We start from the raw sequence: 461,373 nt of genomic DNA on the forward strand, positions 1-461,373 counted from the left end.
CCTGGTGCACAAGGTCAATGCGCGGGCCGAGCGGCGGGTGGAACGGGAGCTCACCGACGACCTGCGGCGCGTACGGGGCAAGGAGGGTTTGCTGTTTCGGCTGGCCGATGCCGCTCTGGAGCATCCGGACGAACAGGTCCGCACCGCGCTGTACCCGGTGGTCGGCGAGAACACCCTGCGGGATCTGGTCAAAGAGGCCAAGGCCAACGAACGCGCGTTCCAAGCCCGCGTGCGCACCGTGCTGCGCGGCTCGTATTCGAACCACTACCGTCGCATGCTGCCGTCGCTGCTGGCCGCGCTGGAGTTTCGCTGCAACAACACCGCCTACCGCCCGATCATGCAGGCCCTGCAGTTACTGGACCGCTACCGCGAGGTAGATGGCAAGGCCCGTTTCTACGGTGATGAGGAGGTCGTCCCGGTCGAGGGCGTGGTGCCCAAGGCGTGGCGCGACGCGGTTGTCGACGATCGCGGCCGCATCGAGCGGATTCCGTATGAGCTGTGTGTTTTGGTCTCGCTGCGGGACGCGTTGCGGCGCCGCGAGGTCTACGTGGCCGGCGCGACACGCTGGCGCAACCCCGAAGATGATCTACCTGCGGATTTCGAAACCAGCCGGGATGTGCACTACGCCGAGCTGCGCCAGCCCTTGGACGCCTCGGAATTCATCGCCGACCTGAAGCAACGCATGACTACCGCGCTGGACGGCTTCGACACGGCACTGGCCGAGGGCACCGCGGGCGGGGTACGGATCACCCGGCGCCGGGGCGAGCCGTGGATCACCGTGCCGCCGCTGGATTCGCTGCCCGAACCACGCATGCTGGGCGCACTCAAGGACGAGGTCACCCGCCGGTGGGGCACCCTGGATCTGCTCGACGTGCTCAAAGACGCCGACTTCCTGACCGAGTTCACCAGCGAGTTCACCTCGGTGGCCTCCCGCGAGATCCTCGACCGCGCCACGTTGCGCCGTCGGCTGCTGCTGGTGCTGTTCGCGTTGGGCACCAATATCGGCATTCGACAGCTGGTCGCCACGGGTGAGCACGGCGAGACCGAGGCCGCACTGCGCTACGTCCGCCAGCAGTTCATCACGCGTGACAACCTCCGCGCGGCCCTGGGCACGCTGGTCAACGCGACGTTCGCCGCGCGTGATCCGCAGTGGTGGGGTCAGGGCACCGCCTGTGCCAGCGATTCCAAGAAGTTCGGTTCGTGGCAGTCGAACCTGATGACCGAGTGGCACCAGCGCTACGGCGGCCCGGGTGTGATGATCTACTGGCACGTCGAGCGCAAGCACACCTGCATCTACTCCCAGCTCAAGTCGTGCTCGTCGTCCGAGGTGGCGGCGATGATCGAAGGGCTGTTGCGGCACTGCACCGACGCTGAGATAGAAGCGAACTACGTCGATACTCACGGTGCCAGCGTGGTCGGGTTCGCCTTCACCGAACTGCTCGGCTTCCGGCTGCTGCCCCGGTTGAAGAACATCGGCTCGATCCGGCTGTACCGGCCCGACGACGGCGGCGCCTGGGCCAACCTTGGCGCGGTGACCACCAGGCCGATCAAGTGGGATCTCATCGCCCAGCAGTACGACCAGATGGTCAAATACGCCACCGCCCTGCGGCTGGGTACCGCCGAGTCGGAGTCGATCCTGCGCCGGTTCACCCGCGGCGGACCGAAACACCCCACCTACCAAGCCCTGGAAGAGTTGGGCCGGGCTGTGCGCACCATCTTCGCCTGCGACTACCTCGCCAACCCCGACCTCCGGCGTGAGATCCATGGCGGGCTGCAGGTCGTGGAGAACTGGAACTCCGGCAATGGCGTCATCTTCTACGGCAAGGACGGCGATCTGACCGGCCCCGATCGCGAGTCAGCCGAAGTCTCCATGCTGGCTCTGCACCTGCTGCAGTCCGCGTTGGTGCACGTCAACACGTTGCTGCTGCAGAACGTCCTCGATACTCCCGGTTGGGCCGAACTGCTGGGCGAGCACGACCACCGGGCGCTCAGCCCACTGTTTTGGTCCAACATCAACCCCTACGGGCGATTCCGACTCAACATGGACACTCAGCTCGACCTGACCGCGGTTACCAGCTGAACCGAGCGCGTAGCCGTCTCAGCTGGGGATCGGCTTACGGCACTCGCGGCGCGACCGTGTGGCGGTGATCGCCCGAGACGCAGCGTCGGCCCGGCTCACCGACAGCGGTCAGAGTCCCCCTCGTCCGGCCGCACAGCCCTTGACCCCACCCGCCTTGGGCTCATGCTCGATGGGGTGAACACCGTGGGCACGCGGCCACGCCTGCACGGCCCGTCGATCCGCGCTAACCGCCCTCGGCGGGTGGTTTCGACCCGGCCTGACCGGGCAACTCTGTGGTTATCCCACACTATGAGGAGGCGCGATTCCCATGGCAGAAGAGCTGCGCGGCCGACGGGTCGCGATCTTGGCCACTGACGGTGTCGAGCAGGTCGAACTGACCCAGCCCCGCGAGGCGGTGGAGCAGGCCGGGGCGCAGGTGACGCTGCTGTCGATCCACACCGGAGAGATCCAGTCGATGAACGCTGACATCGACAAGGGCGATACCTTCACCGTCGACCGGTTGGTCTCCGACGTTTCCGGCGACGACTTCGACGCGCTGATCCTGCCGGGCGGCACAGTCAACCCGGACGGGCTGCGGGTCAACCCGGACGCGGTGGGTTTCGTACGGGACTTCGTCCGGTCCGGTAAGCCGGTCGGCTCGCTGTGTCACGGGCCGTGGACGCTGGTCGAAGCCGACGTGGTCCGTGGTCGGACCCTGACGTCGTTTCCCAGTATTCGCACCGACATCCGCAACGCCGGCGGGACCGTCGTCGACCAGGAAGTCGTCACCGACCAGGGCCTGGTCACCAGCCGTGACCCCAACGATCTGCCCGCGTTTTGCTCCAAGATCGTTGAGGAGTTCGCCGAAGGCCGCCACCGGGCCCCCACCCAGGCCTGAATCGAACCCATCCGCCAGAGGAGAAGAACATGAAGGCACTGGTCTATAACGGACCCCACGACGTCTCCGTCTCCGACGTTCCCGACGCGCGTATCGAGCGGCCCAACGACGTCCTGGTGCGGATCACGGCGACGAACATCTGCGGGTCGGACCTGCACATGTACGAAGGGCGTACCGACTTCGAGCAGGGCCGCATCTTCGGCCACGAGAACGTCGGCGAGGTCGTCGAGGTCGGTGACGGGGTCGACAAGGTCGCGGTCGGGGACATGGTCTCGGCGCCGTTCAACGTCTCCTGCGGGCACTGTCAGAACTGTGAGCACGGTCTGACCAACTACTGCCTGGCCGCCAACGTGGCGGGCATGGCCGGCGGGGCGTACGGGTTCGCCGACATGGGCGGCTGGGCCGGTGGCCAGGCCGAGTACCTGCGCATCCCGTGGGGCGACTTTCAGTGTCTGCGCCTGCCCGAGGACGCGGCCGAGAAGCAGAACGACTACGTGATGCTCTCCGACATCTTCCCCACCGGCTGGCACGCGGTGGAGATGTCGGGCCTCAAGCCCGGCGAGACCATCGTGATCTACGGCGGCGGCCCGGTCGGGCTGATGGCCGCACTCTCCGCGAACGTCAAGGGCGCGGCGAAGGTGATGGTCGTCGACCGCCACCCCGACCGGCTGCGCCTGGCCGAGCAGATCGGGGCGATCGCCATCGACGACTCCAAGGGCGACCCGGTCGAGCAGGTCACCGAGCACACCAAGGGTGTCGGCGCCGACCGCGGCGCCGAATGCGTCGGCTACCAGGCCCACGACCCCCAAGGCAACGAGGACAACGCGGCGACCCTGAACAAGCTGGTCTCCTCCGTGCGGTTCACCGGCGGCATCGGCACCGTCGGGGTGTTCATTCCCCAGGACCCGGGCGGCCCGGATGAGCTGTCCCAGCAGGGCAAGGTCCGCTTCGACTTCGGCAACTTCTGGTTCAAGGGCCAGCAGATGGGCTGCGGGCAGGCCCCGATCAAGCGCTACAACCGCCACCTGCGCAACCTCATCACCGAGAACAAGGTCGAGCCCTCGTGGATCGTGTCCCACAACCTGCCGTTGGAGAAAGCGCCGGACGCCTACAAGCACTTCGACGCCCGCGAGGACGGCTGGACCAAGGTCGTGCTCAACCCCGGCCAGGCCGCCTGACTTGTCCCTCGCGCGGCTCTAAACAGCACCCGTTTGAGTAGGAGGCCAGAGCATGGCTGAACCGGTGACCGTCGGGCTCCTCGTCCGGATCGAGGCGCTACCGGGCCACGAGAAAGAGGTCGAAGACTTCCTGCAGCAGGGGCTCGGCATCGTGGAGCAGGAGCCGGGCACGGTGCGGTGGTTCGCCATCCGCTTCGGGCCCTCGTCGTTCGGGATCTACGACGCCTTTCCCGACGACTCCGGCCGCCAGGCCCACCTCTCGGGCCAGGTCGCCCAAGCCCTCGCCGACAACACCGGCACCCTGTTCGCCCAGCCCACCATCGAACCGGTGGACGTAATCGCCGAGAAACCACCGAGCTGATCACCGAACGGGCGACTCGGGGTGATGGTGTCCGATGATCGAACGTCTTGCGAACGTTGCCTCGGGACCAGGGTTGGTGCCACAATGGCACCATGAAGCGGATGAATCTGCGAGATGTGCCCGACGAGGTGTACGCCGCGCTCACTGAGGCGGCCGAGGCGAACCGGCAGTCGCTGTCGGCGTTTGTCGTCGACCGGCTCACCGAAGTTGCCCAGGTGGCCCGGCTGGAGGACTATGTGGCCTCCTATCGACCACCCCAGGGCAGCGGCCTCACCGTCGACGACGCGACCGCCGCGGTGCGGGAGGTGCGAGAAGCGTCGTGAGCCTGGCCGTGATCGACGCTTCCGTCCTGACCGCCTTCTACGCCGCCGACGATCCTCGCCGTGATGCGGTCGCGGCACGCTTGGCCGCCGGCGACGCCCTGTTCGCCCCTGCCCACGTGGATGCTGAGGTCGTTTCCGCGTTGCGGGGCATGGCCCGTCGCAGCACAGTGCTGCACGCCGCAGTACCCGCCGCCCTGCGGCATCTGGCGGAGTTCCCCATTCGACGCATGCCGCTGGCTCCGCTGCTGCAGCGCATCTGGGAGCTCCAAGACAACATCACCCCGTACGACGCCGCGTACGTCGCGCTGGCCGAACGCCTCGACGGCCCGTTGATCACCGGAGACGGCAAGCTCGCCGCGGCCAGCGGAGCCCGCTGCACCTTCGACCTCATCACCTGACTCGTGTACGGCAGGGATCCCCTTGCGAACCAGTAAGGCAGGAATTTCCCCGCAGGCATATCCGCCCGAGTTTCGGCGAGTAACTACGTCCTCCCACCCCCGGTGAGCGGATGCTTGCTGCTGGAGGGAACCATCGGTGGAGTAACCAGTTATGTTTCCGCGGAACCGCCACGGCCTTCTTGCCGTTCACGTCGGGTCTGTGTGTTGTGCAGGGCCTGGCGGCGTTCGCGTTCGCGGTAGCTGAAGGCGGCTTCGCGGATCGAGTTTTCACTTTCGAAGCCGGAGCCGACGGCACCGGCAACAGTGGCCGCCGCGGTAACCAGCAGCATGACGACGGCATAGTCACCGAATCCGAGACCGGGCCCGACGTACTGGCCGAACACCTCAGGAGTGAGGACAACACCGGCCGCGATCAGGTTGACGACGTAGAGTGCCCCGTACATGCACCCCACTCCGATGGCCAGGGTCAGCACCGTGGAAACGTTGAACAACACCGCCTGCTCGCGTTCGGGTACGGGCCGTCCCCTGGTCTGCTCCCACAGCCGGTGGTAGGCGATGAGCCAAACGACCATGACAACCACCGACCCGAGCACCGTGGCCAACAGGCGCAGTGGCCCCATCGTGCTGGCCAGTCGCCAGACCGACGTACTGATCAAGTAGAACGCGCTGAACGCGAACGCCCCCACCAGCGGCCCGGTCAACCCGAACACCAGCCGCCACGGACGATTGTCCCGAACCATGCCGATCAACAACCGCACCACGCCTCGCGAGGCCAGCACGCGCACGTCGACGTCGCGTTGCTCCGGGGTGACCCGCTGGAAGCGGTTGGCCAGCCAGGGCAGTCGGCGACGCCGGTGCTCCTCGGTCCTCTCCGAGGGAGTACCCCGGCTGCGCATGTCGGCGACGAGTTGGGTCACCACACCTCGCACCCGGCGGCGCAACGCCATGCCTCCGAATGCCGGTAGCGACACCACCAGGACCCTGCGCTCGTTGCTCATATCGGCCACGATGGGCTGCCGGCCGCTACGCAGCGGGAGATCCGTGATGCACGCAGCAAGATCCCACCCATACTGCCGCATCCGCTTGCCGGCGACGTCCATCATCTCGGTATGGCGGTCGTCACTGGGCGGCAACTGCTCGCGGTGCACATCCACGCGCCACACGCAGTTATCCTCCAGCTGCTCGGACAGCAGTCTCGGCAAATCATGGGCGAGCTGCTCAGCAATCTGCGCAGGCGCGGCCACCGGATCAGCCACCACCCCCACAGTCACCGTCTCGATCGAACCGTTCCTCGCATCTTCCGGCATCGTCATCGCAGCACTCCCCACCTTCGGTGACGCCCCACGGCTACCCACCACAGCCCTATCCAACGACCCACGTAGTTCGAGCCCCGCACCATCTCCGCAAACCAACCCTCACTGAGACAATCGAGACGGAACGTCGCCGAAGTGACTGCCCGCGCACGAGCAGGGACGATGCTGACCAGGCTCGTCTCAGTTGCCTAGTACGGTGAAAATCTCACAGAGCGGGGGCTAAGCGTTATACTCCTGCTCGTGTCCGGAACCTTGATCGGCTACGCCCGTTGCTCCACCGACGAACAAGACCTCACCGCGCAGTGTCAGCGCCTCGGCGAGCTCGGCGTAACCGAAGATCGGATCTATCTCGACCACGGACTCACCGGAACCCGTCGTGCCCGGCCCGGCCTGGACCAGGCGCTGGCGGCCGTGCGCGCAGACGACACGCTTGTGGTGCCCAAGCTCGACCGGCTTGCCCGATCCGTGCCCGATGCTCGCGCCATCGGTGACAATCTGGCCGGCCGCGGCATCAAGCTCTCCCTCGGCGGGCAGGTCTATGACCCCACCGACCCGATGGGCAAGATGTTCTTCAACATCCTGGCTACCTTCGCCGAGTTCGAAGTGGACCTGCTGCGGATGCGCACCCGCGAAGGCATGGCCGTGGCCAGGGCAAAGGGCAAGCTTCGCGGCAAGCAACCCAAGCTCTCACCGAAGCAGCAAACCGAACTACGCCGAATGCACGCCACTGGCGACTACTCGATCGCCGACCTCACCGAGCTGTTCTCCGTGTCGAGACCCACCGTCTACCGCAGCCTGCAACGCGGCAGCCACTCAGCTGGCACCTCCGGCTGAACTACTTTGCGGCTGGCCGTAGCAACCGGAGAACTGGGCCGAGGGGAGCGGTCGCCCGACGGCGCCGTAGAAGGAGCAGGAGGCGGCGTCCTCGGCCTCCTCGGGAACCTCGGGACGCCACTCGGGCACGAACACCAGCCCGGGCTCGACCAGCTCGAAACCGGACAGCATGCCGGCGATCTCGCCGCGGGTGCGCAGATACGCCGGGTTCTGACTGTTGCGGTAGAGCTCGGCGGCCTGCTCGACATCGGGCAGGGTGTCTCCGGACACGTGGGACAGCACCAGATACCCACCGCTGGTGAGGCGACGCCGGTAGCCCTGCAGAATCCCGGCCGGATCCTGCCGATCGCTGACGAAGTGCAGCACCGCGACCATCAGCACCGCCACCGGCTGCTCCAGATCGAGCAGCTCGCGCGTGACCGGCGAGTCCAGCACCGCCGCGGGATCGGTGAGATCGGCCTGCAGCACGGCGGTGTGTTCGGTGTGCCGCAGCAGCAGCTGGCTGTGCGCCACCGCCACGGGCTCGTTGTCGACGTAGACCACCCGGCTGTCCGGCTCGACGTCCCGGGCCACCTCGTGCACCGGCCCCGCCGTGGGCAGCCCGCAGCCGAGATCGACGAACTGGCGTATCCCGCAGGAGGCCAGGTAGCGCACACTGCGGCGCAGGAACGCGCGGTTGACCCGCGCCAGATGCGGCATCTGCGGAAACACCTCGTAGATGCGCCGGGCCAGCTGCCGGTCCGCGGCAAAATTGTAGTTCCCACCGAGGTAGTAGTCGTACAACCGTGCCGCCGAGGGCACGTCCACATCGACTCCGGGAGGAACCCAGGAAGGCTGCGACACGACACGCTCCCCACAACGTCGTACGTTCACCACCCACCGTAGCGATCACCACAACCCGTCCGAGCGAGACACGGATGTCCCCCCACGAGGACCGGAGCTCGTCCTGCTTCCGGAACCGAACCGGCCACCTCGTCACGGCCGCCCGCCCCCCCGAAAAGAGCGACGATACCGTTTCACCGATGACGCTCACGCCGCCCGAGTTCCCCGACCTGCCGGTCCGTGCCGTTCTCGACGAGATCGGCGAGACACTGGACAGCGACGGAACCGCCGTGCTCGTGGCCCCACCAGGCACCGGCAAGACCACCCTGGTGCCGCTGGCGCTGGCCGCACGAGGACTGCGGGTGGTGGTGGCCGAACCACGCAGGCTCGCCACCAGAGCCGCGGCCACCCGCATGGCCGAGCTGCTCGGCGAGAAGGTCGGCGACCACGTCGGCTACGCCGTGCGCGGCGAACGCCGCTGCTCACCGGACACCCAGGTCGAAGTCGTCACCTCGGGCCTGCTGGTGCGCCGCCTGCAGTCCGACCCCGAACTGGCCGGGGTGGACGCCGTCATCCTCGACGAGTGCCACGAACGCCACCTGGACGCGGACCTGCTGCTGGCCCTGCTGCTGGACGCGCGCGACGGGCTGCGCCCCGACCTGCGCGTGCTGGCCGCCTCGGCCACGGTCGCCAGCGACCAGCTGGCCGAGCTGCTCGGCGAACAACACCCCGCCCCGGTCGTGCACGCGCACGGACGCTCCCACCCCGTCGAAACGCACCACGTAGCCCCACTGCGCAAAGAACCGGTCGAAGCCACCGTGGCCCGCGCCGTGCGCACCGCACTCGACGAACAACCCGGCGACGTGCTCGCCTTCCTGCCCGGCGCAGGCGAGATCGCACGCACCCGCGAGAAACTCTCCGACGAAACCGACGTGGACGTGCTCCCCCTGCACGGACGACTGCCTACCCACGAGCAGGACGCCGCGCTGCAACCACGCGCACGACGACGAGTCGTGCTGGCCACCGCCGTGGCCGAATCCAGCCTCACCGTCCCCGGAGTGCGCGCGGTGGTGGACTCCGGTCTGTCCCGCGTCTCCCGAGTCGACCACCGGAGAGGCCTGTCCGGACTGGTCACCATGCGAACCTCGCAGGCCGTGGCCGAACAACGCGCCGGACGCGCCGGACGCGAAGCCCCCGGACACGCCTACCGCTGCTGGCCCGCCCACGAACACAGCAGCCTCGTGCGCTACCCGGAACCGGAGATCCGCACCGCCGACCTCACCCGGCTCGCCCTGGAACTGGCCTGCTGGGGCACCCCGGACGGCAGCGCGCTGCGCTGGTGGGACACCCCACCGGAAGGCCCCCTGGTCGCCGGGCACGAAGTGCTGACCGCACTGGGCGCCCTGGACGGCAACGGCGAGATCACCGAACGCGGCCGCCGCATGTCCGAACTCGGACTGCACCCGCGGCTGGCCCGCGCCCTGCTGGACGGCAGCGCCCAAACCGGACGCCGCACCGCCGCCGAGGTCGTCGCGCTGCTGGACGACGACACCCTCGCCCAGGACACCGAACTGGCCACGGCCCTGCGCAAACTCCGCGACGGGGCAAACGGTTCCCAACGCTGGCGACGCGAGGCCCGGCGCATGGAAAAGATGGTGCCCGCCACCAGCACCCCCACCGACCCCGACGACGACGCGCTGGTGGTGGCGCTGGCACACCCCGAACGGCTGGCCCGCCGCCGCGCTCCGCGCTCCCGGGTGTACCTGATGGCCGGAGGAACCGCGGTGGAACTGCCCCGCTCCGAAGTCCGCGAGGACCCCGCGGGCATGCCCACCTCCGAAGGACTGGCCGGCTCGGAGTGGCTGGCCATCGCCGTCGCCGAGCGCGACCCCAGCCGCGTGCACGGGTTCGTCCGGCTGGCCGCACGAGCCGACCAGCGACTCGCCGAACAAGCCGCCCCCGGGATGCTGTCGACCCACCAGGACATCGCCTGGCACGACGGGGACGTCCGCGCACGCACCGCCCGCAAACTGGGCGCGATCACCCTGTCCGAGCGGAAACTCGACGACCCCCCGGCCGGGGCGGTGCGGGACGCGCTGCTCGACGGGCTGCGCAGCGAGGGACTGGACCTGCTGCACTGGGACACCGCAGGCAGGCAGCTGAGGCAACGCCTCGCGTTCCTGCGCGACGTGTTCGGCCCACCGTGGCCGAGCACCACCGACGAGGACCTGCTGGCCGCGGCGGAGACGTGGCTGGAACCCGAGCTGTCGAACGCGCGCACCCGCGCCGACCTGGAACGCATCGACGCCGGGCAGGCACTGCACCGCCTGCTGCCGTGGCCCGAGGCCGGACGGCTGGACGAACTCGCCCCGGAACGCATCGAAGTGCCCTCCGGATCCCGGGTGCGCATCGACTACGACAGCGAACACCCCGCCCTGCCGGTGCGGCTGCAGGAAGTCTTCGGCTGGACCGGCGTGCCCACCATCGCCGACGGGCGGGTGTCGGTGCTGATGCGCCTGCTCGACCCGGGCGGACGCCCCGCAGCCGTCACCGGGGACCTGACCTCCTTCTGGAACAACGGCTACCACCAGGTCCGCGCCGAACTCCGCGGGCAGTACCTGAAACACCCCTGGCCGGAAGACCCCTGGTCGGCCTCGCCGAGCAAACCGGGCAAAGGGCAGTGAACGACGGCGGAAACCAGGCCCGCGCGCAGCAAGCCGCGTGGGGGGGCGTGTCCCGCTCCGCGTCGCCCCTCGACGACGGTGCCGGTGTGGTTGACTCACCGTTGACGGCCCGAGGAGGGGAGAGGTGGCCCCAAGGCACCGGAGAACAGCGTTACGTCCATCGCCCGCCTGATCGGGGTGTCGCGCTCCACGCTGTACGTACCTGCCCGAGCTGTCCGGCGGCCGGGCCGCTCTGCCCCAGGACCACCGAAGGGCGCCGTGGTGGCTGCTCCCGCTTTGCCTGCTGCGGCGGCAAAGTCGCGCCTGGCGGCCCGGATCGCCGTGCTGCTGCCCGAGTACGCCCACTACGTCGAGCCGTTCGCCGGCGGACTGTCGGTACTGCTGGCGAAGACGCCCAGCCGCGTGAAAACGGTGAACGTGAAGATGTCAATCTCGACTGCCCCCGGAGTGACGGCCTGAGGTGGACCCGCGCGAGCTCTCTTCAGACTGACGGTTGTTGGTCGAGCAGCCCGACGGGATCGGCGCTGTAGGCGACCATCCAGCTGGGGTCGATGCGATACCAGACGTTCTCGTCCCAGAACGGATCGTTGCCATCGCCGTCGTAGTGGTCGACGAGGTGCTCGCGGACGGTTGGCCAAGTCGGGGCGCTGCTCGACCCCTCGGGGTTCAGCGGAACGGCGTGTCCATGTGTGAAAATGCCGAGCTGCTCGCCGCGCATGAAGGTCGCGCTGATTCCGGGCCGCGCCGCGAGATGGCGGGCTTTAGCGGACTGGCGGTGGGTGCCGACGATCCAACGACCGTGCAGGAGGTGCCCGTCGGCGCCACTGATGCGTGGCTCGCCGCGCCGGGTGACCGTGGCAATGGCCAGGGTGCACATGCCTTGGCAGACTCGGACGACCTGCTCGGCGTCCAAGGTGCTTTCACCTGGCCGGATGATCGACTTGAGATGGCTGCTGGAGTCAGCCCAAGACGTGTCGAGCAGGACTTGGAGGCTGTGGAGCTCGTCGGGAGTTTCGAACATGCGGCTAGTTAATCAGCTCCCACCGACAGTGTCGGCTCAGCGCGCAGTCGCCGACCGGGCATGGGCGAGTCGGTAGGAGAGATGGTGCCGGTCTCGAGGATGTTTCCGGCGAAGGTGAGATCGCTGGGCGGAGCCGTCGCGCTGCGAGTCCTCGCCGACGCCGGGATTCCGGTCGCCGCGACAGCAGTGGTGAACGCCGCGATCCGGATGCGCTCGGTCGTGGACCTGTTGTCGGACGACTAGCGCCGGCAGGCGAGGTGGACACCGGCCTGACCAGGTGGTTCCGACGCCGCCTCACGGGGAAAGGACAGCAGCTGCAGTCTCAGTCCCCCGGGGCGCGCAGCACCTCAGCGAACACCACCCGCCACGCACAAAACCCGTGCTAGGTTGCCGCGGGCAGCGTTCGACGACCTCGCGGGAGACCTGAAATGGAGGCCACCCCTCCCGACAAGCACACCACCGCGGCAACCACCCCCGCGCGCTCGACACGCCCGGGCGAGGTGACACCCCCCACCGACGTGTCCGCCGAACTGCCCTCCGCCGCGCGCGAAACCCTGCCCGCCCCGGAACCGGGGCAGCGCTACCACCTGCGCGGGCTGACCGAACTGTGGGCCCGCGAACTCGTCGAGCAGGCCGAACGCGACGGACGCGACCCGCACACCGCCCGCTCCTACACCCACGCGGTGGCCCGCTGGCTGCGCTTCTGCCAACTGGAAAACATCGACCCCCTGGCAGCACGCCGCGCCGATGTGGACCACTGGGTGTCCGGACTCGACGTCGGACCGGCCACCGCCCGAACCCGCCTGGCCGGGGTGAGCAGCTGGTACGGCTACCTCATCGACAACGACGCGGCCACCAGCGACCCCGCCGCCCGCGTCAAACGCCCCAAGCACAACCGCCGCTCCAACGGCTCGGACACGGCCTGGCTCTCCGACGAGGAACTCAACGCGCTGCTGGCCGAGGCCACCCGCCGCGCCGAGAACGCCGACCCCGAAACCCTGGAAACCGCCGTCCGCGACGCCGCGGTGCTGCGGGTGCTGATCACCACCGGCGTGCGCTCCGGCGCCGTGCGCAACGCCCGCCTGCCCGACGACCTCGGCACCCGGGGCGGACACCGGCTGCTGCACTACCGCACCAAAGGCGGCGGCCAATCCGCGAAACCCCTCGTGCCCTACGCCGCGGCCATGGTGGACAACTACCTGCGGCTGCGAGCCGCCCGCCAGAACCTCGACACCGCCCAACTGACCGGACCGCTGTTCGCCGGAACTCCCTACCGCGGCAAACCCGGAGGCAGGCCGCTGTCGAACAGCTACCTGGCGAACATGCTCCGCCGCACGGCCACGGCAGCCGGCATCAACGACCCCGAGCGACTCGTGCCGCACTCCACCCGCCACAGCGTGGCCACCTCACTCGGCAAACGCCGCTCACTGGCCGAAGTGCAGACCTACCTCGACCACGCCGACCCCCGCACCACACGCCTGTACCTGCGCGTGGACGAGAACCTCAACAACAGCCCCGCCTACACCATGGCAGGCGTCATCGACGACCCCCACGAGTAGGTTCAGTTCTCCCGGATCTTCCGCGAGCCGCAAAGTAGGTGTGGTTCTCAGGTCAGGTCGCTATGGCGCGCCGTAAGGTAGGGGTCACTGGTTGGTCGTGGTGAGGTAGACGTAGACGGTGGTGCGGGGCACGCCGACGAGGTCGGCGATCTGCTGAACCGTCTTTTCCCGACTGTCATAGAGCTGTTGGGCAAGCTCGGCCTGTTCCGTGGACAAAGGTTCTCTTCGACGACACTTGCCCGACGCAACGCATTGTCCTGGTCGTTCGGGTTCTGGCTACCATGCTGCGTCCGAGACGAGCTTCCGCTGTGCATACTTCGCTGGCCAGATGCAACGGTCGCGGGTACGAATTCTGGTATTTTATTTGCCAGTATTCACATAGCATGAGCGCTGGCCAATACGTCCGCATTTCAGTTGTTTTCGCAGCGCACTCCCGTCGAAGTCGCCGTGCTGTTTGCTGGTTGCCGCCCACTAAGTCCCAGCGCGATGGGAGTTTTACCACCGATCGCAACCGAGTGTCGTATATCACCACCGTTTGGCTGATTGGATCACTCGGGAATATTCGGCAATATTGTCGAGGTTAAATAAAAATATCCAACTTCGACGCGGGGCACCAGGGTGACTATCAGGAATAAAACCACCAATTCCTATAGTCACTTTGTGTGTCTATGTGGTTGTTATTTCTACAAGGAGTATTTATGCTCATGTTAGCGAGACGTCTGAGTGTCGCTATGGCAAGCGGTCTTTTTGCTCTATTGGCCTTGGGGGTTGCTCCTGCTGTTGCTCAGACTTCCGGGCAGGGGTCAGCTAATCTTAATCCTGCTTCGCAGAATATTTCGTACAATTGCATTATTCCCGAATTTGGGTGGGCAGATCAATGCCAGACTTTCTGGGTACAGCCCGGCCAGCGCGTAGAGATAAGTCTGGACGACTCGGGAGGTAAGCGTATCGACGTCAACCTGAACGACATTGGAACCGGCCAACAGTACAACGGCACGACACTCAATCTCAATGAAGGGGATTCTCGGATTATCTGGACAAACGGTTATGACAATGCGCGGAAGGTGCGCATGGCGATGGCTTCACCAGCGGTTGTTACTATCCAGGCTCTTGGCAACGTGAGCATCTATTGATGAAGCGGTGAATCCGGAAAGGTACATTTGACGGACGTGCTACATAATTCTCGGTCACCACAGGACAGTCATCCTGTGGTGACCGAGTTTGAGTTCCAGGTGATCACTGCGGTAGTGTTCACTCTTGTGCTTCGATATTGCCAGTCTGGACGCGCCGACCGTGTGCTCGCTTCGAGTCCGAAACGCATGCTGTGTTGGTGATGATGATGCGGTTGTTGAGGTGTGAGCTGCGGCGGCTGCTGCTGCGGTACCGCTTCGTCGTGACGGTGCTGCTCGCGGGTGTGGTGGGCTCCGTGGTTATGGCGGGAACGAATCCCATGGCTGGCAGTAGGGGATCGTTGTATGAGATCCGTGTGTTCGGAGCGCTGAGTGAATCCCTTCTGAGTATTTATGCCTTTTTGATCCCGCTCGTGGGGGGAGTGGCTGCGGCAGGATCGTTGGCCGAGGATCGTGCTCGTAACTACCCGCAGTGGATCCTGGTCCGCGGTGTCGGAGCGGGGCGTTTCCTCGGTGTTAAGGCCGTGGCTATGTTCCTGACCACTGCCATGGCAGTTCTGCTGTCGCAGGTGATCGTGTTCGGCACGGCCGCGGCGGTGTTTCCATGGGGAGCTACGGACGCTCCGGCCGGAACGGATTATCTGGTTCCGGAGCTGTTTATGGCCGCGCCTGCCGTGCATGATCTGATGCTGGTGGTGATGCTGAGTGTGGCCGCCGGTGTTTTGTCGTTGACCGGGCTGGTAGTGGGGGCGATGATAGCTAATGAGTACTTGGCCGCGGCCGTTCCTTTTCTTTTGGTCGTGGGCGGCGCTCTCGTACTGGAAGGGCCGGCGAAACGGTTGAGCCCGTACACCTACCTGGATTTGGGCACGAGTCCGGGGCCCGGTTCGATGAGTGCGGTGCTGGTGTACTGGAGCGTTGTGGCGGTGCTGACCGTAATGGCGGCGATAGGATTGTTCGTGCGCAGGGAGGCTCGATGAGTGATCCGGAGAAGGCCGCTCTACTGCGCGGGGTAGGAAAGCGGTACGGCTCGCACTGGGCGGTACGGGATCTCGATCTCGACCTTGATTTTGGGCAGGTCGTGGGGTTCATTGGCCCGAACGGGGCAGGAAAGACCACGCTTATTCGGATGATGACCGGCCTGTCGGCGGTTTCCGCCGGTCAGATCGAGATACTCGGTGCGGATCTGACGAGGCAAGCACGCAGCCCCGACGGTATCGGCATGGTCGCCGAACATCCGCAGTTCGTACCGTACCTGTCGGCGCGGAAAAACCTGCGGCTGCTGGCGCGTATCCGCAACGTGGCCACCGAGGAGGACATCGCCGACACTCTTCGAAAAGTTGGTCTGGACCCGCAGGATCGACGGCCTGTGCGCGGCTATTCTCTGGGTATGCGGCAGCGGTTGGGGGTAGCCCAAGCGTTGATGGAGCGTCCTCGGCTACTGTTCCTGGACGAACCCACCAATGGGCTCGACCCGCGCGGCATCGTCGAGTTCCGCGAGCTCATCCGGCAGCTGGCCACGGCGGGCGTGGCAGTGTTCGTGGCCAGCCACTTGCTGACCGAACTCGAACAGGTCTGTGACCGGGTGTTGTTCGTACGCCACGGTCGAGTGCTGGAAGAACTTGACTTGCATCGGTCCCAGCAGGAAATGGTGCGGCTGAGTGTCACCGGTCCCGACGATGTGGCCGCGCTACGCGAGTGGGCTGCCCACACCGGTATCGCACTGACCGACCAGAATGGCACTCGCTGGCCCACGGTGGAGCTGGCATCCACAGATGTGCCCGAGCTGCTTGCGCACCTGGTCCGTGCCGGAGTGCGTATCGAGGCCGTCGACCGTGCGCAGCGTTCGCTGGAACAGCGCTTCCTGGAACTGACCGGCTCCGAAAGCGAGGTCGTCTCGTGAGGGCCACGCTGCGACTGGCACGTGCCGACTTGGCCCGTGCCCTGGGCACGTACCGCTGGCTCATGGCGGTTCCGGCCTGGTTCGCCGCCGTACACCTGTCCCTGGGGTATGTACGCTACGACTACGATGGCGGCGGGCTGCGCCCTGTCAACCTTTGGGACGCTGTGCCGGGTCTGTTCACCAACACGGTCCTCGTGCTGTTCGTGTTCGTGCTCGGGTTCGTGTTCCTCACCGGCGACCTGTACGTGCGGGACCGCACCCTCGGAGTCGCCTCCATGACCGTGCTGCGAGCCCCCTCTCGTGGTCACTGGTGGAGCGCCAAAATCTGCGCGCTCGGCGTGCTTTCCGTCGTCTACAGCAGCCTGGTGCTCGTGGTGATGCTGCTACTCGGTGGGATGCAACTGGGATGGAGCACCACCGCTAGTCCAACAGCCCTGAGAGGCGAGCTCTACTACCGTTGGGCCGAGCTACCGATACCGGTGTTCGTCCTGGTCATCATGCTCTATGCCGCGCTGGCGCTCTGGGCCATCGGAGCCGTGGTGATGCTGGTCTCTACCGTAGTGCCCCACCCGCTGACACCTGCCATGGCCGGTCTCGTCTGGGTGCTGCTGGGGGGAGTACTCGCCCCACTGGGCAGCCGCACCGGCTGGACACGCCTGGACCCTCTCTACCAGATATTCTACAGCTCCCACTTCGGCCCAGATCACTTCACGTTGTCCTGGATGAGCTCTTTCACGGTGATTCTTACGACTCTGTTGGCAGCAGCAGCACTCGGAGTCTGGAGGTTGCGTCACGCCGAACTATGACCCCAACTCAACACTGGCACAGGAAAACCAACCCAGATGGCATCACCGTCGCGGGCCTCGGCCATGCGGTCGGATCAACCAGCTCGCCCGATGTCCAGCTCTGACGCACGCCCGGACGCTAGCGCAACCACCAACACCACGATCGAGCGCTCACGTGCGACCAGCCGCTACTTTGCGGCTCGCGGGAACTTCAGGAGAACCGGGCCGAACAGAGTTAGCCACCACCGGCGGGAAAACAGCAGCAGACAGGGGAGAGGTCACCGGAAACCACCCACACGGTGACACCCTCCACCCCGGCAACGAACCACTACAGCAGCGTCAACTGCCGCTGCTGCCTGCGCCCGCCCCCATCCTCCTCGCTGCGCACCGCAGCAGACCCCAGCTCGGACAGAAACGGCGACGGGAAACGCTGCCGCCCCTCGTCCGAACCCCCGCGCCGCGCGGCACGAGTCACGTACAACCTCCGCTGCGCCCGGGTCACGCCCACGAAGAACAACCGCCGCTCCTCGGCATCGTCCTCCCGCTGCTCACCCGGCCACCGCAACGGCAACAACCCGTCCTCGCAGCCCACGAGAAACACCACCGGGTACTCCAGCCCCTTGGCCGCGTGCAGCGTCAACAACGACACCGCATCGGCCCGCGGATCCAGCGCGTCCACCTCGGCACCGAGCAGCACCTCCCGCCGAAACCCCTCCACGTCCACACCGAAACGCGCCGCCAACGGCCGCAACAACTCGACAGCGGCGTGCACCGTGTCGTGCTCACCGGGCACGGTCGCCACCACCCGCTCGGCAGCCGCACGCAGCCGCTCGGTCACCTCCCCGGAACCCTCCGAGACGTAACCCAACTCGTCCAACAACGGCCCCACCCCGGGCCGCGCCGACAACGGGTCGTGGCTGCGCTTCTGCACGGGAAACCCCTGCCGAACCAACTCCTCCCGCAGCACGCGCGACTGCGCGTCCGTGCGGTACACGACCGCGACATCGCCGAACCCGATCGACCCCGCCTCGTAACCATCGGTGCGGCCACTGTCGAAGGAGTGAAAGGACGAACCCCCGAGAAGCTCGTCCACGGTGCGAGCCACGAACCTGGCCTCGGCGTGCTCGTCGGAGGCCCGATGCACCACCACCGGGTGCTCGGCGACCCCGCCCACCGGACGCAACTGCCGCCCCGGAACCAGACTGCCCGGCTCGATCGCCCGAACCGCACCCTCCACGATGTGCCGCCCACTGCGATAGTTCCGCGTCAACTCCAGCACGGGCGCGTCCGGATAATCCTGCTCGAACCGCAGGAAAAACCCCACATCCGCCCCGCGGAAACCGTAGATCGCCTGGTCCGGATCACCGATCACGGTCACATTGGCCGCGGCAGGAGCCAACAACCGCAGCAGCCGGTACTGCACCTCGTCGACATCCTGGTACTCGTCCACGGTGATCCACCGGAAACGCTGCCGATACCGCTCGACCAGCCCCGCATCCGCCTCCAACAACCGAACCGGCAGCACGAGCAGATCGTCGAAATCGACCAGCCCCTCCGCCCGCAGCGCCTCCAGATACCCGGGCAGCAGCCGCTCGACCTCCTGCCGGACCTCACCACCACGACGCGCCCGGGAGATCTCCGAACCGAGCCGCCGCGCGCCGCGCTCGTCCCCGGTCAACCCGGCCAGGATCTCGTCCCTGCGCCGACCGTCGGCCACACCGAACTCCGCGGGCAACCCCAAAGCAGCGTGGTTGTCCCGCACGATGTCCATACCCAGCGAATGGAACGTGGCCACGGAGACCTCCTCCACGACCTGCGAACCGACCAGCTCGCCGAGCCGGTCGGCCAGCTCGACAGCGGCCCGCCGGGTGAAAGTGATCGCCAAGCACTCCCGCGCAGCCACACCGCGCTCCCGGATCAGATGGGCGAGCCGGTGCGTGACCGTGCGCGTCTTCCCGGTCCCCGGCCCGGCAACGATCATCAACGGCCCCGACCGCACCTCGGCCGCCGCCCGCTGATCGGGATCGAGCCCGGCCAGCACCCCCGCGCCTGCGTTCACCTCGCCCGCGTCCGCCCCGCCGGCCGGAACCGGCGCGGACCCCTCGTGCTCACCGCCGGGAAGTGGGGAAGTGGTCGGCTCCTCCACGGCTGCCACCGACCGCGCAGCGGGATCCGACTCCGCGGGACGCGCCGCAGCGGCCCGCAACACCGAATCGTCGAATAACGACACCGACCCCCGCGAACGCAACCGGGACAACTCCTCGGGCTCGAAAACCCGGATCCGGCCGTACTCGCCGTCGAAACCGGCCTGCCGGTGCACCGAACCACCGCGCAACCGCTCGATCGCCTCGGCGAGCAGCGGATCGTCGGCACGCAACCGCTCGACGGGAACATCCTCCAGAATGGCCAACTCCGAACCGTGCCGGGCCGTCAGAGCGCTGATCTCACCGAACACCTTCTTGCTCTTGGGCCCCACACCGCGGAGCTCACCGATGATCTCCGGAAGCGGGATCAGGTTCCGATAACCGGCCGCCCCACTCGGCCGCACCCCGACATCCCGGTCGGCCAGGGCATCGACCCTGTTGAGCACCCCCACCGTCAACGGCTTGCCGCACTCCGGGCACAACCGACCGTGATCGCGCGTGTCCGCCGGATCGAACCGGATGCCGCACTTGCGGTGCCCGTCGAGGTGGTACTTGCCCTCCTCGGGAAAGAACTCCACGGTCCCCTCGACACCGCGGCCCGTCTCCAGCGCACGACGAATCGCGAAGTAGTCCAGCTCGGTGTCGAACACGGTGGCCTCCCGCGCCAGCATCGGCGGGGAGTGGGCGTCGGAATGACTGACCAGGGTGTAGCCGTCCAACCCGGAAAGACGCCAGTTCATCTCCGGATCGCTGGACAGCCCCGTCTCCAACGCGAAGATGTTGTCGGCCAGGTCCCGGTAGCACTCCTGAACGGAGTTGAACCCGGCCTTGGACCCCAGCACGGCGAACCACGGCGTCCAGATGTGCGCCGGAACGAGATAGGAGCCCTGCCCGGACTCCAGCGTGATCTCCAGCAGGTCCCGCGAGTCCAACCCCAGGATCGGACGCCCGTCGGAACCGAGGTTGCCGATGTTGCCCAGCCTGCGGCTGAACTCCTCGGCCGCCTCGAAATCGGGCACATAGCACAGATGATGCACCTTGCGGGTGTAGTCACCCTGCTTGTAGATCGTGGCGATCTCCACCGACAGCATGAACCGCACCGGCGTGTGACAGCTGGCGGGCAACGTCCGCGACAGCTCACGCTCGTACTCCGGCCGCAACCGCAACAACCCCGGCTCGGCCGGCTCGAGAACCTCACGCAGATGCGCCCGCCAGGCCGGATGCGTGAAATCCCCCGTGCCGACGACGGTGACCCCCTTGCGCCGAGCCCACCACGCCAGGTGCTCGATGTCGCAGTCCTTGCTGCACGCGCGGGAGTACTTGGAGTGAATATGCAAGTCGGCATAGAAGCGCACCCGGCCGATACTGCCAAACGAACCGATCCCGGCACCGACCCGCTGCGGCACGACCGACTTCCGCGCCCGACGGGCGCCCACCCCTCCACGCGCAGCGCCCCGAATGTCTCCAATGTCCGATTGTCGCGCGACTCGGTGGTCGTTCGTCGTGTCACGACCACCATTCGACGCACCCCACTAGGCGATCCGGGGGTGAGTGATTTAACTTACCGTAGCTTGTGTCACACAGGCCAACGACAACCGACAACAGAACAGCAAGTTCGAAAATGCCCGACGTGTCCGAAAATTCGGTTCCAACGCGAAATTTCCGGGCCGGACACACTGAGAGGAACGAGGGTATTGGCTGCCGAAAACAGCAATGACAACACCACCGAGAAGAACCACCCGGCACCGCCGCCGGACCCCACGGCCAGCATCGCCGACCCCGCCCCGCTCGGACTGGCCGCCTTCGCGCTGACCACCTTCGTGCTCAGCGTCTTCAACGCCGGTCTGCTCAGCTCCGACCTGGAACCGGTCGTGCTGCCGCTGGCCCTGTTCTACGGTGGTCTCGCCCAGTTCGCGGCCGGCATGTGGGAGTTCCGCAAGGCCAACACCTTCGGGGCCCTGGCCTTCACCTCGTACGGATCGTTCTGGTTGTCCTTCGCGGCGTACGTGCAGTTCGTCGTCGGCGACCTCGGATCCGACGCAGCCACCGCGACCGGGCTCTACCTGCTCGCCTGGGGCATCTTCACCGCCTACATGACCGTGGCCGCCACCAGGGTCAACGTCTCCGTGCTGGCGGTGTTCGTCGCCCTGACCCTGACCTTCTTCCTGCTGGCCATCGGTGACCTCGCCGGCTCCGACGCGATCGCCCAAACCGGCGGCTGGGTCGGAATCGTGACCGCGATCCTGGCCTGGTACGGATCGTTCGCCGGGGTCACCAACTTCACCTACAAGCGCACCGTACTGCCGGTGGGACCGCTGACCCCCTCCAGCTGACCCCACGACACGGCCAGCCCGGAAAATCGGGGCCGGTGGGAATCCCGGAGATTCCCACCGGCCCCGAAGCACAACGAACCGCCCGCTCAGGCCAGTCCGAGCCCGCGAACGGTGTCACGCTCCTCGACCAGCTCCTGCACCGAAGCGTCGATACGCTCCCGCGAGAACTCGTCGATGTCGAGCCCGCGCACGATCTCGTAACGCCCGTTCCGCGCCGTGACGGGGAACGAAGAGATCAAGCCCTCCGGAACACCGTACGAACCGTCCGAGACCACACCGGCCGAAGTCCAGTCCCCCTCGGCCGTGCCGTTGACCCAGGTGTGGACGTGGTCGATGGCGGCATTGGCCGCTGAAGCCGCCGACGAAGCCCCACGGGCGTCGATGATGGCCGCACCACGCTTGGCCACCGTGGGGATGAACTCGTCCCGCATCCAGTCCCGCTCGACCAGATCAGCCGCGACCTTGCCACCGACCTCGGTGTGGAACAGGTCGGGGTACTGCGTGGCGGAGTGGTTGCCCCAGATCGCCAACCTGCGAATCTCGTCGACCCCCACACCCAGCTTGGCGGCGAGCTGCGCCTGGGCGCGGTTGTGATCCAACCTCGTCATGGCGGTGAAACGCTCCGCGGGAACATCGGGAGCGTGCGACTGGGCGATCAACGCGTTCGTGTTCGCCGGGTTGCCCACGACCAGCACCCGCACGTCCTCGGCGGCATGGTCATTGATCGCCTCGCCCTGGGGCTTGAAAATGCCACCGTTGGCCTCGAGCAGGTCACCCCGCTCCATCCCCTTGGCACGAGGACGTGCACCGACGAGCAGGCCGATGTTGGTGCCGTCAAAAGCCTCCCGAGTGTCATCGGTGACATCGATGCTGTGCAGCAGGGGGAACGCGCAGTCGGTCAGCTCCATGGCCGTGCCCTCGGCGGCCTTGACCGCCTGGGGGATCTCCAACAGCTTCAGCTTGATCGGCGTGTCCGGACCGATGAGCTGCCCGGAAGCCAACCGGAACAGCAACGCATAACCGATCTGACCGGCAGCACCGGTAACAGTCACGGTAACGGGGGAACGAGTCATCGAGTTCTCTCCTGGTCGCCGGGTATTACAACGGTGATGCTATCCACCGAACAACCGACAACCAGGGCCCCCGGCAACGGATCACACCCACCACACGCGACCGCGCCCACGAAACCGATTCAGCCCCGAAACCCCGACACGCAGCCGAAACGCCCCGACCTCCGGAAATCCGTGTTTCGCCCCGCACGGCGATCACGCAGAATGAACCCATGCTGCAGGTCTGCCTCAACGGCGCCCGAGGTCCCCGGGAACACCACCATCTGCCCGTGCAACCCCCCGACCTCGCCAAGGCCGCGGCGGACAGCGTCACGGCAGGCGCCGAGGACATCCACCTGCACCCCAAAACCCCCGACGGCACGGACAGCCTGGACCCGGCGACGGTGGCCGCCGCCGTGAACGCCGCGCGCGCAGCCGCCCCCGGAATCCCGGTGGGAATCACCACGGGCACCTGGACCGCCCCGGACACCCGATCAAGGCTCACAGCGATCGGGGAGTGGACGGTGCTGCCCGACCACGCTTCGGTGAACTGGCACGAGCGGGGAGCGGAGGAAATCGCCCTCGCCCTGATGGAACGCGGCATCGGGGTGGAGGTCGGTATCCACTCGGGAACCAACGCGGAGGAGGACTTCGCGCAGTGGCCCCAGCGCGGCCGAGCGCTGCGCGTGCTCGCCAGAGTCACCGATCCCACCCGGAACGGAGCCGCGAACACGGCCACGACGCTGCTCGACCGACTCGAACGCCTCGCCCCCGGAAACCTCCCGGTCCTGCTGCACGGAAGGGGAGCAGGGGCGTGGTCCGTCCTCGGACTGGCCAAACGACGGGGGCTGCACGCCCGCATCGGATTCGAGGACACGTTCACGCTGCCCGGCGGGGACATCGCCGAGGACAACGCCGCGCTGGTCACCGAAGCGGTGCGGACACCACCGCACACCTGACTGCCCGCAGGCGTGCAACGACGCGCACCCGTGCCGGAGCCGCCGAAACGCACGATGCTTCGAACGAGCGGGCAGCAGCGGGCAGTTCCGCCGCGGCGCTGTTCCGGCCGGCAGCGGTAGGAGTCCGGACCGCCTCGAGATGATCTCGCGGGGCATCGGAGCCGGGCGGTGGCACCGCGGACGCGGCTCCGAGCACACGTGCGGACCACGACAACGGCCGGTCGCGCGGGGGCCTCGCCGTGCCGCTCGAGGCCCGCGACTCGAGGCTCGCGGGACGACTCCGCGCTGATGCGTCCGGCAGGCCACCCGGATAACGCGGACAACACGGCGGTGGAGGGGCGCGACAAGCTTTACTTAACATAATGTGTATTATCGGATATTTGCTTCGAGTGGAGTGCGGTGCACGAAAGCCCCGGAAGCCCCGGCTGTGTTCGACTGTGCACGAAGCCGCGCATCGGTGCGGGCGGCGCGAGCTCGTTGCGGCGCGCCCCGCGCCGGAGCCCGTCCGCGCACCGGCGGACTTGGCCGCGAGCCACACGGCGGCCGCGTCGGCGGCCAGGTCGGCTCGGCCCGGCCGCACAGCGATGTTGATCAGTGGCCTCGTGCGGAGCGCCCCCAGGTGGGCCGCAACCGGATATTCGTCACGGTGATTCTTGTGCCGCCCAGCAGGTCTCGATCACCTCGGTCCCTTGCGCCTTGGTCCCCGTGGCTCCTCCGGAAAGCTCGACATGCCCGCCCCTGCTCTTCCGGCAGCCTCAGCGGACTGCGGACTCATGCGCTTGCTCGTGCGGCGGACCGCGTGCATTCGTGCTCGGCCGCGGCTCGCTGCTGCCCCACCGAACCCCGCTCGATCGCTTCGCAGTTCCACAGAACATGGATAATGAATATTATCCACGAAATTGGGGATTTTCGTGGGCGCTCACCGGGCCACCGCCCGACTGTCGAGTTGCTTGCCCGCCCGGCTTCGCGGGCGAATCCCACGTGCCCGCTTTCTGGAGCGGGCAGCGCCCGGAATCCCGGCCACGTGCACGGCCCCGCCACGTTCGCCGCGACGGCTGCGCCGTCCCCTGCCCCGGGACGGCGCAGCCGCTCCCGGGTGCGACCCGTCGGGAACGGCTGCCCCCTCCCCTGCGTGCGCGGATCCGCCGTGACCTGGGCGCCGTCGGCGTGTGCGGTTGCCCCTTCCGCGCGGCGAACGCATGCTGTGTCCGCGCGAACGCGTTCGGTGAGGAGGATTGTGATGGCCAGCTGCGAGGTCTGCGGCAACGACTACTGGATGACCTTCGAAGTGCACACGGCCGGTAGCCAGGTGCACGTGTTCGACTCGTTCGAGTGCGCCGCTCATCGGCTGGCCCCGCACTGCGAGAACTGCGGTTGTCGCGTTCTGGGGCACGGCGTCGAGGACAGCGGGCAGTTCTTCTGCTGCGCGCACTGCGCGCGCACCGCCGGAGCGGCGATGGCCGGTGAACTGCGGGACGCGGTCGGCGCACACCCGAGCTGAGTGGTGACTCCACCCTCGGTGGTCGATCTTGCGGGCAGGCGGGGAGGATGCGGCTCGTCGTGTTCTCCCCGTTCCGAGGGGGCGAGGAGCCGGCCCGTGCGGCTCAGGGTCTCCGGTGCTGCGCCAGTGCGGCCTCGACGCTGTCGTGGCAGTTCAGGCCCGCGTCGATGCCGGTGAGGTCCAGGATTCGTTTCACGCAGCCCGCTCCGGGGACCACGTGCAGTTCGATCCCGCGCTGTTCGGCTCGTCGTTGTGCCCGTATCAGGAGTTCCGCGCCCGTGGTGTCGATGAACGACACCTCGCTCAGGTCGATGACCAGCGCGTGCAGCACGGCCGCGGTGAGCCGTTGGCGGATGAGCTCTGTGATGCGTGGTGCCGTGGAGAGGTCTATCTCGCCGTCCATGCCGATCACGGCGAGGCCGGGGGCCGGGCGTTGTATGGACATGCGCAGCGCCGGGTCGAGGCGATGTGCCCCGTGGGCGAGTTCGCCCTCCCAGTTGCGTCGGGTGGGAATCGTCGGTTGTGGCGGCGCTGCTGCGGCGTTGTTGGCCACCACGGCTTTGGAACCGGTTCGAGAAATGATCACATTTCCTCCCTTTCGGAGGGCACCGGTCGGCGGGACCGGGGGCGGCGACAGCCGCACGTGTTCCCCCGCCGTTCGGCGATCGGGATCGGTTCGTGCCTGTCTGCTCCAACCGTGGGTCCCACAGTAGTGGCCCTGCCGGGAAAACAACAACCGACGGTGTTTCCCGGCAGGGGCGGTGAGCTGGTTCAGCCGCTGCCGGTGGTGTTCTCGGCCAGCATGGGGATGAGTCCCCCGGCGAGGACGGCGCGGACCTGGCGGGGTGAGAGCCGGTGACGTACGCGGTAGTCACGTCCGCGTGTGGTGTTGTGCAGAGTCAGCTCCGTCTGCTGGTGCAGGTTCTCGTGCAGGCGCTGCAACTGCAGCACCTCGCCCTGGGTGAGGTCGTCGTAGTCCGCGGGGTCGATGAACTCCAGCGGCAGGATGCCGAAGTTGATCAGGTTCTGCCAGTGTATGCGGGCGTAGGACTTGGCCACGACCAGCTGCAGCCCCAGGTGGCGCGGGGTGATGGCCGCGTGTTCGCGGGAGGACCCCTGTCCGTAGTTGTCCCCGCCGACCACGGCGTGCCCGTCGCCGTGCTGCTGGGCGCGCCGTGGGTATTCGGGGTCGATGCGGGTGAAGGTGAATTCGGCCAGGGCGGGGATGTTGGAGCGCAGCGGGAGGGCTTGTGCTCCGGCCGGGGATATTTCGTCGGTGGAGACGTTGTCGCCGGTTTTGAGCAGCACGGTCAGTTCGAGCTGGCGTGGCGGCGGGGTGAATTCGGGCAGGGCCGAGATGTTGGGGCCCTTGACCGGTTCGATGGTCAGTGCTTGGTCCTCCTCCGGCGGGGCGAGCAGCATGCTGGTGTTGATCGAGGCCTGCTCGGGCAGCTGGGGTTTCGGGTCGGCCAGCTCGAGCTTCTCGGCCAGTGCGCGGGGGTCGGTGATGGTTCCGGTCAGGGCCGAGGCCGCGGCCGTTTCCGGTGAGCACAGCCACACGGAGTCTTCGGGGGTGCCGGAGCGCCCGGGGAAGTTCCGCGGGAAGGTGCGCAGGGAGTTCTGTCCGACCGCCGGGGCTTGTCCCATGCCGATGCAGCCCATGCAGCCGGATTGGTGGATGCGTGCTCCGGCGCCGATGAGGTCGGCGACGGCTCCGGTGCGGGCGAGGTCCTGCAGGATTTCGCGGGAGGTGGGGTTGATGTCGACGCTGACCGCGTCGTTGGTCGAGCGTCCGCGCAGCATGTTCGCGACCACGGCGAAGTCGCGCAGCCCCGGGTTGGCCGAGGAGCCGACGACGGTTTGGCTGACCTCCCGGCCGCTGACCTCGCTGACGGGGACCACGTTGTCCGGGGCGGAGGGTTTGGCGATCAGGGGTTGCAGGTTCGACAGGTCGATCTCGTCGGTGAGGTCGTACTGGGCGTCGGGGTCGGCGGCCAGTTCGGTGAAGTCGTGTTCGCGGCCTTCGGCGCGGAGGAAGTCGCGGACGGCCTCGTCGGAGGGGAACACGGTGGTCGTCGCGCCCAGTTCTGCGCCCATGTTGGCGATGACGTGGCGGTCCATGGCCGTGAGGTCGGCCAGTCCGGGGCCGTGGTACTCGATGATGCGGTTGACGCCGCCTTTGACGCTGTGGCGGCGCAGCATTTCCAGGATCACGTCCTTGGCCGACACCCAGGGCGGGAGTTGGCCGGTCAGGTGTATCCCCCAGATTTCGGGCATGCGGATGCGCAGGGGTTCTCCCGCGATGGCCATGGCGACTTCGAGTCCGCCGACGCCGATGGCCAGCATGCCCAGCGAGCCTGCCGCGCAGGTGTGCGAGTCGGAGCCGACCATGGATTTTCCGGGGATGCCGAAGCGCTGCATGTGGGTGGGGTGCGACACTCCGTTGCCGGGTTTGGAGTACCACACGCCGTAGCGTTGTGCTGCTGTGCGCAGGAATTCGTGGTCTTCGGCGTTTTTCTCGTCGGCTTGCAGAAGGTTGTGGTCGACGTACTGCACGCTGACTTCGGTGCGTGCCCGACGCAGCCCCAGTGCTTCCAGCTCCTGCATCACCAGGGTGCCTGTCGCGTCCTGGGTGAGCGTCTGGTCGATGGACAGCGCCACTTCGTGACCGGGGGTCATCTCCCCGTCCACCAGGTGATCGGCGATGAGTTTGTGGGCCATGGTTCGTGCCGTCACGAGGGTTCCCTTCCGCTGCCGATGTCTCGCGCACCGCTGCCCTGCTGTGCCCTGCTCCGTGTGGGCGGGTTCGGGCGTGGTTCGCGGGTGCTTGGCTGTCGGGTGCGGGGTACCCGGGCTCGCCTCGGTTGAAACGATCAGTCGGGGGTTTCGGCGCTGTGGGCAGCCGTCGCGGGGCGGTGCGCGCGGTGGCGCCCCTCCCCTCCCCCTGCGGTGTCGTGGTGGTGTCCGGTCTGCTCGGGGTGGGTCACCGCTGCGGGGCGACGTTGTCCGTTCGGGTGGCGTGGCGGCCGCTGGGGGCGGTGTCGATCAGTCGCACGGTCAGGGTGTTCTGGTCGGCGTCCACGCGCAGCCCGGTTCCCTGGGGGTGGTCGTCGTCCATGAGCAGGGTTGCGATGCGGTTGTGCAGTTCCCGTTCGATCACTCTTCTCAGGTGGCGGGCTCCGAATTCGCGGTGGTTGCCTCGGCGGACGATCCAGTTCACGGCCGAGTCGGTGATTTCCAGGTGGGTGTTGGTGTTGTGCAGGCGTTTGCGGGTGTCGTCGAGCAGCAGCAGGGTGATCTCGGTGAGCGCCTCGGCGTCGAGGGGTTCGAACGTGACGATCTCGTCGATGCGGTTGATGAACTCGGGCCGGAAGTGCGGGGCCAGTTCCTCGGCGGGGTCGGGTCGGTCCTGCGGGGGGAGGTCGAGGACCCGCTGGGCGCCGATGTTGGAGGTCATGATCACCACGGTGTTGCTGAAGTCGACCGTTCTGCCGGTCGAGTCGGTCAGGCGTCCGGCGTCGAGCACCTGCAGCAGGGTGTTGAGGATGTCGGGGTGGGCTTTTTCGATCTCGTCGAGCAGCAGCACCGAGTAGGGGCGTTTGCGGACGCTGTCGGTGAGTTGGCCCGCTTCGTCGTGTCCGAGGTAGCCGGGTGGGGCTCCGACGAGGCGGGAGAGGCTGTGCTTTTCCTGGAACTCGCCCATGTCGAAGCGGATGGCGCGTTCGTTGTCGCCGAACAGGGTGGTCGCCAGTGCGCGGGCGAGTTCCGTTTTGCCCACTCCGGTGGGGCCGGTGAACAGGAAGCTGCACAGTGGACGTTGCGGGTCGGCCAGTCCGGCTCTGGCGCGGCGGATCGTTTCGGCCACGGTGCGGGTGGCTCGGGGTTGGCCCACGACGCGTTGTGCGAGGTGTGTTTCCAGTTCGCGGAGTTTGGCTCGTTCGTCGGTGGCCAGTTCGGTGGTGGGGATTCCCGTGCGCGCGGCGACGATTTCGGCGATCGTGGCGGGGTCCAGCAGTGGTTGTCGTCGTGCCGTGGTGCTGCGTTCGTGGCGCAGCCGCAGCCGTGCGCAGGCGTGGTCGAGCACGTCGACTGCTTTGTCCGGCAGGGATCGGTCGGGGATGTGGCGGCTGGTCAGTTCCGCGGCCCGGTGCAGCGCCTGGTCGTCGATGCGGACGTTGTGGTGCTGTTGGAAGCGTTTCCGCAGGCCCTGCAGGATGTCCACCGTTTCGGTCACCGTCGGTTCGGGCACGGTGATCGGGTGCAGTCTGCGTTCCAGGGCGGGGTCCTTTTCGATGTGCCTGCGATACTCCTCGGTGGTGGTGGCTCCGATCAGGGGGAGTTCTCCGCGGGCCAGTGCCGGTTTGACGATGGTGGCCGCGTCCAGGGTGCCGTCGCCGGCTCCGCCGCCGACGAGCGCGTGGATCTCGTCGACGAACAGCACCAGTCCGGAGCGTTGCTCGGCGATCTCGCGGAGCAGTTCGCGCAGGCGTCGTTCGAGGTCGCCGCGGTGTTGTGTGCCTGCGACCAGGGCGGTCACGTCCAGTGAGACCAGTCGTTTGCCCGCCAGCGGTGTTGGTGCGGTCCTGTTGGCGATGCGGCGGGCGAGTTCTTCCACGATGGCGGTTTTGCCCACTCCTGGTTCGCCGAGCAGCACCGGGGTGTTCTTGTCGTGCCGGGCCAGCACTTCGGCGATCTGTTCGAGTTGGTGTTCGCGTCCGGTCACCGTGGCGGTGTCGTTGGTGGCGTGGGTGGTCATGTCGTTGCCGAACTCGTCCAGCCACGGTGTCGGGCTGGTGTGCTCGTCCGGTTCGGCGGAGTGGGTGCGGGCGCGGTTGCGTTCGCCCTGTTCGATGGCTCGTGCCAGGGCGCGTCCCGCGGCGGAGTCGGCGTCGGTGGCCACGCCGAGCAGCAGGTGTCGGGTGCCCAGCCGGTCGGCGCCCTCGTGGCGGGCTTGGCGGTAGGAGCCCAGCAGGGCGTGCCGTGCGGCGGCGGTCATCCACGGGTTGGGTTCGGTGGTTCCGCCGGTGGCGTCGCGGGCTCCGGCCAGGGTGCGCAGGCTGCGGGCCAGCCGGTCGACGGCGACTCCGGTTTCGCGCAGCATCCGCGCGGTGGGGCCGGTTTGGGTCAGTGCCCACAGCAGGTGTGTGTCGTCGAGGGCGCTGCTGCCCCAGTCGCGGGCGGCGTGCACGGCGGTGGACAGCACTGTGCGGGCCTGTTCGTCCAGCAGGCCGGCCTGTTCGCGGTTGGTTCCGTTCGGGGTGTGCTCGGTGTGGTGGTCCTCGGCGGGGGCGTTCATCAGCTCGTCGAGCAGCGACTCGACTCCCGGGGACGGGTCGGGGGTGCTGCCGCCACTCACGGGACACTCTCCATCTCGGCACGGGGCTGCGCGTGGCTCGGGCCACGCGGTTCGTCGTCCATCATGGACAATGCCGGTCCGGGGGTGCGTGGGTGGTCTCCCGTCACGCCGTGGACTCGGCGAGCAGTGTGCGCAGTTCCTCGTCGGCCACGGGGCGGAAGTCGCGGTACCACTGGCCGACGGCGGAGAACGCGGCCGGACGTCGCGGGCACACCACCAGGTCGGCTTCCTCGCCCAACGCGGTGACGGCCTCGGGCGCCCCGACCGGCACGGCCAACACGATACGTTGCGGTTCGGACTGCCGGACCCGGCGGATCGCGGCGCGGGCGGTCGCCCCGGTGGCCAGGCCGTCGTCGACGACGATCACGTCTCGCCCGCCCAGTTCGACGGGGGGCAGTTGCTGGTAGTCCCGTTCCTGCTGCTGGGCGTGGGCGCGTTCCTGCTCGCATTGCTGGTGCAGCTGGTGCTCGTCGAGCCCGAAGGAGCGCAGCAGTCGCTGGTCGTAGGTGGCCGGTCCTTCGGCGGCCACCGCGCCCAGGGCCAGTTCCGGCTGGCCCGGGGCCCCGATCTTGCGGGCCACGCTGGTCCGCACCGGGGCCCGCAGCGCGGCGGCCACCTGCGCGGCCACCGGGACGCCACCCCGCGCCAGTCCGAGCACCACCGGGTTGTCCAGCCGGTGCTCGGACAGTTCCTCGCCCAGTACCCGTCCGGCGTGCGCGCGGTCGGTGAACACGCTGTTGTCGGGTGCGGGGGTTTCACGTGCTGGCATGGTCGTCTCCTCGAGCCGCGCGGTTGGCCGGCGGCTGCGCCCCGCGCCGTGCTGGTGCGTCGGCGTGGGGCGGGGTCGTTCGTCCGGGAGGTGGGACGTTTTCGCTCCCCCGTGTGAGTACCCGATCCGGTCCCGGCTCGAAACGACGTCGGCGGCTCGAAGACCCCGGTGGCCCGTGCGGGGCTCGTCAGTCCCTGAAGGCGCCGACCCGCAGGGTGCGCAGCCGGTTGAGGGCGGCGGCGAGTTCGAACCGGCGGGGGACGGCGAAGTCGCCGACGTAGCGGTCGTCGACCGCGTGGATCCCTCGCTTGGTCACTTCCGCGTCGAAGGCGTCCAGCACTTCACGCACGGTGCGGTTGCCGTCGAGCAGTCCGGAGCGGGCGCAGGTGACCAGGGCCAGTCCGATGCCGGTCACCTGGCTGGGGTCGACGAGTTGTTCGACGGCGCGCAGTTCCACGGTGGTCTGGCCGAGCGTGAGGGCGTCGGTGCCGCGGGAGCGCACTTTGGGCCGGTCGGTGTCGATCGAGCGCGGGTCGGGCACGCGCGAGCGCACCGCGGGGAAGGTTTCGGCTTCGCGGTGGCGACCGGTGGGGGTGCTGGTCAGGCCGCGGGCGCGTTCGGTGACCTCGTAGCAGCGGTAGGAGTCCAGCATCAGCACCCGGTCGGCCACGTCCATGTAGTCGCCGGAGCCGCCCATGACCATCACCGTGGACACTCCGTGCCTGTCGTACAGCGGGCGGATCAGGTCCAGGAAGGGGGTCAGTGGTTCGGAGTCCTTGGCGACCAGTTCCTGCATCCGCGCGTCGCGGATCATCAGGTTGGTGGCGGCGGTGTCCTCGTCCAGCAGCAGCGCCTGCGAGCCCGCTTCGACCGCTTCGACGAGCGAGGCGGCCTGCGAGGTCGATCCCGAGGCGTTGTCGGTGGAGAAGTCGCTGGTGTCGGCGCCGGTGGGCAGGTGGCTGACGAACGGGCTGACATCGACCCGGTTGACTCGCCTGCCGTCCTCGGCGCGCACTTTGACCGTGTCCTCGCGGCAGACCACCAGTTCCCTGCCGTCGCCGGGCACGTGGTCGTAGATGCCGTGTTCCAGCGCGCGCAGCAGGGTGGACTTGCCGTGGAAGCCGCCGCCGACGATGAGGCTGATGCCCTCGGCGATGCCCATTCCGGCCACGCGGCCTCGGTTGGGCAGGTCGAACTCCACGCGCAGCGAGTCGGGTGAGGAGAACGGCACGGCTTGTTTCAGCGGGCGGTCGTCGATGCCGCTGCGTCGGGGCAGCACGGCCCCGTCGGCCACGAACGCCACCAGGTTCTGCTGGGGCAGTTGCCTGCGCAGCGCGTCGGTGTCCTCGATGGAGTCGACGAATTCCCGCACGCGTTGCTGGTCGGCCGTTTTCCAGCGCAGCCCGTTCTCGACGACGGAGGGCAGGTCGCGGCACAGTGCCTGCTCGGCTTGTTTGCCGTCGATGCTGCGGCCTTTGCCGGGCATGTCGATGCCCAGGCGCAGCACCACGGCCCCGTCGACGATTTGGCACGAGCTGCGGTCCAGCACCTGCTGGTGGCCTGCGTCCACGCTCAGCCTGCTGTCGCGCAGCCCGCGGTGCACCGCGCGCACCAGGGCTCCGGCCAGTCCGCGTGCCCGCACGGGGTTGGACCACAGGTCGGCGGGAAAGCCCGCGTGGTCGGGGTCGACGCGTACTTCGCAGCGGCTGGCGGGTGCGTAGGGGTCGGGTTGGACCTTCTGCACGTCCAGGGTGAAGCCGTCGAAGGACCAGTTTCCGCTCAGGGATTTGTAGCGCCCATAGCTGGCGCCGTGCATCGACCGGAGTTGTTCGCGTAGCCCGTCGGCGGTCCGTTTGGCGGCCGGTGGGCCTTGGGGACGTCCGCCGCCGGGGCCTCGGTTGTTGCTCGTTCGTTGTGCCATCCCCCGATGGGTACCCGAGGCGACTGTGAATATCCAATCGTGGTCGGCCCGGCGCGTGCTGCACGTGACACAGCACAAATCCGGTAGTGTCCACCGCGGATCCGGTCAACACGCTGCGTGACCGTTCTTGCACAGTCAGGCTCCCCGTCTGCGAGGAGGCTCAGCACCGTGATCGCCCTCCGCTCCCCTCGTTCTTCCCGTCGCCGTCGGGCACATCGAGGTCGTGTGACCGGCACCGCTCGTTTGGCGGGCGTGTTCGCGCTGGCCGTGGCCGGGGTGGGCAGCCCTGCCGCCGCCGTGCCCCATCCCGACGGTGTCGCCCCCGCTCCCCGGGATCCCGGTCCGTCCGTGCACGGCATGGACGTCAGTGGTCACCAGGGTGAGGTGAACTGGCGCGGCGCGTGGCAGTCCGGGGCCCGGTTCGCCTACGTCAAGGCCACCGAGGGAACCGGGTTCCGCAGTTCCACCTACCGGGCGCAGTCCTCCGGGGCACGCGCGGTGGGGATGCTGCGGGGCGCCTACCACTTCGGGCGTCCCGATGTGTCCGGAGCCGCCGAGCAGGCTCGTTTCTTCGTCGAGCACGGGGGTGACTGGGTGCCCGACGGGCGCACCCTGCCGGGGGTGCTCGACATCGAGTACAACCCCTACGGTCCCGACAAGTGCTACGGGTTGGGTCCGGCGAGGATGAGCCAGTGGATCGCCGAGTTCAGCGACACCTACCGGGAGTTGACCGGCCGCTTCCCCGCCATCTACACCACCAGGAACTGGTGGAACACCTGCACCGGGGGAAACACCGGTTTCGCGGGCAACAACCCGCTGTGGGTGGCCCGCTACGGCCCCGAGGTGGGGCAGTTGCCCGCGGGCTGGGACCAGCACACGATGTGGCAGCACGACAACGGGGGCACTTTCCCCGGTGACCAGAACCTGTTCAACGGTGAGATGGCGGCGTTGAAGCGGTTCGCGGCCGGCACGGCGCGGCAGCGGGCGGCCGCGGAGCGGTCGTGACCGCCGCGGCCGCCGGGGTGTTCGTCTAGCCGCCGAGGGTGTTGGCGGGGATCGGCTGGTCGTTGGCGATCGCCTCGAACAGGCGGGACGCCCGCGAGGAGTCCCACTTGACCACGGACTGGCCGTTCAACGTGCCGAACCCGGCGATGGGCACGGTGCCGGTGACCCCGTTGCCCGCGGAGATGTCGCCCATCGCCCGGGCCAGGCCCACCAGGTGCCACAGGTGGTCGCCGTTGTCCAGCAGGAAGGTGTCGCCGGTGGCCGTGATCAGCGGGAAGATCCGCAGCGGGTTCAGCAGGGTCGCCGGGCTGGTGGCCTTGTCGATGAGGGCACCGAGCAGTTTGCGCTGGTTCTCGATCCGCTGCAGATCCCCTTCGGGGTAGGCGCGGCTGCGTACGAAACCGAGGGCCTGCTGCCCGTTGAGCTGTTGGCACCCCTGCTCGAGGTCGATACCGGCCTTGGGATCGTTCAACGGCTGGTCCAGGCACATCTCCACCCCGCCGACCGACTCGACCAGGCTGGCGAACCCGCCCAGGCCGATCTCGGCGTAGTGGTCCATGTGCACCCCGGTGACGTTTTCCACCGTGCGCACCAGCAGCTTCGGTCCTCCAATCGCGAAGGCCGCGTTGAGCTTGTTGCGCCCGTGGCCCGGGATCGGCACCGACGAGTCCCGGGGCAGGCTGATCAGCGACGGGTCACCGCCGCCCGCGGGCACGTGCAGCATCATCATGGTGTCGGTGCGCCTGCCGCCGGCGTCCCCGGCCGACAGCTCCTCCCGTTGGGACTCGTCCAGCCCCTGCCTGCTGTCGGAGCCGACCAGCAGCCAGTTGGTGCCCGCGGTGTCGTCGACCCGTCCCTGGTAGTCGTCCAAAGCGCCGGTGCGCTGCAGCGAGCTGTCCACGTAGACCACCAGGCCCACCAGGAGCAGCACGATCACCAGCAGCGTGATCCCGATGCGGCGCCCCCAGCGCTTCTTCTTCCGCGGAGCGCCCTGCCCGGCCGCGCCGGGTCCGCCGCCGGGCTGCTGTGGCCGCTGGGCCGAGGTCCGGTCGGACGGCCGCGCGTCGCGGTGGTAGTAGTCGTAACCGTTGCCCCGCCGCTCACGGCCCGTGGCGCCGCGCCGGTTCGGCTGATTCGCCGACCAATCGCTCATGGCCGGTAATCTATCCGCCGCTGCTTCCCCCTTCGACCCCGGTCACCCGACCGGCGGGTGGGACCCCTGTGCCCACCGGGTCCGCCGGTGTTGCCCGGGCGGGCGCCGGCAACACGCGAAGACCGCGCTGCCCCGCTGGTGTCGCCGCGGATGGGATCATCGGCGGCGGCTCCTGTTCGTCGTCGATATCGAAGGGCATCCTGCCACCATGAGCGTCAATGATCAGTCGAGCGACCCGCGGGAAAGCACCGTGGTGGACAACGTGACCAAACAGCTCCTCATCGACGGCAAGTGGCGCCCCGCCACCGGCGGCGGCACGTTCCCGGTCGAGGACCCGTCCACCACGGCGACCCTGTGTTCGGTGGCCGACGCCACCTCCGAGGACGCGCTGGAGGCGCTGGCCGCCGCCGACCGGGCCCAGCCCTCCTGGGCAGCCCATCCCCCGCGGGAGCGCGGCGAGATTCTGCGGCGGGCCTTCGAAACGATCACCTCCCGGCACGAGGACCTGGCGCTGTTGATGACCCTGGAAATGGGCAAACCGCTGGCCGAGTCCCGCGCCGAGATCACCTACGCGGCCGAGTTCTTCCGCTGGTTCGCCGAGGAGGCCGTGCGCATCGACGGGGACTACACGGTCGCCCCGAACGGCAAGGGCCGGGTGCTGGTGCTGCGTCAGCCGGTCGGGCCCGCGTTGATGGTCACCCCGTGGAACTTCCCGATGGCGATGGGAACCCGCAAGATCGGTCCCGCCGTGGCCGCGGGCTGCACCATGGTGATGAAACCGGCCCACCAGACGCCGCTGACGATGCTGGCCCTCGGCGAGATCCTCACCGAGGCCGGCCTGCCCGACGGGGTGCTCAACATCGTCACCGCCCGCAGCGCCGGTTCGGTGATGCGCCCGATGATCGAGGACGACCGGGCCCGCAAGTTGACCTTCACCGGGTCCACGCCCGTGGGGCGCAAGCTGATCGAGCAGTCGGCCGGGCAGGTGCTGAACGTGTCCATGGAGCTCGGCGGCAACGCGCCGTTCCTGGTGTTCGACGACGCCGACGTGGATGCCGCCGTCGACGGGGCCATGCTGGCCAAGATGCGCAACGTCGGCGAGGCCTGCACCGCGGCCAACCGGTTCTACGTGCACGACGGCGTCGCCGAGGAGTTCACCCGCAAGCTCACCGAACGGATGGAGGCGCTGCGCGTGGGCCGCGGGGTCGGTGACGGGGTCGAGGTGGGCCCGCTGATCGACGCGAACCAGCTCGACAAGGTCGTCGAACTCGTCGACGACGCGGTCGCCGAGGGCGCGCGGGTGGAAACCGGGGGCAGCCGGGGTGACGGGCAGGGCCACTACTACCTGCCGACGGTGCTGACCGGGGTGCCTTCCTCGGCTCGGATGAATCGGGAGGAGATCTTCGGTCCCGTGGCTCCGATCACCACCTTCACCGAGGAGCACGAGGCCACGGCCGCGGCCAACAACACCGAGTTCGGCCTGGTCAGCTACGTCTACACCAGGGACGTGCAGCGTGCGCTGCGGATCAGCGAAAACCTGCAGGCGGGGATGGTGGGGCTCAACCAGGGGGTGGTGTCCAACGCCTCCGCCCCGTTCGGGGGGGTCAAGCACTCCGGCATCGGGCGGGAAGGCGGCAAGGTCGGCATCGACGAGTACTTGGAGACCAAGTACGTGGCCGTCGGCGGTCTGTGACCACCCGGGGACGCGCCACCGCACCCGGGCCGGCTCGAGCCCGGGTGCGCGGGCGCGTCTACTCCTCCAGCGAGGACGTCAACCGTTCCAGGGCGTCGTTCATGTGCGCTTCCAAGCGGCTGAGCACGAGCTGCTCGTCGCCGGCTTCGATCGCGTCCACCAAGCCCTTGTGCTCGTCCACCAGGGCCTGCGTGTCAGCCGGATAGGTGTCGACGAGAGCTCCCAGGCACATGCGTTTTTCCACCAGCAGTGTCTGGGCCATCCGCTGCAGTCGAGGACTGCGGGAAGCCGCCACCAGGGTTTCGTGGAATTCCTGGTCGGCCTCGGTGAGTCCCGCGCTGTCGTCCTTGGCCACGGCAGCGACCATCTTGGCGTGCGCGGCGGTCAGTTCGGCTACCGCGTCGATCCTGTGGTGCCGCACTATCTGCTCGCAGGCGGTGCGTTCCACCGCCAGCCGGGCCACGTAGACGTCGTGCACGTCCTCGGGTTCCATCGTGGCCACGAACAGACCCCGGTGGGGTTCGCTCTGCAGCAACCCCTCCTGCACGAGCCGTTGCATCGCTTCCCGCAGCGGCCCACGGCTGACGCCGAGCTGGGCGGCGAGATCGGCCTCCCCGAGTTGGCTGCCCGGTGCCAGCGATCCGTACATGATCGCCGAACGCAGCTGGTCGGCCACGATCGCCGCCGTGGATTTCCGCTGAACCGGTTCCAACTCCCCGGCCTGGTTCTGTTCGTCGACTCCCAACATCTCGCACCCTCTCGTCAATTCGAGGTCCCCACCCCGGGCCGCGGGGCGGGGTGGATGCGGCGCCACGGCTGTGGTCCGCCCGCCTCGGCTCGGGCGCCGATGGGCTCGAGCCGAGGGTGGCTGTTCCACGTCTGCGCGCCGTCTCCGACGCCGTGGCGGCCACGGGCACGGCATCCGGGCCGGACAACCGCACGGATCCACGCACCCGAGGTCCCCACGACGGAAAACCACGTCTCGTGGGCCAACGACCGCTGCGCGCCACGAGGGGCGAGGTCACGCGTGCCGGAGCAACAACATTCGCACTCACGGTACGCGTCACCGACAACCCCTTTCGTGCAAGTCGGCCCGAACGGGCGTGCGCAACGACCTGTCGATCACCACCGAAACGCCGATTGTTGACAATGCTAACCCCTGTCGGGGCTCACATTTAACAATGAAGGAAATTCATCTCATTGGAGTACCGTGCTCGGTGCTCCTGACCGAGTGGCCGGCTCCGGCACCTTCGGTGCGCACAGCCGCCGCGGCGGCTTCGTGTTCGGCCGCGGTGCGTCCTGTCACAACCGGGCGGGCGCGTGCCGAAAAACACTCCCCGACCGCGCGGCGCGTCGGGACGGCCGGCGGTACCCTCGCCCGTCGTGCCGGCACCCGTTGCGCGGGACGAGTTCGCTCATCCGCTCGCGCGCTCGGGCAGCAGTCCGGTTGTCAGGCGGCGCGCTCGTTGCAGGGGTTCGGACACGAGCCGCAGCAGCAGCGCCGTGATCGTGCCCTCGTAGATCACGACGATGTCCGCCGCGGCCCGTTCGGGATCGACCACCCCGGCCTCGCGAGTGAGCTCGGTCAGGTGTTGGCCGAGGTGCGTCTTGTGTCGGGTGATCGCGGCGAGGGCGGGGTGGTCGGCGTCGGTGATCTCGACAGCGGCGTCGACCTGCGCCCTGTCGCGATAGTGGCCCTCGGTGTCCCACCACCGCTGCAGGGCGTCGACGATCGCCGCGAACCGTTGCTTCGGGGTGGCGGCGGTGAGCCGGTGGTGTTCCTGCACGGCACCCGTCGCACTCGTTCATCTGCAGACCGGATCCGTCCGACCGCGTTTCCGGAAGGGGGCGCACACCCCGCGATGGCTCGCCGGGGCACGTGACCACGTGCTCCGGCGGGCCGTTCGGACGCTCGTGCCGGGCGCCGTACCGCGCCCCGATGGCGCGGTGTCGACCAGCGGGGCGCGGTCGGCGATCGGGCTCACTGGAAGGTGATGTCCAAGCTGTCGTAGCGGCAGTTGTCACTGGGTCCGCTGCCGACCTTCTCGGGCTCGCCGCTGTCCTCGTTGCCCTCGTACCAGCCGCAGATCTCCATCTCGGAGTCACCGATGACCGTGATCTCGGAGAACTCGGCGGTGTCTCCGTAGTTGGTGTTGATCCCGGCCAGGGAGAGCCCGGGTGCGGTGGCGGTGACGTTTTCGATGACCACGTGGCGGTCGGTCTGGTCACTGCAGTTTCCGCAGGACCGGTACAGCTTGCCGAAGTCCTCGACCTGGAAATCGCTGATCGTCATGGTCCCGGCCCCGTTGGCCTGGAAGACCTTGTCCTCGGCGAGCTGGGCCCCGCCTCCTTGCACGGTCATCGTCGCCGAGGCGCTGTCGGCGTCGAATGTGGCCGCGTCCTCACCGACGTCCTCCCACCACACGTTGCGCAGTGTGCACGAGCCCTCGCAGTGGATGCCATCGGCGGCAGGCGCACCGATGATCACGTTCTCCAACGTGGCGCCGTCGGCGAGTTCGAAGATCGGCGGCTGGCCCTCGTCCTGGCCCCCGTCGCCGAGATCGCCCTCCCCGTAGTACCGGGTGAGTTCCCCGTCCATGGTGCCCTCGACGGTGATGGTGGACCCGACCGCCTGCTCGCCCTGCGCCTCGGGGACGTCCACCTCGGCGTGAGAAGCGGGGGCGACCAGCACCGTGCCGAGCACGGTCAGCGCGCACACCCCCGCCGCGTACAGATGTTTGCGGATGCGTAACGAAACGCGAGACATCAACATCGGCTCTTTCGTCAACGAGGAGAAAACGTTTTCCCGCTGAGAGTAGAGCGCCGCGCCCTCGGGTCACAGTGGCCGTTCTGCCCTCACTACTGGGGCGAACGGGTCCGGTCCGGTACCTCCGCACGGGGCAACCGCGGTCGCTGCGGCGGGAGAACGGCCGCGCCCGGGTCCGGCACTTCTGCGGAGCTCCTGAGGGGTGGAGCAGCGGGTGTAGCCGGTGATCGTGGCGCTCACGGTGTGCGCGCCTACGTTTCAGCCCCCGACGCGACCGGAACGTTCACCGCACGAAGTAACTACAACGATGCGATATGACCGGCAGGCCCCCGTGGGACGAGGTCTGACGTGAGGCTGTCCGGATTCGTCTCTTGCCGCGCCTTGACTTCAAGCATCGTCGAAGTCTCACCGTGAGTCCGTAGTGACGAGGACGACCCTACGGAGGTGTGACCGAATGCGAGCGGTCCAGGCACAAGAGTTCGGTGGACCGGAGGTCCTGAAGCGGGTCGAGCTGGACCCACCGGAGCCGGCGGTCGGGGCGGCAGTGGTCGCGGTCCACGCTGTCGACGTGCTCGGCCTCGACATCGCGATCCGCAGCGGCGACGCCGCCGAGTCCTTCGGGGTCGCACCCCCGTACGTGCCCGGTGACGGTGTCGCGGGAACGGTGGTGGCGGTCGGGGACGGCGTCGACCGACAGTTGGTTGGGCGCCGCGTCGTTACCACAACGGGCACGCAAGGCGCTTACGCCGAACGAGTCGCCGTTTCCGCCGAGGATCTCGTCACGGTGCCCGACGGTCTCAGGCTCGCCGCGGCCGCCGCCCTGGTCCACGACGGGCGCACGGCGCTCGCCCTCATCGAGGCCGCCGCGATCCGGCCTGGAGAGCGGGTGCTGGTCGTGCCGGCTGGCAGCGGTCTGGGCCTGATGCTGGTGCAGCTCGCCCGCCTCGCCGGTGGCACCGTCGTCGCCGCAGCACGGGGTGCTGAGCAGCTTGCGGCGGCGACCGCGGCCGGGGCCACCCGGGTCGTCGACGCCGCGAGCAGCGACTGGACGGTCCAGCTCGGTGAATCCGTGGACGTGGTTCTCGACGGGGTCGGCGAGACCACCGGCTGCGCCGCGTTCGAGGTCATCACCAGCGGTGGTCGCTACCTCAGCTACAGCGGCAAGCCCGGACCGAAACCCGACGAAGCCCGCCGACGTGACGTGACCCTGTTCGGCACCGAGGTCGTTCACCTCGGAAGCAGCGGAGCGACTCGCAGGCTCACCGAACGAGTCCTCGGCGAGGCCGCCGCTGGCCGGGTCCGACCGGTCATCGGTTCGATCTTCCCTCTCGAGGGTGCGGCCGAGGCCCATGCGGCTTTCGAGCGCGGTGGCCTCGTGGGGCGGACGCTCATAACGGCGGCCGAGGTCGACGCCATGGCGGGTCACGACGAGCTGATCGGACTGGTGGAGCGGTTCAGCCAGGGGTTCGCCGCTGCAGACGCCGAGCTCCTCACCGGGCTGTGGGCAGGCGATGAGGAGGCCCTCGTCTACGTCGCCGGGGAACGAGCCCGCCCGCTGCGGACCCGCGGCGAGATCGCGCGGTATTATCGGGAGACGCTTGACCCCGTGGGGAGCGTGGACACTGCGGAGGTCACCGATCTGTCGGTCGAGGCCGCAGGAGATCGCGGGCGCGTATTCTTCCGGTTCCGCTTCGCGGGACGAGAGGCAGCAAGCGACGAGCGTTTCGAAGTGGACATCCGGATCACGGCCATCGCGCGGCGACGCGACGACCAGTGGGTACTGGTTCACTACCACGAGTCCTCGCCCGGCCCCGTGTGAGGAGCCAGGCGAGGACGAGAGGAAGTGGTCTCGATCGACGATCCTCGAAGTGGCTTCGGTGGTTCGGGGTGGTCGCTAGCATCGCTGCCGTGTCGAGGCAGTCCGAGGACGGGACGGTGATGGCGTTGCTGTCCAGCAGCGGCTGTACCCGGCCGCTCGGCTCCTGACTGAAGCAACGACCGCGTACCACTCAACTGCTGAAACCGTCTCCCGTGAGGGATCCACAGCTGAGATGTCCGAGGAGGTCCTGGGAGTATGGCGCTGTGATGAACGGCGACTTTGACCGGTTCGTCGTGGTGACCGGCGGTCCGGGATCTGGAAAGACCACGCTGTTGAACAGGCTCGGTCATCAGGGGTTGACCAGCACCGTCGAAGCGGGTCGCGGTGTGATTCAAGATCAGATGACGATTGGTGGTTCCGCGCTGCCGTGGGCGGATCAGGCTTTGTTCGCTGAGCTGATGCTGTCGTGGGAGATGCGCTCCTACCGGTGGGCGCAGCAGCGCACCGAGGTGGTGCTCTTCGACCGGGCCGTGCCCGATGTGCTGGGCTACCTGCGGCTGGCCGGGCTTTCCGTTCCGGCGCATGCATCCGCCGCGGCCGAGCTCTTCCGTTACCACCGGCAGGTGTTCATCGCCCCGCCCTGGCCGGAGATCTTCAGTCAGGACAGCGAACGCCGCCAGGACCTGGCTGAAGCCGAGCGGACCTATGACGCGATGGTCGAGATCTACACCGAGCTCGGATACGAAGTCATCGATTTGCCTCGGGCTGAGGTAGCGACCCGAGTCGAGTTCGTGACCGACCGGATCACCAGTGGCCGAGCTGAAGACACAGCTGCTTCCCGATAGCCGACCTCTCGACGAGACGGACTCGCAAGGTCGAGGCGTGTGGTCATGTCCAGGTGGAAGCGTCTGTGGAGGTGAAGCTGGACCAAAACAGCGGGCTCAGCGCCCGGCGCTTGGCCGGGCCGAACCCTCACCTATCGGATACCCCGCTCCGGGCGAACGCCACGGTGGTGATCGTGACCGGTATCGCCGACCAGCCCCAGCCAGCAGCGGGGCCGGCGGCTCGGCCGCGTGCCCCGCTCTGATGGGGAAGCACGTGCGTGGAGCGGGCGCTACAGCGTGATCACGCCGAGCAGCACCGCCGCCAGCAGCATCACCAGGCTGAAGGCCCACATCGGCAGGAACGAGTACCGGATGTGCTTGCCCATGTCCACACCGGCCAGCCCGATGCCCAGCCACAGCGAGGCGTTGAAGGGGCTGATGTAGGTGCCGATCACGTTGCCGATGAGCACGGTGTAGACCACGGTGACCGATCCGATGCCGAGCTGGGTGGACACGTCGTGCACCAGCGGCAGCAGCGCGAAGTAGTGCGCGTCCGTGCTGAGCACGAGCTCGAACGGCATGCCGAGCACACCGACGATCAGGTGCAGGTAGGGCACGACCGCATCGGGCAGCACCGCGATCATGTCGCTGGCCAGCGACCGCAGCATGCCCGACTCGGTAAGAATGCCCAAGAAGCATCCGGCCGCCAGGATGATCGCGCCGGTGCCGAGTGCCCCACCACCGTGCGCGCGGATCCGCTCCATCTGGTCGGAGACCTTCGGGTAGTTGACCACCAGCGCGGCGCTGAGGCCGAGCATGAACACCATCCCGGAGGGCAGCACGTCGGCGACGAGCAGTCCGAGCACCGCCAGCACGAGCGGGCCGTTGAACCAGGGCCGGTAGGGTCCGTGCAGCTTCTCCGGCTCGCCGGCGCCCTCCTCGGGCTCGGCCGTGCCGCCGGCGACGTCCGCGGAGCCGGACGTCGGCGCGCCGCTGCCGGTGGGACCGTCCGCGGAGCCGGATCCAGCCATCGCGAGCACCTGCCCCGGGGTGCGGCGGGCGATGCGCCGCTGCTCCCGCAGCCCGAGCAGCGCGCCCATGCCCATGAGCAGCACAACGCCGACGGCCTGCAGCGGGATCAAACCGTGCCAGAGTGCGACCGGGTCGTGCCCGGTCGAGGCCGCGGCGCGCCCGACGGGGCCGCCCCAGGGCAGCATGTTCAGGATCGCCATGCTGGTGCTCAGCAGCAACATCAGCAGGTACGGGCTCATGCCGAGCCGCTTGTAGAGCGGGAGCAGGGCGGGGATCGCGATCAGGTACGACGTCGCCCCGGACCCGTCCAAGTGGCAGACGACACCGATGAGCACGGTGACCACGGCGACGCCGACGACGTTGCCCCGGCTGACCCGCACCATCACGTTGATCAGCGGGTTGAACAGGCGGACGTCGTTCATGATGCCGAAGAACAGGATGGCGAACACGAGCATCACGGCGACGTCGAGCACCGACTCCAACCCGGAGTCGAAGAACCCGCCGATGTCGCTCGGACTGAAACCCGCCAGGAAGGCGCCGATCGTGGGAATCACGGTCATCCCGACGACCGGGGCTATTCGGCCGAGGATCAACAGCGTCGCTATCGACGCGATGATCGCGAAGCCGATGATGCTGAGCATGTTCGACTCTCCTACGTGCGTCACTCGGGAACTCGCTGATCGACTGCACCGGGAGTTGCGTGTCACCCCGGTGTACGACGATTTGCGACATCCTGAACCGCACGTGGCCCGGATCACGAGCTTTGTGTGCATTGGATCGGTAATGGTCGTATTGGTCTCGCGAAACCCCTTGTCACGAACGGTGTCGCAACCATGACGAAACGATTTCGTCGCCGCGCACGCCTTTCGCTGACCCGCTACCTGTTCCTCGCGAACACGGTGCTGCTGATCGTCACGCTCGTCGCCGCGGGAGCACTGTGGACGTTTCACGAATACCGCGATGTGCGCGCCGAGTACACGCAGCGCGCGATGACCATGGCGCAATCGGTGGCGGCGCTGCCCGAAGTGCGCGGCTACCTCGCCGATCCGCAGCACCGCGGTGAGATCGCCTCCCTGGCCGAGACGCTCCGCCGCGCTTCCGACTTCCGCTACGTCGTCATCGTCGACGCCCAGGGCATCCGGCACTCGCACCCCGACCCGCGCGCCATCGGCGGTCGCCCGCACACCGACCCGGCGCCGGTGCTGGCCGGCAACACGTGGACGGGCAGGGAGTGGGGTCCGGCCGGGCTCACGCTGCGCGCCCGGGTGCCGGTGCGCGACGACGCGGGCGAGGTGGTCGGCTACGTCTCCGTCGGCGTGCTGTCCTCACGCGTCACGCTGGCCGCCTCGCACACGCTTCCCGCCATCGGCACGACCCTGCTGCTGGCTCTCGCTCTCGGTGCGGGTGGTGCGCTGTGGATCTCCCGCAGGATCCGCGCGAAAACGCACGGGTTCGAACCGGCCGAGATCACCGAGCTGCTGGAGGGCCGCGAAGCGCTGCTCTACGCGATCTCCGAAGGTGTGCTGGCCGTCGACGCTGACGGCGCCGTGCTGCTGGCCAACGACTCGGCCCGCGAGATGCTCGGACTGCCGCAGGACTGCGTCGGCCGCACCCCGGAGGAGCTGGAACTGGACGAGCACCTGCGCGAGGTGCTGCGTGGCGACGACGCTCGCCAGGACGTGTTCCTCGCCCTCGGCGGGCGGTTGCTCGTGTGCAACCCTCGGCCGGTGCGCATCGGCGAGCACGACACCGGCAGGCTGGTGACGCTGCGCGATCACACCGAGATCGTGCGGCTCGGCGGTGAGCTGGACGGTGTGCGCACCATGGCCAACGGTCTGCGCGCACAGACCCACGAGTTCGCCAACCGCATCCACACCGTCACCGGCATGCTCGACCTCGGAGCGGCCGGTGAAGCCCGCCAGTACCTGTCCGAGCTCTCCGCCACGACGAGCCGGGCGAGTGCCTCCGTGTCCGAACGTGTCCGCGACACCGCGCTGGCCGCGCTCGTGCTGGCGAAGTCGGCGCAGGCCTCCGAGCAGGGGGTGGAGTTCGAGCTGGCCGCGCTCAGCGACGTGCCGCGGGAACTGCCGTGGCAGCTGCGTGACGACGTGCTGCTGGTCGTGGGCAACCTGGTGGACAACGCCCTCGAGGCCGTGGGCGGATCCGGGTGGGTGGAACTGTTCGTGCTGCTGCACCGGCCGGAGGAGCAGTTGTTGGAGATCCGCGTCACCGACTCGGGTCCGGGGCCTGCCAACGTCGAGGAGATGTTCGCGGCCGGGGTGAGCACCAAGGAGCACGGCGCGGACAGCTATCGCGGATTCGGGCTCGCGTTGGTGCGGCAAGCCGTCCAACGGTGGAACGGGTCGGTGGAGGTGGACACCACCGAGGAGACCGTGTTCACTACCTACCTGCCGGTACGAGAGGATGCGCGGTAGCACGTCGGCGGCGTCGCCGACCGCGGCGCCCGCCGTGCCGTCCGGACGCAGTTTCCCGTCCGGACCTCGAGCGGGAGGTGAGATTCGGTGCTGTCGGTGCTCGTCGTCGACGACGACGCGCGCGTGGCGCGCAACCACCGGGACTTCGTCGAAACGGTGCCGGGGTTCACGGTCGTCGGCGTCGCCCACACCGGCACCGAGACGCTGCGCTCCGTCGTCGAGCATCAACCCGATCTCGTCCTGCTCGACCTCTACCTGCCGGACACCTCGGGTATCAACGTGCTGCGGCGACTACGTTCACCGGACGAGCTCGGGCAGGGCACGCCCGTGGACGTGCTGGTGATCACCGCGCTGCGCGACATCGACAACGTGCGCGCCGCGCTGCACGGCGGTGCGATGTACTACCTGCTCAAACCGTTCGACCTGAGTGCGCTGCGGGAGCAGCTGGACCGCTTCGCCGCCGTGCACGACAAGCTCGCAGGGGTGGAGCAGGCCACCCAGGGTGATGTGGACCGTGTGTTCGGGGTGCGGCGGGCGAGTACGCGCACGAGCCTGCCGAAGGGGTTGACGGCAGCAACGGCGCAGCTCGTGGCGGAGACGCTGCGCGCAGCCGAGTCCGACCTGTCGGCCGTGGAGCTCGCCGAACGCGCCGGCATCGCGCGGGTGACCGCGCGGCGCTACCTCGAGCACCTGTGCGCCGACGGGCAGGCCGAGCTGCGGATGCGCTACGGGTCGACGGGGCGGCCCGAGCACCGCTACCAGTGGGTCCGCTGAACAGCTCGGTGCGTCGGGGCCGGCCGGCAACGGCTCCGACCAGCGGGACGCGGCGAGGCGCACCCGCTGCGGGGACAGCAGGGGCGAACCGTCCCCCGGACGGCCCCGCTGGAGCACTACTGTTCAGCGACACGGCCGGTACGTAGGGTGTTCGGCGGCAAGATCGAACGCATCACGCGGACACGGGGAAACCATGGACAACAGCGCTCACGAGCTGAACGTGGACCGCCCGAACTCGGCGCGGCTGTACGACGTGTTCCTGGGGGGCAGTCACAACACGGCCGCGGACCGGGAACTGGCCGAACGGATCCGTTCCAGCGCACCGCGCTGGTCGCTGGGCGCGCAGCTGAACCGCTCGTTCCTGCGGTGCGCCGTGCAGTACATGGCCTCGATGGGCATCGACCAGTTCCTGGACCTGGGATCGGGCATCCCCACGGTCGGCAATGTTCACGAGATCGCCCAGCAGTACACCCCCGACGCGCGGGTGGTGTACGTGGACTACGAAACGATCGCCTACAACACCTCGCGGGTGGAGTTGGCCGACAACCCGAACGTCACGATCATCAAGGCGGACCTACGCAACCCGGAGTCGGTGCTCAACCACCCCGAGACCGTCGAACTGCTGGACTTCTCCCGACCGGTGGGGCTGCTGATCGTCGGGGTGCTGTTGTTCATCGGCCCCGCCGACGAACCGGGCGATCTCGTGGCCACCTACCGCTCCCAGTTGACCTCCGGCAGCTACTTGGCGCTGTCCCAGGCCAGCGACGACGACCTGCCCCCCGACCTGCAGCGCGAGATCGACCAGGTCGTGGCCTCCTACGAGCACGCCGATGAACAGCTCGTGCTGCGCAGCTACGACGAGGTGGCGGGGTGGTTCTCCGGCACCGAGCTCGTGGATCCGGGCATCGTGCACTACCCGGACTGGAGCCCCGAACAGCAGGCCCTGGACGAGTACCAGCGCAGCTGCCGGTACGGCTACGTGGGGGTGGGGCGGATCCCGTGACCGACGAGACCGCCCCACCACGGTGGCGGGCTCACCCGGAGGTGGTGCTGGCGGCGGGCTGCTCCCGCCGCATCAGCCTCAGCTGCCGCAGCTGGCCCAGCGTGCCGAGCACCACCAGCGCCAGCACCGGCAGGTACGCCAACCTGTAGGACGGGCCCGCGGGCAGGTCGGCGGCGAGTCGCAGTATCCCGCCCACCGCGAGCTGGATCAGCACGGCGGCCGTGAAACCGCCCATGTTCGCCGTGCCCACGGCCAGGCCCGATCTGTGGGTTGCGTTGGCGGCGCGGACACCGTCGAAGGCCAGCATCGCCGAGCCCCCGGCCACGCCGATGATCAGCAGCAGCACCGTCAACAACGCGGCGGGAAGCACACCGGGCCAGCCGATCAGCACCAGCCACGTCACCGCCACCAGCATCGACAGCACGAACGCGAAGCGCTGCCTGCGCCGAGGCCGTCCGGCCACGTACTGCCCGCACAGCCACGATCCGGCCAGGAATCCCCCCACGCACAGCAGCACCCAACTGCTCGCCGCGGCGGGATCGTAGCCCTGCGACTCGATCAACCACGGCGGTCCCCACAGCACGGTCACCGCCACGAACTGGCCCATCATCACGAAGTGCACCCAGAAGGAGTGCCAGGTGCCGCTGCGGGTCACCACCGCCTTCAACGAGGCCGACACCCGCTCGTGGAGCTCGGCTCCGGCCGTGTCCTCCGCGCGCTCGGCGTGTCCGGCGGGGCCGTTGGGCCGGTCGCGCAGCATCGTCCAGGCCGACAGCGCCAGCACCGCGGTCAGCGCAGCCGCGCCCGAGAACGTGCCCACCCAGCCGAGCATCCGCAGCGAGGTGCTCAGCGGTGCCGTGGCGGCCAGCTGCCCGATTCCGCCGACGAGCCCGGTCACCGCGGCCACCCTGCCGAAGCGGTCCGCGGAGAACCAGTGGGCCGCCAACCGCAGCACGTTGGTGAACAGGAACGCGTCGCCGAATCCGATCAGCGCCCGCCCGGCGAGCCCGCCCAGCAGTGAGGCGCTGACCGCGAAGACCGCCGAGCCCACCGCCAGCGCCAGCGTCGCCGCGGTGATCATGCGTCGTGGCCCGATCCGGTCGGCCAGCACCCCGGCCGGGATCTGCAGCGCCAGATAGATGGCCAGCTGCAGCGCCGACAGCACGGACAGCGTGGCCGGGCTGGTGGAGAACCGCTCGGTGGCGGCGTCGGCCGCCACGGCGAGGCTGGAGCGGTGGAACAGCGCCACGAAGTAGCAGGCCGCTGCCACCGACCACACGAACCACGCGCGCCGCAGTGGTGCGGGAAACTCCGCACGAGGGGTTGTCCGGGACGTACTCGACTGATCGATCGTGGCGCGCACACCCACCTCCAAACTTGTATACATCTTAAATACAAGTTGCTCGGAAGTAGGATGACACCGTGTCGAACACAACACCTTCGGATTCGGTATCAACGCCCCTGACCAGCTCCGCACCACCGGCGGCGAGCCAACCCGCAGCCGACCGCGCGTACCGACACGTCAAAGCCGGTCTGCTGGACGGCAGCTATCCGGACGGGCACCTGCTGTCCGAAGGTGAGATCGCCCAAGCCCTGGAGATGTCGCGCACCCCCGTGCGCGAGGCCTTCCTGCACCTGCAGGCCGAAGGATTCCTGCGGCTGTACCCCAAACGCGGCGCGCTCGTCGTGCCGATCACCCCGGCCGAGGCGCGCTCCCTGCTGGAGGCACGACTGGCGCTGGAGAGCTTCGCCATCGACAAACTCGCCTCCGCACCGGCCGAGCAGCTCACCGGCATCGGAGCCGAGCTGCTCGAACACCCCGCCTGCGACCCGACCGGACTCTCCGATGCGGACATGCACGAAGCCGACCGCGCCTTCCACGCCCGCATCGTCTCCGCGGCCGACAGCCCGGTGGTCACCGACCTGTACAGCGCGCTGCGCGAACGACAGCTACGCATCACCGCCACCGCCCGCACCCACGAGTCGCCCCGACGAGCCACCGTCACCGAACAGCACACCCGCCTGGCCACCGCCCTCCGCGACGGTGACGCGGCCGAGGCCAAACGCTGCCTGCACGAGCACCTCGCCCACACGATGCGAGCCATCGGCATGAGCGAGGACTTCCCCACCCCCGGGCAGTGACCCCGGGCGGGGCGACGAAGGCCCCCGGCAGGGCTGCGTCCGGCAGCGCGTCCGCACCGAAACCAGCGCCTCACCCCCGGCGGGCGGCGCGCAGCACCTGCTCGGCGGCCGCGGCCACCTCGGCCGGCCCCGTGGCGTGGTCGGAGATGCTGATCCGCAACGCGGTCACCCCGTCCCGCACGGTTGTTCCCAGCCAGGTCGCGCCCTCGGCCTGCACGACGGCCGCCACCCGACGGGTCCGCTCGTCGTCGGCGGCGACCCGAACCAGCACCTGGTTCAGCACCACCTCGTTGAGCACCGCGACCCGGGGATCTGCGGACAGCAGCTCGGCGAAGCGGCGCGCGTGGGCACACGAGGCCTCGATCAACTCGACCACACCGGCCCGCCCCAGTCCGCGCAGCGCGGCCCACACCGGAAAAGCCCGCGCCCGTCGCGAACTCTCCGGAGTCCAGTCGGCCCCGTTCCGCTCGCCGGCGTCGTCCAGGTAGGCCGCCGACAGACTCATCGCCGCCCGATGGGCCCGCGGGTGGGCGCAGAACGCGATCCCGCAGTCGTAGGCGACGTTGAGCCACTTGTGCCCGTCGGCCGCCCACGAGTCCGCATCCTGCACCCCGTCGACCAGCTGCCGCAGCGACGGGGCGGCAGCGGCCCACAACCCGAACGCGCCGTCGACGTGCACCCAGGCGTTTCGCTCGTGCGCGAGTCGGCAGACCTCGCGCATCGGATCACAAGCACCGGTGTTCACATTGCCCACCTGGGCACACACGATCAGCGGGCCTGCGCCTGCGGCATCGGCCAGGGCCGCGGCGAGACGATCGGGACGCATCCGACCCTGAGCGTCCGTGGCGACCTCGACGAGACTGGACCGGCCGATCCCCAGCACCCGCAGTGCGCGGTCCACGGTGGCGTGCCGTTCCCGCCCCACCACGACCGTGATGCGGGGAGCGCCGAACAGGCCGTCGGCCTCGAGATCCCACCCGGCTTCGGCCAGAAGGTGGTGTCGAGCGGCTGCGAGCCCGATCAGGTTCGCCATCTGGGCGCCGGTGGTGAACCCTGCCGAGACGTGCTCGGGCAAGCCCAGCAGTTCGCACAACCAGCCCCGGCAGACCTCCTCGACCGCCGCTGCTGCCGGGGACAGGGCGTAGAACGCCGCGTTCTGGTCCCACGTCGTGGCCAACCAGTCCGCCGCGAGCGCAACAGGCAGAACCCCACCCTCGACGAACCCGAAGTAGCGGCCTGCGTTGGTCACCACCAGCCCCGGATCGGCCGCCCGCGCCAGCGATTCGACCACCGTGACCGGATCCTCGGGTTCCTCGGGCAGGCGCCCCCCGAGTCTCTGCAGCAGCTGCTCCATCGGGGCCGGCTGGGCCACCGCCCGCCGCGGGGCCTGCTCCAGGTACTGCTGAGCCAGCTCGTTGGTCCGGCCGAGCACGTCCCGCCAACTCCCGGTCACCGCAACCACCTCCTGCCTGGTGCACCGAACAGCGCACCCGGACGGTACAACCGCTCACCGCGCACACGGCCCGGTTCCGGCGGATCGGTTCCGGTGAGCAACGTTGCCCGCACCAGGGCGGTCACGGAAGGGCGCTCGTGACCACCGGCGCACGCCTTCGCCGGCACCGCTGCTTCGGTTACGGTGACGAGGATGAAAAGGACGTGGCTGTTCGTGGTGAGCCTGGCCGGAACGGCCGTGTCGGCGTCGGTGGTGCTGTTGCGCATTCCGCCGCTGTTCGAGTCGGGCGAGCAGGGCAGCTTCTGGCTCCTCGGGGGATTCGCGTGCCTGACCGTGGGGTTCGCAGTGGGGATGCGACGCTGGCGTCCGACGACGTCGAGTCCGCAAGACGGATAGCCCCGAGCGCCCCGCCGGGCAACCGCGTCACGATCGGTTCCCACGCCGGTTCTGCAGCCACAGCGCGGCACCGCCCAGCGACAGCAGCCCGGCGGACAGGGCATCCGGCCGGGAACGGGCGGAACGGTCCTGCCCGATGTTGACGCCGAAATCCCGGTTGGACAGATCCCGAGCCAGGGTGCGTGCCTGCTCCGGGGCGGCGCCGACCCCGAGCATCAACTCCGTGACCGTCCGCGCGGCCTGCGTCAGCGAGAAGTGCTCGCCCGCCAGGTCGAGCATGATGCGTTTCATCTGCTCCTGGAACACACCGGTCAACGACAGCTCGGGAGCCAAGCACCGCACCGAGCCCTCGATGTTGCCGAAAGCCTTGCCGAGCACGGAAATGACGGGATTGGTCTTGATGCCGCGCTTGGTGGACCGCTCCAGCACCGCGGTCAGGGTGACGCCGAAATTCAGCTCCTCCAACGAGGCCGAGGAGATCTTCGGGGTCAGCGCCGACATGTCCGACATGAACGCCGTGACGTCGGCCCACGGGGTGGCGTATCCGAGATCGATCCAGGCCTTGGCCGTCCCGTAGCCGTCGTTCTGGGCGATGTTCAACAGCACGAGCATGATCATCAAACTGGTGCGCCGATCGACGCGGCCGACCATGCCCCAGTCGATCAAGCTCGCCTGGCCACCCGGCTGCACGAAGATGTTGCCCGGGTGCGGATCCGCGTGAAACATGCGGTCGACGAAGAAGCCCCGGTAGGTGAACGACAGCAGCTCCTCACCGATGTCCAGACGCTCCCGCTCCGGCAGCTGCGCCCGGTCGATCTCACCGATGGACTTCCCCGGAGCCAGCGACTGCACCAGAACACGCGGGGTGCAGAACTCCACGTCCGGCACCGACAGGGTGCGGAACCCCTGCACCGCCTTCCTGGCCTGGTCCATGTGCGAGGCCTCGACGGTGAAGTCGAGCTCCGGACGCATGGCGTCGAACAGCACGCCCAGCATCGCCTCGACGTCGACCACGGCATTGAACCGGGGCGCGCAGCGCCCGAACATCCGAGCCGCCCGCCGCATCATGCGCATGTCCTCGGTGACGGTGTCGCGGATCCCCGGACGCTGGATCTTGATCACGCCGGGGCGCCCGTCCCGCAGCGTGACCGCGTACACCTGCGCCAGCGAAGCCACACCCAACGGGTCCAGCATCTCGACGTGCAGGAACCGCTCCTTCCAGTCCGGCCCCAACTCCTCCTCGAGGACGGGTTCGAAGTGGCTGAACGGCAACGCCGACACCCGGTCGTGGAGCTTTTCCAGCTCGCCGATCATCGTGGGCGGGACGATGTCCGGACGTGTCGACAGGATCTGGCCCACCTTGATGTAGAACGGGCCCAGCCGCTCCAGCCCCCGACGCACCTCCCGCGCTCGTTGCTGCTCACGTCCGACCGGGTCGGCGTCACTGCCGAGCCCACGAGACCCACCGAACGCCCGACTCACCTCGTTCGCGAAAAGCCCGCCCAGCACTTCGGAGACGAGCCGAAGACGGTGCATGCTCAAATTCGGTGTTCCTCACCAGTTGTCCGGGACGGTTCCGGCATCGGCCGGAACGCCTCGCATCGTCCCGGCCGATCCGCGCCATTCACGCCGACTTTCCCGCCGGGGCGGCTGCTCACCGCCCCCCGGCGGCCTTGCCCGCGGACTCGGCCAGCCCGCTGGCCGCGCCCGTCGCGCCGCCCGCCTGCCCGGCAGCGCCCGCTGCGGCGCCGAGTCCGGGGACCTTTTCCATGGCCTTGACCAACGAGCTGACCGACTCGGTCAGCTCGGCGACCTGACCGGGCAGCTTGGTCAGATCCGCCGTCGTGCTAGCGACGTTGCTCGCGGCACCGGCCGCGCCGCTCACTGCGCCGGTGGCCCCGGAGACACCCTGCTGCACCGCGCCGGCAGCGCCCGCGTCGTCCCGGTCGAGCAGTTCGTCGAAGGCCGTCTTGGCGTCGTCGGCCACGTTGCCGACGAAATCCTTGATGGTATCCAGCGTGTCGTTGTCACAGTTCCTCTTGGACACGGTAGTCTCCTTTCCAGTGGATATCGGTTCACTGCGGATGCGGCCAACCCGTCCTTCAGCGCTGGCGACGGGTTGCCGTCTCAGCCAGCTCGGCCAGACTGCGCCGAGCTGGCTCCGTCATGGGGGCCCCTTCCAAAGCCTCAAGGGCACGGTCACGTCGAACGCGGATCATGTCCTCGACCACGTCCTCGGCACCGGTCTGCCTGATCACCTCGCGCAACCGAGCGGCGCCCCGCTCGTCCAGCTCGGGGTCGCCGTACAGCTCGTCGAGCGCGGCGCTCTGATCCGGTGTGGCCTGTTGTCGGGCCAGCGTCACGAGTACGGTGCGCTTGCCGTCCCGCAAGTCGTCGAGATCGGACTTTCCGGTCACCGACGGGTTCCCGAAGACGCCGAGCAGATCGTCGCGCAGCTGGAAGGCCTCGCCGAGCGGATAGCCGTACGCGTCGCAGGCCTGCAGCAACGCGTCCTCGCCCCCGGCCAACGCGGCACCGATCTGCAACGGACGCGCGACCGTGTAGGCCGCCGTCTTGTGCCGGATGACGCGCCACGCGCGGTCGAGCTCCGCGGCGAGGTCGGACTCGCCGGTTTCCACGTCGAGATACTGGCCGGCCATGATTTCGGTGCGCATGGCGTTGAGCAGCCTGCGGGAATCGCTGAGCCGCTCCGGCGAGACGCCGGAGTCGTGCAGCAGCTCGTCCGACCACACCAGGCAGATGTCACCGACCAGGATGGCCGCGCTCTCCCCGAAGCGTTGCGCGGTGGCCACACCGCTGTGCTCACCGGCCCGTTCGGCGAGCAGCCGGTGCACGGTGGGGGCCCCGCGCCGGTACGCCGAGGCGTCCATGACGTCGTCGTGGATCAGGGCGAACGCGTGGAACAGCTCCAGCGCCGCTCCCACGCGAAACACCGCCGGTGTGGCGACATCCCCTCCCGCCGCCACCCAGCCGCACACGCAGAACAACGGACGAAGCCGCTTGCCACCGGTGACGAAGCCGCGAATCACCTCGACCAGCGGAGGCAGGCAGTCATCGGAAGCCCTGCCGGCCTGCGCGTCCATGAACTGTCCCAGCGCCGCGTCCACATCCCCCCGAATCCGGTCCAGGTGCAGCGCGGCGGAGGCGTGCGCCTGGTTGGTTGTCCCGTCGACCGCCGTTCGGTCGACGGTGTGTCCGGTTGGCATGGTCCCCTCCGATTCGCGCAGTGTCGCTCACGGAACGCGCCCCTTCCGCGCCGTTGGAAAACACGACACGAACGGCGAACAACGCACAAGAATCCGATTCTTTGGTGTTCCTGCACTCGAGTTCGACGTGTGCGACACTAACAGCGCCTCATCGGGAACGTGGACACCCGTTCCAGTGAACTCGCATTCGAGCAACGAAAGTTAACACCAAAGCGTGACTTTCACTGAAAAGAGTGAGGGAATTCTTTTTGCGCTCCGCGGGGCAACTTGGTTGTCGCCGTGACAAAGCTCGTGGTAGAGACGAAAAGACGGCGAATTTTTGCCCGGTGCGCACGCGATCCGATTGCATTCCCGCTCGGTCGAAAATCCGGGCACCGAAGTGCACAAAATGCATGTGCGCAGGGAAAACTGCCCACCCCGGTGTTCACACCACGAGGAGAGAGTCCGTGACAGACCCCCGCGAACGCTTCCAGATGCCACCGTTCTACTGCCCGATCGAACCGGCGCTTCACCCGGAAGTGGACATGATCGAGAAACGGGCCATCGCGTGGATAGACAAGGTCGGCATCTACGACGACGAGGCCCAGCGAAGCCGGGTCATCGGCACCAACAGCGCTGAATTCTTTTCACGATTTGCGCCGGGCGGGATCGACGACAACGTCCTGCTCGCGGCCCAGTGGGTGTACTGGGGTTTCGCCTTCGACGACGTTCGCTGCGACCGCGGGCCGCTGTCCGACCGCCCCGACCGATTCGTGCAGGTGGCCGGACGCGTGCAACGCGTCCTCGAAGCCCCGCACAGCGTCGACACCGCCGAGGACCCCTACCTCGGCGCGCTGCACGACATCGGACTGACCATGCGCGAGCTGGCCACCCCCACGCAGGTGCGCCGGTTCATCGACGCACACCGGGCCTGGCTGCACGCGGTCGCCTGGCAGATCGGCAACCAGGCCCGCAACGAGATGCCCGGGCTCGACGACTACATCACCATGCGTCTGGGAAGCTGCGGAGGGTTTCCCACCATGGCGCTGCTGGAAATCGGCAACGGCGCCGAGGTGCCGGACAGCGAGATGGACCACCCGACGGTGCGTGCGGCCACCGAGGCGGCCTTGCTGACCGCCGGTCTCGACAACGACCTGCACTCCTACCGCAGAGAGCTCCAGCAGCAGCACACCGACCAGAACATCATCAACGTGCTGATCCGGCACGAAGGCCACGACCTGCAACGGGCTCTGCTCGAGGCGGTCGGGCTCCGCGACCGAATCATGCAGCTGTACCTGCGGCTGCACGCGCAACTCCTCCCGCAGGCCAGTGACGCACTGCGCACCTACCTGACCTGCCTGGGGAGAGGAATCCGCGGCAACATCGACTGGGCGCTGCGGGTGCCGCGCTACACCGACTCGACCCCGCCGGAGGCGAGCGCGCCCGAGGCGCAGCACCGGAGGCCGACCTGCACCGACACGCCCTCGGACGACACTGCAGGCCCTCCCTCCGCCGTGCCCTCCATCGCCTGGTGGTGGGACAGAGTGCAACACCACCGGTGACACCGCAGCGGTGTGCGCGCCGGATCGCGGCGATGACCACCTAGCGCAGCCGACCATGACGGTCCGGACAATCACCACCACGAGAGCCCCGGCAGCTCCGCGGGATGCGCGCGAGCCCGCAGCGCGGCCCGCGGTCGAGCGGGAACACCGACCGGCCGGCCCCACCGGGGTTGCCGGCCGGTCGAGGTCAGGATCCCCGCGGGAACAGCGGGTGCCCGCCTCCCCTGCGGGCAGCCGAGGGCTTGCACGACGACCGCGGCGGCCGCGCCACGGCCAGCACCACGCAACTGATCAACAGCGTCAGCACCACGAAAACGGTGATACCGACCTCGACGAGAACGTCGATGAGCATGCTCAGCCCCCGTTCGCCGTCTCCTTCTCCACGGAACGACGCCCGGCACGCAGACTGGTCAACGTCACCACCCCGAGAATCACCACGATCACCGACAGCGAGACCGGGGTCGAGATCTCGGGAACAGCGGGCCAGAGCCCGTGTGCCCAGTGCAGCATCAACTTCACACCGATGAACGCGAGAATGAGCGAGAGCCCGTGGTTGAGGTGCACCAGTTTACCCAGTGCCGACTGCAGCACGAAATACAGCGCGCGCAATCCGAGCAGCGCGAACGCGTTGGTCGTGAACACCAGGTAGGGGTCCTCGGTGATGCCGTACACGGCCGGGACCGAGTCCACCGCGAAGACCACGTCGGTGGCGAACACCGCCACCACGACCACGGCCAGCGGTGTCAGCGCGCGCTTGCCCGCCGAGCGGACCGTCAGACTGGTGCCGCGGTAGTCCTCGGTGACCGGCATCAGCTTGCGCAACAGGCGCACCGACCGCATCTGGGAGACGTCGCGTTCCATCGACTCCCCGCCGAGCGCCTCACGCAGAATCTTGACCGCGGTGACGAACAGGATCGCCCCGAACACCAGGAACGCCCAGGTGCCCGCCTGCAGCAGCGCCGCCCCCATCGCGATGAAGGCGCCACGCAGCACCAGCGCGCCGACGATGCCGTACAGCAGCACCCGCTGCACCAGTGGTTTCGGCACCGCGAACGCCGTCAGCAGCAGCATGAACACGAACAGGTTGTCCACCGACAGCGACTTCTCCACCACGAACCCGGCGAAGAACTCCAGCGCCTGGTCCGTGCCGGTCCACCACCACAGGCCGATCCCGAACAGCACGGGTAGGGCGAGGTAGAACACCGACCAGCCGACGGCCTCGCGCAACGACACCTCGTGCGGGCGGTGCGTGATGGCGAAATCAGCGACGAGCAGAGCGATCAGGGCGGCGATGCTCACCGCCCACAACCAGCCGGTTCCCACCGACTGCGTCCCGGCTGCGACAACGAACGAACTACCGGACACCCGAAGACCTCCCGAACAACGCCGTTCGAGGTCTCCTTCGCCCCGAGCAGGGGCCGTCCTCCGGGAACATCCTGGATGTTCGTACTGACCGGACGAACGAGGTGAAGTACTCCCCTCTTGGGCGAGAGTATAGGGGGTTTGTCGGGAATCGGTGCAACTGGGGCACGGGAAGTCGTTCTGGTGCGGCGACCTGGAACTGCCGCGCTGCTCACCTCACGTGGGTGCTGCCGCGGCCGGCCGGGCTGCTCTTCAGCCGCCCACGACCGGTTTGCGTGCCAGCAGGAAAGCCTGCGGGGTCCGTTCCACCCCCTCCACCGGCGCCCGGGACTGCCGAGCAACTCGTTCCAGCCCCGCCTGCTGCAGCAGCTGCTCCACTGCGCGGGGAGACCGCCGGTGGAAAACCAGCGATATCGAACGCCCGAAGGCCTCGGTCAGCTGCAGCGGCTGCTGCCCCTCCTGGAAGGCCAGCAGCACGTGCCCTCCCGGGGCCAGCACCCTGTGGAACTCCGCGAAAACGGCAGGCAACCTCTCCTGCGGAACATGGATGATCGAGTACCAGGCGACTATCCCGCCCAACACCCCCTCGGCCAGGGGCAACTCGGTCATCGACCCCTGCACGAACCGCAGCTCGGGACAACTGCGCCGGGCCTGCTCGAGCATCCGAGCGGAGAGGTCCACCCCGAACACGGGCACCCCCGAGGCGTGCAACCGCCCCGTCACCGCCCCCGGCCCGCATCCCAGGTCGGCGACAGGGCCGCGTTCGGGGCCGCCAACGAGCTCGGCGAAGGCCGCCAACAGCGCCCGGTCCAACGGCCTGTCCGCCAGTTCGCGGCGAAAGTGCTCGGCGTAGTCCTCGGCCACGGAGTCGTAGGACTCGCGGACGGTGGACAGGGAGTTCTCCGGTTCGATCATGGTGGAACACGCTAGCCCGGGGCGCGTCACACCCCACGTGGACCCCACGCGGCACCGGGCCAGGCGCTCGTCGCTTACCGCGGTCCGAGCTCGCGGTCACCGCCGCAGGTGCGCGGAAACGATCCGAGTGATCCCCCGTGCGTGCTCAGCCCAGCCCGAGAGCCGGGGCGAGTTCGCGCAGCGCGGGCAGCGGGTCGGCGGCGGGATCCTCGCCGAGGACCTGGATCACCACGTGGTCGGCGCCGGCGTCCAGGTGCCGTGTCACCTGTGCGGCGACCGTCTCGGCGTCGCCCATGGCGACCATGCCCTCGGCCAGCCGGTCCGAACCGCCGACGACCAGGTCGGACTCGTCGAAGCCCTGCCGCAGCCACGAGTTCTGGTAGTTCGGCAGCTGCGAGTACATGTGCAGGTGCTGGTGCCCACGCCGCACCCCCTCCTGCCGGTCCGTGGTCAGCGCCACGGCCTGCTCGCTGACCACCCACTTGTCGGGGCCGAGTTGCTCGCGGGTGCTGGCGGTGTGCTCCGGGGTCACCAGATAGGGGTGCGCCCCGTCGGCGGCGGTGCCGGACAGCTCGATCATCTTCGGCCCGAGCGCGGCCAGCAGCCGCGTCGGGCGCTGCGCGCCCGGCTCGACCTCGGCCGGGACCGCGTCCATGGTCTGGAGGTAGTCGCGCATGGTGCTCAGCGGCCGGGAGTAGGAGCCGGCGTAGCTGCGCTCCACCAGCGGGGCGTGGCTGACCCCCAGCCCGAGCACGAAACGCCCCGGGTGCTGCGCGGTGAGCGTGCGCGCGCCGGATTCGCTGGCCGGGGCGCTGCGGGCGTGGATGTTGGCGATGCCGGTGCCGACCACCAACCGCTCGGTGCCGGACAGCAGCGCCGCCGCCTGGGTGAAGGTCTCCTTGCCGCCGGCTTCACCGTAGAACAGCGAGCCGTAGCCGAGCTGCTCGATCTCGCGGGCACGGCCGATCACATCGTTGATCGACCACTGGTCGCTGGTCCACCACACGCCGACACGGGAGGCGAAGTCAATCCGGCTCATGCCGCCGAGGCTACCGGCCCCCGACGGCGCCCCGCACGATCAACCCGGCACGACTCCCCGAGCCGTGTCCCGCACCGGAGGGCGACACACCGTCGATCAGCCGGGTCAGCTCTCGCCGGTGGCGCCCGAGGCGCGTGGGGTGGTACTGAGATCGGTGGGCACCTCCTTGCGGGCCACCGCCTCGGCCGCCCGCACCGCCTCGGCCACCTCCGGGTTGGAGGACATGTCGAACCAGGAGGCCACCGAGGGGTCGTCCTGCTCCGGCGGCGTGCTCGGCGGTTCCTCCTCCGGAGGTTCGTACCGGAACACCCCGTCCTGGTCGGGCGTGGTCAGCATCCGCGCGAACCCCTCCAGCGACTTGCTGAACTCGCTGGGCACCACCCAGACCTTGTTGGCATCGCCGCGGGCCATCTCGGGCAGCGTCTGCAGGTACTGGTAGGCCAGCATCTCCGGGGTGGGCTTGGAACGCTTGACCGCGGCGAAGGTCTTCTCGATGGCCTTGGACTCGCCCTGGGCCATGAGGTACTTGCTGGCCCGCTCCCCCTGCGAGCGCAGGATGTTGGACTGGCGCTCGCCCTCGGCGTTGAGGATCGCGGCCTGCTTGGACCCCTCCGCGGACAGGATCTGCGACTGCTTCTGCCCCTCGGCGGTTTTGATCGCCGACTCGCGCTCGCCCTCGGCGTTGAGGATCATCGCGCGCTTCTCCCGGTCGGCGCGCATCTGCTTTTCCATCGAGTCCTGGATCGACGGGGGAGGATCGATCGCCTTCAGCTCCACGCGCGCGACCCTGATGCCCCACCGGCTGGTCTCGCTGTCCAGCACTCCGCGCAACTGACCGTTGATCTGGTCCCGCGAGGTGAGCGTCTCCTCCAGACTCATGCCACCGACCACGTTCCGCAGCGTGGTCGTGGTCAACTGCTCCACACCGTCGATGTAGTTGGAGATCTCGTACACCGCCGAGCGCGATTCGGTGACCTGGAAGTACACCACCGTGTCGATGGAAACGGTGAGGTTGTCCTGGGTGATCACCGACTGCGGCGGAAACGAGACCACCTGCTCACGCAGGTCGATCTTGGCGCGCACCCTGTCCAGGAACGGCACGAGCATGTTCAGCCCGGGGTGCGCCACACCCCGGAAACGCCCCAGTCGCTCGATCACGGCGCTGGTGGCCTGCGGAACGACCAGCACGGTCTTGGCCAGCACCACCACGACCAGCACCACGACCACCAGCAGAACTATCCACGCGGCCGGATTCACATCCGCCTCCTCAGGGTTCGGGCCAGACCACGGCAACAGCCCCGGAGATCTCCACGACCAGCACCGTCCGGCCCACGTCGAGTACCTGCGTCTCGTCCAAGGACCGCGCCGACCACACGTCACCGTTGATGCGGACCCGCCCGTCGTGGGCATCGACCGGGGACTCGACCCGCGCGCGCTTGCCGACCAGCGCCTCCACGTTCGTGCGCGGCTCGCCCCCCTCGGAGGTCTCCCGCATCAACCGGCGCTTGACCACCGGGCGGGCCAGCAGCACCAATCCCGTCGACAGGCCGGCGAAAATCACCGCATCCAGCCACAGCGGCGCGCCGAGCGCCGCCGCCCCGGCAGTGCCCATCGCGGCGAGCCCGAGCATCAGCAGCACCAGCTCGCCGGAGGTGACCTCGGCCGCCACCAGGAGCACACCGGCGACCAACCACACCAACGCGGCCATGTGTCCATGATGACAGATCAGAACCGCTCGTGTGATCTACTTCTCACCGCGGATGTTGGGGTGGGGCCGGCGCGCACGCGCCGGGAGAGCGGCTACTGCTCCTCGTCGGCGGTGACGAAGTCGATGAGTCGCTCGACGGCACCGACCAGCGGCGAGCGCAGGTCGCGGAAGTCGTCGACCGCGCCGAGCACCCTGCGCCAGCCCTCCGCGGGATCGGCCCATCCCAGCGCTGCGCACACGCCGCTCTTCCAGTCGGTGCCGTGGGCGACCTCCGGCCACTGGGCGATACCGACCGATTCCGGCCGGACCGCCTGCCAGACGTCGACGTACGGGTGGCCCGTCACCAGCACGTCGGGGCTGCTCACCCGGTCGGCGATGCGGCTCTCCTTGCTGCTGTCGACGAGGTGGTCCACCAGCACCCCCAGCCTGCGGTGCCCGGCGGGGTGGAACTCGTGCACGTGGTGCTCCAACTCGTCCAGCCCGTGCAGCGGTTCGACGACCACCCCGGCCACCCGCAGGTCGTGGCCCCACACGCGTTCGAGCAGCTCGGCGTCGTGCAGCCCCTCCACCCAGATGCGGGCCGCCCGGGCCGTGCGCGCGGCAGCGGTGGGCACGGCCACCGAACCGGAGGCGGAACAAGCGGGCCGCTGCGGGGATGTCGTGCCGGTGGGCACGAGGGTGACGGGTTCACCTTCGTACCGGAAGGCCGCAGGCCGCATCGGAAACGCGCGTTCCCGCCCGTGCCGGTCGGCCAGCACCACGTTGTGCTTGGTGAACTCCCCGCGTTCCAGCCGGACGACGGCACCGCAGAAGTCCTCCGCGGCGGTTTCCACCACCGTGCCCGGCTCGGCCGGAACCTCGGGCACCTGCCGAGCTCGTTTCCGTGGGGTGGCGAGCACGTCACGGCCGTAGTCCATCGAACGCACGATCAGCACTCTACCCGCCTCCAGCGGCCGAGATCGTGCGCGACCCGCCCCCCGGGGGGGGCGCAGATCCCCGCTGGTGGCCGTGGCGCGGTCGTGCGTACCCTTGGCGGACGTGCCATGTCCGAGCGCAACTATGGTCGTGTGGACCTCAGCCTGGCTGCACGGCGCGGCAGCCTCCGACGACGTACTCGACGCGGTGCAGACGTGGGCCGAGGTCAACCAGATCCGTGCCGTCGACGACGAGACGGCCGCCCGGCTGCAGCTTCCCGGCCCCGGCGAGACCCCGGCGGGTCCTGCGCTGCTGCTGGCCGCCGTGCGCAGGGCCGGTGGGGACACGGGCAACCTGGTGCTGCCGGTGGCCGGTGACGCCCGCGGGCTCGACGGGGCCACCGAGTTCGCCCGCGACGCCATGCGGCGCGGCGAGGCCGCCGTGTTCGCCGAGGCCGGGCTGGCCCTGGTGCCCGAGACGGTCGCCGAGGGCATCCTGGACTGGACCGTCCACGAGGTGGGCGAACTGCCCCCGCGGGAGCACATACCGGTGGGCGAGGCCGAGCACGACATGTCCTCGGCCATGCGCGAGGCCGCCAGCACCCTGACCGAGTTGGACATCTCCCGCAGCCGCCCCGGTGTGCGTGCCGAGATCGCCGCGAAGATCTCGGCACGGCCCCAGCCGTCGTGGCCCGGCGGGGTGCCGCAGCGCTGCCTGCGCGTGCTGCAACGCGCCACCGAGGTCGACAGCATCCTGCGGGTGGCCACGGCCGACGCCCCCGGTGGGGCGACGTCGGCCTCGGCGGACCGGGCCCGCGGTGACGCGCTGCGCCCCCTGTTCGACTCGGTGCGCACGGCGCGCTGCGCCGCCGTGGACGAGATGGTGCGAGCGTTGACGCAAAGCACCGACAAACAACGCTGACCCCTCCGGGGCGACCTCCGGGGACAACGCGCGCCACTCGCCCCTTTTCGCCGCGGCGGGCGAGCGCAGCGGCGGAAAGGGGCTTTTCGCGTGCTCGTGGCCACCGGGCCCGCCCGGCGGTTCGGACCACCACCGGCGGGCGGGGCCGGCCGGGCCGCTGCTCGAGCGGCGAACACCGGCCCCGGCGGGTGATTTTCAGCAGCAGCCCTGCGCGATGCAGAACTGCCCGTTGGTGGTGCAGCCGGCTTCCACCAGCGGGGACAGCTTGCGCACCCGGTGGCCCTCGAGGTGTTCGGAGACCAGTTCGCCGATCATCCGCGCGTAGCGGGGGTCGGTTCCTGCCGTGGCGGCGCGGGCGAAACCCATCCCCAGTTCGCTCGCCTTGTCGGCGGCCTCGTTGTCCAGGTCCCAGACGACCTCGAGGTGGTCGGAGACGAACCCGATGGGGCTGATCACCACCGCGGGCACGTCCCTGCCGTGCAGCTGGTCCAGGTGGTCGCACACGTCCGGTTCCAGCCAGGGAACGCTCGGCGGTCCCGAGCGGGACTGCCAGACCACGTCGTAGTCGGCCACCCCCACGGCCTCGGCCACCAGCCGGGCCGTCTCGTGCACCTGCCGCGAGTACCAGTGCGCACGACCGTCGGGGCCCACCTTCTCCTCGGCGCTCAACGGGACCGAATGCGCGGTGAACACCAGCCGGGCCGCCGACCGGGACTCGGCGGGCAGCTGCGCGTAGGCGCGGGTCACCGCGTCGGCGTTGGCCGCGACGAACAGCGGGTGATCGTAGAACTGCCGCAGTTTGACCAACTCGGGAGCGCGGTCCCCGCCGACGACCGCCCTGGCGCGGGCGATGTCCTCGTGATACTGGCGGCAGCCCGAGTAGCCACCCCACGCGGAGGTGGCGAACACCAGCGCTTTGCGCACCCCGTCGGCGGCCATCCGCTCGACGGTGTCCTCGATCATGGGGTGCCAGTTGCGGTTGCCGAAGTACACGGGCAGGTCCCAGCCGCGTTCGGCGATGGTGCTGTCCAGCGAGCCCATGATGTCGCGGTTGAGCCGATTGATCGGCGAAACTCCACCGAAGTGGTGATAGTGCTCGGCGACCTCGTCGAGCCGTTCCGGCGGAACATCGCGACCGCGTGTCACGTTCTCCAGAAAGGGCCGCACCTCCTCGTGCCCCTCGGGGCCGCCGAACGAGAGGTACAGCAACGCGTCAAAGTCTTCCGAGCTGTTCACACGACCATGATGCCGGGGCTGTCGTCGTGCTGCGCAGCCGGGTGCGCAGCACGACGACAGCCGCGTGAGGCGAGATCACCGCTCTGCGGCGCAGGTCACGCGCCCAGGGCGTGAAAACCACCATCGGTCATGATCATGGACCCGGTGGTTTTCGGCAGCCAGTCCGACAGCGCGGTGCAGACCGTGCGCCCCACCGGCTCCGGGTCCTCCACGTTCCAGCCGAGCGGAGCGCGCTCGCCCCAGGTGTCCTCCAGCTCCTGGAAGCCGGGAATCGACTTGGCGGCCATGGTCCGCACCGGGCCGGCGCTGACCAGGTTGACGCGGATCCCCCGCGGGCCGAGCTCCCGAGCCAGATACCGCGAGGTCGACTCCAGGGCGGCCTTGGCCACACCCATCCAGTCGTAGGCCGGCCAGGCCACCCGCGCGTCGAAGTCCATCCCCACCACGGAACTGCCCTCGCCCAGCAGCGGCAGGCAAGCCTTGGTCAGGGAGTTCAGCGAATACGCCGAGATGTGCAGCGCGCTGGAGACATCCTCCCACGGCGCCTGCATGAAATCCGCACCGAGACAGGACTCGGGGGCGTAGCCGATCGAGTGCACCACCCCGTCGAGCCCGTCGACGTGCTCGGAGACCGAGTCGGCCAGCCCGGCCAGGTGCTGGTCGTTGGTGACGTCGAGTTCGATCACCGGGGCGGGCTCGGGAAGCCGGCCCGCGATCCGCTCGACCAGCTTGATCCGACCGTAACCGGTCAGGATCACCTCGGCGCCCTGCTCCTGAGCCACCCTGGCCGTGTGGAACGCGATGGACGAGTCGGTGATCACACCGGTCACGAGAATTCGTTTACCTTCGAGCAGACCGCTCACTTGCATCCTCCACGCAATACATACCGAAAAAACCCAGCACTCCTCGTGGAACGGTTCACCCGAAACCCGGCGCGCACGGCGACACCTCGGCCGAGCGCCCCGGCCACGACGAGCCCTGCTGCCACCCCGCGGGGTGGGTCGAACCAACGGGCCGTCCCGCGGACCGCTCAGTGCCCCATGCCGACACCACCGTCGACCGGGATGACCGCTCCGGTGACGTAGCCCGCGCTCTCCGAGGCCAACCACCGCACCGTGCCGGCCACCTCGTCCGGTTCGGCGAAGCGGGCCAGCGGCACCTGCGCGAGGATCTCCTGCTTGCGCTGCTCGGGCAGCTCATCGGTCATGTCCGTGGTCACGAAACCAGGGGTGACCACATTGGACGTGATGCTGCGCGAACCGAGCTCCCGCGCCAGCGAACGGGCGAACCCGATCAACCCCGCCTTGCTCGCGGCGTAGTTGGCCTGCCCCGGAGCCCCGGAAAGCGCCACTGTGGAGGAGATGAAGATCATCCGCCCGCGCCTGTTGCGCAGCATGCTGCTCGAGGCGCGCTTGGCGACCCGGTACGCCCCGGTCAGGTTGGCCTCGACCACCCGTTGAAACTGCTCCTCCTCCATGCGCAGCAGCAGCCCGTCATCGGTGATCCCCGCGTTGGCCACCAGCACCTCGACCCGACCGTGCTCCGCCTCGACCTCGTCGAAAGCGGCACTCACCTGCTCCGAGTCGGTCACATCGCAGCGCACCCCCAGCATTCCCTCCGGAGCGCCGGACCCGCGGTGGGTGATCGCCACGTTGTCCCCGGCGGCCTGGAACGCCTTGGCTATGGCCAACCCGATACCACGATTGCCCCCGGTGACCAGTACGGACCGTGCCACTCTCACACTCCTAAGGAACTTTCCGTCGAACTCCGTGTCGCACCCGGCGCTGTCCGCCGAATCCGGCGTGAGGCTATCGGCCCGAGGTGTGCCCACCGACATCGGACCCGATCTCACCGGAGCAGGCGCACACACCCCCGACGGGGGAAACACCACCGACCACGCCGCCGCGGCAGGCGACGCGCTGCGGGCGCGGGACCGGCCCGCGGTGTGTAACGTCGATCAACGCCGGCCTTTTACCGCGAAACCGGTGCGAACGCACACCACCACTCCACTGGAGTCCCGCGATGACCGAGACCAGCCACACAGCCGCGCGGACCCCCGAATTCGCCACACCGCTGCGCAACTCCCTGACCGGGCAAGCGCGATTCGACCCGGGGACACGCGCACTGTATGCCACCGACGCCTCGAACTACCGGCGGGTGCCCAGCGGGGTGGTGTTCCCCCGCGACGCCGACGACGTGGCCGCCACCCTCGCGGTCGCCCGCGACCACGGACTGCCGATCACCTCCCGCGGGGCGGGCACGAGCGTGGCGGGCAACGCCATGGGCGACGGTCTGGTCCTGGACTTCTCCAAGCACATGAACCGGATCGAACACCTCGACCCCGCGCGGCGGCTGGCCCGCGTGCAACCCGGGGTCGTGCTCGACACCCTGCGCGCCACGGCCGCGCGGCACGGGCTGACCTTCGGCCCCGACCCCTCCACGCACAGCCGCTGCACCCTCGGCGGGATGATCGGCAACAACTCGTGCGGCACCCACTCGGTGGCCTGGGGCAAAACGGTCGACAACGTGCGCGAGCTGGACGTGCTGCTGTCGGACGGAACACGGTTGACGCTGTCGCGGACCGACCGGCAACAGCTGGAGACGTTGTGCCGCCGCCAGGACCGCACCGGGCAGCTCTACCGGGGGCTGCGCGACCTCGCCGACGAATTCGCCCCCCTGCTGCGCGCCGACCCGCCCGCCACCACCAGACGGGTCTCCGGCTACAACCTGGACCAGCTGCTCCCGGAGAACGGGTTCGACCTGGCCCGCGCGCTGGTCGGTTCGGAAGGCAGCTGCGCCACCGTCCTGGCGGCCACGGTGGAGCTGGTGCAGGAACCGGGCGCCCGCGCGATGACCGTGCTCGGATTCGACGACACCTACGCCGCCGCCGACCAGGTCCCCCACGTCCGACAACACCCCACCCTGGCCGTGGAAGGACTCACCGAACAGCTGGTCGAGGTCGTCCGCGAACGCAACCCGAACTCGCCCGCCCTCGAACTGCTGCCCCGCGGCCGGAGCTGGCTGTTCGTCGAAACCGGCGGCCCCGATGCCGCGACCGCGGCGCGGGACGCCCACGCGATCGCCGAACGCTTCGCAGGCCACGCCGACTGCGCCGTGCACACCGACCCGGCACGGATGGCCGCGCTGTGGAAGATCCGCGAGGAGGGCTCGGGCTATTCGACACGCATGACCGATGGGTCGCAACGCTGGTCCGGCTGGGAGGACGCCGCCGTGCCCCCGGAGAACCTCGGCTCCTACCTGCGCGAGTTCGACCAGCTGCTGGAACGCTTCGGCTACCGCGGTGCCAGCTACGGCCACTACGGCGAGGGCTGCATCCACGTGCGCATCGACTTCGACCTCACCTCCCGCGCCGGCGCCTCCGACTACCGGGCCTTCCTGGAGGCCGCCGCCGACCTCGTCGTCGCGCACGGCGGATCGCTGTCCGGAGAGCACGGGGACGGGCAGGCCCGCTCGGCACTGCTGCCGCGCATGTACTCGCCGCAGATGCTGCGGGCCTTCGACCGGTTCAAAACCCTCTTCGACCCCGAAGGGCTGCACAACCCCGGGGTGATCACCCGCCCGCGCGGCGTGGACGAGGACCTGCGCCCCCTGGTCGCGGCCCCACGCATCCCCAGCAGAACCGAACTGGCGCTGCACGCCGACGGCGGAGACCTCGCCTCCGCGACGCACCGGTGCGTGGGAGTGGGCAAATGCCTCAACCCCTCGGGCGGAGTGATGTGCCCGAGCTACCGGGCCACCGGCGACGAGAAGCACTCCACCCGCGGCCGGGCGCACCTGCTGGCCGAGATGCTGTCCGGAAAGACCGTGGGCGGCGGCTGGCGCTCCGAACAGACCCGCCAGGCCCTCGACCTGTGCCTGTCCTGCAAGGGCTGCAAGACCGACTGCCCGGTGGGCGTGGACATGGCCACCTACAAGGCCGAATTCCTGCACCGGCACTACCGCCACCGGCCGCGCCCGGCAGCGCACTACTCGATGGGATTCCTGCCGCTGTGGCTGGCGGCCGCCCGCTGGGCCCCCGGCCTGGTCAACCGAGTCAGCCGCGGACGAGCCGCCCCGGCGCTGAAACGACTCGGCGGAATCGCCCCCGAAAGGGACCTGCCGCTGCTGGCACGGCGCAGCCTGCTCGAATCGTGCCCGAGCCGCCGGGCAGCTCACCCGCCGGACGGGGCCCAGGCTCCGGTGCTGCTGTTTGCCGACACCTTCACCAACCACTTCGAACCCGGCATCGGCCAGGACGCGGTCGCAGTGCTGGAAGCGGCCGGCCACCAGGTGCACCTGCCCGACACGACGGTGTGCTGCGGGCTGACCTGGTACTCCACCGGGCAGCTCGACACGGCGCGGCGAACGCTGCGCCGCACCGCGCGCAAGCTGCGCGCGTGGCCGCAGCAGCAGACCCCGGTGGTGGGGCTGGAACCGAGCTGCACCGCCTTCCTGCGCAACGACGCGCTCGAACTCGCCCCCCACGACCCCGAGGTGCGCTCGCTGGCCGCGGCCACCCGCACCTTCGCCGAACAGATCGACCAGTACCCCCCGAGCCCGCACACCGACACCGCATCGCGGCCGGCGCGGCAACAGCCCGAGCAGGTGCTCGTGCAGCGACACTGCCACCAGTACGCCGAACTGGGCTTCGACGCCGACCGCTCCGCCCTGGAAGCGGCCGGGCTGACCCCCCGGGTGCTCGACGCGGGGTGCTGCGGCCTGGCGGGCAATTTCGGCTTCGAACGCGGCCACTACGACGTGTCCATGGCCTGCGCCGAGGACGCGCTGCTGCCCGAGATCCGCTCCGCCCCGGACGGGACCGAGGTGCTCGCCGACGGGTTCAGCTGCCGCACCCAGCTGCGGCACGCCGCTGCCGCCGAACCACTGCACCTGGCCACCGCGCTCGCCCGCCAACTGGGCCTGCCCCACCACCGCAGCCCGTGACCCGAGCGGGCGAGAGCGCGGCCACGACCTCGGCGGCAGGCTCAACCGAAGCGGGCGCACCGAGCGAGCTCACGCGATCACGGGCACGAACAGGTGCGAGGCGTGCCCACCACCGAAGTGCACGCTCGCGCCGGACGTACTCACTGTTGCTCACTCGGTGAGGTCCAGCACGAAGCGGTGGCGTACATCGTTGCGAGCGAGGCGGTCGAAAGCCTCGTCGAGGCGGTCGGGCGAGACCGTCTCGATGTCCGCGGTGATGCCGTGCTCGGCGCACAGGTCGAGCATCTCCTGAGTCTCGGGGACTCCGCCGCTGCCGGAACCGGCGAGGCGCTTGGCCCCCGGGATCAGGTTCATCGGGTCGACACGCAGTTCCTCGGGCGGGATCCCCACCAGGCAGAGGGTGCCGTCGATGTTGAGCGTGTCGAAGTAGGGACCGAGTTCGTGCGAGGCCCCGACGGTGTCGAGGATGAAGTCGAACCGGCCGGCCTGGGCCGCCATCCGGGAAGCGTCGGTGGACACGATGGCCTCCTCGGGCCGAGGGACAGCGCGGTCTCGGCCTTGTCGGGCGAGGTGGTGAACACGCTGACCTCGGCACCCAGCGCCCGAGCCAGCTTCACTCCGACGTGCCCCAGACCGCCGAGACCGACCACCCCCACGACCGTGCCCTTGCCGACGCCGGAGCGGCGCAGCGGCGAGTAGGTGGTCACGCCCGCGCACATCAGTGGCGCCACCCCAGCCGGGTCGAGCCCCTCGGGCAGTCGGTAGACGAAGTGCTCGTCGAGCACGTACTCCGACGAGTAACCCCCCTGGGTGGTGTTACCGAACCCGTCCGAGCCGCCGTAGGTCAGTCTCACCTGGGCGCACCAGTTCTCCCGACCTGCCCGGCAGGCCGCACATCGCCCGCACGAACCGACGATGTTGCCGACCGCGACCTGGTCACCGACCGCGAATCGCGAGACATGCGTCCCCACCTCGGCGACCTCGCCGACGATTTCATGGCCGGGCACCAGCGGGAACGCCGCCAGATCGCCGGCACGGACCGCGTCCAGATCACTGCCGCAGATTCCGCAGTAGCGGATCCGCACGGCCACGTCGCGGTCACCGACATCGTGCCGGGCGAAGTCCCAGGGCCGGATCACTGACCCCGGTTCGTCGGCGGCCCATCCCCGCGTCATGCGCATCGCGTTCCTCCACAACCGTGCTGATCGTCGACTCGGCAATCTAAAACCAACTAGTTAGTTACCGTTGTGACGAAGAGTATCCGACTCGGCGTTCCGGTAGCAGGCGCGCAGAAAACAACGCTTAGCTCGTAAGGGCTGCTTGCGGACCAGATCCGGATTCGACCGAGCGGCTGGGGCTGAGTTCGGGGACGTATTTGTAGATCGTGGAGCGGGACACGCCGAGTAGGCGGGCGATGGAGGCCACGGTGGTGTCGGGTTCGGCGAGCAGGGCGCGGGCGTGGCGGACCTGTTCGCCGGTCATGGCCGGTGGTCGGCCGAGTCGGACGCCGCCTGCGCGGGCCGCGGTGAGGCCTTCGCGGGTGCCGTCGGCGATGAGCTCACGGATGAATTCGGCCAGGGCGGCGAAGACGTGGAACACGAGCCTGCCGCCGGGGGTGGTGGTGTCGAGGTTCTCGTGCAGTGAGGTAAATCCGATGCCGCGCTTACGCAGGTCGGAGACGATCGCAAGCAGGTCCTGCAGGCTGCGGCCCAGCCGGGAGAGTTCGAGCACGACGAGGGTGTCGCCGTCGCGGAGGTAGTCCAGGCAGGCGGCCAGCTCGGGCCGTTCGGCGTTTTTGCCGGACAGCTTCTCCTCGAAGACGCGGATGCATCCGGCATCGGTGAGGGCATCGACCTGGCGGCGCAGGCTCTGCTCGGCGGTGGACACGCGGGCGTAGCCGACGCGGGCGCCGCCGCCGATGGCCTCAAGCGGGTCGCCGTCGAGGGCGAGGTCGGCCGGGGCGTCGTTGGTCATCCGGTGCGCCTTTCGTGATCACGGGTGTCGTGACTGTACGACAAACGGTCCTGGTCGGGTTGTTGGACACTCGGTTCTTGCAACACGTTTTTCCGACACTCGCGGGACGGTTCGGGCGGTGGGGACCGCTGGCGTGGTGATCGTGTTGAGAAACGTTCCTTTCGTCGACACCGTTGTCTGTGACACGTGGCTCGATGTGGTGGCCATGAACGTGACGCCTTGACCTTCCTCCCGGGACAACCCCTTACGCCTCGGGGTGCGCAGCCTCGGGTGATGGGTACCTCGGTGGGGCGCCCGTAGCGGGGTTGAGCGAACCAACGAGCGAATCAGGGAGGTACGTGATGGCTACGACGATGGTGGAGCAGCGCAACCAGGCGTGTCTGGATGCGTGTGCCGAATGCCAGCAGGCGTGTGAGACGTGCAACTACAACTGTTGCGCCGGCAATCCGGATATGGCCGAGTGCGCCCGGCTGTGTCTGGACTGTGCGGCGATCTGTGCGGCCTGCGTGACGCTGCTGGCCCGTGATTCGCGCTGGGCGGCGCAGTTGTGCCAGCTGTGTGCCCAGGTGTGTGAGGCGTGCGCGGCTGAGTGCGATAAGTACGACATGGATTACTGCCGTGAGTGCGCGGCGGCGTGTCGCCGGTGCGCGGAGCAGTGCCGGGCGATGGCCACGGTCACCGTCTGAGGCCCCGAACCCACGGGGACCGAGGGGTAGGCGAGTGTGGCCGCCTACCCCTCGGTGCGCGCGCTGTCGTCGCGGTCGGTGTGGTTTTCGATGATGCGGCAGACCACGGCGTCCTGGCCGCGGCGTTGGCCCTCGCGGGCGGCCCGACGAGCGGAGGCTAACGAGCGGCGCAGTGCGCGCAGGTCGGCCAGGGTGCGGTCGATCTCGGTGATGTGGGTGTCGAGCAGTTCTGTGACCCGGCCACACGGTGTGGCACCGTCGCGTTGCAGGTCGATGATGTCTTTGATCTCGGGCAGGGTCAGGCCCAGGGTTTTGGCCTGGCGGATGAAGCGCAGCACGTCGAGATCGTCCTCGGTGAACACGCGGTAGCCGGACTCGGTGCGCTCGGACGGCGGCAGCAGCCCCTTGGACTCCCACAGTCGTATCGCCTTGGCGCTGACTCCGGCGGCTGCCGCCGCCGCGCCGACGGTCATACCCATCAGATCCTCCTCTGTGTGTGGCCGCGAACCGTCATCCTTGACCTTACCCCTGGGGCAAGGTTCTAGCGTGCGTGTTGACGACGACAACCGCAGGTCACGCAAGGGAGTACGAGATCATGGACACGGTGCAGTTGCAGGTCACGGGCATGTCGTGCTCGGGATGTGAGCAGCGCATCGCCAAGGTGCTGGGCCGCGTGGACGGCGTGCGGGAGGTGAGTGCCGATCACAGCAGCGGCCACGTGCATGTGCGCCTCGGTCCGGAGTTGGCCGATCGTGCCGTGTTGGTCGAGCGGATCGAGGCGGCGGGCTTCGAGGTCACCGAGGGGGCGAGTCGGTGAGCACCGTGGTGGAGGAACGCCCGCAGTTGTGGGCCTCGGAGCCGAGTACGACTGAAGGCCAGCAACGGATCCGGGCCAAGATCGCGGGGCTGCACTGCTCGCTGTGCACCGGCACGATCGAAAAGGCCCTGGGCCGCATGGACGGGGTCGGCACGGTGTCGGTGAGCCTGACCCACGAGCAAGCCCTGGTCGACTACGACCCGGATGTAGTCGAGCCCGAGGAGATCCTGGGCACGCTGCGCGATATCGGCTACGAGCTCTACGACCCCCGCAAGCTGCGGGCCTTCGAGGACGAAGAGGCCGACCTGCTGGCCGAGGGCAAACGGCTGTTCACCGCGATCGGGCTGAGCCTGACCGCGATGGTCCAGATCGCCGAAGGATGGTGGACGCTGCTGTGCGCCACCCTGCTCGTGGCTGCACTCGGGTTGGTCTTTTCCATCCTGCGCCCGACCGGGCAGGCCCGAGCGGCGGGATGGGCCGCCGCGGTCGCCGCCCCCGGTGCGCTCGCGCTGGCCGCGCGTTTCGCCGGGCTACTGGAGCCCCCGGTCAATGGCTGGATCGCCGCCGTGCTCGCCGGGGCGATGGTCTTTGGGGTGGCCCCGCACATCCTGCGCATGGCCTACCAATCCGCACGACGCGGGATCCTCAACCAGCACGTGCTGCTGGAGGCCGGCGCATTCGGCGGCATCGCTGGCGGCATCATCGGCCTGACCGGCTTGTTGGAGAACTACCCGACCGCGGAGTTTTTCGCGGCCGCCGCGATCGTGGCCACGTATCACATCTTCTCGGAGTGGCTGTCGCTGCTGGTCAAGACCCGCTCGGGTCAGTCGGTCAAGAAACTGCTGGACCTACAGCCCGACCTTGCCCGGCTCGTGGACAGAGCCGACGGCGGTGCTGAGTCCGAGGTACCGGTGGAGCAGGTCGCCATCGGCCAGCACGTGCGGGTGCGCCCCGGCGAGCGTATCCCGCTGGACGGGCGCGTGCGTGAGGGTTCCTCGGCGGTGGATGTCTCGCTGGTCACCGGCGAGCCAGTTCCGGCCGATCGCGGTCCCGGCGAGGACGTCGTGGGCGGATCGATCAACGGCACCGGCAGCCTGACCATCGAGGTCACCGCCACCGGCGCGGAAGGCTTTCTGGCCCAGGTCGTGCGGCATGTGGAGGACTCTCGCGCACTCAAACCCGGCATCCTGCACCTGGTCGATAAGGTCCTGCGCGTCTACACCCCCACGGTGCTCAGCATCTCCGCTCTGGCTCTCGTCGCCTGGTTGGCCGGTAGTTGGCTGGTCACCGGCGACCCGGATGTGCACCGGGCGGTGTTCGCCTCCCTGGGAGTGCTGGTGATGGGCTATCCCTGCGCGGTCGGCATCGCCGCGCCACTGGCGATCGTGCGCGGCACCGGACACGCCGCCGATGCCGGCATCGTCATGCGCACCGGCGAGGCCTTCCAAACCTTCCGACTCGTCCGCCGCATTGTTTTGGACAAGACCGGCACCCTGACCCAAGGACGGCCCACCGTCCGAGCCGTCGAATCCGTCGACGGCGGCGAGAAGAACGCCGTGTTAGCGCTGGCCGCAGCAGCCGAGGACCCTTCCGAACACCCACTGGCGCGTGCCGTCGTCACCGCCGCCCAGGACCAGGGCTTGGCCGTGGAGACCGCAGACGAGTTCGCTTCGATGACCGGCTCCGGGGTGCGCGCCACCGTCGGCGGACAGCGAGTCCTCATTGGACGGCCGGGACTGCTCATTGACGCCGGCATCGACCTGGCCGAGCTCACCACGCGGATCGACCGATTCGAAGCCTCCGGGCACACTGTCATCGCCGTGGCCACCGAGAACACCGCCCTGGGCCTGATCGCGTTGGGCGATGAGCTGCGGCCCGACGCCACCGAGGCGGTCACCACGATGCGCCAGGCGGGCATGGAACCGGTGCTGGTCACCGGCGACAACCAACGCGCCGCCGACCATGTCGCCGAAGCACTCGGTATCCAACAGGTGCACGCCGGGATCCGCCCGGACGGCAAGGCCGAGCTCGTGCGCGAGCTGCAAGCCAACGGTGCCCGGGTGGCCATGGTCGGCGACGGCATCAACGACGCCCCGGCGCTGATGCAGGCCGACGTGGGCCTCGCCGCCGGTGGCGGGACCGACATCGCCGTGGAATCCGCCGACGTCGTGCTGCTGCGCGAGGACGTGCACACCGTGCTCGACGCCCGCGAGATCAGCGACCGCGCCTACCGACGCACCCGCACCAACGTGGGCCTGGCCTTCACGTTCAACGGCCTCGGCATCCCCTTGGCCAGCACCGGCCTGATCTCCCCGGTGTGGGCGATGGTGGCCATGGGCGCTTCGGTAACCACGATCTTCCTGAACTCCTTCGGCACCCGACCCTCGCTGCTGATCAACGCTATCGCCAGCGTCGGCCGCGCACGCGGGACAACCGAGCAGCAACCCGCAAACCGCACGGCGGCCTGACCGTCCACACAACCCTGGCGCCAGACCAGGCGGGCGCGCGGCCCGCTCGAGCACGCCGCGCGCCCGTTCCTGCCGCGTCCCGACACTGCCGCACAAGGAAACAAACGTGTCTGAACCGAGGATGCCCGCCGCCCCACGGGGCATGCTGGCGCTGCTGACCGCCGCCGCGTTCGTGATCTTCGCGCAGATCTTCATGGTCGCGCCGCTGATCCCCCGGCTGGCCGAGGTCTTTCACACCGCCCCCAGCCTCGTCGGCTTGGCCGTGCCCGCCTACCTGATTCCCTACGGGGCGATGGTGCTGGTGTGGGGACCAGCCTCCGAACACCTCGGCCGGCGGCCCGTCATTCTCGGCTCGCTGGCCGCGTTCACCGTGCTAGTCGGCGCGACCGCGCTGGCCAGTAGTGCCGGGGCATTCATCGGGATGCGCCTGGCCACCGCGATCGGCGCCAGCGGTGTCGTGCCGATCGCGCTGGCCCTGGTCGGCGACCTGGTTCCGTATCAGCGACGCGGGCACGCCCTCGGGTGGCTGTTCGGGGGCATGGCCGGCGGCATCGCCGTCGGCGCCACCGCCGGAGCATTGGGCGAACCGCTGGTCGACTGGTCCGGACTGTTCCTGGCCACCGCTGCGGCCGGGCTGATGCTGCTGGTCGCCACCCTCGCCGTGCTACCGGCGACCCCGCGCTCGGCATCCCCGCCGGCGCCGCGCACCGTGGCCGCCGGCTACGCAGCCCTGCTACGTCAGACCCGCGGGCGGCGCACCTACACCTACGTGCTCATCAACGCGCTGCTGCACTCCGGGATCTACACCTGGCTCGGGGTGTATCTGCAGCAACGGTTCGACCTGGGCGAGTTCGGCATCGGACTGACCCTGCTCGGCTACGGCATCCCCGGCCTACTACTCGGCCCGGTCATCGGCCGGCTGGCCGATCGTTACGGCCGTGCCCGCATCATCCCCGCCGGAGTGGCCCTCGGCGGGATCTGCGCGCTGCTGCTGGCCAGCCCCCTGCCGCTGCTGGCGGTCCAAGCCAGCATCGTGGCCCTCTCTTTGGGCTACGACATGACCCAACCACCCCTGGGCGGCATCGTCACCAACCTGCCCGGCCACGGCGGGCTGGCCATGGCACTCAACGTGTTCACCCTGTTCACCGGCATGGGCCTGGGCAGCCTGGCCTTCCAAGCCCTCCTGCTGCCCACCAGCTTCGCCGTGGCCCTGAGCACCTTCGGAGCAGCAGTGCTGCTCGCCGCCGCCCTGGCCGTGCCGGTATTCCGCGACGAACGACCCCACGCGAATACCCCGGCATCCTGAGATCAGCGTCCGCCCGGCTTCACCACCGCGCGGACAGTCCTACACCGTGTCGCTGGGGCTGCGTAGTGGCCGGTAGCCGGTGCGGGCGTACTCGGCCTCGACGGGGAATTCGTAGGTCCCGTATGGATTGATGTGTTCCATGAGCGCCGGGGAGATGTGGGCCAGCAGGTCCGGGTCGACACGCCCGCACCGCTGCGACAGCCGCTCGAGCGCGAGCTCGAGGTAGGCGGTGTTCCAGGTGATGATCGCGTTGGTCACCAGCGACAGGCACAGCGCCTGTTCGGTCTGCTGCTCCTGGTGCCGGCGCCGCACGGTGCCCTCGTGGGCGAAGAACAAATCCCGGCGCAGCGAGTGCAGGCTTTCACCCTTGTTGAGCTGGCGGGTGATCCGCCGCCGGTAGGCCTCGTCGGCCAGATACCGCAGCGCGTAGATCGTGCGCTGCAGCTTGCCGTACTCGACCAGGGCCTGGGCCAGGGCGGAGCGCCGCGAGGAGGCGTGCAGCTTGCTGACCACGAGGGCGGCGGTGGCGTGGCCGTGTGGCCAGCGGCAGGCCTGACGTCGGAGTCAGACCTGCCGCATTGGGTGTGCGGTCTTCTAGCAGCAGTCGGGGGTGTCGGTGCTCCTGTGCTGCTCGGCGAGCTGGTGGCCGAGGGTGAAGGCCTCGGCCACGGGAAGCACGGTGGCGCCGGGATGCTCGGCCAGCCACGGTTGGGCGGCCTCAGGCGAGGCGAAGAAGTGCACCTGGTCGCAGAAGTCTGAGCGTACCGACGTGCACTGTCCGGGGGTGACGATCGAGACGACGGCGTCGGCCGGTTCGACGTCGACGACCTTGTCCGGCTCGACGGTCAGCCGCACCGGGGTTGTGGTGGTGTGGCAGGGCGATTCCACTTCGGCGGGCCGGTCGAGCACGGCCGGGAACAGCAGTGTGTCCAGCGCGCACCACGTGTACAGCTGCTGGCCGTCGACGGTGAAGCGGTGCGGGGTGGCGCGTTGGGTGAGGCCGTAGCCGACGAGACGGCCGTGTTCGTCGTATTCGGCATCCGGCAGCGCGGCCAGGGCGTGGCGTACCTCGTCGGTGCTGTGGCCTGTGGCTGTGGCGAGCTCGTCGGCGGTGACGGGGTGGCCGCGGGCCAGGAGTCGCAGCAGTGGTGGCCACAGCCACGCCATGCCGCCCTCGGTGAGGGCGGAGCTCACTGTGTCGCTGAGCCGCTCGGCCAGGGGATGCTGTTCGGTGGTCATCACGCGGTCCTTCCTGGGGTGGTTGAGCGGGTCAGGCGGCGCAGCAGGACAGTTTGGACACGTCGCGGGTGAAGGTCTGCGCGGCGAGTTTGAGAGCTTCGGCCATGGTCAAATAGGGGCACCACAGCTCGCCCATGTCGTGCACGGTCATCTGGTTGTGCAGGGCATACACGGCGGTGGCGATGACGTCACCGGCACCGGCGGCCAACACGTGCGCACCCAGCAGCCGCCCGGACTCGGCCTCGGCGACGAGTTTGACCAGCCCGCGGGTGTCGCGGTTGACCAGCGCCCGCGGCACGTGCTCCAGCGCGAGCACGCGGCACTCGCACTCGTAGCCGGCCCGCTCGGCTTCGCCCTCGGTCATCCCGGCAGCGGCAATGCTGGGGGTCGTGAAGGTCACCCGCGGCAGATGGTGATAGTCCAGCCTGCGTCCGGCGTCGTGGAAGGCATTGTCGACGACCACGGCGCCGTGCGCGCCGGCGACGTAGACGAACTGCGGATGCCCGGTCACATCCCCAGCGGCCCAGATGCGGGGATGGTCCGTGCGCAGCTGTTCGTCGACCCGCACGTGGCCCCGACTGTCCAGTTTCACCCCGAGTTGTTCCAGCCCGAGCTCGTCGGTGACCGCACGACGCCCGGTGGCCACCAGCAGCTGCTCGGTACGGACGTCACGGGTGCTTCCGTCGCTACTGTCGACCGTGGCCACCACATGACCGCCGTCGCGGCGCACCGTGCGCACCTGGGCGTGGGTGTGGGTGGTGATGCCCTCCTCGGCGAAGACCTGATCGATACTGTCGGAGATCTCGGGTTCCTCGGCCGAGGCCAACTGCGAGCGGGCGACGACGGTGACCTCGGTGCCCAGGCGGGCGAACAATTGGGCCTGCTCCAGGCCGACGTAGCCGCCGCCGAGCACCAACATCGATTCCGGCAGCGCGTCCAGTTCCATCGCCGTGGTCGAGGTCAGATAGTCCACCTCGTCGAGCCCATCGATCGGCGGTGCCCACGGGATCGATCCGGTGGCCACGAGGTAATGCTCGGCCTCGATCCGCCGCGCCCCGCCGTCGGCCAGCTCGACCTGCAGGGCCGGGCCGTCGACGAAGCTCGCCTGGCCGCTGATGATCTCCCAGCCGTACTCGGCGGCCAGGCCGGTGTACTTCTCGGCCTGCATGTCGGCGACCAGGCTGTCTTTGCCGGCGATGAGCTCGCCGAAGGCCACCTCGTCGGCGCTGGCCCGAATGCCGGGGAAGTGCTCGGCCGACAGAGCGACGTGGCGTGCCTCGGCGGCGGCCAGCAACGCCTTCGACGGCACACACCCGGTGTTCACACACGTGCCGCCAATGGTGCCGCGCTCGACCATCACCACCGAGCGATCGTCCCGTCGGGCCGCGATCGCGGCCGCGAAGGCTGCCCCGCCGGAGCCGATGATCGCCAGATCGAAAGCCATGGTTGCTCGCCCTTCCTCGGAGGTGGTGGGTACTGCCCACCCGTCGTTGTATCCGCATGAGCGGATGTATGCTGGCATCATCGTATCCCCATATCCGGATATGTGCTCGACGGTGGGAGGAGATCCATGACCAGCACCGCACATCCCGACCCCGGCACACCGCTGCTGTCCGACGACGGGCAGCAGGTGGGCACGGTGGCGAAGTTCTTCCGCGCCCTGGGTGATCCCACCCGGCTGCGGCTACTGGAGTTCCTGCTCGACGGCGAGCACTCCGTCAGTGACTGCGTGGCCCACGTCGGGCTCGCCCAGGGGCGGGTGTCGACGCATCTGGCGTGTCTGGCCGACTGCGGCTACGTGCAGGCGCGCCGCGAGGGCCGCTGGTGCTACTACCGCGTCACCGACCCGCGGGTGGCCGAACTCGTGGTGCTGGCCCGCTCGTTGGCCGCCGACAACTGCACGGCCCTGGCCACCTGCGAGCGCATCGACGGACCGCACCCCACACGGACAGGGACGTGATCAGCGATGAGCAATTCGGACACACGGGGCCTGCTCGCCGGACTCGGCATCGGCGCAGCCTTGATCCTGTGCTGCGCGGGCCCGGTGTTGATCGCGGCCGGAGCCCTCGGCGCCCTGGCCGGGATCTTCTCCAGCCCGTGGCTGTGGGCCGCCGCCGGTGTGGCCCTGGTGAGCGCAGTGGCGCTCACCGCGGCCCGCAAGCGATCAGCCACCCACAGCCCCCAGGACGGCTCCTCGTCGCCGTCGCAGCGTGACGACTGCTGCCCACCCCCAGACCGGCACCACGACGAGAGTGCCCCGTCCCCGCAGCAGCGGCCCGACAACGAGCCCACGCGCAGGAGGTTTCCCCGGTGACCACGACACCCACCACGTCGCTCGAGGACCCCGACCCGACATCATCGACACGCGAAGCCTTCCTGACGCTGCTCGCCCTGGCCGCCGCCGGGGTGTCCCCGCTGGTGATCGTGGCCGCCTCGAGTGGACTGGCCCCGATGCCGGTGCTGTTCAGCGTCGTCGCCCTGCCCGGCATGGCCATCGTGACCGGAGTGCTGCTCCACGCCCGCGCCACCGGCATGGCGCGGCTGTCACGGCGGCTGTGGCTGGGCATCCTCGCTGGGATACTGCTGACCCTGGCGCTGGATGCGGTGCGCGTGGCCGGGGTGCACCTGGGGTATCTGCCGGACTCAGTGACGATGTTCGGCAACCTGATCACCGCCGCACCGCCCATGTCCGAGCCCACCCCGGTCAGCTACACGCTCGGCGCCGCCTATCACCTGTTCAACGGCATCGGCTTCGGCGTGGTCTACTCGATCCTGTTCGGTCGCACCCGCTGGTGGGGCGCGATGCTGTTCTCGGTGGCCGTCGTCGAAGTCGCCATGATGACCCTGCCGCCCATGGCCCCGAAATTCGGCCCCTTCGGGCTGGAGAAGTTCGACACGCTGCTCAACGGCTACTTCCTCGACACCCTGCTCGCCCACGCCGCCATGGGCCTCGCCCTCGGCGTGATCATGCAGCACTTCGCCCGCCACCGCGGCATCCTCCTCGCCCCACGAGCCCGCAGCCAGCCTGCGACCACCGCAGATTGATGTCGACGTCCCTGATCCTGCTTGGTCGTCGCGAAAGGACAGAGTGATGAGCCCCGCTGTACTCGGACATGGCCCGCGTCACCGTCGCCGTGCCGGGCCAGCACTGGCGCTGGCCCTGCTCGTCGCGCTCGGTGCGGCCGGCTGCGGCAATAGCCCCGCCACTCAGCAGTCCGCGGCGGGCGCCGCCGGCCAACAACAGCCTGTCACCGGTCACCCCGGCACGGTCACCACCCTGGACGGCGGACAACTCACCATCCCCAGCCGGGGTCGGGTGACGGTGGCCTACTTCTTCGCCCCCGGCTGCTCCACCTGCGTGCCCGCGACCAAACAGCTCGCCCAAGCACAACAACAGACTGGGCAGCAGGCGCGGTTCGTGGCGCTGAACCTCATCCCCGAGGTTCCCACCAGCTCCCTACGGAGCTTCCTGCGCTCGGCCGGCAATCCCCAGGTGCCCGTCGTCGCCAACGGGGTGCCGCTGGCGCAGGCGCAGCAGGTCACGGCCCTGGGCACCACCGTCGTCTACGGACCCGACGGGCAGGAGATCTTCCGCGGCGTTGATGCCGGCACCGACGCCATCACCACCGCCATCCAGAAGGCTCGCTCATGATCGCGCTGCTGGCCATGGCCTTCGGCGCCGGGCTGATCTCGCCGGTCAACCCCTGCGGGTTCGCGCTGCTGCCCGCCATGCTGGGCACCGTGGCCGACCCCGGCCAAAGCTCGACCGGGCGCACCAGCGTGGCGGCCCGGCTCGGCACCGGCCTGGCCTCGGGGCTCATGATCACGGCCGGGTTCACCGGCACCCTCACCGTCGCGGGACTCGCCCTGGCCGCGGGCCTGCGCGCGATCACCGGGCTCGCGCCGTGGTTCGCCATCGCCGTCGGCGTCCTGCTCGCCGTGGCAGGCCTGGCGATGCTCACCGGACGGCACCTGCCGCTGCGCCTGACCAACCGGGTGCAGCCGCGCCAGGGCGGCGGCCGGTGGGGCCTGGTCGCCTTCGGCGTCGGCTACGGCATCGCCTCCCTGTCTTGCACCGTGGCCGTGCTGCTGGCCGTCGTCAGCCAAGCCCTCGCCACGACCAACCCGGCAGGCATGCTCGCCGTGTTCGCCGCCTACGCCACCGGCGCCGCCACCCTGCTGGTGGCACTATCCGTCTCGGCCGCCTTCGCCAGCAGCCTGGCCACCCGCTGGGTACGCCGGCTGCTGCCGCACATGCACCGCATCACCGCCGTCCTGTTGATCCTCAGCGGCGCCTACCTGCTCGCCTACTGGATCCCTGTCACCACCGGCGGCCAACCCCCCACGGCCCTGAGCCTGGGCCCGCTGGCCAGCACCGCCACCACCTGGATCAGCAGCCACCAAACCCTCGTCGTCCTCCTGGCCCTGGCCGTGCTGATCCTGGCTACGATCATCGCCACTCTGGGATCCCGACGACGGCCCGCGTCCTCGGGCGAGCACGCGCCCACCAACCGGCCGAGACAGGACACCCAGCGCTGACACGCCCGAGGCCGCGGTCGGCGCCGTGCTGCGTCAGCCCTCTGCCTCGACGGTGCGCAACGGTCGGTAGCCGGTGCGGGCGTACTCGGCCTCGACGGGGAATTCGTAGGTGCCGTACGGGTTGATGTGTTCCATGAGCGCCGGGGAGATGTGGGCCAGCAGGTCCGGGTCGACACGCCCGCACCGCTGCGACAGCCGCTCGAGCGCGAGCTCGAGGTAGGCGGTGTTCCAGGTGATGATCGCGTTGGTCACCAGCGACAGGCACAGGGCTTGTTCGGTCTGCTGCTCCTGGTGCCGGCGCCGCACGGTGCCCTCGTGGGCGAAGAACAAATCCCGGCGCAGCGAGTGCAGGCTTTCACCCTTGTTGAGCTGGCGGGTGATCCGCCGCCGGTAGGCCTCGTCGGCCAGATACCGCAGCGCGTAGATCGTGCGCTGCAGCTTGCCGTACTCGACCAGGGCCTGGGCCAGGGCGGAGCGCCGCGAGGAGGCGTGCAGTTTGGATACCACCAGCGAGGCGGTGGCGTGGCCGTACTTGAGGGAGGCGGCTAGCCGCAGCATCTCGTCCCACTGGCTGCGGATCAGCGCCGTGTCGATCGTGCCGGTCAACAGGGTGCCCGCGTGCGGGAACCCGCCCACAACCTGCTTGCGCGTGTCGAGGCGGTGCAGCGTGATCTCGCCGAGGTCGCGGATGCGCGGGGACAGGGTGAATCCGGTCAGCGCGAACAGCGCGAACACCGTCAGGGTTTGCCCGGCGGTGTCGGTGGCATGCTCGGTGATCGGCAGATCGGTGGCATTGCCGAGGAGCTCGTCGAGCACGTACACGGCTTCGCGGTCGGTGACCGGGATGACCTTGGTGCCGTAGGTGGAGTGCTGATCGGAGACGTGGGTGTAGGTGGCCACCCCCTCGTTGACGAAGTAGCGGCTCATCGCCCGCGCGGTCAGCGACTTGCCCCGCATCGGGAACCGCTGCCCATCGGAGGACGACATCGTGCCCCCGCCCCACATCGACGCCAGCGGCAGCCGGTGGTGATGGTTGACGATCGTCGCGTTCGCCGCCCGCAGCGTGTCCTCGCGCAGGTACCACTCGGTGGTCCAGCGCAGCGTCTCCTCCGAGAGCCCGGAGGCCTCGGCCATCGCGCTCACGCCGAAGTTGCACGCCTGGGCCAGGATCGCCGCGTACAGGTTGCGGCGCAGCTGCGGCTCACGGTGGGTCTTGCCGCCGGCGTGGGTGAGTTGATCCGACCAGTCCGCCCACCGGTCGACCTCGATGAGCAGCTCGGTCAACTGCGGCCGGGGCAACAGCGCGAGCAGCTGGCCGCGCAGCCGCTCGACCTCGTCCGGCACCGCCTCGGCACTCAGCCGGTTGACCACGAGCTCACCGCGCTCGGTCAGGCGCACTGGCCCCTCCCCGGAAGCCAGCAGCGGCTCGAGCTCGGTCAGCGCGGCATGTAACTGCTCGCCCGCGTTCTCGAGCGCCTCATCGGCCTCTTGCGGGGCGCCGACCAGGGCGCAGTACTCGCCCCGCAGCGCCTCCCACCGGCTCGCGGGCAGCAGGAACGTGGTCGGGTCGGCGAACCGCCGCGAGCCCGGCACCCACACATCCCCGGACCGCAGCGCATCCCGCAAACCCAACAGGGTGGCAAGCTCCCAGTAATGCCGGTACGCGGTCGTGTTGCCGCTGGTGGCGGCCTGATCGAGGTAGCCACGCCACCGACTCGGCACGAACTCGGTCGGCGCCCCCTCGGGCACCTTCCGGCCACCGCGGGCGTACAGCTCGGCCAGCACCTCGACGGCCTCGAGCAGCGGCCGAGCATCCACCGCGGCCTCGAACGACAGAGCGCGGATGACGTGCGGGGCGAACTCGCGCAGGTAGGTGAAGCTGGACTCCACCATCGCCAGATGCCCATGATCGCGCGGTAGCCGGTCGGCGGGGTCACGCCGGGCGGTGCGCAGCCGTTCCAGCCCGATCCCGCGCCGCAACCGGGGCCCGACGTCGGTATCGGGCACGTCCACATCGGTGGCCACCGCGAGGATTTCCTCCAGCAGGTTCAGCCGGTCCTCGGACTCTCGGGCCCGCTGGGCCAGCACATCGTCGAGCTTGCGCTTCGCGCGGTTCTCCACTCCGGTCAAGGCCTGGTCGAACATGCCGATGACCTCGTCGAGCACCTCGACGGCGCACTCGGCGACCGTGGCCAGCAGCACCGGATACCTCTTGTCGCCGTCCCGACGGGCCAGGGCCTGATTCGTGCTGCGGCGGCCGATCCCGGCCAGCCGGCGACGTCGCGCCTCGGGAAGCATCGACAAGTCCAGGGTGTGCGCGTCCAACCCACGCAAAAACCGCAGCTTGTCCAGCTCGGCCCGGATCGCCATCGGCGACGCGGTCGTCGCCCCACGGTGCAGCCACGCCAACCGCGAGATCCGCAGATCCCCACCCGCGACCAGCAGCGCGTCGAGCTCCTCCCGCCGCTGCGCCCCCAGCAGCGGCTCCAGCCGCAGGAACGTCTCGGCCACGGCGCATTCCCGTGCGGTGGCGACCGCGCGCATCAGCGGCACCACACCAGGCCGGATGATCCGAGCACCGGCGCAGTACTCGCAGACCACACGGAACAGCGCACTCGGCGCGTCGTGCTCCATCGCCCGCGCCAATAGGAACTCCTCGAGGTCTTTCCACTCGGCGTCCCTGGCCAACCGCCACCCCAGCCGCTCGGCCACCAGCCGCAGATGCTCGGTGCGGGTCTGCTCCCGCGCCCCATACCCGGCGAGCTCGGCCAACCCAACGCCGAGCTGCACGACCAGCCGATTCACCGCCGCCCGCGGTGCAGCCGGCACCTCATCAGGCACGAAACCCAACCAGGGAAGCGTGCACAACTGCACCGCCAAACCCAGCCGATTGCCCTGCCCCCGAGCCGACCGCTCCAACCACGCCCGATCATCCGAGCCCAACGTGAAGTACCGGATCAGCTCATCCCGGCCCAACTCGGCAGGCCACGACCGCAGCCGCTCGATCTCCTCATCGGAGAAGAACCTCGTCGACATCCACCGCTCCGCCCGTAGTGATCAACGAACGGAGCACATCCTCACCGCCACCGAACACCGCCCCGTCAGCGGCTCATTCGGCTACCACCCACATCTCGTCAGCGATCTCGGCCCTGTGGCCAGTAGGAACACGGCTAACCGTTGTTTTCTGCGCGCCTGCTACCGAAACGCCGACTCACGCGAGCGAAAGCAAACTAACCAGTTTGTACCCTTGTGGGCATGGGTGATGGACAGGCAACACGACGCAGGCTGTTCGACGCGGCGACCGCCGAGTTCACTCGGCACGGGATCGCCGGCGCGCGGGTCGACCGCATCGCCGAGTCCGCACAGGCCAACAAGGCCCAGTTGTACGCCTACTACGGCAACAAGGACCAACTGTTCGACACGGTGTTCCACGAGCACCTGCGACTGATCGTGGACATGGTCCCGCTCGACGCGACCGACCTGCCCGGCTACGCAGCACGCCTCTACGACGCCTACCTCCAACGTCCCGAAATCGTGCTGCTGGCCACGTGGGCTCGGCTGGAACGCACCCCGACCGGGGACCTGCTGGTCGCCGCCGCCGAGGACGTAGCTCGCAAACTGGCCGCGATCGCCGACGCGCAGCGCGACGGCCTGATCACCGCCGACCTCGAACCATCCGAGGTCTACTCGATGGTCATCGCGATATCGATGACCTGGTCACCAGCCAGCACCACCTACACCGCATCCGCCGACGAAGACCCCGCCGTGCACGAACGACGCCGACACGCCCTCGCCGAGACCGTGCGCCGAGCATTCACGCAGTGAGCCCGCGGACGCGATGAACTTGACGATCCCGCCGGGTGGGACTCGTTTCAGAACCCGTTCTCCACGGGTTCGCTGGAGGCGACGTGCAGCACACCGGGCAGCGCGGACAGCTCGTCGAGCAGCGCCGTCACATCGCGCCTGCCGCGCAGCCGCAGAGCGACCACGGCGGTGCGCTGGTTGTTGTCGTCGCTGTCCTCGCGTTCGACCTGCAGATCGAGCACAGCCCACCCCCGGCTGGTGCACAACGTCAACACGTTGCGCAGCACACCGTGCCCGTCCAGATAACCGATCCGCACGCCCTGCGGCTCACGCAACATCCTCCGCAGCAGCGCCACCAGGTACTGGTAGCCCACGGCCACGATGAAGTGCGCCAACGTGGTCGCCGCCGCCAGCACCAGCAGACCGCTGCCGCAGGCCATCCCCACGGCAGCCACCACCCACACGGTCGCCGCCGTGGTCAGCCCCCGCACCGCGTCCCGGCGCACGAAAATCAACCCGCCGCCGATGAACCCGATCCCCGACACGATCTGAGCCGCCACGCGGGACGGCCCCAACTGCACGTTGGACCACTCCAACGTGTCGAGAAAACCGTACTTCGACACCAGCACCAGCAGCGCGGTCCCCACACCGACGAGAGCGTGCGTGCGCAAACCGGCGCTTTTGGCCCTGACCTCGCGCTCCAACCCGATCAGACTGGACAGCAGCAGCGCCGCCCCCAGCTCGACGAGCATCGGCAGTTCACCGAGACCGGTGATCGAGGAGGTCATCCACCGACGCTACCGCGCACAGGCGCAACGCGCGGGCGGCGACCAGGACCGCCCGCGCCCGCTCAACCGCGACTGAGAGCAGCCTGCTCCCCGACATCGACCTCCGAAACGCGCCCGGCCGGACGGGCTCGGCTCACCTGCCAGCCAGTCAGCAGCAACAGCACGATCGAGAGAACCACGTAGGCGTTACCGGCCAGCTGCTGCGGCACCCACAGCAACGCGGGAACGTTCTCGTGCGCCAACATGGTGAACGGGATCCGCCTGGCCGCGACGACGATCACCACCACGAGCGCGAACCGGGCGATGCTGCGCGCGGTCACCGCCGCCCCGAGCAGGATCAACGCCCCCGGCACGAACCACCCCCAGTGGCTCGACCAGGACGTCGGCGACACCAGCAGCGTGAACACCCCGGTCAACGCCATCGCCACCGACGCGTCGACCCGACCGACCGTGCGCACCAGCACCACGGTCAACACCAGGCACACCGCCGCCCAGATGCCGTTCTGCACGAGCGGATCGAGCCCCCACCGGGCGACCATGCCCATCACCGACTGGTTGCTGTCGAGCGTGTGCCCCGCCACGGAAGAAGCCGGCCCGTAGTTGAACCAGTAATCCATCGAGGACTCGAAATCGATCGCGAAACCGATCAGCGTGCACACCACCCCGGTGACCACGCTGACCACCGCGGCTCGGAAATCCTTGCGGAACAGGAAGAACAGCAGGAAAGCCGCGGGCATGAGCTTGGTCGCGGCGGCGATGCCCACCAACATTCCACGCGGCCAGCGCGGATTCGGCACCAGGCAGTCAGCCACGATCAGCCCCATCAACACGAGATTGACCTGCCCCTGGGCGAAACACGAGTAGACGGGCTCCAACCACAAGGTGCCCGGAAGCACCACGGCCGCCACCGCCAGCGCACCACGCGGGCCCACGCTGGGCCAGCGGTACCGCACCACCAAGTAGAGCGTCATCCCGATGGCCGCCAGATCCGCGGCCCACATCAAGAACACGCCCACCGTGGTCGGCGGCAGGGCGAACACGGTCAGCGGCAGCACCCCGAACGGGGGATACACCCAGGGCAGTATCTCGCCGTTCCGCATCGGAGCCCAGTTCTCGACGGTGTTACCGCCCTCCAACCAGGTGTGCACGGCCCAGCGATAAACATCGAAATCGCCCCCGACGTGAAAGCCCCCACCCTTCGAGCGCGCGAGGAAAGGCAGCAGCTCCGACCACACCGAGAAGGCCAAAAGAGGTATCGAAACGACAACGAGAACACGCCAGTAACGCGTCACCAACGTGTGCAGGCGTCCCCGCAAATTCAACCGTTCCCACCACCCGCCCCGCGACGGCGAGGTTTCGGGAACAACCGACGATTCCTTGGACGTGGGGCTGGAATTGGTCACCCGGGCATCAGATCATAGCAACCCGACCGACAACCGAAGCCGGTCCGAACATTCGAGCACAGCGCTTCACAGAGATCGCGCACTCGCACCGAAACGACCGCGCGGACAATTGCCGAGCCCCGCGCATCGCCGCCCGACCACCACCGGGGGAATCAGGGCAGCCGCCGCCCCACCACGAGAGCAGTCCCGGCCGCGACGATGCCCGCCAGCGTCCCGAGCACGAACCACGGCTTACTGGCATCGGCCCGCTTGATCTCGTAACCGATCTGCTCCTGCAACGTGTCGTAGACCTGACGCAGCTGCTCCGCACTGGCGGCCTTGTAGAAATCCCCTCCGGACAGGTCAGCTATGTGGCGCATCGCCTCGTCATCGACCTCCACCCGCTGACGCTGCCCCTGAATCTCGATGCTGCCGTGCTCGGTGCCGAAGGAAATCGTCGAAATGGGCACCCCGGACTCCTCGGCCGCCTTCGCCTGGGTGTACGCCCCGCGGGGCGCGTCCAACTCCCGCGGAATGGTCTGCCCCCCGTCGGCCATCAACACGATCCGCGCAGGCGGCGCCCCCTGGCCACCACCGACCATCCGCCCGAACGACTCGATCGCCGACAGCGAAGCCTTGATCCCGTCACCGGTGGCGGTCGCCTCGGACAACTGCAAACTGTCGATGGCCTGCTTCACGCTCGGACGATCCGTGGTCGGCATGACCATCACCGTCGCCGTCCCCGCGAACGAGACCAACCCCAGGTTGATGCCGGGAGTGAGCTTGTCCGCGAACTCCTTGGCGGCCTGCTTGGCCGCCCGCAACCTGCTCGGGCTGACGTCGCGAGCCTTCATCGACAGCGAAACGTCCATCGTCAACAGCACAGTGGCCCGGTTGCGCGGAATGCGCTGCTCGGAGGTCGGCCCGGCCAACCCCACCGTCAACAGCACCAACGTCACACCCAGCAGCGCCATCGGAACGTGCTTCGGCCAGCCCTGCCTGCGCGGAGCAACCCGCTCGAGCAAGGCGAGATTGCTGAACCGCATCGCGCTGCGCCTACGCCGGCGCTGCACCCACAGATAGCCCGCCACCAGGACGAGCACCACGGCTAGCAGCAGAAACCACCAGGGGGCCTTGAAACCTGTCAAGCTCATGCCACTCCTCCGGACCATCCGCGCTTGCGCGCGACGACGAACCGGACAATGTCGGCGATCCAGTCGGAATCAGTGCGCAGAACCAGATGAGCAGCCCCGAGCCGCCGCAGCTCGGCAGCCACCCGCTCCCGGTGCGCGGAGGCCGCCGCGGCGAACTCACGACGCAGCACCGGCGTGGTGCGCACCTCGCGCTGCTTCCCCGTCTCGGGATCGCTCAACAGGACCTCACCCACCTCGGGAAGCTCCAGATCACGTGGGTCGACGACCTCCACGGCCAGCAACGAGTGCCTGGCCGCCAACCCGCGCATCGCCCGCTGCCAGTCGACGGAACCGAGAAAGTCCGAGACCACCACAGCCAACCCGCGCCGCCGCGGCGGCCTGCGCAACGCCTCGACCAACGCGGCGAGATCACCCTGCACCCCCTCCGGCGGGTGCGGAGTCTCGGCGACCCGCCGCAGCAGCGCACGCGTGTGATCACCCCCACCGCGAGCCGGATGCCTGGTGAGCTGCTCACCGTTGGAGACCACGGCCCCCAGACGATTGCCCCCACCCCGCGTCAAATGGGCCACGGCGGCCATGCCCGCTATCGCCAGCTCACGCTTGGTGCACGCCGCGGTGCCGAAGTCCAGGCTCGCGGAGAGATCCAGCGCCACCCAGGTCTCCAACTCCCGGTCGGCGATCGTCTCCCGAATGTGCGGCTCGGTGGTGCGGGCCGTCACCGACCAGTCCATCCGCCGAACGTCGTCACCGGGCTGATACGGCCGGGCCTCCCCCGGCTCGGTCCCCGGCCCCGGGACCAGACCGAGATGATTGCCCTGCAACAGCCCGTCCAACCTGCCGCGCACCGTCAGTTCGAGAGAGCGCAGCGCGGCGCGCATGCGCTCCTGGTTCAGCGCGGGCGGCGCCCACTCCGGACGCTCACCGGCAGTCGACACGACGAACCGACTCCTCACTGATTGCTGACGCCGGTGGAGGGCTGCCCGTAGCTCACGCCGCCCACGGCAGCGCCGCCCTGCTGCGCGGCACCGTACTGCGGAGCAGGCGACTGCGGCCGCGCCGAGACCTGCGGCAGCGGCACCGTTTGCAGCACCCTGTTGACCACGTGATCGACGGGCACCCCGTCGGCGACAGCGTCGTAGGACAGCACGATCCGGTGCCGGAACACGTCCGGAACCACGTCGACCACGTCCTGCGGCAGCACGTAGTCACGCCCCCGCAACAACGCCAGGGCGCGGGCCGCCCCCACGACACCGAGCGTGGCGCGCGGGGACGCCCCGTAGGAGACCCAGCCCGCGATGTCGGAGAGGTTGTGCTCGTTGGGAGAACGGGTGGCCAGCACCAGACGCACGACGTAGTCCACCAGCGCGTGGTGCACGAACACGTTGGAGGCGACCTGCTGCAGCCGGAGCAGTTCCTCCGGGTTGAGCACGGTCTGCGGCTCCGGCGGGCGCACACCCATCCGGTAGACGATCTCGCGCTCCTCCTCGGCCGTCGGGTACTCGACCAACAGCTTGAACAGGAAGCGGTCGCGCTGGGCCTCCGGGAGCGGGTAGACCCCCTCGTTCTCGATCGGGTTCTGGGTGGCCAGCACCTGGAAGGGCTGCGGGGTGGGATAGCTGTTGCCCGCCAACGAGACGTGCTGCTCGGCCATGACCTCCAGCAGCGCGGACTGCACCTTGGCCGGGGCGCGGTTGATCTCGTCCGCGAGCACGAAGTTGGCCATCACGGGCCCCAGCTCGACGTCGAACTGCTCGCTGCCCTGGCGATAGATGCGCGTACCGAGCAGATCGGCCGGGACCAGATCGGGGGTGAACTGCAGCCGCGAGAAACTTCCCCCCACCACCGAGGAGAAGGTCTCCACCGCCAGGGTCTTGGCCACACCGGGGATGCCCTCCAGCAGGATGTGCCCGCCTGCCAGCAGACCGACCAGCACGCGCTCCACCAACCGGTCCTGCCCGACGATCACGCGCTTGACCTCGAACACGGTGCGCTCGAGCAGCTGCGCGTCCCTGGCAGGCGTGTTGACGTGATCCGCCGAGTGAGCCGACCCGGCCGTCCCCGCACCCGCGGCACTGTCGCTACCACCCTGACCCGGATCGGTCACTGGGAAACCTCCAACCGAAACATCGACACCCCTGTCGTGCGCGGATCCCACCACGGAGTGATCGTCGCCGCCGCTGCCGATAGTGGCACGTAGCTGTACTGATCACGCTTCGGGGCAGCGTATTTGTCTATTGGAACTTGTGCTGCGTGTGACTGTGGTGAAGTTTTTTTCGGTCAACTCTGAAAAATTTGGATGCTCATAAACCACAACGACGAACAACACGACGACCAGTACTCCAACCCTCCCGAACCAATGCCCCGACACCGCTGACAGCGGCGAGTCGACCCACTCCCCTCCCCGGCGGTGCGGCTGTTCAACCGCTGGACAACCGACGACACTCCCCCTGTCAGGGGGCGGCCGTACGCTTCGACCGACCCCGACGGGGCCACGAACGCGATGCAGCGCCACGGACGGAGACACGATGAGCACGGCCGAGCACCCCGCCGACAGCCACGACCTGATCCGCGTGCGGGGCGCACGCGTGAACAACCTCGCCGACGTCGACGTCGACGTCCCGAAGCGCAGGCTGACGGTGTTCACCGGCGTTTCCGGCTCCGGTAAGAGCTCGCTGGTGTTCGGCACGATCGCCGCGGAATCACAACGGATGATCAACGAGACCTACAGCGCCTTCGTCCAGGGCTTCATGCCGACGCAGGCGCGGCCGGAGGTCGACGTGCTGGACGGGCTGACCCCGGCGATCATCGTCGACCAGGAACGAATGGGCGGCGACCCGCGCTCCACCGTCGGCACCGCCACCGACACGGGCGCGATGCTGCGGATCCTGTTCAGCCGCATCGGCAAACCGCACATCGGCTCGCCCAAGGCCTTCTCGTTCAACGTCGCCTCGATCAGCGGAGCCGGTGCGATCACCACGCAACGCGGCGGCAGGACCGTGAAGGAACGGCGCAGCTTCAGCGTCACCGGAGGCATGTGCCCGCACTGCGAGGGACGGGGCTCGATCACCGACTTCGACCTCTCCCAGCTGTACGATGCGGGCAAGTCGCTCCACGAAGGAGCGGTGACCGTGCCCGGCTACACGGGGGACGGCCACTGGACGTTGCGCCCGTTCACCGAGTCCGGGTTCCTCGACCCGGACAAGCCGATCCGCGACTACACCGACGACGAACTGCACGACTTCCTGCACAAGGAGCCGGTCAAGGTCAGGATTGGCGGTATCAACGTCACCTACGAGGGGCTGATCCCGCGGATCCGCAAGTCGATGCTGTCCAAGGACCGCGAGTCGATGCAGCCCCACATCCGGGAGTTCGTGGACCGGGCGGTCGTGTTCACCGCCTGCCCCGAGTGCGCCGGTACCCGGCTCAACGAGACGGCCCGCTCCGCGCGGATCGCCGGGGTCAACATCGCCGAGGCCTGCGCGATGCAGATCAGCGACCTGGCCGAGTGGATCCGCGGTCTGGACGAGCCGTCGGTGGCGCCGTTGCTCACCGCGCTGCGGCAGACCCTCGACTCCTTCGTGGAGATCGGACTGGGCTATCTCTCGCTCGACCGCCCCTCGGCCACGCTGTCCGGCGGTGAGGCCCAGCGCACCAAGATGATCCGCCACCTCGGCTCCTCGCTGACCGACGTCACCTACGTCTTCGACGAACCCACCATCGGTCTGCACCCCCACGACATCCGGCGGATGAACGACCTGCTGCTGCGACTGCGCGACAAGGGCAACACGGTGCTCGTGGTGGAGCACGACCCCGAGGTGATCGCGACCGCCGACCACGTCGTCGACCTCGGCCCCGGCGCGGGCTCAGCCGGCGGAACCATCTGCTTCGAAGGCACCGTCGAGGGGCTGCGGAGCGGTGAGACCCTCACCGGTCACCACCTCGACGACCGGGTCGCCGTCAAGAAGCAGGTGCGCGAGCCGACCGGCACGCTGGAGATCCGCGGGGCCACCTCCCACAACCTCGCCGACGTCGACGTCGACATCCCGCTCGGGGTGCTCTGCGTGATCACCGGTGTGGCCGGCTCCGGCAAGAGCTCGCTGGCGCACGAGTCGATCCCGCCGGAAGCGGGCGTGATCCCGGTCGACCAGGACGCGATCCGTGGCTCACGACGCAGCAACCCGGCGACCTACACCGGACTGCTCGACCCGATCCGCAAGGCCTTCGCCAAGGCCAACGGCGTGAAACCGGCGCTGTTCAGCGCCAACTCCGAGGGCGCCTGCCCCGGCTGCAACGGTGCGGGCGTCGTCCACACCGACCTGGCCATGATGGCCGGTGTCGCCACCACCTGCGAGGAGTGCTCGGGGAAACGGTTTCAGGCGTCGGTGCTGGAGTACCACCTCGGAGGCCGCGACATCAGCGAGGTGCTGGCGATGTCGGTGACCGAGGCCGCGGAGTTCTTCGGCCCCGGCGAGGCGCGCACCCCGGCCGCGCAGCGGATCCTGGCCCGACTGGCCGACGTGGGACTCGGCTACCTGAGCCTCGGCCAATCCCTGACCACGCTGTCCGGAGGCGAGCGGCAACGCCTCAAGCTGGCCACCCACATGTCCGAAAAGGGCGGCGTCTACGTCCTCGACGAGCCGACCACCGGCCTGCACCTCGCCGACATCGAACAACTGCTCGGCCTGCTCGACCGGCTCGTCGACGCAGGCAAGTCGGTCATCGTCATCGAGCACCACCAGGCGGTCATGGCCCACGCCGACCACATCGTCGACCTCGGCCCCGGAGCCGGTCACGACGGCGGGAAGGTCGTCTTCGAGGGCACGCCCGCCGAGCTCGTCGCCGACCGCCCCACCCTCACCGGCCAACACCTCGCCGAGTACGTCGGCGTCTGATTCGCGTTTTCCGCAGCGGGGCTTCTTCGAAGTTTTCCGGGTATTTTATTTCATTCAACACTGAAAATACAGATGCTAGAATAGCAGGAAAGCGGAGCGGACAACGCTCGCACCAGTCGCCCCACTCACCTCGTGGGACGGACGCCTTCGACGGCAGCGTAGAGCGTCGTACCCCGCGGTTGCGGTAGCGTTGCACTTCGTGTTCGACAGGGCGGAGACCCGGGATTCCGGGATGCTGGCCGTCGATGACGGCCACGAGATCTACTGGGAGGAAGCGGGCAATCCCGCAGGCACTCCCGCGGTGTACCTGCACGGTGGACCGGGCGGCACCCTCGGCACGGGTGATTACCGGAAGGCGTTCGATCCGTCGAGGTTCCGCATCATCGGTCTCGACCAGCGCGGCTGCGGGCGATCCACGCCGCACGTCACCGTGCCGGGTGACGACTTGAACCGGAACACGACGGCGCACCTGATCGACGACCTCGAGCGACTGCGTGAGCACCTCCACGTCGACCGGTGGCTGGTCAACGGCGCCTCCTGGGGTTCAACGCTCGCCCTCGCCTATGCGCAAACCCACCCGGAACGGGTGCTGGGCATCGTGGCCGTGGCCGTCACCACGACCGACCGGTCCCAGGTCGATTGGATCACCGAGACCGTCGGCGCGATCTTCCCGGAAGCCTGGCAGCGCCTGGCCGACCACGCCGAGAAGGCCGACATCGGCTACCGGCGTGATCACGACCGCATCGTCGAGGCGTACGCCCAGCTGATGACACATCCGGACCCGGCGACGCGCGACGCTGCGTCGCACGCCTGGGCGGAGTGGGAAGACCACCACATCTCCATCGGAACCGGCGGCGTGCGCCGGGATCCGCGCTGGGAGGACGACGAGTACCGGCACGTCTTCGCCACGCTCGTCACCCACTACTGGGCCCACGACGCCTTCCTCGCCCCGCCGATCCTGGAGCGGATGGATCGGTTGGTCGGGGTGCCCGCCACGCTCATCCACGGCCGTCGTGACGTCAGCGGGCCTGCGATCACCCCCTGGCGACTCCACCAAGCCTGGCCCGGCAGCGAGCTGCTCATCGATGAAGGCCAGGGGCATGGTGGCGAGACCATGACCGAAGCCTGGTGCAGCGCCAACACCCGCCACGTCGACGAGGCCGATTCAGGTCCGAGTTGATCGCCGCGATGGCCTCACGGACGCCGCGCTCCGGCCGATGCCGCTTCGAACACCGGATGTGCGCTACGTGCTCGTGGAGAGCCCCACTCCCCCGTCAGAGCCGTGTGGTTGATCGGTTTTTCGAGATCTAATTTCAGTCAACACTGAAGCAACAGTGATGTCTATACCTTGAAGACCTGCCGCAGCGCCCCGAAAAATCCCGCGAACGCTCCCCGCTGCGACTTTCAGCCCTCGAAGTCCCGCAGCGCCCGGTCCAACTCCTCGGGGGTGTCGACGTCCGAGGCCTCGGCGGCCGCGGCGGGCACGCGCAGCGGATCCGCCCGAGCCAGCACCCCACCGAGCGCACGCCCCGCGGCATCCCGAGGCACGACCCGCCGCAGCGCATCGGTGTCCCACACCCCCAGCAGCCACTGCGGCCGCTCCCCGTCGTCGACGAGCACCGCTCCCCCGGCGTTGTCCTCCGCGCGCAACCGGCGCACCAGCCTCCGCAGGGCGGCACCGGTCAACCACGGGTGGTCGGCCGCCAGCACGGCGACCAGCTCCGCGCGCTCGGTCAACGACTCCAACCCCGCGGCCAGCGCAGCGACCGGCCCTCCCCCGGCGGGGTCCTCGAGGGTCCAGCGGACCTTTCGGGAAACCGGCCTGGACGGGCCGACGACGATCAGCGGGTCGGCGTCCGCGGCGGCGTCGAGCGTGCGGTCCAGCAGCGAACGCCCCGCCAGGGTGATGGCGGGCTTGTCCCGGCCCCCGAGCCGGGTTCCGCGCCCGCCCGCCAGCACGATCCCGGCCAAACCACTCGTCAGCGAGGTCATGATTTCACGCTACGCGACGTGCTCCGCCGCCGAAGCGGCACCGGACGAGCGGGTGATCGGCGGCCACCTGCCTCACGTCACCAGGTGCGCGGGTCCGCCCAGGTGCGCAGCGGCGGCTGGTTCTCGTCGGGCGGCACGGACAGCAGCTCGGGCAGCAGCTCGTCGAGGTTCCCCCGCAGCACTGCGTCGGCCTGCCCGTCGTAGGGGGTCGGCTCGCCGTTGCAGATCACCAGCCCGGCGCCCGCGCGGACGGCGAGATCGGTGAAACCGGCCGCAGGGTGCACGCCCAGCGAGGTCCCCACGGCCAGGAACAGATCGCAGTCCATCGTCGCCCGCTGGCTCTCCCGGACCACTTCCGGGTCCAACGCCTGACCGAACGAGACGGTGGCGGACTTGAGGATGCCCCCGCACTCCGTGCAGTGCGGGTCCTGCTCGCCCGCAGCCACCCGCTCCAGGGCCGCCCGCATGGTGCCGCTCGCCGAGCAGGACAGGCACACCGTGCCGAACATCGACCCGTGCAGTTCGAGCACGTAGGAGGGATCGAGCCCGGCTCGCTGGTGCAGCTCGTCGATGTTCTGCGTCAGCACGGCACGCAGCCTTCCCGCGTCCGCGAGGTCGACGAAGGCGCGGTGCGCCGGCCCGGGAACGGCGTCCCAGGCGGGGTGTTCGGCCCGGCTCTGCCAGGCCAGGCGACGCACCTCCGGGTCGGACACGTAACTGTCGATGTCGCTGAGCCGCTGCGCCCGCGGATCGCGGGTCCACACCCCGTTGGGTCCCCGGAAGTCGGGGATCCCGGCCCCGGTGGAGATTCCCGCACCGGTCAGTATCGTGATCCGGCGCGCGGCGGCGACCAGTTCACAGGCCCGTCGCCACTGCGCGGCGCTGTCCTCGCCCTGTTCGACCACGTCCACCACGGTCGCACGTCGCTCGAATCCCCCGCCGCGCAGGGCTCCGGTGCGTCCGTCACAATCCCGCCATCACCACCCGTTCACGCGGTCTTCCCGGTTTCCGCACAGGGTGTTTCACGCCCGTGCGTTCGGATTAACGGTTCTTTTCCGCGCTGCAACACGAGCACCCCGCTCGGGAAACACCGCGCCACTAGATTTCGCAGTCGAATCCGCTCGGAAACGAGCTCCGGAAGGCGCCCCGCCCGCGGGCGGGAGGAGCCCAACCGCGCGGAAGTGTCGGCTGCGAAGAGACCCGGGAGGGCCCGACGGTGGAGAAGCGAGTGGCGACCCACTGCCCGTACTGCGCGCTGCAGTGCGGCACGACACTGACCGACAGTGCCGGGAGCGTCTCGGTGGAGCCCTCGAACTTCCCGGTCAACCGCGGCGGGCTGTGCCGCAAGGGCTGGACCGCCCCCGAGGTGCTGCACGATCAGCAGCGCCTGCGGGAACCGCTGGTGCGCAACGCAGCGGGCCGTCTCGTGCCCACCGACTGGGACCGCGCCCTGGACCTGGTGGCCGGGCAGCTGCACCGCATCTCCGCCGAGCACGGGCCGGACGCCGTGGGCGTGTTCGGCGGGGGCGGGCTGACCAACGAGAAGGCCTACCTGCTCGGCAAGTTCGCCCGGGTCGCCCTCGGCACCAGCCGGATCGACTACAACGGCAGGTTCTGCATGGCGGCGGCGGCCACCGCGGGCAACGCCGCGTTCGGGGTGGATCGCGGTCTGCCCTTCCCCGTCACCGACCTCGCCGAGGCCGAGGTGGTTCTGCTGGCCGGGGCCAACCCGGCCGAGACCATGCCGCCGCTGATGCAGCACCTCCAGCACGCCGATCTCGTGGTCATCGACCCGCGGCGCAGCGCCACGGCCGGGCAGGCCGCGCTGCACCTGCGCCCCCTGCCCGGCACCGACCTGGTGCTGGCGCTGGGGCTGCTGCACGTGGTGGTGGCCGAGGGCTGGTGCGACACGGACTACGTCTCGCGGCGCACCACCGGTTTCGAGCGGATGTGGCCCCTGGTCGGGACGTGGTGGCCCGAGCGGGTCGAGCAGGTCACGGGCGTTCCCGCCGCGTCGCAGCGCGCCGCGGTGCGGATGCTGGCCGAGGCGCGGCGCCGCTACGTGCTCACCGGGCGCGGCGCCGAGCAGCACGAGGACGGGGCCGACGTGGTGTCCGGGTTCATCAACCTCGCCCTGGCGCTCGGACTGCCCGGAACTCCCGGAAACGGCTACGGCTGCCTGACCGGGCAGGGCAACGGGCAGGGCGGCCGGGAGCACGGTCAGAAGGCCGACCAGTTGCCCGGCTACCGGTCCATCACCGACCCGCGAGCCCGGGCCGAGGTCGCCGAGGTGTGGGGCATTTCCCCGGAGGAGCTGCCCGGGCCGGGGATTCCGGCCACCCGGCTGCTCGAGTCGGCGGCGCAGCCGGACGGGCTGCGGGCGCTGCTGGTCTTCGGTTCCAACCCGGTGCTGTCCGCCCCCGACGCGGCGAGCACCCGCGACTCCCTGTCCCGGTTGGACCTGCTGGTGACCGCCGACTTCCTGCCCTCGGAAACCGTGCGCACGGCCGACGTGGTGCTGCCGACCACGCAGTGGGCCGAGGAGGAGGGAACCATGACCAGCCTGGAAGGACGCGTGATCCGGCGCAGGAAGGCGACCGCTCCCCCGAGCGGGGCCCGGTCCGACCTGGAGGTGCTGAACGGGCTCGCCACCCGGCTCGGGCAGCCCGCGGAGCGGTTCCCCGACCACGCGCCGACCGTCTTCGCCGAACTGGCCCGGGCCTCGGCCGGGGGCACCGCCGACTACTCGGGCATCGACTACGACCGGCTCGACGCGGGCGAGGCGCTGCACTGGCCCTGCCCCGCCGGTGCGGAAGGCGCCGGCCGGCATCCGGGAACTCCGCGCCTGTTCCTGGATGCCTTCGCCCACCCGGACGGCAGGGCCCGCTTCGTTCCCGTCGACCGCACGGAATCGGCCCCCGCCCCGCGGGAGGAGTTTCCGCTGGTGGCGACCACGGGAAGGGTCATGGAGCAGTACCAGACCGGGGTGCAGACGCGGCGGGTGTCCGAGCTGGCCGAGGCGGCCCCCGAGTCGTTCGTGCGGCTGCACCCGGAGACCGCGCAGCGAGCGGGCGTGGTCGAGGGCCAGCGCACCAGGGTGCGCTCGGAGCGCGGTACGGCCGTGGTCAAGGCCAGGGTGGACAGCTCGATCCGGCCGGACACGGTTTTCCTGCCGATCCACTACGGCGAGCAGGGGTGCGCGAACCTGCTCACCAGCGCGGTGGTGGACCCGCGCAGCGGCATCCCCGAGTTCAAGGTCGCCTCGGTGACCCTCTCGGCCGCCGAGGAGGTCGCGGAATGAATCGAGTCGTGATCATCGGACACGGGCCCGCGGGGCACCGGCTGGCCGAGCGGCTGCGCGCCGGGGACGGTTCCGCCCGGATCACCGTGCTCGGCGCGCGGGAGGAGGGCCCGTACAACCCCGCGCTGTTCACCCGGGCGATGACCGCGGGGCTTCCCCTGGAGTGGATGGCCCTTCCCGGGCACGACGAGGACGTTCTGCTCCACCGCTCCCGGGCCACGAGCATCGACCGGGAGAACCGGGTGGTGCGCACCGCCGACGGTGCCCACCATCCCTACGACAGGTTGGTGCTGGCCACCGGAGCCGGTGAGCACGTGCCCGACCTCGCCGGGCTGCGCCGGGCGGACGGGGCCCTCGACGAACGGGTGCGGTCCCCGCGCTGCCCGCGCGACTGCCTCGGACTGCGCGCCGAGCTCGGCCCGGACACGGCCGTCACCGTGCTCGGCGGTGGCTTGCTCGGCGTGGAAAGCGCGCACGCCCTGGCCGCCGCGGGACATCAAGTGACCCTGGTGCACCGGGGATCGCGGCTGATGTCCCGGGAGTTGGACTCCGCCGCCGCGGAGATCGTGGCCGAGCGACTGCGTGCCACCGGCGTGACGGTCCGGCTGGGGGAGATCCCCGTGGAGCTGTCCTCCGGTGAGCTGTCGCTGCGGGACACCGAACCGGTCCGCACCGACGCGCTGCTGCTGTGCACCGGCACGCGGCCGAACACCGAACTGGCCGCCGCCGCGGGGCTGGACGTCGCCGCGGGCGGGATCGCGGTGGACGAGTCGTTGCGCACCGCTGATCCGCGCGTGTACGCCCTCGGCGACTGCGCCCGGCACCCCGCGGTGCGGCGCGGCACGCTCGAGACCACCTGGAACCAGGCCGACGCGCTCGCCGGGATCCTCCTCGACTCCGGGCGGGAAAGTCACTACCACCACGTCGAAGTCACGCGGGCACGTGGAAACGGGCTCGAGGTGACCTGCCTCGGTCCTGCCGAGCTGCTTCCGGACGAGACCCCGGGCATCGAGCACGTGACGTTCCACGATCGTGGGCGGTACCGCTACGCGCGGCTGGCCCTGCACGGTGAGCGGCTCGCCGCGGCGACCCTGGTCGGTCTGGAGGAGGCCGGTGCCGAACTGACCCGGCTGCACGAAACAGGTGGGCCGGTCCCGTCGAACCGGCTCGCCCTGCTGCTCGGGCACGAGCGCAGGGCCGACACCGGGGCACCGCCGGTGACCGACAAGGTGCTGTGCCACTGCAACAACGTCTCCGAATCAACGCTGACCGCGGCCTTTCACGCCGGTGCCGAGGACGTTCCCGCGCTGGCCGCGGCCACCCGAGCCACCACGGGATGCGGAAGCTGCACCGACAGCGTGCGCCGGTTGTGCGAAGCGCTGTCCGCGGCGGCCCCTCCCGAGAACTCCCACGAACGTGCATTCCCCGCCGAGGAGGAGGACGCGGCATGAACAGGACACTCGTGATCATCGGTCACGGCATGGTCGGACACCGCCTGGTCGAGGAAGTGCGCGAACGGGATCCGGAGCAGCACTGGCGGATCGTGGTGCTCGGCGAGGAGCCGAGTCCCGCCTACGACCGGGTCGGGCTGTCGGCGTACATGACCGAGACCACCGCCGAGGAGCTCGTGCTGACCGGGCAGGAGGTCCACCAGGACGAACGGGTGCGGCTGTGCACCGGTGTGGGCGCCGAACGGGTCGACCCGCAGTCCTCCACCGTGCTCACCACGGCCGGGGAGAGCCTCCACTACGACGCGTTGGTGCTGGCCACGGGATCACGTCCCTTCGTCCCCCCGGTGGAGGGCGCCGATCTTCCCGGCTGCCACGTCTACCGCACCCTGGACGATCTGGACGGCATCCGCTCCGCCTCCGAGTCCGGCGCCGAAGGCGTCGTGGTCGGCGGTGGTCTGCTGGGCCTGGAGGCGGCCGACGCGCTGCGCAAGCTGGGGATGCGTCCCCATGTCGTCGAGCTCGCACCGCGGCTGATGCCGGTGCAGGTCGACGAGGGCGGCGGGGCCGTGCTCGGCAGGCTCGTCGGTGACCTGGGACTCGAGGTCCACACCGGAGCGGCCGTGGACAGCGTCCACAAGGGCGACCACGGCGGGGTCTCCGCCGTTTCGCTGACCGACGGGACCGTGATCGACACCGAGCTGCTGGTGTTCTCCGCCGGGATCCGCCCGCGGGACGACCTGGCCGAGTCCGCCGGGCTCGAGCGCGGGCAGCGCGGCGGGTTCCTCGTGGACAACGGCTGCCGCACCGGCCAGCCCGGTATCTGGGCGATCGGCGAGTGCGCTGCCGTGGAGGGCCGCTGCCACGGGCTGGTCGCCCCCGGGTACCAGATGGCCTCGGCCGTGGCGGACCAGCTGACCGGGCGGGGCGAGACGGAGTTCGGCGGTGCCGACGACGCGACCAAGCTGAAACTCGTCGGGGTGGACGTGGCCAGCTTCGGCGACGCGCACGGCCGCTCGGACGGGGCGCTGGAGGTCACCTACGCCAACAACGCAGCGGGGACCTACGCCAAGCTCGTCCTGGACGACGACGCCACCACCCTGCTCGGGGGTGTGCTCGTCGGGGACGCCGAGACCTACAACACGCTGCGCCCGCTGGTGGGCAGACCGTTGCCCGCCGCGCCGGAGCAGCTGCTGTTCCCCGACGCGGGCGGGGGCGGTGGCACCGCGGGGGCGTTGCCCGACGACGCCACGGTCTGCTCCTGCCACAACGTGAGCAAGGCCGACATCGCCGGTGTGATCTCCACCGGGCAGGCCGAGGACGTGGCCGGGATCAAGTCCTGCACCAAGGCAGGAACCGGCTGCGGCTCCTGCGTTCCCATGCTCAAGGGCCTGCTCGACGAGGCCGGGGTGGTCACCTCGAACGCGCTGTGCGAGCACTTCCCGCAGTCCCGCTCGGAGCTGTTCGAGATCGTGCGCGCCACCGGGATCACGTCCTTCTCCGAGCTGATCTCGCGGTACGGCACCGGCCGCGGGTGCGACATCTGCAAACCCGCCGTGGCCTCCATCCTGGCCGGCCTGAGCGATTCCCACATCCTCGACGACGAGCAGGCCACGCTGCAGGACACCAACGACCGCTTCCTGGCCAACATGCAGCGCAACGGCACCTACTCGGTCGTGCCCCGCGTGCCCGCCGGTGAGATCACTCCGGACAAGCTGATCACCCTGGGCCAGGTGGCCACCGAGTTCGGGCTCTACACGAAGATCACCGGTGGGCAGCGCGTCGACCTGTTCGGCGCGCGCGTGGAACAGCTCCCCGAGATCTGGCGCAGGCTGGTCGACGCCGGTTTCGAGTCCGGCCACGCCTACGGGAAAGCGCTGCGCACGGTGAAGTCCTGCGTGGGCACCGACTGGTGCCGCTACGGGGTGCAGGACTCGGTGACCATGGCCATCCAGCTGGAGCTGCGCTACCGGGGGCTGCGGGCACCGCACAAGATCAAGGCCGGGGTGTCCGGCTGCGCCCGGGAGTGCGCCGAGGCCAGGTCGAAGGACTTCGGGGTCATCGCCACTGAGAAGGGGTGGAACCTGTACGTGGGCGGCAACGGCGGGTTCAACCCGCGGCACGCGGGACTGCTGGCCGCGGACCTGGACGACGAGCAGCTCGTGGTGCTGCTGGACCGGTTCCTGATGTTCTACGTGCGCACCGCGGAGCGGCTGCAGCGCACGGCGGGCTGGATCGAGTCGTTCGACGACGGGCTGGAGCACGTGCGCGCGGTGGTGGTCGACGACGCGCTGGGCATCGCCTCCGATCTCGAGGAGGCCATGGCGCGGCACATCGCCGACTACACCGACGAGTGGGCCGCCGTGCTGGAGGACCCGGACAAGCTCTCCCGCTTCGTCTCGTTCGTCAACGCACCGGAGGCGCCCGACCCGACGATCGAGTTCACCGAGGAGCGGGGTCAGATCCGCCCCGCACCGATCGATCTTCCCACCCCGGTCGTGGGCGCGAGTGAGTTCTCTTCCGAGGAGGTTTCGGCGTGAACTGGCAACGGATCTGTTCCGAATCCGACCTTCCCACCGAGTTCGGCGTCGCCGCTCTGGTGGAGGGGCACACCGTGGCCGTGTTCCGCACGGCCACCGACGAGGTGTACGCGTTGGGCAATGTGGACCCGTTCAGCGGAGCGGGGGTGATCAGCCGCGGCATCGTCGGCGACCGGGAGGGCGAACCCACGGTCTCCTCCCCCATGCACAAGCAGGCCTTCTCGCTGCGCAGCGGGCAGTGTCTGGACGAGCCGGAGACGCGGTTGCCCACCTATCCGGTGCGGCGCCGGAACGCGGCGATCGAGATCGCGACATCGTGAGCGGAGACGTCGCGTTCTCCGGGGGGCCAGGCACCCACCATGCGGACCAGCGGGCGAGGAACTGCTCGGGCGGGTCCCGAGCACCCTCCCTGCTGCTGGTGGCCCACGGCAGTCGTGACCCGCGTGGCGGCAGGACCGTCGAACGGTTGACCGCGGCGGCGAGCGAGGCACTCGGGGTCACCGGCCGGATGGCCAACGTCGACGTGACCGGTCCGACCGTGGCCGAGGCCCTGGACGGTCTCGCCGGTCCCGTCGTGGCCGTGCCCGCCTTCCTCGCCTCCGGCTACCACGTGCGCACGGATCTGCCCGCCCAGCTGGAGCAGCACGGCAGGACCGACGTGACCGTGACCGAGCCGCTGGGTCCCGCGGAGGAGCTGGCCGAGGTGATGCTGCGCAGACTCGAGCAGGCCGGTCGCCGCCCCGGGGACCCCGTGGTGTTCGCCGCGGCCGGTTCCGCCGACGCCGGGGCGCTGGCCGAGGTGGAAAACATGGCCGCGAGTCTGGGGCGGCTGGTCCACCCCGAGGGCAAGGCGCTGGAACCGACCTACATCACCGCCACGCGACCGCGCACGGCGGAGGTGTGCGCGGCAGGTGGCCACGGTCCCCGGACGTTCCTGGCGCCCTACCTGCTGGCTCCCGGGCTCTTCCACCGCTGGCTCACCGAGATGCCCAGCGCGGGGGTGGCCGCGCCCCTCGGGGACGACCGCGAGGTCGTGCGGCTGATAACGCGCCGGTACCGTTCCGCGCTGCCCACCGGCAGGTGAGGTGTCCGCCTCGCGGTGCCGCTCGGCACGGCGGCGAGACGCAGCACGATGCACGATGATGAGGGCATGCGCCTTTCGCGAAGTCGCCCGCGACCGGACTCGATCAGCCCCACAGCGCACTACACCGGCTACGTCTGGGCCCGGAACGGGCTCGGCGACGGTGCGCTGGCCACCGCGCGGGGAAGGTGGTACTACCGGGCGCTGCAACCGGCCATGGCGCTCAGCCGGATGGCCGGCGGGCCGGTGCTGGAGGACTTCCTGCTGGCCCGGCACAGGGTGATCGACCACCTGCTGTCGGCGGCCATCGACGCGGGGCAGGTCGACGGGGTGCTCGAGCTCGCCTCGGGAATGTCGCCGCGCGGTCACGAGTTCGCCCGCCGCCACGGCTCGGCGATCGACTACGTCGAAACCGACCTTCCGGACATGGCCGCCCGCAAGCGCCGGGCCCTCGACCGGATCGGCTCGCTCGGACCGCACCACCGCGTCGAATCCCTCGACGTCCTGCGCGGGCACGGCGGCAACGATCTGCTCGCGCTGGCCGGGCAGCTCACGTCCGCCAAGGGGCTGGCCGTGATCAGCGAGGGCCTGCTCAACTACCTGCCCACCGACGCGGTGCGCACGCTGTGGTCGCGCGTGCTGGCGGTGCTGGGCCGGTTCGACACGGGGCTGTACCTGTCCGATCTGCACGTGGCCGAGGACAACCGCGGACCGGTGGACGCCCTCGGAGCCATGCTGCTCGGCAGGTTCGTCGGCACCGGGCTGCACTTTCACTTCACGATCCCGGAGGAGGCCGAGAAGGCGCTGAGCGCGACGGGTTTCGACCCGGTGCGGCTGCACCTGCCCTCCGCGTTCGCCGAGCGGGTCCCGGACGCGAACCGCCCCGCCGCCGACCGGGTACGTGTGATCTCGGCCGGTGCACCGCGCAGCTGAAAGCGGGCCCCGGCAGCGTGGGAGCGGCGGCGGGGCCGCCGCGGGAAGACTCCCGTTCGCGCTCCTTCCCGTGAGGGGCGGCGCCCGAACACCGGGAGGAACGTGGCGGTATGCTCTGCGGGCGCGTCGACCCGCCCCCACCGAGGAAATTCCCATGAACTCCCGAAGGCTGACCCTCGTGCTCGTCCGCAGCGCGGTGTTCCTGATCGTCGGACTGGTCCTGTTCACCCTCGTGGGCTGGTCCGGCTACGCGGTCGTGGCTGTGGGGCTGATGGCGGCCGCGATCCTGGTGCAGCTGGGCGGTGTCCTGTGGCTGCGCCGTTCGGAGGGCAAGTGGCCGTTCACGCCCGCGGGCAACGGCGACTCCGCAAGCCCGGCGGCGGAGTCCCGCCGGGGGAACCCGCCTGCAGCCGGCTGATTCCGACCCGTGCCCGTCGCCGCGGGCCCACGGCCCCTCCTGCCCGGGCGGCTTCCCGCGGTTCCGGGAGGCCACCGGACCGTCCTTTCGCCCCTGCCGCTTCCGCTCCCCTCCCGGTCCTGTTCCGGGGACCGACCCGCCGCTGTCGCGGAGGTCCCACCGGGTCGAAAAGCTCCGAGCGCGCTGACCGAGACAACCTCCCGAACCGGGGGTAGCCTGGGAAGGCATTGCCGATGTCCGGCGGGGCGGCTCCTGGGGTGGCGCTCTAACACTTGCCCTTTCACTCTTTTGGCCTACCGGGGCTTCTGACCGGAATATCGGTTTTGCGACACTTGCGCGGCGCGGCTCGAGCAGCAACATCCACCGGTCGACGAAACTTCCCAGGAAACGAACGAACGGCGGCGGAACACGCTCGAGTCCACGTGGCCCCCGGGGCCGGAAATACCCGGGAAATCAGTCATTGCACCAGCGATATAAGCACAGGTAGGTCGTGGTTACTAAGCAGGTTGAGCAACCCAGTCATGTTGTCACACCCCACGCTCCCGAAGGTCGACAACGACCGCGTGAGAACGAGGTGGACCAGGCCATAGATCGGATCATCGAGAAGGGGCGACCCCGTCTCTACCGAACGTGGCCTCAGCTGTTGGCGACCGCGCTGGTCGCGGGTGTGGAAGTGGCGCTGGGCGTGCTCGCCCTGCTGACCGTGGAGCAGAGCACCGGCAGTTCCCTGCTGGCGGGTCTGGCCTTCTCAGTGGCCCTGATCGCGCTGCTGCTCGGTCACGCCGAGCTGTTCACCGAAGGCTTCCTGGTTCCGATCGTGGTCGTCACGGCCCGCCAGGCCAATTGGCGACGACTGGCGCGTTTCTGGAGTGGAACACTCACCGGAAACCTGATCGGCGGATGGGCACTGATGCTGGTGGTGATCACGGCCTTCCCCGAGCTGCACTCGATAGCCGTCGACATGGGAGGCAAGTTCGCCCTCGCGCCGTTCTCCCCGCAGAACCTGTGCCTGGCGATCCTGGCCGGCAGTTCCATCACCCTGATGACCAGGATGCACAACGGAACCGACAACGACATGGCCAAGGTCACCGCCAGCGTGCTGACCGGATTCCTCATCGTGGGCACCGGCATGCACCACTCGGTGCTGGACAGCCTGCTGATCTTCGGGGGGATCCACGCGGGAGCCGACTACGGCTACCTGGAGTGGCTCGGCTGGTTCGGTTGGGCCCTCGGGGGCAACATCATCGGCGGGGTGGGGATCACCACCGCGCTGCGGCTGATCCGCGGGCACGCGCGCATCCGGGAATGGCGCTACGCCTGAGCTGATCGGGGCCTGCGTCCCGCCCGTTCGTCCGGGCCCGCTCGGCGGCACCTCCGCGGCCCCGCGAGCGGGCCTGCGGTCGACGTCCGGGCAGCGACGAACCCGTCCCCCACGGGCCCGCGCCGGCCCCGGCATCCCGCCGGGGCCGGCGCGACGCCCGAGCGGGCGCGGCAGCTGAACGGCGTTCACCCGCATGTTCACCAACCGCGCCCACCGGCCGGTCACGCGTTCCGCGGAGACCAGTAGTCCAGCATTTCCGCGAAGGTCTCGAAAGCCGGTTTGGAGTTGCCGTACGGCGCCTCCAGGTGCACGCTCAGCGGGAAACCGAGGTCGTGGACCCCGTCGATGACCCGCTTGTAGAGGTCGACCAGCTGACGCTTCCGCTCTTCGAAGGACTTCTCGGCGAGCCTGGCCACGAACTCCTGCTCCTGCTCGACCACGGGGTTGCCCGGGTCCTGGATGAGCCAGTCGATGAGCTTGGCCTTGCTCTCGGCCCCCGGCACGAAGCCGAAGGAGAGCAGGATCTCCGGACGGTGCGGCGTCTGCTGCGCGAACTCCTTGAGGAAGCCCACGATGGAGTCCGAGTACAGCAGCTGGGTCATGCCGTAGGTGGCGCCCTGCTCGCACTTGAAGTTGAACCGCCCGTGCTCGCCCTCACGAGTCGGGATCAGGATCACGCCCCGGTTCGGCACGAGCTCCTTGAACTCGGCCAGGGCGTCGGTGGGGGCCATCCCGGGACCATCGCCGTCGTTCATGTTGCGCGGCACCCCGACGAAGGCGATGCCGTCCATGCCGGCGTTGCGCAGGCTCCCGAGACGCTCGGTCAACTGTTGTTTGTCGTGGAAAGCGGTGACCTGGGTACACAGCCCCTTCACATCACCGATCTCCGGACGCACCGCGTGCCAGAAATCGAGTGTGTCCATCTTCTGCTTGATCTCGACCGGCCGATCGTCGTCCTCGGCGATCAGACCGGGGATCATCAGGTGCTGGATGCGGTCCCCGAGCCCGGACGTGCGGCAGCTCTCGGCCACCTTGCGGCCTTCCTCAACTGCGCTCTCCACACCGCCGTCTTGGTCCGGCGGCACCAGTTCGAGTGCGATCGTTTCCATGTCGGCCTCAGGTTTTCCTTCTGTCGACGTCGGTCACGGCGGATCGCGGCAGCCCCTGGAGGCCAGCCCGCACCACCGCGAGCACGATTCGTGCCACGAGCGAGCAACGTACGGACGCCACCACGGCGGAAACACCTCCACTCGCAGCAGCGGTACTGCTCCGAATGGAGCAATATCCGAAGTTGACGACACCCTGCCACTCGGAAAAAGGCCAGGTCACCTGGCACAGCTCTTCGGAAGCCCGCACACCGCTGCGCCATCCCGGTGATATGTCTCGCACGGCGCGACCCGACGAAGCCGACACCGCGGGAGCACGGCGACGCCGCACACCCCCTGCTCGCCGGGCCCGACGGGGTCTGCACTGCGGATTCACGCCCGAAACCACCCCGCAGGCGCCCCCAGCGCCCTCCGCGCAACCCCGGAGCGCTCAGCCGCACCCACGTCCGGTGTGGTGTTACGCACTCGAGGTGTAGTATTCGTCACTTTTTCAACCCGAGGAACACCCGTCCGCCCCGTCCGGCCCCCGGCCGTCCACCGGCTCTCCCGCGAAGGCGAGCGGCTCGGCGGGCCACTCGCCTTCGCCGCGGCGGCCCGACACCGGCGCGGCACCCCCTCCTGTCACTCGACTGATCGACACTCGCGGTGAGCTCCAGCACACATCGGGTCCCCGGAGGTGGCCTCGGTCCCCCGCGACAACGTTGACTCGACGCGTTCGAGCAGTACCCGAAACAATCGAGGGAACACGTGAGCATCTGGATGCTGCTACTGGCGGGCACGATCGTGCTCGGCGGAGCGATCGTGCAGGGATCCGTCGGCTTCGGCATGAACCTGATCGCCGCTCCACTACTGGCCATCGCCGACCCCGTTCTCGTACCGGTACCGCTGCTGATCACGGGATCGGCCTTCGCGGTGCTGCCCCTGCTGCGGGAGCGCGGACAGGCCGACTGGCGCGGAGTGCGCTGGGGACTGTTCGGACGGGTTCCCGGGGCCGTCATCGGCGTGGCGGCACTGGCGCTGCTGCCCGGCAAATGGCTGGCTGTGCTCATCGCGACGGTGGTGCTCATCTCGGTGGGCCTGTCGCTGCTGACCTGGCACCCGACCCCCGTCCCGGGAACGCTGTTCACCGCGGGCTTGTTCAGCGGGGTCTTCGGCACGGCCGCCGCCGTCGGCGGACCCCCCATAGCGCTGGTCTACCAGCACAACGCGGGCCCCACCGTGCGCAGCACGCTCAGCGCGTACTTCGCGCTGGGCTCGCTGCTCTCGCTGGGAGTGCTGCTGCTCTCCGGCCAGGTGCAGGGCCAGCAGCTGCTGGCCGCGGCTGTGCTCTTCCCGTTCGCCCTGCTCGGCTTCCTGATCTCCGGCCCGCTCCGCCACCTGCTCGACCGGGGAAGGACCCGGCCCGCCCTGCTGCTCGTGGCGGCCTTCAGCGCCGTGGTGCTGCTGTTCAAGGCGCTGGCCTGACCAGCACGTCGACGCCGTTGCCGCGCAGCGCCCCGGCAACGACCTCCCCGCCAGGGGACCGAACCGCACCTGCGGGGATCCGGCCACCGCCCGATCGCCGTTCCGGCCGGCGGTGGCCGAACGTCCCAGAATGGAGGCATGCGGATCGAGGCGGAACGCGGCGACATCACGCAGCAGCACGTCGACGCCGTGGTCAACGCGGCGAACTCCACCCTGCTCGGTGGAGGAGGTGTCGACGGAGCCATCCACCGGCGCGGCGGGCGGGAGATCCTCGAGGCCTGCGAGCAGCTGCGCGCCGGCGACTACCCGGACGGTCTGCCGGTCGGTGCCGCGGTGGCCACCACGGCGGGCCGACTGCCCGCCCGCTGGGTGATCCACACGGTCGGCCCGGTGTACTCCCCGTCCGAGGACCGCTCGCACGCACTGGCCTCGTGCCACAGTGCCGCCCTGCGCGTGGCCGAGGAGCTCGGCGCGCGGAGCGTGGCGTTCCCGGCGATCTCCACCGGGGTGTACGGCTATCCCGCCGAGGAGGCCGCCGGGATCGCCGCACGCACCGTCCGAACAGCCGACTCGGCGGTGGAGACCGTCCGCTTCGTGCTGTTCGACGAACACACCCGGGCGCTCTTCGCCGCCGAGATCGGGCAGGGCTGAAAGCACCACGCCCCCGCCCTCCCGACGAGAACGGGAAGAGTCCGGTGTGGACCGGAAGCGACGCTCCGGCGGCGCCCCGGAGACCTCTCCGGCGCCCGCCGAGCGGCACCGGTCGGATTCGACGTGAATCACATTTCGACCTGGGTCACATTCGCTCATCTCTGCCGTTACGTGAGGGTATAGTTCGGTGTGCCCGCGTGAGCCCCGCCGGTGTGGCTCCGCGCGCTCCTTTCCCGAACTCACGTCCCTGACGAAAGAAGATGATGTCGCGCCCCGTCCTGCCGCGTTCCCGCCCGCAGTGGCTCTCCCCCCGCGTGCTGCGCACCGAAGTACTCGGCGGCCTCGTCGTAGCGCTGGCCCTGATCCCCGAGGCCATCTCGTTCTCCATCATCGCCGGGGTGGACCCGCGGGTGGGGCTGTTCGCCTCGTTCACCATGGCCGTGACCATCTCGCTGGCGGGCGGGCGCCGCGCCATGATCTCGGCGGCCACCGGGGCGATCGCGCTGGTGGTGGCCCCTGTGGTCCGGGAGCACGGGGTGGACTACCTGATCGCCACCGTCATCCTGGGCGGAGCGATCCAGGCGCTGCTCGGCCTGGCCGGCGTGGCCCGGCTGATGCGCTTCCTGCCGCGCAGCGTGATGGTCGGCTTCGTCAACGCGCTGGCCATCCTGATCTTCACCGCCCAGCTGCCCTACCTGACCGACGTCCCCTGGAGCGTCTACGCGCTGGTCGCCGCCGGGCTGGCCGTCATGCTCGGACTGCCCCGGCTGACCACGGTGATCCCCGCCCCGCTGGTGGCCATCGTCACGCTGACCGCGATCACCGTGATCGCGGGAATCACCGTGCCCACCGTGGGTGATCAGGGCGAACTGCCGCACACCCTGCCGATGCCGGGCATTCCCGACGTCGCGCCCACCTTCGAGACGCTGCGGATCATCGGTCCGTACGCGGTGGCCATGGCCCTGGTCGGGCTCATGGAGTCGCTGATGACCGCCAAGCTCGTCGACGACATCACCGACGAGCACTCCAACAAGACCCGGGAGTCCTGGGGACAGGGGCTGGCCAACATCGTCACCGGCTTCTTCGGCGGCATGGGCGGCTGCGCCATGATCGGCCAGACCATGATCAACGTGAAGTCCAGCGGTGCCCGCACCCGGCTGTCCACCTTCCTGGCCGGAGTGTTCCTGCTGATCCTCGTCGTCGCGCTCGGCCCCGTGGTCGCGCTGATCCCCATGGCCGCCCTGGTCGGAGTCATGATCATGGTCGCGGTGGGCACCTTCGACTGGCACAGCATCCACCCCACGACGCTGCGCAAGATGCCCAAGAGCGAGACGGCGGTCATGCTGGCCACCGTCGCGGTCACCGTGGCCACCCACAACCTCGCGATCGGCGTCGTGGTCGGCGTGGTGCTGGCCACCGTCCTGTTCGCCCAGCGCGTGGCGCACCTGGTCTCCGTGGACAGCGTGCTCGACCCCGACGGCAGCACCAAGATCTACCGCGTGACCGGGCAGCTGTTCTTCGCCTCCAGCAACGACCTGGTCTTCCAGTTCGACTACGCGAACGACCCCGCCAACGTGGTCATCGACCTGTCGCAGGCCCAGGTCTGGGACGCCTCCACCGTGGCCGCGCTCGACGCCGTGGAAACCAAGTACCACCAGCGCGGCATCAACGTCTCGATCACGGGCATGAACGAGTCCAGCAAACAACGGCACCAGGCACTGGCCGGGCGACTGGGCGCGGGCCACTGAGCCCACCGCGCAGGGCCCCGGCGGGGTGGCGGCCCGCGTCCCGCCACCCCGCCGGGCGCACCGAGCCGGCCCTGCGCTCAGTCGAGCCGCTGCCGCAGCGTCGCGGCGAACTCCTCGGCGGTGCGCAGCCGGGAGCGCAGCTTCTCGCACCGCTGCTGCACCTCCTCGTGCAGCTGCGCCAGCCTGTGGCGCTGCTGCTGGGACAACTCCCCGGCCGGGAGCTCGAGCAGCTCCACCAGCTCGCGCATCTCCTCCAGCTGGAAGCCCAGCGGCTTCATCCGCATGATCACCTGCAGCCGCTCGATGTCCGGCTCGGTGTACAACCGGAACCCGCCCTGGCTCCGCGCGCTCGGCACCACCAGACCGACTTCCTCGTAATACCGAATCGTGCGCAACGACAGACCGGTTCGCTCGGCGACCTCACCGATCTGCACATGTCCGGACACAGCCGCGCCCCTTCCCTGTCCACCGGGTTACCGTGTCGACCCGCCCCGCGAGCTCGGTGCCGACCACTGATTGTCGTCCCAGGGTATTCGTGGCACTGGACGGGCCTTCGCAAACGGGCGGACACCTCACCCCCGCGCGCCTTTCACCAGGAATCCATCTCCCGTTCCCGCTGGACCGGAGGCGGTGACGTGCGTCGCACGACGTCGATCGTATACCGACCGTATGGTATGCCTGCCGTTCACCGCTCGCGTCGTGGAGGTGATCGTGTCGAGCACGGAGTGGACGCAGCCAGGAGCGCACGAGGTCGCCGCTGGAGTGCACCGAATACCGCTGCCGATGCCCGGTGACGGGCTGCGCGCGGTCAACGTGTACGCGATCCGCAACGCCTCCGCCATCACGCTGATCGACGGCGGCTGGGCCCTCGCCGAATCACGGGAACGACTCGCCGAGGCGCTGGACGGTCTGGGCGCCGGACTCGACGAGGTGGACCGCGTGCTGGTCACCCACGTGCACCGGGACCACTACACCCAGGCCGTCGCGCTGCGCGCGGAAATCGGCTGCCGGGTTTCCCTCGGGGCGGAGGAACACCCCAACCTGCGATGCCTCACCGCACCCGACAGCCTCCCGATGGGAAAGCAGCGCGCGGAACTGGCCGCGTGCGGGGCCGAACCGGTGCTGCGAGCGCTGAACACCGAACTCGACCAGCAGGCACCGCTCCACGAGCACCACTGGCAGCTGCCCGACGAGTGGCTCACCGGAGGCTGCGAGGTCGAGCTCGCCGACCGCACCCTCCGGGTGGTGCACACCCCCGGCCACACGCGGGGCCACGTGGTGTTCCTCGACGAGACCAGCGGGCTGATGTTCACCGGCGACCACGTGCTGCCGAGCATCACACCGTCCGTCGGTCTCGAACAGGCCCCCGGCGAGCTCCCGCTGCGGGACTACCTCGAATCGCTGCGCGCGATCCGCGCGCTTCCGGACGCCAGGATGCTGCCCGCGCACGGTCCCGTCCGGGACGGTGTTCACTCCCGAGTGGACGAACTGCTCACTCACCACGAGGACAGGCTCGAGACCATGACCGCCACCGTGGCCGGGGGAACGAGCACGGCCTACGAAACCGCCCGCGCCCTGAGCTGGACCCGCCGGGAGCACGTCCTCGACGAGCTCGACCCCTTCAACCGGACGCTGGCGGTGCTGGAGACCTCGGCCCACCTCGAACTGCTGGTCCACCGGCGACGGTTGAACAGCCGGCGCCACGAGAGGGTTCTGCACTACACCGCGCGCTGAGCGCGATACCGCGCAGGCACCGCCCGGAGACGCCTCACGCGGGACGCACGGCATCGCCGTCCCCCACCGCGGAGGCGCGACGCCCACGCACCACGGACCCGACCAGCGCCACGACGGCCCCGCCCAGGGCGTAGGCCGCGATGACCAGCACGTCGACGGTGATGCCGTGCGCTCCGAAGTAGACGATGTTGCGGACCGCCTCGGTGCCTGCCCCGTTCGGCAGCGCCGCGCTGATCGCGCGCCAGAACCCCGGAAGCAGCTCCGGAGCGTAGGCGCCCCCGGCGCTGGGATTCCCGAGCACGACGAACAGCAGCACTGTCAGCCCGATCCCCAGCACCCCGAACAGCACCTGCAAGGCCATCGTCACCGTGGCGGCCGCCAGCACCAGCAACGCGCCGAGCCACCACAGTTCGAGCAGGTGGCCGGTCAGCGCCCCCAGCAGCGGGCCGACCACGGCCGCACCGCCCACCCCCGAGACGATCGCGTACACCAGCACGGCCACGAGCCGGATCACCGCGCGGCTCGGATTCGCCGGGCGGGCGCCGCGGGAGACCCCCAGCAGCGAGGCCACCAGGTAGCCGCCGACGGTCCACCCGACGACCAGGTAGAAACCGGTCAGCCCGCGGGAGTCGCCCTCCTGGACGGGAACCACGTCGTCGACCACCAGACCTCGTTGTCTGCTCGCCTGGACCCGGCGCAGCACCTCCTCGATCGCGCTCGCCTTGGCCGAACCGCCCGCCGTGGCCACCAGCAACCGGTCCCGCTGCTCGGCGGGGCGCAGCACGAGCACGGCCGCGGTGCCGCCCTCGGTCAGCTCCGTGCGCGCCGCGGACTCGCCGGGGGCGGCGCTCGCGCGCAGCGGCTCCTCGGGCAGGGAGTCGAGCCTGTCGGCCATGCGCTCCGCGGCCCCCTGCGGGCCGACCACGCGCACCGGCAAGCGGTGCGGGGACGGAGCGTGGAAGGCACCCACGTAGGACAGGATGAATCCCAGCTGCAGCAGCAGCACACCGACGATCAGCAGGAACGTGCGGATCGAGACCGCGTCCCGCACCTCGGCGAGCAATCGTCTCGTGCCACCGGAACGAGCGGCGACACCACCGTGCTGTCCGCGTCCCTCCTCCGGTTCGCTCACGAGCGCGGCACCTCCAGTGAGCTCGCGGGCACCTGTCGCCCATCACTGTGCACGATCCGCCGGCCTCCGGCTGTTTGATCTTTCCGCCCACGGTTGCTGCGTCCGCGCGAGCAAGTGTGTAGGATGGGACTTGGTCGTTTTCTGGAGTCGTGTTCGCGCACGCTCGCAGATAGTTGGTGCGGGCGAGCCGCTGTCTTTGGTGTAGCTGGAGTAGGCGCCGTCTGAGATCCGCGACCAAGGGTGACCGTGCAAGGACCGGTCACCGGTGACCTAAATCAGCTCTCGTAAGGAGACAGCCATGGCCCAGGGCACAGTCAAGTGGTTCAGTTCGGAAAAGGGCTTCGGCTTCATCGCCCCGGACGACGGCGGCCCGGACGTCTTCGTCCACTACTCGGCGATCGACGCGCCCGGCTTCCGCACGCTGGACGAGGCCCAGCAGGTTGAGTACACGGTCAGCCAGGGCTCCAAGGGCCCGCAGGCCGACACCGTGCGTGCGCTCTGAGGCGACTCGCCTGTCGAATGTGATACGCGGTGGCCGCTCCTGGTGAGCGGCCACCGCTTTCGTCTCCGCCCCCTGCCGGGGCGGCCCCTGCCGCCCACGCGCCCGACCGCAGTTCCCCCGAACAGGGGCTGGACGGAGGAAACTCACACCCTCCGCCCGGTGAAATGTGACCCGGATCGCGGCACGTCCCGACGGCGTCGGGTAGACGTGGGCAACCGATGCCCGTTTCATCACTGCGGACGCACTCCCCCGAGCGGGAACCGTTCGCCGAGACCGAATACCCCGAGGACCCCTATCCCGGAGCCCGACCGGACTGCTCCTTCGTCCACCTCGACGGAGTCGGCTACCCGGTCCTGCCGGACGAAACCGCCCCCTCCGGGTGGCGGGTGCGCACCGGCACGGGAACGCACCCCTGCCTCGACGACTGGCTCGCGGAGCACGGAGCCGCACCGCTGGACCAACGCCGCCCGGTGCTGGCCTACGGTTCGAACGCCTGCCCGGAGAAGATCGGCTGGTTGCGCACCGGCCTCGGTCTGACGGGCCCCGCCGTCGTCCTCCGCGCACGCTGCGCGGAGCTGTCCGCCGTGTGGTCCTCGGGCCTGCGCCCCCGCGACGGACAACGCCCCGCGGTGCTCGCCGCGGCGCCCGGAGTGACCGAACAGCACGCCGTCTGGTACGCCACCCCCGCACAACGACGTGTGCTGGATCGCTGCGAGGGCCGCGGTAAGCGCTACCGCCTCGTCCGGTTGCACGACTCCGGCAACGTCCGACTGGACGACGGCACCGCGCCGCGGCGGTTGCTCGCCTACACCGCCGCCGGGCGCGAGCTGGCCCCACTGCTCGTCGACGGCGAGCCGGTCCGCTGCACCGAGCTCGCCCAGCGGGAAGCGCTCACGCTGAGCGGCGACCCCGCCGCCACCGACGGACTCTCCTGCACCGAGATCGTGGGAGAACCGGCCTCGCCGTAATCACGGTCCGCGGCGCTGTCCGTTCACCGCTTCCGCCCCTCCCCACCGACGGCTCCCCGAACAGCGCTTCCCCGCGCGGGGAGCCGTCGACGCAGGCGGCCACCCGCGTCGAAAGTCCTTGTCCCCGGAAGGGACGAGGGCTCCGCGCCCCTGCCCGAACGACTCCCCTGCGAGACCGCCCGGCGGCCGGGTGATGTTCATGCTGTCGAGCGAGTTCGGCCCCCGAGTCGGGGGTCGGGTGTTGACGTTCCCCGAGAGCACATCCAACATTGCGTTATAAGCAATACTGTGCGTAATAAGCAACATTGTTGTCGTGGTTCGCGCACCCGCCGAAGCCGGAGTACCGAATCGCTCGTCGGGGTACTCCGACGGAAACGCTCGGGAGACTCCGCCGATTCGCAAGGGAGCAGTCGATGAGGATTCTTGTCGCGGACACCTTCCCCGAAGCCTCCCTGAACGAGCTCGCCGAGCTGGGCAACGAGTGTTTCTACCGACCGGACACCGGATCCGAACAACTCTCCGAAGAGCTGTCCGGATGTGAGGTTCTCGTCGTGCGCAGCACCAGGGTGCCCGCCGTGGTGCTGGACAACGCCGAAGCGTTGCGTCTGGTGATCCGCGCGGGATCCGGCACGAACACCATCGACCGGGCCGCGGCCTCCCGCAACGGCATCCACGTCTGCAACGTACCCGGCCGCAACGCCACAGCCGTGGCCGAACTCGCGTTCGCCCTGCTGCTGGCCCTCGACCGAAACATCCCCGACAACGTCGCCGACCTGCGTGCGGGCCGCTGGGACAAGCGGCGCTACTCCCGGGCACGCGGGATTCACGGGCGCAGGGTCGGAGTGCTCGGGCTCGGCGGGATCGGCCTGGAGTTCGCCGCCCGAGCCGCGGCCTTCGGCACCCACGTCCACGCGATCGACAACCCCGAACGCGGACAGCGGGAAAGCGACCGGGCAGCGGCCATCGGGGTCGAGTTCGTCCACAGCCTCGACGAACTCGCCCGCACCTGCGACGTGCTCTCCCTGCACCTCCCGCTCACCGAGAGCACGCGGCACCTGGTCGACCGCGATCTGCTCGCCCAACTCCCCCCGGGAGCGATCCTGCTGAACACCTCCCGCGGGGAGCTCGTCGACGAGGACGCGCTGATCGAGGCGATGGAGACCAAGGGCGTGCGGGCCGGCATCGACGTGTTCACCGCCGAGCCGGAGTCCTCCTCCGGCACCATCGACTCCCGCCTGGCCGCCCACCCCAACGTGTACGGAACCCACCACATCGGCGCCTCGACCGAGCAGGCCCAGCACGCCGTGGCCTCCGAGGTCGTGCGCATGATCGACGCCTTCGGCACGGGAACGGTGCTGCACTGCGTCAACGAGGACACCCTGCGGGAGAAAGCACCGAGGCGGGTCACCACCCCGGCACCTTCCGGCGGTGCCTCATGAAGATCCCGCAGAAGCAGCACGCACCCGCCGCGACCGAGCGCGGGACCACCACCGGCGGGGTGACCGTGCGGTCTCCCCGCGTGCTGGTGGTCAACCAGCACAGCATCGAGTCGCTGGACGGCTCCATGGACCCGGCCCGCGTGCAACGACTGCTCGACACCGGCGGATACACCCGCCCCATGCTTCCCGCGGTGATCGTGTACCGGCTGCGCACGGGACGGCACCAGCAAACCGGGGTCGTGCTCGAGGTCTCGCTCGACGACTACCGCAACGGCCTCGTCCGACGGCACGAGGCCACCCACCCCGACAGGGAGCGGCGGATCGCGGAGCTCACCGAAGCGGGCGGGGCCGAACAGATGCCGGTGATACTCACATATCCGGACCGTCCCGCCCTCGACACCCTGCTCGAGGGGGTGACCGAGCAACCTCCCGACGTGCGGGCGCGCTCGGTCGGCGACGTCGAGCACAGCGTCTGGATGCGCAGGGACGCCGAACTCGCGCGGGTGCTGGGTGACGAGCTCGGCCGGGTGAGCTCGCTGTACATCGCGGACGGGCACCACAGGATGGCCGTGGCCGAGCGCGACGCGCGGTCCCACGGCCGCCCCGGCGACGACACCCGGGGGTTCACCCTGGCGGCGCTGTTCCCGAGCAGCCAGATGCGGGTGCTCGGATACCACCGCTGCCTGCCCGGGCCACGGGACCGCTCCACCAGCGAAGTGCTGCGCACCCTGGCGGCCCAGCCCGCTGTCACGCACATCGAGGAGTGCCCCACCGACGCCCCGAGCAACCCGGCGCCGGGGATGGTGCTGCTGCGGTTGCACGACCAGTGCTTCCGCCTGTGGCTGCGCCCCCCGCGTGACGACGCGCCGGTCCGATCCAGGTTGGACGCGGTGCTGCTGGACGAGCAGCTGCTGCCCCCGGTGACGCGGCTCGTCGGCCCGGTCGAGGAGCAGCCGCCTGACTCGGCGGGCACGAAGTGCTGGTGCGCGGCGCGCAACGCCATGTGCTTCGTACCGCACCCGCCCAGCGTCGAGCAGGTCATGGCGGTCTCCGACGCCGGGGCGTTGATGCCGCCGAAATCGACGTGGTTCGACCCCAAGGCCGTGTCGGGACTGTTCGTCCGCGAACTGAGCTAGGCCCCGGTCCACGCCCCTGCGGTGCGAACCGTCCGATGGGTTCGGCCGAGCCCGCGCCCACCGCACCGGAGGTGGCCGCACCGGGTTCCGGTGTTTCACCCCGGCGCCCCCACGGGTACAGCACGGGATGTATGGGCCACGAGCTCGGAAAGTACCGCAGCAAGCGGGACTTCGGCACCACCACCGAACCCCGCGGAACCCGGCGTGCCCGCCGAAGGGGGCGGCAACGCCGCTTCGTGCTGCACAAGCACGACGCCAGCACGCTGCACTACGACCTCCGGCTGGAGATCGAGGGGACTCTGAAGTCGTGGGCCCTTCCGAAGGGCCCCTCGATCGACCCGGCGGACAGGAGACTGGCCGTGCCGACCGAGGACCACCCCCTGGAGTACGTCGACTTCGAGGGAGTCATCCCCGAGGGCGAGTACGGTGCGGGAACGGTGCTGGTGTGGGACCGCGGCTCCTGCGAACTGGAGGCCGAGGGGGACGCCGAAGGGGACGTCGACGCGGCGCGGCAGCTGCGGCGCGGACGTCTCGACCTCTGGTTGGAGGGCGTCAAGATCCGCGGCGGTTACGCCCTCGTGCGCATGGGCAGGAGCGCGGACGGTCAGTGGCTGCTGGTCAAGAGGTCCGACGAGGGGGCCGACCGGCGCCGCAAACCGCTCAAGAAGCAGCCGCGCTCGGTACGCAGCGGCAGGGACCTGAACGCGATCGCCGGGCGCACCGGGGAGAGCCGTTGAACGAGAAAACCCTGCGGAGTGCGCAACGCTCGGTGGAGATCTCCCGGGCGGACAAGGTCCTGTATCCCCGGGGCGGAATCACCAAGGGCGACGTCGCCGAGTACTACCGCCGGGTCGGCCCCACCGTCGTGCGCTACGCGGACGGACGTCCGCTGGCGGCCGAGCGCTACCCGGACGGGATCGAGGGCCAGCGCATCTTCCAGAAGAACGTGCCCGCGCACACTCCCGACTGGATAGAGCGCGTCGCCGTTCCCAAGAAGGAGGGCGGCGAGACCGTGCACATGGTCTGCACGGAGCCCGCCGCCCTGATGCACCTGGCCGACCAGGCGTGCCTGACTCCGCACGTGTGGCTGTCCCGCGTCGACGACCTCCAGCGGCCGGACAGGATGGTCCTCGACCTCGACCCGACCGGCAACGACCTGCGGACCCTGCGCTCCGCCGCGCGCAGCGCCGGGGAGCTGCTGGAGGAGCTCGGGCTGGCCGCCTTCGTCATGACCACCGGATCGCGCGGCTTCCACGTGCTCGTCCCGTTGCGCCGGGAGCAGACCTTCGACCAGGTGCGCGATTTCGCGCGCGACGTCGCCACGGTGCTGGCCGAACGCGAACCGCGGAAGTTGACCGTCGAGCAGCGCAAAAACGAACGAAGCGGTCGCGTTTTCGTGGACTACCTGCGCAACGCCTACGCGCAGACCACGGTGACCCCCTACGCGCTGCGTGCCGGGAAAACGGCTCCGGTGGCGACCCCGATCTCCTGGCAGGAGCTGGACCGGGTCGAGCCGTGGGGGTTGACCATCCACGACGTGCCGCAGCGCCTGCACGAGCACGGCGACGAGTGGTCGAGCATCGGCAACCGAGCCCGTTCGCTCGGACGCCCGCGCCGCCTCCTCGACGACCTCGTTCCGTCCACCTGACCGGACATCTCGACGGGACATCTCGACGGGACGGCTCCCGGCCGGCACGAACACCGGGAGCTTTCACCGATTGGAGAAGGAATGAACGACGACGCGGAGGACGACGAAAGCAGGGCCCGCTACGCGAAAGGCCTGCCCGGATACCACGACTACCTGGCACGGGTGACCGGAGCTCCCTCCGGGTTGAGCGCGCTGACCCTGCGACTGTGGCTGGCCGGTTTCGGGATGCTCTTCTGCCTCGTCGCGGGGGCACTGCTGATCGGCTACCTGCCTCCGCTGGCGTGGTTCGGCTGGCTGCTCATCGCGCTCGGCGTCATCGCGGTGATCGACTTCGCGTGGGTGGCACATCGCAAACGCCGGGGCGAGCCCGGGTGAGCACTCCCGGCGGGAAACACCGCCCGGAAGCGGGCGGATGTTTCGTCCCCCGGTCGTGGGGAAACTCGTTGGGTGCGGGCCGGACACGCGATCCACCCGCCACCCCGGTTTCGGGAGGTTCTCATGCACGAGACTCAACCGTTCCCCCGACAGCCCTGGGACAGCACCGACCTGGCCGATCCGCGTCAGCTGCCCGACGACGGTCTCGGGCAGAGCCCCGAGCTGGAAACGATCTGGCTGGAGGCGGCACGACGCGGAGCGGAGCCGGCGCCGTCCGGCACCGCGCGAAGCGCTGCCCCGGTCGCGGAGCCAACAGGCTAGGCCGCTCCCGAACGCACGGCCCGGTTCGACCGGACGAGACCGGCGCCTCACCCGAGGCGGCCCGCGAACACGTGAATCACGCACCCGACGAGGGAGACTGCTGATGAGCACTGCCCACAGGACCGACACCGCTCAGCAAACCGGAACAGCCCAGGGGGCCGGCACCGCCCGGGAGGTCATGCAGGCCAGCCCCGCGTGCGTCCGGACGGACGAGACCGCCGCCGACGCGGCCAGGCTGATGGCCCGCCACGGCGTGGGGGCGCTGCCCATCTGCGGCAAGGACGACAACAAGGTCAAGGGGATGGTCACCGACCGCGACCTCGTCATCAAGGTCGTGGCCGCGGGCCGGGACGCGGGAACCTTCCCGGCCGGGGACCTGAACCAGGAGGAAGCCGTCACGGTCGGGGCCGACGACTCCGTGGACGAGGCGCTGCGGCTGATGAGCGCCCACCGGATCCGGCGACTGCCCGTGATCGACCAGCAAAGGCTGGTGGGGATCATCGCCGTCGCCGACCTCGCGCTGAACCTCCCCGAGGCCCGCATGGGCGACCTGGTGGAGACCCTCTCCGAGAGCTGACCCGCCACCGAGCGCGGGGGCGGGCCCAACTCCGGGAGCTCCGCACGCGGACGAGGAGTTCAGCCCGCCCCCGACACCCCGAACAGCACCCCCAGCAGATAGGTCAACAACGCGGCGCTCGTTCCGATGGCCAACTGGCGCGCGGCACGCGGCAGCGGGTATCCCCCGGACAGCACCCCCACGGTGGAGCCGGTCCCCAGCAGGGCGAGCCCGCTCAGCGCCCCGGCCACGGCCACCGCGCTCGCCCCGTCCGCCCCCGCGAGGAACGGCAGGACCGGCAGCAGAGCACCGAGTCCGAAGGCGAGGAAGCTCGACGTGGCCGCCCCGAGCGCGCTGCCGACGACCTCCCCCTCCTGAGTGCCACCCGGCTCGGCGAGGAGAGCGGCGGTGGGAGCGCGCCGCAGCACCGCGTCGGCGCGCTGTCGCGCCTGCTCCGCCGACATCCCGCGGGCCCGGTACACCAGGGCCAGTTCGTTGGCGTCCACGTCCAGATAAGGCACCGAGCTGTGCGCCCGCTCGTCCGGCTCGGCGGCGGCGAGCAGCTCGCGCTGCGAGCTCACCGAGACGTACTCGCCTGCAGCCATGGACAGCGCGCCTGCCAGCAGCCCGGACAACCCGGCCAGCAGCACCACCCCGGTTCCGGCTCCGCCCCCGATCACGCCGAGCACGAGCGCGAAGTTGCTCACCAGACCGTCGTTGATCCCGAACACCGCGGCCCGCAGCGTTCCGGACATCCGGGCCCGTCCCCGCGCGGCCAGCCCGCGCACCACTTCCCCGTGGATGCGTTCGTCCGCGGCCATCGAGGCGGTGGCGTCCTCGGCGGAATCATAATCCGAACGGGCTTCGGCGCGCTGCACGAGAGCCAGCACGAAGATCCACCCGAACCGGCGCGCGAGAAAGGCCAGCGAACGCATGCGCAAAGTGGCCCTGCGCGGCTTTTCCGCCTCCGGGCCGAGCAGTTTTCTCCAGTGGTCGGCGTGACGCTGCTCGGCCTCGGACAGCTCCAGCAGGATCTCTCGCTCCTCCCCCTGCCTGCGGGCGGCCAGTTCGCGGTACACGGTCGATTCCGCCTGTTCATCGGCCAGCTTCTTGCGCCAGGCGCGGAGCTTGCCCCTCCGCCGGCGAGAACGTCCGGAAGAACTTCGGTCGGCCACGCTCCGAGGATCGCACCGCGCCGGAAGGCACGCCTGCGCACCGAGGTTCACTTGTGGTCCGGACCGGAAGTTCCTCGAAGACCACCACACCGCGGCACCGGCTCCTCGACGGCGAGATCGCCAGTTTGACCTGCGATGTTTGCCATTTTCGGCACTGGGGACAAGCATGCCCTCCGTACGTCAGCCGGAGGAAAGGACCAACAACCGTGCGTTCGAGCACCGACCGTATTCTGACCACCCAGGTGGGCAGCCTCCCCCGACCCGACGAACTGCTCGAGCTCAACCGGAAGTACGAGGCGGGAGACGTCGGACAGGACGAGTACCGCGCCGGAGCGGAGCAAGCCACCAACGACCTGGTCGAGAAGCAGCGCGGAATCGGCTTGGACTTCGTCGGCGACGGCGAGTTCGGCAAGTCGATGAGCCAGCAGGTCGACTACGGGGCCTGGTGGTCCTACTCCTTCCAACGCCTCGGCGGACTGGAACTGCGGGACGCCTCGCTGTTCGACATCAAACACGGCACCTCGAAATTCGGCGACATAGCGCTGAACAGTTTCGCCAACCGGCGCGACCGGGTGCGTTTCGCCGAGGCCTACTCCGATCCCACCTCGGGAGTGTTCGCGGGCAAGGGGCCGTCGAACTTCCCCGTCTGCCGGGGCCCGCTGAAGTACGTGGGCCACGAGGCGATCAACGCGGACATAGCCAGGTTCAAGAAGGCCCTGGACGCGGCCGGGCTCGAGGAGGGGTTCATGACCTCGATCGCGCCGGCCAGCTGCTCCCGCATCGGCAACGAGTACTACGACGACGAGGAGGAGTTCCTCTACGCCTGCGCCGATGCCATGCGGGAGGAGTACAAGGCCATCATCGACGCGGGGCTGATCCTGCAACTCGACGACCCGGCCATCGCGGAGAACTGGGACCAGGTCAACCCGGCCCCCTCGGTGGAGGCCTACAAGCGGTTCACCATGAGCAGGGTCGAGGCGCTGAACTACGCGATCCGGGACCTGCCCAAGGACCGCATCCGCTTCCACCTGTGCTGGGGCAGCTGGCACGGCCCCCACGTCACCGATCTGCCCATGAGCGACCTCGTCGACGTCCTGCTGTCCATCGACGTGCAGGCCTACGCCTTCGAAGCGGGCAACGCCCGCCACGAGCACGAGTGGAAGGTCTGGCGCGACGTCACTCTGCCGGACGACAAGCTGCTGCTTCCCGGGGTGGTCAGCCACGCCACCAACGTGGTCGAGCACCCGGAGCTCGTCGCCGACCGGATCGTGAACTTCGCGGAGTGCGTCGGGCGGGAGCACGTCGTCGCCTCCACCGACTGCGGCCTGGGCGGCAGGCTCCACCCGCAGATCGCGTGGGCGAAGCTCGAGTCGCTGAAGCAAGGAGCCGAGCTGGCCACCGAACGCCTGTGGTCCTGAGCGCGCGGCGGAACACGGCACGACCGCTCGAGCACCGCCCGCGCGCCCGGGTGCGCCGGTGCCCGGCGACGTTGCGGACACCTACCGGAGCGCCCACGTGCGTGGGCCCGTCGGCGTTCACCCCGGGGTGAACGCCGACGGGCCCGGTTGTCGGGCCGGGAGTGGAAAACAACATCCGATCTTGTGGAAGGCGGGGTGGACTGGGCCAGAGTATGAGCATGGACTCACCCTGCTCGAAGAAACCGCTCACCCTCTCGGAACAGGAGCGGGACGAGCTGATGCGCTGGATCCGGCTCCCCTCCACCTCGCAGGCCGTGGTGCTGCGCTGCCGCATCATCCTGGCCTGCGCCCGCGGGTGGACCAACGTCGCCGTCGCCCGCGAACTCGGGGTGTCCCCGCAGTCGGTCGGCAAGTGGCAAAAGCGCTTCTTGCGGGGGCGCCTCACCGCGCTCCGGGATCTCCCGCGCTCGGGAGCCCCGCGCTCGCTGTCCGACGACCGGGTGCAGACCGTGCTGGAGGCCGTGCTGACCGAACGCCCACCCAACGGTTCCCGCTGGACCAAGCGCTCGCTGGCGGACCGCGCCGGGGTGTCGCCCTCCTCGGTGATGCGGGTCCTGCACCGGATGGGCATCACGACCGACACGACGAGCGCGGAGCCGACCGGCCCCGGGCAGGGCGATCAGTGGGCGGCGTTGTACCTCGCCCCGCCCGAATCCATCATGGCCGTGGCGGTCGACGAAAGCGACGATCCCGAGAACGGGGCGGGCAGAGTGTTCTCCCCGGCCCCGGGTGGCGAGGACTCGGCTCTGCGCGCCGAGTTGGCGGCGCAGCTGTCCCGCCGCGGTGACTCGGACAGCGCGGGAGACCTCATCGGATTCCTGCGCAGTCTGGAGCACCGCGCCTTCGGCCCGCACGACATTCATCTGATCTGTCACGGTCACGGAACGCGCAAGATCGAGGCGATCCGCCGGTGGCAGGAACAGCACGCCGGGCTGCACCTGCACTTCACCCCGAGCAAAGAACTCTGGATCAGGCTGGTCGAACGCTACTTCACTCCACTGAGATCAGCGCGGGGAGCCGGGAGTCCGCTGTCCCTGCTGGCCGAGGCCGTTCGCGGCCGCCGCGGCGCAGACGCGCGGCGAGGCCCCCTGACCTGGTTCCACCCGGCCTGAAGCGCCACCTGGGGCGGAACACAGCCCACGTGGCCGGGCTTTCCGGCGTTCCGGGCGGAACCCGGCGCGCGGGCACCGCCGGGACGAGCCCCTCCCGGCGACTGCCGACGCCACCCGAGCGGTGACTTCGTGAAATTGTGGTCCGCCGGGCATGTACCTCTCCGCCACGTCCACCTAACTTCGCGCACATGACCGAACACCAGTCCGCGGAAAACACCGACCCGGCCTCCAACAGTTCGCCGGACCAGCACGGCACCACCCGACGCGGTGTGCTGGCCGCCTTCGGCGGACTCGGCCTCGGAACCGCCGTGGCCGGGCTCGGCGCCCCCGCCACAGCGGCGACCGGCCGAAACGACTCCGCGACGATCACGCCCTCCTGCGTGCTCGCCCCGGAGCAGATGGAAGGTCCCTACTACCTGGACTACCGCATCCTGCGCCGCGACATCACAGAGGACCGGCAGGGAATCGGGCTGCTGCTGGACATCGTCGTGGTCGACGCCACGAGCTGCCTGCCGCTGAAGGACATCGCCGTCGACGTCTGGCACTGCGACGCCTCCGGGGTGTACTCCTCCTACACCGAGTACGACGACGGGCAGCTCCCTCCGCTGGACGAGAACGGGCACGCCGAACCCACCGACGACACCACCTGGCTCCGCGGTGTCCAGCTCACCGACCACCGCGGAGTCGCAGGCTTCCGCAGCGTTGTCCCCGGCTGGTACCGCGGCAGGACCGTCCACATCCACGTGAAGACGATCACCGGCGGGCACCGGGAGGACGGCACCTGGGAGGGCGGCCACACCTCGCACACGGGCCAGTTGTACTTCCCCGCCGAGTTCAACGAGCGACTCGCCCGCACCGCCCCCTACTCGGACAACACCATTCCCCGCACCACCAACGAGCAGGACCTGCTCTACACCACGGACGATGAGGGGCCGATGACCCAGCTCGAGCTGGGCAGGACACCGCCGTGGTACCCGCGGGAAACCGTGCGGGGCACCGTGGTGCTCGGCATCGACCCCGCGGCCACACCCCCGCCCGAGGGGTTGCCGGAGTCCGGATCGCGGTGACGCACCGGGGTCGCGGTGGAGTCCTCGCGTGAAAGCGGCTCCACCGCGCCGGGCGGCGCGCACGGCTGCCGCGGCGAACCCGACCGTCCTGTCAACGCTGCCGCACCCGCCGCGCGGGCTGCTCCTCGTCCAGGTGCAACCGCAGCATCTCGGTGCTCGCCCACGAGGGAGCACGGGTGCGCAGCGAGACCAGCAGCATCGTGCCGAAGGCCAGCGGCACCGACCACGGAGCCGGTTGCGCCGTCAGCACGGCGGGCCAACCGTCCAGCGGTGGGCCGAACAGGGTGACCGCGATCCCCGCCGAGGAGCCGAGCAGTCCCACCAGGACACCGCTCACCGCCCCCTCGACAGTCAGGCGCGACCACCAGATCCCCAGCACCAGCAGCGGGCAGAACGTCGCGGCCGCGACCGTGAACGCCCACGTGACCAGGATGTTCGCCTCCAGGAACACGGCGGGCACCGACAGGAGGATCACCGCTGCCGCGGCGAGCAGCGCCGTCCCCCGCAACCTGTTCAGCCCCCCGGCCGCGAGATCGTGCGAAATGGCGCCCGACACCACCAGCAGCAATCCCAGCGAGGTGGCCAGGAACGCCGCGAACGCTCCCGAGGTCAGCAGCACGGTGAACAGCGTGCCGACCCAACCACCGTCCACCCGCGCCGGGAGCTCGACCACCGCGGTGTCCGCGGTGCCGGACAGGTACAGCTCGGGCAGCAGCACCTTGCCCAGCGCCCCGTAGATGCCCGGGAACAGGTAGAACAGGCTCAGCAGCCCCACCGTCAGCGCCGCCGTCCGACGCGCCGCCGCACCGTCCGGATTGGTGTGGAAGCGGACCAGCACGTGCGGCAGTCCCATCGTTCCGCACACGGTCGCGATCAACACCGCCCAGGTCCCGAACAGCGGGTGGCCCGCGTCGGCGACGTCCAGCAGCGGCCGCTGCCACTGCTGCCCCGCCGGCGGGGAGACGCCCACCACCCGGGGGACGGCCGCCCCCGCGGGAAAGGCCAGGCTCCGGCCCGCCTCCATGCGGTGCTCACCGGGACGCAGCAGTTCCGCGTGGCCGTCCCGCGCCCGCACCCGGACCGGTTCCTCGATCCGCAGCGTCACCCCGATCCGGAACTCCACCCGAGTCCGCTCCTCGAAGTGGGTGAACTCCACGGGGTGCACCGCCTCCTCCCGCAGCTGCGCTCCGGCGCTCACGAGCAGCCAGACGGCGGGAACGGCGAACAGGACCAGCTTCAGGCAGAACTGGAAGGCCTGCACGTAGGTGGCGGCGCGCATCCCGCCCAGAGCGAGAGCGATGCTGATCACCGCCCCGGCGATCACCACCCCCACCCAGTAGCGGGTGCCGCCGACGACGCTGAGCACCAGCCCCGCGGTGCGGAACTGGGGAACCAGGTACAGCACCGCGATGATCAGCACCACGACCGCCGTCAACCTGCGCAGCGCGGGCGAACCCAACCGCGCCTCGGCGAAGTCGGGAACCGTCAGCGCCCCCGAGCGACGCAGCGGAGCGGCCACCAGCACCAGCATCGCCACGTACCCGGCCGTGAACCCCACCGGGTACCACAGGGCCCCCACGCCGTCCTTGACCATCATCCCGGCGACCCCGAGGAACGAGGCCGCCGAGAGGTACTCCCCGGAGACCGCGGCCGAGTTCACCAGCGGCGACATCCCGCGCGAGGCCACGAGGAAGTCGGAGGTGGTGCGCATCGTGGCCATCCCGCGCAGCCCGATGAACAGGGTCAGCAGCACCACGGGGGTCACGGCGAGAAACGCCGTCATCGGCTCCTCTCCAGCGTCTCCGCCCGTCTCAGCTGCCGCAGCGCCAGCAGGCTCATCACGGGGAAGGGAACCAGCACCAGCATCACCCAGGAAAGCGGAACCCCCACCACGCGGATCTCGTCCAGCACGGGCAGCGCGTTCAACGCGAGCGGCATCCCGAACACGAGCGCGAACAGCGCCCCCAGCGTGGGCAGCCCGCGCGTGAGCTGCGCACGACGCAGCGCACGGGCCCGCTCCAGCTCGGCGGTCTCCAGTCGCGGCATCCTGCGCGGTCTGCGCGGTCCGCCCCGGTGACGGGCCTGCCGCGTCTGCGGGCTCATCACCACTGTTCGCCTGCCGCCGCTCATCGGAGTCCCCACCTCACCTGCTCCGGCTCCGTGCTGCGCGCGTACCGCAGCAACGACTCGCGCAGCTCACGCGCGTGTCGCCTGCTGACCGGGACGTCGCCGAGCTCGGTGTGCGCCACGAGCCCTCCCGTCGAGTCGCTGCGCAGCTCGCGCACCGCGTGCAGCGCCACGAGAAAGCTGCGGTGCACCCGCACGAAACCGTGCCCCTGCCAGTGCTCCTCCAGCCGGGAGATGGGCATGCGGACCACGTGGGCGCCGGAGGGGGCGTGCAGCCGCACGTAGTCCCCGTCGGCCGAGACGAACCGCACCTCGCTGCGCCGCACGTACCTGGTCCGGCCCGCCTCCTCCACCGGCACGACGGCCATCGCCCCGGACGAGTTCCCCGCCGTGCCCGCGCTCGTGGGCAGCGCGCTGGCCGCGACCATCTTGGTCACCTTGCCCAGGGCCGCGGCGAGGCGCTCCGCGCGAACCGGTTTGAGCAGGTAGTCGACCGCCCCGATGTCGTAGGCGGTGACGGCGTAGCCGTCGTAGGCCGTCACGAAAACCACCACCGGGGGCGCATCGAGCCCGGCCAGCGAGGAACCGAGCTCGACCCCGCCCAGCCCCGGCATCGAGATGTCGAGGAACACGGCGTCGAAGCGCTCGCCGCGGAGCAACCTCAACGCCTCCCGGGGATCTTCCACCCCGACCACCTCGTCCACTTCGGAGGCCTCGTTCAGCAGTCGGCGCAGCTCGTCGAGAGCGGGGCGCACGTCGTCCACGGCCAGCACCCGCAGCGTCCCGGTCATCGCGACACCACCCCCGGCTGGAACATGGGAATCCGGACGAGGACCCGCGTGCCCGCCCCCGGAGCCGTCTCGACGACCAGGCCGTACCAGGCGCCGTAGACCGCACGCAGCCTGCGGTCCACATTGCTCAAGCCGACGCTGTCCCCGGTTCCCTTCCCGGCCAGGATCTCCTCGGCCCGGCTCGGATCCATCCCCGCTCCGTCGTCCTCCACGCTGATCACCAGGTCCCCCTCGGAGGAGGCCTCCCCGGAGACCTGCACGAGACCGGTGCTCCGCGCATCACCACCGACCCCCGGCTCCACACCGTGCCGCACCGCGTTCTCCACCAGGGGCTGCAGCACCAGGTACGGCAGGGTCACCGCCAGCACGTCGGGGGCGACCCGGATCCGCACGCGCAGCCGGTCCCCCAGCACGGCGCGTTGCAGGGCCAGGTAGGTCTCCACCGCGTGGAACTCGTCGGAGACGGTGGTGTACTCCCGGTGACGGGCCAGTCCGTAGCGGATGAACTCGGCGAAGTCGAGCATGAGCTCGTGCGAGCGATCCGGGTCGGAACGGACCAGCGAGCCGATCACGGTCAGCGCGTTGTACACGAAGTGCGGCGAGATCTCGGCGCGGAGGGCGCGCAGCTCGGACCTCGCCGCCTGCTCCGCCGAGGACTCCAGGCGGGCGCGCTCCAGGGAGTCCTCGACCCAGCTCGCCGCCTGGCGAACCTCCGAGATCCGCACCCGACCGCGCACCAGCAGCACCCCGGCCAGCTCGTCCTGCGCGCGGAGGGGAAGCGCGATCAGCGGAGGACGACCACGACGGGCCTCGGTGCGCAGCACCTCACCGACCAGGCCCGTGGCCTCGTCCCCCTCCCCCAGCCTGCCGGTTCGTTCCAGAGTTCCGGTCAGATCGGCCAGGGCCACCGCCTCGGCCCCGAGCAACCTGCGGATCCCGCGCACCGCCGCCTGGGCACTCGGTCCGGTGACCCCTTCCCGCAGGTTCTCGGTGATCTTGCGCGCGATCTCGACGGCCGCCATCGGACCGGGACGTTCCCGGCCGAGTCCGGTCACCTCGGAGGCGATCGCACGGCCGGCGGGTACGGGCATGGAAACTCCCATCACTGTCGATACGGTCCGCCGGATACTAATCCGCGTTGGGTAACGACGCGAAAGGCTCTCGTTCGTCCCGCCTCCACCGACCACGACCGGCCCCCGCGTCCCCGACCGGCTTCGCGAACCGGCCGGGGATGCGGCCACGCGCGTCCCCGGCTCAGCCGCCCCGCAGCAACACCGGCAGGCTGCTGTGCCCGTTTGCGATGAATCCGCTTCCGGGGACGAGCTCCTCGGCGGAAACGGCCAGCCGCATGTCCGGGAAGCGCTCGAACAGCGCGGGCAGCGCCGTCTCGGCCTCCAAACGCGCCAGCGGAGCCCCGAGGCAGTAGTGCGCACCGTGCCCGAACGCCAGGTGATCACCGTTGTCGGTGCGGGTGATGTCGAACGAATCGGGGCGCTCGTAGCGCTGCGGGTCCCGGCAGGCGCCCGCGTAGCCCGCCAGGATCGGCTCGCCCTCGCCGATGACGACCCCGTCCTCGAGCTCGATGTCGGTCGTGGCGTAGCGCAGCGGCACGTTGGCCAGCGGAGCCTGCCACCGCAGCGACTCGGTGACCACCTGTCCCCACGAGCACGTCCCCTCGCGCACGAGCGCCAACTGGTCCCTGTGGGTGAGCAAGGCCGCCACGGCCTGATCGAGCAGATTCACCGTGGTCTCGTGCCCGGCCCCGATGAGCAGGATCAGCGTGTCCACCAGCTCCCGCTCGTCCAGCTTGCCGTCCTGCTCGTCCCTGGCGTTCAGCAGCACGCTGGTCAGGTCGTCCCCCGGATCCGCGCGCTTGTGCGCCACCAGCTCGTCGAGCAGCTCGTACAGCTCCCGCTGGGTGGTCCGCACCTGCTCCGCGGTGGCGGAGGTGTCGAAAACACCGTCGACGATGCGCCGCAGCCTCGGGCGGGCCTCGGCGGGCACTCCGAAGAGACGGCAGATCACGGATATGGGAAGCGGATAGGCGAAGCGCTCCCGCAGGTCCACGCTGCTTCCCTCCGGCGTGGACCCCAGCTCGTCGAGCAGTTCGTCGGTGATCTCGGCTACGTCGGGGTACAGGCCGGCCACCCGACGCGGGGTGAACGCGGCCGAGATCAGCGAACGCAGCCTGCGGTGCCGCTCACCGTAGGCGGTGAACATGTTGCGCACCGAGACCCAGCTGGCCAGCGCCCAGTCCTCCGGGACGTCGCCGTTGATCCAGCTGGGCCAGTGCTGCCGCGGGTCCTTGGAGACTCGGCTGTCGGCGAGCAACTCGCGTAATCGCCGGTGGCCGGTCACCGACCACGCAACCACTCCCCCAGGTAACTCAACCCGCGTCGCAGGCCCCTTCCGGCGGAGGTGCTCCGCCTCGGCGTGGACGTCGCTACCTGTCGGGTCCATCGTGTACGGGCAGGACGGGTGCTCCACTGGTCGCCGCCTCCAGACTCCGCCTCGTCGCGGTCGAGTTCGGGGACCGGCGGGAAGTGCACGGGAAGCGCGGTCAGAGCGCGGTGGAACGGTCCGGCCCTCCACTGCAGCTGCTCCACGGGCACAGCCAGGTCCATATCGGGCAACCTATCCAAAATGGTCTCGATCGCGACAGAGGCGATCAAGTGAGCCGTTCCCCGCGCCGGGCAGGTGTGCGCGCCCGCGCTCCAGGCCAGGTGCGCCCGGTTCCCGTCCCGCCGGGAGGTGTTCAGCGCGGGATCGGTGTTGGCCGCGGCGATACCGATGACCACGGGCTGGTGCGCCGGCAGGACTCTCCCCGCCAACTCGACCTCCCGCACCGGGTAGGTTATGGCGTAGTTGGCCAGCGGGGGCTGTTTCCACAGCACCTCCTCGATGGCGTCCTCGACCGGCAGTCGTCCCCCCGACAGGTCCCCGGCGAAGCGGTCGTCCGACAACCACAGCCGCAGGGCGTTGGCGATGAGGTTCTGCATCGGCTCCGCCCCGGCCCCCATGAGCACGACGAGCTGCTGGATCATCTCCTCGTGCCCGAGATCCGCCTCGTGCTCGAGCAGCCGCGTGGTCACGTCCGAGGCGGGGTGATCCCGGCGCAGCGCGATGACCTCGGAGATGCAGCTGCCCAGGTCCGCGTTGGCCTGCTCGACGTCGACACCGTCCCACAACGCCGTGATGGCCGCGACCATCCGCGTGGTGGTCTCAGGCGGACTGCCGAAGAGCCTGGTCAGCACCAGAAGCGGCAGCGTCCGCGCGTAGTCGTTGAGCAGGTCGGCGCGGCCGCTCGGCGCGAAACCGCGGATGAGTTCCTCCGCGCTCTCGGTGACGTAGCGACGCAGCGTGAAGGCATCGACCCTTTCGAGGCTGTCCGTGATGGCCCCGCGCAGTCGGTGGTGCTCGGGACCGTCCTGGAACAGCACGTTGTCCCGGTACATCATCATGGGCAGCACCGGGCTGTCCGCCGGGGCGTGCTGCTGCCAGTGGCGGGAGTCCTTGGGGAAGGTCTCCGGGTCGCGCAGCACGGACAGCGCGGTCTCGTGATCCAGCACGAGGGTGGCGGGCACCCCGGGCGCCAACTCGACCGTGGCCAGCGGTCCCTGCTCGCGCAGTCGCGCGTACACCCCGTCCGGGTCGTCCGCGAAGGCGCGGTCGTGGAGCGGGGTGGCCTGGCCTGCGGGGCATCCGGCCGCGGCGGCGCGGTCTTCGGTTTCGGTCATGCGGACTCCTGGGACTGTCCGAGGGACGGGGTGAGCAGGTACTCCACCAGCGAGATCATCGCTTGTGCCGTGGACTGCCGGTCGCGAGCGTCACAGCGCACCAGCGGCACTCCCGGCAGGAGGTCGAAAGCCTCGCGCAGCTCCTCGTGCGGCGGCATCTCGACGTTGCTGAAATCGTTGATCGCGACGGCGTAGGGCAGCCCGCGGTCCTCGAGCACGCTCATGACGTCGAACGACTCCTCGATCCGGGCGACGTCGGCCAGCACGAGCGCCCCCAGCGCACCGTGCGCGAGGTCCTCCCACAGCGAGAGGAAACGGCGCTGGCCCGGTGTGCCGAACATGTAGAGCACGACCCGGTCGCTGAGGGTGCGCCGGCCGAAGTCCAGGGCCACCGTCGTGGTCGTCTTCTCCGTGTTCCCGCGCGGGTCGTCGGCCACCGCGCCGGTTCGCGTCATGGTCTCCTCCGTGTGCAGCGGAGGAATTTCCGACAACGTACCGACGAAGGTGCTCTTCCCCACCGCGAAAGGCCCGAGCACCAGAACCTTGACGGCGGTGCTGACGCTGTCGGGCAGGTACACCTCACCGGAGGGCTCTGAGCCCATCAAGCACCTCCTGCAGTATTTCCCGATCGGGGCCGTGCCGATCCCACTCGGTGGACATCGTGGACAAACAACCCCGTTCGACCAGATCGGACACGATCACTCTGGTCACGCTGGCCGGAAGTTCGAGGTGAGCAGCGATCTCGGCTATCGACAGCGCCCCTCCGGAGCACAGCTGGACGACGCGCCCGTGCTCCGGCCCCAGTTCCGCGTGGTCGATGTCCCGTTCCGCACGCACCAGCGCGGTGAGATCGAGATCCCGCCCGCTCGGATGGGCTCGTCCTCCGGTGATCAAGTAGGGCCGCACCAAGGCTTCCCGGTCCCGTCGCCGGGGTGGGCTCATGATCGGTCACTGTCCCCGGAACGGGGCAACGTGCCCAGTTCGGCCCCCAGTTTCTGCACCACGGCGTGAAAACGCTGCGTGGCAGGCCCCATGTCGACCTTCTTCGTCGTGGAAACCCCCATGTAGGCGTGGGCACCGGCCGCGATGAGGAAGATGTAGCCGGTGTTGAGCTCGATCAGGGTCTGATTCCAGGTCGGCTCCTCGGCCGATCTCTCGGAGCAGAACTCGGCCGAAGCCGCCGAAGCGCCCCGCAACGAGGCCAGGCAGGCCGCGAACCGGTCCGCATCGGACTCGTCGATGTCGCCGGTGGCCGTGATGACCAGTCCGTCCCTGGCCAGCACCACGGCGCTGCGCACCTCGGGCAGCAGCACGTCGTCGAGCATCCAGCGCAGCTCGGGCCGTCGAACGGTGTTCGTGTTCATGCGTGGCTGTCCTCCCCCTCGTTCTCGTCCGCGGCCGCGGCGCCGGTGGCCTGGGTGGCCTGCTGCCAGGCGGCCAGTCCCGTCGCGCTGTCGGAGCTCTCCGGAGCGGCCGCGGGCGCCTGCTTGGCCGTGGTTTCGCGGTTCCGCCGACTGCGCTTCGGCAGTCCGCTCGAGGTCGTGCTCTCCTCGACCTCGCCGGTGGCGACGGCGGGCTCCTCGGTCCGCTGCTCCCGCTCGACGTGGGTCAACGACTCGTTGGGCACGAACACGACCGCGCGGACTCCCCCGAACCTCGGGGGCGCGTCCACCGAAACCCGCAGCCCGTAGCGCGCGGCCAGCAAACCGACCACGGCGAAGCCGACGCGGGGAGGATCTCCGATCTCGTCCAGCGCGACGTGCTCGTTGGACAGCAGCCGCTCGGCGCGGCGCTGCTCCTCGAGCGGCATGCCGACACCGGCGTCGTCGATGGTGATGGCCACGCCGTTGTGCGCGGGCTGCACGCCCACGGCCACCTGGGCGTAGGGCGGCGAGTACCGGGCGGCGTTGTCCAGCAGTTCGGCGATCACCAGCACCAGGGGCTCCACCACACGGGTGATCACCCCGAGCTCCTCCGCGGAGCCTGCCGCCGCCTCCGGGTAGTGCGGGTTCACCGTGATCCGCTGGTAATCCCTGATCTGCGACTGCGCCCCGCGCAGGATCTCCTGGATCGGGGTGGCCGAGCGCTGCTGCCCGATCCACGCACCGAACAGCACGGCGAACCCGCGCAGCCTCCTGCTGAGCTGGGAGCCTGCGTGATCGATCGTGTAGAGGTCGGCGAGCACGTTCGCGTCGTCGTGCCGGTGCTGCATCTCCGAGATCGCCATGTGCTGCTCGGCGGCCAGCCCGCGCACCGTGTCCAGCACCCCGGTCAGCGTCCGGCGCGAAGCCTGCTCGACGTGCTCACGCGTGAGCCGCACGACCTCCTCGATACCGTCCACCAGCGATTCCACCGATTCGGCGGCGCCGTGTTCGCTCTCGTCGCCGAGCGGGCCGGGAACCTCGGTGTGCGTCCCCCCGTTCAGGGATTCGGCGAGTGCTGGTAAACGCTTGGTGCGCAGATGTTCGAGTTCGGCCTCGTACTCACCGAGCTGTTTGGTCAGCTCGGCGATCCGGTTCCGCTGCCGCACCACGGTGGCCGCTCCGACGACCGCCAGAGCGGTCAAACCCGCCATTCCGGCCGAACGGATCACCAGAGCGGGACCGGAACGGAGACTCGAATTCATTGAGTGTTGTTTTGTCATGCGTCCCTCGTGAACGAACGTGCGGGAGGCACCATGCGCCATGGCAACCACGAAGGCGACACCGCCGTCCGGAGTCCGCACCCGTCCCGCGACCCGAGGTCCACGGTGGACTCGCCCGGCACGACTTCGGTTCGGCGAGGTGGTCGCGGGCAAGATCGTACGCACTCCGCGGAGGAGGGCCGCGCGGTGCCCGACGACGAACGGTTCCGCACGCCTACTACGGTGCGCACGGGGAGGTGTCCCGGCGCGGAATCCGACCGGGGGTCCGTTTCCCCGCCTTTCCCCACTTTCGGATCGACGAACCGACGAGGAGGACGAAGCGGTACTTCACGAGATTCCGCCGAAAGAGGGAATCTTTCCACGCACCCGTGGTTGAACAGCCTTCACGGGAGTCGCCGCCCGCCGAGTTCCACCTCCGACGGGCCGACGACCCACGCGCCGCTCACCCCTGTTCGACGAGCTCGCGCAGCGACCGCAGCGTCCGCTCGATGTTGCGCTGATTCGCCGCGCCGCGGTCGCTCTCCCCCGTGGTTTCCACGCTGACCGGGGTGTACCACTGCGGACGCCGGTCCCAGGTGCTCTCGATCACGACACAACCGGAATCGGTGGGGTGCATCTCGTACTGCCAGTGCGAGACGGGGACCTCACCGTCGTCGACGTCGAAGGCGAAGCACTTTCCCCGCTCCGCCGAGCGCACCGTGGCCACCGTCGACCACGACCGGGCACCGTTCCGGTTGTGACCCCGGAACCTGACCCCGGGGGCCACCGGACTCTCGTCCAGCCAGACGCAGCTTTCCAGCTCCTCCGAGACGGCGGCGAGCGTGTCGAGATCAGTTACTGCCCGGTAGGCCTCCTCGCTCGAGACCGCCAGTTCGGTCCGCGCGCTCGCGGTCGGTTCCACCATGTCGCACCTTCCTCGCCGATCGCAACTGCCCAGCACGCTAACCGCTGCTCACGACGCGGGCGAAGACCACCGGGGGCGACGCGGGCAACCGCCCCGGAACCCGCACAGGTCCCACCCGCAACCCAACCGATACAGCACACCGTCGGGGGACATAGCAGCCCCCGCACTGCCCGCTGTCCTGCGTAGAACGGCGCGATGCAGGAAGATGGTGCTCCGGATGCCGAGTACCCTCGGATTCTTCGCCACAAGCGTGCCCCGCGACGCTCGGGGATGGTGATCCACAGTGATTCGAGACTACATCAGGACGCACACAAATCCCCCGGTGTTCGTCATCTCGGGGATCATAGCGGTGGCCTTCGTTCTGTGGGGGGTGCTGGCTCCGTCCAATGTCGCGAGGGTGGCCGGGGCCGTCAACAGCTTCATCACCACGAACTTCGGCTGGTTCTACATCCTGTCGGCCACCTTCTTCCTCATCTTCGTCGTGGTGATCATGCTGAGTCGCTTCGGCGTACTCCGCATGGGGCCGCCCGATTCGAGGCCCGAGTACGGCAAGCTGGCCTGGTTCGCCATGCTGTTCACCGCCGGAATGGGCATCGGCCTGGTCTTCTTCGCAGTGAGCGAACCGATTTCGCACTACCTCGAACCCCCCACCGGGCCGGGAGGTACCGCGGAAGCCGTTCCCGAGGCGATGAATCTCACGCTCTTCCACTGGGGACTTCACCCGTGGGCGATCTACATCGTGCTCGGACTCTCGCTCGGATACTTCGCGTTCCGCAAGGGACTGCCGCTGCGTCCGGCCGCCGCGTTCTACCCGTTGATCGGCAACCGCATATACGGTTGGATCGGCCACGCGGTCGACATCCTCGCGGTGTTCGGCACCCTGTTCGGGCTGGGCACCTCGCTGGGCATCGGCGGTCAGCAGGTCGGGGCGGGCCTGCAGACCCTGTTCGGGATCGACAACACGGCCGGGCTGCAGGTGATCCTGATCCTGGCCATCACGGCGATCGCCGTGGTCTCGGTGCTGCTGGGCATCGACAAGGGGATCCGCAACCTGTCCCTGATCAACCTCTGGCTCGCCTTCGCCCTGATGGTGTTCGTCTTCGTGGCCGCGTCCTCGCGGGACATCGTCAACGCGCTGGCCACGAACATCGGGACCTACCTGCAGAACCTGCCGCTGACGAGCTTCGAGACCTACCCCAACGACCCGGACGCGCGGGAGTGGCAGAGCGGCTGGACCCTGTTCTACTGGGGCTGGTGGATCTCCTGGTCCCCGTTCGTCGGCATGTTCCTCGCCCGGATCTCCTACGGCCGCACCATCCGGCAGTTCATCGGAGGAGCGCTGTTCGCCCCCGTCGGCGCCTCCATCGTGTGGCTGACCGTCTTCGGCGACGCAGCGCTGCAGCGGCTCCGGGCCAACCCGGCCAACCCGCTCGCCGAGGCCAGCTCCGACACGGCGATGTTCGTGCTGTTCGAGCAGCTTCCCGTGCTCGGGATCATCACCACGATCGCCTCAGTGGTGGCGATCATAGTGGTGGTGCTGTTCTTCGCCACGTCCTCGGACTCCGGCTCGCTGGTGGTCGACATACTCACCAACGGTGGCGATCCCCACCCGCGGTGGCAGCAACGGCTGTTCTGGGCCGTCCTGGAAGGCGTGATCGCCGCGGTGCTGCTCGCGGCCGGCGCGGTCAGTGGCACGGACGCGTTGAGCGCGTTGCAGACCGCCTCGATCGTGGCGGGGCTGCCGTTCTGCGTCGTGCTGCTGCTGATGTGCATCGGGCTGAGCAAGGGGCTCAGCGATGAACGGCCCATGGTGGCCCGCCCCGAGGAACCCAGCCCGCTGGTGGGACTGCGGGAGGCCACGGTCCGGCACTCGGTCCGCCAGCGCGCCCAGGAGGACGAGCGGGGAGAGTCGAGCACCGGGAGGCAGAAGCCCTCGGACCGATGATCCGCGCCGTCCCCGCTCCCGGACGACGCTCCGGGCCGTTGCCCGCGGACAACGGCCCGGAGACGCCCCGGAGAGCGAGTGCGTCACACCACGCTGGGCCAGCCCTGCGCGTCCCACTCCAGAGCGTTGATGCCCAGCCTGGTGGCTCCCTGCTGGTTGGCGTCGTAGTAGTGGTAGACGAGCAGGTCGTCGGAACCGTCCTCGAGCACGCTCTGCCCGCCCGGACCGATCACGTTGTCGTGACTGCCCAGGATCTCGGTACCACCGTTGCTCAGCATCGGCGTACCCGAGCGGTCCGTGTACGGGCCCGTCGGGCTGGTGGCCCGCCCCACCATCACCCGGTACGTGCTGTCGGTCCCCTCGCAGCACTGGCCGAAGGAGACGAACAGGTAGTAGTAGTCGCCGTGCCGGACGATCTCCGGGGCCTCGACGGCGTGCGATCCGGCGGGTCCGTTGGCCAGGTGGTGCAGCGTATCGTCCGAACCGCGGAGCTTACCGGTGTCGGGGTCCAGCCTGATCATGCGGATCCCGCTCCAGAAGGAGCCGAACGACAGCCACCACCGTCCCGAATCGTCGACCAGCAGGCTGGGATCGATGGCGTTGTGGTCGTCCCCGCTGTCGGTGGAGTACACGATCCCCTGGTCCTGCCAGGTGCCCGGATCACCGGAGGGGCTGGTGGCCAGCCCGATCGCGGAGTGGTTCGAACCGAACGAGGACGCCGAGTAGTACATCCAGTATCTGCCCGCGTGGTGGGAGACGTCCGGCGCCCAGACGTCCCCGGAGGAATTGTAGTCGTACACCCAGTCGGGAACGGTGTCGAAGGCGGAACCGTTCCGTTCGAAGTGGACTCGGTCGGTCGAGGTGCGCGTCTCGATCCCCCCGTGCGTGGAGGTGAGCAGGTAGTCGGATCCCCTGCTCACCATGGAGGGATCGTGCGCGGCCAGATCTCCCGTCACACGCCCCGGCATCGGGTAGTCGGCGGCGCTGGCGGCCGGAACCGCCCAACTCATCGACATCAGCACGGCTCCGAGCACTCCCAGCGTTCGAGCCGGACGTCCACGCATGGAACAACACCTCCACCGAAATCGGAAAGCACGGTGAGCCCCCGTACCGGCCCACCGCCGAACAAGATGTTCGACATTTCGAAAGAGGTTCGAAATGCTTCGAAAGAGAAAGGTAGAAGTGAAGTTACCGAAGTTCAACGCGTTGCTGATCGTTGACGCCGGACATCGGAGCACTACTCACCAAAACGAGTGGACTCGGTACCCCTGTTCGGAGGACCGAGTCCCACGGGGACGACCGCCCCGCGCCACCGAGGAGGTCACTCGGCCGCAGACTCCAGCACGACGAAATCGCTCCGGGTGAGATCCAGGCAGACGGCCATCCGCCCCACGCCCGCCGCGTTCTCCGGCCCCATCTGCACACTGCCCCCGCTCGAGACGACCCGCGACATGGTCGCGTCGCAGTCCTGCACCGCGAACACCGGGTGCCAGTAGGGCAGCCCACTGGTCAGCGTGAGATGCTCCGGAGCGAGCTGCATCATCCCCCCGATCATGCGCTCCTGGGAGCCCCCGCTCGGGGTGATCAGCGAATAGGTGCTCGACCCGCTGGGCAGGGGCATGTCCTCCATCTGCCAGCCGAACAGGTTGACGTAGAACTCCTTGGCCGCGGCCACGTGGGTCGTGTAGAGCTCGATCCAGTTCAACGCTCCGGGCTCGTCCGTCTTCTCCACTCCCTGGAACCCCTTCGGCTGCCACACGGCGAACTGGGCCCCCAGCGGATCGCTGAACTGGGCCATCCGGGCCTGATCGTCCTCGAACGGTTCACGACGCACGGTCCCACCCAGCTGGCGGACGGTTTGGCTCGTCTCGTCGACGTCGTCGGTCCTGAAGTAGATCATCCACGCCGAACGGGCGTCCTCCTCGGTGAGGCTGCCGATCCCGGCGACCTTCCTGCCCCCGAGCCGGAAGTAACCGTACTCCCCCTGGTCATCCAACTGTTCGTACTCCCAGTCGAACACCGAGCGGTAGAACTCGACGGCCGCTGACACGTCCGCGGCGGCGATGTCGATCCAGCACGGGGAACCGACGACGAAATCAGTGGTGATCATGCCCTTCCCTTCCGGAACGAGTCGTGGCAGCCCTCCGCCGGGGCCCGCGGAAGGACCACCGGGTGAGAGATCCCGCTGGAGCACACCCGAACCGGACGGCGAAGCACTGCCGGGCATCCGTGTGAATGCCTCGTCAGCACACCTTGGCACTTACTCCCGACCTTCGCCTGCCGATCGACACCGCGGTGTCAGCCTCCGGACGAGACCTGTGCGACCGCCTCATCGATGCGACGAGCCAGTTCCAGGTCCAGTTCGGTCACCGCGTCGACCGAGCGTGTGCGCACCGAGAAGGTCAGATCGTCGTTGCTCCCCCGATCCACCTTGGCGTGGTAGCTCAACTCCTGTTGAACGGTTTCCACGCGGCGCAGCAGCGGCGGCCACCTGTCGCTGGGAAGCACGACCGTGCGCGTGATTCGCCCGGTGTCCCCCGACCAGTCGTCCAACTGCGCCAGCGCCCGCTCCAGCTCGTCCGAATCGAGCGGTCTGGGACGGTCCTCGGCAGCGGCCGTCCCCCGCTGCGGTGGAGGCCCCCCTCCTGGAGCGGCGAACAACGCCGTGATCTCAGCGGGCAGCTGGTCGCTCAGCGACTCGCCCAGTTCGGAGTCCTGCCTGGTCAGTTCGGAAAGAACCGCCATGACCAGGTAGCGCGCGTGCTCGACCGGACGTCCGGTCCGTGCTGCGACGTCCTCGAGGAAGGTGTCCGCCTCCCCGGTGCCGTCCCGCTCCCCCCAGCGCACCGATTCCCGGATCTTGCCGGAAAGTCGTTCGGCCAGCAGCTCGCGCTCCCGGTCGTCCACGCGCTCGGCCACGGCCTCGACGACGTGGACGGTGCCCGCGCGCCTCCTCCGCGGTATCCAGCTCCCCACGAGCCATCACCTCGTCCACGAACTCCTGGTAGCGCGCCACCATGGCCGGACCCCCTTCCGTGGTGCGTGACGACGACGCACCCCGCGTCGTCCCCGCGAACGCCTTCGAGCACTGCCCGCCGAGGGTGTCTCACCGGAGAGGCTCACCCGAGCGGCGAAGCGGCGAAAACGTGCCCGTTCACTGCCTCTCCCGCAGCTGACGCATGTGGTCCTCGCTGCATGCGGTGAGCACGTCCCCCGGAGCGGACTCCGCAGAACCCCCCACCCGTTCGTAACGGGCGTTGTCCCGGTCCACCGACAGGCCGCACAGGTCGCACACCTCGACCGCGTCCCCGCTGTCCCGCGTGTTCCCACTGCTGCTGTCCCGCGTGGAATCCATACGCCGAGTATGCCCCCGACGAAGGAGCACGTCCTGCTGGAAGGTCCGGCACCCGCGTCCCGCGCTCAGCGGGACTGCAGCAACGGCACCGCCGGAGCACCGCTCGGGAACACGTACTTGCCGACGAGCAGCGGGGTGCTCTCCGCGCTGACCAGCTGGGTGACCAGCACCACCGGAGTGTCCGCCGGACGTTCGAAGACCTCCCCGCGCTGCTTTCCGAGCACGGTGGCCGTCATCCCGCTCGAACCGCGCAGCGACAGGTCGTACCCGCGTTCGCTCAGCACTGCCAGCATGGTCCGCCCGCGTCCGGCGGCCGTTGCCAACGCCGCCGGCAGCTCCGCGTGGACGCGAGTGAGGGGCTCGTCCGGCAGGGCCCACTCCTGAACCAGGCATCCCGGCCAGTCGTCCACGTCGACGACGCTCTCCCAGAACCCGACCTCGCTGTTGGCGGGCACGGGCAGGTGCTGCAGCACGAAATCGGTCGGTTCCTCGCGGGAGCGGGTGAGCGCCCGCACCCGCGTCCGCCCCGGGAACAGGTCCTCCACCGGGAGCAGGCGTTCGAACCCCCTGCGGGGGGTGCCGGTGCTCACCGTCCGGCCGACTCCGCGGCGCACCGTGATGACCCCGTCCTCCTGCAGCAGGATCAGCGCCTCCCGCAGCGCGGGGCGCCCCACCCCCAGCTCGGCGGCGAGCACGGGTTCGGAGGGCAGCGTCGATCCGGGTGGGTACTGCCCGGACCGGATGCCCTCGACGATGCGCTCGTAGAGATCCACCGACGGTCTGCGTCGCGTTCGGTTCTCCGGCACCCCGCACCTCGCTCGCACTCGTTGTCAGACAAGTTATCCACGGTGGACCGCGCCGTCAAACCGCTCCGCACCCGAGCGGAGTGGTATATGATTGAAGCAGGTCGGGCGTGTCGCTTGACGAACGGAAAACGCGTTGTGTAGATACTTCACCCAAACCCAACTTGTCTGACAGCATCCCCTCTCTCGTCCGTCCCGGAACACGCGCTCCCGGACGGAGCGGAGTAGACCGCGGGGTCTTGCCGTGCCGACGACGCGCGAGGACTCCCCGGCGCCTCGCCGCACCCACTCGAGCAGGGCACGCGTTGCCCGGCGCCCACCCCGCGGAAGAGTCCACCCGCGAACCGGGACACCGCGGGACAGCACAGTCCTGCAAGGAGGTACCGCCCTTGATGGCGACAGCACCGACGAAGGAACAGATCGAACAGGCCCCGAAAGTACTGCTCCACGACCACCTCGACGGCGGACTCCGCCCGCGCACCGTCGTGGAACTCGCCGAACGGACCGGTTACCGGCAGCTGCCCGCGACCGACCCGACCGAGCTCGCGAAGTGGTTCGCCGGGGCCACCGAGGCGAACTCCCTCGAGGAGTACCTGGAGCGGTTCGCGCACACGGTCGGCGTGCTGCAGACCCCGGAGGCGCTGACCAGGGTGGCCGCCGAGTGCGCCGAGGACCTGGCCGCCGACGGGGTGGTCTACGCCGAGGTCCGCTACGCGCCCGAGCTGAGCACCCAGGGCGGCATGGAGCTCGACGAGGTGGTCGAGGCGATCCTGGAGGGGTTCCGGCAGGGCACCGACCGGGCCGCCGCGGCGGGCAACCGCATCCGGGTGGGGCTGCTGCTGTGCGCGATGCGGCAGGAGTCCCGTTCCTCCGAGATCGCGCGGCTGGCCGTGCGCTACCGGGACTCGGGAGTCGTCGGATTCGACATCGCAGGCCCCGAAGCAGGTCACCCGCCGACCCAGTCGCTGGAGGCCTTCGAATACCTGCGCAGGGAGAACTTCCACTTCACCATCCACGCGGGCGAGGGATTCGGCCTCCCCTCCATCTGGGAGGCCATCCAGTACTGCGGTGCCGCCCGCCTGGGGCACGGGGTGCGCATCCTCGACGACATCACCTTCGACGCCAACGGCCAGGCACGACTCGGACGTCTGGCCTCGTTCGTGCGGGACCGGCGCATCCCGCTGGAGATGTGTCCGCGTTCCAACGTGCACACCTCGACGGTGAACTCCCTGGCCGAGCACCCGATCGCCCTGCTGCGGCAACTACACTTCCGAGTGACCGTCAACACCGACAACAGGCTGATCAGCCAGACGAGCACGAGTCGGGAGTTCACCGAGCTCGTCGACCACTTCGGCTACACCCTGGACGACCTGCAGTGGTTCACGGTCAATGCCATGAAGTCGGCCTTCCTGCCCTTCAACCAGCGATTGGCCCTCATCAACGAGGTGATCAAGCCGGGCTATGCCGCCCTGCGCTCGGAGTCCCTGTTCGGCAGGGTCGACGACTCCGCGGGGCCGGTCCCCACGGGTCGGCTCTGAGCACCGTCGAGGGGACACCGGCCGGGACCGGATGGGCGAATCCGCTGATGCCCACCCGGTTCCCGGCCTCGACAGGCGCTCTCCCGGTGGGGCGTACCCGCCGGGAGAAACGAGCGCCCGAAGCGGGCGGGACAGCTCTCTCCCGCGCGGTGCCGCGCTGCGCGGGAGAGAGCTCACCCCACCACCCGCTCGGCTTCGCCCGCGGAGCTCCGAGCGGGAACGCTGTCCAGCTTCGTCGCCCGTGCCGTGCTGCGGAAACCACGCAACCGCAGGCTGTTGCTGACCACGAACACCGAGCTGAACGCCATGGCCGCACCGGCGATCATGGGATTGAGCATCCCCGCCGCGGCCAGGGGAAGCGCGGCGACGTTGTAGGCGAAGGCCCAGAACAGGTTGCCCTTGATGGTGCCGAGGGTCTTCCTGGAAAGCCGGATCGCGTCCACCGCGGCCCGCGGATCCCCCCGCACCAGGGTGATGTCGCTGGCCTCGATGGCGACGTCGGTACCGGTGCCCATCGCCAGGCCGAGGTCGGCCCCGGCCAGGGCAGCGGCGTCGTTGATCCCGTCACCGACCATGGCGACCACCCCGCCGTCCGAGCGCAAGCGGGCGACGACGTCCACCTTCTCCTGCGGCAGGACCTCGGCGACGACCTCGTCGATGCCCACCCGGGAGGCGATCGTCCGGGCCACGGCCTCGTTGTCCCCGGTGAGCAGCACGGGCTTGAGCCCGAGCTCGCGCATCTCGCGGACCGCCTCGGCGGCCGTGGGCTTGACGGTGTCGGCGATCACCAGCACGGCGCGGGCGCGACCGTCCCAGGCCACGACGACGGCCGTGCTCCCGTCCCGCTCAGCGGCCAGCTTGGCCCGCCCGAGCTGGTCACCGAGCGAGACGCCCCACTCCTCGAGCAGCTCGGCCCGCCCGACCAGCACCGCTTTCCCGGCGACGGTGCCCCGCACACCGAGGCCCTCCACGTTGGTGAACTCCTCGATCGCGGGCAGCGATCCGGTCCGCTGCTCCGCCCGCTCGGCCACGGCCCGCGCGATAGGGTGCTCCGATCCGCTCTCCAACGCCCCGGCCAGCGCGAGGGCCTCGTCGGCGGACTCGCCCTCGGCCGTTCGGACGTCGACGAGCTCCATCCTGCCCGTGGTGATGGTTCCGGTCTTGTCCAGCACGACCGTGTCCACCCTCTTGGTGGACTCCAGCACCTCGGGCCCCTTGATCAGGATCCCCATCCGGGCACCGCGGCCGGTCCCCACGAGCAGGGCCGTCGGCGTGGCCAGGCCGAGCGCGCAGGGGCAGGCGATGATCAGCACTGCCACGGCCGCCGTGAAGGCCACCGAGACGCCGCTTCCGCTCCACAGCCAGAACCCGAGCGTGCCGAGGGCGAGAACGATCACGATCGGCACGAAGACCCCGGACACCCGGTCGGCGAGCCGCTGGACCCGGGCCTTGCCCGTCTGGGCCTCCTCGACCAGCTTGGCCATCTGGGAGAGCTGGGTGTCGGAACCGACCCTGGTGGCGCGCACGACCAGCCTGCCCCCCGCGTTGACGGTCGCTCCCACCACCGAGTCCCCGGGGCCGACCTCGACCGGAACGGACTCGCCCGTCAGCATGCTCGCGTCCACGGCCGAGGTCCCCTCGGTGACGACACCGTCGGTGGCGATCTTCTCCCCCGGCCGGACGACGAAGAGATCGTCCACGCGCAGCTGCTCGGTGGGAACGCGCTGCTCCCGTCCCTCGCGCAGGACGGCCACGTCCTTGGCCCCCAGCTGCAGCAGCGCCCGCAGCGCGTCCCCCGAGCGGCGCTTGGACCGGGACTCGAAGTACCTGCCGGCCAGGATGAACGTGGTGACCCCTGCGGCCACCTCCAGGTATATCGAGCTGCTCCCGTCCGTTCGCTCCACGGTCAGCTCGAAGGCGTGGGTCATCCCGGGGACTCCGGCGTCGCCGAACAGCAGCGCGTACAGCGACCAGCCGAACGCGGCCAGAGTGCCCATCGAGATCAAGGTGTCCATCGTGGCCGCCCCGTGACGCAGGTTGGTCCAGGCGGCCCGGTGGAACGGCAGGGCTCCCCACACCAGCACCGGAGCGGCCAGGGTCAGCGAGATCCACTGCCAGTAGGTGAACTGGAGCAGCGGGACCATGGCCATCGCGATGACCGGCGCGGAAAGCAGCGCGGACACGACCAGCCGCTGACGCAGCAGCTGCAGCTCGGCGTCGTCGGCGGGCTCGCCCTCCTCGGAAGCGGAGTCCCGCTCGCGCGGGCTCTGCGGCAACGTGGCGCTGTATCCCGCCGCCTCCACGGTCCTGACCAGATCGTCCGTGCCCACCCCGGAGGAGGACTGCACCTTGGCCTTCTCGGTGGCGTAGTTGACCGTCGCCGCCACTCCGTCGAGCTTGTTGAGCTTGCGCTCGACCCGCGAGGCGCACGAGGCGCAGGTCATTCCGCCTATGGACAGTTCGATCTCCGTCGCCGCGGACGGGCGCGCCTCCTGCTGGTCGGTGCTCATCCTTGCCACCCCTTCCTGCCGGATTCCGTCCACGGGCGAGCAGCACCCCGCGTCACGGAAGCCACGAGAGCGAAACGCCTCTCGCACGGGCGCCGGCACCCGGCATCAGCCGCGCCGACACTGCCGGGCCTTCCGCTCGGCATCGCCGAGTGGGGCTCGTCCCCACCGCGTGATCCGAAATTATACGGTACGGGGGTACCGTGTCAAACAGTTGCACCACCGCTCGACCGACACCGTCGCGGGAAACAGCGGCAACCACCAGGCGGCGCGATCATCCGCGACCAGCACCGGACACCGGGCGGATCACCCCGGCGAACAGGAATCAAGAACGCGGGAACTCACCGGGCCGCCCCGCCCGCCGAGCGGGAAGGACCGCCACGGCCCCGGCTTCCGTCACCGAAGGGTGCGTCACGGAACCGCGAACAGCCGAACCACCTCGGCCGCGCCCTCCGGGGCACCGCACCCCCGGGGGCTCCGGCGCACACCTTCGCTCGTGCTCGACCCGCGGCCGGGCAGCAGCCCCGCAGCGCGGGCCGGGACATCACCCTCCCGAACAGAGCCGCAGGGCGCGGCTCACGAGCGCACCAACCGCGCGATCGCGTCGCTGGCCTCGCGAACCTTCTCGTCGGCCGCCTCGCCACCCTCGTTCAGCGCCTCGGCGACGCAGTGCTTGAGGTGCTCGTCGAGCAGCCCGAGCGAAACCGACTGCAGCCCCTTCGTCGCGGCCGAGATCTGCGTCAACACGTCGATGCAGTACTCGTCGTTCTCGACCATGCGGGCCAGCCCCCGGATCTGCCCCTCGATGCGCCGCAGCCGCTTGAGGTACTCCTCCTTGTCCTGCGTGTATCCGCGCACAGCACACTCCCATCGCCTACTTGACCGGCCGCCTCCAGACTACCCCCTACCCGTAACCCCGGAAGACGCGACAAGAGGGACGAACCTCGTCCGACACCCCCAGGGGGTGTCCTTCGGACAGGGGTGACGCAGTTCGCCCCGCCTCGCGGAACCCCGCCTCAGCACGCCTCGACCACCGGAGCGAACGCCTCCCCGCGCGGGGGTCATCACTCCCGGTGGTCGTCGTGGGCCAGCACCAGCTCGACGAGCTCGCGCACGTGGTCGTCGTCGAGCGCGTAGTAGATCGCGCGCCCCTCGCGGCGCGTCCGGACCATGGACTCGGAGCGCAGCAGCCGCAGGTGCTGCGAGGTGGCCGCCTCGGACAGGCCGATGGTCGCGGCCAGGTCGTTGACCGACAGCTCCGTCGCGGCCAGCAACGCGATGACGATGCGCAACCGAGCCGCCTCGCCGAGCAGGTGCAGGGCACGCGTCACCCGGAAGACGGTGGCCTCGTCCGGCATGGCGGCGCTCGCCTGGGACACGCGGTCCGGATGCCTCAGCCGAAACGCGGGTTTCGACGACTGAGCCGGACGATCGGTCGGACGCACCGGCTACCTCCTCCCGATTCCGAGACGCTGCCCGGACAGCCTACTAGTTGCACGAATGCGCAACTGTTTATAGATTTACCTCTAAGCAGATGCGCAAGTATTGATGCATTGGAGAGCGGGCAGTGCACGAGCAAGAGGCCGACTCCCGGCACGCGGAGCTCCACGGAGCTCACGGCCACGGCCACGGCCACGGCCACGGCCACGGCCACGGCCACGAAGTGAAGCCGAACGCGGACAAGAAGAAGCTGGCCCTCGCCCTGGTCCTGCTCGGCGGCTTCATGATCGGTGAAACCGTCGCGGCGGTGCTGGCCAACTCGCTGGCACTGCTGTCGGACGCCGCGCACATGCTCACCGACACCGCCTCGATCGCCTTCGCGCTGATCGCCATGGTGCTGAGCACGTGGAGCAGCTTCGGCTCCTACACCTTCGGGCTCAAACGCTCGGGAACGCTCGCGGCCTCGATCAACGGGCTGACCCTGACCGGACTGGGCGGCTACCTCGGCTACGAGGGCATCCACCGGCTGATCGACCCGCCCGAGGTCGGTGGAGCCACCGTGCTGATCGTGGGCTGCACGGGAATCGTGGTCAACCTGCTGGCCACCTGGACCCTGGCCAAGGCCAACCGCGACAGTCTCAACGTGGAGGGGGCCTTCCAGCACGTCCTCAACGACCTCTACGCCTTCATCGGCACCACCGTGTCCGGGCTTCTCGTGCTGACCACGGGGTTCATGCGCGCCGACGGGCTGGCCGCCCTCCTCGTCGCCGCCCTCATGCTCAAGGCCGGTCTCGGACTGATCGGCGAGTCCACCAGGGTGCTGCTGCAGGCGGCACCCCGCGGACTGGACCCGGAGCGGATCCGTGCCGCGTTGCTCTCCGAGCCGAGAGTCACCGAGATCGGTGACCTGCACGTCTGGGAGGTCACCTCCGGATTCCCCGCCCTGTCCGCCCACGTGGTCGTGCAGGACCACAGCGATCCCGACGACGTCCGCAGACAGCTGACCCAGTTGCTCGGCGAGGAGTTCGGCATCGATCACACCACCATCGAAGTGGCCCGCTGCTCCACCGCGCCCGCCGCGGAGAACATCACCGCTCGCGGATGCCCCCCGTTGCGGAGCGACTCGCCCGGCCGGCAGCTCCCACCGGAGACGGCGACGGGCACGAGCCGCGGCCACGGCAGGTGATCCAGTCCCGAGGCGCGAAAACCGTCCCCACCCGGTCCGAACGAGGTTTGCCCCGGGGCGGGGTCTGGGAACCCGGGAACGGAAATCCCCTCAACCACAACGGGCCACTGGAGTGATCGGAATGCATCACTCGGCGCAGGACGCTGAACAACATCCCCCGGAGAAGGAACTCCGGGAAACGCGGATTCCCGCTCCTCCACCCTCCGAGATCTCCCGGAGGGAAACCGAAACGCAGGACGCGGAGGACGACACCGTCATCACGCTCGGATACAACTGAGGATTCGACGTGTCCGACGAGGACCCTCCGAGCGCTCGGACAGGCGCTGTCCGGCACCAGCAGAACACGCGTCAGCACAACCCTCGCTCGAATCTCGTCCTCCAGCGAGCACGGTGAAAACCCCCGAAGGAAGAAAGGGGATCTCATGGCTCAAGAACAGGAAAGCCCGCTCAAGGACAAGAACTACAACCTGATCACGGTGCTTCAGCAGTCCCTGGAAAACGTCTGGGTCGTGGACAAATACATCCAGGACGCCGAAAACCAGGGAGACGAGGAACTCGCCAGGTGGTTGCGCGCCATCAAGGAGAACAATCAGAAGGCCGGCGAACAGGGCAAACAACTCCTGCAAAAACGCCTGCAGGGCGAGCAGTGACTGTTTCGGGGCAGACCCGAGCGCCGCGCGAATCCCGGCCGGTTCTCCGGTGCTCCCGACGGCCCGCCCTTTCCCCCGAAGGGCGGGCACACCGTCCCCCATCCCGGGAGAGATCCGATGCAGCAGGAAAGACCATCACGGAACGAGAAGCGGGACCCCGCGGCGGAGAACGCCGAGACGCGAGAGCCCGAAGGAAGTCAACGGCGCGAACAACTCGCCGACGACACCGATTCCACTCTCGAAGAGATAGACGACGTCCTCGAGGAGGACGCCGAGCAGTTCGTCCGCTCCTACGTGCAAAAGGGTGGCCAGTGACCCCGCCGGGGAGGCCGGGGAGAAAGCCCGCGCCCACGGATCCCCCGCTCGTCGTTTTGGGCCCGCTTCCGCCCGGGAATTCCCCCTCGGGGTGCGGGAGAGAACGCTGAAGAACGCTGGGGGCGAGCTCGGCCCAGCGGTCCCGCCCGCCGCCGTCCAACCGCTTTTGGGGCATCCGCCATGCAACGACAACAACCGCCCGAGAACCGGGGGCGCGGTGACCGCCCCGAGGAAACCCCCGGGCCGGATCCGGAACGCACCCCCGGCCTGGATGCCGGAGGATCCGTGCCCGCGGGCGAGACCCCTCCCGAGGCGTCCTCGGCCAGTCGCGCCCTGTCGCACCCGCAACCCGCCACCGCTCGCCCGGCCACGTGGACGTGGATCACCGTCACCGGGGTGGTCGCCCTGCTGCTGGCCGGCTTTTTCGTCGCCATGGGAATCGGCCTGCTGCCCTTCGGCTGGTGAGCCCGGGGGCACCGTCGAGCCCGTCCCGGTTCGAGAACGGGTGCCACCGACGGATCGGGTGCTACCGACCTCCGGTGAGCACCGTTGCGCTCCGGACGCCCTCGGGAGCGCGTCCCTCGAGGAGCATCCGCAGGCAGGACTGCCCGGTGGCGGGCGAGAGGCATTCCACCCCCGCCTCCCGGGCCCGTGCCAGCGCACGGCCCTGCTCAGGGGTGCAGCTGCCGTCGAGCACGTCCTCGTCGGCGATCACGTACCGCACTTCCGGATCCACTTCTTCGACGAGTCGGAAACCGGACCTGTGCGCCCATTCCCGGAACTTCTCCAACTCGGCTGAACTCCCGATCAGCAGGATCGTCGTCCCGTTGGAGTACATGATCGCCCCCTTTCGTACTCTGCGAAGAGAATTCCACCGTTCACCCGTCCGCGCTCACCCGCGCTACCGAGTCGTCCCCGTCACCACGGGCGGGGCCGCCGGTGAGCGGCCGTGCCGCTTCGCACCATCGGGATACCCGATCCCCGGGGCGGACAAACCACCTGCCACGGACTCACCCGCCCCGCCGACCAGCGGCGCCGGGTCAGCCCGGACGTCCGACACCGCACCAGCGCAGTCCCGCACGCCGCACCACCTCCGGATCCAAGTGGTTGCGGGTGTCCACCACCACCGGCCGTTCCAGGAGCGCACCCAGACGCCGCCAATCCAGCTCCCGAAAACCGGACCACTCCGTCAGCAGCACGAGCCCACCCGTGCCTTTCGCCGCCTGGTAGGCGTTGTCGACCAGGGTGATACCGGCCAGTTCCGCCTCGTCACCACGCAAGCCGGGGTCCACCGCGGTCAGCTCCGCCCCCAAGCGGCTCAACCCGCGCGCCACCGCCAGGGCCGGTGAGTCACGCAGATCATCGGTGCCCGCCTTGAAGACCAGACCGAGCAGCCCCAGGCGCACCCCCTCCAGGCAACGCTCGGGGCCGGAACCGCACACCTCGGCGACCCGGGAAACCATCCTCGCGCGCTGCCGTTCGTTCGCCTCGACCGAGGCCCGCAGCAGCGCGAACTCGAACCCCACGGTCTCCCCCGCACGCAGCAACGCCCTGGCGTCCTTGGGCAGGCAGGAACCTCCCCACCCAGGCCCGACCGCGAGGCAGGCGTCCCCCACGCGGGGATCGTGCCGCATCCCCTCCGTCACCTTCGCCACGTCGGCACCGGCGCCCTCGCACAGCCCGGCCACCGCGTTCACGTAGGAGAGCTTGGTCGCCAGCAGGCAGTTGGCCGCGTACTTGACCATCTCCGCGCTCTCCCGGTCGGTGCGCACGACCGGGGCGTGAAGCCGCTCGTACAGCGCCACGACCTCCTCGGCGGCCTCAGTCCGCTCCGCCCCGACCACGATCCGCTCCGGATACAGGAAGTCGTGCACGGCCGAGCCCTCCCTGAGGAACTCGGGGTTGCTGACCACGGCCACGTCCGAGCGCGCGACCGAACTCGCGATCCACGCCGAAGTGCCCACTGGAACCGTGGACTTCGCGACGAGCACGCACCCGCTCCGCAGCGAGCCGCCGATCTGCCCCACCACGGACTCCAGCGCGCTCAGATCGGCCGCGCCGTCCTCGCCCATCGGCGTCGGCAGGCACAGGAACACCGCATCCGCCTCGGACACGGCCGGACCGCTCTCCGCGGTGAACTCGAGAGTCCCCTCCCGCAGCCCGGAGTGCACCAGCTCCCGCAGGTCCGGCTCGCGGGTGCGCACCTCGCCGCGGGCGAGCCTGCCCACCTTCCCCCGGTCGACCTCGCAGCAAACCACCCGGTGCCCCAGCATGCTCAGGCAGGCGGCGGTGGTCAGTCCCACGTAGCCGGCTCCGATGACGACGACCCGACGCGACATCGCTCCCACCCCGTCACGAACCGGGCTCGTCGAGCGCCGTCGACAACAACCGCTCCCCGGAATCCGACCACCGGAGCAGCTCGTGCAGGCTCCGGTGCTGCCCCGCGCTCAACGGGGCGGATCCCGTCGGGAAAGCGCCGAACCTGGTGTCGTAGCTCAGGGCCTCGACCACCCGCGAGACATCGGCTCCCACCCTGTCGCACAGCTCGGCCAACGAGTTGACGAAGGACTGCTTGACGGCCGCGTACCCGTTCACGGCGTGCGGCAGCAGATCCGCGCTGTTCACATCGGTGTGCAGCACCGGCGCCGCCACCGAGCGGTACAGCGCGGCCACGGCCTCTCCGGCCCACCGACTCGCGGATCCGATCACCAGGCACTCCGGCCGCGCGAACTCCTCGGCCGTGGCGGGCCACCCCTCGACGCGGGGCTGGCTCACCAGGGCGAGGTCGTCCCTGCCGATCCACCGGCCCAGCCGGTGCGTCGACTCCCAGGGGGGCGCGCAGGTGTTGACCACCACCCCACCCCCGCGGAGCCTCGCCCGGACCGCGGCGACCACCTCGGAAGAGTCCCCGGCACCGCACACGAAGACGAAGTCGGGCTCGCCCGCCCCCGCCGCTTCGGGCAGCGCGCGGCCGCGCGCTCGCGCCTCGCCCGCGTCCCGGCCGGTGAGCACCACCTCGTGCCCCAGTCCGACGAGCCCGGTGAGCACGGACGGAACCAGCTCGGTGTCCCCGACCACCGCGATGCCGGGGCGTTCTCGGACGGTGGGCATGGTGGTCTCCCCTCACGAGGCCGCGCTATCCGCGTAGCTGCTCAGCAGGCTCGTGGCCGCTTCAGCGACCCTGTCGACGGTGATCTCCAACAGCCCGCTGTCGGGCCGATCGGCGAAGGTGTCGCCGTGATGACCGGTCCACAGCGCGATGTGCGCCCCTCCGGAGGGCGGACCCCAGTGCTCCGGGGAAACCGGCCCGAACAGGACCACGGACGGGGTGTCGTACGCCGTGGCCAGATGAGCCACCCCGGTGTCGCCGCAAACCAGCAGCTCCGCGTTGGCCACGAGAGCGGCGAGCTCGGTCAAACCGTGATCGCCCGCGAGCACGGAATCGGCGGGCAGCCCCGCGCTGCTCGCCACGCGCTCGGCCAGCGCTCTCTCCGCACCGCTTCCCGAGACGACCACGTCACGACCGGCCCCGGCCAGTCCGTCCGCCAGCGCGGCGTAGCGCTCCGCGGGCCAGCGACGAGCCGCGTGGCTGGCACCGGGGTGCACGACCACGGCCCCCGGCGCGGGCCCCGCGGTCCCGGGACGGGCGATCCCCAGGTCCGCGGAATCGCTTCCGATCCCGAAGTGCTCCAGCATGCGGCACCACCGACGTGTCTCGTGCTGATCCGGTTCCCAGGCGGGCCCGTCCAGCTCCGGCCGCACCGGATGCGCGTGGGAAAGCACGTGCTCGGCTCCGAGACGGCACAGGGCCCGCACGCTCTCCGGGCCGGACCCGTGCAGGTTGACCGCCACCCCGGGTGGGGGAACCGGTGCCTCGAAGTCCTCGGGACCGGTGGCGTGCCACAGCACGTCGACCGCGCCCGTCAGCGCGACCAGCTCCGCCAACTGGCGGGGGGCGGCCAGCACCAGCCTGCTGTCCGGCCACGCCCGCCGCAGCCCCCGCAGCGCGGGAACCCCGGTCAACAGGTCCCCTATCCCCAGGGCGCGCAGCACGAACACGCTGTCCGGGGAGCTCACGGCCACGAGGACTCCTCCGAGGAGCAGACCACCATCTCCCGAACCTCGCACCCCGGTGGCTGACGCAGCGCGAACACGACCGTTTCGGCCACGTCCTCCGGCCGGTTGAGCTTCGCGTCGGCCGGCGGCTTGTACTGCTCGTCGCGCCCCTCGAAGAACGAGGTGTGCATCCCGCCCGGAACCAGGGTCGTCACGGCGACGCGACCGGCCGTCTCGGCGGCCAGGGAACGGCTGAAACCGAGCACGCCCGCCTTCGAGGCGCAGTAGGCCGTGGCGTCGGGAACGGCCTTCAACCCCAGCGTCGACGAGCAGGTCACCACCGTTCCCTCGCTGGCGAGCAGGTACGGCAGCGCGCGGCGGACCACGGCCACCGTTCCCAGCAGGTTGACGCCGACGACGCGCTCCCAGTCCGCGGCGGAGACCGAATCCAGCGCCCCGCAGGAATCCACCCCGGCCGCGGTGAACACGGCGTCCAACCGCCCACCAGCCCCTTCGACCAGTTCGCGGACGGCGTCCTCCGCGGAGGCCCGATCGGCCAGGTCCGCTCGGGCGTGCGCGACGTCCGCCTCGGGAGCCGCCTTGTCGAGCACCAGCGGAGTGCCGCCGTACCGGGAGACCGCTTCGACGGTCGCGGCCCCCAGTCCGGAAGCACCACCGGTGATCAGGATGTTGCCGAGTGATTTCATGCCGCCCCTCCTTGTCGGACTTGTCGGACGTTCAACCAGCCGTGCGCAGCGTCGTCAGCAGCCGAGTCGTCGAATGGCCCTCCGTGATCGGGACGAACGCGGTTCTGCCGCCGTACTCGGCCACCACCTCGGCCTCGGGAACGGCCCCGCCCTCGTGGTCCTGGCCCTTGACCCACACGTCCGGACGCAGCTCGCCGAGCAACCGGGCCGGCGAGCTCTCGTCGAACAGCACCACGGCGTCGACCACCTCGAGCGCGCGCAGCAGACGCACCCGGTCCTCCTGCCCGAGGATCGGCCGCTCCGGGCCCTTGATCCGGCGCACGGAGGCGTCCGAGTTCACGCAAACCACCAGCGCGTCCCCGAAGGACCTGGCCCGTTCGAGCAGCCGGACGTGTCCCGGGTGCAGCAGGTCGAAACACCCCCCGGCCGCCACGAGAGTCCCTCCCGCGGCACGCACCCGCGCCACCGCGTCGGAAACCGTCGCCCCCGCGGACGCGCGCCTCCGGTGCTCGTTCCCGTCCCGCACGGCGACGCTGCCCGCCCCGCCCCCGCTCACGAAGCGGCCCGCGCGCTCGACCGCGGTGTCGACGGCCGCGGAGAAGTCGGATCCTGCCGCCAGCGCCAGCGCCGTGCTCGTGGCGAAGCTGTCCCCCGCGCCGCACACATCGCCGGCAGCGGCCGGGCTCGCGGGAATGCTGGCGCGTCCCTGCCGGGGAGGAACCAGCACCGCCCCCTCGGACCCCGTGGTCACCGCGACCGCGCGACAGCCCCACCGCGCGCGCAGCGTGCGGCCCAGAACCGCCGGGTCCTGCTCCGCCCGCGCGAACAGCCGGGCCTCGGACAGGTTGGGCACCACGAGATCGCTGCGGGCCACCGGTTCGCCCCCGCGGGGATGCGGGTCCCACACCAGGGGGACGTCCGAGGGCAACCGTTCCAGAGCCCGCCTGAGGCGAGCGTTGCGCGTCGTCCCCCGGCCGTAGTCGGCCACCAGCACCGCACCGGCGTGGTTGAGCGCGTCCAGCACCCGTTCGTCGGGAGGGCGGTCGGGCACGCCGCCGTCTCCGGTGTCCACGCGGGCCAGTGACCGCCCGGAGACCCGGATCCTGGTTTTGCAGGGGGTTTCCCCCTCGAACGGAAGCGGCAGCAGCGTGGCCGCGTGCTCCAGCAGCGCGCCGAGCTGTTCCCCCGCCGCGTCGCGACCGAGTCCGGTCACCACGACGACCTCCCCGCCCTCCTGCGCGGCCAACCGCGCCGAGAGCCCCGCACCCCCCGGGCGCACGGAGCGCCCCGTCACGTCGACGACCGGGGCGGGGGCGTCCGGGCACGACCGCTCCGTCGTGCCCTCCACGTCGACGTCGAGCAGTGCGTCGCCGACCACGAGAACAGGACGCGGACTCACCCGACCACCTCCTCCGCCCCCGGGGAACCGACACCGGTGGCCTCGTCGAAGGCCGCGCACAGCGCGTGGATCAGGCACAGGTGCAGCTCCTGGACGGTCGCCACGCTCGCCGCGTCAACGGCCACCGCGTCGTCGCACGTCGCGGCGAGGGTGTTCGGGGCGGGCCCGGTCAGCGCCCACACGGTCACCCCCAGCTCCTGGGCGGTTTTCGCCGCGGCCACGACGTCCTGGCTGCGCCCGCTGGTCGACAGCGCGACGAGGACGTCCCCCGCACGGCCGTGGGCCCGCACGCCGCGGGCGAACACCTCCTGCTCGCCGTAGTCGTTCAACGCCGCGGTGAGCGCCGCGGTGTCGGCGTGCAGCGCGACGGCCGAGTACGGTTTCCTGTCCCGGATGAAGCGCCCGACGAACTCGCCGGTCAGGTGCTCGGCCTCGGCGGCGCTGCCACCGTTGCCGCACGCCAGCAGTCGACCGCCGCCCTCGAGCACCTCCGCCAACCGTCGCGCCCACGACTCGATCACGGGAGCGGCCGCGCTGATGCGCCGAGCCTGCTCCGCCAGCGTGGTGAAGTGTTGTTCGATCACGGTTCACCTCCCGTCGGGGTGGCCAGTGCACCGTGCCGTTCCCGGACCCGGTGATAGACCGACTCGGTCTCCCGGACCAGGCGGTCCCAGCCGTACCGGGCGCGGACCCGCCGCGCGCCCGCCGCTCCCATGGCCGCGCGCCGCCGAGGATCCCGGAGAAGATCACGCATCTCCCGAGCGAGCTCCGCGCTGTCGCGCGGCGGCACCAGCACGCCCGTCTCCCCGTCGAGCACCGTGTCGCGGTGCCCGCCGACGGAAGTCACGATCACCGGGGTCCCGCAGGCCATCGCCTCGAGCGGAACGGTTCCGAAGGGCTCGTACCACGGGGCGCTGACCACCACGTCCGCCGAGCGGTACAACGCGGGGGCCTCGTCGTGGGCGACCGGCCCGAGGAACCGGACCCGGTCGGACACCCCCGCGTCCTCCGCGCACCTCGACAGCCGCTCGATCTCCGGATCGGTGCTCCACCGGGTGCGATCCGGCCCGCCCGCGACCAGCAGCTCGGCGTCCGGAACCCCGGCGAGCGCCTCGATCACCGTGTCGACGCCCTTGCGCTCGACGATTCTCCCGATGCTCAGCACCCGGTACCTGTCCCCGCGCGGACGGGGCACTCCCCGGGGGACGAACTTCGCCAGGTCGATGCCGCACGGAACCACGGCCGTCCTCTCCGGAGGGACGCCCATCCCGCCGAGCTCGTTCACCTCGTCGGAGCAGGTGGCCACCACCAGATCCACCGCGCGGGCGAGCTCGCTCTCGAGCTGCTCCCGCTCGGCGGGGCTCGGGTCCTTGGCGCCCTGATGGCGCCTCTTGACCCTGCCCAGGGCGTGGAAGGTCTGCACCAGCGGCACGGACAGTCCCGACAATCCCCTGCGCGCCGCCAGACCGCTCATCCAGAAATGCGCGTGCACGATGTCCGGCGGTTCCGCTGCCCAGCGCTCGGCCAGTCCGCTGCCGAACTCCGGCATGTGGGGCAGCAGCTCGTCCTTGGGCACCGCCCGCGGCGGCCCGGCGCGCACGTGCTCGACGGTGACTCCAGGAACCGCCTCGACCCGGCTGGGCAGCTCCGGTGAGTCGCGTCTGGTGTGCACCACGACCTCGTGCCCCGTGCGCGCCATCCCGCGAGCCAGCTCGGCGACGTGCACGTTCTGACCACCCGAATCGGCTCCTCCCAGCGCGGCGAGCGGACTCGCGTGTTCGGAGACCAGGTCGATTCTCATCGCGTCACCTCCTGCAACAGCTCGTCCCACTCGGCGGAGAATCGCTCCAGCGAGTAGTGCCGCAGCGCGACCGCACGCGCGGCGCGCCCCGCTTCCCGAGCCCGGTCCGGATCGGACAGCAGCTCCCGCACGGTCCGGGTGAGCTCGTCGATCCTGGTCGAGACCGCTCCCGCCTCCCGCGGAACCGCCTCGACCGCTTCGGTGGCGGCCACGGCCACCACCGGCATCCCCAGGTGCATCGCCTCCAGCAGCGACAGCCCGAGCGAGGTCCACCGGTACGGGTGCACGTACACCCTGTTGCCGGCCAGAGCCCGGTGCATCTCCTCCTGGGGGAGGTCCTCGTGCGGTCGCACCCGGTCCCGCCGCAGCCCGAGCGCACCGAGGGAGTCGCTCACCCCCATCCCGAACAGGTCGAGCGGGGCGGCCGCGGCGAACCTCGGCAGCAGATCGGCACCGCTGATCCTGCTCCTGCGCACCGGCTCGTTGATCACGACGCCGGCCCGGGGAGACTCGCCGGTGTAGCGATGTCCCGGATCGACGACGCCGTGCTCGATCACGGTCGTCGGAGCGCGCCCGCAGTCCCAGTACACGTCGTTGAAGTGGGTGACGTGCACGACGGGGACGTCCGCGCGCTCGGCCATCGGGTGCCGGGTGGCCGGAACGTCGCCGCGCGGCGCGTCGTGCTCGACGTAGACCGCCGCCACGTCCTCACCGGGGCGACGCCCGAGCCACTTCTCGCTCAGCTCGAGCTCGTGCGGACGCTGCAGGACCACCACGTCGACGTCCTCCTCGCGCAGTTGCTCGGGGGTGACCTCGACGGCGTTGTCCGGCCACGAGTAGGTCCGGGCTCGGCCGCGCCCGTCCGCGTCGCGCAGGGGGGTGCGCGGGACCAGGCAGGTGTGCCCCGTGTGGACGAACGAGGTCGTCCACGCGCCGTGGACGTGCCACACCAGGACTCTCACGGCACCACCTCCCCCACTTCCGCGACCGCCTCCACCACGTCCACCGGGCTCACCCTGGACAGGCACGGGTGCCCCGGGACGGGACAGCTCCGCGCGCGGGTGTCCCTGCACGGTGCCCGCTGATCGCCGAGCAGCACCGCAGGAACCCCGTAGGGGGCCCAGCGGACCGCGGGCACCACGGGTGCGAACAGGGAGACCACGGGGGTTCCCACGGCCGCGGCCAGATGGGCGGGCCCCGTGTTCGGCGCGACCACCGCCGAAGCCCGCTCCAGCACCGCGGCGAGTTCGGGCAGCGTCGTACGACCGCCCAGGTCGACGGCGGAGTCCCCGGCCACGAACTCGGTCAGCTCCTTCTCGTGCGGCTGGCCGGTCACCACCACGCGGTGACCGGTCAGGGCCAGCTCCCGCACCGCGGCGGCGTAGCGCGCCGGGGTCCACTCCCGCGCCGGGACCGAGGCTCCGGGATGGACCGCGACGTACCCGGCGGGGCCGGTCAAGGCCGAGACCTCGGGAAGCGGGCCGCGCACGGCCAGTCTTCCGTCGTCGGCGCGCGGGAGTTCGAAGCCGCAGGCGCGGGCGAGCCCGAGGGCCCGCTCCGGTTCGGGCTGGTCCTCGTCGACCCGGTGCCTGAGGTCGAGCAGCGAGCCCGGGTAGTCCACGCTGATGGCACCGATCCATCCCACCCCTGCCATGCGCAGCAGCAGGGCCAGCGGCAGCGCCGACTGGTGGAACGAGGTGAACACGACCGCTCGTTCGGGGGCGAAGGCGCCGATCCGCTCCACGAACTCCGTCATCTCGGCCCGGTGCACCGGGGGAGGTTCGGGATCTATCCAGGGAGCGCACCACTCCAGGACCTCGTCCACCCCGGGGAGCAGCTCCGCCGCCGCGCGTCCCCGCGGTCCCGCCAGCAGCACGACCTCGTCCGAACCGGCGGCCACCGCACGCACGGCCGGTCCGGCCAGCAGCACGTCGCCGGCGTTGTCCAACCTGCACACCAGGGTCGTCGCGGTCATCGGCCGGCTCCTTCCAGCAGACGCTCGACCGCTTCGGTGACGCTGCGGGTCACCTCGGCCGCGGCACGTGCCCGGCGCACTTCCTCGGGGCGGGTCCGCGTGGTGGGGACCAGGATCGCGCGCGCTCCCGCCCGGGAAGCCGCCTCGAGGTCGGCGCCGGTGTCCCCGATGACCACGCACTCGCTCGGCAGGAGGTGCAGTTCCGCCGCGGCGCGTTCGATCAGCCCCGGTTCCGGTTTGCGACACCGGCACCCGTCGCCGTCCCCGTGCGGACAGACCTGCCACGTCGCGAACGGGCCGAGCTGGTTCTCGACCGCGGTGTTGACGCTGTCCACCTGGTCGCGGTCGAGCAGTCCACGCGAGACCCCCGACTGGTTGGTCACCACGCCCACGAGCACTCCACCGTCCCGGAGCGACCGAAGGGCCTCGGAAACCCCCGGCAGCGGGCGCACCTGCCGCGGATCGCCGTTGTACGGCACGTCGTGGACCAACGTGTCGTCCCGATCGAACAACACCGCGCGCGGCGGTGGGCAGCTCCACCGCCGAGAGACACGAAGCGCTTTCAGCTGTCCGCGTGACCGGTGCCAGCAGGCAGCGGGAGGGATGAGCACGCTGGTAAGCAGCATCGTGGCGATCTCCGCGGGAGTCCGCGGGCCCGGCAGAATCCGCCGCAGGGCGAACTCCGCGGTGGCGATTGCCCACCCCAGCGCGGCCGCACCTGAAACCTTCCTCCACAGTGGATCGCGCAGCCGCGTGGCCGCGGCCAGCGCGGTCAGGAGCAACGCGGTCGTGGCCACGTGCTCTCTGGTCCTGCCGGGTCCCTCACCTGCCAGGCGCCGCCACCGTCTCCCGTGCTTCGCGCGCATCACCGCGTTGTCGGCGTTGCCCGCCTGGGCGCGCACGCTGGCCAGCACGCCCGCCCTGCGGACCGGATGGAGGCTCCGGCGCTCGCCCGCGACGAGCCGGTAGCCCCGCGCGCGGGCGCGCAGCGCCAGGTCCGCGTCCTCCCGGAATGCCCGGGGGAAGCGCTCGTCGAACCCGCCCAACCGAGCCAGCACCTCGCGGCGATAGGCGATGTCGGCGGTGATCCACCACGCCGAAGCCAACCCCGCGGTGTCCCGCTCCAGGTCGGTGGGTGCGCGCTCCCCGGGCAGCGGGACGCTGAGCACACCCTGGCACGCGGCCACCTCCGCCGGAGCGGAGGCCAGGTCCTCCTCGAGCCACCGCCCCCAGTCGGATGCGGGCACCACGTCGTCGTCGAGGAACACCACCCACGGTGAACGGGCGTGGTGCCAGCCGATGTTGCGCGCCGCCGCCGGGCCGACCCCCGCCGAGCGCACCACCCGTACCGGCAGCCCCGGTTCGACCGCGAGCGGCTCCGCACCCGGTTCCCCCGGCCTGTCGTCGACCAGCAGGATCTCCTCGACCAGCGGAGAGCGCGCGGTCCTCAGGGCGTCGAGCAGGGTGTGCAGACTCGCCCGCCCCGTGGTCGGAACCACGACGGTGTGGTGGAGCCTCTCCCGCGCACTCATGACCGCTGCCTCCCGCGACGAACCAGGAACGGACCGAGCACGAGCACGTCGATCGGGAAAGCCCCGAAGCACTCCAGCGCGTCCACGGGCGAATCGACCATGGGCCCGCCCGCGGTGTTGAAGCTGGTGTTGACCACCAGCGGAAGACCGGTTCTGCTCTCGAACGCGTCGAGCAACCGCGCCAGCACCGGCTCGTCGCCGCGGTCGACGGTTTGGATGCGCGCCGTGCCGTCGACGTGCACCACCGCGGGCACCCGCTCGCGCCAGTGCTCGCGCACGTCGTGGACGAAGAGCATGTAGGGACTGGGCAGCGGGCCACCGGAGAAGATCTCCGCGGCACGCTCGGCCGAGACCATCGGAGCCACCGGGCGGAACTGCTCCCGCCCCTTGACCTCGTTGAGCCGCTCGACGTTGTGCGCGTGCCCCGGGTGCGCCAGCAGCGATCTGTGCCCCAGGGCCCTGGGCCCGAACTCGGCACGTCCCTCGAACCAGCCGACCGTTTCGTCCCTGGCCAGCGCCGCTGCCGCCTCCTCGGCCACATCCGCGGGCCGCTCGAAGTCCACAGCGGCCGAACGCAGCACCGCACGCAGGTGTTCGGTGTCGAACCCCCGGCCCAGATCCGCTCCTGGCATCGGCACCGGTGGATCTCCGCGCTCGGCACCGACCTGCAGCGCCGCCCCGAGCGCGGTCCCCGCGTCCCCGGCGGCCGGTTGCACCCAGACCTCGTCGAAACCGCTCTCGGAGGCCATCCGGGTGTTGGCCACGCAGTTGAGCGCGACGCCCCCCGCCAGCGCCAGCCGGTCCTTCCCGGTGTGCTGCCGCAGCCACGCCGTGAGCTCGACGAGCACCTCCTCCAACCGGGTTTGCACGCTCGCGGCGAGTTCGGCGTGCTCGTCGAGCACCTCCCCACCGGGCTCGCGGGGCGGAGCCCAGTTCCGCCAGTCGATGTCGTCGATCTCGAACCCGCCCGGGCGAACCCGGACCAGCTCCGCGAAGTCGGCGCGAAAGCGCGGCTTGGCGTAGGAGGAAAGGGCCATGACCTTGTACTCGTCGCTGGAACGCCGAAATCCCAGGTACTCGGTCAGCTCCTCGTACAGCAGCCCGAGGGAGTGCGGCAGCTCCTGCTCAGCGTGCACGGTCAACCAGCCGTTCCGGTACTCACCCGCCAGCATCGACGTGCGCTCACCCCGTCCGTCCACGGTGAGCACGGCGCAGTCCCCGGACGGCGCGGCCAACCCCGCCGAGGCCGCGTGCGCGACGTGGTGCGGGACGAAGCACACCACCTCGGGATCGAGCCCGGGCAGCGCGCTGCGCAGGAACAGCGGGACCCTGGAGGCGTAAGTGCTCCGCAACCGCTCCCACTCCGGATCGGTTCCCCCGCGGGAGTGGTCCACCAGCGTCGGGTCGTACGAATAGGCGACGACGTCCAGGTCGGCCGCTGTGATCCCGGCCTCCTCCAGGCACCAGGCGGCGGCGCGTTCCGGCAGCTCCCACGCCGCGAACGGAACGGGGCTCTTGCCGTGCTTGCGACGGGAAAAGCGCTCCTCCTCCGCGGCAGCCACCACTTCCCCGTCGACGACCAGCGCCGCCGCCGGATCGTGGAACACCGCGTTGATTCCAAGGACGCGCACAAGAGCCCCCAAAACGCGAATCGCGACGAATCGAATTACCGACCGCTCAAATCAACTCGCCCATATCGCTACCCTATGAATCGGCGCGCAAACCCCGCGTGCGGAAATTCGCCGAAATCAACGCTCCCGGATCTCCAGTCACTCACCGTGCGCGTCGGCGCGGTGGAATCCTGCGAACCAGGCGACAGTGCGCGACATTCCCTCGCGGAGCGAAATCCCGGGGTTCCACCCGATCTTTTCCACGGCCCTGGATATATCCGGGCACCTCCTGCGCGGATCGTCCGCGAAAGCGGGGACGTACTCGATCGGAGAGCTGGATCCGCACAATTCCCTGACCAGTCTCGCCACCCAGTCGACCGAGCACTCCCACGGATTTCCGATGTTGACCGGTTCCGAGCAGTCGGAGGCGGCCAAGGTCAGCAGCCCCCGCACGGTGTCGTCGACGTAGCACAGCGATCTGGTCTGCGTTCCCGTGCCCGTGACGGTCAGGGGCCTGCCCCCGAGCGCCTGGTCGACCAGCGTGGGGACCAGGCGACCGTCGTCGGCGCGCATCCCGGGACCGTAGGTGTTGAAAATACGCGCGATCACCGCGTCGGTGCCCCGCTGCTTCCGGTAGGCCGTGGTCAACGCCTCCGCGTACCGCTTGGCCTCGTCGTAGACCGACCGGGGCCCTGTCGGACTGACGTTGCCCCGGTAGTCCTCCCCCTGGGGATGCTGCAGCGGATCCCCGTAGACCTCGCTGGTGGAAGCCAGCAGGAAACGCGCACCGCGCTCGGTGGCCAGCTCCAGGCCGAGTCGAGTTCCCTGCGCACCGACCCACATGGTCTCGAGGGGCATCCTCGCGTAGTCCCGCGGCGAGGCCGCCGAGGCCAGGTGCACCACGAGGTCGACCTCGCCGCTCACCTCCCACGCCGTGGTGACGTCGCGGTCCACCGCCCGGAAGAGCGGATCCTTGCCCAACTCGACGAGGCTGTCCGGACGCGCCGTGACGAAGTTGTCCAGGCAGACCACCTCCGTGCCCAGCGCCACGAGCCGCTCGCACAACCGCGTCCCCAGGAAACCGGCTCCCCCGCTGACGACCGCCCGGGCGAACCCGCCGCGAGCTCGCCCCTCCCCTTGCCGTGTTCCTCGTGTCACCGGGGCAGTGTTGCCCCGGCGCTCGCACCGGGCAAGCGGGAATGGTCCCGCCGAGATCCGGGTAACTGGACGCGGGGAACAGCAGTCCGACGGCAGGAGCGGAAACCGTGCGCGCACTGGTGGTGGGATGGCCGAGCTTCCTGCACGGGGAGGCCACGGCCGGCGACGTGGCGGCCATGCGCCACGTCGCGGATCGGCTGAGACGTTCGGGCATCGACTGCGACACCGCGTGGAGCCCGGGATTCCTGCCCGGGCAGACCGGGCTCGAAGCCGCTCCGGCCGAGCACTACACCGATCTCGTCTTCGTCTGCGGCCCGGCCCACGGCGACCAGGTACTCGAACTGCACCGGCGTTACGCGCGCTGCCGCCGCACCGCGGTCGGCGTCTCCGTGATCGACGGGACCGATCCGGCCGTGACCGGGTTCCACCGCGTCCTCGCCCGCGACGGCCCCGGCCGCTCCCCCACCACCGACCTGGCCGCCCGACAAGGAACGGACCCCGTCCCCGTCGTCGGGGTCGTGCTGGCCCCGCAGCAACCCGAGTACGGCGACCGGAGGGAGCACTCCGAGGTGCACCGCGCGCTGTGCCGATGGATCTCCCGGGTCGACTGCGCTCCGCTGGAGCTCGACAGCAGACTGGCCACCGACGAGTGGCGACGATGCCGCACACCCGAGCAGTTCGCCTCGCTCGTCGGCAGGACGGACCTGGTGCTGACCACCAGGCTGCACGGGCTCGTGTTCGGGCTGAGCAACGGCGTGCCGGTGTTGGCCGTGGACCCGGTCACCGGCGGGGGCAAGGTCTCGGCCCAGGCGTGGGCCTGGGACTGGCCCGCCCTGCTCGGCCCCGCCGAAGCACGCCTCCCCGGCGGGGAGCCGGCACGGGCCCTCGAGCACTGGTGGCGGTGGTGCACCTCCCCGGAGGCGCGCCGGCTGGCACACGAGCGCGCCGCCGAACGCGCGGACTCCGCAGAACCGCTGCTGACCGAGCTGGTCGACCGGCTGCGCACCGCCGACCAGCTCGCCGACTGAAACAGGACCCCACGACGGGGCGCACACCTCGCGGGAGGTGGTGGGATGACCGGGCGCACCCCCGTGCGGCCTGCGGCGGCCCTGCTCGACTGGGCGCTGCGAAACTCGGACGCGTCGACCGGCGAAGCGCTCGCCCCCGCGGAAGTGCGTCACGCGCTCGACCGCCTCGTGACCGTGCTGCCCGGGGTCGACCTGGCCGGGCTGTCCCGCTCCTGCGGCGGACACGGGCGGACGCTCGCCGCCACCGACCGGTGCGTGCACCGCCTCGACGGGGAGCAGCACAACCGCGGTGACGGCCCCCTCGTCGAGGCCGTCCGCTCGGGGCGAGCGGTACGGGCCGAGATCACCGAGGTGCGCACGCACTGGCCGTCCTTCGTCCGCGGGGCCCGCGAGGAGCACGTGCACGGCTTTCTCATCGTCCCGCTGACCGCCCCGGCCCCGGGCCGAACGAGCACGGTCACGGTGAGCTGCTACACCCGCACCCCGCGGGCACTCGACGCCGTCGACGAGCACGACCTCTCGTGGCGGCCCTGAAGCGGGCCCGCCGAGCTCGCCCCGCCCTCGAGCCCGGCTGACCTGCCGGACCCGAGGACGCGACGCGGGGACTCCCTCGACTCCCGCTCAGCGCTCGCGCCCGCTGAGCGCGTCCCTGACCTTGTCGACCAGACCGGCGCCCGGATCCATGATCTTGTTCGCAGGCGGCGTGTCCGGGGCCGACGGGTGGGGCCGCGTCGGGGCCGTCTCCTTGGCGTGACGGATCTTGTTGCCCAGGTCCTGGAGCTGTTCCTCGCTGCACGACCGGCGCAGCTTGGGGAAGAGATCGTTCTCCTCGTCCTCGACGTGGTGCCGAATCGACGAGATCAACTGCCTGGTGGTCTCGTCGAACTGCCCGTCCTCGGAATCGAGCTCTTCCAGCCTCTTCATCAACTGCTCGGCCTCGGCGTGCTCGGAGATCTCGTGATCGGCGATCTCGTCCCCGTTCTCCAGCGTCTGCCTGGCCGCCGGGTACAGGTACTGCTCCTCGGCCACCGAGTGCCGCACCAGCTCGGTGATGATGTGATCCACGAGGTTCCGGCGCCGCGAGGCGTCGGCGATTCCGCCCTCGAACTCCTGGAAGGCCTGCTCCACGTTCCTGTGGTCCTCGATCAGCATTCCGATCATGTCGCTGTACTTGGTCGCCTGGGACACGGGCTCCTCCTGAACTGATCACCGCATCGGTCACTGGTTCGACAAACCGGACGCACCGCCTTCCGCGGGATGCGGCGGAAACGGCGACCACGCCGGTGCTCCCCGTCCCTTCCCCGCGCGAAACACCCCGAAACCCGAGTTCACGATCGAACGAAAAACAAAATCCACTCCTCCTTGCCGAATCATTCCCGATCTTTTCTCACTCACCCCGAGTAACCAGTCCTTGCACGAAAGGATTAAAAATTCGCCTCGAATCGCGTTGTTCATGAGAGCGTGAGCACATATGGTTTCGGAATCGATATAGCAAACACCAGGGTGGACGTGTCGAGCAACTCCTCGCCGAGCCGCCGCGCGTGGTTCAGGACCGAAAGGATCCGAGGACGCACCGCGACCCGGGCGAGTCGAAACACCACACCGACCCTGGAGACGCACGATCCTTCCCGCTTCCCTGACAACCACCTTCCGGGCCTTCAGGCACCGGAACTACCGACGTTGGGCCACGGCCGACTTCGTCTCCGTCACCGGCGCGTGGATGCAGAACCTCGGTCTCAGCTGGCTGGTGCTGACCATGACCGGCTCGGCCGGACTGCTCGGGCTGTCCTTCCTGTTCCAGGCGCTGCCCCGAGTGGTGCTCGGCTCCTGGGCCGGTGCGGTGGCCGACCGCTGGCCCGCACGACGCGTGCTGTTCATCACCCAGACCCTGCACGCGGTGCTGGCGCTGGTCCTGGCGTTCATCGCCTGGACGCACGCACCGGTCGCGGGGATCTACGCCATAGCGGTGCTGTCCGGGGTGGTCAGCGTGTTCGACGGGCCCACCCTGGGACGTTTCGGCTCGCAGCTGGTCAGCCGGGACGACCTCGGAAACGCGCTCAGCATCGGCTCGGTCCTCAGCTCGGGAGGCAGGATCCTCGGGATGTCGCTCGCCGGTGCGGTGGTCAGCCTCACCGGCGAGGGGTGGCTGTTCCTCATCAACGCGCTGAGCTTCGCCGCCGTGCTGTACGCCATCTGGAGAATCCGCTCGGAGGCGATGTATCCCCTGGCGACGAGCGAACCGGAGAACTCCGGGGCGCTGTTCGGGCTCCGCTACGTGCTCGGCAACAAGCCGATGATCGCGGTGTTCGCGTTGAGCTTCGCCCTGTCCAGCCTCGGCCGCAACTACCAGGTCACCATGGCCGCGATGAGCGAAGGCCCGCTGGGAACCGGGGCCGCGGGCTACAGCGTGCTGTCGGTGGTGTTCGCCGTGGGAACCATCGCCGGAGGGTTCCTCGCCGCCTCCCGCAGGGAACTCACCCTGCGCATCCTGCTGATCATGGCGCTGGCCACCAGCGTGCTGCAGTTCTTCAGCGGTCTGGCGCCCACGTTGCTGCTCTTCGCGGTCGTGCTGTTCCCGATCGCCCTCGGGGCCGTGGTCATCGACACGACGCTGACCACGCGGATCCAGCTCGACTCCCACGAGGAGATGCGCGGACGGGTCCTGTCCGCCAAGGGCATGGTCACGGCGAGCGCAGGCGCCTTCGGCGGCCCCGTGCTCGGCTGGCTCTCCGAGAGCTTCACCCCCGGGCACGCGCTGGAACTGGCCGGGCTGGTGACCACGGTGGCCACCGTGGCCGCCTGGATCCACCTCGCCCGGATGCCGGAGCGGCGCTCGATGAGCCCCGAGCACAGGTGGATCCACCTCAGCCCCACCGCACAGCTCGAAACCGCGCCCTCCGCGACGGAGCCTCCCGCCGAGCAGCGCGCTCCGGAGCACGGCGAGGCCACCCACCTCGAGGAGGCCGAGCTCGACGAGCACCCCCGGTCCACGCGTTCCGAGCGGAACGAGGCCGTCGGTTCGACGACCGGCTGACGAGCGCCGCAGGAGCTCACCCGACGTAGTCGCGCGCCGCGGACCGCCGCTGCGGGGCTTCCAACCGCGTCAACGCCTGCTCGACCCCGGCGGGAACGGCCTCCCGCTCCCGGAGGAGCCAGGGCAGCCCACCCAGTGCTCCGAGCACCGCCGAAGCCGTCACCCGGTCCTTCGGCGCGGAGGCGAGCACGGCTCCGCTGCGGCGCAGGGCACCGCCGACCGACCTGCGCAACCACGTGGTCCACAAGGTGTTGCGCAGCCCGATCCGGCGGCGTTCCGCGGGCTCGCGCACCGCGGAAGGGCGGTGCCGGACCACGGCGTCCTCGGCGTAGCACGCCCACCAGCCCCGCGCGGCCATGTCGATCAGCAGGAGCTCCTCCTCGCCCCCGAACCACAGGCGCTCCGAGAAGCCCCCCACCGCGCGGAACGCCTCGACGCGCACCACCATCGTCCCCGCGAGCCCGCCCAGCACGGCGGGTCCGGGCAACCAGGGCGGGGCCGGCACCGGGGAATCCCGCAACTCCGGTGTCAACGGATCGTCGACCAGATCCGGCTCCACCACGCACCGAGCCACGACAGCACCGAGCGGCGGGCACCGCTCCAGCAACGTCGCCGCGCGCGTCAGGGATCCGGACTGCCACCGCATGTCGTCGTCGCAGAAGGCGACCAGTGGCGTCCCGGCGTACTCGACGGCGACGTCGCGCGCCACGGCCCCCAGGTTGCTTTCGCTGCGCAGCAGGCACACCTCGGGGAACCGGGCGGTCACCGCCTCGGCCGTACCATCCGTGGAACCGTTGTCGACCACGATCACGGGAGCGGCGTCCTCCAGGGAGGTCATGTGCCGCAGCGTGCGCGACAGCTCCTCCCTGCGGTTGCGCGTCGCGATCACCACGGTCACGCGGTCGCTGCGCTGCTCGCCCCTCATGGCCGGAACAGCGGGGGTCGGGCGGCGCGCCGCGTCCTGGACAGAGCGATGTAGGAGACGGTCGCCACGCCCGCCACCGCGAGGAGGGCCACCCCCACCGCGATCCGGGAGTCCCGGTCCGCCCGCGCATGCCCGGCCACCTCCGCGGCGTTGGCCTGCGTCCTGGTCAGAAGTCCGTGCGCCGTTTGCCGCACGCGCGAGCTCAGGTCGGCCTTGCGGGTCAGCGCCTCGACCGTCTCCCCGATCTCCTGCCTGGCCAGGTCACGGCGGGCGCGCAGTCGTTCGTCCTCGTCGGCGGCGGTCGTGTGCGTCCACGGCCGCCGCTCGCCACGGATGGTCATTTCCGCGTCGCCTCCCTGAGAAAGCGGACGTCCCACCGCACCCCGTCGAGGGTCTCCCCCGGGGTCAGCGGTGTGGATCCCTTCAACCGTGCGGAGCCCACGAGCGCCACCGGGCCCGCGATCAGCAGCAGACAACCGCCCACGGCCAGCGCCGCGAGCCACGCGGGCAACACGATCGCCAGGGCCAGGACCGCGCTGGTGAGCAGTCCGGCGAGCCCGAACAGGGCGAGTCCACCGGCCACGCCGAACAGCGCGGCCCCCTTGCCCGCCTGCTTGCCCTTGCGCTCCAACTCGTGCCGGGCCAGCCGGATCTCGCTGCCGACCAGGTCGCCGAGCTGGTCACCGAGACCACGAATCAGCTCGGTGGTCGAGCGCTCGGAAACCGGGGGATTTTGCTGGGTTTCGGTCACGGCCTCGCCTCCCGATCGCTTCGACGATGCCGGTTCGCACCACGGGGCTACCCGCCAGGGCGCCGATCGATGCCGGCAGCAGCGACCGGACAGCAGGAGCCCCGGCACTCCTGCCCGGTTAGACGATCGCTGCTCCCGGTTACCCGAATGAGGCGAAGCAGTGCGGACCCGGCCGGTGGAGACGACGATGCGAGCACTGACCTGGCAGGGCAAACGGGACGTGCGGGTGGAGAACGTGCCCGACCCCCGGCTGCGGGAGCCCGAGGACGCGATCATCCGGGTCACCAGCAGCGGGATATGCGGCTCGGACCTGCACCTCTACGAGGTGCTGACTCCCTACATGGAGCCGGGGGACGTCCTCGGCCACGAACCGATGGGAGTCGTCGAGGAAGTCGGCAGCGGGGTCGACAACCTCCGGAAGGGGCAGCGCGTGGTGATCCCCTTCCAGACCGCGTGCGGACACTGCCATCTCTGCGAGCTCGGTCTCCACAGCCAGTGCGAGACCACCCAGGTGCGCGAGCGGAACATGGGAGCTGCCCTGTTCGGCTACACGAAGCTCTACGGTCAGCTGCCCGGAGGGCAGGCCGAGTACCTGCGAGTTCCGCAAGCCCGTTTCACCCACATCCCCGTTCCCGAGGACGGGCCGGACGAACGCTTCGTCTACCTCTCCGACGTGCTGCCCACGGCCTGGCAGGCCGTCGAGTACGCGAACGTCCCCGCCGGGGGCAGCGTGACCGTCCTCGGACTCGGCCCCATCGGGACGATGGCCTGCCGGATCGCCAAGCAGCGCGGCGCGGAGCGGGTGTTCGGCGTGGACCTGGTTCCCGAGCGCCTCGAACGGGCGCGCCGGGACGGGGTGGAACCGTTCGACCTCCGCGAAACCGACGACGTCCCCGCGGCGATCCGCCAGGAAACGCACGGCCGGGGGTCGGACGCCGTCATCGACGCCGTGGGGATGGAGGCCCACGGCTCCACGCTCAGCAGCGTCGGAAAGCTCGCCCAGCACATGGCGACCCTGCTGCCCACCGGGGTGGCCAGGACCGTGATGAACCGGGCCGGTCTCGATCGCCTGGGTGCCCTGTACACCGCGATCGACTGCGTCCGCCGCGGTGGCACGCTGTCCCTGAGCGGCGTGTACGGGGGCCAGGCCGATCCGCTCCCGATGCTGACCCTGTTCGACAAGCAGGTCCAGCTCAGGATGGGCCAGGCCAACGTCAAGCACTGGATCGAGGCCATCATGCCGCTGGTCGCGGAAAGCTCCGATCCCCTGGGCGTGGAGAACTTCGCCACCCACACCCTGCCGCTGCGGCAAGCACCGCACGGATACGACATCTTCCAGCGCAAGAGCGACGGTGCCTTCAAGGTGCTGCTCCAACCCTGAAAACACCCGGAATGCCACGGCGAACCGCCCACCCATCGAGGAACTCAGGGCAGCAGCGGCCCGTCCAGCAGCGGCAGGAGCACACCACCGCCGATCCCCACGAGCAGGGACAGCAGCGCGGCGAACGCGGCGACGGGGAGCGCCCAACGCCCGCCGGGGCGCGGTTCCCCGCCCTCCGCGGCGGCCGGGGCGAGGACGGGGACGAGCCAGCGCAGGTAGTAGAACAGGCTGACCACCGTGTTGCCCACGGCCACCGCGGCCAACCAGGCCTGGCCCCCGTCGACGGCCGCGCTGAACACTTCCAGCTTGCCCAGGAAAACCGCCGTCGGCGGAGTTCCGACCAGCCCCAGCAGGCACACCACCAGCACCGCCGCCGCGGCGGGACGGCGCCGCGCCAGACCGCGGTGGTCCGCCACCCGCCGCGCCCGCGGGAACCCGGCCACCACGGCGAACGCGCCGAGATTGGTCACGGCGTAGGCCAGCAGGTAGAACAGCAGAGCGGGTTCGGCCAGCTCGCTGCGGGCGGCGACGACCACGGTCAGCAGCAGGTAGCCGACCTGGCTGATCGTGGAGTAGGCCAGCAGGCGGCGCACCTCCTCCTGGAACAGCGCCGCGAGATTGCCGAGGGTCATCGACGCGGTGGCCAGCACCGCGAACAGCAGCGGCCAGCGCGCCGTCCCCGCGGGAAGCACCCCCTCGGCCAGCCGGAACGTGGCGATCAGACCACCGACCTTCGGCACGGTGGTCACGAAGGCCGCCACGGGCGCGGAGGCCCCCTCGGCGACGTCCGGAACCCAGAAGTGCGCGGGAACCGCGCCGATCTTGAACAGGAGGCCGGCCAGCACGGTGACCCCGCCCACGGCGACCAGCGCGGACGGGGCCGCGGGCAGGTTCCGGGACAGCGCCGCGTACTCGGTGGCACGGCCCGCCCCGTAGAGCATCGTCACCCCGGCGATCATGGTGATCCCCAGCAGCGCCCCCAGCAGGTAGTACTTCAGCGCGGCCTCCGCGCCCGGGGCGTCCGCGAAGAACCCGGCCAGGGCGTACAGCGGCACGGAGGCGAGCAGGTACCCCGCCACCAGCAGCAGCAGGTCCGTCGCCCCGGTCAGCACCATCGTGCCCGCACCGCCGAGCAGCACGAGCACGCAGAACTCGGTCTCGCGGGGGTGCGAGCGCACCGCGTCCGCGGACAGCAGCAGCACCAGCAACGTGCCGCCCAGCACGATCAGCCTGCCGGCCTGGGTGGCGGTGTCCACCGCGTAGCTGCCCTCGAAGGCCCGATGGGGCACACCGTCCCACGAGGCCAGCACGGCTGCCGCGCCGATCAGGCACGCCGCCACACCGACCAGGCGCACCAGCCACTGGCGACCGCGCGGCAACCAGGACCCCAGCAGCAGCCCCACCACGGCCCCCGCGGCGGGTGCGAGTTCGGGAAGCAGCACGAGCGGCCCCGCCCCCATCAGCCGAGCACCCCGACGAGCTCGACCGCGGCAGGTTCGATCACGCCGAGCACCAGGCGCGGCAGGATCCCGAGCAGGAGCGCCGCCCCCAGCAGGGGAAGTATCGCGAGGCACTCGTGCGCACGCAGGTCCGGGAAACCGCGCGCGCCGCCCGGCGGGTCCGGCACCCGGAGCTGTCCGAGACAGAGGCGGTGCAGCGCGCGCAGCAGCAACGCCGCCGTGATCAGGATCCCCGGCAGGGCCAGCGCGGTCGCGACGGTGGCCGTGGCCAGCCCCCCGGTGAATATCTGGAACTCGGCGATGAACCCGGAGAAACCGGGAATGCCCAACGAGGCGAAGACGGTCACCGCCACGGTGCCGGCGAAGACCGGGGCGGCAGCCGCCAGCCCGGAATAATCCCCCGTGCGGTGACTGCCCGCCCGACTGTGGAGCGCCCCCGCGAGCAGGAACAGCGCCCCGGTGAGCAGCCCGTGGCTGACCATCTGGGTGACCGCCCCGGTCACCGCGAGCGAACGCGCCTGCTCCTGCCCGCCCGCGACCAGCCCGGCGGCACCCACCGCCAGCACCACGTAACCCATGTGGTTGACCGAGGTGTAGGCGACCATGCGCTTGAAGTCCTCCTGCGCGAGGGCGACCAGGGCCCCGTACAGCACCGAGACCACCCCGAGCACCACGAACACCCAGGCGTAGCGGCTCCACGCTTCGGGCAGCAGCGGCATCGCGACCCGCACGAACCCGTAGGTGCCCATCTTCAGCAGCACCCCCGCGAGGATCACCGAACCGGCGGCGGGAGCGTCCGTGTGCGCGGGCGGCATCCAGGTGTGGAAGGGGAAGGCGGGGGTCTTGATCAGCAGCCCGAGCCCGATCGCCGCCAGCACCGGAGCACCGAGCGCGCCCTTCCCGGACAGCGGAGCCGCCGCGGCGATGTCGACCATGTCGAAGGTGTGCGGTTCGACGGCCAGGTACAGCCCGATGAACCCGAGCAGCAGGGCCAACGACCCGAGGAAGGTGTACAGGAAGAACTTCAGCGCCGCAGCCCTGGACCCGCCGAGCCCCCACCCGGAGATCACGAAGTACATCCCCACGATGGACAGGTCGAAGTAGACGAAGAACAGTATCAGGTCCAGTGCGGTGAACACCCCCAGGGAGACCGTCTGCAGGAGCAGGAACAGCAGCACGAACCCCTTGGGCCTGCTCGTTCCGCGCAGCGAGTACACCGCGCAGGCCAAGAACAACCCCGCCGTGAGCCCCAGCAGCGGCAGGGAGAGCCCGTCCACCCCGACGTGATAGCTCACCCCGGCCCCGGGGATCCACGGCACGCGCTGTTCGAGCGCCATCCCCGTGCCCGCCTCGTAGCCGATCCAGGCGGCCAGCACCAGAACGGCATCGGCCGCGGCGGCGCACACCCAGCCGACCGTGAACACCCGGGAACCGGCGGAGGCGGGGACCACGGCCAGCAGGGCGGCGACCGCCAGCGGCAGGAACACGATCAGACTCAGCAACCGACTACCTCACCAACACCACGAGCAGGGCGAGCACGGCCAGCACCACCGCGGTCTGGGCGTAGTACTGGTGCAGCTGTCCCGTCTGGACACGCCGCGCGAGCGCTCCGAGCCGACGCGCGGTTCCGGCCACCAGGCGCACCAGCGCCTCGAGCGGGAGCTCGACGCCGCGCTCGACCGTTCGCGCCGACCACAGTCCCGCCGCCGGAACGGCCCGCACTCCCCGGTCGAGCACGCGCTCGTCGAACGAGGCCAGCCCCCCGGCCAGCGCGGTGACCGGCCGCACCAGCAGCAACCGGGCCAGCGACTCGAACCGCACCCACTCCGCGAACAGCCCGCGCAGCGCTCGCGGCACGGGCACGGGACGCTCGCCCCACCACCAGGCGAGAGCCGCCACCCCGACCGCCAGCACCCCGGACAGCACCGTTTCCGGCGCTGCGGGCGTGCCCACTGCCGAGACCCCGATCAGCCCGGCCAGCTGCTCCACCGCCGGCGGCAGTGCGAGCACGCCGAGCACCGCCGACAGCCCGACCAGCAGTACCAGCGCGGGCAACGCGCCTGCGGCGGGCGCGGTGCGCGTGCCGCGCGCCTCCTCGTCCCGCTCGCGGGCGGAATCGGGCCGTGCAGGCGACCAGACCACCCTCACGGCCCTGACGGCGTAGCCGGTGGCGAGCAGGGAGGCGACCGTCACGACGGCGTAAAGGGCCGGGCCGTGCTCCAGGGCCACCGCCGAGATCTCGTTCTCGGTGGCCCACAGCGACAGCGGGGGAACGCCCGCCAGCGCCGCCGCGGCCACCGTGAAGGCGACCCCCACGGAGGGGTACTCGCGCGCCGCGCCCCGCAGCGCACTCAACCGCTTGGTTCCCAGCGCGGTCAGCCACGCCCCTGCCGCCAGGAACAGCGCCGACTTGGTCGCCGCGTGCGCCACGAGATGCGTCGCACCGCCCACCACGCTCCCGATTCCGGAGGCGAGCACGACGAACCCGAGCTGTGCCGCGGTGGAGGCGGCCAGCAGTTGTTTGAGATCGCGCTGGGCCACGGCCACCAGCCCGAGCACCAGCGCGGTCAGCGCACCGCTCCAGGTCACCACCTCCTCGGCCCAGGAGGTCTCCGCGAGCAGGGGGCGGAGGCGCAGCAGCAGGTAGCCCCCGGCCGCGACCATCGTCGCCGAGTGCAGCAGCGCCGAGACCCCGCTGGGCCCCTCCATCGCCCGGGACAGCCAGAAGTGGAACGGCAGCTGCGCGGACTTGCCCAGGGCCGCCGTCACCATTCCCGCCGTCACGAGCGTGATCCACGGTTGTCCGAGCCCGGGCAGTTCGCGAAAGGCGAGCGACCCCGCGCCCCCGGCCACGGCCGCCCCCGCCGCGAGATACATCCCCAGGTCGGCAGCTCGCGTGGTCACGAACGCCGTGCCCGCCGCGCGCACCCTCCGGGAGTCGCACCACCGGAACCCGATCAGCGCCCAGCTGGTGGCCCCCATGACCTCCCAGGAGATCAGCAGCGGGGCCAGTCCGGAGGCGGTGACCGCGCCCAGCATGGAACCGGAGAACAGCAGCATCAGCCCGGTGAACCGCGCCTGGGACTCCCGCGGTCCGACAGCGCCCCGGCAGAACCACAGCACCGCGGGCACGACCACCGCCACCGTGACAACCAGCAGCGCCGACAACCCGTCCACGGAAAACCCGGCCGCGATCCCGAGCAGCAGCGGCACCTCGGCCGAGGGGCGCACGACCGCGACCGCGAGGGCCAGCCCCAGGGTCACCGCGGCCACCGCGAGGCCGACCGGGAAGGCGAACCGCTCTCCGCGGCGCCCCGCGCAGGACAGCACGGCCCCGGCAACGCCGGGAACCGCCAGCATCGTCCAGAGCAGACCAGCCACGTGCTACTCCCGGAGGTCGGCGGCCATGTCGGTCATGTCCACATCCCTGGCGCGGAAAATCGCCGTGACCACCGCGAAACCGAGCGCCATCTCCACGGCCATGGCCGTGATGGCCACCAGGATCAGCACCTGCCCGCCGGTGCCGGACGGTGCCGCGAAGTGCTGGAACGCCGCCGCGGCCAGCACGATCCCGCCGATCATCAGCTCCAGCCCCATCATCAGCATCACGATCGACTGCTGCGACAGCGCCCCGTAGAGCCCCACGGCCACGAGAGCGGCCCCGAACAGCAGGAACACCTCCAAACTCATCGGCGACCTCCCCTGCCCGTGCTCGACGAGTCCGTGCCCGCTGCGCCGACCCCGCCAGGCACCGGGTCGGCGGGACGACCGCGCAGCCCGGGGCCGAACCGGTCGTAACGTCCCCGCCGCGTGGACAGCGTCACCGTCGCCAGGATCGTGGCGAACAGCACGAGACCGAGCGTCATCATCGTCGGCATCTGCGCGCCCATCAGCTCGTGCCCGAGCGCAGCGGTCGGATCGGCCGCGGGACGTCCCGCGCGTTCGGGCCAGTCCACGAGCAGGATCCCCGCCGCGAGCACGACGAAGGTGCCCACCGAGACCGACATCGCCGCGGCCTTGTTGTGATACATCGCCATGGGCATCAGCCCGGCGGGGTTCATCATGTACATGATCATGAACACCGCCATGATCACCATTTCCATGACCATCATCAGCACGAGCACGGCACCGAGGTAGTTCAGCCCCAGCAGCATCACCTCGAAGGCGACGAACAGGAACGAGGCGAGCAGGGCGAACGTCACCCGGGCCATCGAGTCCAGCCGGAACACCAGGAACCCGAACACCACGGCGGCGACGCCGAAAACCCAGCACAGCACAGCTTCCATGCTTCCCTCACCGAACCAGCACGAGAACGGAGACCAGCAGCGCCTGCACCAGCGCCACCGGGATCAGCACCATCCAGGAGAACTCGGCGAACCTGTCCATCCGCACCCGCGGGAACCGGCGAGCCAGCCAGACCAGCGCCAGCACGACCACCGCCGTCTTGACCAGGGTCCACAGCCACGGCGGCAGCACCGGCCCCTGCCCACCGCCCAGGAACAGCGGAACGGACAGCGCGACCGCGACCACGAACAGCGCCCACCGCCCGCCGAGCAGCACCAGCCGGTCCACACCGGACAGCTCGGCGGCCGCCCCACCGGCCAGGTCACCGCCGAGCGGCGCGTCGAACGGCCCCCGGAAAGCCATCGCCGCGGCGCTGACCAGGTACACCGCGAACGCCACCGGCATCCACACCGCGAACCAGAGCCCGGACTGGGCCTCGACCACGTCCCCGACCCGGAGGCTTCCCGCGGCCGTGGCCACCGTGATCAGCGCGAACATGTGCGGCAGCTCGTAAGCCAGCCCCTGGGCCACGAACCGGTACCCGCCGACCAGGGAGAAGACCGAGTTCGGCCCCCAACCGGCCATCCAGACCGCGGCCCAGGCCAGGATCTCCATCGCGTTGAACCACACGACCCCCACGGCCGGATCGGCCACCGAGCGTCCACCCAGCGGCAGCACCAGCGCCGCCGACAGCGCCGCCAGCGGAACGAGCGCGACCCCCGCGCGCCACAGCACCGGATCGGCCGCACGAGTCGTGCGCCGCTGGGTCACCAGCAAGCGGGCCGTCCCGCGCAGCGGCGCGGCGAGCCCACCCACGGCGGGCGCGCCGGCCGCGCGGGCGGCGAGCAGGGAGTCGAACGCTGCCGCGGCGAAGGTGGCGGTCCCCAGCGCCGCGGGCAGGACCACCGCCCACCACAACGGGGTGTCAGCCACCGGACACCTCCACCGGACGCGCGGAGCCCAACCCGGCCACCTGCGGATCCAGGCTGGCGACGATCAACCGCGCCCCGGACAGCTCCACTCCCCGCAGCAACCGGGGCAGCACCTCCAGCACCGGCCCGGCGCGGGCCCGCGCCGGGCCGGGCGGGGAGTCCTGCCCGGACAGCTCGGAGGTTCCGTCCAACCGGGCCAGCCCGTCCTCGATCTCGACGAGCCATTCCCGCCACCGCGCGGCGACGTCACCACCGGAACGACTCGCCCGCACCACGCTCGCCCCGAAACCGGCGCGCTCGGCCGCTTCCCGGGACAGCACCCCCAGATCGGTGGTGAGCCAGCGCAGCGTCCGGCTGGCGCGCAGTCGCCCGATCAGGCGCACGAGCCGGCCGCGCACCCGTTCCCCCGGTGTTCCGGCGAGCACCTCCCCCCGGAGCCGCGCGGCCCGCGCCGCCGGGTCCGGCCACCCGGCCACCGCGAGGAAGCGGACCAGACCGTCCAAGTGCGCCGCCACGACGCGCCGGGCCCCGACGCCGTGCTCGACGCGCTGCCCGGCCGCGGCGCGACGCCACGGTTCGGTCCAGAAGTCCTCGTGCTCACCGGTGTCGTCGAGCAGCTCCACCTCGGCCTCTTGGACCACGTCGCCCTGCAGGGTCGTGCGCACGATCAGTCCCGGCGGCCAATGCGGCAGCGCGGGGCCGAGCGGGACGTGCAACCGGTCCAGCGCGAGCCCGTCCCGATCGGGACCGCGCTCGGCCATGGCCAACCCCGCCGGGTTCCCGCCGTGGCCGCCGTGACCACCATGGCCGCCGTGGCCGCCGTGACCACCGTGGTCACCGTGCTCCTCCTGGCCACCGTGATTGCCGTGCTCCCCGTGACCGCTGTGATCGCCGTGACCGCCGTGGTCTCCGTGGTCCGCGGAACCGGCGTGCTCCGCGGAGGGGCGGGGTCCCTCGTGACCACCTCCCCGCTCGAGTCCGGCTCCGCGCAGCTGACCACCCCGCTCGGACAGTCCACCGACGACCCCGTCGAGCAGCTCGGCCACCCCCTCCGGGGCCGCGACGTGCACGAACACGCGGGGCTCCGGGACCCGCGCCCACAGGGAGCACACCGCGTTCCACGACTCCGCCCCCGGACGCCCGGTGCTGATCAGCACATCGGTGTCCGCGGGGGAGGCGGCGTTCCCCCAGCCGCGCCCGCGCAGCTCGTCCTCGACGGCCAGCCGCGCCGCCGTTCCCGCGGGCCCCTCCACCACCATCGCGTGCGGGGTGGAGGCGGCGAAACGCAGCAGAACCCGGCTCAGTCCCATCGCAACGCTCCCTCGCGCCACGCGTAGACCACGCCGACGAGCAGAACGCCGAGGAAGACGAACATCTCCACGACCGCCTTCGTCCCGACCGCGGAAACGACCAAGGTCCACGGATACATGAACAGCATTTCCATCTCGAAGGCCAGATAAACCATCGCCAGCGCGTACCAGCGCACGTGGAACCGGCAGAAGGCGTGCTCGACGGGCTCGTGTCCGGAGAGGAACTGGTCGACCGCCGCACCCGACGGCCTCACGGCCAGCGCCCACGCCAGGCCGTACACCGCACCGAGAAGCAGCACCCCCACCCCGAGCAGCACCAGCGCCGCACCGAAACCCCCCATCACGCCACGCTCCCCGCACCGGGAAGGGCGCGTGCAGCGGCAGCGCACGACTCGCGGAACGGCACGTCAGCGGACTCGCGCACGATCACCTCCAACCACAGGAACGCGAAACCGATCCTCGCGCACCGGAAGCGTTCCCGCTCGTTGTCGCAAAAACACTCACGTCGGCCGCAGGACTTGTCCGCGCCCGATCCCGGCGCGGCATCAGCGGTCGGCACCGTTTGCCACCGTCCCCGCGCGGGTACTCGAACGCGGGCAGGAGCACCCCAGAGCCCGGCCGGACTCGCCGGTTCCGGGCGAGGAGATGAGACGATGCGCCCGCACGGGGACACCAACGACGGCGCACACGTGGTCGTCATCGGAGCCACGGGCAACGTGGGAACCAGCCTGCTCGACGCGCTGAGCGCGGACCCGGGGATCGCCTCGATCACCGGTCTCGTCCGCCGCCTGCCGAGATTCGCCCCGCCCGGAGTTCACTGGCTGTCCGCCGACGTCCGCACCGACGAACTGGTCGACCACTTCCGGGGCAAGGACGCCGTCATCCACCTCGGATGGATATTCCAACCCACCCGGGACCCGGTCACCACCTGGCGCAACAACGTGCTCGGGAGCCTGCGGGTGTTCGACGCCGTCGCCGAGGCCGGAGTCGGCGCCCTGATCCACGCCTCCTCCATAGGAGCCTACTCACCGGCCACGGGGGACAGCCCCGTGGACGAGTCCTGGCCCACCCACGGGTGGCCCGGCGCGGCCTACACCCGGGAGAAGGCCTACCTGGAGCGCTGCCTCGACCGTTTCGAAGTCCAGCACCCCGGCACGCGAGTGGTGCGGCTCCGCCCGGGATTCCTGTTCAAACGCGAGTCGGCCTCCCAACAGCGCAGGCTGTTCGCGGGGCCACTGCTCCCCCGGTGGCTCGTGCGCCCCGAAGCGCTGCCCCTGCTGCCCACCCCAGCGGGGCTGGTGCTGCAGGCCACGCACACCGACGACGTCGCCGAGGCCTACCGCCTGGCGATCCACACCCCCGCCACCGGGGCGTTCAACGTGGCCGCCGAGCCCCCGATCGACGGGTCCGTCCTGGCCGAGCTCTTCGGAGCTCGCCGGCTGCGAGTCCCCGCCCGGGCCGCGCGGTCGGTGCTGGCAGCGCTGTGGAAGCTGCACGCCGTCCCCGCCTCCCCCGAGCTGTTCGACGCGGTGCTGCGACTGCCCCGGATGGACACCACACGCGCCCGCGACGAACTCGGCTGGTCACCACGCCACGACGCCACCGAGGCGCTGTCCGAGGTGATCGCGGGGATGCGCCGGGCTGCGGGCGCTCCCACACCTCCCCTGGAACCGCGGGTCGCGGGTGGGCGCGCGCACGAGATCGCGACCGGGGTCGGAAGCAGACAATGACGAGAGCCTCCGCGGTCCCCGGTCGCGGGACGTCCGGCCCCGAGCTCCGCCCGGGCGGGACGTCAGGTTCCCGGATGGGTCTCCCCGCCGATCGGCGCGAGCACCTCACCCGTGTAGTAGCTGGACAGCAGCTCGGAGGCGAAGAAGACGTACGAGGGCGCGATCTCGTCCGGCTGGGCCTTCCGCCCCATCGGGGTCTGCTCCCCGAACCCCTCGACCTTGTCCTCCGGGAGCGTCGCGGGAATCAGCGGCGTCCACACCGGCCCCGGAGCCACGCAGTTCACCCGGATCCCGCTGGCGGCCAGGGACTGGGCCAGCGACTTGGTCAGGATGTGCACGGCGGCCTTGCTCGCGGAGTAGTCCATCAGCGCCTTGTTCCCGCGCAGCCCGTTGACGGAACCGGTGTTGATCACTGATCCGCCCTCCGGCAGGTACGGCAGCGCGGCGCGGGTCAACCAGAACGGCCCGTAGACGTTGACCCGGAAGGTGCGATCGAACTGCTCGGTGTCGATGGCGGTGAAGTCCTCCTGGTAAGCCTGGGTTCCGGCGTGATTGACCAGCACGTCCAGCCCACCCAGGTCCTGCGCGACCCTGCCCGGCAGGCTCGTGCAGAAGGACTCCTCCGCCAGATCGCCCTTGTACAGCTCGCAACGACGCTGCTGAGCACGCACCAGGGTGGCCGTGCGCTCGGCATCGTCGTCCTCCGCGTCCCCGTAGTAGACCACGGCGACATCGGCCCCCTCCTTGGCGAAGGCCACCGACACCGCACGGCCGATGCCCGAATCGCCACCGGCCACCAGGGCCCGCTTGCCCTCCAGCAGTCCCTTGCCCTCGTACAGCCGCATCTCGTCCCGCGGAAGCGGGCGCATCGCGTCGGTACGACCCGGATACTCCTGCTGCTGCCCCGGCACGCTCTCCGGTTTCTCGACCACCGCATCCTCCCGGCCACGCACGGCTCGCGATTCGGTCCGCCACTCGACTTCCCCCCGACGGGGCGGATGAAACACCGTTCGCGGCCAGTGCTGCGCAGCAGCACCTCCGGATTGCGCGCCGGCCTGTCAGGTGCATCCTGGTAGCACGGCTTTTCGCACGAAACACAACCTCTCGCCGGAGCAAGCACGCCAACGCCCCGGGCCCGAGGAATGTCGCCGAGCCCGGGGGCATCTCCTTCGGGGCGGCCGATCCGCACGCTCCGTCGAGATCGAGTCGCCGCTGCGTTGACGAGGCCGTGGCCGGACGAGTGGACCGGTTTCTCACGAACGTGCCCCGGTCGGCGAACCCTCCGAATCGTGGGGACAACATGCCCGAATTCGACATACCCGAGCAGAGCTCCCGCAGTCCGGAGGAGTCCTCCTCCGAACCGGTCTTCCGCCCCGGAGCGGGACCGGACCATCCGCTGCGCGTGCAGGTCCACCGCCCCGGCACGGGAGTGCTCGTGCTGTCCGCGGGCGGAACACTGGACACGGCCACCACCGCCGACTTCGCGGAGCTGGTGCGGCACCGGCTGGAATGCACCGCCTCCGGGCTGGTGCTCGACCTGGCCCACATCGAGTTCATCGACACCGACGGGATCATCACCCTGCTCGAGACCGCCACGCGAGCGCAAGCGCGCGGGGTCGAGCTGGTGCTGGTGCCCGGGCCGTCCGTGACCAGGCTGCTGGAGCTGCTGGAGGTCGGCGACAGGTTCGTGCGCGAGGACTCGGCCGAGCACGCGGTCAGCAACGCGCAAGCCGCCGTCCGGGGCCGGTCGCGTTGAGCGGTTGACCCGCCCCACGGCCGGGCGCCGCTACCGCGCGGTGTCCTCGAACAGCGGCGCGGCCTCCGAAGCGAGCTGCAGCTCCTCGCGCGGTTCCACGACGAGCACCGGTGGGCTCGCCCCGGAGCGACTGACCACACCGTCCTCGGCACGGTTCCCGGACAGCCCGGCAGGCACCCCCAGCAGCGCAAGCCGCTCACAGACGCCTTCACGCACTTCGGGCTGATTCCAGCCGATCTCGCCCGTGAACACCACGGCATCGACGCGACGCAGGTGCGTGGCCATCGCCGCCAACCCCTCGGCAGCCCGCCTGCAGAACACCTCGATCGCCAGTCCGGCCGCTGCCCCACCACGGTTCGCCTCGGCGACGAGCTCCCTGGTGTCGTCGGAATACCCCCCGGACAAGCCGTACAGCCCGGACTCCCCGTGCAGGGAATCGCTCAACTCGTCGAGCCCCACCTCCTCGTGTCGCAGCAACCACAGCAGAGCGCCGGGATCCACGTCCCCGCTGCGCCGAGCCATCACGACCCCGCTCAAGGGGGTCAGCCCCATGCTCGTCGCCACGCTGGCACCGGAACGCACCGCGCAGACCGAGCTCCCGCCCCCCAGGTGGGCCACCAGCACGTCGATGTCCTCCCGACGAGCTCGCAGCAGCTCGCCCGCACGGCGCAGCGCCCACGCGTAGGAGATCCCGTGGAACCCGAAACGGCGCGTGGCTTCCCTCCAGCGTTCAGGCACCGGTTCGACACGCGCCGCCTCGGGGAGGGTCTCGTGGAAAGCGGTGTCGGGGCACACCGCCTGCGGCAGTTCGGGAGCAGCGTGCCCGGCGCGCTGGAGCAACTGGACGGTGGAGGGAACGTGCTTCGGTGCCAACGGCTCCAACTCGTGCAACGCGTCGACGGTGTCCTGCCCGAACAGCTCCGGGCGGGGAAAACGTCGCCCCCCGTGCACCAGCCGGTGGGCCACTCCCCGCACCGTGCTCCGGCACCTCTCGAGGAACTCGTCGAAAGCGCGCAGCGACTCCCCCGAGGTGGGGGACTCACCCGTGTGCTGGGAGTCCACCAGCCGAGGCGGGGAATCCGCAGCGACCTCGACCGCATCGAGCCGCAGGCTGTTCGAGCCCGGATTCACCGTCAGAACACCGGTACCCACGTCACCCTCCGATCCCGCGCTCGTCATCCGCTCACCGCCCCTCATCGGGAACGTTCCCCGGAACCGGGGCCCTGCCAGGTCCACTCCGCGACCTCGGGAAGATCCCGCCCGTGCTCGCGGGTGTGGAGATCGTGCTCGGTGCGCTTGTCGATCATCGCCTGCCGCGTCTCCGCGGCCACCTCCCCCAACCCCGCGACGTGGTCGATCACGTCGACGACCAGCGCGTAGCGGTCTATCCCGTTGCGCACAGCCATGTCGAAGGGCGTGGTGGTGGCCCCCTCCTCGCGGTAGCCGCGCACGTGCAGGTTCCGGTTCGGCCTCCCGTGCGTGAGCCGATGGATCAACCACGGATAGCCGTGGTAGACGAACACCACCGGCTTGTCGGTCGTGAACAGGGACTCGAACTCGGCGTCGGGGATTCCGCGCGGGTTCTCCCGCCCGCCCTGCAGACGCAGCAGGTCGATCACGTTGACCACTCGCACCCCCACCCGCGGAAGCCGGTGCCGCAGCAGGTCCACGGCGGCGAGGGTCTCCCTGGTGGGCACGTCACCCGCGCAGGCGAGCACCACGTCCGGCTCCCCCGCGGCAGTGCCCGCCCAGTCCCACATCCCGATACCCCGCACGACGTGGCGCCGCGCCTCGTCCATCGCCAACCAGTTCGGCTGGGACTGCTTGCCGGACACGACAACGTTGATTACGTTCTCACCACGCAGACAGCTGTCGACGACGCAGAGCAGCGTGTTCGCGTCAGGAGGCAGATGCACCCGAACCAGCTCCGGCTTCTTGTGCGTGACGTGGTCGAGGAAACCGGGGTCCTGGTGCGAGAAACCGTTGTGGTCCTGCTGCCAGACGTGCGAGCTCAGCAGGTAGGTCAACGAGGGAACCGCCCCCCGCCACGACAGTTCACCACTGACCTTCAGCCACTTGGCGAACTGGTTGAACATCGAGTCGACTATGTGCACGAACGCCTCGTAGCTGACGAAAAGACCGTGCCTGCCCGTCAGCAGGTATCCCTCCAGCCACCCCTGGAGGGTGTGCTCGCTGAGCATCTCCATGACCCTGCCTCCGGGAGCCAGCTCGGCCTCCACCGAGTCCGTCCCCGCCTGCCAGGCCCGCGAGGTCGCGGCGTGGACGGCGCCCAGTTTGTTGGAGTCCAGCTCGTCGGGGCAGAAGATCCGGAAGTCGCGCCGCCGCTCGTTCGCGGAGAACACGTCACGCAGGTACTCCCCGAGCGCGGCCATGGGCGATCCGACCCCGCCACCGCGTCGGGGGAGCTCCACCGCGTACTCACGGACGTCCGGAAGCCTCAGCGCGGCAGCCGCTCCCCCGTTGGCGGCCGGACCGGCGCCCATCCTCCTGTTCCCCTCCGGAATCGCCTCGGTGACCACCGGGCGGGGCCGGCCCCGCCCGTCGAACAACTCCTCCGGGGCGTACTCGCGCATCCACCGCTCCAGCAGCTCGAGCCGCTCCGGATCCTCCGCGGGGGCGTCCAGCGGGATCTGGTGGGCCCGCCAGGTTCCCTCCACGGGATCACCGCCCAGCTCGCCGGGTCCCGTCCACCCCTTCGGGGTACGCAGCACGATCATCGGCCACCGCGGCCTGCTTCTCGCACCGCGCTCCCGTGCGGCCCGGTGGATCTCCCGAATGTCGTCGACCGCGCGGTCCAGCGCTCCCGCGAGGTCCCGGTGCACCTGCTCCGGGGCATCCCCCTCGACCCAGTAGGGGGCGTGCCCGTACCCGCTCAGCAACGCGGAGAGCTCCTCGTCACCGATGCGGTCCAGCAGGGTCGGATTGGCGATCTTGTACCCGTTCAGGTGCAGCACCGGAAGCACCGCACCGTCGTGGACGGGATCGAGGAACTTGTTGCCGTGCCAGGCCGTGGCCAACGGCCCCGTCTCCGCCTCACCGTCCCCGATCACGCAGACCGCGATGCGCTCCGGGGCGTCGAACACCGCTCCGTAGGCGTGCGCCAGGGAATAGCCCAGCTCCCCGCCCTCGTTGATCGAACCGGGGACTTCGGGACCGGTGTGACTGGGCATGCCCCCCGGGGACGAGAAGTTCCCGAACAGTGCGGCCATGCCGTCCTCGTCCCTGCTCACGGCCGGATACATCTCGCTGTAGGAGCCCTCCAGCCAGGTGGCCGCCTGCAGGGCCGGGCCACCGTGCCCCGGTCCGGTCACGTACAGCACGTCGAGATCGCGGAGACGGATCAACCTGTTGAGATGGGAGTACACGAGCGTGAGTCCGGGCACCGTGCCCCAGTGACCGAGCAACCTCGATTTGACGTGCTCGGCACGCAACGACTCACGCAGCAGCGGGTTCGCCGTCAGGTAGAGCTGACCGACGGCCAGGTAGTTCGCGGCTCGCCAGAAGGCATCCACTCGCTCGTACTCACCGTCCGCGAGCGGCGCTGCGGGAACGGTCCGCATCCGGGAGACCTCCCGTCTCCTAGGGGCACTTGCGCGCTCTGCGCCGAACTCCTCCGCCTCGCGTGCGCGAGGGCCGCGTTCACGAGCTCACCAGCGCGTTCCTGCCGCGTCGGCTACTGACGTGGCGCTTCTCGGCGCGGCATCGAAGAATCCACCCGGGCAACTCGCACCGTCGCGAGCTCCCGGTCGAGCGCCCGGCGAGGACGGCCCCGCACCAGCTGGACCGCTACCCGGTGTCAGGGACTCCCGGATCCGGGCGTCGTCCGAGGTTCCGCCGAGTGAGCCTGCGCCGATAAACGCCTGCTCAGGTCGTGTGCATCTCGCCGGTGCTTCCGGAGTCGAGGAGCTGCCGGAGCTGCTCCGGCAAGGCGTCCCGCACCTTGTCCATCTGACCGCCCTGGGTGGCTTCGCGCAGCATCTCCATGACCACCCGGCTGGCGTACGCGGCCCCGGACTCGTCCAACCCGCCACGAGAGCTCACCCGTTCGAGGAACTCCTTCAGGTCGAAGCGCTCCCCGCTGCCCGCGCCGCTGAACACCTCGGTGCGCCGCAGGTGCTCGCCGATCTCCCTCGGGAGCTGGGCGGCCACGTGCTCGGCGAGCTGCTCCGGGATCCGCTCACCGAGCGTCTCCAGCGTCGCCCGCGTGACCGCCTCGGCCGCTCCGCGGCTCGGCAGCTTGGCACGGGCCTGCACCTGGCCGATGAACGTGTCGTGTTGCATGGTCTTTCCCCAATCAACGCCGTCCCTCGATCAACGCTGTCCCTCAGCAGGGGAATACCCAGCACGCTCGGGTGCACAACCTCCACACCGGCAGCGAACGGCCGATCAGTCCGCGTCCTCGTGCTCCTGCCCGGTGCGTTCCCTCCTGCGCCTGCGCGCTCGGCGTTCCTGCTCCCGCTTGCTGTAGGTGGCCCGGCGCACCGCGGCCTCGCTCTCCAGGCTGGACCCCAGAGCACCCGCGATGGTGCCCATCGAACTGGCCAACCACACCAGACTCGCGTACTCGGACAGCCCCACCGAGTGCCCGAGCTGGACCTCCATGTAGGAGGCGGAGATGACCGCCACCGCGGCCAGCAACGTCACGGCGAACAGCAGCACGTACATGCACACCACGCCGATCAGCAGGGTCAGCAGGGTGGCGGCGTTGTACATCGCGGCCCGTTTCGCGTCCCCGTGCCGCGCGGGGCGCTCCCACAGGCTGTTGTGCACGATGATCCAGACGGCCATCATCGCCACGGCGAAGCAGGAGATCCCCAACAGCCGCAGCGGGCTCAGCGCATCGGCCATGCCCCAGATCGACGGGTAGAAGATCCCGAACGCGGCCGCGGCGGCCGAAGCGGCGATCGCCCTGGACAAACTGGGCACCAGCCTCCACGGGCGGTTGTCCCGCACCATCCCGAACAACAACCGCAGCCTGCCCCGCGTGCCGGTCAGCGCCAGGTGCAGGTCGATGTTCTCCTGCTCGGAGGGGACCTGCCGCACCGGCGAGGCGAGCTCGGTGGGGCGCCTGCGTATGTGGTGGTGGCTGCGGCTGACCGCACGACTGCCGCTGGACCCCAGCTTCTCCTTGCTGAGCATGCCGAGCACGTGCGCCACGGTGTTGCGCGCGTGGGCGCGCGGGCGCAGCCAGCCGATCGCGGGCAGCGAGGCCAGTCCGACCCCGCGGGCCACGTCGACGTCGGCCACCACGGGCCGACTCCCGTCGCTGCGGGGCAACTCGGTGATGCAGACCATCAGATCCCACTGCTCCTCGGGCAGCTTCTCCGCCGCCTCGTCCAGGGGAATGCGCCCCTTCTCGTCCAGCGGAATCTGCTCGGAGCGGACGCGCGCCCGCCAGACGACCTCGCTGTTGACCCGGTCCGCCAGCACCTCGGGCAACTCCGTGCTCAACTTGCGAGCGATGTCGGTCGGCCTGCCCGGATCGGACAGCAACCCCACCGTGACAGTCGGTACGGCCCCCGCACCCTCCGAGTCCGTGCTCAACGAGTCGCCCCTTCCCGGAATCCGGCGCCCGTGTTCCCACGCGAGTTCCCCCGAAAAACTTCCACGACTCCCCCGGAGCCAAACCCCCGGGCGGGGCCGCACGTACCCGGGAGGTTTCACCCCGGGTCCCCCCGGAAACCCCCGAGGGAGTGCGTCCCCGGAACGAACCGGGCACCACCCGGGCGCAGCCCGAACATTCGAACACGTGCGCATCGACGCCGCAGGGGAGCACCATGCTGCGGGAACTGGTCACCAACGAGGGCGATCTGATCGACATCGTGGACAACGATCACCGCACTCTGGAACGGGCTTTCGCGGAGTACGAGAACGACTCCGGCGACTCGTGGGACCGGCGTGGACTGGTCGAATACATCACCGCCGAGATGATCCGCCACATGGTGGCCGAGGAGGAATACCTCTACCCGGCGGTGCAGGAGAAGCTGCCCGAGCTCCAGGCCGCCGCGGAACGGGAGCTGTCCGAGCACGCGCGGTTCGAGCGGGAGCTGAAAGCCCTGGAGATGACTCCTTCCGACCAGGAGGAGTTCGACCGGCGCGCCCGCGCGCTGTTCCAAGACTTCCGCCAGCACACGCGCGGCGAGGAGCGGGAACTGCTCCCACGCCTGCACTCCGCCTGCAGCGCCCGCCAGCTGCTGGCCCTGGGCAGCAAGATCACGATGGTGCGCTCCGTGGCCCCGACGCGGCCGCACCCGGCGGCCCCGGACCACTCCCCGGCCAACATGCTCTTGAACCCCGGGATGGGGCTCGTCGACCGGGTGCGGGACGCGCTGTTCGACAAACAGCGCTGACCGGACGGCCCTCGGCCGGGCAGTTGGTCCCGGCCGGACTGCCGGCGCGAGACTCCGCTCAACCCCCGTCCGAGGAGCCACGACGCGCGGCCTGGCGCCAGGCCCTGGCACGCTCCGAGGCCCTCCGCCGCGCGTGATCCCGCCGCACGGACAGGACCTGCTCGGCGGTCGCCTTGCCCTCGCCCATGGCGACTTCGGCCTCCAGCAGGCGCCGCTCCTGCTCGTCGGGTTCCTCCGCGCGCAGTTGCTCCTCCGGATCCGGACGGCGGGAACGCATCGGATGCGCGCGCCGGTAGGGGTTGTCGGGCGGCAGCCCTCCCGAGACCCGGCCGTAGAAACCGAGCACCAGCAGGAAGATCCCCACGACCAGGCTGAAGAACACGTTCGGCAAGCGGAACGCCAGGACGTTGAACGTCGTGTGCAGAATCGCCAGGTGCACGATCCCCGACAGCAGGAACAGCACCGCGAACACGACGCTCGTCGTGGACGAGACCCTCGGCCCCCACAGGGCCGCCCCCACCAGGAGCGCACCGGCCACCACGGAGATGATGGCCAACGCACCGTTGCTGGACAGCCCGTAGACCCACTGCCCCTCCGTCCTGAACCAGGACAGCCCCCGGACCAGTCCCGTGATCGCGAACACGAGCAGGGCGAGTCCGATAACGGCCGCGCCCGAGCGATGTATCAAGTGCACCGTGCGGGGACCCAGCGCCATGGTCGGACCTCCGAGAACCCGAGAGTTCGTTCCACCACGGACTGCCCACCACCCCGGGCGCCCGAAACCCCTCCGCCGAGTTCCGCGCAATCAGCCAGTGCACTCCCCCGTTAGGATGGCGTCATGTCCGCGCCACCCCACGAAACCCGCCGACCGCACCGGGTCTACCAAGAAGGTACCGACCCCGACCCCCGCTTCACCCTGGCCAACGAGCGGACCTTCCTGGCGTGGCTGCGCACCGCGATGGCGCTGATGGCCGCGGGAGTGGGCATCGAAGCGGTCAACACCACCACGGCCATGCTGCACGCCCCGCTGGTCACCGGGCTCGCCGTGCTGCTGCTGCTCGGCGGCGTGCTCATCAGCGCGGTCTCGTTCACCCGCTGGGCCACCACGGAGAAGGCGCTGCGCACCGGCAGACCGCTTCCTCCCCCGCGGATGGGGGCTTTTCTCGGTTACGGGCTCGCGGCCATCGGGGTGGCCGTGGCGGTGCTGCTGGTGCTGCTGGCCTTCTGACCCCGTTCCCGCGCCACAGCGAGTCCACCGAGCCGCCCACGCCCGCGGAAGCCCCGCGAGGTGCTCCGCCCCGGACGGAACCGCAAGCGAACGGAGCTGATCGAGATGGGCCACCCCGGGCAACCTCCCGAACCCCCACCCGGGTTGCAGACCGAGCGCACCACGCTGGCCTGGCTGCGCACCGCCCTGACTTTCCTCGTCGGCGCGTTGGTGCTGCTCAAACTCGTCGCGCACACCCGCCCACGACTCGCGGTCGGGGCGGCCTGCGTGCTGCTGCCGGTGGCGGGACTGGTCAGCGCCCTGGCCGTGCACCGGCACCACGCCGAGAACCAGGACCACGAACCGCGCCCGCTGCGCGACGGGACGCTCCCGGCCGGGATCACGCTGCTGGCGACCCTGGTGGCCGGGCTGGGCACGCTCTACGTGCTGACCGGTTGAACAACACCGACCACCCGAACCGCCACCGCCCCGGAACCGCACCTGGTGCTTGCCCGCGGGAGGAAACGCTGTGACGCTGGTCGTGGAAGGCTCGAACGGAGCAGACCGGACCTTCCGCGACGAGACCTCCGAGCAGGTTGGCGGATCGGCGATGACAGGCACGCTTCCCCTGGGCCGTGTGGCGGGGATTCGCCTCGGGCTGCACTGGAGCGTGGCCGGCATCGTCGGGCTGATCGTGTTCGTGCTCGGCTCCTACTGGCTGCCGAACGTCTTCCCCGGCCACTCCGCCTTCTTCTACTGGCTGTCCGGGGCCGTGGCCGCGCTGCTGCTGATCACCTCGGTGCTGGTGCACGAGCTGGCTCACGCGCTCGTGGCCGTCCGCCGCGGTGTGCCGGTCGACGGGATCACCCTGTGGCTGCTGGGCGGGGTCTCCCGGCTGCGCGGTGAGGCCCCCAACCCGCGGGTCGACCTGCTCATAGCCGTGGTCGGACCGCTGGCCAGCGGGCTGCTCGCCGGGGTGTTCGCCGGGCTCGCCTGGGCTCTGGCCGCGCTGCAGGCGGGACAGCTGAGCGTGGCCGTGGCGAGCTACCTGAGCGCGCTGAACCTGGTCGTGGCCGTGTTCAACCTGCTGCCGGCCGCCCCGCTGGACGGGGGACGGATCCTGCGCGCCGCGATCTGGTCCCGCACCGGGGACCGCTTCAAAGCCGCCGTGTGGGCCACGCGCACCGGGACCGCGCTGGGAGCGCTGCTCATCGCCTACGGCTTCTACAACCTGGCCACCCGGGGTTACGAGGGGGTCTGGGCCGTGCTGATCGGGCTGTTCGTCATCCAGTCCGCCGGCGCGGAGAACAAGCAGGCCCAGGTGAGCGCCGCGCTCGAAGGGGTGCGGATCGCCGACGTCATCGGAGTCGCTCTGGCACCGATCGCGGCGGAGTCTCCGGTGCGCACCGCGCTGACCGTCTCCGGGATGCACGGCAACTCCGCCCTGGCCGTCACGGACGCGGACGGACGTGCGGAAGGGGTGGTCACCCCCGAACAGCTACGTGCGGTCCCGATTCCGGACCAGGAGCGCACGACGGTACGTCAACTCGCCCGGCCCGTTTCCGAGTTCGAGTCCGCCACCGCGGACGAACCCCTGACGGGCGTACTCCTGCGGCTCCGGTCGCCCGGCAGCAGTTCGATCCTCGTCCTCGACGACGAACGCCCCGTGGGGATGGTGCTCGGCACGGAGCTCAACAGGATCGTCACCGACAGAATGGCGAGACCGCACACGCGGAGCGGCGCGCCCGGAGAAACGGGCGCCCCTCCCGGGGCGGAACCTCCCGCTGACTGGTGGTACCCGGGGCAGGGACCTCGCCGCTGACCCCGGCCCCGGCCGGAGGCGATCCGGTTGCACCGGTGCCCGGCCCCCGCGGTGAGCGGCTTTCCGCAGAACCGCGCCGAAGGCCCTTCCGAGTCCGCTTCGCCCCGCTTCCGCGACGGCGCCGAAGCACACCACGTGCAGCAGCAACCGGACCGCAGGCCGCGGGGAGCTCCGCCGCGAGCACTACGGAATTCCGAAGCTCCCCTCGGCCTCCACCGCGACCACCCCGGGCAGGCCGCGCACCTGCTCGGCGTCGGCCTCCGACAACGACCCGAGGACCACGCCGAGCTGGTCGAGCACCTGCTCCACGCGCATCCCTGACCGCCGCAGCTCCTCCGCGGCGGTCTCGGGATCGTTCAGCCACTCCTCACCGAGGGTGACCACCACTCTCTCGGACATCCCACCGCCTCCTGGGAAACCGTGGCCCGGTGCGGGAAGGCCCGCACGTCCACCGTCACAACGGGGCCTTGACCAGACCGGCCCCCACATCGGCCGCGGGCAGTTCCAGACGCTGCGCCGCACGCACCAGTGTCGACCACAGCGCCTCCCCGCGCGCGCCGCTGCGCTCGGCCCACAGCGCGGCGATGCCCGACACGTGCGGGGTGGCCATGCTCGTGCCCGAGATCGTGTTGTACCGCTGCTCCATGAGCCAGCTCGAGTAGACGTCCACGCCCGGTGCGGCGATGTCGACCTGTCCGCCCTCCACGGAACTGCTGCGCGCCGAGAAGTCGGCGATGCCGAGCTGGGAGTCCAGCGCGGCGACCGCCATGATCGAGGGGCTGTTGGCGGGCACGCCGACGAAACCGGGATCCCCCGCACTGCGCTTCGCGTTGTTGCCCGCCGCGGCGATGATCAGCGACCCGCGGTTCAACGCGCGCTGCCCGACGGTCTCGTAGCGCTTCGAGACCTGGCGGCTGTTGGCACCCAGCGACATGGAGATCACGCGGCAGTCGTTCTTGACGGCCCAGTTGATCGCGGCGAGGATCTCGGTGTCCGAACCCGACCCCTGGTCCCCGAGGACTTTGCCCACCAGGATCTCGGCCTCCGCCGCGATGCCGTACCGACGGCTGCCCGGCGGGTCCGGCGGGTTCTGCGGCCCGCAGGACGTGCCCACGCAGTGCGTGCCGTGACCATTGCCGTCCCGGGCGGACTGACCGGACACGAACGAGCGGGTGCTCAGCTCACGTCCCTCGAAGTCCGGGTGCTCGGTCTCGAACCCGGTGTCCAGCACGGCCACGCTGATCCCCGCGCCGGTCAGCGGCGAGTTCGTCGTCTCCGTGGCCTGCAGTCCCCAGGTGGCCCGGGCCGTGTCGGCGAACTGCGCGGCGGGGCCGGCCGCCGACCAGCTGGGAGCGGCGGAGAGCCGCTCGGCGGTCCCACCGTCCACTTCGGAGGCGCGCCCGGAGTCGCCCAGCGCGTACATGACCTGCTCGGGCTCCACGGACACGATCCGGGAATCCTGCGCGGCCGCCTCGGCGATCGCCTCGGCCCTGTCCGGATCAGCGTGGAACACGCCCAGCCCCAGGTCGCCGAACATCGTCGCGTCGGCACTCGCCGCCTGGTCGACGTCCAGGGCGCCGAACTCGAAGTCGCTCGTGCTGGCGACGTTGCTCGCCCCGCTCAACGAGCGCAGTGTTTCGATCCCGTCGGCCTCCCGGGCGAAGACGTCGTCACTGAGCACCACGACGTAGCGCCCGGTGAAACCCTCCGAGCCCTCCGCGGCAGCACCGTGGGCGTGTTTCGCGTCGCCGTTTCCCGCGGACGGGGTTCCCGGGGACGGATTGGAGTCGGCCATGGTGGCACCTCTCCTTCGAAAACGATCAGCTTGGGGGGAAGTTCGGAGCAACGGCCGCCTCCGAGTCGGGCACGCGTGCCACGCGGGACGGCGACGCGTCGGTTCCGTCGGAAAGTCATTTCCCGAAATGACGCACGGTCGAGCCGAACTGATCCACACTCGTGACCGTATCGTGACCCGAAGTTTATGAGCCACCTTCTGCGAGATTTTCGAACAATCTCATTCCGACGGGTGAGCAGCACATTGCCGGGAAGTTATCGACAGTGAACACCCCGAACGGAAACCACGAAACCGGGCGACCCGTTTCCTCGAAAGAAGGAACGATCAAAAATGAAAAGCTCTCAACCGCTGTTCGGGGACCCGTCACGCCCCTCGGCCCGCCCCTCGGGCGGGCAGCTCCAGCTCGCCCACCGGTGGCACACCCGCGAACCGCCCGGGCACCCCACGGGGAGAATGGTGCTCATGGAGGACGTGGAGATCCGGGACGAGACCATCCGGCTCGGTCAACTGCTCAAGCTGGCGGGCGTGGTCGAGCACGGCGCCGAGGCCAAGAGCCTCGTCCAGGCGGGCGAGGTGCGGGTCAACCAGGAGGTCGAGACCCGCAGGGGGCGCCAGCTCGTTCCCGGCGACGAGGTATCGGTGGGCGGACAGACGCTGCGGGTCAGCACCGGCTGACCGGTCTCGACCGCCCCGCGCCCGGCGCGGGGCGGTCGCCGCGGGAGATCGCGCACCACCCCGTGCGAGTGCCCCGCGCCGGGATTCGCCGCCCGAGCCCCGAGCAAGCCGTCCCACGAGGAGCCCCGCAACGATGTCGTCCGTCGAGATCCGATCGCTCGGCCCGCGCACCACCGCCTACCTGCAACCACCCGGCGGGTGGTTTCTCAACAACGCGGGCTGGATCGGTGGCACCGAACGGCTGGTGCTGGTGGACACCTGCGCCACCGCACAGCGCAGCCGTCACCTGATCGAGCAAGCACGCAGCACCGACCGGGACCTCCCGCTCAGCGCGGTGCTCACGCACGCCCACGGGGACCACGCCAACGGGGCCGGACACGTGGAGCGGGCCGGTGGAACCGTGCACGCCACCCCCACCGCGGCCGAGGAGGTCCGCGGGGGACCGCACACCCACCCCGAGATCTTCGGACAGGTCCCCTGGGGAGAGATCTCCCCGCCCGAGCGGATCACTCCCGTTCCGGAGCCTGCCGAAGTGGACCTGGGCCGGACCCGCATCGAGCTGCACCCCGTGCCCAACCGGGCGCACACCGGTGGGGACCTGGTCGTCCACCACCCGGCCGAGGGCGTGCTGTTCACCGGCGACCTGCTGTTCTCCGGAGTCACTCCGCTGGCGTTGCACGGCAGCATAGCCGGCTGGCTCGACGCGCTCGACTGGGTGAAAAGCTTCGGGGCGAGCACGTTCGTCCCCGGGCACGGCCCGATCACCACCGCGACCGAGGCCGTGCTCGACCGGCAGGTCGCGTACCTGCGCTGGCTGCTCGACGTCACCGCGATCGCCGAGCCCGAGTACGACACGCTGCAGCAGCGTGCCCGGCAGCACTGGCCCGAGTGGCACGACGCGGAGCGCCACGCGGTCAACCTGCGCCGCGCGCACGCCGAGAACCACGGTCACGAGTTCGATCTCGCGGAGGCGGCACTGGCCATGCTGAGCGCGGCCGGTGGACGCATCCAGCTCGACCTCTGATCCGGGTTCGCACCTCCCGCCGCTTCCCGACGCTCGTCGCGTCCCCGTCCGGCGGCCTCGTCGCGCCGAGAGCGCACGAGCCACCGCCGGGCGAACCGCGCCTGACGATGCCCGTCGCGAGCGTGCCGCCTGCCGGCGCGGTGCTTCCGACGCCGGCCGCGCGCAAGCCCGCGGCCCCTCCGCTCAGGAGACCGTGTCGAGGAACGTCTTCAACGACTCGGCCGCCTGACGCAACATCGTCAGACCCTGCTGTGCGGCCGCCGCGGCCTCCTGCGGCGAGTCGGCGACCCACCACACCAGCAACGCGACGGCGACCAGTAAAAGAAGCCCCTTCAGAAGCTCCCCCTTCCCCCGGTTCCCCTGGCGCGAGCCAGTGTCCCCGAGCTCGGCCCGCTTCGCCCGGTCGAACAGCCCGCCACTCCGGAAGCGGCACGCCCACGCGCCCCCAGTGTTTTCGAATCGTTACCGAACGACCGCCAGCAAACCGCCAGCCGCTTCCCCACTCCCCGAACTCCGCACGAGCGGCCGCCGCGGCCACCCGCAGTCCGAGCGCACCGATCCCCTCACCCGCCGAGGAGCACCTCCGGCCACACCGAGAATCTTCTTCGGAGGAAATTTCACAAAAAGCACTCCACGAAAACGAGAATCCACCGAAAAGAGCAGTCGACCACGTCTCCACCCGGAGCGAATCGCACGCCGGAGCGAAAACGACTTCTCCTTTTCGTCGCGCTGTTGACGCGTTGTCCCGTTCTGCAACAGGATCCCCGCGGAATCCGCGAGAGAAGAGGCGGAGATCGACGCGGAAAGGTGATCCATGCGATTCGGCGCGCGGAACGATTCCGAAAGACCCGATGAGGGCTCCCTCGCCCGGAGGAATTTCCTGAAGCTCGGCACGGCGGGTGCGGCCGGGCTCGCACTGGCCGGGATGTCGACCGGTGCGGCCGCGGGCCGCTCAGCTCCCGCCCCGCTCCGGCGGCAAGGCGCCGCTCCGCTCGCGGTGAGCACGCTGCCCGACCCGGCACCGGTGGACCTGGATCAGGGCGGCGGAAAAACCTACCACTCCAGCCCGGGCGATGAGCCCTCGTTCCACGTCAACGACTTCGACGGCTTGAAGAACGCGTTGGAGCAGGCCGGCGACGGCGACATCATCCGGGTCGGCGACGACGCGCAGATCGACCTGACCGGCCAGGAGAACACCCTGTCCATCGCCTCCGGGGTGATCCTTTCCGGCGGACGCGGCAACAACGGCAGCCTGGGCGGGTTGCTGTACACCACCCGGGACAACAACCCGGTCGCCGACACTCCCCTGCCCATGTTCAAGACCCGCGGTGACCGGGTGCGGTTCACCGGACTGCGCATCCAGGGCCCCAGACTCGCGAACTACTGGGACCCCGAGGGCAACCAGGGAGACCCCTCCGACCACCAGGAATACCAGAACTACCTGATCGGTGGAATCCACTTCCTCGGCAACGACTGCCGAGTGGACAACTGCCAGCTGTACGGCTTCACCCACGCCGCCATCTCCGTCGGCGCCAAGGGCTATCCCGTCTCCGCGCGCGTGGACCACTCCAGCATCCACAACAACCCCATGGAGCACTTCGGTTACGGGGTGAACCTCTACAACGGGGAATCGGTGATCGAGTGGAACTACTTCGACTACAACAGGCACTCGATCGCCGGATTCGGCTACGCGGAGAACGGCTACACGGCCCGCTACAACCTCGTCGGGGAGCACCCGATCAGCCACGCCTTCGACATGCACGGGGTGAACCAGAACAACGGTTCCGGCGAGGTCGCGGGTGGAACCATCAACATCCACCACAACACCTTCCGCTTCACCCACGACGTCCACCCCGACAACCGGGCCCAGGAGGCCATCGCGATCCGCGGCGTGCCCGCCGACCGGTGCGACATCGACAACAACTGGTTCTACCACGACTCCAAGCCCGCCGAGGTCAACAAGCAGGGCAACGCCTACCGGCAGGAGAACGAGAAGTGGATGCACGTGTGGGCCTCGGGCAACCACTTCGGAACCGGTGAGCCCGGCTCGGACGTCGGACACCCGCGCTGAACGGCCACTCGGCAGCGAGGGGAGACCACCACGCGGCCGTCGAAACGCTCGGGCGAACCCGCCCGCGTTCCGTCACCGTGATCCTGCCCGGCCGCGGTGCCGGACGGTCGGTCCACAGTGCCTGCCCCGCCCCCGGGCGGGCACTGTGGACCCGAGCGCGGGGCGGGCGAGTCCGGTCGAGCGCTCAGAGCTGCCGCAGATCCGCCCGCCGCAGCGCGGCGAGATCCGGGTAACCGTCCACGGCCATGAGCAGGTCGGCCTCGGCCAGCAGGGAACGCAGCTGGTGCACCACGGCGTGCTCACCACCCGCGGCCAGGGCGTAGGCGTAGGGCCTGCCGATACCGACGGCGGTGGCCCCGAGGGCCAGCGCCTTGACCGCGTCCGTTCCACTGCGGATGCCGGAGTCGAACAGCACGGGCAGCTCCCCGGCCGCGTCGACGACCTCGGGCAGCATCCGCAGCGCGGGGACCCCACCGTTGGCCTGCCGCCCGCCGTGATTGGAGCAGTGGATCCCGTCGACACCGTGGTCCTTCGCGCGACGCACGTCGTCGGGGTGCTGGATGCCCTTGAGCAGGATCGGCAGGTCGGTGGCTTCGCGTATCCACTCGAGGTCCTGCCAGCCCAGGGACTTGCCGAAGACGTTGACCCACTCGCCGACCACGGCCGAGGGGTTCTCGGCGGGGTCGGCGGGCAACCGGCGGAGGAAGGCCGCGTCGCTGGTGTAGTTGGCCAGGCAGTAGCCGCGCAGCTGCGGGAAGTTGGCCGTGTTCAGGTCCCGCGGGCGCCAGCCGGTCACCCAGGTGTCGACGGTGACGATCAACGCGCGGTACCCCGCGTTCTCGGCGCGGCGGATCAGGCTCAGCGCCAGATCGCGGTCCTGCGGGGTGTAGAGCTGGAAGAAGCCCGGCGTGTCACCGAGCTCGGCGGCGACGTCCTCCAGCGGGTCCTGCGTGAGGGTGGAGACGGTCATCGGCACGCCGGTGCGGGCGCAGGCGCGGGCCGTGGCCAGGTCACCGTGGAAGTCCTGGGCGCAGAGGCCGAGCACCCCGATCGGCGCGAGGAACAGCGGGTGCGGCAGGTTCAGGCCGAACAGCTCGACCGACAGGTCGCGCTCGTGAGCGCCGTTGAGCATGCGCGGAACCAGTCCCCAGCGCTGGAACTCGGTGACGTTGACGCGCTGGGTGTGCTCGTCGCCGGCACCGCCCGCGACGTAGGAGTGGATCCACGAGGGCAGGACCTCGGCGGCCTTGCGCTCGAGGGAGGCGAAGTCCACCGGCTGGGCCGGTAAGTGCCCGGCGAGCCCGCCCGCGTAGATCTCGGTCTGGTAGTCGCCGTAGCGCGTCATGCTCGTCCCTTCCGTTCCGAACACCCGGAGCACGCGAGAGCCCGTGATCTCTCCCGCCCGGCAGCCTAGTCGGCGATGGGGTGCGCCGTCAGTGCCGCGGCGGCACCGATTCCCGCACGGATCCGCCCGGCGGGAACGTCCCCACCGGGCGGATCGGTGCGCGCTCGCTCAACCGAACGCGGTGTTGCGGTGCGGCATCACTGCCGGACGCGCACCCAGTCGATCAGGTAGCGGGCCGAGTCCGCGGCCACCTTGTCCACAGTGGACTGAGGCAGTCCCGGGTAGGGCTCGGTGACCCCGTTGACGCCCTGCGGATAGCTCCCGCCGAGGGCGAAGTTGAGGATCATGAACTGCGGATCGTCGTAGACCCAGGTCCAGCCGTTGTTCTGGATCTCCTGCTTGGTGATCCGGTAGATCCGCTGGTCGTCGACGTAGAAGCTGATCCCCTCGGGGGTCCAGTCGGCGCGGTAGACGTGCCAGCCGCCCGGATCCGTGCCCTCGAAGTGCTGGTCGGCGGTGACCGGCGTGTCCCCATGGTACTCCGGCCCGTGCAGGGCGCTGCTGGTCCACGGTTCACCGACGTGCTCCATCACGTCGACCTCACCGTTGTTCGGCCACGGCTCCCCCTCGTCGATCTTCGCGCCGAGCGACCACCAGGCCGGCCACAGCCCGGAGGCGTTGCCACCCGCGGGCAGTTTCACGCGCGCCGCGTAGCTGCCGTAGGTGAACTCGAACTTGTCCTGGGTGTTGACCCGGCCGGACACGAAGTCGTAGGTCCTGCCGTCGGGCGCCTGGTAGCCCGGCCGGTAGCGCGGGTGCAGCGCCAGGGCGCCGTTGTTGGCGCCCGCCGCAGCCTGGTCGATGTAGATCGTCTCCGGCGAGTCCACATAGGCCTGCTGCTCGTTGTTGACCGTACCGAAGTTCTGCCCGGTCACCTCGACGTTCCACTTCGACCGGTCCAGCGAGCTTCCGGAGAAGTCGTCGAAGAAGACCTGGGTGTCCGCCGCGGTGTCCTGCTGTGGAGCGGCCACCGCGGACGAGGACATCAACGCGGCCAGGGCCAGCGCAGCCGCGGTGGCCGCCGCCTTCGATCGCACGGGCATGGTCTTTCCTCTCCTGGGGTCCAACGGACATCCCCCCGGTGAATCGATACTGTGCTCCGCGACCGGTTGACCGATCAAGAGGGGAATCGATTCAGTCCGCGGTTTTCACGCCGCACGGCCCAGTCGACACGTCCCCGCGGAGCAGCCCGGTGCGCGAGTCCCCGCGATGTGACTCGCCGGGAAAACGATCACCGCGTCCGGTTGACGGCCTGCGGGCGCGATCACGATGCCCCGAATGCAAGACGAGGGTTGTGGAGCGCTGTCGGGATCGTGCTCGGCGCGGCAGCGCCGGCCGGCTCACCGCTCTCCGCGGCGAGTGGTTCCGCACTGCCCGGGCCGGTGGGCCCCGCCCGCGACAGCGAGCTCTGCCCGACAACCGTGGTTGCTCCCGACCGATACGACGCCGGTGCGCACGGAAAGGGCCCACGCGCTCCTTCCGTGCGCACCGGCGCGTCCGGTGCGGTCACCGCCCGGCCTGCGCGCGGTTGCTTCAGTGCCGCCGGTGCAGCGCGGACAGGTCCACCGCCTCGGCCATGGCCCTGGCTCCCGCGTCGTTGGGGTGCAGGCCGTCACCGCTGTCGTACTCGGGGCGCAGCCGCAGCGGGTGCTCGGGATCGGCGGTGGCTGCGGCGAAGTCCACCACACCGTCGAAGAGCTCGGTGCTGCGGATCCAGGTGTTGACCCGCTGCCGGGTGCTCTCCCGCTCGGGCGTCCACACCACCGAGCCCTTGAACTGGGTGAGCGTGCCGCCGAGCACCCGCATCCCCGCGCGGTGGGCTCGCCGCACCAGCTGCTCGTAGCCCTCGATGAGCTGGTCGGCCGTGGCGTCGTCGGAGATGTCGTTGATCCCCTCCAGCAGGATCATCGTCTCCGCCGCGCTCTGTCCGAACGCGTCCCGCTCGAGCCGGTCGAGCCCGGCGATGCCGGAGTAGGGCTTGCCGGGGCGTTCGGCCAGCAGCCGGTTGCCGCTGATCCCAGCGTTGACCACCGACAGCTCCGCGCTTCCCTCGGCGGAGCGCAGCCTCCGGGAGAGGTGGTCGGGCCAGCGGTGGTTCGCGTCGACGGTGGTGTCGACCCCGTCGGTGATGGAGTCGCCGAAGGCGACCACCGATCCAGTCGACCGCGGTTGCGCAGCGACGTCGACCCCGCTGACGCCCATCCAGCAGGTGGTGGTGCCGTAGCCCTCGCCCGAGGGCCTGTGGCTGCGGTTGCCCTGGGCGACGTAGTTGGTCTGCGCGGTGAACGGGTGCTGGGTCAACGGACCGGTCGATCCGGGGTAGAAGACGCTGACCAGCAGCGTGGACAACGCCTCGACGTCGAGGTCGACCGGGTCGCTGAACACCTCCTCGCCCGCGGGGATGGTGACGTGCTCGCGCCCGTCGAAGGTCAGCGCACGCATCGTCTCCCCGACCGCCTGGGCCTGCGAGTCCTGCACGGCCACCGTGGACCGGCCCACCCGCAGAGGTTCCGCACCGAAGGCGTTGGTCAGGCGGATCCGCACCTCGGGACCGCCCGAGCTGAGGAAGACGACGTTGCGCACGGTCTGTCCCCGCAGTCCCTGCCCCGCCGGGCAGTCGAATCCGGGGACCTCGCTGCCGCGCACCGGGCTGGCCGCCCAGCTCGCCGTCCAGGCCGGATTGTGCCCGTGGTGGTGCTCCTGATCCGCTGCCGCCGCGCCGGGAAACAGCGGCAGCGCGAGAGCCAGCGCCGCGCCCAGGCCGAACACCGCGCGAAGTGGACGGGAGAACCGGGACGTGCCCCGCGATCGCCGCCACGACGGGAAGGCTCCCGCGAGGTCCGCCTCCGATCGTTCGATGCGCCCGCCCACCCGGAGGACCGACAACCGGTGCCCTCTGGTGCTTCGTGGATTCCGCGCTCGCGCCATGGCTTCCCTCTGCTCTGATCGGACTGTGGAAAGCGCATTCCAACACTCCGGGGCGACGCACAACAAGACTCTGCCGCCGAAAGGAGCAGCCGATTGGACCGGCCCGCGCAGCAGGACCGGTCACCGCGACCGCCGCGAGTCCCACGACGGCCGCCCCGATTCCGGACGCGCCGGACGAAGTGCTTGTCCGCTCGCGCGAGCAGTACTACCCACGAACGGGGCGAACGGCGAATCCGTCGGGAACGTTTCACTGATCGCATGGCGGGAGTCGGTAGTGCCGCGAACTCAGGGGACAGCAGCAGTGCCAGGCGAGAGCACACCGGCTCACCGCACCAACCACACCGCAGACCCCGGCCCGTCCACCACGGACGACGAACCCGCCGGGCCGGTGCCGGACAACGCGCTCCGGCCAGAGACCGTCCACCACGGACCGCACCTGCCCGAGCACTGCCTCGGCACGTCGCCCACGCCCCGGCAACTTCCCCCACCGCCCCACCCGCTCGTGGGCCGGGACGCGGAACAGGCCGAACTGGACGCACTGCTGCGGGACCCCACCGAGCAATCCGCGCTCATCTCCATCAGCGGCCCCGCGGGCATCGGCAAGACCGCCCTGGCGCTGCACTGGCTGCACCGGCAGCACGCCCGCTTCCCCGACGGGCAGCTCTTCGTCGAGGGCAGCTCCCCCGACGTGGACACCCCGCGCTCGGCGGCCGACCTCCTCGGCCACCTGCTGCGCTCCCTGGGCGTGCCCGCCGAGGAGGTCCCGCTGGGCGTAGGCGGGCGACTGAGTCGATACCGCTCGCTGACCTCGGGAAAATCCCTGGTCGTCCTCGTCGACGACGCCGTCTCCGCCGCGCAGGTGCGCCCGCTGCTGCCGAACTCCGCCACCGGCGCCCTGCTGGTCACCAGCCGGATGCGACCGGCAGGCCTGGCCCTGGACGGGGCGCGCTTGCTGGACGTCGCCCCGCTCGACGAGCGGAGCGCTCTGCGCGCGCTGTCCGGACTCCTCGGCAGCGAGCGCACCGCGGCCGAACCCGACAGCGCGCGGGAGCTGGCCGAGCTGTGCGGCACAGCTCCCCTGGCACTGGAGCTGTGCTCGGCACACCTGGCAGAGCGCCCGCAGTGGACACTGCAGCACGCGGCCACGTGGCTGCGCGACCAGCGAGGCCGAGGCACCGCCCCCACCACCGCGGAACCGGCGGTGTCGGCCGTCATCGACTCCTGCTACCGCGGCCTGTCCGCCCGGGCCGCGACGCTCTACCGGCGCCTGGCCCAGCACCCGGGCCCCGACCTGCCCCGCGAACTGGCACGACACCTGGCCGAGACCGACGAGGCAGGCGAGGACGGCGAGGGCGATCACGCGACCGCCCTGGCAGAACTGCGCCGAGCCCGGCTGCTCCGGGGAACCGACCGGCGCCACCGCTTCCCCGACCTCGTCCGCGCCCACGCGCGCACGACCGGCGAGCACCTCGACACCCCAGCGTCGCGGGCCCAGACCCTGCGGCGGGCGCTGCACTGGTACCTCGCCCGCGCGGTCGCCGCCGACCTGGTCATCACGCCGCAGCGCCACCGAATCGCCGCGCACCACGCGCGGCAGGCCGCGCACCGCACCACCTGGTCCGGCGCGACCGAGGCCCTCGACTGGTTCGACCGCGAACGCGCCAACCTCGCGGCCGTGCTCACCGAGGCCCACCGGACCGGCCACCACGAGGTGGTCTGGCAGCTGTGCGAGGCCATGTGGGGCTTCTTCCTGCACCGCAAGCACTACCGCGACTGGATCGACTCGCACCACCTCGGCATCCGGGCGGCCGCCCGACTCGGCCACCACCGCGCCGAGGCGCGCCTGCGCTGCCAGCTCGGCTTCGCCCACCTCGACCTGGAGCAGTTCGACGCGGTGCTCGAACTGTGCACCCCGGCGCTGCGCCTGGCCGAGACCTGCCTCGACCGCTCCGGCATCTCCACGGCGCTGTCCCAGCTCGCGAAGGCGGCCCGGGGCCGCGGTGACCACGAGCTCTCCCTGCGCTACTTCCGCCGCGCCCTGCGGCTGGACGAGAACACCGGCAACCGGCGCGGCATCGCCCTGCGCTGCCGACGTATCGGCACCCTGCTCGCGGAAACGGGCAACCACGGCGAAGCAGCGATCAACCTGGACCGGGCGCTCGCGCTGCTGACCGAGCTCTCCGACCACCGTGGACGCGCCAGAGCCCTCACCGACCGGGGCGACCTCCACATCCGCCGCGGGGAGCTCGCCGCTGCCGAGACGTGCCTGACCGAGGCGCTGACGGTGATGCGCGAGTCCGGCTCACCCGCCTACCAGGCCGATGTCCTCGGCGAGCTCGGCGAGCTCGCGACCCGGCGCGGCGAGATCACCACGGCCCTGCGGCACTGGAGGGAGGCCGAGCGGCTGTACCGCCTGTCCGCCCACCCGCGGGCGAGCCGGATGCGCGCGCGGGTGGACGAGCTCGCCAGCGGGCTTCCCGCGAGCAGCGGCCCCGGCGAACCACCACGGGAGTGAGGCCGCCGGGCCGCGCAGTCTTCGCCCCTCCCGGTTCAGCCGTCCACCCGCACCACCACGCGCAGCGTGCGCGGACCGTGCACCCCCTCGACCCGGTCCAGCTCGATGTCCGAGGTCGCCGAAGGGCCGCTGATCATGGTCGTCGGCCGCACGGGGTCGAGCCTGCCCACCGCCTCGGGGACACCGACGACCACGGAGGACAGGTCCACCACGCACACGTGCAGATCCGGCACCAGGGTCAGCGCCCGCCTGCCCTGAGCGGCCGACGCGTCCAGGAAGACGGTGCCGGTCTCGGCGCACGTCACCGCCGAGGAGGTCACCACCCCGTCCACGTCCTCCAGCCACCGGACCGGCGACTCCCCCGAGTCGACCTCCACCCGGCCGGTGAACTCCTCCAGCCAGGAACCGTCCAACCCACCGGGCACCGCGACCAGCCGCGCGTCCCCGAGCGCCTCGGCGACCGTGGTCGCGGTCTCGGCCACCGAACACCGGTACACATCGGCCCGGTACTCGCCGAGCCGGTCCACGAGCAGCTCCAACCGCTGCTCGTCGGGCAACTCACGCCGCCCCCGGTACTCGCGGGGAACGGTGACCGGCTCCGGGGGAGCGGCGGCCAGCGCGTCCCGCACCCGGCCCAACACGACGTCACGCGCGTTCACGACTCACCTCGCTCGGCCTCACGACGGGCGGCTCGGACCGCTTCCCGGCCGTCCTCCGAATTCCACCACTCGCGGAACGTCCGCTTCGGGGGCGCGGGCAGATCACGCGCCGAGGTCCAGGCGTTCAACGGCGGCGGCAGCGCGCTGATCCGCCCGTCCGACCCCCCGAGCACCCGCCCCAGCCGGGAGGCGCGCTGGGCCTTGGTGAACCGCTTGGCCGAGGACATGGCCAGCGAGGACGCCCGCATCATCGCGGCCTCGGCGCTGTAGCGGCTCTGCTCCACGTGCTGGTGGCGCAGCTCCACCAGCAACGAGGGAATGTCGATCTTGACCGGGCACACGTCGTAGCACGCCCCGCACAGGCTCGACGCGTACGGCAGGGAGGCGTTCGGATCGTCCCGCGACTCGTGCATCCCCGCCAACTGCGGAGTGAGCACCGCGCCGATCGGCCCCGGATAGGTCGAGCCGTAGGCCTTGCCACCGGTGCGCTCGTACACAGGGCACACGTTCAGGCAGGCCGAGCACCGGATGCACTGCAACGCCTCGCGCCCCACCCCGTCGGCCAGGGTGGCGCTGCGCCCGTTGTCCAGCAGCACCAGGTGGAACTCCTCCGGGCCGTCCCCCTCGGTCACCCCGGTCCACATCGAGGTGTAGGGGTTCATCCGCTCCCCCGTGGACGAGCGCGGCAGCAGCTGGAGGAACACCTCGAGGTCGGTGAAGCTCGGCACGAGCTTCTCGATGCCCATCACCGTGATGAGCGTTTCCGGCATGGTCAGGCACATCCGGCCGTTGCCCTCGGACTCGACCACGCTCAGCGTGCCCGTGTCGGCCACCCCGAAGTTCGCCCCCGAGATCGCCACCCGCGTGCTCATGAACTTCGAGCGCAGGTACTTGCGGGCCTCCTCGGCCAACCGCTCCGGGTCGTCGTCCAGGTTCGGGTCCACCCCCGGCATCTCGCGCAGGAAGATGTCGCGGATCTCCGCGCGGTTGCGGTGAATGGCCGGCACCAGGATGTGCGAGGGCCGGTCGGCGCCCAGCTGGACGATCAACTCGGCCAGGTCGGTCTCCACGGGCGCTATCCCCGTCGACTCGAGGTGCTCGTTGAGTCCGATCTCCTGGGTGGCCATCGACTTCACCTTCAGGACCTCGTCCGACCCCTTGTCCACGACCAGCCGGGTGACGATCTCGTTGGCCTCGTCGGCGTCGCGGGCCCAGTGCACCACTCCCCCGCGCTCGGTCACCTCGCGCTCGAACCGCTCGAGCAGCTCGGGGAGCCGGGCCAGCACATCGGCCTTGAGCGCCGAGCCGGCCGAACGCAGCTCCTCCCAGTCGGGCAGCTCGTCGACCATCTGGTTGCGCTTGCCCCGGATCGTCGTGGTGGCCTTGCCGAGGTTGCGCCGCTGCTGCGTGTCGTCCAGCGCGGTGTGTGCCGCCTCCGGGAAGGACTGGTCACCGCGCAGGTGCCCGGTGGCGTGCGGGGCCCGGGGCGGCGGGGTGGGAACCCCGAGGAACGCGCTGCTCATACCGAAACCTCCTCTCGCGAACGATCCCGCTGCTCGGTGGACGCCAGGATCTCGGCCAGGTGCACCGTGCCGATCCCGGTGCGCAGCCGGGAGAGCCCACCGTCGATGTGCATCAGGCAGGACGCATCGCCCGCGCTGCAGAACTCCGCGCCGGTGGTGGTCACCGCGCGCATCTTGTCCGAGAGCATCGCCGTGGAGGTCTCGGAGTTCTTGAGCGCGAAGGTCCCGCCGAAACCGCAGCACTCCTCGGCCCGGGGCAGTTCGACCAGCTCGATCTCGCGCACCTGCTCGAGCAGCCGCAGCGGCTTGTCCCCGACCCGCAGCATCCGCAGCGAGTGGCACGTCGGGTGGTAGGTCACCCGGTGGGGGAAACGCGCTCCGACATCGGTGACTCCCAGCACGTCGACGAGGAACTCGGACAGCTCGTAGGTCTTGGCGCAGGCCCGCTCCACCCGCTCGCGCAGGGACGGGTCCCCGTAGCGCTCGGCCACGATCTCGTGCTGGTGGCGGATCGACCCCACGCAGGAACCGGAGGGGGCGACCACGGCGTCGACCGACTCGTCGGCGAAGTCCGCGGTGTAGTTGCGCACCAGCGGCAACGCGTCGGCCTGGTAGCCGGTGTTGACGTGCATCTGCCCACAGCAGGTCTGACCGGGCGGGAACACCACTTCCTGCCCGAGCCTGGTGAGCAGGACCGCCGTGGCCTTGACCGCGTCCGGGAACAGGGTATCGCCCAGACACGTGGCGAACAGTGCGACGCGCATTTCCTTCCTTCCCTCTGTGGTCTGACCACACTAGGTCACCGTCACCCGGCCGTGAAGTCCCCTTTCGGAGATCGATTACCCGACTTCCGAGTGTGCTCGCTCGAACGGGCGCGAGCAGCGGGAGACCGCGCGGCGACACCGCTAGACTCGGCCGCATGGCCACCGCCGCTCCGCGCGCTTGGGAACGAGTGCTCGCACGCATCGAGTCCGACCTGCTCGACGGCAGGCTCACCCCCGGACAGCGGATCCCCGGCGAACGCGCCCTGGCGGGCGAGCTCAACGTCGGGCGCTCCTCGGTGCGCGAGGCGATGCGCGTGCTGGAGGCGCTGGGAGTGCTGCGCGCGCAGACCGGGTCCGGCCCGGAGGCGGGAGCGATCATCCTCACCCGCCCGACCGGTGGGATGAGCGCCCTGATGCGTCTGCAGGTGGCCGGGCGGGGTTTCCCGGTTCCGGACGTGGTCCGCACCAGGGTGATCCTGGAGACCTCCTCGGTGTCCGAACTGGCCGCCCGGACCGAACCGGTGGACCTGTCCGAGGTCGACGGACTGCTCGACGCGATGGACGCCCCCGAGCTGTCCCGGCAGGAGTTCCTCGTGCTCGACGCGCAGTTCCACCTCGCGCTGACGCGAGCGGCGGGCAACCAGGTGGTGACCGCGATGATGAGCGGACTGCGGGACTCGATCGAAACCTACACCGGGCGGATCGCGGCCGCGCTGGACTCCTGGGAGGACACCGCGAACCGGCTGCGCGCCGAGCACAGGGCGATCGCCGCCGCCGTGCGCGACGGCACCGCGGACCTTGCCGGTGAGCGCGTGGCCGCCCACATCAGGGGTTACTACGCCGCTGCCACCCCGGAGGAATAACCTCCCCCTCCGCGGCGAACGATCTCCGCATCCCGCGTTCTCTCCGGGAAACCCCACCGCAACCGCGCCTTATCCGGGTGGAAACACCGGCGCGGCACCGGAGCGGGCCACCGCTGCCCACCGACCCGCTCACCAGCACGACCCCGAAGCGCTGCCGAGCACTTGCTCCCGAGCGCGAAGCAACCCGCGAACTCCTCTTGTGGCGAGCGTTACAAGCGGGTTAATGTCTCCCGCACGAGAAAGCGCTTTCCAACGTTTCGTTCGAGGCGAAGGGCGTCTCGACGCACACGAGAGGAGAAAGCCACGTCCCCCGCGAACACTCGCCTCCGCGCCGCCGTCATCGGAACCGGCGCCGTGGCGACACACCACCTGTCCGCACTGTCCGAACACGACGAGATCGACCTCGTCGCCGCGGTCGACGTCGACCCGGCGCGCCTGGAGACCTTCCGCGCGGGGAACCCGACGATGCGGGGCTACACCGACCTGCACGAGATGCTCAACACCGAGAAACCGGATCTCGTGTCCGTGTGCACCCCGCCCGCCCTCCACGTGGAACAGGTCAAGCAGGCGTTGCGGGCCGGCGCCTGGGTGTGGTGCGAGAAACCTCCCTGCCTCTCCCTGGCCGGCTACGACGAGATGGTCGACGCGGAAGGCACGAACGGGCCCTACGCCTCCTTCGTCTTCCAACAGCGCTTCGGCTCGGGAGCCGAGCACGCGAGCACGCTGCTGTCCAGCGGTGAACTCGGCACTCCGCTGGTCGCGCACTGCCAGACCACCTGGTACCGCGACTCCCGGTACTTCTCCGTGCCCTGGCGCGGCAAGTGGGAGACCGAAGGCGGTGGCCCGGCGATGGGACACGGCATCCACCAGATCGACCTGCTGCTGCACCTGCTCGGGCCGTGGACGGAAGTGCAGGCCATGACCGGACGCCTGCAGCACGACATCGACACCGAGGACGTCTCCACCGCGCTGGTGCGGTTCTCCTCCGGGGCGCTGGCCACCATCGTCAACAGCGTGCTCTCCCCGGACGAGTCCAGCCGGATCCGCCTGGACTGCTCGGAGGCCACGCTCGACCTGATCCACCTCTACGGGCACGGCAACGAGAACTGGCACTACACCCCGGCCCCGCACGTCACCGACCAGGAGCGGATCGCCCGCTGGCGCACCCCCGAACGCGACGAACCGAGCTCGCACCGCTGGATGCTGCGCGAGCTGGTCACCGCGATGCGCGCGGGAAAGCGACCCCCCTGCAGCGGGCGGGACGGACGCCGCGTGCTCGAACTGCTCACCGCGCTCTACAAGTCGGCGGCCACCGGCCGCGCGGTCTCCGCCACGGAGATCGACCCGGACGACCCCCACTACACGGTGATCCACGGCGGACACCCGGAGAAACTGACTCGACGGGGAAAGGCGAGCACCACATGAGTCATCCCATCACGGTGACGCACCGGCACGGCGAGAGCATCACCGTCGAATCCGAGCACACCGAGCTCATGACCTACGTGTACAAACCGGATCCGGTCGAGTTCGAGTCCAGGAAACCCTACCTGCACCCCCTGCGCACCCTCGCCGGCAACGCGGTGACCGGCTACCGGCCCAACGACCACCGCTGGCACAAGGGGCTGCAGATGACCGCCAGCCACGTGTCCGGGCAGAACTTCTGGGGCGGGAACACCTACGTGCGCGGTGAGGGCTACCTCGCTCTGCCCGAGCGGGTCGGCTCCATGCGCCACGAGGGTTTCGAGGCCTTCGACGTGGACCCGGACGAACTGCGCTTCGTCGAGAACCTGCGCTGGCTGAACAACGGCGGCGACCCGTGGGCCTTCGAGCGGCGCGGGCTGCGCGCGCACTCCGTGAACCCGGCCAACGGCACCTGGGCGCTGGACTGGTCCATCCGGCTGACCAACACCTGCGCCGAGCCGCTGCGCTTCGGCAGCCCCACGACCGAGGGCCGCGAGATGGCCGGCTACACGGGGCTGCACTGGCGCGGCCCGCGGGAGTTCACCGGCGGCACGGTGCGCGGGCCCGGCGCCACCGGGGCCGACGCGATGATGGGTGCCCAGGGGCGCTGGCTGGCCTTCACGGGCGAGCACGACGAAGTCGACGGCCACTCCACCGTCGTGTTCGAGCACGGCCCGAGCAACTCCGAGTCCGTGCACGAATCGCACTGGTTCGTGCGTTCGGACCCCACACCGGCCGTGGCGATCTCCTGGGCCTTCTTCGAGGAATTCGAACTCCCCGCCGGGGAGAGCTTCGAGTACACCTACCGAATCCTGATCGCCGACGGCGCGCTGGACCACGAACGAATCGACAGGACTCTCGACGAACATCCCTGGTAGGAGACCGTCATGACCGAATCCCCCGGCCTTTCCCTCCCGGGATCGATCGGGCTCTCACACGTGCGTTCCTACGACTGGCCGACCGAGGACGGACTCGCCGGTGGTAGCCCGCACGTGCACCTGGCCTGCACCGAGGCCTACGTGGTCACCCACGGCCGCGGTGCGGTGCAGACGCTGAGCACGGATGGATACCGCGAGCACGAGCTCGAGCCCGGTGCCGTGGCCTGGTTCGCCCCCGGCACGGTGCACCGGATGGTGCAGCACGAGGACCTGCGGGTCACGGTGCTGATGCAGAACAGCGGCCTGCCCGAGGCAGGCGACGCGGTGTTCACCTTCCCGCCCGAGGTGCTCGCCGAGCCGGACTCCTACGCCGCCGCCGCGAGCATCCCGCGCCAGGCCGACGAGCAGGAGAAACGAGCCGCCGCTCAGCGACGCAGGGACCTGGCCGTGTCCGGGTACCTGACCCTGCGCGAGGCGCTGCGCGCGGACGATGCCGGGCCGCTGCGCGAGTTCCACCGGGCGGCCGCGCGACTGGTGGCGCCCAAGGTGGACCACTGGAGGAAGCTGTGGCGGCACGGCGCGCTGGCCGCCGCCGAGCACACCGGTGCCCGCCTGGACCGCCTGGCCGAAGGCGATCCCGCCGACCTGGAGAGCTCCGAGGTCTGCCTGGCCCACCCGTCCCGACGGGACGGGTACGGCGTGTGCGGGCTGCGCGACGAGTACGAGATCCCCGGTGCGACCCTTCCCTACGGAGGCGAGTGATGCCGGACAAGCCCCAGAAGTCACCGACTCCGCCCCGCACCGGGATCAAGGTCTCGGCGCTGACCTTCGCGGTGCTGACGCTGTGCGGCCTGCTGGCGGGCTGCGGCGCGGGGACGAGCGGATCCACCGGCGGCAAGGTCGAGTTGCAGTTCAGCTGGTGGGGCAACGCCGACAGGGCCGCCGCCACCAACGAGGCCGTCGACCTCTTCGAGCAGCGCCACCCGAACATCGAGGTGCAGACCTCGTTCTCCAGCTACAACTCCTACATCCAGAAGCTGGCCACCCAGGCCGCCGGGGGCAACGCCCCCGACGTGATGCAGCTGGACTACCGGCAGATCAGCCAGTACGCCTCCTCCGGGCTGCTGCTCCCGCTCGGGGACCGCCCCGAGGTGAGCACCGAGGAGGTGGACTCGGGCATGCTGCGCACCGGACAGGTCCGCGGAACGCAGTACGCGATCCCGATGGGACGCACCTCGCAGGTGCTGGTCTACGACTCCGCCGCGTGGCAGCGCGCCGGCGTGTCCGAACCGCGTTTCGACTGGACGTGGCAGGACTGGAGCGCGGCCATGCGCAAGCTCAACGAGAACACCGACCAGGCCGGCTCCACCGATCCGGGATGGAGCGAGGACTGGTTCGAGGTGTGGCTGCGCGGCAGGGGCAAGAGCCTCTACACCGACAGCGGCGAGCTCGGCTTCACCGAGAACGATCTCGCCAAGTTCTGGAGCTTCACCAACGGGCTCAGCCAGCAGGGCGCGGTCAGCCCGGCTCGCCAGACGACGCAGATAGACGGCTCGGCGGCGAACATGCCGTTCGGCCGCGGCAACGCCGCCTCCGGCATCACCTGGGACTCCGCCGTCGGCGGCTTCCAGGCCCTGATCGGTGACAGCCTGCGGCTCGCCCCGTTGCCCTCCGGTCCGGACGGCACACCGGGGCAGTACTTCAAGCCCTCGATGCTCGTCGGCGTCTCCGCCAACAGCCCCCACCCGGAGGAAGCCTCCCAGCTCGTGGACTTCCTGATCAACGATCCGGCCGCGGGCGACGTTCTCGGGGTGAGCCGCGGAATGCCGGTCAACCAGGACATCCGTGCCGACATCACCCCCTCCCTGAGCGGCCTGGACAAGCGGATCGCCGACTTCCAGCAGCGTCTCGAGGGCAAACTGCTCGACCCGCCGAGCGCTCCCCCCGCCGGTGACCTCGCGCTGCAGACGACCTTCCAACGCGACTACGACCACGTGGGCTTCGAACTCCGATCGCCGCGGCGGATGGCCGAGCAGTTCCTCACCAGCGTGAGATCGGAGTTGCAGCAATGAACGTCGAAGCCCCTGACCAGAAGAAGCCGAGCATGCCCCGGGGGATCGAACAACCAGCGGGTGCGCCCCGAGAAGAGCAGGCAACGCGGCGGAAGCGAAACCGCGAGGGCGCCGCCTGGGTCTTCCTCTCACCGTGGCTGCTCGGGGCCGCGGTGCTGACGCTGACCCCGATGCTGGCCTCGCTGTACCTGTCGTTCACCAAGTACGACCTGTTCACCGCCCCGGAGTGGGTGGGCCTGGACAACTACGTGCGCATGTTCACCGAGGATCCCCGCTACTGGCGGTCGGCGGTGAACACCCTGGTGTACGTGGTGGTGGCCGTGCCACTGCAACTCGCGGCCGCGTTGGCCGCGGCCCTGGCGCTGAACTCCATCGGACGCGGCAAGGGCTTCTACCGCTCGGCCTTCTACGCCCCCTCGCTGCTCGGCGCGAGCATGAGCATCGCGCTGGTCTGGCGCGCCCTGTTCAACGACGGCGGCACCGTGGACGACCTGCTGTCCTCGTTCGGGGTGAACATGGGCGGCTGGGTCAACCAGCCGGGCTGGGCCCTGCTGGTGGTGGCCCTGCTGACGATCTGGCAGTTCGGCGCCCCCATGGTCATCTTCCTCGCGGGGCTGCAGCAGATCCCGGGCGAGCTGTACGAAGCGGCCGAAGTGGACGGTGCCGGACGGTTGCGGCGCTTCCGCGCGGTGACCCTGCCGATGCTCTCGCCGGTGCTGTTCTTCAACCTGGTGCTGCAGACCATCCAGGCCTTCCAGGTCTTCACGCCCGCCTTCACCGTCAGCGGGGGCCGCGGTGGCCCCGCGGACTCGACGCTGTTCTACACGCTCTACCTGTACGACCGGGGATTCACCGCATCGCACATGGGATACGCCTCGGCGATGGCCTGGGTGCTGCTCGTGGTCATCGGCATCGTGACCGCGCTGCTCTTCCGCAGTTCACGCTCCTGGGTCTTCTACAACGATAAGGGGTGACGATGGTAGCCGTCAGAGGATCTATCACCGGTCGCGGACCCGACTGGGGCCGCATCGGACTGCACGTCGGCTGCCTGGCCGTCCTGCTGGTCATGCTCTACCCGCTGGCCTGGCTGATCGCGACCTCGTTCAAACCCGCCGACGAGGTGATCTCGAGCCTGCGCCTGCTGCCGAGCAGGCTCGAGCTGGGCAACTACGCCACGGCCCTGGAGGGCGTCGGCGGGGTCAGCGTCCTCAGGCTGATCGGCAACTCGCTGATCATCTCCGTCGGTTCCGTGCTGGGCAACGTGCTCAGCTGCTCCCTGGCCGCCTACGCGTTCGCCCGCCTGCGCTTCACGCTGCGGGGACCGCTGTTCGCGCTGATGCTGGCCACGATCATGCTCCCGCAGCACGCGATACTGATCCCCCAGTACATCGTGTTCAACCAGCTCGGGCTGGTGAACACCTTCTGGCCACTGGTCCTGCCGAAGTTCCTCGCCACCGACGCGTTCTTCGTCTTCCTGACCGTCCAGTTCATGCGCGGGATCCCCAAGGAGCTCGACGAGGCCGCCACGCTCGACGGGTGCGGCCCCTTCCGCACGTTCTTCCGGATCATCCTGCCGCTGAGCAGGCCCGCGCTGATCACCACGGCCATCTTCACCTTCATCTGGACGTGGAACGACTTCTTCCTGCAGCTGATCTACCTGTTCGAGCCGGAGAAGTTCACCATCACCCTGGCACTGCGGTCCTTCGTGGACACATCCAGCCAGTCGGCCTACGGTCCGATGTTCGCCATGTCGGTGATCGCCCTGCTGCCCATCGTGCTGTTCTTCATGGCCTTCCAACGATTCCTCGTCCAGGGCATGGCCAGTTCCGGCGTGAAGGGGTGAGCTCTTTCGATGACCGCCACATCACAGCCGAAGGAACACCGCGGCCCGTTCGGACCGAGCTTCGAACTGTTCGCCGACATGCTGGGCATCGGGGTGGCCACCACGCTGGCCTCGCTGCCCGTGGTCACCGCCCCCGCCGCGGTCTCCACGGCCTGCGGGCAACTGCGGGAGCGGTCCCGGGGAGGGCGTGGCCCCGGAGGGCTCGGGTACGCGCGCCAGTTCCTCCGGAGACTGCGCGGCGAACGAGCCCTGCCCGACCTCACCGCGGGAGTGCTCGCGCTGAGCACGGGAGCACTGCTGGCGCTCGACCTGTTGCTGACGCGCACGAGCAACGGTTTCCCCGGGCAGGAATTCGTCACGGTGATTCTCCTGCTCGTGGCGTTGGCACTGGTTCCGATCGGACTGCGCGCCGTGGCCCTGCCCGAGTCCGAGCACGACTGGCGCGCGGCGCTGACCACGGCCTCCCGCACCACCGCCACCGACCCCGTCGGCAGCCTGCTGCTGTTCGGGGCCGTGGCCGTGTCCGCCCTGTGCGTGTGGATGCTGCCCGTGCTGGCAGTGCTGATCCTGGGCCCGCTCAGCCTGGCCGCCGCGGCCGTCGAGGAGCGCAGACCCCGCCGTGGCTCGGAGAGCTCACCGGGTTGAGCCGCAGCACGAGTTCCCGCTCCGGGTGAACCGGGCGCGGAAAAACCGAAAAGCACGCCGGACTCCCCTGCGTGCGAACGCGCTTCGCCGCGCGGGAGTCCCGACCGAGAAACAGCACTGTCGAAATCGAGGCACTGTTCGCATGACCACGAAAACGCTGCGCATCGCGCTCAACGGAGTCACGGGACGAATGGGGTACCGCCAGCACCTGCTCAGGTCCGTGCTGGCCATCCGGGATCAGGGAGGCGTCGAAACCGCCGGGGGCGACCGGGTGACCGTGGAACCCGTGCTGATCGGCCGCAGGCCCGAGAAGCTCGCGGAAATAGCGCGCCGGCACGACATCTCCGAGTGGAGCACGGAACCGGACACCGTGCTCTCCGACGATTCCGTGGACGTGTACTTCGACTCCCAGATCACCGCGGCCCGGCAGAAGGCGATTCGCTCGGCCGTGGAAGCGGGCAAGCACGTCTACTCCGAAAAACCGGTCTCGGAAACCGCGGAACAGGCCCTCGAACTGGCCCGGCTGGCCGAGGGCGCCGGAGTGTGCCACGGCGTGGTGCACGACAAGCTGTTCCTGCCCGGTCTGCTGAAGCTGCACCGCCTGCTGGAAGGCGGGTTCTTCGGTCGCGTGCTGTCCGTGCGAGGCGAGTTCGGATACTGGGTCTTCGAAGGGGACTGGCAGTCCGCCCAACGCCCCAGCTGGAACTACCGCTCCGAGGACGGCGGCGGGATCGTGTCCGACATGTTCTGCCACTGGCACTACGTGCTGGAGAACCTGTTCGGGCGGGTCGATTCGGTCACGGCCAAGGCCACCACGCACGTCCCCCGGCGCTGGGACGAGCAGGGCCGGCCCTACGAGGCCACCGCCGATGACGCGGCCTACGGAATCTTCGAGCTCGAAGACGGGGCGATAGCCCAGATCAACTCCTCGTGGGCGGTGCGGGTCAACCGCGACGAACTGGTCGAGTTCCAGGTCGACGGCACCGAGGGAAGCGCGGTGGCCGGATTGCGCGGGTGCAGGTTGCAGCACCGCACCATGACCCCGAAACCGGTGTGGAACCCGGATCAGCCCGTCACCGAGCCCTTCCGCGACCAGTGGTCCGAGGTTCCCGACAACGCGGAGTTCGACAACGGGTTCAAGGCCCAGTGGGAGCAGTTCCTGCGGGACGTGGTCGGCGGGACGAAGCACCGCTACGACTTCTTCGCCGGAGCCAGGGGGATCCAGCTCGCCGAAGCCGGGCTGCGTTCCTCCGCGAGTGGACAGCGGATCCCGCTGGAACGCATCGACAGGTGACCGGCGCTCGTTGACCCGATCGCCAGGGGGATCACTCGGCGGCCCCCGGGCGAGCACCACCCGCCCGGGGGCCGCTCGAGGCCGGCAGCGCAGCAGGAGACCGACCTCGAACAACTGAACGAACGGCAAAAACCTCAGAAGGAGGAACGATGGCACAGGTCGCGTACAACAAGGCCGCGCGGGTTTTCGGCGGGACCCCACCCGTCCGCGCGGTCGACGGTCTGGACCTGACGGTCGAGGACGGGGAGTTCCTGGTTCTGGTCGGCCCCTCCGGCTCGGGCAAGTCGACCGCGCTGCGCATGCTCGCCGGTCTGGAGGAGATCGACGAGGGCGGCGTGCGGATCGGTGACGTGGACGTGACCACGATGCCGCCGAAGTCCAGGGACATCGCGATGGTGTTCCAGTCCTACGCGCTGTACCCCCACATGACCGTGGCCGAGAACATGGGCTTCGCCCTGAAACTGCGCCGCATTCCCAAGCAGGAGGTGCGGCGCCGGGTGGAGGAGGCGGCCGAACTGCTGGACCTGACCGGCTACCTCGACCGCAAGCCGAAAGCGCTGTCCGGGGGACAGCGCCAACGCGTGGCCATGGGGCGCGCCATCGTCCGCGAACCGTCGGTGTTCCTCATGGACGAGCCCCTGTCCAACCTGGACGCCAAACTGCGGGTGGAGACCCGGGCCAACATCGCCTCGCTGCAACGTCGGCTCGGCACCACGACCATCTACGTCACCCACGACCAGGTGGAAGCCATGACCATGGGACACCGGGTCGCCGTCCTCGCCGACGGGGTCCTGCAGCAGTGCGAAACCCCGCGGGAGCTCTACGAACGCCCGGCCAACTCCTTCGTGGCCGGGTTCATCGGCTCGCCCGCGATGAACCTCCGCACGGTGCCGCTGACCCCGGAAGGAGCGGAACTGGACGAGGTCTCCATCCCGGTTCCCCGCTCGGCGACCTCCGGACCGTCCGACGACTCCGAGATCACCATCGGCATCCGCCCCGAGTCGCTGCACCTGGTCTCCTCCGCGGAGAACAGCCTGCCGCTGCAGGTGGAACTCGTCGAGGAGCTGGGGGCTGACTGCCTGATACACGGTCGGACGGTCTCGGGTGCGCACAAGGACCCGCTGATCATCCGCGGGGACGGCCGCAAGCCGCCCACACCGGGCGAGACCGTGAACGTGGCCGTGCGCGATCTCGACGAGATCCACCTGTTCGACGCCGGAAGCGGAGAAAGGCTGGTGAGCTGATCCCGACGGCACCGCGGAGGGGCTGCGGCCCGGAAGCCGAGACGACGCCCACCGGACGGCAGCCCCGCTCCACGGCGGTCCTGCGCGCGCCGCGCCGAGACGGCCCGGCGCTCAGCCGATCCCCGGCGTGCTGGCCCGCACGACCACCTCTCCCCGGAAACGACGCACCCTCGCCCGGTCGGCGGGCTCGTCGAGCAGGAAACCGAGCGCCTCCTCCCCGAGGCGTTCCAGCGGAATGCGCACCGTCGTCAACGAGGGCCACACGTCCCGCAGACTGGCGATGTCGTCGAAACCGGCCACGGCCAGCTCCTCGGGCAGGCGCACCCCCCGCTCGCGGAACGCGGACAGGGCGCCCACCGCCATGACGTCGTTGACCGCGAACACGCACTCCACACCGCCGCCCCGGTCGAGCAGCTCCTGGGCCGCCGCGTGGCCCCCGTCCCGGGTGAAAGCACCGTTGAGCACGTTCCGGCGCGGCAGCTCGATCCCCCTATCGCGCAGCCCCTGCCGGAATCCGGCCAGCCTGTCCCGCGCCGTGATCAGGTCGGTGGGGCCGGCCAGGACCGCGAACTCGCGATAGCCCAGCTCCACGAGCTTCTCGGCCAGCGCGCTCGCCCCGGCGCGGTTCTCCACCACCACCGTGTCGGCGGGCAGCTTGTGCTGTCCGATGGCGGCGGCCCGCCCGCCCGCGGCCGTGTAGGCCTCGACCTCCGCGCGCAACGACTCCAGGTCCTCGTGGTTGGTGGTTCTGCTGCCGACGAGGACGATGCCGCGCGCCTGCTGCCTGCGCAGCGAGGCCACGTACTCGGCCTCGCGCTCGAAGCGACGCTCGGTCGTGGACAGGTTGATGATCAGACCGTGGGGTTCGGCGGTGCGGACGATGCTGGCGGCGATCGTCGAGAAGTACGGATCGGCGATGTCGGGAACCACCAGACCCACGACGTCCGTTCCGCCCCGGGCCATGGCCTGTGCGGGCGCACTCGGCGAGTAGTCCAGTCTGGCCGCGGCCTGCCGGACGCGTTCCCGCAGGTCGGTCCCGACGCTGCGGGTACTTCCGTTGAGAACCCGCGACGCGGTCGCCAACGACACACCGGCCTGGCGCGCCACGTCGACCAGATTCACCTTGCCGGAACCGCGCGGCATCAGTCCTCCCTGGGGACTCGTAGCAGAACTCCGTCCGGATGGCCGGTTACCCGGCCCGTGGGAGCGACGCCCGCAAGGCGTCCGCCCCCAGCACCGGAGTCACGCGCCCCGCTCGGGGGACGCACAGCCCCGAGCCGAACGGATTCCTGTTGGACGTCTCAACTCGAAGCGCTCCGATGCTACCTGCTCGGCGGGAACCTCTCCGGGAAAGCTCCCGCTGTTTTCTTGCGTTCACGCTACCCTGCCACCTAAGCTCCGGAAAACGCTTTCCGACGTTTTCGAGGTTTCCGTGTCGCACACCATCCAACTGCCCGATGCGGACGGTTCGCTCAACACCCACCGCATGAGCGAACCGATCCCCCGCCTGACCGAGTCCACCCCACCCGAGAGCCGCGTCGCCTACGCGGCCGCCCACGTCGTCGGCGACCCCTGCGGCACCAACGCGCCGGGATCCCCCGCCGAGGTCGACTGGGAGTCCACGATGGCCTTCCGCAGGCACCTCTGGAGCCACGGCCTCGGAGTCGCCGAGGCCATGGACACCGCACAACGCGGCATGGGACTGGACTGGGCCGCCACCCGCGAGCTGATCCACCGCAGCGCCGCCGAAGCCGCCGAGGTCGGCGGACGCGTCGCGGCAGGCGTCGGAACGGACCACCTGCCCGCCGATGTCACCGATCCGGACGAGATCACCGCGGGTTACGCCGAGCAGCTCGAGGTCACCCAGCAGGCAGGCGCGCGGGTGATCCTGATGGCGAGCAGGCAGCTCGCCGCCGGGGCTCGCGACGCCGCCGATTACCACAAGGTCTACGACCGCCTGCTGTCCGAGGTGCAGCACCCGGCGATCCTGCACTGGCTCGGACCGGCCTTCGACCCCGCGCTGGAGGGCTACTGGGGCTCGACCGACATCGCCGCGGCCACCGAGACGCTGCTGGAGATCCTGCACGCGCACGCCCACCGGATCGAGGGGGTCAAGGTCTCGCTGCTGGACCTCGAGCACGAGATCCAGCTGCGTTCCCGGCTTCCCGAGGGAGTGCGCCTGTACACCGGCGACGACTTCAACTACCCGCGCCTGATCAAGGGCGAGGGCGGGAGCCACAGCGACGCGCTGCTCGGGGTGTTCGCCGCGATCGCCCCCGCGGCCTCCGCCGCGCTGCGCGCGCTGGACAACGGGGACGAGACCACCTTCGACGAGGTGCTGGCCCCGACGGTGCCGCTGGCCAGGCACCTGTTCTCCACGCCCACCTACTACTACAAGACCGGAATCGCCTTCCTGTCGTGGCTCAGCGGGCACCAGCCCGGCTTCACCATGGTCGGTGGGCTGCAGAGCGGACGCAGCATCCCCCACCTCGCCGAGACCTTCCGGCTGGCCGACCGGGCCGGCCTGTTCCCCGACCCGGAACTGGCCGCGACGCGAATGCGGCAACTGCTCGACGTTGCGGGGGTACCTCGTTGACCGACGGAAACACCACACCCGCCGACCTCTCCCTCAACCAGAAGACGCTGAACAACAGCTCGCTGCCCGAGGTCGTCGACGAGTGCCTGACAGCGGGCGTGCCCGCCGTGGGGCTCTGGCGCGAGCCCGTCCACGAAGTCGGCGTGCGCGAAGCAGCCCGCCTGGTGAAATCGGCGGGGTTGCGGGTCTCCTCGCTGTGCCGGGGCGGGTTCCTCACCGCCGACACCCCCGAGCGCCGCCGCGAGGCGATCGCGGAGAACCGGCGGGCCCTCGAGGAGGCGGCCGAGCTCGAGGCCCCGTGCCTGGTGCTGGTCGTGGGCGGCCTCCCCGAGGGCTCGAAGGACCTGGCGGCGGCACGCCGCGGGGTCGCCGAGGCGCTGGCGGAACTGGCCCCCCTCGCCGAGCACTACGGCGTGCGCCTGGCCCTCGAACCGCTGCACCCCATGTACTGCGCCGACCGGGCCGTGCTGTCCACCCTCGACCAGGCCCTCGAGCTGGCCGAACCGTTCCCCGTGGAACAGGTCGGAGTCGTGGTCGACACCTTCCACGTCTGGTGGGACCCGCGCCTGTTCGAGCAGATCGAACGGGCCGGGTCGCGCATCGCCTCCTACCAGGTGTGCGACTGGCTGACCCCGCTGCCCGCCGACGTCCTGCTCGGCAGGGGCATGATGGGCGACGGGCACATCGACTTCGCCCCGATCGACACCGCCGTCCGCCGGACCGGATACTCCGGAGACGTGGAGGTCGAGATCTTCAACGAGGACGTGTGGTCGCGACCGGCCCGCGAGGTCGTGGAAACGACCGTCGACAGGTACCGCCGCTTGGTACATCCCCGGTAACCCCGACACTCCCGGGAGGGAAGCACGGATGCGCGTAGTGGCCGCCCCGGACAAGTTCCGCGGCTCGGCGAGTGCCCGTGATGTCGCCGCCGCTGTCGCGAGCGCGGCCACCGCGCGCGGCGCGGAGTGCGTCGAGCTGCCGATGGCCGACGGCGGGGAGGGCACGCTGGAGGCGTTCGGCGGGGCGAACCGCCGAACCACGGTCACCGGACCGCTCCACGGGAACGTGGCGGCGGGATGGCGGTTGACCACCGACGGTCGCGCCGTGGTCGAGATGGCCACCGCCTCGGGGCTGGCGCTGGCCGGAGGCCCCGAGCACAACGCTCCGGAGGAGGCCACCACCCGGGGAACGGGCGAGCTGATCGCCACGGCCCTGCGGGCCGGGGCCGGCCGGGTCCTGGTCGGCCTGGGTGGTTCCGCCACCACGGACGGGGGGCTCGGCGCCGTCGAGGCGCTGGAGGACTTCGCCCCGCTCGACGGACGAGCGGGCCACCCCGAAGTGCTCCTGTGCTGCGATGTGGACACCGTTTTCACCGAGGCCGCCGCGGTGTTCGGCCCCCAGAAGGGTGCGAACGCGCTCCAGCGTGCCCGGCTGACCGAACGGCTGGAGCGGCTCGCCGCGCACTACCGGGACCGCTTCGGCGTCGACGTGACCGGCCTCGCCGGCAGCGGGGCGGCCGGTGGACTGGCCGGTGGACTCGCCGCGCTGGGCGCCCGTCCGGTGTCCGGTTTCGGGACCATCGCCGAGGAGCTCGGGCTGGGCACCGCCCTGGACTCCGCCGATCTGGTGGTCACCGGGGAGGGCAAGCTCGACCCGGAGTCCTTCACCGGCAAGGTGGTCGGCGGGGTCACCCGCGCGGCCGAAGAGCGCGGCGTGGACGTGCTCGCCGTGGTGGGAACGGCGGACCCCGCGGCGAGCGGGCGGATCGAGGTCCGGGACCTGTCGGCGGAGTTCGGCAGGGCCGAGTCCTTTTCCAACACCACCGAGTGCGTCCGGCAGAGCCTCGCCGAGCACCTGGCCCACCGGAGGCGCGACTGATCCCCGGAGGCGCGACTGATCCGAGTCCGACGACCGATCCGGACCCGAGCAGAGGGCGGGCGGGGACCGACCGTCCCCGCCCGCCCTCTCGTCGCCGGACCGCGCCTCGCAGGTCTCCTCGGTCGGCGGCAGACCGTCAGGGAGCCTCGTCCGGGGCTATCGCCAGCAGCGACACGATGGCCAGCGTGCGCTGCGCGGCATCGTTGGTCCCGCAGGTGACGAAGTCACCGGACTGGTTGCTGGAGCGGTCCACGGGGATCTCGTCCACCGGAGTGGCTACCGCCGCGCCGTCGACCCGAACCGGGTCCGGCCACGGACGACCGTTGGGGTCCGAAGTGAACTTCTCCCAACCGCGCCGCCGCAACCCGGGATCGTCGAGCTGCTCACCCGCCCAGGCGGTCACTCGCGAGTAGATGGTGCCGAACAGCCCCGGGTCGAAGTCGAAGCCGAACCGGTCGATCTTCTCCTGCGACGGGGCCTGCGCGTACCGCGCGAAGTCCAGGAAGGTCCGGCGGAACTCGGGCACGTCGACCAGCTCGAGCGTCTCCCAGAGGATCTGCTCCCCGCAGAAGGCCATCGACAGGTTGTAGCCGCCCTCGTAGTCGCCCTTGTCGAGATTGGTCAGATGGGCGCTGTCCGGGTCGAAACCGACCGCGCCACCGGCCTCCCCGGTGAACAACCCGGCCGGGAAACCGGCGATGTCGCGCATCCCCGTGACGATCCGGTCCCGCCAGCGCGTGTCGCCCGTGCGTTCCCACTCGGTCAGCCAGTTGCTGACCAGCGCGTACCAGTCGGGGCCGATGCGCAACCTGGTGGGAACCTCGTCCTGCGGGGGCAGCGCGTTGCGCAGCGGCGGCACCCGCACCATGGTCTCGTCGGCCTTCAGCGAGGAGCGCATCAGGTCGCCGAGGGTCTCGTCGGCGGTGAGGTAGTAGCAGAAGCGCTTGGTGAACGACTCGGAGACGCGCGCCTCCTTGGCCCCGCCTCCCCAGTGCGAGACGTTGTGCCGGGCCCCCAGACCGGCGAAGCGCCCGCTGTGGTGGGTGTCGACCTCGCTGAGGTGCTGCGTCATCGCCCGCGCCATCCGGAAGGCGGTCGGGTCCCCGGAGCGCAGGAAGACGTACCAGAGCATCGCGTCGGTGCCGAGCTCACCGTTGTCCCAGGCGTAGCCACCCACGTCGTAGCGCCACTCGTGGCGGTCCGAGTCGTAGGTGTGCATGACGTCGCCGTAGTCCCAGAAGCCGTACCACTCCCGCTGGTCGATCTGTCCCTTGTAGAACTCGATGTCCTGTTCGATGGAGCGCTCCAGTTCGGCCCGCCCCGACGTGCTGCGATCCGGCAGGCTCCACCTGCCGAACACCCCCGCGCCGTGGTACCGGGAGGGCTGCGCGACCAGCTGCGCGGGCGCGTCCACCTCCGCGGACAGCTCGGCCACGCGCTTCCGCGTCGGCGTGGCGGGCAACGCCCACAACCGCATCTCGGTGGACCGCGCGATGCCCTCCGGGGTGCTGAACCCCTCCTGCACGTCCTCGTAGGCCAGGCCGAGCCCGTGCGCCTCGGTGTCGTAGTGCCGCAGATCCATGGCCTCGGCGTGCGGGGAGTACGACCACAGCGTCACCGTCGCGGAATCGGTCGCGGCACCGCTGATGTCGAGCGACCGCGGGAAGCGCCGCCAGAAGTCCTGCAGCCCCACGCCGAGTCCTCCGCTGACACCGCCGAGGTAGCCGAACCCGGCGGCCCGGGAGCCCCGGCCTGCGTTCTTGAGCCAGCTCGCCGCGGAGGAAGTGCGCTTGCGGACCGAGAAGTGCTCGGAGGACTCCTGGAACAGCACGAAGTCGTTCCACAGTGCCAACTCCTGGTAGCCCTCGCGCACCTCCGCGGACCACTCCTGCGGATCGGGAGTGCGCGTTCCCGCGTACTGCGCGTTGCGGACCTCCTCACCCGGATCTCGCCGGAGGCCGGTCAGCACCCGAACCGGTTCCGACCACACGCCCCCGGAATCGGTGCCGAAGCGCACGTGGCGGTTGTGGGCCTCGTCGGCCATGGGCACCGACAGGCGCAGTCCCAGCCCGCGCACGTGGTCCTTGTCGACGTCGGCGTCCCAGACGAAGTTGTGCACCAGACCCACGGACTCGTCCCCCGCGGACAGGTACACCCGCAGCGTCCAGGGCAGGATCCCCCTGCCGCCCGCGCCGCGCCGCTTGCCGTGGTCCTGCTTGTACCGCCCGGAGAGCTTGACCACGGCCCGCACCGGGCCGCGCTGCTCGACCTCGGCGCTTTCCACCACCCCCGACCACTCGAACCGCCGGGGTTCGGCGTCCTCCCCGTCCGGCTGGTCCTGGGTCAGCAGCACCAGTCTTCCCGTGCTCGCGGTCGCGCGACCGTCGCGCCCGACCGAACCGATCACCTCGGTACCGCCCCGGGCCAGGGCGACGTCCACGATCCCGTTGCTCAGCCTGATCCGGCCGGACTCCTCGGAAACGCCGACCGCGTTCTCCGGCTCGGCCGGTTTTCCCTCGGTCAGGTGATAGGAATCCGCCGGGGCGCCGGCTGCCATCGCGTGACCGCTCCACTTCAGCGTCCCGTCCGGCCAGTAGGCCAGCGGCCAGGACTGCAGGGGAACCGCCGCACCGTCCTTGCCGGCCAGGGCGAACGAGGTGTCCGCGGAAACCGCTCCCCGCGGCCACGGCACCCCCCACGTGGCAGCGGCCGGGGCGGCCGGAGTCCCCTCCAGCCAGTGCAGTTCCGTCCTCTCCGGTTTCGCGGTCTCCCCCGCGGCCGGGGCTGCCGCGGCGACTTCGTTGCCGAGGAAAGTGACCGCTGCCGCGGCACTGGCCCCGGCCAGAAAACCACGACGACCGAACGATGGATTCAAGGGCATGGGTGGCCTCCGGACAGTGACTCGTCGAATACCGTCGCGGCTTTTTCCAGCCGGACGTGCTCATTTCCGGTTCTGCGGTTCGGAACGGGCGGAAGACCCGCCGAAACCGGCAACCGGATACACCCGGGCGGGGAAAGCACTTCCGCTCCGCACGCGGAGTCCGCTGGTTCTTCGGGCAGAATGCGTTCGAAAATTCCGGGACCGGCCGTCCGCGCGACCGCAGGCCCGGGAACGCAGCCGGCACCGTCCCGAACGCCCCGATCACGTGGGCAACGCCGCCCGCGGCCGAATTCCCGCGGAGTCGGCCCCACCGGCCCCACCACGCGAGAGCCCGCGGCCGCGCTGCCGAGGAGGGAAGTGCCGGGCGCTTCCCCGCGGAAGCGCCCGGAAACGGCTGCTCGCGAACGCTTCGTCACCTGCGACTCGGACGACGTCATGCTGCGCCCTCTCCGATCCCGTTTTCCCCCGACCGAACGAGCACGGGGGAGAAATCGGCGCGAAGAACCGTCACGGCCTTCGTGAAACCGATTCAATGAAACGTTTTATGAAACGAGACCGTAGATCCGAAGTGTGGCCCAGTCAACACCCGCGGCCACAACGCGCGAAGAGCACCCGCCCGCCCCACCTCCCGGCGGCGGAGCGACACCGGAAGCGCCGCCACCGATAACGCCCCCTCAGACGGGTTCCGCCACCGCGACCCGGAGCTCCCCTCCACCGGGCCGCCCCCGGAGGACGACACACCCGGAGGAAGGGGGTCGCGGGGCGAACCCGCGCGGCAGCGGCGGAGAACTCAGTCCCGTCGGTGCAGTGTGGACCGCCGAACGATGAGCTCCGGGCTGTAGACCACGCTCTCGTGCTCGTGCCCCGGTTCGCCCTCCGTCTCGCGCAGCAACAGCTCGGTGGCGGTGGCACCCATTCGCGCCGCGGGCTGCCGCACCGAGGTCAGCGGGACGGCCGCGGCCTCGGCGAACTCGATGTCGTCGTACCCGATCAGGGCCAGGTCCTCGGGCACCCGGACCCCGGCGTCGAACGTGGCCTGCAGCAGCCCCAGCGCCAGCAGGTCGTTGGCGCAGAACACCGCGGTGGGGCGCGGACGCAGTCCCAGCAACCGCGCTCCCGCGTCCCGTCCGGCCTGGACGTCCAACCGCCCCGTGTCCAGCACCGTCATCGCCTCGGGGGGAAGCCCCGCCTCCGCGACGGCCCGCCGCGCCCCGACGAGCCTGTCCGCGCACTGCGCCAGCTCGGGAGGACCGCTGACGTGGGCCACGTGCTCGTGGCCGTTCTCCAGCAGGTGCCGCATCGCCAGCTCACCGCCGGCCACGTCGTCCACCGACACGGAACAGGCGTCGTCGCTGTCGACCACCCGGTCGACGAACACGTACGGGATCCCGTGCCGCCGGAAGGACAGCAGGTTCTCGCCCGAGGTCTCCGCGGGAGTGACCAGCACCCCGTGCACTCGCTGTTCGGCGAACATGGACAGATACAGCGATTCGGCCTCGGGATCCTGAGCGCTGTGGCACAGCATCACCCCGAGCCCGTGGTTGCGCGCGGCGCGCTCGGCCCCGCGGGACAGGTCCACGAAGAACGGATTGCCCATGTCGAGCACCAGCAGCGCGACCATGCGGCTGTTGCCCGAGCGAAGTTGTCTGGCCGACTCGCTGCGCACGTAACCGAGTTCGTCGATGACCGCGCGAACCCGGGATCGGGTGTCGGCCGAGACCCGATCGGGACGGTTCAGCGCGTTGGAGACGGTCCCGATCGACACGCCGGCCCGGTGGGCGACGTCCTTGATGCTGACCTCTCCCGCGTTGCGACTGCTTCCCCCGGCTGGCACCACGCCTCCCTTGACTCGGATACACCCCCATCTTATCCTTCCGGGAAATAAAACGTTTCAACGACTCGCCGGTCCCCTGCAAGCCGGTGGCCGTCGTGTCCGACAGCGCGCACGCCCCGCAACGGAGCCCCAGGCAATGCCGAACGAAGACGCCGTCCAGGCGATCCCCAGCAGTCCCTCGTCCCGGGGAGGCGGCATCGGTCAGGACTTCGGAGCCGCGTTCGTGCGCGACCGGCACCACGACACCGAAACCGGGAACCCGGCCGTGCTCCGCTCGGCGCGCAACACGCGGGAGCACGCCCCCATGACCCCACCGCAGGCGGCCTCGCCGGTCCCCCGGACACCGGCGAGGCCCGCCACCGCGTGCTCGCGCGCAGCGCGAGCGGCGCGGAACACGTGACCCGGAGTTCTCCGTCCGGGGAGCGCAACAGCACCGACGAGCACCCCTCGCTCACAGAACCGACAGCGAAGCCCCAGCACAAGACGGCCCGGAACCGAAAGGCATCCCCATGAACGAACCAACCCCCGAGCAGGCGGTATCCGAGCTGCTGGACCGCGCGCACCAGCTCGGGTCCGACCCGCGCAACACCAACTACGCGGGCGGCAACGCCTCCGCCAAGGCCACCGGAACCGATCCGGTCACCGCGCGACCGGAACGTCTGATGTGGGTCAAGGGCTCCGGCGGGGATCTCGGCACGCTCAAGGAGTCCGGGCTGGCCGTGCTGCGCCTGGACCGCATGCGCTCGCTGACCGAGGTGTACCCGGGAGTCGAGCGCGAGGACGAGATGGTCGAGGCCCTCGACCACTGCCTGTACGGCAAGGGCGGGGCCGCGCCCTCGATCGACACCGCCATGCACGGGCTCGTCGAAGCCGAGCACGTCGACCACCTGCACCCCGACGCGGGAATCGCCCTGGCCACGGCCGCGGACGGGCCGCAGTTGACCCGGGAGTGCTTCGGCGACAAGGTGGTGTGGGTCCCGTGGCGGCGGCCGGGATTCCAGCTGGGGCTGGACATCGCCGCCGTGCGCCGGGAGAACCCGAACGCGGTCGGAGTGGTCCTCGGCGGGCACGGGATCACCGCCTGGGGCGAGACGAGCGCGCAGTGCCAGGAGAACTCGCTGTGGATCATCCGCACCGCCGAGCAGTTCCTGCGCGAACGCGGCCGTCCCGAGCCCTTCGGCCCTCCGGTGAGCGCGAACGCGGCGCTGCCCGCGGAGCAGCGGCACGAGCGCGCCGCCGCGCTCGCCCCGGTGATCCGCGGGCTGGTCTCGACCGACAACCCCCAGGTGGGCCACTACGACGACCGGGACGCGGTGCTGGAGTTCCTCGCCGGCGAGAACCACCCGCAGCTGACCGACCTGGGCACCTCGTGCCCCGATCACTTCCTGCGCACCAAGGTGCGCCCCCTGGTGCTGGACCTTCCCCCCACCGCACCGCTGGAGGAGGCCGTCGAACGGCTGCGGGAGCTGCACTCGGCCTACCGGCAGCGCTACCGCGAGTACTACCAGCGCCACGCGGACGAGAACTCCCCCGCCATGCGCGGAGCCGACCCGACGATCGTGCTCGTGCCCGGGGTGGGGATGTTCTCCTTCGGCAAGGACAAGCAGACCGCCCGCGTGGCGGGCGAGTTCTACGTCAACGCGATCAACGTGATGCACGGCGCGGAGTCCGTCTCCCGTTACCAGCCGATCGAGGAATCCGAGAAGTTCCGGATCGAGTACTGGAGCCTCGAGGAGGCCAAGCTCGCCCGCATGCCCGCGCCGAAGCCGCTGGCCACGCGCGTCGCCCTCGTCACGGGCGGTGCCTCGGGAATCGGCAGGGCCACCGCGCACCGGCTCTGCGCCGAGGGGGCCTGCGTCGTGGTGGTCGACCGCGACGTCGAGTCCGCCCGGCAGATCGTCGACGAGCTGGGCGGCTCGGACAGGGCCGTGGCGGTCGCCGCCGACCTCACCGACGAGGACGAGGTATCGGCCGCGTTCCGCACGGCCGCGCTCTCCTTCGGCGGGGTCGACCTGGTGGTCAACAACGCCGGGCTGTCCGTCTCCAAACCGCTGCTGGAGACCAGCACCGCCGACTGGGACACCCAGCACGACGTGATGGCCCGCGGCTCCTTCCTCGTGTCCAGGGAGGCCGCCCGGGTGATGACCTTCGAGGGGCGCGGAGGCGACATCGTCTACGTCGCCAGCAAGAACTCCGTGTTCGCCGGGCAGAACAACGTGGCCTACGGCTCCGCCAAGGCCGACCAGGCGCACCAGGTGCGGCTGCTGGCCGCCGAGCTCGGTGAGCACGGCATCCGGGTCAACGGCGTCAACCCCGACGGGGTGGTGCGCGGCTCCGGCATCTTCGCGGGAGGCTGGGGCGCCCAGCGCGCGGCCCACTACGGGGTCAGGGAAAGCGAGCTCGGCGAGTTCTACGCCCAGCGCACCCTGCTCAAGCGGGAAGTGCTTCCCGAGAACGTGGCCGCCGCGGTGTTCGCCCTGGTCGGTGGCGACCTGACGCACACGACGGGAACGCACGTGCCCGTCGACAGCGGTGTCCCGGCCGCCTTCCTGCGCTGACGCCTCCGCGGAGGTGCCGATCCACCCGCACGGGCCGGCCGGATCGCGACATCCGGCCGGCCCCGGGTGGCGGACGGTGCTGCCACCACCGTCGACGAGTCCCTTCCCACCGGGCCGGCCGTGCGATCCGGTCCCCGACCCGGTGGGCCGACACACTCACGGACAAGGTTGCCATGACGAGGACGGATTTCACCTGCGCGGCTGTCGACCTGGGCGCCTCGAGCGGGCGCGTGGTGGCGGGTGAGGTGGCTGCCGACAAGCTCGAGCTGACCGAACTGCACCGGTTCCCGAACAGCCCCTCGCACACGCGAGCGGGACTGCGCTGGGACGTCTCCCGACTCCACCGGGAGATCCTCACCGGGCTCGAGGCCGCGGCCGCCTACTCCCCGGCCTCGGTGGGCATCGACAGCTGGGCCGTGGACCACGGTCTACTGGACGAGGCGGGAAACCTGCTCGCCGACCCGTACCACCACCGCGACACCAGGACCGCAGGCATGATGGAGCGGGTGCGCGAGCTGGTCTCCGACGAGGAGCTCTACCGCACCACCGGGCTGCAGCGGTTGCCCATCAACACCCTGTACCAGCTTCTCGCCTCCCAGGAGAGCGAACAGCTCGCGGCGGCGCGGACCATGCTGCTGCTGCCCGACCTGCTGAACTACTGGCTCACCGGTGAGATCGGCGCCGAGATCACCAACGCCTCGACCACGCAGCTGTTCGACGTGCTGGGCGAGGACTGGGCGCACGACCTCATCCGCCGCCTGGGGCTGCCGACCCACCTGTTCCCCCGCCCCCACGCCCCCGGACTGCGCGCGGGAACGCTGCTCGCGGAGGTGGGCACCCGGACCGGGCTCGCCGCCGGGCTCCCGGTCACCTCCGTGGCCTCGCACGACACGGCCTCCGCCGTCGTGGCGGTGCCCGCCAGGACCGAGCGCTTCGCCTACATCTCCTGCGGAACCTGGTCGCTGGTCGGCCTCGAACTCGACTCGCCGGTGCTCACCGAGCGATCACGCGCGGCGAACTTCACCAACGAACGCGGTGTCGAGGGCACCACCCGCTACCTGCGCAACACGATGGGGCTGTGGCTGCTGCAGGAGTGCCTGCGCTGCTGGCGGGAGCAGGGGATGCGCCGCGAACTGGGCGAGCTGCTCGACGGGGCCGCCCGCCTGCCCGCCTTCCGCAGCGTGCTCGACACCGACGATCCGGCCTTCATCGCCTCCCAGGACATGCCCGCGGCCATAGCCGCTGCCTGCGCGAACGCGGGCGAGCCGGTCCCGGAGACCCCGGAGCAGACCGTGCGCTGCGTGCTCGAGAGCCTGGCCCTGGCGCACCGGATCACCGTGCGCGACGCCGCGCGGCTGGCCGACCACGAGGTCGAGGTGGTGCACATGGTCGGCGGGGGCAGCCGCAACGAGCTGCTGTGCAGGCTGACGGCCGATGCCTGCGGACTCCCCGTGATCGCGGGACCGGCCGAGGCCACGGTCCTGGGCAACGTGCTGGTCCAGGCCCGCGCCCACGGCGCGGCCGGGGACCGGGCCGCGGCGCGGGAGCTCGTGGCCGAGACCCAGCCCCTGCGGCGCTTCGACCCCACCGGGGCGGCGCGCGAGTGGAACGCGGTCGAAGCCCGGGTGCACGGCCACCGCCCCCGTGACCACGACGCGGCCACCACCTCGGGGTGATCCGCTCTCGCCCGGTCCCGGAGACGCGAGGCCGCCGGGACCGGCCCGGCGAATCACGTCCAGAGGACCGACCCCTCCGGGGGGACTCCCCGCGCCCGCACCGCGGGCAGTATCTTTTCCACTCGGGCGCAGCTGGACGCCGGACGGAACGGAGCCTGCCCGCATGAGCCGAGAACGCCCCAACCCCCTGCAGTGGCTGTGGTACGCCTACGGCGGCCGCCTGCCCGCGCGGTGCCGGGAGTGGGTACTGCACGACATCACGTGTCGCACCTGGGCGCTGCGGCACGTCGCCCGCGCGCTCGTCCAGGTCTCGCCCGGCCTGCTGCTGTTGCTGCTGCCGGGCCCGCTCTGGATCAGCGCCATGTCCCTGCTCGGCGGAGTGATCATGGCGGTGTGGTACTCCGTTTCGGCGATGGTGGAAACCTGCGAGCACCGCCTCGCCAAGCACGGCTACCCGGTCGGCACGGGCAAGGCGAAACGGGCCGAGGCCAACGCGGAGCTGCTGGCCGCGCAGGAGGCCCGCTACGCCGCCCTGTACCGGAACAACCAGCCGGAGCAGCAGTAACCGGCAGACATCGCGTCCCGATGCTTCGCGCCCGCCCGCCTCCTCCGGGCGGGCGCGCTCCGCGCTTTTCGGACCTCCCCGCCGGCGAGCCCTCGACGCACCCGCGGGCGCACGACGTCGAGCAGCGAATGGACCGGCCGGGGGAATCATTTCCGCCGAATTCTCGAAAACGAATTCCCAATCCGAATTCGCGCAGAATCCCTTGACAGCGCCACAGGGCGCGAGTCACACTTCATTTCCACTTGGTAAGCGCTTACCAAGCATTGTTCGCCCATTCACGGAGCAATAACGAACCGGTGGTGCGCCCGGCGCTCCACCGCGCCGAGAAAGGGGACGCAGCACCGTCCCCCATTTCGCGACACGAAGGGAAAACATGGAAACCCGATTATTTCCCGCCGGGAGCTTTCGAAAGTCGCTCACCATGCTGTCCACGGCCGTGCTGACGACGCTGGCACTGACCCCGCTCGCCCACGGCGCGGACAACACCGACACCCCCACCGCGCGAAGCTCCGGCGAGCCGAGCGCAGCGAGCCGAACCGCGCAGGAGTGCGGGAGCGGCTCGTTCGACGCCGAGGTCGTCGTCGACGGCGGGACCTGGACGGCCCGCAACGGGAGCGAGACCGTGCACACCGGACCGAACATGCGCGCGGCGATACAGGCCGCCATGGACAGCCTCACCGCGGGCAGGCAGAGCAAGGAACGGGTCGTCGTCCGCGGCTCCGGGAGCATGAGCGCCGACAACTCGCTGGAGATGCCCAGCCACACCGCGCTGGACGTGTGCGGCACCATCGACGTGACCGGCACGGACAGCACCGGCAACAACGCGGTGGTGCACGGACGGCACGTGACCGGCGTGGAGATACAGCACCTCAACGTGACCGGATCCCCCTCCTACGGGGTCTTCTTCCGCAGCGGCAGCGACATCCACCTCGGCCAGATCGACCTGCGGCTGTCCGGCGGGCTGGGAGTTCGCATCGACAACCACGCCAACCGCGACGAGCCCACCACCGACGTGCGAATCGACGACGTCTACGTGTCCGGCACCAGCCACCACGGGGTGGAGACCTACGGCGTGGACGGGCTGACGATCGGCACCGTGGTGGCACGCGACGTCGCCTACTCCGGGCTGCTGCTCAACGACACCACCAACGCCACCGTGGGAACGGTCGACGCCGAGAACGCGGGCTCGGGAACCGGATACGCGGCCTTCCGAATGGCGAACAGGAACGGCCGCGTCGACGGCGCCTACCCGACCAACGTCCACGTCGGTGAGGTGATCGCACGCGGCGGTGGCCGCGGAGTCTTCTGCGTCTCGGAAAGCGGCGGCGCCGTGATCGACAACGTGGACATCGCCAACACCGGCAGCAACGCCATCCTCGTGGAGAACTGCTACAACGTGGAAATCGCCTCCGAGGGAGGCCAGGTGACCGGACCGGGAACGGTGCGGATCGCGGCCCGTTCGGACTTCCCCGTGACCAGGGACGTGACCCTGCACAATCTGACGGTCACCGATTCGGAAATCGTGGAAAGTCCCTGCGGGGAGAACATCACCATCGCGAACAACACGTTGAACAACACCCCGCGCAACGTGTGCTGACCTCCCGCGCGATCACACCGCCTGCGGGTTCCCGGCCGGGAGCCCGCCGGCGGCCTCCCCGGTCGGGCCGTTCGCGATCACTGCCCGAGCGCATCGCCTCCAACATCCACCCGGGGCTGGCCGGGTGCGCACCGTCGGCGGAGCTGCTGGCCACGTGGAACCGCCGGGAGCAGGCGCTGATCGACACCGACCCGCACCGGGTTCCCCCGCTGGCGCTGCCACCGCTGGAGACGAACAGCCTGCTCGGTTCGCTCACCGGCGCGGAACGCGACCGCGCGGCCCGGGAAGGGGCTCGCACGGTCCCGCCGCGCGAGCACGGCGGCAACGTCGACATCAAGAACCTCGGCATCGGATCGCGCGTCTACTACCCGGTCTACGTGCCCGGAGCCAAGTTCTCCATCGGGGACCTGCACTTCGCCCAGGGCGACGGTGAGATCAGCTTCTGCGGCGCTGTGGAGATGGGCGGACACGTCGACATCGGGGTCGACCTCATCAAGGGCGGGATGCGCGCGTACAACGCGACCACGCCGATCTTCCGCCCGGGACGGCAGGAGCCGCGCTACACCGAGTTCGTCTCCTTCGTCGGCATCTCGATCGACGAGTCGGGCGATCAGCACTACATGAACGCCACGGTCGCCTACCGCCGCGCCTGCCTGCAGGCCATCGCCCACCTCGAGCAGTTCGGCTACACCGGCAGGCAGGCGTACCTGATCCTGTGCGCGGCACCGGTGGAGGGGCGGATCAGCGGCATCGTCGACATCCCCAACGCCTGCTGCTCGCTGTACCTGCCCACCGAGATCTTCGACTTCGACATCCGTCCCGGTGCCGACGGGCCCGTGGCCGTCGACCGGGGAGACTGCGCCCGCGCGAGCTGAAGGAGGAATCGACGAGGCGCCGTCCGCCGGTTCTCCTCCGCTGGGAACGGGCTCGACGTCGCGCGCGGCGGCGCCGCGCGCGACGGCCGCCCGCGCCACCCGCGCGGAGCTCGGCCACGAGTCACCGCCCACGAGGTGCGGTTGAGCGCGGCAGGAGCGGCCGCGCCGAGAAAGTGACCTCCCCCACGGGAAAAACGCGGAAGATCTTCATCCGGTGTTTCGGAAAAACACCGGAAACATGACGAAAATCTCTACACCGCATTTTAATCCGGCATTCATGGCCCCCTGAAAGGTGACACACGACAAGGTGTGATCTGTGTTGTCCGCGGGACTCCTGCCCGCATCGCCGCGTAATAATGGAAAACGGGTCGGGGCAGGACGAATCAGCACGCCGCGGCGCGCCGCGGCACGCTGCGACAGACCGCGCACGGCGAAAGATCACCGGGAGGTCGGGTGTTTCCCGTCGACACGTTTTCCGTTCGACACACGTGGTCGACAGCACTGTCACGGCTGCTGCGCACGGCCTTTCCCGCCTGGCTCCGCCGGATGCTGCGCCCGGCCCCCATCCCCGTGGACTGGAGCCGGATCGTGGTGGCGGCGCTGGCCGTCGGCCTCACCCCCGCGGCGGGACTCGCCACGGGAAGGATCGGGGAAGCGATCCTGATCTCCCTCGGGGCTTTGTGCATCGCTTTCTCGGATCCGGTCAGTTCCTACCGGTACCGATTGCGTCGCGTCGGACTGACCGTACTGCTGGGAACCGTCGGATTCGGCCTCGGAATAGCCGCGCCGTCACCGTGGACGGGCGCGTGCGTGGTCGTGATCATTTCCGTGCTGTCGGTTCTGGCCAGCAGAATGGGCGACCTGTGGGGCGCGGCCGGCACCCAGATGCTGACTTTCTGCATCGTGGCCACCGGGCACCCCGTGGAAACCATGCACAGTGGACAACAACTCGCGTGGTTCCTCGGCGGGGAACTGCTCGCCTTCACGCTGATCGCGGCCACCTGGCCCTTCCGGCGCACCGCCCCGGCCAGGCACGCCGTGGCACGGGTCTTCGAGACCACCGCACGCATGCTCAGCACCGAGTGCGGGGAAGCGCGCACCCAAGTCAGGCAGCACCTGACCAGGGCGCTGAACGAGGCCCACGACGTGCTGATCAGCGTGGCGGCGGGCTCCACGGCACGCAGTCGCGTCCACGACAGGCTCTACGTGGCGCTCTCCCAGGCCACGCCGATGGTGGAGGCCTCGGTCGCACTCGCCCACGCAGGCACGAGGGTGCCCGAACCGCTGGTGGAGGCGATGCGCGCGCTGGCCCGCTGCCTGCGCTCCGGAGCCCTGCCCCCGCAGCACGCACCGACCACCACCTCCACCGACCCGACGCCCCTGCGCGCCCTGGACGACGCCCTCGGCAGGCTGGTCGCCTCGCTGCGCACGGCGAAACTCGCCGATCCGGGCGAGTTCGACGCCGGACGCGACCGCCGCGCACGCTTCCGGGTCTGGCGCGAGGGACTCGCGGTCGGCAGGACCGGGTGGCTGCTGGCGGCCCGCATGGCGCTGTGCCTGGCCGTGGCGGAAACGGTCGGGCTGCTGCTTCCGCTGGAACAGCCCTACTGGGTCGCGCTGACCGTGGCGCTGGTGCTCAAGCCGAACTCGGGCTCGTTGTTCGCGCGCACCGTGCTGCGCGGGCTGGGAAGCGTGCTGGGGGTGATCGTGGCGAGCGCGCTGCTGGCCGGGATCGCCCACGGCTGGTGGATGCTGCCCTTCACGGTGCTGCTGGCCGCCCTGGTTCCCGACACGTTGAGCCGGCACTACGGTCTGTTCACCGGCGTGGTGACGTGCCTGGTGCTGCTGAAGATGAACCAGGTGGAGTCCATCCCCGCGCTTCCCGCGGTGCGGCTGGTCGACTCGCTCATCGGTTGCGCCGTCGTCCTGGTCATCGGCTACGTGCTCTCCCCGCTGCACCGCCGCCCCCCGCTGGAACGGAGCTTCGCCAACGCGGTGCTGACCGTCTCCGAGTACGTCGCGCTGTCCCTGACGGGAATGGCACGGGAACGGCCCGCCCTGCGGCGACGCAGCTACCGGGAGCTCGCCGAGCTGCGCACCACGCTGCGCCAGCGGCTCGTGGAGCCGAGCTCGGCGAGCAGGACGGCCGAGCAGTGGTGGCCGTCGATCGTCGTGCTCGAACGACTCGTCGACGGAGCCACCGAGCGCGCGATCCGCATCGAAGGCGGCAACACCGGGATCAGTCTGCAGCGCGCCCAGCTGATCGTGTCGAACATGCGGTCGCTGGCCCGGTGGTTGCGGTGTGAGACCTCCGAGAACGCCACTCCCTCCCCCGCGTGTGTCAGCGAGCGGCTCTCCGAGATCGAAAGCGAACTGGCCTCCTCCTCGTGGCTGCGGCCGGAGGACACCTCGCCCGGACGGGAATCCGCGCACCCGGAATCCGCACGGGTGATCGGCCCGTCACGTTCCGAATCGGGAAATCCGCTCACCCCGTCGACTTCGGACCAGGAGAGCGCGGTCAATCCCCCGCACGGAGCCCGGCGTTGATCAATTCGCCACAAAACCAGCAAACGAAATTCGTATTGCTGTTTTCGGGCGGGTAAATCCGTCGATAAAACGCGAATTATAGTCACGATCACACTCGTACATTCCGGTTGTCCGCGTTTAGGATCACCGTCGGATGCACGAGAACGCCACCACGCCCCGCGGCGGGCGACGCGGAGGAGGGGCGCTGCGGCTTTCGCGCACGTCTGCCCACGAACCGACCACCGTGCCACCCGCAGCGCACCCGCGCGCCGGGGTCGTTCTCCGCCCCCGACGCCGGACACGGCCCACCCCCGTCCGCCACTCCCGTCCGCGCGGCACGTCCGGACTCATCCGCGGTGAGCCGGCTCGGCCGAGCGCTGCGGAGCCAGCGCTTTCCGAACCCCGCCACCGTGCCCTCGCCCCGTGGGAGGCAAGTTGAGCACACTCGAAGGCCTCGAATACGGTTGCCCCGCACAGCTCGAAGCGGTCCGCTCGGCCGATCCACTGCGCGCGGACGAGCTCTGCGCACGTCTCAGAGGCATGAACGACGACGCCGATGTGGCGGCCCTGGCCGAGTCGCTGCGCGCCCTGCTGCCCGATCCCGGCCAGATTGGGCAACTGTCGACAGACGAGTGCCTCGCGGCGATGCGCGACCTGGGGATGTTTCTGGGCTCGATCAAGCGCCACGGAACCGAACCCGCCGAGGCGGTGCCCGAATCCCTGCCCGTGCTGACCGAACTGGGCCGCCGCACCGACATGGTCCCGCGGGACACGGTGCTGCACTACTGCGTGTGGAACCCGGAGGGCCCGCGCCGTCGGATGTACACCGGTGATCCGCAGGAGCGGATCCTGCAGGACTCCGTGCGCCACGCCTTCCCCCGGCTGAACACCGGGCTGCGGATCTGCGACGAACTCACCCGCACCGACCCGGCCGCGGAGCGCTTCGCCGCGCTCGCGCGGGAGCTCGACGAGTGCGTCGGGGCCATGCTCGAGTCCATCAACGCGGTGATGGCCGAGGTCAGCCCGGTGTTCTTCGCCCGCACGCTGCGCCCCTACTTCGAGGAGATAACCCTGCGGGGGCGGACTTACCTCGGTCCGGCCGCCGCGCAGGTACCGCTGTGGCTCGTCGACGAGGTCCTGTGGCTGTCCGACCGGGGTGTGGCCGAGTACGAGAACTTCCTGCTCGACTCCGTGCCCTACGGACTGCCGCGCTGGCGCGAGCTGCACGCGGGCTGGCGCGGCCGCCCCTCGGTCGTGACCAGGCTCGTCGAGGCCTTCGACGCGGTGGGAGGCCACGACCGCGCAGGCCACCGATTACGGGACGGGGCCAACGCCCTGGCCGGTGTGCTGGGCACGATCGTCACCTTCCGCGGTCGGCACTACCGGATCGCCAGGCAGGCCTACCAGGAGGAGGTTCGGCTGTATCCGCGGGGAAGCGGCGGAGCAGGAGTCGACCTGCTGCAGCGCGTGCTGCTGCTCACCCGGCAGAACGCCCGGGTCGCCGCCGAGCGGACCGATCAACGGCGTCGGAGCTCTCGTCTCGCTTCCCCCACACCGACACCAGCGGAGCGGACAGAACGACGAACTCCGGGTCCTTGAGCCGTTCCCGCACCCGGTCGAAGGTCTCCGCGTCCACCGGGGTGTGCTCCAGGATCGGCTCACGCAGGCGCAGGAAGGTGTGCCGGTAGAACTCGGCGGCCGCGCTGCCGCCGCGCACCAGTTCACCGTCCGGCGAGGCGTCGATCTCGGTGAGCCCGCGCGCGGCGAGCTCCGCGGGCATCCGGTGCGCGAAACGCGAGTCGCACCCGTTGCGGGCCAGTGCCGCCACCACCGCGTCGTGCACGCGCTGGAACCGCTCCGCGTCGTCCCGGGCGGGTCCCGGCTCGGCCAGGGACGCCCCCTCGGCGTCGAACTCGGACAGCAGCACCCGGCCTCCCGGGGCGCACAGCTGCACGAGCTGGTCCAGCACCTCCTCCCGCTGCGGCAGGTGCGACAGCGTCATCCGCGCGTGCACCAGGTCGAAGGTCTCGGAGAGGGGTTCGTCGGACAGCAGGTCGTGAGTGCGGATCTCGACCTGCTCGGGCAGCTCGGCCCGTTCCAGGAATCCGGTGTCGCTGTCGAGGGCCACGACACGTCCTCGCGGGCCTACGAGGTCGGCCAGCATCCGGCTGACCGAACCCCCTCCGGCACCGACGTCCAGGCAGGAACTGCCCGCGCTGACCCCGATCTTGCACAGGGCCCGCCAGGAGGACGGGTCCCAGAGCCCCTCCAGGGAACCGAGCCGTTCCCGCTCGGCGTGCCACTCGGGGGCGAACGTGTAGGGCTCCGCAGTGGTTCTCGTGTTCATCACGGGTGTGAACGTTAGGGCGACCCGCACCACGAGAGCAACAGTGTCCCGCCGAGGCGGGGGCACCGCTCTCGCGGCCCCCGTCGCGGGCGAGCACGCCCTGCGAATGGGACGAGCTCGAGGTGCCGGCCGCGCGCAGCGGGGCTCACCCCAGGCCGAGGAGTTCTTCGTACACGCCGACCCTCGTGTTCTCGCCGTTCCTCTCCCACCATCGCAGCGGAGCCCCGACGACCGTGTGAACTCGGTTACCGGGGGTTGCGCGCATCCCACCCACACTAGTTTACTTAGGCAAGGCTAAGCGAAAGTTAGCTCAGCCTTACCTAATGAGCGTCGTGGAGTTGTGGAGCCCCGTCCCATGTACACGTGCATCTGCGCCGGCGTGACCGAACCGGAAGTGCGGGCGTGCATCCACGCCGGAGCCGACAACGTCGAGGAGATCGGCGACCGCTGCCTGGCCGGAACCGGCTGCGGCACGTGCGTGGAACGACTCGAGGAGCTCCTGGAGGAGAACCGAGCGGCGAGCACGACCCCCTCCTGCCCGCTGTCCAGCGGCGTCTGACCGTGGCCGCCGGTGCCTCCACCGGTTGCCGGACACGCCCGTCGCGGTTGCGCACACGATGCCGCGCTGCTCGTAACGTGTCCGACGTGCGGTTCGACCCACGGCTACCGGCGGAGGACTCATGCAAGGCGACTCAGAGGTCATCTCACTGCTCAACGAACAGCTCACCAGCGAGCTGACCGCCATCAACCAATACTTCCTGCACTCGAAGATGCAGGCCAACTGGGGCCTGACCAGGCTGGCCGAACACACCCGCACCGAGTCGTTCGAGGAAATGCGGCACGCCGAATGGCTCAGCGACCGCATCCTCTTCCTCGAGGCCCTTCCGAACTACCAGCGATTGTTCACCCTGCGGATCGGTCAGACGCTCAAGGAACAGTTCGAGTCCGACCTCGCGATCGAACGCGAGGTCCTCGACCGGCTCAAACCGGGCATCGCGCTGTGCCGCGAGAAGAACGACATCACCACGGCGAACCTCTTCGAGGGCATCCTCCGCGACGAGGAGCACCACATCGACTACCTCGAGACCCAGCTCGAACTGATCGAGACCCTGGGCACGCAGCTCTACCTGAGCCAGCTCGTGGAAAGCCCGCCGACGAGCGCGTGATCGGGGAGGCGGTGGTGTTTCCGCACGGGCGGCCTGCGCGGAGGCACCACCGCCGCACTCGCTTCCGCTCCGAAAGCGGTCACCAGGTCACCGGCAACTCGTAGACGCCGTACACGGACCCGTCGTGCTTGAACGGGATCTCCTCCGGATCGACGGCCAACCGCAGGGTGGGCACGCGCCGGTAGAGCGTGCCGTAGACGACCTGCAGCTCCAGCCTGGCCAGCGGTTGCCCCAAGCACTGGTGCACTCCGAAGCCGAAGGCCATGTGACGACGATTACCGCGCCGGATGTCGAGGCTGTCGGGCTCGTCGAAGACCTCGGGATCGCGATTGCCGATGTCGTTGGCCACGATCAGCCCCTCGCCGGCGCGGATGGTCTCGCCGGCGATGTCGATGTCGTCCAGAGCCACCCGGCGCCGCCCGTTGTGGGTGATGTGGAGGTAGCGCAACAGCTCCTCCACCGCCGAGGAGACCAGCTCGGGATCGTCGGTCTCGCGCAGCGCCTCCAACTGATCGGGGTGCTCGAGCAGGGCCAGCGTGCCGAGCGCGATCATGTTCGCCGTGGTCTCGTGCCCGGCGATCAGCAGCAGCACCCCCATCCTGGCCGCCTCGTCCCGAGGCAGCTCCCCGGCCTCGACCCGCTCCGCCAGATCGGACAGCAGGTCCTCGCCCCGGTCGACCAGCTTGTCCCCGACCAGACCGTCCAAGTACTCGGTCAGCCTGCCGGTCGCGGCCGAACGGTCCTCCTGACTCGAGTTCCGGTTGACGATGACCCTGCTGTTGCGCTGGAAGAAGTCGTGATCGGAATAGGGCACCCCGAGCAGCTCGCAGATCACCAGCGAGGGAACCGGCAGCGCGAAGGACTCCACCAGATCCACCGGATTCGGCCCGGCCAGCATGGCCTCGATCGCCTCGTCGACGATCCGCTGCACCTTCGGTCGCAGCGCCTCCACCCGTTTGACGGAGAAGGGGCCGGTCACCATGCGCCGAAGACGGGCGTGCTCCGGATCGTCCATCAGGATGAAGCTCAGCGGCGAACCGCTCGCGCGCTCCGCGGAGGAAACCGGCGCCGGACTCGGGTAGCCGGGGTTGGTCGGATCGGCGCTGACCCGCGGGTCGGCCAACAACTTCCGCTGCTCCGCGTGCCGGGTCACCAGCCACGGCGTGCTGCCGTCCCACAGCCTGACCCGGGCAAGCGGGGCTTGGCGCTGCTTCTCCCGCAGCTCGGGCGGCGGGTCGAAAGGACACCCGGCCGCCCTGGTCATCGGGTATTCCGGGACGTCGGCCACGCCGCCGTCGGCGGAATCCACCGTACTGCTCATCAACTCCTCCACGGAACGTCGTGCCGCGCTCTCCGTCCTAGCGGGTCGCTCACTCGTTCACCTCGATGGCCGCGGCCGGGCACATGTCGGCGGCCTCGCGCACCGCCTCGTGCAGCTGCTCGGAGGGCCGGGAGTCCAGCAGCACCACGATCCCGTCCTCGTCGCGCTGGTCGAACACCTCGGGAGCGGTCATCACGCACTGTCCCGCCCCGCAGCACTTGTCCTCGTCGACACTGACCTGCATCGGATCTCGTCCTTCCGTCGCTGAGTACTTCCTCGCGTTCCGTTTCCGACCCGTTCAACCGGTGACCGGAGCCAGCCACAGCCCGGTCACCGCGTCGACCAAGCCGGTCGCTGCGTCGTGCCAACTCGCCCTGGGCGTGGCAACGCCCTCGGCCAGGGCACGCTCGCGTTCGGCGTACATGTGCGCCATCAGCTGTCGGCTCATGGCGAAGCGCTCGGAGCGCACTTGCGGCGGCAAGTCGGGCAGCGAGCGGTCGAACCCGTCGATGATCCGGTGCAGGTCCGGCGAGGTCAGCGACTCCTCGACCATGATCCCGTGCAACGCGGGCTCCGTCATCACCTGCGCCGCGAAGCGGGCGTACCAGGTGGGACACCCGAGCGTGGCCAGGTGCTCGGCGCTCGGGCGTACCAGGCAGCCCACCCAGTCCCGAACGCTGGGCTCCTCCCCGACATCCGCCAGCAGCTGCCTGCGCAGCTGCTCGATCCGCCCGGAGTGCTCGCGCACTATGGCCCGCACCAGATCGGCCTTGGCGCCGAAGTGGTAGCTGACCGCGGTGTTGTTGCCCAGCCCCGCCGCCTCGCTGATCTGGCGGTTGGACACGGCGAACACCCCGTGCTCGGCGAACAGGCGCTCCGCGGTGGTCAGAATGCTCTCCCGCGTGGTGCGGATCTGCTCACTCCGGACAGTTCTCTCGGTCATGGTCACCACCGAACCGGTACTTCGCGCAGCCCTCCCACCACGAGCCCGTCGACCCGCCGCAGCTCGTCCACGGGCACGGCGAGTTCCAGGGAAGGCAGCCGCCGCAGCAGCACTTCGAGCACGGTCTGCAGCTCGGTGCGGGCCAGCGCCTGGCCCAGGCACGAGTGCGCACCGACACCGAACGCCAGGTGGGGGTTCGGACTGCGCCCCAGGGTCATGTCCTCCGCATTGTCGAACACGCTCTTGTCCCGGTTGGCCGCGGCCATGCTGCACACCACGGTGGTTCCCTCCGGCAGGGTCGCGTCGGCGAGGTGGGCCTGCTCACCGATGTAGCGCGGCATGCCGAAGCCGGGGTTGGCGTCGTAGCGCAGTGCTTCCTCGACGGCGGTGCGCACCAGGGAACCGTCCTCCAGCAGCTGCTGCCAGCGCCGCCTGTCGGACAGCAGCATGGCCACCATCTTGCCGATCATGTTCGCCGTCGTCTCGTGCCCGGCCACCAGCAGCCCCTGCCCGGTGGCCACCAGGGTCGCGTCCGACAACCGCTCACCGGCCGAGTCGGTCTCGGTGGTCAACGCGCTGAGCAGGTCGTCGCCGGGCTCGGCCCGCTTGGCCTCGACGTGACCGGCCATGTAGGCGGCGAACTCGCGCTGGGCCGCGTCGATCTCCTCCTGCCCGTAGCGGGTCAGGTTGAGCAGGGTGTCGGACCAGTGGGCGAACCTGTCCCGGTCCGCTTCGGGCACGCCGAGCATGTCGCAGATCACCCACACCGGCAGTGGAAACCCCAGGGCCGCCTTGAGGTCGGCGGGGCTGCCCTTCTCGACCATCTCGTCGAGCAGCCGCTCGGCCGTGGACTCGATCCCGGGACGCATCGCGGCCATGCGCTTGGCCGTGAACCACTTGCTGACCATGCGCCGCCAACGCTGGTGCGCCTCCCCGCTCTGCGGAAGCGCGGAGGCCATGGAGGTGTTGAACACCCCGCCCGACTCGTCGGCCGAGATCCTGGCCGCTCCCCGCGCCCCGAGGTCCCTGGTGAAGCGCGGATCGGACAGCACCTGTTTGACGTCCTCGTGCCTGGTCACCAGCGACGCCTCGTCCCCGCTCGGCAGCCGCACCCCGGCAACCGGGCACTGCTGCCGCAACCGCTGCCACTCCTCCGGCGGGTCCAGAGCGCCCCGCACCGAGAACGGGTAGTCCAGCAGCTGCTCACCGTCGTCACGCTCCACCGCGACCTCCTCCGAGCCGATCTTCAGTGCACCCCCAGTCAACCCGGTTCACCGCGTTAAGTCAATCGACTGATTGAATGGTCTTCGACGTGAAGACCCGACACACCGAAACGGAGGACCCCGTGTCACACGACAACGCCACCCCACCCGGCGAGACCGGCCCACCCCGGACGTCGGCCGTCGTCGTGGTGCTGGCCATGGCCGGAATCGTGGTCTCGTTGATGCAGAGCCTGGTGATTCCGCTGGTTCCCGACCTGCCCGAACTGCTCCACGCCTCCGCCACGGGCACGGCCTGGGTGGTCACCGCGACCCTGCTCGCCGGAGCGGTCGCGACCCCGGCGGCGGGCCGCCTGGGAGACATGTACGGCAAGCGGCGCATGCTCGTGCTCAGCCTGGCGCTGATGGTGCTCGGCTCGATCACGGGCGGGCTGAGCAACTCGCTCGTGCCCATGATCGTCGGACGCGCCCTGCAGGGACTGGCCGCCGGTGTCATCCCACTGGGCATCAGCATCATGCGCGACGAGCTCCCCGCCGAGCGCCTCGGCTCGGCGATCGCGATGATGAGCGCCTCGCTGGGAGTGGGCGGAGCGCTCGGGCTGCCCGCGGCCGCCTTCCTGGCCGAGTACACCGACTGGCACGTACTGTTCTGGGCCTCCGCCGCGCTGGGGGCCTGCGCCACCGCGCTCGTGCTCGCGGTCGTCCCGGAGTCCGCGGTGCGCACCGGAGGACGATTCGACCTGCCGGGAGCGATCGGGCTGTCGATCGGGCTGGTCTGCCTGCTGCTGGCGATCTCCAAGGGCGGCGACTGGGGCTGGACCAGCGGCACCACCCTCGGTCTGCTCGGTGCCGCGGTGCTCGTGCTGGTGCTGTGGGGCCGGTGGGAGCTGCGCACTCCCCGCCCGCTGGTGGACCTGCGCGTCAGCGCACACCGCCAGGTCCTGCTCACCAACCTCGCCTCGACGGTGTTCGGCTTCGCGATGTTCGCGATGTCGCTGATCCTGCCGCAGCTGCTGCAACTGCCCGAGTCCCTCGACTACGGGATGGGGCGCAGCATGCTGGTCGTGGGCATGGTGATGGCCCCCTCGGGCCTGGTGATGATGGCCATGGCCCCGGTCTCGGCACGCATCTCGAAGCTCGGCGGCCCCAAGGTGACCCTGATGGTCGGCGCAGTGGTCGTCGCGGCCGGCTACGGGCTCAACACGGTGCTGATGTCGCAGATCTGGCAACTCGTCCTGGTCTCGGGCGTGATCGGGGCCGGGATCGGCCTGGCCTACGGAGCCATGCCCGCGCTCATCACGGCCGCCGTCCCCGTGTCCGAGACCGGAGCGGCCAACAGCCTCAACACCCTCATGCGCTCCATCGGCACCTCGATCTCCAGCGCGGTCGCCGGTGTGGTCCTCGCGCAGCTGACCGTCACGATCGGGCCCGTCACCGTCCCCTCGCAGACCGGATTCCGCGTGATCATGGGCATAGCCGTGTTCGCCTCCCTGGCCGCCCTGGTGATCGCGGCCTTCCTGCCCGGCAGGCGCGCCCCCGGCGAGGCCACCGGTTCGGGGGAGTCCACCGCGCCCTCGGAGAGCGCCCCCGCGTCCTCCTGAGCCTCGACATCCGAGCCCCGGCCTCGACCGCGGCCGGAGCAACCTGTTGCTCCGTTCGGCGCAGCACTGTCCTAACCTCGGAAAGCGGAAACCACCAACGACGACTCGAACGACTCGGACAACAACGTGCTCATCCCGACCCGTTCCGCGCGGCCGCTCGACTCGAGCGGCCGCGCACTCCTTTCACGCCCCGACAGCACCGATCCCGGTGAGCACCACGCCTCGGCGCGGGCCGGGGCCTGCGCACATCGGCGTGCCGGACACAAGGATCGAAAACGGAGCCGCTGATTCGCACAACAGCATCCGGGTTCGTGCGCAACAGCACACCTCCTAGTGTTGCCCACCACCCCACAACCTCGTTCACAACCTGTTGACAGCGCGGCCTTGCGCCCACGACCGGAAGGCCGCCGAGGAGACGTCCCGTGGAAGACCGACGCACCCCGGAAACGCCCCGCAACGCACCGACCTCCCCCGGCCGGTCGGCAGCGGCGGGGGTGGCTTCCCGACTCGTCCGCCGCAAACCGGTCGAGCAGCTGACCGCTGAGACCGGACAGCTGCGCCGCTCGCTCGGGCTGGCCCAACTCACCATGATCAGCATCGGGGCGACGCTGGGAACCGGCATCTTCGTCGTCCTCGGCGAAGCCGTCCCCAAGGCTGGTCCGGCCGTGGTGCTGTCCTTCGTGCTCGCGGGGCTCACCGCGCTGTTCTCCGCGCTGTCCTACGCCGAGCTGGCAGGCATGATCCCGGCCTCCGGGTCCTCGTACTCCTACACCTACGCCACGCTGGGCGAACTGGTCGCCTGGGTGTGCGGCTGGTGTCTGATCCTGGAGTACGGGGTGTCCGTGGCCGCGGTGGCGGTCGGCTGGGGCCAGTACCTGAACGAGCTGCTGCACCTGACCATCGGCGTGACCATTCCCCAGCTCTTCAGCCAGCCACCGGGCGAGGGAGGCCTGATCAACATCCCGGCCGTGGTCGTGGTGCTGCTGGCCATGTTCCTGCTGCTCGGCGGGGCCAGGGAAAGCGCACGGGCCAACGCGGTGATGGTGGTGATCAAGGTCGCCACGCTGCTGGTGTTCTGCGCGGTGGCCTTCACCGCCGTGCGCGACGGCAACTTCACCCCCTTCATGCCGCTCGGCATGGCCGGAGTCAGCGCGGCGGGGGCGACGCTGTTCTTCTCCTACATCGGCTTCGACGCCGCCTCCACCGCGGGCGAGGAGGCCCGCGACGCCAGGAAGGACCTCCCCCGGGCGATCGTGCTGTCGCTGCTCGTGGTCACCGCCCTGTACTGCCTGGTGGCGCTGGCCGCGGTCGGGGCCATGCCCTGGAGCCGCTTCGCCGACGCCGAGGCGGTGCTCAGCCAGGTGCTGACGCAGGCCACGGGGGCGGGCGTGCTCTGGTCGGTGCTGCTGTCGGTGGGCGCGCTCGTGGCGATCTCCAGCGTGGTGCTCGCCGTGCTGTACGGGCAGACCAGGATCCTGTTCTCCATGTCCCGCGACGGGCTGATCCCCCGCGTGTTCTCCCGCGTCGACGAGCGGACCGGAACCCCGCGCAAGAACGTCGTGATCGTCTCGCTGGCCGTGGCCGTGCTCTCCGCCGCGGTCCCGCTGGGTTCCCTCGCGGACGCGACCAGCATCGGCACCCTGTTCGCCTTCGGGCTCGTCAACGTGGCCGTGCTCGTGCTGCGCCGGATCCGCCCCGAGCTGCCCCGCGGTTTCCGGGTGCCGCTGTCCCCGGTGACCCCGCTGCTCGGAGCCGGATTCTGCCTGTACATGATGGCCGGCCTCGGCGCGGACACCTGGCTGGTCTTCCTCGGCTGGATGACGGCCGGACTGGTGCTCTACTTCTCCTACGGGATGCGCAGGTCGCGGTTGAACGCCTCCACCCCGCAGGCGGACCCGGTGGAGTGAACCGGGCGTCCCGCCCGCGCGGTCGTCAACCGTGATCCTCGAAGGTCGAGGCCGCCCCGCGGGGAATCTCGTCCGGGGAGCGCAGGTAGTGGGCAACCCGCGCGCGCAACCGCCGCATGTCGATACCGGCCGGGTCCTCCTTGCGCTCGGGGGCCCACTCGCGGTGCGCGCACACCCGCGAGGACTCGATTCCCAGGAACAGGCACAGCCGGGCCACCAGCCTCGGGTAGACGTCCCGCTGCTGCCCGGTCCAGTCCCCGTCACCGGAGTCCTCGGCCTCGATCCCCAGCGCCACCGAGTTCCCCGACAGCCCGGCCCAGCTCCCCGCCCCGGCGTGATAGGCGAGACCGGCCGCGACGACGTAGACGGTCCCGTCGTAGCCGATGCCGTAGTGCGCCAGCGGCCCGGCAAGATCTTGCCGACCGTCCCGGACCAGCGCCAGTGAGGGAAAGTTCTCCGCGGTCTCCTCCGGCTCCGGACCCGCGGTGTGGTGGCACACGACCACGCCGACGTAGTCGTCGAGCGGACCGTGCCCGCGTCCCCTCCAGCCGGGAACCTCGACGACCGGATATCCCGTCGCGCGGGCGACGGTGGCCAAGTCCTCGCCGGGCCCGTTGAACCACTGTCCCATCGGCACACCTCTCACGATCCGGGAAAAAACTCCCCTCAACCGTTCTCTCCGATCGACTCCGCACGACACAAGCCTCCGTTCGGGGCATTCCTCGTTCCACCGATCGGGAAGGTGTTGCCACCCGCGCGTTGCCACTGGTTCGATCATCCCCCGGACGGGCGAGCTTCGACGGGAACGGAGTGGACATGCCGCAGGAGGGTGGCCCCGAGCCGCGTGAACCGATACGCGCTCCCCTGGCCTGGGCGGGGTTGCTGCTTCTGGTCCTGGTCGGCGTCCCGTGGTACCTGCCCGCGGGAACGATCGGGCCGGTGCTGCTCGGTTTTCCCCTGTGGACACTGATCGCGGTTCTCTCGTCCCTGGCGCTGTGCGGATACCTGTCCTGGATGCTGCTGTCCCGCTGGGAAACCCCCGAACAGCACGCGGATTCCCCGCAGGAACCACCGCGGGGAACGCGGCGCGAGACCAACGAGGACACGAGCGGACACGGCGGAGCGGTGTGACATGGACACGCTGAACTTCAGCGGCCGATCGGGCGTGCTCGTCCTGGCCTCCTACGCCGCGCTGATGCTGATCATCGGTTTCTTCGCCGGGCGCGGCGGCTCCGGGGCGAAGCACAGCCCGAAGGGCCACTACCTCGCGGGCGGCAACCTCGGGGTGGTCACCCTGTTCTTCACGCTGTACGCCACGCAGTACAGCGGGAACACGGTGATCGGCTACGCCCCGCAGGCCTTCCGCGAGGGATTCGCCTGGTGGCAGTCGGTGACCTTCTTCAGCATGATCGTGGCGGGCTACATGCTGTTCGCCCCCCGCATGCACGCGATCGCGAAGAAGCACTCCTTCGTGACCCCCACCGACTGGGTGAGTCACCGCTTCGGTTCCACCCCGCTCACCGTGCTCGCCGCGCTGCTGATGCTGTGGGCGCTGGCGAACTACCTGCTGGAGCAGCTCATCGCCATGGGCCAGGCGATCACCGGCCTGACCGGCAGCACGATCCCCTACCAGGTGGGCGTGACCGCGTTCGTGCTCGTCATGCTCGCCTACTCGTGGAGCGGTGGGATGCGCGCGGTCGCCATGACCGACATCATGCAGGGGGTCGCGCTGCTGCTGGGCGTCGGAACCCTGCTGGCGGGAGCCGTCGTCCTCGTCAACGACCTGCCCGCGGGCAACGGCCCCACCGTGCTGAGCCACCACCCGGAGGCCATGGCCGTTCCGTCCACGATCGACTCGGTCAACTGGGTGTCGATGATCCTCATGGTCGGCATCGGGATCGCGATGTACCCGCACGCGATACAGCGCGTCTACGCGGCACGCAGCGCACGCACCCTGAAGCGCTCCCTGCTGCCCATGGTGTGGATGCCGCTGCTCACCGCCGGTGCGGTGTTCGCGATCGGGCTGCTCGGGCTGGAGCTCTTCCCCGATCTGTCCGCTCAGGACTCCGAGCGACTCGTGGGCATGATCGCCAACGAGGTCGCCGGGCTGAACGTCTTCTTCTACGTCATGATGATCCTGTTGTTCGGCGGTGTCGTGGCCGCGGTCGTGTCCACGGCCGACTCGGCGTTGCTGAGCTTTTCCTCGATCGTCTCCACCAACGTCTACGCCCGTTACATCCGGCCGGACGCCACCCCGCAGCACCAGGTTCGGGTGGGCAAGGCCGTGGGCGTGGTCGCCGTGTTCGGCATCCTGCTGCTCGCCTGGAACCCACCGAGCACCCTGGTGGAGATATTCACGCTCAAGATCGAGCTGCTGATCCAGCTGGCCCCGGCCTTCGTGGTGGGACTGTACTGGAAGCGCCTCGCGGCGGGGCCCGTCTTCTGGGGAATGCTGGCCGGGGTGCTCCTGGCAGGCGGGATGGCCGTCGCCGGGGTCGACGCCCTCTACGGAGTGCACGGCGGGATGCTCGGCCTCGTGCTCAACCTCGGCATCTGCGTGCTCGGCTCGCTGCTTCACCCGCGCGAGCGCACCGAGCACGCCGCCGAGCCCGGCACCGCGCAGCGCCCCCTCGACCAGGCCCACTCCGGGTAATCCCCTTCCGAGCGGCGCGCTGCCCGGAACGGACGTCACGGCACTGCCCGCGCGGCCGGTGCGCGCCCACCACCGACGGTCGGCTGCCCCGTCGGCCGGACTCCGCCGGTCGGTTCCCCACGACTGGTTCTCCCGGCGGCACCTGGCCCGGCCGAGCACAGTGGAGGCTCACGCCCCGAAGGGCGTCCACGACACGGAAACGCCCCGGCCGGCACCCGCTCGTGTTCACGCCACCTTCGCGGGCTCCGTGGGTGGCCCCGCCCACGAGGCCCGTGGACATTTCCGCTCACCGGATGGGCACTTCCGGCTCGATGAAACGAACCGTTGACAGCGTGCCACGCCCTGCTTAACGTCCCCGTCACGAAAAATTGAACAGTGTCCGAAATTACGAACACTGGAGTTTTCATGGGGCCGCACACCGCGGTGAGCAACGTGCCCGACACGCCGAACACCGACCGCTCGCTGTTCCGCAAGGTCACCCTGCGTCTGCTCCCCCTGCTGGGTCTGCTGTACGTGATTGCCTACGTCGACCGCTCCAACCTCGGCTTCGCCAAGCTGACGCTGCAGGACGAGCTGGGCATGTCGGCCACGGCCTTCACCCTGGGCCAGGTCTTCTTCTTCGTCGCCTACGCGCTGCTGGAAGTGCCCAGCAACCTGGCGCTGCACCGGTTCGGGGCCAACCGGTGGATAGCGCGGATCATGCTCACCTGGGGACTGATCACCATGGCCACGGCCCTGGTCTCCCAGCCGTGGCACTTCTACCTGGCGCGGTTCTTGCTCGGCGCCGCCGAAGCGGGCTTCTTCCCCGGCGTGATCTACTACCTCACGCGCTGGTACCCGGCCGCCCGCCGCGAGGCGGCGGTCGGACTGTTCATGCTGGCAGGCCCCGTCTCCTTCATCATCGGCAACCCCGCCATGGGCGCGCTGAGCGACCTGCACGGCGTCTGGGGACTCGAAGGCTGGCAGTGGATCTTCCTGTGCACCGGAATCCCGGCCGTGCTGACGACCCCGCTCGTCCTCTGGCTGCTGCCCTCCTCCCCGGAGCAGGCGAGGTGGCTGACCACGGGCGAGAAGGAGCGCATCCGCACCGTCCTCGCCGCCGAGGAGTCGCGGACGGGCCAACAGCCGCACAACCCGCTGCGGGCGCTGGCCGACCCCCGCGTGCTGGCACTGGCCGCGTTCTTCCTGTGCTTCCCACTGGCCACGTACGGGCTCTCGTTCTGGCTGCCCACCATCATCGACGGATTCGGCGGACTCTCCGGAACGGCCATCGGGCTGATCTCGGCCACCCCCTACCTGTGCGTGATGGCCGGCCTGCTGCTGGTCCCCCGGCTCGCCGCGCGCGGCGGCCGACCGCTCGACTGGATAGCGGGCATGCTGGCGCTGGCCGCGCTCGGATTCACGATCACCGTCGCCTCCGAGCCCGCCTGGATGCAGATGTTCGGACTCTGCCTGGCCTCCGTGGGCGGCTTCGCGGCCCAGCCGATCATGTGGGGGCTCGTGCCGCGCTTCCTGAGCGGCGCGGCGGCAGCGGCCGGAATCGGCGCGATCAACGGAATCGGCAACCTCGGCGGCGGCTTCGGCCCCATGGGAATCGCCGCGCTGGTGGACCTGACCGGATCCACGCACGCGGGACTGGTCTTCCTGATCCTCGTCTCGCTGCTCGGACTGGCGGGCACCTTCGGCCTGCGGACCCTGCTGCGCACCAGGTCCCGCTCCTCCGAGAACTCCGATCCCACCCCCCACGGCGACACCGGCCTCCGGCAGCAGCACTGAACGCACCCCGCCCGAGAAGCAAAAACACTCCGGACCGACGTGACCGCGAACGCCGCAGCGGGTACCCGAGGGGTACCGAACCCCACTGCCCGGAAGGAGCGTTCATGAGCACCGACGCGCAGTCACCCCCTCACGCCTACGGCGGTTTCGACCGGATGCCCGTCGACGGGCGGTGGCGCTCCGGGAAGGCGAGCTCGGTCAACACCGACGTCAATCCCTACACCGGCAGGCAGCTCACCGAGATCCCCCACGCGGACACCACCGATGTGGACGCCGCCTACCGGGCGGCCGAACGGGCCCGGGGAGACTGGGCCTCCACGACGGCCGCGGAACGGGTCGAGGTGTTCGTCCGGGCCGCCGAGATCATGTCGCGCCGCAAGCAGGAGATCATCGACTGGCTGGTCGCCGAGGCAGGCGCCGTCCGCGCCCGAGCGGAGTGGGAGTGGATGGCGGTGCGCGCCGTCATGCTCGAAGCGGCCTCCTATCCCGCCCACGTGGAGGGCAGACTCCTGCCCGCCGCCCTCATCGAGGGCAAGGAGAACCGGGTGTATCGGCAGCCGGTCGGCACCGTGGCCGTGATCAGCCCGTGGAACTTCCCGATGCAGCTGTCCAACCGCTCGGTGGCGCCCGCGCTGGCCGTCGGCAACGCGGTGGTCCTCAAACCGGCGGGGGACACACCGGTGACCGGGGGCCTGCTCCTGGCCGCGATCTACCAGGAGGCCGGCCTCCCCGAGGGAGTGCTCAACGTGCTCATCGGCAAAAGCGGCGAGATCGGGGACCCGCTGGTCACCGATCCCCGCTCTCCGGTGGTCTCGTTCACCGGCTCCACCGAGGTGGGACGCGACCTCGGCCGGAAGGCGCCGCTCAAGAAGCTCGGTCTCGAACTCGGCGGCAACGGCCCGCTGGTCGTGCTCGACGACGCCGATCTCGAGCAGGCCGTGGACGCGGCGATGTTCGGCTCCTTCTTCCACCAGGGACAGGTCTGCATGGCCACCAACCGGGTGATCGCGCACCGGGACGTGCACAACGAGGTGGCCGAACGCATGAGGGCCCGGGCCGAGCAGCTGCGCTGCGGCGACCCCGCCGATCCCGGGACCAGCATCGGCCCGATCATCAACTCCGGCCAGCTCGATTCCGTGCTGGACAAGCTCTCCCGGGCGAGTTCCGACGGCGCGCGCACGCTGTGCTCCGGGCAGCCGCAGGGCCCGACCGGGCAGGTGCTGCCGCCGCACGTGCTCACCGGCAACAACGAGACCCCCACGGCCGCCGAGGAGGTGTTCGGCCCCGTGGCCACGGTCGTGCGCGCCGAGGACGAGGAGCACGCCCTGCAGCTGGCCAACAGCACGGAATACGGGCTGTCCAGCGGTGTCTTCACCCGCAACGAAGAGCGCGGGCTGCGCTTCGCCCTGCGGGTGCAGGCGGGGATGACCCACATCAACGACACCACGATCAACGACGAGCCGAACACCGCCTTCGGCGGGGAGAAGGCCTCCGGAATCGGCCGGTTCGGCGGCGAGTGGGCGATCGAGGAGTTCACCACCGACCACTGGGTCAGCGTGCAGCACTCCCAACGGCAACGACCGCTGTGAACGCACCCCGCGGGAAGGGGCCCGCCCCATCACCACGAATCTTGCCCGATTCAGGAACACCCCCGAGGAAAAAATTCGCCGCCGGCGCCCGCGCCACCGAAAAACAACCGTTCGGCGAAAAAACAACGACCGGCAACGGCGCGGCGCCGGCGCGGATCCGACCGGGCCGAACCCACGTGGGTCGGCCCGGTCGCGGCCGGGGCGCCGAACCGGAGGAATCCGCTACTCACCCGGGGAGCGCGACCGCGCACCGTCACCCACGTGTCCGGGGACGACGCCCAGCTCAGCCCGGGAGTTCACCCTTCAGGCACCCCGCTTGCGGACGCGGCGTCGACTACACCCCCCTGCTACACGATCCGTTCCGGAGGCGTGATGAAATACGGGCAGCGGAATCCGCTGAATGGGACAAACCCGTCTGCCTCGTGCGCGAGCCTGTGGAATCGTGAGCGCGTTCAGAACGGGAGCCCCGATTCAAGATCACCCGAACGGCTCAACAGTCGTGGGGCTGCGGCTCCACTTCCGGCAATGTGAGTGCCCTCCGGCTCACTCCGAAGTGGCCTGCGGAGGGCTCTGCGCACCGCCGCACGTGTTGTCCGGAACGCCCTTTGCTGTACAGGCCTGTATAGCTACATTGGTTCATGATAAATGGGTTGTCCTCGAACAACTCGCCACGCGGGTCCTGGGAGATGGTGGGATTGAGCAATCCGATCCGGCCGTTGGTCGCTTCCCTGGCGTTGCTGCTGCGCGACATGAAGCGCGGCAGAACGACGGTCGATCATTCGCAACACGAACAGCAATCACTGGCCGAAGCCCCCAGCTCCGTCATCCCGGAGCAGTGGGAAGCCCGGAACAGTGCGGAACTCCGGCAGACTCGTTCCAAGCCGCTGCGCCAGAAGCAGCAGTGGCTCATGGGACGGGACCTTCCCTCCGAGGCCTCCCCGGAGAACTCCTGGGAACCGACGGCGAGCACGTCGGTGAACCCGGCGGGAAACGTCAACATCGACGTCTCCCTGCCCGGTGTCACGGCGAGCGAAGTGGACGTGGGCCTGCGGCGGCGGGTCCTGATGACCGTTTCGGGCATCAGCGCAGGACGGGTTTTCCACCGTGAGGTGAGCCTGCCTCCCGGAGTGGACGCCGACAGCGTCACCGCGAGCATGAGCAATGGAACGTTGAGCATTCGCGCCCACACCGCGGAGCACTCCGAGGAGCACCCACGACGGGTCTCCGTGGAGTCAGCCTGACGACCCACGCGCATTCCGCACGCGGCAGCAGGTAAACCGAGCAGACGCCCCACCGTCTGCTCGGTCACCCCGGAGCACGCACCGAAAAGCACTTCTCCCACCCCGCTGGACGAGCGGCGGCGCGCCCGCACCGCGCCTCGCGGCGCGATGTTTCCACTTCTGCGGAACCGCGATGTTTCCGCCTTTCCCGAGAACGAGACTCTTCTGCCCGGTTCTGCCCGGCCGCGCTCGACGCGACGGCGCCCGCGGGCCTTCGCGCGGCCTCCTCCCAATTCCGGGACCGAATCATTCCGGGCGGCCAACCCCGGTGACCGAAACCGGCGGGCCCCGACTCCCCGCCGCACGAGGCCGGAGCCCGCGAGCACACCTCTCGCCCCGTCCGAGCGCTGCCCGCTGCTGTCATCCGTTTCGGTGCTGGTTCCGCCCGCACCCGCGGGATCAGGATGTCCCCGTGCCCGGAAAACCCGAACACGGTTCCCGGCGGGAGAGACCATGATCGACGACGGACAGCGCTCCTTCGCGCGCGTGCTCGGCCGGTGGGAAGTGCTCGCGATCGCCTTCGGAGCCATGATCGGTTTCGGCTGGATCGTCCGCACCGGGGAGTTCATCACCCGAGCGGGAACTCTGGGGGCCGCCGCGGCCTTCCTGCTCGGCGGTGTCGTCGTCGGTCTCGTCGGGCTGACCTACGCCGAGCTGGTCTCGGCCATGCCGCACGCCGGTGGCGAACACAACTACGTGCTGCGCGCGCTCGGCACGCGCCCCGCCTTCACCACCTCGTGGATGCTGGTGCTGGGCTACGTCTCGGTAGTCGCCTTCGAGGCCGTGGCGCTGCCGCAGAGCCTGAGCTACGTCTTTCCCGAGCTGCCCGCCGGTCAGCTGTGGTCGGTGGCCGGTGAGGACGTGTTCGCCACCTGGGCGGGGGTGGGCGTGCTCGGGGCCGCGGTGATGACCGCGGTGAACTACGTCGGGGTGCGCCCGGCCGCCGTGCTGCAGAGCCTGGCCGTGCTGTTCCTGCTCGCGGTCGGTGCCACCCTGCTGCTGGGCTCCTTCCTCGGCGGTGATCCCGCGAACATGCGCCCGCTGGTCTCCGCCGCCCCGGCAGGCGTGCTGAGCGTGCTGGTGGCCGTGCCGTTCCTGTTCGTGGGCTTCGACGTGATCCCCCAGTCCGCGGGGGAGATCGGACTGCCCTTCCGCCGCATCGGCAAACTGCTCGTGCTGGCCACCTGCACCGCCACGGCCTGGTACGTGCTGATCGTGCTCACGGTCGGTTCCGGACTCCCGGCCGAGGACCTCGCCCGGTCCGAGCTCGCGGCAGGCGATGGCATGAGCGCGCTGTGGAACAGCCCGACGATGGGCACCCTGCTCGTGCTCGGCGGCATAGCCGGCATCCTCACCAGCTGGAACGGCTTCCTGCTCGGCGCGAGCCGACTGGTCCACGCCATGGCCTGCTCGGGAATGCTGCCGAGCTGGTTCGCCAGGATCCACCCCCGGTTCGGCACGCCGAGCAACGCGATCCTGTTCGTCGGCGGACTGTCCCTGATCGCCCCGCTGTTCGGCGAGAAGATGCTCACCTGGCTGATCGACGCGGGCGGGGTCGCCATCGTGGTCGCCTACCTGATGGTGGCGAGCAGCTTTCTGGTGCTGCGGCACCGCGAGCCGGACATGCCCCGCCCGTTCCGGGTTCGCTGCGGAAGAACCGTCGGCGGGCTGGCCCTGACGCTGAGCCTCGGGCTGGCCGTGCTGTTCCTGCCCGGCATGCCCAGCGGACTCGACTGGCCGGCCGAGTGGATCATCCTCGGCGGCTGGGCGCTGCTGGGAGCGGTGTGGCTGCTCGGGCTCCCCCGGACCACCGCCCAGCATGGCCACCCGGCCCCGAGTGCGACCACGCACTCCGCCCACTCGGACGAGACCCGGTGAACCGAACGGCTCCGCGGTCACGGGCCCGTCCCCGCACCAGTAGGATGCGGAAACGTGGACCTGCTGCGTGGAGCGCTCGAGACGACCGACGACCAAGCCACGGAAGTCGGGCTCGCCCACGCGCTGGTGCGTCGCGTCGGCCGCGGAGCGGCCGGACCCGCTGTGCGGATCTACCGGCCGAGCGCCCCCGTGGTCGCCTTCGGCAGGAGGGACACCCTGCGGCCCGGGTTCGACGCCGCGCTGCGCGCCGTCCGCGACGCCGGCTTCACCCCGGTGGTGCGCGCCCCGGGAGGACGCGCCGTGGCCTACACCGCCAACTCGCTGGTCGTCGACCACATCGGGCAGGACCCCGGGTTCCTGTCCGGCATGGACGAGCGCTTCCGCGGCTACGCCGAGCTGTGGACCGAGGTGCTGCGCAGGCGGGGCGTGGACGCCCGCGTCGGCGCGGTGCCCGGCGAGTACTGCCCCGGTGAGCACAGCGTGAACGCGGGCGGCCGGGTCAAGCTCGTCGGGACCGCCCAGCGGATGATCCGCGGGGCCTGGTTGTTCAGCGCGGTCGCCGTCGTCGACGACGCCGAGCTGCTGCGACCGGTGCTGGCCGAGGTCTACCGCCACCTCGACCTGCCGTTCGACCCGGAGTCGGTGGGCTCCGTGCGCGAGGAGGCGCCGAACGTCGCCCTCGACGAGCTCGAACAGGCCGTGATCAACGCCTACGACGAGCGTTTCGGGCTGGTGCCCGCCGACGTCGACGAGGAGCTGCTCGACGACACCGGAAAGCTGCTCGACGAGCACCGCCTGAGCACGACGCGGAGCTAGCGCGACGTTCTCGCCGGGGAGGGCACCCTCCCCGCGTTCGTCCGCGTTCTTCCCGGCGGCGGTGCGGCACTGCCCCACCAGCCGCACCCGTCCGGTTCCCCTCCGCGGCGCTCGATCGGAGCGCGCCCCGGCCCACGCGCTCCCGAGCGCCCCGCGCTGCCTCGCTGCCCACCCGAGACGGGTATCGAGCTCCCCGCACGGCTCCGGCAGCGCGTCACGGGAGTTGACTCCCCGGTCCACCACTGGCATGGTTACCCACATGACTAATGAACCAACTAACCAACTCGGGCGGCGGTGGTGGCCGTGACGGACGACGGCCGCCCGCTGTTCCTCCAGATCGCCGAGCAGGTCGAAAGCTCGGTCATCGACGGCTCGCTGCCCGAGGAGTCACGGGCGCCCTCGACCAACGAACTCGCCACCTTCCACCGGATCAACCCGGCCACAGCGGCCAACGGCATCAACAAGCTGGTCACCGACGGGGTGCTCTACAAGCGGAGAGGAATCGGGATGTTCGTGGCCAGCGGGGCGCGCGAGCAGCTGCTCGAACGACGCAGGCAGACCTTCGGGGAGAAATTCATCGCCCCGCTGCTCGACGAGGCGCACAAACTGGGAATGAACGCCGAGGACCTGAAAAAGATGATCGACGCCTGGAGCGACGAAACATGACAGCGGTCAGCACGCGCGGAGTGAACAAGAAGTACCGGAACGTGGTCGCGCTCGACGACGTCTCGCTGGACTTCACCGAGAACCGGATCCACGGGCTGCTCGGGCGCAATGGAGCGGGCAAGACGACGATCATGCGCATCCTGACCGGTCAGGAGTTCGAGAGCTCGGGAAACGTCGAGGTGTTCGGGCAGCGCCCCTACGAGAACGCCGACGTGCTCAGCCACGTCTGCTTCGTCAAGGAGTCCCAGAAATACCCGGAGACGTTCTCGGTGCACCACGCGCTGACCGCGGCGAGCCTGCTCTACGAGAACTGGGACCCGGAATTCGCCGAATCGCTGATCGAGGAATTCCAACTTCCGCTCAAACGACGCATCAAGAAGTTGTCCCGGGGGCAGTTGTCCGCGCTCGGCGTCATCATCGGACTCGCCTCCCGCGCCCCGCTGACCTTCTTCGACGAGCCCTACCTCGGGCTGGACGCGGTGGCCCGCCAGCGGTTCTACGACCGGCTGCTGGCCGACTACGCCGAGCACCCGCGCACCATCGTGCTGTCCACGCACCTCATCGACGAGGTCAGTGACCTGATCGAGCACGTCACGCTGATCGACGCCGGACAGGTCCTGCTCGACGAGGACACCGAGAACCTGCGCTCCCGCGCCGTCACGGTCACCGGCCCGGCCCGGTCCGTCGAGGAGTTCGCGGCCGGGCGCACCGAACTGCACCGCGAGCAGCTCGGCGGGTTCCTCCGCGTGACTCTGAGCGGAGCCGCCCCCGAGCACGTCCCGGACGAGCTGCACGTGGAACCGGTCTCACTGCAGCAGCTCGTCATCCGAACCACCCAGCAGGCAGCCGACGAACGCACCGCGCCCGGTGCCACGAACGACGGGAGAGCGCACCGATGACACGTCTGCTCACAGTCGCCCGCATCCAACTCGTCAACAAGTTCGCGGTCCTGGGAATGCCGCTGCTCGTGCTGGCAGCCGTGTTCCTGATCAACATGGCCTCCTACACCGTGCTGAGCTCCCCCTCCGCGCAGGGGGAGGTGATCAGCGGGGCCCTGATGTCGATCTACTGCGTCATGCTGGCCGTGCACCTGCAGACCATCACCCAGGTCTTCCCCTTCGCGGCCGGGCTCAGCGTCACCCGACGAACCTTCTACGGCGCCACCGCCCTGGTCGTGGTGGGCCAGTCGATCGGCTACGGGGTGCTGCTGTACCTGCTGAGCCTGCTCGAACGGGCCACATCGGGCTGGGGCCTGCGGCTGCGGTTCTTCACGCTGCCCTTCCTGCCCCAGGACAGCGCCCCGGCACAGCTGCTCACCTACACGGCCCCGTTCCTGCTGCTGGCGTTCCTCGGCGTGTGGGTGGGCATCGTGTTCAAGCGCTGGGGCCAGCCCGGGGTGTACACGCTGGTGTTCGGCATCGGGCTGCTGGCCGGAACGCTCGCGGTCGTGGCGAGCTGGCAGGGGTGGTGGCCCTCGATCGGGCGCTTCTTCGTCGAGCAGCCGCCGACGGCCCTGCTCGGTGGCTACCCGCTGGCGCTGGCGGTGGTCATCGCCGCGACGGGCTATCTGACCCTGCGCCGGGCCGTTCCCTGACCTCCCGCCCGCGAACCGTCCGGGCGGGAGGCGCCCGCTGGGCAGCACTGCCCGCTCGGAACCGGCTCGGCCGGTTCAGGAGGGAAAACGCAGCACCGGTTTGAGCACCTCACCGGCCCCGGCATCGGCAGCCGCCTCCTCGATCCGTTCCGGTGAGTAGGTGCGGACCATCCGGTCGAAGGGCAGCCGCCCCCTCCGGTACAGCTCGACCAGACTGGGCACGAAGCTCGTCAGATCACTGTCTCCCTCGGTCACACCTCGGATGCCACGGCCGTTGAGCAGGAAGTTGACGTCGAAGGAGGCATCCGTGCCCACCGGAGGAGCCCCCGCCACCGCCACAGTTCCCCCCACCGACAGGGCGTCGACGGCCTGGCGCAGCAACGCGGGAACCCCGCTGCTCTCCAACGCGTGGTCGACTCCCCTGCCACCGGTCACCTCCCCGAGCCGGGCCGCGACGTCCTCCTCGGCACCGTTGATCACGTCGGTGGCGCCCATCTCCTTCGCGAGTTCCAGTCGGGAGGCGATGATGTCGACGACCACGACCCTGGTCGCCGTGGTGAGCGCCGCGGCCATGACGGCCGACAGACCTACCGCGCCCGCCCCGAAGACGGCGACGCTGTCCCCCGGCCGGACGGAGAGCTCGTTGAGCACGGCGCCCGCACCGGTCTGGACGCCGCATCCGATCGGGGCGAGCAACGCCAGCTCGTCCTCGTCGGCGGCCTTCACCGGCACGACGCCACGCTCGTGAGCCACGCAGTGCTCGGCGAAGGAGGACTGCCCGAAGAAGCGCCCACCGATCGGGGAATCGTCGACCGACCGGATCGGTGTCGTTCCGTCGGGACGAGCCGCGTCGAAGTTGCGGGGGATGAAGCTCCGGCAGTAGGCCGGGTGGCCGTGCAGACAGGCGGGACAACCTCCGCAGGAGTCGAAGGACAGCAGCACCGTGTCGCCGACGGCGACTCCGGTGACGGACTCGCCCACTGCCTCGACCACCCCCGCTCCCTCGTGTCCGAGCACGGCGGGCAACGAGGTGTGCAGCTGCTCGTCCCGGCTGGCCAGATCGGTGTGGCAGATGCCCGCCCCCACGACGCGCACGAGCACCTCGTCCGGACGCGGATCCTCCAGTCGGACGCTCTCCCAGGTGAAAGCCCCGGCTCCGGGGCGGGCCACTGCTGCTCGGGTCTCGAACACCACGACTCCTCTCCACGTCCGGTCCCACCGGATCCCCGGCAGTGGCCACGCCACCCCCGGCCACCGCCGCCGACCCGCTCCCGCATGGATACACCACAACGACGCCGGCGGCAGAGCGCGCGGGCCCTCTCGCGGAACCGTCCCGGCGCTTCGACCGGAAGCGTGACACGTTCCCCGGCGACGAGAGCGGTCACGGCGACGCGCTCGGACCGACCTCGGTCACCGACGAGCTCCGCTCCCCGGTGACCAGGGCCGTGAACTCCGCCTCGGTGAGGATCTCGAGGCGTTGCCCCTTCTCGCGGCGGCGCAACGCCTTGGCCACCTTGCCCGTGGTGAACCCGGACGAGAGGTCACCGGTGAAACCGTCCCCGACGACCAGGTGCGTGCTGCGCTTGGTGACGTCCTTGTTCGGCGTGGCCCCGCACTCGGCGGCGAGGTCCCAGGCCCGCTGCCGGGACACGGACAGGGAACCGGTGACCACCACGACCCCGCCGCAGAGCGGGTGCTCGGGATCGGCGGCGGTGTTGACCGCGGGCGCGGTCAGCTCCTCGCGGAAACCACCACCGCCGCCGCGGCCGCCGGAGACCGTGCGACACCCCTGCCACGTGTCGGTGCCGACGAACCCGAGCCTGGTTCCCGTCGCGACGGCGAAGTCCTCGACCGTGCGGCTGCCCCGCCTGCCCGCCAGCCCCACCAGGATCCCGGCGCACACCTCGGCGTCCGCGGCGGCCTCGTGGTGCCGGTCGAGCGGGACGTCGAGCGCCGCGGCCACCGTGGGCAGCCTGTGATTGGTCAGGCCCTTCAGCTCGCGCCGCGACCACACGAGGGTGCAGCCGTACCGCAGCGTGGGCCACATCAGCCCCTCCGCGTCACAGCCCTCCCGCACCGCTGCCGTGTCGAAGGCCGCGTTGTGCGCCACCACGGGCTGGTCACCGATCACATCGAGCGCCTCGCCCAGGCAGTGCTGAAACGACGGCTGCCCGGCCACGTGCTCGGGAGTGATCCCGTGGATGGCGACGTTGTGCGGGTCGAAGTGATCGAGCGGTTCGGGCGGCCGGCACAACCAGGAGTGCGTGCCCACGAGCCGCCCGTCGCGCACCACGGCCACGCCGAGAGCGCAGACGGAACCGCGTCGCGCGTTGGCGGTCTCCACGTCGAAGGCGACGAAATCGAGTCCCCGCATCACGACCTTTCCCGAACGACAGAGGGCCCGCGCGACCACGAAACCGCCCGGACCGCGCCCCGCGGGACGGTCGGTGCGTGGCGTCGTGCGACGGACGGCCGAGCAGCGAGAACCCGCTGCCCCGGAACGTCACCCGTGACATTACAACCCGCCCCGCGGGCCGATCCAGCGCACCTCGGCGCTTCCGCCACCCCGCCCGACCAGCGCCCCCGTGCCCTACTCCGGCGCGGGCCCCACCGCGGGAGGCTCGCCCCAGGGCGCTTCCAGCGCCTCCCGCAACGCCGCTACGGCACCACGACCGATCCGCTCGGCGAGCCGCTCCTCCAGCTCCTCCAGGAGCGCGCTCGCCCTGCGGTGCACGCGCTCCCCCTCCGCGGTGCGGCGGATCAACCGCTGGCGGGCCGAGCTCGGGTGCGGGCCCTGCTCCAGCAGCCCGGCGTCCACCAGCCCGTGCACCGCCTGGTGGACCGTCTGCCTGGTCACCCCCGTGCGCTGCGCCAGTTCGGACACCGTGGCGCCCTGCTCGTCGAGCACGGCGAACAACTGGATCTGGGGCGGCGAGACGGGGACCTCCCCGCTGCGCTCCAGGGCTTGCGACAGCGCCTCCTCGAACCAGCGCCGGGCCTCGCCGAGCAGTCCGGGGAGGTTGCGGCCGGTGGTGTGCATCAGTTCCTCCCGACGAGCCGACGACGGCGACCGGGGTTTGCCGGTCACCACAACTTGTGTCAGGCTACCTGACAAAGGTGTTCGTTCTCCGAGGAGCATCATGACCATCGAGTACGCCACCCGCCACCGGCAGGCCTCGGGCATCCCGCCCGAACCGGGCAAGCCCTACTTCCTGGAGAAGGGCGAAGGCGACCGGGCGCACCTGTTCGGCGACATGTTCACCATCTACGCAGGCGGCGAGCAGACCGAGAACACCTTCAACTTCTTCACCTGCGAGGGCCCCAAGGGCGACATCATCCCGGCACACGTGCACCCCGACACCTACGAGGTCTTCTACATCACCGCGGGAGCCGTGCGCCTGTTCGTCGAGGACACCGAAGGCGTCCAGCAGGAGAAACTGCTGACACCGGGCGACTTCGGCTTCGTGCCCAAGAACTGCCCGCACGCCTACCGCATGGAGCGCCACCACAGCCAGGTCGTCGGAGTCGCGGCGGGCCCGGCGGGAACCTACGAGCGGTTCTTCGAGAACCTCGGCGCCCCCACCGAGCAGCACGGGCTGCCCCACGAGCCCGTCGTTCCCCCTGCGGAGCGCTTCGCCGAGGTGGCCCACCGCCACGACGTGCGCTTCCTGCCCGAGCACCGCTGGAACACGGCATGACCGGCACCGGACCGACACCGCAGGAGTCGATCGCCGCCCCGCACCCGGACGAGGCCGCCCTGCCACCGCCCGCCTTCCCGACTCCGGAGGTGCGCCTGCTGCGCGGAGTGCCCTACGCCGAGCCGGAAGGCACCCGGCCACCGGAGCTCGACCTGTGGCTGCCCGGCCGCCCGAACGAGCCGGCGCCGCTGGTGCTGTTCCTGCACGGAGGCGCTTGGCAGCGCGGACGGCGCGACGACATGGGGGTGCACACCCGCCGCTGGTCCCCCGGCCCGTTCGCCCGCATCGCCGCGGCGGGCTTCGCCGTGGCCTGCGTGGACTACCGGCTCAGCGGCGAAGCCACCTTCCCCGCCCAGCTGGACGACCTGCGCTGCGCGCTGCGGTGGCTCGGACTCCGCTCCGCGCAGCTCGGCGTCGACACCGCGCGAACCGTGGCCTGGGGCGAGTCGGCGGGTGGGCACCTGGCCGCGCTGCTGGCCCTCACGCACGCGGACCCGCCCCTGGCCGGCGCCGTCGTGTGGTACGGGCCCAGCGACCTGGGCACGGCCCGCGAGGGCTACTCCCCGCACGATCCGCGCACGCCCGAGGCCCGACTGCTCGGCTCCGCTCCCGCCGCGGATCCCGAGCGGGCCCGCGCGGCCAGCCCCGTCGCGCACGTCCACGCCGGCGCTCCGCCGTTCCTGCTCGTGCACGGCGAGCAGGACACCGTGGTGGCGTGCTCGCACAGCACGGAGCTGGCCGCCTCCCTGGAGGCCAGCGGGGCGCGAGCCGAACTGCGGACGGTTCCGGACACCGAGCACGTCTGGCTCGGCGCCTCCGCGGCGGTGGTCGACGACATCTTCGAGCACTCGCTCGGCTTCGCCGAACGTCTCGTGTTCGGCACGAGCCCCCGGGAAGCGGCACACCGACCGCCCCGGTCCACGACCGAACCGTGACCTCCTCCGACCGCGCCGGAAAGCACGCCACAGCTGACCGCGCCGCTCCTCCGGGGGAACCCCCGGCTCTCTCGCGGGAAGGAGCGGGATTTCTCCCGTTCTTCCCGCGGGGAACGGCTGTTCCACGGCAGCGCGGTGAACTCCTCCGGGCAGCCGAAGCAGCCGCCCGCCCTCGGGCGAATCGTCCGGAACGGGCGCGACGTCCGCACCGCTGCGGCTGAACAACACCCCGAACGGTTCATCGGATGCGGAAGAACAGCGGAATGCTTGATCGGTCAGGCCGCCACCAGACTGGTCTGGACCCCTTCGGGTCGTACCCGACACACGGCCCCCAAAGGAGACACCGTGTTCAACAGGAGAGCCTTCCTCGGAGGAATGTCGACCGCCGCGCTGGCCGTGCCCGCCCTCGGGGCGGCCGCGTCCGCGACCCCCCGTTCCGGCGCGCCCCTCGGCAGCCAGAACTCCGCGGCCGCCTCGCTGCCGCTGACGGTGGTCAACAACACCGGCGAATTCGCCAACACGTCGATCACGCTCTACATCGTCGGCGTCAACTCGGCGAACCAGCACTGCCACGTCACCGCGGACGGCCGGCTGGTGCCCGTCTCCATGTCCGACAACGGATCGGACGGCTACGCCCACTACGGCATCCCGCTCAACGGCAGCGGGGAAACCACCCTCTCGATACCGCCCATGTCCGGCCGGATCTACTTCGCCCTGGACGGGGAGCTGAAGTTCAAGGTCGTCGAGAGCGGCACGGGCGAGCCCGCGCTGCAGTACCCCGCGGGCTGGGTTCCCAGCGACGCGAGCAACGCGGTCCTGCACGACACCTTCGAGTTCACCCTCAACGACAGGGGCATGCACTGCAACACCACCATGGTGGACATGTTCAGCGTGCCCTCGGCCATCCACCTGGTCGGTGCGCGGGACCAGACGACCGGGACGATCCCCGCGGGCGGACGGCAGCGGATCTTCTCCGAGATCAGCTCCATCCCCGGTTTCGAGAACCTGCGGCAGGGCGACCGCCGCGTCGTCGCCCCGGGGCACGCGCTCGACCTCGGCAACTTCTCCGAGACCTACTTCGATTCCTACATCGACCGGGTCTGGGAGAAGTACCGCTCGACGAGCATGAGCGTCGACATCGGAACCGGGGTCTACACCGGCAGCGTCTCCGGCGACAAGTTCGTCTTCGACGGCGACGTCGGGGAGTTCGCCCGCCCCAGCACCCGCGACGTGCTGTTCTGCGACGGTGAGCTGGCCGCCGGATCCGCCCCCCGCGGACCGGTCGCCGCCATCCTCGGCGCGGGCTTCAACCGCTCCGCCCTGCACAACGTCACCGACCAGCCCGCGAGCAGCGCGGGCGACTTCTACGGGACCGACATCACCAACCACTACGCGAAGGTGATGCACGCCAACACCGTCGACGGCAAGGCCTACGGCTTCGCGTTCGACGACGTCGCAGGCTTCGCCCCCTACGTCGAGGACACCGCTCCCACCTCGGTGACGCTCACCCTCACCCCCTGGTAACCGCTCCGCCGCTGCCGCGGGGCCCTGTCGCGAGGCCCTGCCGCGGTCCGTCCGCGGCAGGGCCCGCTCCGGAGACGAGGGCGCGGGGCAACGGCACCGCTCTCCGCGGAGAGCGGTGCCGCGGAGCTCAGCCGTGCAGCGCCCGATCGGCCGGACCGAAGCGATCCGCCGCCACGGCGGCCTGGTGCCAGTGGGGGTAGATCAACCACGGCGCGCTGATCTCGTCGAGCCTGGCGAACTCCTCGTCGGAGAGCCGCACCTCGGCCGCCCCCAGGTTGTCCCGCAGCTGCTCGTCCTTGCGCGCCCCGATGACCAGCGAGGACACGGCCGGCTTGCGCAGCAGGTAGGCCAGCGCGATCTGCGCGGGCGAGGCGCCGTGCGACTGCGCGATCTCCACGACCTCCTCGATGGTGTCGTAGAGCTTGCTCTCGTCCCGCACGGGCGGCTCGCTCCACTCGGTGAGGTGCCTGCCCTCCGAGCTCTGCTGCCCGCGCCGGTACTTGCCGGACAGCAGCCCACCGGCCAGCGGGCTCCACACCAGGATCCCCAGCCCCTGGTCCACCGAGGCCGGGACCAGCTCGTACTCGGCGTCCCTGCTTTCCAGGGAGTAGTAGATCTGGTTGGCCACGAAGCGCTGGTACCCGTGCCGGTCGGCGGTGGCCAGCGCCTTCATCAGCTGCCAGCCCGAGTAGTTCGACACCCCCAGGTAGCGGACCTTGCCGGAGCGCACCAGCGTGTCCAGCGCCTCGAGCGTCTCCTCCAGCGGAGTCTGCCCGTCCCACTCGTGCACGTGGTACAGGTCGATGTGATCGGTTCCCAGCCTGCGCAGGCTCGCCTCCGCCTGGCGGATGATGTGCTGCCGGGACAGCCCCGCGTCGTTCGGCCCGTCCCCCATCGCCATGCGCACCTTGGTCGAGATCAGCACGTCGTCGCGCTTGTCCCCGAGCGCCGCCCCGACGATCTCCTCGGCCGTGCCCGTGGAGTACATGTTGGCCGTGTCGATGAGGTTCACCCCGGCGTCCAGGCACACGTCGATCTGCCGCCTGGCCCCGGTGAGATCGGTGTCTCCCAGGTTGCCGAAGATGCCCTCCCCGCCGAAGGTCATGGTGCCCAGCGTCAACGCCGACACCCGAAGTCCGGAACGTCCCAGCTGCCGGTATTCCACGTTCGGCTCCTTATCCCGCTGCGTTCGACGTGCTCGGCAACGGCCGAGCAACACACGATCACGTTGCCACACTCCCCGCCGCTCCGGCAGCTTCCCACGGGGATCGGCCTGGCGCTGTGGAGCTCCCTCGGCAAGGATGGGGGTGGGGAACACCCCCTCTCGCCGGGAGTGATGCCGTGGTCGAGAAACACACCCTGGGTGTGGAAGAGGAGTTCCACCTCGTCGACTCCACCACCGGGAAGCCCTCCGAGTCGGGGCCGCAGATGGCCCGCGAGCGGTCGGGGATCACCGGATCGGGACAGGTGGACCCGGAACTGCTGTCCTCCCAGGTCGAGCTGTCCACCCCGGTCTGCTCCGAGCTGGACGAGCTGCGCTCGGCGCTGGTCCGGCTGCGGAACGACCTCGTCGAGACGGCGGGACGGCGCGGGGAGCGCCTGGTGGCCAGCGGCACCTACCCCGATTCGCACCGCTCGGTGATCACCCCGAAGCAGCGTTACGAGGAAATGCTCGCCCGGTTCGGTGTGGTCGCCCGCGAACAGGTGGTGTGCGGCTGTCACATCCACGTGGGGGTCAGCGATCCCGATCTCGCCGTGGCCGTGATGAACCGGGCACGTCCGTGGATGGCGACGCTGCTGGCGCTCTCGGCGAACTCGCCGTTCTGGCGGGGCGAGGACACCAACTACGACAGCTACCGCGCGCAGATCTGGTGGCAGTGGCCCAGCTCGGGCATGCCGGGGATCTGCGAGTCCTATGCCGAGTACGTGGCAACGACGCAGCAGCTGGTCGACGTCGGGGTGCTGCAGGACCGCGGGATGCTCTACTGGGACGTCCGCCCCTCCGAGCACCTCGCCACCGTGGAGTTCCGGATCTGCGACGTGGTTCCGCGGCCGGAGCACACCGTGATGCTGGCGGGACTGGCGCGGGCGCTGACCGCCCGCTGCGTGGCCGAGGAACGCCACGGGAGCCCGCTGCCGCGGACCACGCCGGAACTGGAGTGCGCCGCCCGCTGGCGCGCGGCCCGCTCCGGCCTCTCCGGCGAGCTGGTCGACCCGGCCACGGCACGGGCCCACCCCGCCGCCGAGCAGGTGCACCGCCTGCTGGACTACCTCGATCCGACGCTGGAGGCCTACGGCGACCGCGAAGCGGTGCGGGACCAGGTCACGCGCCTGTTGCGCAGCGGAACGAGCGCGAGCCGGCAACGCGCGGCCTTCCGCCCCCGGAACAGCCTGCACGACGTGCTGGAGGCCGCCACGGTGGTGCCCACCGAGCGGTGAGCACGCGACGCCGCAGCGGCCGGTGTCGCCGACGGCGCGGGCTAGATATAGTGCTCCCGCAAGGTCCGGACCATTCGGGAGGCCGCATGCGCAGGCATCATGCCGACGAGCACGGCTCCTCCGTGTTCGTGTCCCGACTGCGCAGACTCTTCGACGAAGTCACCTATGTGGATGATTCCGGGCGGCGTCGTCGATACTCGAACAGCTACGTCGGCGAGCGGACCGGTCTGTCCCGCAGCTACATCGACGGTCTGCGCAACGGGCGCAACACCAACCCCGGTCTGAACGTCCTGACCGCGCTGGCCGGCTTCTTCAACGACCACAGGGCTCCGGACACCGCACCGGTGACCGTGAGCTTCCTGGCAGGCGACGACGGCGAATCCCACAGTACCGACGACGAAACGCTCCGCGCGAGGCTCATCGACCGGGACGTCCGCGCGATCGCGCTGCGCGCGGGCGAGGCCAGCCCCCTGACACGGCGCCAGATCCTGGCGATGCTCGACGTTCTCGAGGACGACGCCCCCAGGCGAGGTCAGCCCGACTCCACGAACTGACCCCTGCGCAGCGCGGTGGACAGCTCGACCAACCACCGGATGTCGGCATCCATCCCAGCGCCGCCCCCGTTCCGGGGCGCGAGCACGGTGGCGACCTCGCCGCCCACGGGTTCACTGCCGTCCGCACGGGCCTCGGCGCGGGCCCGCAGCGCCTCGCGCAGTCGTGCGGCGCAGCGCTCGGTGGTGGCCGTTCCCTCCGCGTCCTCCCGCTCCGCGGCGGGGTAGTACGGAGCCAGCATCACCAGACCGTCCCTGATCTCGCAGGCCCGGCGATACCTGCGGGCGTGGATGCTCCACGGGCGCACCGCCCCGATGGTCCGGCGCAACGTGAGCGCGGGGAAGGCCCGGGTCACCTCTGACCACAGCGGACGCAGCGCACGGTGCTGCCGCCAGTGCCGCCACCACACGGGCATGGCCGCGACCATGCCCGCCACGATGGGGTAGGCCAGCCCGAAGGCCACCCCGGGGATGCCGAACAGAATGACGACCACATAGGCCAGCTGGGCGGCCGTCAGCGCCGGGGCCTGCGGGGACAGCACGATCCCCATCAGCGTCATGACCACCGACAGCAGATTCGCCAGCAGCGCCCCCACCAGCCCGATGACCAGGACGGACAACCCGATCCGCAGGTGCCTGCGCTGCGCCGTCCGAACGCGGCGCACCCCGTGGCGAAGCGCGTGGAAGACGCTGTACAACGTGGCCAGCGCGGCCAGCGCCTGGAACACCGTGGCGTGGCCGAACCCCTCGTAGGAGGCGGCACGCGGGTCGAGGCGCACCTGCGCGGGAGCCAGCGCCCACGTGAGCACCGCCAGCGCGAGCAGCCCGCCCACGATCGCGCGGTGGCGCAGCATCTCCCCGACCGCTCGCCGGTGCTGCTGCGCGCTGTAGACGAAGAACGCGAGCACGAGGTAGAAGGCCGCGGTCATCCCGAGGTTGCGCACGAGGCTGGGAATGCCCGGGTACACACCGTCGAGCCAGCCCTCCACGGGATGCCGCCCGACGGTGAAGGCGATGGCAGCCGTGGCGAGGCCGCTCGCGACCGTGCGCAGCAGCCGGTCGTCGGGCGCCCGCAGGAGTTGGAGCCCCTTGAGCGCGGTACCGGCCCATAACAGCAGGGTGAAGGTGACAAGCACTAGCGCCATCCCTGGTGGTGAGTCAGACTCCGGCTGATCCGCTGTTCGGCCGGATCATCCGCCGGTGCGGAATCCGCCGCGAGCACCGAACCCCATTCCTGGATGATCGTGGCACACAGTTCCGCTTCGCGTTCGTATCGGTCGTCGTAGCAGGTGCGCCTGCGCCGGCTCACATCGCCCTCGTCGCCTTCCTGCCAGTCCAGCTCGGTGGGAGGATCGTTGCGGATCACCTCCGTGTCCGCGTCCAGCACTCCCGCGTCGCTCGGATGCTGCCCGAGCAGGTGGCCGAGCTCGTGCAGAATGATGTGGTCCTGGTGCCAGCGCACGCTCTCCCGCTGGTAGAAAATGGCGTCGCGGTCCCGCAGCCGGAACCAGAGCCCGAACGGGCCGGGAACCCTGATCGGGTACTCGTAGAGCTCGATGGGGCGGCCACGCTGCTCCCCCAGCCTGCGGCAGAGATCACCGACGTCGAGCGGTGCGGGAACGTCCAGGTCCCGCAACAGGGTTCGGCACCTCCGCCGGAGCAACCATTCCCGCGGTCTTCCGATTCGTGAGAGCATAAAACCTCCGGGCGCGGAGTCTAATGCCGTGATCATTCCGCGCAAGCACGTCGTCGGGAATTCCCGCCGACGGTATCGTGCCGTTGTGCAGCAACTATTGAGCGCTCATCAACTGCTGGTCGGACCGCGCGGACAACGCTTCTCCCCCGGTGCCCTGCTGATCGACGACGACAGGATCACCGCGGTCGGCACGGTCGCCGAGGTCGAGCAGCGGGCCGCTCCCGACGCACACCGGCTGGACCATCCACAGGCGACGATTCTGCCCGGTCTGGTCAACGGCCACGTGCACCTCGGCTTCGACTCCGGCGCGGACCCGGCCGCCGCGCTGCGCGCCTCCACCGACGAGGAGCTGCTCGCGGCCATGGGGCAGCGGGCCCGCCTGCACCTGGCGGCCGGGGTGACCACCATCCGCGACCTGGGGGACCGGGACGGGTTGATCACCGAGCTGCGCCGCTCCGTCGAGCGCGGCGAGGTCGCCGGCCCGCGGATCCGGGCCGCCTGCGCTCCCCTGACCCCGCCCGGAGGGCACTGCTCCTTCCTCGGCGGCGAAGTGTCCGGTGCCGAACAGATCCGCTCCCGGGTGCGTGACAACGCGCGCCGCGGCGCCGACGTGATCAAGGTGATGGCCAACGGGGGCCAGACGAGTCCCGACGGGCCGCGCATGACCGATGCCCAGTTCACCCCGCACGAGCTGTCCCTGATCGTGGAGCAGGCACACGCCCTGGGACTTCCGGTCGCGGTGCACGCCTACACCTCCGAGGTCATCGCCGCGGCGGTCGAGGTCGGGGTGGACACCGTGGAGCACTGCACCTTCATGGGCCCCGACGGCGCGGTGGACCTGCGGGACTCCGTGGCCGCGACCATGGCCGCGCGCGACATCGCCGCCTCCCCGGCGCTGCCCTCCCAGTGGCGCGCCATGTGGGACAAGCTCGGTCCCGAGCGCTCCCAGCGCATCGCCGAACGACTGCGCTGGTTGCGGGACCACGGGGTTCCGCTGCTGTTCGGCAGCGACGCGGGGGTGCCCGTCTCCCACCACGGGGATCCGGTCAGCACGCTGGAGCTCTACGAGCACATCGGCGTTCCGCCCGAGCGGATCCTGGAACTGGCCACCACGGCCAGCGCCCGCGGACTCGGGCTCGCCGCGGAGACCGGCGCGCTGCGGCCGGGACTGGCCGCCGATGTGGTCGTGGTCGACGGTGACCCGCTGGTCGATCTCCAGAAGCTGCGCGAGCCCGCCCTCGTGCTCAGCGCGGGACGTGCGTTCCCGGATGGGCGCCCGAGTCCTCTGTAATCCGAATGCGGGAACGACGACAGGTCGCACAGCCTACTATGCTGATCACAGGACGATTTCGACCCGATATGGTGACCTCACCACACCGGTGATCGCGCAACACCTGGGAGTGCGAACCGACCATGCCGCACGGAAGGACGTACCCCTCGCGCCGAGAACGCGGGGCATCGAGCGGATCGGGCCACGCCGCACGGTGCTCGTCCCGACCTGAGCCACGCGCTCGCGGGCGGTTCGCGCCCTGGTCCCCCGCCGACCGCGCCGGGCCGACGCTGCCGCCGAAGACGCCTTCCGGGAGGACGCGGTGAGCAACGTCCTCCCGACGGCGGTGACGGCGGTGGTGCTCGGCTGCTGGATCGCGGACCGCGTCCGGAACGAGCGCGCGCTGGCCCGGGAACGCAGGAGTCGTCGCCTCGCGCTCGCGGGCCAACGGGAACGCCACCGGCGCGAGCTCGACGAGCTCGAACGGCGGCACCGCTCCGACATCGCCGAAGCGCTGACCGACCCCGTCACGGGACTCGCGAACCGACGCGCGTGGGAACCGACGATCTCCGCACGGCTGCGCGCACCGTGCGAACTCGCCCTGCTCGACCTCGACGACTTCAAACGCATCAACGACACCCACGGGCACGCGGCCGGCGACCAGCTGCTGAACATCGTCGCCCGACGGCTGCGGCGAGCGCTGGGACCCGACGCCGCTCTGGGCAGAGTGGGCGGCGACGAGATCGTCATGGCCGTCCGACCCGGCGTCGACTGGGCCCGCGTGGCCGCGGTGGTCACGGCCGATGTCGGGATCACCGAGACGACCGCGGTGCGCGTGGGAGCCTCCATCGGGGTGTTCCGCACCGACGGGCAGCCCGCTCCAGGGCTGGTCCACGCCCTGCGCTCGGCCGACACGGCCATGTACCGGGCCAAACGACTCGGCGTGGACTGGCAGCCCGCGGCCGGGTCGCACTCCGAGGTGGCCATGCTGCCCCGAGCCGCCTGACCGAGACCCATTCCGACGTGCCGGTGCCCGGGGCGATCCCTCCGCGGGATCCCCTCGAGCCGCGCTCCCCGGAAGGGGACCACTGCCATCCCAGGCGTTCAGGACCCGGGATCTCGTCCGGCGCGCACCGCCGCCAGAAAACCCGGATCGTCCAGGTAGGACATCGTCGTTTCGAGATACGCCGCGAGGACACGTTCCCCGGAAGTGGTGAGCTCGTACATCTTGCGCCGCACACCGGTACCCGGCGCCGCTCGCCGGGTGTGGGTGATGAGGTTGAGCCCTTCGAGCCGGCGCAGGTTGCGGTGCAGGCTCTGCTCGTCGACCGTCAGGTGCCCGGCGGACGTCTCGGCGAGAAACCCCTGGATGTCACCGGACCAGGCTGCTCCACGGGTGAGCGCCAGGAGCACGAACAGCATGAGCGTGCTCTTCTTGTGCGTGTCCGACCACGAGGAGAGCACCTGCCGTTCGTAGTCGGAGAGACGGTCGACGTGACGGGCGTCCTCAGACAGCGACATCGTCGTAGCCCCTGCTGGTCAACGCGCCGAAGGTGTGCACCACGAGTCCGATGCCCCAGAGCACGCTCAGCGGGACGAGCGCGCCGAACCATCCGGGAGTCAGCACCTCCCCGCGCCCGGACAGCCCGAGGACCGCGGCGTGTCCCCAGAAGAAGCCGTTCACGATGACGTAGGTCAGCACGTGCGCGAAGAAGTTCCCGTAGGCGCGCAGCCGCAGCGCTGTCCGGTGACGCAGGCAGAACGCCAGCGCGCAGATGCCCACCCCCATCAGCAGCAACCAGGTCACCAGGTTCGGCCTGCTGTCGGCGAGCAGTGCCACCTGGACCTGGACCACCGCGACCCCGCAGACCAGCCCGGTGGCGTATTCCTTCAGTTGCCGGTTCGTGATCGGCTCACGACCGACCGGTCGTTGACTCATCCCGCCGTCCTCCCTTCTAGGATCCTACCTTCGGAACTATACCAAAGGTTTAGTTCCGATGGTCCCCCTTTTCCGGGCGCCACGACGGTCGGGGCTCACCGCTGCCGCGAACCCACCAGAACCGGCCTGTCGTCGGAGCCCGAACCACGGCGGGAAACGCTGCTGGCGAACTCCACCTCCACCGAGTCGTGCCCGAACCCGAGGGTCACGGTGTCGGCGTGCGGAGTTCCGAGGAACCGCCACGTCATGCGCAGCGTGTCGGCCGCGGGCCAGGCCGCGCAGCCGGCGACGCGGGTCCGCGGAGGGGCCTGGTAGAGCTTCGCGGCCGCCGAACCGGGCAGCAGCACCGCGGAGGCCGACAGAGTGCTGGTCGACTCGATCCAACGCCGCAGTCCGCACACCACGGAATGACTGCCCCGCCCGTCCACGAGCTCCACCGAGCACCGGTCCCCGGTGAAATCGAGCGTGATCCTTTCCAGCCCGAGCTCGTTCGCGTCGAACACGTAGCTGCCGCAGTAGCGCTCGGCCGAGCTCGGGGAGCTCTCCCCCCGCACCACCGGCAGCCGGAGCGCTGCGAGCTTCCCGTCCAGCCGCTGCCCCGGCACCGAGGGCGCGGCCCCCATCGCCGGAAGCAGGGTCCGCCAGGCCAGCCCGAGCACCGTTCCGTGGCGCTCCGCGGTGGTCGCGAGCACGGCGTCCTGGTCCGGCATGACCACCGCGCACTGGTCCAGCGCTCCGTGCCCCCGAAAGGTGTTGTGCCTGCCGCGCCAGAACAAGTACCCGTATCCCGCGGACTCCTCCGGACCCCGCCCGGGGGTGTCGACCCGCTTGCCCGTGGCCCGCTCGGCCCAGAACCGCGGTACGACCTGCTCGCCGTTCCACACCCCCCGACGCAGGTACGTCTGAGCGAACTTGGCGATGTCGCCCGTGCGCAGGGCCAGCCCGCTGCTGCCCGCGCTGACGCCGTCCGCGAACTCCTCCCAGCGGCCGACGCGGATGCCCAGCGGGGCGAACAGCCTCGGTTCGAGGTAATCCCGCGCGCTCCGCCCGACCACCCGGTGCAGCATCACCGTGGCCAGGATCGCGGCACCGTTGCTGTAGGTGAACCGCGTGCCGGGCGGGTGCTCGACCGGCCTGCTCAGCAGGGCGCGCACCCACTCCGTGCTCGGCGCCGAACGGGGCAGCCGCGTTCTCTCCATCGGGTCCGCGGCGTGCCCGGCGGTCATGGTCAGCAGGTGGCGCAACCGCATCGCGGCGAGGTTCGCCGACACCCGCGCGGGAAGCAGGTCGGGCAACACGTCCACGACCCGGTCCTCGAGCCGGATCCTGCCCTCCTGCACCGCGAACCCCACGGCGGTGCCCAGCACGCTCTTCGTCAACGAGTAGGTCAGCTGCGCGGCGTCGGAGGTGTAGGGCTCCCACCAGCCTTCCGCCGCGACCCTGCCGTGCCGCAGCAGCACGAAGCCGTGCCCGGCGAACCCCGCCTTCTCCAACCCCTCCGCGAAGTCCAGAATCCCGCCGGGGTCCACCCCCAGCTCCTCCGGACTCGCGCGCACCAGACCGTCGGGCGAACCCCGCCGCGGCTCCGCCGCGGCGGCTCCCCCACTCATCATCATGCCCGTGATCCCGACCCCGAGCCGGACCAGGAAACCACGGCGCGTCGACGCAGCCATCCCCCGTGCCTACCTCGCGGGCAGGCGTCTCGACCACGGGACACTCCGGACGATCACCGAGTCACGCGGGTGAGGATTCTCGCGTGCCCACCAGGGGTTGGGGCCTTGCCACCCGTTCCCGGAGCGATGTCCCGACATCGCCGTGCGCCTGCCGCGCTGCGGTGCTGTGCTGGGGCCTGCGTGCTTTCCCCTGCTTCCTACCTCGGGAGGTCGGCATGCCCGACGAAGAAGTCGATGCCGTGGTGGTCGGGATGGGCCCGGGCGGCGAGGACGTGGCGGGGCGACTCGCCACGGCGGGCCTGAACGTGATCGGCGTGGACAACCGCCTCCTCGGCGGGGAGTGCCCCTACTACGCCTGCATCCCCACCAAGATGATGGTGCGCGGGGCCGGTTCCCTCGCCGAAGCGCGCCGGGTCCCCCGGCTGGCCGGAGACGCGCGGGTCAGCCCGGACTGGACCCGGGTGGCCGACCGGATCCGCGACGAGGCCACCACCGACTGGGACGACAGCACCGCCGTGGAGCGCTTCGAGAGCACCGGCGGTCGTTTCCTCCGCGGCCTCGGACGCGTCACCGCCCCGGGCGAGGTGACCGTGTCCACCTCCTCCGGCGAGCAGGTCCTGCGCGCGCGCCGCGCTCTCGTGCTCAACCCAGGCACCGAACCGGCCGTCCCCCCGATCGAGGGACTGTCGGGCACGCCGTTCTGGACCAACCGCGAAGCCGTGCGGGCCCGGGAACTGCCCTCCTCGCTGGTGGTGCTCGGCTGCGGGCCGGTCGGCATGGAATTCGCCCAGATCTTCGCCCGGTTCGGCGTCACCACCACAGCGGTGGAGTCCTCCCCGCGGCTGCTGCCCGGCAGCGAACCCGAGGCCTCGGCCTGCATCACCGAGGTGTTCACCGGCGAGGGGATCACCGTGCGCACCGGGACCTCGGCCACTCGGGTGCACCACGACGGGAAGCACTTCACCCTCGAGCTCGACTCGGGGGAAACGCTGACCGCCGAGCAGCTGCTGGTCACCACGGGACGCCGCACGGACCTGGCCGCGCTGGGCGTGGGCAACCTCGGGCTGCCGGAGGACGGCGGGACCATCGACGTCGACGGACGCATGCGCGCCGCCGAAGGGGTGTGGGCCGTCGGGGACGTCACCGGCCACGGGGCGTTCACCCACACCTCGATCTACCAGGCGCGCATCGCCGCCGCCGACGTTCTCGGCAACGGGGAGGAAACCGCCGACTACCGCGCCGAGCCCGCGGTCACCTTCACCGACCCCGAAGTGGCCTCGGTGGGGATGAGCGAGTCCCGGGCGCGGGAGCAGGGCCTGCCCGTGCGCACGGGCGTGGCCGCGATCCCGTCCGCACCCCGCGGCTGGATCCACAAGGCGGGCAACGAGGGGGTGATCAAAGTGGTGGCCGACACCGAACGCGACATCCCCCTCGGGGCCACCGTGGTCGCCCCGCTCGGCGGGGAGGTCCTCGGGGCGCTGGCGGTCGCCGTGCACACCCAGACGCACCTGGCCCAGCTGCGCCGGATGATCCTGGCCTATCCCACTTTCCACCGCACCATCGAAACCGCGCTGGACCAGCTGGCCGAGTGAGCCCGCACCACTGCAGGCCGCGAGCGGCTGGTCGGGCGCGGCCCCGCCGCGGTCGCGAGAACCTCGCGCGCCGGGGCGACGTCCCAGCTCAGCGGGACGGAACGAGCCGACTGCCCAGAAGTCTACGCTCACGTGAATGTTACTTTTCCCGGTGGGAAAACGCGCCTCGCGGGAAACCGAACCGCGGCGTCCCGGCAGTCCGGAGCACCGTGTCGTCGTCCGTCCCCCGTGGCACGAGACCATTTCTCCGTGCGCGCCGGACGTGAGCACCCCACGGCCCGGGCCGACCCCGCCAGCTTCCCGCACCGGGAGAGAAGATGAGTCAGACACGGCAACTTTCCGAGGCCGACCGAACCGCCGATCCGGCCCAGGAGGCCGCGCGCAGGCGCACGTTCGCGGTGATCAGCCACCCCGATGCGGGCAAGTCCACGCTCACCGAGGCACTGGCGCTGCACGCCAGGGTGATTTCCGAAGCCGGCGCGGTGCACGGCAAGGCGGGCAGGCGGGGCGTGGTCTCGGACTGGCTGTCCATGGAGCGCACCCGCGGGATCTCCATCACCTCGGCGGCCCTGCAGTTCGAGTACCACGACCACGTGATCAACCTGCTGGACACCCCGGGCCACGCGGACTTCTCCGAGGACACCTACCGGGTCCTTTCCGCCGTGGACTGCGCCGTGATGCTGCTGGACTCCGCCAAGGGGCTGGAGCCCCAGACGGTCAAGCTGTTCGACGTGTGCCGCCACCGGGGCATCCCGGTGATCACCTTCGTCAACAAGTGGGACCGGCCCGGCCGGGAGGCTCTCGAGCTGTGCGACGAGCTGCGCGACCGCATCGGGCTGCGCCCCATGCCGCTGACCTGGCCGGTCGGCATCGCCGGGGACTTCCGCGGAGTGCTCGACCGCAGGGACGGCGAGTTCGTCGGCTTCGAACGCACCTCGGGCGGGGCCACCGTGGCCCCCGAGCACCACATGTCGGCGGACGAGGCCGCCGAGCGGGTCGGTGACGAGTGGCAGCGCGCCACCGAGGAGTCCGAACTGCTCACCGAGTCCGGCGACGACATGGACGTGGCGGCGTTCGCACGCGCCGAGGCCAGCCCCGTGCTGTTCGGTTCCGCCGTGCAGAACTTCGGCGTCCGCCACCTGCTCGACGTGCTGCTCGAGCACGCCCCGGCGCCCTCGGCCCGGCCCGACGAGCACGGCAACCCCCGCAGGATCGACGAGCCGTTCTCCGCGTTCGTGTTCAAGGTCCAGACCGGCATGGACCCGGCCCACCGGGACCGGGTGGCCTTCGCGCGGGTGTGCTCGGGCGAGTTCGAACGCGGCCTCGTGGCCACCCACGCGGGCACCCAGCGCTCCTTTTCCACCAAGTACGCCCAGCAGATGTTCGGGCAGCAACGCGACACGGTCGAGCGGGCCTACCCCGGAGACGTCATCGGACTGGTCAACGCCTCCGCACTCGGGGTCGGCGACACCCTCTACACCGGCAAACCCGCGGTGCGCTTCCCCGGCATGCCCCAGTTCACCCCGGAGCACTTCGCCGTGGCCCGCACCACCGATCCCGGGCGGTCCAAGCAGTTCCGCCGCGGGCTGGAGCAACTCGTCCAGGAGGGCGTGATCCAGCTGCTGCACTCCGAGACGCGCGGGGAGGGCGCTCCCGTGCTCGCCGCGGTCGGACCGATGCAGTTCGACGTGGTCACCCAGCGCATGGAGTCGGAGTTCCGCTCCCCCCTGAAGCTGGAACAGCTCCCCTACACCGTGGTGCGGCGGGTCGGCGACCCCGGTCAGCGCGCCATGCTGCACACCCACAGCAGCGAGGTGCTCGACCGCGCCGACGGCACCACGCTGGCCGTGTTCACCGACGAGATCTCGATGCGCTCGCTGCAGCGCCTCAAACCCGAGCTGGACCTGCGGCACGTCGTCGCCGACACCGAGTGAGCACCGCCGCCCCGGCTCACCCGGGGCCGATCCCGGTCAGCAGCCGCTCGCGCACCAGCGCCACGTGCTCGCGCTCCGGCGCCCCGGTGCGCTGGGCCAGAAATCCCGTGTTGAGCGGAGGGTCGGCGGGGTCGAGCAGGGCAACCAGCGCCCCGGAGCCGAGTTCCTCGCGGCACAGGTAACGGGGCAGGACGGTCACTCCCGCACCGGCGACCACCGCGGCCCGCACCCCGCGCAGATCGGGCACCACCACGGCGGCCTGCGCGGTCAGCCTGCGCCCGAAGACGTGACGCCAGTAGCGCCGCAGAATGGGCAGGTCCTCGGCGTAGGTGATCAGCGGGACCTCCTCGAGCGGGCCGGGATCGCCCGGGGTGAGGGCACCGAGGCGCTCGGCCCAGGCCGGCGCGGCCACCAGCACGAACTCCTCGTCCATGAGCGGGACCGCCGTGACCGTGCGCCCGCGCGGGCGCACGGCCGAGACCACCAGGTCGAACCGCCCGGCGCGCAGCCCCTCGAGCAGCTCGTCGGCCAACCCCGTGGTGACCCGCAGCCGCACTCCCCGCTCGACCAGCTCCCCCAAGGCGGGCAGGGCGCGCACGCTGAGGAACTCGGCCGGACCGGCCAGGTGCACCGGCTCGGGCGGGACCTCGCCTTCCGCGCTGCCGCGTTCGGCCACGGCGGCTAGCGTGTCCAGTGGACCCGCCACCTCGGCGGCCAGCTCGTCGGCCACCTTCGTGGGCACCACTCCCTTCGGCACCCTCTCGAACAGCTGCCGCCCCAGCCGCTGTTCCAGGGAACGCACCTGCCCGGTCACCGTGGGTTGGGACAGCCCCGAGGAGCGCGCCGCCGCGCTGAACGCCCCGCAGCGGTACACGGCGAGAAACGTGCGCAGCAGCCCGAGTTCCAACGGCCCGCCCGAACTCCCGGAGCCCCCTCCGGATCCATCATTGTTCCTATGGGCCATAACGAGAACTCTATTGGCTGAACAATGGCAATGCGGCCTACGGTCGAAACCGTCCGTCCGAACGGACCAACCGGGAAACCCGCGACCTCGCCACGGGCGAGGAGCAACGACGGAGGAGCGAAAGAGATGGCGAAGATACTGTTCGTGATGACCGGCGCCGACCACTGGACCCTGGCCGACGGGACCAAGCACCCCACCGGCTACTGGGCCGAGGAGTTCGCCGCCCCGCACCAGGTGTTCACCGGAGCCGGGCACGAGATCACCGTGGCCACCCCCGGCGGTGTGGTCCCCACGGTCGACCAGTCCAGCCTGGCCGCCGAGGCCAACGGCGGCCAGGAGCAGGCCGACCGCATCGCGGCGGTGCTGGAATCGGCCACCGAGCTCACCAACCCGGTGGAGCTGGAGAACGTGCGGCTGTCCGACTACGACGCGGTGTTCTACCCCGGCGGGCACGGCCCCATGGAGGACCTGGCCGTCAACGACGACTCCGCCCGGCTGCTGACCGACACGCTGAACTCCGGCAAACCGCTGGGCGTCGTCTGCCACGCCCCGGCGGCCCTGCTGGCCACCGAAGGCGGGGGAGGCACCAGCCCGTTCGCCGGGTACCGGCTCACCGGGTTCACCAACACCGAGGAGAGCCAGGCGGGGCTGGCCGACAAGGCCGCGTGGCTGCTGCAGGACAGGCTGGTCGCCCTCGGCGCCGAGTTCTCCGAGGGACAGCCGTGGGCGCCCAACGTGGTCGTCGACCGCAACCTCTACACCGGACAGAACCCGGCCTCCTCCGAACCGCTGGCCAACGAGCTCCTGTCCACCCTGCGGTGAGCGGTTGACCTGATCCGACGTCCGGGCACCGCACCACCCCGCCCACGCCACCGGGTCGGTGCCCGGCCGAGCACGCGACCCACCCGCACGGCCTCGGAGAGCCCGGCCCCGCTGCGCCGGGCACGGGGCCGCTGAGGCGATACGGTCGAGCGGTACGCGACACCACACCGAACCGCTCCGGAGCCGGGACCTCCCGGCTCCTCGGGCAGGGACTCCGCGCAAAGGAGCGACATGCGCATCGCCATCGCCGGTGGACACGGAAAGATCGCCCTGCGGTTGACCGAGCTGCTCGCCCGCCGGGGCGAGGAGGTGCTCGGGCTGATCCGGCAACCCGACCAGGCGGCCGACCTGGAAACCGCCGGGTCCCGACCGGTCCCGCTCGATCTGGAGCGCAGCTCCGGCGCGGACACGGCCGAGGTGCTGCGGGGAACCGACGCGGTCGTCTTCGCCGCAGGCGCGGGCCCCGGCAGCGGAGCGGACCGCAAGTACTCCCTCGACCTGGCAGGTTCCGTGCTGCTGGCCGAGGCGGCCGAGCGGGCCGGGGTGCCGCGCTTCGTGCAGATCTCGACCATCGGGGCCGGGCAGCCGCCCGCCCCCGACGCCGGGGAGATCTGGCAGGCCTACATCGACGCCAAGACCCGTGCGGAGCAGGACCTGCGCTCCAGGAGCCTGGACTGGACCATCGTCCGCCCCGGCAGGCTGACCGACGCGGAAGCGGCGGGACTGGTGCAGCTGTCCCCGCCCCCGGTGACCCCCGGTTCCGTCCCGCGCCGGGACGTGGCCGCCGTGCTCGCCGAGCTGCTCACCCGTCCCGGGGGCAGCGGGCTGACCCTCGAACTGATCGAGGGCAGCACCTCGATCCCCGAGGCCGTCGACGCGCTGGGCACCGCACACCGCCCCGGTTCCGCACCTCCGCACGACTGAGCTCCCGCGCGGGCTCGCCACGCCCGAGCCGGATCCGGAGCCGGACGCGGCCCGTCCGTCCGAGGGCCTAAGCTGGCGGCGGTCCCCACGCACTCCGCCACCGGAAGGAGCCGCCGCGATGCGCGCCGTCGTGTTCGACGAGTTCGGAGCCGTGCCCGAGGTGCGCACGGTGCCGGACCCGACCCCTTCCCCGGACGGAGCGGTGATCGCGGTCGAGGCCACCGGGGTGTGCCGCAGCGACTGGCACGCCTGGCAGGGACACGAGCCCGACGTCACCCTGCCGCACGTGCCCGGACACGAGCTGGCCGGACGCATCGCGGCACTGGGCTCGCGGGTGCGCGGCTGGAACCTCGGCGACCGGGTCACCGTCCCGTTCGTGTGCGCCTGCGGCACGTGCCCGCAGTGCGCGGCGGGCAACCAGCACGTCTGCGCGCACCAGTTCCAGCCCGGCGCCACCCACTGGGGCTCCTTCGCCGAGCAGGTCGCCGTCGAACGGGCCACCACCAACCTCGTGGCCCTGCCCGACGAGCTGGACTCGACCGCCGCGGCCACCCTGGGCTGCCGCTTCGCCACCGCCTTCCGCGCGGTGCTGCGGCGCGGCGGCACGCAGGCAGGCCAGTGGGTCGCGGTGCACGGCTGCGGAGGCGCGGGCATCTCGGCCGTGATGCTCGCGGCCGCGGCCGGAGCCCGGGTGGTGGCCGTGGACCTCTCCACCGAGGCGCTGGACCTGGCCACCAGTCTGGGGGCCGTGGCCACGGTCGACGGACGCCGAACCCCCGACGCGGGCGAGGCGGTCCGCGAGATCACCGGCGGGGGCGCCCACGTCTCGCTGGACTGCGTCGGACAACCGAGCACCTGCGCGGCCTCGGTGGCCTCGCTGCGCACCCACGGTGTGCACGTCCAACTCGGCCTGATGCCCCCGCAGCAGGGCGTTCCGCCGATCCCGATGCACCTGGTGATCGCCCGCGAGCTGAGCATCGTGGGCACGCACGGGCTGCAGGCCCACGAGTACCCGGAGATGCTGCGGACGGTGGCCTCCTCCGGACTCGAACTGCACCGGCTGCTCGGCAACAGGATCGGCCTGGACGGGGTCCCGGCGGAGCTGGCGGCGATGAACGACCCCGTGCCCACCAGCAGCGGACTCACCGTCGTCGAGCTCGACCGCGGCTGAGGCGAGCCCACGACCACGCCGAACGGCTGTGCTTGTCGACACCGGCACCGGGGAACGGCCTAGGCTCGGCACATGGCGCAGTACTTCGAAGTGCACCCGGAGAACCCGCAACGCCGCGCGCTCGGCCAGGTGGCCGAGATCCTGCGCTCCGAGGGGCTGGTGGTCTACCCGACCGACTCCTGCTTCGCCCTCGGCTGCCGCGTGGGCAACAAGGACGGTCTCGAACGGATCCGCGCGATCCGCCACCTGGACCGCAACCACCACTTCACCCTGGTGTGCCGGAACTTCGCCGAGCTCGGCCAGCTGGTCAACGTGAACAACACGGTGTTCCGCGCGATCAAGGCCGCCACCCCGGGCCGCTACACCTTCATCCTGCCCGCCACCAAGGAGGTGCCGCGCAGGCTGCTGCACCCCAAGAAGAAGACCGTCGGCGTGCGCATCCCCGACCACGTCACCGCGCAGGCGCTGCTGAACACCCTGGACGAACCGCTGCTGTCGAGCACCCTGCTGCTGCCCGAGCAGGAGGAGCCGATGACCAGCGGGTGGGACATCAAGCAGCGGCTCGGCCACGAGGTCGACGCCGTCGTCGACTCCGGCGACTGCGGCACCCTGCCCACCACGGTGATCGACTTCTCCGACGACGAGGGCGAGATCGTGCGCTACGGGGCCGGCGACCCCACCCTGTTCGAGTAGTCCCGCGCTCCGGGCTGCCCGCCCGCGCGCGTTCTGGCAGGCTTGTCCGCGTGATCGGCTGGGAGATCGCGGGCGGCGTGGTGCTCACGGTGTGGCTGTGGCTGCTGACCTGCCGCGGCCGCTTCTGGAGCACCGCCCCACGGCTGCCCGGCGGCACCGAACCGGACCACTGGCCGTCGGTGGCCGTGGTCATCCCCGCCCGCCGCGAGGCCGACGTCCTGCCGCGAACCCTGCCGAGCGTGCTGGCGCAGCACTACCCCGGCCGGGCAAGGGTGATCCTCGTCGACGACGACAGCGACGACGGAACCGGCGAGCTCGCCGAGTCGCTGGCCCGCGCGCCCGGTGCGGAACTCCCGCTGACCGTGACCTCGCCCGGGGCCCCACCACCGGGCTGGACCGGCAAGACCCGGGCCCTGGCGCACGGGGTGGTCGAGGCCGGGCGGGTGGACCGGCTGCTGTTCACCGACGCCGACATCGCCCACGCCCCCGGCTCGCTGACCGAACTGGTGCGGGCCTGCGAGAGCGGCTACGACCTCGTCTCGCAGATGGCGGTGCTGCGCACCGGAACCCGCTGGGAACGCCTGATCGTGCCCGCGTTCGTGTACTTCTTCGCCATGCTGTTCCCGTTCCGCCTGGTCAACCGCACCGCGCACCGCACCGCGGCGGCCGCGGGCGGCTGCGTGCTGCTGCGGCGCGCCACGCTGGAACGGGCGGGTGGGCTGTCGGCCATCCGCGGGGCACTGATCGACGACGTGGCACTGGCCCGCCTGGTCAAGCGGGCCGGCGGCGCCGTCTGGCTCGGCCTGGCAGGCAAGGTCCGCAGCGTGCGCTGCTACCCCCGGCTGCGGGACCTGTGGCACATGATCAGCCGCAGCGCCTACACCCAGCTGCGCCACTCGCCGACGCTGCTGGCCGCGACCGCGCTCGGGCTCGCGCTGGTGTTCCTGGGCCCGCCCGCGGTCACCATCGCGGGCCTCACCGGCGGCGGACCGGCGGCGCTGCTGCTCGGCGCCGCGGCCTGGGCGATCATGGCGGGCACCTTCGCCCCGATGCTGGGCTACTACGGACAACCGCGCGCGGCGGCCCCGCTGCTTCCCGCCACGGCCGCGCTGTACCTGCTGATGACGCTCGACTCGGCCCGCCGACACCGGTACGGCCACGGCACGAGCTGGAAGGGGCGCACCTACCCGGCCGCGCGCTCGTCCGCACGAGAGCCGGGATCCTCCGAGTGAGCACCGCGCGTCCGAGCAGGCACCGCGTTCGCGCCGTCCGGGACGGCTACCGCGCGTCCCGCACCGCTCGGGTGAGCTCGGCGATCGCGGCCGGACCCACCCGGCAGCACCCGCCCACGACCTCCGCACCCGCGGCGACCCACTGCCGAGCCAGCTCGGCCGAGTAGCGGACCGGTCCGGTCCAGTCCTCGCGCACCGCGTCCCAGCCCTCGCCGCTGTTCGGGTAGACGATCACGGGCTTGCCCGTCACCCGGCGCGCGGTGGCCACGGCGGCAGGCACCTCGTCCGGGCAGCAGCAGTTCACCCCGACCGTCACGATCTCGGGCACCCCGGCCGCCACGGCGAAGGCCTCGGACAGCGGCTGCCCGGCACGGGTGCGCCCTCCGGCCACGTTGTACGACAGCCACGCGGGCACCCCGGTTCCCTCCAGCAGGGACACCAGGGCCCGCGCCTCGTCCACGTCCGGCACCGTCTCCAGCGCCAGCAGGTCCGCACCGGCCTCGGCCAGCACGTCCAACCTGGGGCGGTGCCACCGGCGCAGCTCGTCCACGCTCAACCCGTAGCGCCCCCGGTACTCCGAACCGTCGGCCAAGAACGCCCCGTACGGGCCGACCGAGGCCGCCACCCAGCGCTGCCGCCCGTCACCGGAGACCGCGGCACGCGCCCTGCGGGCCACCTCGACGCCGCGCCGCAGCAGCCCCACGGCCTCGCCCCGTTCGATCCCGTGCGCGGCGAAGCCCGCGAACGAGGCCTGGTAGCTCGCCGTCGTGGCGATCACGGATCCGGCGCGGAAGAACGCCAGGTGCGCAGCCTCGACCTCCTCCGGGGCCTCCGCGAGCAGCCGGGCCGACCACAGCGCGTCCGAGAGGTCGTGCCCGCGCGCCTCGAGTTCGGTGGCCAAGCCACCATCGGCGATCAGCACCGGGTCGGTGGAGCCGGGAAAGCTCATGCCACCACTCTAGTGCTTTTTCGGGGTGGTGATCGTTGCCGGCGGCGCTGGATCCGTGAGGATTGATTTCGTTTAATACTGAAAGCACAGTGACAACAAACCGATTGAGGGCGGGCGCTCCTCCTCCACCCGCCCTCGGGGAGCTTCTCCGGAACGCGGCGGGACGGCCGCCCAGTACTCGCCGAAGCCCCGTCCGGGACCGGCCGAGCAGCACGCGGCGCTGCGGGAGGTACGGTTCCTCCCCGAGCGGAACGGGCCCGCGCCCCGTCCCCGCGGCACCGCTCGGTGCCGCGCGACGCCGCGGGCACGGCAACGACGAAGGAGCGAGGATGACGGTGCTGCTCGCCGGGTGCGGCGACCTCGGCACGGAGGCGGGACTGCGTTTCGCCGCCGCGGGCCGCGACGTGGTCGGGCTGCGACGGTCGACGCACCGGCTTCCCCCCGGGATCACCGGCCAGTCCGTCGACCTCACGCGCGAGCTGCCGTCCGTGCCCGCCGACACCGCGATCGTCGTCATCGTGCTCACCGCCGACCGGCGCGACGCGGACGGCTACCGGCGGACCTACGCCGACGGAACCCGCAACGTGCTCGACGCGATCGACCGGGCCGGGATCTCCCCGCGGATCCTGTTCGTGTCCTCCACCGCCGTGTACGGGGCCACCGAGGGCTGGGTCGACGAGACCACCCCGACCGCCCCGAGCTCGGAGACCGGCGCGGTGCTCGCCGAGACCGAGCGGATGCTGCACGAACGGCGCCCCGACGCGGTCGTGCTGCGGCTGGCCGGGCTCTACGGACCGGGACGCACCTCGCTCGTCGACCGGGTGCGCGCGGGCACGGCCGAGAGCTCCTCCGCGCCGCGCTACACCAACCGCATCCACCGCGACGACGCCGCCGCGGCCATCGTCCACCTGACCACCGAGGTCGCGCACCCGGACCCGGTGTACGTGGGAGTGGACCACCGGCCGGCCGAACGCGCCGAGGTGCTGGACTTCCTGGCCGCCGAACTCGACGTCCCCGGCCCCGCCAGTAACGCCCCCGCCGCCGGGCGCCCCGCGGACAAGCGCTTCCGCAACGACCTGCTCCTCGCCACCGGCTTCGAGTTCACCCACCCCACCTACCGGGAGGGATACCGCGCCGTGCTGTCCGGCCGCGGAGTGCGCCACCACTGAAGCGGACGGCCACGACTCCCGCAGGACGACTCCACGCGGGCACCGCCGCTGCTCGGCTCAGGACAGCGGCAGCAGCAGCCGGAACGTGCTGCCCCCGCGCTCGTTGGCGTGCAGCTCCACCCGACCGTCGTGCGCCTCGGCGATCGCCGCTGTGATCGCCAGCCCCAGCCCGGTTCCGCCGGGGGATCGCTCCTCCTCGCCCCGGTAGAAGCGGTCGAAGACGTGTTCCGCGTCCGCGGGGGAGATCCCCGGGCCGCCGTCGGCCACCGAGACCACCGCCAACGGCGTCTCCGCCGACACCTCGGCCCCGGCGGCGGACAGCGCCCCCTCGCTCGCGACGCCGTGCGCGACGGTCACGGTGACCCCGGTCCCCGGCGTGGTGTGCACCAGCGCGTTGTTGGTGAGATTGGTCAGCACCTGCCGCAGGCGCTGCCCGTCACCGAGCACCCGCAGCGGGCTGTCCGGCGTCTCCAGCACGACCTCCCGGTCGGGGGCGCGCACCCGCGCGTCGTGGACGACGTCCCGCACCAGGGCGAGCAGATCCACCTCGGCGAGGTCGAGGGGACGTTCCTGGTCCAACCGGGCCAGCAGGATCAGGTCCTCGACCAGACCACCCATCCGACCCGCCTCGGACTCGATGCGCCCCATCATCGCCCGCACGTCCTCCTCGCCGGGCCGATCGCTGCGCCGGTACAGCTCGGCGAAGCCGCGGATCGAGGTCAACGGGGTGCGCAACTCGTGCGAGGCGTCCGCGACGAACCGGCGCAGCCGCTGCTCGGACCGCTCGCGCTGCCGCAGCGCGTCGACCAGCCTGCCGAGCATGGTGTTCAAGGCCAGCCCCAGCCGCCCGGTCTCGGTGCGCGAGTCCTGATCGGGGATCCGCCGCTGCAGCTCCCCGCCCGCGATGGCGTCGGCGGTGCGCTCGATCCGCATCAACGGGCGCAGGCTCAGCCGCACCGTCACGGCCGCGGCCACGGCCAGCACCACGAGCACGACCCCGCCCACGACCAGCTCGATGACCACCAGCCGATTCACCGTGGCGTGCACACCGGACAGCGACAGCGCCAGCGCGATGGTCTCGCCGTCCGGCAGGGTGACCGCGCGCACCCGCCACGGCGCGCCGTCGGCGCGGTCCGGAACCGTCCTGATCGAGGAGTCCGACGGGCGGCTGCGCAGCGCGGGGCCACCGTCCCCCCGTCCGGAGCGGCCGAGCATCTCGGTGGCGCGGCCCGCGGCGTCGAAGAACAGCACCCGGAAGTCGGTGGGCACTCCGCCGTGATCGCCGTCCTCCTCGGCCGGCGGCCCCGGCGGCATCCGCCGCCCCTGCTCCCAGGGGCGCGACATCTCGACCAGGCGTTGATCCACCCGCTCGGTCAGCGACCGCTCCAGCAGGGACACGCTGGCGAACCCCATCGAGGTCAGCCCGACCACCGAGACCACCACGAGCAGCAGCGTCAGCCGCCCGCGCACGGTGCGCAGCGCTCTCATCGCGACCCCGGCGACAACCGCAGCATGTACCCGACGCCGCGGATGGTGTGGATCAACGGCGGCGGCTCGGTGTCGATCTTGCGGCGCAGGTAGCTGATGTAGGACTCGACGATGCGGCTGTCCCCGCCGAAGTCGTAGTTCCACACCCTGTCGAGGATCTGCACCTTGCTGACCACCTTCTCGGAGTTGATCAACAGGTAGCGCAGCAGCTTGAACTCGGTGGGCGAGAGGTTGACCAGACGACCCCCGCGACGGACCTCGTAGGTGTCCTCGTCGAGTTCGAGGTCGTGGTAGTGCAGCTTCGCCGAGGTGTCCTGCTGCGCGGGCTGGACGCGCCGCAGGATCGCCTGCAGCCGCAGCACCACCTCGTCCAGGCTGAACGGCTTGGTCACGTAGTCGTCACCGCCTGCCGTGAGGCCGGCGATCCGGTCCTCGACGGCGTCCCGCGCGGTCAGGAACAGCACGGGAACGGAATTTCCGCCCTCCCGGAGCCGGGTCGCCACCGCGTACCCGTCGATGTCGGGCAGCATCACGTCCAGCACGACGATGTCCGGCCGGAACTCCTCCGCGGCGCGCAACGCCGCTTCCCCGCTGTCCGCCCCGCGCACCTCAAAACCGCTCAGTCGCAGGGCGGAGGTCAGCAGTTCGAGGATGCTCGGCTCGTCGTCGACGACCAGAGTCCGCGCACCGTTCACTTCCGTCACATCCACAGTATCCGTTCACCTTCCCCGACAACGCCGTTCGGGCTCGGAGGTCGCCCTCCGAAGGGGCGGGAGGGCACCTCCCCGAAAGGTGCCCTCCCGCCCCGTTCACTCGCACGAGCCACTCACGCGGTTCACTCACAGCGGTAGAGCTCTTGGGAGCTGTCGGAGGAACCGCCCCAGGTCTGCGGATCGACCGAGGTGCAGTTGCTCTCCACCCACTGCTGGCGTTCGGAGCGCGCGTTGCCGCCCATTCCGGGCATCGCCCCCGAACCCCCGCTCGAATCCTGCGAATTCTCCTGCGAGTTCCCCTGCGAATTCCCTCCGGGAGGACCACCTCCCATTCCCCCGCCGAGCAGCACGAAACCGAGCCGCCCCGAGTCCTGCCACTCGGTCAGCTGCTCCACCGACGGGGCGTCATCGGAACCGGTGAATCCACCCATCCCGACCACGGTCACATCGGAGTTGATGATGTAGGAGGTCGCCGACATCGCCCCGCCTTCCACGGCCAGCGGGATGTCGCGGTCACCGGCGTTGGTCCGCACGTAGTCGAGCAGTGCCCGCTGCTGCTCACTCAGCGAAGCACCCCCGCCCGGCCCGCCCGAGCCGCCACGCATTCCCGAACCGGACCGTCCGCCGCCGTTCGAAGGCCCACCGGCCTCCTGCGAGTCGTCCCCGTCGGACGTCCCGTCGTCGGACCCCGTCCCGCCGGAACCGTCCGGTGGTGTGCCTCCCTGGCCGGGCATGCCCCCCTGTCCGGAGGCATCGCCTCCGCCGAAGCCTCCGCGGCCACCAGGACCACCGGACCCACCGGGGCCACCACCGCCGAACATGCCCGTCGCCGGGCCTGCCGTGGGATTCGTTCCCCCCATCGCCTGAGTCGAGGAGAAGGCACCGATCGCCGACCACGCCGCGGGGACCGTCAGCACGGCGGCCAGGCCCAGCGCCAGCCCGCCACGCGCGATCCCGCTGCGGCCGTTCCGCCCGAGCAGCAGCGCCAGCAGCGCGAGCACCCCGAACCCGACGGCGAGGTATCCGGCCCAGCGGTTCCAGTCCGGGTTGCGCGCGACCAGCTCCAGAGCCCAGGCGACGCTGAGCGCCACCCCGAGCGGCAGCAACCACCACGCCTTGCCGGAAGGCTCCCGGTACCAGTGCCAGAACCGCACGATCCCCGCCCCGACCAGGGCGCCGATCGCGGGAGCGATCATCGTCGTGTAGTAGGGGTGCATGGTGCCCTGGGCGTAGCTCAGCGTTCCGGCCACGACGATCAGCCAGCCGCTCCACAGCACCCAGCCCGCGAGGCGGTCGCGGTCGACGGCGGCACCGGAACGCAGCCGCAGGATCCCCGCGACCAGCATCGCGACCAGCACCAGCCCGCACAGCGGGAGCAGCCAGCTGATCTGCCCACCCAGGGTGTCCCCGAACATGCGCAGCAGCCCGGGGTCACCGCCGAAACCGGCACCACCACCGGGAGGGCCTCCGTCCGCGCCACCGGCGGAACCGCCGGAACCGCCGGCAGCACCGGGAGCTCCGGAAGCACCACCGGGACCACCACCACCGGGACCACCACCACCGGGACCACCACCGCCGGGGCCACCACCGCCACCGCGGTTCTCACCGAAGATCCGGCCGAACCCGTTGTAGCCGAACACCAGGTCCCACGCCGAACCGTTCTCGCTGCCACCGATGTAGGGCTTGGGCTCGGGCCACAACGCGGTCGCGGCGACCCACCAGAAGGAGGAGACCACCAGCACGACGGCGGCCCCGGCCAGGTCGACGGCCTTGCGCACCCACGAGCTCCGGCCACCGATCAGGTAAGCCGCCACGAAGGCGGGCAGCACCATCCAGGCCTGCAACATCTTGGTCGTGAAACCGCAGCCGACCAGGAAGGCGGCCAGCAGCAGCCACGAGGTGGCCCGCTGCCCACCGCAGGCACGCGTCATCGCGTAGGCGGCGGCCACGACCAGCAGCACCAGCAGGGTGTCCGGGTTGTTGTCGCGGTTGATCATCACCGTGATCGGGGTCAGCGCCAGGACCAGCGCCGCGATCAGCGCCGCGTGCTCACCCGCCCAGCGCCGGATCGTGCGGTGCAGCAGGAACACCGCCGCCACCCCGAAAAGGGCCTGGGGGAACAGCACCGCGAACTGGTTGTAGCCGAACACCTTCACCGACAGCACCTGCGCCCACAGGGCCATCGGCGGTTTGTCCACGGTCACCACACCCGCCGGGTCCAGACTTCCGAAGAAGAAGTTCTCGAAGCCGGTCGACATCGACTTGACCGCGGCCGAGTAGTAGGTGTTGCCCCAGGAGTCGCCGATGCCCCACAGGTGGAGCAGGGCGGCCAGAGCGCAGATCCCGGTCAGCGCCCACGGCTGCCAACGGCGCCCGGAACGTGATGCGATCGGGGTGTCGGTCGGTTCGACCACACTCGTCATGATTCCTCTTCCTCTGTGGAGGCCGGGGTGCGGAACACCCACGACCGCAGCAGTACGAAGCGCAACGCGGTTCCGACCACGGAGGAGACCACCAGCACCAGCACTTCCAACCAGCGTGACGGGTCGGGATTCGCGGCCTGCAGGGCCAGCAACGCCCCCGAGGTGACCACGTAGTACAGGGCGAACACGATCAACCCCTGCAGGTGGATGCGCCCGGCCGAACCCGACTGGTTCAGGAACGTGAAACGCCGGTTCGCCTCGGTGTTCCACAAGGTGGTCAGCACCAGCGCGACCAGGTTGGCCACCAGCGGCGGCCACCAGCCGCGCAGCAGCGCGTACAGCACGGCCGTGATCCCGGTGGACAGCGCACCGATGGCTCCGAAGGACACGACCTGCCACAGCAGCCCGTTCTTCGGTTCGGCCAGCACCGCCCGCGGGTGCGCGGCCTGCGGAGCGGGGCGTCGGGGCAGGCCGGACACCCGGCCCGTGCCGGTGGCCTTGGCGCGGGCCACGCGCACCAGCCCCGAGATGTCGTCGAGCGCGGTGCGCACCACGTCGACCCTGGTGTCGACGTCCTCCACCCAGTCGACCGGCACCTCGTGCACCCGCAGCCCGTTGTACTCGGCCAGCAGCAGCAGTTCGGTGTCGAAGAACCAGGAGTCGTCCCGCACCCGCTCGAGCAGCGGGCGCACCACGTCGGTGCGCACGGCTTTGAATCCGCACTGGGCGTCGGAGAAGCGAGCACCGTGCGTCCAGCGGATGATCTTGTTGTAGCAGCGCGAGATCAGCTCACGCTTCCCGCCGCGCACGGTCCTGGCGTTGGGAGCCAGCCGGGAACCGATCGCGAGATCGGAGTGCCCGTTGACCAGCGGCGCCACCAGCGGGAGCAGCCCGTTCAGCCCGGTGGACAGATCGACGTCCATGTACACGACCACATCGGCGTCGCTGTAGCCCCACGCCGTGCGCAACGCCAGCCCACGCCCCTTGCTGTCCAGGTGCAGCACCCGCACCCGGTCCGAGCGCTCGGCCAGCTCGTGCGCCACCCGCAGCGTGGCGTCCGTGCTCGCGTTGTCGACCACCGTGACGCACCACTGGAACGGGAAGCCCTCCGCCAGGTGCCGCTGCAACACCTCCAGGCACCCCGGCAGCGCCCCTTCCTCGTTGTGGACCGGGATCACCACGTCCACCAGCGCGGTCCGCTGCGCCGCCGGCGCCTCGGATCCGGTGACGGCCTGCGACACGCCTGTCATCCCCACCACCTCTCTTCCGATTGATCCGAGAACCATTCCGCCAGAGGGACGTGCGAACGGACTGGAAAAGAGCTGGGAAAAAGCTGGAAACCGCGGACCTCGCGAAGCGGACCACCCCGACGCTGGAACACCTCCCGGACCGGCAGGCCCGGCGGGCTCGCGAACGCACGAGCCCGACTCCCCGAACGACTGGTTCTGCGCCTCACCCCGGCGCGGGGGCACGACTCCGGACGGGGATGGTGGTCCAGGATGAGGTCGAAACGCGCAACCGAGCTCGAAGGAGCGTGAGAGCGGTGCACAAGGTCGGGGACCTGACCGGGCCGGGGCTGACGGACCGCTTCGGGATCGGCGGAACGGACCTGGGCGTGCTGACCACCGCCCCCGACGGACGACTGGTGGCGGTGCTCGGCGACACTTTCGAACGCCCCGGTGTGGGAGGCCCCGGGTGGCGCTCACCGGTGGTGCTCTTCGCCGATCCGGCCTCGGTGCGCACCGGGCTCACCTGGACCGGGTCCACCGGAGCTCGCGACTACGCGGAGCAGGCGCTGCCCTACCACCACGACTCGATCATCCACGGGGTCCGGGTGAGCACCGTGATCCCGACCGACGTCATCACGATCGGCGGGACCATGTACCTGCACGTGATGGTCTGCGAAGGCATCGGCAACGTGCACTGGACCGAAGTGCACCGCTCCACCGACAACGGCGCGACCTGGACGCACACCGGAACCACCTGGCCCGGCGACCACCACGGCGGCCTGTTCCAGATGCTCACCTGGGCTCAGGGGGCTGACGGCTACGTCTACGCGTTCTCCACCGGGTTCCAACGCGACCGGGGGCTCATCCTGCAGCGCGTGCCCGCCGACCGGATCACCGAACCGGAGGCCTGGCAGGGTTGGGGCTTCCGGGACGGCGCGTGGGCGTGGGGAAATCCGCCGACCGTGGCCCTGACCGGTGCGCACGGCGAGCTGTGCCTGCGCCCCCTGCCGGACCGGTGGCTGCTGTCCTTCTTCGACGCGGGCAACTACCGCATCGACGCGCTCGAGCTCGAGCACCCGACCTCGAACCTCTACGAGGCGCGCCGCACCACGCTGCTGCGCGGAACCGCCTGGGACGGCGAGAACCACGCCACCGGGCACGTGGCCCAGCTCTACGGTGCCTACCTGGTCCCCGGCTCCACACCGGACGAGCTGCACCTGCTGGTCAGCCAGTGGAACACCGAGCGGAACTGGCCCTACCGGGTGATGCAGTTCGCGGGCAGCCTGCCCCGATGAAGCCTGTAGCCGCCCGGCGAGTGCGTCCCGGCGGGCCGAGCAGAACGGCGCTGGTCCGGTCCGGTCGAGCCGGCCGGACCGGCTGGGCGCTCACGCGCGGTGCGGCCGGGGACTGTCGACCGCACCGCACGCGCGCCGACCGCTGACCGGGACCACCACCGGAAGGTGCGCTCCCGTCACGCGCCCTCGTTCACCGTCTCGTCGTAGTGCTCACCGTTGATGTCGACGTCGTCCAGCCGCAGGTTCCGGACGTGCTCCAGCTCCATCGGCGTGCCCACCTCGCTGAAGCTGGAGTCGGAGACGGTCACGTCGCTGACCGGTGAGCGCTCGTAGCCCTTCAGGTACAGCGCGAACTCACCGCCCACGCTGTGCACGTCCGAGATGTTGATGTCCCGCACGGCGGGGGTGTGCTCGCCCGCGTCGCCCTCCTCGTACTGGAAGTTCACCCGGATGACCTCACCACCGATCTCGGGAACGTCGTTGCTGCGGAAGTAAACGTGCTCGACCACACCACCGCGCACCGAGTTGGTCTTGACCCGCAGCGCCCGGTCGAGGTTCGGGCTGCTCATCGTGTTGTTCTCGGCCACCACGTTGCGCACGCCGCCGGTCATCTCGCTTCCGATGGTGACCCCGCCGTGTCCGCTCCGCATGTGGTTGTCGTGGACCAGGATGTTCTCACTGGGCACGTCGATGCGCCTGCCGTCGGCGTTGCGCCCGGACTTGACGGCTATGCAGTCGTCGCCGTTGTTGAACCGCGAATTCTTGATCACGACGTTCTCGCTGGACTCGGGGTCCACCCCGTCGCTGTTCGGCCCGTTCGGACTGTCCAGGTTCACGTTGTCGACGGTCACGTTCTCGGACAGCACCGGATGGATCATCCACATCGGCGAGTTGGTCAGCGTCACGTCCCGGACCAGGATGTTCGAGCTGTTGTAGAACTGCACGAAATTCGGGCGCAGCTTGCTGTCGGCGCCGAAGTCACGCTGCTCGACCGGGACACCGCTCTCGGCCATCTCGAACAGCGCGTCGCGGTCCTCGGTCTCGATCACACCGCCGTGACCGTTGGACCGCTGCTTCCACGGCCACCAGTGGTCCTCGTCCGCCTGGCCGTCGAGCGTGCCGGATCCGGTGATGGCGACGTTGGTGACGTCCTTGGCGTAGATGAACGGCGAGTAGTTGTACAGCTCGACGCCCTCCCAGCGGGTGTGCACGGCAGGCAGGTAGTCTTCGCGGTCCTGACTGAAGCGAACCGTGGCTCCCGCGCCGACGTGCAGGTTGACGTCGCTGCGCAGGTGGATCGCCCCGGTGAGGAACTCCCCCTCCGGGAAGATCACCGTTCCGCCCTTGACCGAGGCCGCCTCGATCGCCTCGGCGATGGCTGCGGTGCTCTCGCGCTGGCCGGTGGGGTCGGCTCCGAAATCGACCACGTTGAACGGCCGCGCGGGGATCCTGGGCGGCTTCACCTGCTTGGTGATCTCCTTCGCCAGCTGGTCCCCCGGCGATCTCTCGTGGGCCGGGTCGGCGGCCGCGCCGGACATCGGGACTGCGAATCCGAGCGCGAGCGCACCGAGGACGGCCAGGAATCGGGTGCGCAACCTGAGCATTCCTTCTCCTCGACGGGTCCTTCTGCCGCTGTCCCGGATCGCTCGTGTCCACAGCACCGGGACCACGGTGTGACGCCGGCCTCACTCTAGAAACCGGTTTCTCGACTAAACTCTTCGCCGCCCCCGATGTCAACACCGATCACCTCCGGTACGGCCCTCCTCGAGGGCGCACCACCCCGGTACCGGTGTTCCCCAGGAGTTCCTGACCGGGCACGTTCCGCCGAGGGCGGGATAATGTAGCTTGAGGAGCACGGGGGAACGCGCACCGGAAACCCGGGGAAATCGGTTTCCGAGCAGCGTTCCGGCCGCACAGCAGCAGGACCGCCGTCGCGAGCACGGCCGAGAACGGAAGCGGAGGACGGTCTCATGGGGTCTGGGGACCGCCCCGACACTGTGACCATTCATCAGGTGGCCAAGGCCGCGCGGGTCTCCCCGGCCACCGTCTCCCGGGTCATGAACCGCAGGCAGTCGGTGGATCCCGAACTGGCCCGACGGGTGCAGCAGGTCGCGGCCTCGCTGGGTTACCAGCCCAACGCCGTGGCCAGGGGACTGGCACGCGGACGCACCGGGGTCATCGCGGTCATCGTTCCGGACCTGGGCAACCCGATGTTCCAGTCCGTGCTGCGCGGAGTCAGCAGGGCGGCGGGCAACGAGGACTACCGCGTGCTGGTCACCGACAGTCACGAGTTCCCGCTGGAGGAGACGCTGCTCTCCTGGGAAACCCGCCTCCGCGCGGACGGCCTCGTGCTGTGCGCACCGCGCACCCACGACCAGGAACTGCTCGGCATCGCCGGGAAGCTGGAGCCGTTCGTGCTGGTGAACCGGCACGTCGACGGCATGAACGTGCCCACGGTCAGCGTGGACTACGCCTCCGGGGTCCGCGCCGTCGTCGCGCACCTGGCCTGGTTGGGCCACACCAGGGTGGCCTACCTGTCCGGCCCCGTGGCCAGCACGTCCAATCAGGAGCGCCTGGAGTCCCTCCACGAAGCGACGCACGAGCGCATGACCCTGGACGTGATCGAGTGCGGCTCGATGCACGAGGACGGCTACGAGGCGGCCGACCGGGCACTGGCCACCGGGGCCACGGCGGTGATCGGCTACAACGACGTGGTCGCGCTGGGCGCGCTCGGCAAGCTCCACGAGATCGGGGTCGCGGTGCCGAACGACATCAGCGTGGTCGGCTTCGACGACATCCCCTTCGCCCGCTACTGCGCCCCCAGGCTGACCACCGTCTCCGTTCCGCAGGAGGAGCTGGGGCTGCAGGCCTGGAACCGGCTCTCCGCGCTGCTGCACGACCACGCGCTGCCCGCCGATGTGTGCTTCACTCCCCGGCTGGAGGTGCGCGGCAGCACCGGCCCGGTGGCACGCTGACGCTCCCGGGCTCCGCAGCACCCCGGAAACCGGCACGCCTCCCCTTCCTCATCACCCCACGTAAGCACGCATCGTGTTCGCACGACTGCAATTCCACTCGTTCAGGGGTACCGAACAGCTCGCTCACGCTCCGGCGAACACATTCAGGGGTTGACACTCGGCCCGCCCCGGCTAGCCTAGAAACCGGTTTCTGAGTTGTGTTGCCCGCCACACCGGGCAGTCACGCGAAGCGAAGCACTGATCGGAGACAACGATGTCGCAGCCGGCCTCGCCCCACCCCGTGGCCGCTCGGATGCACCGGATGACGCTGCGCACCCTGGACGGGATCACCGACGTGCTGACCACGACCGCGCTGGCCGCGATGGTCGTGGTCATCTCGTGGCAGGTGTTCTGCCGCTTCGTGCTGCAGTTCACCCCGGGCTGGTCCTCCGAAACGGCCCTGCTGTTGCTGGCCTGGCTGGCTCTGCTCGGGATCGCCACGGGCATCCGCGACCACGGACACATCGCGCTCGGGGTGCTCGTCGACCGCCTGCCCCGCCCCGCACGGGTGGTGATCGGCCGACTGGCACCGGCGCTGATGGTGCTGTTCGGGATCTACCTGGTGCAGCAGGGCAGCGAGTTCACCCGGCTCATGGCGAGCTCCACCCTGCCCGCCACCGGGCTGCCCACCTCGGTGCGCTACGCGGCCATGCCCGTGGCGGGAGTGCTGATCACCTGCTACAGCGGCCTGCACCTGTTCGGGCTGCTTCCGGAGAGGCAGCCGACGCGACCGGACGCGGCGACGGCGAACGACCCCGGCGGCGACCGTGACGACGAGGAACACACATGAGCATCGACCCCGTAGCGGTCAGCATCCTCTTCGGCGGGTTCGTCGTACTGTTGCTGCTGCGCGTACCGATAGCGCTGGCACTGGCCGCCTCCTCGGTGAGCGCGGCGCTGTGGCTGGGACTGCCACTGCCGGTGATCGGGCAGAAGCTGATCCAGGCGCTGAACTCCTTCCCCCTGCTGGCGATCCCGTTCTTCATCCTCGCCGGCGAGGTGATGTCCAGCGGGGGCGTCGCCCGCAGGCTCATCGACCTGGCCAACGTCATCGTGGGGCACTTCCGCGGCGGGCTCGCGATGCTCAACGTGGTGGCCAGCACCTTCTTCGGCGGGATCTCCGGCTCGGCCGTGGCCGACACCTCCTCGGTGGGCTCGGTGATGCTGCCCATGATGCGCAAGCAGGGCTATCCCGCCCACTACTCCGTGGGCGTGACCGTTTCCAGCGCGGCGCAGGGCGTGCTCATACCGCCGAGCCACAACATGATCATCTTCGCGCTCGCCGCAGGCGGCGGTGTCTCGATCGGTGGCGTGTTCATGGCCGGTCTGCTCCCCGGCATCGCCGTCGGCGTGCTGCTGCTGATCATCTGCGCCCTGCTGGCCCAGCGCCACGGCCACCCGAAGGGTGAGCGCATCTCCGCGGCGGAGGTCCCGCGCGTGATCTGGCAGGGGTCACTCGGCCTGCTCACCCCGATCATCGTGATCGGCGGCATCCTCAGCGGCGTGTTCACCGCCACCGAGTCGGCGGCCGTCGCCTGCGTGTGGGCGATCGTGATCACTTTCGGGGTGTACCGCGAGGTCCCGCTGCGCGCGTTGCCCGGGATGCTGCGCCGCTCGATGAGCACGCTGTCCACGGTGCTGTTCCTGATCGCCGCAGCGGGCGCCTACGGCTACCTGCTCACCGTGATGGGCGTCCCCGAAGCACTCACCCGGGCGATTCTGTCCGTTTCGGACAACACCGCGGTCGTGCTGCTGCTGTGCAACGTGCTGCTGCTGGCGCTCGGGGCGGTGATGGACATGGCCCCGCTCATCCTGATCACCACACCGATCCTGCTCCCGGTGGTCACCTCGGTGGGCATGGACCCGATGCAGTTCGGCGTCATGCTGATCCTCAACCTCGCGATCGGACTGATCACCCCGCCGGTGGGCAGCGTGCTGTTCGTCGGCTCGGCCCTGGGCGGCATCCGCGTGGAACGCGCCGTGAAAGGCGTGCTCCCGTTCTACGTCCCGCTGCTGATCGCGCTGCTGCTGATCACCTTCGTCCCGCAGATCTCGCTGTTCGTCCCACGAATGCTCGGTTTCTGACCCGCGAGCATTCCGGTCCCCCTCGAAAGGAGTACCCGTGTTCCGAGGAAACGGCTCCCCCGACAAACGCGGATCACGGTTGGCCGCGCTGCTCGCGGCGGCAGCGGTGCTGACGCTGACCCTGGCCGGGTGCGGCGGCTCCGCGGCCGGCGGCAGCGTCAGCTGGCGCCTCGCCGAGACCCACCCGCGCGACTACCCCACCACCCAGGCCGACATCTGGTTCGCCGACCAGCTGCGCGAACGCACCAACGGACGCATCGACATCGAGGTGTTCCCGGACGCCCAGCTCGGGGAGGAACGCGACGTGATGGAGCAGGTCAAGCTCGGCTCGGTCGAGATGACCAGAACCAACGCCAACCTCGTCACCGAATTCGTCTCCTCCTGGGAGGCCTTCGGCATCCCGTACGTGTTCGACGACGAACAGCACTTCTGGAACTTCCTCAACGGCCCCGGTGGGAAGCGCAAGCTCGAGGAGCTGAACCAGGCCGGCTACGTGGGACTGACCTACTACGACTCCGGAGCACGCAACTTCTACACCGGCAGCGGCCCCGTCGAAGAACCCTCCGACCTGCACGGGCAGAACATCCGCGTGCAACCGGGTTCGCTGACCTCCGAGATGGTCGAGGCCATGGGCGGATCGGCCACCACCATGAACTTCAGCGAGGTCTACAGCGGACTCGAGACCGGAGTCATCGACGGGGCCGAGAACAACCTGCCCAGCTACGTCTCCACCGGGCACTACGAGGTCGCCGACGACATCACCATGGACAAGCACCAGCGGGTTCCCGAAGTGCTGATGGTGGGCCAGCAGGTCTGGAACCAGCTCGGGCAGCAGGACAAGGAGCTCGTCCGCGAGGTGGCCGAGGAATCCACCGAGGTCCAACGCGACCTCTGGAAGAAGGAGGTCGAAAAAGCCCGCCAGACCCTCGAGCAGGAAGGCGTCGACATCCACGACGTGGACACGGCGAAGTTCCGCGCGGCGGTGAGCGGAATGATCGACAAGTACGAGGGGCGGTTCGGTGACTTCACCTCGGCCGTGGACGAGGCGCGGAACACCGACTGATCGAGATCTCCCCGCCCGTGCCGCGGGGACCACGCGACAGGACCCGGCGGGAACACGTCCCGCACACCGGCCAGGACCGGTCAACCCCGCCGAACGCACAGGTCCGCAACGAACAGCTACTTCCCGAGGAGAGAACCCATGCGCGTGCTGGTAACCGGAGGATCGGGCAGGCTCGGCGGCAGCGTGCTCGACGAACTCGCCGACGCGGGCAACGAAACGGTCTGCGTCGACACCCAGCAGTCCGGCGGTCGCTCCGGGCACGGCGTCTTCCCCGCCGATCTCACCGACCCCGGCGACTGCTACTCCACGATCGCCCACTTCCGCCCGGACGCCGTCGTGCACCTCGCCGCGATCCCCGCACCGTTCCTGCGCAGCGAGATCGAAACCTTCCGCACGAACAGCGCACTCGCCTTCAACGTGTGCCAGGCCGCGCACGACCTGGGCGTCGGCACCGTGCTGGTGGCCAGCAGCCCCACCGTGATGGGCTACGGCAACCCCGGGGGCTGGCGCCCCGAGTACCTGCCGTTCGACGAGGAGCACCCGGTCGCTCCGTGGAACTCCTACACCCTGTCCAAGACCTCCGCCGAACAGATCGTCCGCGGCTTCGCCTCCCGGGGCAGCGGGGTGTTCCACTCCTTCCGCCCCTGCTTCGTCGTGGCCCCCGAGGACTGGCGGGGAGCCCCCATCCAGGACGGAAGCACCATCCACAACAGACTGAACAAGCCGGAGCTGGCCGCGGCCTCCCTGTTCAACTACGTCGACGCCAGGGACGCGGCCGAATTCGTCCGGATGCTGCTGGAGCAGGGCGGAAACATCCCCAACGGGCAGACGTTCTTCGTCACCGGGCCCGACGCGCTGGCCCGGGAACCACTGAGCGAACTGCTGCCCCGCCACACCCCCGTCCCCGCCGCGACGGCAAGCGGGCTGACCGGCACGAAACCGGCGTTCGACTACGGCAAGGCCCAGCGGCTGCTGGGGTGGCACCCCCGGCGCAGCTGGCACACCGAGCTGTCCTGACCACCCGCGCCCGCGGTGCGGCCACCCCACCGCGGGCCCCGGCCACCAGCACACCCGGCCCGTTCGGCGGAGCGGGCCCGAGCGAAGCGGACGAGCGGCATGCGAATCACCGACGTCGACTGCACCACGCGACGGTTACCCCTGCACGAGACCTGGGACGGTGGGCTGGACCACCACGACGTCCTGATCACCCGGGTGCGCACCGACACCGGCCCCACCGGGATCGGCCTCGGATGGACCCCGCGCATCGGAGCCGGGGCGATGCGAGCGATCGTCACCGAGGAGTGCACCCCGGTGCTGCGCGGCCACCTGCCGGATCCGGCCCCACGCTGGCGGCAGCTGTACGACCGACTGCACGAAGCAGGCCCCGAGGGAATCACCGCCATGGCGCTGGCCTCGATCGACATCGCGCTGTGGGACCTGCGGGCCAAGTCGCTGGAGCTGAGCCTGGTCGACCTGCTCGGCAGGCACCGCGACTCGGTCCCCGCCTACGCCAGCGGCGTCAACCTGGACAAACCCCTGGACGAACTGCTGGCGCAGGTGCGCGGCATGCTGGACGCGGGCCACACCGCGCTGAAACTCAAGGTCGGATCGACCGATCCGGAGCGCGATGTCGAACGCGTGGGCAGGGTGCGGGAACTGCTCGGCCCCAGCGGCAGGCTCATGCTGGACGCCAACCAGCGCTGGGACCTGCCCACCGCCCAACGCGCGATCGACGCCCTGTCCCGGTTCGACCCGCACTGGATCGAGGAACCGCTGCCCGCCGACGACTTCCCCGCCCACGCGCGACTGCGCGCCCGCACCAGCGTCCCGTTCGCGATCGGCGAGAACCTCCGCAGCGTGCGCCGGTTCCGCGACGCGCTCACCAGCGGGATCTGCGACGTGGCCCAGCCCAACGTGGTGCGGGTCGGCGGCATCACCCCGTTCCTGCGCATCGCGGAACTGGCGGCCACCTTCGACGTTCCGGTGGCACCGCACCTGCTGCCGGAGCTGTCCGGCCAGCTGGCGCTGTGCGTGCCGCTGGCGGGGATGGTCGAAGACATCGACCGGGCGAGCCTGCACGAGCTCGGCGCGCTGGCCCGCCCGAGCGGAGTGCGGGTCGACGCGGAAGGGGCTCGCGCCGACACCGCCCCCGGAAACGGGCTGGCGTTCGACTTCTCCGACTGAGCCCGCACGGCGCATCGTGTGCCCGGCCGGTCCGGATAGCCCTCCGGAACTCGGCCTACACTGCACCGGGGGAGTGAACATCTCGTCGCGGGCGCGGGGACCGCTCCGGGCCCGCGGGAACTCTCCGCGCAACACATCATCACCCGAGAAGAGGGACACGATGCCGCAGGCACACGCGGAAGTCCGCACCGAGCGCGCCCAGCGCTACCTCAAGCAGCTCGCCTCCCACATGGGAGAACGCTGCGAGATCACCGAGGAGACCGACAGCACCCGGATCACCCTGCCGCAGGACCGGGCCACCGGGCACTGCCTGCTGACACCGCGCGCCGAGACGCTGACCCTGCACGCCGAGGCCGACACCGCCGACGACCTGGCCAGCGTGCAGGACGTCATCGGGCGCCACCTGGAGCGCTTCGGCGAGCGGGACGGGCTGACCGTCGCGTGGTCGGCGGAACAGCCGCAGCAGTAACCCCGTCCCCTCGGTGAATCGGACGACACCGCGAAACCACCACCACGAGCGGCCCCCCACCACACCAGGTCCCCCGGCGGAGACGGACGAGAGCAGCGCGCGGAACCGCCGCACGCACCACCACGAGCGAACGCGACGTCCGGTGGGCGCTCCCCACCACCACGAGCGACACTGCCACCCGGCGAACTCGCGACCGAACCGCGGGGCGAGTCGGCTCAGAGCTGCCTGCGAACCCCGGCCTCCCGGGTGACGCTGGCCGCCTGATCGACGAGATCGGTCTGCAGCGCGCGCCGTGCCTCCCCCAACCGGGGGAAGGGCAGCACGGTGCGGTGCTTGGTGTCCTCCAGGATCAGCGCCAACCCTCCGTAGAACCCCATCAGCAGCACCGCCCCGCCGACGACGGCCGAGGCGAACTGCACCGTCCCGGAGCCGGTGAACTCCTGGACGCCGTTGAGCACGTAGCGGGCCGATCCCAGCAGCACCACCGCCCCCAACAACGGCTTGCCCGCCAGCGCAACCGGGCAGAGCATCGCCAGCACCACACCGATCAGCACATCCAGCGCGCCCACCAGCGGTCTCGACGGAGCCGCGGGCGAGAGCACCGTGATCAACGCGGTGGCAGGCCACGAGAAGGCGATGAGGTTGAGCGCGGTAGCCGCGACCGGCTCGCGCCCGTGGAAGGCGAAAATCCCCGCGATCAGCTGCACCGGGAACACGAACGCCGCAAGCAGCAGGAACAGCACTCGCTCGTCGGTGTCGACCAGCAGACCGAACTGCCACAGGCTCAGCATGCCCGACCCGATGGCGAAGGCGAAGAAACCCAGCGGAAGCGGGCTCGCGATCGGCCGCAGGCTGATCCTGGTCGCCCTCTCCACCTCGCCCTCGTCCGTGCCCGCGGACCTCGTCGTAGTCATCCCCCGCCCGCGTACCCGCGCTCCACCGCGACCAATCCCGACCCGGCGCACGCGAATCCCCGCTCGGCGTGATCGGGATGTGTAACGGATCACCGATGCGGGTATCCCGCCCGCGAACCGATCGCGCCGCGGCGCTCGCCGGTGAGTGGCAGCGACGCGAACGGGCGGACACGACGAATCGGTCCGAAGGGAGTATTCGGATGGCCGGTGGCACGCCAACGGCGGACGTTACGACGGAACAGGCCAACGCGATCATCCAGGCCGGTGTGCAGAAGGCGCACGACCTGGACCTGCTCATGAACATCGCCGTGGTCGATGTGGGCGGAAACCTGAAAGCATTCACACGCATGGACGGAGCCTGGCTGGGCAGCATCGACATAGCGATCAAGAAGGCCCGCACGGCACGTCTGTTCGACATGCCCAGCGGAGACCTCGGACCCATGGCCCAACCCGGCCAGCCGCTGTACCACATCGAGTTCTCCAACGGCGGACTGATCACCTTCCCCGGCGGGATCCCCCTCGCGAACGGAAACGGCCAGGTGGTGGGTGCCGTGGGCGCCAGCGGCAGCACCGTCGACAACGATCAAGCGGTCGCCCGCGCGGGCGTCTCGGCATTCGACGCGACAGGCACGCAGTGACAACGGGGAGGCAGTGATCATGAAGGCTGTGGTGTACCAGGGTCCGTACGACGTGGCGGTGCAGGAAGTCGCCGACCCACGACTCGAGGACCCCACGGACGTGCTGGTGCGGATCACCACGAGCGCGATCTGCGGCTCGGACCTGCACATGTACGAAGGACGGACCGACGCGCAGGCGGGCATCGTCTTCGGCCACGAGAACATGGGCGTCATCCAGGAGGTCGGCTCGGCGGTGACCAGCCTGCGCCAGGGCGACCGGGTGGTGCTGCCGTTCAACGTGGCCTGCGGGTTCTGCACCAACTGCCGAGCGGGCAAGAGCGCGTTCTGCCTGACCGTCAACCCGCCGGGAGCCGGCGGTGCCTATGGCTACGTGGGCATGGGCCCCTACTCGGGAGGCCAGGCCGAGTACCTGCGCGTTCCCTTCGCCGACTACAACTGCGTGCCGCTGCCCCCGGGCGAGGAGCACGAGAGCGACTTCGCGCTGCTGGCAGACATCTTCCCCACCGGGTATCACAGCACCGTGCTGGCCGGAGTCCAACCCGGTGAGACGGTCGCCGTCTACGGGGCGGGCCCGGTCGGGTTGATGGCGGCCTACTCCGCGCTGATCAAGGGCGCCTCCCGGGTCTTCGTCGTCGACAAGGTCCCCAACCGCCTGCAGCTGGTCTCCCGGATCGGGGCCGAGCCGATCGACTACACCCGGGGCGACCCGGCCCAGCAGATCGCCGACGCGGTGCGCGACCACGGAACCGACCGGGGCATCGACGCGGTCGGCTACCAGGCCACCGCGGCCAAGGGCGAGGAACAGCCGGCCCTGGTGCTCAACCAGCTGGTCGACACCGTCCGGCCGACGGGAACGATCGGCGTGGTCGGGCTCTACCTGCCCTCCGACCCCGGCGCTCCCAACGAGAACGCCGCCAAGGGCGAACTCCTGTTCAAGATCGGACGCTACTTCGAGAAGGGGCAGAAGATGGGCACCGGCCAGGCCGATGCCAAGCAGTACGCCCACCAGCTCCGCGACATGATCATCGCGGGGCGGGCCGAGCCCGGCTTCGTCGTCTCCCAGCACCTGCCGCTGACCGGCGCGCCGGACGCGTACTCGCGCTTCGACAAGCGCGAGGAGGGCTACTCCAAGGTGCTGCTCCAGCCCGGCAAGTCGAGCTGACCAGCCCCGAAGCACCTCCGTGATCCCGCGGCCCGTCCCCCGCGCCGAGGATCACGAGCGGGGCGACGGCCGCGTTCGAAGCCCGGACCGCCACGACGGCCCGGGCTTCGAACGTCTCGGACCCGCGAACCTCCCGGCGAGACGCACGACGCACCTCCGCCCGGGAATCCGCGCCGAGCCCGCGCACGTTGGCGCCGGTGTGACCACACCAGTGCGCTTCTCGGTCCTGGACCGCTCGCTCGTCCGCCACGGGCGCGAGCCCGCGGAGTCGCTGCGCCGCACCGTCCGCTTCGCCGCAGAGGCCGAAGCGCTCGGCTACCACCGGTTCTGGGTGGCCGAGCACCACGGTGTGCCCGGCGTGGCCGGATCGGCCCCGACGGTGCTCGCCGCGGAGGTCGCCGCGGCCACCTCCCGGATCCGCGTGGGCACGGGCGGGGTGATGCTGCCCAATCACCAGCCGCTCGTGGTGGCCGAGCAGTTCGGCGTCCTCGAATCGCTGCACCCGGGCCGCATCGACCTGGGCGTGGGCCGCTCGCTCGGCTTCACCGCCGCGGTGCGCCGAGCGCTGGGCACCGAGCGGGACGCCGCCGAGCGGTTCGGCGCGCAACTGACCGAACTGCTCAGCCACTTCGCGGGCGGGGCGGACTCACCGGTGGACGCGGTGCCCGCCGAGGGGCGCGACCTCCCGGTGTTCGTCCTGGCCACCGGCGCCGGGGCCGAGCACGCCGCGGAGGCGGGGCTGCCGCTGGTGATCGCCGCCCCGCGCGGTGACGACGCGCTGCTGCGCTCGATCGAGCTCTACCGCCAGCGGTTCCGCCCCTCGGCGTGGGCGCGGCGGCCCTACGTGGTGCTGTCCCGGTCCGTGGCGGTGGGCGAGACCACCGAACAGGCCCGCCGCCTGCTGCTGCCCGAGGCGTGGGCCGGCGCGTACTCCCGCGTTCACGGGGTCTTTCCCCCGCTGGAGCCGGTGGAGGACGTGCTCGCGCGGCGCATGAGCAGCCGGGAGCGGGAGCGGTTCGACCTCGCCATGCGCGGCCACGTGTACGGCACCGCCGAGGAGGTCGCCGACGCGCTGCACTCCCTGCTGGACGCGACCGACGCCGACGAGGTGCTGGTCACCACCAGCGGCGGCCACGACGAGCAGGCCCTGCTCGACTCCTACCGGAGACTGGCCCGGCTGATGCCCGAGCAGCGCTGACCCCACCCGCGATTCCAGGAACGAGCCGTTCATGCGCTCGATCCGCAGTGGACGCGCCCCCCGGTCAGTCGATGCGCAACGCCTGGACGGGGCACAGCTCCACACCCTGCTCGGCGGCGTCCTCCTTGCCCGGGGGAACCTCCTTGCCCCGGCCGATGTCGCTGTAGCCGTGCTCGTCGAGCGTGAACAGCTCCGGATCGACGATGTTGCACTGACCGCGAGCGTCGCACAGCTCGTCGTCCACGCTGACTCTCATGCGGACTCACCTTTCCGGGCGATTACCCGATCCGACACCGCCAGCCTACCGAGACGTCCCCACCGGAGCCGAGCGCTGCTCGCCGTGGCGGCGGAAAGCTCCGAGCGCAAGCGGCCATCAGCCGGACAGCTCCGGCCCCGGACCGCGGCGGTTCCACGCCATGCGCGACCACGGACGGCTCAGCTCCTCCCGGGTGAGCACCTCCCGCGGGGCCAGGCTGTCGAGATCGCGCGCCTGCTCGTGCCGGGCGAAGACCGACTCGGTGTAGCGGTGCCCGGTGTCGGCCGCGATGAACAGAACCGCCCTGTCCCGGTCCACCGCACTCTCCCAGTTCGCCACGAGATAGGCCGCCCCGCTGGACAGCCCAGCGAACACCGCGTGCCTGCGCAGCAGCTCGACGCTTCCGGACAGGGCCGCCTCGAACGCGGTCCAGTGGATCGTGTCGTACAGGCCGTGCACCACGTTGTCGAAACGGATGGAGCTGCCGATCCCGGCGATGATGATCTCGGGGTCGGCCACGTGCTCACTCCCGAACGTAACGCTGCCGAAGGGCTGCACCCCGACCAGCCGAACATCGACCGACCGCTGTCGCAGGTAGACCGCCAGCGCTCCCGTCGAGGCCCCGGAGCCCACCCCGCCCACCACGGTCACCTCGTCGACGCCGAGCTCGCGCACGAGGTCCTCGGCCACCGTCCGGTAGCCGAGGTAGTGGATGTCGTCGTGGTACTGCCGCATCCAGTGGTACTCGGGGTTTCGCCACAGAATCTCGCGGACGCGGCGCACCCGGCGGTTCTGGTCGAGTTCGAGGCTCCCCGAGGGGGGCATCCGCTCCAACGTCGCGCCCAGCACCTCGAGCTGCACCCGCAGCGTCTCGTCCACGGTCGTCGAGCCGACGATGTAGCACCTCAACCCGAAACGGTGACAGGCCAGGGCCAGCGCATAGGCGTAGATCCCGCTGGAACTGTCCAGCACGGTGTCCCCGGGACGCACACGCCCCTCGTCGAGCAGGCGGCGCACCGCGGCCAGCGCCGAGACGACCTTCATCGTCTCGAATCGAACGCAAAAGACCCGGTCGGTGAGCCGCACCAGGTCCGGGCGACTGAGCGCGTCCGCGATGTGCTCGTCCATGTTTCGCGTCCTTTCTGGACGGGATAGCTCCTGAACAGGTGGGAGAAGGGAATTCCGCGCCGGTTCAGCGCGCGCACGCACTCCCGGAGCCGAGCCCGGAGCTCGGGGGCGTCCGGGTCGAAGAGCAGCCCCGCGACGTTCCCGCTGTGGGCCACCTGCACACCGGCCGCCTCGACCTCTCCCGCGATCTCCTCGAGCGCGCCCAGCTCCTCCTTGGGCAGCACTCGTTGGTTGTGCCGGGCGCTCTCGGTGCTGACCCGCCCGAGCAGTTCCACGTCGGACTCGACGACGGCCCGTCTGAGCATGCCGCGCAGCCGTTGGAACACCTGCACGTCCGCGTCCCGTTCCCCGCCGGGGCCGAGGCGGAGCGTGTCCACGGTTCCGCCGCCCCCGGTCACGCAACCGACCACGATCACCCTGGGCAGGGCATTGCCGAAACGTTCGAGGACGCGCCCCTGGCGCTGGGCGAACAGCAGGGCGTGCTCGTCCAGCATCAGCGGATCCGAGGCGCCCTCGGCACGCACGGCTATCGCGGCGATCGTGCTCCAGGGCAGCGACATCCCGGCACCGGCGGCGACCGCACGGACGGTGGCGATGACATCGCTGGTCGACGAGCCCATCCCGAGTCCGAGTGGCACGGTGCTGGTCAGCCGAATCCTCCCTCCGCACGATCCCCGCCGGTCACGACGCCGGCACTCCGCACCGGCGAGCGCCGCCGCGGCGGCGGCCTTGGTCTTCGTCCGCGGGTAGACGCTCAGCTCCTCCGGCCCCCTGCCGGGGTCCGGGGTGAACTCGGCGCGGACGCCGCGGCCGAACACGGGCAGTGTGGTCAAACCCCGGCACGGCCGCCCGTCGGAGTCCCGGAACACCCCCTGCAGGATCTCGCCGTGGTGGCAGGAGCAGTGCCCGAGCACCGTCTCGCGGGACAGCGTGCGGTTCATGAGTCGACCTTCGGAAGGCGATACCGGTACGCAGCCGTGGAATCGGCGCTGAACTGCGAGAACGGGAACGGCTCGGCCAACAGCGCGGTCACCCCGCCGCCGAGGAAGGCCCGCGCGATGTTGCTTCCCGTCTGGGCGTAGACCACCAACGGCAGCTCCCGTCGGCGACAGTGCGCGACGATTCCGTCGAACGTCCCGTTGCCCAGGGTCATTCCCGTGGCGACCACGGCCTCTGCCGCGTGCAGCACCTCCTCGGTGCCGTCGGCGACCGGATCGCCCCACCGCGTGCTGCCGGTGTTGAAGTCGCAGGGCAGACATCTTCCGCCGCGTTCGCGGATGGCGGCCACCAGGGGGTCGACCACCCCGATCAAGGCGACGTTCGCGCCGGGGGCGATCTCCAGCAGTCCCGCGATGGCCGCGTCCCGTGCCTCGGCCCGGCTCTCGGGAGAGCCCGCAGGAAGCACGACCCGCTCGGCCCCGGCGCTCGGTCCGTGCGGTTCGAGCGCGCCGAGGTAGGCGTCCAGAGCAGCGATCCGCAGCGGCAGCGGGGCGTGGCGCAGCAGCAGGTCCAGCGTCACCCCCGAGCACCGTTCGCAGATTCCCGGGTCCAGTTCGGCTGGCTCGAAGGCGCACGCTCCGAAGACCGCTCCGACCCGGACCAGCACGTACTGGTTGCGGTAAGTCACCTCCCCGCCGGCCAGTCGGGTGCCGTGGTGGACCCAGAACACGCTGGTGGCGCTCAACGATTCGGGCGCGGGGTCCCACTTCCCGGAAAGGGCCTCGTTCAGCAGGGCCTCGACGTCCTCGTCCGCACGGATCATGTTCACTCCAGGAAATTCCGGATTCCGCCACCACAGCACCGCTCGAGAGCGCGCTCTCCCACCAGCGGAAGAACTCGGTGCGCGGAATCCTCACAACGACGACACGACGATTCGAAAGATCGCGTCGGATGGCAAAAAGTCACGAGAGCCGGTACGGCCTCACCGCCGTGCTGCCCGGTGCATCAGTTCTCGATCGAACGCAGGTATTCGGCGAGTTTCTCCGCGGCCTCCACGTTGCGCGGGCCGCTCACGGCGGCTCCGTAGTCGAGGACGTGGAAGCGGTTGTTGCGCACCGCCGGAGTCGAGGACAGCGGCGGGAACGACTTGAGGAACTCGATCTTCTCGTCCACCGGCTTGTCCCCGTAGTCGACGACGGTGATCACCTCGGGGTTGGCCTCGACCACCTTCTCCCAGCCCACGGTGGTCCAGCGCTTCTCGAGCCCGGACAGCACGTTGCGCCCTCCAGCCAGGGACACGATCGCGTTGGGGGCGGCCTGGTTACCGGAGGTGAACGGCTTGTCCGTTCCCGAGTCGTAGACGAACACGCTCGTGGGGTCCTCGGGCCGCTGCTCGCGCAGCTTCGCCGCACGGGCCTTGAGGTCGCGCACCACCTCCCGCGCGCGCTGCTCGACGCGGAAGATCTTCCCGATGTCGATCAGGTCGGTGTACAGCGCCTCCAGCGGGGGAACGCTGACCGGGTCGCTGCCGTAGTTGAAGCAGCTCTCGGTGTGCTGGTAACTGCGTATTCCGAACCGCTCCAGCTTCCGCGGGGTGATCCCCCGCCCCTCGCTGAAACCGGAGTTCCACCCCGCCAGCACCCAGTCGGCCTTCGCCGACAGCACCACTTCGAGGCTGAGCACGTCGGTGCTGAGAGTTTCCACCGACTCGTAGTCCTCCTTCCACGGAGATTTGGCCACCGACCGCTCGGCTGTGCTCGGCATGACGATGCCGCGCATCCGGTCGGCCAGCCCGAGCGCGAACATCTTCTCGGTGCTGCTCATGTCATAGGCCACGGCACGTTGCGGCACCGGGTAGTCGATCTCCTCGCCGCAGTTCTCGACGGTCACCGTGCCGCTGTCGCGCGAGGCGGGGTCGACCTCGGCTCCGCAGGCGGTGCTCAGCAGGCACGCGACCAGCCCGGCGGACAGCAGGGGGATGCTCCGGTTCAAAGTTGTTTTCCTTCCGCGTTCTCCGGATCGAGCGTGTAGTGCAGCTGGACGACTCCGGTGTCCGGATGTGGCACCACGGCCGGAGTCACTCCGAAAACCCGGTGCACTGCGCTCGGGGTGAGCACTTCGGACGGTGTTCCCGTCCCGACCACCGAACCGTCGTGGAAAACGGCGAGGCGATCGCAGCAGGCCGCCGCCAGGTTGAGGTCGTGCAGCGCCACGAGCACCGTGAGTCCGCACCCGCGCAGGTAGCTCAGCAGCTCCACCTGGTGCCGCACGTCGAGGTGGTTGGTGGGCTCGTCGAGCACGAGCACGCTCGGCTGCTGGACCAGGGCCCGCGCGATCATCACGCGCTGACGTTCTCCGCCGGACAGCGAGAGCAGACCGCGTTCGACCAGGTGGGTGGTGTCGGTTCGGCGCATGGCGGCACGGCACAGCGCCTCCACCGAGTCCCCGGTATCGCGGGGATCGCGCGGATGCGGAAAGCGCCCCATCGCCACCGTTTCGAACACGGTGAAGTCCAGATCGGCGCCGCTGTCCTGAGTGACCGCGGCTATCCTGCGGGCGCTTTCCCGCAGGGGGAGGGCGGCCAGCTCCGTGTCGTCGAGCCACACCCTTCCCGAGCTCGGTCGAATCGCCCGGTAGAGACACCGCAGCGCGGTGGATTTGCCGCTGCCGTTCGGTCCGATCAGGCCGAGGACCTCACCGCTGGCGGCCTGCAGCGTCAGGTCGCGCACCAGTGCTCTTCCCGCCTTGCGGACCGAGATCTCCTCGAGTGTCACGCGCACGTCACTGACCTCCGAACAGGTAACCGTTCCGGCGCAGCAGCACGACGAACACCGGAACACCGATCAACGCGGTGACCACGCCCAACGGCAGCTCGCGCGGCGCGAACAGCGTCCGGGACAGCAGGTCCACCCAGACCAGCAGGATCGCCCCGGCGGGCGGGACCACGGTAAGCACGCGGCGGTGCCCCGGTCCGACCACGATGCGCGCGAGATGCGGCATGACCAGGCCGACGAAACCGACCGCACCGCTGACCGCCACCAGCGCGCCGGTCACCAGCGCGGTCAGCGCGAACAGGTTCCTGCGCAGCGCCGTCGCGTCCACGCCGAGGCTCGCCGCGGCCTCGTCCCCGAGGGACAGCACGTCCAGGCGGGCGCTGCTGCGCTGGAGCGCGATCAGCGCCACCACCACCGACAGCGTCGCCAGCGGCAGCGATCCCCAGGTCGCTCCGCCCAGGCTGCCCATCAACCAGAACAGCACGGACCGAGCGGTTTCCCCGCGGGGAGCGAAGAACACGATCACGCTCATCATGGCCTGGAACGCGTAGGCCAGTGCCACTCCCACCAGCACCAGCCGCAGCGGTGTGAGTCCCGCCGCGGTGCGAGCAGCGAGATACACCAGCACGGAAGCGCCCAGCGCGGTCAGGAAGGACGCCGTCGACAGGGCGTAGACCCCCAGGCCGACGAACAGCCCCAGCGCGGAGACGGCGCTGGCTCCCACCGACGCCCCGGAGGAGATCCCCAGGATGAACGGGTCGGCCAGCGGGTTGCGCACCAGAGCCTGCACCGCGACACCGATGACGCTCAGCCCCGCCCCGACCACCGCCGCCAGCAGCACGCGGGGAGCGCGCACCTGCCAGACGATCGAGTACTCGGCCACCTCGCCGGAGTCGATCGTGCCTCCCGTCAGCGCGGCCCACAGGTACCGGACGGTGTCCTCGAGCGGAACGGCCGTCGGCCCCAGCGCGATCCCGAGCAGCAGGGACAGGAGCAGCACCGGTATCAGCGTCGACACCACCGGTGTCAGCCCCGGTCTCGTTCGCACGCCGGTCGACGTGGGACGAGGTCTCGAACGAAGCACGCACCGTCCTCCTCGAAAGCATCACTTGTCCGAGTGACCAGTAGGGCTCACCCGAACGCACTGCGTTGCACCCCGACACTAATAATGAAAATCATTTTCGTCTAGACTGTCCAACACGAGACCGTGATCACACCTCACCGCGCACACCCCCGTCGATCGCCTCGCCCGGGCGAACCACCGAACCCCACACCCGACGGGGATCATGTTTTGAAAATGATTATCATGATCTTCAAGCGTCTTCCGGGGCGCTCCGGAACGAACAGGCACCGCACGGCACGATCGGAGTCACCATGACCGCGACCGCGGAACCGAGCACGTCCCCCTCTCCCCCACCACGGAAGTCGGTGCTGCTCGACAGCGGTTTCCTGCGCCTCTGGGCCGGTTCCACGGCCTCCGGGATGGCCACGTGGGCACTCCCCTTCGTCCTCGGACTCGCGGTGCTGCGCACGACGCTGACCCCCGCCGAGATCGGACTGCTGCTCGCCGCGCGCACCGCGGGATTCCTGGTCGCCGTTCCACTGGGTGGCGTGTGGACCGACCGGTACTCCGCGCGCGGCGTCGTCCTCGTCTCCGGCGCACTGGCCGCGGCGGCGACACCGGTGATCGCGGTGGGCATGGGCGAGTCCACGCTCCTGACCGCCTGCGCCGCCGCCGTGGTCGGAATCGGCCAGGGCACCACGCGCCCGGCCTACCAGGCGTTGACCGTCGAAGTGGTCGACGAGGCCCGACGTCAGCAGGCCAACGCCGCGCGCACGCTCTCCGTGCGCGTGACCACGCTGGTGGCTCCCGGCAGCACCGCGCTGCTGGCCACGGTGCTCAGTATTCGGTGGTTGCTGCTGATTACCGCCGCGCTCTGGCTGGTCTCCGCGTTCGCTCCTCCCAGGGGCGCGCTCTCCGACCGCGCGGGGGAGCACACCCCCGGTGTCCTCGGCGGATTCGTCGAGGGACTGCGCGAAGCTCGCCGCCACCCGTGGTTCCCGGCCGGGTTGGCCGCGCTGAGCACCGTGATCACCTTCGGCTACTCGACGACCAGCGTCGTTCTGCCCATGATCAGCCGGGACCGCTACGGAACCGAATTCGTGCTCGCCGGAGCACTGACCTGCTACACCGCGGGAGCCCTTCTCGGAGCCGTGATCATCGCTCGTTGGCGTCCGAATTCGCAGGGGTGGGCGGCCCTGGGCGCGCTGGCCTGCTACGGGTTCGCCCCGCTGTCCCTGCTCCTTCCCGTCCCGTCCGTGGTGGTCTTCGCGGGCTACGCGCTGGCCGGGATCGGCATCGAACTGTTCAACGTCCCCTGGTTCACCGCCACCCAGCGCGAGGTCGACCCCCGGCTGCTGGGGCGGGTGTCCTCACTGGACTTTCTCGTCTCCTACGGGCTCGCCCCGCTCGGCCTGGCACTGATCGGTCCGGCGGTCGAACACCTGGGAACCACCTGGGTGCTCGGCACCAGCGCGCTGCTGTGCTGGGCGGTTCCCGCGCTGGTCACCGCGGCACCGGGAACACGGCACTTCTCCCGGAACCACGGGCGAACCGGCTAGCACGACCTCCCGCGCCGCCTCACCTCGCCGAGCTCCGCTCCCCGGCGAGCGTCCCGTCCACTCGGGAAGCACCGACCGGCCCGCTGGTCGCCGCGCCCCGACAACTGCGCGGACGGCCCGCTGCCACAACCGCGCGGACGGAGCGGACGGAGGCGGATCAGGAGGGCAGCTGGCTGATCGCGGCCAGCTTGGCGTGCTGGACGTGCACTCGCACGATCGCCGCGACCATGGAGGCGTCGCCCGCCGCGCAGTGGGCGACCAGCTGGTGGTGCTCGTTGCGGGCCTGCTCGTTGCGCTGCCCGGTGGTGGCGAGATTGATGTAGCGCTCGCAGGTGTGCCAGAGCATCCGCACGTGCCGCTGCATCGTCCCCTCGCCGAGACGGGCGAACATGGCGAAGTGGAACGCGCGGTGCGCCCGGAGCCTCTCGGCGCGGTCCCCGTCGGGATCGAGGGCGTCGAGCCGGTCGAGTTCGGTCCGCATGGCCTCGGCGACACCGAGGTGATCGTCCCGCACCGCCCGTTCCGCGGCCATGACCTCCAGGGTCTCCAGCAGCCGGAAGCAGTCCTCGAGCTCCTGCTGGTGCAGGGGGCTGACCACCGCCCCCCGATGCGGGTACATCTCCACCAGCCCCTCGGCGACCAGCTCTCGGAAGGCCTCCCGGAGCGGCACCCGGCTGACGTCCAGCTCGTTGACGAGCGTGTCCACCCGCAGCCGGGTGCCGGGGGGATAGTTGCCGAGCACGATGCGCTGGCGGATCTGATCGGCGACGATGTCGGTCCGGGTCTCGGCCGCCCCTATTTCGGCTCGGCTCACCTGCGGTTCCTCCTGTCGGTGCTCACCGACCCAGTTTGCCACCGCAGGTCCGGGGGCCACCGTCCCGGCTACCGGCCCGCGGGCCGCATCTCCGGCACCACCACGTCGCCACCGCGCACGACCGGCTCGTCGTCGAGGTAGAGATCGCAGTCCCGCATGGGGATGTCGAAGTGGCACGGGGTGTCGTTCGGGCCGCCGAGCTCGTTGTTCGGTCCGATGGAGAACATCACGTTGCCGTACACCGCCCGGGGCTCCATCCCCATCCCTCCGGGGAAGGTGGGCGGAAGCAGGCCGTGCCAGTGCGCGTGCTGGTTCAACCCCCAACCGACGTGCGACATGCCGTAGCCGCGGGGATCCTCGAAGGACTCGATATAGGAGGACAGCAGCTTAGCGTCCAGATCCCCGCGGATGTCGGTGATGAAGCCCTGCTCCACGGTGATCTCCACCGGGGAACGCACGAAACTGTTGAACGGCAGCAGCACGTCACCGGGCGAGAGCACGATCCTGCCGTCCACCCCCTCGTCGGTCCCGCCGGTGAACACGAAACCGGACGGCCAGTGGTCCCAGCGTCCCGGCTCGTCGGTGTAGCCGTACTCGGTCACCGCCGGATACCGGCCGAGCTGGTAGACGACGTCGGTGCCGAGCGCGTTGGTGAACCGCAGGGTGGAGGACTTGGTGAGCAGCTCCTGGCCGACCTCGACCCGTTCCCGCAGCTCCCGGGTGGGGAACAGCCGGGCGAGCAGCTCGACCGGCTCGACGGTGGTCAGAATCCGGGTACCGGTGTTCTGCACCGCGAACTGCTCCTCCGAGAACAGCAGGAAGACCAGGTCCACGACCATGTCCGCGCGCTTGAGCGCTTCGACGGCCTCGGGATTGGCCGCGAGCCCGGACTCGCCGACCGACCAGTTGCCACCGCTGCCTTCGGGAGCGGGCAGCCGGAGGTGGTAGGCGTGCGCACCGAGCGAGCGCGCCGCGGACAGGAACGCGTCCGCGTACTCCAACCGCTCGTTGCCCTGGGAGAGAACGACCACGCGCTCCTCTTCGTGCACGGCGCTGAGTTCGAGCTGCTTACGGCACAGTTCGGTGAGGAATTCCATGATTGCGCCCCTTCGGAATCGTTCGGTTCAGCGCTCGTCGACGACGGCGAGCGCGTGGTCGACGGCCGCGCAGAAGCCGTCGAAGTTGTCCCACGGCACCATGTGCCCTGCCGCGGCAACGGTGCTGATCGGCACCTCCGGGTTGCTCTCGGCGAGTTCGCGCGCCCCCGACTCGGACACCACGGGGCTCTCCGCCCCGCGGATCAACGCGACGCTCCCGTTGAGCCGTTGCCAGTACGCGAAGAAGTCCTCCCGCTCGAACCCCTCGTGGGTTTCCACCACGGCGGTGCGGTCGCAGGTGGACAGCACCCGCGCGCGCAGCTCCAGTTCCCGCCGGGGCCACTTCGGGTAGTACTTGCCGACCTCGTCCGCCGTGGTGCCGCGGGCCGCCTCGTCGAGCTGAGCGAGGAACGCCGCACGGCTGGTCGGGTAGGGATCCCGGCCGGGACCGGACAGCGGCGGGTCGACCAGCACCAGCGGGCTTCGCCCGGCGCCGTGCCGGATCCGGTACGCGGCGGCGATCCTGGCGCCGAGCGAGTGTCCGAGCAGGACCGGGTCTCGCAGTTCCAGGGCCTCCACCAGCCCGGCGACGTCGTCGGCGTAGTGCTCCAGGGTGTAGTGGCCGGCCGGTGGTGTGTCGGTGCTGCCGCGCCCGCGCAGGTCCGGAACGTGGACGCGGTAGCGCTCGGCGAGCCGGCACGCGATGAACTCGGCCGTGATCGCGGGGCTGGTGATGCCGGGCAGGATCAGCAGCGGTGCGGCGCCCTGCCCGTAGGACAGGACGTGGTGCCGCAGCCCGTTCGCGTGCACGTGTTCGCTCGTGCCAACGGTTTCCGTCATAGTTGTGCCTCCGCACCGGGGAGCCCATCGAGGGGCGGTCCGATGTAGTTCTCGGCGAAGTTCCGCGCGTAGGCGGGCGAGTTCCGCAGCTGCCACAGGCGGGACTGCTGCAGCTTCTGCCGGAAGGCCGCGTCCGGCGAGTCGGACGGGTAGTAGGTGTGCATCATGTGCAGCAGCGCGTGGCTGAACTCCTGGGCCTTCCACACGTCCGGGACCCGCAGCTGCGAGTACCGGTCGAGGTCGGCCTCGCTGCCGGAACGCAGGTGCCGCACGACGGTCTCGGCGAACTCGGCCGCGTCCGCGATGGCGAGATTCATCCCCTTGCCCCCGGAGGGGGTGATCACGTGCGCGGCGTCCCCGAGCAGGAAGAGCCTGCCGTGGCGCATCGGCTCGGTGACCCGGCTTTCCATCTCCAGGACGTTCTTGCTGAAGATCTCCCCCTCGTTCAGGGTCCAGCCCGGTTTGGCCAGTCTGGTGCGCAGTTCCGTCCAGATGCGCTCGTCCGGCCAGTCCTCGATCGTGTCGCCGAACGGGATCTGCAGGTGGAAACGGGTCACGGTGTCCGAACGCAGCAAGTGACCGGCGAAGCCGTTCTCGTGCTGGGCGTAGACCGTGTGCTCCGCGGAGGGCGCGGCGTGGGCGAGCAGGGTCAACCAGCGGAACTCGTGCTGCATGGTGTACTCGGTGACCGCCTCGGCGGGAACGCCGTGCTTGCTGGCGCCGTGCTGCCCGTCGGCGCCTGCGGCGTAGTCCGCCCGCCACACCGCCCCGTCCGCGCACTCGACCACGACCTGACCGGACTCGGCGCGCACCGACTCCACCGCGGTGGCGTAGTGCACGGTCCCGCCCGCGGCCTCGTAGGCGTCGAGCAGGTCGGTGACGATCTCCTGCTGCGGGTACACCCAGTGCGGTATCCCGCCGTAGTGCGCCGAGTAGTCGGTGAAGAAGCTCGTCCCCGCGGAACGGAACTCGCACCCGCGGTGCACGGTGCCCTCCGCGTGCAGGCGGGAGGCCAGACCGTTCCTGTCGAGCAGCTCGACCGTGCGGTGCTCGAGCAGCCCGGCCCGCGAGCGGCCCACGAGCTGCTCGCGGGTGCAGCGGTCGAGCACGACCGTGTCGACGCCTCGCGCGTGCAGCAGGTTCGCCACCGTCAACCCGGCCGGCCCCGCACCGAGGACCACCACCGTGGTGTCAGCCTTCGACACGACGCACCTCCTCGTCGAGTGCCGCGCCCCCGCCCGGGATCCGCGTGGTGGTTCCGGTGGCGCTGAGCAGTTCCCGCGCCGTCGCGGTCGCCGCGGTGACCACGGGCAGGCCGAGCGCTCGCTGGACCGGTTCCACCGCGGACAGGGACGGCATCTGCACGCAGGCGGACAGCACGACCCCGTCCACCCGTGTCCTGTCGAGCCTTTCGGCCAGTTCGGGCAGTCCCGCGGGGTCGAGCCGGCCGACCTCCCGGTTGTCCGCGACGCCGAGACTGAGCGAGTCGACCACCGTGATCCCGTAGCCGCTCAGGTACTCCAGCACCATCCCGGTCAGCGCGGGCACGTACGGCGCGACCACGGTCACTCGGCGCAGATTCAGGTCGAGCAGGGTGCGCACGAGAGCGCCCGCGCTGCTGACGACCGGGCACGGCGCCCCGCGCCGGGTGGTGACGGCGCCGAGTTCTCGCTCGACGCGCTCGTGCGCACCGGCTCCTTCGGCCATCAGCGCGATGAGGCACGCGTACCCGATGACGTCCGTTCCCGCGTCGGCGAGTTCACCGGCGCACCGGTCGCCCTCACCGACCATCGCGTGCAACGACTCCGCGTCGACGTTGTGCAGTACCGCGCGGCTGGAGTGGTACGTGCGGTCCTCGTGTCCCAGCAGCGCCGGGATCTCCGTTTCCATGGTGACGTTCGAGCTCGGCACGATGAGCCCGATCCGCTGCGTTGTCATGCTGCTCCGTGGAGGTAGGTGAGCGCGTCGTCGAGCTCGACGACGTCGCCGTACTTGGCCTGGATGTCGAAGAGGCTGGCCCGGTGCGGTTCCGCGGCGCGGTCCCCCACGCAGTCGGAGATCACCAGGGTCGGGTAGCCGTACTGCACCGCGTCCACCACGCTCGCCCGGACGCAGCCGCTGGTGGTCGTTCCGCAGACCAGCAGGGTGTCCACCTGCGAGTTCACCAGTCGTGCGACGAGGTCGGTGCCGAAGAAAGCGCTCGCCGCGCGCTTCTCCAGCAGCGGTTCGTCCGGGCTCCTGCCGAGGCGGGAGTCCAGTTCGACCAGCGGCGTCCCCCGCCGCAGGTCCCCGAAGCCCGGTGCTTTGCGCAGCCACGCCGTGGTTTCTCCCCTCTCGAAGACGATCGTGGTGAACAGGATCGGTGCCCCCGTCGCACGAGCGGCCTCCAGCAGCCGGGCCGTGGCGGCGAGTTCGTCGTCCAGGTCCGCGCCGATCCGGCTCGCCGGGGCGGTGAATCCGGAAGTGAAGTCCACGACCAGCACCGCAGGTCGGGTTCCGCGGAGCACGGGCTCCCCGATCCCCGCTCGCCGATAACGCTCCGCGGCGTCGGTGTGCTCGGTGTCTGCGCCCACGGACGCCCTCCTCGTCGCTGTCCCCGTTGTTCCGCGAGCAGACTAAATTTAATGAAATAAAGCTGTCAACGCTTCTAACACGAGGTTATTCTCAGCCAGTTATCCATATTGACAGCCAGCACACCACGGTGCTTGTAATTAAATCTTCCGGATAACTCGCTAAGTGAGGTACCGCTATGACGAGTGCCGAGCAGACCCGAACCCCCACTGTCGCCGGTGGACTCCACGGGTACCGCACCTTGTGGGCGGCGTTGTTCATCGGTTGGCTACTCGCCTACGCCGACCGCTCGATCACCGGCCCCGTGGTCACGTGGATGATCGACAACGATGTCGCCTTCATGCAATCGGCGAACGAGCCGCACGCTCTCGGAGGGCTGATCGGCAGCCTGTTCTTCGCCGGATACATGCTCACCCAGTTACCCAGCGGCAGACTCGGCGATCGCTACGGAAACTCAGCGATGCTGACCATCTGCTTCGTCTGGGCCGGCATCGCCACCACCCTCAACGGAGTACTCAGCGGCCTGTTCGCCTTCGTCGCGCTGCGCGTGCTGACCGGACTCGGCGAGGGCGCCTTCTACTCCAACGACCGGGCACTGATCATCGCGCAGACACCCTCCCACAAGCGCAGTCTCGGTCTCGGGGTCGCGATCACCGGACTGGCGTTCGGGCTCACCGTGGCCTCCGTGGCCACCCCGTGGTTGCTCAACATCGGCACGGCACTGCTCGGCCGCGGAGGCTGGCGCTTCCCGTTCCTGTTCTTCGGCGTGATCACACTGCTGTTCGGCGTCCTGCTGAGCTTCTACCTGCGCAAGCTGTTCGGGCGCAAGCAGGTGCGCGAACCGCTGGGACGTCTGCTCGGCATGTCCGCGGTGTTCGGCGCGTTGATCATGCTGCTGTTCTGGCTCACCGACGCGCTCGGACTGCCGAACTGGGTGTCCGCGCTGGCCGAGGTGGTGCTCGCGCTGGCGATCGTCGGCGTCACCCAGGCCCGACGTCGCGGCCACGTCCAGCAGAGCGAACCCGCCCCGCCCAGGGCAGCGATGCAGTGGCGCGGCACCGCCCCGATCTACCTCGCGGCCATCGCGATCATGTGGAGCATCTGGCTGTTCGGCTACTGGTCGGTCGAGATCGTCTCCTCCGCGGCCGACACCTCGCTCGTCCAGGCCGGGCTGACCGCGGCGTTCAACGCGGGTGCGGGCATGATCGGCTTTCCCGTGGGGGGCTGGCTATCCGATGTGGCCCGGCGACGGTGCTGGGGCCGACGCGACGTCCTCATCGCCGCGACGCTGGCCCAGGGCCTGTTCGTCCTCGCCTTCGGGCTCTACCTGCAGCACACCGCCCAGCCGTCCCTCGCGCTGCTCGGTGTGCTGTTGTTCGGCACCGGCCTGTTCCTCAACGCCGTGCAGCCGATGTCGCAGGCACTCACCGCCGACCTCGTGCCGGAGCACCAGCACGCCACGGCATTCGGCATGTGGAACATGATCGGCGAGATCGGCGCGCTCGCCAGCCCGGTGATCAGCGGTACCGTACGCGACGCAACCGGATCCTGGGCACCGGCGGTGTACCTCGACGCCGCACTGGTGCTCGGCAGCGCCCTGCTCTACTTCGCGGTACGCCGCGACCGCACCCCGCTTCCGCTCGGTGCGCCGGGCTGACCCGAGCACACCGCCGGAACGCCCGACGGCGGAACCACGCGCGGAGAGCACCTTCTCGCCGTCGCCCGCTCGGCCCGCCGGGGCGGTGGCCGTGCCCTCCGCGTGTCCCCGGCCCGGGTGCCGTCGGAGCACCACTTCAGTCGGCGATGGCGACCTCCACCCCCTGCTCCTCGAACGGAGCGAGGGAGGCGGCGTCGGCCTCCGCGTCGGTGACCAGCGTCCACCGCCGCGGAAGCCGCGCCCACGCGTGGAACGGGCGTCGCCCGAGCTTGGCGGCGTGCACCAGCACGTAGACGTGCTCGGCCCGCCGAGCCATGATCTCCTTGAGCCTGGTCTGCTGCAGATCCGCCTCGCAGATCCCCTCGTCGGCGACGACGCCGTCCGCCCCGAGGAACACCCGGTCGAACGTCATGCGCTCCAGGGCCGCCTCGGCCAGCGGCCCGACGAACCCCTGGCTGACGTGGCGCAGCGTCCCGCCCAGACACTCGACGTGCAGCTCCGAATCGGCCAGCTCCTGCAACACCGTCAACCCCGTGGTCACCACGGTGACGTCCCGCGCGCCGCGCAACTCGCGACCGAGCGCCCCCGTGGTGGAACCGGAGTCGAGCAGCACCGACTCCCCGGGGCGTATCCGCTCGGCCGCCCACTCGGCGATGGCGCGCTTGGCCTCGAAGGACTCACCGCTGCGCTGGCGCAGCGAGACCTCCTGCCCCGGCCCCACCGGCATGGCGCCGCCGTACGTGCGCGCCAGCTGTCCCGCCGACTCGAGTTGAGCCAGATCGCGGCGGATCGTCGAGGCGGTCACCCCGAAAGTACTCGACAGCTCGTCGACGCTGGCCAGCCCCGAGGTGGTCGCCATGCGCACGATGGCGGACCGTCGTTCCCGGGATTCACGGGACATCGTCTTCCTCCCCAGTCCGCCTCACACGGCCGCGGACAGCTCGGCCGCCTGATTCAGCGCCTCGATCATGCTGTCCACATCCGCCTTCCCGGTACCCGCGATGTCGAACGCCGTGCCGTGGTCCACCGAGGTCCGGATGACCGGAAGTCCCACGGTCACGTTCACCCCCGCCTCGATCCCCAGCAGCTTGACCGGAGCGTGGCCCTGGTCGTGGTACATCGCCACGATCAGATCGTAGTCGCCCCGGCTGGCCAGAAAGAAAGCCGTGTCCGCCGGGAGCGGGCCGTGGACGTCCACGCCGTCGGACCGCAGCTTCTCCACGGCGGGCACGATCTTGCCCTCCTCCTCCCGGTACCCGAACAGCCCGTTCTCCCCCGCGTGGGGGTTGATCCCGCAGACCCCGATCCGCGGCGCGGACACACCGGAGCCCCGGATCGCCCGGTAGCCGCGCAGGACGGTGCGCTCGACCAGACCGGGCTCTATCCGCTCCACGGCGTCGATCAGTCCGATGTGGGTGGTCACGTGCACGACCTTCACCTTCGGCGTCGACAGCATCATCGACACCTCCTCGGTACCGGTCAGCTGCGCCAGGAGCTCGGTGTGGCCCGGGTACAGGTGCCCGGCGGCGTGCAGCGCCTCCTTGTTCAGCGGCGCGGTGCAGATTCCCCGCACCTCGCCGCGCAGGGCGAGCTCGCTCGCCAAGCGCACGTACTGATAGGCGGCATCGCCGGCCACCGGTGAGACCTCGCCCCACGGCAGGTCGGGAGGGAGCAGACCGGGGTCGATCACGTTGATCCGCCCGAACGCGAAGACGGACTCCGCGACGGAATCCACGGCCACGACCTCGACACGACTGCCCGTCACCTCGGCGGCGCGGCGCAGCCGAGCGACGTCTCCGAGCACGATCGGGCGGCACCGAGCGGTGACCGACTCGTCGAGCAACGCCCCGACGATGACCTCCGGGCCCACGCCGGCCCCGTCTCCCATGGTCACGGCGATCAACGGGGTGTGAGCAGTACTCATATCAGCCTTCCGAAGTAGAACGTAGGTACTCGACGATCCGGACGAGGCTGTCCGGGCCGCCGAAACTTCCCGGGCGCGTCACCACCGACGTGCCCTCGGGGGTGTGGCTGTGCACGGCGCCGTGGTGCACCTGGCCGCGCGGGAACAGCGCGTCGACCCCGACGGCTTCGAGCACCCTGCGCGCGGTCTCCCCGCCGGTCAGCACGAGATCGACCGGTTCCTCGCCGCACGCCACGGCCCGGCGCGCGGTATCGGCGAGCAGTTGCACGAACTCGCGGGACCGTCCCTCCGCGATCTCACCGCCCAACCGGGAGGTGACCACCACGGGTCCCCGGCGCAGCCCCGCCGAGACCCGCGCGGCGATCTCGGCGGACTCCCCGCTCGTCGCGTCGGCCGCGTCGACCTCGACCGGCTCCGCCCCGGCGGCGACCAGCCCGCGCACCTGCTCGGCGGCCCCGGGGTCCGCGGTACCGACCACCATCAGCAGGGCGTTGCCGAAGTCCTCCCGCCCAGCGGAGGGAGATCCAGCCGGTTCCCGGGCCGGGTGGGCTGCCCGGCCGAGCGCTCCCGCCAGCCCACCGCTGCCGACCAGCCGCGCCCCCGGCAGCGCGGCGGTCGCGGCGACCACCGCGTCGAGGTCGGCGTCCGTCTCCGCGTCGCAGACGGCCACCAGCCCCGCACCGGTGCAGTCGGCCAGGGCCGCGCTCAGCTCACCGGAGCGGACGGTGTCCAGCCCCACCGTGCGACAGGCGCTGGGAGCCACGGCCGCCGCGAGGCTTTCCGCGGGCAGCGCGGCCTCGGCGCGCCACAGCTCGGTTCGGTGCAGGGGCAGTCCGTGCACGTGGATCACCCCGTCCCGGACCGTGCGCCCACCCACCGGCAGCGCCGGAGCGAGCACCACGGGGCCGTCGGCGGCCCGGACCACGGCGCCCACGTTGCCGCGCGCCAGGGAGTCGATCTTGAAGAACACCGGCGCACCGCTCGCGTCGTGCGCGCGGAGGGTCTCGCGGACCGCGCGCTCGGCCCTGTCCGGACAGGCCTGACGCGAGTCCAGATCGAGAACCAGCGGCGCCCGCGGATCGCGTTCGCACTCCCGCGAGGAGAAATTTTGCGCATTTCGCGCAAAAGTGGAGCGCTCCACCGAGCTCAGCTCGATCCGAGCCGGACGGTCTCCGGACAGCAGCACCGCCGTCTCCGCCGCCCCCGACAAGTCGTCCGCCAGGGCGAGAACTCCGGAAAAAGCCGACTTCTCCACTAGGCGTTTCCTCCCGTGCGCGAACACTCGCCGGGACACGAGCCCGGCCGGGAAGGCCGGGGGATCCTCGCTCCGACCTCCCGCTTACTGCGCGAATCACGCTACGGCAGTTGCATGAAACACGCAATCGTGCCAGAGTGTTCCACGCAACACCGGAGCTCGCGGTTCCGGTGCAGCACGACGAAAGGTCAACGATGACCGAACCACGAACTCGACCGAACCCGCGTGACAGGCGAGCCCACCCCGCTCCGCCCGGTTCCGCGGTGAAGGCCTCGGGCCACCCCCTCCGGACACGCCACCGCCCGGACGCCCTCGCCGCGTCCGGACCGCTCCGGCAGCAGCGTTCACGGCCCCGACCGGGCAAGCACGCGACGTGACCTCGCATCAGGCGGTTATCGCCGCCGACGAGCGCTGACCGGAGCTCTCCGCCACCGCGAGACCGGGCGCTCCGAGGCACGACCGTGCGCACCACGAGGGACGGGGCAACCGGGCGGATCCGCCCCGCGCGGCGAGCGCGCTCCACCGGGCCCCGCCGCGCTGCCGGGGAATCCACCGGCGACAACACCGCCCCCGAGGCCGGTCGACTCCGGCCACCGCAGCCTCTTCACCAAGGAGTGAGAATCCGTTGAACACCGAACCCGCCACCTTGTCGAGAACGGGAACGCAGCCGGTGCTGGGAACGATGAACTTCGGCGACACCGTGGACCGCACCGGCGCCGCGCGAATGCTCGACACCGCACTGGAATCCGGTGTCACCGACATCGACACGGCCAACGGCTACTCCGGCGGAGCCGCCGAGGAGATGCTCGGCGAACTGCTGGCCCACCGCAGGAACCGGGTCACGCTGGCGACCAAGGTGGGCATACCGCACCCCGACGCGGGCGAGCACCCGCCGCTGTCGGCACCGGCGCTGCGGGCCTGCGTGCGCGGCAGTCTCGAACGACTCGGGGTCGAGCACATCGACGTGCTCTACCTGCACCAGCCCGACCGCGCCACTCCCCTGGACGAAACGCTGTCCACCGTCTCCGAGCTCGTGACCGAGGGCCGGATCGGCGCGCTGGGGGTGTCCAACTTCGCCGCCTGGCAGATCGCGGAGATCAACAGGACCGCCGACCTGCTCGGCGCACCCCGCCCCCGCGTGGCCCAGCAACTGCACAACCTGCTGGCCAGGCGCGTGGAAGAGGAGTACACCGAGTTCGCCACCACCACCGGGCTGTCCACGATGGTGTACAACCCCCTGGCCGGAGGGCTGCTGACCGGCAGGCACCACTTCTCCAGCACCCCCGGTGCGGGACGCTTCGGCGACTCACGACTGGCCGGGATGTACACCGAGCGCTACTGGAACCCCGAGCTGTTCGAGGCGGTGGACCGACTCCACGAGATCGCCGCGGGCGCGGGGCTGACCATGCCCGAGCTGGCGCTGCGCTGGCTGCTGGGCCAACCCACCACCGACGCGCTGCTGCTCGGCGCCTCCAGCGAGAAGCAGCTGACGAGCAATCTGGACGCGGTGCGCGCGGGAGCGCTGCCGCACGACGTCGCGGCGGCGTGCGACGAGGTGGGCAAAACGCTGCGCGGCCCGATGCCCGCTTACAACCGCTGAATCCCGTCCAGCAGAGGAGCACCCGTGGACGCTTCCGAACCCGTGGAGGAACGAAACCACCGCACGGCCCTCCTGACCGCCCCCGCTCCCCAGGCCCACGCCGCCAACCTGATGCCCCTGCCGAACGGTGACCTGGGCTGCGCGTGGTTCGCGGGAACCCAGGAGGGCATGTCGGACATCGACATCTGGTTCGCGCGATTCCGCCCCGACGGAACGTGGAGCAGCCCCGAACGCATCTCCGCCGACCCGCACCACTCCGAGCAGAACCCCGTGCTCTTCCCGACACCGCGCGGCGAGCTCTGGCTGCTCTACACCGCGCAGCACGCGGGAGACCAGGACACCGCCGAGGTCCGGGTGCGCGTCTCGCACGACTCCGGGCACACCTGGGGCCCCGCGCGCACGCTCGTCCCGGCGAGCGGATCGCGGGGCGTCTTCATCCGGCAACCGCTCGTGGTGCTGGACTCGGGACGCTGGCTGCTGCCGGTCTTCCACTGCGTGCGCCCGGAGCGCGGCAAGTGGCGAGGTGATCACGACACCAGCGCGGTCCTCGTCTCCGACGACGAGGGGGCGACGTGGCAGCACCACGACGTCCCGGACAGCACGGGATGCGTGCACATGAACATCGTCCGCACCGCCGACGACGGACTGCTGGCGCTGTTCCGCCGCAGGCAGGCCGACGCCATACACGCCAGCCGCTCCACCGACGGAGCGAACTGGACCCCTCCCGAGCCCACCGAACTGCCGAACAACAACTCCTCGATCCAGCTGACGCCACTGCGCGACGGCGGACTGGCGCTGGTCTACAACGCGAGCAGCGCCGCGGACGCCACCGCGCGCCGCACCTCGCTGTACGACGAGATCAACCAGGACTCCGGGGAAACCGCCGAGGAACAACCTCCGGGGCTGGCGTTCTGGGGCGCTCCGCGCGCCCCGCTGACGCTGGCCCTCTCCCCGGACAACGGCAAGACCTGGCCCTTCCGGCACGACATCGAGACCGGCGACGGCTACTGCCTGACCAACGACTCGCGGAACGGCGTGAACCGGGAGCTCTCCTACCCGTCGGTGACCCAGACCCCCGACGGTGCGCTGCACATCGCGTTCACCCGCTTCCGACAGGCCATCAAGCACGTGCGCCTGACGCCCGACCAGGTCTTCACCTAGCGGCCCACACCGCATTGGAACCACTATGCGCAACGACACCCCACCACAAGAACCTCCCGTCGGCACGGTGCCCACCGAAACGGCCCCGGCCTCCCCGCCCACCAAGTTCTCCGAATACGTCAGGAGTCTGGGCCCCGGCATCGTCGTGGTCGTGTCCTGGCTGGGAACGGGGGATTTCATCAGCGCCTCGGTATCGGGGTCCAATTTCGGATACGCGCTGATCTGGACACTGCTGATCGCGATTCTGTCGCGGTACTTCATCGTCTCGACGATGTCCCGGTACCAGCTGTGCAACAGCGTCGGCGACGAGACGATACTCGACGGCTACGGACGCGTGTGGCGCGGATTCCCGATGTACATCGGAGCCACCACCTGCGTGCTCGGATTCATCTACGTGTCCTTCCTGCTGATCGCCGCGGGAACGGCACTGGACCACCTGTTCACCGGAGTGGTCGCCCTGGGGCAGTGGGGCACCTTCCTCTGGGCCGTTCCCACCATGGTGGCGGCGCTGTGGCTCGCGTCCCGCCGGAGCGGGCACTACCGAGCCCTGGAGATCGTCGCGCAGATCACCATGGGCGTTCTCGTGATCAGCTTCCTCGTCGCCCTGGTGGGAACCGGTGTCGACTTCGGGAAGCTGTTCGGCGGGCTGCTGTTCGAGATGCCCCCGGGAGAAGCGGGCTACATCACCGCGGCCAGCACCGCCGTGGGACTCATCGGCGCGGTCGGCGGCTCCGCGGCGAACCTGCTCTACCCCTACCTCATGCACGAGAAGGGGTGGCGCGGAAGCGGCTACCGCAAGTTGCAGCGACTCGACCTGCGCTTCGGCACGCTGGTGATGTTCGGGCTCGTGCTGGCCGTCTGGGTCGTGGCCGCGGAAACCCTGCACGGCACCGGCCAGGGCGTGTCCTCGGCGGACGGACTCGCCCTCATGATGGAGAAGGCGATCGGCCCGGCCGGTCCGTCCATCATGTGGTGCGCGGTGTTCTTCACGGTGTTCAACAACATCGTCACCCAGCCACGGGTCTTCGTGCGCATGTTCACCGAATCGCTGCACAAGTCCCGCCCGGCCAGGGCCGAGCGCATCAGGGCGGCGCACCCGAGCGGGGAATTGAACCACAAGGAACTCTTCCTGCACGACCGCCTCTTCTGGGTGATCTTCACCGTCATCATGACGGTGCCCCTCGTCTTCTCCCTGCCGGTCATGCCCGGGATGGTCGTGCTCACCCTGATGGGCAACTCCGTCAACGTGCTGACGGTTCCCGCGGTGATAATCGGCCTGATCGTCATGACCACGCGGCGCGACCTCATGCCGCGGTCGCACGTCAACAAGTGGTGGCAGACCACGATCCTGGTTCTCATCGGCGCGGTAGGACTCTGGGCGACCTACGAGCTGGTCCTCAGCATCGTGAACCTGGGCGGCTGATCCCCGGGTCACGCGCGCCCGACAAACCCCTCCGACGGGCAACTCCGCAAAGGAAAGGAACGGCTGTGAACACCGCGGAATTCGCACGAAAAATCCGTGCCAGGGAACGGCTCATCGGATACTGGTCCGTGCTGGACGCCCCGATCGCCACCGAGCGCATCGGACGGCTCGGGTACGACTACGTGGCCATCGACGGCCAGCACGGGCTCGTGGGCTACTCCGGCATCCTCAACGGCATGATGGCCGTGGACGCCGGCGGGCGAGCGGTCGGACTCGTCCGGGTCGAGTCCAACGACCCCGCCGTGATCGGACGGGCGCTCGACGCCGGCGCGGCCGGGGTCATCGTGCCGCTGATCGACACGCCCGCCGACGCCGCCGCGGCCGTGGACGCCACGCGCTACCCGCCGCAGGGGAGCCGCTCCTACGGCCCGATGCGCTCCGGGCTGCGCATCGGACCCGAACCCACCGAGGCGAACTCCGGCACGACGGTGCTCGCGATGATCGAAACCGCCCGGGCGCTGGACAACCTCCAGGAGATCTGCGCGACCCCCGGGCTGGACGGCGTCTACGTCGGCCCCTCCGACCTGTGCCTGGCGGTGGGCGGAGCGTTCCCCGGGGACCAGTCCGTCAGCGAGGTGTTCGAGCAGGCGGTGACCGACATCAGGGAGTCGGCCGAGCGGGCGGGCATCGCGGCAGGCGTGCACACCCCGAACGGCGCGACCGCAGCACGCCGACTGGCCGAGGGCTACACCTTCGCCAGCATCGCCTCCGACCTGGTGCACCTGGAGAATACGGCGGCCGAACACCTCGACGCCGCTCGGTCGTGAACCGGAGCGGGCGCGGTGGCCGGCACGACCGAGTCGACCGCGCACGCTCCACGCAGGAACTCCCCCATCCGGTACGCGCCGGTACACGTACGGAGTTGTCACCATGTCCTCGATCCTGATCACCACACCGACCTTCGGCAGGTTCTCCGCGGAGCCGGGGAACGTCCTCGCCGAAGCGGGAGACGTGATCCACCCCCACAACACGCACCCCATGTCGCCGGGAGAACTGCTGGAGAGGGTCCCTCGGGCTGACGCGCTGATCGTCGGGATGGACACCATCGACACCGAGGTCCTCGACGCCGGACCGCGACTGCGCGTGATCGCCAAGCACGGAGTCGGCGTGGACACCATCGACGTCGCCGCCGCGCGGCAACGGGGCATCAGGGTGGTTTCCGCGCCGGGCAGCAACGCACGTGCCGTGGCCGAGCTGGCTTTCGGACTGATGCTGGCGGCCGCGCGGAAGCTGGCAACAGCGCACACGGCAGTGCTCGACGCCCGATGGCCCAAACCCTTCGGGCCGGAACTCGCGGGGAAAACCCTCGGCATTCTCGGCTTCGGACGCATCGGACGACTGCTGGCAGGATACGCCGGTGCCTTCGGGATGAGGGTGCTGGCCCACGATCCGCACCTGGACACCGAGGAGATCGCCGCGCACGGAGCGCACCCCGTCGGGTTCACCGAGTGCCTCCGCGAGGCCGAGTTCGTGAGTCTGCACCTGCCGGGCAGCTCCGACGAGCGGCCACTGCTCGACCGCGCGGCGCTCGAATCGATGCAACGCGGTGCCGTGCTGGTCAACACCGCCCGCGGCGGACTCGTGGACGGAAACGCGCTGGCCGAACTGCTGCGTCGAGGCCAGCTGGGCGGAGCCGGCCTCGACGCTTTCGCAGTCGAACCACCCTCCGTGCAGGACCCGCTGCTCAACGCTCCCAACGTCGTGCTGAGCCCGCACATCGGGGCCTGCAGCCACGAGGCCAATCACAACATGGGCATGACCGTCGCCGCGGACGTCGTGCGCGTGCTGAGCGGCCGGGAGCCGGACAACGAGGTTCCGCAACCGCCAGCACGCTGAATCAGCTCACATGACGAGAGGTATCTCGCGATGGCCGACGACGCCGCGAAGATCGAGAGCACCGCTCCGGGCACCGGAGCAACCGACCCGTACGCGTTACGTCCGGAAGACGTGCGCGAGGCACCGACCACGCTGTCGGGCCGACTGCGACATCTGGGCCCCGGGCTGGTCCTGTCCGCCGCCGTGGTCGGTTCCGGCGAACTGATCGTAACCACCTCGCTGGGGGCCCGAGCCGGATTCGTGCTGCTGTGGCTGGTGATCATCAGCACCGCGGTGAAAGTCTGGGTGCAGCTGGAGCTGGCCGGCTGGACCATCCTCACCGGCAAGCCCGCGCTGCGGGGGTTCGCTCAGATCCCACCCCGAATCGGGCGCGTCGGCTGGATCAACTGGCTCTGGATCGCGATGGACTTCACCAAGATGATCCAACGGGGCGGGATCATCGGTGGGGTGGCCGTGGCGTGCTCGATACTGTGGCCGATCGTCGGCACACCGCTGAGCTTCCCCTCCGTGCTGACCTGGACCGCGCTGATCACGGCCGGACTGGTCCTGCTGCTGCACAGCGGTCGTTACAGCGTTGTCGAGCGCAGCGCGGTGGTTGCGGTCGGTTTCTTCACGGTCAGCACCGTCGCCCTGGCCCTGGGGCTGCCGTTGACCCCCTTCGCCTACGGCCTCGAGGACATCGGCACGGGAATGAGCTTCGCGATCCCTTCGGGAACCCTCGGCATAGCGGTCTCCATGTTCGGTCTCACCGGGGTGGGGGCCGACGAGATGACCACCTACACCTACTGGTGCCTGGAAAAGGGGTACGCCCGTTGGACCGGCCCGGACGACGGAACCGAACAGCGCGCCCGCCGTGCCGAGGGATGGCTTCGCGTGATGCGCCTGGACGTGCTCGTCTCCTGGCTGGTGTGCACGGTGTGCACTTTCTCGTTCTACGTGATCGGCGCCGCTGTGCTGCGTCCGCAGAACCTGGTCCCGAGCGGCAACGAGATGATCACCACGCTGTCCAGGATCTACACGGACACCATGGGACCGTGGGCGGAGTACTTGTTCCTGTTCGGCGCCATCGCCGTACTCGGAGCCACCGCGATCGGTTCAGCAGCCAGCGTTCCCCGGTTGTGGACCAACACCCTGGGACTGCTGGGGATCATCGACTGGGACGATCCGGTAGTCCGGCACCGGACGATACGCGTTCTGACCATGTCGTTTCCTCCGCTGTGGGCGGCGTTCTACCTCTTCGCGCGTTCACCGGTGCTGATGGTCCAGATCGGTGGCATGGGAAGTGGAGCGTTCCTGATCGCGGTGGTAGCGGCTGTATGGCGCCTCCGCTTCTCCGAGGTGGACTCCCGGTTCCGCTCCGGCAAGCTGCCCACCGCGGCTCTCGTCGTCAGCAGTATCGCGATCGGAGTGCTGGGGCTGTACACCATTGCCGACGTGTTCGGTCTCGGCCCGGGCTGAACCGCCCACGCAACGCACCGACATCGGAGGGCCTCGGAGCGGGCGCGGTGGCCGTGCCCTCCCCGCGTGTGATCCACCACCGCAGGGGCCCTGATCACCGGCTCGTCCCGCGAAAGGCGGCTATGGTCGGATCGGGTGGCAGCGCCCGTCGCCGCCACCCGATCCGAACAGAGCGAGTTCCGCGAGCACAGCGGTTCCGGAGAGAGGAGCAACATGCCGGAGCAGAACCACCCCACCGTGGCGGTCACCGGGGCCACCGGTGCGCTGGGCAGCAGAATCGCGGCCGAACTCGCCGAGCGCGGTGCCTCTCAGCTGCTCGTCGCGCGTGACCCGTCCCGGTTGCCCGAACTCACCGGGGCGGAGGCGCGCGGACCGGCCTACTACGACGACAAACCGGCCATGCGGGAGGCACTGCGGGGAGCCTCCACCCTCGTGCTGATCTCCTCGCACCCCACCGGCAAGCGGCTGGAGGAGCACGCCACCGTCATCGAGGCCGGTCGGGAGGTGGGCATCGACCGGGTGCTGTACGTCTCGCTGATCGGTTCCGACGTGATCGCGACCTACCGCAACGCCCGTGATCACTGGCTGACCGAACAGTTCCTGGCCGGATCCGGACTCCGCCACACGGTGTTCCGCTCCGGCCTCTACGCCTCCACCCCGGCCGCCCTCGCCGACGACGAGCTCGTCGTGCGCGGCCCGGGCGGGTCCGGCCGGGTCGCCTTCGTCACCCACGAGGACATCGCCGCCGCGGTCACGGCCGTGGCCCTCGACGAGGGCAACACCGAGCACGACGGCGCCGTCCTCGACGTCACCGGCCCCGAGGCACTGACCCTGCAGGAAGCGGTCTCCCGGATCGCCGAATCCACCGGCAAGCCCTACCGCTACGAGGACGAGAGCCTCGAGAAGGCCTTCAAGCGGCGGTGGCAGCTGGGCATCAGCGGCGCGCAGATCGAGGCGTGGATCTCCTGGTTCCAGGCCATCGCCCGGGACGAGATCTCCACGGTCACCGACGTCGTCCCCCGGCTGACCGGTTCCCCGGCGACTCCGATGCAGGACATGGGCTGGTGGCCCGAGCCGAACACGGCGTGGTGACGGCTCGCCGCGCGGTGCCCGATCGATGGCGCGTCCCTCGCGGCGTGCCGACCGGTCGACCGTGGTCGCCGCGCAGCAGCGCGGCCCTCGAGGCGGGTGGGGTCGAAAGCGGGCGATGTGGACTCGTCCGGCTGCGGCCCTGCCCGCCTGCTTGGGGAAAACTCGCAGTTATAGGCAAAATTGCCCACCCCACACCCGCACCACCGCACCGGGAGCTCGGTGCTCACGTCGCGGACCCCTCCGCAGGGGTGGAGCCGGTGTAGCCGGGTTCCGGGAACAGCGGGGTCAGCATCCGGTGGGGCCCGGCGCGCAGTGCCGCGCTGACCCGGTCGGTGCGCACGACCTCCCCCGCCCCGGGGCCCTCGCGAGTGATCAGCTCGTCCGGCGCGGGCCGGGACCCGCAACCGGGGCACCAGCCGGTGGAATCCAGCTCGGCGTCGCAGGCGGCGTGACTGAACGAACGCCGCGCGCCCTCCTCCGGCGCGCTCCAGCGCTCGCCCCACTGGGTCAGTGCGAACACGGTCGGCCACAGCTCCCGCCCCTGCTCGGTGAGCAGGTAGTGCACCACCCCCGCGTGGGCATGGCGTTCGAGCACCCCCGAACCGGTCAAGGTCTTGAGCCGTTCCGTCAGCACGGCACGCGGAATGTCCAGGTGCACCTGGAAGTCGCCGAACTGCGTCACGCCGTAGAAACAGTCCCGCAGCACGAGCAGGGTCCACCGCTCGCCGACCACTTCCAGCGCGCGGGCCAGCGAACAGTCCTGTCCCGCGTAACCACGTCCCAAACCCATCCTGCCCATGATACCAGCAGTTCAAAAAATGAACTGACAAATTCATTCACTGAACTTAGACTGCTGTGCTCGTCGCGCCGACTGCCAACACGCATCGTTCCGTCCCAACGCGACTCCGAGAGCACCGCAGAAATCCGGAGCACGGAGGGCCGCCCCGGTAACGCCCCGCGCCGCGCAATGTGAGCAGTCTCCCGATCCCGGAGTGGACACTTGGCCGGACCGGTCCCCGTCCGGTGAACTCGTGGCATGAGGCAAGCACGGTGACCGCTTCGGAGGCCGGAGGCCCGACCAACACCACGCGGGAAGCGCGCAACCACACCGCAGGCGTCAGCAGCGGCAGATGGCTCCTGCTGCTCCTGCTGACCACGGTGCTGACCCAGACCGCCCTGAACCTCGTCCGCCCCCTGATCTCCTACCGGGTGATCGCGCTGGGCGGTGACGGACTCGCGGTCGGCCTGGTCACGGCCGCCTTCGCCGTGCTCCCGCTGCTCGCCGCCGTCCCCCTGGGACGGATGGCCGACCGCACCCGTCGCGGCTGGATCATCCTGGCCGCGGGCGTGCTGCTGCTCACCGGCGGAGCGACTTCCCTGGCCGTGACCACCTCGGTGCTCACCGTGGCCGCGTCCAACACGGTGCTCGGGCTGGGACACCTGGTGTTCATGCTCGCCGCCCAGGGAGGCGTGGCCGCGCTCTCCCCGGCGCACAATCTGGACCGCAACTTCGGGTGGTTCACCGCGGCCGCCTCCGCGGGGCAACTCGCGGGCCCGGCGCTGTCGGGACTGCTGCTCGGCGGCACCACCGATCAGCACCTGACACGGGCCACCACGGAAGCCTTCTGGGTGGCAGGGGGTGCCGCGCTGCTGGCGCTGCTTCCCGCGCTGCTGTCCGGGATCCGCCACGAGAGGGGCTCCCGCCGCGAGGAGGGCGCCCGGAAAACCTCGACAGCCGCGCTGCTGCGCATGCCCGGTGTGCCGTCCGGTCTCTTCGTCAGCCTCGCCCTGCTGGCCGGCCTGGACCTGATCACCGCCTACCTTCCGCTGATCGCCGAGAGCAGGGGCATCGCCCCCGCCGTGGTCGGGCTGCTGCTGTCGCTGCGCGCGGGTGCCTCCATCGCCTCCCGCCTGCTTCTCGACCGGCTGCTGCGGTTCGTGGGCCGCACCACGCTGGTGACCGCGAGCTGCTCGGTGACCGCAGCCGGAATGCTGGTGGTGTCCCTGCCCGCCACCGGTGTCCCCGGCATGGCGGTGGCGCTGCTCGTGGGAGGTTTCTTCCTCGGGCTGGGACAGCCGCTGACCATGACCCACGTGGTCACGGCAGTGCCCGAAACGGCCCGCAGCACGGCCCTGGCGCTGCGCCTGATGAGCAACCGCGTGGGACAGGTGGCCCTGCCGTTCCTGGCCGGGGTCATCGCGAGCCCGCTGGGAGCGGCCGGTGCCCTGTGGGTGGGCACGGGCATCCTGGCCACGGCCGGGGTGGTGCCGCAGACCCGCAGGCTCCGCGCCGGGCGAAGTCGGGACGGCACCCCTGGGGACAACTCCCAGTTATAGGCAAAATTGGCACCCCCACCCTGCGGGGTCGTGCTCTCCTGCGGGCCCGGTCACGCGCGCTTGCGGGCCCGCAGGACGGTGTCGCGCAGCACGATCCCGCGCTCCTCGTGGTCCCGGCTGTGCTCGTGAGTCCCCTCGGGGCCGTGACGACCGGCGCGCCCGCCGCAGGCAACGTGCCCGCAGCCTCCAGCGTGGTCACCGTGCTCGGTGTGCCCGGCCACCGCGCGGGTCCTGGTCTCGGCGACGACGACCTCCCACAGTCGCGGATCGAACCCGCCCGCGAGCTCCTCGGCCGTGAAGTGCACCTGCGGATCCGAGGTCCGCGCGGCGGAGTACGCGTCGGACGGGTGGTGGCCGACGACGAGCAGCGTGCCACCCGGGGCGACCGCAGCCGCCAGCCTGCGAAACAGCACCTCGCGCGAGCCCGCCGGGTGCACGTAGTGACTGGTGACCAGATCGTAGCCCTGCTCGGTGGGGACCCAGTCGGTCAGATCGGCCTCGACCCAGCTGATCCGATCGGCGACCTCGCCCCCGAGCGTCGCGGCGCGATCGCGCGCCCGGCGCAGCGCCGAACCGGCGATGTCCACCGCCGTCACCCGCCACCCGCGCGCGGCCAGCCAGCAGGCCTCGGCTCCGTGCCCGCAGCCTGCCTCCAGCGCCGTGCCGGGGGCCAGCCGGTCGAGCTCGGCCACCAGCTGTGGATTGGGATCCGCGACGCGGGCCGCGGGGCGGGCGCCGTGGTGCTCCTCCCAGTACGTCTTGTCGAACTCGCGGGACACGACGACTCCTCTCCGTGATTCACAGTCCGTGGCGGCGGTTTCCCAGCACCAGTTCGCAGTTGCGGGCCTCGCCCGCGGCCGAGAACGGGGACCTGCCGGCCGCGACCGCCCGATCGGTCTCCTCGGTGACCAGCTCGGCGTTGATGCGGGCCGCCGTGGCGGCCCCCGCGGCAGCGGCGTTGCCGACCTGGGCGGACAGCTCGGTGACGTTGCCCGCGACCCACACCCCGGTGACCTCGGTGCGTCCGAGCTCGTCGCAGGGCAGGTACTGCCCGACCCCGGCCGGGTGCTCGACGGGATGCAGCCCGAGATCGGCCAGGAACCCGGCACGCGCGGTCAGCCGCGGCGAGACCGCCAGCGCCTCGCGGGCGACCGTCGTGCCGTCGACCAGCCGCACCCCGGTCAGCCGCTGCTCGGTGGCTTCCACCCCGACCACCTCGCGGTCGACGACGTCGACACCGCGGGCGGCCAGGCGCTCCGCCTCCTCGTCTGTCGGCGGGCCCGCGGTGTGGGTGAACAACACGACGTCGGCGCTCCACTGGCGGAACAGCAGCGCCTGGTGCACCGACATCGGCCCGCCGGCCAGCACCCCGATCGCCCGGTCCCGGACCTCCCAGCCGTGGCAGTACGGGCAGTGCAGCACGTCCCCGCCCCACCGCTCCCGCAGTCCGGGGACGTCCGGCAGCTCGTCGACCAGCCCGGTGGTCACCAGCAGTCGACGCGCGCGGACCGTCCGCCCGTCGGCCAGCCGCACCGCGAGACCGGAGCGCTCCCGGCGCGCGGTGACGACCTCGCCTGCCAGCACCTCACCGCCGTAGCCGCGCACCTCCGCCCTGCCGCGCTCCAGCAGCTCGTCCGGGGGTGTCCCGTCGAGGGCCAGCATCCCGTGCACGCCCGCGGCCGGGGCGTTGCGCGGCGAGCCCGCGTCGACCACCGCCACCGAGCGCCGCGCCCGGGCCAGCATCAGCGCCGCGTTCAACCCGGCGGGCCCGCCGCCGATCACCACCACGTCGTGGTCGTCGTTCAGTTGCTCGGTCATCACGACCACCTCCACGACCACCGTGCTACCCCACCAGCAACATTGGCAAAGTTTATTGCCAAAATGGCAAACTGGCGGCATGGACGACGACCTCGACCGAACGCTCGACGCGGTCGGCCCCCGCCTGCGCGCGCTGCGCAAGCAGCGCGAGACCACGCTGACCGAGCTGTCGGCGGCCACCGGCATCTCGACGAGCACCCTCTCCCGCCTGGAATCCGGCGAGCGCAGGCCCACGCTCGAACAGCTCTTCCCCCTGGCCAAGGCCCACGGCGTCACCCTCGACGAACTCGTCGACGCCCCGCCCACCGGTGATCCGCGCATCCACCCGCGGCCGATCACCCGCGACGACATGACCATGCTGCCGCTGACCCGCCGGGCAGGTGGCATCCAGGCCTACAAGATCGTGCTCCCGGCCAGCCGTCACCGGCAGGTCCCCGACCCGCGCACCCACGAGGGCTACGAGTGGCTCTACGTGCTCAACGGGCGGCTGCGGCTCGTCCTCGGCGAGCACGACATGGCGCTCACCCCCGGCGAGGCCGCCGAGTTCGACACCCACGTCCCGCACTGGTTCGGCCCCGCCGACGCCGAACCCGTCGAGTTCCTCAGCCTGTTCGGCAAGCAGGGCGAGCGCGCCCACCTGCGCGCAGCCCCGAAGAACACCACCTCCGCGTGATCCGTCGCACCTGCACAAGCCCCAGTGCCATCCGTTCGGCGGCTGCCCTTCCACGACGGAATCGATCATCCTGGTCGCAGAGCGGTCCGCGTCACCGCACCCGAACCGAAGGGCAGCCGCGATGACCTCCGACAGCCGCAGGCAGACATCGGCGACTCGCAGTGACCCCACCCTCGACCCCGCAGGCACCGTCCGGATGCATCCGGACGACCGCCCCGACGACCCCACGGCCAGGCGCGTCATCAAAACCGCGGACGGGCGGTGGTGCGCCCTGACCCACCCGCAGCACGCGACGATTCCGGAAGAACCCGAAGAACTGGGCGCCTGGCCGGCTCAACCCCTGACCCACCTGGGGCTGGTGCTGAGCCGCGCCACGCGCACCACCTCCCGCGGACGAGCACGGCGCGGCCGGGCCGAACGCCTCCCGGCCGGCCACCACGTGCCCACCCCGCGGGGCGGCACCGCGGAGCAGTCGGCCACACCGTCGTTCTGGGAAGTGGCCAAGGCCTACTGCCGCGCGTTCATCCGCACCGATGACCGCCTCAAGGAGTACGAACGACGCGCGCACCGCGACAACCGCTGACACACCGCACCGTCACCAAGCCGACCGTCCGAACGAGACTCGTGGACCCGCGCCCGGCGTCGACGCTCAGGGCAGCGGGGTGTGGGCCGGGTCCACCCGCTCGCCCTGCCGGACGGGGCCCGGCGGGGTGCCGTTGCCGAACGGACTCCCGCCGAGGGACTCGCGCCCGTGGGGAGTCGTCCACCCGGACAGGTCCGGGCCTGCGGGGACGATGCCGGTGGGATTGATGTCGCTGTGGACGACGTAGTAGTGCTGCTTGATCTGCTCGAAGTCCACCGTGTCCCCGAAGCCGGGGGTCTGGAACAGGTCCCGCGCGTAGGCCCACAGCGCGGGCATCTCGGTGAGCTTGTGCCGGTTGCACTTGAAGTGCCCGTGGTAGACGGCGTCGAACCGCACCAGGGTGGTGAACAGCCGCACGTCGGCCTCGGTGATCGAGTCACCGACGAGGTAGCGCCTGTCCCGCAGCCGGTCCTCCAGCCAGTCGAGCGCGCTCCACAGGCGCTGGTAGGCCTCGTCGTAGGCGGACTGGCTGCCCGCGAAGCCGCAGCGGTAGACACCGTTGTTCACCTCGGTGAACACGTACCGGGTGATCTCGGCGATCTCGTCGCCGTGCTCGGCGGGCAGCAGATCGGGGGCACCGGCGCGGTGGTACTCGCGCCACTGCGTCGACAGGTCGACCGTGATCTGGGCGAAGTCGTTGGTGACCACAGCTCCCGTGGTCGCGTCCACCAGCGCCGGGACCGTGATCCCCCGCGAGTAGTTCGGATCGCGCCGGAAGTAGGCCTCCCGCAGCCGTTCGAACCCCAGCACCGGGTCGCGCCCGCCCGGATCGAGGTCGAACGTCCACGAGCGGGAATCGTGCGTGGGCCCGGCCAGCCCCAGCGAGATCACGTCCTCCAGGCCCAGCAGCCTGCGCACGATGACCGCCCGGTTCGCCCACGGACAGGCGCGGGCGGCGATCAACCGGTACCGCCCCGGCTCGACGGGAAAGCCGTCGCGCCCGTCGGCGGTGACGCGAGTGTCGATGTAGCGGGTGTCGCGGACGTACTCCTTGCCCGGAACCGCGTAGACTCCGCCCTGGCCGTGCTCGGGCCGCGCGGACCCCGTGGTGCTTCGCGCGCCCTCGGAGACATCGCTCACACCCCCAGCCTACGACTGGTCCGGCCCACCAGCACCCTGCGCAACCACAACTCACCGGGACGGGGGATTCCACGACACCTTCGGGCGGCTGCGCCGCCCGCACCCGAGCGACGAGTTCGACCAGCTCCACACAGTGAGCTTCGACGGCAACAGCGGGTTCGAGGAACGCCGCTGGACCGAGACCGACTGATCATCACGGCCACGCCGGTTTCGCCCCGACCGGCGCGAAGGTGCAGGCTGGGACGGGAACCCGCAGCACAGCGACCACGAGGACCGGAGGCACCGATGAGCGAACACGACCGCGAGGAGATCCACGTCGAAACCTCCGGCAAACGCCTGCGAGCCGTGCTCGGGGGCCGCGTCGTGGCCGACACCCGACGGCCGGTCCTCGTCTGGGAACACCCCTACTACCCCACCTACTACGTTCCCGCGTCCGACGTGCGCGCCGAGCTGAACGACACCGGCGAGGTGCGGCACTCGCAGCGGCTGGGCACGGGCACCATCCACGACGTGGTCACCGACTCGAGCAGCGCCCCGAGCGCCGCGATCAACTACCGGGACAGCCCGCTGACGCGGCTGCGCGAACTGGTCCGGATCGACTGGGACTCGATGGACGAGTGGTTCGAGGAGGACGAGCCCGTCTACGTCCACCCGCGCGACCCGTACAAGCGGGTCGATGTTCTGGCGAGCTCACGGCACGTGGAGGTGCGGCTCGACGGAACGACCGTGGCCGAGTCGAACCAGCCGCGCATCCTGTTCGAAACCGGGCTGCCACCTCGGTACTACCTCCCGCTGACCGACGTGCGGATGGACCTGCTGCGCGCCAGCGACCACGTGACCCGCTGCCCGTACAAGGGAACCGCGACCTACTGGAACGTGGTCACCGAGCAAGCCGAGCACACCAACGTGGTCTGGATCTACCGCACACCGCTGCCCGAGAGCCAGCGCATCGCCGGGCTGGCCTGCTTCTACGACGAACGCGTCGACGTCTACCTCGACGGCGAGCACCAGCAGCGCCCCGACACCCCGTTCGGCTGACGCCGCCGAGCGGGCCCCTCCCGTCGGTGACACACGCGGCCGCTGCCGAGGCGAACGAAGGAGCGTCCCGGGATCATCGGAGCACCGCGGATCGCTCCGTTCCGGTGACCGTCCGGCAGGAACAAGCACGGTCCGCTCCGGGCGAGACCTCGGAGCGACACGGACAAAACCGCGACAATACCGAATTGCTGCGTTCCATCACGCCGTCTCGTCGAGAGTTCTGGGAGTCATATACTTCTCGTACGCGAGCACCGTCAGTTCCGCACGGCTCTTCTTGTCCGTTTTCCGGAGAAGACGCTGGACATGCGATTTGACCGTGCTCTCACGGAGGTCCAGCATACCGGCTATCTCGGCGTTGGTTCGACCGCGGGCTATCAGCCCCAGCACCTCGAATTCACGGGAGGAGAGCTCATCACTCCCACCGATCTCCTCCTTGGGCGCATCCCAAGAATAACGCTGCTCCGTGTACGGAGAATTCAGACTGATCGAGTAACCAGCTCCCAGCATGAGCACCGCCGCCTCGAACTCCTCCGGACTGGAGTACATGTAGAGCAGTCCCGAGGCACCGGCCTTGACGATCTCGCGCGCCGTCTCGTCGTGCTCGTTCACCAGGCACAGGACGGGCGGAGGACTTTCAAAAAACTTTCGTATCTCGCCGACCGCCTCGACCCCGTCGATGTTCGCCGTGGCTGCGTCGACGATCACCACGTCCGGCGTGTCCGCCAGACACGCGTGGATCGCGTCCCGGTAATTCCTCACTTCCGCGGCGAGACTGATCGACGGATATTTGTCGATAATGTCACGCATCCCTCGACAAGGTAGGTTTCGTTCGTCCACCAGCAATATTTCAACTGGTATCTGAGTCAAGGTGCCTCCCCAGTAGGACACGGACCCGTGTGCCCGCTCCTTGCAGCGCCTGCGCCTCCCCAGCGAGACTCTAGCAGAAGACGACGAAAACGGAAACACATGAATCCGTGCCGTTTCACGATCACTTCGGTACCGCGACAGCTCACTTTCCGATGGACGTGTGCGTGCTGTCGAAAAAGGCGAGCGGTCGGTCTCCGTGCAGTCTTCCGGTCCGGACCACGTGCCCTACGACGATCGCGTGGTCCCCTCCGTCGTACTCACGCTCCACCCTGCACTCCAGGAAGGCCAGGGCCTCGGACAGGATCGGCGATCCCGTCGATCCTGCCGACCAGTGACCTTCCTCGAAACGTGGGCCGCCGCTCCGCGCGAACGCTCGTGAGAGCGCCGCGTGGTCCTCGGCCAGGATGTTCACGGCGAAACCCCCTCTCCGGCGCAGCACGAGGAGCATTGGCGCCTCGTAGTGCACGCAGAACAACACCAGCGGTGGGGTCAATGATACCGCCGTGAACGAGTTGACGGTCTTTCCCACCCACTGCTCTTCGGAGCCGACGCTGGTGACAACGGTGACGCCTGTCGTGTACAGACCGAGCGTCCGGCGCAGGCTCGTCTCGTCGACGGGCTCCGTAACCGACGGTGCGGCGGCGAATTCCATGCTCTTCCCTCAGATCTCACGTCTTGCCGGATGCCGGCCCTCGAAACCGAAATTATCCACAAAGAACACAAACCCACCGGTCACGTGGCTTTTCCCGCACCTTGCAACCCGTACGAGAGCAGCAACCTGCGCACCCCCTCGGGGGCCTGACCATCCGCCCACCTCATCATCAGCAACCGCTTGCGGAAACGGAGCGCGTACACGCGGTCGTCCGGATCGGCGAAGTCGAACACGGGGGGAACGATCGGCGACGATTCCAGCAGACCGGAGATCCGGGCGGCCGCGCGACGACCGCTCACCGCGCCCGCACCGTACAGTTCGCACTCACGCAACGTGCTCTCCCACAGGTGTCGGTACTCCGGCAGCACCGGATAGCTCGTTCCGTACTCGGGGTCCGAACGCAGTTCGTTGAGGGCATGCTCCACAGCGGGTGCTCCGTGCAGCTTGAGCACGCGCTTCACCGTCAGGGCGGCGAACATGGTGCCCAGCAACCACACCCTGCTCAGCATGCTGTACAGCGCGGGATCGGTACTTGCGTCCGCCACGGCACAGGCCGATCGGTGCTGTGCGCGTGCCATGCCGAGCTGGAGCCGATCAAGGTAATCGAACCTCCGCGCGCGGAAATCACGGTCCCGGAATGCCGAGAGCAGATCAGCGGCTGCGGTGTAGACGAGTTCGGTGGAGGTGGTCAAGTCACGCGCGAACATCGGATCCCCGGAGAAGGCGGCTTGGTCCAGCGACAGGATCCGGTCCGCGGTACGTCGCGAGGACACCCAACAACTGCTCCCCGACGACTCGACCCTCAAGGGACGTGCGCGGCCGAGCTGCGCACGCACCAGCGGCAGATCCCGCACCTGGTGCAGCAGGTCCGACCAGGTGCTCCCACCGAGACCGTCGGAGCGTCCCCAGGTCACGTCCGCGACGTCTCCGGTTCCGGGAGCGTTCGGGACACCGCCGAAGTGCGTGATGCCCACCCACGACCCCTCGCCCACGTGGTGCAGCACCCCCTCCGACCAATGCGGAGCCCCGGGAAGCGGCCGGGCGAAACTTTCGAACCCGGGCATGCCGCTCACCCGTGCGGTGAGCAGCGCTGGACCGGACCGCTCCGAAGGAGATCTCCGAGTACTTCCCAGAGCGCGCCCCACCGCGTCGTCACCGCGTGTGTCCACCAAGCACCGGGCGAGGACTCGCTGCTCGTCGTCCAGCGTCACCTCGACGGCATCGGTGTGGGCGGCTACCTCCACCGGGCGGAGGTCGGTGCGGACCACCGCTCCACGACGTCGCGCCACCTGCCGCATCCATGCGTCCACATCGGGTCGGTACAACAGGCTCTCGCCGTGTTCGGAGGGCAGGTTGAACTGCGCGGAAAGGCCCGGGTCATATCCGTGACGTCGAGTGTGCGCGGCGAACCCGATGGTGCGCTGGCCCCCCGACCTCGCAGACACATCACCGCGCATCCGGTCCGCCCTCCCCAGGGCGGCGATCTCCGGAACGTCGTAGCGTGCGGCGATCAGCTCGCTGAAGAACGAGCTGAACGGCAGCGTGTTCACGCCACGACCGGGGGGCGTGGAATCGTGCTCCGCCAACAACAGCGTGCGCACCCCGTGGCGGGCCAGCACCGCGGCCAGCATGCCCGCGGTCACACCACCTCCGAGCACGACGACGTCGGGACGTTCACCGATGGTTTCGCGATCAGTCACGACGGGTCACCCTCTCCCGGACGAAACCGCCGATGGCGCCGGTGACGATCTCGCGCATCTCCCGAGGAGCCCGGGTCATCGCCCAGCGCACGCTTCGAGCCATCTTCGGCGGCGTGGCATGGAAGAACTTGTTGCTCCGCTCCGCCAACCCCAGGGGCGGCGGGATGAAGTCAGCGTCGCCGAGATCGGCGAATATCCTCCGGGAGGCCTCCCCCGAGCCCAGTTCCCCCGCTTCCACTTCTCTGCAGGTGTCGGTGGTGCGCTGCAGCAGTTCGTTGCAGCCGACGTGCGTGGGAAACGGCGACCCCAGGTATTTCGCGTTTTCCAACTCACGCAGCTCGCGGTCCGAACCGGTACGCCGCAGACGATCGTAAGCACCCTCCAGAAGGAAAGTCCCGAGTACCGTGGAAATCGCCCAGGTCCGGAAGGTCGCGTCCCACAGGTCGTAGTCCCGGAACCCGACGAACGCGCTGTGAACCATGTCGTCGTTGGCATCGAGCAAACCCTGTTCCAGGTCCTGGACGAACCGGAACCGCTCGGCGGAGAAATCTCCATCCCTGGACGCTTGGATGAGTCGGTATCCCAAGGCGTTGATCACCTCGAGAGTGTTCGTCAGGCCTCGGGAAAACAGCGCGTCGACGAACCCCGCCGCGTGCGCGGTGACGCAGAAGCGGTCACCGACGGTTCTGGTGGCGGAGTACTGCAACCGTCCGGTGGAGACCCAGTCACGGACCGGGCGGGCGGTCTCGAACTGGCGCGCGATGTCCGGGAACCGCGCGAGGAACGCGTCGAACTCGGTGCGTGGATCGCCGCCGGACGAGTCGAACCGTCGGGGATCGAGCGTGAGCCCGACGCTGCACAGCTGGTTCTTCGAACCGGGGTGGTTGTCGAACGGGATCACCCACATCCATCCACCGTCGAAGACGTGGTGCAGCGTGCCCTGGTGCCACGGGCTGGGATTGTTGTAGGCGCTTCGCGGGGCCATCACCTCGTCGAACGGGCGCACCCCGATCATGTGCGTGAACAACGAGCGTGAGTGGTGTTCGAGCCGGGTGGGCTCCTCCCGCAGACCGAACTTCCGCGCCACCGGCGACTTGTGCCCGGAACCGTCGACCAAGTACCGCGCGCGGAATTCCTCCCCTCCCGCACCACCGAGACGCACCCCCGCATCGTCGATGTCCATGTCCTCGACACGTACCTGCTGGCGCAGGGTCGCCCCGTAGCGCACCGCGAGGTTTGCGGTGTAGGCGTCGACGTCCTGGCGGAACAGGTGGTTTTCGTGGTGCAGCAGCTTGGGGATCACGAACTGGTTGATCCGCTCGGGGCGTTGCGGGCCGCCCTCGTCGTGGTAGACGAATCCGAAGTTGCGCTTGATCCCTCCACTGGAGGTGACATGCTTACGCAAGGCGTGGAAACTCGCGAGGTGTTTTATCTCGGGTACTCTGTACCGTTCTGCCAGCAGTCTCAACAGCACCGAGGTGTAGGGGATCGTGGATTCCCCGATGGCGAATCGCGGATGCGTGCCCGCGTCCAGCAGCAACGTTCTGACACCGTTGCGGGCCAGCACCGTTGCCAACAGCGATCCGGCGATACCCGCGCCGAGTATCGCGACGTCGTACTCCTGGTCACCGGCTGTTTGAGAGCGGTCGGTCATGTCTTCCCTGCTCCTTCGTCGAATCTGTCGGATGCCGCGCGGTGAGCGGGGGTCACTCCGCGGCGTCGGGGAACTGCTGCGTGATCTCCTCGGCCAGCAGGTCCCCCCATCGGACGGCCGGCTCGACGAAGAACGGGCGTGGAGCCAATGTCAGCCGCAGATCCGTCCGGAAATGACCGAGCACGCGCATGACGGCGAGCGAGTCCATCCCGAGCTCGACCAGATCCGCATCGTCGGTCAGTTCGTTCCTGTCGACGCCCAGCTGCTCGGCGATGCGGTTCCGGACATAGTCGTCGAGCAGGCTCTCGCGTTCGGAGTCGTCCGTCTCCAGCACAGCGGTGAGCACCTCGGAGCGACCCTCGTCCCCGGTGTCATCGGGTTCGCCCGCTTCCACGTCCTCCAGCAGCGGTCGCTTGCGCTTGGACTGGAGCAGCCCGGCCAGCACGGTCCAGTCGACATCGGCCACCACTCGCCGCGGAGGCCCCGCGAGGGCCGCGGCGAACCGGTCCAGGCCGGTTCGGGCGGACAACGGACGCAGTCCTGTCGAGCGCAGGTAGTCGAGTAGCTCCTCACCACCGAGTCCGCTGTCGACCTCCCAGGGGCCCCAGTTGATGCTGACCCCGGGCAACCCGCGCGAGCGACGATGTGCGGCGAGTCGGTCGAGGAAGGCGTTGGCCGCCGCGTACGCCGCCAGGTCCGACGAGCCCCACACCGACGCAATCGAGGACATGAGCACGAGGAAATCCAGCGGTGTCTCCCCCAGCAGACGATGCAGCACCCAAGAACCATCCACTTTGGCCTTCATCACGGAGACCGCCGTCTCGGTGTCGATCTCCTCGATCAGCTGCGCGCCCGCGGTGCCCGCGGCGTGCACCACCCCGCGCAGCGGAGCGGTTTCGGGGATCGAAGCAAGCACCTCGGCCATCGCGGTCTCGTCCGCGGTGTCGGCGGCACGTATCGACACCGACGCGCCCGCCTCTTCCAGATCACGCACGAGCGCGACACCGGCGCGGGCGGATTCGTCGAGTTCCCCGGAGTCCCACTCCGAGCGGTCGGGCAGCCCCCGGCGTCCGGTCAGCACGAGCCGACGCGCACCCCGTTCGACCAACCACCGCGCGATGGCCCGTCCCAGCCCGCCTAGACCGCCCGTGATCAGATAAGTCCCGTCACCACGAACGAGCGCTTCCGAGCCGGAGGGAGGCGCGTCCGGAACCAGCCTGGGGACCAGCCGCTGTCCGTCGCGGTAGGCCACCTGGTCGTCGTCCGTGTCCGCCCCCAGCTCGTCGAGCAATCTCGACACCCCAGCACCAGGGGATTCACGCGGATCCAAATCCAGCACCCCTCCCCAGGACTCCGGGCGCTCCAAGGCGGCTACCTGACCGAGTCCCGCCAGTGGTGCTGCCCCGAGACCGAGCACCGGGCCGTCCGACTCACCGGGCTCACCCCGATCCACTACCCGGACACGCGGCGCGGAGTCATCCGACTCGCCGAAGCTCCGTAGCAGCTCCAGAACGGTGACGAAGTCGTCGCGCGCCCGATCAGCGAGGGCCGGATCGGACTTCTCGGCCTCCGTGACGGTCGCCCGGCTCAACGGCCACAGATAGAGCACCTGGTCGAACGAGCCGGTCCGTTCGGACAACTGCCGCACGGCCGTCGGGTCCCCGGTGGGAAGTTCGAACTCATCGTCGGAGAGTCGCCGAAAGCGGTCGCCTCGGCGCACGAGCACGCGCTCGTCACCGCGCTCGGCGATCCCGTGGAGCAAGTCGGTGGCGAACTCACCGTCGTCGACGAACACCAACAGACGCTGCGGGGACCGCTCGCTCCCCCTGGGAGGTGGCACTTCCCGCCACCGCAACCGGTAATCCACCTGGCGATCACCGGTGTCGACGGGTTCCGCCCCGGTCGGGGCGACGCGTGCGACCGGGAAGGTCAACCGCTGGTGCTGGAAGGGGTAACTGGGGAGGCGTCCGCCGTGCGGCCTGATTCCTTCGTGCACGGCCGAGAGATCCACAGGGGCTCCCGCAACGTGCAGCCGGGCCAACGCGCCGAACACGGATTCGACTTCGCCGTCGGCACGCCGCAATGAGGTGGCCCAGCTCGGCGCCGAATCTCCGAGGCAGCGCTCTCCCAGCGCTCGCAGCCCCCGCCCCGGCCCCGTCTCCACGCAGACGGCGGGCTTGTACTCGGACACCGCACGTACCCCGTCGGCGAAGCGAACCGTCCCGCGCGCGTGACGGGCCCAGTACTCGGGATCGGAAAGCTCCCGGAAACCGACGACACCGCCCGTGAGGTTGGAGATCAGCGGAATGCCCGGTTCCCGCACGGGTACCTGCTCGGCCGCCCGCGTGAGTTCCGGCAGCACCGGCTCGATCAGCGGGGAGTGGAAAGCGTGCGAGACACGCAGCCGGCTGAGGGGAGTTCCTCGTGCGGCGAGTTCTGCACCCAATGCGTCGATGGCCCCGGAGTCTCCGGCCAGGACCACGTTGTCGGGACCGTTGACCGCAGCCACCGACACGGAGTCCTGCCGCTCGGCCAGCACCTCGAAGGCCTCGGACTCGGACATCGTCACCGATATCATGGCACCGGGCCTGTCGATGCGCTGCATCAGTCCCGCTCGAGCCACCACGAGGCGTGCCGCGTCCGGCAGGTCCAGCGCTCCCGAGACGCAGGCGGCGGTGTACTCGCCGATGCTGTGCCCGAGCACCACACTGGGGGTGACTCCCCAGGATCTCATCAGCTCGGAAAGAGCGTACTCGACGGCGAACAGGGCGGGCTGGGTGTAGCGTGTCTCGTTCAGCTCGCTGTCGCCGCCCGCGTCGAACAGGACATCCCGCAACGGCCTGGGAAGCGAGGGATCCATCAGTTCGCAACAGCGCAGCAACGCCTGCCGGAACACTGGCTGATCGCGGTACAGCTCCCTCCCCATGCCCGCGTACTGGGCCCCTTGTCCCGGGAACACGAACGCGACCCCGGCTCGGTGCGCGGCGACGGCGCGTCCGTGTTGAACCTCCGTCGGATCCGCGCCCTTCGCGGCGGCGTCCAAGGCGTCCGCCAAGCGACCGGCGTCGTCGGAGACGACAGCCATCCGGTAGCCGTGGTGAGAACGCCGTTCAGCGGCGGCGCGGCACAGCCCGGGCACCTGTTCCGGAGGAGTCTCCCGCACCGCTCGGGAGAAACGTCCGGCAAGTTCCCGCACGGCGCCTTCCCCCCTGCCGGAGAGCGTCAACAGGTGGGGTCCCGCCTCCCGCTCGTCGCACTCACCGCCCGGGATCTCGGCAGGAGCCGGCTCTTCCAGAACGAGGTGGGCATTCGTGCCGCTGGCACCGAACGAGCTCAACCCCGCCCGTGCCCGCCGTTCCCGGCTCGGCCAGGGGGTGGGGACTACCGGCACCCGCACTCGCAGCGAAGCCCAGTCGATGTTGGGATTCGGTTCCTCGAAGTGCGGGTGCGGCGGTATCTCGCGGTTCCTGAGTGCCAGCACCACCTTCATCAGGCCTGCCACGCCCGCTGCCGCTTCCAAGTGCCCCATGTTGGTCTTGACCGAACCGACCAGCAACGGATCGTCGTCACCGCGGTCCGCTCCCAGCACCGCGTGCAGGCTGTTGAGCTCGATCGGATCTCCCAACGCGGTGCCCGTACCGTGGGCCTCGACGTAGTCGACCTCGGCGGGCTCGATCCCCGCGTCGGTGAGGGCGTCACCGATCACGGCCCGCTGCGCGGCTGGATTCGGCACTGAGACGCCGCTGGCCCGGCCGTCGTGGTTGACCGCGCTTCCCCGAATGACCGCAAGCACCTCGTCACCGTCGGACAGCGCCTTGTCCAGACGTTTGAGCAGAACCATGCCGCACCCCTCGGCGCGGACGTAGCCGTCCGCCGACGCGTCGAAAGTCGCGCAACGTCCTCGTGGGGAAGCCGCCCCGGCCTTGTCCACCAGCACGAAACCGTACGGCGACAGGAGGAGGTTCACCCCGCCCGCCAACGCGAGGTCCACGTCGCCGGCCCGCAGAGCCCTGCACGCCTGGTGCAGTGCCACCAACGAGGAGGAGCAGGCCGTGTCGATCACCTGAGCCGGTCCCTGGAGCCCGAACGTGTGACTGATGCGTCCGGCTATGAAGCTGGGCTCACCGAAGATCTGGTAGCCGTCGACCGACTCCGGGGTCCCGAACTGCTGTCGCAACCGCACGTAATCGTCAGTGCTCGCCCCGATGTAGACACCGGTACGACTGCCATTGAGCGACAGTACGGGCTCGCCCGCTCGCTCGAAGGTCTCCCACGCCACTTCGAGGGCGATGCGTTGCTGCGGATCCATCCCGACCGCCTCTGCGGGCGAGATCCCGAACAGCTGCGGATCGAACCCGTACACCTCGTCGAGATACCCCCCGCGGAGAACGGAGGTCGTTCCGGGATGGTCGGGGTCCGGGTGGTAGTAGGCTCCGGTGTCCCACCGCTCCACGGGAAAATCCCCGATCGCGTCCCCGCCTTCGCGCAGCAGACGCCACAGACCGTCCGGGGTGTTCGCGCTCCCGGGGAACCGGTGCCCCGCGCCGACGATCGCGATCGGTTCGCTCGCCCGTTTGCGCAGCGCCTCGCGCAGCTTCGCGATGGTATCCAGTGCCTCACCCAGCTTCGCCCGGTAGTCGAGCGCGCCGGTGCTGCCGTCTTCCGGCATCGTCGGCTCCTTCACAGTAACGAGTTCGCGGCGTCGATCTCCGCCGTGAACCGGGTGAGCAGGTCGTCCTCGGTCTCGGTCTCGTTCCTCGGTTTCGCGTACGCGGTGCTCCGGGGCCCGTCATCGGCCTCGCCGGAGGGTTGCTGGGTGTCGCCGAGTGCTTCCGTGATGAGCCGCTCCGCCAGGGCCGCTGCGTTGGGATGTTCGAACACGACGGTCGCGGACAGCGAGCACGCGAAACGACGCTCCAGCCGGACGCGCAGCTCCAGCGAGGTGACCGACGTCATCCCCTGTTCGAAGAATCCCTGGTCCGGATCGAGATCATCGGCGGAATCCGCCCCGAGCACAGCCGCCAGCTCCGCGAGCACGAGCTCGACGGCCAATGAACGACGACGATCTTCGTCGAGACCGGCCAGGCGCCCTGCGGTTCCGGCCGCCTCGCCGGGGGGAACCTCGGGCGCCAACGAGTCGAACAACGGCCATTCGACCGCTTGGCGGTACATCCGCAGCAACAACCACCAGTCGGCCTCAGCCGCGAAGACCTTGCCGGAGGTGGCCGTGGCCGAACGGTGCAGCAGGTCCACGGCAGCTCGACAGGAGTGCACACCCAATCCGCTGCGCCCGAGACGGGAACGGCTGTACTCGTCCGTCAGCCCTAGCCCCTCCACAGCGGGTACGGCAACTGCCACAGCGGGCAGCCCGTGTGCCGTCCGCACGGTCACCAGGGCGTGCAGCAGCGCATCGCCCACCGCGGCTCGTTGCGCCCCTGGGGCTCCCCAGTCAGCGGCGAGACCAGTGCACACGGCAAAGGTATCCAGGTTGATCCTCGCTTCCGCACAGGCGCGGTGCAGCTGCCACGCGCCGAGCGCTCTGCGTTCGGCGTCGGCAACGGCCGGGGCCCCGCTTACCTCGTCCCCGTCGGGGTCCAGGTGGAAGTTCGCGCCGAGCCAGTACACGCCCGACAACGGTGCTTCGGGGCTGTGGCTCTCCCGAACGAGTTCGCGCACCCCCTCCGCCAGCGTGGGATCGCTCGCGGCGAGCACCAGGCGCGCACCCGCTCGCGAGACGTCGGCACTGAGCTCGGCGCAGTCGACAGTCTCCACCAGACTCCCGGGCAGTACTACGCGTCCGGCGCCGCTCTCGGCCAAGTCACGTGCGAGTCCGGCCGCCACCTCACCGCAGTCCACTCCCGCAACGAGGTAGCTCTCCCCCGCGCCCGTTTCCCGTTCCGCGGGAGCCACGACCCGCGTGTCGACGTGCTCGACCCGGGGAACGTAGCGCCGTGCCCCCCGCAGCGCGACGTGATCCTCCCGGTCGCCGCCGAGTATCTCCCCGGCGATCGCTGCCGCGTCCTCCTCCGGAGGACTTCCCCCCGGTTCCAGATCCAGCACACCACCCCAGACATCGGGGTTTTCGACCCCGGAAACCCCGGCGAGGGTCCACACCGGAGCTCTCAGCGCCCCCGGGACGTCGTGCTCGCCCACCGCGCATCCGTGCCTGGTCACGTACCAGACACGTTCCCCAGGGCGGTGAGCCGCCGCTGTCGCCCCCACGGACCCGTAGTGCCCCGCCGCCTCCCCGAGGTTGTGCTCACCGGGATTCGCCGTGGGCAGATCGAGGCCCCACAGGTGCACCGCTCCCCGGTACTCACCCCGCTCGCGCAGTTCGCGAACACGCTCCTCGAGTTCGCTTCCCCCTCGCGGCCCCGTGAACAGCTCAGCCGTGGCACCGCACCGCCGCAACTGCCGGGACAGCGATTCGGCCACCCCGGACTCGTCGGCCAACAGCAGCCAGCTGCCCTCCACCTGGGAGGGGGGCGACCGCCGAGGACGCTCGTGCCAGCCGACGCGCTGGGTGGCGAACGAATCGGCCTCAGCTCGACCGCCCCCGAACTCCACTCCGTCGAAACGCACCAGCTCGGCGCCATCGGCTCCGCACGCGCGCAGATCGAGCAGCGGGCGTGCTCCCGAACGCCTCACCCGCAGCATCAACCGCACCCGCTGGGCGGGACGAGTCGTCACCGTCACCGCCTCGGCAGTCGCGGGGTCCACGCGCCCACCGCCGAGCAGCAATTCCGCGAGGTCCCATGCCAGGGGCAGCAACCGGGGCGGCAGGGTCCACCGTCCCGGATCCGGGGGGAAGTCGACCAGCACTTCGACCGCGTCCGCCCCGGCGGCGACGAGCGTCGGACCGTGCTCCAGCTCGGCCAGCGACCGTTCCCAACGGTCGGCGAACGAACGATCGTCGTCCGGAACGACCGTCCACTCGAGCTCGTCTCCGCGCGGTAGGAGGTCCACCGTGCACGCGGCGAGCTCTCCCGCCGGTCCCGGTTCAGCAGCAGGGGAAATACCCGTGCCCTCCTCCGAGGGTCCTGGGACCAAGCGCAGGTTCGGCCCCTCGGCACCGGAGCACGCGTCGAGCTGCACCGTCCGCGGCCGGTCCCGTTCCGGGGGATGAGACAGTTCCACCCCGCGCAGCCGCACTCGGCGATGTCCGGTAATCTCCGCGGCCGCTGTGCACAGCAGCTCCGCCCACACCGCGCTCGGCTGCTGTTCACCGTGCCTGTTCCGAACCGCCGTGGTCAGCGCGTCGCCCACATCGGCCTCGAAGGTTCGAGTGCCCGCCACCCGCGTCCGGATCGATCCGCGCAGCAACGGGTGCCGCGACGGAAGCGCGGAGGGAAGGCCGGAACCGGAACGGTCGTGCTCGACCCAGTAGCGTTTGCGCTGCCAGGCGTAGGTCGGTCCGGGCTCGGGTTCCGCCGTGGGCAGTATCGCCCGCCAGTCGAGATCGTGACCGTGTGCGTGCAACTTCGCCAAACCGTCGAACAGCGCGATTTCCGCGCTCTCCTCCCGGCGCAGCGAGGCAACCGTCGCTCCAGTGACGCCCGCTTCCCGCATCTCCTGCTCGATCGGTTGCAGCAGCACCGGGTGCGGTGCGACTTCGAGGAAGGTTCGTGTGCCGTCGGAGAGCAGCGCTCGTGTCGCATCGGCGAACCGCACCGGCATGCGGATGTTGTCCCCCCAGAACGAGGCTGTCATCTCGGGGCCGCGCACCCGCCCACCACGCACCGCCGAGTAGAGCGGTATCTCCTCGACCGCGGGGGAGAGCCCCGTCAGCTCCTCGACCAGCCGTTCACGCAGCGGGTCCGCGAACGGGCTGTGGCCCGGACCGCTCGAGGTGACCAAACGCGCGAAAACATTGCGTGCGCTCATCTCCTCGGTCAGCGCACGCAGGGCCTCGGTACTGCCCGACAACACCGTGCTTTGTCCGCTGTTGACCACGGAGACCCACATCTCCTCGGAACGGCCAGCGATCTCACGCAGCACCTCCTCCTCCGGCAACCCGAGGACCGCCATTCCTCCCTTGCCGGTCAGCTCCTTGAGGAGCTGAGTGCGGTGGGCCATGATCCAGGCCGCTTCCTCCAGGGTGAGCACTCCCGCGACGTGGGCGGCGGCGACCTCGCCCATGCTGTGACCGACGACGGCGCGGGGGCGCACCCCCCATTCGCGCCAGCGCTCGGCCAGCGCCACCTGCAGCACAAAGATCAGCACCTGCTGGTCCAGCTCGGCACGCGGCTCCTCCTCGCCGCGCAACAGCTCGTGCACCGACCAGTCCAGGTGCTCGCGCAGAGCGCGGTCGCAACGCTCCACCGCGGTGGTGAACACGGGATCGGCACCGAGCAGATCGGCGGCCATGCCCGACCACTGCGATCCGTACCCGGAAAAGACGAACACCGGCCCACTCACCCGGTCCGCATCCGCCGTACCGCCGGTCGCGGCCGCACCGGCGTCCTGCTCCAGCCAGCGATCCAGTTCCCGGACGAGGTCGGCGCGATCGGATCCGTGCACCACCAGGCGGTGGTCGAAGTGGGTGCGCCGCAGGGCGGCGGTACGGCACAACCCGGCCGGTCGAGGACCGTGCTCGCCTCCGAGCAGAGCTCGGTAGGACTCGGTCTGGGCAACCAGCGCGGAGGCTGAGGGGGCCGACACCGGCAGAACCAGCCTGCCGTCACCGCCGACCGGTTCCGCGTGCGACGAGGCAGGGGCCGCGCCGAGTACCACGTGGGCGTTCGTCCCTGTGAGGCCGAAAGCGCTGACGCCGGCGAACCGCTCCGGCTCGGTGAACCCCTGTTCCTCGTCGACGACTCGCAGCGGGGACTCCTCCCAGGCAACGGCGCTCGTCGGACGCACCGTGTGCAGCTGGCGAGGAATCCTGCGATGGTGCAGGGCCAGCGCGGCCTTGATCAGCCCGGCGATCCCGGATGCCGCCTCGAGATGACCGATGTTCGTCTTGACCGAACCGACCGGGCAACGCCGCGGCTTCTCTCGCTCCCCGAGCACGTTGCCCAGTGCGTTCAACTCGATCGGGTCACCGAGCGGGGTTCCCGTGCCGTGCGCTTCGACATAGCCGATCTCGGAACCCGGCACCCCTGCGTCGGCGAGTGCTGCGCTCACCACTTCCTCCTGGGCCGGACCGTTCGGCACGGTCAGCCCGCCGCTGGCACCGTCGTTGTTCACCGCCGACCCCAGCAGCACCGCGTAGACGTCGTCCCCGTCGGAGACCGCCCGTGACAGCGGTTTGAGCACGACCACACCGCACCCCTCGCCACGGGTGTACCCGTCGGCGGAGTCGTCGAAGCTCTTGCAGCGGCCGTCGGCGGCCAGCGCCCCGGCCAACTCACTCGTCTGGTGGATGACGGGGTTGACGATGAGGTTCACACCTCCCGCCAGCGCCAGCTCGCTCTCTCCCGAGCGGAGACTGCGCATCGCCAGATGCACCGCGACCAGTGATGAGGAGCAGGCCGTGTCCACGGCCAGGCTCGGACCACGTACCCCGAGAAAGTACGACAATCTCCCCGAACTCGCCGCGAAGGAGATCCCCGTTCCGTAGGACGCGTCGATGTTGTCCGGGTGCCCCGCGACCAGCTCCGCGTAATCATGCGAGTTCATCCCGACGAACACCCCGGTGCTGCTGCCGGCCAGGTCCGCGGCCACCACACCCGCGTTCTCCAGGGCTTCCCAGGCGACCTCCAGGAACATTCGCTGCTGCGGATCCATGACGCGGGCCTCTCGCGGGGGAACGCGGAAGAATCCCGCGTCGAACTCGTCGATCCCCTCCAGATATCCGCCCATCCAGGATTCCCCGTCCCGGAACCGTCCCTCCGGGGCGGGAGTGACCGCGTCGATGCCTTCGCGAAGTAACCGCCAGTACCCGTCCGGCCCGGAGGCGTCCCCGGGAAAGCGGCATCCGATCCCCACCACCGCCACCGGTTCCGAACCGTCGTCACGACCGGCCGGTCCGAATTCGGGAAGCCCTGCCGCACCGCTCCCCGGCGCAGCCGGTTCGGGCGTCTCTTCCGCACCCTCGACACGATCGTCCCGCGGAACCAGGGTCGCCAGGTGCTCGGCCAGCCTCCGCACAGTGGGATGGTCGAACGGGGCGGTCCTGGCGACGCGGACCCCGAGCTCGGATCCGAGCCCGTTCGCCAGCGCGACTGTGCCGACGCTGTCCATGCCCATCTCCGTGAACCCCTGACCGCGCCGCACTGAGTCGGGCGAGTCCGCTCCGAGCACTTCGGCGACCTTCCGGGCAACCAGCTCCATCAGGCTGTCCTGCCCGGAGGTCTCCCGTTCACTCGGCGTGGGTAGTGCGGACGTCTCCTCCCTGGCGGGTTCCGAGGACACCGGTGAACCGGACGGCCGTGGGAACCACAGCTTCGGTCCGCGCCAAGGGTGGGTCGGGACGTCGGCGGGTGCTCCGGACCGGGTGCGCACCGCCGACCAGTCGATGTCCACCCCCGCCTCGTACAGCGTTGCCAGAGCCGTGCCGATCGAGACCCGCTCCGGGCTGTCGTGCCGCAGGGATCCGGTCGCCACACCAGTGACACCGTCTTCGCGGAGACAGTCCAGCACCGGCCGCGTCAGGACCGGGTGCGGGCCGAGCTCCAAGAACACCCGATGCCCGGAGGCTCCGAGGTCGCGCACGGCCTCTGCGAACCGGACCGGCTCGCTGACGTTGCGTCCCCAGTGGACGCCGTCGAGCGCGGAGTCGGCAGTCGCCCCTTCAGTGGTCCGTGCCAGCGGAATCCTCGGCGCGGCCGGGTCCAGGTGCTCCAGCAACGAGCTCAGTTCGGTCCCCGACGGGCGCAGTCCCGGAGTGTGGAAGGCGTATTCCCCGGGCATCAACCGCGCCGAAGCACCCCGTTCGGAAAGGTGCGCCACCAGCTCGCGCACCGCATCGGACTCTCCCGAGACCACGGTGCTCACGGGGGAGTTGACCGCCGAGACGCACAGGGAGTCCTTCCAGGTGGTCAGCTCGGCGCGCACGTCCTGCTCCGGCAGCCGGATCGATGCCATTCGGCCCCGAGCTCGCGGGGTGGACAGCAGGCGACCACGACGAACGATGACCTCGACAGCGTCCGGAAGATCCAGCGCTCCGGCCACGTGTGCCGCCGTGACCTCCCCCATGCTGTGCCCAACGACGGCGGAGGGAACGACTCCCCAGTGCCGCCACAGTTCCGCCAGAGCCACCTGCACCGCGAACACAGCTGGTTGTGCTACCTCCGTGTTCGCCAACCCGCCGCCGTTCCCGTCCGCGCGCAGCGCGTCGAGGACGGACCAGCCCCCTCGCTCGGAGATGAGAGCGTCACAGCGGCTCAGCGCCTCGGCGAACACCGGCTCGTCGAGCAGACCGGTTGCCATCCCCGCCCACTGGGAGCCCTGTCCGGAGAAGACGAACACCACCGGTTCCTGCTCCTCGGTACCGGAACCGTCCTGCGAAGGGTGCTCGAGGTCTTCGGCGAGGCGGTCCGCGATCCCGTCGGCCAGCTCCCGCGCGTTTCTGCCGCTGACCGCGAGCCGCCGCTGCCTGTGGTGCGTACGGCGGGTGGCCGCCGTGCTCACGTAGGCGTCCAGCTCTCCTTCGTCAGTGAGCTCGGTCAACCGTTCGCGGTGGGCCTCGCCCAGCGCCCGCAGCGCGGCGCCGCTGGTCGTGGACAGCGGTAGCACGAGCGGGGCGTCACGGGCGGGTCGTTCCTGTGCGGCGGGCCGGGGAGCGGCCTCCAGGATCACGTGGGCGTTGGTCCCGCTGAGCCCGAACGAGCTCACACCGGCCAAACGGGGCGTGCTCCCCCCGGTCAGGGGGACCGTCTCGGTGGGCACCCGCACGGGCCAGTCCTCCCAGCGGATGGCCGGGTTGGGGGCCTCCAGGTGCAGATGAGCGGGAACCTCGCCGTGCCGCAACGCCAAGGCCGTCTTGAGCACGCCCGCTGCCCCGGACACCGAGTCGGTGTGCCCGATGTTGGTCTTCACCGAACCGATCAGCAGCGGCTCCGACCGGTTCGCGCCGTAGACCCCGGCGAGCGAGCCCACTTCGATCGGATCCCCCAACGGGGTTCCCGTGCCGTGGGCCTCGACGTAGTCCACCTCAGATCCCGAGACATCGGCGGCGCGCAGCGCATCGCGCAGCAATCCCTGCTGCGCCGCACCGTTGGGCGCGGTCAGCCCCGCGCTGTTGCCGTCGTGGTTGACCGCCGATCCACGCACCACGGCGAGGATGTCGTCGTCATCAGCCTCGGCATCGGCCAATCGCTTGAGCACCAGCACCGCGCAACCGTCGCCGCGAACGATCCCGTCCGCGCCCGCGTCGAACACGCGGCACCGACCGGATGGCGACATCGCGCCGATCTGGCACATGAACAGCGTCAGGTCGGGGGCCAGCTGAAGACTGGACCCCCCGACCAGCGCGAGATCCGCCTCGCCGGTGACCAGGCTCTGCCGGGCCAGGTGGAGGCCGACCAGCGACGAGGAACAGGCGGTGGACACGGACATGGTGGGGCCGTGCAGTCCCAGCAGATAGGACAGTCGTCCCGCCCCGAAGCTGGCCTCCTTGCCGGAGAGGTGCCATGGATCGACTTCGGTCTCGCCCGCCTGCCTGCTGTGCAGCAGCAGGTAGTCCATCCCCAGTGAAGCGGTGAAGACCGCAGTTCGTGAACCGTTCAGGTCCCCGGGGACGATTCCGGAGTCCTCCAGCGCCGACCAGCTCGTCTCCAGCAGCAGCCGCTGCTGCGGGTCCATCTGCCGAGCCTCCACCGGCGTGATGCCGAAGAATCCCGCGTCGAAGGACTCCACATCGGACAGGAATGCTCCCCACCTGGAGTACATCCGACCGGGCACCGATTCCCGCGGGTCGTAGTAGTGCTCGAGGCTCCAACGGGACTCGGGAACCTCCGTTACGGTATCGGTACCGGCCCGCAGCAGCTCCCACAGCCCACGTGGATCCGCGACGTCGCCGGGAAAACGACAACCGGCACCGACGATAGCGATAGCACCGTCCACCATGTCTCCTCCTCAGAACAGCGGAGCCGCGGTCGGCGCCCTGAGTTCGCCGAGGTGCTCGTGCCACAGGTGGTCCGGGTTGTCCTCGACCGTCTTGACCACGTCGCGCATCGCCGACAACGCCCGCGGCTCCTCGTCGTCGTAGACGTCGCCCTGCAGCATCTTCAGCACATCGAGCCGGTAACGCGGGTCCTGTACGAACGCGGTGAACAGGATGTTGAGCCGGTAGTAGATGGATATGAATTCGTACCAGTTGCGCACACCGCGACGGATCTTTCCCTCGAAGCGCGAGAAAGCCGATTTGCTGAAATCATCGTTCCCGACCGCGGAGACGATGTCCTCGGCCGCGATCTTGGCGCTGTTGAGCGCCACGCTCACACCGCTGGAGAAAATCGGATCGACGAACCGCGCGGCATCACCGATCATGACGAACCGGTCACCGGTGATCTCCTTCATCCCGTAGCTGTAGTCGCCCTCGGAGACGAAGGGACGCGCCCGGCGCGCCGACTCCAGTGCTGTGCGCAGCTCCGGTCTACTGCCTACGGTGTCCCAGAAGAACCGCTCGCGGTCCGACTTGGACCCGGCGAAATGCTTCTTCTGCGTGACCACGCCGACACTCGTGACGTCCTCCGTGATCGGAATCTGCCACACCCAGGTGTCGGTGATGGGCAGGAAGTGGATAAATATGTAGTCGGCCTTGCGCTCGTTCTCGGCGAGGGCCGTGCGGTCCAAGCCCTCGAACCAAGTGTGGATCGCGTACTGCTTGAACACCGGGTCCGGGACCTTGACCCCCAGCTGGCGTCCGAGGAAGGTGTCCCGCCCACTGGCGTCGACGACCATCCGCGCCCGCACCCCGACCTCCTGCTTGCCGACCGGAAAACGCACCGTGACCGCGTCCTCGTCGAATTCGACGCGGCGAATCCGCGTCCCCTCGAAGACCTTGGCGCCCGTGCTGCTGGCGTGCTGCAGCAGCAGCTGATCGAACTTTCCCCGGTCCACGTGGTAGGTGTAGTCCTGCGAGACACCTTCCTGATCGCGCTCGCTGAACTCGATTTCGGCAGCTCCCAGGCCGGAGTGCAGACCGCCGAAGCCGGCGCTGGGCACGCCGCTGGCCTCCGAGGTCCAAGCGGCTCCGTACTTCTTCGGAAACCCCGCGCCGTCCACCAGTTCCAACGCCCCTATCTCGGACAGCACCGGCGTGGTGGCGGGAACCAGCGACTCGCCGACGTGCGGGCGCGGGAACAGGGCGCTCTCGAACACCGCGCACGAGACCCCCGCACGGGCAAGGTAGGAGGCGATCGTGGAACCCGCAGGCCCACCGCCGATTATCGCAACATCGAAATCGAATCCTGTCATTCCATTCCCTCGCAGATCGGCTGCCACTTCCCGCTACACCACGAAACAGGCCGAATCGGGGGTCAAACCGCTTCCGAGTGCTCTTCCCGCAAGGCCAGCACGAGCGAGGTGACCGCTTCCAGGTTTTTGAAGTTGGACCCGAAGATCCTCTCAGGGGGGACGAAAACGCCGAACTCAGCACGCACGTGCGCGATGAGTTCGGCCGTGCTCAACGAATTCAGGATCCCCAGCTCCAGCAGTGGAGTCCTGCCGTCTATGTCAGCTTCGGAGTCCTTGACAACATTTTCCAGAACGAACTCACGAAGATTGGCGAGGACGTCCTCGCGGCTCAGCGGTGCGTCTTTCGTTTCGGCCACTGCTCTACCTCCCGGAGTGAGGGTCGGAACACGATTCCGCTGTGCCGGCCGCCGTGTGTCGCCCGCACAGCGTTTTGCACCGGGGCATCACGCCCCGTGGGGGATCGGCTCCGACAGCGCTGCTGCTCCACCCGCTTTCCGATGACACGGGTACGCTATCTGCCGCACGAGGGAACCGACTTCCACCTCGCGAACGAATCGACCGATCACACCCAGGGGTGACGCGGCGATACCTCACCCCGGTGGCCGTGGGCCCCACCATGCCGACGCCGGCGGGAAACGCACGCTTCACCCGGGGATGACGCCACGTGCGACTGCCGACCTCACGACACCCCGCCGCGCGCTCCCGCGGGGTCAGCAGAGCGCATCGCCGACATACCGCGCACCGCACCGCAGGAACCAGCCGCAGGGCCCGGCGGCGCCCCTGAGCTCTTCGCCACGAGCGGCGACGTTCCGGAGACCATGAATTCATCGCCGCAGGAATAAATGGTGGCCACGAATAGCTTTGAAACACATCGATCTCCCGATAGCATTCGGGCGTAAGTGGCCACGGACCATCCTTGCGCGCCGGTGGAGAACACCACCGCGAGCGGAACTGGCGGTGATCGTGCGAAACATAACTCCTGGTGACCACGAGCCACGGACCAACGTACTGCTACTCGGCTCGGCGAGTCCGTTCTGGACGAACCTAGCCACTATGCTGAGAGCGCACTCGGATTTCGAGATCAACGAGGTGCCGGACGCCCGATACCGGTCATCACCGTTTCTTCCCGAGGTAATCCTCGTCGAAGCCGGAGACGAGGACCTCCCCGATCCTGAGTACCGGTACGGGGCCGACGAGCCCCTCGCTCCCAGAGTGCTCGCCCTCGTCGACGAATCGACCCCGGTTTACAGGCACGAGGTGCACGGCGTGCTCAGCAAGAATCGCCCCTCCAGGGAGGTCGCGGCCGCGATCCGCCTCGTAGCGGGCGGGTACTGGCTGTCCGTTCCCCCGGAACCACCTGCTGGAACACTCGAAACGCAGGAGAACGGTTTCAACGTCGACCGGGCCGCGCTGGAGCAGCTCAGCGAGCGGGAGATCGATGTGCTGCGCCTGATCGCGAGCGGCTACGACAACGCCGAGATCTCCGGGGAGCTGTTCCTGAGCATCAGTACTGTGAAATCACACATCCGCCGCCTGTTCGGCAAGCTCGACATCAGCAACCGGACCCAGGCCGTTATCTACGCTTACGAGGGCGGGGTCATCGACCCCGCCTCGCGATAGCGCCGCGGCGAACCAGGTCGGTGCACGAATCAGGCAGCGTTCGCGCACCGACCTCTCACCAGGGAGAACCGTTCTCGATGCCCGTCACCACGGCGGCGCGGTCGTACTTGCCGTTGGGCGTGCGCGGGAGCTCCGAGACCACGTGCACGGTGTCCACGAGCATGTAGGTGGGCAACCGCGAGGCGCAGTGCCGCTTGAGCGTGAGCAGGTTCGGCGAATCGGCCTCCGAGGTCGGCACCAGCGCGGCGTGGAGTCGCGCGTCGAGACCGTCACCGACCACGACGACCAGCACCTCGCTCACCGCCTCGATCTCGGCGAGCACCGCCTCTATCTCGGACAGCTCGATGCGGTATCCGCGCACTTTGGCCATGTGGTCGCGCCTGCCCACGTACTCGAGCTGTCCCCATCCGTTCAAACGCGCCAGATCGCCGGTTCGGTACACACCACGCGACGATTCGCCTCCCCAATAGCCCAGCATCACCGTTGGCCCGGACACGACCAGCTCGGTACCCGAGCCGTCCGGGGCGGGCACGAGCTCGACGGTATCGCCCGAGCAGGCGAGACCGATCGGGATCGTGTGCCGCGGCACCTCCTCCAGCGGCCCCACCTCGTAGGAGGTGCACACGTTCGTCTCGGTGGGGCCGTACCAGTTGAATAGCCGGACATTCGGCCACGCTCGCCGCAACCTGCGCACGTGATCGGCCGCGAACGGTTCTCCCGCGAACACGCAGCAGCGCAGAGCGACAGGCGGCTCCCCGTCCAGCAGACCACCCTTGTTGATCATCAGCGCGAGCGCCGAAGGCACCGAGTACCAGATGGTGAGCTCGCGCTCCACGAGCACTCTCACGAGCTGCTCCGGCGCGAAGGCCACCTCGTCGTCCACGAGGTGCACGGAGGCCCCCGCGTGAAACGCTCCGTAGAGGTCGAACACGGACAGATCGAAGTTGAACGGCGCGTGATTGGACAGACGGTCACTCGGCGCGAGACCGAGTTCGGCGCAGGCCCACCGCACGAATGCCAGTGCGTTGGTGTGACTCAGGCAGACGCCCTTCGGCTCACCGGTGGAGCCGGAAGTGTAAAGAACATAGGCGGGGTCGTCGGGACTTCCGCGGTGGTGCGCGACCGCGCTGCCGTCGGAGTCTTCCCGCCGGAACTCGTCGCGTAGGGCCGCGATTCCACACTGCGGGCGCGTGTCCGAGAGCGTCCCCGCCCCTGAATCGGTGACGATCAGCGCCGCCGAGCAGCTCTCCGCGATGGTCTCGACCCTGGCCGCCGGGTTCCTTCCCGAGATCGGGACGTATATGGCACCGATGCGCAGGCACCCCTGCATCAGCGCAACCACGTGCACGGTTTTCGCGGTCCACAGCACCACGCGGTCCCCCGGACGGACTCCGCGGGCTCGCAGGGCGGTGGCGTACCGGTCCGCGAGACGGTCGAGGCCTCCGTAGGTCAGCGATTCGGTGGCATCGCGCACGGCCAGCGCACCCGGATCCCGAGCGGCGGCGTCGACCACCAGATCGTGCAGTCTCACAGTCCCAACTCCCTCGCGATGACGTTTTTCTGAATCTCCGAAGTACCGGAAAACAACAGACTCGGAACGCTGTCGCGGAGTGCCCGCTCGATACCGGGTTCGACCCGATATCCCTCGGCACCGAACAGACGCACCGCATCCAGGGCACTCGCCACGACGCTCTCGGACACGGCGAGTTTGGACAGCGCGATGTCCAGTGATGCCGATCCGCTCCGGTCGACTTCCCAGCACGCGCGGTAGAGCAGCAGCCGTGCCGACTCCGCGCGCAGCTTCATATCGGCCACTCGGTGTGCGACGGCTTGGAACCGCGAAAGCGGCTCACCGAACTGCTTGCGACTGGTTACCCGTGCGCGGACGTCGTCGACGAGCCGGTCCAGCAAACCGAGGTATCCGGCGAACAGACAGCTGCGCTCCCACCCCATGGAATGTTGGAATATCGCCGCCCCGCCACCGACGTGCCCCAGCACGTTCCCCTCCGGGACGAAGCACTCCCGGAACACCACGGTCCCCGCCGGCACCGATTCCAGCCCCATTTTGGCGAACGACTCACCCGCTTCGACCCCGTCGGTGGTGGTATCCACCAGGAAAGCTGTCTGCCCCAGGTGCCCCGCTTCCGGGTCGGTAGTGGCGTACACGACCAGAGCATCGGCAACAGGACCGTTGCTGACGAAACTCTTGGTCCCGTCAAGCAGGTATCCACCGGTGACATTGCGGGCCTCGACCGACAGTCTGCTGACGTCGGAGCCGGCCTCCTGCTCGGTCATCGCGTTGCCCGCGATCAGCTCGCCGGAACACATTCCGGGCAGCCAACGCTCCCGCAACGCCTCGCCGCCGAACCTGGCCAGCGGAACGGCGCAGGCGAACTGATGGGCCCCCACGGCGAAAACCACCCCGGTGTCCGACCAGCCGCGTCCGAACGCCTCGAATAACCTCGCCGTGTCCAGCGCGCCGTGCCCCTGACCACCGTAGCGGCGGGGTACAGCCAGACCGAGCACCCCGAGCTCCGCCAGCACGGGCCAGTGGTCCCGCAACGAACCGCCGTGATCGGCGACGCCCTCGAAGTCCGCGGTGTGACAGCACTGCTGCGAGGCCCACAAAAGCTCTCGGTAGCGCCGGTCCTGCTCCGCAGTCCACCCGAATTCCACTGTCTCCCCCGAGCTTTCCTCGATCATCGGCGGTGATGCCCCGGAACCACCACAAAGCCCCGCTCGAAACACGTCGAACGGTCCTCGCCCGAGCATCGATGGGCAAGTTCCGGAAGCTGCCACGAGAGTCGCAGCAGGTTCCCGTCACGACAAGATCCGAAAGAACGGAAAACAAAATCGCACCAAAGTAGCATCACCGCACAGTTGACAGAAAACGGACCACGCCGAAGGGTTTCACACGAAGTCGAGCCTGGTTAAAATATCCATCATGGAATCAAGGGGACCACTTCCGCTGTTCTGCTTTCCGCACGCGGGTGGGGACGCCACGAGCTACGGCCATCGGTGGCGAGGCGTCGACGACCGGATCAACATCGAACCGGTCCAGCTCCCGGGGCACGGAATCCGCCTCACAGAGCCCCCCTTCCAGGACTTGGGCGAACTTGTTTCACATTCCATCGAGCAGATGCACCACAGCATTTCCACCCCGGACAACTGCATACTCTTCGGGCACAGCTTCGGCGCGCTCGTTGCCTTCGAAACAGCTTTGCGCTGCACTGATCGAGAAACTCGTCCGGCCGCGTTGATCGTCTCAGGACGAAACGGCCCCGGGATCGCCCACCGGGCCCCACGAACTCCGCACGGCAGCACCATGCTGCACTCGCTGTCCGACGAGGATCTGGTCACCGCGCTGCGCGAGCTCGACGGCATCCCCGTGGAACTGGAAAGAGACCCGGAGCTGCTCGCCCTGTTCCTGCCCGCGGTACGCGCCGACCTCGGCATGGCCGAAAACTACCAGCCGGTTCGGCACGTCCGCGTTCCCTGCCCGATCGCGGTGCTGGTGGCCGAGGACGATCCGATGATCGACCCCGAGGGGATCGCACAATGGTCCGAGGCCACTGATTCGCAACACGTCGCGCTGCCCGTTCCCGGAGGGCACATGGCCGTGGGGGAACCAGCATTCGGTGGACGGATAACCGCTGCAATCGACGCCCTGGGCCTGTTCGACTAAAATATTATCCCACGAAGAAATCATCCGCGCCGAATACGAACAGAACACGAGGGAACAAGACTGGGGGAACACGAGAAAAATGCCACCTCCGCCCCACTCCTCCCCGGAAGACCAAACGGACGACAAAACAAGAGAGAAGAGCAATAGACAAAAGCGCGGCCGGAGGCCCGGGTTTCCCGACACGAAAAACACGATCATGATTTCAGCGCGCTCAATGTTCGCCGATCTCGGGTACGAAAAGACGTCAGTCCGGTCGATAGCGGACCTATCCGAAGTGGACCCGTCCCTGGTCCTCTACTTCTTCGGTTCCAAGGAGAACCTCTTCCACGAAGCTGTCGTGCAGGCGCTCCAGTTCATGGTCCCGCCACATTCGGTGTTCGCCGACGGACCGCACCACATCGCCGAACGACTGCTGCAGCACGTCATGTCACTGTGGGAGACCCCGAGCAGCCGAGACACCCTGACAGCGATACTGCGCTCTTCGATGTCCCACCACATGGCCACATGCGAGCTGAGCGCGTTCTTCGAGGGCCACTTGCTGCCACAATTCCGGGACACCATCCGGATGCCGAACCCCGAACTGCGCAGTTGCCTGGTCAGCTCCCACCTCGCCGGACTGACCCTGATGCGCTATGTCGTACCCGTCAAACCGCTGGCCTCTATGGAAGTGCCGCAGATCATCTCGTCGGTGGCCCCCACCCTGCGCCACTACATCCTCGGTGAGCTGTGAAGCGGGTGCCGCGTGGCCATCCCGGAGGACCACGCGGCACCCCCATCCCTCAGGTCGGTACAGTGCTGATCTCGCGCATCTCGGCCACCAGCTGCTGATAGCCCGGCGACTGCACCAACGGCATCATCGAAGTAAGCTTCGCCATGTCACCGCTCGGCCGCAACCGCCCGGACATGAACGCCTCCGAAGCCGCGAGTTCACCACGCAGCACGCGGACGTTGTCCGCGAAAGTGGCGGTGATCGTGAAATCCGGTTCGCCGCTGTCCCCGAGAACGGCGTTGTCGATGCGACCGTCGTTGATCACGAAGTAGTAATGGATGTTCGCCCGGTCCGGAACTTCGGTGATCACATACTGCACCACCAGATTCAGTCCGGGCTGCTCGACGAGCTCGCGCCCACGCTTCTCGAACTCCGCGAAGAACTCCGCGGACAGGTACTCGATGTCGGACATCTTCGTCTCCCTAGCGATTCGTCACTTTGACCTGGAGGTCTCGCATACCGCGCATCGTCACCAGAGGCCGGTAACTCGGTTCCTTCGTGACTTCGACGCTGTCGAAGCGTTCCAGCAGTTTGTGCAGGGTGATGTCCGCCTCCAACTTGGCCAGCGACCACCCGAGGCAGTAGTGCGGCCCCGCACCGAACGAGACGTGGCTCGCGCCGCGTCTGCCGACGTCGAAGCGGTCCGGATCCGGGAAGTGATCCGGGTCCCGATTCGCTGAGGCCAGCATCGCTATCACCGTCTCGTCCTTGGGAATCCGTACACCGCCGATCACGGAGTCCTCCAGCGATGTCCGCATCAGCAGCTGGATCGGAGGATCGAACCGCAGAACCTCGTCGACGGCCGTTTCGACCAGCTCCGGCTCCGCGCGAAGCCGTCGCTCCTGGTCGGGATGGCGGTGCAGAGCCAACACCATGTTGCTGATCGTGTTGGTGGCCGTCTCGAACCCGGCCCCGACGATCGTGTTGCAGATGACCAGCAGTTCCTGCGCGGTCAGTCGATCGCCGGACTCCTCCGCCTCGATCAGCGCACTGATCATGTCATCACGTGGCTCACGCCGCCTCCGCTCGATGAGTTCCTCGAAGTAGTTGTCGGTGAACTCGGCCCCCTCGTCGGCCTGCCGCAACTGCTCCGGCGTGATGGCGATGTCGAAGGTCTGCTGGAAGGCGCGCATCGGCTCCCGCAGTGCGGGCGCCTCTTCGGTGGGAACCCCCAGCAGTGTGGTGATCACCGCCAGCGGCAGCGGAAAGGCGAAGTCGTTCAGCAGGTCCCCGCCGCCTGCCTCGGCCAGCGGGTCCAGCATCTCGTCCACCAACCGGGAAATGGACTCACGCATCTCGGCCACGCGACGCGGTGTGAACGCGTGCTTGACCAGATTGCGCAATCGTGTGTGCTCCGGAGGGTTCTTCCACAGCATGCTCGCCGCCATCCGGCGCAGCGCAGCGTGATCGTTCCAGTCCCCCCCGAACTTGTTGCCGATGAACAGCTGCGCGTCCCTGCCCATGCTCCGGTCCCGCAGCACGGTGTTGACATCGTCGTAGCGACTGACCATCCACATTCCCATCGCGCTGTGATGCACGGGGGCCAGCTCGCGCAGCCTGTGATACATCGGGTACGGATCCGTACGTCCTTCCGGCGTGAACACGATCCGCGCCAGCTCTGCTTCCGCCGCGGTGCTTCGCGGTTCCGCTGCCGAATTCGGACCGGTCTCGGTATCCGTGGTCATCTCGTTCCTCCCAGTCGATGGAGATGGGTGATACGGGCGGCAAGACCGCCGCATCGATTCGCGGAGCACACCGCGCGAGCTCAGAACAGCCGAGTCCCGCGCAACCTGGCCTTGACGACTTCCTTGGCAGTACCGCCGACGAGTTCGCGGACGTCGCGGGGCGCGTCGCCGGCCACCCAGCTCACGGTGCGCAACAACTTGCGGGGAGTGGGGTACAGGAAAGGCTGGTTTCGGTTGTTGAAGCCGACTCCCGGCGGGATGTAATCGGCTTGCTCCAGCTCGGTGAACAGCCGGTCGGCGGCCTGCGCACCGGTGATCTCACCGCGCTCGTAGGCCTCGACCCGATCGACCATGAGCCGGAACAGCTTGGCGTATTCCTCGTGATCGGGCCACCACAATCCCGTGTTCGGCGCGTTCTCCAGCTCCCGCAACACCGCGTGGTCACCCGTCCTGCGGAACCGCGTCATCGCCTTCTGCAGCCGGAAGGCGCCGAGCACCGAGCCGAACGACCAGATGCGAAACACCGCGTTCCACAACTCGTAACAATCGAACGAGATGTAGGCGCAGTTGACCAGCTCATCGTTGTAGTCGAGCAGTCCCTGCTCCAACTTCTCCACGTAGGAGAACCGCTCCGCGGAGAAGTCGTCGTCCTCGAGCGCGGACAACAACCGCCCGGCCAGCGCGTTGATCACCTCGGCGGTGTTGGACAGCCCTCGGGAGAACAGCGGATCGAGGAAACCTGCGGCGTGCGACATCAGACACCACCGATCACCGACCGACCTGCTCGAAGAATACTGCAACCTCCCCGTGGATACCCACGGCCGAACCGCACGCGCCCGATGGAACTCGCGTTCCACGGCCGGAAAACGGGAGGCGAATTCGAAGAACTCCTCCTCGGGGACCGCATCGCCCTGCTTGGGATAAGTTCGCGGGTCCACAGTGACCCCAACGCTGACCAGCGGGTTATTGGAGTACGGGTTGTTGTTGAACGGAATGACCCAGAACCAGCCTCGATCGAACAGGTGGTGCATCGTCCCGTGACTCCACGGCACCGGCGGACGCTCGGACTTCGTGTGACGCAACGCCTCATCGGTGGATTTGACGTTGACCATGTGGGTGAACGACGAACGTGAGTGGTGCTTGAAACGGCACGGCTGCTCACGCAGCTCCAACTTGTCGGCCAGCGGTGAGCGGAAACCACTGGCGTCAACCAAGTACCGGCCCTTGATCGTCTGTCCCCCAGCTGTGATCGCGGAAACGGAGTCCTCGTCGAAGTCGACGTCGTCGATCCGGGTGGACAACATCGAGTCACAGCCGTACCGCACGGCAGCGTTGAACAGGTAGGAGTCCGTGTCCTGCCGGAACAAGTGGCTGGACTTGTTGAGCACACCCGGGGTGTTGAACTGGTTGCTCTCCGCGGGATCGGGTTCCTTGCCCGTCTCGTGACGCATGAACCCGAAGTGCTTCTTCCACCCGAAGCTGGTGTTGATGTCCTTGACGCACGAGTCGAACGAAGCCAGCGTGGCGATCTCCGGCACGCCGTAGCGCTCCGAGATCGTTCGCAGTGCGAGCAGCGTGTAGGGAATCATCGACTCGCCGATCGCGAACTTCGGATGGGTTCCCGCGTCCACGATGACAACTCGCGCACCGTTGCGTGCCAGAATCGCACCGAGCACCGACCCTGCGAGTCCCGCCCCCAGGACGATGACGTCGTACTCGATCTGCTGCCGCAACGCGGGCCCCGCCGAGGGACCGATCGCTCCTTCTGCCATGCCGAACTCCTCACGCCGCGCACGTCGTTCGTACCCGGCCGTCGCGGGGTTTCCTCACCGCACGGGAGCGGACGTCTGCGGTGTTCGACGTCTTCCGCTGTGGTCGACGGGTGCTCGCGCCGCACAGCGAAGCCCGGCTTCCCGTGCCGTTGCGACGGCGAATCATCGCCATTACCAACGAGGCTCACCGTAGTGCGGAACCCTCACCGGCGTCTTCGCTCAGCGGACCGAATGCCCGAGTGGCACTTTCGGACTACTGGAGTTCTCCGTGTGGAGAGCCCCACCACGCACACGTCGAGCGCGGGTGGAGGCCTGAACGGACAGGATCCCACCCGCGCTCGGCGCGCGGGAATCACTTGCGGTCGGCCCCGAGGCGCAGCTCTCCCCGGTATGCCCACCACAACAGCAGCAGGCCGATCACAGCGGCCCCGAACAAACCGGTGATCCTGCCGGCCCCCAGGTCGGCGAAGCCGTGCATGTACGGGCCGAACCAGGCGAAAATCCTGGAGAACGGCCACCAGAAGCTGAACACCTGAGCCGATTCCGGCAGGAACGCGACCATGGTGAACCCTCCCGCCACGAAGAAAGTGGCGATAGCCCCCACGGTCAGCAACGGCTGAGCGCTGCGGAAGACCTTCAGCCAGTGGCCCAGCAGGATTCCCAGACCACCGCAGGCGATCAACACCGGAATCATCGCCAGATACATCACCAGTATCCTGCCGAGCGGCACCTGCAACTGCGCTATCCAGTAGGACAGCCCCAGGGGCAGCAAGGACAGAATCATGGACACGATCGTCGCCGTGGCCACATTGGCCAATCCGGAAACCGCGGGATGCAACGGCGTCAGCAGGATCTCCTTGCGCGTTCCGCCCTCTCTTTCGATGAGGAAGAGGTTCGCCGCGATCAGGGTGGCCCCGAAGAACAGCGCGAGCAGCACGCTACTGCCACCGAGATATGCCGAGCGCGGGACGTCCTGGGGTTTGACCGACTGCATTTCCTCGGTGAGCACGGGTGAGGCGCCCGGCACCGGCGTGTGGTTGAGCACGACCTGCAACCTGCCCCGGAAGTTCTTGGCCGCGTCGCTGTTGATGTTGAAGGTTTCCATTCGCAGTCGGTGCGTGTCGGAGTAGTCATCCGGGATGACCAACAGCATGTGCAGCCTGCCCCGGTCCAATTTCCGCTTGGCGTCGGCGTAGTCGGTCTCGACCACGCGATAGTAGGGCCCCAGGTCCGAACCGACGCTTCTGATCTGCTCTTCCAATTTCCGCGCCTGATTGTCCTCCCCGCGGTTGACCAACGCGATCGGATAGGTGTCACCGACTCCGCCGAATATCATCGTGGACAGAATCAGCATCGCGACGGGCAGCACGACGACCTGCGCGAGCAGGGATCGTTGCCGGGTCAACAACTTCACGTTACGCACATGGGTCGCCAGAACGGCACGCGTGATCCGCATCGTTTTCCCCTCATTGCCCTTGCGCGAAGGTAAGTTTCCGACGCAGCACGGCCACGGCTCCCACCGTCAACACCAGGACGATGCCCACCATCCACAGCATGTAGTGGTCCATACTGTACACCGGAGAAATTCCCTCGGCGTTGAAACGAATTTGGTCGGTGACCGGCCCCACCGGCCACCATCGGACGCTGTACCACAGCCATTCGACGAACCCGAAGTGCGCATACCCCCGCATGTAGGATTCCAGCCCCACCAGGAGGAAGTGCACCAGCGAGACAACGGCCGCGATCGGCACCAGGGGCAACGACCTGCGCAGCAGTACCCCCAGCAGCGCACCGAGCGCCGCCCCGTAGAAGAACAACACCACTATGGGCAGCCAGGTGCCCGGTCCCAGCTGGCCGACCGGATACGGCAGCGCGAACTGGAGCGTGATCAGGACGAGCACTATCGTGACGACACTCTGCAGCAAGGTGGCCATCCACTTGCCGAACACCAGCGGCCAGAATCCCTTCGGAGAGAGCACGACGTTCTTGGCCGTGCCCTCCTCCCATTCACGGGCGATGAGGTTTCCGGTGTTGACCATGCCCCCGTAGATCAGCGCGAACATGAGCAGACTCGCACCCATGTACCCGGCGAATCCCATCTCCTCCTTCCAGTGCGGACTTTCCCGAACGTCGACTTGGTGCTGCGGATCGACTTCTCCTTGGAAGCTCATCATCGCGTTGGTCAGCCGCAGCCGGAGATTCTTGGATATGTCGGAGTTGATGTTGTAGACACCGAGGCCCACGGTCGCCTCACCGGCACGCACGTCCTGCTCGAAGGTCTCGGGGATCCGCACGATGCCCATCGCCTCGCCGGAGTCGAACGCCCGCTCGGCGCGCTGCGGATCCGTGGTGATCACTCTCCAGGCCTCGCCGTCGGCGGAGGACTGCTGCTCCATGATCCGAACCAGCCGCTCGGCCGCGGGCCCTTGTGACTCCTTGGCGATGTAGATCGGGTTCGTGGTGGCCGCCTGGACGATGAACGAGTACAGCAGGGTGAAGAAAACCGGGAGCATGATCCCGATGATGAAAAACCCCGGGTTGCGAGCGCTCTGCACGAGATCCTTGCGCACCAGGGCTGCTGTCGCTGTCAGCATGGCCGATCTCTCCTCGTCTCAGTCCCGAAGGGCACGGCCGGTGAACTGCAGGAAAACGTCCTGGAGATTGGACTCCTTGACCTCGAAACTGACCATCCGCTCGCTCAACCTGGTGGAAGCGCGTTCGAGCTCCCGGATCAGTTGAATCGCCTCGCGAGTTTCGGTCAGCTCCGCCGATACCGTGGTCCCGTCCCTGACGGGAGCCGTCGCACCGTCCAGCAGACCGGCTGCCTCGGCGGCCGCGTCCTCATCGGCGAAGTGCAGCAGCAGACGTCGCCCACCCGCCATCGCCTTGAGCTCGGGCACCGTTCCGCTCACGACCTTGGTCCCGTGATCGAGAATGACGATGTGGTCGGACAGCTGTTCGGCCTCTTCCATGTAATTCGTCGTCAGCAGCACGCACATGCCCTGCGCCGCCAACTCGCGCACCTGCTCCCAGAGCGCCGCGCGGGAGTGCACGTCGACACCGAGCGTGGGCTCGTCCAGCAGCAGTGCTTTCGGTTCGGTCAGCAGCGCCCTCGCCAGCGCCAGCCTGCGCTGCATCCCGCCGGAGTAGGTCCCCACCCGATCCCGCTGTCGATCGGTGAGCTGCACCAGTTCGAGCACCCGGTCGATGCGGGCCCCGAGGTCGTGGTGGTCCACCCCATAGTAGTGACCGTGGAACGAGAGGTTCTCCCGCGCGTTGAGGCTGTTGTACAGGGCGGTCTCCTGCGGCACGACAGCCAGGTTGCGCAGCACTTCACGTCGTTGGCGCACCGGGTCGTTGCCGAAGATCCGCACTTTGCCCGAGCTGGGACGTAGCAGTCCGCAGATCAGGTTCACGGTGGTCGTCTTACCGGAACCGTTCGGGCCCAGCAGGCAGACGACGTTGCCCCGGGGGATCTCGAAGGACACGTCGTTGACCGCTACCAGCGGTTCGCGCTTACGGCGTTCGAAGCTCACCAGCGCTCGGTCCAGCGAGATCGCCGTGTCGGAACCGTCCCGGTCTGTTCGTGGGGCGCTGACTTGGGACTGTGCAGTCAAGATCACTCCTTGGTCAGTGGATCATTGCTTCCTGCCTCGGTCGCGCCGTCGGTGAGCACGCACGAGACGAAGAACCGCACGTGCTGCCGCACCAGTTCGTGACCGAGCCTGCGGTCCTCGCGCCCCGCCTGGGCGTGCAGGTAGACGAATCGCGCGTTGCCCACCGGGGCCAGCAGTTCCCAGACGAGCTGTTCCGCGGAGAAGTCGTCCCGAACCAGCCCCTGCCGCATCCACGACCGCATCGGTTCGTGCAGCTGACGCTGCACCTCGGCGATGGCGTCGGCGAGGCTGCGCCCCTTGCCGGCGCGGCCGATCATCCCCTCGCGGATCAGCACGCTGGCGAACCGGCGAGCCCTGGGGCGGTCGAACGCCGTCATGATCTTGTCCACCAGCTTGCCGATCGCGTCGGCCGGTGCCTCGTCCGCGAGCTGCTCCGGGGCGAGTCCGAGCACGGAGAGGTCCAGCAGCCCGACCTCGGACAGCAGGGCGTCGAAGATCGCCTGCTTGCCACTGAAGTGCGAGTAGATGGCGCTGTCCCTGATCCCTGTTCGTTCCGCGATCTCCCGCACCGAGGTGCCTGCGAACCCCTTGTTCGAGAACAACGTGAGCGCGGCGTCGAGCAGCCGCTCCCTGGTGTTGGTGGCCTCGGACTTCGGCGGACGACCGAGCCTGCGAGGTGTGGACGCCGAGGAAGACATGGCCCAATAATAGCGAGCGCTCGCTAAGATGCAATCCCCCTCCTTCCGGAGTGGATCACGGACTCCTCCCCCGGTACGATCATGCGAAAGTAGTAATAATCGCATGTCACGAGGGGGTTACTGCGTCACGAAGCGGTATATATATTAGTGAGCGCACAGAAACTTTTGGAGAAATCGATGACCTTCCCGAACAGCACTCCGACGGTCGTGGTGACCGGAGCTTCCAGCGGGATCGGACACGCGACGGCGGTTCGACTCGCCCGAAACGGCTACCGGGTGCACGCGGGGTTCCGTCACCCCGAGGACGGTGCGAGCCTGGCCGAGGAATCCCCGAACCTGGCACCGGTGCACCTGGATGTCACCGACCCCGAGAGCATCGAAGCACTGCGCGAGCAGGTCGAGGCCGCACCGGACACCGCCCCGTTGCGGGGGCTGGTCAACAATGCGGGCACCACCACTGCCGCGCCGATCGAGTACGTCTCGCCGGACGAACTGCGCCGAGTGCTGGATGTCAACGTGGTCGGCCAGGTCGCGGTCACCAGAGCACTGCTGCCCGCACTTCGACGGAGCCACGGCCGCGTGATCAACATCAGCTCGATGGGCGGCCGGATCGCGAGTCCCGTCATGGGGCCGTACGCGGCCTCGAAGTTCGCGCTGGAAGCCATCACCGATGCCTTGCGTCGCGAACTCGTCGACCAGGACGTCGAGGTGGTGGCGATCGAGCCGGGAGCGGTGGCCACCCCGATCTGGAACAAGATCGATTCCAAGGTGAACCTGGACTCCGTTCCCGAACAGGCAAGACAGGTTTACGGCGACCTCATCACCGGCGTCGAGGAGGGAATTTTCAAGGTGAGTGCGACCCACGGTGTCCCGCCGGAGCGCATCGCCGAGGTGATCGAACAAGCGCTGACCCGACCTCACCCCCGCGCGCGATATCTCGTCGGGCGGTCGGCACGGATGCGGGTGATGCTCTCCCGGATTCTGCCTCCGAAGCTGTTCGACCTGCTCCTGTCCGGTGTCATGCGTCGCATCGGTGCGCGGACCAGGACCACGGCCCCCGCCTCACGCCGCTCATCCTGATCCGGGCCGTCACAGGGTCGAAAGCAGACCAGTTAAGGAGTCGTCATGCGCGAGCACCAGCCGCTGCGCGAGATTCTCGAGCGCCCGCGCCCGTTCGTGGCCCCGGACCTCAGACCGACGGGACTGCGACTGCGTCCCGAACGACTTGGCGACGGTGTGTACGCGCTGCTGGCCAACCAACCTCCGAAGGACAACAACGGCGTCGTCTTCGGACGCGATGCCACCCTCGTGGTCGACACCGGAGTAACCCCCACCGTGGGGGAACAGATCCAGCACGAAGCGAGCAAGCTCACCGCCGCACCGATCCGCTACGTGGCGAACACGACGTACCACGGTGATCACACCTTCGGAAACACCGCGTTCGGCTCCGAGGTCACCATACTGTCCTCGACCGCGAACCGGATGTGCATGGATGACCTGGAGCGGGAGAAACGAGCACGCAGCGAGAGCATGTTCGGCGAATCGTCCCTGGACGAGGTGACCACCTGGCGACGGCCGGACATCGCCTTCGACCGGTTCCTGTCGGTCGACCTGGGGAACAAGACCGTGTGGTTGTGGCACTTCGGTCCGGGCAACGGAGCCGGCGACGTGCTGGTCCAGGCCCCGGAGGAGGAGGTGGCCTGGACGGGCAACTTCCTCGTTCCCGCCGGGATGGTGCCGATGGTGCTCATCGGCGACCCCTGGTCCTATTCCGACTCGGTGCGGGCCGCTCTCGAACAGCTCGACATCGAACGCATCGTGCCCGGACACGGTTCCATCGCTCCCGCACGTCCCGCCGCCGAATGGATGCTGGACTACTTGGAGCAACTCGGGGCGACGGTGTTGCGGGACTTCCGCGCGGGCAAGGACGTCGATCGCGTCATGAACGAGTTCACCCTGTCGGCGGGCCACGGTGAGAACGAGATGGTGCGCGCGCTCAACGAATCGTTCCACCGTCTCAACATCCTCACCACGTACCGACGGCTCGGTGACTCGGCCGAACGGGACTGACGAGGAACGGAAGACCGGGGCGCGCTCCCGTCGTTCTCAGGTACCACCGGCGCTTTCAACCGCGGGACTGAAGACGCTGCCCACCGTCCCGCATTAGCGTGACGACGCACAGTCCAGAACACACCTGGTTCCGTGGTAGCCGACGGGGCCGGAAGCTCCCGGCCCGGCGGGGCCGGTCGCGTGCCACTCGCGTATCGGGTGCCTTCCAGCTCCTCGCCCACTCCGTTTCGGGGCCACGGCCACGACTGCTCACGTCGAGTTGAGGTGTCCCGTGAAAGAGCTGTACGAACTCGGTGAGATTCCTCCGCGCGGCGCGGTACCGGAGAAGATGTACGCCTCGGTCATCCGCCCGGAACGTTTCGGAGAACCGGAACAGGCGTTCGCGACCGAAGTGGTCGACACTCCGCGCCCGGACAGAGGCCAAGTACTGGTCTACATGATGGCCGCAGGAATCAACTACAACAACGTGTGGGCCTCCCTGGGGGCCCCGCTCGACGTCATCGCCGCACGGAAACGCCACGGTGCGACCGAGGAGTTCCACATCGGAGGTTCCGAGGGCTCAGGGGTCGTCTGGGCCGTCGGAGCGGGCGTCGAGTCGGTTTCCGTGGGGGACCACGTGGTGCTGTCGGGATGCATGTGGGACGAGACTTCGACCGACATCCGGCTCGGAGCCGACCCCATGACGTCGAGATCACAGGTCGCCTGGGGGTACGAAGCGAATTACGGCTCGTTCGGCCAGTTCGCGCTCGTCGACGACTACCAGTGCCATCCGAAACCGCCGAACCTCAGTTGGGAGGACGCCGCGGCGTTCGTGCTCACCGGGGCCACCGCGTACCGGCAGCTGTGCGGCTGGCCACCGAACACGGTGCGACCGGGTGATCCGGTGCTGATCTGGGGAGGGGCAGGCGGTTTGGGGTCGATGGCCATCCAGATCGTCTCGCTGCTCGGCGGCATCCCGGTCGCCGTTGTATCCAGCGACGACCGTGCGCGCTACTGCGAACGGCTCGGCGCACGGGGGACCATCGACCGGCGCGCTTACGACCACTGGGGACCGCTGCCCCGCGGGGAGGACGAAACGGCCACGGCGCGCTGGACCGAGTCCGTGCGTGCCTTCGGCCGCGCTTTCTGGGAGGTCATCGGCGAGCGGCGCTCGCCGAGCCTCGTCCTGGAGCACACCGGCCAGGACACCATCCCGACCTCGATGTACCTGTGCGACAACGCTGGCATGGTCGTTATCTGCGGCGGCACCACGGGATACCTCTCCGATGTCGACCTGCGGTTCCTCTGGATGCGACAGAAACGGTTGCAGGGTTCGCACTTCGCGAACCTGCGGCAGTGCCGGGAGGTCGTCTCCCTGGTGGGTGCGGGCAGACTGGACCCGTGCCTGTCCTGGTGCGAACCGTTCGACAGCATCGGCAAGGCCCACCAGCTCATGTACCACAACGAGCACCCCGGTGGGAACATGGCCGTGCTGGTCAACGCCTCGACCACGGGCGGGACCTCATTGGACTGACCCAGCACGCCGATGCCCGGCACCGAGCCTGCGCGCAGCGACGACCGAACTCTGCCACGCCGGTGACTTCGCGACGTGCTCGCCGAAATCCGTTTCCCGAGCGGCCACGCCCACGCACTCGCCTGTCCTCGAAGGAGCGAGATGCCACGAATCCCGTATCCCGATGAGCCTTCCCTGCCCGAACCCGCACGAACAGCGCTGGAGCGCATGGTCGCTCCGCTGAACCTGATCCGCATGTGCGCCCACGCGACCACGCTGGTGGGACCGCTGATCAAGCTGAGCACCGCGCTGCTGAGCAGGCTGCACCTGTCCGCCCGACACCGGGAACTGCTGATCCTGCGCACCGCTCGAAACACCCGCTGCGATTACGTCCTCGCCCAGCACGAGGTCATCGCGCGTGAGATCGGTATGACCGAGGAGGAAATCGCGGCGACGCGCAGGACGGACCCCGGTTTCCGGGGAACCGCCGAGCGGGAACTGCTCGATGCCGCCGACGAGCTCGTCGAGCGGACCACGCTGGACCCCGAGCGTGTGGCGAGCTTGCTGAGCAGTTTCGACCACGCCCAGCTGGTGGAGCTGTTCCTGCTCGTCGGGCACTACCGGATGCTGGCCGGTCTGCTCAACGGCCTGGCGGTCGACATAGATCCGCGGGGCGAGAAGTTCGTCGAACTCGCGAACCACCGTCCCGACAGCACAAAGCAGCAGGAGTCCGGGTGATGACCGATCCTACCGACAGCGCCGCGGAACCAGTGGCGATCACCGGAATAGGCCTGGTACTGCCCGGTGCCCACACGGTGCGGGAGTTCTGGTCCCACCTCAGCCTGGGAAACTCGCAGGTGACGAGGTTGAGAGGATTGAATCCCGAGCACGAGGGCCTGGCAGTGCGCGCGGGCGCCGAGATCACGGAATTCGACCACCGGCGGTTCTTGCCGGACCTTCCCGAGCGACACGCCGCGAAATACAGCCGGGAGATCCTCGCGACCATGTCGGCCTGCACCTCGGCGTTCCGCGACTCCGGCCTGCAGCACCACGACGTCGACCCGAGAAAGCTGTCCCTCGTGGAATCCAGCTCACGGGGAGCACTGGAGTGGTGGTTGACCCGTTCCCACGAGGACACGACCGACTCGGGTGCGATGTTTCGAGGTCTGCTCGGGTCAGCGGCCTCGCTGACTGCCATCCAGCTGGGTGCGCGCGGCCTGGTTACCACGGTGAGCAGCGCCTGCGTCGGCGGGCACCACGCGATCGGCCTGGCATCGCGCGAGCTGCGCTCGCACTCCAGTGACGCGGTCCTCGTCGGCGGTCACGACTTCCCCCTGGTGCCGGAGGTACTGCGCACGTTCGAAGCACTCGGCCCCGGCGTACTCTCCGGCGAGTTGGAACGCCCCGAGCACGCGATCCGCCCGTACGACCGGGACCGCGCGGGGATGGTGCTGGGCGAAGCCGCGGTGACGCTGTGCCTGGAGCGGGCCTCCAGCGCCCAGGAACGCGGAGCCCGGCCCTACGCCCACGTTCTCGAACACGGCGCCATGAACGAGGCCGCCCACGCCACCTCGATGGACATCACCGGCAAGCGCACCGCCGATCTGGTGCGGGAGACCGTGTTCGCCTCGGGGCGTCGCATCGAGGACGTGGGCTACTACTGCGGGCACGGCACCGCCACCAGGTCCAACGACCTGGCCGAAAGCCGCACGGTGCGGGCACTGCACCCGGATCTTTCCCCGTCCGCGCTGCCACCGCTCGGTTCGAACAAGCCGATCTTCGGCCACACACTGGGTGCCGCGGGGATCATCAACGTCGCCGCGACCGCGCTGATGCTGCACCACCAGTGGCTGGCACCGACGATCAACCTGGTGGACGTGGATCCCGCCTGCGATATCGACCACGTAGCGCACACGGGACGAGAAGCCCGGTTCGACCTGGCCGTCTCGCTCGCCTTCGCCATCGGCAGCCAAACCTCCGTCGTGGCGTTGGGAGCACCCGATGCGTGAACCGGAGATCGCGGATTCGGTGGACGAACTGGTCCGTAAGCACATCACTCCCGAAGCGCACCTGCACTTCGCCTCAACGATGGCACGTCCGAACGCGTTGTTGCACGCGGTCGCCCGGACGCTGCGAGGCAGCGGGGCGCTGACGGTGAGCATGGCGGCCGTGCACTCGAGCGCGCACGCGCTGGCGCTGTCGGGCGCGGTGCGCAGGATGATCACCTGCTTCCTCGGGGAAACGTACCCGACACCACGGCCCTGCCGGCTGTACCACCACGTCGGCCGGAAGGACCCGTTCGAGTTGGAGTCCTGGTCGCTGTTCACGCAGGTTCAACGGCTGATGGCCGCAGCCATGGGACAACCGGGAACAGCCACCACGGCCCTGCTTGGAACAGTGCTGGCCGAGGGGAAGCAGGACGACCTGGTTCCGCTGCCCGCGACGCGACACCGGGAACAGGCGGCGCTGCTGAGTCCGCTGCGCCCGGACCTGACGCTGGTTCACGGAGCGGTCGCCGACCGCCGGGGCAATGTCGTGATCCGCCCGCCCTACGGCGAGGGTGCCTGGCCGGCCTATGCCGCGCGGCACGGGGTGCTCGCCTCGGTCGAACGCATCGTCGAGAATTCCGTGATCGACGACCGCCCAGGTGACGTGCTCATCCCCGGTTCTCGGGTGGTGGGGCTCTGCGAAGCTCCTCACGGAGCGCATCCGCAGTCGCTGCGCACCGACGGCATCGCAGGGGTGCGAGGGTATCCGGACGACTACGAGTTCCTGTCGATGACCACCGCGGCGTGCTCCGATCCGGATTCGGCACGTGAGTGGTTCCACGACTGGATCGACCTCGCAGGTCACCGGGCCTACCTCGAAAAGCTCGGGAAGGCCCGCTTGAACGCGCTGGTCGAGCCACAACAACACGTGGCCGGAACCACGGGAACGGCTCTCCCGGAGACCGGGGAGACCTCCACGCGGACGGAGAAGCTCATCGTGCTGGCCGCCCGCGAAATCACCCGCCAGGTCCACGAACGCGGTTACGACACGCTGTTGGCCGGGATCGGAGCATCGCACCTCGCCGCGTGGCTCGCCGCCGCTCGGCTGCGGGAGAGCGGCCGGGAGATCAAGCTCGTCTCCGAGCTCGGTTTCTACGGCACGACCCCGTGCGAGGGTGACGTGTTCCTGTTCAGCCAGCACCACGCCGAGAACTCCGAACAGCTCACCGGCGTCGCCGAGGTGCTGGGAGGTATGGTCGCCAGCAACGACCACTGCCTGGGGATTCTCGCAGGAGCCGAGATCGACCCTCGCGGCGATATCAACACCAGCACCCTTCCGGACGGCCGGTGGATCACCGGCTCCGGAGGAGCGCATGACATCGCCTCCTCCACGGACTGCGTCGTGGTGAGCGCTTCCGGCAAACGCCGCCTCGTTCCCCGCGTCGCCACCGTCACCAGTTCCGGTGACCGGGTACGAGCGGTGGTGTGCGAGTTCGGCGCGTTCCACCGCCCGACGCAGTGGGAACCGTTCCGGTTGTCGACCTACCTCGCCAACGAGGACCATCCGGATCCCCGCTCGGCGGTCGCGGAACGGACGTGCTGGAAGAGCGACACGTCGACCGCCGAAGACGAGCGGGAAATAACCGCGGCGGAACTGACGACGCTGCGACGTCTGGATCCCAAAGGGCACTACCGGTGAAGCACACGGGACAAAGGCGCCCCGCCTGCGGACCCGGAATCTGCGAACCAGGTGCGAAACCGCCGTGCAGCGTCGACGCTGATCCGATCGTCGTCGAAACGCCCGCGGCGGGCTGCGCGAAACCGGACACGGTCCGACCGTGGTGCCAGGGAACGACGCAGGCGCAAATCCCCGAACACACCGCCGCGGCCTGCTTCCGGGGGAACCGGCCGCGCCAGCCGCCGAGCAGTGCGGGCGCGGACGTCCGGTGCCACGCCGCTACGGGCTTCCACGCCGCACGCGACACCGGACGGGCTCGCCCTCCTGGAGACCACTACCCCGGAATCGTCCGGGGTTTTCCGAAACGAGCACCTCCGAGCCCCCTGAGAACCCGCTCATCGCAGCCGAGCCAGCACGCTGCGCTCAAGCGGCGTAGCCGAACTGGTCGAGACGGTGCTGGGCCGACTTGATCTCCTCGGCCGAGAACAACTCGGCGAAGCGGGGCTGGGTGACCAGCGCCTCGACCGTGAGATCGAGCCTGCCGCGCTCCCAGAGCGCTGCGAACCCGTCGGACACGGCCGACCCGCTCAACAACTTGCGCGCCGTGCTCGCCCCTCCGTGCTCGGTCAGCATGCTCAGGAAGTACGTCGCGGTGTAGTGGGCCTCAACCCGGCCGCGCTCGTACAGCTCCCGCATCCGCTGGTCGAACTCCGCCGCCAAGGGGTCCGCGGGTTCCGGGGCGTGCGGGGCTTCCTCGTCGGTGGTCCCCGCCGATTCGTCCGCTGTGCTCTCGTGGCGCCGGTGCACGTATCCGCGCAGCGCGTCGACCGAGGTGAACACCTCGTAGCCGAGCTCCTCCAACCGGGGCAGATCGGCGTCGGCGGTGTCGAGTTCGAGCACCACCGGACTGCCCTGCCCGGTCTGCAGCCCTTCGGGCCAGAACGCCTCGGCCACGGCGAGCGCACGCCCGGTGCGCGGGTCGGCGATCTCGGCGTCGGTGGACGGATGGGCGCAGCCGAGCCGAACCAGCTCGGAGATGAGCCCGTTGACCTGGGCCACGCGGGCGTCCATGTCGTCGTCACCGGCGATGGACAACGGTTGCAGCTGCTCCCGGTCGGTGGGAGCCGCGCCGGTGCGCAGCTCGGTCAAGAACGACTGGGCGGCCTCGGCCAGCAGTTCGCGCCGTGCTTCGAGGAACTCCGGATAGCGCTCGACCTTCCACAGCTCCGGATCGGTCGGGATCCACTGCGAGGCCAGCACCCCCGGGTGCTTGGCCTCCACCTCGGCGAAGTACTCCTCGGGGGAACGGCTGCCCACCCCGAGGTTGGCGTCCTGGGTCAGGAAGCAGAAGTTGGCGATCGCGTTGACCTGGGAACGCTCGTAGCCCGCCTGGTACAGCAGCGACTTGGGGAACAGGTGGTGCACCTGCAGCGAGGAGAGCCTGCCCAGCATGTCGGCCCGCAGCGGCAGCCCGCTTCCGAAGTCGCGGGCCTCCTTGACCCTGGTCAGCATGTACAGCAGCGGGTAGAAGCGCGAGCCCTTCGTCGAGCCCTCGAAGTCGTGGGCGTGCACGTCGAGGTTGCCGCCGCGCCACCGCTCCAGCGCGGTGATCAGCCCGTCGATCCCAGAGCGCTCGACGGTCTCGTAGTCCTTCTGCAGGAAGGTCTCCGTGGACCCGGCGAAGCGCCCCCACAGGGCGGAGTGGATGTACCAGTACAGCACCTTGTCCTGGTGCGCGCTGTCGTCGAACCGACCGCCGTTGAGCTCAAGCAGCCGCGAGACCACCGGGAAGGCGTAGCGGGCCATCAGCACCCTGTCGTGGTCCAGCCCGAGCCTGCCGGACACGAGTTCGAGGAAGCGGTCGATGTAGTCGACCGAGCTCTTCAGCGCCGTGCGGAAGTCCTCGGCCGCGACGTGGTCCAGCGCGGTGAACGGGGCACGTCCCGTGGCCACGGCGTTGGCGTTGCGCAGCAGCCAGTCCAGGGTGAAGTGGAACCCGGCCCCCTGCCACTTCCGCAGCGTCTCGCGCATCTCGCTGCGGGCCTCGGTCCACTGCGCGCAGATCTTGGCCAGGGCCAGGTCACCTTTGGACAGCTTCGTCCCACCCGAGTTGACCCGGTTGAAGATGTCGACCACCGTGTCGACGGTCTTGTCGCTTCCGGTGATCTTCTCCGCGTAGAACTCGCGTTCCAGCAGGTTGCGCAGCCTGTTCAGCCGCTCCACGTACGTGCCGAGGTTCTCGGGGTCGTGCTGCTGGAAGCTGGTGATGTACTCGCCGAGGTTCTCCAGGAACAGCTTGGTCACGTCCACCCAGCGGTAGTCGTCGGCCATCCTGGACGGGGCGTAGAACTCGAACTTCTCCTCGGCCACGTTGAAGTGCAGCCCGGTGAAGACCGAAGGGTCTCCCTCGAAGAAGTCCGGTGCCTTGCCGCGGATCACCCCGTACAGCGAGGTGATGCGCTGCTGACCGTCGAGCAGCAGCAGGTGGGTGCCCTGGTGCCCGACCGACTCTCCCCGGACGGAGATCTCCGTGGCGTCGGTCTCCCACATCAGCAGCCCGCCCACCGGATGACCCCGGTACAGCGACTGCATCAGCTCCCGCACCTGGTCACGATTCCACACGTAACCGCGCTGGAACTCGGGAAGCAACACCGACCCGGTGTCGATCTGGTACAGCAGCGTGGAAAGAGTCGGCATTTCGGTCAGTACCCTCCTACGGCTTGAACACGGTTGTCGCTCGCGGTCGGCTGTCCATCTCGCGGTCGGCTGTCCAGCTCGGTCATCCGTCCACCTCGAGGAACGGGCTCTTGCCCCCGTGCCAGGACACGGCGAGCTGTTCCCTGGCGCGGGTGCAGGCCACGAACAGCAGGCACCGCTCGCGCTGCAGGTCCCGGTGATGGGCCGAGACATCCTCCTCGGGCGAGGTGATCGCGTTGGGCGGGGGAACGTGGTGCTCGGTCACCCCGGCCACGGCCAGGCAGCGGAACTCCAGCCCCTTCATCCGGTGCATGGTGCCGACCGAGACCGCCTGCTCGGCCTCGCCCGCCCCACCGGTGAGCTTGACCCGCGGGATCTCGGCGCTCGCGAGCTTGTCCACGATCAGGTCGACGAGCTTGTTGGACCGCACCGCGACCCCGATCTCGCCCGGTTCCACCCCGGCCTCGATCCAGTCCCGCAGCGTGCTCACCAGCTGGTCCAGCTCGGCGTCCCTGGTGGGGAAACCACGCGTCCACGGGTGTTTGCCCCGCACGTCGGAGCGGCATCCGGCGATGGACTCGAGCCCCTCGTCCATGTCGTCGATGCGCTGTCCGTGCAACAGCCCGATGCTCCAGGCGAGGATCTCGGCGGTGGTGCGGTAGTTGATGTTCAGTCTGCTCGACCGCCCGGTCACGTGAACACCGACGTCGCGCAGACTCACCCGATGGTTGTAAATGCGCTGGTGGGTGTCCCCGGCCAGGAACAGGTCGTCCTGCAGCTCGGGCGCGGCCGCGCGCAGCAGCCGCCACTGCACGGGGCTGAGGTCCTGGGCCTCGTCGACCACGATGTGGCGGTACGGTTTGTCCGCGCGCTGTTCGAGCAGCCTGGTCGCCTCGACGCAGATCGTCTCGTGCGTCCAAACCCCGCGGTCGCACAGCGCGTCCTCGAACTCCCGGATCGCCTGCCAGACCTGCGCCTTCTGCCGGACTCCGAGCCTGCGGCCGCGTCCGGTGCGCTTGGCCTCCAGGTATTCGTCGGCGTTGCTCACCTGCCGGGCCAGCACCACCTGGCGCCACTCCTCGGCCAGGAAGGTCTCGGTGAACGGCACCTCCAGCTCCGCCGCGATGGAGCTCCACAGCTGCCGTTCCTGCTCGCCGGACAGGATCGCGGGGGCCTCGTAGTGCTCGCGGAAGATCTTGTTGGCGAGCTGGTCCACGTGGCGCACGTCGATGCGGTCCCGCACCTCGGGGTCCTCGACGAGCAGTTTCACCCCCGCCCCGAGGGACTGCGCCAGCGTGGAGGTGAAGGTGGTCAGCAGCACCGGCCCCGCTCCGGCGCAGGCCAGCTGGTGCGCGCGGTGCAGCGTCACCACGGTCTTGCCGGTGCCGGGCCCGCCGGTCACGCGTGCGGGGCCGCTGTAGGAGGCTTCGACGACCGACCGCTGCACCGGGTGCAGGTACACCCGCCACAGCGCCAGGGGGTGCCGGAAGATCGCCATCAGCTCCTCGGGCCCCTCGGCCAGCACGACCCGGTCGGAGCTGCGCTCCACGGCCGCGTCGATGTCGTCCGGGTCGAACTCCTCGGCGGTCACCTCGGGGGCCAGCTCGGCCCACACCTGCTCGGGGGTGTAGCCGGCCGCCAGTCCGAACAGGACGTCCCACTGGTTGCTCGGCAGGAAGGACTTCGCCGCGTCGAGCTGCGCCGCCTCCGTCAGGGCCCGCGCGAAGGTCAGGGTCTGCTCGTCGATGCCCAGCTGCCGCAGCTGGGAGTCCTTGACGTGGTCGAGCAGCCGGGCGGGAACGTCCTCGGCCAGCTGGGACAGGGTCGGCAGGGTGTCCTCGACGGCGGCGACGTCGCGGATCTCGATGCGTCCGGTGGCCGAGTTGACCGAGGCGCTGCGGCGCCGCGCCCACGCGTAGGCGTCGTCGTGGCCCTGCACCGTCAGCAGGGTGTAGTTGTCACCCGAGTCGGGGGCGAGCACGATCCCGCGCCAGAAGTCGTTGATGCGGATGGACCGGAACCGGGGATCGCGCGCGTTGGCGATCTTTTCCAGATGTCCCCCGGCATGGCCGGTGTGCTCGAATTTCGCGAAGACCTCGGTCACTCGGTCCTGCACCGGTTTGTCGAGCTTGGCGAATTCGCGCAGGAAACTCTTGTCGATGCCGAGTCGGGGCACGGGTCACTCCTGGGGTCGCGGTAGGCGGACTCTGCTGCACGTCGGCGGTGTCACCGGAGACGTCGCTCACCACAGTTGATCATCTCTTGCGTCCGGGCAGTCCGTCGAGCAGGTCGCGCACTCTGTTCACATTGGGGTGTTCGGCGCCGTGCACCCGGATCAGGTCCTCGAGCAGCGCGGCCAACGTCGCCCCGGCCTCCTCGCGCTGGTCCGCGCCGAGCTGGAGCAGCCCGATCTGGCGGCGCAGCTCCAGCGTGCGGGGATCGTCGGCCCCGAACGCCCGCTGCTCGTCGGACAGCAGGCTGTCCATGGCGCGCAGGGCGCGGCTGGTGTGCCCGCCGAGCGCGTGGCAGGTGGCGTTGTGCAGCCGACACCGGAAGACCAGTTCGGCGTCGGGGCCGTCCCGCTGTGCCAGGTCGGTGGCCAGCGCCCGGTAGACGGGTTCGGCGCGGCTGTACTCGCCGCCTTCGAACAGCACGTTGGCCCATTCCAGTCGCAGGTTGATGACCTCGCTGTCGGTGCTGCCGAACGCGCGGCTGCCCGAATCGACCGCGGCCCGCAGCAGCTCGGCCGCCTGGCCGTGGCGGGACTGCTTGACGTAGGAGGTGGCCCGGCTCTTGACCTGCTCCATCTCCGCCCGGGTGATGCCGGAACCGCGGGACCGGCTGGCCGTACCGCTCTCGGCGCGGGCGTGGTCCGCAGCCGAGGCGGCGGCCGGGGCTGGTGCGTGGTCCGGGGCGGGGGCTCGCGAGTCGTGCCCCTGTGAATCGGCCTGCTCCGCGCTGTGCGCGTCCGGCCCGCTCGCCCGCTCGGTGTCCACCCCCTGCTCTGCAGGTTCCTGCCCGGCCTGCTCCTGCCCGGCCTGCTCCTGCCCGGCCTGCTCCTGCGGGGAGCGCGTCGGGCGGAACACCTGGCTCAGCACCGAGGCGTACATCCGCGTGGGACTGGGGGTGGTCGGGTCGGCCAGCGCACCGGGCAGCATCTCCAGCTCCGCGGCGAACGGCAGCAGCCGGTCGTAGACCGCGAGCGCGCTGTCCGGGCGGTTGTCCGGATCCTTGTCCAGCAGCGCGATCACGAGCGCGTCCAGCCCGGGCGGGATCTCGGGCCGGTGTCTGCGCGCGGGCAGCGGCGGCTCGTCGACCTGCTTGTTCATCATCAGGTAGTCGGTCGAGCCGCTGAACACGTGCCGGCCGGTGAGCATCTCGTACAGCACGCAGCCCAGGGCGTAGAGGTCGCTGCGCGCGGAGCTGGTCGCCGACAGGATCTGCTCCGGGGCCATGTAGGCCGGGGTGCCGATCGGCTGCCCGGTGCGGGTGACCCGGGAGATGTCGGCCACGTCGAGCGCGACGGCGAGCCCGAAGTCGAGCACTTTGACCGTGCCGTCCGGTTCCAGTATGAGATTGCCCGGTTTGAGGTCCCGGTGCACCAGCTGGGCCTGGTGCGCGGCGGTGAGCACCGAGCAGATCTGGGCCGCGACCGCCACGGCCCACCCCAGCGGGAGCGGGCCGTTCTCGGAGATCAGGTCGGAGACGCTGATGCCGTGCACCCGCTGCATCACTAGGTAGGGGCGTTCCTGGTGCGTGCCGACGTCGAAGATCGTCGGCACTCCGGGGTGCTGCAGCCGCGCGGTGATGCGGGACTCGCGGCTGAACCGGCGCACCAGTTCCTCGTCGGGGGTGCCCTCGGGGAAGCGGACGAACTTGACGGCGACTTCGCGGTCGAGTCTCGTGTCGCGCCCCGCCCACACGTCTCCCATGCCCCCGCGCCCCAGCGGGTTGGGCTCGAGTTCGTAGCGGTCGTTGATCACCGTTCGTGTCGCCACGTCGCCTCCCCGGAGTCCCGCGCGCGCATGCTCACCTCACTGCTCGTCCGTGTCCGCCCGCCCGCACGTCCCCGGTCGGTGCCGCGCGGGCGCGGCGCCACCACTGGACCGGCCCGGTCTCGCGTGCTCACGTCCGCCCCACCTCGCGCTCCCCGTCGCTCTCCGGCGGGAGCAGGCTCCCGTCGGCGAGCCCGAGCACACCGAGCCTTACCAGGGTCTCGGCGAGGTCGGTGATGCGGTGCACTCGGCCCCGCAACGACTCCCACCGCTGGAAAGCCCTGCCGTACTCCCGCTGCTGGGCCGGCGTCAACAGCGGGATCTCGGCCGAGCGGATATCGAAGCGACTCGATTTCGATGTCGCGCGGTGATCCGCCCTGTCGCGCGCGTGGCGCAGGAATCCGGCCACGAAGTGCGGATCGAGGCTGTCGGGGCTCGCGCGCAGCAGCAACAGTCGCGGGCCGAGCACGGCGCCTTCCTCCGCGGACGTGCTGACGCGCGGCCCGGCGTCGACCGTGGACAGCGACAGCACCACGTCGCCGGGGCGGATCAGCAGCATGCCCGGTGTCCGCGCGGTCCGCCCGGACGGGCCGCTGTCGGTGCGCAGGTCCTCGGCGGTCAGCATCGGCAGCTCGCCCGCGTCGGGGACCGTGTTCAACGGGGCCTGGTGCAGCACGAGCGCGCCTGCCTTGGCCAGCTCGGCGATGGTGGTCGTGGGCATCCGCCGGGGCCGCTCGGGCTGGTCCAGCTCCGGCAGCTGCCCGGTGAGCTCGTCCAGTTCCGCGGCGAGCCGCTGCCGCACCCCGGGAAAGGCCGCGGCGGCCTCACCCCGCCGGTGGACGAGCCGGTGCCGGTCGGGGCTGAGGTCGACCTCCTCGTCGAGCAGGTCCACCACGGGCACCACCCGGGCCTGCTCGGGCAGCTCGGCGAGCTCTCCGGCGGCGAAGGCCCGCCAGGCCGAGCCGGCCACCTCCGGGTGCGGCTGGGCGGGCAGCACCAGCACGTGCGCAGGCGGGGGTTCGGCGCCGTCGGGGCGGCGCAGCACCCACAGGTCGGGGCCGGGCCCGGCCCCCTGGCCGGGCAGGCCGAGCACGGCCCGCAGCGCCCCGGAGCGCAGCAGGTTGGCGCGGATGCGTCTGCCGGAACGTCGGCTCGCCGCCGCGGCGGGCATGGTCAGCACCACCCGCCCGCCCGGGCGCGCCGCGGCCAGGCAGTGCTGCACCCAGGCCAGTTCGGACTCGCCCCGCGCGGGCAGCCCGTACTCCCACCGGGGGTCGTTGAGCAGCTCCTCCCGGCCCCAGCACCGCTCGTTGAACGGCGGGGCGCACAGCACCGCGTCGGCCTGCGGCTCCCCCGGCGGTCCTTCCCGCAGCGAGTCCCCGGGCTCCACGGCGGTGACGCTGTCCGCGGCTGTGCCCGCCAGCAGCAGCCTGCACAGGGCGATCCTGGCGAAGGTGGGGTTGATGTCCCTGCCGAGCAGCCGTCCGGCGCCGCGCTCGGCCGCGGCCAGCAGCAGGTTGCCCGTGCCGCAGGCCTGGTCGAGCACGGTGTCACCGTCGGCGATCTCGGCGGTTTCGGCCAGCAGCTCGGCCACTTCGCGGTCGGTGGTCGGCAGCCGCCGCGAGTGCAGCTCGAAGTAGCGCTCGCACAGGAAGGAGAACAGCCTGCTCGCGCCCGTCTCGGCAGCGATGTCGGCGGCCTCGCGCAGCAGGCGCGGCCACGGCCGCTCCACCGGCGGCAGCAGTTCGGCGGGCAGTTCCGGCACGTGCTCGCGCAGCGCCGCGTGCAGCTGTTCGGCCGCGTCGTCCCCGTCGTCCCCGTCGGGGTGCTCCAGCGCCTGCGGTCGCCGTGGGCTGCGGTGCAGCACCAGCAGGCCGGTGCCGAACAGTCCGACGGCGTCACCGAGCCGGATGTCGTCGACGGCGGCCTGGACGCGTTGCCAGAGCCGGTCGGCGGGTGAGACGCGGAAGGGCTTGTCGTGCCGGGCGAACCACTCCCGCACCTCGTCCAGTTCGAACAGCGGGTTGGCCTGGGTTCCCGCCACGGGGTCGGGGAAGTCGTCGAAGCGGCGGCGCCAGTTGCTCACAGCCGCGCGGCCGACCTCGGCCAGCCGTGCGATGTCGGCGGCGCTCATCGTGGCCTCGGGGGTCCGGCCTGCCTCGGCCGGCCGTGCTGCCTCGGCGGGCCGTGCCGCCTCCGGATCCCGGGGGTGTGCCCGCTCGGCCTGCTCGAACGACTCCGGACTCATCCACGTGCTCCTCGCGGGTCCACCGGCAGGCGTTCGAGCACCCCTCCGGTTTTGAGTTCGACGAGGTGTTCGGCGGCGCGCACCGGTGCCGTGCCGCCGCGCACCAGCAGCCCGGCCTCGATGTTGCGGTCCACACCGGACTGGGTGAGGTTGGCGCTGGAGACCAGCAGCCCGCTGCGGTCGGCCACGGCGATCTTGGCGTGCATCTTCGAGCTGCGCTCGGCGCGGCGGTCGGCGGGCCAGTGCCACAGCTCGATCCCGCCGAGCCCGGTGAAGGCCTCCGCCGGTTCGGCTCCGCCGAGCGCGCCGCGCGCCCCCTGCAGGGTTTCGACGATGACCGTGACCGCCACGCCGCGGGCGAGCGCGTCGGCCAGCGCCTGCCGCAGCTGTCGGTGCGGCCGCGCCGAGTAGGTCATCAAAAACAGCTCGCGCTCGGCCTTCTCGATCAGCTCGACCAGCACCCGGGCCGTGGAGCGCACCGGAACCGGGTGGCTGCCGGGGCCGCTCCAGACCGGTTCGACGCCGATCTCGCCCGCCCGCCGGGCGTAGCCCACGGCCAGCCCCTTCAACACCCCGGCGGCCTCCTCCACCGAGACACCGGACTCCCTCCGGGCGTCCAGAATGGGCTGGGCGGTTTCGGCGAACTCGCGGGCCGGTCCGGTCAGGATGGCCTGCTCGGGCCAGCCCGCCCGGAGGTGTTCGGCCAGGGCGCGCAGCGCGGTCCCGCCGAGCCGGGGCAGCGCCTCGGCGGCGGTGTGTTCGAAAGCGGACTGCCCGCTGCTCATGGCTGCTCCCGGTACAGGGCCAGGTCCTCGTGCTCGTCGATCGGCACCACGAACCTGCGGTCCAGGAAGCGGTTGCCCCGTTCGCAGGTGGTCTCGGAGACGAACAGGCACACGTGGCAGGCCGCGCCGTGCAGGAAGTCGGCCGGGGGCTGCGGCAGCCGTTCGGCGCACAGCGGGTCGGAGGAGCAGCGCCGCGCGTCGGCCAGGGCGCGGCGGGTCAGCCGCACCAGCCGGTCCGGTTCGGCCTGCGAGACCAGCCCGCCGAGGGTGCCTTCCGCGTCGGGAACGGCGGTGTAGAGCAGGATGCCGCTGCGCGGGTCGTCCTCGGTGCCCGCGTAGATGCGTTCGGACAGGTTGGCCGAGCTGTAGCCGCATTCCAGCGCGATGGTGCGGATCAGCAGGTGCGACAGGGTGTGCAGCGCCAGGTAGCGCACCCCCGGCCAGTGCCGCATCTCCTCGAAGTCACCGGGGATGCGGTCGGAGTAGCGGTTCTTGCGGAACTCGGCGTAGGCCTGCCGGTGGTGCTGCATCGCCTGCGAGCCGGAGACGCGGTTTTCCCACTCGCGCAGCAGGTCCTCGGGCACGCGCAGGAAGACGCCCTCCCCGCGGACCTCGCTGGCGGGCACCCACTGGGGCGGCATCGACCGCGCCAGCGGGGCGCGGGTGACCAGCCCGGGGTCCTCGGGGTCCGGCGCGTCCAGCCGGGTGAACCCGATCAGCGCGCGCACTTCGCGCAGCCGTTCGGCCTGGACCACATCGGCGTAGTAGCCGTCCAGCTCGGTCGGCACGCCACAGCGGTGCAGGGTGAAGTCCTCGGTGCGGTCCGGCAGCTGCGCGGCGGAGAAGGCCTCCCACTCGGGGGTGCGCAGGTCCGGGTAGTCGTGCTCGCTCTCCTGCTGGCTCTCGCCTTCCTTCCTGGCCCGCACCCGTTCCACCGCCTCGGCGATCTCGGCGTCGGTCCAGGAGGTGAGCTCGTGGAAGGCGGGCACGTTCTCCCGCGCGTAAGGATACATCGCCACCGGCAGGGTCGAGACCGCGTTCCACTGCTGCTCGACCTTGTTCTCCAGCTCGCTGGCCTCGGTGCGGGGCACGGCCAGCACCGACAGGTTCTGGGCGAACCACTGGTTGGACGCGCCGACCACGAGCACCTTCGGCTTGCACTTGCAGCCCTGGTGCTCGAACGTGCCCAGGTGCGGGTGCCTGCCGCGGCACCGCGGCAGGTTCTCCTCGCCGCGCTGGCCCATGGCCTGGCCCATGTTGCGGCGCCGGCTGCAGTTGACGCACTTGATCTCGACGTTGACGCCCCGGTTGCCGCCCCGGTCGTCCATGTGCAGGCGGGGTTGTTTCGCCGTGGAGCACGCGGTTCCGTTGTGGACGAAGTCGGTGTAGGGGAAGTCGTCCAGGTGCCCGGCGGTGCAGGACAGCATGAACCGGGCGGTGATGGCCAGCGGGGGTTTGCCGCTCTTCTTGACCCCGCACTGCTTGTGGAAGAAGCGGGCTTCCTGCGGGCGGCGGGGTTTGTCGTTCTCGAACCCGAAGATCTGCGAGTCCACGGGGGCGAGTTCGTTGCAGGCGGTGCAGCGCAGCCACGTGGGGAACGGGGTGGTGGGCACGCCGACGCGGGCGGCGGGCCCGCGCGGGTCCTGCTCCATGCCGTCCAGCCACGGGGCGGGCAGCAGCTCCTTGACGTTCTTGCCGAAGATGCCCTGCACCGCCGTCAGCAGCCGGGGTTCGGTGATGGTCTTCCAGTCGTCGCGGCCGCGCACCTCGTTGTAGTTCCAGTCGTCGAGCCCGCGCACGAGCACGGAGAAGTTGGGCAGGTCGACGAGGGCGCCGACCCCGCTGGTGAACATCAGGTGGCTCGGCCGCACCGATCCCACGTGGCGGCGGTGGTTCGTGGTCAACGGGCGCTCCTTCCCCGTTCGGAGTCCATGGCGGAATGTGCTGGTGCGGTCGTGCTCGCCCGCGCCCGCCGCGGCGCCCCAACCGTGGCGGGGTGCCCGCGGCGTGGCGGCGGCGCGCCGACCGGGGCGAAACCGGCGGTCACGACTTCTTGGTGGAGGTGTTCAGCGCCGACTCGCCGAGCTCGTCGCCCTCGGCGGTTTCCTCCTCGGCGGCGGTTTCCGCGTCGCTGTCCTCCGTCGCGCCCGCGGCGGGGCCGAAGGTCCACTCCGGGGCGTTGTAGAGGGTCTGGAACAGCTCGTCCCCGCCCGGGATCAGCAGGTTGATCTCGTTCTCGGTCTCGCGCATCGACTGGGCCACGGTGGTGTCCTGCCAGGCGTGGTCGCCGGGTTTGGTCAGCAGGGCCCGCCGGGACTGCTCACCGCTGCCGGAGGAACGTCCGGTGTAGTTGAGCGGCAGCCTGCCGGTTTGCTCCATGCTCCACAGGTCCCGGATGCGCTCGATGCGCTCTCCGAGGTAGTCGCGCCCGCGGAACCCGTCGACGGCCTCGGCCCGGTCCAGCAGCCGTTCGGTGATGCGCTGCACGCGCGGGTCGTCCAGATCCACGTGCTGGGCGTCGCCCTCGCGGGAGTGCTCCTCGACGGCGTTGCGCACGGCGGCCACGAACGCCCCGGTGGTGCCCCGGTCCAGGGCACGCCGGGTGTAGGGGGTGACCGACAGCGCCTCGACCTGGCGGTAGAAGGTGGCGTGGTAGTGCTCGAAGTCCTCGTAGTGGGCCAGATCGCGCGGGCGGGTCCAGTTGTAGAGGGTCACCACCAGCCCCGGTCCGGCGTCGCTGCGGCCCACCCGGGAGGAGGCCTGGATGTACTCGGCCGTGTTCTTGGGCTGGCCGGTGACCATCATCAGCCCGAACCGGGAGACGTCCACCCCGACCTGCAGCATCGAGGTCGCCAGCACCACGTCGACCGGGGTGCGGTCCTCCGTGCGGCGCTGCCGCCACCGGGCGGCCAGCGGGTGCGGCTCGGGGGTGTCCTTGCCCCGGGAGGACTTGCGCTGCTGGGCGTAGATCTCGTTCAGGTTCTCGCCGATGGCGCGGCGCCGCCGCAGGGTGTCGATCTCGGGGTCGAAGCCGTTCTCCAGGTGGGTGAGCACCTCGCTGATGTCGGCCGAGGAGATCCGCGAGGTCAGCTCCTGGATGGTCAGCATCGCGGTGCGGGTCAGCAGCCGGTCGGAGATCCCGCGCCTGCGGCCGTGGCTACGCACGCGGGTGGTGACGTCGTCGTCGAGGTAGCGCCGCATCCCGGCGAGCTCGCGGGTGGCGTTGAAGTAGCCGACCAGGGTCATGTACGGGTCGGCGGCCGCGCCGTAGGCGTCGAACATGGTCTGGCCTGCCAGCAGCAGGATCTCGGCGATGCGGATCTCGGCGGACTTCAGCCGCACCCCGTGGGCGCACACCCCCAGGTAGCGCCTGCCCGGTTTCTCCTCGGTGGGCACCTGGTGCGAGAAGAACGTGTCGGCCACGTCGGTGACCTGCGGCGGGAACACGGCCAGGTTGCGGTTGAACACCCCGCGCACCTGCTCGGTGGCGCGCTTGGTGGTGGCGGTGGAGGCGATGATCTTGGGGGCGGCCTCGTTGCCGTTCGGGGTGGTCCAGCTGCTGAGCTCGTCCACGGCGGACTCGAACAGCCCCACGGTGGTGCCCAGCGCCCCGGAGATGAGGTGCAGCTCGTCCTGGATGATCAGGTCGGGGGTGCGCAGCCGCGTGACGGGTTTGCTGCTCACCGCGGGCGAGCTGCCCTTCTTGCGGTGCTTGTCGGCGCAGCCGATCTCGCCGTCGAGGTCGTCGTGGCGGTACCCGTGCCGGGGGCACCAGCGGCGCACGCGCCCGAACAGCATCCCGGCGTAGCCCTTCCAGGGCAGCTGGGCGAGCTTGTCGACGGTGGCGATCACCAGGCTGGGCAGCAGCCGGTAGATCTCCTCGTCGACGGTGAGGATGGGCAGCCCCTCCTCGGGTGAGCGGGTCTTGGAGAACGGGCAGGCCTCGGCGCCCTCGGCGTTGGGGCAGTGCAGCAGCACCCGGCGGGTCTCGGTGTCGACCTCGACGTCCTCGTGGGCGCGCAGCGCGGCTCCGCACCACGGGCAGGCCAGGGTTTGCAGTACGTTGGCGCGTTTGCCGTCGCCGGCTTCGCGGGCCTCGCTGATCTGCTGCTCGGCCTGGCCGAACCAGTTGGGCGAGACGCTGCCGCCGACCCACAGTCCGATGCGGAAGGGCTCGCTGCCCCAGCTGGCCTCGTCCTCGCGGCGGATCATCTCGGCCGCGCACACCAGCGCGGCGGCGCGCTGGAACTGCTGGGCGGTCAGCAGCCGCAGGGTGTAGCGCATGAGCACGGCCACTCCGGCGTCGCCGGAGCGGGCCTGCTCCCCGCTGCCGAAGGTGCCCTGCAGCCTGCGGATGGCGAAGGTGAACGCGGTCAGCCCCAGGTAGGCCTCGGTTTTGCCGCCGCCGGTGGGAAAGAACAGCAGGTCGACCACGGCGGTGGAGTCGGCGGCGCGTTCGGGGTGGTCCGGGTCGGTCAGCGAGGGCAGGTTCAGCAGCACGAAGGCGAGCTGGAAGGGGCGCCAGGAGGCAGCGGCGGTGCCTTTGGCCTCGACCCAGCGCTTGGCCTCGGGGTAGCTGATCTCGTGGGTTTCGCGCAGCCGGGCGAGGTCGGTGTGGCGGCGCTGGTCGGCCATGGCGCGGTTGGCGAAGCGGAACGCGGCCAGCGCCTCGGTGTGCCCGGGCCGGTCGGGCTCGGTCAGCAGCTCGATGCCCGCCCGGATGCGTTCGGCGGCGCGGCGCGCGGTGAAGATCGCCGATTCGGCGGTTTCGCGCAGCGCGTCGGGCAGCCCGGCGGCTTCTTCCGCGCGCTGGTCGAGCCAGGTGTGATACCCCTCCACCAGCGGGGCCAACCCGGCGCGCAGCTCGGCGGGCTCGGCCGTGGCCAGCACGTCCATGGCCAGTTCGGTGCCTGCCAGCAGGCTGCTCTGGTTGCCGGGGGCCACGGTGGCGGGCACCTCGTAGGTGGGCAGCCAGGTGGTTTCGAGTTTGTGGGCGCGGCGGGTGCCGGTGGTGCGGTGCGGGTGCACGGCCACGTTGTGCCCGAAGGCGTAGCGCAGCTGGTGGCGGTAAAGCAGCCGCAGGTGGCGTTCCTCCCCGTCGGCGACGGGCTCGTCGTCGTCCAGCGGGTCGTCGGCGGGCAGGAACACCGGCTGGAGCCCGTCGAGGGCGGTCACGGCCAGCCGGGTTTGGAACATCCAGGACTGCTCCTGGGGGCTGCCCTCCCGCTGGGCGTTGATCAGGGTGAGTTCGACGACGCGTTTGCCGTCCCGGTCGCGCACGGTCACGGCCAGCAGCACCCCGGGTTCCTCGGCCGTGTCCGCGGTCAGCGGCAGCCGTGCGGAGCGCTGGCCGTCGAGGCGGACCTCGCGGGAGATCTCGACGGGTTCGCGGGTCCAGATCCTGCTCTTGGCACCTTCGGCGGTCTCGCCCTCCTCCTTGGTGTAGCGGCCCCAGGAGGCGGTGACGTGCAGCGCCGCGGTGTCCTGGCTGACGGTGCAGCTCAACCCCATGGAGGAGGCCCAGATGCGGCCCAGGCTCTGCGGAGAGAGCACTTCGGGCAGCCCGGCGCTGCCTTCGCCGTGGCCTTCTCCGCCCGCTTCGGAGGTGGTGTCCGGCGCCCCTTCGGTGGTGGTCGTGGCGCTGCGGGCGTCCTGCTTGGGGCCGAGCATGCCGACGAGGTAGCGCTCGCGGGGGCCGCTGGAGCCCGGGGGAAGCTGTTCGGTGTCCCCGTTCCAGGGGCCGAGCAGGTCCCGCACCACGATCTCCTGGAACTCCTCGCGCACCTGGACGCCGCTCACCTCGGGAAATCCCTGGTCCTCGTCCAGCGGTGCAGTCTCGGCCGCGCTGGTTGCGCCCGTGGTGGCCGTTTTCGCGGACACGTCGAGGCTGCCCTGCTCACCGTTGGGGTTCATGAACAGTCCGTCCGCGTTGTCCGGAGTGGTCATTTGCGAGTGTGCTCCCTGTCGATGGCTCGTCTCGGTTGCGGGAGAAGGCTCCACGGGCCGACGGACCCGGACACCGCTGCGCCGCGTCGATCCGGCGGTGCCGCGCGCGGCCGACTCGGGCGCGCGCCGCAACCGCTCCGATGATCATGTCGATTTCTCTCACACGGGGCCGACTCCGGTTGCAGCGCCGGGCGGTTGCTCCGCACCGCCTGCGACCGGTTCCCCCGGTGGCTGGGCGTCCGCGGAGCCCGCCGCGTCGTTGCGGTGCTCGGCGGTGGCGCACCGACCGGCCGGGCTCTCGGCCGGCTCAGCACGTTCGAACACCTTCCCGTCCGCCGGGTCGCGAAGATCGTTGTCCACCGGATGTAGAGCATAGTCCCATCGGCCATCGCGTTGGCCCGGAATGCGGGAACAATTCGAGCACTCGCGGTTCAGAGCAGGCTCACCCCGGTGTCGGAGACGTTCAGGCTGATCCGGTCGAAGCGCCTGATCTTACCGAGCTTCAGCGCCAGGCTCGCTCCGACAGCGAACGGGTCGGGTGGCGGTCTCGGCCGGCTCGTCGTCAAGCATTGCCCACCTCAGCTTCGCCACCTGCTTCGCCACTACGACCACAGTGGCGAAGTTGTGGCGAAGCTCGTGGCGAAGCTCGTGGCGAAGTTGTGGCGAAGCTTGTCCCCGCGTTGTGCCCACTCACGCCGTGGTCCTCTCGAGCAGCGTGGTGCTGCGCTGTTCGATGCTCGCGGCGATGCTGTCCCGCAGTGCGGGGTTGGAGTCGAGCAGCGGCGCGAATCGCGGCCATTCCCGCCGGGCCCGTTCCACGGTCTCGGCAACCACCTCGGGAAGCCCCGCCCTCGGCACGCGCAGACGACGTTGGAGCCGTTCGAAGGTGTCCAGGCTGATCCGGTCGAAGCGCCTGGTCTTGCCGAACTTGAGCGCGAGGTTCTCGAAGTCCCCCGCGTCCTGGTAGTGGGCAGTGGAGACCAGATCGTAGGCCGGAGCCAACGTCGGTATGCGCGGATCCCGGTAGATCAGCGACCAGTTCTTCAGGTGCGCGTCACCATTGGAGATGAGCACGTTGAACGCCGTCCGCCGGGCGAACTCGCGCAGCGCGGCGAGATCCCGGTAGCGGTAGGCGAAGAACGCGACGGTCTCGGAGCTGCCCTCGTACTTCTGATTCGGATAGGTGTTGCGCAGCTGGGCGAAGTCCTCGATGTGAACGGGGCGGCGCTGCTCGTCGCGGTCGAAACGCCGCACCGCGTAGGCCAGCTCCTCGGAACTCCTCCAGGCGTGGGATGGCAGTCCGGCGAGGTCGGCGCGGTCAACGAGCAGCACTTCGGGAACGTCGATGCCGACCGCCGCGGCCAGACTCATCATCGCGTACTCGTTGCGCGGGACGTCGGCGTGAAACGGGTCGGGCGGTTTGACGATCCAGTCGCCGCCCTGACCGCAGGCGGGCAGAGTGAGCCGGTCACCGTCACGGAGCATGGAGAACTTCAACGCGACCCCGGCCAACGAGAAACCGAGATCTCCGGCTGCGCGTTGCGGGGCACTGTCCTCGGGCAGCACCCGCACCGCACCGGGCAGGTCGTGGCCGACCTCGGCGAGCAGTTCCATCTCCCGGTCACCCGAGACGTGACGCTGCCCGGCGATCCACTGCCGCAGCCGCCCCTCGGGCAGCAGGTTGGAGAACCAGGGCGGCAACCGCAACGCGCTGCTGTGTCGCGCTCCGGGGGTTTCCTCGAACACCAGCCCCAGCACCGGACGTTCCGGATCGGCGAGGTATTCCGGATCCGGGCTGAACCAGGTGTAGTCGCCGCGCTGGTTGAGCGTTCCCACGTGGTGCCGCCGCAGCCACACGCCGTACTCGCGTCGGGTTTCGGTCATGTCACCCCCACCCCATCCGGTGCCCACGTCCGAGTCCGACGAAGGAGACGAGCGCAGTTCGTCCGACGCGGACCACTCCCTCTCGCAGCCCGCGCCGTCACGAGCGGTTCCGCCACGCGATCACCTCAGTGAACCGGACGGCTTCACGCCTCCCGCGCGGGGACGAGTTCGGAGCATCCGGACCAGCACAGGTAGTCCTCGACCACGTCGACATCGGCGGCGATCAGATCGTGAAAGGCGTTCTCGTCGGGATCGCCGCGCTGGTTCAACGGCACGATCGCGATCTGATACATCCCGAACCGCTCCTCGGTGCGATCGAGCACGGCCAACGCCCACGCGCGCAGCCGCGGCCACGCCGCGAGGTCATCCACCCGCGCCGCAGTGGGCTCGTGATGCAGCAACTCGGTGTACGAACCCAGCGAATCCGGATTGACCACCCGATACAAGGTCATGGCGTTGCACGTGCTCGCGTCCCGATTCGTGTCGTTCAGGGCTGCCAGGGCAGCTTCAGGGGTGTTCACGCGGCGTCCTCCCTCTGCTTCGCCACTGCCGCACAGCCACGTCCAGCGGCCGCACCGGCAGGTTTTTATTTCCGGATCCAGACTCTGACGCCGGATCCAAACAGGCAATAGCTCATTCGTGTGTACTTACGTCGAGCTGTGATCCCCTAGGATCTGGCTCATGGCCGGAGCCAGAGACGGACACACTCCCAAGGCGAGACTTCTCGGAGCTGAACTACGTGAACTGCGCGAACAAGCTGGCATGACTGTCCGTGAGCTCGCGAAGCTCCTCGATGTCTCGCAGGGCACCGTGTCCCGGTACGAACGGGGTGAGCGCACCCCGAAGCCCGAGTACGTGGCCCGTATTGCCGGAACCCTCGGAGTCACTGGATCCAGATATGACGAACTCGTGGAGTTCGCCACCACAGCGACCACACCGAACATGATCGTGGACGGCTCCAAAGGGCTGCACCGTCATCTGATCGAACTGTCAGAATTCGACAGGACCGCCGAGCGAGTCCTGCACGTGGCTCCGATACTGATTCCCGGTCCGATGCAAACGCGGCCCTACGCCCGGGAGATGATGATCAGCCTTCCACCGGACGAGCAGGATGTTCGTGTCGAACTACGCATGGCACGAGCAGCCTCGTTGAACACTCCACGTCAGGTTGACGTGATACTGGCTGAACGAGCACTACGCGAGCCGTTCGGGAGCGACGCCTCGATGGCAGAGCAAGTGCGACATGTGCTCGCGTTGTCGCAGCAGGAAAACATCACGGTTCGTGTTATTCCGAGCACCATACGGCGTTGGACGCTGGTTCACGACGGTGCGTTCGTGTTCTACGAATTCGCCAAAGCTGATCCGATCGTACATTTGGAGCACTTTCGCGGTCCGGCTTTCCTGTACGACGTCCAGGATGTGAAAGCGTATCGCGAGGAGACGGATACGCTCATGGAAGCGGCCATGAGCCCGGAGAAATCGAGAGAGCTCATGGCTTCGATAGCTGACCAGTTCGAAGGGAGCTCCCAGTGAGGGCCATACCAGGCGGATGGCGGAAGTCCAGCCGATCCGGACCGAACAGCAGCTGCGTCGAGGTTGGTCGGATCAGCGACGGCGCGGCAGTGCGGGACACCAAGGACCGTTCACTCGGCTACTTCACCACCACCAGCACGCAGTGGCAGACATTCCTGAACGCGGTGAAAACCGGCCGGTTCAGCTGAGCCGAACACGGTCACAGCGCCTCCGCCACGGAGGCGCTCCCCCGCTCCGGTGCGGCCACCACGCCGCAGTTGCGTCCCCGCCAGCTCGAAGTCGAACCACCACGGACTGTCGGACTTCCGAAGAGGTGGAACGACGCCGCCGAGACCATGCAGGCCAGGGCCGCGAGTTCCACTTCCCCCGCGATGCGGGAACTCGGCGAACGCGCCGCTGCCAGGGGCACGCAGTACGCCGACGAGGCAGCCCGCGATGCCGCCAAGGCCCAGAAACTGGGCGGCCCGATCGGGCCGAAGGCCCGCGCTGCCATCTCCGCCGATGCCAGCGGCTACATCAAGGGGGCCTCCAAGGTCGGCCGCCTCGGCAAGGACCTCGTCCGCGGGGTGCCTGCCGTCGGAACAGCGTTCACGATCGGCTCCGGCGTCACGGACGTGATGATGGGCAAGGACCCGTGGGAGGCCACCGAAGACACCGCGGCCAACCTCGGCGGCGGTGCCGTTGGCGGCTACGTCGGTGGCACGATCGGCACGGCCATCTGTCCCGGTGTCGGCACCGTCGTCGGCGGTGTTGTCGGCGGCTTCATCGGCAGCTGGGCAGCCGGCCAGGGCGTCGACGCGGCCACTGGAGAATGACTCGCACACCGCTGTAGTCCTGACCTGGATGGTGAGGTAGCCATGGCCGACAACCTCTTCCGCGCAGCCTCCGAGTTGCCCCCCAAGCCCGACCCCGTCACAGGAGAACCTCGCCCACCACGCGCTCCCGGCTTCCACAAAGAGAACAAACCCCCCAAGGAGCAGGACCGCGACCGGGATCAGTCCACTCGCCGCATGCCCACCCCACCCGAAGGTGAAGGACGCATGCTGGAGTGGTACCGCCACAGCCAATGCAGCGCCATCACCGGCGGAGTGATCGCCTTCGTCATTATTGCTCTCGGTATCACTGTGGCGCAGGGCTTCAGCTTGGCCTGGATGCAGTTTTGGCCTGTCTGGCTGGCCGTCGTCGCCGGGGCTTTTGTCGTCTATGGCTCGTTCCGATCAGTGGAGGCCGCAGTGGGTGCCGAGTGGCTCAAGGTCGGCAGAGCCTGGGTGCGCCTGTACGAGCTGACCGAGATCAAGGCCAGGCACCGCAGCAACGCGATCCACCTGGACCTCACTGACAGCAGCGGCCGAAAAGTCATGGTCAAATCCGACGACATCCAAGAAGACCGCGACATGTGGGACCTGATCTACAACGGCATCCTGCACTCCGTCATCACCGGCGGCGCCAAAACCAACAACCTCGTCCACAGCGCATTCCAAGTACCCCGCCCCCAGTCACGGGAAGGCTGACCTGGATGGTGAGGTAGCCATGGCCGACAACCTCTTCCGCGCAGCCTCCGAGTTGCCCCCCAAGCCCGACCCCGTCACAGGAGAACCTCGCCCACCACGCGCTCCCGGCTTCCACAAAGAGAACAAACCCCCCAAGGAGCAGGACCGCGACCGGGATCAGTCCACTCGCCGCATGCCCACCCCACCCGAAGGCGAAGGACGCATGCTGGAGTGGTACCGCCACAGCCAACGCAGCGCCATCACCGGCGGAGTGATCGCCTTCGTCATCTCTGTTGTCGCTCTGACCCTCATGCAGGGATTCGACATTCGATGGATGCAGTTCTGGTACATCTGGCTCATGCTTGTCCTGGTCGCACTTGGCATCTACGGCATATTCCGATCAGTGGAGGCCGCAGTGGGTGCCGAGTGGCTCAAGGTCGGCAGAGCCTGGGTGCGCCTGTACGAGCTGACCGAGATCAAGGCCAGGCACCGCAGCAACGCGATCCACCTGGACCTCACCGACAGCAGCAGCCGAAAAGTCATGGTCAAATCCGACGACATCCAAGAAGACCGCGACATGTGGGACCTGATCTACAACGGCATCCTGCACTCCGTCATCACCGGCGGCGCCAAAACCAACAACCTCGTCCACAGCGCATTCCAAGTACCCCGCCCCCAGTCACGGAAAGGCTGACGAACAGGCGTCGGTGCCGGTTCCGAACGGACTGTTGAGCGAGGTTCGCCGGCAGGCGGGCGCGCACACGATCTGCTTGGACACGCCGCTGCCATCGCACCTGCGACACGGCGCGGAGCAAGAGGACTGAGGCATGACCAGCGCCGGAGACGACATCGAGGCCGATCACGAAAAGCTGCGGTCCACGGCCGAGGCACTGAGCGTTTTCCACTTGGTCTTGGCGGCTCCCGACACGAGTGAGACCGGAGTGGGAAAACGTGACCGGACGCTTCCCGGACTGCAGGAGCGCGGGAGCAGCACGTAGCAGCCCCATGGCATCGCGCGATCAGCTGCGATGGAACGTGGGGTCGTAAGACGAGCGGCCAGAAACGAAAGCCGGGGACGACCGAGGTACCGGTCATCCCCGCGCAGGTCGCAACAACCTCGGTGGGCGTCGCGGCTCTCCTCGTCCCGGGTAAGCGGCCCGATCAGGACGTGCCGGCGTTTGCTTGATAGCTCGGCAGACGCGTCCAATCCAGCTCGTCGACTTCGACGCCGAACTCGTCCAGTGTCATGCTCGTCGTGTCTCGCGCGAGCCGGAGTCGCCGGATGTGCGTGTCGTCGAGCCACACCTCGACCGTTTCGTCGTTGCCCTGCGCGGTTGCCAGAGCGGTGATGTGTCGCCACGGCCGCGTCGGGTCGTCGTCGATTCCGTGATCCTCCAGCGATGTGACCTCGGTGAGCGTGTCGAACAGCCACAGCGGGGTGACGAACTTCGGTGGTGCTTCGGAGTCGAGGGAGTCGAGCGCGCGGCCAGGACGTCCGGTCCACACCCGGTCTTCGAGTTGCAGCAGCGCGAGACGTCCCTCGTCGAACATGGCGCGGCGTCCCGCGAGGTCGAGGAACCCTTCGGCGTCAAGGCCCCCGGGCAGGCGACGGATGATCGCCCTGGCGAGAGAGGGCAGAATCCCGCGGCGTTGCGGCACGGCGGCGTCGAACTTCGCCCGGTGCTGCGAGAAGTCCAGGTGCAGGGTGACGCGTGCCGCACCAGCGGCGACTGTCCGGTCGACCGCCTCGCGTAACTGCGCCAGAGTCAGGGCATCGGTCATCGCTAGTGCACTCCCGGGGTCTGCTGTCCTGCGGGCGATCCCCGCCAGATTATCCGATCACCGGTCGCGGGGTTCTGCCCCGTCTCGACTGCCTCCCCGCTCCGCGCGGCGCGCCTCATGTGGGGAGCCTCTCGTCGCAGCGCTCCACCGACGTCGGCCGAACACCTCGTGCGGTTCGATGCCGGTGCGGGCGATGCGGACCAGGACCCGCGCTCGCTGACCCAGCGGCGGAGCTGCCTCTGAGCACAGGCTTTTGTCGTCGTGGAGCTCGCCCGGCTCGCGCCGAGGTGGTCCCCGTCGGGAGTTGACGGCCGGGATGGCGTGGACCAGGGGGCAGGACTCGGGATCGTGGGCGTTGGCCGGCGAGCCCATGGCGGACAGCCTGGTGCAGCGCGTCCCGGACTTCGACGTCGGACCATCGCGGACTCCCCATCTCCGAGCAGCACTCCGGAAACGTGGAGCGGTACCACACCGGCAGAAGAATGAGCCTGGAACTACCGGGGCACGATGGCGTCACAGCAGGGTTCCCTGACCGTCGTCGGGGTCGGCGGACTTCCGGGGCGTGCTCTTCTTGGACGCGCCCTTCTTGGCGGAACCCTTCTTCTTGTCGTGCAGGCCCTGCTCAACCTCCTGTTGGTAGCGCTCGTGGTTGAGTTCGAGCAGGCTGTCCAGGATCTCGCGCTGGGCCGCCGGGCCGATGGTGTAGCGGGTCTCGCGACCCACCGGGTGGAAGCCGTGATCCAGGCCGCCGACCGCGTCGATGCGGTCCTGCCAGCCGTAGGCGCGTACCGTGGCCTCGTCGATCTCGCGGTGGATCCGCCGCAGCTCCACGATGTCCGAATCGGTGCACTCCGGATCGAAGACCAGATTGTAGGTCTTGGTCAGCCCCGAATCCCGGGAGAGCATCACGTCCCGGCGGTAGCGATCCAGCTCGTCACCCAGATCCCGCAGCTCCTGGGTGAGCTCCGGCAGCGGGAAGGTCTCGAAAACGTCGGAGGGGGTGTAGCGGAGGTCAGTCTTCATCGAGGATGAACGCGTCTTCGCCCACCAGAAGTGCTGCGCGCTCGACAACAAGGACAACATCGCCGTGTCCTCGGTGGCGAAAACACCGAGCATATGTGAAAACACCTGCCCGGTCGGCACCATCACCGGCATCGCGGTCTTGCTCACCAGCGTGAGCACCATTACCCGGTCCAGACCAGCGATGGCTAGGTGCAAATCTGGACGCCTCCTCCAAAATTGCCACCAAGGAGAATTCCTAACCTCTTCGCTCTTCTCATCACGCTCTGGCTTAACCGAACTCAAGACATGACTGTAGGGTTCTTGGTACCGTCTAGATTTCTCCTCGGACCAATCATAGAAGTTGATCACCCATCTACTGGCAGCACAATCAGCACGCGAGTTAAGGTCATCTCCGTTGAGGTAAGGGAAGAGTACCTCGCCGTTGCTGGGATCGTTCTCAACCATGGCGGCGGCCTGTTCGGGCCGCACAACGAATCCCTTACCCAGCACGTACGAACCGATGAACCCGATGCCACGACTACTAGCAAGTCTCTCCGGATTACCGGTCACGCGGGATTCGACATCGAGTGAAGGCGTGATGCCGTCCACCACGGCTCCATCGGCTACTCGACGGGCCTGTTCGCTCAGCTCAGCACAGGTGGTCCACACCGCGCAGTACTCCAACGCCGCGCTCTTGGACGGCCAGGGAGCGCTCTTGATCGAGCGGCGGATCGTTACTCCGGCATCCGTTACTTGATCCAGTCCGACCTCGCGGGTATCCCCCTGAGCCAAGGTGTTCGTGGCGATCAGTCCAGTTTGTCCACCGTTGTTGAGTACGGTGTGAGCCTGCAAAGTGAAGTAGGCGATTAGGTCGGCGTTTCCTTTCACACCGCCCGCCAATGCGGTCACCAGGTATTCGCGGTACGCCGAACCCAACGGACCGCTGATCTTCTTTCCCCCCAGGAACGGCGGATTACCGACCACGGCATCGAAACCACCGTTCTCGAAGACCTCGGGGAAGACCAAGGGCCAGTGCAGGGCCTCACGGCGGAAGTTGCCCTGCGGCAGGTCGGTGTCCAGCCACTCGCGGGCCTGCCTGCGAGCATCCGCCTCGGCGGTGTCGAGCTTGCGCGCATAGTCGGCCGCGGCGATGGAGCCGTCGCGCAGACCCTTCTCGCCCTTACCCGCGTAGGCCAGAGCCGCGCCCACTGCCAGATCGGCGGCCAGCTCGGCCTGCCTGCCTTTGAGGTTGGCCTCGGCCAACAGCGCCCGCTTGCGGTCCAGGCCCTCTATCGTGGTGCCGTCGATCTCGCGCAGTTCACGACGCTGCTCGGCCACCTCGGACACCAGCGAGCGAACATTGGCGGTGAAGTCCACAGGGGACCGCTCGTGGATCGCCCGCCCCTTCCGGGCATCCAGGTGCATGTACTCCAGCTGCTCCAGCGAGGTGATGCCCAGCAGCGAGTCCCCGGCCACCAACCTGTCGTCGAGGAAGGTGAACGGCCGCTGCGGATCCATGGACACCAGCCACAGCGAGAGCTTGGCCATCTCCACCGCCATCGGGTTGATGTCGGCCCCGTACAGGCAGTGCTCGATCACCTGCCTGCGCGCCTCCACCACCACCGGCTCCTCCTCGCCGTCACCGGAGTACTCGGTGGGCCGGTAGTCGCGCACCCGCTCGTCGTCCTCGGCGATCCAGGCCTCCAGCAGCTTGCCGCCCAGATACCGCGCCGCCGCCACCAGGAACGCCGCCGAGCCCATCGCGATGTCGGCGACCTTCAGCTTCAGGATCTCGTCGCTGGACTTGAGCTTCCACTCGCGCTGCTCGGCCGTGCTCAACGGCCCCGGCTCGTAGACCAGCGGCTCCAGCGCGTGGCGCACCACGTCCTCGGCCAAAAACCGCGGGGTGTAGTGCGTGCCGGTGTTGGCCCGCAGCGGCGACTCGGTGACGAACAGCTCGCCCGGCAGCACCACCACCGGCAGCTCACGCAGATCGTCGCGGATCACGCCCTGGAACGGCAGCAGCCGCTCGGCCAGCGCGGAATCGCCCCGGGTGACGTCGAGCAGCTTCTTGCGCCGCTCCTCCCGCTCGACCGCCTCCGGCGGGGCCAGCTGCTTGGCCAGCTTCCTGGCCGTGCCGATGCCGGAGTCCTTGAACTCCTTGTGCAGCGCCGCCGCCAGCTCGTCCGTGTCCGCACTGCCCGCGGCCAGCTCCTCCAGCCGCCGCAGCGGCACCTCGGCCTCCTGACCGCGCTTGCCGACCAGCCCCACGGTGGTGTCCTCGGCGCGGAACCCGTCGTAGGACAGCAGGCCCTCGTAGACATAGCCGATCTGCTCCACGTCCAGCGAGCGGAACGACAGGGTGCGCCGCTCCCGCGACTTGCCGGTGCCCACCTGCACGTGCTGCACCGCCCGCAGCACGTGCAGCACGGTGCGGTCGTCGATGTTCAACGGCAGCCACGGGAAGGCCTCCGGGTCGAACAGCGAACCGTCGTGCGGGTGCATCGTCAGCCTCGGGTGGCTCACCCCCCGGTAGACGGCCTCAAACAGCGCCAGCAACCGGTGCCAGCCGGTGGAGCTGTGCTCCAGGTCCTCCTCGCTGGAGTCCAGCTTGCGCTGCTCCAGCTCGGCGTAGAGCCGCCCGGCCGAGTAGGTGGTGGCGTACAGCTCGTTGTCCGAGGGCAGCAGCCTGCGCTCCTCGGCGAACAACAGGAACACCACGCGCATCATCACCGACACCGCACCGCGGTAGACCTCGTGGGCGGCCACCGCGTCCAGCTCGGACTCGCCGCGCTCGCGCTGGCGCGTGCTGGCCCGGCCGAACGCGGCCACCAGCAGCTCCACCGCCTCGCGCACCTGCACGCCCAGCGCCTCGGTGATCTCCTCCTGGGAGCCCTCGCTGTCGGACAGCAGCGCGGGCAGCCGCTCGCCCTCCGGCACCGCGAAGAACCGCTTGCGCCCCAGCAGCGAGACGAACGCGCGCACCACGTCCCGCTCGGCCGCCTCCGGCCACGGCACCGCGTCGAACACGGCCGTGGTGGTCACCCCGGAACGCGGGGCACGCACCAGCACCCACCAGCGGCCGTCGGTGACCAGCCCCAGCTCCACCCCGTGGTGGCGGCACAGCTGCGCCAGCCGGTCGGCCGGGGTGGCCGCCCAGGCCGAGCCGGGAATCCGCGCGGTCGGGCGCTGCCCCGGCTCGCAGACCATGCCCAGCAGCCGCACCGCCTCCGGCTTGACCTCCTCGCCCGGTTCGACCAGGGCGAAGGACGGCTCCAGCAGGGTGTCATGCTCGGCCACCTCCAGCCCCAGCGCGTCCAGCCCCTCCCGGCACAGCTGCTCGCCCCAGCCGAGCAGCTCGCCGAGCACGTAGTCGATCCAGGCCCGCTGGCCGGAAACCGTGTCGGCCTGCCAAGTGGTGTGCTCGCGGCGCAGCCGCTGCCGGACGGACTTGTCCAGCGCGTCCAGCCCGTTCGGCCAGGTTCGCTTGAGCACCGGCAGCGAGAGGAACGGGCCGCTGACCTCGATCAGGTCCAGCCACTCGCGGTGCTGCTCGGCGACGTCGGGCGCCTTCGGGCGGAAAGATGTGCGACTCAACGGGTTACCTCTCGCTTCGGCACGACAACGACCACGGCCACGGGAAAGCGGTGCGGCTCCTGCTCGCGATACCGCTCGGCGATCACGCCCAGCTCCCGGTCCCGCTCGGTGGCGAGCTGGTCCAGCCGGTCCTGCCACTTCTGCCGGTCCCGGCGGTACTGGGCGCGTTCCTCCCTGCTGCGGGTGACGTCGGCACGGCTGAACAACGCCTCCTCGGCCGCGTCCTCGTCCTCGGCCAACTTGGCCCGCAGCGTGGCCGCGAACTGGTCGATGACGGTGTTGATGCGCTCGCGCTCGGCCTGCTCGCGCTGGGCCAGCGTACGCCGCAGCGACTCCTGCCTGGTGCGGGTGCGCCAGTCGATCGCCGACAGCAGCCCGTCCCGCACCTTCGGCCAGCGGTCCGCGATCCGGTTCCACACCGGCGGCGGCACCGGGGTGCCCTCGCTCAACGCGCGATCCAGGATGCCGCCGAGCGTGGTGAGGTTCTCCAGCCTGCGGAACCGCCCGTTGGCCGGGGCCCAGCCGCCCGCGTAGAGCACCTCCTCGTGCAGCCGCACCCCGTCGGCGCCGACCAGCACGAACCGCGAGTAGGCCCCGACCAGCACGTCCTCCAGCCGGTCGTCATCGCTGACCACCGCGGTCACCCGCTTCAACCCGGTGTCCTCGTTGGACACCGCCGAGCGCAGCAGCCCGGTCGACATGGACACCAGCGGGTGGTTCAGGTGCGCCAGCACCACGTCGTCGCGGCCCTCGGCCACCGCCGGGTCGAAGGTCACCGGCAGCTGGCGCGGCTGCTGCTGACGGCTCCCCCGCTCGGTGTCCGCGGGCTTCTCGGTCAGCCCCTCGGTGGCCCGCGACCAGGAACCGGTCAGCGCGGGCACGTCGTACATCCCCTCGGCGGCGTGCTTGTCGTCGACGTGCTCGCGCAGCGGCTGCTGGCGCGCCAGCTCCAGCGCGGTGTCGACCACGCGCTTGACGCGGCGCGGGGTGGTGCCGAGCTTGTCCACGGTCTGGTCCAGATTGCTGCGCAGCTTGCGGACCTGCTCGCCCACGTTCGACTCGGACACCAGCGCGTCCCGCTTCGCGCCGGAGCCCGCCCCGGCGTTGTCCACCTCGTCGTCGCGGACCGACTCGCCCAGCATCCGGCGCTGCACCTTGTCCGACAGCACCGCGTTGACCGAGCCCAGGTCCTCCTCCATGCGGGCGACCTTGCCCGCCACGCGGGACAGGAACTCCAGATCGGCCTCGTAGGAGTCGACCTCGCGGTCCCAGCCGGTGCCGACGAAGTGCCGGATCTCGGGAGTGTTGTTCTGCCCGTAGCGGTCGATGCGGCCGATGCGCTGTTCCAGCTTGTTCGGGTTGAACGGGATGTCGTAGTTGACCAGCCGGTGGCAGTGCCGCTGCAGGTCGATGCCCTCGCTGGCGGCGTCGGTGGCCAGCAGGATGCGCACCGGGTGCTCGGTGGGGTGCTTCTGGAACGCCACCCGCAGCCGCTCGCGGTCGTCGGTGCTCATGCCGCCGTGCAGCTCGGCCAGGGCGGTGCCGCCGAGGCCCTCCTGGCGCAGCAGGTTGGCCAACCACTGCTGGGTGTCGCGGTACTCGGTGAACACCACCACGCGCTCGTTGGTCCAGTCCCGGTCCGGTTTGCACACGGCCTCGAGGTAGTTGATCAGCTCGCGGGCCTTGGCGTCCGGCTGGGCCTCGTGGGACAGCGCCCACTCCTCCATGCGCTCCAGCAGCCCGACCTCGTCCTGTTCGGCGTCCGGCTGCAGCGGGCGGGTGCGGTCCAGCGCGTCGTCCTCGGCCTCGGCCAGGCGCTCGTCGTCGTAGGTGGCCAGCTCGTCGAAGAAGTCCTCCATCCACTCGGGAACCTCGTCGCCGGCCGAGGACGAGCCGGACCGCGAGCGCAGCGTGTCCAGATACACCCGCACGGTGTGGGCGAACGCCGCTGGGCTGGAGAACAGGCGCTTCTTCAGCAGCAGCGTCACCAGATCGGTGGCCTTGCGCCCGCTGCGGGAGTCGAGCTTGCCGCGGCGTAGCTCGGAGAACCGGCGCAGCAGGCCGTGGATCTCGCGCTCGCTGTCCGGGTACTGCACCGGGATCGCCGTGGCGTGGCGTTCGGCGAAGCGCGGAGTGCCGTCGGCGTCGGTGATCTCGCTCTTCAGCCGCCGCACCACCGTCTCGTCCACGGCCTTGCCGTCCGGCTCCACACCCCGGGCGAAACGCTGGTCGTCGAGGATCTCCAGCAGCGCGGTGAACGAGGCCTGATAACCGTTGTGCGGGGTGGCCGACAGGAACAGCCGGTGCGTGAAGTGCGGGGCCAGCGTGCGGATCAGCTTGGTCTGCTGCGAGTCGACGGCATAGACCTGCTTCGGCGCGGCCGGGGCGACGTGGTGGGCCTCGTCGAGGATGAGCAGGTCGAAGGTGCGCGGATAGGTGGGACCGCCTGCGGGCAGCACCTCGCCCAGCAGCCGCTGGGCCTTCGCCCCGCGCAGCCAGGGCAGGCTGACGATGGCCCTGGGGAAGATGTTGAACGGGTTGGCAGCGCTGCCGTACTCGCGGCGCACCTGCGCGCAACACTCCGAATCGATGATCGTGAAGTCCAGGCCGAACTTCTCGGCCATCTCGTCGCGCCACTTGGCGGTCAACCCGGCCGGGCAGACGATCATGATCCGCTTGCTGCGCTGCCGCAGCAGCAGCTCCTGGGCCACCAGCCCGGCCTCGACGGTCTTGCCCAGGCCCACGTCGTCGGCCAGCAGCAGGTTCACGCGCGGGGAGTCCATGGCGCGGGCGACCGGTTCGAGCTGGTAGTCCTCGATGGCCACCCCCGAGCGGAACGGGGCCTGCAGGGTTTTGACATCGGCCGAGGTCACCGCCGACCAGCGCACCGCGTCCAGGAACGCGGCCAGCCGTTCCGGCGGGTCGAAGTCCCCGGCGGGCAGCTCCGGCAGCGAGCCCGCGGGCAGCACCTGCCTGCCGGGTTCGAGCTCCCAGAGCACCTCCAGCGTCTCGCCGTAGCGGCCGTCCTCGACGCTCTGCAGCCCCACCAGGGTGCTGCTGTCGGCCTGGTCGATCTCGCTGACGACCCACTTCTGCCCCCGGACCGACACCAGCGCGCCGGTTTCCAGGCCTTCACTACTCGTCGTTGTCATCGACTTCCCTCGACCGGGTTGTGCTCCCCACAGCTGTCGCGTGGCTGCGACCGACCGAAAGCCTACTGACTGTCGATCTTTCAGTCACCGAGTTTGTGTATCGAGTTCACAACGAAAGCGGACGGCGCGACCGGACACGGTCGGCACTCGCCGGGAGTACGTCGCGAATCCGCTGCGCGCGATTGTTCTCCGGGGGAAGTCGCCACGGCCGCGCGATTCGTTTCACCACGCCACGCAGCAGCGCGCACCTCGGCCGTGGTCACATCCCCCGCCCGCTCGCCCCCAGGACCACCATCGCTGCGTCGAACACGCCCCCACTCGCCCGAACGGCGACGTCGCACAGCGTACTACCCCGATCACGATCGGCGAGAATCCCCGTCTCCGCCTCGGCTCGGCTGTGCCCGGGCGCGGTCGCGGGCAGCAGTGCGGCGGTCCCCACTGAGACAACCGGGGGCTGCTTGCTTGCAGCCGTGGTACGGCTAGTCATCTCCGTTTGGTTCGGGACTGGAGCGTCGCGCCGAGGGATGAGCGGGCAAGGCACGGAGTCGCTCGTGCAGCTCGGATGCGTCCGTGCCGGGCCAGCGCTGCGCCTGAAGGTCTTGATCGAGAGCGATCAGACGCTGCCGTGTGGTTTCCCGCAGATGATCCGGCGGCACGGTGTCGAGTACCAATGTGGCCAGTGCGTTGGCGTCGGACGGGGCGTGGTCGGCGGCGGCCGCACGGGCACGAATGACGATGGCAGCGGCCCATCCTCCCGATCCGGTCGTTTTCAGTGAACGAGCGGCGTCGGCATGGCTCGCGGCCTGGTGGGTGTCACCGAGACGCAGTGTGGCTTCGGCGAGATGTTGGTGCAGTTCGGCCCGGTCGAATCCGAAGCGTCCTGGCTCGTCCTCGGCGGAGTCCATGGCTTGCTGGGCCCGGGTAGCGGCCGCGGTCGCGTCGGCGCGGCGACCGAGTGCGGCCAGGGCACGCAGCTCGCACCAGGCGGCGATCTGGGCGGTGTGCAGCGGGGTGGTGGCGTACTCGTGGGCCTGAGCGGCCAGGTCCAGCGCGTCGTCCGGGCGATGTTCGAAACCGGCGACCATGGATCGGGCTCCGAGAGTCCATCCGGTCAGGCGGTTTTCGCCAATGCTGGTGCCCAATCCGCAGGCCGTACCGAGATGGGTGTGGGCCCCGGCGTAGTCGGCACGGTGGAAGGCCAGGTTCCCCAGCAGCGCGGACAGCCATCCGGCCAGCCGCCGCAGTTCGGTCCGGTCGCGCTCGCGCTGGGAGACGGTGAGCATATCGACGATCAGCCGCCGAACACGGTGAATCTCGTCAGCCAACACGCTGGGCGCGTAACGACCGTAGTGGTTGGTGTAGTAGTTCACCGCTTGTCGCAGGTGCTCGCGGGTCTCGGGACCGCCTGCGGGGCCTTCGGCCTCTCGGGAGAGCTGCACGGAGTCGGCGACGGCGATCAACGTCCGGTCGGCCATCACAGCCCCTCATGTCGACGATGGCGTGTTGACGATACCTCTCCGCCTGGGGAAGTTCAGGCATTGCGGCCGACGGCGACGCGGCGGTGCGGGACACCAAGAACCGCGCGGCCGGATAGCTCACCACCGACCACGCGCAGTGGCAGGCGTTCCTCACCGCCGTCAAAACCGACCACTTCGGCTGAGACACCGGCCGAGTGCGCGGTGCCCCGGAACCGCTCCGGGGCACCGCCGCAGCCTGCGACGCGGCCGCACCACGTCCCGAACCACGACCGCGCACCGGGGCGCGAACCGCACCCTCACTCCGCGTCCGACTCCTGACCCGGCGGCAGCAGCGCCCCCGAGGTCAACCCGGCGGCCAGCTCCCGAGCGGTCTGCTCGGCGGCCCGGCTCGCGTCCCGGGCGGCAGCGCGCATGGCGTGCAGCTGCCGGAAGGCCCTACCGTAGCGCCGCTGCTGCTCCGGCGGCACCAGCGGCACCCGCAGCCGCTTGGCGCTCAACCGCATGATCGAGCTGCCGGTGGTGGCACTGTGGACGTTGTCCTCCGCGCCCAGGAAACCGGCCAGGAACCACGAGTCCAGCCGCTCCGGGTCCGGTCGCAGCAGATGCAGGTGCCGCCCCAGCAGCGCCCCCACGTCACCCCCCTCGGCCACGCGCACCGGCACCGTCCGCAGCCCCTTCAGCACGTCCGGCATGATCACGTCCCCCGCGGCGATCTCGACCGATTCGGACACCACCGTGTCCCCGGCCGAGCCGGAAACCTCCCGGTGCTCCCACACGTCCCGCGAGCTCAGCACCCGGCACTCCTCGGCGAGCTCGACCTGCTCGGACTCGCCCGCGCGGGACGAGGAAATCCGGTGCAACCACACCGCCCCGCCCTGCAGCAGATCGGCCACGGTCGCGGTGCGCCAGGACACCGGCTCGTCCCGCGCCGCAGGCCACTCCGGCCCACCGGTCGACTCCAGCAGCTGCCTGCCCGCCTGCCCCAGCTCGTCCCGCAGCCGCCGCACCGTCTCCCGCTGCTGAGCGGGATCGACGGCACCGGCGGTGGTGTGCACGTGCCGCTGCGGGGTGAGGTCCACGTTCTCGTCGAGCAGATCGACCGCAGAACGCCCGCAGGCCACCCCGGGCTCGGCCGCGAAGCCCTCCGGATCGGCGGCGAACCCGCGCCAGGAGGCCAGCACCCGCTCCCGCAGCGCCGACCAGTCCAGCGCCGCGCGCCCGCCCCCGGGCTGCGCACGCCCCGCCGACTCCCCCCGCACCGCCGCATCGGCCGGGGTGTGCACGAACAACACCGGAGGTGTCTCCCTGCGCTCCGGATCGGGCGCGGCCAGCACCCACAGGTGCAGCCCCAGGTGCGGCGGCGCGGCCGCCCCGGCGGGCAGGGCCACCACCGCCCGCAACGCCCCGGAGCGCACCAGCTCGGAACGGATGCGCCGCCCCGAAGCACGCTCGGCCACCCCCGGCGGCAACAGCAGCACCGCCCGTCCGCCCGGTTCGAGGTGGGCCAGGCAGTGCTGCACCCAGGCCAGCTCCGACTCCGACTTCGGCGGAACCCCGAACACCCAGCGCGGGTCGTAGGCCACCTCCTCGTGTCCCCAGTCCCGGATCCCGTACGGCGGGCTGCACACCACCCCCTCGGCACGTAGCTCCGGGAAGGCGTCCGCGCGGAGACTGTCCCCCGAGCGCAGCACGCTGTCGAGCTCGGCGGTCTCGGTGGCGGCCTCGGTACTCAACCGCACCGAGCTCACCCCCACCCTGGAGGCCACCACGTCCTGGCCGAACAGCTCGTCCGCGCCCGCCCGGGCCGCCGCCAGCAGCAGACCGCCGTAGCCGCAGGCCGGGTCGAACACCCGCGTCGGCGCCACCTCGCGCGTCTCCGCCAGCAGCCGCACCATCAACTCGGCCAGCTGCGGCGGGGTGGCCGCCATGCCGGTGCTCGGGTCCTCGGCCAGCACCTCGGTCAACACCTCCACCACGGCGGCGAGCCCGTCGGTGATCGCGCTGTCCAACAACGGCCCCAGCACGGCGGACGGGTAGTCCGCCACCGTCTGCGGCTCCACCCCCGGCACCTCCGCGAGCCACCGCCCCAGCGACCGGGACAGCGCCTCGACCCGCTCGTGCTCGGGTGAACGCGCGATCCCGGCGAGCTCGGCCGTCTCGAGGCCGGACAGCGCGGAGACCAGCGGCAGCAGCCGGACGGCGAGCTCGCGCTCGTCCTCGTCGGCCACGCGCACGGCGGCACGCAGCTGTTCGCAGGAGGTGCGCTGCGGAAGCTGGCCCCGCTCCGCCAGCCACTCCCGCACCTGCTCGGCGTCGTAGGCGGGGCTGGTCTCGGTCCCGCCCACGGGTTCCGGGAAATCCGGGTGGCGACGGCGCCAGTTGCTGACCGTGGCGCGGGTCACCCCGGCCATCCGGGAGATCTCGGCTGCGGTCACCTGCGCTGCTGATGGAGGCATCACGACGTCCTGTCTCGCTGCGGGAGTTGCACTGTAAACAGCCTACAACATCAATCAAATCTGTTAACTTGTTTGACAGTGCTTTCAGCTTATGCTTTCCTGATCATGCTTTCAACGCGAGCTGTTCGCCGGCACGGCCGCAACCGCACCGTCCCGAGAGGAGAGCCATGTCCATCCCCATGCCCACCGAGGAGGTCGAGGGAATCCGCCTGCACGTCACCCCGTTCCGCCCGAACGCGGTGATCGGCACCCTCGGCCTGTCCACACTGCTCCAGCTCGTGCCCTCCCCGAAGGCGCAGGAGAACCAGCAGGCGCTCAAACACGCCTCCGGCACGCTGCGCAGGCACGCCGAGGTGCGCGGGCTGGTCCAGCGGATGCTCAAATCCACCAACAAGGGCCGCAACGTCACCGCCTACGCCGGCTACATCGCCTCGGGCGTGAAGGGCGAACTCGGCGCGGCCTGGTCCACTCCCCCGGTCACCCTCTGGCTCGGCGGCAAGCTCGCCTCGATCAGCGAGGAGCTCGTCCCCGGAACCGGCATCCGCACCGTCTCGGTCGCCCCGGGCTCACCCGTGGTCGCCATCGACGGGGAAACCCAGGTCGCCGCCTGGCACGAACTCCACGACTCCCCGGAGCGCTACGACCTCAGCGTCGAAGCCCTGGCCGGGGTGCGCGTGCCCTTCGAACTGTTCTGGGGCATCGAGGTCCAGGACGCGCGCCAGATCTTCTACGACCGCAACGTCGAAGGCATCCCCGTGACCAAGAACCTGGCGATGTCGATGGACCAGCGCGACTTCGGCACCCAACTGGCCCACCGGGTGGTCGACAACGTCCGAATCGAGCACCACGGCAGGACCGTCCCGTTCGGCAAGTTCGTCGAAACCCGCAGCAGGCAGCTCAAGAGCTCCTCCCCCGAAGTGGTCACCCTGTCCGCGCTGCGCGTGCTGGTCATCTGCACGCTGTTCGGCCGGGGCGGGCTGACGCGCTCCGGCTCGACGCTGCGGGAGGAGGAACTGCCCGAAGGGGTCACCCCCGAACACGCGAGCAGGCGAGTCATACCGCTACTGTCGATGATCATGTCCACACTGTACGAACACTTCCTCGCCCGCACGGCCATCTCGGCCCCGGCCGTGCTCGCCGGAATCGGCATCGCCGCGCACCAGACCACCGGCTGGGCCACGGCGAGCAACCACCTCACCGAGGAGGAACTGCTCGACCTGCTGGCCACGGTGCGCTGGGAACGCGAAGCCCGGTACTGGCACGGCGTCGCAGGCAGCGCCAACGCCAAGGGCACGTTGAACTTCGGCGGCGGCGCCAAGGACGCCGGAGGCCGCGTCGCCGACGCCATCGTGCACCCCGACACCGAGTACGGCCGCAAGATTCGCGGCCGCTGACCGGCCGTCGCCTGCCGAACCCCGCACGAACGCACTCCAGAAACAGCGGTGCGCCCGCCCGGGCGCGCCGTTTCCGTCCGGAAAGGAAACCAACGACAATGACCGAACCGCAAGCACCGCAGCCGCCCCAGCCGCAGCAGCAGCCGCCCCAGCCGCAGCAGCAGCCGCCCCAGCAGCCGCCGCAGCAGCCTCAGCGCCTGAAGCCCAAATTCAGCGGGATGGCCTGGGCGAGCCTGATCCTCGGCATCATCGGGATGTGCGGCTCCCCGATCCCGATCCTGAACAACCTGACGGCGGTGGCCGCCTTCGTCGGCGTGATCCTCGGCGTCATCGCCCTGTTCGGCGGCAAAAAGATCGTGGCGAGCATCGGCACCGGGCTGGGCGTGCTGGCCATCGTCATCACCGTGATCCTGCAGGGCATGATGGTGCGCGAGCTGGACAAGGCCCTCGAGCAGGGCGGCTCCGGCAGCGGGACGAGCTCCACCGACTCCGCCACCCCGGGCTCCGGGTCCGGTTCCGGGTCCGGTTCGGACTCCGGATCGAACTCCACCGTGCGGCTCGACTTCGGTCAGGAGCACAGCTGGTCGGGCGGAGAAACGATCTCCATCTCGAAACCGACCGCCTACGAGTCGGACACCCAGTTCCTCCAGCCAGGTGAGGGCAACAGATACATCCAGTTCGACGTGCGGGTGACCAACAACGGCGACGACGAGTACAACGTCGGCTCCTCCTCGATCACCGTCCAGCACGACGGCCAGGTCGCCCAGCAGAACTACGCCGCAGGCGACCAGTTCCCGAACACCCAGCTCCCGCCCGGGGACAGCGTCACTTACACGATGGTGTTCGAGATCAGCCAGCAGACGGGCAAACTGCAGGTCAGCGTCGAGCCGAACGTGTTCGCCACCGACACGGTCTACTTCTCCGGCCAGGTGTGACCCCCGGTTGCCCCGACGGTGCGCCCGCTCCAGTACCCGGCAGCGGGCGCACCCCGCCCCGCAACGATTCGATCAAGCCCGCCTCCGCCATGCGGCTCGCCACACCGGACGAGATCACTGTTGGAAAACGGTTTCGTCGCGTTTCATCGATCTCGACTTCCCATTCCGCTCACTCGGCGAATATGACGATGTGGACGACGACACGAAAGTGCACATCGCCACCACGCCACCCGTGCGGTTCGGAGCGGAAGCCGCCGCATCCGGCAGCGGTGACCAAGAACCAGACACCGAAAGCAGGGGGCACGCGGTGCGGCCTCGTCCCACGTGACAGGCGTCCACCGGCAAAGCACCCCACCGGTTGTGCGCCGCGCCGAACAACCGTGCAGAGACACCACGAAAACCACCTGGGAGCACCTTGGGACTCAGGGCCCGACTCAGCGGACTCGCTTCACGGATCAGGGCACTACTCCGGCCCGGCCGTAACCCCCGGGGCAACGCCCGCGCGGAGGCCGCGGGCACCACCCCGGACACCCCCTCGGGGGCAGCCCCCGAGAACGGGGAACGGTCGACACGGCAGTCCCGTCCCCACCAGCTCCCCGCAGCGGAACCCACTCCGGAAACCCCACCCACCCGGGGCGAGGGCCCCGCTCCGGAACCCGCCGCACCGGTCGAGCCGGTCAACCCGGTCGAGTCGACCATACCGATCGAACCGGTCGACCCGGTCGAATCAACTACACCGATCGAGCCCGTCGAGCTGGTCGAATCGACCATACCGATCGAACCGGTCGACCCGGTCGAGTCAACCACGCCGATCGAACCCGTCGAGCCGAGCGCCCCGGCCGAACCGGCCACACCGGTGGCGCCGGTGGCGCCGGTGGCGCCGGAGCACGTGAGGCCGCCGGCCCCCGAACCGAACGAGCCCACCTCCACCGTGCTCGAAACGACCCCCGAGGACCCCTCCCCGACCGCTGCCGAGACAGCCACTCCCGAGACAGCCGCTGCCGAAGCGCCCGTCCCGTCCCCCGATCCGGGATCGGAATCGATTCAGGACACGAGCGCGCCCGCCCCGGCATCCCCGGAGACAGCGGAAGAGCCGGAAGAACCGGAGACCCCGCAGGCCCCAGCGATTCCGGAGCCCCCGGCGGCCCCGCAGGACGCAACGCCCCCGGAAGCAGCGGAACCACCGGAACCGCCGGAATCACTGAAAACCCCAGCCACCCCGGAAACCCCAGCGGACACAGCGGACACAGTGGCCGCGCTCACCCTGCTCGACGACAGCGAACACCGCTGGCGGCAGTCCCTCAGCGCGGCCGTGCAGCACGACAACACCGCCGAGGCACCACAACACCGCAGAGAACTGGCCCGCAGCGCCCTGCACGCCTACGACCGGCTCCGCGCCGAGCACGCCCCCACCGCCGATCCGCTGACCGTCTTCCTCCGCTGGCCGGCCTGCACCCTGGTCACCCTGGTGTGGCTGGCCTCCTCGGTGCGGGAAGCAGACGAGCTGCGCGCGGAACTCGTCCACTCGGTGCCCGAAACGCTCACCCCCACCGAGGTCGACACCTGGTTGCGCGGCTGGGCAGCCGCCTGGCACGCCCTCACCGAGCGGGAACGGGCCGAACTCACCGCACCCGCGAACTCCGGGAGCCTTCCCGCGCTGCAGCTGCTGTGGTCCGCCACCGGGATCGCGACGCAGCCGCGCGCGGAGTTCGGGATTCGCCTCGACATCCCGAACTCAGCAGTGGTCCTGTCCACCGGCGAGCCCCACCGCCGGTGGACGGTGCGGGCCGCAGGCGTGCCGTGCCCGGAGGACTCCGGCCGGTGGGTCGTGCCGCTTCCCGCCACCACCGTGGAATGCCGCGACCAGCTCGGCACGAGCCGCTCGGTGTCCGTAGTGGACCCGGACGAGCCGCTGCTGGTCTTCGACGCGCACGGCGAACTCGTACCGGCCGAGCAGCCGGTCCCGCCCGGGGAAGTGTGGCTGCTCCACCGTGGCATCCCCGGACCGGCGGCCTTCGACGGGCAGCGCCGCGTGCTGGAGGAAACGACCCCACCGAACGGCTGGCCCGGCTGGTGGCTGGGACGCGTACTGCTCACCGAGACGCACGCGCTGCGCGCCGCCCCCGAGACCTCCGAGGACGCCGAGACCTCCGACGGCGCCGAGAAGTTCGGGCCCTGGCGCCACGTCGACCACCCGCCGCGCGCCGAGTTCTCCTTCGAGCCCCCCGTCGCGGCGCTGCGCACTCCGCACGGCGAACCAGTGCGCAACACCGCTCCCCGGATCGAGCTCACCGGCAACCCGGCCACGCGGTGGACGATCGCCGTCGCCCGCGAAGGCCACGCGAGCGCGGAACGGCTCACCACCCACCGGGTCACCACGGCGGACAGTCCGCTGGACCTCGGCGACCTCCTGCCCCGCCCCGCCTTCGGACGGTTCCGCGTCACAGCCACCTCGCCCCGGAACACGACCCCCCGCACGTTCACCCTGGTGCAGGACCTGGCAGTGCGCGCCAACCTCCAGGTGCGGATGCTGCACGAGCAGGGCGGGCTCCACTCCGCGCACATCACGATCCGCCCGCCCTCCCACGTGCGGGCCAGCCCGGAAACCGTCCACCTGAACCCGCACACCCGCAGCGAGCGCGTCCATCTGAGCACGAGCGGGCAGCAGGCCCCGCCCATGACCGTCGAGGTCGAACCCGAGCACCTCGCGCTGCGCAAACGCACGACCTCCCAGACCCACGACTGGGAGGTCGTGCCGCAGCACTACGAGCTGGACGAGCTCGACGACGGCGCCTCCCTCGAACTCGCCCTGCCCCCGGTCATCCGTCAGACCCACGGCGGGCCGCCCGAGCTGCTCGCCCACGACGGGGCCACCACGTGGCAACGTCTGAGCGGGCGCAGCGCTTCGTCCCGCACAGTGCGCTACAACCTCGCCGAGCTGACCGACACGGTGCGCGCCCACGGGTCCCTGCGACTGCAACTGGCCCTGCCCGGCCAGGATGCCCAGGTCGCCACGGTGCTCCTTCCCCCGCCCGCTTCCGAGGTGCTGCGCCACCGAACGCACCTGCAGCTCGTCCGCCGACTGCCCCGCGAGCACCTCCGAGTGCGCATCCGGTCGGTCCACGCCCCCTGGCTGCCCGTGCAAACGGGGGAGCTGCCCGAGCGCACCACGCACTTGCCGCTGAACCCGGCCTTCCACGGAGACGAGCTGCTGCTGGTCGAGGTGCACTACCGCCGGGCCGACCCGGCCGAGCAGGACCCCGCTCAACCGGCCCTTCCGGAAGCGAGCGCGGTGTTTCGCACCGGGGACGAGTCCCTGACCCCCGCACTCACCGACCCGGTGGAACGCGCCGCAGTGGACTACCTGGCCGACCGGGGGCCGCTGCCGCACACCTCCACCGCGTTGCCGCTGCTGTGGACGATCACCGCCCACGCCGAACAGCTGTTCGGCACGGCCGTGGGCCGCGCGACGGCCCAGGAAACCGCCACCCGCCTGGGCGCCAGCCCCACCACGTCCCTGCTGGCGACCGCGACGGCGCAGCCCAGCACCCGGGAGCTCGTCCCGGCGCTGGTGCGTTCCGGCATCGCCGCCCACAGCTTCCGCCACGTCACCGACCCCGACCAGGTCCGCGAGCTGTGGCCCGAGGTGCCGCTGGCCGCGCTGCTGCTCACCAGCCCCCTGCTGGCCTACCGCACCGGCTCGCCCCACTGGGACCCCGCCGAGCTGGACACCGACGAAGCGGCCCTGCTGGCGGCGCTGGACAGCTGGGGCGGCCCGCGAGCGCGCGAGCTGCTGACCGGGGCGCGGCTCGATCCGGACGAGCATTCCCCGCCGCTGCACGGCCACCACGCCCCGGCGGACTCCTGCCCGCGACGGGATCCGCACGACGACCCCGACACGCTCGCCGAGCTGCGGACCTGCCACACCGTGCTGAGCGACTCGCCCACGCCGCAGCAGCACCCCGCGCTGTTCGCCACAGCGATCCGCTGCAGACCCACTGCCCGGAACGACGAGCTGGGACCGGAAAAGCTGTCCCTGGACATCGCTCTGATCGCACGGCTGGCTGCCCAGGGCGACCGCGCAGCGGCCGCCACCGAGCGCCACCTGCGGCACGGCTGGACCCGACTCGCCGAACTCGCCCCGGAGCACGTGGCCACCGACCTCGCGCTCGCCGAGTTCCTCGTCGTCGGTCGACACGCCCACCCCGGCTGACCCCGCACGCACCACCGCACACGCCCGCCCCGCGCAGGAGGAACTTCCGTGACCCGGTTCAACCCGCTGCACGCCAGCTCCCGCATCGACGAGACCTACCGGCGCTACCTGCGCTCCCTGCTGCCGCTGCGGGACACCGCGCTGGCAGGCGCGCTCGACGAAGCCATCACCACCAGCCCGATCCTCAGCAAAGGGCCCCTGCTGGAGTCCAACCCGCCCTACCAGGCCGGGGCCAGCATCACCGAGCTGGTCCACAACGGGGTGCTGGACCCCTCCTTCATGCCGTTCACCGGCCCGGAACTGCCCGCCAACCGCCCGCTGCACCGCCACCAGGAAATCGCGGTCCGCAAAGCACGCGCCGGGCGGAACCTCGTGGTGGCCACCGGCACCGGCTCCGGCAAGACCGAGAGCTTCCTGCTGCCGGTGCTGGCGCACCTGGCCGAGCAGCGCGCCGCCGGAAACCTCGGGCCCGGGGTGCGCGCCCTGCTGCTCTACCCGATGAACGCGCTGGCCAACGACCAGATGAAACGGCTGCGCAGGCTGCTCGCCACGATCCCCGACGTCACCTTCGGGCGCTACACCGGCGACACCCCCGAGCAGCGCCACCGGGCCGAGGAGACCTTCCACCGGCTCAACCCCGGCGAGCCCCGGCTGCCCAACGAGCTGCTCAGCAGGCAGGAGATGCGGGCCCAGCCGCCGCACCTGCTGCTGACCAACTACGCGATGTTGGAGTACCTGCTGCTGCGGCCGCAGGACATGGAGCTGTTCAACAGCGCCGACGCCAACCACTGGCGCTTCGTCGTGGTCGACGAGGCCCACGTCTACGACGGGGCCAAGGGCAGCGAACTCGCCATGCTGCTGCGCCGACTCCGCGACAGGGTCGGATCCCACCGCGACCTGCAGGCCATCGCCACCAGCGCCACCGTCGGCGCCGACCGCGCCCCCGAGGCGGTCACCGACTTCGCCGAGTCCCTGTTCGGGCTGCCCTTCCGGTGGGACCCCGACGATCCGGCCCGGCAGGACCTGGTCACCTCCACCGTGCAGGCCCGGAGCACGCCCCGCGCCACCTGGGGGCCGCTCGCGCCCGAGACCTATGCCGAACTGCTCGCCGCCGACGACCCGTACCCGGCACTGCTCCGGGCCGCCCGGCAGCACGGCTGGCACGGCGACGACCCCGCCGAAGCGCTGCGCGGCGAAGCACGACTGCGGCAGCTGCAGACCACGCTGGGCGAACAGCCCCGCCCGCTCCGCGACATCGCCGCCGAACTCCTCCCCGAGCAGCACCCCGACCGGGCCACCGACACCACCACCGACCTGGTCACCCTGGCCGGTCGCGTGCACCACTCCGACCGCACCCCGGTGCTGTCCACCCGGTTCCACTTCTTCGTGCGCGCCACCGAAGGCGCGTTCAGCTGCCTGGGCAGCGACGGCGACACCCCGCACCTGAGCCTGAACCGCCGCGAGCAGTGCGACCGCTGCCACCGCGTGGTGTTCGAGCTCGGCGGCTGCCAACGATGCGGTGCCGTGCACCTGCACGGGGCCATGGACCACTCCGGCGAGCTTCCCCGCCACATCCCCTGGCGCACCGGGGTCGACCGCTCCCACAGCTGGCTGCTGCTGGAGGACCGCAGCACGGTGATCACCCAGAGCGACGACGAGGACGACGCGCTGCTGGAGAACGAGCGCACCACCGACGGCGACCTCCGCTACCTGTGCGTGAGCTGCGGCTGCCTGCACCGCAGGCGAGCAGGCACGTGCCCGGTGGACGGTTGCGCGCGGACCGAACTGCGCCCGGTGCGGCTGCTGAACTCCCACTCCGAGGCGCTGAACCACTGCCTGGCCTGCGGAGCGCGCAGCACCAAACTGATCCGGCTGCTGGAAAGCGGCGGGGAAGCGGCCGCCTCGGTGCTGGCCACGGCCCTGTACCAGACGCTGCCCGGCGACTCCGACTCCGCAACCGCCGCCCTGCCCGGGCAGGGGCGGAAACTGCTGTTCTTCAGCGACAGCCGCCAGATGGCGGCCTACTTCGCGCCCTACCTCATGGACACCCACCAGCACATCGCCCACCGCCAGCTGCTGGTGCGGGGGCTGCACAGCTGGGACGCCGAGGAGGACGGCGAGCCCGCCCCGATCGACGACCTCGTCCCCCAGACCGCGCGGGAAGCCAAGCACGCGCACCTCTTCGACGAGGACACCTCCCGCCGCGGCCGGGCGCGCTTCGCCGCGCTGTGGACCATGCAGGAAGTGATCAGCTACCACGATCGCCAGTCCCTGGAAGGCGTGGGGCTGCTGCGGGTCGAGCTCGTCCGCAAACCGCACTGGACCCCGCCGCAACGGCTCCGCGAACTCGGCCTCACCTCCGAGGAGAGCTGGGACCTGCTGCAGGAACTGCTCCGCACCCTGCGCATGCAGGGCGCGGTGGACATGCCCGACGACATCGACCCCGACGACGAGACCTTCGCCCCCCGCCGCGGGCCGATCTACGTACGCGGCTCCGGTTCCGACCGGAAGCGGAAAGTGCTCAGCTGGCTGCCCACCTCCGGAACCAACCGCCGAGTCGACTACCTGGCCCGGCTGCTGCACCGCCTCGACAGCACCGCCGACCCGAACACGCTGCTGGACGAGCTGTGGCGGGAACTCGACCCCGCCCACGGCGGGGACGGGCCCCAGAACTGGCTGCGTTCGGAAACCCTGCCGCAGGCGGGCGTCGTGCGCCGCATCGACCACCGCAAACTGCGGCTGCGCCCGGTGCGGGAGGCCGAGCAGCTGTTCCGCTGCGACCGCTGCCGCCGCATCCTCGGCTGCTCCGTGCGCGGCGTCTGCCCCACTCTGCGCTGCGACGGCACCCTCCGGCCCTGGCACCGCCCCGCCCGGGACGCGGAACGCGACCACTACCGGCACCTGTACCTGCGCGCCACCCCGATCCCCATGAGCGTGCAGGAGCACACCGCGCAGTGGACCAACGAGAAGGCCGCCGAGATCCAGGGGCAGTTCATCCGCGGCGAGCTCAACGCCCTGTCCTGCTCCACCACCTTCGAACTCGGCGTCGACGTGGGCGAGCTGCAGGCGGTCGTGCTGCGCAACATGCCGCCCACCACCGCCAACTACGTCCAGCGCGCGGGCCGGGCCGGGCGACGCTCGGACTCGGCCGCCCTGGCGCTGACCTACGCCCAGCGGCGCTCACACGACCTCTCCCGCTTCACCGAACCGGAGAAGATGATCGCCGGTGAGACCCGGCCGCCCATCGTGCCGCTGGAAAACACCCGCATCGACCGGCGGCACGCCCACTCGATCGCGCTGGCCGCGTTCTTCCGGGAGATGAAGGAGCAGCACGGGCAGACCTGGCACACCGCGGGGGAATTCTTCCTGCCGCCGGAGCACACCCCGCCGGACTTCGTTCTGCCTGCCGAACGGCTCAAGACGTTCCTGAACCCGGTTCCCGCCCCGGTGCGGGCCAGTCTGGACGCGGTCCTGCCGGACAACGTCCACCAGGAGATCGGCGTCGACACCGACTCCTGGGTGCACGAGCTCGCGCGGCTGCTGGACAGCACCCGCCAGGAACTGGCCCAGGACGTGGCCGCCTTCGAGGAACGCATGGACGAAGCCACCCGCGCGAAGAAGTTCACCGCCGCCGAACAGTACCGCCGCGTGCTCGCAACGCTGCAGAAACGCCCGCTGATCAACTTCCTGGCCACGCACAACGTGCTGCCGAAGTACGGCTTCCCGGTCGACACCGTCGAACTGCGCACCGACCGAGCCGGCGGGGAAAAAGCCCCCGCGCTCGAGCTGACCCGGGATCTGAGCATGGCCATCAGCGAGTACGCGCCGGGCTCGGAGGTCATCGCGGGCGGCAGACGGTGGCGCTCCGGCGGGGTGTACCGCCTGCCCGGTCGGGAACTCGTCAACCGGTACTACTCGGTCTGCGAGTCCTGCGGACACTACCGGGAGACCGTCGAGGTGCCGGACTCCACCTGCCCCGCCTGCCTCAAGGTGAACAGCCGCACCACCCGGCACTACGTCGAACCCTCGTACGGTTTCGTCGCCTCCGAACACCAGCCGCAGGGAGCCAGCCAGCCGCCCCAGCGTTCCTGGACCGGCGCCACCTACATCGTCGACTCCCGCGCGGACGTGGAGGAAAGCAGCACCACCTTCCCCACCGGTCAACGGTTGGACTGGCGTGCGGGAACCCGCGGCCAGTTCGTGGTCATCAACGAAGGCCCCGGCCGCGCGGGCTTCCGGCTGTGCCAGTGGTGCGGCTGGGGCGTCCCGGTCGCCCACGGGCCCGCTCCGCGCGAGCACGACCACCTGCTCAAGCGAAGCACCTGCACCGGCCCGCTGCACAACTACTCCCTGGCCCACCGCTACGAGACCGACTTCGTCGAACTGCGCTTCGACCCGCTGCTCGCGCTGCGGCTGACTGCGGAGAACCTGCGCGCGGCCAGCTACGCCCTGCTCGAGGGGGCGGCCCTGGCCCTGGAGATCAGCCGCGACGACATCGACGGCACGGTCCACCGCGGAGAGGACGGTGTGCCCTCGCTGGTGCTGTTCGACACCACCCCGGGCGGGGCGGGAAGCACGCTGCGGATCGCGCGCAACCTCGTCGCAGTGCTGCGCGCCGCGCTCACCCGGGTGAGCAGCTGCGAATGCGGCCCGGAAACGAGCTGCTACGGCTGCCTGCGCGGATTCCGCAACGAGCGCTACCACAGCCTGCTGTCCCGGCAAGCCGCCATGGATCTGCTGCACGAGTTCATCCCCGCACCGGACAGCGTCACGGAGAACTGATCCACATGCACACCAGCACACCGGACGCGCGAGCACAGGCCCGCCGCCGCGCCGTGGCCGCGCTGTGCGAGCACGCCACGCAGGCGAACCGGGTCCAACTGTCCGTTCCGGACGTACAGGCCGCGGTCCACGAGCACGCCGTCGCCCAGCAGGAGTTTCCGCTGCTGCTGCGGGAACTGCTGGACGCGGGGATGCAGCTGCCGCCCGCCCTGAGCGGCTCCGCCGCACCGCCCGAGGCCACCGCACCGGCGGCCCCTGCTGACCCCGAGGGGACCGAGCAGCCCCCGGCCGAGGCGCCACCGGCCGAGGCGCCACCGGAGCGCGAACCGGCGGGGGCGCTCGTCCTGCACGGGCACGAGCGGCTGGACACCAGCTCGATCTCACTCGCCGATCTCGGGCAGCCCCTCCCCGCGCCCCGCGAGCCCGAGCAGCCCGGAGCCGCACCCGCGGACGAGCCCGAGATCGGTCCCGAGGTCGCTCCCGAACTCCCCGGGACCGGAGCCGAGCCCGATTCCACAGCCGAGCTCGCACTCGGCCCCGAGAGCGAACCTGCGGCCGCACCCGAGATCCCCGCACCCGAAACCGCAATCGAGCCCGAGGTCGAACCGGACTCCACAACCGAGCTCCCCGCGGCCGAGCACACCCCGGAAACGAGCACCGCAGGACACCGCGAGCGTGGACGGATCCGCCGGATCCCCACCCCGGCGCCGAAGTACCTCCCCGCGCTCCCCGACCCCAGACAGCAGCCAGGCGGCGGCGCGAGCATCGACCCGCGGATCCAGTACCGCAAGGAGATCAACAAGTACGCCCTGCTCTCGGCCGAGCAGGAAGTCGAACTCGCCAAGACCATCGAGAACGGCTCCTCCGCCCGGCACCGCCTGAACACCGAGCAGCTGCTGTCCACCTCCCTGACCGCCGAGCTGGAATCACTGGTTCGGCAGGGTGATCGAGCCTTCGCCGATTTCGTCACCGCCAACCTCCGGCTGGTCCACTCGGTGGCCGAGGAGTACCGCGGGCGCGGGCTCGAACAGCTCGACCTGATCCAGGAAGGCACCCTCGGGCTGTGGCGCGCGGTGCAGAAGTTCGACTATCGCAAAGGGAACAAGTTCTCCACCTACGCCACCTGGTGGATCAGACAACGCATCACCAGAGCACTGGCCGATCAAGTCCGCACGATCCGCTATCCGGTACATCTGGTGGAACAGCTCAACCCCGTGCTCAGCGCACAACGCTTCCTCCGGGAGAGCCGAGGCTCGGCGGACTACACGTCCATAGCCGCCCACGCGGACATCTCCCCGGAACAGGTTCGCAGTCTGTTGACCGAACTGCCCCGCAGTAGCTCGCTGGAACAGCTGCTGGAGCAGCTCGACGAGACCACTCTGCACGAAGCCAACGAACGCTACCGGGACAGCGCCGAGCCGGACCTGTTCGGCCTCGACCCCGAGGACGTGCACCGGGCGCTGCTGGAGTGGTGCGACGAGCGGGAACGCCACATTCTGCACCGCCGCTATGGTTTCCGCGGCGAACCGGGCACTCTCGAGACCATCGGCCGCGAGTACGGGGTCACGCGCGAACGCATCCGCCAGATCGAGCGCAAAGCGCTCAAGAGAATCACCGAAGTCCTCCCCCGATTTCGGGAGGAGAAACCCTTGGCCGAGGTGCTCGCGTTCCCGACGCGCAAGACGGTGACCAGGCGGAGGCGGCAACACCCCGGCAGCGGGACCGAGCCCGCACACGAGCATCGCGAGGAGCACCACGAGCACGAGGACGCGGAAGCCGACGCGGACTAGGGCGGACCGGACCGGGCTCGGCGGACGTCGACACCGGCGAGGCCTCCGGCCACGCGGTGCCGGGGCGCACTGCCCACCCGCTCGAGCGGGTCCACACCGGTGTGCAGGCAGCGACTCAGTGGTCGTGCTCCTCGACGACGTTCGCGGCCGCCCGGTTCGCCGCACGCATCCCGACCAGGACGAAGGCCAGCACGGCCGCGAAGCAGGCGAAGCCGATGATCACTCCGAGCACGCCACCCGTGTCGAGCGCCGCGAGCACGACACCGAGCAGCACACTGGCCGGAGCCAGCACGTAACCGCTCCGCGCGGCCCACCACAGCCAGGGAGCCGCCGCCCGATGTCCGGCCTGCCAGGCCCGCTCGGAGGCCATGGTCGGCTTGGTCCTGATCCCGATCGCCTGGTTCCGGCCCAACTTCCCCCGGATGGTGTCCCGGCGGATGTAGTCGAAAACCCCGGCCAGCATCAACATGCCTGCAGCCAGGCCGATCACCGCCCCGAGTCCGACCATGCGCACCTCCCACCGAAAATCTCGCTGCCTGCCCACCCGCATGATCCACACCATTGCTCCGGCCCGTCGAGTCGGACGGCACTCCGCGAGACCGCTGCCCGCGGCGGGACCGGAAGCACCACCGAGCGGAACCGCCGACACGGGGCTGTTTTCCGACGACAGTGGACACCACCACCGCCCACTCCCCGGGCTGTCACCGCATTCGGCGACGTTTCACCGCGGAGTGGGTTCCCCCGCGACAGGCGGGCGAATTCGTGGTGTGATCGGTACTGTGCGACGAGGACGCAACGGGCACCGCTGCGAACCGGACACCTCGCGGATCGGGCTGTGGCGCTGCGAGGTGTGCGGGCAGCAGTGGGAGATCCACGGGGTGGCCGACAACCCCCGCGTGCGCAAGGTCAGCCGCATCGGGTGGTTCCTGGCCAAGCTCTTCGGCTGAAAGCACCGCCCGCACCGCCGACACGCCTTCGACACCGCGCGCCGGAGGCGCTACCCGCGCGGGAACGGCGGCTGCGGCCGCGCCCGCCCGGCTCGCGAAGCCGCCGCGGGGCGGGCCGGATCCGCGCGTCAGCGCCCCAGTTCGTCGAGCCGGTCCAGCATCCGCTGCGCCTGCTCGGCGTGCAGCGCGGATTCCTCGGTGGTGGCCACGGCCAGCACCTGCCGCAGCAGTTGCCTGGCCTCGTCCGTCTCCCCGGTGTTCGACAGCAGCGTGGCGAGCTGAACCCGCACTTCCAGGATGCGTTCCAGTTCCTCGGGCAACAGGCGCAGGTATTCGTTGAGCAGCGAGCGGAGTTCGCGGGCCGCCCGCTGGTTCTCGCCGAGTTCCATGCGGCAGGTGGCGGCCATGACGCGGCATTCCAGCACCGAGGCGGTCGAGGCTCCCGAGTAGTCGTCGAGCTCCGCGAGCAGCACGCTGTACTCCTCCAGCGCGGCGCGGTAGTCGCCGCCGAGGAAGTGGAAGGTCGCGAGGTTGCGCCTGATCTTCGTCCTGCGGTCCGGGGTGAGCTGCTGCCGCAGCGAGCGGTCGACCAGCAGTGAGCGCAGCAGTTCGGCCGCCTGCGTGAACCGTGCCTCGTCGACCAGTTCGTTGGCCCGCTGCTGCTCGGAGCGGATGCGTTCCTCGGCCTCGTGCGGATCGGCGGCGGGCACCTCGCCGGACGGCTCGGTGGATTCGGGCCGACGTCGCGCGGACCGCGGGGCGTGCGGGTGCCGGTAGGGAGCTGTCGGGTCGCCGCCGTCGACGGCGGTCGCGGAGTCCTCCGGCGCGGGCAGGTACGGCAGCAGCCGCCGGTAGACCTCCCCCGCGTCCTCGGGCCGGTCCTGCGGGTTCTTGGCCAGCAGGTCGAGCACGAGCCGTTCCAGGTCCGCCGGAACCGCCGCTCCGCACTCCCGCAGCGGGGTGGGCGAGACGCTCATGTGCTTGTGGACGATCCCGGGCGCGCCGGGGGCTTCGAACACCCGCTCGCCGCTGAGCAGCTCGTGCAGCACGCATCCCAGCGAGTAGAGGTCCCCGGCCGGGGTGGCGGTGTTGTTCATGGCCTGTTCCGGGGCCATGTAGGCCGGGGTTCCCATGCTCTCGCCCGCACGGGTGAGTTTGGTGTAACCGCCTTCCAGCACGGCCGCGATGCCGAAGTCGAGCACTTTGACCGTGCCGCTGTCGGCGATCATCACGTTGCTCGGTTTGAGGTCGCGGTGGATCAGCGAGGCCTCGTGGGCCGAGCTCAGCACGGCGGCGATCTGCGCGGCGATCGAGGCCGACCAGGTCACCGACAGCGGCGCGTGCTCGCCGATGACGTTGACGAGGTCGGTGCCGGAGATCCGCTGCATGACCAGGAACAGCTCGTCGCCCTCGGTGCCGACGTCGTGCACCGCGGGAACACCGGGGTGTTCGACCTTGGCGGTGAGCTGGGCCTCGCGCACGAAGCGCTTGGTCAGATTCTGCGGGTCGTCGGCTTCGGCCAGCTTGGTCGCGGGCAGCAGCTTCACCGCGATCCGCCGGTCCAGCCGCTGGTCGTAGCCGGACCAGACATCGCCCATCGATCCCCGCCCGATCGGCGAGGTCAGCTCGTACCGCCGCGCGATCACCCGGTTGCTGCCCACCGGCTCCTCCTCGTCACCTTCCACCGTCGCACCGCCCCGGTCTCCGCTCCGGCGGGCGCGCCCGGGCGGTACGGAACGCGCGTTCCGTACCGGTTCCGCGGCGGAGATCGCCACCGCCGCGCGGGGTTCCGCCGGATGACCGCCCGAGTCGAGCGGAACCACGGTGTCCCACTGCGCCCCCACGGACAGCTGATCATCCGTATCACCCCGGCCGCCAGCGGTCAAAGCAACAGGTGAGGCACTGCGTTGCCTGGCTGTGCCTCCCGCTGGGCGCCCTCGTGACCGCCCTGCCGGACCCCGCGGCTGCCCGCCCGCGCCCGCGCTCGTGCCCGCGCCCGCGCTCGTGCCCGCGCCTGCGCCTGCGCCCGCGCCTGCGCGACGGCGTCTCCGAACCCAGCGGATTCGCCGCGGACTCGCAGCGCACCGGCTTCCCGTCTGCCGGGGCGGACTCCCCTGGTTTCGGGGTTGCTCCCGGTTACGGACCGCAGCCCCCGACAGCCTCCAGCGACCCCGAAGTCGAGCCGCCGTCCACCCCGCCCCGGAGCCGGAGGCGATGCCGCGGGCTCGGGAACCGCGTGGACCCGTAAGGCTGCGATCCCCCCTCGATCTCGGGTGAGTCGTGCGTTCGGCACAGCTCGCCCGGGACCGAGAGGGAGGTGAGCTTCTCGGTCTACCGGAATTGTGACTTCGGAGCTTCACCCCGCGCGGGGTGTTACACCCGCGCCGAGCCGGGGGTTACGGGCAGAGCGGCGATGGTGGGCCGATAGTGCCCGAGCATGAGCGCCAGGGCTTACCAAGTACACGGCCGGGTTCGCCTAGATCGTGCGTTGCCTGACGCGCGGACTGCACCCGCTCTGACCGGGAGCCGCACGGCTGTGAACCGTGGCCAGGACTTACAGCCCTACCCACGCGCTGCCTGGGGCGCGCGTGGAGGGAAGTCTATTCCGTGCTAGACTCAGCACTGCTTTATTTCTATCTTGGCGGAAGAAATATAGCATGAGCCCCCTGGTCACGATCAGGGGGCTCTTCTTCGTTCACTACCGAGCGTGCACACACGAAAAACACCCCCGGAACGAATCCGAGGGTGCGAAGCTGTTCGGCTGCCGATCGGGCGAACCGGGGCTCAGTCGAATCGGCTGGTCTTCACGGCGGTGAGGAAGGCCGACCACTGCCTGCCGGTAGTGGTGAAGTGCCCGGCAGCACGGTCCTTCGTGTCGCGCACGCCAACGACGTCGGTGGTCACCGCGACCTCGACACAGTTGTTCGCGCCCTGCGAGCGGCTGGACTTCCGCCAGGTCACGCCGGTCAGATCAGCCATGATTACCTACTCCGTGGTCTGGTGTCGCAGCTCCTTGATTCGGCGGTCCAGCATCGTGGCTGTCTCGCGCTCGGACGCCGCCACACGCAGGATATCGAATTGCCCGCTTGCAGGCGACAGCTTCCGCCCGCTGCCGAGTGCGACGGGCTCGTCGGTCGTGAAAGGAATTACCCCAGAATGACGGTGGAGCGTCTGGCCTTCTTGCGCAGGTGTCGAAGCTGATCCCACGACACCTGGTAGTCACCGATCCGCCGGTGCAACGCGGCTTCGTCGTTCACTACCACCCGTGCACACACGAAAAGCACCCTCGGAAACGAATCCGAGGGTGCGAAGCTGTTCGGCTGATGGTCAGTCGAACCTGTTGGCCTTCACGGCGTCGATGAAGGCGGACCACTGCGCGGGGGCCGCTGCGAAATGACCGGCCGCACGGTCTTTGCTGTCACGAACACCAACGGCCTCCGAGGTCACTGCGACCTCGACGCACTGTCCGCCATTTCCGCTGCGCGAGCTTGTCCGCCACGTCGCGCGCGACAGGTCTGCCATTGCCGCCCCTTTCGGAGTCTCGATCTCGCCGAGGTGCATCGTACGGCCCCAGGCTAGCGAGACAGGGCAGGGGCGAACTACGCCGTCAGGGGCTGTCCTGGGGCGATCTCACGCACCAGGTCGACGGACTCGCGCTGTGGCATCGCCGAGGAGCGCAGTTCGTCGAACAAGTTGCGCAGCAACGTCACATCCGAGTTGTCCTCGATCACGTGCCCTCCCAGCGGACTTTCCATATAGGCCACATCGGGGTCTGCGGGTTCGGAGAACTCCAACACGGTGAACCCCGACGTCATGCTGGCGTGCTCGCCAGCCTCGTACGAAACGACCTGGAACATGACGTTGGGCAGATCGGCCATCGTCAACAAGTGTTCCAGCTGCTCACTCCACACTTTCCGACCACCCACCTTGCGCTGCAGGGCCGCCTCACTGATCACAGCACGCAGCTCCAGTGGATTGTCCTTGTCGAACAGACGGCGTTGCCGTTCCATCCGTGCGGCCACGCGCTTCTCGACATCCTCGGGATCGGTGATGTGCCCGCCCGAGGTGTGGATCGCCCGAGCGTAGTCCTCGGTCTGCAACAAGCCGGGGATCAGTTCCTGCTCGAAGTTGCACACCAGGGCAGCGTCCGTTTCCAGCCCCACGTAGGGCTTGAACCACTCGGGGAGCCGGTAGGTCGACCACCAGCTGCGCTTGGAACCTTCCCGGCGCGCGTCCTCCAGAGTCTGCCGAACTTCGTGAGGCGCGTCGTAGAGCTCCAGCAAGGCGGCCAGCTCCATCTTCTTCATGCTGGCCTGGCCCTTTTCCCAGTTACGGATGGTCTGCGGCGAGGCACCCATGTGCTCGCCCACACCGGAGACAGTAAGTCCTGCCTTCTCACGAAGCTCGGAAAGATGCGCGCCCAACCGTCGTCTACGTGCTGTTGGTCCGAGTCCCATAGCCAAGCACTGTAGCCGGTCAGCTGTCTCACGACTATCACCTAAATGAGCTACACAGCTATGTTTTCCAAATCTTGAGTCAAAGATTTCAGTTCGCTACTGTCGCTGGCCGTGAGCACAGCGCAAGCACCACGGCCGATCGGTGCCGTGCAGGCAGGACGGAACCTGGGCCGGGCTGCCGTGGAACAGGGGAACTCCGTGGAGATCAGCGAAGAGACCGGGCGGGTCGTCGTGTCGTGGTTCGTGCCGGAAGGCGACACGCACCAGCACGCCACGTTGGACGCGCTGCCGTCCGAAGGCGGTGCGGTGAACACGCTCGGCGGGCACGACTACGCCGAAGCTCCCCCGTTCCGCGAACGACGCATGAGCCACGTTCGGCCGTTCTGCGAGGACTGCTTCACCGAATACCTGCGGCTGGACCGCGGACAACCGAGCTGGAAAGAGTGAGCGAACGTGACGACCACAGAACGACAGCACTACTGGCTGCCCGTACCGGACCGAACCGGATTCAAGTGGCACCGCCACGCCTTCCGCGGCAAGCACTGGGACGGCCGACCGGCCGACACCTCGGTCTGCGGCCTGCCGTGCGCCATGGCCAAACCCAGCGAACTGGACTGGTTCCAAGCCCCCACCTGCGCCGACTGCACCGAACTCCTGATCACCGAGTACTCGGCGGCGGGAAGCGCCGAACAGTCGGGCACCGGCAGCGCCGAGGGGGAACCGTGACGCGACGGCACCGCGAATCGCAGCGACCACGCGGATACGTGCCCGCATTCTCCGGCGAGTTGTACGACCCCCCGCCGAAACGAACCGCAGTGCCGTACTCGACTCTCGAACGGGTGCTCGCCGGCCTCCGAAGACTCTGACAACCCCCGCGGGAAAACGAACGCGGACAGGCAAGCTCCACATCGTCCCTGGACGAAACGGCCGAACCAGTGGGTGAGAGACCATCTTGCCCGCTGCGAGTCATCTGCTGAACCTCGCGGTTCTCCGCTGGTCCCCGGACGTGCCGACTCGGTGCTGCTCTCCGAACCGGGATCCCCGCAGCCTTACGCAGCGCCGGAACCAGACCGGACGTCCGGGACAGTTCCCCACCGCCGACGCGCTGGCACGGCACACTCGACCGAATCCGGACTCACCGTCACGAACTGAAAGAAGGTATCTCCGCATGAACACACCCGACCTGGACGAACTCACCAGCGCCGACACCGCCGACGGCATCGACCAACACGTCGTCGGCGCCGTCATCGACCACGACGGCACGTTCCTCCTGCTCAAACGCCCCGCCGACGACTTCCGCGGCGGCACCTGGGAGCTGCCCTCCGGCAAGGTCGAACCCACCGATACCGACCTGTACGCCGCGCTGCACCGCGAAGTCACCGAAGAAACCGGCCTGACCATCTCGACCATCACCGGCTACCTGGGCGCGTTCGACTACACCTCCGGCTCCGGCAAGCACACCCGCCAACACACCTGGACCGTCACCGTGGCCAACCCCGCCGAGCTGCACCTCAGCGAACACGACGAGTCCGCCTGGGTGGTCACCACCGAGCAGCACCCGGTCAGCGCCGAAGTACAACAACTCATCGACGCCCACTTCGCCGGGCCCACCGACTAACCCCGCACCCCGCCTGGCCCTCGCGTGCGGTCTCGAAGACACCTCTGACCAACGACCGTTTGTCGATGCACCGCAGGGCCAGGCGTTCTCACAGGTAACCAGTGTCGAGAACTCGCATCGGAAACAATCTCGGCACCTCTTCATGCTCGATACGAGGCGAGCGCGAATTCCTTCGAGAGATCGTTGACCTGTTCGGTCCGCTACGAACGCCTCGGAATCGAGAACAAGAGAAAAGCCCATCACCAGCGGCTTCGGCAGCGTACCTTCTCCGCCTTGGCCATCAATCCGAGCCACCGGCGCGTGTTTCTGCAGCAGAAGACCCCCGCGGGCAGTAGTGCACCAGCGCCCACGGGCCGCAGGCGCTGGTGACACCGACCTCGCTGTCGTGATGCCTTCAGTAGTTCGCCACCTACGATCGGCTCGCGGTGAGCAGCAGCGGGGTGGTGACCCCGTGCTGAGCGCTGAGCTCGGTGAGGAAGCCGCCCAGCCAACCGAGGGCATCCAGCGACCATTCGGCGAGTGTCCCGTGAAAGGTCGCCCGGTGAAGAGGTGGCCCGTTCCAGAAGCTGTCCTCGAACGGAGGCTGGATCGCCAGTGGATCGTGCTCGGCCGGGGAAAGCGACTCGCACACGAACACGTCTTGGTCCAACCGACCGATCTGCTCCTGCAGATGCGGCGCCGCCGAGGACAGCGACGAAGCCTGACCACTGTCCAGCGTGACCCGCACCGGCGTCCTGGACTGCGGATCACTGTCGCCGAACCATTCGGCGGTGAGCAGCGACGGAATCGGAGCATAGGCCGGACGCGAGGAGACATCGAGGCCGTGGACGGGCAGCAAGATCTGCACTGCTTGCAGGCTCAGGACGCCGAGCCGTGCAGCCGCGTCACCGGCGCAGCGCAAGAACGGCTGCACCGGCATCGGTCGTTCGCCGACCACCGGTTCCATCTCTACCTGAAACCACGCGGCCAGTGGTATCTCCGGAGCAGCAAGCGGGTGATCACATCCCGCATCGTTCATGCCCCACAAGCCTCCAGCGGCCTCGTCAATCCACCCCATGGCAACCGACCTGTCGTGGAAAACGACGTACGGGTCCCGGTCGGAGTTCGGCTCCCTCCACGGATGCGACTCCAGTTCGCCGTACAGCGCCGCGAACATGGTGGCTGCACCCCCGTAGGAATCAGGAGCCACTCCAGGACGAGCTTCCTCACGATTGCCTGTCAATCGGCTCCCCTCTCAGAATTTTCGGCACGCCACATTGCGCGTCATGTACCGTATCCCTCCGTCGTCGATTTCCCAGTTCACGTCGACATCGACATGAACGCGCCACGTGGTCATCGCCGTGCTGGGGCAATTCTTACGTACGGGGACGCGCCTGGCACTTCCACCGCCGGGTTTGAGGTTGCCGTCTGTGTTGCATGCTTTCCGTCGCCACGTGTCGTCCGTGTAGTACTCGTACAGGCACGCCTTCACCGTCGCCGTGCCGTTGCTGCAGGTGCCCTTCTTCCACCAGCCGTGAGCCGACACAGCAACCCCGGTCGATGAGCGATGCGGGTAATCGGCTCCGGTGTAGGGGGCGCATCCGGGTACCTTGGCGCCGTCCCTTTCGGCTCTCGTGGGGGTTTCTGCTTCCTGCCAGGAGTTCAACATGCCACTGGTGAGGGTGCTGGATGGTGCGATGTCGGGGACGGCGTCAGGATCGGGTGACTGGCCGGGCTCAAGGCCGAGGATCTTCGGAGGCACGGGCCCAGGCTCGTCGCTGCTGCCTGTCGCCGCATCAGACACCGGTGCGGGTGCCATTCCTGATGCTTCCTCGGTGGCTGAGGGCGCCGCGGCCATCGCTGGTGGCGTGAACACACTGACCAGTGCAACCGCCGAGACCAGTGCCGTGGACCATCGCCGACGTGCTGATGACGCACCGATCGTTCTTTCCAGAAGCATGCGCTGCTTTTGGTGCATGATCAAAGCTCCCCAGATAGATGGGACTGCCCGTAAGGTGGCGCAACACAGGCGCCCCCACCCCCAGACAGCTCTGCCAGTGCAGCAGAGATCCCCAGCCTGCCTCTGGAAGTGGCGAGAGCACCATCCGCTGATCGTGTGCGATCAACCCGCACAGCGCGTCGATCAATAAAGGTGGTAATTTCTCCAGCACTCAGCCGATATCGAGCTAAGAACAGGGATGCTGAGACAGCAGCACGGGGCCGCCGGTACAAATCGAGCAGTTCGTCCCAGCCGGGACTGTCGAGGACGTGTTGCAGCAGGGTGTTGACGTGCACCAATGCCGACTGGAATGGGTGCAGCGCGAGCGCTGTCCGATCCCACCGTCCCTTTCGGTCGTATCTTGGCTGCACCCGCCTCAGGTCGGTCTTGGGAGCACAAGGCCAACTAGCGTTGTTGGGACTGAATGCCGTGGTTCTGACTGGGCAGAGACACCCGCAGGAGCAAGGTCGCGGTCACTATACCGATAACTCCGCTGAGCCCGGACCAGACGTTCTGTTCAGCGAAGGTGAATATGCCGGTAGCGCCGAACGCAAACAGGACGATCAGCCCACCCAGCCCCGCCAAGCCAACACGCAGTGCATCGCTCCCACCCGAGCGGATCGCGACCCACCCTGTCACGAGGATTGCCTCCACGCCGGTGAATACAGCGGCACACACGAACGCCGACACCCCGGCCCAGCCCAGCGCGATCACCGCGGCCAGGGCCACAACGACAGCGATCCCCGTGGTGGCCAGGCGTGGCCCGCCGAAGAACTCCTCGAACTTCGTAGCCACACTCCGGTGTTGCGTATCAGACACATTTCCGGACGATACCACCGACACAACTCATTGCACCAATAACGCCGAACCGAGGCACCAGAAACTTCGTAGCCTTCTGCCATGTGACGAATTGTTCGACCATAGCTCCCCAAGAACCGAGTGCGGCGACAGAAACGCCGAGGCACCCAGCGACGACCTTCTTGATCTCGTGCTTCACCCCCCATAGGGATGATGACCCCGCCAACTCCTACAAACGTGCCGAACGCTTGCTCCAAGCGAGGTTTCCCGACGACCCCGGTGTGTGGGCGCTCGCCCGGCACGCTGAAGTCAAGGTCGCCGTAGAGATGTTGGACAATCCCCCTGGCGACGAAGTCTTCGTACTCGACCGAGAGGTGTGCGGGCGAGAGCGCAACCTCAGCGACGAGCAATGACGCCGCTCGACGACGAGCGAGCAACCTGCGACCAGCTTTTACCGTTTGTCCTGAAGGCTGGAGCGAGCCTGACTGCCGTCGAACACGACAGCGAACGAGCTCGCTACATGGGAAGGGAGCCGTCGTGACCATTCGTGCCAAGCACTTCGAATTCGAACCGGACAGCACGGTGACCAAGGACCTTCACGAGTCAACTCTGGCAACAGGCAGCGATGTGGAGACGTTCCTGGCGGGACTGCTGGACCCGAATGCGAACGAAGCGATACTGACCCACGAGTCCCGCCCGACGAAGCAGCATCCACTGACGGGCCGGACGACCCCTGACCACTCACTCAGGATCGCTGTTGCTGGTGGCTACGGCTACGCCGAGTACACCGGCCCGGAGCATTGGTGCCAGGCAGTGGGAGATCCGGCCTCGCCGGAGTACCACACCAGCCGTTCGGACACGATGCGTGCCGGAAACGGCCTCTCGTTTCCCACGTTGACACGCCTCGTCACCGAATTCCTGGAGACGGGCGAACTTCCGCAGCTAGTCACATGGCGTGAACAGGCTGCCCCCTCCGTCACTCACCCATCATGATCATCAGCGCGAGTCACCAACACGACTGGCTGCACGGTTACGACGCTGACCAGGTCGATCAGGTCATCAACGCTGTTCTCACGCAGGGCAGTCCGCTTCAGCCGAGCGAGGTCTTCGTTGGTGAGCAGACGGTGACGCTCGAAACGATGGACCTTCCCGAGTACCACGTACGGGTCTGTGTCAACCCGACCGCCGGGTACGCAACGCTGCTGTTCACCGCCTCCGATCTCGACCCGGACCGGATGTGGGTATCGTTCAACTCGAAACCGCCGCTGGAGGATCCCCGCCTGGCCAGCGACATCGACACGGGGCGTTACCACGATCGGTTCACAATCATCCCCGTCGAGCAGGCCCGCACGGCGCTCCGAGAGTTCTGGAGCACCGGAGGCCGACGTCCAGCCTCGGTGACCTGGGTAGCCGCGGACTACTACGGGCGTATCACCGAGCGCATGACCGTTGCCACGTAGCGGTCGGGACCTACCGAATGATCATCAGCGCACTCGTTCATGACCGGTTCCACCACGTCGAGCGCTGGGACGACATCAACCGTGTGATCGATGAGGCCATCGACCGTTCCCTGCCCGGATCGGCGGATGCTCCGCTTCCAGCCGGTGAAGTGGCCCAGTTCTACTGCGCCACCCAGCCCTGGACCGACGAGGTCCTCGAGTGGGCGCCGGACAACTTCCTCCAGCTCGCCGGCAACCCCTCCGCCGGCTACGCTGCGCTGACCTGGGGAGGTTTCCTGGGAGAAGCCACGATGAAAACGTTCGTCTCCTTCAGCACGGACGCTCCGTTGAGCACCCCGGCCCGCCTGGTCATCGATCCTGGCTACCCGCACGACCATGACCCACGCAGCGCGCTCCCCCTCGAACAGGCCCGCACGGCGCTCCGGGAGTTCTGCCGCACAGGCGGCGCACGTCCAGCCTCGGTAACCTGGGTGCGCGGCGATTTCACCGGTGCCATCCTGCAACCGTTGCCGGACGTCGTCGCCTAGAGCGTGACTGCAAATCACCGGGAGGAGTCGGCGGATCCTCTCGTACGGCTCTCGTGAGGAAGGCCCGGCGCGGCGATTTCCCGCGAAATCGCCGCGCCGGCCACCCGCCCCTCAGCGGAGGCGCCTCGCCGCTTCAGGCCACGTCGCGGTGGATCATCTCGTAGGCCCGCCTGCGCGCCAGCCGGATGTAGTCGTCCCGGGCCTCCTGATCGTCCAGGAACTTCTGCAAGAACTTGGTGTTGTCCTCACCGCGTTCGATCACCTTGTCCTCGAACCTGGAGTCGAACACGTCGGCGAAGGTCTCCTCGCTGTTGTTCAACGCCGCCGCCTGCACGTGCCCGTCGGCGATGACCCGCTCCACGTCGGCGAGCATGTCGTGCTCACCGAGGTTGGTGCCGTGCCGCTCGTTGAACTCGGCCAGCAGCTCGGCCAGCGTGACCTTCTCCGGCTCCGCCGCCGCACCCGAGCCGCCGCCGCTGAACCCGGGCAGCACCTGCTCGCCCTCGGGCTCGACGCGCACGTCGTGCTCGCCGGTCTTGCTGATCCGCAGGTGGGTGAGGTCGATCTTTCCGATGTCGACGGAGCCGTCCTCGCCGCGCGGCAGCACGTTGAGCAGGTGCTTGCCGAACAGGTAGAGCCGTTCCAGATCGGTGTCGTAGTACGGGATCACCTGCGCGAGGAAGGCATACATCCGCACGTAGTCCCGCAGCGCTGCCCGGAACTCCTCGGCCTCCTCCGGCTCCTGCCCCTGGTAGTGAACGAACCGCTCCTTGGCCGGTTCGGTGAACCGGTAGAGGTCGGCGTGAGCGCGCTGCCACTGCGCATCGGTGGCGGACTGCTTCTGCGCGGTGTCGTGGGCATCGGCGAAGTTGCGCATCTCCGAGTCCACGAGCAGCGCGTACTGCATCACCCGGTGCTGCGCGGTGTAGAGCAGGTTGGGATCGGTCGGCGGGGTGACCGCCTGCTCGTGGAACTTGCGGAACTCGGCCTGGATGTTCTCGGCGTCGTTGGCCAGGTCGAGCACGAAGATGTCGTCCTGACTCTTGAGCGGGTGGGTGCGGTTGAGCCGCGAGAGCGTCTGCACGGCCGCCACCCCGTTGAGCTGCTTGTCCACGTACATCGTGGTCAACAGCGGCTCGTCGAAACCGGTCTGGTACTTGTCGGCGACCACCAGCAGCCGGTACTCGCGCTGACCGCTGCGCGCGGCGTTGGGATCGTCGGCCCTGGTGTAGCGGAACCAGCTGGTCAACTCGTTCTCACCGAAACCGTTCAGCCCGCTCTCGGTGTACTCCTCCCCGTCGAGGGTGAGGCTGCCCGAGATCGCCACCAGCGAATCGGGCTCGGTGTAGCCGCGGGTCGCGACGTACTCGCGGATGGCCAGGAACAGCCGCACTGCGTGCTCCCGCGAGCGGGTGACCACCATGGCCTTGGCGCGGCCGCCGAGCTGCTTGGCGGTGTGCTCCCGGAAGTGCTCGACGATCAGCTCGGCGCGCTGCTGCATGCTGGTGGGGTGCAGCTCAGCGAAGCGCGCCAGGTGCGCCTTGGCCTTGCGCGCCTCGACCTCCTTGTTCTCGTTGGCCTGCTCGGTGGCCAGCCGATAGTAGGTCTTGTAGGTGACGTAGTTGCGCAGCACGTCGAGGATGAAGCCCTCGTCGATGGCCTGGCGCATCGAGTAGACGTGGAACGGCTCGTAGTTGCCCAGCTCGTTGGGGGTGCCGAACAGTTCCAGCGTCTTGGGCTTCGGCGTGGCGGTGAACGCGAAGTAGGACATGTTCGGGTGCCTGCCGCGCGCCAGCGCCGAGGCGGTCAGCGGGTCGCCGTCCTCGTCGACGTCGTCGCTGCCGAGCTTGAGCAGCACCCGCTTGAGGTCCTTGGAGGAGTCGCCGGACTGCGAGGAGTGCGCCTCGTCCACGATCAGCGCGAAGCGCTGCTGGCCAGTGTTGGCGACCTGGTCGAGCACGTACGGGAAGGTCTGCAGCGTGGTGATGACGATCTTCACCCCGGGGTCGTGCAGCGCCTGGGAGACGTGCGCGGACTTGGAGCCGCCCTTCTTGCCGTCGATCGGCTCGACCACCCCGACGACGTGGTCGAACTGGTTGATCGTGTTCTGCAGCTGCCGGTCGAGCACCGTCCGATCGGTGACCACGACGATCTTGTCGAAGACCTGCTGGTTGGGCCGCAGCCCCGCCCGGACCGCCTCGGGGTCGAGCTCGGCCTCGTCGCCGGGAGTGTGCAGGCTGGACAGCCGGTGGGCGAGCCAGGCGATCGTGTTCGACTTGCCCGAACCGGCCGAGTGCATCACCAGGTAGTTGTTGCCAGGCCCGTGGGTGGCGACGTGCTCGCTCATCCGCAGCACCGCGTCCCACTGGTGATAACGCGGGAAGATCACCTCGCTCTGCTTGGCCTTGGCCTTGCGCGTTCCGGGCTGCTTGGACCTGTCGGTCTGCTCGTGGATGAACCGCCGGATCAGGTCGAGCCAGTTGTCCGGCTGCCAGACCTTCTCCCACAGGTAGGAGGTGCGGTAGCGGCCGGGCGCGGCGGTCGGGTTGCCGCCCCCGCCGGAGACGCCGGGGCCCTCGCTGCCGGTGTTGAACGGCAGGAAGCGAGTGTTCGCGCCCTCCAGCCGCGTGGTCACGAACACCAGCTCCGGATCCACGGCGAAGTGCACCAGCGCGCGCCGGGCGAAGATCGTGTCCGCGGGGTCGCGGTCGTGGCGGTACTGGTGCTTGGCCTGCTCCACGGTCTGGCCGGTGAGATGGTTCTTCAGCTCGGCCGTGGCCACCGGGATGCCGTTGAGCAGCAGCACCAGATCCAGCGAGTCCTTGGGGTTCTTATCGGAGTGGTGCAGCTGGCGCACCACGGTGAGCCGGTTGGCGCGGTACTCGGCCAGCGCGTCGGCGGCCACGGTGTGCGCGGGGCGGAAGTAGGCGAGCTTGAGCAGCACCCCCTTGTCCTTGACACCGTGCCGCAGCACGTCCAACGCGCCCCGCTGGTCGATGGCCTCGGCCAACCGCTTGCCGAAGGCGCGCTGCGCCTCGTCCGGATCGGGGTAGAACGCGCGCAGCCGCTCCCACTCGCGGGGCTGGGTGTCGCCGAGGAAGGTGAACACCTCGGACATGTCCAACCCCATGTCGGCGCGGTAGGTCTCCGGCGAGCCCCTGAGCCATCCGGAGTCGAGTAAGGCCTGTTCGATCGCCGTCTCGAAAGCGGCCTCGCCGTGCGGTGCGTTCATACCTTCCCCACAGTCCTGGTCGAGTGGACCTTCCCGAGCGCCACGCGGCGAACGAGCGGCGGTCCCGGTCCCGCCTTCCGGTCCGTTGTCCTCATCGGTCGGCCCGCGCGGTGGGCTCGCTGCCCGCGGTGCCTTCCAGCTGCCACCGATCGCACGGGCCACGAGCGGTAAGCCCGCCATCCTCCCGCGACAGTGGCCCCGGGCCATCCTCCGAACGGAGCAGCGTCACGCCCGCAGATCCGAGGTGGCCCGCCCCGCCGTCGTCACATCCAGCTGCCCCGTTACAGCGGCGGTGATGAGCGCCTGCTTGCGCTCGGCGAGGAGGTCGAGCTGTCGGCTTGACTTACTCGATAGCTGTTCAGCCTCGGAGCGGTGTTTTTCCGCCTCAGTCGAAACACACTTCTGCTCATCGATCCCCTTTAGAGGAAGAGGAAAGTCAAGCACTTTACTGCTACTCGTTGTCGCAATTCCCACCTTACTGGAGGTGTGAGAAAAATAACGCCTGCCGTGAATGGAAGCCAAGACCACGGACAAGTAGTCAGGAACCAGATAATCGACGCTAGGCCTGATGGCAAAGACATGGTTCTGATGGATCATACCCGGAACCTCACCACGCCATACAGCTCCACGGCCTAGTACTGCAACGGCACTCGTGTGGGTCTGGTGGTGGTTGATGGTGGATCATGGTGGGTGTGGTGCTGGATGTGATCTCGGCGGAGTTGGAATGGTTGCACGCGCGGATCGCGGGGCGGTTCGTGCGTTCGGAGCCGCGGGCGCGGGTGCGTGAGTACGTGTCGGGCCTGGTCGCAGGGTTGGAACGGAAGAATGGGTGGACGCTGGCTGAGCAGGCCGGTGAGGTTGGTCCGGATGGGATGCAGCGGTTGTTGCGCCGTGCGGACTGGGATGTTGGCGGGGTTCGCGACGATGTGCGGGACTACGTCATCGAGCGTCTCGGTGCACCGGATGGCGTCTTGATTGTCGACGAGACCGGGTTTATCAAAAAGGGAACCCGCTCGGCCGGCGTGCAACGGCAGTACTCGGGCACGGCCGGGCGCACGGAAAACTGCCAGATCGGCACCTTCCTGGCGTATGCGTCCTCGGCGGGGCACGCGTTGATCGACCGGGAGCTGTACCTGCCGAGGTCGTGGACCGACGATCGTGACCGCTGCCGAGCCGCCGGGGTGCCCGACGAGGTCGGTTTCGCCACCAAACCCCAGCAGGCCCAGGCCATGATTGACCGTGCTGTGCGGGCCGGGGTGCCATTCGCCTGGGTCACCGGCGACGAGGCCTACGGGCAAGTCCCCTACCTGCGGGACTGGCTCGAACAGCGCGACGTCGCCTACGTGCTGGCCACCAAACGTAACGACCCCCTCACTACCGCCTCCGGACACGAACACCGAGCCGACGAACTCACCGCCACGATCTCGCCACATTCCTGGCGACGGCTCTCGGTCGGGGCCGGCGGGCACGGGCCACGCCTGTATGACTGGGCCCGCATCCCGCTCGATACCGACTGGCCGCCCGGGCGGGGTCGCTGGCTGCTGGCACGGCGCTCGATCAGCAACCCCAACGACATCGCCTACTACGTAACCTACGGGCCCCGTCGGACCCGGCTACTCGACCTGGCCTGGACTGCCGGATCCCGGTGGCACGTCGAGGAATGCTTCCAACAGGCCAAAAACGACACTGGACTCGACCACTACCAAGCACGCTCCTGGCGAGCCTGGTATGCCCACACGACCCTGTCCATGCTCGCCCTCGCCTGGCTGGCCGCGTCGAAAACGCTGGCCACACAAACAAACCCAGCGCCAGCGACCCAGACATGATCACTTACACCTTAGCAGAGCTCCGCCGCCTGCTGATCAACCTGATCACCCGAAAACCCCACGCAGCCGAACACGTCTGGTCCTGGTCACGCTGGCGCCGCCGACGCCAACACCAAGCCCGACACTGCCACTACCGACAACGCGGACACCCACTCTGAGTGCCGTTGCAGTACTAGGTTATCCACGTTCCCGTTGGCTTCAGTCATAACAACATCGCCAATTCTAAGGCGTGATCGGAACGCCAAACTTTCTTCTACTTCTATGGTCGCAACCTCCGACAGGTCTATAGTCCCATCTCGCACGTTTGCAACTCGAAGATACGGAACTTCCACGCTATCGCTCGTATCTCTGGACGCATCTACGGTAACGCCGTTCTGAATCGACACGAAATAGCTCAGTCTGGCTGTAGCAATGCCACTCGGAAGCCACGGCCAACGAACACTCTTGCTACCTTCGGAGGTTATACCGGGTGTAACCAATTCGGATATGTAAGCGAGGTGGCGGTCCCAAGCTAGCTGAGACTGCCGACTACGCATCGCAGATATCTGATCAATCCGGGCGGTTTCGGCGTCGAGGAAGTCGGCGATGCGGCGCTGCTCTTCGAGCGGTGGAAGTGGAACTGGTGCACTCGCCAAACGCTCAGCATTGAGCTCGATTTGGTTGGTAGACCCCGATACCAACGCTGACATCACGTAGTGTTGAAACTGTGCACATCGCAGATAGTGGTACAGATATCGAGAATCGCTTTGTACTCCATCAGCCCGCACCACCGTGACATGTCCATCAGCTATGGAATGTCCATCCTCGTACTCTGGAGTGAAGTATCCAACCCGCCCTAATGTCCCGGTTCCAGTAGAGTTCACCAACACGTCACCAGTGAACAGATACCCCTTGAGACTCTTGGGGTCACCCTCATGCTGATGGTATTTGACCTTGCTCCAATCAAGACCACTGTCCTGTACGCAGGCCTGATTCACGACCCTGACAGAGCTTTCATCGACGTAGTCTGGAGAAGTACCACGCCGTACCACTTTGGTCACGTGACGAAGCTGGGACCATTGCCAGTGTTCGGGCAACGGTACGCCGTTCAAGCCGGTAGTCACTCCGTCACCTCCGAAAGTAGCCGCTGGATCTCGGATTCCAGGCTCTTCAACTCGGCGTCGATCTCCTCCAGCGGCCGGGGCGGCACGTACTTGTAGAAGTACCTGGTGAACGGGATCTCGTAGCCGATCTTGGTCTTGCTGTGGTCGACCCAGGCGTCCGGCACGTGCGGCAGGACTTCGCGGGTCATGTACTCATCGATGTCCTCGTCGAGGGGGACGTTCTCGTTGTCGCGCAGCTCGGGGTCGGGCAGGGGTGTGCCCTTCTTGTCGGTCTGTAGCTCGCCTTCGGGGTCGGAGACGGCCACCGCGCCTGTCACGGCCTTGTGCACCGGCGTGGGCAGTTTCCCGCTCGCGCCGGCTTCGGCGAGTGCGTGGCGGAAGGCGGCGTCGAAGTCGACCTTCTTCCACCAGGTGTGGCCGACCAGCTCGCGCAGCGCGGCCAGCAGCGCCGGGCGGTCGTCGTACTTGGCGACGGGTTTGGCGCTGTCCACCTCGGCGAGGGTCTGCTCGGTGACCTCGAAGCGCTGCCGCAGCGGGCGTTCGACGGTGATGCGCTGGTAGCCGAAATCAGTGGTGTTGAAGATCTGGACCTTGTCGTGCAGCTCGTGGTTCTCGTCGGCGGCGATCGAACCGGCCTCGTTGTACAGCCGGGTGAGCTGGGCGATCTGCTCCTCGGTGATGTACTTGCGCTTGTCGCCGAGGCTCTTGCGCATCTTGGCCCAGTACTCGCGGGCATCCAGCAGGGTGACCTTGCCGCGGTCGCGTTCGGCCTTGTTGTTGGACAGGATCCAGAAGTAGGTGGAAATGCCGGTGTTGTAGAACAGCTGGTCCGGCAGCGCGACGATGCCCTCCAGCCAGTCGTTCTCCAGGATCCAGCGGCGAATGTTGGACTCGCCCGACTCGGCGCCCCCGGTGAACAGCGGCGAGCCGTTGAACACGATCGCCACCCGCGAACCACCCTCGTGGACCGGCTTCATGTGCGCGATCATGTGCTGCAGAAACAGCAACGAGCCATCGTTGATGCGCGGCAACCCGGCACCGAACCGACCGGCGTGGCCGAGCGCGGCCTCGCGCTCCACGTCCTCGCGGACCTTCTTCCACTCCACCCCGAACGGCGGATTCGCCAGCAAGTAGTCGAACCGCTTGCCGTAGTGCCGATCGTGGCTGAACGAGTTGTCATTGGCGATGTTGCCCGGCTCCTGATCCTTGATCAGCAGGTCGGACTTGCAGATCGCATACGACTCCGGGTTGAGCTCCTGGCCGAACAGGGTGACCGTGGCGTCGGCGTTGTAGCCGGTGACCACGTCCTCGGCCGCCGAGAGCATCCCCCCGGTGCCGCAGGCCGGATCCAACACCCGCAGCGTCGCCCCCGGCTGCACGATCTTGTCGTGATCCGGATCCAGCAGCAGGTTGGTCATCAGCTTGATGACCTCGCGCGGGGTGAAGTGCTCCCCGGCCGTCTCGTTCGAGATCTCGGAGAACCGGCGGATGAGCTCCTCGAAGAGATACCCCATCCGCTGGTTCGACACCGTGTCCGGATGCAGATCCAACGCGGCGAACTTGCCCACCACCTGATACAGGATGCCGCCTGCTTCCATCCGGTTGATCTGAGTGTCGAAATCGTACTTGTCCAGGATCTCGGCCGCCTCGTCGGAAAACCCACCGATGAACGCCCGCAGGTTCTTGCCCACCTGGTCCTGATCGGCCAGCAGCGAGGTCAACCCCTCCACATCACGGGAGAAGGTGAACTTGCTGGTGTTGTAGAACCGAAACCCCGACTCCTTCTTCAACAGCCGATCGGTGTTGCTCACCCCCAGCTGCTCCGTGGCGTGCTTCTTGCGCTCCAACACCGCCACCCGCGTAGGCTCCAACACACAGTCCAACCTGCGCAACACCGTCAACGGCAGAATCACCTTGCCGTAATCGGACTGCTTGAAATCCCCACGCAACAAATCGGCCACCGACCAGATGAAATTGGCCAGCTCCTGATCCTTCGTACTCAACGCGACATCCCCTCAACCATGCGAAACCATCCCGATTCGATCAGCAGCCCCCACCACCACACGCGACGGGTGCACCCTCAGCCGCACTCCCCGTCACGGGGCGGACGCAACCCGTGCGCAGTGAGCCCGTCGATCATGTCCTCAACCAGCTTGCCGCCCTCCTCGCGCAGGCGGTGCAGCCCGTGCTCCAGCCGGAACAGCTCGCGGAACGTCCCGGCCCAGCGCCGCTGCTCCTCCGGAGGGACGCGCGGCAGCTCCACCTTGCGCACATCCAGCCGCGCCGTCCCCGACCCCGCGCCGAGCGCGGCGTTGGCCGAATTGCGCAGAAACCCCGCCAGGAACCAGGAGTCGAGCTGCTCCGGATTCGGCCGCAGCAGCCACAGGTGCGGGCCGAGCACCGCCTCCTCCGTCTCGATCACCCGGCTGACGATCCGCTCGCCGAGCATCGGCAGCACCACGTCCCCCGCGCGGAGCCGGACCGGCTCGGCGGCACCGCGCAGCACACCGGAAGGCGCCCGACCCGCGTGAACATCCTGCGCGGTCAACGCGGTCAACCCGCTCGACTCCGCGGACTCCTCCTCACGCGAGCCGGTGGGGACCTGCTGCAGCACGGTCACCGCACCGGTGCGAGCCAGCTCCCCGACCCGCGCGTGCGGACGCGCCGAGGCGTCCTCGGGCAACACCTCCGGGACGTAATCGGGAAGCTCCCGCAGCAGCCCGAGCACGTTCTCCCGCGCGGTGCGCAGCCCCGCCACATCGGTTTCCACCGACCCGGCCAGATGCCGCGCCGGGCTGAGATCGACCTCCTCGTCGAGCAGGTCGATCGCGGGCACCACGCGGCACGCGCCCGGCTCCGCGGGCCACGAACCGCCCTCGTCGAACTCCCGCCAAGCGGGCAGCACCAGCTCACGCAGCGCGTCCCAGTCCGGCGACTTCGCCCGCAGCAGCCGCGAACCGTCCAGCAGCAGCACACCCCCCGGCGACTCCGCCTCGGGGGCGCGCAGCACCCACAGCACCGTGCTCGCCGAAGTTCCCGGAAACGCCCCTGCGGGCAGCGCGACCACCGCGCGCAGCACACCCCGACGCACCAGCTCGGCGCGGATGCGCCTGCCACGCGACTGGCCGCACACCCCCGCGGGCAGGGCGAGCACCGCCACCCCGGTGGTGTCCAGATGCGCGAGCGCGTGCTGCACCCAGGCCAGCTCGGCCGCGCCGCGCGGCGGCAGGCCGTACTCCCAGCGCGGGTCGAACTGCAGCTGTTCGAACCCCCAGTCCTTGACGTTCCACGGCGGCACGCAGCACACCGCCCCGAACATGCGGCCGGGGAAACCGTCCGCGCGCAGCGCGTCCCCGGCCACCAACCGAGGCGGAGTCCGGGTGTGCAGCAGCATGCGAGCAGTGGCCAGCCGCAGCAGCTGCCGGTTCGCGTGCTGGCCCGCCACAGCCCCCGAATCGAGAGTGGGCAGCAGCAGCTCACCGAGACCGCACCACGGGTCGAACACCTCGTCGCGCTGGACCAGATCCGCCATCAGCCGGGCGAGCTCCGGCGGAACCACCCCGGCACCGCGCGGTTCGAGCCGTTCGGCGGTGGAAACCAGCAGCTCCTCGAAAGCCGAAGGCTCCTCGAGCGCGCGATCCAGCAGCCGCAGCAGCGGCGCCCAATCCGGTCCGGGCGCCAGCGGTTCCAGATCCAGCCCCAGTTCCCCGGCCGTGGTGCTCACCCGAGCTGCCACGGCCTCGGCCAGCGCGCGGTCGTCCTCGAACGTCTCGGTGGTGAGCTCGGCGGTGAGCTTGTCGGGGCGGTCGAAGAGGTGGCGCAGCGCGAGCGCGAACGTGATCAGCACTTCCACCGGATCGGCCGTGCCGCGCAGCCCGTCGAGCTCGCGCCAGAGCTCATCGGCCAGCGGGAGCTCGGCGAGCTTGCCGTACTTGTCCAGCCACGCACGGATCTCATCGGCGTCGAACAGCGGGCTGGACGCGGTGCCCGCGATCTGCGCGGGAAAGTCGTCGTAGCGCTTGCGCCAGTTGCTCACCGCAGCCCGGCGCACGCCGGCCAGCCGCGCGATGTTCACCGCGTTGATGGTGGTCACAGCGCCGGTGGCGCTGCTGCGCTGATCGTTCACGCCGAAACCCTAGCATCGCACTTCTATGCGTTGACAAGGTTCACAGCAAATTTTGCTGTGTGAGCGAACAACACCCCGGCTCACGCGGCTCCCACGCGCGGCGGCACCGCGCACGGGGCGCGGCCGAGGATCACCCGGTGACCCGCAACCACAGCACGGTCCCGTCGTTGCCCAGCGCCACGGACTGCCGCGGACCGCGCGGCAGCGAGCGGCTCCGCCGCTCGGCGACCAGATGCGCCCTGCGCATGAACCCCGCCAGCCTGCCCGTCTCCAGATCGCGGTACAGGTTCTTCTCGATCCCCTTGTGTACCTCCAAGGTCCTGCCGCCCGGAAGTCGCGTGCTGTATCGCGTCCCCAGGATCGACATCCCGTTCGGCAGTTCGAACGAACGCAGGCTGCTCCCGAGGCTTTCGTCCCGGTGAAAATCCATGGGCATGGTTGTGCCGCCGCTCTCCCGCAAATACCGGGTGGCCGCCTCGCTCGCACCCGCGAACAGCAGCGCCGAAGCGGCGTTGGCATTGGCCAACATCTTCGAAAACCAGGTGCGCAGCCGCTCCGGCACGTTCACCACCGTCGACCGGACCGGCCCTTGCCCGGAACCACCCTGCTCACCGAAGTCGATTCCCTCCGGCGGCGGATCGGCTTCCGAGTCGGACCGCCCCTCCGGTTCCACACCAGCCACCGGCTCCGAGTCCGATTCGGGGTCCGGTTCCGAATCCGGCTCCTCCGCAGTCTCCGGCTCCAGTCCCGAAACCTTCGCGGCATCCGCGCCGACCGTGCGGACCTCGAACTCACCGGGAGCCGGCCCCGGACGCTCGCCGAGCAAATCGTCCATGTCCCGCTCGGAGCCCTGCCACAGATCGCTGTCCCCGGGCGGGTCGATCACCTTGGACTCGATTCCGGAAGCCTGCAGCATCGTCGCCACCATCATCCCGTCCGGGTTTCTGCCCCCGACCTCGACCGAGGCGACCTGTTTGCACGCCTTGGCCAGCTGCTCCACGGCGTGCCCGAGGCCCTGATGCGTCCCCTTGCACTCCAACACCACGAGCTTGAGCCCACCGCCGCCTCCGGTTCGCCGCCCCACCAGGAAATAATCCGGACGGCTGTCCGCGTGCTGGCTGACCGCGCCCACATCGGTTATGCCGTCCCGAAGCGCGTAGTCCACATCGACCGGGCTGAACGTCCAGCCCGGATACCGGCGCCGAAGAACCTCCTGTACCACGACCAGGGAAAATCCGATACCCAGATACTCGGACTGCGCCACCTTGTGGTGGTGGACCACTCTGCTGCCCACTTCGGACAGCACCAGCCGCCCCGCCCTGTTGTTACGCAGAGTGCCGCAGTAACGCATCTGTGCCCAGTGGCGAGCCAGGTCCGCGAACGGCGAATCGTCGAACAACGCAGTAGCCACGCCGATGTTCAGCAGCACATCAGCAGGACTCGTCCGCAGCGGCTCCTGATCCGACAGCCCGAGCGAGACGGGAGTTTTCCAGGTGCCGCCGAAGCTCCGCTCCCTGCGCTGCTTCGCGATCTCCTGCTCGACCCGCGCAGCGAGTTCGTCCGATCCGTCGAAATGAACCACACCCGAAGTCTTCAGCCCGTGAAACACCCGGTCGAAGTCCACGCGTTCCCCTTCCACGGCACGCCTCCGCACGAACGTAGGTTCGCGGCGCACCCCCGGACAAGATCAGTCGGAACCGATCACCGGGATGGATCAGCCCGCCACGGCCACCGGGCAGTCGCGCGGCGACCAGCGTCTCGCCGGTTCGACACCCCCGGCACGACCGCCCGGGACGTCCCTTTCGGCGCACCGCCAAGCACACACTGCCAAGTACACACATCCGTTCTGTGTTGACTTCGTTCACAGCAATGTGGTTGCCTTGGATCATCAACGCTTGAACGGCATCCGCACCGCCACCACTCCCCGCCCCACGGAGTGACCATGCGCCAGGAACCGCGAACAGCCCGTCCGCCACCACGCCGCAGCGAGCCCGGTGGCGCACCGGAACACGCGACACGTCACTTTTCTCGAACTGAATTCATTTTCTGCGCGACCATCCTCCACCCCGACCGGGAGGAAACACGTCCCGCGAAACCGCGACCCGAATTCCGGAACAACCGAACCTTTCCACCGCCGAGAGCGCGCACTTCTCCGAAAGCTCTGACAGCACACCACCGCCGCTGCGATCATCCCGAACCGCCCCGATCGCACGATCCCTACGAATCCCCGGAAAGGAAAAGTCGACAATGGACACACCCGCCGACACCCGACTGATCTCCCTCGTGCGCTCACGGCTGAACAGCGAATCCCCGCCCCTGCGCGAGCGAGTGCGCCGGCTCGTGCTCGCCGCGCTGGAGGACGATCAGCGGCTGCGCGCGGCGCTCGACGGCACCCACACCCCGACCACCACCGACGACACCGAGCACGACGCCCGGAACGAAGCCGCGCCCGCCGGAACCTACCTGCACGGCATCGAGGTCAGCGGCTTCCGGGGCATCGGCGCCCGCACCAAACTGCCGCTGCACCCGGCACCCGGCCTGACGATCGTCGCCGGACGCAACGGATCCGGAAAATCCAGCTTCGCCGAAGCCCTCGAACTCGCGCTGACCGGAAACAGCTACCGCTGGTCCACCAAGAGCTCGGCGTTCTGGAAGGAAACCTGGCGCAACGTCCACCAGAACGTCTCCCCGAGCGTTCGGATCGATCTCGCCGAGGAAACGGCCGGAAACACCCACATCGACGTGGCCTGGCCGAACACCGCCGACCCCACCCAACCCCACACCACCGTCCACCGCACCGACAACAGCCAACACCTCCCCCAGCAGTGGGAACGCGCGCTGGAACTCAACCGCCCGCTGCTGTCCTACGAGGAACTCGGCAACCTGTTCGAGGCGGGCCCCAGCAAACTCCACGACGCGCTGGCCAAACTCGTCGGCCTCGAACAACTCACCGACGGGGTCCAACGGCTGGACACCCTCCGCAAAGAGCTGTCCACCGAGGACGATCAAGCCAAAAAACTGCGCAGAGAACTCAAGAACGAACTCGCACGCAGCGAGGACGAACGTGCGCCGCGACTGCGGGAACTGCTCGGCCGACACAAACCGGACCTGGACGCCATCGGCGGATTCGTCACCGACTCGCCCGGCTCCGGCAGCGTGGCCGCCCGACTGCGCGAACTCGCCGAACCGGCCCTGCCCACGCAGGACGAGATCGACACCGCCGTGAACCGGCTGCGTTCCGCCCTCGGGGAAGCCGCCGAGCTGGTCGGCGACTCCGTGTCCGGAGCCGAACAGCGCTCGACGCTGCTGCACCAGGCACTCGAACTGCACCGCGAGCACGGCGACCAGCCCTGCCCGGTGTGCGGACAAGCCACACTCGACGCCGCATGGAGTGCCCGGGCGCGGCAACGGCTGGACGCGGACGAGCAGTGGATCAAAACCGCCCGCCAGGCCCGCGAAGCGGTGCGCCACAGCGCCGAACAACTGCGCTCCCTGATCACCCGCGTCCCCGCGCTGCCGGAAACCACCGACCTCGAACTCGACACCCTCGACCGAGCCCGGCGAGCACGACAGCACTGGGCGAACCCACCGGAACGGGACAGCGACCTGGCCGAGCACGTGGCCACCAGCTACCCCGAACTGGCAGCGGCCTGCACGGCACTGCGCGACGAAGCGGCGGCTCGCCTGGCACAGCACCAGGACGCCTGGTCACCGATCGCCGAGAAACTGGCGAACTGGCTCGGGCTGGCACGCGCGGCCCGCGCGAAGGACCAGGACCTCCAGGACGTGCGCAATGCCCACGAATGGTTGCGCGACAACACCAAACGACTCCGCAACGAACACCTGCGGCCGCTGGCCGAGCACGCGCGCCGGATCTGGTCGCGGCTGCGGCAGCAGAGCAATGTCGACCTCGGATCGATCGAACTGACCGGCAACGGGACGCAGCGGCGCGTGGCACTGCACGCCGACATCGACGGAACCGAGAGCCAAGCGCTGGGCGTGATGAGCCAGGGAGAGCTGCACGCGCTCGCGCTGGCACTGTTCCTGCCCCGGGCGACCATGGACCAGAGCCCGTTCCGGTTCGTGGTGCTCGACGATCCGGTGCAGGCCATGGACCCGGCCAAGGTGGACGGATTCGTGCAGGTGCTGGCGGAACTGGCCCAACACCGCCAAATCATCGTGTTCTCGCACGACGACCGGCTCGCCGACTCCGCGCGCCGTTCCAACGTGCGGGCACGCATCCTGGAAGTACACCGCGGCAGGAATTCCGAGGTCACCATCGAGAACTCGGACGACCCCGCGCGCAGCTACGTCTCCGAGGCACGCGCCGTGGCGAAGTCCGGCCTGGACCCCGGTGTGGCCGAGGCGGTGCTTCCCGGACTCTGCCGGATGGCGGTGGAAGCCGCCGCCTGGGAAATCTACAGCGCCAGGCGATTCCACGACGGCCAGGACCGCGACGAGACGGAACGACTCTGGACCGAGAGCAAATCCACCGGCGCCAGGATCGGGCTCGCGCTGTGCGGCGTGGCTGGCGCCGACCTGGGGTTCTGGCTGGGGGGATACCCACGGCGGCGGCACACGCTGGGCATCTGCTCCCAGGGCGCGCACGAGGGCTTGAACTGCTCGCCCGAGGAAGCCGTGAAAAGCCTCAACACCACGGTCGAGGACCTGCTGCTGGAGGGGCAACGATGAACACACCGGAGAACCTGCTCGAGCAGGCCAGAAAACTGCTGGACCACAAACCGGCGGTCACCGAGCGGTCAGCCTCCCGCATGGCCGCGCTGCTCGCCAGACGAGCGGCGGAAACGATCCTGCGGACAGTGTGCGAGAAGTACTGCGGCCGCGTCGATCAGGTGAACAACCGAGCCCTGCTGATCATCGCCGGCCAAGTGCTCGACGACGGCACCGGAGTCCTGCTGGAACGGGCCTGGTGCGGGCTCAGCCGAGCCTGCCACCGGCACGCCTTCGAACTCACCCCGCAGGAATCCGAAGTCCGCGAACTGATCGCGCTGGTCGAACGCGTCAAACACCACGGCTGAAGCGGCCGGTCCGGGTGGCCCCGCCGCCCGGACACCGAGCTCACCACGAACACCGGGCTCACCCCGGGCAGCGGCAACCATTCGAACACCCACCGGCGACAACTCCATAACGGCCGCGCCGAGCCCGCAGCCCGCGCAGCGCGCCACACCACCGCGAACCGCCCCGTCGGGCACGAAAAACCGAACGCGAAAAACGCGACTGCCCGCGATGCCCCGCAACGGGAAGTGTTAGAACTACACCCGCGGTGTCCCGGCAGCGGCCACACCTTCCGAAAAACCGCCCGAAAACGCCGCCGACTCGGGGATCGGCGGCGTGGCACACCCGCCCACGAACCATCCGGAAAACACCCGCGAGCACTTTTCGTCCCGCACACTCCCACCACGAGGAGGCAACCTTGATCACCGGCAGCGAACCGGAGGAGCCGATCTCCGACGACCGCCCCGACGCCGAGGGGCACCACGAACACCACGCTGCCGAGATCGATCCGCTGGTGGACCGGGCACGCAGGCTGTTCCGCTTTCTCGGCGAGTCCCAACGGTTGCGCACCAAACCCGTGCACACCGTCGAGAAGTACGACTCCGTGCGCTGGCTCTCCGAGATCCCGCACCACACCGCGATCACGCTGACCGGCCGCGACGACACCCCGGACGACACCGACCAGGTGCTCAGCGTGGCCCGGCTGCCCCACCGGCCCCCACCGGAACCCTCCCCCGAGCTGGCCGAGTGGCTCGACACCCCCGGAGACTCCCCCGAGCGGACCCCGCAGCTGCACAACAGCATCCCCAACGGCAACCGCCCGCGGCAGGAACGCGACCCCGAGCAGGACAAACCGGCCCGCCTCCACCTCGACGACCACCCGCAGATCAGCCGAGCCTACGACGAGTGGATCGCGCAGTGGCACTCCTGGGCCGAGCGGGAACTGTCCGAACGGCCCGTGCGCGAGCTGTACAACGAGCTGTTCAACACCTACACCGAACTCGGCAACAATCCCGAATCCCTGGAACTGGTGCTCGGCCTCGGCTGCCTGAGCTGGCAACCGAACAGCGAATTAAAGGTCAAACGGCACCTGCTGACCACAGCCGCCGAAATCCGCCTCGACGACAGTTCCGGAACAATCACCCTCACACGTTCGAATGAAAGTGTGGACAACTTCAGTCTCGAACGGGATATGCTATCCTCGGAACTGATCACCGACGCGAGCAAACTCAACGAGCTGAGCAGCGAAGCCGCCCAACTCACCGCCCACCCGCTCGACCGCACCGAACCCGCCGACGTGATCCGGCGCTTCGTGCACACCCTCGACGCCGACGGGCAGTACCACGACGAGGACACCCCCTCCCCGGCGAAGCCCTACCCCGTGGCGACCTTCGCCCCGGCGATCATCCTGCGGAAACGCTCGCAACGCGGCATCGTGCACATCTTCGACTCGATCACCGAACAGCTCGCCGAGAGCGGCACCGTCCCCGCAGGCGTGCGCCCGCTAGTCGACCCCGACCAGCAACCCGCAGCCGAACCGAGCACCAGCACCAACACCAGCACGCAGCGGGAAACCGTCGACGACGAAACCTTCCTGCCGCTGCCGGTCAACGAGAAACAACTCCGAGTCGTCCAACACGTCGACACCAAACCGCAAACCCTGGTCCAAGGCCCACCCGGCACCGGCAAGACCCACACCACCGCCGCGCTGCTGGCCCACCTGCTCGCCCAGGGCAAACGCGTGCTGGTCACCGCGCACACCGACCGCGCACTGCACGAGGTCCGCGACAAACTCCCCGACGAGATCAAACCCCTCTCGGTGGCGGTGGTCGGCACCTCCCGCCAGGAGATGTCCGACCTGCGGGTGGCCGTGGACAACATCGCCGACAAGGCCCACGAACACGACAGCGAGCACACCGCCGAGATCGCAACCGACTGCTCGAACAAGATCGACGAGGCCCGCCGCGAACGCGCCCGGCTGCACCACAAGCTGATCACGGCACACCGGCACGAGCACGAAGAGCACACCGTGGCCGGCTACCACGGCACGCTCACCGAGATCGCCCAGCAGCACACCGCCGCGGCCGAGCACTACGAGTGGCTGGCCGAGTTCGTCACCGCCTCCTCCGACAGCACCCCGCCGCTGGACAACACCGAGATCGACGAGTGGTACCGGGCGCTGTTCGACCACACGACCTCCGCCGAGGAACCGTGGGCACGACAGCGGCTGCTCGAACCGGCCGAACTCACCGCCCCCGACAAGTTCGCCGACCTGGTCGAGGCGGAAGCACAGGCCCGCGAACACGAACGCCAGTACGAGCATCTCAAGGAACACGCCGCCTTCGCCGCGGTCAGCGCGCTGGACCACGCCACGCGCGAGGCGCTGCGCAGCAGGCTGCACGAGCTGGCCGACACCATCGACGAACTCGCCCACCGGCGGGAAACGTGGATGAGCGCGGCACTCGACGACGTGCTCTCCGGGCGCGGCGACCTCTGGCGCTCCCGCGCGGACAAAATCGACGAGCTGCTCAGCCGGTGCAGCACCGCGCTGAACCAGCTCGACCAGCTCACCGAGGTGCGGGTGACCGGCGAGGACGCCTCCACACTGGTCAACCTGGCCAACGGGGCACTCGAACAGCTGCACAAAGGCGCCAGGATCAAAACCCGCACCGACGGAACCCCCAAGCTCGGCCTGTTCACCGCCAAGTGGATCAAGCAGGCAGCACCGCTGTTCGACCAGGTGCGGGTCAACGGCACCCCACCCACCACGATCGATCAGCTGCAGACGTTCCTGCACTGGGTGGAAGCCGACCGAACCCTGACCGCGCTGGACCAGGCCTGGCCCGAGGACGTGACGATCCCCGCCGAGGACACCCTGCGCGAACGGCTCGACTGGCACAGCACCGAACGCAACCAACTGGGCCGCGTGCTCGACCTCGGCGGCGAACTGGACACCGAACAACAACGCCTGACCCGGGCCGGGCTGCCGAAACCCGACTGGACCGACCTCGCCGCGGTGCGCCGCTACGCCGCACTCGACGAGGCCGCCACTGCCGTGGAAGACAGGGCCACCGCGAGCGCGCCCCTGGACGAACTCGACAAACACCTGGAGGAAACCACCCGCTGGACCGACACCGGTGAGTGCGTGCACGGACTGCTCGAGGCCGTGCGGGCACGCGACCACGAGAACTACGCCGCCCACCACCGCAGGCTGCTGCAGCTGCTGGAAACCAGGCGGCGGGCCCGGCGGCGCGAGCAACTGGAACAGCGCCTGGAGGAGGCCACACCGCAGCTGCGCGCCGCGATCGAGGCCCACCCCGAGGACGAGCGCTGGCCCGAGCGGCTGGCCGATTTCGAACGGGCCTGGTCGTGGCTGGCCGTGCGCTCCTGGGTGCTGGAGCAGCACACCATCGACGAGAACGAGCTGCAAGCCCGGATCAACAGCCTCGAGAACGTCATCCGGGAGCAGACCGAACGGCTGTGCGCCGCCCGGGCGTGGAGCCACGCGGTGGATCCCGAACGCCTCGGCGGCAGCGCGCGGGCCGACCTGCGCCAGTACTCCAACCTCGTCCGCCGCCTGGGCAAGGGAACCGGCACGCACGCGGAACGGCGACGTGCCGACATCCGCGACGCCATGATGCGCTGCCGCCCCTCCGTGCCGGTGTGGATCATGCCGATCTACCGGATCGCCGAGCAGTTCCGGATCCAGCCGAACATGTTCGACGTGGTCGTGGTCGACGAGGCCTCCCAGGCCGGGCTGGAGTCGATCTTCCTGCAGTACCTGGCACCGCGGATGGTCGTCATCGGCGACGACAAGCAGGTCTCGCCGATGGGCGTGGGCCTGAACCAGGAGGAGCTGCACAAACTCGCCGGCCAGTACATCGCCGACGACCCCTACCGGGCCTCCTGGGAGGACCCGCAGCACAGCCTGTTCGACGACGCCAAGATGCGCTACGGCGGGCAGATCACGCTGACCGAGCACCGGCGGTGCGTGCCCGAGATCATCGAGTTCTCCAACCGCATCGCCTACCGGCCGGACAACATCCCGCTGAGCCCGGTGCGCCAGTACGCCGCCGACAGGCTTGAACCGTTCCGGGCCCGCCACGTCACCGAGGGGTACCGCACGGGCAAAAGCAACCAGCCCGAAGCCGAAGCCGTCGTCGAGGAGATCGTGCGCTGCCTCGACGACCCCCGGTACGCGGGCAAGACCTTCGGGGTCATCTCACTGATGGGCGACGACCAGCAGGCCCGGCTGATCGAGCGCGAACTGCTGGAGCGGATCTCACCGCAGGAGATGGAAAGCCGCAGGCTGCGCTGCGGAACACCCCCCGACTTCCAGGGCGCCGAACGCGACGTGGTGTTCCTGTCCATGGTGGAGGCGCGGCGCGCGGACAAGCGGATGAGCTCGCTGACCACCCTGCAGCACGTGCAGCGCTACAACGTGGCGGTCTCCCGCGCCAAGGACCAGGTCTGGCTGTTCCACTCGGTGAGCCTGTCCGAACTGCACAACCGGGAGGACATGCGGTTCCAGCTCCTCGAGCACTGCTACGGCATGATCGACGGCAGTGCCCGCGCCGACTCCGGCGAGCTGGTGGGAACCGTCTCCGAGGACCAGCGCGACACCGGCTTCGACTCGCTGTTCGAGCAGCGGGTGTTCAACCGGCTGGTCACCCGTGGCTACTCGGTGATCCCGCAGTACCCGGTGGGCCCCTACCGCATCGACCTGGTGGTGATCGGCACCAAGGCGCGGATGGCCGTCGAGTGCGACGGCGACGCCTGGCACGGCCCCGAAGCCTA

At 69.6% G+C, this 461,373-nt stretch carries 388 protein-coding genes and 7 pseudogenes (2 of these 395 cut by a window edge); 192 read left to right on the forward strand and 203 right to left on the reverse strand.

Annotation, left to right across the window (positions count from 1 at the left end; translation table 11 throughout):
• From G9Q41_RS01085 to G9Q41_RS01110, 6 genes are all read left to right on the forward strand, one after another.
• Positions 1-2,080: the 3' portion of a Tn3 family transposase gene (locus tag G9Q41_RS01085; RefSeq protein ID WP_165631567.1), read on the forward strand. 848 nt of this gene lie to the left of the window's left edge; the window shows 2,080 of its 2,928 coding nt (coding positions 849-2,928); its start codon lies off the left edge, out of view; the stop codon is at positions 2,078-2,080.
• 307 nt (positions 2,081-2,387) lie between these two features.
• Positions 2,388-2,957 carry a type 1 glutamine amidotransferase domain-containing protein gene (locus G9Q41_RS01090; RefSeq protein ID WP_207630417.1) on the forward strand — a complete coding sequence of 190 codons (570 nt, stop codon included), beginning with the start codon at positions 2,388-2,390 and terminating at the stop codon, positions 2,955-2,957.
• Between the two features lie 29 nt (positions 2,958-2,986).
• The gene (locus G9Q41_RS01095; RefSeq protein WP_165631566.1) at positions 2,987-4,135 is read left to right on the forward strand and encodes a glutathione-independent formaldehyde dehydrogenase; all 1,149 of its coding nucleotides are present in this window, start codon (positions 2,987-2,989) and stop codon (positions 4,133-4,135) included.
• 52 nt (positions 4,136-4,187) lie between these two features.
• Complete coding sequence (locus G9Q41_RS01100) at positions 4,188-4,496, forward strand: antibiotic biosynthesis monooxygenase (RefSeq protein ID WP_165631565.1); 309 nt, start codon at positions 4,188-4,190, stop codon at positions 4,494-4,496.
• A 92-nt stretch (positions 4,497-4,588) separates the two neighbouring features.
• Positions 4,589-4,819: a DUF1778 domain-containing protein gene (locus tag G9Q41_RS01105; protein ID WP_165631564.1), complete on the forward strand. Its 231-nt coding sequence runs from the start codon at positions 4,589-4,591 to the stop codon at positions 4,817-4,819.
• Positions 4,816-5,217 carry a type II toxin-antitoxin system VapC family toxin gene (locus tag G9Q41_RS01110; protein WP_347567443.1) on the forward strand — a complete coding sequence of 134 codons (402 nt, stop codon included), beginning with the start codon at positions 4,816-4,818 and terminating at the stop codon, positions 5,215-5,217. Before G9Q41_RS01105 ends, G9Q41_RS01110 begins: the two co-directional genes overlap by 4 nt.
• Before the next feature lie 149 nt (positions 5,218-5,366).
• Here the strand turns inward: G9Q41_RS01110 and G9Q41_RS01115 are convergent, their stop codons facing one another.
• The gene (locus G9Q41_RS01115) at positions 5,367-6,530 is read right to left on the reverse strand and encodes a hypothetical protein (RefSeq protein ID WP_207630416.1); all 1,164 of its coding nucleotides are present in this window, start codon (positions 6,528-6,530) and stop codon (positions 5,367-5,369) included.
• A 240-nt stretch (positions 6,531-6,770) separates the two neighbouring features.
• On the opposite strand from G9Q41_RS01115, the gene G9Q41_RS01120 reads away from it, so the two are divergent.
• On the forward strand, positions 6,771-7,364 hold the full coding sequence (locus G9Q41_RS01120; protein ID WP_165631563.1) for a recombinase family protein: 594 nt from the start codon (positions 6,771-6,773) through the stop codon (positions 7,362-7,364).
• On the opposite strand, the gene G9Q41_RS01125 is transcribed toward G9Q41_RS01120, so the two are convergent.
• Positions 7,344-8,207 (reverse strand): SAM-dependent methyltransferase, encoded by an 864-nt coding sequence (locus G9Q41_RS01125; RefSeq protein WP_347567442.1) that lies wholly within the window; start codon positions 8,205-8,207, stop codon positions 7,344-7,346. The two genes, G9Q41_RS01120 and G9Q41_RS01125, sit on opposite strands and share 21 nt — an antisense overlap.
• Before the next feature lie 179 nt (positions 8,208-8,386).
• Between G9Q41_RS01125 and hrpB the strand changes: the two genes are divergently transcribed.
• Positions 8,387-10,870 carry an ATP-dependent helicase HrpB gene (gene hrpB, locus G9Q41_RS01130; RefSeq protein WP_165631562.1) on the forward strand — a complete coding sequence of 828 codons (2,484 nt, stop codon included), beginning with the start codon at positions 8,387-8,389 and terminating at the stop codon, positions 10,868-10,870.
• Positions 10,871-11,131: 261 nt separating this feature from the next.
• Positions 11,132-11,329 (forward strand): DNA adenine methylase, encoded by a 198-nt coding sequence (locus tag G9Q41_RS01135; protein WP_207630415.1) that lies wholly within the window; start codon positions 11,132-11,134, stop codon positions 11,327-11,329.
• Positions 11,330-11,351: 22 nt separating this feature from the next.
• On the opposite strand, the gene G9Q41_RS01140 is transcribed toward G9Q41_RS01135, so the two are convergent.
• On the reverse strand, positions 11,352-11,891 hold the full coding sequence (locus G9Q41_RS01140) for a pyridoxamine 5'-phosphate oxidase family protein (RefSeq protein ID WP_165631561.1): 540 nt from the start codon (positions 11,889-11,891) through the stop codon (positions 11,352-11,354).
• A 120-nt stretch (positions 11,892-12,011) separates the two neighbouring features.
• On the opposite strand from G9Q41_RS01140, the pseudogene G9Q41_RS22180 reads away from it, so the two are divergent.
• Positions 12,012-12,119, forward strand: a pseudogene (locus G9Q41_RS22180) (alpha/beta hydrolase); the annotation flags it as partial.
• A gap of 200 nt (positions 12,120-12,319) precedes the next feature.
• A complete protein-coding gene (locus G9Q41_RS01150; protein ID WP_165631560.1) occupies positions 12,320-13,450 on the forward strand; it encodes a tyrosine-type recombinase/integrase in 1,131 nt (376 codons plus the stop codon).
• Between the two features lie 84 nt (positions 13,451-13,534).
• Here the strand turns inward: G9Q41_RS01150 and G9Q41_RS01155 are convergent, their stop codons facing one another.
• Complete coding sequence (locus tag G9Q41_RS01155) at positions 13,535-13,666, reverse strand: helix-turn-helix domain-containing protein (RefSeq protein ID WP_165631559.1); 132 nt, start codon at positions 13,664-13,666, stop codon at positions 13,535-13,537.
• Between the two features lie 446 nt (positions 13,667-14,112).
• Between G9Q41_RS01155 and G9Q41_RS01160 the strand changes: the two genes are divergently transcribed.
• The 4 genes from G9Q41_RS01160 to G9Q41_RS01175 all read left to right on the forward strand — a co-directional run bounded on the left by G9Q41_RS01160 (position 14,113) and on the right by G9Q41_RS01175 (position 17,289).
• Positions 14,113-14,583 carry a hypothetical protein gene (locus tag G9Q41_RS01160; protein ID WP_165631558.1) on the forward strand — a complete coding sequence of 157 codons (471 nt, stop codon included), beginning with the start codon at positions 14,113-14,115 and terminating at the stop codon, positions 14,581-14,583.
• Between the two features lie 197 nt (positions 14,584-14,780).
• Entirely contained in the window at positions 14,781-15,560 is a 780-nt protein-coding gene (locus G9Q41_RS01165; RefSeq protein WP_165631557.1) for a hypothetical protein, read from the forward strand.
• Positions 15,557-16,483, forward strand: a complete 927-nt coding sequence (locus tag G9Q41_RS01170; protein WP_165631556.1) for an ABC transporter ATP-binding protein — start codon at positions 15,557-15,559, stop codon at positions 16,481-16,483. The genes G9Q41_RS01165 and G9Q41_RS01170 overlap by 4 nt, the downstream gene beginning before the upstream one ends.
• Positions 16,484-16,647: 164 nt before the next feature.
• Positions 16,648-17,289: a hypothetical protein gene (locus G9Q41_RS01175; RefSeq protein ID WP_165631555.1), complete on the forward strand. Its 642-nt coding sequence runs from the start codon at positions 16,648-16,650 to the stop codon at positions 17,287-17,289.
• A gap of 307 nt (positions 17,290-17,596) precedes the next feature.
• Here G9Q41_RS01175 and G9Q41_RS01180 read toward each other — a convergent pair whose 3' ends face one another.
• The gene (locus G9Q41_RS01180) at positions 17,597-20,767 is read right to left on the reverse strand and encodes a UvrD-helicase domain-containing protein (protein WP_165631554.1); all 3,171 of its coding nucleotides are present in this window, start codon (positions 20,765-20,767) and stop codon (positions 17,597-17,599) included.
• 339 nt (positions 20,768-21,106) lie between these two features.
• Here G9Q41_RS01180 and G9Q41_RS01185 point away from each other — a divergent pair, with 339 nt between their 5' ends.
• The gene (locus G9Q41_RS01185) at positions 21,107-21,745 is read left to right on the forward strand and encodes an acetate uptake transporter family protein (protein WP_092521607.1); all 639 of its coding nucleotides are present in this window, start codon (positions 21,107-21,109) and stop codon (positions 21,743-21,745) included.
• Between the two features lie 86 nt (positions 21,746-21,831).
• Here G9Q41_RS01185 and G9Q41_RS01190 read toward each other — a convergent pair whose 3' ends face one another.
• Positions 21,832-22,818, reverse strand: a complete 987-nt coding sequence (locus G9Q41_RS01190) for a malate dehydrogenase (protein WP_092521606.1) — start codon at positions 22,816-22,818, stop codon at positions 21,832-21,834.
• A gap of 209 nt (positions 22,819-23,027) precedes the next feature.
• Here G9Q41_RS01190 and G9Q41_RS01195 point away from each other — a divergent pair, with 209 nt between their 5' ends.
• Complete coding sequence (locus G9Q41_RS01195; protein ID WP_165631553.1) at positions 23,028-23,753, forward strand: 3-keto-5-aminohexanoate cleavage protein; 726 nt, start codon at positions 23,028-23,030, stop codon at positions 23,751-23,753.
• Positions 23,754-24,993: 1,240 nt separating this feature from the next.
• Entirely contained in the window at positions 24,994-25,254 is a 261-nt protein-coding gene (locus G9Q41_RS01200; protein WP_017974860.1) for a hypothetical protein, read from the forward strand.
• A gap of 103 nt (positions 25,255-25,357) precedes the next feature.
• On the opposite strand, the gene G9Q41_RS21675 is transcribed toward G9Q41_RS01200, so the two are convergent.
• From G9Q41_RS21675 to G9Q41_RS01225, 5 genes are all read right to left on the reverse strand, one after another.
• Positions 25,358-25,840, reverse strand: coding sequence for an STAS domain-containing protein (locus G9Q41_RS21675; RefSeq protein WP_347567441.1), 483 nt, complete (start codon positions 25,838-25,840; stop codon positions 25,358-25,360).
• Between the two features lie 185 nt (positions 25,841-26,025).
• Positions 26,026-27,975 carry an aconitate hydratase gene (locus G9Q41_RS01210; protein WP_165631721.1) on the reverse strand — a complete coding sequence of 650 codons (1,950 nt, stop codon included), beginning with the start codon at positions 27,973-27,975 and terminating at the stop codon, positions 26,026-26,028.
• 262 nt (positions 27,976-28,237) lie between these two features.
• Positions 28,238-30,610, reverse strand: coding sequence for an ATP-dependent Clp protease ATP-binding subunit (locus tag G9Q41_RS01215; protein ID WP_165631552.1), 2,373 nt, complete (start codon positions 30,608-30,610; stop codon positions 28,238-28,240).
• Between the two features lie 103 nt (positions 30,611-30,713).
• Positions 30,714-31,379, reverse strand: a complete 666-nt coding sequence (locus G9Q41_RS01220; protein WP_092521596.1) for a phosphoribosyltransferase family protein — start codon at positions 31,377-31,379, stop codon at positions 30,714-30,716.
• A gap of 187 nt (positions 31,380-31,566) precedes the next feature.
• Positions 31,567-33,300: an ABC-ATPase domain-containing protein gene (locus G9Q41_RS01225; protein ID WP_092521594.1), complete on the reverse strand. Its 1,734-nt coding sequence runs from the start codon at positions 33,298-33,300 to the stop codon at positions 31,567-31,569.
• A gap of 225 nt (positions 33,301-33,525) precedes the next feature.
• Here G9Q41_RS01225 and G9Q41_RS01230 point away from each other — a divergent pair, with 225 nt between their 5' ends.
• The gene (locus tag G9Q41_RS01230) at positions 33,526-34,305 is read left to right on the forward strand and encodes a lysozyme (RefSeq protein WP_165631551.1); all 780 of its coding nucleotides are present in this window, start codon (positions 33,526-33,528) and stop codon (positions 34,303-34,305) included.
• Positions 34,306-34,330: 25 nt separating this feature from the next.
• On the opposite strand, the gene G9Q41_RS01235 is transcribed toward G9Q41_RS01230, so the two are convergent.
• Positions 34,331-35,458, reverse strand: a complete 1,128-nt coding sequence (locus G9Q41_RS01235) for an LCP family protein (protein ID WP_165631550.1) — start codon at positions 35,456-35,458, stop codon at positions 34,331-34,333.
• Between the two features lie 208 nt (positions 35,459-35,666).
• On the opposite strand from G9Q41_RS01235, the gene G9Q41_RS01240 reads away from it, so the two are divergent.
• Positions 35,667-37,151, forward strand: coding sequence for an NAD-dependent succinate-semialdehyde dehydrogenase (locus tag G9Q41_RS01240; RefSeq protein WP_165631549.1), 1,485 nt, complete (start codon positions 35,667-35,669; stop codon positions 37,149-37,151).
• A gap of 58 nt (positions 37,152-37,209) precedes the next feature.
• On the opposite strand, the gene G9Q41_RS01245 is transcribed toward G9Q41_RS01240, so the two are convergent.
• From G9Q41_RS01245 to G9Q41_RS01255, 3 genes are all read right to left on the reverse strand, one after another.
• A complete protein-coding gene (locus G9Q41_RS01245; protein WP_017974870.1) occupies positions 37,210-37,899 on the reverse strand; it encodes a GntR family transcriptional regulator in 690 nt (229 codons plus the stop codon).
• Positions 37,900-38,566: 667 nt separating this feature from the next.
• Entirely contained in the window at positions 38,567-38,938 is a 372-nt protein-coding gene (locus G9Q41_RS01250) for a hypothetical protein (RefSeq protein WP_165631548.1), read from the reverse strand.
• A gap of 194 nt (positions 38,939-39,132) precedes the next feature.
• Positions 39,133-39,924: a pectate lyase gene (locus tag G9Q41_RS01255; RefSeq protein ID WP_347567440.1), complete on the reverse strand. Its 792-nt coding sequence runs from the start codon at positions 39,922-39,924 to the stop codon at positions 39,133-39,135.
• Positions 39,925-40,372: 448 nt separating this feature from the next.
• Here G9Q41_RS01255 and G9Q41_RS01260 point away from each other — a divergent pair, with 448 nt between their 5' ends.
• Both G9Q41_RS01260 and G9Q41_RS01265 read left to right on the forward strand, forming a co-directional pair.
• On the forward strand, positions 40,373-41,737 hold the full coding sequence (locus tag G9Q41_RS01260) for a zinc-binding dehydrogenase (protein ID WP_165631547.1): 1,365 nt from the start codon (positions 40,373-40,375) through the stop codon (positions 41,735-41,737).
• A 266-nt stretch (positions 41,738-42,003) separates the two neighbouring features.
• Positions 42,004-42,582, forward strand: a complete 579-nt coding sequence (locus G9Q41_RS01265) for an AAA family ATPase (RefSeq protein WP_092521587.1) — start codon at positions 42,004-42,006, stop codon at positions 42,580-42,582.
• Between the two features lie 269 nt (positions 42,583-42,851).
• Here G9Q41_RS01265 and G9Q41_RS01270 read toward each other — a convergent pair whose 3' ends face one another.
• Positions 42,852-44,234, reverse strand: coding sequence for a citrate:proton symporter (locus G9Q41_RS01270; protein ID WP_165631546.1), 1,383 nt, complete (start codon positions 44,232-44,234; stop codon positions 42,852-42,854).
• 192 nt (positions 44,235-44,426) lie between these two features.
• Here G9Q41_RS01270 and G9Q41_RS01275 point away from each other — a divergent pair, with 192 nt between their 5' ends.
• From G9Q41_RS01275 to G9Q41_RS01285, 3 genes are all read left to right on the forward strand, one after another.
• Positions 44,427-46,028 carry a sensor histidine kinase gene (locus G9Q41_RS01275; RefSeq protein WP_165631545.1) on the forward strand — a complete coding sequence of 534 codons (1,602 nt, stop codon included), beginning with the start codon at positions 44,427-44,429 and terminating at the stop codon, positions 46,026-46,028.
• 87 nt (positions 46,029-46,115) lie between these two features.
• Positions 46,116-46,802, forward strand: coding sequence for a response regulator (locus G9Q41_RS01280; RefSeq protein WP_092521581.1), 687 nt, complete (start codon positions 46,116-46,118; stop codon positions 46,800-46,802).
• A gap of 193 nt (positions 46,803-46,995) precedes the next feature.
• Complete coding sequence (locus G9Q41_RS01285) at positions 46,996-47,805, forward strand: SAM-dependent methyltransferase (protein WP_092521579.1); 810 nt, start codon at positions 46,996-46,998, stop codon at positions 47,803-47,805.
• 31 nt (positions 47,806-47,836) lie between these two features.
• Here G9Q41_RS01285 and G9Q41_RS01290 read toward each other — a convergent pair whose 3' ends face one another.
• The gene (locus G9Q41_RS01290) at positions 47,837-49,075 is read right to left on the reverse strand and encodes an MFS transporter (RefSeq protein WP_347567439.1); all 1,239 of its coding nucleotides are present in this window, start codon (positions 49,073-49,075) and stop codon (positions 47,837-47,839) included.
• A 152-nt stretch (positions 49,076-49,227) separates the two neighbouring features.
• Here G9Q41_RS01290 and G9Q41_RS01295 point away from each other — a divergent pair, with 152 nt between their 5' ends.
• On the forward strand, positions 49,228-49,947 hold the full coding sequence (locus tag G9Q41_RS01295) for a GntR family transcriptional regulator (protein ID WP_092521575.1): 720 nt from the start codon (positions 49,228-49,230) through the stop codon (positions 49,945-49,947).
• 70 nt (positions 49,948-50,017) lie between these two features.
• Here G9Q41_RS01295 and G9Q41_RS01300 read toward each other — a convergent pair whose 3' ends face one another.
• Positions 50,018-51,400, reverse strand: a complete 1,383-nt coding sequence (locus G9Q41_RS01300; RefSeq protein ID WP_207630412.1) for an aminotransferase class V-fold PLP-dependent enzyme — start codon at positions 51,398-51,400, stop codon at positions 50,018-50,020.
• A 192-nt stretch (positions 51,401-51,592) separates the two neighbouring features.
• Between G9Q41_RS01300 and G9Q41_RS01305 the strand changes: the two genes are divergently transcribed.
• Positions 51,593-51,796 (forward strand): hypothetical protein, encoded by a 204-nt coding sequence (locus G9Q41_RS01305; RefSeq protein WP_092521573.1) that lies wholly within the window; start codon positions 51,593-51,595, stop codon positions 51,794-51,796.
• Between the two features lie 27 nt (positions 51,797-51,823).
• On the opposite strand, the gene G9Q41_RS01310 is transcribed toward G9Q41_RS01305, so the two are convergent.
• From G9Q41_RS01310 to G9Q41_RS01320, 3 genes are all read right to left on the reverse strand, one after another.
• Entirely contained in the window at positions 51,824-53,332 is a 1,509-nt protein-coding gene (locus tag G9Q41_RS01310; protein ID WP_165631718.1) for an AarF/UbiB family protein, read from the reverse strand.
• 118 nt (positions 53,333-53,450) lie between these two features.
• Entirely contained in the window at positions 53,451-53,843 is a 393-nt protein-coding gene (locus G9Q41_RS01315) for a hypothetical protein (RefSeq protein ID WP_092521571.1), read from the reverse strand.
• 55 nt (positions 53,844-53,898) lie between these two features.
• Entirely contained in the window at positions 53,899-55,023 is a 1,125-nt protein-coding gene (locus G9Q41_RS01320; protein WP_092521569.1) for a polyprenyl synthetase family protein, read from the reverse strand.
• Between the two features lie 446 nt (positions 55,024-55,469).
• Here G9Q41_RS01320 and G9Q41_RS01325 point away from each other — a divergent pair, with 446 nt between their 5' ends.
• Complete coding sequence (locus G9Q41_RS01325; protein WP_245695625.1) at positions 55,470-56,564, forward strand: hypothetical protein; 1,095 nt, start codon at positions 55,470-55,472, stop codon at positions 56,562-56,564.
• A gap of 187 nt (positions 56,565-56,751) precedes the next feature.
• Here G9Q41_RS01325 and G9Q41_RS01330 read toward each other — a convergent pair whose 3' ends face one another.
• The 7 genes from G9Q41_RS01330 to G9Q41_RS01360 all read right to left on the reverse strand — a co-directional run bounded on the left by G9Q41_RS01330 (position 56,752) and on the right by G9Q41_RS01360 (position 62,505).
• The gene (locus G9Q41_RS01330; protein ID WP_165631544.1) at positions 56,752-56,916 is read right to left on the reverse strand and encodes a hypothetical protein; all 165 of its coding nucleotides are present in this window, start codon (positions 56,914-56,916) and stop codon (positions 56,752-56,754) included.
• Positions 56,917-56,918: 2 nt separating this feature from the next.
• Positions 56,919-57,929, reverse strand: coding sequence for a TerC/Alx family metal homeostasis membrane protein (locus tag G9Q41_RS01335; RefSeq protein ID WP_092521567.1), 1,011 nt, complete (start codon positions 57,927-57,929; stop codon positions 56,919-56,921).
• Between the two features lie 249 nt (positions 57,930-58,178).
• The gene (locus tag G9Q41_RS01340) at positions 58,179-58,841 is read right to left on the reverse strand and encodes a class I SAM-dependent methyltransferase (protein WP_092521565.1); all 663 of its coding nucleotides are present in this window, start codon (positions 58,839-58,841) and stop codon (positions 58,179-58,181) included.
• A gap of 145 nt (positions 58,842-58,986) precedes the next feature.
• Positions 58,987-59,880, reverse strand: a complete 894-nt coding sequence (locus G9Q41_RS01345; RefSeq protein ID WP_165631543.1) for an LLM class F420-dependent oxidoreductase — start codon at positions 59,878-59,880, stop codon at positions 58,987-58,989.
• Between the two features lie 105 nt (positions 59,881-59,985).
• Positions 59,986-61,137, reverse strand: a complete 1,152-nt coding sequence (locus G9Q41_RS01350; protein ID WP_092521562.1) for an SPFH domain-containing protein — start codon at positions 61,135-61,137, stop codon at positions 59,986-59,988.
• A 10-nt stretch (positions 61,138-61,147) separates the two neighbouring features.
• On the reverse strand, positions 61,148-61,588 hold the full coding sequence (locus G9Q41_RS01355; RefSeq protein ID WP_092521561.1) for an NfeD family protein: 441 nt from the start codon (positions 61,586-61,588) through the stop codon (positions 61,148-61,150).
• A 92-nt stretch (positions 61,589-61,680) separates the two neighbouring features.
• Positions 61,681-62,505 (reverse strand): DUF3097 family protein, encoded by an 825-nt coding sequence (locus G9Q41_RS01360; RefSeq protein ID WP_165631717.1) that lies wholly within the window; start codon positions 62,503-62,505, stop codon positions 61,681-61,683.
• A gap of 142 nt (positions 62,506-62,647) precedes the next feature.
• Here G9Q41_RS01360 and G9Q41_RS01365 point away from each other — a divergent pair, with 142 nt between their 5' ends.
• Entirely contained in the window at positions 62,648-63,424 is a 777-nt protein-coding gene (locus G9Q41_RS01365; protein WP_207630499.1) for a hypothetical protein, read from the forward strand.
• A 195-nt stretch (positions 63,425-63,619) separates the two neighbouring features.
• Here the strand turns inward: G9Q41_RS01365 and G9Q41_RS01370 are convergent, their stop codons facing one another.
• The 3 genes from G9Q41_RS01370 to fabG all read right to left on the reverse strand — a co-directional run bounded on the left by G9Q41_RS01370 (position 63,620) and on the right by fabG (position 66,395).
• Positions 63,620-64,660: a ferrochelatase gene (locus G9Q41_RS01370; protein WP_347567438.1), complete on the reverse strand. Its 1,041-nt coding sequence runs from the start codon at positions 64,658-64,660 to the stop codon at positions 63,620-63,622.
• A gap of 95 nt (positions 64,661-64,755) precedes the next feature.
• The gene (fabI, locus tag G9Q41_RS01375) at positions 64,756-65,523 is read right to left on the reverse strand and encodes an enoyl-ACP reductase FabI (protein ID WP_092521559.1); all 768 of its coding nucleotides are present in this window, start codon (positions 65,521-65,523) and stop codon (positions 64,756-64,758) included.
• 167 nt (positions 65,524-65,690) lie between these two features.
• The gene (fabG, locus tag G9Q41_RS01380) at positions 65,691-66,395 is read right to left on the reverse strand and encodes a 3-oxoacyl-ACP reductase FabG (protein ID WP_092521558.1); all 705 of its coding nucleotides are present in this window, start codon (positions 66,393-66,395) and stop codon (positions 65,691-65,693) included.
• A 287-nt stretch (positions 66,396-66,682) separates the two neighbouring features.
• Here fabG and G9Q41_RS01385 point away from each other — a divergent pair, with 287 nt between their 5' ends.
• A complete protein-coding gene (locus G9Q41_RS01385; protein WP_165631541.1) occupies positions 66,683-69,604 on the forward strand; it encodes an FAD-binding and (Fe-S)-binding domain-containing protein in 2,922 nt (973 codons plus the stop codon).
• Between the two features lie 150 nt (positions 69,605-69,754).
• Here the strand turns inward: G9Q41_RS01385 and G9Q41_RS21435 are convergent, their stop codons facing one another.
• From G9Q41_RS21435 to G9Q41_RS01395, 3 genes and pseudogenes are all read right to left on the reverse strand, one after another.
• Entirely contained in the window at positions 69,755-70,123 is a 369-nt protein-coding gene (locus G9Q41_RS21435) for a zinc-binding dehydrogenase (RefSeq protein ID WP_242687005.1), read from the reverse strand.
• Between the two features lie 299 nt (positions 70,124-70,422).
• Positions 70,423-70,785 (reverse strand): annotated as a pseudogene (locus tag G9Q41_RS22525) (alcohol dehydrogenase catalytic domain-containing protein); the annotation flags it as partial.
• Between the two features lie 121 nt (positions 70,786-70,906).
• Complete coding sequence (locus G9Q41_RS01395) at positions 70,907-71,578, reverse strand: recombinase family protein (protein WP_165631540.1); 672 nt, start codon at positions 71,576-71,578, stop codon at positions 70,907-70,909.
• A 341-nt stretch (positions 71,579-71,919) separates the two neighbouring features.
• Here G9Q41_RS01395 and G9Q41_RS01400 point away from each other — a divergent pair, with 341 nt between their 5' ends.
• Positions 71,920-72,264 carry a four-helix bundle copper-binding protein gene (locus tag G9Q41_RS01400; protein WP_139320808.1) on the forward strand — a complete coding sequence of 115 codons (345 nt, stop codon included), beginning with the start codon at positions 71,920-71,922 and terminating at the stop codon, positions 72,262-72,264.
• 44 nt (positions 72,265-72,308) lie between these two features.
• Here the strand turns inward: G9Q41_RS01400 and G9Q41_RS01405 are convergent, their stop codons facing one another.
• Positions 72,309-72,743, reverse strand: coding sequence for a MerR family transcriptional regulator (locus G9Q41_RS01405; protein WP_154075309.1), 435 nt, complete (start codon positions 72,741-72,743; stop codon positions 72,309-72,311).
• Between the two features lie 71 nt (positions 72,744-72,814).
• Between G9Q41_RS01405 and G9Q41_RS01410 the strand changes: the two genes are divergently transcribed.
• The 3 genes from G9Q41_RS01410 (at position 72,815) to G9Q41_RS01420 (ending at position 76,855) form a co-directional block, all read left to right on the forward strand.
• A complete protein-coding gene (locus tag G9Q41_RS01410; RefSeq protein WP_207630407.1) occupies positions 72,815-73,081 on the forward strand; it encodes a heavy-metal-associated domain-containing protein in 267 nt (88 codons plus the stop codon).
• Complete coding sequence (locus G9Q41_RS01415; RefSeq protein WP_165631539.1) at positions 73,078-75,549, forward strand: cation-translocating P-type ATPase; 2,472 nt, start codon at positions 73,078-73,080, stop codon at positions 75,547-75,549. Before G9Q41_RS01410 ends, G9Q41_RS01415 begins: the two co-directional genes overlap by 4 nt.
• A gap of 106 nt (positions 75,550-75,655) precedes the next feature.
• Complete coding sequence (locus G9Q41_RS01420) at positions 75,656-76,855, forward strand: MFS transporter (protein WP_207630406.1); 1,200 nt, start codon at positions 75,656-75,658, stop codon at positions 76,853-76,855.
• Positions 76,856-76,894: 39 nt separating this feature from the next.
• On the opposite strand, the pseudogene G9Q41_RS01425 reads toward G9Q41_RS01420, so the two are convergent.
• From G9Q41_RS01425 to merA, 3 genes and pseudogenes are all read right to left on the reverse strand, one after another.
• Positions 76,895-77,389: pseudogene (locus G9Q41_RS01425) on the reverse strand (Tn3 family transposase); the annotation flags it as partial.
• 60 nt (positions 77,390-77,449) lie between these two features.
• Positions 77,450-78,094, reverse strand: a complete 645-nt coding sequence (merB, locus tag G9Q41_RS01430; protein ID WP_075850076.1) for an organomercurial lyase MerB — start codon at positions 78,092-78,094, stop codon at positions 77,450-77,452.
• A 31-nt stretch (positions 78,095-78,125) separates the two neighbouring features.
• Positions 78,126-79,538 (reverse strand): mercury(II) reductase, encoded by a 1,413-nt coding sequence (gene merA / locus G9Q41_RS01435; protein ID WP_165631537.1) that lies wholly within the window; start codon positions 79,536-79,538, stop codon positions 78,126-78,128.
• Positions 79,539-79,664: 126 nt separating this feature from the next.
• On the opposite strand from merA, the gene G9Q41_RS01440 reads away from it, so the two are divergent.
• The 5 genes from G9Q41_RS01440 to G9Q41_RS01460 are packed head-to-tail and all read left to right on the forward strand — an operon-like array spanning position 79,665 to position 82,633.
• Positions 79,665-80,054 (forward strand): metalloregulator ArsR/SmtB family transcription factor, encoded by a 390-nt coding sequence (locus G9Q41_RS01440; protein WP_075850074.1) that lies wholly within the window; start codon positions 79,665-79,667, stop codon positions 80,052-80,054.
• Positions 80,055-80,060: 6 nt separating this feature from the next.
• The gene (locus tag G9Q41_RS01445) at positions 80,061-80,408 is read left to right on the forward strand and encodes a hypothetical protein (RefSeq protein WP_165631536.1); all 348 of its coding nucleotides are present in this window, start codon (positions 80,061-80,063) and stop codon (positions 80,406-80,408) included.
• A complete protein-coding gene (locus G9Q41_RS01450) occupies positions 80,405-81,139 on the forward strand; it encodes a hypothetical protein (RefSeq protein ID WP_165631535.1) in 735 nt (244 codons plus the stop codon). The genes G9Q41_RS01445 and G9Q41_RS01450 overlap by 4 nt, the downstream gene beginning before the upstream one ends.
• 46 nt (positions 81,140-81,185) lie before the next feature.
• Positions 81,186-81,746 carry a hypothetical protein gene (locus G9Q41_RS01455; RefSeq protein WP_165631534.1) on the forward strand — a complete coding sequence of 187 codons (561 nt, stop codon included), beginning with the start codon at positions 81,186-81,188 and terminating at the stop codon, positions 81,744-81,746.
• Positions 81,743-82,633 carry a cytochrome c biogenesis CcdA family protein gene (locus tag G9Q41_RS01460; RefSeq protein WP_083666643.1) on the forward strand — a complete coding sequence of 297 codons (891 nt, stop codon included), beginning with the start codon at positions 81,743-81,745 and terminating at the stop codon, positions 82,631-82,633. Before G9Q41_RS01455 ends, G9Q41_RS01460 begins: the two co-directional genes overlap by 4 nt.
• Positions 82,634-82,666: 33 nt before the next feature.
• Here the strand turns inward: G9Q41_RS01460 and G9Q41_RS01465 are convergent, their stop codons facing one another.
• Entirely contained in the window at positions 82,667-85,669 is a 3,003-nt protein-coding gene (locus G9Q41_RS01465) for a Tn3 family transposase (protein ID WP_165631533.1), read from the reverse strand.
• Positions 85,670-85,888: 219 nt separating this feature from the next.
• Between G9Q41_RS01465 and G9Q41_RS01470 the strand changes: the two genes are divergently transcribed.
• Complete coding sequence (locus G9Q41_RS01470) at positions 85,889-86,458, forward strand: TetR family transcriptional regulator (RefSeq protein ID WP_092521552.1); 570 nt, start codon at positions 85,889-85,891, stop codon at positions 86,456-86,458.
• A gap of 47 nt (positions 86,459-86,505) precedes the next feature.
• Here the strand turns inward: G9Q41_RS01470 and G9Q41_RS01475 are convergent, their stop codons facing one another.
• From G9Q41_RS01475 to G9Q41_RS01495, 5 genes are all read right to left on the reverse strand, one after another.
• Positions 86,506-87,225: an MgtC/SapB family protein gene (locus G9Q41_RS01475; RefSeq protein WP_092521550.1), complete on the reverse strand. Its 720-nt coding sequence runs from the start codon at positions 87,223-87,225 to the stop codon at positions 86,506-86,508.
• A gap of 62 nt (positions 87,226-87,287) precedes the next feature.
• Entirely contained in the window at positions 87,288-88,472 is a 1,185-nt protein-coding gene (locus G9Q41_RS01480; protein WP_092521548.1) for a glycosyltransferase family 87 protein, read from the reverse strand.
• 308 nt (positions 88,473-88,780) lie between these two features.
• Positions 88,781-89,761 (reverse strand): VWA domain-containing protein, encoded by a 981-nt coding sequence (locus G9Q41_RS01485; RefSeq protein ID WP_092521546.1) that lies wholly within the window; start codon positions 89,759-89,761, stop codon positions 88,781-88,783.
• A complete protein-coding gene (locus G9Q41_RS01490; protein WP_242687055.1) occupies positions 89,758-90,639 on the reverse strand; it encodes a DUF58 domain-containing protein in 882 nt (293 codons plus the stop codon). The genes G9Q41_RS01485 and G9Q41_RS01490 overlap by 4 nt, the downstream gene beginning before the upstream one ends.
• Before the next feature lie 71 nt (positions 90,640-90,710).
• Positions 90,711-91,760 (reverse strand): MoxR family ATPase, encoded by a 1,050-nt coding sequence (locus G9Q41_RS01495; protein ID WP_278250770.1) that lies wholly within the window; start codon positions 91,758-91,760, stop codon positions 90,711-90,713.
• A 526-nt stretch (positions 91,761-92,286) separates the two neighbouring features.
• Here G9Q41_RS01495 and G9Q41_RS01500 point away from each other — a divergent pair.
• Together G9Q41_RS01500 and pip are read left to right on the forward strand one after the other, a co-directional pair.
• Positions 92,287-94,653: an excinuclease ABC subunit UvrA gene (locus G9Q41_RS01500; protein WP_165631530.1), complete on the forward strand. Its 2,367-nt coding sequence runs from the start codon at positions 92,287-92,289 to the stop codon at positions 94,651-94,653.
• Between the two features lie 199 nt (positions 94,654-94,852).
• Entirely contained in the window at positions 94,853-95,833 is a 981-nt protein-coding gene (gene pip / locus G9Q41_RS01505) for a prolyl aminopeptidase (RefSeq protein ID WP_207630405.1), read from the forward strand.
• Between the two features lie 224 nt (positions 95,834-96,057).
• On the opposite strand, the gene G9Q41_RS01510 is transcribed toward pip, so the two are convergent.
• The gene (locus G9Q41_RS01510) at positions 96,058-96,645 is read right to left on the reverse strand and encodes a nucleotidyltransferase family protein (protein ID WP_207630404.1); all 588 of its coding nucleotides are present in this window, start codon (positions 96,643-96,645) and stop codon (positions 96,058-96,060) included.
• A gap of 77 nt (positions 96,646-96,722) precedes the next feature.
• Entirely contained in the window at positions 96,723-97,550 is an 828-nt protein-coding gene (locus tag G9Q41_RS01515; protein ID WP_245695622.1) for a Sir2 family NAD-dependent protein deacetylase, read from the reverse strand.
• A 323-nt stretch (positions 97,551-97,873) separates the two neighbouring features.
• On the opposite strand from G9Q41_RS01515, the gene G9Q41_RS01520 reads away from it, so the two are divergent.
• The 8 genes from G9Q41_RS01520 (at position 97,874) to G9Q41_RS01555 (ending at position 107,687) form a co-directional block, all read left to right on the forward strand.
• On the forward strand, positions 97,874-99,946 hold the full coding sequence (locus G9Q41_RS01520) for a molybdopterin oxidoreductase family protein (protein ID WP_165631529.1): 2,073 nt from the start codon (positions 97,874-97,876) through the stop codon (positions 99,944-99,946).
• Entirely contained in the window at positions 99,943-101,397 is a 1,455-nt protein-coding gene (locus G9Q41_RS01525) for an FAD-dependent oxidoreductase (RefSeq protein WP_165631528.1), read from the forward strand. The genes G9Q41_RS01520 and G9Q41_RS01525 overlap by 4 nt, the downstream gene beginning before the upstream one ends.
• On the forward strand, positions 101,394-103,934 hold the full coding sequence (gene nirB / locus G9Q41_RS01530) for a nitrite reductase large subunit NirB (protein WP_165631527.1): 2,541 nt from the start codon (positions 101,394-101,396) through the stop codon (positions 103,932-103,934). The genes G9Q41_RS01525 and nirB overlap by 4 nt, the downstream gene beginning before the upstream one ends.
• Positions 103,931-104,254: a nitrite reductase small subunit NirD gene (nirD, locus tag G9Q41_RS01535; protein WP_165631526.1), complete on the forward strand. Its 324-nt coding sequence runs from the start codon at positions 103,931-103,933 to the stop codon at positions 104,252-104,254. Before nirB ends, nirD begins: the two co-directional genes overlap by 4 nt.
• Positions 104,251-105,018, forward strand: coding sequence for a CbiX/SirB N-terminal domain-containing protein (locus G9Q41_RS01540; protein ID WP_347567437.1), 768 nt, complete (start codon positions 104,251-104,253; stop codon positions 105,016-105,018). The genes nirD and G9Q41_RS01540 overlap by 4 nt, the downstream gene beginning before the upstream one ends.
• Positions 105,019-105,084: 66 nt before the next feature.
• Positions 105,085-105,948 carry a class I SAM-dependent methyltransferase gene (locus tag G9Q41_RS01545; RefSeq protein WP_242687007.1) on the forward strand — a complete coding sequence of 288 codons (864 nt, stop codon included), beginning with the start codon at positions 105,085-105,087 and terminating at the stop codon, positions 105,946-105,948.
• 154 nt (positions 105,949-106,102) lie between these two features.
• The gene (locus G9Q41_RS01550) at positions 106,103-106,366 is read left to right on the forward strand and encodes a hypothetical protein (RefSeq protein ID WP_242687008.1); all 264 of its coding nucleotides are present in this window, start codon (positions 106,103-106,105) and stop codon (positions 106,364-106,366) included.
• 574 nt (positions 106,367-106,940) lie between these two features.
• Positions 106,941-107,687, forward strand: coding sequence for a formate/nitrite transporter family protein (locus G9Q41_RS01555; RefSeq protein ID WP_165631524.1), 747 nt, complete (start codon positions 106,941-106,943; stop codon positions 107,685-107,687).
• A 221-nt stretch (positions 107,688-107,908) separates the two neighbouring features.
• Here G9Q41_RS01555 and G9Q41_RS01560 read toward each other — a convergent pair whose 3' ends face one another.
• Entirely contained in the window at positions 107,909-108,796 is an 888-nt protein-coding gene (locus tag G9Q41_RS01560) for a mycobacterial-type methylenetetrahydrofolate reductase (protein ID WP_165631523.1), read from the reverse strand.
• 744 nt (positions 108,797-109,540) lie between these two features.
• Between G9Q41_RS01560 and G9Q41_RS01565 the strand changes: the two genes are divergently transcribed.
• The 3 genes from G9Q41_RS01565 to G9Q41_RS01575 all read left to right on the forward strand — a co-directional run bounded on the left by G9Q41_RS01565 (position 109,541) and on the right by G9Q41_RS01575 (position 112,656).
• Positions 109,541-110,257 carry a sulfite exporter TauE/SafE family protein gene (locus G9Q41_RS01565; protein ID WP_347567436.1) on the forward strand — a complete coding sequence of 239 codons (717 nt, stop codon included), beginning with the start codon at positions 109,541-109,543 and terminating at the stop codon, positions 110,255-110,257.
• A gap of 138 nt (positions 110,258-110,395) precedes the next feature.
• Positions 110,396-110,908, forward strand: a complete 513-nt coding sequence (locus G9Q41_RS01570; protein WP_092521518.1) for an O-acetyl-ADP-ribose deacetylase — start codon at positions 110,396-110,398, stop codon at positions 110,906-110,908.
• A gap of 260 nt (positions 110,909-111,168) precedes the next feature.
• Positions 111,169-112,656: a SulP family inorganic anion transporter gene (locus G9Q41_RS01575; protein WP_165631522.1), complete on the forward strand. Its 1,488-nt coding sequence runs from the start codon at positions 111,169-111,171 to the stop codon at positions 112,654-112,656.
• Between the two features lie 77 nt (positions 112,657-112,733).
• Here G9Q41_RS01575 and G9Q41_RS01580 read toward each other — a convergent pair whose 3' ends face one another.
• Positions 112,734-113,102, reverse strand: coding sequence for a MerR family transcriptional regulator (locus G9Q41_RS01580; RefSeq protein WP_092521516.1), 369 nt, complete (start codon positions 113,100-113,102; stop codon positions 112,734-112,736).
• Between the two features lie 223 nt (positions 113,103-113,325).
• On the opposite strand from G9Q41_RS01580, the gene G9Q41_RS01585 reads away from it, so the two are divergent.
• Complete coding sequence (locus G9Q41_RS01585) at positions 113,326-114,390, forward strand: MBL fold metallo-hydrolase (RefSeq protein ID WP_165631521.1); 1,065 nt, start codon at positions 113,326-113,328, stop codon at positions 114,388-114,390.
• 34 nt (positions 114,391-114,424) lie between these two features.
• Here the strand turns inward: G9Q41_RS01585 and G9Q41_RS01590 are convergent, their stop codons facing one another.
• Positions 114,425-115,522: a DUF3533 domain-containing protein gene (locus G9Q41_RS01590; protein WP_347567435.1), complete on the reverse strand. Its 1,098-nt coding sequence runs from the start codon at positions 115,520-115,522 to the stop codon at positions 114,425-114,427.
• Positions 115,523-115,820: 298 nt separating this feature from the next.
• On the opposite strand from G9Q41_RS01590, the gene G9Q41_RS01595 reads away from it, so the two are divergent.
• From G9Q41_RS01595 to G9Q41_RS01635, 9 genes are all read left to right on the forward strand, one after another.
• Entirely contained in the window at positions 115,821-116,024 is a 204-nt protein-coding gene (locus G9Q41_RS01595) for a cold-shock protein (protein ID WP_092521505.1), read from the forward strand.
• A 218-nt stretch (positions 116,025-116,242) separates the two neighbouring features.
• Positions 116,243-116,992, forward strand: a complete 750-nt coding sequence (locus G9Q41_RS01600) for a hypothetical protein (protein WP_165631520.1) — start codon at positions 116,243-116,245, stop codon at positions 116,990-116,992.
• A gap of 413 nt (positions 116,993-117,405) precedes the next feature.
• Positions 117,406-118,431: an NAD(P)-dependent oxidoreductase gene (locus G9Q41_RS01605; RefSeq protein ID WP_165631519.1), complete on the forward strand. Its 1,026-nt coding sequence runs from the start codon at positions 117,406-117,408 to the stop codon at positions 118,429-118,431.
• Positions 118,428-119,567, forward strand: coding sequence for a DUF1015 family protein (locus tag G9Q41_RS01610; RefSeq protein WP_165631518.1), 1,140 nt, complete (start codon positions 118,428-118,430; stop codon positions 119,565-119,567). Before G9Q41_RS01605 ends, G9Q41_RS01610 begins: the two co-directional genes overlap by 4 nt.
• A 131-nt stretch (positions 119,568-119,698) precedes the next feature.
• Positions 119,699-120,304: a DNA polymerase ligase N-terminal domain-containing protein gene (locus G9Q41_RS01615; protein ID WP_165631517.1), complete on the forward strand. Its 606-nt coding sequence runs from the start codon at positions 119,699-119,701 to the stop codon at positions 120,302-120,304.
• A complete protein-coding gene (ligD, locus tag G9Q41_RS01620) occupies positions 120,301-121,215 on the forward strand; it encodes a non-homologous end-joining DNA ligase (protein WP_207630403.1) in 915 nt (304 codons plus the stop codon). The genes G9Q41_RS01615 and ligD overlap by 4 nt, the downstream gene beginning before the upstream one ends.
• Before the next feature lie 81 nt (positions 121,216-121,296).
• Positions 121,297-121,590: a hypothetical protein gene (locus tag G9Q41_RS01625; protein WP_092521488.1), complete on the forward strand. Its 294-nt coding sequence runs from the start codon at positions 121,297-121,299 to the stop codon at positions 121,588-121,590.
• 123 nt (positions 121,591-121,713) lie between these two features.
• Positions 121,714-121,911 carry a hypothetical protein gene (locus G9Q41_RS01630; protein ID WP_165631516.1) on the forward strand — a complete coding sequence of 66 codons (198 nt, stop codon included), beginning with the start codon at positions 121,714-121,716 and terminating at the stop codon, positions 121,909-121,911.
• 103 nt (positions 121,912-122,014) lie between these two features.
• On the forward strand, positions 122,015-122,488 hold the full coding sequence (locus tag G9Q41_RS01635; RefSeq protein ID WP_092521486.1) for a CBS domain-containing protein: 474 nt from the start codon (positions 122,015-122,017) through the stop codon (positions 122,486-122,488).
• 59 nt (positions 122,489-122,547) lie between these two features.
• Here the strand turns inward: G9Q41_RS01635 and G9Q41_RS01640 are convergent, their stop codons facing one another.
• The gene (locus G9Q41_RS01640; RefSeq protein ID WP_165631515.1) at positions 122,548-123,642 is read right to left on the reverse strand and encodes a VIT1/CCC1 family protein; all 1,095 of its coding nucleotides are present in this window, start codon (positions 123,640-123,642) and stop codon (positions 122,548-122,550) included.
• Between the two features lie 206 nt (positions 123,643-123,848).
• Here G9Q41_RS01640 and G9Q41_RS01645 point away from each other — a divergent pair, with 206 nt between their 5' ends.
• The 3 genes from G9Q41_RS01645 (at position 123,849) to G9Q41_RS01655 (ending at position 127,299) form a co-directional block, all read left to right on the forward strand.
• Positions 123,849-125,060: a cobalamin-independent methionine synthase II family protein gene (locus tag G9Q41_RS01645; RefSeq protein ID WP_165631514.1), complete on the forward strand. Its 1,212-nt coding sequence runs from the start codon at positions 123,849-123,851 to the stop codon at positions 125,058-125,060.
• Positions 125,061-125,278: 218 nt separating this feature from the next.
• Entirely contained in the window at positions 125,279-126,232 is a 954-nt protein-coding gene (locus tag G9Q41_RS01650; RefSeq protein WP_242687010.1) for a helix-turn-helix domain-containing protein, read from the forward strand.
• Positions 126,233-126,420: 188 nt separating this feature from the next.
• The gene (locus G9Q41_RS01655) at positions 126,421-127,299 is read left to right on the forward strand and encodes an intradiol ring-cleavage dioxygenase (protein ID WP_165631512.1); all 879 of its coding nucleotides are present in this window, start codon (positions 126,421-126,423) and stop codon (positions 127,297-127,299) included.
• Between the two features lie 91 nt (positions 127,300-127,390).
• Here the strand turns inward: G9Q41_RS01655 and G9Q41_RS01660 are convergent, their stop codons facing one another.
• The 11 genes from G9Q41_RS01660 to G9Q41_RS01710 all read right to left on the reverse strand — a co-directional run bounded on the left by G9Q41_RS01660 (position 127,391) and on the right by G9Q41_RS01710 (position 137,502).
• Positions 127,391-129,082 carry a cation acetate symporter gene (locus tag G9Q41_RS01660; protein ID WP_165631511.1) on the reverse strand — a complete coding sequence of 564 codons (1,692 nt, stop codon included), beginning with the start codon at positions 129,080-129,082 and terminating at the stop codon, positions 127,391-127,393.
• A complete protein-coding gene (locus G9Q41_RS01665; RefSeq protein ID WP_165631510.1) occupies positions 129,079-129,429 on the reverse strand; it encodes a hypothetical protein in 351 nt (116 codons plus the stop codon). The genes G9Q41_RS01660 and G9Q41_RS01665 overlap by 4 nt, the downstream gene beginning before the upstream one ends.
• Positions 129,426-130,217, reverse strand: a complete 792-nt coding sequence (locus G9Q41_RS01670) for a LytTR family DNA-binding domain-containing protein (protein ID WP_165631509.1) — start codon at positions 130,215-130,217, stop codon at positions 129,426-129,428. Before G9Q41_RS01670 ends, G9Q41_RS01665 begins: the two co-directional genes overlap by 4 nt.
• Positions 130,214-131,308 (reverse strand): histidine kinase, encoded by a 1,095-nt coding sequence (locus G9Q41_RS01675; RefSeq protein ID WP_165631508.1) that lies wholly within the window; start codon positions 131,306-131,308, stop codon positions 130,214-130,216. Before G9Q41_RS01675 ends, G9Q41_RS01670 begins: the two co-directional genes overlap by 4 nt.
• Before the next feature lie 163 nt (positions 131,309-131,471).
• A complete protein-coding gene (locus G9Q41_RS01680; protein WP_092521479.1) occupies positions 131,472-132,590 on the reverse strand; it encodes a cytochrome P450 in 1,119 nt (372 codons plus the stop codon).
• Complete coding sequence (locus tag G9Q41_RS01685; RefSeq protein ID WP_165631507.1) at positions 132,572-133,954, reverse strand: cytochrome P450; 1,383 nt, start codon at positions 133,952-133,954, stop codon at positions 132,572-132,574. The genes G9Q41_RS01680 and G9Q41_RS01685 overlap by 19 nt, the downstream gene beginning before the upstream one ends.
• A complete protein-coding gene (locus tag G9Q41_RS01690) occupies positions 133,951-134,556 on the reverse strand; it encodes an ATP/GTP-binding protein (RefSeq protein WP_092521477.1) in 606 nt (201 codons plus the stop codon). The genes G9Q41_RS01685 and G9Q41_RS01690 overlap by 4 nt, the downstream gene beginning before the upstream one ends.
• The gene (locus G9Q41_RS01695; protein ID WP_092521476.1) at positions 134,534-134,896 is read right to left on the reverse strand and encodes a DUF742 domain-containing protein; all 363 of its coding nucleotides are present in this window, start codon (positions 134,894-134,896) and stop codon (positions 134,534-134,536) included. Before G9Q41_RS01695 ends, G9Q41_RS01690 begins: the two co-directional genes overlap by 23 nt.
• Positions 134,893-135,318, reverse strand: a complete 426-nt coding sequence (locus G9Q41_RS01700; protein ID WP_092521475.1) for a roadblock/LC7 domain-containing protein — start codon at positions 135,316-135,318, stop codon at positions 134,893-134,895. Before G9Q41_RS01700 ends, G9Q41_RS01695 begins: the two co-directional genes overlap by 4 nt.
• The gene (locus G9Q41_RS01705) at positions 135,315-136,580 is read right to left on the reverse strand and encodes a sensor histidine kinase (protein WP_165631506.1); all 1,266 of its coding nucleotides are present in this window, start codon (positions 136,578-136,580) and stop codon (positions 135,315-135,317) included. Before G9Q41_RS01705 ends, G9Q41_RS01700 begins: the two co-directional genes overlap by 4 nt.
• Positions 136,581-137,040: 460 nt before the next feature.
• Positions 137,041-137,502: an SRPBCC family protein gene (locus G9Q41_RS01710; protein WP_165631505.1), complete on the reverse strand. Its 462-nt coding sequence runs from the start codon at positions 137,500-137,502 to the stop codon at positions 137,041-137,043.
• A gap of 283 nt (positions 137,503-137,785) precedes the next feature.
• On the opposite strand from G9Q41_RS01710, the gene G9Q41_RS01715 reads away from it, so the two are divergent.
• Complete coding sequence (locus G9Q41_RS01715; RefSeq protein ID WP_347567434.1) at positions 137,786-139,447, forward strand: BCCT family transporter; 1,662 nt, start codon at positions 137,786-137,788, stop codon at positions 139,445-139,447.
• 83 nt (positions 139,448-139,530) lie between these two features.
• Here G9Q41_RS01715 and G9Q41_RS01720 read toward each other — a convergent pair whose 3' ends face one another.
• The 5 genes from G9Q41_RS01720 to G9Q41_RS01740 form a co-directional block, all read right to left on the reverse strand.
• On the reverse strand, positions 139,531-140,511 hold the full coding sequence (locus G9Q41_RS01720; RefSeq protein WP_165631504.1) for an arabinan endo-1,5-alpha-L-arabinosidase: 981 nt from the start codon (positions 140,509-140,511) through the stop codon (positions 139,531-139,533).
• A gap of 257 nt (positions 140,512-140,768) precedes the next feature.
• The gene (locus G9Q41_RS01725; protein WP_165631503.1) at positions 140,769-141,557 is read right to left on the reverse strand and encodes a VOC family protein; all 789 of its coding nucleotides are present in this window, start codon (positions 141,555-141,557) and stop codon (positions 140,769-140,771) included.
• A 188-nt stretch (positions 141,558-141,745) separates the two neighbouring features.
• The gene (locus tag G9Q41_RS22530; RefSeq protein ID WP_207630402.1) at positions 141,746-142,423 is read right to left on the reverse strand and encodes a 4a-hydroxytetrahydrobiopterin dehydratase; all 678 of its coding nucleotides are present in this window, start codon (positions 142,421-142,423) and stop codon (positions 141,746-141,748) included.
• 178 nt (positions 142,424-142,601) lie between these two features.
• Positions 142,602-142,802 (reverse strand): hypothetical protein, encoded by a 201-nt coding sequence (locus G9Q41_RS01735; RefSeq protein WP_165631502.1) that lies wholly within the window; start codon positions 142,800-142,802, stop codon positions 142,602-142,604.
• A 65-nt stretch (positions 142,803-142,867) separates the two neighbouring features.
• Positions 142,868-143,608: a GntR family transcriptional regulator gene (locus G9Q41_RS01740; RefSeq protein ID WP_347567433.1), complete on the reverse strand. Its 741-nt coding sequence runs from the start codon at positions 143,606-143,608 to the stop codon at positions 142,868-142,870.
• 389 nt (positions 143,609-143,997) lie between these two features.
• Here G9Q41_RS01740 and G9Q41_RS01745 point away from each other — a divergent pair, with 389 nt between their 5' ends.
• Positions 143,998-145,143, forward strand: coding sequence for an adenosine deaminase (locus G9Q41_RS01745; protein WP_165631501.1), 1,146 nt, complete (start codon positions 143,998-144,000; stop codon positions 145,141-145,143).
• 173 nt (positions 145,144-145,316) lie between these two features.
• Here the strand turns inward: G9Q41_RS01745 and G9Q41_RS01750 are convergent, their stop codons facing one another.
• The 3 genes from G9Q41_RS01750 to G9Q41_RS01760 all read right to left on the reverse strand — a co-directional run bounded on the left by G9Q41_RS01750 (position 145,317) and on the right by G9Q41_RS01760 (position 149,029).
• Positions 145,317-147,653: a heavy metal translocating P-type ATPase gene (locus G9Q41_RS01750; RefSeq protein ID WP_165631500.1), complete on the reverse strand. Its 2,337-nt coding sequence runs from the start codon at positions 147,651-147,653 to the stop codon at positions 145,317-145,319.
• A 573-nt stretch (positions 147,654-148,226) separates the two neighbouring features.
• Positions 148,227-148,508, reverse strand: coding sequence for a metal-sensitive transcriptional regulator (locus tag G9Q41_RS01755; RefSeq protein ID WP_092521457.1), 282 nt, complete (start codon positions 148,506-148,508; stop codon positions 148,227-148,229).
• A 206-nt stretch (positions 148,509-148,714) separates the two neighbouring features.
• Positions 148,715-149,029: a metalloregulator ArsR/SmtB family transcription factor gene (locus tag G9Q41_RS01760; RefSeq protein WP_245695614.1), complete on the reverse strand. Its 315-nt coding sequence runs from the start codon at positions 149,027-149,029 to the stop codon at positions 148,715-148,717.
• Between the two features lie 188 nt (positions 149,030-149,217).
• Here G9Q41_RS01760 and G9Q41_RS01765 point away from each other — a divergent pair, with 188 nt between their 5' ends.
• From G9Q41_RS01765 to G9Q41_RS01785, 5 genes are all read left to right on the forward strand, one after another.
• Complete coding sequence (locus tag G9Q41_RS01765; RefSeq protein ID WP_165631499.1) at positions 149,218-150,276, forward strand: cation diffusion facilitator family transporter; 1,059 nt, start codon at positions 149,218-149,220, stop codon at positions 150,274-150,276.
• Positions 150,277-150,397: 121 nt separating this feature from the next.
• Positions 150,398-150,553, forward strand: a complete 156-nt coding sequence (locus tag G9Q41_RS01770; protein WP_165631498.1) for a hypothetical protein — start codon at positions 150,398-150,400, stop codon at positions 150,551-150,553.
• A 145-nt stretch (positions 150,554-150,698) separates the two neighbouring features.
• Entirely contained in the window at positions 150,699-150,926 is a 228-nt protein-coding gene (locus G9Q41_RS01775; RefSeq protein ID WP_092521453.1) for a hypothetical protein, read from the forward strand.
• A gap of 117 nt (positions 150,927-151,043) precedes the next feature.
• Complete coding sequence (locus tag G9Q41_RS01780) at positions 151,044-151,241, forward strand: ubiquitin-like protein Pup (protein WP_092521450.1); 198 nt, start codon at positions 151,044-151,046, stop codon at positions 151,239-151,241.
• 180 nt (positions 151,242-151,421) lie between these two features.
• The gene (locus G9Q41_RS01785) at positions 151,422-151,706 is read left to right on the forward strand and encodes a DUF6480 family protein (RefSeq protein ID WP_092521448.1); all 285 of its coding nucleotides are present in this window, start codon (positions 151,422-151,424) and stop codon (positions 151,704-151,706) included.
• 61 nt (positions 151,707-151,767) lie between these two features.
• Here G9Q41_RS01785 and G9Q41_RS01790 read toward each other — a convergent pair whose 3' ends face one another.
• The 13 genes from G9Q41_RS01790 to G9Q41_RS01850 all read right to left on the reverse strand — a co-directional run bounded on the left by G9Q41_RS01790 (position 151,768) and on the right by G9Q41_RS01850 (position 165,479).
• Positions 151,768-152,079 (reverse strand): hypothetical protein, encoded by a 312-nt coding sequence (locus tag G9Q41_RS01790; RefSeq protein WP_092521447.1) that lies wholly within the window; start codon positions 152,077-152,079, stop codon positions 151,768-151,770.
• A 202-nt stretch (positions 152,080-152,281) separates the two neighbouring features.
• Positions 152,282-153,580: a UDP-glucose/GDP-mannose dehydrogenase family protein gene (locus tag G9Q41_RS01795; RefSeq protein WP_165631497.1), complete on the reverse strand. Its 1,299-nt coding sequence runs from the start codon at positions 153,578-153,580 to the stop codon at positions 152,282-152,284.
• A 13-nt stretch (positions 153,581-153,593) separates the two neighbouring features.
• Positions 153,594-154,352, reverse strand: a complete 759-nt coding sequence (locus G9Q41_RS01800) for a UDP-glucose 6-dehydrogenase (RefSeq protein WP_165631496.1) — start codon at positions 154,350-154,352, stop codon at positions 153,594-153,596.
• 12 nt (positions 154,353-154,364) lie between these two features.
• Positions 154,365-155,324, reverse strand: a complete 960-nt coding sequence (locus G9Q41_RS22535; protein WP_347567432.1) for a glycosyltransferase family 9 protein — start codon at positions 155,322-155,324, stop codon at positions 154,365-154,367.
• Entirely contained in the window at positions 155,315-156,004 is a 690-nt protein-coding gene (locus G9Q41_RS01810; RefSeq protein WP_092521444.1) for an SDR family oxidoreductase, read from the reverse strand. Before G9Q41_RS01810 ends, G9Q41_RS22535 begins: the two co-directional genes overlap by 10 nt.
• Before the next feature lie 31 nt (positions 156,005-156,035).
• On the reverse strand, positions 156,036-157,403 hold the full coding sequence (locus G9Q41_RS01815; protein WP_092521443.1) for a PfkB family carbohydrate kinase: 1,368 nt from the start codon (positions 157,401-157,403) through the stop codon (positions 156,036-156,038).
• Entirely contained in the window at positions 157,400-157,987 is a 588-nt protein-coding gene (locus G9Q41_RS01820) for an SIS domain-containing protein (protein WP_092521442.1), read from the reverse strand. Before G9Q41_RS01820 ends, G9Q41_RS01815 begins: the two co-directional genes overlap by 4 nt.
• Complete coding sequence (locus G9Q41_RS01825; RefSeq protein WP_092521441.1) at positions 157,984-159,204, reverse strand: glycosyltransferase; 1,221 nt, start codon at positions 159,202-159,204, stop codon at positions 157,984-157,986. The genes G9Q41_RS01820 and G9Q41_RS01825 overlap by 4 nt, the downstream gene beginning before the upstream one ends.
• Positions 159,201-160,166, reverse strand: coding sequence for a glycosyltransferase (locus G9Q41_RS01830; protein WP_092521440.1), 966 nt, complete (start codon positions 160,164-160,166; stop codon positions 159,201-159,203). The genes G9Q41_RS01825 and G9Q41_RS01830 overlap by 4 nt, the downstream gene beginning before the upstream one ends.
• Positions 160,163-161,179: a glycosyltransferase family 9 protein gene (locus G9Q41_RS01835; protein WP_165631495.1), complete on the reverse strand. Its 1,017-nt coding sequence runs from the start codon at positions 161,177-161,179 to the stop codon at positions 160,163-160,165. Before G9Q41_RS01835 ends, G9Q41_RS01830 begins: the two co-directional genes overlap by 4 nt.
• Positions 161,176-162,711: an HAD-IIIA family hydrolase gene (locus G9Q41_RS01840; protein ID WP_092521431.1), complete on the reverse strand. Its 1,536-nt coding sequence runs from the start codon at positions 162,709-162,711 to the stop codon at positions 161,176-161,178. Before G9Q41_RS01840 ends, G9Q41_RS01835 begins: the two co-directional genes overlap by 4 nt.
• Positions 162,708-164,342: a carbamoyltransferase C-terminal domain-containing protein gene (locus tag G9Q41_RS01845; protein WP_165631494.1), complete on the reverse strand. Its 1,635-nt coding sequence runs from the start codon at positions 164,340-164,342 to the stop codon at positions 162,708-162,710. Before G9Q41_RS01845 ends, G9Q41_RS01840 begins: the two co-directional genes overlap by 4 nt.
• 138 nt (positions 164,343-164,480) lie before the next feature.
• Positions 164,481-165,479, reverse strand: coding sequence for an NAD-dependent epimerase/dehydratase family protein (locus G9Q41_RS01850; RefSeq protein ID WP_165631493.1), 999 nt, complete (start codon positions 165,477-165,479; stop codon positions 164,481-164,483).
• Between the two features lie 107 nt (positions 165,480-165,586).
• Between G9Q41_RS01850 and G9Q41_RS01855 the strand changes: the two genes are divergently transcribed.
• Together G9Q41_RS01855 and G9Q41_RS01860 are read left to right on the forward strand one after the other, a co-directional pair.
• On the forward strand, positions 165,587-166,507 hold the full coding sequence (locus G9Q41_RS01855; protein WP_165631492.1) for a polysaccharide pyruvyl transferase family protein: 921 nt from the start codon (positions 165,587-165,589) through the stop codon (positions 166,505-166,507).
• A 45-nt stretch (positions 166,508-166,552) separates the two neighbouring features.
• Positions 166,553-167,041, forward strand: a complete 489-nt coding sequence (locus G9Q41_RS01860) for a hypothetical protein (protein ID WP_092521428.1) — start codon at positions 166,553-166,555, stop codon at positions 167,039-167,041.
• 87 nt (positions 167,042-167,128) lie between these two features.
• Here G9Q41_RS01860 and G9Q41_RS01865 read toward each other — a convergent pair whose 3' ends face one another.
• The gene (locus G9Q41_RS01865; protein WP_217637719.1) at positions 167,129-167,695 is read right to left on the reverse strand and encodes a hemerythrin domain-containing protein; all 567 of its coding nucleotides are present in this window, start codon (positions 167,693-167,695) and stop codon (positions 167,129-167,131) included.
• Positions 167,696-168,143: 448 nt separating this feature from the next.
• Between G9Q41_RS01865 and G9Q41_RS01870 the strand changes: the two genes are divergently transcribed.
• Positions 168,144-169,541, forward strand: a complete 1,398-nt coding sequence (locus G9Q41_RS01870; RefSeq protein ID WP_207630484.1) for an MFS transporter — start codon at positions 168,144-168,146, stop codon at positions 169,539-169,541.
• 16 nt (positions 169,542-169,557) lie between these two features.
• Here G9Q41_RS01870 and G9Q41_RS01875 read toward each other — a convergent pair whose 3' ends face one another.
• Genes G9Q41_RS01875 through G9Q41_RS22540 form a run of 3 tightly spaced genes read right to left on the reverse strand, consistent with a single transcriptional unit; the run spans position 169,558 to position 171,217 of the window.
• The gene (locus G9Q41_RS01875; RefSeq protein ID WP_092521427.1) at positions 169,558-170,466 is read right to left on the reverse strand and encodes a glycosyltransferase; all 909 of its coding nucleotides are present in this window, start codon (positions 170,464-170,466) and stop codon (positions 169,558-169,560) included.
• Positions 170,463-170,807, reverse strand: coding sequence for a hypothetical protein (locus G9Q41_RS01880; RefSeq protein WP_165631491.1), 345 nt, complete (start codon positions 170,805-170,807; stop codon positions 170,463-170,465). Before G9Q41_RS01880 ends, G9Q41_RS01875 begins: the two co-directional genes overlap by 4 nt.
• Positions 170,804-171,217 carry a phage holin family protein gene (locus G9Q41_RS22540; RefSeq protein WP_207630400.1) on the reverse strand — a complete coding sequence of 138 codons (414 nt, stop codon included), beginning with the start codon at positions 171,215-171,217 and terminating at the stop codon, positions 170,804-170,806. Before G9Q41_RS22540 ends, G9Q41_RS01880 begins: the two co-directional genes overlap by 4 nt.
• A gap of 187 nt (positions 171,218-171,404) precedes the next feature.
• On the opposite strand from G9Q41_RS22540, the gene G9Q41_RS01890 reads away from it, so the two are divergent.
• Positions 171,405-172,598 (forward strand): zinc-dependent alcohol dehydrogenase, encoded by a 1,194-nt coding sequence (locus G9Q41_RS01890; RefSeq protein ID WP_092522683.1) that lies wholly within the window; start codon positions 171,405-171,407, stop codon positions 172,596-172,598.
• Positions 172,599-172,642: 44 nt separating this feature from the next.
• Here G9Q41_RS01890 and G9Q41_RS01895 read toward each other — a convergent pair whose 3' ends face one another.
• Genes G9Q41_RS01895 through G9Q41_RS01930 form a run of 8 tightly spaced genes read right to left on the reverse strand, consistent with a single transcriptional unit; the run spans position 172,643 to position 180,925 of the window.
• Positions 172,643-174,058 (reverse strand): NADH-quinone oxidoreductase subunit N, encoded by a 1,416-nt coding sequence (locus tag G9Q41_RS01895; protein ID WP_165631489.1) that lies wholly within the window; start codon positions 174,056-174,058, stop codon positions 172,643-172,645.
• On the reverse strand, positions 174,058-175,560 hold the full coding sequence (locus tag G9Q41_RS01900) for an NADH-quinone oxidoreductase subunit M (protein WP_092521415.1): 1,503 nt from the start codon (positions 175,558-175,560) through the stop codon (positions 174,058-174,060). The genes G9Q41_RS01895 and G9Q41_RS01900 overlap by 1 nt, the downstream gene beginning before the upstream one ends.
• 4 nt (positions 175,561-175,564) lie before the next feature.
• Positions 175,565-177,439 (reverse strand): proton-conducting transporter membrane subunit, encoded by a 1,875-nt coding sequence (locus G9Q41_RS01905; RefSeq protein ID WP_165631488.1) that lies wholly within the window; start codon positions 177,437-177,439, stop codon positions 175,565-175,567.
• Positions 177,440-177,442: 3 nt separating this feature from the next.
• The gene (locus tag G9Q41_RS01910; RefSeq protein WP_165631487.1) at positions 177,443-177,748 is read right to left on the reverse strand and encodes an NADH-quinone oxidoreductase subunit K; all 306 of its coding nucleotides are present in this window, start codon (positions 177,746-177,748) and stop codon (positions 177,443-177,445) included.
• On the reverse strand, positions 177,745-178,344 hold the full coding sequence (locus G9Q41_RS01915) for an NADH-quinone oxidoreductase subunit J (protein ID WP_017974993.1): 600 nt from the start codon (positions 178,342-178,344) through the stop codon (positions 177,745-177,747). Before G9Q41_RS01915 ends, G9Q41_RS01910 begins: the two co-directional genes overlap by 4 nt.
• 7 nt (positions 178,345-178,351) lie before the next feature.
• A complete protein-coding gene (locus G9Q41_RS01920; protein WP_165631486.1) occupies positions 178,352-179,275 on the reverse strand; it encodes a complex I subunit 1 family protein in 924 nt (307 codons plus the stop codon).
• Positions 179,268-180,584: a hypothetical protein gene (locus tag G9Q41_RS01925; RefSeq protein WP_165631485.1), complete on the reverse strand. Its 1,317-nt coding sequence runs from the start codon at positions 180,582-180,584 to the stop codon at positions 179,268-179,270. The genes G9Q41_RS01920 and G9Q41_RS01925 overlap by 8 nt, the downstream gene beginning before the upstream one ends.
• Positions 180,575-180,925, reverse strand: a complete 351-nt coding sequence (locus tag G9Q41_RS01930; protein ID WP_017974996.1) for an NADH-quinone oxidoreductase subunit A — start codon at positions 180,923-180,925, stop codon at positions 180,575-180,577. The genes G9Q41_RS01925 and G9Q41_RS01930 overlap by 10 nt, the downstream gene beginning before the upstream one ends.
• 312 nt (positions 180,926-181,237) lie before the next feature.
• On the opposite strand from G9Q41_RS01930, the gene G9Q41_RS01935 reads away from it, so the two are divergent.
• Entirely contained in the window at positions 181,238-182,314 is a 1,077-nt protein-coding gene (locus G9Q41_RS01935) for an NAD-dependent epimerase/dehydratase family protein (RefSeq protein WP_092521404.1), read from the forward strand.
• A 62-nt stretch (positions 182,315-182,376) separates the two neighbouring features.
• On the opposite strand, the gene G9Q41_RS01940 is transcribed toward G9Q41_RS01935, so the two are convergent.
• Positions 182,377-183,183, reverse strand: a complete 807-nt coding sequence (locus G9Q41_RS01940) for an SDR family oxidoreductase (RefSeq protein WP_051070234.1) — start codon at positions 183,181-183,183, stop codon at positions 182,377-182,379.
• Positions 183,184-183,614: 431 nt separating this feature from the next.
• On the opposite strand from G9Q41_RS01940, the gene G9Q41_RS01945 reads away from it, so the two are divergent.
• Positions 183,615-184,070 (forward strand): STAS domain-containing protein, encoded by a 456-nt coding sequence (locus tag G9Q41_RS01945; protein ID WP_207630399.1) that lies wholly within the window; start codon positions 183,615-183,617, stop codon positions 184,068-184,070.
• Positions 184,071-184,100: 30 nt separating this feature from the next.
• Here G9Q41_RS01945 and G9Q41_RS01950 read toward each other — a convergent pair whose 3' ends face one another.
• The 4 genes from G9Q41_RS01950 to G9Q41_RS01965 all read right to left on the reverse strand — a co-directional run bounded on the left by G9Q41_RS01950 (position 184,101) and on the right by G9Q41_RS01965 (position 189,635).
• Positions 184,101-185,249: an acetate/propionate family kinase gene (locus G9Q41_RS01950; RefSeq protein ID WP_092522681.1), complete on the reverse strand. Its 1,149-nt coding sequence runs from the start codon at positions 185,247-185,249 to the stop codon at positions 184,101-184,103.
• 14 nt (positions 185,250-185,263) lie between these two features.
• Positions 185,264-187,651 (reverse strand): phosphoketolase family protein, encoded by a 2,388-nt coding sequence (locus G9Q41_RS01955; RefSeq protein WP_165631484.1) that lies wholly within the window; start codon positions 187,649-187,651, stop codon positions 185,264-185,266.
• 304 nt (positions 187,652-187,955) lie between these two features.
• Positions 187,956-188,372 (reverse strand): DUF2267 domain-containing protein, encoded by a 417-nt coding sequence (locus tag G9Q41_RS01960; protein WP_017975003.1) that lies wholly within the window; start codon positions 188,370-188,372, stop codon positions 187,956-187,958.
• A gap of 105 nt (positions 188,373-188,477) precedes the next feature.
• On the reverse strand, positions 188,478-189,635 hold the full coding sequence (locus G9Q41_RS01965) for a DUF2267 domain-containing protein (protein ID WP_165631483.1): 1,158 nt from the start codon (positions 189,633-189,635) through the stop codon (positions 188,478-188,480).
• Positions 189,636-189,868: 233 nt separating this feature from the next.
• On the opposite strand from G9Q41_RS01965, the gene G9Q41_RS01970 reads away from it, so the two are divergent.
• Positions 189,869-190,441, forward strand: a complete 573-nt coding sequence (locus G9Q41_RS01970) for a hemerythrin domain-containing protein (protein WP_165631482.1) — start codon at positions 189,869-189,871, stop codon at positions 190,439-190,441.
• A 58-nt stretch (positions 190,442-190,499) separates the two neighbouring features.
• Here G9Q41_RS01970 and G9Q41_RS01975 read toward each other — a convergent pair whose 3' ends face one another.
• Positions 190,500-191,156 (reverse strand): DUF4383 domain-containing protein, encoded by a 657-nt coding sequence (locus tag G9Q41_RS01975; protein ID WP_165631481.1) that lies wholly within the window; start codon positions 191,154-191,156, stop codon positions 190,500-190,502.
• Positions 191,157-191,279: 123 nt separating this feature from the next.
• Between G9Q41_RS01975 and G9Q41_RS01980 the strand changes: the two genes are divergently transcribed.
• The 3 genes from G9Q41_RS01980 to G9Q41_RS01990 all read left to right on the forward strand — a co-directional run bounded on the left by G9Q41_RS01980 (position 191,280) and on the right by G9Q41_RS01990 (position 193,470).
• Positions 191,280-191,669: a DUF202 domain-containing protein gene (locus G9Q41_RS01980; protein ID WP_165631480.1), complete on the forward strand. Its 390-nt coding sequence runs from the start codon at positions 191,280-191,282 to the stop codon at positions 191,667-191,669.
• A gap of 105 nt (positions 191,670-191,774) precedes the next feature.
• Positions 191,775-192,107 (forward strand): DUF202 domain-containing protein, encoded by a 333-nt coding sequence (locus G9Q41_RS01985; RefSeq protein ID WP_165631479.1) that lies wholly within the window; start codon positions 191,775-191,777, stop codon positions 192,105-192,107.
• A 70-nt stretch (positions 192,108-192,177) separates the two neighbouring features.
• Positions 192,178-193,470 carry a site-2 protease family protein gene (locus G9Q41_RS01990; protein WP_347567431.1) on the forward strand — a complete coding sequence of 431 codons (1,293 nt, stop codon included), beginning with the start codon at positions 192,178-192,180 and terminating at the stop codon, positions 193,468-193,470.
• Positions 193,471-193,653: 183 nt separating this feature from the next.
• Here the strand turns inward: G9Q41_RS01990 and G9Q41_RS01995 are convergent, their stop codons facing one another.
• Both G9Q41_RS01995 and G9Q41_RS02000 read right to left on the reverse strand, forming a co-directional pair.
• Positions 193,654-193,869: a hypothetical protein gene (locus G9Q41_RS01995; RefSeq protein WP_165631478.1), complete on the reverse strand. Its 216-nt coding sequence runs from the start codon at positions 193,867-193,869 to the stop codon at positions 193,654-193,656.
• 55 nt (positions 193,870-193,924) lie between these two features.
• Complete coding sequence (locus tag G9Q41_RS02000) at positions 193,925-195,265, reverse strand: S8 family serine peptidase (protein WP_207630398.1); 1,341 nt, start codon at positions 195,263-195,265, stop codon at positions 193,925-193,927.
• 462 nt (positions 195,266-195,727) lie between these two features.
• On the opposite strand from G9Q41_RS02000, the gene G9Q41_RS22545 reads away from it, so the two are divergent.
• The 3 genes from G9Q41_RS22545 to G9Q41_RS02015 all read left to right on the forward strand — a co-directional run bounded on the left by G9Q41_RS22545 (position 195,728) and on the right by G9Q41_RS02015 (position 199,035).
• A complete protein-coding gene (locus G9Q41_RS22545; protein WP_092521393.1) occupies positions 195,728-195,940 on the forward strand; it encodes an RNA-binding S4 domain-containing protein in 213 nt (70 codons plus the stop codon).
• A 133-nt stretch (positions 195,941-196,073) separates the two neighbouring features.
• Positions 196,074-196,964: an MBL fold metallo-hydrolase gene (locus G9Q41_RS02010; RefSeq protein ID WP_165631477.1), complete on the forward strand. Its 891-nt coding sequence runs from the start codon at positions 196,074-196,076 to the stop codon at positions 196,962-196,964.
• A gap of 814 nt (positions 196,965-197,778) precedes the next feature.
• Positions 197,779-199,035: a hypothetical protein gene (locus G9Q41_RS02015; RefSeq protein ID WP_165631476.1), complete on the forward strand. Its 1,257-nt coding sequence runs from the start codon at positions 197,779-197,781 to the stop codon at positions 199,033-199,035.
• Between the two features lie 184 nt (positions 199,036-199,219).
• Here G9Q41_RS02015 and G9Q41_RS02020 read toward each other — a convergent pair whose 3' ends face one another.
• From G9Q41_RS02020 to G9Q41_RS02030, 3 genes are all read right to left on the reverse strand, one after another.
• Complete coding sequence (locus tag G9Q41_RS02020) at positions 199,220-200,380, reverse strand: alpha-hydroxy-acid oxidizing protein (RefSeq protein ID WP_092522673.1); 1,161 nt, start codon at positions 200,378-200,380, stop codon at positions 199,220-199,222.
• A 197-nt stretch (positions 200,381-200,577) separates the two neighbouring features.
• On the reverse strand, positions 200,578-201,483 hold the full coding sequence (locus G9Q41_RS02025) for a glycoside hydrolase family 16 protein (protein ID WP_092521387.1): 906 nt from the start codon (positions 201,481-201,483) through the stop codon (positions 200,578-200,580).
• Between the two features lie 490 nt (positions 201,484-201,973).
• Positions 201,974-203,209, reverse strand: a complete 1,236-nt coding sequence (locus G9Q41_RS02030) for an SGNH/GDSL hydrolase family protein (protein WP_165631475.1) — start codon at positions 203,207-203,209, stop codon at positions 201,974-201,976.
• Between the two features lie 460 nt (positions 203,210-203,669).
• On the opposite strand from G9Q41_RS02030, the gene G9Q41_RS02035 reads away from it, so the two are divergent.
• The gene (locus G9Q41_RS02035) at positions 203,670-205,883 is read left to right on the forward strand and encodes a tetratricopeptide repeat protein (RefSeq protein ID WP_165631474.1); all 2,214 of its coding nucleotides are present in this window, start codon (positions 203,670-203,672) and stop codon (positions 205,881-205,883) included.
• Between the two features lie 35 nt (positions 205,884-205,918).
• Here G9Q41_RS02035 and G9Q41_RS02040 read toward each other — a convergent pair whose 3' ends face one another.
• From G9Q41_RS02040 to G9Q41_RS02050, 3 genes are read right to left on the reverse strand one after another with little or no spacing between them, the layout of a single operon-like run.
• Complete coding sequence (locus tag G9Q41_RS02040) at positions 205,919-206,542, reverse strand: LUD domain-containing protein (protein WP_092521383.1); 624 nt, start codon at positions 206,540-206,542, stop codon at positions 205,919-205,921.
• Positions 206,539-208,065, reverse strand: a complete 1,527-nt coding sequence (locus G9Q41_RS02045) for a LutB/LldF family L-lactate oxidation iron-sulfur protein (protein ID WP_092521381.1) — start codon at positions 208,063-208,065, stop codon at positions 206,539-206,541. Before G9Q41_RS02045 ends, G9Q41_RS02040 begins: the two co-directional genes overlap by 4 nt.
• A complete protein-coding gene (locus G9Q41_RS02050) occupies positions 208,062-208,829 on the reverse strand; it encodes a (Fe-S)-binding protein (protein WP_165631473.1) in 768 nt (255 codons plus the stop codon). Before G9Q41_RS02050 ends, G9Q41_RS02045 begins: the two co-directional genes overlap by 4 nt.
• A 155-nt stretch (positions 208,830-208,984) precedes the next feature.
• On the opposite strand from G9Q41_RS02050, the gene G9Q41_RS02055 reads away from it, so the two are divergent.
• The 10 genes and pseudogenes from G9Q41_RS02055 (at position 208,985) to ugpC (ending at position 219,129) form a co-directional block, all read left to right on the forward strand.
• Positions 208,985-209,692: an FCD domain-containing protein gene (locus tag G9Q41_RS02055; RefSeq protein WP_092521377.1), complete on the forward strand. Its 708-nt coding sequence runs from the start codon at positions 208,985-208,987 to the stop codon at positions 209,690-209,692.
• A 321-nt stretch (positions 209,693-210,013) separates the two neighbouring features.
• A pseudogene (locus tag G9Q41_RS02060) lies at positions 210,014-211,117 on the forward strand (Gfo/Idh/MocA family oxidoreductase); the annotation flags it as partial.
• On the forward strand, positions 211,114-212,031 hold the full coding sequence (locus tag G9Q41_RS02065) for a PmoA family protein (protein WP_165631472.1): 918 nt from the start codon (positions 211,114-211,116) through the stop codon (positions 212,029-212,031). The pseudogene G9Q41_RS02060 and the gene G9Q41_RS02065, both read left to right, overlap by 4 nt.
• Positions 212,032-212,040: 9 nt before the next feature.
• Positions 212,041-212,793 carry a cupin gene (locus G9Q41_RS02070; protein ID WP_165631471.1) on the forward strand — a complete coding sequence of 251 codons (753 nt, stop codon included), beginning with the start codon at positions 212,041-212,043 and terminating at the stop codon, positions 212,791-212,793.
• Positions 212,793-214,103: an ABC transporter substrate-binding protein gene (locus tag G9Q41_RS02075; protein ID WP_165631470.1), complete on the forward strand. Its 1,311-nt coding sequence runs from the start codon at positions 212,793-212,795 to the stop codon at positions 214,101-214,103. The genes G9Q41_RS02070 and G9Q41_RS02075 overlap by 1 nt, the downstream gene beginning before the upstream one ends.
• 32 nt (positions 214,104-214,135) lie before the next feature.
• Positions 214,136-215,077: a sugar ABC transporter permease gene (locus G9Q41_RS02080; RefSeq protein ID WP_165631703.1), complete on the forward strand. Its 942-nt coding sequence runs from the start codon at positions 214,136-214,138 to the stop codon at positions 215,075-215,077.
• A gap of 2 nt (positions 215,078-215,079) precedes the next feature.
• Complete coding sequence (locus tag G9Q41_RS02085; protein WP_092521370.1) at positions 215,080-215,946, forward strand: carbohydrate ABC transporter permease; 867 nt, start codon at positions 215,080-215,082, stop codon at positions 215,944-215,946.
• 9 nt (positions 215,947-215,955) lie between these two features.
• Entirely contained in the window at positions 215,956-216,591 is a 636-nt protein-coding gene (locus G9Q41_RS02090) for a hypothetical protein (RefSeq protein ID WP_092521368.1), read from the forward strand.
• Positions 216,592-216,733: 142 nt separating this feature from the next.
• The gene (locus tag G9Q41_RS02095; protein ID WP_092521366.1) at positions 216,734-217,885 is read left to right on the forward strand and encodes a Gfo/Idh/MocA family oxidoreductase; all 1,152 of its coding nucleotides are present in this window, start codon (positions 216,734-216,736) and stop codon (positions 217,883-217,885) included.
• A gap of 149 nt (positions 217,886-218,034) precedes the next feature.
• Positions 218,035-219,129: a sn-glycerol-3-phosphate ABC transporter ATP-binding protein UgpC gene (gene ugpC, locus G9Q41_RS02100; protein ID WP_092521364.1), complete on the forward strand. Its 1,095-nt coding sequence runs from the start codon at positions 218,035-218,037 to the stop codon at positions 219,127-219,129.
• A 111-nt stretch (positions 219,130-219,240) separates the two neighbouring features.
• Here the strand turns inward: ugpC and G9Q41_RS02105 are convergent, their stop codons facing one another.
• Positions 219,241-220,272 carry a LacI family DNA-binding transcriptional regulator gene (locus G9Q41_RS02105; RefSeq protein WP_092521362.1) on the reverse strand — a complete coding sequence of 344 codons (1,032 nt, stop codon included), beginning with the start codon at positions 220,270-220,272 and terminating at the stop codon, positions 219,241-219,243.
• 289 nt (positions 220,273-220,561) lie between these two features.
• Here G9Q41_RS02105 and G9Q41_RS02110 point away from each other — a divergent pair, with 289 nt between their 5' ends.
• The 3 genes from G9Q41_RS02110 to G9Q41_RS02120 are packed head-to-tail and all read left to right on the forward strand — an operon-like array spanning position 220,562 to position 223,603.
• Positions 220,562-221,725, forward strand: coding sequence for a dihydrodipicolinate synthase family protein (locus G9Q41_RS02110; RefSeq protein WP_165631469.1), 1,164 nt, complete (start codon positions 220,562-220,564; stop codon positions 221,723-221,725).
• Positions 221,722-222,564 (forward strand): sugar phosphate isomerase/epimerase family protein, encoded by an 843-nt coding sequence (locus G9Q41_RS02115; protein WP_092521358.1) that lies wholly within the window; start codon positions 221,722-221,724, stop codon positions 222,562-222,564. The genes G9Q41_RS02110 and G9Q41_RS02115 overlap by 4 nt, the downstream gene beginning before the upstream one ends.
• Before the next feature lie 28 nt (positions 222,565-222,592).
• A complete protein-coding gene (locus G9Q41_RS02120; protein WP_165631468.1) occupies positions 222,593-223,603 on the forward strand; it encodes a glycerate kinase in 1,011 nt (336 codons plus the stop codon).
• A gap of 136 nt (positions 223,604-223,739) precedes the next feature.
• On the opposite strand, the gene G9Q41_RS02125 is transcribed toward G9Q41_RS02120, so the two are convergent.
• Together G9Q41_RS02125 and G9Q41_RS02130 are read right to left on the reverse strand one after the other, a co-directional pair.
• Entirely contained in the window at positions 223,740-226,484 is a 2,745-nt protein-coding gene (locus tag G9Q41_RS02125; protein WP_207630396.1) for a hypothetical protein, read from the reverse strand.
• 790 nt (positions 226,485-227,274) lie between these two features.
• Positions 227,275-228,321 (reverse strand): LacI family DNA-binding transcriptional regulator, encoded by a 1,047-nt coding sequence (locus G9Q41_RS02130; protein WP_092521352.1) that lies wholly within the window; start codon positions 228,319-228,321, stop codon positions 227,275-227,277.
• Positions 228,322-228,454: 133 nt separating this feature from the next.
• Between G9Q41_RS02130 and G9Q41_RS02135 the strand changes: the two genes are divergently transcribed.
• The 8 genes and pseudogenes from G9Q41_RS02135 (at position 228,455) to G9Q41_RS02170 (ending at position 239,714) form a co-directional block, all read left to right on the forward strand.
• Entirely contained in the window at positions 228,455-228,718 is a 264-nt protein-coding gene (locus G9Q41_RS02135; RefSeq protein ID WP_165631466.1) for a hypothetical protein, read from the forward strand.
• Positions 228,719-228,827: 109 nt separating this feature from the next.
• Positions 228,828-230,876 carry a bifunctional aldolase/short-chain dehydrogenase gene (locus G9Q41_RS02140; protein WP_092521349.1) on the forward strand — a complete coding sequence of 683 codons (2,049 nt, stop codon included), beginning with the start codon at positions 228,828-228,830 and terminating at the stop codon, positions 230,874-230,876.
• A 173-nt stretch (positions 230,877-231,049) separates the two neighbouring features.
• Positions 231,050-232,552, forward strand: a complete 1,503-nt coding sequence (locus G9Q41_RS02145) for a rhamnulokinase family protein (RefSeq protein WP_165631465.1) — start codon at positions 231,050-231,052, stop codon at positions 232,550-232,552.
• Positions 232,553-232,715: 163 nt separating this feature from the next.
• Complete coding sequence (locus G9Q41_RS02150; protein WP_092521347.1) at positions 232,716-233,117, forward strand: DUF5313 family protein; 402 nt, start codon at positions 232,716-232,718, stop codon at positions 233,115-233,117.
• Positions 233,118-233,538: 421 nt separating this feature from the next.
• Positions 233,539-234,714 (forward strand): right-handed parallel beta-helix repeat-containing protein, encoded by a 1,176-nt coding sequence (locus G9Q41_RS02155; protein ID WP_165631464.1) that lies wholly within the window; start codon positions 233,539-233,541, stop codon positions 234,712-234,714.
• A gap of 71 nt (positions 234,715-234,785) precedes the next feature.
• Positions 234,786-235,589: pseudogene (locus G9Q41_RS02160) on the forward strand (acetamidase/formamidase family protein); the annotation flags it as partial.
• Positions 235,590-236,135: 546 nt separating this feature from the next.
• Positions 236,136-238,136, forward strand: a complete 2,001-nt coding sequence (locus tag G9Q41_RS02165) for an FUSC family protein (RefSeq protein ID WP_165631463.1) — start codon at positions 236,136-236,138, stop codon at positions 238,134-238,136.
• A gap of 414 nt (positions 238,137-238,550) precedes the next feature.
• Positions 238,551-239,714, forward strand: coding sequence for a monodechloroaminopyrrolnitrin synthase PrnB family protein (locus G9Q41_RS02170; RefSeq protein ID WP_207630395.1), 1,164 nt, complete (start codon positions 238,551-238,553; stop codon positions 239,712-239,714).
• Between the two features lie 241 nt (positions 239,715-239,955).
• On the opposite strand, the pseudogene G9Q41_RS21700 reads toward G9Q41_RS02170, so the two are convergent.
• Positions 239,956-240,462 (reverse strand): annotated as a pseudogene (locus G9Q41_RS21700) (class I SAM-dependent methyltransferase); the annotation flags it as partial.
• Positions 240,463-240,817: 355 nt separating this feature from the next.
• Here G9Q41_RS21700 and G9Q41_RS02175 point away from each other — a divergent pair.
• Complete coding sequence (locus G9Q41_RS02175) at positions 240,818-241,021, forward strand: (2Fe-2S)-binding protein (RefSeq protein WP_165631461.1); 204 nt, start codon at positions 240,818-240,820, stop codon at positions 241,019-241,021.
• Positions 241,022-241,142: 121 nt separating this feature from the next.
• The gene (gene bfr, locus G9Q41_RS02180; protein ID WP_092521333.1) at positions 241,143-241,628 is read left to right on the forward strand and encodes a bacterioferritin; all 486 of its coding nucleotides are present in this window, start codon (positions 241,143-241,145) and stop codon (positions 241,626-241,628) included.
• 79 nt (positions 241,629-241,707) lie between these two features.
• Here the strand turns inward: bfr and G9Q41_RS02185 are convergent, their stop codons facing one another.
• From G9Q41_RS02185 to G9Q41_RS02200, 4 genes are read right to left on the reverse strand one after another with little or no spacing between them, the layout of a single operon-like run.
• Positions 241,708-242,949 (reverse strand): cytochrome P450, encoded by a 1,242-nt coding sequence (locus tag G9Q41_RS02185; RefSeq protein WP_165631460.1) that lies wholly within the window; start codon positions 242,947-242,949, stop codon positions 241,708-241,710.
• A gap of 49 nt (positions 242,950-242,998) precedes the next feature.
• On the reverse strand, positions 242,999-243,193 hold the full coding sequence (locus G9Q41_RS02190; RefSeq protein ID WP_092521332.1) for a ferredoxin: 195 nt from the start codon (positions 243,191-243,193) through the stop codon (positions 242,999-243,001).
• Positions 243,194-243,247: 54 nt separating this feature from the next.
• Positions 243,248-243,892, reverse strand: coding sequence for a TetR family transcriptional regulator (locus G9Q41_RS02195; RefSeq protein WP_165631459.1), 645 nt, complete (start codon positions 243,890-243,892; stop codon positions 243,248-243,250).
• Between the two features lie 2 nt (positions 243,893-243,894).
• The gene (locus G9Q41_RS02200; protein ID WP_165631458.1) at positions 243,895-245,115 is read right to left on the reverse strand and encodes a cytochrome P450; all 1,221 of its coding nucleotides are present in this window, start codon (positions 245,113-245,115) and stop codon (positions 243,895-243,897) included.
• A 197-nt stretch (positions 245,116-245,312) separates the two neighbouring features.
• Here G9Q41_RS02200 and G9Q41_RS02205 point away from each other — a divergent pair, with 197 nt between their 5' ends.
• Positions 245,313-246,713 (forward strand): MFS transporter, encoded by a 1,401-nt coding sequence (locus tag G9Q41_RS02205; protein ID WP_207630478.1) that lies wholly within the window; start codon positions 245,313-245,315, stop codon positions 246,711-246,713.
• Between the two features lie 422 nt (positions 246,714-247,135).
• Positions 247,136-248,620, forward strand: coding sequence for an amino acid permease (locus G9Q41_RS02210; protein ID WP_347567430.1), 1,485 nt, complete (start codon positions 247,136-247,138; stop codon positions 248,618-248,620).
• Positions 248,621-248,645: 25 nt separating this feature from the next.
• On the opposite strand, the gene G9Q41_RS02215 is transcribed toward G9Q41_RS02210, so the two are convergent.
• A complete protein-coding gene (locus tag G9Q41_RS02215) occupies positions 248,646-249,251 on the reverse strand; it encodes an N-acetylmuramoyl-L-alanine amidase (RefSeq protein WP_165631456.1) in 606 nt (201 codons plus the stop codon).
• A gap of 185 nt (positions 249,252-249,436) precedes the next feature.
• Between G9Q41_RS02215 and G9Q41_RS02220 the strand changes: the two genes are divergently transcribed.
• The 10 genes from G9Q41_RS02220 to G9Q41_RS02265 all read left to right on the forward strand — a co-directional run bounded on the left by G9Q41_RS02220 (position 249,437) and on the right by G9Q41_RS02265 (position 260,872).
• Complete coding sequence (locus G9Q41_RS02220; RefSeq protein ID WP_165631455.1) at positions 249,437-249,751, forward strand: hypothetical protein; 315 nt, start codon at positions 249,437-249,439, stop codon at positions 249,749-249,751.
• Position 249,752: 1 nt separating this feature from the next.
• On the forward strand, positions 249,753-251,273 hold the full coding sequence (locus tag G9Q41_RS02225; RefSeq protein ID WP_165631454.1) for a sodium:solute symporter family protein: 1,521 nt from the start codon (positions 249,753-249,755) through the stop codon (positions 251,271-251,273).
• Between the two features lie 405 nt (positions 251,274-251,678).
• Complete coding sequence (locus tag G9Q41_RS02230; protein WP_207630393.1) at positions 251,679-253,049, forward strand: MFS transporter; 1,371 nt, start codon at positions 251,679-251,681, stop codon at positions 253,047-253,049.
• Between the two features lie 104 nt (positions 253,050-253,153).
• Positions 253,154-254,638: an aldehyde dehydrogenase family protein gene (locus G9Q41_RS02235; RefSeq protein WP_165631453.1), complete on the forward strand. Its 1,485-nt coding sequence runs from the start codon at positions 253,154-253,156 to the stop codon at positions 254,636-254,638.
• A gap of 686 nt (positions 254,639-255,324) precedes the next feature.
• Positions 255,325-255,879 (forward strand): Hsp20/alpha crystallin family protein, encoded by a 555-nt coding sequence (locus G9Q41_RS02240; RefSeq protein ID WP_092521327.1) that lies wholly within the window; start codon positions 255,325-255,327, stop codon positions 255,877-255,879.
• Positions 255,880-256,371: 492 nt separating this feature from the next.
• Positions 256,372-257,796, forward strand: a complete 1,425-nt coding sequence (locus tag G9Q41_RS02245; RefSeq protein ID WP_165631452.1) for an APC family permease — start codon at positions 256,372-256,374, stop codon at positions 257,794-257,796.
• 54 nt (positions 257,797-257,850) lie between these two features.
• Complete coding sequence (locus G9Q41_RS02250; RefSeq protein WP_165631451.1) at positions 257,851-258,612, forward strand: lipoate--protein ligase family protein; 762 nt, start codon at positions 257,851-257,853, stop codon at positions 258,610-258,612.
• A gap of 294 nt (positions 258,613-258,906) precedes the next feature.
• Entirely contained in the window at positions 258,907-259,278 is a 372-nt protein-coding gene (locus G9Q41_RS02255; protein ID WP_175454992.1) for a GntR family transcriptional regulator, read from the forward strand.
• Positions 259,275-260,177 (forward strand): ABC transporter ATP-binding protein, encoded by a 903-nt coding sequence (locus G9Q41_RS02260; RefSeq protein ID WP_092521323.1) that lies wholly within the window; start codon positions 259,275-259,277, stop codon positions 260,175-260,177. Before G9Q41_RS02255 ends, G9Q41_RS02260 begins: the two co-directional genes overlap by 4 nt.
• Positions 260,174-260,872 carry a hypothetical protein gene (locus G9Q41_RS02265; RefSeq protein ID WP_092521322.1) on the forward strand — a complete coding sequence of 233 codons (699 nt, stop codon included), beginning with the start codon at positions 260,174-260,176 and terminating at the stop codon, positions 260,870-260,872. Before G9Q41_RS02260 ends, G9Q41_RS02265 begins: the two co-directional genes overlap by 4 nt.
• A 75-nt stretch (positions 260,873-260,947) precedes the next feature.
• Here the strand turns inward: G9Q41_RS02265 and G9Q41_RS02270 are convergent, their stop codons facing one another.
• From G9Q41_RS02270 to G9Q41_RS02280, 3 genes are all read right to left on the reverse strand, one after another.
• The gene (locus tag G9Q41_RS02270) at positions 260,948-262,063 is read right to left on the reverse strand and encodes an NAD(P)-dependent alcohol dehydrogenase (RefSeq protein ID WP_092522654.1); all 1,116 of its coding nucleotides are present in this window, start codon (positions 262,061-262,063) and stop codon (positions 260,948-260,950) included.
• A 190-nt stretch (positions 262,064-262,253) separates the two neighbouring features.
• On the reverse strand, positions 262,254-263,246 hold the full coding sequence (locus tag G9Q41_RS02275) for an exonuclease domain-containing protein (RefSeq protein WP_165631450.1): 993 nt from the start codon (positions 263,244-263,246) through the stop codon (positions 262,254-262,256).
• A gap of 216 nt (positions 263,247-263,462) precedes the next feature.
• Positions 263,463-263,912, reverse strand: a complete 450-nt coding sequence (locus G9Q41_RS02280) for a MarR family winged helix-turn-helix transcriptional regulator (protein WP_165631449.1) — start codon at positions 263,910-263,912, stop codon at positions 263,463-263,465.
• Between the two features lie 100 nt (positions 263,913-264,012).
• On the opposite strand from G9Q41_RS02280, the gene G9Q41_RS02285 reads away from it, so the two are divergent.
• The 3 genes from G9Q41_RS02285 to G9Q41_RS02295 all read left to right on the forward strand — a co-directional run bounded on the left by G9Q41_RS02285 (position 264,013) and on the right by G9Q41_RS02295 (position 267,029).
• Entirely contained in the window at positions 264,013-264,570 is a 558-nt protein-coding gene (locus G9Q41_RS02285) for a quercetin 2,3-dioxygenase (RefSeq protein ID WP_165631448.1), read from the forward strand.
• Positions 264,567-265,505 (forward strand): alpha/beta hydrolase, encoded by a 939-nt coding sequence (locus tag G9Q41_RS02290; protein ID WP_165631447.1) that lies wholly within the window; start codon positions 264,567-264,569, stop codon positions 265,503-265,505. The genes G9Q41_RS02285 and G9Q41_RS02290 overlap by 4 nt, the downstream gene beginning before the upstream one ends.
• A 345-nt stretch (positions 265,506-265,850) precedes the next feature.
• The gene (locus tag G9Q41_RS02295) at positions 265,851-267,029 is read left to right on the forward strand and encodes a beta-1,3-glucanase family protein (protein ID WP_347567429.1); all 1,179 of its coding nucleotides are present in this window, start codon (positions 265,851-265,853) and stop codon (positions 267,027-267,029) included.
• A gap of 127 nt (positions 267,030-267,156) precedes the next feature.
• Here the strand turns inward: G9Q41_RS02295 and G9Q41_RS02300 are convergent, their stop codons facing one another.
• Complete coding sequence (locus G9Q41_RS02300; RefSeq protein WP_165631446.1) at positions 267,157-268,194, reverse strand: aldo/keto reductase; 1,038 nt, start codon at positions 268,192-268,194, stop codon at positions 267,157-267,159.
• A gap of 176 nt (positions 268,195-268,370) precedes the next feature.
• Here G9Q41_RS02300 and G9Q41_RS02305 point away from each other — a divergent pair, with 176 nt between their 5' ends.
• Positions 268,371-269,468 (forward strand): glutamate--cysteine ligase, encoded by a 1,098-nt coding sequence (locus G9Q41_RS02305; RefSeq protein WP_165631445.1) that lies wholly within the window; start codon positions 268,371-268,373, stop codon positions 269,466-269,468.
• Between the two features lie 86 nt (positions 269,469-269,554).
• On the forward strand, positions 269,555-270,022 hold the full coding sequence (locus G9Q41_RS02310; protein WP_165631444.1) for a helix-turn-helix domain-containing protein: 468 nt from the start codon (positions 269,555-269,557) through the stop codon (positions 270,020-270,022).
• Here G9Q41_RS02310 and G9Q41_RS02315 read toward each other — a convergent pair.
• Both G9Q41_RS02315 and G9Q41_RS02320 read right to left on the reverse strand, forming a co-directional pair.
• On the reverse strand, positions 270,001-271,155 hold the full coding sequence (locus G9Q41_RS02315; RefSeq protein WP_165631443.1) for an MAB_1171c family putative transporter: 1,155 nt from the start codon (positions 271,153-271,155) through the stop codon (positions 270,001-270,003). The genes G9Q41_RS02310 and G9Q41_RS02315 overlap by 22 nt on opposite strands.
• Entirely contained in the window at positions 271,155-271,655 is a 501-nt protein-coding gene (locus G9Q41_RS02320) for a hypothetical protein (protein WP_242687014.1), read from the reverse strand. The genes G9Q41_RS02315 and G9Q41_RS02320 overlap by 1 nt, the downstream gene beginning before the upstream one ends.
• 145 nt (positions 271,656-271,800) lie before the next feature.
• On the opposite strand from G9Q41_RS02320, the gene G9Q41_RS02325 reads away from it, so the two are divergent.
• Together G9Q41_RS02325 and G9Q41_RS02330 are read left to right on the forward strand one after the other, a co-directional pair.
• A complete protein-coding gene (locus G9Q41_RS02325; protein ID WP_347567428.1) occupies positions 271,801-273,006 on the forward strand; it encodes an amidohydrolase family protein in 1,206 nt (401 codons plus the stop codon).
• 301 nt (positions 273,007-273,307) lie between these two features.
• On the forward strand, positions 273,308-273,991 hold the full coding sequence (locus G9Q41_RS02330) for a GGDEF domain-containing protein (protein ID WP_347567427.1): 684 nt from the start codon (positions 273,308-273,310) through the stop codon (positions 273,989-273,991).
• A gap of 98 nt (positions 273,992-274,089) precedes the next feature.
• Here G9Q41_RS02330 and G9Q41_RS02335 read toward each other — a convergent pair whose 3' ends face one another.
• The 3 genes from G9Q41_RS02335 to G9Q41_RS02345 all read right to left on the reverse strand — a co-directional run bounded on the left by G9Q41_RS02335 (position 274,090) and on the right by G9Q41_RS02345 (position 276,597).
• Positions 274,090-274,506, reverse strand: coding sequence for a helix-turn-helix transcriptional regulator (locus G9Q41_RS02335; RefSeq protein ID WP_165631440.1), 417 nt, complete (start codon positions 274,504-274,506; stop codon positions 274,090-274,092).
• Positions 274,493-274,924: a 2TM domain-containing protein gene (locus G9Q41_RS02340; protein WP_165631439.1), complete on the reverse strand. Its 432-nt coding sequence runs from the start codon at positions 274,922-274,924 to the stop codon at positions 274,493-274,495. Before G9Q41_RS02340 ends, G9Q41_RS02335 begins: the two co-directional genes overlap by 14 nt.
• Before the next feature lie 95 nt (positions 274,925-275,019).
• Positions 275,020-276,597: a serine hydrolase domain-containing protein gene (locus G9Q41_RS02345; protein WP_165631438.1), complete on the reverse strand. Its 1,578-nt coding sequence runs from the start codon at positions 276,595-276,597 to the stop codon at positions 275,020-275,022.
• A 215-nt stretch (positions 276,598-276,812) separates the two neighbouring features.
• Between G9Q41_RS02345 and G9Q41_RS02350 the strand changes: the two genes are divergently transcribed.
• Positions 276,813-278,189: an NAD(P)/FAD-dependent oxidoreductase gene (locus tag G9Q41_RS02350; RefSeq protein WP_165631437.1), complete on the forward strand. Its 1,377-nt coding sequence runs from the start codon at positions 276,813-276,815 to the stop codon at positions 278,187-278,189.
• Between the two features lie 317 nt (positions 278,190-278,506).
• Positions 278,507-280,123 carry a peptide chain release factor 3 gene (locus G9Q41_RS02355; RefSeq protein WP_092521296.1) on the forward strand — a complete coding sequence of 539 codons (1,617 nt, stop codon included), beginning with the start codon at positions 278,507-278,509 and terminating at the stop codon, positions 280,121-280,123.
• A 16-nt stretch (positions 280,124-280,139) separates the two neighbouring features.
• On the opposite strand, the gene G9Q41_RS02360 is transcribed toward G9Q41_RS02355, so the two are convergent.
• The gene (locus tag G9Q41_RS02360; protein WP_165631436.1) at positions 280,140-281,087 is read right to left on the reverse strand and encodes a LysR family transcriptional regulator; all 948 of its coding nucleotides are present in this window, start codon (positions 281,085-281,087) and stop codon (positions 280,140-280,142) included.
• A gap of 126 nt (positions 281,088-281,213) precedes the next feature.
• On the opposite strand from G9Q41_RS02360, the gene G9Q41_RS02365 reads away from it, so the two are divergent.
• From G9Q41_RS02365 to G9Q41_RS02385, 5 genes are all read left to right on the forward strand, one after another.
• A complete protein-coding gene (locus G9Q41_RS02365) occupies positions 281,214-281,909 on the forward strand; it encodes a type 1 glutamine amidotransferase domain-containing protein (RefSeq protein ID WP_092521293.1) in 696 nt (231 codons plus the stop codon).
• A 231-nt stretch (positions 281,910-282,140) separates the two neighbouring features.
• Positions 282,141-282,833, forward strand: coding sequence for an SDR family oxidoreductase (locus G9Q41_RS02370; RefSeq protein ID WP_165631435.1), 693 nt, complete (start codon positions 282,141-282,143; stop codon positions 282,831-282,833).
• Positions 282,834-282,951: 118 nt separating this feature from the next.
• Positions 282,952-284,004, forward strand: coding sequence for a zinc-dependent alcohol dehydrogenase family protein (locus G9Q41_RS02375; RefSeq protein ID WP_165631434.1), 1,053 nt, complete (start codon positions 282,952-282,954; stop codon positions 284,002-284,004).
• Positions 284,005-284,076: 72 nt separating this feature from the next.
• Positions 284,077-284,697 carry an L-threonylcarbamoyladenylate synthase gene (locus G9Q41_RS02380; RefSeq protein WP_165631433.1) on the forward strand — a complete coding sequence of 207 codons (621 nt, stop codon included), beginning with the start codon at positions 284,077-284,079 and terminating at the stop codon, positions 284,695-284,697.
• Between the two features lie 50 nt (positions 284,698-284,747).
• Entirely contained in the window at positions 284,748-285,929 is a 1,182-nt protein-coding gene (locus tag G9Q41_RS02385; protein ID WP_165631432.1) for a glycosyltransferase, read from the forward strand.
• A gap of 46 nt (positions 285,930-285,975) precedes the next feature.
• Here the strand turns inward: G9Q41_RS02385 and mmuM are convergent, their stop codons facing one another.
• On the reverse strand, positions 285,976-286,878 hold the full coding sequence (gene mmuM, locus G9Q41_RS02390) for a homocysteine S-methyltransferase (protein WP_165631431.1): 903 nt from the start codon (positions 286,876-286,878) through the stop codon (positions 285,976-285,978).
• Between the two features lie 329 nt (positions 286,879-287,207).
• On the opposite strand from mmuM, the gene G9Q41_RS02395 reads away from it, so the two are divergent.
• Positions 287,208-288,047 carry an NAD-dependent epimerase/dehydratase family protein gene (locus G9Q41_RS02395; protein WP_165631430.1) on the forward strand — a complete coding sequence of 280 codons (840 nt, stop codon included), beginning with the start codon at positions 287,208-287,210 and terminating at the stop codon, positions 288,045-288,047.
• Positions 288,048-288,104: 57 nt separating this feature from the next.
• Here G9Q41_RS02395 and G9Q41_RS02400 read toward each other — a convergent pair whose 3' ends face one another.
• The 4 genes from G9Q41_RS02400 to G9Q41_RS02415 form a co-directional block, all read right to left on the reverse strand.
• Positions 288,105-289,535: a HAMP domain-containing sensor histidine kinase gene (locus tag G9Q41_RS02400; RefSeq protein ID WP_165631429.1), complete on the reverse strand. Its 1,431-nt coding sequence runs from the start codon at positions 289,533-289,535 to the stop codon at positions 288,105-288,107.
• Entirely contained in the window at positions 289,532-290,245 is a 714-nt protein-coding gene (locus G9Q41_RS02405) for a response regulator transcription factor (protein ID WP_165631428.1), read from the reverse strand. The genes G9Q41_RS02400 and G9Q41_RS02405 overlap by 4 nt, the downstream gene beginning before the upstream one ends.
• 125 nt (positions 290,246-290,370) lie before the next feature.
• Positions 290,371-292,671, reverse strand: coding sequence for a glycosyltransferase family 39 protein (locus tag G9Q41_RS22205; RefSeq protein WP_165631427.1), 2,301 nt, complete (start codon positions 292,669-292,671; stop codon positions 290,371-290,373).
• Positions 292,668-293,921, reverse strand: a complete 1,254-nt coding sequence (locus tag G9Q41_RS02415) for a bifunctional glycosyltransferase family 2/GtrA family protein (protein WP_165631426.1) — start codon at positions 293,919-293,921, stop codon at positions 292,668-292,670. The genes G9Q41_RS22205 and G9Q41_RS02415 overlap by 4 nt, the downstream gene beginning before the upstream one ends.
• Before the next feature lie 293 nt (positions 293,922-294,214).
• Here G9Q41_RS02415 and G9Q41_RS02420 point away from each other — a divergent pair, with 293 nt between their 5' ends.
• A complete protein-coding gene (locus G9Q41_RS02420; protein ID WP_245695602.1) occupies positions 294,215-295,195 on the forward strand; it encodes a DUF4185 domain-containing protein in 981 nt (326 codons plus the stop codon).
• A gap of 176 nt (positions 295,196-295,371) precedes the next feature.
• Here G9Q41_RS02420 and G9Q41_RS02425 read toward each other — a convergent pair whose 3' ends face one another.
• Complete coding sequence (locus G9Q41_RS02425; protein ID WP_207630390.1) at positions 295,372-296,799, reverse strand: glycoside hydrolase family 28 protein; 1,428 nt, start codon at positions 296,797-296,799, stop codon at positions 295,372-295,374.
• Positions 296,800-297,165: 366 nt separating this feature from the next.
• Between G9Q41_RS02425 and G9Q41_RS02430 the strand changes: the two genes are divergently transcribed.
• The 7 genes from G9Q41_RS02430 (at position 297,166) to G9Q41_RS02460 (ending at position 304,010) form a co-directional block, all read left to right on the forward strand.
• Positions 297,166-298,170, forward strand: a complete 1,005-nt coding sequence (locus G9Q41_RS02430; protein ID WP_165631425.1) for a LacI family DNA-binding transcriptional regulator — start codon at positions 297,166-297,168, stop codon at positions 298,168-298,170.
• A 253-nt stretch (positions 298,171-298,423) separates the two neighbouring features.
• Positions 298,424-298,999, forward strand: coding sequence for a TRAP transporter small permease (locus G9Q41_RS02435; RefSeq protein WP_165631424.1), 576 nt, complete (start codon positions 298,424-298,426; stop codon positions 298,997-298,999).
• Positions 298,996-300,294 carry a TRAP transporter large permease gene (locus G9Q41_RS02440; protein WP_165631423.1) on the forward strand — a complete coding sequence of 433 codons (1,299 nt, stop codon included), beginning with the start codon at positions 298,996-298,998 and terminating at the stop codon, positions 300,292-300,294. Before G9Q41_RS02435 ends, G9Q41_RS02440 begins: the two co-directional genes overlap by 4 nt.
• Positions 300,295-300,331: 37 nt before the next feature.
• On the forward strand, positions 300,332-301,357 hold the full coding sequence (locus tag G9Q41_RS02445) for a TRAP transporter substrate-binding protein (protein ID WP_092521269.1): 1,026 nt from the start codon (positions 300,332-300,334) through the stop codon (positions 301,355-301,357).
• Positions 301,358-301,495: 138 nt separating this feature from the next.
• Positions 301,496-302,374 (forward strand): NAD(P)-dependent oxidoreductase, encoded by an 879-nt coding sequence (locus G9Q41_RS02450; protein WP_092521267.1) that lies wholly within the window; start codon positions 301,496-301,498, stop codon positions 302,372-302,374.
• Positions 302,375-302,473: 99 nt separating this feature from the next.
• Positions 302,474-303,541 carry a mandelate racemase/muconate lactonizing enzyme family protein gene (locus G9Q41_RS02455; RefSeq protein WP_092521265.1) on the forward strand — a complete coding sequence of 356 codons (1,068 nt, stop codon included), beginning with the start codon at positions 302,474-302,476 and terminating at the stop codon, positions 303,539-303,541.
• 160 nt (positions 303,542-303,701) lie between these two features.
• Entirely contained in the window at positions 303,702-304,010 is a 309-nt protein-coding gene (locus tag G9Q41_RS02460; protein ID WP_165631422.1) for a DUF2218 domain-containing protein, read from the forward strand.
• A gap of 215 nt (positions 304,011-304,225) precedes the next feature.
• Here the strand turns inward: G9Q41_RS02460 and G9Q41_RS02465 are convergent, their stop codons facing one another.
• Positions 304,226-304,924, reverse strand: coding sequence for a GPR1/FUN34/YaaH family transporter (locus G9Q41_RS02465; protein ID WP_092521261.1), 699 nt, complete (start codon positions 304,922-304,924; stop codon positions 304,226-304,228).
• Positions 304,925-305,124: 200 nt separating this feature from the next.
• On the opposite strand from G9Q41_RS02465, the gene G9Q41_RS02470 reads away from it, so the two are divergent.
• The 3 genes from G9Q41_RS02470 (at position 305,125) to G9Q41_RS02480 (ending at position 307,922) form a co-directional block, all read left to right on the forward strand.
• Positions 305,125-305,562 (forward strand): heme-binding protein, encoded by a 438-nt coding sequence (locus G9Q41_RS02470; RefSeq protein WP_092521259.1) that lies wholly within the window; start codon positions 305,125-305,127, stop codon positions 305,560-305,562.
• A gap of 19 nt (positions 305,563-305,581) precedes the next feature.
• Positions 305,582-306,724 carry a glutathione-independent formaldehyde dehydrogenase gene (locus G9Q41_RS02475; RefSeq protein ID WP_165631421.1) on the forward strand — a complete coding sequence of 381 codons (1,143 nt, stop codon included), beginning with the start codon at positions 305,582-305,584 and terminating at the stop codon, positions 306,722-306,724.
• Between the two features lie 199 nt (positions 306,725-306,923).
• Positions 306,924-307,922 carry an MsnO8 family LLM class oxidoreductase gene (locus tag G9Q41_RS02480; RefSeq protein ID WP_165631420.1) on the forward strand — a complete coding sequence of 333 codons (999 nt, stop codon included), beginning with the start codon at positions 306,924-306,926 and terminating at the stop codon, positions 307,920-307,922.
• Positions 307,923-307,986: 64 nt separating this feature from the next.
• Here G9Q41_RS02480 and G9Q41_RS02485 read toward each other — a convergent pair whose 3' ends face one another.
• The 7 genes from G9Q41_RS02485 to G9Q41_RS02515 form a co-directional block, all read right to left on the reverse strand.
• Positions 307,987-308,178, reverse strand: coding sequence for a ferredoxin (locus tag G9Q41_RS02485; protein WP_092521249.1), 192 nt, complete (start codon positions 308,176-308,178; stop codon positions 307,987-307,989).
• 117 nt (positions 308,179-308,295) lie between these two features.
• Entirely contained in the window at positions 308,296-309,306 is a 1,011-nt protein-coding gene (locus tag G9Q41_RS02490) for a pyridoxal-phosphate dependent enzyme (protein WP_165631419.1), read from the reverse strand.
• Positions 309,219-310,247 (reverse strand): GHMP kinase, encoded by a 1,029-nt coding sequence (locus G9Q41_RS02495; RefSeq protein ID WP_165631418.1) that lies wholly within the window; start codon positions 310,245-310,247, stop codon positions 309,219-309,221. Before G9Q41_RS02495 ends, G9Q41_RS02490 begins: the two co-directional genes overlap by 88 nt.
• On the reverse strand, positions 310,244-311,068 hold the full coding sequence (locus tag G9Q41_RS02500) for a DUF364 domain-containing protein (protein WP_165631417.1): 825 nt from the start codon (positions 311,066-311,068) through the stop codon (positions 310,244-310,246). Before G9Q41_RS02500 ends, G9Q41_RS02495 begins: the two co-directional genes overlap by 4 nt.
• 182 nt (positions 311,069-311,250) lie before the next feature.
• Positions 311,251-312,237, reverse strand: a complete 987-nt coding sequence (locus G9Q41_RS02505) for an ABC transporter substrate-binding protein (protein WP_165631416.1) — start codon at positions 312,235-312,237, stop codon at positions 311,251-311,253.
• Positions 312,234-313,025, reverse strand: a complete 792-nt coding sequence (locus G9Q41_RS02510) for an ABC transporter ATP-binding protein (protein ID WP_165631415.1) — start codon at positions 313,023-313,025, stop codon at positions 312,234-312,236. Before G9Q41_RS02510 ends, G9Q41_RS02505 begins: the two co-directional genes overlap by 4 nt.
• Position 313,026: 1 nt before the next feature.
• Complete coding sequence (locus tag G9Q41_RS02515) at positions 313,027-314,040, reverse strand: iron ABC transporter permease (RefSeq protein WP_092521244.1); 1,014 nt, start codon at positions 314,038-314,040, stop codon at positions 313,027-313,029.
• Positions 314,041-314,393: 353 nt separating this feature from the next.
• On the opposite strand from G9Q41_RS02515, the gene G9Q41_RS02520 reads away from it, so the two are divergent.
• Positions 314,394-315,641: an MFS transporter gene (locus tag G9Q41_RS02520; protein WP_165631413.1), complete on the forward strand. Its 1,248-nt coding sequence runs from the start codon at positions 314,394-314,396 to the stop codon at positions 315,639-315,641.
• Positions 315,642-315,798: 157 nt separating this feature from the next.
• Here G9Q41_RS02520 and G9Q41_RS02525 read toward each other — a convergent pair whose 3' ends face one another.
• From G9Q41_RS02525 to G9Q41_RS02550, 6 genes are all read right to left on the reverse strand, one after another.
• The gene (locus tag G9Q41_RS02525; protein WP_092522642.1) at positions 315,799-316,455 is read right to left on the reverse strand and encodes a GntR family transcriptional regulator; all 657 of its coding nucleotides are present in this window, start codon (positions 316,453-316,455) and stop codon (positions 315,799-315,801) included.
• 68 nt (positions 316,456-316,523) lie between these two features.
• Complete coding sequence (locus tag G9Q41_RS02530) at positions 316,524-317,552, reverse strand: leucyl aminopeptidase (protein ID WP_092521242.1); 1,029 nt, start codon at positions 317,550-317,552, stop codon at positions 316,524-316,526.
• Between the two features lie 27 nt (positions 317,553-317,579).
• The gene (locus G9Q41_RS02535; protein ID WP_165631412.1) at positions 317,580-318,392 is read right to left on the reverse strand and encodes an alpha/beta hydrolase; all 813 of its coding nucleotides are present in this window, start codon (positions 318,390-318,392) and stop codon (positions 317,580-317,582) included.
• Positions 318,389-319,597 carry a 4-hydroxybenzoate 3-monooxygenase gene (locus G9Q41_RS02540; RefSeq protein ID WP_165631411.1) on the reverse strand — a complete coding sequence of 403 codons (1,209 nt, stop codon included), beginning with the start codon at positions 319,595-319,597 and terminating at the stop codon, positions 318,389-318,391. The genes G9Q41_RS02535 and G9Q41_RS02540 overlap by 4 nt, the downstream gene beginning before the upstream one ends.
• A complete protein-coding gene (locus G9Q41_RS02545; RefSeq protein ID WP_092521237.1) occupies positions 319,584-320,330 on the reverse strand; it encodes an aspartate/glutamate racemase family protein in 747 nt (248 codons plus the stop codon). The genes G9Q41_RS02540 and G9Q41_RS02545 overlap by 14 nt, the downstream gene beginning before the upstream one ends.
• Positions 320,327-320,965: an isochorismatase family protein gene (locus G9Q41_RS02550; RefSeq protein ID WP_165631410.1), complete on the reverse strand. Its 639-nt coding sequence runs from the start codon at positions 320,963-320,965 to the stop codon at positions 320,327-320,329. The genes G9Q41_RS02545 and G9Q41_RS02550 overlap by 4 nt, the downstream gene beginning before the upstream one ends.
• A 176-nt stretch (positions 320,966-321,141) precedes the next feature.
• Here G9Q41_RS02550 and G9Q41_RS02555 point away from each other — a divergent pair, with 176 nt between their 5' ends.
• Positions 321,142-322,620 carry an MFS transporter gene (locus G9Q41_RS02555; protein WP_165631409.1) on the forward strand — a complete coding sequence of 493 codons (1,479 nt, stop codon included), beginning with the start codon at positions 321,142-321,144 and terminating at the stop codon, positions 322,618-322,620.
• A gap of 136 nt (positions 322,621-322,756) precedes the next feature.
• Here G9Q41_RS02555 and G9Q41_RS02560 read toward each other — a convergent pair whose 3' ends face one another.
• From G9Q41_RS02560 to G9Q41_RS02570, 3 genes are read right to left on the reverse strand one after another with little or no spacing between them, the layout of a single operon-like run.
• Entirely contained in the window at positions 322,757-323,521 is a 765-nt protein-coding gene (locus G9Q41_RS02560; protein ID WP_092521230.1) for a DeoR/GlpR family DNA-binding transcription regulator, read from the reverse strand.
• A gap of 21 nt (positions 323,522-323,542) precedes the next feature.
• Positions 323,543-324,544 carry a 4-hydroxythreonine-4-phosphate dehydrogenase PdxA gene (pdxA, locus tag G9Q41_RS02565; RefSeq protein ID WP_092521228.1) on the reverse strand — a complete coding sequence of 334 codons (1,002 nt, stop codon included), beginning with the start codon at positions 324,542-324,544 and terminating at the stop codon, positions 323,543-323,545.
• Between the two features lies 1 nt (position 324,545).
• Complete coding sequence (locus tag G9Q41_RS02570; protein WP_165631408.1) at positions 324,546-325,799, reverse strand: four-carbon acid sugar kinase family protein; 1,254 nt, start codon at positions 325,797-325,799, stop codon at positions 324,546-324,548.
• Positions 325,800-326,481: 682 nt separating this feature from the next.
• On the opposite strand from G9Q41_RS02570, the gene G9Q41_RS02575 reads away from it, so the two are divergent.
• The 7 genes from G9Q41_RS02575 to G9Q41_RS02605 all read left to right on the forward strand — a co-directional run bounded on the left by G9Q41_RS02575 (position 326,482) and on the right by G9Q41_RS02605 (position 334,429).
• Positions 326,482-327,399, forward strand: a complete 918-nt coding sequence (locus tag G9Q41_RS02575) for an aldo/keto reductase (protein ID WP_165631695.1) — start codon at positions 326,482-326,484, stop codon at positions 327,397-327,399.
• Positions 327,400-327,423: 24 nt separating this feature from the next.
• Entirely contained in the window at positions 327,424-328,560 is a 1,137-nt protein-coding gene (locus tag G9Q41_RS02580; protein ID WP_165631407.1) for an exo-alpha-sialidase, read from the forward strand.
• A gap of 25 nt (positions 328,561-328,585) precedes the next feature.
• The gene (locus G9Q41_RS02585; RefSeq protein WP_165631406.1) at positions 328,586-329,983 is read left to right on the forward strand and encodes an Nramp family divalent metal transporter; all 1,398 of its coding nucleotides are present in this window, start codon (positions 328,586-328,588) and stop codon (positions 329,981-329,983) included.
• A gap of 65 nt (positions 329,984-330,048) precedes the next feature.
• The gene (locus tag G9Q41_RS02590; RefSeq protein WP_165631405.1) at positions 330,049-330,810 is read left to right on the forward strand and encodes an aldolase/citrate lyase family protein; all 762 of its coding nucleotides are present in this window, start codon (positions 330,049-330,051) and stop codon (positions 330,808-330,810) included.
• 103 nt (positions 330,811-330,913) lie between these two features.
• Positions 330,914-331,879, forward strand: coding sequence for a phosphoglycerate dehydrogenase (locus tag G9Q41_RS02595; protein ID WP_165631404.1), 966 nt, complete (start codon positions 330,914-330,916; stop codon positions 331,877-331,879).
• Positions 331,880-331,909: 30 nt separating this feature from the next.
• Complete coding sequence (locus G9Q41_RS02600) at positions 331,910-333,337, forward strand: Nramp family divalent metal transporter (protein ID WP_165631403.1); 1,428 nt, start codon at positions 331,910-331,912, stop codon at positions 333,335-333,337.
• A gap of 213 nt (positions 333,338-333,550) precedes the next feature.
• The gene (locus tag G9Q41_RS02605; RefSeq protein WP_165631402.1) at positions 333,551-334,429 is read left to right on the forward strand and encodes an NAD(P)H-binding protein; all 879 of its coding nucleotides are present in this window, start codon (positions 333,551-333,553) and stop codon (positions 334,427-334,429) included.
• Positions 334,430-334,652: 223 nt separating this feature from the next.
• Here the strand turns inward: G9Q41_RS02605 and G9Q41_RS02610 are convergent, their stop codons facing one another.
• On the reverse strand, positions 334,653-335,219 hold the full coding sequence (locus G9Q41_RS02610; protein WP_165631401.1) for a helix-turn-helix domain-containing protein: 567 nt from the start codon (positions 335,217-335,219) through the stop codon (positions 334,653-334,655).
• Between the two features lie 260 nt (positions 335,220-335,479).
• Here G9Q41_RS02610 and G9Q41_RS02615 point away from each other — a divergent pair, with 260 nt between their 5' ends.
• The gene (locus G9Q41_RS02615) at positions 335,480-336,766 is read left to right on the forward strand and encodes an MFS transporter (RefSeq protein WP_207630388.1); all 1,287 of its coding nucleotides are present in this window, start codon (positions 335,480-335,482) and stop codon (positions 336,764-336,766) included.
• A gap of 50 nt (positions 336,767-336,816) precedes the next feature.
• Here the strand turns inward: G9Q41_RS02615 and G9Q41_RS02620 are convergent, their stop codons facing one another.
• Positions 336,817-337,545, reverse strand: a complete 729-nt coding sequence (locus G9Q41_RS02620) for a class I SAM-dependent methyltransferase (protein ID WP_165631400.1) — start codon at positions 337,543-337,545, stop codon at positions 336,817-336,819.
• A gap of 19 nt (positions 337,546-337,564) precedes the next feature.
• Positions 337,565-338,584, reverse strand: a complete 1,020-nt coding sequence (locus G9Q41_RS02625; protein WP_207630387.1) for an NAD(P)/FAD-dependent oxidoreductase — start codon at positions 338,582-338,584, stop codon at positions 337,565-337,567.
• Positions 338,585-338,663: 79 nt separating this feature from the next.
• On the opposite strand from G9Q41_RS02625, the gene G9Q41_RS02630 reads away from it, so the two are divergent.
• The gene (locus tag G9Q41_RS02630; RefSeq protein ID WP_165631398.1) at positions 338,664-339,257 is read left to right on the forward strand and encodes an XRE family transcriptional regulator; all 594 of its coding nucleotides are present in this window, start codon (positions 338,664-338,666) and stop codon (positions 339,255-339,257) included.
• Between the two features lie 121 nt (positions 339,258-339,378).
• Complete coding sequence (locus G9Q41_RS02635) at positions 339,379-339,840, forward strand: hypothetical protein (RefSeq protein WP_165631397.1); 462 nt, start codon at positions 339,379-339,381, stop codon at positions 339,838-339,840.
• 66 nt (positions 339,841-339,906) lie between these two features.
• Here G9Q41_RS02635 and G9Q41_RS02640 read toward each other — a convergent pair whose 3' ends face one another.
• Positions 339,907-340,980, reverse strand: a complete 1,074-nt coding sequence (locus G9Q41_RS02640) for a glutathione S-transferase C-terminal domain-containing protein (protein ID WP_165631396.1) — start codon at positions 340,978-340,980, stop codon at positions 339,907-339,909.
• Positions 340,981-341,265: 285 nt separating this feature from the next.
• Here G9Q41_RS02640 and G9Q41_RS02645 point away from each other — a divergent pair, with 285 nt between their 5' ends.
• A complete protein-coding gene (locus G9Q41_RS02645; RefSeq protein ID WP_165631395.1) occupies positions 341,266-342,018 on the forward strand; it encodes a DUF427 domain-containing protein in 753 nt (250 codons plus the stop codon).
• A gap of 198 nt (positions 342,019-342,216) precedes the next feature.
• Here G9Q41_RS02645 and G9Q41_RS02650 read toward each other — a convergent pair whose 3' ends face one another.
• The 8 genes from G9Q41_RS02650 to G9Q41_RS02685 all read right to left on the reverse strand — a co-directional run bounded on the left by G9Q41_RS02650 (position 342,217) and on the right by G9Q41_RS02685 (position 361,611).
• Complete coding sequence (locus G9Q41_RS02650) at positions 342,217-342,984, reverse strand: response regulator transcription factor (protein ID WP_347568685.1); 768 nt, start codon at positions 342,982-342,984, stop codon at positions 342,217-342,219.
• Positions 342,985-343,027: 43 nt separating this feature from the next.
• Positions 343,028-343,537 (reverse strand): flavin reductase family protein, encoded by a 510-nt coding sequence (locus G9Q41_RS02655; RefSeq protein WP_165631393.1) that lies wholly within the window; start codon positions 343,535-343,537, stop codon positions 343,028-343,030.
• Positions 343,538-343,617: 80 nt separating this feature from the next.
• A complete protein-coding gene (locus G9Q41_RS02660) occupies positions 343,618-345,237 on the reverse strand; it encodes a hypothetical protein (protein ID WP_165631392.1) in 1,620 nt (539 codons plus the stop codon).
• Positions 345,230-346,891, reverse strand: coding sequence for a tryptophan 7-halogenase (locus G9Q41_RS02665; RefSeq protein ID WP_165631391.1), 1,662 nt, complete (start codon positions 346,889-346,891; stop codon positions 345,230-345,232). Before G9Q41_RS02665 ends, G9Q41_RS02660 begins: the two co-directional genes overlap by 8 nt.
• Before the next feature lie 52 nt (positions 346,892-346,943).
• Positions 346,944-351,560: a type I polyketide synthase gene (locus G9Q41_RS02670; protein ID WP_165631390.1), complete on the reverse strand. Its 4,617-nt coding sequence runs from the start codon at positions 351,558-351,560 to the stop codon at positions 346,944-346,946.
• An 11-nt stretch (positions 351,561-351,571) separates the two neighbouring features.
• Positions 351,572-359,902, reverse strand: coding sequence for a type I polyketide synthase (locus G9Q41_RS02675; protein ID WP_165631389.1), 8,331 nt, complete (start codon positions 359,900-359,902; stop codon positions 351,572-351,574).
• Between the two features lie 9 nt (positions 359,903-359,911).
• Positions 359,912-361,255 carry an NAD(P)/FAD-dependent oxidoreductase gene (locus tag G9Q41_RS02680; protein WP_165631388.1) on the reverse strand — a complete coding sequence of 448 codons (1,344 nt, stop codon included), beginning with the start codon at positions 361,253-361,255 and terminating at the stop codon, positions 359,912-359,914.
• 62 nt (positions 361,256-361,317) lie between these two features.
• On the reverse strand, positions 361,318-361,611 hold the full coding sequence (locus tag G9Q41_RS02685) for an acyl carrier protein (protein WP_165631387.1): 294 nt from the start codon (positions 361,609-361,611) through the stop codon (positions 361,318-361,320).
• A 697-nt stretch (positions 361,612-362,308) separates the two neighbouring features.
• Here G9Q41_RS02685 and G9Q41_RS02690 point away from each other — a divergent pair.
• A complete protein-coding gene (locus G9Q41_RS02690) occupies positions 362,309-362,875 on the forward strand; it encodes a response regulator transcription factor (RefSeq protein WP_165631386.1) in 567 nt (188 codons plus the stop codon).
• Between the two features lie 55 nt (positions 362,876-362,930).
• Here G9Q41_RS02690 and G9Q41_RS02695 read toward each other — a convergent pair whose 3' ends face one another.
• Together G9Q41_RS02695 and G9Q41_RS02700 are read right to left on the reverse strand one after the other, a co-directional pair.
• Positions 362,931-364,406, reverse strand: coding sequence for an amino acid adenylation domain-containing protein (locus tag G9Q41_RS02695; protein ID WP_165631385.1), 1,476 nt, complete (start codon positions 364,404-364,406; stop codon positions 362,931-362,933).
• Positions 364,403-365,551, reverse strand: a complete 1,149-nt coding sequence (locus G9Q41_RS02700; protein ID WP_165631384.1) for an acyl-CoA dehydrogenase family protein — start codon at positions 365,549-365,551, stop codon at positions 364,403-364,405. Before G9Q41_RS02700 ends, G9Q41_RS02695 begins: the two co-directional genes overlap by 4 nt.
• A gap of 268 nt (positions 365,552-365,819) precedes the next feature.
• Here G9Q41_RS02700 and G9Q41_RS02705 point away from each other — a divergent pair, with 268 nt between their 5' ends.
• A complete protein-coding gene (locus G9Q41_RS02705; RefSeq protein WP_165631383.1) occupies positions 365,820-366,560 on the forward strand; it encodes an alpha/beta fold hydrolase in 741 nt (246 codons plus the stop codon).
• Positions 366,561-366,774: 214 nt separating this feature from the next.
• Entirely contained in the window at positions 366,775-367,290 is a 516-nt protein-coding gene (locus G9Q41_RS22210; protein WP_165638169.1) for a TetR family transcriptional regulator, read from the forward strand.
• Positions 367,291-367,339: 49 nt separating this feature from the next.
• On the opposite strand, the gene G9Q41_RS02715 is transcribed toward G9Q41_RS22210, so the two are convergent.
• The 7 genes from G9Q41_RS02715 to G9Q41_RS02745 all read right to left on the reverse strand — a co-directional run bounded on the left by G9Q41_RS02715 (position 367,340) and on the right by G9Q41_RS02745 (position 375,101).
• Positions 367,340-367,741 carry an SCP2 sterol-binding domain-containing protein gene (locus G9Q41_RS02715; RefSeq protein ID WP_165631381.1) on the reverse strand — a complete coding sequence of 134 codons (402 nt, stop codon included), beginning with the start codon at positions 367,739-367,741 and terminating at the stop codon, positions 367,340-367,342.
• A 10-nt stretch (positions 367,742-367,751) separates the two neighbouring features.
• Positions 367,752-369,014, reverse strand: a complete 1,263-nt coding sequence (locus G9Q41_RS02720; protein WP_165631380.1) for a cytochrome P450 — start codon at positions 369,012-369,014, stop codon at positions 367,752-367,754.
• An 80-nt stretch (positions 369,015-369,094) separates the two neighbouring features.
• A complete protein-coding gene (locus G9Q41_RS02725) occupies positions 369,095-370,786 on the reverse strand; it encodes an NAD(P)/FAD-dependent oxidoreductase (protein WP_165631379.1) in 1,692 nt (563 codons plus the stop codon).
• A gap of 352 nt (positions 370,787-371,138) precedes the next feature.
• The gene (locus tag G9Q41_RS02730) at positions 371,139-372,200 is read right to left on the reverse strand and encodes an ABC transporter permease (protein ID WP_347567424.1); all 1,062 of its coding nucleotides are present in this window, start codon (positions 372,198-372,200) and stop codon (positions 371,139-371,141) included.
• Between the two features lie 52 nt (positions 372,201-372,252).
• Positions 372,253-373,380 carry an ABC transporter permease gene (locus G9Q41_RS02735; protein WP_165631377.1) on the reverse strand — a complete coding sequence of 376 codons (1,128 nt, stop codon included), beginning with the start codon at positions 373,378-373,380 and terminating at the stop codon, positions 372,253-372,255.
• Positions 373,381-373,398: 18 nt separating this feature from the next.
• The gene (locus G9Q41_RS02740; protein WP_165631376.1) at positions 373,399-374,409 is read right to left on the reverse strand and encodes an ABC transporter ATP-binding protein; all 1,011 of its coding nucleotides are present in this window, start codon (positions 374,407-374,409) and stop codon (positions 373,399-373,401) included.
• Complete coding sequence (locus tag G9Q41_RS02745) at positions 374,406-375,101, reverse strand: TetR family transcriptional regulator (protein WP_165631375.1); 696 nt, start codon at positions 375,099-375,101, stop codon at positions 374,406-374,408. The genes G9Q41_RS02740 and G9Q41_RS02745 overlap by 4 nt, the downstream gene beginning before the upstream one ends.
• 177 nt (positions 375,102-375,278) lie before the next feature.
• Between G9Q41_RS02745 and G9Q41_RS02750 the strand changes: the two genes are divergently transcribed.
• From G9Q41_RS02750 to G9Q41_RS02775, 6 genes are all read left to right on the forward strand, one after another.
• Positions 375,279-376,181, forward strand: a complete 903-nt coding sequence (locus G9Q41_RS02750; RefSeq protein ID WP_165631374.1) for an SDR family oxidoreductase — start codon at positions 375,279-375,281, stop codon at positions 376,179-376,181.
• A gap of 45 nt (positions 376,182-376,226) precedes the next feature.
• Entirely contained in the window at positions 376,227-377,171 is a 945-nt protein-coding gene (locus tag G9Q41_RS02755) for an MBL fold metallo-hydrolase (protein ID WP_165631373.1), read from the forward strand.
• A gap of 271 nt (positions 377,172-377,442) precedes the next feature.
• Entirely contained in the window at positions 377,443-378,684 is a 1,242-nt protein-coding gene (gene ccrA, locus G9Q41_RS02760; RefSeq protein WP_165631372.1) for a crotonyl-CoA carboxylase/reductase, read from the forward strand.
• Positions 378,685-378,825: 141 nt separating this feature from the next.
• Positions 378,826-379,401 (forward strand): carboxymuconolactone decarboxylase family protein, encoded by a 576-nt coding sequence (locus G9Q41_RS02765; RefSeq protein ID WP_165631371.1) that lies wholly within the window; start codon positions 378,826-378,828, stop codon positions 379,399-379,401.
• Positions 379,401-380,672, forward strand: a complete 1,272-nt coding sequence (locus G9Q41_RS02770) for a beta-ketoacyl-[acyl-carrier-protein] synthase family protein (protein WP_165631370.1) — start codon at positions 379,401-379,403, stop codon at positions 380,670-380,672. The genes G9Q41_RS02765 and G9Q41_RS02770 overlap by 1 nt, the downstream gene beginning before the upstream one ends.
• Complete coding sequence (locus G9Q41_RS02775) at positions 380,665-382,350, forward strand: CoA-transferase (RefSeq protein ID WP_165631369.1); 1,686 nt, start codon at positions 380,665-380,667, stop codon at positions 382,348-382,350. Before G9Q41_RS02770 ends, G9Q41_RS02775 begins: the two co-directional genes overlap by 8 nt.
• Before the next feature lie 402 nt (positions 382,351-382,752).
• On the opposite strand, the gene G9Q41_RS02780 is transcribed toward G9Q41_RS02775, so the two are convergent.
• From G9Q41_RS02780 to G9Q41_RS02825, 11 genes are all read right to left on the reverse strand, one after another.
• Positions 382,753-385,026, reverse strand: coding sequence for a DUF262 domain-containing protein (locus G9Q41_RS02780; RefSeq protein ID WP_165631368.1), 2,274 nt, complete (start codon positions 385,024-385,026; stop codon positions 382,753-382,755).
• Between the two features lie 82 nt (positions 385,027-385,108).
• Entirely contained in the window at positions 385,109-387,202 is a 2,094-nt protein-coding gene (locus tag G9Q41_RS02785; protein WP_165631367.1) for a UvrD-helicase domain-containing protein, read from the reverse strand.
• A gap of 79 nt (positions 387,203-387,281) precedes the next feature.
• Positions 387,282-389,024, reverse strand: a complete 1,743-nt coding sequence (locus G9Q41_RS22215) for a serine/threonine-protein kinase (RefSeq protein WP_165631366.1) — start codon at positions 389,022-389,024, stop codon at positions 387,282-387,284.
• A gap of 127 nt (positions 389,025-389,151) precedes the next feature.
• Positions 389,152-391,269, reverse strand: a complete 2,118-nt coding sequence (locus G9Q41_RS02795) for an N-6 DNA methylase (protein WP_165631365.1) — start codon at positions 391,267-391,269, stop codon at positions 389,152-389,154.
• Positions 391,266-392,054, reverse strand: a complete 789-nt coding sequence (gene drmC / locus G9Q41_RS02800; RefSeq protein ID WP_165631364.1) for a DISARM system phospholipase D-like protein DrmC — start codon at positions 392,052-392,054, stop codon at positions 391,266-391,268. The genes G9Q41_RS02795 and drmC overlap by 4 nt, the downstream gene beginning before the upstream one ends.
• Positions 392,051-393,958 (reverse strand): DUF1998 domain-containing protein, encoded by a 1,908-nt coding sequence (locus G9Q41_RS02805; protein WP_207630384.1) that lies wholly within the window; start codon positions 393,956-393,958, stop codon positions 392,051-392,053. Before G9Q41_RS02805 ends, drmC begins: the two co-directional genes overlap by 4 nt.
• Before the next feature lie 139 nt (positions 393,959-394,097).
• A complete protein-coding gene (gene drmA, locus G9Q41_RS02810; protein WP_165631363.1) occupies positions 394,098-398,000 on the reverse strand; it encodes a DISARM system helicase DrmA in 3,903 nt (1,300 codons plus the stop codon).
• Positions 398,001-398,159: 159 nt separating this feature from the next.
• Positions 398,160-398,360, reverse strand: a complete 201-nt coding sequence (locus tag G9Q41_RS02815; protein WP_165631362.1) for a hypothetical protein — start codon at positions 398,358-398,360, stop codon at positions 398,160-398,162.
• A gap of 71 nt (positions 398,361-398,431) precedes the next feature.
• Positions 398,432-398,566 (reverse strand): hypothetical protein, encoded by a 135-nt coding sequence (locus G9Q41_RS22220; RefSeq protein WP_278250764.1) that lies wholly within the window; start codon positions 398,564-398,566, stop codon positions 398,432-398,434.
• Between the two features lie 124 nt (positions 398,567-398,690).
• Positions 398,691-399,884, reverse strand: a complete 1,194-nt coding sequence (locus G9Q41_RS02820; RefSeq protein ID WP_165631361.1) for a HipA domain-containing protein — start codon at positions 399,882-399,884, stop codon at positions 398,691-398,693.
• Positions 399,885-400,027: 143 nt separating this feature from the next.
• On the reverse strand, positions 400,028-400,405 hold the full coding sequence (locus tag G9Q41_RS02825) for a hypothetical protein (RefSeq protein ID WP_165631360.1): 378 nt from the start codon (positions 400,403-400,405) through the stop codon (positions 400,028-400,030).
• 160 nt (positions 400,406-400,565) lie between these two features.
• On the opposite strand from G9Q41_RS02825, the gene G9Q41_RS02830 reads away from it, so the two are divergent.
• From G9Q41_RS02830 to G9Q41_RS02855, 6 genes are all read left to right on the forward strand, one after another.
• Positions 400,566-401,417 carry a helix-turn-helix transcriptional regulator gene (locus tag G9Q41_RS02830; RefSeq protein ID WP_165631359.1) on the forward strand — a complete coding sequence of 284 codons (852 nt, stop codon included), beginning with the start codon at positions 400,566-400,568 and terminating at the stop codon, positions 401,415-401,417.
• Positions 401,414-401,605, forward strand: coding sequence for a DUF397 domain-containing protein (locus tag G9Q41_RS02835; protein ID WP_165631358.1), 192 nt, complete (start codon positions 401,414-401,416; stop codon positions 401,603-401,605). Before G9Q41_RS02830 ends, G9Q41_RS02835 begins: the two co-directional genes overlap by 4 nt.
• A gap of 69 nt (positions 401,606-401,674) precedes the next feature.
• Positions 401,675-402,232 (forward strand): hypothetical protein, encoded by a 558-nt coding sequence (locus tag G9Q41_RS02840; protein ID WP_165631357.1) that lies wholly within the window; start codon positions 401,675-401,677, stop codon positions 402,230-402,232.
• A 42-nt stretch (positions 402,233-402,274) separates the two neighbouring features.
• Entirely contained in the window at positions 402,275-402,928 is a 654-nt protein-coding gene (locus G9Q41_RS02845; protein ID WP_242687016.1) for a hypothetical protein, read from the forward strand.
• Positions 402,929-402,947: 19 nt separating this feature from the next.
• A complete protein-coding gene (locus G9Q41_RS02850) occupies positions 402,948-403,601 on the forward strand; it encodes a hypothetical protein (protein ID WP_242687017.1) in 654 nt (217 codons plus the stop codon).
• Between the two features lie 133 nt (positions 403,602-403,734).
• A complete protein-coding gene (locus G9Q41_RS02855; protein ID WP_165631356.1) occupies positions 403,735-403,905 on the forward strand; it encodes a hypothetical protein in 171 nt (56 codons plus the stop codon).
• Between the two features lie 163 nt (positions 403,906-404,068).
• On the opposite strand, the gene G9Q41_RS02860 is transcribed toward G9Q41_RS02855, so the two are convergent.
• From G9Q41_RS02860 to G9Q41_RS02880, 6 genes and pseudogenes are all read right to left on the reverse strand, one after another.
• The gene (locus tag G9Q41_RS02860) at positions 404,069-404,689 is read right to left on the reverse strand and encodes a hypothetical protein (RefSeq protein ID WP_165631355.1); all 621 of its coding nucleotides are present in this window, start codon (positions 404,687-404,689) and stop codon (positions 404,069-404,071) included.
• Between the two features lie 252 nt (positions 404,690-404,941).
• Positions 404,942-405,055: pseudogene (locus G9Q41_RS21725) on the reverse strand (IS5/IS1182 family transposase); the annotation flags it as partial.
• Between the two features lie 147 nt (positions 405,056-405,202).
• Complete coding sequence (locus G9Q41_RS02865) at positions 405,203-409,288, reverse strand: type IIL restriction-modification enzyme MmeI (RefSeq protein ID WP_165631354.1); 4,086 nt, start codon at positions 409,286-409,288, stop codon at positions 405,203-405,205.
• Complete coding sequence (gene drmD, locus G9Q41_RS02870; protein WP_165631353.1) at positions 409,285-412,440, reverse strand: DISARM system SNF2-like helicase DrmD; 3,156 nt, start codon at positions 412,438-412,440, stop codon at positions 409,285-409,287. The genes G9Q41_RS02865 and drmD overlap by 4 nt, the downstream gene beginning before the upstream one ends.
• Before the next feature lie 479 nt (positions 412,441-412,919).
• Positions 412,920-413,915 carry a hypothetical protein gene (locus tag G9Q41_RS02875; protein WP_165631352.1) on the reverse strand — a complete coding sequence of 332 codons (996 nt, stop codon included), beginning with the start codon at positions 413,913-413,915 and terminating at the stop codon, positions 412,920-412,922.
• 299 nt (positions 413,916-414,214) lie between these two features.
• Positions 414,215-416,374: an N-6 DNA methylase gene (locus G9Q41_RS02880; protein WP_165631351.1), complete on the reverse strand. Its 2,160-nt coding sequence runs from the start codon at positions 416,372-416,374 to the stop codon at positions 414,215-414,217.
• Between the two features lie 167 nt (positions 416,375-416,541).
• Here G9Q41_RS02880 and G9Q41_RS02885 point away from each other — a divergent pair, with 167 nt between their 5' ends.
• The 5 genes from G9Q41_RS02885 (at position 416,542) to G9Q41_RS02905 (ending at position 429,488) form a co-directional block, all read left to right on the forward strand.
• Complete coding sequence (locus G9Q41_RS02885; RefSeq protein ID WP_207630383.1) at positions 416,542-417,768, forward strand: DNA sulfur modification protein DndB; 1,227 nt, start codon at positions 416,542-416,544, stop codon at positions 417,766-417,768.
• 98 nt (positions 417,769-417,866) lie between these two features.
• Positions 417,867-418,703 (forward strand): DUF4190 domain-containing protein, encoded by an 837-nt coding sequence (locus G9Q41_RS21445; RefSeq protein WP_207630382.1) that lies wholly within the window; start codon positions 417,867-417,869, stop codon positions 418,701-418,703.
• Positions 418,704-419,952: 1,249 nt separating this feature from the next.
• Positions 419,953-422,916 (forward strand): hypothetical protein, encoded by a 2,964-nt coding sequence (locus G9Q41_RS02895; protein WP_165631350.1) that lies wholly within the window; start codon positions 419,953-419,955, stop codon positions 422,914-422,916.
• Positions 422,917-422,964: 48 nt separating this feature from the next.
• Positions 422,965-427,698 (forward strand): DEAD/DEAH box helicase, encoded by a 4,734-nt coding sequence (locus G9Q41_RS02900; RefSeq protein ID WP_165631349.1) that lies wholly within the window; start codon positions 422,965-422,967, stop codon positions 427,696-427,698.
• Positions 427,699-427,703: 5 nt separating this feature from the next.
• The gene (locus G9Q41_RS02905) at positions 427,704-429,488 is read left to right on the forward strand and encodes a sigma-70 family RNA polymerase sigma factor (RefSeq protein WP_165631348.1); all 1,785 of its coding nucleotides are present in this window, start codon (positions 427,704-427,706) and stop codon (positions 429,486-429,488) included.
• A 115-nt stretch (positions 429,489-429,603) separates the two neighbouring features.
• Here G9Q41_RS02905 and G9Q41_RS02910 read toward each other — a convergent pair whose 3' ends face one another.
• The gene (locus G9Q41_RS02910; protein WP_165631347.1) at positions 429,604-430,050 is read right to left on the reverse strand and encodes an SdpI family protein; all 447 of its coding nucleotides are present in this window, start codon (positions 430,048-430,050) and stop codon (positions 429,604-429,606) included.
• A gap of 217 nt (positions 430,051-430,267) precedes the next feature.
• Here G9Q41_RS02910 and G9Q41_RS02915 point away from each other — a divergent pair, with 217 nt between their 5' ends.
• Positions 430,268-430,435 (forward strand): hypothetical protein, encoded by a 168-nt coding sequence (locus G9Q41_RS02915; protein WP_165631346.1) that lies wholly within the window; start codon positions 430,268-430,270, stop codon positions 430,433-430,435.
• A 128-nt stretch (positions 430,436-430,563) separates the two neighbouring features.
• Here the strand turns inward: G9Q41_RS02915 and G9Q41_RS02920 are convergent, their stop codons facing one another.
• The 5 genes from G9Q41_RS02920 to G9Q41_RS02940 all read right to left on the reverse strand — a co-directional run bounded on the left by G9Q41_RS02920 (position 430,564) and on the right by G9Q41_RS02940 (position 434,892).
• Complete coding sequence (locus G9Q41_RS02920) at positions 430,564-432,321, reverse strand: serine/threonine-protein kinase (RefSeq protein WP_165631345.1); 1,758 nt, start codon at positions 432,319-432,321, stop codon at positions 430,564-430,566.
• Positions 432,322-433,219: 898 nt separating this feature from the next.
• Positions 433,220-433,414 carry a DUF397 domain-containing protein gene (locus G9Q41_RS02925; RefSeq protein WP_092521201.1) on the reverse strand — a complete coding sequence of 65 codons (195 nt, stop codon included), beginning with the start codon at positions 433,412-433,414 and terminating at the stop codon, positions 433,220-433,222.
• A gap of 167 nt (positions 433,415-433,581) precedes the next feature.
• Positions 433,582-433,692, reverse strand: coding sequence for a Scr1 family TA system antitoxin-like transcriptional regulator (locus G9Q41_RS21730; protein WP_242687018.1), 111 nt, complete (start codon positions 433,690-433,692; stop codon positions 433,582-433,584).
• 70 nt (positions 433,693-433,762) lie between these two features.
• On the reverse strand, positions 433,763-433,957 hold the full coding sequence (locus G9Q41_RS02935; protein ID WP_092521200.1) for a DUF397 domain-containing protein: 195 nt from the start codon (positions 433,955-433,957) through the stop codon (positions 433,763-433,765).
• Positions 433,958-434,034: 77 nt separating this feature from the next.
• Positions 434,035-434,892, reverse strand: a complete 858-nt coding sequence (locus tag G9Q41_RS02940; protein WP_092521199.1) for a helix-turn-helix transcriptional regulator — start codon at positions 434,890-434,892, stop codon at positions 434,035-434,037.
• 111 nt (positions 434,893-435,003) lie between these two features.
• On the opposite strand from G9Q41_RS02940, the gene G9Q41_RS02945 reads away from it, so the two are divergent.
• From G9Q41_RS02945 to G9Q41_RS02955, 3 genes are all read left to right on the forward strand, one after another.
• The gene (locus G9Q41_RS02945) at positions 435,004-435,339 is read left to right on the forward strand and encodes a hypothetical protein (RefSeq protein ID WP_242687019.1); all 336 of its coding nucleotides are present in this window, start codon (positions 435,004-435,006) and stop codon (positions 435,337-435,339) included.
• A 6-nt stretch (positions 435,340-435,345) separates the two neighbouring features.
• Complete coding sequence (locus G9Q41_RS02950; protein ID WP_165631344.1) at positions 435,346-435,618, forward strand: hypothetical protein; 273 nt, start codon at positions 435,346-435,348, stop codon at positions 435,616-435,618.
• Between the two features lie 442 nt (positions 435,619-436,060).
• Positions 436,061-436,510 (forward strand): NUDIX domain-containing protein, encoded by a 450-nt coding sequence (locus tag G9Q41_RS02955; RefSeq protein ID WP_165631343.1) that lies wholly within the window; start codon positions 436,061-436,063, stop codon positions 436,508-436,510.
• A 409-nt stretch (positions 436,511-436,919) separates the two neighbouring features.
• On the opposite strand, the gene G9Q41_RS02960 is transcribed toward G9Q41_RS02955, so the two are convergent.
• The 3 genes from G9Q41_RS02960 to G9Q41_RS02970 form a co-directional block, all read right to left on the reverse strand.
• The gene (locus tag G9Q41_RS02960; protein ID WP_207630381.1) at positions 436,920-437,666 is read right to left on the reverse strand and encodes a hypothetical protein; all 747 of its coding nucleotides are present in this window, start codon (positions 437,664-437,666) and stop codon (positions 436,920-436,922) included.
• 78 nt (positions 437,667-437,744) lie between these two features.
• On the reverse strand, positions 437,745-438,467 hold the full coding sequence (locus G9Q41_RS21450) for a hypothetical protein (RefSeq protein WP_207630380.1): 723 nt from the start codon (positions 438,465-438,467) through the stop codon (positions 437,745-437,747).
• A 426-nt stretch (positions 438,468-438,893) separates the two neighbouring features.
• Positions 438,894-439,307 (reverse strand): hypothetical protein, encoded by a 414-nt coding sequence (locus G9Q41_RS02970; protein ID WP_245695595.1) that lies wholly within the window; start codon positions 439,305-439,307, stop codon positions 438,894-438,896.
• A gap of 516 nt (positions 439,308-439,823) precedes the next feature.
• Here G9Q41_RS02970 and G9Q41_RS02975 point away from each other — a divergent pair.
• From G9Q41_RS02975 to G9Q41_RS02985, 3 genes are read left to right on the forward strand one after another with little or no spacing between them, the layout of a single operon-like run.
• Complete coding sequence (locus G9Q41_RS02975; protein WP_165631342.1) at positions 439,824-440,279, forward strand: Imm1 family immunity protein; 456 nt, start codon at positions 439,824-439,826, stop codon at positions 440,277-440,279.
• Complete coding sequence (locus tag G9Q41_RS02980; RefSeq protein ID WP_165631341.1) at positions 440,276-440,746, forward strand: Imm1 family immunity protein; 471 nt, start codon at positions 440,276-440,278, stop codon at positions 440,744-440,746. Before G9Q41_RS02975 ends, G9Q41_RS02980 begins: the two co-directional genes overlap by 4 nt.
• Before the next feature lie 17 nt (positions 440,747-440,763).
• Entirely contained in the window at positions 440,764-441,273 is a 510-nt protein-coding gene (locus G9Q41_RS02985; protein ID WP_165631340.1) for an Imm1 family immunity protein, read from the forward strand.
• A 133-nt stretch (positions 441,274-441,406) separates the two neighbouring features.
• Here G9Q41_RS02985 and G9Q41_RS02990 read toward each other — a convergent pair whose 3' ends face one another.
• On the reverse strand, positions 441,407-444,505 hold the full coding sequence (locus G9Q41_RS02990) for a type I restriction endonuclease (protein WP_165631339.1): 3,099 nt from the start codon (positions 444,503-444,505) through the stop codon (positions 441,407-441,409).
• 225 nt (positions 444,506-444,730) lie between these two features.
• A complete protein-coding gene (locus G9Q41_RS02995; protein WP_165631338.1) occupies positions 444,731-445,102 on the reverse strand; it encodes a hypothetical protein in 372 nt (123 codons plus the stop codon).
• 95 nt (positions 445,103-445,197) lie between these two features.
• On the opposite strand from G9Q41_RS02995, the gene G9Q41_RS03000 reads away from it, so the two are divergent.
• Positions 445,198-446,331, forward strand: a complete 1,134-nt coding sequence (locus tag G9Q41_RS03000) for an IS701 family transposase (protein WP_092522561.1) — start codon at positions 445,198-445,200, stop codon at positions 446,329-446,331.
• Between the two features lie 86 nt (positions 446,332-446,417).
• Here the strand turns inward: G9Q41_RS03000 and G9Q41_RS03005 are convergent, their stop codons facing one another.
• The 4 genes from G9Q41_RS03005 to G9Q41_RS03020 all read right to left on the reverse strand — a co-directional run bounded on the left by G9Q41_RS03005 (position 446,418) and on the right by G9Q41_RS03020 (position 453,142).
• Positions 446,418-447,434: a restriction endonuclease subunit S gene (locus G9Q41_RS03005; RefSeq protein ID WP_165631337.1), complete on the reverse strand. Its 1,017-nt coding sequence runs from the start codon at positions 447,432-447,434 to the stop codon at positions 446,418-446,420.
• Positions 447,431-449,437: a class I SAM-dependent DNA methyltransferase gene (locus tag G9Q41_RS03010; protein WP_207630378.1), complete on the reverse strand. Its 2,007-nt coding sequence runs from the start codon at positions 449,435-449,437 to the stop codon at positions 447,431-447,433. The genes G9Q41_RS03005 and G9Q41_RS03010 overlap by 4 nt, the downstream gene beginning before the upstream one ends.
• A gap of 77 nt (positions 449,438-449,514) precedes the next feature.
• On the reverse strand, positions 449,515-451,560 hold the full coding sequence (locus G9Q41_RS03015; RefSeq protein WP_165631336.1) for an N-6 DNA methylase: 2,046 nt from the start codon (positions 451,558-451,560) through the stop codon (positions 449,515-449,517).
• Between the two features lie 130 nt (positions 451,561-451,690).
• Entirely contained in the window at positions 451,691-453,142 is a 1,452-nt protein-coding gene (locus G9Q41_RS03020; protein WP_165631335.1) for a hypothetical protein, read from the reverse strand.
• 665 nt (positions 453,143-453,807) lie between these two features.
• On the opposite strand from G9Q41_RS03020, the gene G9Q41_RS03025 reads away from it, so the two are divergent.
• The 3 genes from G9Q41_RS03025 to G9Q41_RS03035 all read left to right on the forward strand — a co-directional run.
• Positions 453,808-456,252: an AAA family ATPase gene (locus G9Q41_RS03025; protein ID WP_165631334.1), complete on the forward strand. Its 2,445-nt coding sequence runs from the start codon at positions 453,808-453,810 to the stop codon at positions 456,250-456,252.
• Positions 456,249-456,599: a hypothetical protein gene (locus tag G9Q41_RS03030; RefSeq protein ID WP_165631333.1), complete on the forward strand. Its 351-nt coding sequence runs from the start codon at positions 456,249-456,251 to the stop codon at positions 456,597-456,599. The genes G9Q41_RS03025 and G9Q41_RS03030 overlap by 4 nt, the downstream gene beginning before the upstream one ends.
• Before the next feature lie 395 nt (positions 456,600-456,994).
• Positions 456,995-461,373: the 5' portion of an AAA domain-containing protein gene (locus G9Q41_RS03035; protein WP_165631332.1), read on the forward strand. Its footprint extends 1,117 nt past the window's final position; the window shows 4,379 of its 5,496 coding nt (coding positions 1-4,379); its start codon is at positions 456,995-456,997; its stop codon lies beyond the right edge, outside the window.

The organism is Actinopolyspora sp. BKK2, assembly GCF_011291845.1.
Lineage (GTDB): Bacteria > Actinomycetota > Actinomycetes > Mycobacteriales > Pseudonocardiaceae > Actinopolyspora > Actinopolyspora saharensis.

Bases quoted from the DNA above. Each gene is read 5' to 3' on its own strand.
- G9Q41_RS01090 (WP_207630417.1), top strand. From the start codon at position 2,388: ATGGCAGAAGAGCTGCGCGGCCGACGGGTCGCGATCTTGGCCACTGAC.
- G9Q41_RS01095 (WP_165631566.1), top strand. From the start codon at position 2,987: ATGAAGGCACTGGTCTATAACGGACCCCACGACGTCTCCGTCTCCGAC.
- G9Q41_RS01100 (WP_165631565.1), top strand. From the start codon at position 4,188: ATGGCTGAACCGGTGACCGTCGGGCTCCTCGTCCGGATCGAGGCGCTA.
- G9Q41_RS01105 (WP_165631564.1), top strand. From the start codon at position 4,589: ATGAAGCGGATGAATCTGCGAGATGTGCCCGACGAGGTGTACGCCGCG.
- G9Q41_RS01115 (WP_207630416.1), bottom strand. From the start codon at position 6,530: ATGACGATGCCGGAAGATGCGAGGAACGGTTCGATCGAGACGGTGACT.
- hrpB (WP_165631562.1), top strand. From the start codon at position 8,387: ATGACGCTCACGCCGCCCGAGTTCCCCGACCTGCCGGTCCGTGCCGTT.
- G9Q41_RS01140 (WP_165631561.1), bottom strand. From the start codon at position 11,891: ATGTTCGAAACTCCCGACGAGCTCCACAGCCTCCAAGTCCTGCTCGAC.
- G9Q41_RS01150 (WP_165631560.1), top strand. From the start codon at position 12,320: ATGGAGGCCACCCCTCCCGACAAGCACACCACCGCGGCAACCACCCCC.
- G9Q41_RS01170 (WP_165631556.1), top strand. From the start codon at position 15,557: ATGAGTGATCCGGAGAAGGCCGCTCTACTGCGCGGGGTAGGAAAGCGG.
- G9Q41_RS01190 (WP_092521606.1), bottom strand. From the start codon at position 22,818: ATGACTCGTTCCCCCGTTACCGTGACTGTTACCGGTGCTGCCGGTCAG.
- G9Q41_RS01195 (WP_165631553.1), top strand. From the start codon at position 23,028: ATGCTGCAGGTCTGCCTCAACGGCGCCCGAGGTCCCCGGGAACACCAC.
- G9Q41_RS01200 (WP_017974860.1), top strand. From the start codon at position 24,994: ATGGCCAGCTGCGAGGTCTGCGGCAACGACTACTGGATGACCTTCGAA.
- G9Q41_RS01210 (WP_165631721.1), bottom strand. From the start codon at position 27,975: ATGGCCCACAAACTCATCGCCGATCACCTGGTGGACGGGGAGATGACC.
- G9Q41_RS01220 (WP_092521596.1), bottom strand. From the start codon at position 31,379: ATGCCAGCACGTGAAACCCCCGCACCCGACAACAGCGTGTTCACCGAC.
- G9Q41_RS01225 (WP_092521594.1), bottom strand. From the start codon at position 33,300: ATGGCACAACGAACGAGCAACAACCGAGGCCCCGGCGGCGGACGTCCC.
- G9Q41_RS01235 (WP_165631550.1), bottom strand. From the start codon at position 35,458: ATGAGCGATTGGTCGGCGAATCAGCCGAACCGGCGCGGCGCCACGGGC.
- G9Q41_RS01240 (WP_165631549.1), top strand. From the start codon at position 35,667: ATGAGCGTCAATGATCAGTCGAGCGACCCGCGGGAAAGCACCGTGGTG.
- G9Q41_RS01245 (WP_017974870.1), bottom strand. From the start codon at position 37,899: ATGTTGGGAGTCGACGAACAGAACCAGGCCGGGGAGTTGGAACCGGTT.
- G9Q41_RS01255 (WP_347567440.1), bottom strand. From the start codon at position 39,924: ATGTTGATGTCTCGCGTTTCGTTACGCATCCGCAAACATCTGTACGCG.
- G9Q41_RS01260 (WP_165631547.1), top strand. From the start codon at position 40,373: ATGCGAGCGGTCCAGGCACAAGAGTTCGGTGGACCGGAGGTCCTGAAG.
- G9Q41_RS01265 (WP_092521587.1), top strand. From the start codon at position 42,004: ATGAACGGCGACTTTGACCGGTTCGTCGTGGTGACCGGCGGTCCGGGA.
- G9Q41_RS01270 (WP_165631546.1), bottom strand. From the start codon at position 44,234: ATGCTCAGCATCATCGGCTTCGCGATCATCGCGTCGATAGCGACGCTG.
- G9Q41_RS01275 (WP_165631545.1), top strand. From the start codon at position 44,427: ATGACGAAACGATTTCGTCGCCGCGCACGCCTTTCGCTGACCCGCTAC.
- G9Q41_RS01285 (WP_092521579.1), top strand. From the start codon at position 46,996: ATGGACAACAGCGCTCACGAGCTGAACGTGGACCGCCCGAACTCGGCG.
- G9Q41_RS01305 (WP_092521573.1), top strand. From the start codon at position 51,593: ATGAAAAGGACGTGGCTGTTCGTGGTGAGCCTGGCCGGAACGGCCGTG.
- G9Q41_RS01310 (WP_165631718.1), bottom strand. From the start codon at position 53,332: ATGCACCGTCTTCGGCTCGTCTCCGAAGTGCTGGGCGGGCTTTTCGCG.
- G9Q41_RS01320 (WP_092521569.1), bottom strand. From the start codon at position 55,023: ATGCCAACCGGACACACCGTCGACCGAACGGCGGTCGACGGGACAACC.
- G9Q41_RS01330 (WP_165631544.1), bottom strand. From the start codon at position 56,916: ATGCTCATCGACGTTCTCGTCGAGGTCGGTATCACCGTTTTCGTGGTG.
- G9Q41_RS01340 (WP_092521565.1), bottom strand. From the start codon at position 58,841: ATGATCGAACCGGAGAACTCCCTGTCCACCGTCCGCGAGTCCTACGAC.
- G9Q41_RS01345 (WP_165631543.1), bottom strand. From the start codon at position 59,880: ATGAGCCGGATTGACTTCGCCTCCCGTGTCGGCGTGTGGTGGACCAGC.
- G9Q41_RS01355 (WP_092521561.1), bottom strand. From the start codon at position 61,588: ATGGCCGCGTTGGTGTGGTTGGTCGCCGGTGTGCTCCTGGTGGCGGCC.
- G9Q41_RS01360 (WP_165631717.1), bottom strand. From the start codon at position 62,505: ATGGACTACGGCCGTGACGTGCTCGCCACCCCACGGAAACGAGCTCGG.
- G9Q41_RS01365 (WP_207630499.1), top strand. From the start codon at position 62,648: ATGGTCGTGTGGACCTCAGCCTGGCTGCACGGCGCGGCAGCCTCCGAC.
- G9Q41_RS01385 (WP_165631541.1), top strand. From the start codon at position 66,683: ATGACCGAGACCAGCCACACAGCCGCGCGGACCCCCGAATTCGCCACA.
- G9Q41_RS01395 (WP_165631540.1), bottom strand. From the start codon at position 71,578: ATGACCAACGACGCCCCGGCCGACCTCGCCCTCGACGGCGACCCGCTT.
- G9Q41_RS01400 (WP_139320808.1), top strand. From the start codon at position 71,920: ATGGCTACGACGATGGTGGAGCAGCGCAACCAGGCGTGTCTGGATGCG.
- G9Q41_RS01405 (WP_154075309.1), bottom strand. From the start codon at position 72,743: ATGGGTATGACCGTCGGCGCGGCGGCGGCAGCCGCCGGAGTCAGCGCC.
- merB (WP_075850076.1), bottom strand. From the start codon at position 78,094: ATGACCACCGAACAGCATCCCCTGGCCGAGCGGCTCAGCGACACAGTG.
- merA (WP_165631537.1), bottom strand. From the start codon at position 79,538: ATGGCTTTCGATCTGGCGATCATCGGCTCCGGCGGGGCAGCCTTCGCG.
- G9Q41_RS01440 (WP_075850074.1), top strand. From the start codon at position 79,665: ATGACCAGCACCGCACATCCCGACCCCGGCACACCGCTGCTGTCCGAC.
- G9Q41_RS01445 (WP_165631536.1), top strand. From the start codon at position 80,061: ATGAGCAATTCGGACACACGGGGCCTGCTCGCCGGACTCGGCATCGGC.
- G9Q41_RS01455 (WP_165631534.1), top strand. From the start codon at position 81,186: ATGAGCCCCGCTGTACTCGGACATGGCCCGCGTCACCGTCGCCGTGCC.
- G9Q41_RS01460 (WP_083666643.1), top strand. From the start codon at position 81,743: ATGATCGCGCTGCTGGCCATGGCCTTCGGCGCCGGGCTGATCTCGCCG.
- G9Q41_RS01465 (WP_165631533.1), bottom strand. From the start codon at position 85,669: ATGTCGACGAGGTTCTTCTCCGATGAGGAGATCGAGCGGCTGCGGTCG.
- G9Q41_RS01470 (WP_092521552.1), top strand. From the start codon at position 85,889: ATGGGTGATGGACAGGCAACACGACGCAGGCTGTTCGACGCGGCGACC.
- G9Q41_RS01475 (WP_092521550.1), bottom strand. From the start codon at position 87,225: ATGACCTCCTCGATCACCGGTCTCGGTGAACTGCCGATGCTCGTCGAG.
- G9Q41_RS01485 (WP_092521546.1), bottom strand. From the start codon at position 89,761: ATGAGCTTGACAGGTTTCAAGGCCCCCTGGTGGTTTCTGCTGCTAGCC.
- G9Q41_RS01490 (WP_242687055.1), bottom strand. From the start codon at position 90,639: ATGCGCGCCGCGCTGCGCTCTCTCGAACTGACGGTGCGCGGCAGGTTG.
- G9Q41_RS01500 (WP_165631530.1), top strand. From the start codon at position 92,287: ATGAGCACGGCCGAGCACCCCGCCGACAGCCACGACCTGATCCGCGTG.
- G9Q41_RS01510 (WP_207630404.1), bottom strand. From the start codon at position 96,645: ATGACCTCGCTGACGAGTGGTTTGGCCGGGATCGTGCTGGCGGGCGGG.
- G9Q41_RS01525 (WP_165631528.1), top strand. From the start codon at position 99,943: ATGAATCGAGTCGTGATCATCGGACACGGGCCCGCGGGGCACCGGCTG.
- nirB (WP_165631527.1), top strand. From the start codon at position 101,394: ATGAACAGGACACTCGTGATCATCGGTCACGGCATGGTCGGACACCGC.
- G9Q41_RS01545 (WP_242687007.1), top strand. From the start codon at position 105,085: ATGCGCCTTTCGCGAAGTCGCCCGCGACCGGACTCGATCAGCCCCACA.
- G9Q41_RS01550 (WP_242687008.1), top strand. From the start codon at position 106,103: ATGAACTCCCGAAGGCTGACCCTCGTGCTCGTCCGCAGCGCGGTGTTC.
- G9Q41_RS01560 (WP_165631523.1), bottom strand. From the start codon at position 108,796: ATGGAAACGATCGCACTCGAACTGGTGCCGCCGGACCAAGACGGCGGT.
- G9Q41_RS01570 (WP_092521518.1), top strand. From the start codon at position 110,396: ATGCGGATCGAGGCGGAACGCGGCGACATCACGCAGCAGCACGTCGAC.
- G9Q41_RS01575 (WP_165631522.1), top strand. From the start codon at position 111,169: ATGATGTCGCGCCCCGTCCTGCCGCGTTCCCGCCCGCAGTGGCTCTCC.
- G9Q41_RS01585 (WP_165631521.1), top strand. From the start codon at position 113,326: ATGGTATGCCTGCCGTTCACCGCTCGCGTCGTGGAGGTGATCGTGTCG.
- G9Q41_RS01595 (WP_092521505.1), top strand. From the start codon at position 115,821: ATGGCCCAGGGCACAGTCAAGTGGTTCAGTTCGGAAAAGGGCTTCGGC.
- G9Q41_RS01600 (WP_165631520.1), top strand. From the start codon at position 116,243: ATGCCCGTTTCATCACTGCGGACGCACTCCCCCGAGCGGGAACCGTTC.
- G9Q41_RS01605 (WP_165631519.1), top strand. From the start codon at position 117,406: ATGAGGATTCTTGTCGCGGACACCTTCCCCGAAGCCTCCCTGAACGAG.
- G9Q41_RS01610 (WP_165631518.1), top strand. From the start codon at position 118,428: ATGAAGATCCCGCAGAAGCAGCACGCACCCGCCGCGACCGAGCGCGGG.
- G9Q41_RS01615 (WP_165631517.1), top strand. From the start codon at position 119,699: ATGGGCCACGAGCTCGGAAAGTACCGCAGCAAGCGGGACTTCGGCACC.
- G9Q41_RS01625 (WP_092521488.1), top strand. From the start codon at position 121,297: ATGAACGACGACGCGGAGGACGACGAAAGCAGGGCCCGCTACGCGAAA.
- G9Q41_RS01630 (WP_165631516.1), top strand. From the start codon at position 121,714: ATGCACGAGACTCAACCGTTCCCCCGACAGCCCTGGGACAGCACCGAC.
- G9Q41_RS01635 (WP_092521486.1), top strand. From the start codon at position 122,015: ATGAGCACTGCCCACAGGACCGACACCGCTCAGCAAACCGGAACAGCC.
- G9Q41_RS01650 (WP_242687010.1), top strand. From the start codon at position 125,279: ATGGACTCACCCTGCTCGAAGAAACCGCTCACCCTCTCGGAACAGGAG.
- G9Q41_RS01655 (WP_165631512.1), top strand. From the start codon at position 126,421: ATGACCGAACACCAGTCCGCGGAAAACACCGACCCGGCCTCCAACAGT.
- G9Q41_RS01660 (WP_165631511.1), bottom strand. From the start codon at position 129,082: ATGACGGCGTTTCTCGCCGTGACCCCCGTGGTGCTGCTGACCCTGTTC.
- G9Q41_RS01665 (WP_165631510.1), bottom strand. From the start codon at position 129,429: ATGAGCGGCGGCAGGCGAACAGTGGTGATGAGCCCGCAGACGCGGCAG.
- G9Q41_RS01670 (WP_165631509.1), bottom strand. From the start codon at position 130,217: ATGACCGGGACGCTGCGGGTGCTGGCCGTGGACGACGTGCGCCCCGCT.
- G9Q41_RS01675 (WP_165631508.1), bottom strand. From the start codon at position 131,308: ATGCCCGTACCCGCCGGCCGTGCGATCGCCTCCGAGGTGACCGGACTC.
- G9Q41_RS01685 (WP_165631507.1), bottom strand. From the start codon at position 133,954: ATGACCGAAACCGAAGACCGCGCCGCCGCGGCCGGATGCCCCGCAGGC.
- G9Q41_RS01690 (WP_092521477.1), bottom strand. From the start codon at position 134,556: ATGGGCTCAGAGCCCTCCGGTGAGGTGTACCTGCCCGACAGCGTCAGC.
- G9Q41_RS01695 (WP_092521476.1), bottom strand. From the start codon at position 134,896: ATGAGCCCACCCCGGCGACGGGACCGGGAAGCCTTGGTGCGGCCCTAC.
- G9Q41_RS01700 (WP_092521475.1), bottom strand. From the start codon at position 135,318: ATGAACACGAACACCGTTCGACGGCCCGAGCTGCGCTGGATGCTCGAC.
- G9Q41_RS01705 (WP_165631506.1), bottom strand. From the start codon at position 136,580: ATGAATTCGAGTCTCCGTTCCGGTCCCGCTCTGGTGATCCGTTCGGCC.
- G9Q41_RS01710 (WP_165631505.1), bottom strand. From the start codon at position 137,502: ATGGTGGAACCGACCGCGAGCGCGCGGACCGAACTGGCGGTCTCGAGC.
- G9Q41_RS01720 (WP_165631504.1), bottom strand. From the start codon at position 140,511: ATGCGTGGACGTCCGGCTCGAACGCTGGGAGTGCTCGGAGCCGTGCTG.
- G9Q41_RS01725 (WP_165631503.1), bottom strand. From the start codon at position 141,557: ATGATCACCACTGATTTCGTCGTCGGTTCCCCGTGCTGGATCGACATC.
- G9Q41_RS01735 (WP_165631502.1), bottom strand. From the start codon at position 142,802: ATGGATTCCACGCGGGACAGCAGCAGTGGGAACACGCGGGACAGCGGG.
- G9Q41_RS01745 (WP_165631501.1), top strand. From the start codon at position 143,998: ATGGCGACAGCACCGACGAAGGAACAGATCGAACAGGCCCCGAAAGTA.
- G9Q41_RS01750 (WP_165631500.1), bottom strand. From the start codon at position 147,653: ATGAGCACCGACCAGCAGGAGGCGCGCCCGTCCGCGGCGACGGAGATC.
- G9Q41_RS01770 (WP_165631498.1), top strand. From the start codon at position 150,398: ATGCATCACTCGGCGCAGGACGCTGAACAACATCCCCCGGAGAAGGAA.
- G9Q41_RS01775 (WP_092521453.1), top strand. From the start codon at position 150,699: ATGGCTCAAGAACAGGAAAGCCCGCTCAAGGACAAGAACTACAACCTG.
- G9Q41_RS01780 (WP_092521450.1), top strand. From the start codon at position 151,044: ATGCAGCAGGAAAGACCATCACGGAACGAGAAGCGGGACCCCGCGGCG.
- G9Q41_RS01785 (WP_092521448.1), top strand. From the start codon at position 151,422: ATGCAACGACAACAACCGCCCGAGAACCGGGGGCGCGGTGACCGCCCC.
- G9Q41_RS01790 (WP_092521447.1), bottom strand. From the start codon at position 152,079: ATGTACTCCAACGGGACGACGATCCTGCTGATCGGGAGTTCAGCCGAG.
- G9Q41_RS01795 (WP_165631497.1), bottom strand. From the start codon at position 153,580: ATGTCGCGTCGGGTCGTCGTCATCGGAGCCGGCTACGTGGGACTGACC.
- G9Q41_RS01800 (WP_165631496.1), bottom strand. From the start codon at position 154,352: ATGCCCACCGTCCGAGAACGCCCCGGCATCGCGGTGGTCGGGGACACC.
- G9Q41_RS01810 (WP_092521444.1), bottom strand. From the start codon at position 156,004: ATGAAATCACTCGGCAACATCCTGATCACCGGTGGTGCTTCCGGACTG.
- G9Q41_RS01825 (WP_092521441.1), bottom strand. From the start codon at position 159,204: ATGAGAATCGACCTGGTCTCCGAACACGCGAGTCCGCTCGCCGCGCTG.
- G9Q41_RS01835 (WP_165631495.1), bottom strand. From the start codon at position 161,179: ATGACCGCGACGACCCTGGTGTGCAGGTTGGACAACGCCGGCGACGTG.
- G9Q41_RS01840 (WP_092521431.1), bottom strand. From the start codon at position 162,711: ATGAGTGCGCGGGAGAGGCTCCACCACACCGTCGTGGTTCCGACCACG.
- G9Q41_RS01860 (WP_092521428.1), top strand. From the start codon at position 166,553: ATGACCGGGCGCACCCCCGTGCGGCCTGCGGCGGCCCTGCTCGACTGG.
- G9Q41_RS01875 (WP_092521427.1), bottom strand. From the start codon at position 170,466: ATGAGGGGCGAGCAGCGCAGCGACCGCGTGACCGTGGTGATCGCGACG.
- G9Q41_RS01880 (WP_165631491.1), bottom strand. From the start codon at position 170,807: ATGACCATCCGTGGCGAGCGGCGGCCGTGGACGCACACGACCGCCGCC.
- G9Q41_RS01890 (WP_092522683.1), top strand. From the start codon at position 171,405: ATGCGAGCACTGACCTGGCAGGGCAAACGGGACGTGCGGGTGGAGAAC.
- G9Q41_RS01895 (WP_165631489.1), bottom strand. From the start codon at position 174,058: ATGGGGGCGGGGCCGCTCGTGCTGCTTCCCGAACTCGCACCCGCCGCG.
- G9Q41_RS01910 (WP_165631487.1), bottom strand. From the start codon at position 177,748: ATGAGTTTGGAGGTGTTCCTGCTGTTCGGGGCCGCTCTCGTGGCCGTG.
- G9Q41_RS01915 (WP_017974993.1), bottom strand. From the start codon at position 178,344: ATGGAAGCTGTGCTGTGCTGGGTTTTCGGCGTCGCCGCCGTGGTGTTC.
- G9Q41_RS01925 (WP_165631485.1), bottom strand. From the start codon at position 180,584: ATGGGACTGAGCCGGGTTCTGCTGCGTTTCGCCGCCTCCACCCCGCAC.
- G9Q41_RS01930 (WP_017974996.1), bottom strand. From the start codon at position 180,925: ATGGGGGGTTTCGGTGCGGCGCTGGTGCTGCTCGGGGTGGGGGTGCTG.
- G9Q41_RS01935 (WP_092521404.1), top strand. From the start codon at position 181,238: ATGCGCCCGCACGGGGACACCAACGACGGCGCACACGTGGTCGTCATC.
- G9Q41_RS01940 (WP_051070234.1), bottom strand. From the start codon at position 183,183: ATGCGCCCGCTTCCGCGGGACGAGATGCGGCTGTACGAGGGCAAGGGA.
- G9Q41_RS01945 (WP_207630399.1), top strand. From the start codon at position 183,615: ATGCCCGAATTCGACATACCCGAGCAGAGCTCCCGCAGTCCGGAGGAG.
- G9Q41_RS01950 (WP_092522681.1), bottom strand. From the start codon at position 185,249: ATGACGAGCGCGGGATCGGAGGGTGACGTGGGTACCGGTGTTCTGACG.
- G9Q41_RS01955 (WP_165631484.1), bottom strand. From the start codon at position 187,651: ATGCGGACCGTTCCCGCAGCGCCGCTCGCGGACGGTGAGTACGAGCGA.
- G9Q41_RS01960 (WP_017975003.1), bottom strand. From the start codon at position 188,372: ATGCAACACGACACGTTCATCGGCCAGGTGCAGGCCCGTGCCAAGCTG.
- G9Q41_RS01970 (WP_165631482.1), top strand. From the start codon at position 189,869: ATGCTGCGGGAACTGGTCACCAACGAGGGCGATCTGATCGACATCGTG.
- G9Q41_RS01975 (WP_165631481.1), bottom strand. From the start codon at position 191,156: ATGGCGCTGGGTCCCCGCACGGTGCACTTGATACATCGCTCGGGCGCG.
- G9Q41_RS01980 (WP_165631480.1), top strand. From the start codon at position 191,280: ATGTCCGCGCCACCCCACGAAACCCGCCGACCGCACCGGGTCTACCAA.
- G9Q41_RS01985 (WP_165631479.1), top strand. From the start codon at position 191,775: ATGGGCCACCCCGGGCAACCTCCCGAACCCCCACCCGGGTTGCAGACC.
- G9Q41_RS01995 (WP_165631478.1), bottom strand. From the start codon at position 193,869: ATGTCCGAGAGAGTGGTGGTCACCCTCGGTGAGGAGTGGCTGAACGAT.
- G9Q41_RS02000 (WP_207630398.1), bottom strand. From the start codon at position 195,265: ATGGCCGACTCCAATCCGTCCCCGGGAACCCCGTCCGCGGGAAACGGC.
- G9Q41_RS22545 (WP_092521393.1), top strand. From the start codon at position 195,728: ATGGAGGACGTGGAGATCCGGGACGAGACCATCCGGCTCGGTCAACTG.
- G9Q41_RS02010 (WP_165631477.1), top strand. From the start codon at position 196,074: ATGTCGTCCGTCGAGATCCGATCGCTCGGCCCGCGCACCACCGCCTAC.
- G9Q41_RS02015 (WP_165631476.1), top strand. From the start codon at position 197,779: ATGCGATTCGGCGCGCGGAACGATTCCGAAAGACCCGATGAGGGCTCC.
- G9Q41_RS02020 (WP_092522673.1), bottom strand. From the start codon at position 200,380: ATGACGCGCTACGGCGACTACCAGACCGAGATCTACGCGGGCGGGCTC.
- G9Q41_RS02025 (WP_092521387.1), bottom strand. From the start codon at position 201,483: ATGCCCGTGCGATCGAAGGCGGCGGCCACCGCGGCTGCGCTGGCCCTG.
- G9Q41_RS02045 (WP_092521381.1), bottom strand. From the start codon at position 208,065: ATGAGCAGCGCGTTCCTCGGGGTTCCCACCCCGCCGCCCCGGGCCCCG.
- G9Q41_RS02050 (WP_165631473.1), bottom strand. From the start codon at position 208,829: ATGCGCGTCGCACTGTTCGCCACGTGTCTGGGCGATACCCTGTTCCCG.
- G9Q41_RS02055 (WP_092521377.1), top strand. From the start codon at position 208,985: ATGGCCACCGCCGCTCCGCGCGCTTGGGAACGAGTGCTCGCACGCATC.
- G9Q41_RS02065 (WP_165631472.1), top strand. From the start codon at position 211,114: ATGAGTCATCCCATCACGGTGACGCACCGGCACGGCGAGAGCATCACC.
- G9Q41_RS02070 (WP_165631471.1), top strand. From the start codon at position 212,041: ATGACCGAATCCCCCGGCCTTTCCCTCCCGGGATCGATCGGGCTCTCA.
- G9Q41_RS02075 (WP_165631470.1), top strand. From the start codon at position 212,793: ATGCCGGACAAGCCCCAGAAGTCACCGACTCCGCCCCGCACCGGGATC.
- G9Q41_RS02080 (WP_165631703.1), top strand. From the start codon at position 214,136: ATGCCCCGGGGGATCGAACAACCAGCGGGTGCGCCCCGAGAAGAGCAG.
- G9Q41_RS02085 (WP_092521370.1), top strand. From the start codon at position 215,080: ATGGTAGCCGTCAGAGGATCTATCACCGGTCGCGGACCCGACTGGGGC.
- G9Q41_RS02090 (WP_092521368.1), top strand. From the start codon at position 215,956: ATGACCGCCACATCACAGCCGAAGGAACACCGCGGCCCGTTCGGACCG.
- G9Q41_RS02095 (WP_092521366.1), top strand. From the start codon at position 216,734: ATGACCACGAAAACGCTGCGCATCGCGCTCAACGGAGTCACGGGACGA.
- ugpC (WP_092521364.1), top strand. From the start codon at position 218,035: ATGGCACAGGTCGCGTACAACAAGGCCGCGCGGGTTTTCGGCGGGACC.
- G9Q41_RS02105 (WP_092521362.1), bottom strand. From the start codon at position 220,272: ATGCCGCGCGGTTCCGGCAAGGTGAATCTGGTCGACGTGGCGCGCCAG.
- G9Q41_RS02120 (WP_165631468.1), top strand. From the start codon at position 222,593: ATGCGCGTAGTGGCCGCCCCGGACAAGTTCCGCGGCTCGGCGAGTGCC.
- G9Q41_RS02125 (WP_207630396.1), bottom strand. From the start codon at position 226,484: ATGCCCTTGAATCCATCGTTCGGTCGTCGTGGTTTTCTGGCCGGGGCC.
- G9Q41_RS02135 (WP_165631466.1), top strand. From the start codon at position 228,455: ATGCCGAACGAAGACGCCGTCCAGGCGATCCCCAGCAGTCCCTCGTCC.
- G9Q41_RS02140 (WP_092521349.1), top strand. From the start codon at position 228,828: ATGAACGAACCAACCCCCGAGCAGGCGGTATCCGAGCTGCTGGACCGC.
- G9Q41_RS02145 (WP_165631465.1), top strand. From the start codon at position 231,050: ATGACGAGGACGGATTTCACCTGCGCGGCTGTCGACCTGGGCGCCTCG.
- G9Q41_RS02150 (WP_092521347.1), top strand. From the start codon at position 232,716: ATGAGCCGAGAACGCCCCAACCCCCTGCAGTGGCTGTGGTACGCCTAC.
- G9Q41_RS02155 (WP_165631464.1), top strand. From the start codon at position 233,539: ATGCTGTCCACGGCCGTGCTGACGACGCTGGCACTGACCCCGCTCGCC.
- G9Q41_RS02165 (WP_165631463.1), top strand. From the start codon at position 236,136: ATGCTGCGCCCGGCCCCCATCCCCGTGGACTGGAGCCGGATCGTGGTG.
- G9Q41_RS02175 (WP_165631461.1), top strand. From the start codon at position 240,818: ATGTACACGTGCATCTGCGCCGGCGTGACCGAACCGGAAGTGCGGGCG.
- bfr (WP_092521333.1), top strand. From the start codon at position 241,143: ATGCAAGGCGACTCAGAGGTCATCTCACTGCTCAACGAACAGCTCACC.
- G9Q41_RS02185 (WP_165631460.1), bottom strand. From the start codon at position 242,949: ATGAGCAGTACGGTGGATTCCGCCGACGGCGGCGTGGCCGACGTCCCG.
- G9Q41_RS02190 (WP_092521332.1), bottom strand. From the start codon at position 243,193: ATGCAGGTCAGTGTCGACGAGGACAAGTGCTGCGGGGCGGGACAGTGC.
- G9Q41_RS02195 (WP_165631459.1), bottom strand. From the start codon at position 243,892: ATGACCGAGAGAACTGTCCGGAGTGAGCAGATCCGCACCACGCGGGAG.
- G9Q41_RS02205 (WP_207630478.1), top strand. From the start codon at position 245,313: ATGGCCGGAATCGTGGTCTCGTTGATGCAGAGCCTGGTGATTCCGCTG.
- G9Q41_RS02215 (WP_165631456.1), bottom strand. From the start codon at position 249,251: ATGGGACAGTGGTTCAACGGGCCCGGCGAGGACTTGGCCACCGTCGCC.
- G9Q41_RS02220 (WP_165631455.1), top strand. From the start codon at position 249,437: ATGCCGCAGGAGGGTGGCCCCGAGCCGCGTGAACCGATACGCGCTCCC.
- G9Q41_RS02225 (WP_165631454.1), top strand. From the start codon at position 249,753: ATGGACACGCTGAACTTCAGCGGCCGATCGGGCGTGCTCGTCCTGGCC.
- G9Q41_RS02230 (WP_207630393.1), top strand. From the start codon at position 251,679: ATGGGGCCGCACACCGCGGTGAGCAACGTGCCCGACACGCCGAACACC.
- G9Q41_RS02235 (WP_165631453.1), top strand. From the start codon at position 253,154: ATGAGCACCGACGCGCAGTCACCCCCTCACGCCTACGGCGGTTTCGAC.
- G9Q41_RS02240 (WP_092521327.1), top strand. From the start codon at position 255,325: ATGGTGGGATTGAGCAATCCGATCCGGCCGTTGGTCGCTTCCCTGGCG.
- G9Q41_RS02245 (WP_165631452.1), top strand. From the start codon at position 256,372: ATGATCGACGACGGACAGCGCTCCTTCGCGCGCGTGCTCGGCCGGTGG.
- G9Q41_RS02260 (WP_092521323.1), top strand. From the start codon at position 259,275: ATGACAGCGGTCAGCACGCGCGGAGTGAACAAGAAGTACCGGAACGTG.
- G9Q41_RS02265 (WP_092521322.1), top strand. From the start codon at position 260,174: ATGACACGTCTGCTCACAGTCGCCCGCATCCAACTCGTCAACAAGTTC.
- G9Q41_RS02275 (WP_165631450.1), bottom strand. From the start codon at position 263,246: ATGCGGGGACTCGATTTCGTCGCCTTCGACGTGGAGACCGCCAACGCG.
- G9Q41_RS02280 (WP_165631449.1), bottom strand. From the start codon at position 263,912: ATGCACACCACCGGCCGCAACCTCCCCGGACTGCTCGGCGAGGCCCGG.
- G9Q41_RS02285 (WP_165631448.1), top strand. From the start codon at position 264,013: ATGACCATCGAGTACGCCACCCGCCACCGGCAGGCCTCGGGCATCCCG.
- G9Q41_RS02290 (WP_165631447.1), top strand. From the start codon at position 264,567: ATGACCGGCACCGGACCGACACCGCAGGAGTCGATCGCCGCCCCGCAC.
- G9Q41_RS02310 (WP_165631444.1), top strand. From the start codon at position 269,555: ATGCGCAGGCATCATGCCGACGAGCACGGCTCCTCCGTGTTCGTGTCC.
- G9Q41_RS02335 (WP_165631440.1), bottom strand. From the start codon at position 274,506: ATGTCGCTGTCTGAGGACGCCCGTCACGTCGACCGTCTCTCCGACTAC.
- G9Q41_RS02340 (WP_165631439.1), bottom strand. From the start codon at position 274,924: ATGAGTCAACGACCGGTCGGTCGTGAGCCGATCACGAACCGGCAACTG.
- G9Q41_RS02345 (WP_165631438.1), bottom strand. From the start codon at position 276,597: ATGGCTGCGTCGACGCGCCGTGGTTTCCTGGTCCGGCTCGGGGTCGGG.
- G9Q41_RS02350 (WP_165631437.1), top strand. From the start codon at position 276,813: ATGCCCGACGAAGAAGTCGATGCCGTGGTGGTCGGGATGGGCCCGGGC.
- G9Q41_RS02355 (WP_092521296.1), top strand. From the start codon at position 278,507: ATGAGTCAGACACGGCAACTTTCCGAGGCCGACCGAACCGCCGATCCG.
- G9Q41_RS02360 (WP_165631436.1), bottom strand. From the start codon at position 281,087: ATGGCCCATAGGAACAATGATGGATCCGGAGGGGGCTCCGGGAGTTCG.
- G9Q41_RS02365 (WP_092521293.1), top strand. From the start codon at position 281,214: ATGGCGAAGATACTGTTCGTGATGACCGGCGCCGACCACTGGACCCTG.
- G9Q41_RS02370 (WP_165631435.1), top strand. From the start codon at position 282,141: ATGCGCATCGCCATCGCCGGTGGACACGGAAAGATCGCCCTGCGGTTG.
- G9Q41_RS02375 (WP_165631434.1), top strand. From the start codon at position 282,952: ATGCGCGCCGTCGTGTTCGACGAGTTCGGAGCCGTGCCCGAGGTGCGC.
- G9Q41_RS02380 (WP_165631433.1), top strand. From the start codon at position 284,077: ATGGCGCAGTACTTCGAAGTGCACCCGGAGAACCCGCAACGCCGCGCG.
- mmuM (WP_165631431.1), bottom strand. From the start codon at position 286,878: ATGAGCTTTCCCGGCTCCACCGACCCGGTGCTGATCGCCGATGGTGGC.
- G9Q41_RS02395 (WP_165631430.1), top strand. From the start codon at position 287,208: ATGACGGTGCTGCTCGCCGGGTGCGGCGACCTCGGCACGGAGGCGGGA.
- G9Q41_RS02400 (WP_165631429.1), bottom strand. From the start codon at position 289,535: ATGAGAGCGCTGCGCACCGTGCGCGGGCGGCTGACGCTGCTGCTCGTG.
- G9Q41_RS22205 (WP_165631427.1), bottom strand. From the start codon at position 292,671: ATGACGAGTGTGGTCGAACCGACCGACACCCCGATCGCATCACGTTCC.
- G9Q41_RS02415 (WP_165631426.1), bottom strand. From the start codon at position 293,921: ATGACAGGCGTGTCGCAGGCCGTCACCGGATCCGAGGCGCCGGCGGCG.
- G9Q41_RS02425 (WP_207630390.1), bottom strand. From the start codon at position 296,799: ATGCTCAGGTTGCGCACCCGATTCCTGGCCGTCCTCGGTGCGCTCGCG.
- G9Q41_RS02430 (WP_165631425.1), top strand. From the start codon at position 297,166: ATGGGGTCTGGGGACCGCCCCGACACTGTGACCATTCATCAGGTGGCC.
- G9Q41_RS02435 (WP_165631424.1), top strand. From the start codon at position 298,424: ATGTCGCAGCCGGCCTCGCCCCACCCCGTGGCCGCTCGGATGCACCGG.
- G9Q41_RS02440 (WP_165631423.1), top strand. From the start codon at position 298,996: ATGAGCATCGACCCCGTAGCGGTCAGCATCCTCTTCGGCGGGTTCGTC.
- G9Q41_RS02450 (WP_092521267.1), top strand. From the start codon at position 301,496: ATGCGCGTGCTGGTAACCGGAGGATCGGGCAGGCTCGGCGGCAGCGTG.
- G9Q41_RS02455 (WP_092521265.1), top strand. From the start codon at position 302,474: ATGCGAATCACCGACGTCGACTGCACCACGCGACGGTTACCCCTGCAC.
- G9Q41_RS02460 (WP_165631422.1), top strand. From the start codon at position 303,702: ATGCCGCAGGCACACGCGGAAGTCCGCACCGAGCGCGCCCAGCGCTAC.
- G9Q41_RS02465 (WP_092521261.1), bottom strand. From the start codon at position 304,924: ATGACTACGACGAGGTCCGCGGGCACGGACGAGGGCGAGGTGGAGAGG.
- G9Q41_RS02470 (WP_092521259.1), top strand. From the start codon at position 305,125: ATGGCCGGTGGCACGCCAACGGCGGACGTTACGACGGAACAGGCCAAC.
- G9Q41_RS02475 (WP_165631421.1), top strand. From the start codon at position 305,582: ATGAAGGCTGTGGTGTACCAGGGTCCGTACGACGTGGCGGTGCAGGAA.
- G9Q41_RS02485 (WP_092521249.1), bottom strand. From the start codon at position 308,178: ATGAGAGTCAGCGTGGACGACGAGCTGTGCGACGCTCGCGGTCAGTGC.
- G9Q41_RS02490 (WP_165631419.1), bottom strand. From the start codon at position 309,306: ATGGACGAGCACATCGCGGACGCGCTCAGTCGCCCGGACCTGGTGCGG.
- G9Q41_RS02495 (WP_165631418.1), bottom strand. From the start codon at position 310,247: ATGAACCGCACGCTGTCCCGCGAGACGGTGCTCGGGCACTGCTCCTGC.
- G9Q41_RS02500 (WP_165631417.1), bottom strand. From the start codon at position 311,068: ATGATCCGTGCGGACGAGGACGTCGAGGCCCTGCTGAACGAGGCCCTT.
- G9Q41_RS02520 (WP_165631413.1), top strand. From the start codon at position 314,394: ATGACCGCGACCGCGGAACCGAGCACGTCCCCCTCTCCCCCACCACGG.
- G9Q41_RS02530 (WP_092521242.1), bottom strand. From the start codon at position 317,552: ATGGAATTCCTCACCGAACTGTGCCGTAAGCAGCTCGAACTCAGCGCC.
- G9Q41_RS02535 (WP_165631412.1), bottom strand. From the start codon at position 318,392: ATGACGGAAACCGTTGGCACGAGCGAACACGTGCACGCGAACGGGCTG.
- G9Q41_RS02545 (WP_092521237.1), bottom strand. From the start codon at position 320,330: ATGACAACGCAGCGGATCGGGCTCATCGTGCCGAGCTCGAACGTCACC.
- G9Q41_RS02555 (WP_165631409.1), top strand. From the start codon at position 321,142: ATGACGAGTGCCGAGCAGACCCGAACCCCCACTGTCGCCGGTGGACTC.
- G9Q41_RS02560 (WP_092521230.1), bottom strand. From the start codon at position 323,521: ATGTCCCGTGAATCCCGGGAACGACGGTCCGCCATCGTGCGCATGGCG.
- pdxA (WP_092521228.1), bottom strand. From the start codon at position 324,544: ATGAGTACTGCTCACACCCCGTTGATCGCCGTGACCATGGGAGACGGG.
- G9Q41_RS02575 (WP_165631695.1), top strand. From the start codon at position 326,482: ATGAACTTCGGCGACACCGTGGACCGCACCGGCGCCGCGCGAATGCTC.
- G9Q41_RS02585 (WP_165631406.1), top strand. From the start codon at position 328,586: ATGCGCAACGACACCCCACCACAAGAACCTCCCGTCGGCACGGTGCCC.
- G9Q41_RS02595 (WP_165631404.1), top strand. From the start codon at position 330,914: ATGTCCTCGATCCTGATCACCACACCGACCTTCGGCAGGTTCTCCGCG.
- G9Q41_RS02600 (WP_165631403.1), top strand. From the start codon at position 331,910: ATGGCCGACGACGCCGCGAAGATCGAGAGCACCGCTCCGGGCACCGGA.
- G9Q41_RS02605 (WP_165631402.1), top strand. From the start codon at position 333,551: ATGCCGGAGCAGAACCACCCCACCGTGGCGGTCACCGGGGCCACCGGT.
- G9Q41_RS02610 (WP_165631401.1), bottom strand. From the start codon at position 335,219: ATGGGTTTGGGACGTGGTTACGCGGGACAGGACTGTTCGCTGGCCCGC.
- G9Q41_RS02625 (WP_207630387.1), bottom strand. From the start codon at position 338,584: ATGACCGAGCAACTGAACGACGACCACGACGTGGTGGTGATCGGCGGC.
- G9Q41_RS02630 (WP_165631398.1), top strand. From the start codon at position 338,664: ATGGACGACGACCTCGACCGAACGCTCGACGCGGTCGGCCCCCGCCTG.
- G9Q41_RS02635 (WP_165631397.1), top strand. From the start codon at position 339,379: ATGACCTCCGACAGCCGCAGGCAGACATCGGCGACTCGCAGTGACCCC.
- G9Q41_RS02645 (WP_165631395.1), top strand. From the start codon at position 341,266: ATGAGCGAACACGACCGCGAGGAGATCCACGTCGAAACCTCCGGCAAA.
- G9Q41_RS02655 (WP_165631393.1), bottom strand. From the start codon at position 343,537: ATGGAATTCGCCGCCGCACCGTCGGTTACGGAGCCCGTCGACGAGACG.
- G9Q41_RS02665 (WP_165631391.1), bottom strand. From the start codon at position 346,891: ATGACCGACCGCTCTCAAACAGCCGGTGACCAGGAGTACGACGTCGCG.
- G9Q41_RS02670 (WP_165631390.1), bottom strand. From the start codon at position 351,560: ATGCCGGAAGACGGCAGCACCGGCGCGCTCGACTACCGGGCGAAGCTG.
- G9Q41_RS02675 (WP_165631389.1), bottom strand. From the start codon at position 359,902: ATGGTGGACGGTGCTATCGCTATCGTCGGTGCCGGTTGTCGTTTTCCC.
- G9Q41_RS02680 (WP_165631388.1), bottom strand. From the start codon at position 361,255: ATGACAGGATTCGATTTCGATGTTGCGATAATCGGCGGTGGGCCTGCG.
- G9Q41_RS02690 (WP_165631386.1), top strand. From the start codon at position 362,309: ATGCTGAGAGCGCACTCGGATTTCGAGATCAACGAGGTGCCGGACGCC.
- G9Q41_RS02705 (WP_165631383.1), top strand. From the start codon at position 365,820: ATGGAATCAAGGGGACCACTTCCGCTGTTCTGCTTTCCGCACGCGGGT.
- G9Q41_RS22210 (WP_165638169.1), top strand. From the start codon at position 366,775: ATGTTCGCCGATCTCGGGTACGAAAAGACGTCAGTCCGGTCGATAGCG.
- G9Q41_RS02715 (WP_165631381.1), bottom strand. From the start codon at position 367,741: ATGTCCGACATCGAGTACCTGTCCGCGGAGTTCTTCGCGGAGTTCGAG.
- G9Q41_RS02720 (WP_165631380.1), bottom strand. From the start codon at position 369,014: ATGACCACGGATACCGAGACCGGTCCGAATTCGGCAGCGGAACCGCGA.
- G9Q41_RS02725 (WP_165631379.1), bottom strand. From the start codon at position 370,786: ATGGCAGAAGGAGCGATCGGTCCCTCGGCGGGGCCCGCGTTGCGGCAG.
- G9Q41_RS02735 (WP_165631377.1), bottom strand. From the start codon at position 373,380: ATGCTGACAGCGACAGCAGCCCTGGTGCGCAAGGATCTCGTGCAGAGC.
- G9Q41_RS02745 (WP_165631375.1), bottom strand. From the start codon at position 375,101: ATGTCTTCCTCGGCGTCCACACCTCGCAGGCTCGGTCGTCCGCCGAAG.
- G9Q41_RS02750 (WP_165631374.1), top strand. From the start codon at position 375,279: ATGACCTTCCCGAACAGCACTCCGACGGTCGTGGTGACCGGAGCTTCC.
- G9Q41_RS02755 (WP_165631373.1), top strand. From the start codon at position 376,227: ATGCGCGAGCACCAGCCGCTGCGCGAGATTCTCGAGCGCCCGCGCCCG.
- G9Q41_RS02765 (WP_165631371.1), top strand. From the start codon at position 378,826: ATGCCACGAATCCCGTATCCCGATGAGCCTTCCCTGCCCGAACCCGCA.
- G9Q41_RS02770 (WP_165631370.1), top strand. From the start codon at position 379,401: ATGACCGATCCTACCGACAGCGCCGCGGAACCAGTGGCGATCACCGGA.
- G9Q41_RS02775 (WP_165631369.1), top strand. From the start codon at position 380,665: ATGCGTGAACCGGAGATCGCGGATTCGGTGGACGAACTGGTCCGTAAG.
- G9Q41_RS02780 (WP_165631368.1), bottom strand. From the start codon at position 385,026: ATGCCGACTCTTTCCACGCTGCTGTACCAGATCGACACCGGGTCGGTG.
- G9Q41_RS02795 (WP_165631365.1), bottom strand. From the start codon at position 391,269: ATGAGTCCGGAGTCGTTCGAGCAGGCCGAGCGGGCACACCCCCGGGAT.
- drmC (WP_165631364.1), bottom strand. From the start codon at position 392,054: ATGAGCAGCGGGCAGTCCGCTTTCGAACACACCGCCGCCGAGGCGCTG.
- drmA (WP_165631363.1), bottom strand. From the start codon at position 398,000: ATGACCACTCCGGACAACGCGGACGGACTGTTCATGAACCCCAACGGT.
- G9Q41_RS02820 (WP_165631361.1), bottom strand. From the start codon at position 399,884: ATGACCGAAACCCGACGCGAGTACGGCGTGTGGCTGCGGCGGCACCAC.
- G9Q41_RS02830 (WP_165631359.1), top strand. From the start codon at position 400,566: ATGGCCGGAGCCAGAGACGGACACACTCCCAAGGCGAGACTTCTCGGA.
- G9Q41_RS02845 (WP_242687016.1), top strand. From the start codon at position 402,275: ATGGCCGACAACCTCTTCCGCGCAGCCTCCGAGTTGCCCCCCAAGCCC.
- G9Q41_RS02850 (WP_242687017.1), top strand. From the start codon at position 402,948: ATGGCCGACAACCTCTTCCGCGCAGCCTCCGAGTTGCCCCCCAAGCCC.
- G9Q41_RS02855 (WP_165631356.1), top strand. From the start codon at position 403,735: ATGACCAGCGCCGGAGACGACATCGAGGCCGATCACGAAAAGCTGCGG.
- G9Q41_RS02860 (WP_165631355.1), bottom strand. From the start codon at position 404,689: ATGACCGATGCCCTGACTCTGGCGCAGTTACGCGAGGCGGTCGACCGG.
- drmD (WP_165631353.1), bottom strand. From the start codon at position 412,440: ATGACAACGACGAGTAGTGAAGGCCTGGAAACCGGCGCGCTGGTGTCG.
- G9Q41_RS02875 (WP_165631352.1), bottom strand. From the start codon at position 413,915: ATGGCCGACCGGACGTTGATCGCCGTCGCCGACTCCGTGCAGCTCTCC.
- G9Q41_RS02880 (WP_165631351.1), bottom strand. From the start codon at position 416,374: ATGCCTCCATCAGCAGCGCAGGTGACCGCAGCCGAGATCTCCCGGATG.
- G9Q41_RS02885 (WP_207630383.1), top strand. From the start codon at position 416,542: ATGTCCATCCCCATGCCCACCGAGGAGGTCGAGGGAATCCGCCTGCAC.
- G9Q41_RS21445 (WP_207630382.1), top strand. From the start codon at position 417,867: ATGACCGAACCGCAAGCACCGCAGCCGCCCCAGCCGCAGCAGCAGCCG.
- G9Q41_RS02905 (WP_165631348.1), top strand. From the start codon at position 427,704: ATGCACACCAGCACACCGGACGCGCGAGCACAGGCCCGCCGCCGCGCC.
- G9Q41_RS02910 (WP_165631347.1), bottom strand. From the start codon at position 430,050: ATGGTGTGGATCATGCGGGTGGGCAGGCAGCGAGATTTTCGGTGGGAG.
- G9Q41_RS02925 (WP_092521201.1), bottom strand. From the start codon at position 433,414: ATGGCTGATCTGACCGGCGTGACCTGGCGGAAGTCCAGCCGCTCGCAG.
- G9Q41_RS02935 (WP_092521200.1), bottom strand. From the start codon at position 433,957: ATGGCAGACCTGTCGCGCGCGACGTGGCGGACAAGCTCGCGCAGCGGA.
- G9Q41_RS02940 (WP_092521199.1), bottom strand. From the start codon at position 434,892: ATGGGACTCGGACCAACAGCACGTAGACGACGGTTGGGCGCGCATCTT.
- G9Q41_RS02955 (WP_165631343.1), top strand. From the start codon at position 436,061: ATGAACACACCCGACCTGGACGAACTCACCAGCGCCGACACCGCCGAC.
- G9Q41_RS02960 (WP_207630381.1), bottom strand. From the start codon at position 437,666: ATGTTCGCGGCGCTGTACGGCGAACTGGAGTCGCATCCGTGGAGGGAG.
- G9Q41_RS21450 (WP_207630380.1), bottom strand. From the start codon at position 438,467: ATGCACCAAAAGCAGCGCATGCTTCTGGAAAGAACGATCGGTGCGTCA.
- G9Q41_RS02980 (WP_165631341.1), top strand. From the start codon at position 440,276: ATGATCATCAGCGCGAGTCACCAACACGACTGGCTGCACGGTTACGAC.
- G9Q41_RS02985 (WP_165631340.1), top strand. From the start codon at position 440,764: ATGATCATCAGCGCACTCGTTCATGACCGGTTCCACCACGTCGAGCGC.
- G9Q41_RS02990 (WP_165631339.1), bottom strand. From the start codon at position 444,505: ATGAACGCACCGCACGGCGAGGCCGCTTTCGAGACGGCGATCGAACAG.
- G9Q41_RS02995 (WP_165631338.1), bottom strand. From the start codon at position 445,102: ATGATCCATCAGAACCATGTCTTTGCCATCAGGCCTAGCGTCGATTAT.
- G9Q41_RS03025 (WP_165631334.1), top strand. From the start codon at position 453,808: ATGGACACACCCGCCGACACCCGACTGATCTCCCTCGTGCGCTCACGG.
- G9Q41_RS03030 (WP_165631333.1), top strand. From the start codon at position 456,249: ATGAACACACCGGAGAACCTGCTCGAGCAGGCCAGAAAACTGCTGGAC.